The 394,622-nt window shown below is 58.4% G+C and carries 362 protein-coding genes, 10 tRNA genes, 5 rRNA genes and 2 pseudogenes (2 of these 379 only partly in view); 221 read left to right on the top strand and 158 right to left on the bottom strand.

Going from position 1 to position 394,622, the window contains the following annotated elements; translation table 11 throughout:
- From VY732_RS26765 to bfr, 52 genes are all read left to right on the top strand, one after another.
- A 23S ribosomal RNA gene (locus VY732_RS26765) occupies positions 1 to 524 on the top strand; it begins 2,370 nt to the left of the window's first position.
- A gap of 150 nt (positions 525 to 674) precedes the next feature.
- A 5S ribosomal RNA gene (rrf, locus tag VY732_RS26760) occupies positions 675 to 790 on the top strand.
- Positions 791 to 922: 132 nt separating this feature from the next.
- Positions 923 to 1,876 carry a bifunctional biotin--[acetyl-CoA-carboxylase] ligase/biotin operon repressor BirA gene (gene birA / locus VY732_RS26755; protein ID WP_331692671.1) on the top strand — a complete coding sequence of 318 codons (954 nt, stop codon included), beginning with the start codon at positions 923 to 925 and terminating at the stop codon, positions 1,874 to 1,876.
- The gene (locus tag VY732_RS26750; RefSeq protein WP_331692670.1) at positions 1,866 to 2,618 is read left to right on the top strand and encodes a pantothenate kinase; all 753 of its coding nucleotides are present in this window, start codon (positions 1,866 to 1,868) and stop codon (positions 2,616 to 2,618) included. The genes birA and VY732_RS26750 overlap by 11 nt, the downstream gene beginning before the upstream one ends.
- A gap of 7 nt (positions 2,619 to 2,625) precedes the next feature.
- Positions 2,626 to 3,057: a hypothetical protein gene (locus tag VY732_RS26745; protein ID WP_331692668.1), complete on the top strand. Its 432-nt coding sequence runs from the start codon at positions 2,626 to 2,628 to the stop codon at positions 3,055 to 3,057.
- Positions 3,058 to 3,200: 143 nt separating this feature from the next.
- Positions 3,201 to 3,285: transfer RNA gene (locus VY732_RS26740), tRNA-Tyr, on the top strand.
- Between the two features lie 25 nt (positions 3,286 to 3,310).
- A tRNA-Gly gene (locus VY732_RS26735) sits at positions 3,311 to 3,384 on the top strand.
- A 26-nt stretch (positions 3,385 to 3,410) separates the two neighbouring features.
- Positions 3,411 to 3,486: transfer RNA gene (locus VY732_RS26730), tRNA-Thr, on the top strand.
- Positions 3,487 to 3,571: 85 nt separating this feature from the next.
- Positions 3,572 to 4,765, top strand: coding sequence for an elongation factor Tu (gene tuf / locus VY732_RS26725; protein ID WP_038362141.1), 1,194 nt, complete (start codon positions 3,572 to 3,574; stop codon positions 4,763 to 4,765).
- A gap of 53 nt (positions 4,766 to 4,818) precedes the next feature.
- Positions 4,819 to 4,894: transfer RNA gene (locus VY732_RS26720), tRNA-Trp, on the top strand.
- A 45-nt stretch (positions 4,895 to 4,939) separates the two neighbouring features.
- Positions 4,940 to 5,308 carry a preprotein translocase subunit SecE gene (secE, locus tag VY732_RS26715; RefSeq protein WP_007916493.1) on the top strand — a complete coding sequence of 123 codons (369 nt, stop codon included), beginning with the start codon at positions 4,940 to 4,942 and terminating at the stop codon, positions 5,306 to 5,308.
- Between the two features lie 9 nt (positions 5,309 to 5,317).
- Positions 5,318 to 5,851, top strand: coding sequence for a transcription termination/antitermination protein NusG (gene nusG / locus VY732_RS26710; protein ID WP_007916492.1), 534 nt, complete (start codon positions 5,318 to 5,320; stop codon positions 5,849 to 5,851).
- A gap of 117 nt (positions 5,852 to 5,968) precedes the next feature.
- Entirely contained in the window at positions 5,969 to 6,400 is a 432-nt protein-coding gene (gene rplK, locus VY732_RS26705; protein ID WP_003228756.1) for a 50S ribosomal protein L11, read from the top strand.
- Positions 6,400 to 7,095 (top strand): 50S ribosomal protein L1, encoded by a 696-nt coding sequence (rplA, locus tag VY732_RS26700; protein ID WP_007916481.1) that lies wholly within the window; start codon positions 6,400 to 6,402, stop codon positions 7,093 to 7,095. Before rplK ends, rplA begins: the two co-directional genes overlap by 1 nt.
- A gap of 198 nt (positions 7,096 to 7,293) precedes the next feature.
- Positions 7,294 to 7,794, top strand: a complete 501-nt coding sequence (gene rplJ / locus VY732_RS26695) for a 50S ribosomal protein L10 (protein ID WP_008081912.1) — start codon at positions 7,294 to 7,296, stop codon at positions 7,792 to 7,794.
- A 74-nt stretch (positions 7,795 to 7,868) separates the two neighbouring features.
- Entirely contained in the window at positions 7,869 to 8,234 is a 366-nt protein-coding gene (gene rplL, locus VY732_RS26690; protein ID WP_003228750.1) for a 50S ribosomal protein L7/L12, read from the top strand.
- A 221-nt stretch (positions 8,235 to 8,455) separates the two neighbouring features.
- Positions 8,456 to 12,529 (top strand): DNA-directed RNA polymerase subunit beta, encoded by a 4,074-nt coding sequence (gene rpoB, locus VY732_RS26685; RefSeq protein WP_077574738.1) that lies wholly within the window; start codon positions 8,456 to 8,458, stop codon positions 12,527 to 12,529.
- A 64-nt stretch (positions 12,530 to 12,593) separates the two neighbouring features.
- Positions 12,594 to 16,793, top strand: a complete 4,200-nt coding sequence (gene rpoC, locus VY732_RS26680; protein WP_016984189.1) for a DNA-directed RNA polymerase subunit beta' — start codon at positions 12,594 to 12,596, stop codon at positions 16,791 to 16,793.
- Positions 16,794 to 17,009: 216 nt separating this feature from the next.
- Complete coding sequence (rpsL, locus tag VY732_RS26675; protein WP_003186084.1) at positions 17,010 to 17,381, top strand: 30S ribosomal protein S12; 372 nt, start codon at positions 17,010 to 17,012, stop codon at positions 17,379 to 17,381.
- 106 nt (positions 17,382 to 17,487) lie between these two features.
- The gene (gene rpsG / locus VY732_RS26670) at positions 17,488 to 17,961 is read left to right on the top strand and encodes a 30S ribosomal protein S7 (RefSeq protein ID WP_007916467.1); all 474 of its coding nucleotides are present in this window, start codon (positions 17,488 to 17,490) and stop codon (positions 17,959 to 17,961) included.
- A gap of 30 nt (positions 17,962 to 17,991) precedes the next feature.
- Positions 17,992 to 20,097, top strand: coding sequence for an elongation factor G (fusA, locus tag VY732_RS26665; protein WP_016984188.1), 2,106 nt, complete (start codon positions 17,992 to 17,994; stop codon positions 20,095 to 20,097).
- Between the two features lie 31 nt (positions 20,098 to 20,128).
- Complete coding sequence (gene tuf, locus VY732_RS26660; RefSeq protein ID WP_077574737.1) at positions 20,129 to 21,322, top strand: elongation factor Tu; 1,194 nt, start codon at positions 20,129 to 20,131, stop codon at positions 21,320 to 21,322.
- A 158-nt stretch (positions 21,323 to 21,480) separates the two neighbouring features.
- Positions 21,481 to 21,792, top strand: a complete 312-nt coding sequence (rpsJ, locus tag VY732_RS26655) for a 30S ribosomal protein S10 (RefSeq protein ID WP_003186070.1) — start codon at positions 21,481 to 21,483, stop codon at positions 21,790 to 21,792.
- A gap of 80 nt (positions 21,793 to 21,872) precedes the next feature.
- Positions 21,873 to 22,508 carry a 50S ribosomal protein L3 gene (gene rplC / locus VY732_RS26650; protein ID WP_003228738.1) on the top strand — a complete coding sequence of 212 codons (636 nt, stop codon included), beginning with the start codon at positions 21,873 to 21,875 and terminating at the stop codon, positions 22,506 to 22,508.
- A 12-nt stretch (positions 22,509 to 22,520) separates the two neighbouring features.
- Entirely contained in the window at positions 22,521 to 23,123 is a 603-nt protein-coding gene (rplD, locus tag VY732_RS26645) for a 50S ribosomal protein L4 (protein ID WP_007918468.1), read from the top strand.
- Positions 23,120 to 23,419 (top strand): 50S ribosomal protein L23, encoded by a 300-nt coding sequence (rplW, locus tag VY732_RS26640; protein ID WP_002555488.1) that lies wholly within the window; start codon positions 23,120 to 23,122, stop codon positions 23,417 to 23,419. Before rplD ends, rplW begins: the two co-directional genes overlap by 4 nt.
- 14 nt (positions 23,420 to 23,433) lie before the next feature.
- Complete coding sequence (gene rplB / locus VY732_RS26635) at positions 23,434 to 24,258, top strand: 50S ribosomal protein L2 (RefSeq protein WP_003228734.1); 825 nt, start codon at positions 23,434 to 23,436, stop codon at positions 24,256 to 24,258.
- A gap of 16 nt (positions 24,259 to 24,274) precedes the next feature.
- Positions 24,275 to 24,550 carry a 30S ribosomal protein S19 gene (gene rpsS, locus VY732_RS26630; protein ID WP_011336172.1) on the top strand — a complete coding sequence of 92 codons (276 nt, stop codon included), beginning with the start codon at positions 24,275 to 24,277 and terminating at the stop codon, positions 24,548 to 24,550.
- Positions 24,551 to 24,561: 11 nt separating this feature from the next.
- Positions 24,562 to 24,894 (top strand): 50S ribosomal protein L22, encoded by a 333-nt coding sequence (rplV, locus tag VY732_RS26625; protein ID WP_003103908.1) that lies wholly within the window; start codon positions 24,562 to 24,564, stop codon positions 24,892 to 24,894.
- Positions 24,895 to 24,907: 13 nt separating this feature from the next.
- The gene (gene rpsC, locus VY732_RS26620; RefSeq protein ID WP_003176422.1) at positions 24,908 to 25,594 is read left to right on the top strand and encodes a 30S ribosomal protein S3; all 687 of its coding nucleotides are present in this window, start codon (positions 24,908 to 24,910) and stop codon (positions 25,592 to 25,594) included.
- Positions 25,595 to 25,606: 12 nt separating this feature from the next.
- Entirely contained in the window at positions 25,607 to 26,020 is a 414-nt protein-coding gene (gene rplP, locus VY732_RS26615) for a 50S ribosomal protein L16 (protein ID WP_007896757.1), read from the top strand.
- Positions 26,020 to 26,211: a 50S ribosomal protein L29 gene (gene rpmC, locus VY732_RS26610; protein WP_002555481.1), complete on the top strand. Its 192-nt coding sequence runs from the start codon at positions 26,020 to 26,022 to the stop codon at positions 26,209 to 26,211. The genes rplP and rpmC overlap by 1 nt, the downstream gene beginning before the upstream one ends.
- 2 nt (positions 26,212 to 26,213) lie before the next feature.
- Positions 26,214 to 26,480 (top strand): 30S ribosomal protein S17, encoded by a 267-nt coding sequence (gene rpsQ, locus VY732_RS26605; RefSeq protein ID WP_003194644.1) that lies wholly within the window; start codon positions 26,214 to 26,216, stop codon positions 26,478 to 26,480.
- Positions 26,481 to 26,503: 23 nt separating this feature from the next.
- Positions 26,504 to 26,872 carry a 50S ribosomal protein L14 gene (gene rplN, locus VY732_RS26600; protein ID WP_002555479.1) on the top strand — a complete coding sequence of 123 codons (369 nt, stop codon included), beginning with the start codon at positions 26,504 to 26,506 and terminating at the stop codon, positions 26,870 to 26,872.
- 11 nt (positions 26,873 to 26,883) lie between these two features.
- Positions 26,884 to 27,198 carry a 50S ribosomal protein L24 gene (gene rplX, locus VY732_RS26595; protein ID WP_008081905.1) on the top strand — a complete coding sequence of 105 codons (315 nt, stop codon included), beginning with the start codon at positions 26,884 to 26,886 and terminating at the stop codon, positions 27,196 to 27,198.
- 20 nt (positions 27,199 to 27,218) lie between these two features.
- Entirely contained in the window at positions 27,219 to 27,758 is a 540-nt protein-coding gene (rplE, locus tag VY732_RS26590; protein WP_003176415.1) for a 50S ribosomal protein L5, read from the top strand.
- 13 nt (positions 27,759 to 27,771) lie between these two features.
- Entirely contained in the window at positions 27,772 to 28,077 is a 306-nt protein-coding gene (rpsN, locus tag VY732_RS26585) for a 30S ribosomal protein S14 (protein ID WP_003228726.1), read from the top strand.
- 209 nt (positions 28,078 to 28,286) lie between these two features.
- Positions 28,287 to 28,679 (top strand): 30S ribosomal protein S8, encoded by a 393-nt coding sequence (rpsH, locus tag VY732_RS26580; RefSeq protein WP_077574736.1) that lies wholly within the window; start codon positions 28,287 to 28,289, stop codon positions 28,677 to 28,679.
- A 12-nt stretch (positions 28,680 to 28,691) separates the two neighbouring features.
- Positions 28,692 to 29,225, top strand: coding sequence for a 50S ribosomal protein L6 (rplF, locus tag VY732_RS26575; RefSeq protein ID WP_003176412.1), 534 nt, complete (start codon positions 28,692 to 28,694; stop codon positions 29,223 to 29,225).
- 10 nt (positions 29,226 to 29,235) lie between these two features.
- Positions 29,236 to 29,586, top strand: a complete 351-nt coding sequence (rplR, locus tag VY732_RS26570; RefSeq protein ID WP_003186037.1) for a 50S ribosomal protein L18 — start codon at positions 29,236 to 29,238, stop codon at positions 29,584 to 29,586.
- Positions 29,587 to 29,589: 3 nt separating this feature from the next.
- Positions 29,590 to 30,090, top strand: coding sequence for a 30S ribosomal protein S5 (gene rpsE / locus VY732_RS26565; RefSeq protein WP_003186035.1), 501 nt, complete (start codon positions 29,590 to 29,592; stop codon positions 30,088 to 30,090).
- Between the two features lie 2 nt (positions 30,091 to 30,092).
- Positions 30,093 to 30,269 (top strand): 50S ribosomal protein L30, encoded by a 177-nt coding sequence (gene rpmD / locus VY732_RS26560; protein ID WP_003176408.1) that lies wholly within the window; start codon positions 30,093 to 30,095, stop codon positions 30,267 to 30,269.
- A 3-nt stretch (positions 30,270 to 30,272) separates the two neighbouring features.
- Positions 30,273 to 30,710: a 50S ribosomal protein L15 gene (gene rplO / locus VY732_RS26555; RefSeq protein WP_003228720.1), complete on the top strand. Its 438-nt coding sequence runs from the start codon at positions 30,273 to 30,275 to the stop codon at positions 30,708 to 30,710.
- Positions 30,711 to 32,039: a preprotein translocase subunit SecY gene (secY, locus tag VY732_RS26550; RefSeq protein ID WP_077574735.1), complete on the top strand. Its 1,329-nt coding sequence runs from the start codon at positions 30,711 to 30,713 to the stop codon at positions 32,037 to 32,039.
- A gap of 27 nt (positions 32,040 to 32,066) precedes the next feature.
- On the top strand, positions 32,067 to 32,183 hold the full coding sequence (rpmJ, locus tag VY732_RS26545) for a 50S ribosomal protein L36 (protein WP_002555468.1): 117 nt from the start codon (positions 32,067 to 32,069) through the stop codon (positions 32,181 to 32,183).
- 129 nt (positions 32,184 to 32,312) lie between these two features.
- Positions 32,313 to 32,669, top strand: coding sequence for a 30S ribosomal protein S13 (rpsM, locus tag VY732_RS26540; protein ID WP_009045849.1), 357 nt, complete (start codon positions 32,313 to 32,315; stop codon positions 32,667 to 32,669).
- Between the two features lie 30 nt (positions 32,670 to 32,699).
- On the top strand, positions 32,700 to 33,089 hold the full coding sequence (gene rpsK, locus VY732_RS26535; protein WP_002555466.1) for a 30S ribosomal protein S11: 390 nt from the start codon (positions 32,700 to 32,702) through the stop codon (positions 33,087 to 33,089).
- Positions 33,090 to 33,107: 18 nt separating this feature from the next.
- Positions 33,108 to 33,728, top strand: a complete 621-nt coding sequence (gene rpsD, locus VY732_RS26530; RefSeq protein WP_003176404.1) for a 30S ribosomal protein S4 — start codon at positions 33,108 to 33,110, stop codon at positions 33,726 to 33,728.
- A gap of 22 nt (positions 33,729 to 33,750) precedes the next feature.
- Positions 33,751 to 34,752: a DNA-directed RNA polymerase subunit alpha gene (locus VY732_RS26525; protein WP_003186012.1), complete on the top strand. Its 1,002-nt coding sequence runs from the start codon at positions 33,751 to 33,753 to the stop codon at positions 34,750 to 34,752.
- A gap of 42 nt (positions 34,753 to 34,794) precedes the next feature.
- Positions 34,795 to 35,181, top strand: a complete 387-nt coding sequence (rplQ, locus tag VY732_RS26520; RefSeq protein WP_003176402.1) for a 50S ribosomal protein L17 — start codon at positions 34,795 to 34,797, stop codon at positions 35,179 to 35,181.
- Between the two features lie 240 nt (positions 35,182 to 35,421).
- A complete protein-coding gene (locus tag VY732_RS26515) occupies positions 35,422 to 36,876 on the top strand; it encodes a catalase (RefSeq protein WP_331692640.1) in 1,455 nt (484 codons plus the stop codon).
- Positions 36,877 to 37,025: 149 nt separating this feature from the next.
- Positions 37,026 to 37,493, top strand: a complete 468-nt coding sequence (gene bfr / locus VY732_RS26510; RefSeq protein WP_007918444.1) for a bacterioferritin — start codon at positions 37,026 to 37,028, stop codon at positions 37,491 to 37,493.
- Between the two features lie 66 nt (positions 37,494 to 37,559).
- Here the strand turns inward: bfr and uvrA are convergent, their stop codons facing one another.
- On the bottom strand, positions 37,560 to 40,394 hold the full coding sequence (gene uvrA / locus VY732_RS26505) for an excinuclease ABC subunit UvrA (protein WP_077574733.1): 2,835 nt from the start codon (positions 40,392 to 40,394) through the stop codon (positions 37,560 to 37,562).
- A 191-nt stretch (positions 40,395 to 40,585) separates the two neighbouring features.
- Between uvrA and VY732_RS26500 the strand changes: the two genes are divergently transcribed.
- Both VY732_RS26500 and VY732_RS26495 read left to right on the top strand, forming a co-directional pair.
- Positions 40,586 to 41,983: an MFS transporter gene (locus tag VY732_RS26500; protein ID WP_016983569.1), complete on the top strand. Its 1,398-nt coding sequence runs from the start codon at positions 40,586 to 40,588 to the stop codon at positions 41,981 to 41,983.
- Between the two features lie 9 nt (positions 41,984 to 41,992).
- Positions 41,993 to 42,517, top strand: coding sequence for a single-stranded DNA-binding protein (locus VY732_RS26495; protein WP_008081898.1), 525 nt, complete (start codon positions 41,993 to 41,995; stop codon positions 42,515 to 42,517).
- Positions 42,518 to 42,714: 197 nt separating this feature from the next.
- Here the strand turns inward: VY732_RS26495 and VY732_RS26490 are convergent, their stop codons facing one another.
- The 7 genes from VY732_RS26490 to VY732_RS26460 form a co-directional block, all read right to left on the bottom strand.
- Positions 42,715 to 43,872, bottom strand: coding sequence for a glutathionylspermidine synthase family protein (locus VY732_RS26490; protein ID WP_212620935.1), 1,158 nt, complete (start codon positions 43,870 to 43,872; stop codon positions 42,715 to 42,717).
- Positions 43,873 to 43,874: 2 nt separating this feature from the next.
- Positions 43,875 to 44,567: a DUF1190 domain-containing protein gene (locus VY732_RS26485; RefSeq protein ID WP_116029905.1), complete on the bottom strand. Its 693-nt coding sequence runs from the start codon at positions 44,565 to 44,567 to the stop codon at positions 43,875 to 43,877.
- A gap of 17 nt (positions 44,568 to 44,584) precedes the next feature.
- Positions 44,585 to 45,010, bottom strand: coding sequence for a DUF350 domain-containing protein (locus tag VY732_RS26480; RefSeq protein WP_027614247.1), 426 nt, complete (start codon positions 45,008 to 45,010; stop codon positions 44,585 to 44,587).
- Positions 45,011 to 45,025: 15 nt separating this feature from the next.
- Complete coding sequence (locus tag VY732_RS26475) at positions 45,026 to 45,676, bottom strand: DUF2491 family protein (protein ID WP_077574730.1); 651 nt, start codon at positions 45,674 to 45,676, stop codon at positions 45,026 to 45,028.
- Positions 45,677 to 45,875: 199 nt separating this feature from the next.
- Complete coding sequence (locus VY732_RS26470) at positions 45,876 to 46,574, bottom strand: PspA/IM30 family protein (protein ID WP_123593123.1); 699 nt, start codon at positions 46,572 to 46,574, stop codon at positions 45,876 to 45,878.
- A gap of 17 nt (positions 46,575 to 46,591) precedes the next feature.
- Positions 46,592 to 47,260, bottom strand: a complete 669-nt coding sequence (locus VY732_RS26465) for a YjfI family protein (RefSeq protein ID WP_093434422.1) — start codon at positions 47,258 to 47,260, stop codon at positions 46,592 to 46,594.
- Between the two features lie 145 nt (positions 47,261 to 47,405).
- The gene (locus tag VY732_RS26460; RefSeq protein WP_331692632.1) at positions 47,406 to 47,960 is read right to left on the bottom strand and encodes a cysteine hydrolase family protein; all 555 of its coding nucleotides are present in this window, start codon (positions 47,958 to 47,960) and stop codon (positions 47,406 to 47,408) included.
- Between the two features lie 101 nt (positions 47,961 to 48,061).
- On the opposite strand from VY732_RS26460, the gene VY732_RS26455 reads away from it, so the two are divergent.
- The 3 genes from VY732_RS26455 to VY732_RS26445 all read left to right on the top strand — a co-directional run bounded on the left by VY732_RS26455 (position 48,062) and on the right by VY732_RS26445 (position 51,201).
- Complete coding sequence (locus VY732_RS26455) at positions 48,062 to 49,063, top strand: GlxA family transcriptional regulator (protein WP_331692630.1); 1,002 nt, start codon at positions 48,062 to 48,064, stop codon at positions 49,061 to 49,063.
- A 280-nt stretch (positions 49,064 to 49,343) separates the two neighbouring features.
- The gene (locus VY732_RS26450; RefSeq protein WP_331692628.1) at positions 49,344 to 50,453 is read left to right on the top strand and encodes a DUF3182 family protein; all 1,110 of its coding nucleotides are present in this window, start codon (positions 49,344 to 49,346) and stop codon (positions 50,451 to 50,453) included.
- Positions 50,443 to 51,201, top strand: coding sequence for an alpha/beta hydrolase family protein (locus tag VY732_RS26445; RefSeq protein WP_016983578.1), 759 nt, complete (start codon positions 50,443 to 50,445; stop codon positions 51,199 to 51,201). Before VY732_RS26450 ends, VY732_RS26445 begins: the two co-directional genes overlap by 11 nt.
- A 113-nt stretch (positions 51,202 to 51,314) precedes the next feature.
- On the opposite strand, the gene VY732_RS26440 is transcribed toward VY732_RS26445, so the two are convergent.
- Genes VY732_RS26440 through VY732_RS26425 form a run of 4 tightly spaced genes read right to left on the bottom strand, consistent with a single transcriptional unit; the run spans position 51,315 to position 55,289 of the window.
- Positions 51,315 to 52,301, bottom strand: a complete 987-nt coding sequence (locus VY732_RS26440) for a lysylphosphatidylglycerol synthase domain-containing protein (protein ID WP_331692626.1) — start codon at positions 52,299 to 52,301, stop codon at positions 51,315 to 51,317.
- Entirely contained in the window at positions 52,298 to 53,572 is a 1,275-nt protein-coding gene (gene clsB / locus VY732_RS26435) for a cardiolipin synthase ClsB (protein ID WP_331692624.1), read from the bottom strand. The genes VY732_RS26440 and clsB overlap by 4 nt, the downstream gene beginning before the upstream one ends.
- Positions 53,569 to 54,366 (bottom strand): endonuclease/exonuclease/phosphatase family protein, encoded by a 798-nt coding sequence (locus VY732_RS26430; protein ID WP_331692622.1) that lies wholly within the window; start codon positions 54,364 to 54,366, stop codon positions 53,569 to 53,571. Before VY732_RS26430 ends, clsB begins: the two co-directional genes overlap by 4 nt.
- Positions 54,363 to 55,289, bottom strand: coding sequence for a DUF72 domain-containing protein (locus VY732_RS26425; RefSeq protein WP_331692620.1), 927 nt, complete (start codon positions 55,287 to 55,289; stop codon positions 54,363 to 54,365). The genes VY732_RS26430 and VY732_RS26425 overlap by 4 nt, the downstream gene beginning before the upstream one ends.
- Positions 55,290 to 55,806: 517 nt before the next feature.
- Between VY732_RS26425 and VY732_RS26420 the strand changes: the two genes are divergently transcribed.
- Positions 55,807 to 57,900, top strand: coding sequence for a mechanosensitive ion channel family protein (locus VY732_RS26420; protein ID WP_331692618.1), 2,094 nt, complete (start codon positions 55,807 to 55,809; stop codon positions 57,898 to 57,900).
- A gap of 117 nt (positions 57,901 to 58,017) precedes the next feature.
- Here the strand turns inward: VY732_RS26420 and VY732_RS26415 are convergent, their stop codons facing one another.
- Positions 58,018 to 62,304, bottom strand: coding sequence for a DEAD/DEAH box helicase (locus tag VY732_RS26415; RefSeq protein ID WP_331692616.1), 4,287 nt, complete (start codon positions 62,302 to 62,304; stop codon positions 58,018 to 58,020).
- Between the two features lie 278 nt (positions 62,305 to 62,582).
- Here VY732_RS26415 and VY732_RS26410 point away from each other — a divergent pair, with 278 nt between their 5' ends.
- Both VY732_RS26410 and VY732_RS26405 read left to right on the top strand, forming a co-directional pair.
- Positions 62,583 to 63,467 carry a sugar nucleotide-binding protein gene (locus VY732_RS26410; protein WP_034155952.1) on the top strand — a complete coding sequence of 295 codons (885 nt, stop codon included), beginning with the start codon at positions 62,583 to 62,585 and terminating at the stop codon, positions 63,465 to 63,467.
- The gene (locus tag VY732_RS26405) at positions 63,460 to 64,392 is read left to right on the top strand and encodes an NAD-dependent epimerase/dehydratase family protein (protein ID WP_331692613.1); all 933 of its coding nucleotides are present in this window, start codon (positions 63,460 to 63,462) and stop codon (positions 64,390 to 64,392) included. Before VY732_RS26410 ends, VY732_RS26405 begins: the two co-directional genes overlap by 8 nt.
- Before the next feature lie 471 nt (positions 64,393 to 64,863).
- Here VY732_RS26405 and VY732_RS26400 read toward each other — a convergent pair whose 3' ends face one another.
- From VY732_RS26400 to VY732_RS26380, 5 genes are all read right to left on the bottom strand, one after another.
- Positions 64,864 to 65,562: an OmpW/AlkL family protein gene (locus tag VY732_RS26400; RefSeq protein WP_007910962.1), complete on the bottom strand. Its 699-nt coding sequence runs from the start codon at positions 65,560 to 65,562 to the stop codon at positions 64,864 to 64,866.
- Positions 65,563 to 65,784: 222 nt separating this feature from the next.
- Positions 65,785 to 66,303, bottom strand: coding sequence for a DUF3299 domain-containing protein (locus VY732_RS26395; protein WP_331692611.1), 519 nt, complete (start codon positions 66,301 to 66,303; stop codon positions 65,785 to 65,787).
- Between the two features lie 11 nt (positions 66,304 to 66,314).
- The gene (locus tag VY732_RS26390; protein WP_331692609.1) at positions 66,315 to 67,580 is read right to left on the bottom strand and encodes an ABC transporter permease; all 1,266 of its coding nucleotides are present in this window, start codon (positions 67,578 to 67,580) and stop codon (positions 66,315 to 66,317) included.
- A gap of 1 nt (position 67,581) precedes the next feature.
- Entirely contained in the window at positions 67,582 to 68,292 is a 711-nt protein-coding gene (locus tag VY732_RS26385) for an ABC transporter ATP-binding protein (protein ID WP_016984101.1), read from the bottom strand.
- Positions 68,293 to 68,430: 138 nt separating this feature from the next.
- Positions 68,431 to 69,030 (bottom strand): DUF2796 domain-containing protein, encoded by a 600-nt coding sequence (locus VY732_RS26380; protein ID WP_331692607.1) that lies wholly within the window; start codon positions 69,028 to 69,030, stop codon positions 68,431 to 68,433.
- Positions 69,031 to 69,165: 135 nt separating this feature from the next.
- Here VY732_RS26380 and VY732_RS26375 point away from each other — a divergent pair, with 135 nt between their 5' ends.
- Positions 69,166 to 69,525 (top strand): hypothetical protein, encoded by a 360-nt coding sequence (locus VY732_RS26375; protein ID WP_331692605.1) that lies wholly within the window; start codon positions 69,166 to 69,168, stop codon positions 69,523 to 69,525.
- Positions 69,526 to 69,528: 3 nt separating this feature from the next.
- Here VY732_RS26375 and trxA read toward each other — a convergent pair whose 3' ends face one another.
- From trxA to VY732_RS26360, 3 genes are all read right to left on the bottom strand, one after another.
- Positions 69,529 to 70,401: a thioredoxin gene (trxA, locus tag VY732_RS26370; protein WP_331692603.1), complete on the bottom strand. Its 873-nt coding sequence runs from the start codon at positions 70,399 to 70,401 to the stop codon at positions 69,529 to 69,531.
- A 183-nt stretch (positions 70,402 to 70,584) separates the two neighbouring features.
- Entirely contained in the window at positions 70,585 to 71,238 is a 654-nt protein-coding gene (locus VY732_RS26365; protein WP_077574709.1) for a class I SAM-dependent methyltransferase, read from the bottom strand.
- The gene (locus tag VY732_RS26360) at positions 71,235 to 71,699 is read right to left on the bottom strand and encodes a YbaY family lipoprotein (RefSeq protein ID WP_331692600.1); all 465 of its coding nucleotides are present in this window, start codon (positions 71,697 to 71,699) and stop codon (positions 71,235 to 71,237) included. The genes VY732_RS26365 and VY732_RS26360 overlap by 4 nt, the downstream gene beginning before the upstream one ends.
- Before the next feature lie 128 nt (positions 71,700 to 71,827).
- On the opposite strand from VY732_RS26360, the gene nrdR reads away from it, so the two are divergent.
- The 12 genes from nrdR (at position 71,828) to VY732_RS26300 (ending at position 80,644) form a co-directional block, all read left to right on the top strand.
- Positions 71,828 to 72,292, top strand: a complete 465-nt coding sequence (gene nrdR / locus VY732_RS26355) for a transcriptional regulator NrdR (protein ID WP_007910946.1) — start codon at positions 71,828 to 71,830, stop codon at positions 72,290 to 72,292.
- Positions 72,289 to 73,422 carry a bifunctional diaminohydroxyphosphoribosylaminopyrimidine deaminase/5-amino-6-(5-phosphoribosylamino)uracil reductase RibD gene (gene ribD, locus VY732_RS26350; RefSeq protein WP_331692598.1) on the top strand — a complete coding sequence of 378 codons (1,134 nt, stop codon included), beginning with the start codon at positions 72,289 to 72,291 and terminating at the stop codon, positions 73,420 to 73,422. The genes nrdR and ribD overlap by 4 nt, the downstream gene beginning before the upstream one ends.
- Before the next feature lie 47 nt (positions 73,423 to 73,469).
- A complete protein-coding gene (locus VY732_RS26345) occupies positions 73,470 to 74,135 on the top strand; it encodes a riboflavin synthase (RefSeq protein WP_077574707.1) in 666 nt (221 codons plus the stop codon).
- 16 nt (positions 74,136 to 74,151) lie between these two features.
- A complete protein-coding gene (gene ribBA / locus VY732_RS26340; protein ID WP_331692595.1) occupies positions 74,152 to 75,243 on the top strand; it encodes a bifunctional 3,4-dihydroxy-2-butanone-4-phosphate synthase/GTP cyclohydrolase II in 1,092 nt (363 codons plus the stop codon).
- A 91-nt stretch (positions 75,244 to 75,334) separates the two neighbouring features.
- Complete coding sequence (gene ribH / locus VY732_RS26335; RefSeq protein ID WP_003228649.1) at positions 75,335 to 75,811, top strand: 6,7-dimethyl-8-ribityllumazine synthase; 477 nt, start codon at positions 75,335 to 75,337, stop codon at positions 75,809 to 75,811.
- Positions 75,808 to 76,308 (top strand): transcription antitermination factor NusB, encoded by a 501-nt coding sequence (nusB, locus tag VY732_RS26330; protein WP_034153728.1) that lies wholly within the window; start codon positions 75,808 to 75,810, stop codon positions 76,306 to 76,308. Before ribH ends, nusB begins: the two co-directional genes overlap by 4 nt.
- An 18-nt stretch (positions 76,309 to 76,326) precedes the next feature.
- Positions 76,327 to 77,292 (top strand): thiamine-phosphate kinase, encoded by a 966-nt coding sequence (gene thiL, locus VY732_RS26325; protein WP_116029886.1) that lies wholly within the window; start codon positions 76,327 to 76,329, stop codon positions 77,290 to 77,292.
- Positions 77,289 to 77,792 (top strand): phosphatidylglycerophosphatase A family protein, encoded by a 504-nt coding sequence (locus VY732_RS26320; protein WP_007910933.1) that lies wholly within the window; start codon positions 77,289 to 77,291, stop codon positions 77,790 to 77,792. The genes thiL and VY732_RS26320 overlap by 4 nt, the downstream gene beginning before the upstream one ends.
- A 35-nt stretch (positions 77,793 to 77,827) precedes the next feature.
- Entirely contained in the window at positions 77,828 to 78,565 is a 738-nt protein-coding gene (locus VY732_RS26315; protein ID WP_077574705.1) for a substrate-binding periplasmic protein, read from the top strand.
- Positions 78,566 to 78,810: 245 nt separating this feature from the next.
- On the top strand, positions 78,811 to 79,428 hold the full coding sequence (gene ribA / locus VY732_RS26310; RefSeq protein WP_016984117.1) for a GTP cyclohydrolase II: 618 nt from the start codon (positions 78,811 to 78,813) through the stop codon (positions 79,426 to 79,428).
- Entirely contained in the window at positions 79,425 to 79,844 is a 420-nt protein-coding gene (locus VY732_RS26305) for an MFS transporter (RefSeq protein ID WP_116029885.1), read from the top strand. The genes ribA and VY732_RS26305 overlap by 4 nt, the downstream gene beginning before the upstream one ends.
- Positions 79,844 to 80,644 carry a cobalamin-binding protein gene (locus tag VY732_RS26300; RefSeq protein WP_331692589.1) on the top strand — a complete coding sequence of 267 codons (801 nt, stop codon included), beginning with the start codon at positions 79,844 to 79,846 and terminating at the stop codon, positions 80,642 to 80,644. The genes VY732_RS26305 and VY732_RS26300 overlap by 1 nt, the downstream gene beginning before the upstream one ends.
- Positions 80,645 to 80,782: 138 nt before the next feature.
- Here VY732_RS26300 and VY732_RS26295 read toward each other — a convergent pair whose 3' ends face one another.
- The 5 genes from VY732_RS26295 to VY732_RS26275 form a co-directional block, all read right to left on the bottom strand.
- The gene (locus tag VY732_RS26295; protein ID WP_331692588.1) at positions 80,783 to 82,666 is read right to left on the bottom strand and encodes a TonB-dependent receptor domain-containing protein; all 1,884 of its coding nucleotides are present in this window, start codon (positions 82,664 to 82,666) and stop codon (positions 80,783 to 80,785) included.
- Positions 82,667 to 82,805: 139 nt separating this feature from the next.
- Positions 82,806 to 84,704, bottom strand: a complete 1,899-nt coding sequence (gene dxs, locus VY732_RS26290; protein ID WP_331692587.1) for a 1-deoxy-D-xylulose-5-phosphate synthase — start codon at positions 84,702 to 84,704, stop codon at positions 82,806 to 82,808.
- Positions 84,705 to 84,795: 91 nt separating this feature from the next.
- Positions 84,796 to 85,683, bottom strand: coding sequence for a (2E,6E)-farnesyl diphosphate synthase (ispA, locus tag VY732_RS26285; RefSeq protein WP_116029881.1), 888 nt, complete (start codon positions 85,681 to 85,683; stop codon positions 84,796 to 84,798).
- On the bottom strand, positions 85,680 to 85,922 hold the full coding sequence (locus tag VY732_RS26280; RefSeq protein WP_003228627.1) for an exodeoxyribonuclease VII small subunit: 243 nt from the start codon (positions 85,920 to 85,922) through the stop codon (positions 85,680 to 85,682). The genes ispA and VY732_RS26280 overlap by 4 nt, the downstream gene beginning before the upstream one ends.
- A gap of 113 nt (positions 85,923 to 86,035) precedes the next feature.
- On the bottom strand, positions 86,036 to 87,181 hold the full coding sequence (locus VY732_RS26275; protein WP_331692586.1) for a Fic family protein: 1,146 nt from the start codon (positions 87,179 to 87,181) through the stop codon (positions 86,036 to 86,038).
- A gap of 277 nt (positions 87,182 to 87,458) precedes the next feature.
- Between VY732_RS26275 and VY732_RS26270 the strand changes: the two genes are divergently transcribed.
- Genes VY732_RS26270 through VY732_RS26245 form a run of 6 tightly spaced genes read left to right on the top strand, consistent with a single transcriptional unit; the run spans position 87,459 to position 97,658 of the window.
- Positions 87,459 to 88,250 carry a YfaP family protein gene (locus tag VY732_RS26270; RefSeq protein WP_095048805.1) on the top strand — a complete coding sequence of 264 codons (792 nt, stop codon included), beginning with the start codon at positions 87,459 to 87,461 and terminating at the stop codon, positions 88,248 to 88,250.
- A 52-nt stretch (positions 88,251 to 88,302) separates the two neighbouring features.
- Positions 88,303 to 90,015 (top strand): DUF2138 domain-containing protein, encoded by a 1,713-nt coding sequence (locus tag VY732_RS26265; RefSeq protein ID WP_331692585.1) that lies wholly within the window; start codon positions 88,303 to 88,305, stop codon positions 90,013 to 90,015.
- Positions 90,012 to 90,650, top strand: a complete 639-nt coding sequence (locus VY732_RS26260) for a DUF1175 domain-containing protein (protein WP_331692584.1) — start codon at positions 90,012 to 90,014, stop codon at positions 90,648 to 90,650. Before VY732_RS26265 ends, VY732_RS26260 begins: the two co-directional genes overlap by 4 nt.
- Positions 90,647 to 95,221, top strand: a complete 4,575-nt coding sequence (locus VY732_RS26255) for an alpha-2-macroglobulin family protein (protein WP_331692583.1) — start codon at positions 90,647 to 90,649, stop codon at positions 95,219 to 95,221. The genes VY732_RS26260 and VY732_RS26255 overlap by 4 nt, the downstream gene beginning before the upstream one ends.
- Before the next feature lies 1 nt (position 95,222).
- The gene (locus tag VY732_RS26250) at positions 95,223 to 96,842 is read left to right on the top strand and encodes a DUF2300 domain-containing protein (RefSeq protein WP_331692582.1); all 1,620 of its coding nucleotides are present in this window, start codon (positions 95,223 to 95,225) and stop codon (positions 96,840 to 96,842) included.
- Between the two features lie 3 nt (positions 96,843 to 96,845).
- Positions 96,846 to 97,658, top strand: a complete 813-nt coding sequence (locus tag VY732_RS26245) for a YfaP family protein (protein WP_331692581.1) — start codon at positions 96,846 to 96,848, stop codon at positions 97,656 to 97,658.
- Between the two features lie 24 nt (positions 97,659 to 97,682).
- Here VY732_RS26245 and VY732_RS26240 read toward each other — a convergent pair whose 3' ends face one another.
- The 14 genes and pseudogenes from VY732_RS26240 to exaC all read right to left on the bottom strand — a co-directional run bounded on the left by VY732_RS26240 (position 97,683) and on the right by exaC (position 112,594).
- Entirely contained in the window at positions 97,683 to 98,117 is a 435-nt protein-coding gene (locus VY732_RS26240; RefSeq protein WP_331692580.1) for a hypothetical protein, read from the bottom strand.
- Between the two features lie 62 nt (positions 98,118 to 98,179).
- Positions 98,180 to 98,737, bottom strand: coding sequence for a hypothetical protein (locus VY732_RS26235; RefSeq protein WP_116029875.1), 558 nt, complete (start codon positions 98,735 to 98,737; stop codon positions 98,180 to 98,182).
- A 127-nt stretch (positions 98,738 to 98,864) separates the two neighbouring features.
- Entirely contained in the window at positions 98,865 to 100,040 is a 1,176-nt protein-coding gene (locus VY732_RS26230; protein WP_331692579.1) for a GGDEF domain-containing protein, read from the bottom strand.
- A gap of 186 nt (positions 100,041 to 100,226) precedes the next feature.
- Positions 100,227 to 101,774 (bottom strand): annotated as a pseudogene (locus tag VY732_RS26225) (type VI lipase adapter Tla3 domain-containing protein); the annotation flags it as partial.
- Between the two features lie 133 nt (positions 101,775 to 101,907).
- Positions 101,908 to 102,645: a hypothetical protein gene (locus VY732_RS26220; RefSeq protein WP_331692578.1), complete on the bottom strand. Its 738-nt coding sequence runs from the start codon at positions 102,643 to 102,645 to the stop codon at positions 101,908 to 101,910.
- Between the two features lie 459 nt (positions 102,646 to 103,104).
- Positions 103,105 to 103,851, bottom strand: coding sequence for a S24 family peptidase (locus VY732_RS26215; protein ID WP_077574688.1), 747 nt, complete (start codon positions 103,849 to 103,851; stop codon positions 103,105 to 103,107).
- A 223-nt stretch (positions 103,852 to 104,074) separates the two neighbouring features.
- Positions 104,075 to 104,602: an inorganic diphosphatase gene (gene ppa, locus VY732_RS26210; protein ID WP_003205933.1), complete on the bottom strand. Its 528-nt coding sequence runs from the start codon at positions 104,600 to 104,602 to the stop codon at positions 104,075 to 104,077.
- Positions 104,603 to 104,714: 112 nt separating this feature from the next.
- Positions 104,715 to 105,527: a zinc-dependent peptidase gene (locus VY732_RS26205; protein WP_331692572.1), complete on the bottom strand. Its 813-nt coding sequence runs from the start codon at positions 105,525 to 105,527 to the stop codon at positions 104,715 to 104,717.
- A gap of 4 nt (positions 105,528 to 105,531) precedes the next feature.
- The gene (locus tag VY732_RS26200) at positions 105,532 to 106,182 is read right to left on the bottom strand and encodes a DedA family protein (RefSeq protein ID WP_007910892.1); all 651 of its coding nucleotides are present in this window, start codon (positions 106,180 to 106,182) and stop codon (positions 105,532 to 105,534) included.
- A gap of 228 nt (positions 106,183 to 106,410) precedes the next feature.
- Complete coding sequence (locus VY732_RS26195) at positions 106,411 to 106,872, bottom strand: GNAT family N-acetyltransferase (RefSeq protein WP_007910890.1); 462 nt, start codon at positions 106,870 to 106,872, stop codon at positions 106,411 to 106,413.
- 115 nt (positions 106,873 to 106,987) lie between these two features.
- Positions 106,988 to 107,821, bottom strand: coding sequence for an ethanolamine ammonia-lyase subunit EutC (gene eutC, locus VY732_RS26190; protein WP_442968554.1), 834 nt, complete (start codon positions 107,819 to 107,821; stop codon positions 106,988 to 106,990).
- Positions 107,818 to 109,212 carry an ethanolamine ammonia-lyase subunit EutB gene (locus VY732_RS26185; RefSeq protein WP_137216637.1) on the bottom strand — a complete coding sequence of 465 codons (1,395 nt, stop codon included), beginning with the start codon at positions 109,210 to 109,212 and terminating at the stop codon, positions 107,818 to 107,820. The genes eutC and VY732_RS26185 overlap by 4 nt, the downstream gene beginning before the upstream one ends.
- Positions 109,213 to 109,395: 183 nt before the next feature.
- Positions 109,396 to 110,766, bottom strand: coding sequence for an ethanolamine permease (gene eat / locus VY732_RS26180; protein ID WP_116029869.1), 1,371 nt, complete (start codon positions 110,764 to 110,766; stop codon positions 109,396 to 109,398).
- 307 nt (positions 110,767 to 111,073) lie between these two features.
- Positions 111,074 to 112,594: an acetaldehyde dehydrogenase ExaC gene (gene exaC / locus VY732_RS26175; protein WP_282358493.1), complete on the bottom strand. Its 1,521-nt coding sequence runs from the start codon at positions 112,592 to 112,594 to the stop codon at positions 111,074 to 111,076.
- Positions 112,595 to 112,896: 302 nt separating this feature from the next.
- On the opposite strand from exaC, the gene VY732_RS26170 reads away from it, so the two are divergent.
- The 4 genes from VY732_RS26170 to VY732_RS26155 all read left to right on the top strand — a co-directional run bounded on the left by VY732_RS26170 (position 112,897) and on the right by VY732_RS26155 (position 117,442).
- Entirely contained in the window at positions 112,897 to 114,810 is a 1,914-nt protein-coding gene (locus VY732_RS26170; protein WP_331692568.1) for a sigma-54-dependent Fis family transcriptional regulator, read from the top strand.
- A 361-nt stretch (positions 114,811 to 115,171) separates the two neighbouring features.
- A complete protein-coding gene (mpl, locus tag VY732_RS26165) occupies positions 115,172 to 116,521 on the top strand; it encodes a UDP-N-acetylmuramate:L-alanyl-gamma-D-glutamyl-meso-diaminopimelate ligase (protein ID WP_077574683.1) in 1,350 nt (449 codons plus the stop codon).
- Positions 116,518 to 117,165, top strand: a complete 648-nt coding sequence (gene ubiX, locus VY732_RS26160) for a flavin prenyltransferase UbiX (RefSeq protein ID WP_007909567.1) — start codon at positions 116,518 to 116,520, stop codon at positions 117,163 to 117,165. The genes mpl and ubiX overlap by 4 nt, the downstream gene beginning before the upstream one ends.
- Positions 117,158 to 117,442 carry a YceK/YidQ family lipoprotein gene (locus VY732_RS26155; RefSeq protein ID WP_331692567.1) on the top strand — a complete coding sequence of 95 codons (285 nt, stop codon included), beginning with the start codon at positions 117,158 to 117,160 and terminating at the stop codon, positions 117,440 to 117,442. Before ubiX ends, VY732_RS26155 begins: the two co-directional genes overlap by 8 nt.
- A gap of 107 nt (positions 117,443 to 117,549) precedes the next feature.
- On the opposite strand, the gene VY732_RS26150 is transcribed toward VY732_RS26155, so the two are convergent.
- The 3 genes from VY732_RS26150 to VY732_RS26140 form a co-directional block, all read right to left on the bottom strand.
- On the bottom strand, positions 117,550 to 118,191 hold the full coding sequence (locus VY732_RS26150) for an oxidoreductase (RefSeq protein WP_034153753.1): 642 nt from the start codon (positions 118,189 to 118,191) through the stop codon (positions 117,550 to 117,552).
- A gap of 27 nt (positions 118,192 to 118,218) precedes the next feature.
- Positions 118,219 to 119,946 carry a C13 family peptidase gene (locus VY732_RS26145; protein WP_077574681.1) on the bottom strand — a complete coding sequence of 576 codons (1,728 nt, stop codon included), beginning with the start codon at positions 119,944 to 119,946 and terminating at the stop codon, positions 118,219 to 118,221.
- Between the two features lie 112 nt (positions 119,947 to 120,058).
- Entirely contained in the window at positions 120,059 to 120,514 is a 456-nt protein-coding gene (locus tag VY732_RS26140; protein ID WP_116029866.1) for a MaoC family dehydratase, read from the bottom strand.
- 181 nt (positions 120,515 to 120,695) lie between these two features.
- On the opposite strand from VY732_RS26140, the gene VY732_RS26135 reads away from it, so the two are divergent.
- From VY732_RS26135 to VY732_RS26125, 3 genes are read left to right on the top strand one after another with little or no spacing between them, the layout of a single operon-like run.
- Entirely contained in the window at positions 120,696 to 121,058 is a 363-nt protein-coding gene (locus VY732_RS26135; RefSeq protein WP_102899886.1) for a CidA/LrgA family protein, read from the top strand.
- The gene (locus VY732_RS26130) at positions 121,058 to 121,774 is read left to right on the top strand and encodes an LrgB family protein (RefSeq protein WP_331692565.1); all 717 of its coding nucleotides are present in this window, start codon (positions 121,058 to 121,060) and stop codon (positions 121,772 to 121,774) included. The genes VY732_RS26135 and VY732_RS26130 overlap by 1 nt, the downstream gene beginning before the upstream one ends.
- 10 nt (positions 121,775 to 121,784) lie before the next feature.
- Positions 121,785 to 122,375 (top strand): LON peptidase substrate-binding domain-containing protein, encoded by a 591-nt coding sequence (locus VY732_RS26125; RefSeq protein ID WP_077574678.1) that lies wholly within the window; start codon positions 121,785 to 121,787, stop codon positions 122,373 to 122,375.
- Between the two features lie 181 nt (positions 122,376 to 122,556).
- On the opposite strand, the gene VY732_RS26120 is transcribed toward VY732_RS26125, so the two are convergent.
- From VY732_RS26120 to VY732_RS26095, 6 genes are all read right to left on the bottom strand, one after another.
- Entirely contained in the window at positions 122,557 to 124,533 is a 1,977-nt protein-coding gene (locus VY732_RS26120; RefSeq protein ID WP_331692564.1) for a hypothetical protein, read from the bottom strand.
- A 49-nt stretch (positions 124,534 to 124,582) separates the two neighbouring features.
- Positions 124,583 to 126,388 carry a hypothetical protein gene (locus VY732_RS26115; RefSeq protein ID WP_331692562.1) on the bottom strand — a complete coding sequence of 602 codons (1,806 nt, stop codon included), beginning with the start codon at positions 126,386 to 126,388 and terminating at the stop codon, positions 124,583 to 124,585.
- A 106-nt stretch (positions 126,389 to 126,494) separates the two neighbouring features.
- Complete coding sequence (locus VY732_RS26110; RefSeq protein ID WP_331692561.1) at positions 126,495 to 129,974, bottom strand: calcium-binding protein; 3,480 nt, start codon at positions 129,972 to 129,974, stop codon at positions 126,495 to 126,497.
- Between the two features lie 52 nt (positions 129,975 to 130,026).
- On the bottom strand, positions 130,027 to 132,090 hold the full coding sequence (locus VY732_RS26105; RefSeq protein ID WP_331692560.1) for a hypothetical protein: 2,064 nt from the start codon (positions 132,088 to 132,090) through the stop codon (positions 130,027 to 130,029).
- A 315-nt stretch (positions 132,091 to 132,405) separates the two neighbouring features.
- On the bottom strand, positions 132,406 to 133,722 hold the full coding sequence (locus tag VY732_RS26100; RefSeq protein WP_077574671.1) for a bifunctional DedA family/phosphatase PAP2 family protein: 1,317 nt from the start codon (positions 133,720 to 133,722) through the stop codon (positions 132,406 to 132,408).
- A gap of 67 nt (positions 133,723 to 133,789) precedes the next feature.
- Positions 133,790 to 134,485 carry a DNA-3-methyladenine glycosylase gene (locus VY732_RS26095; RefSeq protein ID WP_137216649.1) on the bottom strand — a complete coding sequence of 232 codons (696 nt, stop codon included), beginning with the start codon at positions 134,483 to 134,485 and terminating at the stop codon, positions 133,790 to 133,792.
- Positions 134,486 to 134,662: 177 nt separating this feature from the next.
- Here VY732_RS26095 and VY732_RS26090 point away from each other — a divergent pair, with 177 nt between their 5' ends.
- The 13 genes from VY732_RS26090 (at position 134,663) to VY732_RS26030 (ending at position 147,247) form a co-directional block, all read left to right on the top strand.
- Positions 134,663 to 135,934 carry a glutamate-5-semialdehyde dehydrogenase gene (locus VY732_RS26090; protein ID WP_137216650.1) on the top strand — a complete coding sequence of 424 codons (1,272 nt, stop codon included), beginning with the start codon at positions 134,663 to 134,665 and terminating at the stop codon, positions 135,932 to 135,934.
- Positions 135,903 to 136,625 (top strand): nicotinate-nicotinamide nucleotide adenylyltransferase, encoded by a 723-nt coding sequence (gene nadD, locus VY732_RS26085; RefSeq protein ID WP_442968553.1) that lies wholly within the window; start codon positions 135,903 to 135,905, stop codon positions 136,623 to 136,625. Before VY732_RS26090 ends, nadD begins: the two co-directional genes overlap by 32 nt.
- A gap of 72 nt (positions 136,626 to 136,697) precedes the next feature.
- Positions 136,698 to 137,192, top strand: a complete 495-nt coding sequence (gene rsfS, locus VY732_RS26080; protein ID WP_016986117.1) for a ribosome silencing factor — start codon at positions 136,698 to 136,700, stop codon at positions 137,190 to 137,192.
- 9 nt (positions 137,193 to 137,201) lie between these two features.
- Positions 137,202 to 137,669: a 23S rRNA (pseudouridine(1915)-N(3))-methyltransferase RlmH gene (gene rlmH / locus VY732_RS26075; protein WP_003185785.1), complete on the top strand. Its 468-nt coding sequence runs from the start codon at positions 137,202 to 137,204 to the stop codon at positions 137,667 to 137,669.
- A 10-nt stretch (positions 137,670 to 137,679) separates the two neighbouring features.
- The gene (mrdA, locus tag VY732_RS26070) at positions 137,680 to 139,575 is read left to right on the top strand and encodes a penicillin-binding protein 2 (protein ID WP_331692547.1); all 1,896 of its coding nucleotides are present in this window, start codon (positions 137,680 to 137,682) and stop codon (positions 139,573 to 139,575) included.
- 31 nt (positions 139,576 to 139,606) lie between these two features.
- Positions 139,607 to 140,710 (top strand): rod shape-determining protein RodA, encoded by a 1,104-nt coding sequence (gene rodA / locus VY732_RS26065; protein WP_049802149.1) that lies wholly within the window; start codon positions 139,607 to 139,609, stop codon positions 140,708 to 140,710.
- 17 nt (positions 140,711 to 140,727) lie between these two features.
- Positions 140,728 to 141,738, top strand: a complete 1,011-nt coding sequence (mltB, locus tag VY732_RS26060; protein WP_007909597.1) for a lytic murein transglycosylase B — start codon at positions 140,728 to 140,730, stop codon at positions 141,736 to 141,738.
- Positions 141,738 to 142,748 (top strand): septal ring lytic transglycosylase RlpA family protein, encoded by a 1,011-nt coding sequence (locus tag VY732_RS26055; RefSeq protein WP_007909599.1) that lies wholly within the window; start codon positions 141,738 to 141,740, stop codon positions 142,746 to 142,748. The genes mltB and VY732_RS26055 overlap by 1 nt, the downstream gene beginning before the upstream one ends.
- Before the next feature lie 185 nt (positions 142,749 to 142,933).
- Positions 142,934 to 144,091, top strand: coding sequence for a D-alanyl-D-alanine carboxypeptidase family protein (locus tag VY732_RS26050; protein WP_038361911.1), 1,158 nt, complete (start codon positions 142,934 to 142,936; stop codon positions 144,089 to 144,091).
- Between the two features lie 85 nt (positions 144,092 to 144,176).
- Positions 144,177 to 144,452, top strand: coding sequence for a DUF493 domain-containing protein (locus VY732_RS26045; protein ID WP_077574665.1), 276 nt, complete (start codon positions 144,177 to 144,179; stop codon positions 144,450 to 144,452).
- Positions 144,452 to 145,099, top strand: coding sequence for a lipoyl(octanoyl) transferase LipB (gene lipB / locus VY732_RS26040; RefSeq protein WP_008087909.1), 648 nt, complete (start codon positions 144,452 to 144,454; stop codon positions 145,097 to 145,099). The genes VY732_RS26045 and lipB overlap by 1 nt, the downstream gene beginning before the upstream one ends.
- Before the next feature lie 25 nt (positions 145,100 to 145,124).
- A complete protein-coding gene (gene lipA / locus VY732_RS26035) occupies positions 145,125 to 146,123 on the top strand; it encodes a lipoyl synthase (RefSeq protein WP_161986515.1) in 999 nt (332 codons plus the stop codon).
- Between the two features lie 173 nt (positions 146,124 to 146,296).
- The gene (locus tag VY732_RS26030; RefSeq protein WP_331692545.1) at positions 146,297 to 147,247 is read left to right on the top strand and encodes a S66 peptidase family protein; all 951 of its coding nucleotides are present in this window, start codon (positions 146,297 to 146,299) and stop codon (positions 147,245 to 147,247) included.
- Between the two features lie 116 nt (positions 147,248 to 147,363).
- On the opposite strand, the gene VY732_RS26025 is transcribed toward VY732_RS26030, so the two are convergent.
- The 5 genes from VY732_RS26025 to leuS all read right to left on the bottom strand — a co-directional run bounded on the left by VY732_RS26025 (position 147,364) and on the right by leuS (position 153,471).
- On the bottom strand, positions 147,364 to 148,686 hold the full coding sequence (locus VY732_RS26025) for a lytic murein transglycosylase (protein WP_331692544.1): 1,323 nt from the start codon (positions 148,684 to 148,686) through the stop codon (positions 147,364 to 147,366).
- 60 nt (positions 148,687 to 148,746) lie between these two features.
- Complete coding sequence (gene arfA, locus VY732_RS26020) at positions 148,747 to 148,911, bottom strand: alternative ribosome rescue factor ArfA (RefSeq protein WP_016986126.1); 165 nt, start codon at positions 148,909 to 148,911, stop codon at positions 148,747 to 148,749.
- A 183-nt stretch (positions 148,912 to 149,094) separates the two neighbouring features.
- Positions 149,095 to 150,132 carry a DNA polymerase III subunit delta gene (gene holA, locus VY732_RS26015; protein WP_077574662.1) on the bottom strand — a complete coding sequence of 346 codons (1,038 nt, stop codon included), beginning with the start codon at positions 150,130 to 150,132 and terminating at the stop codon, positions 149,095 to 149,097.
- 39 nt (positions 150,133 to 150,171) lie between these two features.
- Positions 150,172 to 150,777: an LPS-assembly lipoprotein LptE gene (locus tag VY732_RS26010; protein WP_116029851.1), complete on the bottom strand. Its 606-nt coding sequence runs from the start codon at positions 150,775 to 150,777 to the stop codon at positions 150,172 to 150,174.
- 87 nt (positions 150,778 to 150,864) lie between these two features.
- Complete coding sequence (gene leuS, locus VY732_RS26005; RefSeq protein WP_331692543.1) at positions 150,865 to 153,471, bottom strand: leucine--tRNA ligase; 2,607 nt, start codon at positions 153,469 to 153,471, stop codon at positions 150,865 to 150,867.
- Between the two features lie 255 nt (positions 153,472 to 153,726).
- Here leuS and VY732_RS26000 point away from each other — a divergent pair, with 255 nt between their 5' ends.
- On the top strand, positions 153,727 to 154,050 hold the full coding sequence (locus tag VY732_RS26000; RefSeq protein WP_034153776.1) for a hypothetical protein: 324 nt from the start codon (positions 153,727 to 153,729) through the stop codon (positions 154,048 to 154,050).
- 104 nt (positions 154,051 to 154,154) lie between these two features.
- The gene (locus tag VY732_RS25995) at positions 154,155 to 154,916 is read left to right on the top strand and encodes a YdcF family protein (protein ID WP_331692540.1); all 762 of its coding nucleotides are present in this window, start codon (positions 154,155 to 154,157) and stop codon (positions 154,914 to 154,916) included.
- Positions 154,917 to 154,997: 81 nt separating this feature from the next.
- Here the strand turns inward: VY732_RS25995 and lnt are convergent, their stop codons facing one another.
- From lnt to miaB, 5 genes are all read right to left on the bottom strand, one after another.
- Positions 154,998 to 156,521, bottom strand: coding sequence for an apolipoprotein N-acyltransferase (gene lnt, locus VY732_RS25990; RefSeq protein WP_077574657.1), 1,524 nt, complete (start codon positions 156,519 to 156,521; stop codon positions 154,998 to 155,000).
- Between the two features lie 14 nt (positions 156,522 to 156,535).
- The gene (locus tag VY732_RS25985; RefSeq protein ID WP_007909641.1) at positions 156,536 to 157,375 is read right to left on the bottom strand and encodes an HlyC/CorC family transporter; all 840 of its coding nucleotides are present in this window, start codon (positions 157,373 to 157,375) and stop codon (positions 156,536 to 156,538) included.
- Between the two features lie 5 nt (positions 157,376 to 157,380).
- A complete protein-coding gene (gene ybeY, locus VY732_RS25980; protein WP_007909643.1) occupies positions 157,381 to 157,875 on the bottom strand; it encodes an rRNA maturation RNase YbeY in 495 nt (164 codons plus the stop codon).
- On the bottom strand, positions 157,868 to 158,866 hold the full coding sequence (locus VY732_RS25975; RefSeq protein ID WP_038361873.1) for a PhoH family protein: 999 nt from the start codon (positions 158,864 to 158,866) through the stop codon (positions 157,868 to 157,870). The genes ybeY and VY732_RS25975 overlap by 8 nt, the downstream gene beginning before the upstream one ends.
- A 194-nt stretch (positions 158,867 to 159,060) precedes the next feature.
- Positions 159,061 to 160,389: a tRNA (N6-isopentenyl adenosine(37)-C2)-methylthiotransferase MiaB gene (gene miaB, locus VY732_RS25970; RefSeq protein ID WP_137216658.1), complete on the bottom strand. Its 1,329-nt coding sequence runs from the start codon at positions 160,387 to 160,389 to the stop codon at positions 159,061 to 159,063.
- Positions 160,390 to 160,522: 133 nt separating this feature from the next.
- On the opposite strand from miaB, the gene VY732_RS25965 reads away from it, so the two are divergent.
- Entirely contained in the window at positions 160,523 to 160,852 is a 330-nt protein-coding gene (locus tag VY732_RS25965) for a DUF1820 family protein (protein ID WP_003185742.1), read from the top strand.
- Positions 160,853 to 160,989: 137 nt separating this feature from the next.
- Here VY732_RS25965 and VY732_RS25960 read toward each other — a convergent pair whose 3' ends face one another.
- The 4 genes from VY732_RS25960 to VY732_RS25945 form a co-directional block, all read right to left on the bottom strand.
- On the bottom strand, positions 160,990 to 161,544 hold the full coding sequence (locus tag VY732_RS25960) for a tetratricopeptide repeat protein (protein WP_003228518.1): 555 nt from the start codon (positions 161,542 to 161,544) through the stop codon (positions 160,990 to 160,992).
- Positions 161,545 to 161,769: 225 nt separating this feature from the next.
- Positions 161,770 to 163,053, bottom strand: coding sequence for a glutamate-1-semialdehyde 2,1-aminomutase (hemL, locus tag VY732_RS25955; protein ID WP_077574654.1), 1,284 nt, complete (start codon positions 163,051 to 163,053; stop codon positions 161,770 to 161,772).
- Positions 163,054 to 163,068: 15 nt separating this feature from the next.
- A complete protein-coding gene (gene thiE / locus VY732_RS25950; RefSeq protein ID WP_331692526.1) occupies positions 163,069 to 163,692 on the bottom strand; it encodes a thiamine phosphate synthase in 624 nt (207 codons plus the stop codon).
- A gap of 18 nt (positions 163,693 to 163,710) precedes the next feature.
- Positions 163,711 to 164,508, bottom strand: coding sequence for a hydroxymethylpyrimidine/phosphomethylpyrimidine kinase (locus VY732_RS25945; protein ID WP_007909650.1), 798 nt, complete (start codon positions 164,506 to 164,508; stop codon positions 163,711 to 163,713).
- Between the two features lie 303 nt (positions 164,509 to 164,811).
- Here VY732_RS25945 and VY732_RS25940 point away from each other — a divergent pair, with 303 nt between their 5' ends.
- From VY732_RS25940 to VY732_RS25925, 4 genes are all read left to right on the top strand, one after another.
- Complete coding sequence (locus VY732_RS25940) at positions 164,812 to 167,166, top strand: 7TM diverse intracellular signaling domain-containing protein (RefSeq protein ID WP_331692525.1); 2,355 nt, start codon at positions 164,812 to 164,814, stop codon at positions 167,164 to 167,166.
- Between the two features lie 96 nt (positions 167,167 to 167,262).
- Positions 167,263 to 168,933, top strand: a complete 1,671-nt coding sequence (locus VY732_RS25935) for an acyl-CoA dehydrogenase family protein (RefSeq protein ID WP_331692524.1) — start codon at positions 167,263 to 167,265, stop codon at positions 168,931 to 168,933.
- Positions 168,934 to 169,092: 159 nt separating this feature from the next.
- The gene (gene amn, locus VY732_RS25930; protein ID WP_161986511.1) at positions 169,093 to 170,592 is read left to right on the top strand and encodes an AMP nucleosidase; all 1,500 of its coding nucleotides are present in this window, start codon (positions 169,093 to 169,095) and stop codon (positions 170,590 to 170,592) included.
- Between the two features lie 70 nt (positions 170,593 to 170,662).
- Positions 170,663 to 171,298 (top strand): pseudouridine synthase, encoded by a 636-nt coding sequence (locus VY732_RS25925; RefSeq protein ID WP_116029843.1) that lies wholly within the window; start codon positions 170,663 to 170,665, stop codon positions 171,296 to 171,298.
- Here the strand turns inward: VY732_RS25925 and VY732_RS25920 are convergent.
- Positions 171,293 to 171,502: a DUF2788 domain-containing protein gene (locus tag VY732_RS25920; RefSeq protein ID WP_007909655.1), complete on the bottom strand. Its 210-nt coding sequence runs from the start codon at positions 171,500 to 171,502 to the stop codon at positions 171,293 to 171,295. The two genes, VY732_RS25925 and VY732_RS25920, sit on opposite strands and share 6 nt — an antisense overlap.
- Positions 171,503 to 171,914: 412 nt before the next feature.
- Positions 171,915 to 172,394, bottom strand: a complete 480-nt coding sequence (locus tag VY732_RS25915; protein WP_008081091.1) for an Lrp/AsnC family transcriptional regulator — start codon at positions 172,392 to 172,394, stop codon at positions 171,915 to 171,917.
- A gap of 452 nt (positions 172,395 to 172,846) precedes the next feature.
- On the opposite strand from VY732_RS25915, the gene VY732_RS25910 reads away from it, so the two are divergent.
- Positions 172,847 to 173,920, top strand: coding sequence for a DUF6515 family protein (locus tag VY732_RS25910; RefSeq protein ID WP_331692522.1), 1,074 nt, complete (start codon positions 172,847 to 172,849; stop codon positions 173,918 to 173,920).
- Here VY732_RS25910 and VY732_RS25905 read toward each other — a convergent pair.
- Positions 173,914 to 174,822: a cation diffusion facilitator family transporter gene (locus tag VY732_RS25905; RefSeq protein WP_077574648.1), complete on the bottom strand. Its 909-nt coding sequence runs from the start codon at positions 174,820 to 174,822 to the stop codon at positions 173,914 to 173,916. The genes VY732_RS25910 and VY732_RS25905 overlap by 7 nt on opposite strands.
- A gap of 12 nt (positions 174,823 to 174,834) precedes the next feature.
- Positions 174,835 to 175,254: a hypothetical protein gene (locus tag VY732_RS25900; RefSeq protein ID WP_016986146.1), complete on the bottom strand. Its 420-nt coding sequence runs from the start codon at positions 175,252 to 175,254 to the stop codon at positions 174,835 to 174,837.
- 364 nt (positions 175,255 to 175,618) lie between these two features.
- On the opposite strand from VY732_RS25900, the gene hrpB (VY732_RS25895) reads away from it, so the two are divergent.
- The 6 genes from hrpB (VY732_RS25895) (at position 175,619) to hrpB (VY732_RS25870) (ending at position 186,672) form a co-directional block, all read left to right on the top strand.
- Positions 175,619 to 178,102, top strand: coding sequence for an ATP-dependent helicase HrpB (hrpB, locus tag VY732_RS25895; protein WP_331692521.1), 2,484 nt, complete (start codon positions 175,619 to 175,621; stop codon positions 178,100 to 178,102).
- An 88-nt stretch (positions 178,103 to 178,190) separates the two neighbouring features.
- A complete protein-coding gene (locus VY732_RS25890) occupies positions 178,191 to 179,678 on the top strand; it encodes a site-specific integrase (protein WP_331692520.1) in 1,488 nt (495 codons plus the stop codon).
- Between the two features lie 43 nt (positions 179,679 to 179,721).
- On the top strand, positions 179,722 to 181,572 hold the full coding sequence (locus VY732_RS25885; RefSeq protein WP_331692519.1) for a hypothetical protein: 1,851 nt from the start codon (positions 179,722 to 179,724) through the stop codon (positions 181,570 to 181,572).
- Positions 181,572 to 183,620, top strand: coding sequence for an integrase (locus VY732_RS25880; protein ID WP_331692518.1), 2,049 nt, complete (start codon positions 181,572 to 181,574; stop codon positions 183,618 to 183,620). Before VY732_RS25885 ends, VY732_RS25880 begins: the two co-directional genes overlap by 1 nt.
- A 1-nt stretch (position 183,621) precedes the next feature.
- Positions 183,622 to 184,053: a hypothetical protein gene (locus tag VY732_RS25875; protein WP_331692516.1), complete on the top strand. Its 432-nt coding sequence runs from the start codon at positions 183,622 to 183,624 to the stop codon at positions 184,051 to 184,053.
- A 96-nt stretch (positions 184,054 to 184,149) separates the two neighbouring features.
- A complete protein-coding gene (gene hrpB / locus VY732_RS25870; protein WP_331692515.1) occupies positions 184,150 to 186,672 on the top strand; it encodes an ATP-dependent helicase HrpB in 2,523 nt (840 codons plus the stop codon).
- A 109-nt stretch (positions 186,673 to 186,781) separates the two neighbouring features.
- Here hrpB (VY732_RS25870) and VY732_RS25865 read toward each other — a convergent pair whose 3' ends face one another.
- Entirely contained in the window at positions 186,782 to 187,294 is a 513-nt protein-coding gene (locus VY732_RS25865) for a helix-turn-helix domain-containing protein (RefSeq protein ID WP_331692514.1), read from the bottom strand.
- 720 nt (positions 187,295 to 188,014) lie between these two features.
- Here VY732_RS25865 and VY732_RS25860 point away from each other — a divergent pair.
- The 4 genes from VY732_RS25860 (at position 188,015) to VY732_RS30110 (ending at position 189,850) form a co-directional block, all read left to right on the top strand.
- Positions 188,015 to 188,743 (top strand): metallophosphoesterase family protein, encoded by a 729-nt coding sequence (locus VY732_RS25860; protein ID WP_331692513.1) that lies wholly within the window; start codon positions 188,015 to 188,017, stop codon positions 188,741 to 188,743.
- 67 nt (positions 188,744 to 188,810) lie between these two features.
- On the top strand, positions 188,811 to 189,215 hold the full coding sequence (locus tag VY732_RS25855; RefSeq protein ID WP_331692512.1) for a DUF6957 family protein: 405 nt from the start codon (positions 188,811 to 188,813) through the stop codon (positions 189,213 to 189,215).
- Positions 189,216 to 189,266: 51 nt separating this feature from the next.
- Complete coding sequence (locus tag VY732_RS25850) at positions 189,267 to 189,623, top strand: hypothetical protein (RefSeq protein ID WP_331692510.1); 357 nt, start codon at positions 189,267 to 189,269, stop codon at positions 189,621 to 189,623.
- Positions 189,624 to 189,664: 41 nt separating this feature from the next.
- Positions 189,665 to 189,850: a type II toxin-antitoxin system prevent-host-death family antitoxin gene (locus tag VY732_RS30110; protein WP_442968552.1), complete on the top strand. Its 186-nt coding sequence runs from the start codon at positions 189,665 to 189,667 to the stop codon at positions 189,848 to 189,850.
- A 124-nt stretch (positions 189,851 to 189,974) separates the two neighbouring features.
- Here VY732_RS30110 and VY732_RS25845 read toward each other — a convergent pair whose 3' ends face one another.
- The 3 genes from VY732_RS25845 to VY732_RS25835 all read right to left on the bottom strand — a co-directional run bounded on the left by VY732_RS25845 (position 189,975) and on the right by VY732_RS25835 (position 192,423).
- Positions 189,975 to 190,274 (bottom strand): hypothetical protein, encoded by a 300-nt coding sequence (locus VY732_RS25845; protein ID WP_331692508.1) that lies wholly within the window; start codon positions 190,272 to 190,274, stop codon positions 189,975 to 189,977.
- 126 nt (positions 190,275 to 190,400) lie between these two features.
- Entirely contained in the window at positions 190,401 to 191,042 is a 642-nt protein-coding gene (locus VY732_RS25840) for a hypothetical protein (protein WP_225137393.1), read from the bottom strand.
- Positions 191,043 to 191,415: 373 nt separating this feature from the next.
- Positions 191,416 to 192,423 carry a PIN domain-containing protein gene (locus tag VY732_RS25835; RefSeq protein ID WP_331692507.1) on the bottom strand — a complete coding sequence of 336 codons (1,008 nt, stop codon included), beginning with the start codon at positions 192,421 to 192,423 and terminating at the stop codon, positions 191,416 to 191,418.
- An 84-nt stretch (positions 192,424 to 192,507) separates the two neighbouring features.
- Here VY732_RS25835 and VY732_RS25830 point away from each other — a divergent pair, with 84 nt between their 5' ends.
- Positions 192,508 to 192,876 carry a histone-like nucleoid-structuring protein, MvaT/MvaU family gene (locus VY732_RS25830; RefSeq protein ID WP_225137397.1) on the top strand — a complete coding sequence of 123 codons (369 nt, stop codon included), beginning with the start codon at positions 192,508 to 192,510 and terminating at the stop codon, positions 192,874 to 192,876.
- A gap of 213 nt (positions 192,877 to 193,089) precedes the next feature.
- On the top strand, positions 193,090 to 193,794 hold the full coding sequence (locus VY732_RS25825; protein ID WP_225137399.1) for a hypothetical protein: 705 nt from the start codon (positions 193,090 to 193,092) through the stop codon (positions 193,792 to 193,794).
- Between the two features lie 171 nt (positions 193,795 to 193,965).
- Here the strand turns inward: VY732_RS25825 and VY732_RS25820 are convergent, their stop codons facing one another.
- The gene (locus tag VY732_RS25820) at positions 193,966 to 194,892 is read right to left on the bottom strand and encodes a DUF4238 domain-containing protein (RefSeq protein WP_331692505.1); all 927 of its coding nucleotides are present in this window, start codon (positions 194,890 to 194,892) and stop codon (positions 193,966 to 193,968) included.
- A 707-nt stretch (positions 194,893 to 195,599) separates the two neighbouring features.
- Here VY732_RS25820 and VY732_RS25815 point away from each other — a divergent pair.
- Positions 195,600 to 196,064 carry an Lrp/AsnC family transcriptional regulator gene (locus VY732_RS25815; RefSeq protein WP_225137403.1) on the top strand — a complete coding sequence of 155 codons (465 nt, stop codon included), beginning with the start codon at positions 195,600 to 195,602 and terminating at the stop codon, positions 196,062 to 196,064.
- A 38-nt stretch (positions 196,065 to 196,102) separates the two neighbouring features.
- Here the strand turns inward: VY732_RS25815 and ggt are convergent, their stop codons facing one another.
- The gene (gene ggt, locus VY732_RS25810) at positions 196,103 to 197,689 is read right to left on the bottom strand and encodes a gamma-glutamyltransferase (RefSeq protein WP_331692503.1); all 1,587 of its coding nucleotides are present in this window, start codon (positions 197,687 to 197,689) and stop codon (positions 196,103 to 196,105) included.
- 333 nt (positions 197,690 to 198,022) lie between these two features.
- Here ggt and VY732_RS25805 point away from each other — a divergent pair, with 333 nt between their 5' ends.
- The 5 genes from VY732_RS25805 (at position 198,023) to VY732_RS25785 (ending at position 204,085) form a co-directional block, all read left to right on the top strand.
- A complete protein-coding gene (locus tag VY732_RS25805) occupies positions 198,023 to 199,306 on the top strand; it encodes an HAAAP family serine/threonine permease (RefSeq protein ID WP_204280835.1) in 1,284 nt (427 codons plus the stop codon).
- Between the two features lie 54 nt (positions 199,307 to 199,360).
- Positions 199,361 to 200,773 (top strand): M20 family metallopeptidase, encoded by a 1,413-nt coding sequence (locus VY732_RS25800; RefSeq protein ID WP_331692501.1) that lies wholly within the window; start codon positions 199,361 to 199,363, stop codon positions 200,771 to 200,773.
- A gap of 65 nt (positions 200,774 to 200,838) precedes the next feature.
- Positions 200,839 to 201,846, top strand: coding sequence for a bile acid:sodium symporter family protein (locus tag VY732_RS25795; RefSeq protein WP_331692500.1), 1,008 nt, complete (start codon positions 200,839 to 200,841; stop codon positions 201,844 to 201,846).
- Positions 201,847 to 202,035: 189 nt separating this feature from the next.
- The gene (locus VY732_RS25790; protein ID WP_331692499.1) at positions 202,036 to 203,253 is read left to right on the top strand and encodes a diaminopropionate ammonia-lyase; all 1,218 of its coding nucleotides are present in this window, start codon (positions 202,036 to 202,038) and stop codon (positions 203,251 to 203,253) included.
- 211 nt (positions 203,254 to 203,464) lie between these two features.
- Positions 203,465 to 204,085 (top strand): LysE family translocator, encoded by a 621-nt coding sequence (locus tag VY732_RS25785; RefSeq protein WP_331692498.1) that lies wholly within the window; start codon positions 203,465 to 203,467, stop codon positions 204,083 to 204,085.
- A gap of 235 nt (positions 204,086 to 204,320) precedes the next feature.
- Here the strand turns inward: VY732_RS25785 and VY732_RS25780 are convergent, their stop codons facing one another.
- Together VY732_RS25780 and VY732_RS30105 are read right to left on the bottom strand one after the other, a co-directional pair.
- The gene (locus VY732_RS25780; RefSeq protein ID WP_331692496.1) at positions 204,321 to 204,551 is read right to left on the bottom strand and encodes an AbrB/MazE/SpoVT family DNA-binding domain-containing protein; all 231 of its coding nucleotides are present in this window, start codon (positions 204,549 to 204,551) and stop codon (positions 204,321 to 204,323) included.
- Between the two features lie 186 nt (positions 204,552 to 204,737).
- On the bottom strand, positions 204,738 to 205,028 hold the full coding sequence (locus VY732_RS30105) for a type II toxin-antitoxin system PrlF family antitoxin (protein ID WP_442968579.1): 291 nt from the start codon (positions 205,026 to 205,028) through the stop codon (positions 204,738 to 204,740).
- Positions 205,029 to 205,261: 233 nt separating this feature from the next.
- On the opposite strand from VY732_RS30105, the gene VY732_RS25775 reads away from it, so the two are divergent.
- A complete protein-coding gene (locus VY732_RS25775) occupies positions 205,262 to 205,492 on the top strand; it encodes an AbrB/MazE/SpoVT family DNA-binding domain-containing protein (RefSeq protein WP_331692495.1) in 231 nt (76 codons plus the stop codon).
- Positions 205,493 to 205,848: 356 nt separating this feature from the next.
- Here the strand turns inward: VY732_RS25775 and VY732_RS25770 are convergent, their stop codons facing one another.
- Complete coding sequence (locus VY732_RS25770) at positions 205,849 to 206,694, bottom strand: abortive infection family protein (protein ID WP_331692494.1); 846 nt, start codon at positions 206,692 to 206,694, stop codon at positions 205,849 to 205,851.
- A 441-nt stretch (positions 206,695 to 207,135) separates the two neighbouring features.
- Between VY732_RS25770 and VY732_RS25765 the strand changes: the two genes are divergently transcribed.
- Genes VY732_RS25765 through VY732_RS25755 form a run of 3 tightly spaced genes read left to right on the top strand, consistent with a single transcriptional unit; the run spans position 207,136 to position 210,754 of the window.
- Complete coding sequence (locus tag VY732_RS25765) at positions 207,136 to 208,305, top strand: hypothetical protein (RefSeq protein WP_331692493.1); 1,170 nt, start codon at positions 207,136 to 207,138, stop codon at positions 208,303 to 208,305.
- Positions 208,296 to 208,763: a three component ABC system middle component gene (locus VY732_RS25760; protein ID WP_331692492.1), complete on the top strand. Its 468-nt coding sequence runs from the start codon at positions 208,296 to 208,298 to the stop codon at positions 208,761 to 208,763. The genes VY732_RS25765 and VY732_RS25760 overlap by 10 nt, the downstream gene beginning before the upstream one ends.
- Positions 208,760 to 210,754, top strand: a complete 1,995-nt coding sequence (locus VY732_RS25755; protein WP_331692490.1) for a DUF3732 domain-containing protein — start codon at positions 208,760 to 208,762, stop codon at positions 210,752 to 210,754. The genes VY732_RS25760 and VY732_RS25755 overlap by 4 nt, the downstream gene beginning before the upstream one ends.
- Before the next feature lie 275 nt (positions 210,755 to 211,029).
- Here VY732_RS25755 and drt4 read toward each other — a convergent pair whose 3' ends face one another.
- The 3 genes from drt4 to VY732_RS25740 form a co-directional block, all read right to left on the bottom strand.
- The gene (gene drt4 / locus VY732_RS25750; RefSeq protein WP_331692488.1) at positions 211,030 to 212,688 is read right to left on the bottom strand and encodes an antiviral reverse transcriptase Drt4; all 1,659 of its coding nucleotides are present in this window, start codon (positions 212,686 to 212,688) and stop codon (positions 211,030 to 211,032) included.
- Positions 212,689 to 213,478: 790 nt separating this feature from the next.
- Entirely contained in the window at positions 213,479 to 214,558 is a 1,080-nt protein-coding gene (locus tag VY732_RS25745; protein ID WP_331692486.1) for an endonuclease/exonuclease/phosphatase family protein, read from the bottom strand.
- Positions 214,559 to 214,633: 75 nt separating this feature from the next.
- Complete coding sequence (locus tag VY732_RS25740) at positions 214,634 to 215,308, bottom strand: YciC family protein (RefSeq protein WP_077574645.1); 675 nt, start codon at positions 215,306 to 215,308, stop codon at positions 214,634 to 214,636.
- Between the two features lie 178 nt (positions 215,309 to 215,486).
- Between VY732_RS25740 and VY732_RS25735 the strand changes: the two genes are divergently transcribed.
- From VY732_RS25735 to VY732_RS25725, 3 genes are all read left to right on the top strand, one after another.
- Positions 215,487 to 216,242 carry a DUF2076 domain-containing protein gene (locus VY732_RS25735; RefSeq protein ID WP_331695897.1) on the top strand — a complete coding sequence of 252 codons (756 nt, stop codon included), beginning with the start codon at positions 215,487 to 215,489 and terminating at the stop codon, positions 216,240 to 216,242.
- 138 nt (positions 216,243 to 216,380) lie between these two features.
- Positions 216,381 to 216,860: a LabA-like NYN domain-containing protein gene (locus VY732_RS25730; RefSeq protein ID WP_007949802.1), complete on the top strand. Its 480-nt coding sequence runs from the start codon at positions 216,381 to 216,383 to the stop codon at positions 216,858 to 216,860.
- Positions 216,861 to 216,895: 35 nt separating this feature from the next.
- Complete coding sequence (locus VY732_RS25725; protein ID WP_150694677.1) at positions 216,896 to 217,501, top strand: 3'-5' exonuclease; 606 nt, start codon at positions 216,896 to 216,898, stop codon at positions 217,499 to 217,501.
- Positions 217,502 to 217,635: 134 nt separating this feature from the next.
- Here VY732_RS25725 and VY732_RS25720 read toward each other — a convergent pair whose 3' ends face one another.
- Positions 217,636 to 218,088 carry an Lrp/AsnC family transcriptional regulator gene (locus tag VY732_RS25720; protein ID WP_331692483.1) on the bottom strand — a complete coding sequence of 151 codons (453 nt, stop codon included), beginning with the start codon at positions 218,086 to 218,088 and terminating at the stop codon, positions 217,636 to 217,638.
- Between the two features lie 163 nt (positions 218,089 to 218,251).
- On the opposite strand from VY732_RS25720, the gene yedA reads away from it, so the two are divergent.
- Positions 218,252 to 219,187 carry a drug/metabolite exporter YedA gene (gene yedA / locus VY732_RS25715; protein ID WP_331692482.1) on the top strand — a complete coding sequence of 312 codons (936 nt, stop codon included), beginning with the start codon at positions 218,252 to 218,254 and terminating at the stop codon, positions 219,185 to 219,187.
- A 52-nt stretch (positions 219,188 to 219,239) separates the two neighbouring features.
- Positions 219,240 to 220,577 carry a DEAD/DEAH box helicase gene (locus tag VY732_RS25710; RefSeq protein ID WP_016986155.1) on the top strand — a complete coding sequence of 446 codons (1,338 nt, stop codon included), beginning with the start codon at positions 219,240 to 219,242 and terminating at the stop codon, positions 220,575 to 220,577.
- 457 nt (positions 220,578 to 221,034) lie between these two features.
- Here VY732_RS25710 and VY732_RS25705 read toward each other — a convergent pair whose 3' ends face one another.
- Positions 221,035 to 222,282: a TIGR03862 family flavoprotein gene (locus tag VY732_RS25705; protein ID WP_331692481.1), complete on the bottom strand. Its 1,248-nt coding sequence runs from the start codon at positions 222,280 to 222,282 to the stop codon at positions 221,035 to 221,037.
- 279 nt (positions 222,283 to 222,561) lie between these two features.
- On the bottom strand, positions 222,562 to 223,482 hold the full coding sequence (locus tag VY732_RS25700; protein ID WP_331692480.1) for a histone deacetylase family protein: 921 nt from the start codon (positions 223,480 to 223,482) through the stop codon (positions 222,562 to 222,564).
- 82 nt (positions 223,483 to 223,564) lie between these two features.
- Here VY732_RS25700 and VY732_RS25695 point away from each other — a divergent pair, with 82 nt between their 5' ends.
- The 3 genes from VY732_RS25695 (at position 223,565) to VY732_RS25685 (ending at position 225,705) form a co-directional block, all read left to right on the top strand.
- A complete protein-coding gene (locus VY732_RS25695) occupies positions 223,565 to 224,134 on the top strand; it encodes a GNAT family N-acetyltransferase (protein ID WP_077574640.1) in 570 nt (189 codons plus the stop codon).
- A gap of 111 nt (positions 224,135 to 224,245) precedes the next feature.
- On the top strand, positions 224,246 to 225,115 hold the full coding sequence (gene tesB / locus VY732_RS25690; protein WP_277759395.1) for an acyl-CoA thioesterase II: 870 nt from the start codon (positions 224,246 to 224,248) through the stop codon (positions 225,113 to 225,115).
- Positions 225,112 to 225,705: an HAD family hydrolase gene (locus VY732_RS25685; RefSeq protein WP_331692479.1), complete on the top strand. Its 594-nt coding sequence runs from the start codon at positions 225,112 to 225,114 to the stop codon at positions 225,703 to 225,705. The genes tesB and VY732_RS25685 overlap by 4 nt, the downstream gene beginning before the upstream one ends.
- A gap of 143 nt (positions 225,706 to 225,848) precedes the next feature.
- On the opposite strand, the gene VY732_RS25680 is transcribed toward VY732_RS25685, so the two are convergent.
- The 4 genes from VY732_RS25680 to VY732_RS25665 form a co-directional block, all read right to left on the bottom strand.
- Entirely contained in the window at positions 225,849 to 226,802 is a 954-nt protein-coding gene (locus VY732_RS25680; protein WP_331692478.1) for an alpha/beta fold hydrolase, read from the bottom strand.
- Complete coding sequence (gene ypfJ, locus VY732_RS25675) at positions 226,803 to 227,690, bottom strand: KPN_02809 family neutral zinc metallopeptidase (RefSeq protein ID WP_077574637.1); 888 nt, start codon at positions 227,688 to 227,690, stop codon at positions 226,803 to 226,805. It abuts the gene before it with no gap.
- A gap of 192 nt (positions 227,691 to 227,882) precedes the next feature.
- Positions 227,883 to 228,716, bottom strand: coding sequence for an aldo/keto reductase (locus tag VY732_RS25670; RefSeq protein WP_331692477.1), 834 nt, complete (start codon positions 228,714 to 228,716; stop codon positions 227,883 to 227,885).
- Positions 228,700 to 230,439, bottom strand: a complete 1,740-nt coding sequence (locus tag VY732_RS25665) for an FAD-dependent oxidoreductase (RefSeq protein ID WP_331692475.1) — start codon at positions 230,437 to 230,439, stop codon at positions 228,700 to 228,702. The genes VY732_RS25670 and VY732_RS25665 overlap by 17 nt, the downstream gene beginning before the upstream one ends.
- A gap of 178 nt (positions 230,440 to 230,617) precedes the next feature.
- Here VY732_RS25665 and VY732_RS25660 point away from each other — a divergent pair, with 178 nt between their 5' ends.
- From VY732_RS25660 to VY732_RS25645, 4 genes are all read left to right on the top strand, one after another.
- A complete protein-coding gene (locus VY732_RS25660) occupies positions 230,618 to 231,394 on the top strand; it encodes an IclR family transcriptional regulator (protein WP_331692474.1) in 777 nt (258 codons plus the stop codon).
- Positions 231,395 to 231,636: 242 nt separating this feature from the next.
- Positions 231,637 to 232,698 (top strand): Gfo/Idh/MocA family protein, encoded by a 1,062-nt coding sequence (locus VY732_RS25655; RefSeq protein WP_331692472.1) that lies wholly within the window; start codon positions 231,637 to 231,639, stop codon positions 232,696 to 232,698.
- A 2-nt stretch (positions 232,699 to 232,700) separates the two neighbouring features.
- On the top strand, positions 232,701 to 233,516 hold the full coding sequence (locus VY732_RS25650) for a sugar phosphate isomerase/epimerase family protein (RefSeq protein WP_331692470.1): 816 nt from the start codon (positions 232,701 to 232,703) through the stop codon (positions 233,514 to 233,516).
- Positions 233,517 to 233,632: 116 nt separating this feature from the next.
- Entirely contained in the window at positions 233,633 to 234,511 is an 879-nt protein-coding gene (locus tag VY732_RS25645) for a DMT family transporter (RefSeq protein WP_077574631.1), read from the top strand.
- Between the two features lie 128 nt (positions 234,512 to 234,639).
- On the opposite strand, the gene VY732_RS25640 is transcribed toward VY732_RS25645, so the two are convergent.
- A complete protein-coding gene (locus VY732_RS25640) occupies positions 234,640 to 235,977 on the bottom strand; it encodes an MFS transporter (protein WP_064118770.1) in 1,338 nt (445 codons plus the stop codon).
- Between the two features lie 357 nt (positions 235,978 to 236,334).
- On the opposite strand from VY732_RS25640, the gene quiC reads away from it, so the two are divergent.
- Both quiC and VY732_RS25630 read left to right on the top strand, forming a co-directional pair.
- Entirely contained in the window at positions 236,335 to 238,236 is a 1,902-nt protein-coding gene (quiC, locus tag VY732_RS25635; protein WP_212550822.1) for a 3-dehydroshikimate dehydratase QuiC, read from the top strand.
- A gap of 101 nt (positions 238,237 to 238,337) precedes the next feature.
- Complete coding sequence (locus VY732_RS25630; protein ID WP_016986169.1) at positions 238,338 to 239,015, top strand: TetR family transcriptional regulator; 678 nt, start codon at positions 238,338 to 238,340, stop codon at positions 239,013 to 239,015.
- A 114-nt stretch (positions 239,016 to 239,129) separates the two neighbouring features.
- On the opposite strand, the gene VY732_RS25625 is transcribed toward VY732_RS25630, so the two are convergent.
- Both VY732_RS25625 and aroQ read right to left on the bottom strand, forming a co-directional pair.
- Complete coding sequence (locus VY732_RS25625) at positions 239,130 to 239,984, bottom strand: shikimate dehydrogenase (RefSeq protein WP_331692466.1); 855 nt, start codon at positions 239,982 to 239,984, stop codon at positions 239,130 to 239,132.
- A 5-nt stretch (positions 239,985 to 239,989) separates the two neighbouring features.
- Positions 239,990 to 240,430 carry a type II 3-dehydroquinate dehydratase gene (gene aroQ / locus VY732_RS25620; RefSeq protein ID WP_008084592.1) on the bottom strand — a complete coding sequence of 147 codons (441 nt, stop codon included), beginning with the start codon at positions 240,428 to 240,430 and terminating at the stop codon, positions 239,990 to 239,992.
- 315 nt (positions 240,431 to 240,745) lie between these two features.
- Here aroQ and VY732_RS25615 point away from each other — a divergent pair, with 315 nt between their 5' ends.
- Both VY732_RS25615 and VY732_RS25610 read left to right on the top strand, forming a co-directional pair.
- Positions 240,746 to 241,174 (top strand): DUF4160 domain-containing protein, encoded by a 429-nt coding sequence (locus VY732_RS25615; protein ID WP_116029819.1) that lies wholly within the window; start codon positions 240,746 to 240,748, stop codon positions 241,172 to 241,174.
- The gene (locus VY732_RS25610) at positions 241,171 to 241,614 is read left to right on the top strand and encodes a DUF2442 domain-containing protein (RefSeq protein ID WP_331692463.1); all 444 of its coding nucleotides are present in this window, start codon (positions 241,171 to 241,173) and stop codon (positions 241,612 to 241,614) included. The genes VY732_RS25615 and VY732_RS25610 overlap by 4 nt, the downstream gene beginning before the upstream one ends.
- A 58-nt stretch (positions 241,615 to 241,672) precedes the next feature.
- On the opposite strand, the gene trmA is transcribed toward VY732_RS25610, so the two are convergent.
- Positions 241,673 to 242,752 (bottom strand): tRNA (uridine(54)-C5)-methyltransferase TrmA, encoded by a 1,080-nt coding sequence (trmA, locus tag VY732_RS25605; protein WP_077574628.1) that lies wholly within the window; start codon positions 242,750 to 242,752, stop codon positions 241,673 to 241,675.
- Positions 242,749 to 244,044, bottom strand: a complete 1,296-nt coding sequence (locus VY732_RS25600; RefSeq protein WP_331692461.1) for an NCS2 family permease — start codon at positions 244,042 to 244,044, stop codon at positions 242,749 to 242,751. Before VY732_RS25600 ends, trmA begins: the two co-directional genes overlap by 4 nt.
- 222 nt (positions 244,045 to 244,266) lie before the next feature.
- Here VY732_RS25600 and VY732_RS25595 point away from each other — a divergent pair, with 222 nt between their 5' ends.
- The gene (locus VY732_RS25595; protein WP_077574626.1) at positions 244,267 to 244,716 is read left to right on the top strand and encodes a DUF4879 domain-containing protein; all 450 of its coding nucleotides are present in this window, start codon (positions 244,267 to 244,269) and stop codon (positions 244,714 to 244,716) included.
- 66 nt (positions 244,717 to 244,782) lie between these two features.
- Complete coding sequence (locus VY732_RS25590; RefSeq protein ID WP_116029817.1) at positions 244,783 to 245,328, top strand: DJ-1 family glyoxalase III; 546 nt, start codon at positions 244,783 to 244,785, stop codon at positions 245,326 to 245,328.
- A gap of 12 nt (positions 245,329 to 245,340) precedes the next feature.
- Here the strand turns inward: VY732_RS25590 and VY732_RS25585 are convergent, their stop codons facing one another.
- The 3 genes from VY732_RS25585 to VY732_RS25575 form a co-directional block, all read right to left on the bottom strand.
- Positions 245,341 to 245,628 (bottom strand): HigA family addiction module antitoxin, encoded by a 288-nt coding sequence (locus VY732_RS25585; RefSeq protein ID WP_095048728.1) that lies wholly within the window; start codon positions 245,626 to 245,628, stop codon positions 245,341 to 245,343.
- Between the two features lie 14 nt (positions 245,629 to 245,642).
- The gene (locus VY732_RS25580) at positions 245,643 to 245,921 is read right to left on the bottom strand and encodes a type II toxin-antitoxin system RelE/ParE family toxin (protein ID WP_116255876.1); all 279 of its coding nucleotides are present in this window, start codon (positions 245,919 to 245,921) and stop codon (positions 245,643 to 245,645) included.
- A gap of 84 nt (positions 245,922 to 246,005) precedes the next feature.
- Entirely contained in the window at positions 246,006 to 247,244 is a 1,239-nt protein-coding gene (locus VY732_RS25575) for an MFS transporter (RefSeq protein ID WP_007909739.1), read from the bottom strand.
- Between the two features lie 459 nt (positions 247,245 to 247,703).
- On the opposite strand from VY732_RS25575, the gene VY732_RS25570 reads away from it, so the two are divergent.
- The 3 genes from VY732_RS25570 (at position 247,704) to VY732_RS25560 (ending at position 250,405) form a co-directional block, all read left to right on the top strand.
- Complete coding sequence (locus tag VY732_RS25570; protein ID WP_331692459.1) at positions 247,704 to 249,149, top strand: cytochrome ubiquinol oxidase subunit I; 1,446 nt, start codon at positions 247,704 to 247,706, stop codon at positions 249,147 to 249,149.
- Positions 249,150 to 249,152: 3 nt separating this feature from the next.
- Entirely contained in the window at positions 249,153 to 250,160 is a 1,008-nt protein-coding gene (gene cydB / locus VY732_RS25565; protein WP_007909749.1) for a cytochrome d ubiquinol oxidase subunit II, read from the top strand.
- Positions 250,161 to 250,237: 77 nt separating this feature from the next.
- Complete coding sequence (locus tag VY732_RS25560) at positions 250,238 to 250,405, top strand: DUF2474 domain-containing protein (protein ID WP_123593196.1); 168 nt, start codon at positions 250,238 to 250,240, stop codon at positions 250,403 to 250,405.
- A 72-nt stretch (positions 250,406 to 250,477) separates the two neighbouring features.
- On the opposite strand, the gene VY732_RS25555 is transcribed toward VY732_RS25560, so the two are convergent.
- Together VY732_RS25555 and VY732_RS25550 are read right to left on the bottom strand one after the other, a co-directional pair.
- Positions 250,478 to 251,602: a class I SAM-dependent methyltransferase gene (locus tag VY732_RS25555; RefSeq protein WP_331692458.1), complete on the bottom strand. Its 1,125-nt coding sequence runs from the start codon at positions 251,600 to 251,602 to the stop codon at positions 250,478 to 250,480.
- 177 nt (positions 251,603 to 251,779) lie between these two features.
- Positions 251,780 to 252,493 (bottom strand): autoinducer binding domain-containing protein, encoded by a 714-nt coding sequence (locus tag VY732_RS25550; RefSeq protein WP_331692456.1) that lies wholly within the window; start codon positions 252,491 to 252,493, stop codon positions 251,780 to 251,782.
- A gap of 280 nt (positions 252,494 to 252,773) precedes the next feature.
- Here VY732_RS25550 and VY732_RS25545 point away from each other — a divergent pair, with 280 nt between their 5' ends.
- Complete coding sequence (locus VY732_RS25545) at positions 252,774 to 253,550, top strand: ferredoxin--NADP reductase (RefSeq protein WP_331692455.1); 777 nt, start codon at positions 252,774 to 252,776, stop codon at positions 253,548 to 253,550.
- A gap of 44 nt (positions 253,551 to 253,594) precedes the next feature.
- Here VY732_RS25545 and mscL read toward each other — a convergent pair whose 3' ends face one another.
- Positions 253,595 to 254,008 (bottom strand): large-conductance mechanosensitive channel protein MscL, encoded by a 414-nt coding sequence (gene mscL / locus VY732_RS25540; RefSeq protein ID WP_038361758.1) that lies wholly within the window; start codon positions 254,006 to 254,008, stop codon positions 253,595 to 253,597.
- Positions 254,009 to 254,294: 286 nt separating this feature from the next.
- Here mscL and katB point away from each other — a divergent pair, with 286 nt between their 5' ends.
- The 3 genes from katB to radA are packed head-to-tail and all read left to right on the top strand — an operon-like array spanning position 254,295 to position 257,852.
- Complete coding sequence (gene katB / locus VY732_RS25535) at positions 254,295 to 255,836, top strand: catalase KatB (RefSeq protein ID WP_116029812.1); 1,542 nt, start codon at positions 254,295 to 254,297, stop codon at positions 255,834 to 255,836.
- A 57-nt stretch (positions 255,837 to 255,893) separates the two neighbouring features.
- On the top strand, positions 255,894 to 256,439 hold the full coding sequence (locus VY732_RS25530; RefSeq protein ID WP_331692453.1) for an ankyrin repeat domain-containing protein: 546 nt from the start codon (positions 255,894 to 255,896) through the stop codon (positions 256,437 to 256,439).
- Positions 256,440 to 256,484: 45 nt separating this feature from the next.
- On the top strand, positions 256,485 to 257,852 hold the full coding sequence (gene radA / locus VY732_RS25525; RefSeq protein WP_007909773.1) for a DNA repair protein RadA: 1,368 nt from the start codon (positions 256,485 to 256,487) through the stop codon (positions 257,850 to 257,852).
- 120 nt (positions 257,853 to 257,972) lie between these two features.
- On the opposite strand, the gene VY732_RS25520 is transcribed toward radA, so the two are convergent.
- Positions 257,973 to 258,341 (bottom strand): PilZ domain-containing protein, encoded by a 369-nt coding sequence (locus VY732_RS25520; protein WP_137216692.1) that lies wholly within the window; start codon positions 258,339 to 258,341, stop codon positions 257,973 to 257,975.
- Positions 258,342 to 258,500: 159 nt separating this feature from the next.
- On the opposite strand from VY732_RS25520, the gene VY732_RS25515 reads away from it, so the two are divergent.
- From VY732_RS25515 to yjiA, 3 genes are all read left to right on the top strand, one after another.
- Positions 258,501 to 260,567, top strand: a complete 2,067-nt coding sequence (locus tag VY732_RS25515) for a carbon starvation CstA family protein (protein ID WP_077574617.1) — start codon at positions 258,501 to 258,503, stop codon at positions 260,565 to 260,567.
- Positions 260,568 to 260,582: 15 nt separating this feature from the next.
- The gene (locus VY732_RS25510) at positions 260,583 to 260,780 is read left to right on the top strand and encodes a YbdD/YjiX family protein (protein WP_003228401.1); all 198 of its coding nucleotides are present in this window, start codon (positions 260,583 to 260,585) and stop codon (positions 260,778 to 260,780) included.
- A gap of 164 nt (positions 260,781 to 260,944) precedes the next feature.
- The gene (yjiA, locus tag VY732_RS25505; RefSeq protein ID WP_331692452.1) at positions 260,945 to 261,916 is read left to right on the top strand and encodes a GTPase; all 972 of its coding nucleotides are present in this window, start codon (positions 260,945 to 260,947) and stop codon (positions 261,914 to 261,916) included.
- Positions 261,917 to 262,014: 98 nt separating this feature from the next.
- Here the strand turns inward: yjiA and VY732_RS25500 are convergent, their stop codons facing one another.
- The 5 genes from VY732_RS25500 to morA form a co-directional block, all read right to left on the bottom strand.
- Positions 262,015 to 262,725: a GntR family transcriptional regulator gene (locus VY732_RS25500; RefSeq protein ID WP_331692451.1), complete on the bottom strand. Its 711-nt coding sequence runs from the start codon at positions 262,723 to 262,725 to the stop codon at positions 262,015 to 262,017.
- A gap of 19 nt (positions 262,726 to 262,744) precedes the next feature.
- Positions 262,745 to 263,449, bottom strand: coding sequence for a FadR/GntR family transcriptional regulator (locus tag VY732_RS25495; protein ID WP_331692450.1), 705 nt, complete (start codon positions 263,447 to 263,449; stop codon positions 262,745 to 262,747).
- 83 nt (positions 263,450 to 263,532) lie between these two features.
- Positions 263,533 to 264,846, bottom strand: a complete 1,314-nt coding sequence (locus tag VY732_RS25490; protein WP_331692448.1) for a C4-dicarboxylate transporter DctA — start codon at positions 264,844 to 264,846, stop codon at positions 263,533 to 263,535.
- 275 nt (positions 264,847 to 265,121) lie between these two features.
- Positions 265,122 to 266,375 (bottom strand): serine hydroxymethyltransferase, encoded by a 1,254-nt coding sequence (gene glyA / locus VY732_RS25485; RefSeq protein WP_077574612.1) that lies wholly within the window; start codon positions 266,373 to 266,375, stop codon positions 265,122 to 265,124.
- Between the two features lie 240 nt (positions 266,376 to 266,615).
- Positions 266,616 to 270,464 carry a cyclic di-GMP receptor MorA gene (gene morA, locus VY732_RS25480; protein WP_123593204.1) on the bottom strand — a complete coding sequence of 1,283 codons (3,849 nt, stop codon included), beginning with the start codon at positions 270,462 to 270,464 and terminating at the stop codon, positions 266,616 to 266,618.
- Positions 270,465 to 270,749: 285 nt separating this feature from the next.
- Between morA and ettA the strand changes: the two genes are divergently transcribed.
- Both ettA and gdhA read left to right on the top strand, forming a co-directional pair.
- The gene (gene ettA, locus VY732_RS25475) at positions 270,750 to 272,414 is read left to right on the top strand and encodes an energy-dependent translational throttle protein EttA (protein WP_077574610.1); all 1,665 of its coding nucleotides are present in this window, start codon (positions 270,750 to 270,752) and stop codon (positions 272,412 to 272,414) included.
- Between the two features lie 351 nt (positions 272,415 to 272,765).
- Positions 272,766 to 274,103, top strand: a complete 1,338-nt coding sequence (gene gdhA, locus VY732_RS25470; RefSeq protein WP_331692445.1) for an NADP-specific glutamate dehydrogenase — start codon at positions 272,766 to 272,768, stop codon at positions 274,101 to 274,103.
- Here gdhA and VY732_RS25465 read toward each other — a convergent pair.
- The 4 genes from VY732_RS25465 to VY732_RS25450 all read right to left on the bottom strand — a co-directional run bounded on the left by VY732_RS25465 (position 274,100) and on the right by VY732_RS25450 (position 277,676).
- Positions 274,100 to 274,594 carry a GreA/GreB family elongation factor gene (locus tag VY732_RS25465; protein WP_331692443.1) on the bottom strand — a complete coding sequence of 165 codons (495 nt, stop codon included), beginning with the start codon at positions 274,592 to 274,594 and terminating at the stop codon, positions 274,100 to 274,102. The genes gdhA and VY732_RS25465 overlap by 4 nt on opposite strands.
- A 70-nt stretch (positions 274,595 to 274,664) precedes the next feature.
- Entirely contained in the window at positions 274,665 to 275,021 is a 357-nt protein-coding gene (locus tag VY732_RS25460; RefSeq protein ID WP_034153839.1) for a hypothetical protein, read from the bottom strand.
- Between the two features lie 218 nt (positions 275,022 to 275,239).
- On the bottom strand, positions 275,240 to 277,093 hold the full coding sequence (locus VY732_RS25455; RefSeq protein WP_331692441.1) for an Lnb N-terminal periplasmic domain-containing protein: 1,854 nt from the start codon (positions 277,091 to 277,093) through the stop codon (positions 275,240 to 275,242).
- Positions 277,094 to 277,187: 94 nt separating this feature from the next.
- Positions 277,188 to 277,676: a DUF3015 domain-containing protein gene (locus tag VY732_RS25450; protein ID WP_007909797.1), complete on the bottom strand. Its 489-nt coding sequence runs from the start codon at positions 277,674 to 277,676 to the stop codon at positions 277,188 to 277,190.
- 301 nt (positions 277,677 to 277,977) lie between these two features.
- Here VY732_RS25450 and VY732_RS25445 point away from each other — a divergent pair, with 301 nt between their 5' ends.
- Positions 277,978 to 280,416 carry a Lon protease family protein gene (locus VY732_RS25445; RefSeq protein ID WP_123593208.1) on the top strand — a complete coding sequence of 813 codons (2,439 nt, stop codon included), beginning with the start codon at positions 277,978 to 277,980 and terminating at the stop codon, positions 280,414 to 280,416.
- Between the two features lie 309 nt (positions 280,417 to 280,725).
- The gene (locus VY732_RS25440; RefSeq protein ID WP_007909799.1) at positions 280,726 to 281,040 is read left to right on the top strand and encodes a PA4575 family protein; all 315 of its coding nucleotides are present in this window, start codon (positions 280,726 to 280,728) and stop codon (positions 281,038 to 281,040) included.
- Positions 281,041 to 281,076: 36 nt separating this feature from the next.
- Here VY732_RS25440 and VY732_RS25435 read toward each other — a convergent pair whose 3' ends face one another.
- Positions 281,077 to 282,906, bottom strand: a complete 1,830-nt coding sequence (locus VY732_RS25435) for a hypothetical protein (RefSeq protein WP_331692439.1) — start codon at positions 282,904 to 282,906, stop codon at positions 281,077 to 281,079.
- Positions 282,907 to 283,066: 160 nt separating this feature from the next.
- On the opposite strand from VY732_RS25435, the gene VY732_RS25430 reads away from it, so the two are divergent.
- The 3 genes from VY732_RS25430 to VY732_RS25420 all read left to right on the top strand — a co-directional run bounded on the left by VY732_RS25430 (position 283,067) and on the right by VY732_RS25420 (position 284,736).
- Positions 283,067 to 283,555: a TIGR00645 family protein gene (locus VY732_RS25430; RefSeq protein WP_007909801.1), complete on the top strand. Its 489-nt coding sequence runs from the start codon at positions 283,067 to 283,069 to the stop codon at positions 283,553 to 283,555.
- Between the two features lie 135 nt (positions 283,556 to 283,690).
- A complete protein-coding gene (locus VY732_RS25425) occupies positions 283,691 to 283,996 on the top strand; it encodes a DUF6482 family protein (protein WP_137216702.1) in 306 nt (101 codons plus the stop codon).
- 122 nt (positions 283,997 to 284,118) lie between these two features.
- Positions 284,119 to 284,736 carry an FKBP-type peptidyl-prolyl cis-trans isomerase gene (locus tag VY732_RS25420; protein WP_034153844.1) on the top strand — a complete coding sequence of 206 codons (618 nt, stop codon included), beginning with the start codon at positions 284,119 to 284,121 and terminating at the stop codon, positions 284,734 to 284,736.
- A 132-nt stretch (positions 284,737 to 284,868) separates the two neighbouring features.
- Here the strand turns inward: VY732_RS25420 and VY732_RS25415 are convergent, their stop codons facing one another.
- From VY732_RS25415 to VY732_RS25405, 3 genes are all read right to left on the bottom strand, one after another.
- A complete protein-coding gene (locus tag VY732_RS25415; protein ID WP_034153845.1) occupies positions 284,869 to 285,126 on the bottom strand; it encodes a PA4570 family protein in 258 nt (85 codons plus the stop codon).
- 205 nt (positions 285,127 to 285,331) lie between these two features.
- Positions 285,332 to 285,673 carry a zinc ribbon domain-containing protein YjdM gene (locus VY732_RS25410; protein ID WP_016986200.1) on the bottom strand — a complete coding sequence of 114 codons (342 nt, stop codon included), beginning with the start codon at positions 285,671 to 285,673 and terminating at the stop codon, positions 285,332 to 285,334.
- Positions 285,674 to 285,855: 182 nt separating this feature from the next.
- Entirely contained in the window at positions 285,856 to 286,824 is a 969-nt protein-coding gene (locus tag VY732_RS25405; RefSeq protein WP_007909817.1) for a polyprenyl synthetase family protein, read from the bottom strand.
- Between the two features lie 239 nt (positions 286,825 to 287,063).
- Here VY732_RS25405 and rplU point away from each other — a divergent pair, with 239 nt between their 5' ends.
- From rplU to VY732_RS25380, 5 genes are all read left to right on the top strand, one after another.
- Positions 287,064 to 287,378 carry a 50S ribosomal protein L21 gene (gene rplU / locus VY732_RS25400; protein WP_003176051.1) on the top strand — a complete coding sequence of 105 codons (315 nt, stop codon included), beginning with the start codon at positions 287,064 to 287,066 and terminating at the stop codon, positions 287,376 to 287,378.
- Positions 287,379 to 287,412: 34 nt separating this feature from the next.
- Positions 287,413 to 287,670 carry a 50S ribosomal protein L27 gene (rpmA, locus tag VY732_RS25395; RefSeq protein WP_003176049.1) on the top strand — a complete coding sequence of 86 codons (258 nt, stop codon included), beginning with the start codon at positions 287,413 to 287,415 and terminating at the stop codon, positions 287,668 to 287,670.
- A 193-nt stretch (positions 287,671 to 287,863) separates the two neighbouring features.
- Positions 287,864 to 289,087 carry an Obg family GTPase CgtA gene (cgtA, locus tag VY732_RS25390; RefSeq protein WP_016986202.1) on the top strand — a complete coding sequence of 408 codons (1,224 nt, stop codon included), beginning with the start codon at positions 287,864 to 287,866 and terminating at the stop codon, positions 289,085 to 289,087.
- Positions 289,088 to 289,210: 123 nt separating this feature from the next.
- Entirely contained in the window at positions 289,211 to 290,329 is a 1,119-nt protein-coding gene (proB, locus tag VY732_RS25385) for a glutamate 5-kinase (RefSeq protein ID WP_123593211.1), read from the top strand.
- A gap of 10 nt (positions 290,330 to 290,339) precedes the next feature.
- Positions 290,340 to 290,807, top strand: a complete 468-nt coding sequence (locus VY732_RS25380; RefSeq protein WP_007909822.1) for a CreA family protein — start codon at positions 290,340 to 290,342, stop codon at positions 290,805 to 290,807.
- A gap of 183 nt (positions 290,808 to 290,990) precedes the next feature.
- Here the strand turns inward: VY732_RS25380 and rpsT are convergent, their stop codons facing one another.
- The gene (gene rpsT / locus VY732_RS25375) at positions 290,991 to 291,263 is read right to left on the bottom strand and encodes a 30S ribosomal protein S20 (protein ID WP_003228351.1); all 273 of its coding nucleotides are present in this window, start codon (positions 291,261 to 291,263) and stop codon (positions 290,991 to 290,993) included.
- 252 nt (positions 291,264 to 291,515) lie between these two features.
- On the opposite strand from rpsT, the gene murJ reads away from it, so the two are divergent.
- The 6 genes from murJ to ispH all read left to right on the top strand — a co-directional run bounded on the left by murJ (position 291,516) and on the right by ispH (position 299,022).
- Positions 291,516 to 293,054 (top strand): murein biosynthesis integral membrane protein MurJ, encoded by a 1,539-nt coding sequence (murJ, locus tag VY732_RS25370; RefSeq protein WP_077574602.1) that lies wholly within the window; start codon positions 291,516 to 291,518, stop codon positions 293,052 to 293,054.
- 129 nt (positions 293,055 to 293,183) lie between these two features.
- Complete coding sequence (gene ribF, locus VY732_RS25365; protein ID WP_008078544.1) at positions 293,184 to 294,122, top strand: bifunctional riboflavin kinase/FAD synthetase; 939 nt, start codon at positions 293,184 to 293,186, stop codon at positions 294,120 to 294,122.
- 13 nt (positions 294,123 to 294,135) lie between these two features.
- Positions 294,136 to 296,967: an isoleucine--tRNA ligase gene (gene ileS, locus VY732_RS25360; protein WP_116029802.1), complete on the top strand. Its 2,832-nt coding sequence runs from the start codon at positions 294,136 to 294,138 to the stop codon at positions 296,965 to 296,967.
- The gene (lspA, locus tag VY732_RS25355; protein ID WP_123593212.1) at positions 296,960 to 297,472 is read left to right on the top strand and encodes a signal peptidase II; all 513 of its coding nucleotides are present in this window, start codon (positions 296,960 to 296,962) and stop codon (positions 297,470 to 297,472) included. The genes ileS and lspA overlap by 8 nt, the downstream gene beginning before the upstream one ends.
- A 7-nt stretch (positions 297,473 to 297,479) precedes the next feature.
- Positions 297,480 to 297,917 carry an FKBP-type peptidyl-prolyl cis-trans isomerase gene (fkpB, locus tag VY732_RS25350; protein WP_175555644.1) on the top strand — a complete coding sequence of 146 codons (438 nt, stop codon included), beginning with the start codon at positions 297,480 to 297,482 and terminating at the stop codon, positions 297,915 to 297,917.
- Positions 297,918 to 298,077: 160 nt separating this feature from the next.
- Entirely contained in the window at positions 298,078 to 299,022 is a 945-nt protein-coding gene (gene ispH, locus VY732_RS25345; RefSeq protein ID WP_007909838.1) for a 4-hydroxy-3-methylbut-2-enyl diphosphate reductase, read from the top strand.
- Here the strand turns inward: ispH and VY732_RS25340 are convergent.
- Positions 298,994 to 299,548, bottom strand: coding sequence for a GspH/FimT family pseudopilin (locus VY732_RS25340; RefSeq protein ID WP_123593213.1), 555 nt, complete (start codon positions 299,546 to 299,548; stop codon positions 298,994 to 298,996). The genes ispH and VY732_RS25340 overlap by 29 nt on opposite strands.
- Before the next feature lie 130 nt (positions 299,549 to 299,678).
- On the opposite strand from VY732_RS25340, the gene VY732_RS25335 reads away from it, so the two are divergent.
- From VY732_RS25335 to thiO, 7 genes are read left to right on the top strand one after another with little or no spacing between them, the layout of a single operon-like run.
- Positions 299,679 to 300,152, top strand: coding sequence for a GspH/FimT family pseudopilin (locus tag VY732_RS25335; protein ID WP_331692370.1), 474 nt, complete (start codon positions 299,679 to 299,681; stop codon positions 300,150 to 300,152).
- Positions 300,149 to 300,598, top strand: a complete 450-nt coding sequence (gene pilV / locus VY732_RS25330) for a type IV pilus modification protein PilV (RefSeq protein ID WP_077574597.1) — start codon at positions 300,149 to 300,151, stop codon at positions 300,596 to 300,598. The genes VY732_RS25335 and pilV overlap by 4 nt, the downstream gene beginning before the upstream one ends.
- The gene (locus VY732_RS25325) at positions 300,595 to 301,308 is read left to right on the top strand and encodes a PilW family protein (protein ID WP_077574596.1); all 714 of its coding nucleotides are present in this window, start codon (positions 300,595 to 300,597) and stop codon (positions 301,306 to 301,308) included. The genes pilV and VY732_RS25325 overlap by 4 nt, the downstream gene beginning before the upstream one ends.
- Positions 301,309 to 301,319: 11 nt before the next feature.
- Positions 301,320 to 301,799, top strand: a complete 480-nt coding sequence (locus tag VY732_RS25320) for a pilus assembly PilX family protein (RefSeq protein ID WP_077574595.1) — start codon at positions 301,320 to 301,322, stop codon at positions 301,797 to 301,799.
- Positions 301,786 to 304,869, top strand: a complete 3,084-nt coding sequence (locus VY732_RS25315) for a pilus assembly protein (protein WP_331692368.1) — start codon at positions 301,786 to 301,788, stop codon at positions 304,867 to 304,869. Before VY732_RS25320 ends, VY732_RS25315 begins: the two co-directional genes overlap by 14 nt.
- Positions 304,870 to 304,884: 15 nt before the next feature.
- Positions 304,885 to 305,286, top strand: a complete 402-nt coding sequence (locus VY732_RS25310) for a type IV pilin protein (RefSeq protein WP_034153860.1) — start codon at positions 304,885 to 304,887, stop codon at positions 305,284 to 305,286.
- Between the two features lie 57 nt (positions 305,287 to 305,343).
- Positions 305,344 to 306,444, top strand: a complete 1,101-nt coding sequence (gene thiO / locus VY732_RS25305) for a glycine oxidase ThiO (protein WP_331692367.1) — start codon at positions 305,344 to 305,346, stop codon at positions 306,442 to 306,444.
- A 114-nt stretch (positions 306,445 to 306,558) separates the two neighbouring features.
- On the opposite strand, the gene VY732_RS25300 is transcribed toward thiO, so the two are convergent.
- The 4 genes from VY732_RS25300 to VY732_RS25285 form a co-directional block, all read right to left on the bottom strand.
- The gene (locus tag VY732_RS25300; RefSeq protein WP_116029796.1) at positions 306,559 to 307,905 is read right to left on the bottom strand and encodes a sigma-54-dependent transcriptional regulator; all 1,347 of its coding nucleotides are present in this window, start codon (positions 307,903 to 307,905) and stop codon (positions 306,559 to 306,561) included.
- The gene (locus tag VY732_RS25295; protein ID WP_331695896.1) at positions 307,902 to 309,491 is read right to left on the bottom strand and encodes a sensor histidine kinase; all 1,590 of its coding nucleotides are present in this window, start codon (positions 309,489 to 309,491) and stop codon (positions 307,902 to 307,904) included. The genes VY732_RS25300 and VY732_RS25295 overlap by 4 nt, the downstream gene beginning before the upstream one ends.
- Positions 309,481 to 309,723: a PP0621 family protein gene (locus VY732_RS25290; RefSeq protein WP_077574590.1), complete on the bottom strand. Its 243-nt coding sequence runs from the start codon at positions 309,721 to 309,723 to the stop codon at positions 309,481 to 309,483. The genes VY732_RS25295 and VY732_RS25290 overlap by 11 nt, the downstream gene beginning before the upstream one ends.
- A gap of 126 nt (positions 309,724 to 309,849) precedes the next feature.
- The gene (locus VY732_RS25285; RefSeq protein ID WP_077574589.1) at positions 309,850 to 310,866 is read right to left on the bottom strand and encodes an outer membrane protein assembly factor BamD; all 1,017 of its coding nucleotides are present in this window, start codon (positions 310,864 to 310,866) and stop codon (positions 309,850 to 309,852) included.
- 151 nt (positions 310,867 to 311,017) lie between these two features.
- Here VY732_RS25285 and rluD point away from each other — a divergent pair, with 151 nt between their 5' ends.
- The 9 genes and pseudogenes from rluD to VY732_RS30095 all read left to right on the top strand — a co-directional run bounded on the left by rluD (position 311,018) and on the right by VY732_RS30095 (position 317,898).
- Positions 311,018 to 311,980, top strand: coding sequence for a 23S rRNA pseudouridine(1911/1915/1917) synthase RluD (rluD, locus tag VY732_RS25280; RefSeq protein ID WP_034153865.1), 963 nt, complete (start codon positions 311,018 to 311,020; stop codon positions 311,978 to 311,980).
- Positions 311,977 to 312,699 carry a peptidoglycan editing factor PgeF gene (gene pgeF / locus VY732_RS25275; RefSeq protein WP_123593217.1) on the top strand — a complete coding sequence of 241 codons (723 nt, stop codon included), beginning with the start codon at positions 311,977 to 311,979 and terminating at the stop codon, positions 312,697 to 312,699. Before rluD ends, pgeF begins: the two co-directional genes overlap by 4 nt.
- 130 nt (positions 312,700 to 312,829) lie before the next feature.
- Positions 312,830 to 315,394, top strand: coding sequence for an ATP-dependent chaperone ClpB (clpB, locus tag VY732_RS25270; protein ID WP_016986222.1), 2,565 nt, complete (start codon positions 312,830 to 312,832; stop codon positions 315,392 to 315,394).
- A 297-nt stretch (positions 315,395 to 315,691) separates the two neighbouring features.
- Positions 315,692 to 315,767, top strand: a tRNA-Asn gene (locus VY732_RS25265).
- A 9-nt stretch (positions 315,768 to 315,776) separates the two neighbouring features.
- A tRNA-Pro gene (locus VY732_RS25260) sits at positions 315,777 to 315,853 on the top strand.
- Between the two features lie 5 nt (positions 315,854 to 315,858).
- Positions 315,859 to 315,934 (top strand) — tRNA-Lys (locus VY732_RS25255).
- A gap of 97 nt (positions 315,935 to 316,031) precedes the next feature.
- Positions 316,032 to 316,108 (top strand) — tRNA-Pro (locus VY732_RS25250).
- 164 nt (positions 316,109 to 316,272) lie between these two features.
- Positions 316,273 to 316,995, top strand: a pseudogene (locus tag VY732_RS30100) (MCP four helix bundle domain-containing protein); the annotation flags it as partial.
- Positions 316,996 to 317,034: 39 nt separating this feature from the next.
- Positions 317,035 to 317,898 (top strand): methyl-accepting chemotaxis protein, encoded by an 864-nt coding sequence (locus VY732_RS30095; RefSeq protein ID WP_371044025.1) that lies wholly within the window; start codon positions 317,035 to 317,037, stop codon positions 317,896 to 317,898.
- A gap of 63 nt (positions 317,899 to 317,961) precedes the next feature.
- Here VY732_RS30095 and VY732_RS25240 read toward each other — a convergent pair whose 3' ends face one another.
- The 5 genes from VY732_RS25240 to VY732_RS25220 all read right to left on the bottom strand — a co-directional run bounded on the left by VY732_RS25240 (position 317,962) and on the right by VY732_RS25220 (position 321,396).
- On the bottom strand, positions 317,962 to 318,369 hold the full coding sequence (locus VY732_RS25240; protein WP_077574586.1) for an HvfA family oxazolone/thioamide-modified RiPP metallophore: 408 nt from the start codon (positions 318,367 to 318,369) through the stop codon (positions 317,962 to 317,964).
- Positions 318,370 to 318,658: 289 nt separating this feature from the next.
- Positions 318,659 to 319,957: an NAD(P)/FAD-dependent oxidoreductase gene (locus VY732_RS25235; RefSeq protein WP_095121769.1), complete on the bottom strand. Its 1,299-nt coding sequence runs from the start codon at positions 319,955 to 319,957 to the stop codon at positions 318,659 to 318,661.
- Positions 319,958 to 320,020: 63 nt separating this feature from the next.
- Positions 320,021 to 320,194, bottom strand: coding sequence for a DUF3094 domain-containing protein (locus tag VY732_RS25230; protein ID WP_007909875.1), 174 nt, complete (start codon positions 320,192 to 320,194; stop codon positions 320,021 to 320,023).
- 51 nt (positions 320,195 to 320,245) lie between these two features.
- Positions 320,246 to 320,773, bottom strand: a complete 528-nt coding sequence (locus VY732_RS25225) for an MOSC domain-containing protein (protein ID WP_331692362.1) — start codon at positions 320,771 to 320,773, stop codon at positions 320,246 to 320,248.
- Positions 320,770 to 321,396, bottom strand: coding sequence for a DUF1780 domain-containing protein (locus VY732_RS25220; RefSeq protein WP_007909887.1), 627 nt, complete (start codon positions 321,394 to 321,396; stop codon positions 320,770 to 320,772). Before VY732_RS25220 ends, VY732_RS25225 begins: the two co-directional genes overlap by 4 nt.
- Before the next feature lie 118 nt (positions 321,397 to 321,514).
- Here VY732_RS25220 and VY732_RS25215 point away from each other — a divergent pair, with 118 nt between their 5' ends.
- Positions 321,515 to 322,204 carry an energy-coupling factor ABC transporter permease gene (locus VY732_RS25215; protein ID WP_331695895.1) on the top strand — a complete coding sequence of 230 codons (690 nt, stop codon included), beginning with the start codon at positions 321,515 to 321,517 and terminating at the stop codon, positions 322,202 to 322,204.
- Between the two features lie 65 nt (positions 322,205 to 322,269).
- On the top strand, positions 322,270 to 322,485 hold the full coding sequence (locus tag VY732_RS25210) for a hypothetical protein (protein ID WP_007909901.1): 216 nt from the start codon (positions 322,270 to 322,272) through the stop codon (positions 322,483 to 322,485).
- 6 nt (positions 322,486 to 322,491) lie between these two features.
- Here the strand turns inward: VY732_RS25210 and yacG are convergent, their stop codons facing one another.
- From yacG to pilB, 5 genes are read right to left on the bottom strand one after another with little or no spacing between them, the layout of a single operon-like run.
- Positions 322,492 to 322,692: a DNA gyrase inhibitor YacG gene (gene yacG, locus VY732_RS25205; protein ID WP_116029790.1), complete on the bottom strand. Its 201-nt coding sequence runs from the start codon at positions 322,690 to 322,692 to the stop codon at positions 322,492 to 322,494.
- Complete coding sequence (coaE, locus tag VY732_RS25200; RefSeq protein WP_123593223.1) at positions 322,689 to 323,312, bottom strand: dephospho-CoA kinase; 624 nt, start codon at positions 323,310 to 323,312, stop codon at positions 322,689 to 322,691. The genes yacG and coaE overlap by 4 nt, the downstream gene beginning before the upstream one ends.
- Positions 323,309 to 324,181 (bottom strand): prepilin peptidase, encoded by an 873-nt coding sequence (locus tag VY732_RS25195; protein WP_331692361.1) that lies wholly within the window; start codon positions 324,179 to 324,181, stop codon positions 323,309 to 323,311. The genes coaE and VY732_RS25195 overlap by 4 nt, the downstream gene beginning before the upstream one ends.
- 1 nt (position 324,182) lies before the next feature.
- Positions 324,183 to 325,400, bottom strand: a complete 1,218-nt coding sequence (locus VY732_RS25190; protein ID WP_077574580.1) for a type II secretion system F family protein — start codon at positions 325,398 to 325,400, stop codon at positions 324,183 to 324,185.
- Positions 325,401 to 325,402: 2 nt separating this feature from the next.
- Entirely contained in the window at positions 325,403 to 327,103 is a 1,701-nt protein-coding gene (gene pilB / locus VY732_RS25185) for a type IV-A pilus assembly ATPase PilB (RefSeq protein WP_331692360.1), read from the bottom strand.
- A 225-nt stretch (positions 327,104 to 327,328) separates the two neighbouring features.
- Between pilB and VY732_RS25180 the strand changes: the two genes are divergently transcribed.
- Positions 327,329 to 327,769 (top strand): pilin, encoded by a 441-nt coding sequence (locus VY732_RS25180; protein ID WP_016986243.1) that lies wholly within the window; start codon positions 327,329 to 327,331, stop codon positions 327,767 to 327,769.
- A gap of 296 nt (positions 327,770 to 328,065) precedes the next feature.
- Positions 328,066 to 328,428, top strand: a complete 363-nt coding sequence (locus tag VY732_RS25175) for a BON domain-containing protein (RefSeq protein WP_331692359.1) — start codon at positions 328,066 to 328,068, stop codon at positions 328,426 to 328,428.
- A 271-nt stretch (positions 328,429 to 328,699) separates the two neighbouring features.
- On the opposite strand, the gene VY732_RS25170 is transcribed toward VY732_RS25175, so the two are convergent.
- From VY732_RS25170 to dksA, 16 genes are all read right to left on the bottom strand, one after another.
- Positions 328,700 to 328,996 carry a DUF2845 domain-containing protein gene (locus tag VY732_RS25170; RefSeq protein WP_331692358.1) on the bottom strand — a complete coding sequence of 99 codons (297 nt, stop codon included), beginning with the start codon at positions 328,994 to 328,996 and terminating at the stop codon, positions 328,700 to 328,702.
- Positions 328,996 to 331,944, bottom strand: coding sequence for a DUF748 domain-containing protein (locus VY732_RS25165; RefSeq protein WP_331692357.1), 2,949 nt, complete (start codon positions 331,942 to 331,944; stop codon positions 328,996 to 328,998). The genes VY732_RS25170 and VY732_RS25165 overlap by 1 nt, the downstream gene beginning before the upstream one ends.
- A gap of 220 nt (positions 331,945 to 332,164) precedes the next feature.
- Positions 332,165 to 333,181: a class I SAM-dependent rRNA methyltransferase gene (locus VY732_RS25160; RefSeq protein WP_331692356.1), complete on the bottom strand. Its 1,017-nt coding sequence runs from the start codon at positions 333,179 to 333,181 to the stop codon at positions 332,165 to 332,167.
- Positions 333,182 to 333,319: 138 nt separating this feature from the next.
- Positions 333,320 to 334,192 carry an oxygenase MpaB family protein gene (locus tag VY732_RS25155; protein WP_331692355.1) on the bottom strand — a complete coding sequence of 291 codons (873 nt, stop codon included), beginning with the start codon at positions 334,190 to 334,192 and terminating at the stop codon, positions 333,320 to 333,322.
- A 51-nt stretch (positions 334,193 to 334,243) separates the two neighbouring features.
- Positions 334,244 to 336,181 carry an acetate--CoA ligase gene (acs, locus tag VY732_RS25150; protein WP_331692354.1) on the bottom strand — a complete coding sequence of 646 codons (1,938 nt, stop codon included), beginning with the start codon at positions 336,179 to 336,181 and terminating at the stop codon, positions 334,244 to 334,246.
- Positions 336,182 to 336,524: 343 nt separating this feature from the next.
- A complete protein-coding gene (pgi, locus tag VY732_RS25145; protein WP_077574571.1) occupies positions 336,525 to 338,189 on the bottom strand; it encodes a glucose-6-phosphate isomerase in 1,665 nt (554 codons plus the stop codon).
- Positions 338,190 to 338,418: 229 nt separating this feature from the next.
- The gene (panD, locus tag VY732_RS25140) at positions 338,419 to 338,799 is read right to left on the bottom strand and encodes an aspartate 1-decarboxylase (RefSeq protein ID WP_003205654.1); all 381 of its coding nucleotides are present in this window, start codon (positions 338,797 to 338,799) and stop codon (positions 338,419 to 338,421) included.
- A 210-nt stretch (positions 338,800 to 339,009) separates the two neighbouring features.
- Entirely contained in the window at positions 339,010 to 339,870 is an 861-nt protein-coding gene (gene panC, locus VY732_RS25135; RefSeq protein WP_077574569.1) for a pantoate--beta-alanine ligase, read from the bottom strand.
- The gene (gene panB / locus VY732_RS25130) at positions 339,867 to 340,667 is read right to left on the bottom strand and encodes a 3-methyl-2-oxobutanoate hydroxymethyltransferase (RefSeq protein WP_134177334.1); all 801 of its coding nucleotides are present in this window, start codon (positions 340,665 to 340,667) and stop codon (positions 339,867 to 339,869) included. Before panB ends, panC begins: the two co-directional genes overlap by 4 nt.
- A gap of 401 nt (positions 340,668 to 341,068) precedes the next feature.
- On the bottom strand, positions 341,069 to 341,554 hold the full coding sequence (gene folK / locus VY732_RS25125; protein ID WP_137216717.1) for a 2-amino-4-hydroxy-6-hydroxymethyldihydropteridine diphosphokinase: 486 nt from the start codon (positions 341,552 to 341,554) through the stop codon (positions 341,069 to 341,071).
- Positions 341,555 to 341,559: 5 nt separating this feature from the next.
- Positions 341,560 to 342,960 (bottom strand): polynucleotide adenylyltransferase PcnB, encoded by a 1,401-nt coding sequence (locus VY732_RS25120; protein ID WP_123593232.1) that lies wholly within the window; start codon positions 342,958 to 342,960, stop codon positions 341,560 to 341,562.
- A 734-nt stretch (positions 342,961 to 343,694) separates the two neighbouring features.
- On the bottom strand, positions 343,695 to 345,131 hold the full coding sequence (locus VY732_RS25115) for a sigma-54-dependent transcriptional regulator (RefSeq protein ID WP_116029779.1): 1,437 nt from the start codon (positions 345,129 to 345,131) through the stop codon (positions 343,695 to 343,697).
- A gap of 22 nt (positions 345,132 to 345,153) precedes the next feature.
- Complete coding sequence (locus VY732_RS25110; protein ID WP_161986513.1) at positions 345,154 to 348,108, bottom strand: sensor histidine kinase; 2,955 nt, start codon at positions 348,106 to 348,108, stop codon at positions 345,154 to 345,156.
- Positions 348,092 to 348,268 carry a hypothetical protein gene (locus VY732_RS25105; RefSeq protein WP_003176118.1) on the bottom strand — a complete coding sequence of 59 codons (177 nt, stop codon included), beginning with the start codon at positions 348,266 to 348,268 and terminating at the stop codon, positions 348,092 to 348,094. Before VY732_RS25105 ends, VY732_RS25110 begins: the two co-directional genes overlap by 17 nt.
- A 77-nt stretch (positions 348,269 to 348,345) precedes the next feature.
- Positions 348,346 to 349,242 carry a tRNA glutamyl-Q(34) synthetase GluQRS gene (gene gluQRS, locus VY732_RS25100; RefSeq protein ID WP_331692288.1) on the bottom strand — a complete coding sequence of 299 codons (897 nt, stop codon included), beginning with the start codon at positions 349,240 to 349,242 and terminating at the stop codon, positions 348,346 to 348,348.
- A 206-nt stretch (positions 349,243 to 349,448) separates the two neighbouring features.
- A complete protein-coding gene (gene dksA, locus VY732_RS25095) occupies positions 349,449 to 349,892 on the bottom strand; it encodes an RNA polymerase-binding protein DksA (RefSeq protein WP_008080850.1) in 444 nt (147 codons plus the stop codon).
- A gap of 334 nt (positions 349,893 to 350,226) precedes the next feature.
- Between dksA and VY732_RS25090 the strand changes: the two genes are divergently transcribed.
- Both VY732_RS25090 and sfsA read left to right on the top strand, forming a co-directional pair.
- Entirely contained in the window at positions 350,227 to 351,399 is a 1,173-nt protein-coding gene (locus VY732_RS25090) for a pyridoxal phosphate-dependent aminotransferase (protein ID WP_123593234.1), read from the top strand.
- Positions 351,399 to 352,112, top strand: a complete 714-nt coding sequence (gene sfsA, locus VY732_RS25085; RefSeq protein ID WP_331692286.1) for a DNA/RNA nuclease SfsA — start codon at positions 351,399 to 351,401, stop codon at positions 352,110 to 352,112. The genes VY732_RS25090 and sfsA overlap by 1 nt, the downstream gene beginning before the upstream one ends.
- Here sfsA and VY732_RS25080 read toward each other — a convergent pair.
- A complete protein-coding gene (locus tag VY732_RS25080; RefSeq protein ID WP_137216720.1) occupies positions 352,109 to 352,426 on the bottom strand; it encodes a Rieske (2Fe-2S) protein in 318 nt (105 codons plus the stop codon). The genes sfsA and VY732_RS25080 overlap by 4 nt on opposite strands.
- 165 nt (positions 352,427 to 352,591) lie before the next feature.
- Here VY732_RS25080 and VY732_RS25075 point away from each other — a divergent pair, with 165 nt between their 5' ends.
- Genes VY732_RS25075 through VY732_RS25060 form a run of 4 tightly spaced genes read left to right on the top strand, consistent with a single transcriptional unit; the run spans position 352,592 to position 356,137 of the window.
- On the top strand, positions 352,592 to 353,464 hold the full coding sequence (locus tag VY732_RS25075; protein ID WP_137216721.1) for a heme/hemin ABC transporter substrate-binding protein: 873 nt from the start codon (positions 352,592 to 352,594) through the stop codon (positions 353,462 to 353,464).
- Positions 353,465 to 353,514: 50 nt separating this feature from the next.
- Complete coding sequence (locus tag VY732_RS25070; RefSeq protein WP_331695894.1) at positions 353,515 to 354,498, top strand: FecCD family ABC transporter permease; 984 nt, start codon at positions 353,515 to 353,517, stop codon at positions 354,496 to 354,498.
- Positions 354,498 to 355,265, top strand: a complete 768-nt coding sequence (locus VY732_RS25065; protein WP_331692285.1) for a heme ABC transporter ATP-binding protein — start codon at positions 354,498 to 354,500, stop codon at positions 355,263 to 355,265. Before VY732_RS25070 ends, VY732_RS25065 begins: the two co-directional genes overlap by 1 nt.
- 20 nt (positions 355,266 to 355,285) lie before the next feature.
- Entirely contained in the window at positions 355,286 to 356,137 is an 852-nt protein-coding gene (locus VY732_RS25060) for a ChaN family lipoprotein (RefSeq protein ID WP_331692284.1), read from the top strand.
- A 232-nt stretch (positions 356,138 to 356,369) separates the two neighbouring features.
- On the opposite strand, the gene VY732_RS25055 is transcribed toward VY732_RS25060, so the two are convergent.
- The 4 genes from VY732_RS25055 to VY732_RS25040 form a co-directional block, all read right to left on the bottom strand.
- Positions 356,370 to 357,164 carry a Crp/Fnr family transcriptional regulator gene (locus tag VY732_RS25055; RefSeq protein WP_331692283.1) on the bottom strand — a complete coding sequence of 265 codons (795 nt, stop codon included), beginning with the start codon at positions 357,162 to 357,164 and terminating at the stop codon, positions 356,370 to 356,372.
- Positions 357,165 to 357,180: 16 nt separating this feature from the next.
- On the bottom strand, positions 357,181 to 357,453 hold the full coding sequence (locus VY732_RS25050; RefSeq protein WP_003228231.1) for a TfoX/Sxy family protein: 273 nt from the start codon (positions 357,451 to 357,453) through the stop codon (positions 357,181 to 357,183).
- A 286-nt stretch (positions 357,454 to 357,739) separates the two neighbouring features.
- Positions 357,740 to 358,084, bottom strand: coding sequence for a pentapeptide repeat-containing protein (locus VY732_RS25045; RefSeq protein WP_077574553.1), 345 nt, complete (start codon positions 358,082 to 358,084; stop codon positions 357,740 to 357,742).
- A 90-nt stretch (positions 358,085 to 358,174) separates the two neighbouring features.
- A complete protein-coding gene (locus tag VY732_RS25040; RefSeq protein WP_331692280.1) occupies positions 358,175 to 359,731 on the bottom strand; it encodes a bifunctional aminoglycoside phosphotransferase/ATP-binding protein in 1,557 nt (518 codons plus the stop codon).
- 118 nt (positions 359,732 to 359,849) lie between these two features.
- On the opposite strand from VY732_RS25040, the gene mrcB reads away from it, so the two are divergent.
- From mrcB to VY732_RS25025, 3 genes are read left to right on the top strand one after another with little or no spacing between them, the layout of a single operon-like run.
- Positions 359,850 to 362,174, top strand: coding sequence for a penicillin-binding protein 1B (mrcB, locus tag VY732_RS25035; protein ID WP_137216726.1), 2,325 nt, complete (start codon positions 359,850 to 359,852; stop codon positions 362,172 to 362,174).
- A gap of 16 nt (positions 362,175 to 362,190) precedes the next feature.
- Entirely contained in the window at positions 362,191 to 362,940 is a 750-nt protein-coding gene (locus VY732_RS25030; protein ID WP_077574550.1) for a hypothetical protein, read from the top strand.
- Positions 362,940 to 363,275, top strand: a complete 336-nt coding sequence (locus tag VY732_RS25025) for a YqcC family protein (RefSeq protein ID WP_201231345.1) — start codon at positions 362,940 to 362,942, stop codon at positions 363,273 to 363,275. Before VY732_RS25030 ends, VY732_RS25025 begins: the two co-directional genes overlap by 1 nt.
- A 105-nt stretch (positions 363,276 to 363,380) precedes the next feature.
- On the opposite strand, the gene VY732_RS25020 is transcribed toward VY732_RS25025, so the two are convergent.
- Positions 363,381 to 363,797 carry a DUF4124 domain-containing protein gene (locus VY732_RS25020; RefSeq protein WP_331692278.1) on the bottom strand — a complete coding sequence of 139 codons (417 nt, stop codon included), beginning with the start codon at positions 363,795 to 363,797 and terminating at the stop codon, positions 363,381 to 363,383.
- A gap of 399 nt (positions 363,798 to 364,196) precedes the next feature.
- Here VY732_RS25020 and VY732_RS25015 point away from each other — a divergent pair, with 399 nt between their 5' ends.
- The 14 genes from VY732_RS25015 (at position 364,197) to VY732_RS24950 (ending at position 379,675) form a co-directional block, all read left to right on the top strand.
- Entirely contained in the window at positions 364,197 to 365,921 is a 1,725-nt protein-coding gene (locus VY732_RS25015; protein ID WP_077574872.1) for an acetolactate synthase 3 large subunit, read from the top strand.
- Positions 365,922 to 365,923: 2 nt separating this feature from the next.
- Positions 365,924 to 366,415 (top strand): acetolactate synthase small subunit, encoded by a 492-nt coding sequence (ilvN, locus tag VY732_RS25010; RefSeq protein ID WP_003176102.1) that lies wholly within the window; start codon positions 365,924 to 365,926, stop codon positions 366,413 to 366,415.
- 48 nt (positions 366,416 to 366,463) lie between these two features.
- The gene (gene ilvC / locus VY732_RS25005) at positions 366,464 to 367,480 is read left to right on the top strand and encodes a ketol-acid reductoisomerase (protein ID WP_007909969.1); all 1,017 of its coding nucleotides are present in this window, start codon (positions 366,464 to 366,466) and stop codon (positions 367,478 to 367,480) included.
- Between the two features lie 149 nt (positions 367,481 to 367,629).
- Positions 367,630 to 368,487 carry a CDP-diacylglycerol--serine O-phosphatidyltransferase gene (gene pssA, locus VY732_RS25000; protein ID WP_016983477.1) on the top strand — a complete coding sequence of 286 codons (858 nt, stop codon included), beginning with the start codon at positions 367,630 to 367,632 and terminating at the stop codon, positions 368,485 to 368,487.
- A gap of 64 nt (positions 368,488 to 368,551) precedes the next feature.
- On the top strand, positions 368,552 to 369,565 hold the full coding sequence (msrP, locus tag VY732_RS24995) for a protein-methionine-sulfoxide reductase catalytic subunit MsrP (RefSeq protein ID WP_331692175.1): 1,014 nt from the start codon (positions 368,552 to 368,554) through the stop codon (positions 369,563 to 369,565).
- Positions 369,565 to 370,188 (top strand): protein-methionine-sulfoxide reductase heme-binding subunit MsrQ, encoded by a 624-nt coding sequence (gene msrQ, locus VY732_RS24990; protein WP_331692173.1) that lies wholly within the window; start codon positions 369,565 to 369,567, stop codon positions 370,186 to 370,188. Before msrP ends, msrQ begins: the two co-directional genes overlap by 1 nt.
- A gap of 484 nt (positions 370,189 to 370,672) precedes the next feature.
- A 16S ribosomal RNA gene (locus VY732_RS24985) occupies positions 370,673 to 372,209 on the top strand.
- A gap of 162 nt (positions 372,210 to 372,371) precedes the next feature.
- Positions 372,372 to 372,448, top strand: a tRNA-Ile gene (locus VY732_RS24980).
- 30 nt (positions 372,449 to 372,478) lie between these two features.
- Positions 372,479 to 372,554: transfer RNA gene (locus VY732_RS24975), tRNA-Ala, on the top strand.
- 246 nt (positions 372,555 to 372,800) lie between these two features.
- Positions 372,801 to 375,694, top strand: a 23S ribosomal RNA gene (locus tag VY732_RS24970).
- 150 nt (positions 375,695 to 375,844) lie between these two features.
- Positions 375,845 to 375,960: ribosomal RNA gene (gene rrf / locus VY732_RS24965) — 5S ribosomal RNA — on the top strand.
- Together the 16S, 23S and 5S rRNA genes with 2 tRNA genes alongside form the textbook arrangement of a ribosomal RNA operon.
- A gap of 149 nt (positions 375,961 to 376,109) precedes the next feature.
- Complete coding sequence (locus tag VY732_RS24960) at positions 376,110 to 376,769, top strand: paraquat-inducible protein A (protein ID WP_123595849.1); 660 nt, start codon at positions 376,110 to 376,112, stop codon at positions 376,767 to 376,769.
- Positions 376,756 to 377,379, top strand: a complete 624-nt coding sequence (locus VY732_RS24955; protein ID WP_116031420.1) for a paraquat-inducible protein A — start codon at positions 376,756 to 376,758, stop codon at positions 377,377 to 377,379. The genes VY732_RS24960 and VY732_RS24955 overlap by 14 nt, the downstream gene beginning before the upstream one ends.
- Positions 377,372 to 379,675 (top strand): PqiB family protein, encoded by a 2,304-nt coding sequence (locus VY732_RS24950; RefSeq protein WP_077574544.1) that lies wholly within the window; start codon positions 377,372 to 377,374, stop codon positions 379,673 to 379,675. The genes VY732_RS24955 and VY732_RS24950 overlap by 8 nt, the downstream gene beginning before the upstream one ends.
- A 189-nt stretch (positions 379,676 to 379,864) precedes the next feature.
- Here VY732_RS24950 and mksF read toward each other — a convergent pair whose 3' ends face one another.
- The 3 genes from mksF to mksB are packed head-to-tail and all read right to left on the bottom strand — an operon-like array spanning position 379,865 to position 384,670.
- Entirely contained in the window at positions 379,865 to 382,705 is a 2,841-nt protein-coding gene (gene mksF, locus VY732_RS24945; protein WP_095122933.1) for an Mks condensin complex protein MksF, read from the bottom strand.
- On the bottom strand, positions 382,702 to 383,403 hold the full coding sequence (gene mksE / locus VY732_RS24940; RefSeq protein WP_331692171.1) for an Mks condensin complex protein MksE: 702 nt from the start codon (positions 383,401 to 383,403) through the stop codon (positions 382,702 to 382,704). The genes mksF and mksE overlap by 4 nt, the downstream gene beginning before the upstream one ends.
- Positions 383,393 to 384,670, bottom strand: coding sequence for an Mks condensin complex protein MksB (gene mksB / locus VY732_RS24935; RefSeq protein WP_161986622.1), 1,278 nt, complete (start codon positions 384,668 to 384,670; stop codon positions 383,393 to 383,395). Before mksB ends, mksE begins: the two co-directional genes overlap by 11 nt.
- Positions 384,671 to 384,914: 244 nt before the next feature.
- Here mksB and VY732_RS24930 point away from each other — a divergent pair, with 244 nt between their 5' ends.
- Complete coding sequence (locus VY732_RS24930) at positions 384,915 to 385,661, top strand: energy transducer TonB (RefSeq protein ID WP_077574541.1); 747 nt, start codon at positions 384,915 to 384,917, stop codon at positions 385,659 to 385,661.
- Positions 385,654 to 386,106, top strand: a complete 453-nt coding sequence (gene rimI, locus VY732_RS24925; protein ID WP_007912963.1) for a ribosomal protein S18-alanine N-acetyltransferase — start codon at positions 385,654 to 385,656, stop codon at positions 386,104 to 386,106. The genes VY732_RS24930 and rimI overlap by 8 nt, the downstream gene beginning before the upstream one ends.
- A gap of 126 nt (positions 386,107 to 386,232) precedes the next feature.
- On the opposite strand, the gene VY732_RS24920 is transcribed toward rimI, so the two are convergent.
- The gene (locus VY732_RS24920; RefSeq protein WP_137219404.1) at positions 386,233 to 386,637 is read right to left on the bottom strand and encodes a serine kinase/phosphatase; all 405 of its coding nucleotides are present in this window, start codon (positions 386,635 to 386,637) and stop codon (positions 386,233 to 386,235) included.
- A gap of 141 nt (positions 386,638 to 386,778) precedes the next feature.
- Between VY732_RS24920 and can the strand changes: the two genes are divergently transcribed.
- The gene (gene can / locus VY732_RS24915) at positions 386,779 to 387,423 is read left to right on the top strand and encodes a carbonate dehydratase (RefSeq protein WP_007912954.1); all 645 of its coding nucleotides are present in this window, start codon (positions 386,779 to 386,781) and stop codon (positions 387,421 to 387,423) included.
- A 20-nt stretch (positions 387,424 to 387,443) separates the two neighbouring features.
- On the opposite strand, the gene VY732_RS24910 is transcribed toward can, so the two are convergent.
- The 5 genes from VY732_RS24910 to VY732_RS24890 form a co-directional block, all read right to left on the bottom strand.
- A complete protein-coding gene (locus VY732_RS24910; RefSeq protein WP_116031434.1) occupies positions 387,444 to 387,968 on the bottom strand; it encodes an SET domain-containing protein-lysine N-methyltransferase in 525 nt (174 codons plus the stop codon).
- A gap of 179 nt (positions 387,969 to 388,147) precedes the next feature.
- Positions 388,148 to 389,335 (bottom strand): hypothetical protein, encoded by a 1,188-nt coding sequence (locus tag VY732_RS24905; protein ID WP_331692166.1) that lies wholly within the window; start codon positions 389,333 to 389,335, stop codon positions 388,148 to 388,150.
- A 120-nt stretch (positions 389,336 to 389,455) separates the two neighbouring features.
- Positions 389,456 to 391,150: an acid phosphatase gene (gene acpA, locus VY732_RS24900; RefSeq protein WP_331692164.1), complete on the bottom strand. Its 1,695-nt coding sequence runs from the start codon at positions 391,148 to 391,150 to the stop codon at positions 389,456 to 389,458.
- 99 nt (positions 391,151 to 391,249) lie between these two features.
- Positions 391,250 to 392,977 (bottom strand): J domain-containing protein, encoded by a 1,728-nt coding sequence (locus tag VY732_RS24895; RefSeq protein ID WP_331692162.1) that lies wholly within the window; start codon positions 392,975 to 392,977, stop codon positions 391,250 to 391,252.
- Between the two features lie 11 nt (positions 392,978 to 392,988).
- Positions 392,989 to 394,622 carry the 3' portion of a molecular chaperone HscC gene (locus VY732_RS24890; protein WP_137219408.1) on the bottom strand. It continues 64 nt past the right edge of the window, so only the last 1,634 of its 1,698 coding nucleotides appear in the window; the start codon falls outside the window, past its right edge — the gene reads right to left on this strand; its stop codon occupies positions 392,989 to 392,991.

Below are 394,622 nucleotides of genomic sequence, written 5' to 3'. Positions count from 1 at the left end.
AGGTCTTAGTGATCCGGTGGTTCTGTATGGAAGGGCCATCGCTCAACGGATAAAAGGTACTCCGGGGATAACAGGCTGATACCGCCCAAGAGTTCATATCGACGGCGGTGTTTGGCACCTCGATGTCGGCTCATCACATCCTGGGGCTGAAGCCGGTCCCAAGGGTATGGCTGTTCGCCATTTAAAGTGGTACGCGAGCTGGGTTTAGAACGTCGTGAGACAGTTCGGTCCCTATCTGCCGTGGACGTTTGAGATTTGAGAGGGGCTGCTCCTAGTACGAGAGGACCGGAGTGGACGAACCTCTGGTGTTCCGGTTGTCACGCCAGTGGCATTGCCGGGTAGCTATGTTCGGGAAAGATAACCGCTGAAAGCATCTAAGCGGGAAACTTGCCTCAAGATGAGATCTCACTGGAACCTTGAGTTCCCTGAAGGGCCGTCGAAGACTACGACGTTGATAGGTTGGGTGTGTAAGCGCTGTGAGGCGTTGAGCTAACCAATACTAATTGCCCGTGAGGCTTGACCATATAACACCCAAGCAATTTGCGTCGAAAGGCCAAGTTGCGGTGTGTGAAGACGAAACGAACCGAAAGTTCGATGTTCACAAACACCGAAAGCTGTCACATACCCGATTTGCTGAAGCGAGGCCATCTGGTCACGACTCAGTACCCGAATTTCTTGACGACCATAGAGCGTTGGAACCACCTGATCCCATCCCGAACTCAGCAGTGAAACGATGCATCGCCGATGGTAGTGTGGGGTTTCCCCATGTGAGAGTAGGTCATCGTCAAGATTAAATTCCGAAACCCCAATTGCGAAAGCAGTTGGGGTTTTGTTTTGCCCGCAAGAAAAGCATCTGCTTGATTTCTATGCAACGGCCCGGTGCATGGCTATTATTCGGGCCTCATTGTGAGGCGAGACCTGCATGTTGACGTTGTTGAACCTTCTGAAAGATGGTCGATTCCATTCTGGTCAGGATCTGGGGGCCGCCCTGGGGATAAGTCGAAGTGCGGTATGGAAGCAACTTCAGCATCTTGAAGCTGAGCTTGGTCTGTCTATCCATAAAGTGCGGGGGCGGGGCTATCAATTGGCTGCGCCATTGATGCTTCTCGACGCTCTGACGATATCCGCAATTGCGCCATCTTGGCCGGTGACCGTCCTGGATTCGGTCGACTCGACAAACGCTGAGGCTTTGCGTGCAATCGGCCAAGGGGGGCAGGCGCCCTTTTTGGTGCTCGCGGAGCGACAAGTCTCTGGGCGCGGAAGAAGAGGTCGCAAGTGGGTGAGCCCGTTTGCTGAAAATCTCTATTACAGTCTTGTCCTGCGCATCGATGGCGGAATGCGCCAGCTTGAGGGCTTGAGTCTTGTTGTGGGATTGGCTGTCTTGCAGGCTCTGAGAAACTTTGGGGTGCCAGGTGCAGGATTGAAGTGGCCTAACGATGTCTTGGTGGGTAACAAGAAAATCGCGGGCATTCTTCTTGAGCTCGTCGGCGATCCGGCAGACGTTTGCCACGTGGTCCTGGGTATTGGCGTCAACGTGAATATGCAGGTGGCTGATGAGGTGGATCAGCAATGGACTTCAATTCGGCTTGAGTCAGGCAGAAGCAGTGATCGCAACGCCTTGGTGGTTGAGTTGAGTAAGCAATTAAGTGCTTGCATTCAGCGCCATCAAGTCGATGGTTTTTCGGCTCTTCAGTCGGAATGGGAGGCGAACCATCTATGGCAAGATCGCTCGGTGTCATTGATCGCCGGTTCCAACCATGTAGATGGTGTGGTGCTCGGAATAGATAGTCAGGGTGCGCTGCGTCTGAAGGTGAGTGGTGTGGAAAAAGTCTTTAGTGGTGGTGAGCTCAGCCTGAGGTTGCGTGATGATTCTTGAGCTCGACTGTGGAAACAGCTTTATTAAGTGGCGTGTGCTGAAGGCTGCGCCCGTCGCTATTTTTTCTGAAGGAGTTGTCGGCTCTGACATCGCGTTGCTTGACAGTTTAAGGTCCCTTGAAGGGCTTTTACTGCGCAAGTGTCGCCTGGTCAGCGTCAGGACTGCGGAAGAGACGGATGTATTGATCGATGCTCTCGAGCGGGAGTTCGGTGTTTCTGCGGTGTGTGCGAAGTCTGCTCGTGAAATGTCTGGTGTCAAAAATGGTTATGAAGACTACGAGCGTCTAGGGCTTGATCGATGGTTGGCCATGCTTGGCGGGTTTCATCTGGCATCGGGCGGCGCTTGCCTTGTACTCGATTTCGGTACGGCGGTAACTGCTGATTTTATTGCTTCTGATGGTGACCATCTTGGCGGCTTTATTTGCCCTGGAATTCCATTGATGCGAGATCAGCTGCGTACTCATACCCGCAAGATTCGCTATGGGGATCAGGCGGCTGAGCGTGCACTGTCCAGTATTGCGCCTGGGCGCACCACCGTTGAGGCGGTGGAGCGCGGGTGTGCATTGATGCTGCGAGGTTTCGTCTTGACGCAGTTGGAGCTGGCGCGCTCTTACTGGGGGGAAGGCTTCACAGTCTTTATAACTGGCGGTGATGCTGAATTGGTCGCGGATGTCGCGCCTGAGGCCCGAGTCGTTCCCGACCTGGTATTTGTAGGGTTGGCCATGGCGTGTCCTTTTTCCTGAGGTTTGTATGCGTTGGTTGTTCCTCCTGCTTCTTGTTCTCAACGTTTTCTATTATGTCTGGCATCAGCAAGAGGCACCCTTGCGGGCGAAAGATGTAACGCCCCTCAGTTTGTATCGGGGTTCCCAGCAAGACATACGCTTGCTCAGCGAAACGACGGGTGATGTTCGGGAGGGGCGAGAGCGGCGACGGCAGGAGTGTCTGTTTCTCGGTGGCTTTTCCAGTCAGGAGTCGCTTTCACCCCTTCAGCAGCGCTTGGTCGAAATGGGGGTCAGTGTGCAATCTTCTTCGAGGGATGCTTTTGGGGCTGGTTATTGGTTGTCTGTCGCGCCTCAGAGCCAGCGTTTGTTGGGTGACGCTCAGCTACAAAACCTTTCCAACGAATTCAATGAGTTAAAACATAAAATAATGCTGTGTGAGGGGGTTGCACCTGCTGAATAGTTTGCATAGAATGGCGCCCGCTCCACAGCGAAGACCTAAACGGGTATTCAAAGTGAAGTGATGTCAACGCAGCTAACCTCAGGTTTTTAAATGAGAAAATGCTTGACAGAGGTTTGGCATGGTATAGAATGCCGGCCTGATTAGGAGGGGTTCCCGAGCGGCCAAAGGGATCAGACTGTAAATCTGACGTCTACGACTTCGAAGGTTCGAATCCTTCTCCCTCCACCAGATTTAAGCGTGAGCTGCAGGCTCCGCGGGTATAGTTTAGTGGTAGAACCTCAGCCTTCCAAGCTGATGATGCGGGTTCGATTCCCGCTACCCGCTCCAAGTTTGCAGGTTGTGCAACGCGTTTCGCTCTTGTAGCTCAGTTGGTAGAGCACACCCTTGGTAAGGGTGAGGTCAGCGGTTCAAATCCGCTCAAGAGCTCCATATAACAAGGCAGATATGAAAATATCTGCCTTTGTTTTAATGGTTGATATTGTTTGTCTAATTTCTTCTGTTGAGGGTGATATCGATGGCTAAGGAAAAATTTGATCGTTCCCTGCCCCACGTCAACGTTGGGACCATTGGTCACGTTGACCACGGTAAAACCACTCTGACCGCTGCTCTGACTCGCGTCTGCTCCGAAGTTTTCGGTTCGGCCGTAGTTGAATTCGACAAGATCGACAGCGCTCCAGAAGAAAAAGCTCGCGGTATCACCATCAACACCGCGCACGTTGAGTACAACTCGCTGATCCGTCACTACGCTCACGTTGACTGCCCGGGTCACGCTGACTATGTGAAGAACATGATCACCGGTGCTGCTCAAATGGACGGCGCTATCCTGGTTTGCTCGGCCGCTGATGGTCCGATGCCGCAAACCCGTGAGCACATCCTGCTGTCCCGTCAGGTGGGCGTTCCGTATATCGTGGTTTTCCTGAACAAGGCTGACCTGGTAGACGACGCTGAGCTGCTGGAACTGGTTGAGATGGAAGTTCGCGACCTGCTGTCCACCTACGACTTTCCGGGCGATGACACTCCAATCATCATCGGTTCGGCTCGTATGGCGCTGGAAGGCAAAGACGACAACGAGATGGGCACCACTGCCGTCAAGAAACTGGTTGAAACTCTGGATAGCTACATCCCAGAGCCAGTTCGTATGATCGACAAGCCGTTCCTGATGCCAATCGAAGACGTGTTCTCGATCTCGGGTCGCGGTACTGTTGTGACTGGTCGTATCGAGCGCGGTATCGTTCGCGTTCAGGATCCGCTGGAAATCGTTGGTCTGCGTGACACTACCGTTTCCACCTGCACCGGTGTTGAAATGTTCCGCAAACTGCTCGACGAAGGTCGTGCTGGCGAGAACTGCGGTGTTCTGTTGCGTGGTACCAAGCGTGACGACGTTGAGCGTGGTCAGGTTCTGGTTAAGCCGGGTTCGGTTAAGCCGCACACCAAGTTCACTGCAGAAGTTTACGTTCTGAGCAAGGAAGAGGGCGGCCGTCACACTCCGTTCTTCAAGGGCTACCGTCCACAGTTCTACTTCCGTACTACTGACGTGACTGGTAACTGCGAGCTGCCAGAAGGCGTTGAAATGGTAATGCCAGGTGACAACATTCAGATGACTGTTACCCTGATCAAAACCATCGCGATGGAAGACGGTCTGCGTTTCGCTATCCGTGAAGGCGGTCGTACCGTCGGCGCTGGCGTCGTAGCCAAAATCATCGAGTAAGTGGTTGTAATGTATTTTTCGGGCCGGCATAATGGTCGGCCTGATTTTGTTTTAGGTCAGTAGCTCAATTGGCAGAGCGACGGTCTCCAAAACCGTAGGTTGGGGGTTCGATTCCCTCCTGACCTGCCAGATTCACTCAGTGTGTCTGGCTTTCTTTTCACAGGATCTTCATAGATGACTCCTAAAGCTGAAGCTCAAGGCTCTCGCTTCGATCTGCTCAAGTGGCTTGTAGTTGTCGCTTTGGTGGTTGTTGGCGTTGTTGGCAATCAGTATTACTCTGCTTCGCCGATCCTGTACCGTGTACTCGCTTTGCTTGTTATTGCTGCTGTAGCTGCCTTTGTAGGCCTGCAGACAGCCAAGGGCAAGTCTTTCTTTGTACTGGTTAAGGAAGCTCGCACCGAGATTCGTAAAGTCGTGTGGCCAACTCGCCAAGAAACCACGCAGACCACCCTGATTGTGGTGGCTGTTGTTCTGGTTATGGCGTTGCTGTTGTGGGGTCTTGATTCCCTGCTCGGTTGGCTTGTTTCCTTGATTGTCGGCTAAGGGTGTCCCGTGGCTAAGCGTTGGTATGTTGTGCATGCTTACTCGGGTTACGAGAAGCATGTGATGCGCTCGCTGGTCGAGCGCGTAAAGCTGGCTGGCATGGAAGATGGCTTCGGCGAGATTCTGGTTCCCACTGAAGAAGTGGTTGAAATGCGTAATGGCCAGAAACGCAAAAGCGAGCGCAAGTTCTTTCCAGGCTATGTGCTGGTTCAGATGGATATGAACGAGGGTACTTGGCACTTGGTCAAGGATACTCCTCGGGTGATGGGTTTCATTGGCGGTACTGCCGATAAGCCTGCGCCAATCACCGATAAAGAGGCAGAAGCAATTCTGCGTCGTGTTGCTGATGGTAGCGACAAGCCGAAGCCGAAGACTCTCTTCGAGCCAGGTGAAACGGTGCGAGTCAATGATGGTCCATTCGCTGATTTCAATGGCGTTGTTGAAGAAGTTAACTACGAAAAGAGCCGGATCCAAGTGGCAGTGCTCATTTTCGGTCGCTCTACTCCGGTAGAGTTGGAGTTCAGTCAGGTCGAAAAGGTCTAGCTGGGCAAGCATCCCAACCCCGCAGCCCTAGGCTGTGGGGTTTTGTCGTCACTGGGATAAACGCGCAAGTAACCGGGGAGCCTTTCGAGGCGTTCGAACCCGTAATTGGAGTGCCTCATGGCCAAGAAAATTACCGCTTACATCAAGCTGCAAGTGAAGGCCGCTCAGGCTAACCCAAGCCCACCTGTTGGTCCTGCTTTGGGTCAGCACGGCGTGAACATCATGGAATTCTGCAAGGCCTTCAACGCCCGTACTCAGGGTCTTGAAGCAGGTCTGCCGACTCCAGTGATCATCACTGTCTACAGCGACCGTAGCTTCACTTTCGAAACAAAATCCACCCCTGCTTCGGTTCTGCTGAAGAAAGCGGCCGGTCTGACCAGCGGTTCCGCTCGTCCGAACACCGTTAAGGTTGGCACCGTTACCCGTGCTCAGCTGGAAGAAATCGCGAAAACCAAAAACGCGGATCTGACTGCAGCTGATATGGATGCAGCCGTGCGTACTATCGCCGGTTCTGCTCGTAGCATGGGCCTTAACGTGGAGGGTGTGTAATGGCTAAGCTGACCAAGCGTCAAAAGGCTATCGCCGGCAAAATCGAAGCAGGCAAGGCCTACAATATTGTAGACGCCGCTGCACTGCTGGCTGAGCTGTCGACTGTCAAGTTCAGCGAGTCGTTCGACGTTGCTGTAAACCTGGGTGTAGACCCGCGTAAATCTGACCAGGTTGTTCGTAGCGCTACTGTGCTGCCGCACGGCACTGGCAAGACTGTTCGCGTTGCTGTGTTCACCCAAGGTCCAGCTGCTGAGGCCGCTCTGGCTGCCGGCGCTGACCGTGTAGGTATGGACGACCTGGCTGCCGAAATGAAAGGCGGCGACCTGAACTATGACGTAGTGATCGCATCCCCGGATGCCATGCGCGTTGTAGGTCAGTTGGGTCAGATCCTCGGTCCACGTGGTCTGATGCCTAACCCTAAGGTTGGTACCGTAACTCCAGACGTAGCTACCGCGGTCAAGAACGCTAAAGCTGGTCAGGTTCGTTATCGCACCGACAAAAACGGCATCATTCACACCTCCGTTGGCAAGATGGGCTTCGACGCCGTCAAGCTGAAGGAAAACGTTGAAGCCCTGATCGCTGATCTGAAGCGTATCAAGCCAGCTTCTTCGAAAGGTATCTACGTCAAGCGCGTTACCCTGAGCACCACTATGGGCCCAGGTCTGGTCATCGACCAGAGCTCGCTGGACGCGTAAGACAAAAATTGGCGCGAGTATTCGCGCCAGTTGAAAGATTGGGGTCCCTGCCTGGCGGGGGCTATCCAAGACCGTAGGCGACGCAAGTCTTAAACCACCAGCCTACGCAGATGGTGCTCCCGGTTCCTTACCGAATCAGACACCAAAACGACATTCGGTTCCGATCGAATGAAACGGTAACAAGCAGGAGTTAAACCCGTGGCAATTAATCTCGAAGACAAGAAGGCCATCGTCGCTGAAGTCAACGAGGCTGCCAAAGTCGCTCTGTCCGCTGTCGTGGTTGATGCACGTGGCGTAACAGTAGGCGCAATGACCGGACTCCGTAAAGAGGCTCGTGAAGCTGGCGTTTACGTACGCGTTGTACGTAATACCCTGCTCAAGCGCGCTGTTGCTGACACTCAATACAGTGTCCTCAACGACGTGTTCACCGGCCCGACCCTGATTGCATTCTCGAACGAACATCCGGGCGCTGCTGCTCGTATCTTCAAAGAGTTTGCCAAGGGTCAGGACAAGTTCGAGATCAAGGCAGCTGCGTTCGAGGGCAAGTTCCTCGCAGCTAATCAGATCGACGTACTGGCAACTCTGCCGACCCGTGACGAAGCAATTTCTCAGCTGATGAGCGTGATTCAAGGCGCTACCAGCAAATTGGCTCGTACTCTGGCGGCAATTCGCGACCAGAAAGAAGCTGCTGCAGCCTAAGGCTCGTCAACTTCTCGCGTTTTTTGTTTATTTCGATGGTCGCGTAGGCCGTCCCCCAATTCAGGAATTGAGTCATGTCTCTGACTAACGAACAAATCATCGAAGCAATCGGCCAGAAATCCGTAGTGGAAATCGTTGAGCTGATCAAAGCGATGGAAGAAACCTTCGGTGTTACCGCTGCTGCTGCTTCGGCTGGTCCAGCTGCTGCTGCCGCTGTTGTTGAAGAGCAAACCGAGTTCAACGTTGTTCTGCTGGAAGCTGGCGAGAAGAAGGTTAACGTGATCAAGGCAGTTCGTGAACTGACCGGTCTGGGCCTGAAAGAAGCCAAAGAGAAAGTAGACGGCGCTCCTCAGGTTGTAGCTGAAGGCGTTTCGAAAGAAGCGGCTGAAGACGCCAAGAAGAAGCTGGAAGAAGCAGGCGCTAAAGTCGAACTGAAATAAGTATCGACTTTGCTCCTCCAGCCCGAGCGTCAAGCGACAGGCTGATGGCTGGTGGCTCTTGCCACCGGCCTTTTTCCGTTATTGGCAGCCGACTGGGTCGGTGCTGATAAAGGCGCTGTAACCACCCGATGCGGTGGAGCAAACCATGGGGTTTGCACGATTTTCTGGCTGCTCCCGTCGGGAGGGGCCAAACAAGCAGGTGACCAAGCTGGGGAACGCTGATGGCTTACTCATATACTGAGAAAAAACGTATCCGCAAGGACTTTAGCAAGTTGCCGGACGTCATGGATGTGCCTTACCTCCTGGCCATCCAGCTGGATTCGTATCGTGAATTCTTGCAAGCGGGAGCGACTAAAGATCAGTTCCGCGACGTGGGCCTGCATGCGGCCTTCAAATCCGTTTTCCCGATCATCAGCTACTCCGGCAATGCTGCGCTGGAGTACGTCGGTTATCGCCTGGGCGAACCGGCATTTGATGTCAAAGAATGCGTATTGCGCGGTGTAACTTTCGCCGTACCTTTGCGGGTAAAAGTGCGCCTGATCATTTTCGACAAAGAATCGTCGAACAAAGCGATCAAGGACATCAAAGAGCAAGAAGTCTACATGGGTGAAATCCCCCTGATGACTGAGAACGGTACCTTCGTAATCAACGGTACCGAGCGTGTAATCGTTTCCCAGCTGCACCGTTCCCCGGGCGTGTTCTTCGATCACGACCGCGGCAAGACGCATAGCTCCGGCAAACTGCTGTACTCCGCGCGCATCATTCCTTACCGCGGTTCGTGGCTGGACTTCGAGTTCGACCCGAAAGACTGCGTGTTCGTGCGTATCGACCGTCGTCGCAAGCTGCCGGCATCGGTACTGCTGCGCGCGCTCGGCTATACCACTGAAGAAGTGCTGGACGCTTTCTACACCACCAACGTTTTCCACCTGAGCGGCGAAACCCTCAGCCTGGAACTGATTGCTTCGCGTCTGCGTGGTGAAATTGCGGTTCTGGACATTCAGGACGAGAAAGGCAAGGTCATTGTTGAAGCGGGCCGCCGTATTACCGCGCGCCACATCAACCAGATCGAAAAAGCCGGTATCAAGACTCTGGAAGTACCTCTGGACTACGTCCTGGGCCGTACTACCGCCAAGGTCATCGTGCACCCGGCTACCGGCGAAATCCTGGCAGAGTGCAACACCGAGCTGAACACCGAAGTCCTGGCAAAAATTGCCAAGTCCGGCGTTGTTCGCATCGAAACTCTGTACACCAACGATATCGACTGCGGTCCGTTCGTCTCCGACACGCTGAAGATCGACTCCACCAGCAACCAATTGGAAGCGCTGGTCGAGATCTATCGCATGATGCGTCCAGGCGAGCCGCCAACCAAAGACGCTGCCGAAACCCTGTTCAACAACCTGTTCTTCAGCCCTGAGCGCTATGACCTGTCTGCGGTCGGCCGGATGAAGTTCAACCGTCGTATCGGTCGTACCGAGATCGAAGGTTCGGGCGTGCTGTGCAAGGAAGACATCGTCGCGGTATTGAAGACTCTGGTCGACATCCGTAACGGTAAAGGCATCGTCGATGACATCGACCACCTGGGTAACCGTCGTGTTCGCTGCGTAGGCGAAATGGCCGAGAACCAGTTCCGCGTTGGCCTGGTACGTGTTGAGCGTGCGGTCAAAGAGCGTCTGTCGATGGCTGAAAGCGAAGGCCTGATGCCGCAAGACCTGATCAACGCCAAGCCAGTGGCTGCGGCGGTGAAAGAGTTCTTCGGTTCCAGCCAGCTCTCGCAGTTCATGGACCAGAACAACCCGCTGTCCGAGATCACCCACAAGCGTCGTGTCTCTGCACTCGGCCCTGGCGGTCTGACTCGTGAGCGCGCAGGCTTTGAAGTCCGTGACGTACACCCGACTCACTACGGTCGTGTATGCCCGATTGAAACGCCGGAAGGTCCGAACATCGGTCTGATCAACTCCCTGGCTGCTTACGCTCGCACCAACCAGTACGGCTTCCTGGAAAGCCCGTACCGTGTGGTGAAAGAGGGTGTGGTTACCGACGAGATCGTGTTCCTGTCAGCTATTGAAGAAGCCGATCACGTGATCGCGCAGGCTTCGGCGACCATGAACGACCAGAAAGTCCTGATCGACGAACTGGTAGCCGTACGTCACCTGAACGAATTCACCGTCAAGGCGCCTGAAGAAGTCACCTTGATGGACGTTTCGCCGAAGCAGGTAGTTTCGGTTGCAGCGTCGTTGATTCCGTTCCTCGAGCACGACGACGCCAACCGTGCGTTGATGGGTTCGAACATGCAGCGTCAAGCTGTACCAACCCTGCGCGCTGACAAGCCGCTGGTAGGTACCGGCATGGAGCGTAACGTAGCCCGTGACTCCGGCGTTTGCGTCGTGGCTCGTCGTGGCGGCGTGATCGATTCCGTCGACGCCAGCCGTATCGTGGTTCGTGTTGCTGATGACGAAGTTGAAACCGGCGAAGCTGGTGTCGACATCTACAACCTGACCAAATACACCCGCTCGAACCAGAACACCTGCATCAACCAGCGTCCGCTGGTGAGCAAGGGTGATCGCGTTCAGCGTAGCGACATCATGGCCGACGGCCCGTCCACCGACATGGGTGAACTGGCGCTGGGTCAGAACATGCGCATCGCGTTCATGGCATGGAACGGCTTCAACTTCGAAGACTCCATCTGCCTGTCCGAGCGCGTGGTTCAGGAAGACCGTTTCACCACGATCCACATTCAGGAACTGACCTGTGTGGCTCGTGATACCAAGCTTGGGCCTGAGGAAATCACTGCGGACATCCCTAACGTGGGTGAAGCTGCACTGAACAAGCTGGACGAAGCCGGTATCGTTTACGTAGGTGCTGAAGTTGGCGCAGGCGACATTCTGGTAGGTAAGGTCACTCCGAAAGGTGAGACCCAACTGACTCCGGAAGAAAAACTGCTGCGTGCAATCTTCGGTGAAAAAGCCAGCGACGTTAAAGACACCTCCCTGCGTGTACCTACCGGTACCAAAGGTACTGTCATCGACGTACAGGTCTTCACCCGCGACGGCGTTGAGCGTGATGCTCGTGCACTGTCGATCGAGAAGACTCAGCTCGACGAGATCCGCAAGGATCTGAACGAAGAGTTCCGTATCGTTGAAGGCGCGACTTTCGAACGTCTGCGTTCCGCTCTGGTAGGCCACAAGGCTGAAGGCGGCGCAGGTCTGAAGAAAGGTCAGGACATCACCGACGAGGTCCTCGACGGTCTTGAGCATGGTCAGTGGTTCAAACTGCGCATGGCTGAAGATGCTCTGAACGAGCAGCTCGAGAAGGCTCAGGCCTACATCGTTGATCGTCGCCGTCTGCTGGACGACAAGTTCGAAGACAAGAAGCGCAAACTGCAGCAGGGCGATGACCTGGCTCCAGGCGTGCTGAAAATCGTCAAGGTTTACCTGGCAATCCGTCGTCGCATCCAGCCGGGCGACAAGATGGCCGGTCGTCACGGTAACAAAGGTGTGGTCTCCGTGATCATGCCGGTTGAAGACATGCCGCACGATGCCAATGGCACCCCGGTCGACGTCGTCCTCAACCCACTGGGCGTACCTTCGCGTATGAACGTTGGTCAGATCCTTGAAACCCACCTGGGCCTCGCGGCCAAAGGTCTGGGCGAGAAGATCAACCGGATGGTCGAAGAGCAGCGTAAAGTCGCTGAACTGCGTACCTTCCTGGACGAGATCTACAACCAGATCGGCGGTCGTAACGAAGATCTGGACAGCTTCTCCGATCAGGAAATCCTGGATCTGGCGAAGAACCTGCGTGGCGGCGTTCCAATGGCCACTCCAGTGTTCGACGGCGCCAAGGAAAGCGAAATCAAGGCCATGCTGAAACTGGCAGACCTGCCGGAAAGCGGCCAGATGCAGCTGACTGACGGCCGTACCGGCAACAAGTTCGAGCGTCCAGTTACCGTTGGCTACATGTACATGCTGAAGCTGAACCACTTGGTAGACGACAAGATGCACGCGCGTTCTACCGGTTCGTACAGCCTGGTTACCCAGCAGCCGCTGGGTGGTAAGGCGCAGTTCGGTGGTCAGCGTTTCGGGGAGATGGAGGTCTGGGCACTGGAAGCATACGGTGCTGCTTACACTCTGCAAGAAATGCTCACAGTGAAGTCGGACGATGTGAACGGCCGTACCAAGATGTACAAAAACATCGTGGATGGCGATCACCGTATGGAGCCGGGCATGCCCGAGTCCTTCAACGTGTTGATCAAGGAAATTCGTTCCCTCGGCATCGATATCGATCTGGAAACCGAATAACACGTGACGCGAATCGAGAGCGGGGCAGGATTGCCCGCTCTCTGCTCCGCCAGGAGGAAAGGCCTTGAAAGACCTACTGAATTTGCTGAAAAACCAGGGTCAAGTCGAAGAGTTCGACGCCATCCGTATCGGATTGGCCTCGCCTGAGATGATCCGCTCATGGTCGTTCGGTGAAGTTAAAAAGCCGGAAACCATCAACTACCGTACGTTCAAACCTGAGCGTGACGGCCTGTTCTGCGCCAAGATCTTTGGCCCGGTAAAGGATTACGAGTGCCTGTGCGGTAAGTACAAGCGCTTGAAGCACCGTGGTGTGATCTGCGAGAAGTGCGGCGTTGAAGTTGCACTGGCCAAGGTTCGTCGTGAGCGCATGGCGCACATCGAACTGGCTTCCCCGGTTGCTCACATCTGGTTCCTGAAATCGCTGCCGTCCCGTATCGGCTTGCTGATGGACATGACCCTGCGTGATATCGAACGCGTTCTCTACTTCGAGAGCTATGTCGTTATCGATCCAGGCATGACCACCCTTGAAAAAGGTCAGCTGCTGAACGACGAGCAGTACTTCGAAGCGCTGGAAGAGTTCGGTGACGACTTCGACGCCCGTATGGGTGCTGAAGCTGTACGTGAACTGCTGCACGCTATCGACCTGGAACACGAGATTGGCCGTCTGCGTGAAGAAATTCCGCAAACCAACTCGGAAACCAAGATCAAGAAGCTGTCCAAGCGTCTGAAGTTGATGGAAGCCTTCCAGGGTTCCGGCAACCTGCCAGAGTGGATGGTGCTGACCGTTCTGCCGGTTCTGCCGCCAGATCTGCGTCCACTGGTCCCGCTGGACGGCGGTCGTTTCGCGACTTCCGACCTCAACGATCTGTATCGTCGAGTGATCAACCGTAACAACCGTTTGAAGCGCCTGCTGGATCTGTCCGCTCCGGACATCATCGTGCGCAACGAAAAGCGTATGTTGCAGGAAGCTGTCGATGCTCTGCTCGACAACGGTCGTCGTGGCCGCGCTATCACAGGTTCCAACAAGCGTCCTCTGAAATCCCTGGCTGACATGATCAAGGGTAAGCAGGGTCGTTTCCGTCAGAACTTGCTCGGTAAGCGTGTTGACTACTCCGGTCGTTCGGTAATTACCGTAGGCCCGACTCTGCGTCTGCATCAGTGCGGTCTGCCGAAGAAGATGGCTCTCGAGCTGTTCAAACCGTTCATTTTCGGCAAGCTGGAAATGCGTGGTCTCGCGACCACCATCAAAGCGGCCAAGAAAATGGTCGAGCGCGAACTGCCAGAGGTTTGGGACGTTCTCGCTGAAGTGATTCGCGAACACCCGGTTCTTCTCAACCGTGCACCGACCCTTCACCGTCTGGGTATCCAGGCGTTTGAACCGGTACTGATCGAAGGTAAGGCTATCCAGCTGCACCCTCTGGTCTGCGCCGCGTACAACGCCGACTTCGACGGCGACCAAATGGCCGTGCACGTACCGCTGACACTGGAAGCCCAGTTGGAAGCGCGTGCGTTGATGATGTCGACCAACAACATTCTGTCGCCAGCCAACGGTGAGCCAATCATCGTTCCGTCGCAGGACGTTGTATTGGGTCTGTACTACATGACTCGTGAAGCGATCAACGCCAAAGGCGAAGGTCGTGTGTTCGCGGATCTGCAGGAAGTTGACCGTGTGTTCCGTGCCGGCGAAGCCGCACTGCACGCCAAGGTTAAGGTTCGTATCAACGAAACCGTCAACGACCGTGACGGCAACAGCGTGAGCGGTACCCGTATCGTCGACACCACTGTCGGCCGTGCGCTGCTGTTCCAGGTTGTGCCAAAAGGTCTGTCGTACGACGTCGTCAACCTGCCTATGAAGAAAAAGGCGATCTCCAAGCTGATCAACCAGTGCTACCGCGTGGTTGGTTTGAAAGAGACCGTGATCTTCGCTGACCAGTTGATGTACACCGGTTTCGCTTACTCGACCATCTCCGGCGTTTCCATCGGTGTTAACGACTTCGTTATCCCGGATGAAAAAGCCCGCATCATCGGTGCTGCCACCGACGAAGTGAAAGAGATCGAGAGCCAGTACGCCTCCGGCCTGGTAACCCAGGGCGAGAAGTACAACAAAGTGATCGACCTTTGGTCGAAAGCGAACGACGAAGTTTCCAAGGCAATGATGGCCAACCTCTCGAAAGAGAAGGTTATCGACCGTCACGGCGTTGAAGTCGATCAAGAGTCTTTCAACTCGATGTACATGATGGCCGACTCGGGTGCGCGGGGTTCCGCAGCACAGATTCGTCAGCTGGCCGGTATGCGTGGTCTGATGGCCAAGCCGGACGGTTCCATCATCGAAACGCCGATTACTGCGAACTTCCGTGAAGGTTTGAGCGTACTTCAGTACTTCATCTCGACTCACGGTGCTCGTAAAGGTCTGGCGGATACCGCGTTGAAAACTGCGAACTCCGGTTACCTGACTCGTCGTCTGGTAGACGTGGCGCAGGATCTGGTTGTAACCGAGATCGATTGCGGCACCGAACACGGTCTGCTGATGACTCCGCACATTGAAGGCGGTGACGTTGTAGAGCCGTTGGGTGAGCGCGTATTGGGTCGTGTTATTGCCCGTGACGTATTCAAGCCAGGCACCGAGGACGTTATCGTTCCGGCCGGTACTCTGGTAGACGAGAAGTGGGTTGAATTCATCGAGCTGAACAGCATCGACGAAGTGATCGTGCGTTCGCCGATCAGCTGCGAAACCCGCTATGGCATTTGCGCCAAGTGCTACGGCCGTGATCTGGCTCGTGGTCACCAGGTGAACATCGGTGAAGCGGTCGGCGTTATCGCTGCCCAGTCCATCGGTGAGCCGGGTACCCAGCTGACGATGCGTACGTTCCACATCGGTGGTGCGGCAAGCCGTACTTCCGCAGCCGACAGCGTTCAGGTGAAGAATGGCGGTACCGTCCGTCTGCACAACCTGAAACACGTTGAGCGAGTGGATGGTCACCTGGTTGCTGTGTCCCGTTCCGGTGAGCTGGCCATCGCTGACGACTTCGGTCGTGAGCGCGAGCGTTACAAGCTGCCGTACGGTGCTGTGATTTCGGTTAAAGAAGGTGACAAGGTCGACGCTGGCGCAATCGTGGCCAAGTGGGATCCGCACACTCACCCGATCGTTACCGAAATGAAAGGTACCGTGACCTACGTGGGCATGGAAGAAGGCATCACGATCAAGCGTCAGACTGACGAATTGACCGGTATGACCAACATTGAAGTACTCGACGCGAAAGATCGTCCAGCTGCGGGCAAAGAAATCCGTCCAGCAGTGAAGATGGTCGACGACAACGGCAAGGATCTGTTGCTGCCAGGCACTGACGTTATCGCTCAGTACTTCCTGCCAGCCAACGCCCTGGTCGGTGTAGCGGATGGTGCGAAGATCGCGATCGGTGATGTTATCGCGCGTATCCCGCAAGAAACTTCGAAGACCCGTGACATCACCGGTGGTCTGCCGCGTGTTGCCGACTTGTTCGAAGCCCGTCGTCCGAAAGAAGCGTCGATTCTGGCTGAAGTCAGCGGCACCATCGCGTTCGGTAAAGAGACCAAAGGCAAGCGCCGTCTGGTTATTACCCCGAACGACGGTAGTGATCCGTACGAAGAGCTGATTCCGAAGTGGCGTCACCTGAACGTGTTCGAAGGCGAACAGGTAAACCGCGGCGAAGTTATCTCCGACGGTCCAAGCGATCCGCACGACATCCTGCGTCTGCTGGGTGTGAGCGCGCTGGCCAAGTACATCGTGAACGAGATCCAGGACGTTTACCGTCTGCAAGGCGTGAAGATCAACGACAAGCACATCGAGACCATCCTGCGTCAGATGCTGCGTAAAGTTGAAATCGCTGAATCCGGCGATTCCAGTTTCATCAAGGGCGACCAGATGGAACTGACTCACGTACTGGTAGAAAACGAGCGTCTGGGCGGCGAAGACAAGTTCGTCTCCAAGTACACTCGCGTTCTGCTGGGTATCACCAAGGCGTCGTTGTCCACCGAATCGTTCATCTCGGCGGCTTCCTTCCAGGAAACCACCCGCGTACTGACCGAAGCGGCAGTCACCGGCAAGCGCGATTACCTGCGCGGCCTGAAAGAAAACGTGGTCGTGGGTCGTCTGATCCCGGCAGGTACCGGCCTGGCATATCACAGCGAGCGCAAGCGTCGTCGTGAAGCAGACAAGCCGTTGCGCGTAAGCGCCAGTGAAGTGGAAGCTGCACTGACCGAAGCGCTGAACTCGAGCGGTAACTGAGTTCTGCGATAAATGAGCGTAAGGCCCTGATCGCTCCGTTCATCGAATCGAGACATTTTGTCGAGGTTCGAGGGGCGGGGAGGTCGGGGCCTTGCCTTGACTGGGGACAAGATCCTCTTTAGACTCTTGATCCCCTAAATTTGGCGGGAATTCGTTCCTGCCATTTTGCTTTTCTTGCAAGACAATAGCGTCGCAAGACAACAGTGGAGCTAGTAGATGGCAACTATCAACCAGCTGGTACGTCAGCCGCGTAAGCGTATCGTCGAGAAATCCGACGTACCTGCGCTGCAGAACTGCCCGCAACGTCGTGGCGTGTGCACCCGTGTGTACACCACCACGCCGAAAAAACCTAACTCGGCACTGCGTAAAGTATGCCGTGTGCGCCTGACCAACGGTTTCGAGGTTTCCTCGTACATCGGTGGTGAAGGTCACAACCTGCAAGAGCACAGCGTGGTACTGATCCGCGGCGGTCGTGTAAAAGACTTGCCAGGTGTTCGTTACCACACCGTTCGCGGCTCCTTGGATACTTCCGGCGTTAAAGGCCGTAACCAGGGTCGTTCGAAGTACGGTACCAAGCGTCCGAAGTAATCGGCCGTTTTGCAGATTTTATTTTATTGAGTCGATAAGAGTAAGGTCGGGCACGCATCCATTGGATCTGTCCCGAGCTAACCTGAAGACCGCTTGAGGGCTTATCATGCCAAGACGTCGCGTAGCAGCAAAGCGTGAGATTCTGGACGATCCGAAATACGGAAGCCAGATCCTCGCCAAATTCATGAACCACGTTATGGAAAGCGGCAAGAAAGCCGTTGCCGAACGTATCGTTTATGGTGCCCTGGAAACCGTTGCGACCCGTAAGGCTGGCACCGATCCCCTGGAACTCTTCGAAAAAGCACTCGACGCCATCGCTCCGCTGGTCGAAGTGAAGTCGCGCCGCGTTGGTGGTGCTACTTACCAGGTTCCGGTCGAGGTTCGTCCTTCCCGTCGTAACGCTCTGGCAATGCGCTGGTTGGTAGACTTCGCCCGTAAGCGTGGCGAGAAGTCTATGGCTCTGCGTTTGGCTGGCGAACTGCTGGATGCTGCTGAAGGTAAAGGTGCTGCTGTTAAGAAGCGTGAAGACGTGCACCGTATGGCTGAAGCCAACAAAGCTTTCTCGCACTACCGCTTCTAATTTTAGCTTCACTAATTTTGCGAGGGCTTTATGGCTCGTACTACTCCGATTAGCCGCTACCGTAACATCGGTATCGTCGCTCACGTGGATGCTGGTAAAACCACCACCACCGAGCGCGTCCTTTTTTACACCGGCAAAAGTCACAAAATGGGCGAGGTGCATGATGGCGCCGCGACCACAGACTGGATGGTGCAGGAGCAGGAGCGTGGTATTACCATCACTTCTGCTGCCATCACCGCTTTCTGGAAAGGTTCCGAGAAGCAGTACAAGGACGAGCACCGCTTCAACGTAATCGATACCCCGGGCCACGTTGACTTCACTATTGAAGTTGAGCGTTCCCTGCGCGTACTCGACGGCGCTGTCGTTGTGTTCTGCGGTACTTCGGGTGTTGAGCCTCAGTCGGAAACCGTATGGCGTCAAGCCAACAAATACGGTGTTCCACGTCTTGTTTACGTAAACAAGATGGACCGTGCTGGTGCCAACTTCCTGCGCGTGATCGGTCAGATCAAGCAGCGTCTGGGTCACACTCCGGTGCCGATCCAGTTGGCCATCGGTTCCGAAGACAACTTCCAGGGTCAGATCGATCTGATCAACATGCAAGCTGTCTACTGGAACGACTCTGACAAAGGTATGGTCCCTGTTCGCAAGGACATTCCTGCTGAGCTCCAAGAGCTGGCTGAAGAGTGGCGCAACAACATGGTTGAAGCTGCTGCTGAAGCCAACGAAGAGCTGATGAACAAGTACCTGGAAGGCGAAGAGCTGTCGATCGAAGAGATCAAGGCTGCTTTGCGTCAGCGTACTATCGCCGGCGAAATCGTTCTGGCTGTTTGCGGTTCTTCGTTCAAGAACAAGGGTGTTCCCCTGGTTCTCGACGCCGTTATCGACTTCCTGCCTGCGCCGACCGACATTCCTGCGATCAAGGGTACTGACCCTGATAACGAGGAAATCGAGCTGGAGCGTCATGCAGACGATGCGGAGCCGTTCTCGGCTCTGGCGTTCAAGATCGCTACCGACCCATTCGTGGGTACCTTGACCTTCGTCCGTGTTTACTCGGGCGTGTTGAACTCCGGCGACGGCGTGATCAACTCGGTTAAAGGTAAAAAAGAGCGCGTGGGTCGTATGGTGCAAATGCACGCAAACGCCCGTGAAGAGATCAAGGAAGTGCGCGCTGGCGACATCGCGGCCCTGATCGGCATGAAGGACGTCACCACTGGTGAAACCCTCTGCAACGCTGACAAGCCAATCATCCTGGTTCGCATGGACTTCCCGGAGCCGGTTATTTCGGTAGCCGTAGAGCCTAAGACCAAGGATGACCAGGAAAAAATGGGCATCGCTCTGGGCAAACTTGCTCAGGAAGACCCGTCTTTCCGCGTTAAAACTGATGAAGAGACTGGTCAAACGATCATCTCCGGCATGGGCGAGCTGCACCTGGACATCCTGGTTGACCGGATGCGCCGTGAGTTCAACGTCGAAGCCAACATCGGCAAGCCTCAGGTTTCGTATCGTGAGCGCATCACGAAGAACTGTGAAATCGAAGGCAAGTTCGTTCGTCAGTCCGGCGGTCGTGGTCAGTTCGGCCACTGCTGGATCCGTTTTGCTCCTGCTGACGAAGGTCAGGAAGGTCTGCAATTCGTGAACGAAGTTGTAGGTGGTGTGGTTCCTAAGGAATACATCCCGGCTATCCAGAAGGGTATCGAAGAGCAGATGAAGAACGGCGTTGTTGCCGGCTATCCGCTGATCGGCCTGAAGGCTACCGTGTTCGATGGTTCTTACCACGACGTCGACTCCAACGAGATGGCGTTTAAAGTGGCTGCCTCCATGGCGACCAAGCAACTGGCCCAGAAGGGCGGTGGTGAGTTGCTTGAGCCGATCATGGCTGTAGAGGTTGTTACGCCTGAAGACTATATGGGTGATGTGATGGGCGACCTTAACCGTCGTCGCGGCATGATCCAGGGTATGGAAGACACAGTGTCCGGCAAGGTTATCCGTGCCGAGGTTCCACTGGGTGAGATGTTCGGTTATGCGACCGACGTTCGTTCCATGTCCCAGGGTCGCGCAAGCTACTCTATGGAATTCAAAAAATACGATACGGCTCCGTCGCACATCGTCGAATCCGTAACCAAAAAACAAGGCTGATTCAGCCCCTTTAGGCTAGGAGTTAATTGTCGTGGCTAAAGAAAAATTTGATCGTTCCCTACCGCACGTCAACGTTGGCACCATTGGTCACGTTGACCACGGTAAAACCACTCTGACTGCTGCTCTGACTCGCGTTTGCTCCGAAGTTTTCGGTTCCGCAATCGTTGACTTCGACAAGATCGACAGCGCACCAGAAGAAAAAGCTCGTGGTATCACCATCAACACCGCTCACGTTGAGTACAACTCGACAATTCGTCACTACGCTCACGTTGACTGCCCAGGTCACGCTGACTATGTGAAGAACATGATCACCGGTGCTGCTCAAATGGACGGCGCTATTCTGGTTTGCTCGGCCGCTGATGGTCCGATGCCACAAACCCGTGAGCACATCCTGCTGTCCCGTCAGGTAGGCGTTCCGTACATCGTGGTTTTCCTGAACAAGGCTGACCTGGTAGACGACGCTGAGCTGCTGGAACTGGTTGAGATGGAAGTTCGCGACCTGCTGTCCACCTATGACTTCCCGGGCGATGACACTCCAATCATCATCGGTTCGGCTCGTATGGCGCTGGAAGGCAAAGACGACAACGAAATGGGCACCACTGCCGTTCGTAAGCTGGTTGAGACTCTGGATACCTACATCCCAGAACCAGTTCGTATGATCGACAAGCCGTTCCTGATGCCAATCGAAGACGTATTCTCGATCTCGGGTCGCGGTACTGTTGTGACTGGTCGTATCGAGCGCGGTATCGTTCGCGTTCAGGATCCGCTGGAAATCGTTGGTCTGCGTGACACCACCGTTACTACTTGCACCGGTGTTGAAATGTTCCGCAAGCTGCTCGATGAAGGTCGTGCTGGCGAGAACTGCGGCGTTCTGCTGCGTGGCACCAAGCGTGACGACGTTGAGCGTGGTCAGGTTCTGGTTAAGCCGGGTTCGGTTAAGCCGCACACCACTTTCACCGCAGAAGTTTACGTTCTGAGCAAAGAAGAAGGTGGTCGTCACACTCCGTTCTTCAAAGGCTACCGTCCACAGTTCTACTTCCGTACTACTGACGTGACTGGTAACTGCGAGCTGCCAGAAGGCGTTGAAATGGTAATGCCAGGTGACAACATTCAGATGACTGTTACCCTGATCAAAACCATCGCGATGGAAGACGGTCTGCGTTTCGCTATCCGTGAAGGCGGTCGTACCGTCGGCGCTGGCGTCGTAGCCAAAATCATCGCGTAATTCTCTTTTATAGAGATTGCCTGATGCTTTGAAAAAGCCCCCGCTCAGCGGGGGCTTTTTTATTGGGTTGACACCTATCTGGGGCGTCTATAGAATTGCGCCTCCTTTTAACGGGCGTATTGCGCTCGGTGGGAATAGCAGCCGGAGTCTGAAATCCAATGCAAAATCAGCAAATCCGTATCAGGTTGAAGGCTTTCGACCATCGCCTGATCGACCAATCAACCCAGGAAATCGTGGAAACCGCGAAACGTACTGGTGCTCAAGTGCGTGGTCCAATTCCACTGCCTACCCGTAAAGAGCGGTTCACCGTTCTGGTTTCTCCGCACGTCAACAAAGACGCGCGCGACCAGTACGAAATCCGCACTCATAAGCGCGTTCTGGACATCGTCCAGCCAACGGATAAAACCGTTGATGCTCTTATGAAGCTTGATCTTGCGGCCGGTGTGGAAGTGCAGATCAGCCTCGGCTAAGACTCGGTCTTAGTCGTGTAACGCTCTGAAATGGGCGGCCATAGCGGGTGAAAGCCCCGTACACTCATGAGGTTTACAACATGACTATTGGTGTAGTCGGTCGTAAATGCGGTATGACCCGTATTTTCACCGAAGAAGGTGTCTCCATTCCGGTCACGGTCATTGAGATCGAGCCGAATCGCGTCACCCAGTTCAAAACTGAAGAGACCGATGGCTATCGTGCAGTGCAAGTCACTGTCGGCGAGCGTCGTGCTTCGCGTGTAACAGCAGCTCAGGCTGGCCACTTCGCTAAAGCGAACGTTGCCGCTGGTCGCACCACCATGGAATTCCGTCTTGAAGAAGGCGAGTACCAGGCTGGCGATCTGATCAACGCTGAAATCTTCGCCGCTGGTCAACTGGTTGATGTAACCGGTCAGTCCAAGGGTAAAGGCTTCCAGGGTACGATCAAGCGTTGGAATTTCCGCGGGCAAGATAACACCCACGGTAACTCCGTATCCCACCGCGTCCCAGGCTCTATCGGCCAGTGCCAGACTCCTGGTCGTGTATTCAAGGGCAAAAAAATGTCCGGTCATATGGGCGCTGAGCGCGTGACCGTGCAGTCCCTGGAAGTAGTGCGCGTGGACGCTGAACGCAATCTGTTGTTGGTCAAGGGTGCTGTTCCTGGCGCTACTGGCGGCAACCTGGTTGTACGTCCAGCAGCCAAGGCTCGCGGTTAAGGGGAAGCTGACATGCAATTAAATGTAAATGACGCTCAAGCGATCGAAGTTTCCGAACTGACATTTGGCGGCGAATTCAACGAGACGCTGGTTCACCAAGCAGTCGTGGCCTACATGGCTGGCGGCCGTCAAGGTACCAAGCAGCAGAAGACCCGTTCCGACGTTCGTGGTGGCGGTAAGCGCCCATGGCGTCAGAAAGGTACTGGCCGTGCTCGTGCCGGTACTATCCGTAGCCCAATCTGGCGTGGCGGCGGTACCACTTTTGCAGCGCGTCCACAGGATCACTCCCAGAAGCTGAACAAGAAGATGTATCGCGCAGCAATGCGTTCCATCCTTGCTGAGCTGGTGCGTACTGATCGTCTGGTCGTGGTTCAGGATTTCGCTGTTGAAACTCCGAAAACCAAAGATCTGCTGGGCAAGCTGAACAACATGAGCCTGACCGACGTTTTGATCGTGTCGGACGCTGTTGATCAGAACCTGTACCTGGCTGCTCGTAACCTGCCGCACGTAGATGTACGTGACGTTCAAGGTTCCGATCCAGTTAGTCTGATCGCATACGACAAGGTGTTGATCACCGTGTCGGCCGTGAAGAAATTCGAGGAGCTGCTGGGATGAACCAGGAACGCGTATTTAAAGTTCTGCTTGGCCCGCACGTTTCCGAGAAGGCTACGGTTCTGGCAGACAAGAAAGGCCAGTTCGTTTTCAAGGTTGCTACTGACGCAACCAAGCTGGAAATCAAGAAGGCCGTCGAAAGCCTGTTCAGCGTGAAAGTAGAGCGCGTCACTACCCTGAATGTTCTGGGTAAGAGCAAGCGCACTGCTCGCGGTCTGGGCAAGCGTAATGACTGGAAGAAGGCAGTTATCTCCCTTCAGCCAGGCCAAGATCTCGATTTCAGCAGCAGTGCTGAGTAAGGAAGGGGTGCATCATGGCAATCGTTAAATGCAAACCGACTTCCCCTGGCCGCCGTTTTGTGGTCAAGGTGGTCAACCAGGAGCTGCATAAAGGCGCTCCTCACGCACCGCTGCTCGAGAAAAAATCGAAGACTGGTGGTCGTAACAACAATGGCCGTATTACCACGCGTCACATCGGTGGTGGTCATAAGCAGCATTATCGTATGGTCGATTTCCGTCGCAACGACAAAGATGGCATCGTCGCCACTGTCGAGCGTATCGAATACGATCCAAACCGTACTGCTCACATCGCACTGCTCTGCTACGCAGACGGCGAGCGCCGCTACATCATCGCCCCTAAAGGCGTGAGTGCTGGCGACCAGCTGATCGCAGGCGCTCTGGCTCCAATCAAGCCAGGTAACGCTCTGCAACTGCGCAACATTCCAGTCGGTTCTACCGTACACGGCATCGAACTGAAGCCAGGTAAAGGCGCACAGATCGCTCGTTCTGCTGGTGCTTCGGCTCAGCTGATCGCTCGTGAAGGCGTTTACGTTACCCTGCGTCTGCGTTCCGGTGAAATGCGTAAAGTCCTGGCTGAATGCCGTGCGACCCTGGGCGAAGTCTCGAACTCCGAGCACAGCCTGCGTTCGCTGGGTAAAGCTGGTGCCAAGCGCTGGCGTGGCGTTCGCCCAACCGTTCGTGGTGTTGCCATGAACCCGGTTGACCACCCACATGGTGGTGGTGAAGGTCGTACCTCTGGTGGTCGTCATCCGGTATCGCCATGGGGCTTCCCGACTAAGGGCGCGAAGACTCGTGGTAATAAGCGTACCGACAAAATGATCGTCCGTCGTCGCAAGTAAATAGAGGGATACGACAGTGCCACGTTCTCTGAAAAAAGGTCCTTTTATTGATCTTCACCTACTGAAGAAGATCGAAGTGGCGGCGGAAAAGAACGATCGCAAACCAATTAAGACTTGGTCGCGTCGTTCGATGATCCTGCCACAAATGGTCGGTCTGACCATCGCAGTACACAACGGTCGTCAGCACGTCCCAGTTCTCGTTAACGAAGACATGGTCGGCCACAAACTGGGCGAGTTCGCCGGTACCCGCAACTATCGCGGGCACGTGGCTGACAAGAAAGCCAAGCGTTAAGGGGTTAGGAAATGGAAGTAGCCGCTAAGTTGTCGGGCGCTCGAATCTCCGCCCAGAAAGCCCGCTTGGTCGCCGACCAGATCCGCGGGAAGAAGGTGGGCGAAGCGCTCAACTTGTTGGCTTTCAGCAGTAAGAAAGCCGCCGAGATCATGAAGAAAGTGCTGGAGTCGGCCGTAGCCAACGCCGAGCATAACGAAGGCGCAGACGTTGATGACCTGAAGGTCAGCACCGTTTTCGTCAACGAAGGGCGTTCGCTGAAGCGCATCATGCCACGTGCCAAAGGCCGTGCTGATCGCATCGTCAAGCGGTCTTGCCATATCACTGTCAAGGTTGCTGACAAGTAACGGAGTCGAAGAGATGGGTCAGAAAGTACATCCCATTGGCATTCGCCTGGGAATCGTCAAGGAGCACACCTCCGTCTGGTACGCAGACGGTCGGACTTATGCGGACTACTTGTTCGCAGATCTGAAAGTGCGTGAGTATCTCCAAGACAAACTAAAAAGCGCGTCCGTAAGCCGTATCGATATCCATCGTCCGGCCCAAACTGCACGTATCACCATCCACACCGCTCGTCCAGGTATCGTTATCGGGAAGAAAGGTGAAGATGTTGAGAAACTGCGTCAGGACCTGACCAAGCAAATGGGTGTGCCTGTGCACATCAATATCGAAGAGATCCGCAAGCCGGAGCTCGACGGTATGCTGGTTGCGCAGAGCGTAGCTCAGCAGCTGGAGCGTCGTGTAATGTTCCGTCGCGCTATGAAGCGCGCAGTTCAGAACGCCATGCGCATTGGTGCCAAGGGCATCAAAATCCAAGTGAGCGGTCGTCTCGGCGGTGCTGAAATCGCACGTACTGAATGGTATCGCGAAGGTCGTGTGCCATTGCACACCCTGCGTGCCGACATCGACTATGCCAACTACGAAGCTCACACCACTTACGGTGTGATCGGTGTAAAGGTTTGGATCTTCAAAGGCGAAGTAATTGGTGGTCGCCAAGAAGAGCTGAAACCACAAGCACCAGCGCCTCGTAAAAAAGCTGCTAAGTAAGGGGTACGCCAAATGTTGCAACCTAAGCGTACGAAGTTCCGCAAGCAGATGACAGGCCACAACCGTGGTCTGGCTCAGCGCGGTAGCAAAGTCAGCTTCGGCGAGTTCGCGCTGAAGTCTGTAGCTCGTGGTCGTCTCACCGCTCGTCAGATCGAGTCAGCGCGTCGTGCTCTGACCCGTCACGTTAAACGTGGCGGCAAGATCTGGATCCGTGTATTCCCGGACAAGCCTATTTCCAAAAAGCCCCTCGAAGTTCGTATGGGTAAAGGTAAGGGTAGTGTGGAGTACTGGGTTGCCCAGATTCAGCCAGGCAAAGTCCTGTATGAAATCGAGGGTGTTTCTGAAGAGCTGGCGCGTGAGGCTTTTGCCCTGGCTGCTGCAAAGCTGCCGCTCGCCACCGCCTTTGTTAAACGGACGGTGATGTGATGAAAGCGAATGAACTTCGTGAAAAATCCGCACAGCAGCTGAACGAGCAACTGCTCGGCTTGCTGCGCGACCAGTTCAATCTGCGTATGCAGAAAGCAACTGGCCAGTTGGGGCAGTCTCATCTGCTCTCGCAAGTTAAACGTGACATCGCTCGCGTGAAGACTGTGCTCAACCAGCAGGCAGGTAAGTGATCATGGCTGAAGCCGAAAAAACTGTCCGTACGCTGACTGGCCGTGTTGTCAGCGACAAGATGGACAAAACCATCACCGTACTGATCGAGCGTCGCGTAAAGCACCCGATCTACGGTAAATACGTTAAGCGTTCGACTAAGCTGCACGCGCACGACGAAACCAACCAGTGCCACATCGGCGACAAAGTCACTATTCGTGAAACTCGTCCTATGGCCAAGACCAAGTCTTGGGCGCTGGTTGATGTTCTCGAACGCGCTGTGGAAGTCTAAGGACTAGGGGTCGGAGAAATTATATGATTCAGACTCAATCCATGCTCGATGTGGCCGATAACAGCGGCGCTCGCCGTGTTATGTGCATCAAGGTGCTGGGTGGCTCCCATCGTCGTTACGCTGGTATCGGTGACATCATCAAAGTTACCGTGAAGGAAGCAATTCCTCGCGGTAAAGTGAAAAAAGGCCAAGTGATGACTGCTGTTGTAGTCCGCACTCGTCACGGCGTACGTCGTGCTGATGGCTCCATTATCCGCTTTGATGGCAACGCTGCTGTTCTTCTGAACAACAAGCAAGAGCCGATCGGCACCCGTATCTTTGGGCCAGTGACCCGTGAACTTCGTACTGAGAAGTTCATGAAGATCGTCTCGCTCGCCCCAGAAGTGCTGTAAGGAGATCCGACATGCAAAAGATTCGTCGTGACGACGAGATCATCGTGATCGCCGGCAAAGACAAAGGTAAGCGCGGTAAGGTGCTCAAGGTTCTTGCTAATAACCGTCTGGTTATCAGCGGTCTGAACCTGGTAAAGCGTCATACCAAGCCTAACCCGATGTCGGGCGTGCAAGGCGGTATCGTCGAAAAAGAAGCTCCACTGGACGCTTCTAACGTCGCCATTTTCAACGGCGAAACCAACAAGGCTGACCGCGTTGGTTTCAAAGTAGAAGACGGCAAGAAAATTCGTGTCTTCAAGTCGACCCAAAAAGCGGTTGATGCTTGAACACTGCTAGGTAGAAGACCATGGCACGACTAAAAGAGATTTACTGGAAGGAAATCGCACCGAAGCTTAAGGAAGAACTTAAGCTTTCGAACGTGATGGAAGTTCCACGCGTTACAAAAATCACCCTGAACATGGGTCTGGGCGAAGCTGTTGGTGATAAAAAAGTCATCGAGCATGCTGTTGCTGACCTGGAAAAGATCACCGGCCAAAAAGTCGTTGTGACCTACGCTCGTAAATCCATCGCTGGCTTTAAAGTCCGTGAAGGATGGCCGATCGGCGTCAAGGTGACTCTGCGCCGTGAGCGTATGTATGAGTTCCTGGATCGTCTGCTGTCGATCTCCCTGCCTCGGGTTCGCGACTTCCGCGGCCTGAATGCCAAGTCCTTCGATGGTCGTGGTAACTACAGCATGGGCGTGAAAGAGCAGATCATTTTCCCGGAAATCGACTACGACAAGATCGATGCTCTCCGCGGTCTGGACATTACCCTGACCACCACTGCCAAGAACGATGATGAAGGCCGCGCTCTGCTGCGTGCTTTCAAATTCCCGTTCCGCAACTGATTGGAGTAGGAAAATGGCCAAGAAGAGCATGAAAAACCGTGAGCTGAAGCGTCAGCTCACCGTTGCCAAGTACGCCACCAAGCGTGCAGCGCTGAAAGCTATCATCGTTGATCTGAACGCAAGTCCAGAAGCACGTTGGGAAGCTACCGTAGCTCTGCAGAAGCAACCACGTGACGCAAGCGCTTCGCGCATGCGTAACCGTTGCCGCCTGACTGGTCGTCCGCACGGCGTTTACCGCAAGTTCGGCCTTGGCCGTAACAAGCTGCGTGAAGCTGCAATGCGTGGTGACGTACCAGGTCTGGTTAAAGCCAGCTGGTAATTGCTGTCAAAGTCTCGATGTTCGGGTTCGCAAGAACCTGACCATCGGTGGCCTTGAATCTGAATCAAGCCCCTTTTGGGGCTTGATTCATTTCTGGGGTGTGTCTAGAATGACCGGCTCGCCTGAGCCCGTGTTTTTCATGCCCGGAAGTTCTCGGCGACAAGTAGTAGCCGAAAGGCTAATTTTTCTGTATTAGGAGCGTCTAGCCCATGAGTATGCAGGACCCGTTAGCGGACATGCTAACTCGAATCCGTAATGCCCAGATGGCTGAAAAGTCTGTCGTAAGCATGCCATCTTCCACGTTGAAGGCGGCTGTAGCAAAAGTCCTGAAGGACGAAGGTTACATCGCGGATTTTCAGATCACCACCGACGCTAAGCCGTCGTTGTCCATCGAGCTGAAGTACTTCGAAGGCCGTCCGGTTATCGAAGAAGTGAAGCGCGTTAGTCGTCCAGGCCTGCGTCAGTACAAGTCCGTTGAAGATCTGCCGAAAGTTCGTGGCGGTCTTGGCGTGTCTATCGTCTCCACCAACAAAGGTGTGATGACGGATCGTGCTGCGCGCGCTGCCGGTGTCGGCGGCGAAGTTCTTTGCACTGTGTTCTAAGGGGGGATAAGCATGTCTCGCGTCGCTAAGAACCCCGTTAAGCTGCCAGCCGGTGTCGAAGTAAAATTCGCAGGCCAACAGCTTTCGGTGAAGGGTGCCAAGGGTACTCTTGAACTGAACATCCATTCGTCCGTTGAGATCGTTGAAGAAGCTGGTGAGCTGCGTTTCGCTGCTCGCAATGGCGATCAACAAACTCGCGCAATGGCCGGTACCACGCGTGCGTTGGTAAACAACATGGTCCAAGGCGTAAGCCAAGGCTTCGAGCGCAAGCTCCAGCTGGTCGGTGTTGGTTACAAAGCGCAAGCAAAAGGCACGGTTCTGAACCTGGCCCTTGGCTTCTCGCACCCAGTGGATTACGAACTGCCGGAAGGCATCACCGCTGAGACTCCTAGCCAGACCGATATCCTGATCAAGGGCATCGACAAGCAGCTGGTAGGTCAAGTGGCCGCTGAGATCCGCGACTTCCGTCCACCAGAGCCGTACAAAGGCAAAGGTGTGCGCTACGCGGACGAAGTCGTCCGTCGTAAAGAAGCCAAGAAGAAGTAGGGCATAGCAAATGACCGACAAAAAAGTTACTCGACTGCGTCGCGCTCGCAAAGCACGCCTGAAAATGCACGAACTCGAAGTCGTGCGTCTCTGCGTGTTCCGCTCGTCGCAGCACATCTACGCCCAGGTCATCTCGGCCGACGGCAACAAGGTCCTGGCAAGCGCCTCGACTTTGGATAAAGAACTGCGTGATGGTGCCACTGGCAACATCGACGCGGCCACAAAGGTTGGCCAGCTGGTCGCTACGCGTGCTAAGGCCGCTGGCGTCTCGCAAGTGGCTTTCGACCGCTCTGGCTTCAAGTATCACGGCCGCGTTAAAGCGCTGGCTGATGCTGCTCGTGAAGCTGGGCTGGAGTTCTAAGTTATGTCAAATAACGACCAAAAGCGCGACGAAGGCTACATTGAGAAGCTGGTTCAAGTTAACCGCGTAGCCAAAACCGTTAAAGGCGGCCGTATCTTCACTTTCACCGCGTTGACCGTGGTTGGTGATGGTAAAGGGCGTGTTGGCTTCGGCCGTGGCAAGTCGCGTGAAGTGCCTGCTGCGATCCAGAAGGCAATGGAAGCTGCTCGCCGCAACATGATCCAAGTTGATCTGAACGGCACCACTCTGCAGTACGCAATGAAGTCCGCTCACGGCGCTTCGAAGGTGTACATGCAGCCTGCTTCTGAAGGTACCGGTATCATCGCTGGCGGCGCTATGCGTGCTGTTCTCGAAGTTGCTGGCGTTCAGAACGTTCTGGCCAAGTGCTACGGCTCGACTAACCCGGTAAACGTGGTTCACGCCACTTTCAAAGGTTTGAAAGCTATGCAGTCTCCTGAATCCATTGCCGCCAAGCGTGGCAAAAGCGTCAAGGAGATCTTCTGATCATGGCTACCGTTAAAGTAACGCTGATCAAAAGCATGACCGGCCGCATCCCTAACCACAAACTGTGCGTTAAGGGTCTGGGGCTGCGTCGCATCGGTCACACTGTAGAAGTCCAGGATACTCCCGAGAATCGCGGGATGATCAACAAGGCTTACTACATGCTGCGTGTCGAGGGTTAATCGATGAAACTCAATGATCTGAGTCCAGCGCCGGGTTCCCGTCGCGAAAAGCATCGTCCGGGCCGTGGTATCGGTAGCGGTTTGGGTAAGACTGGTGGCCGTGGTCACAAAGGTCAGACCTCCCGCTCCGGTGGCACCATTGCTCCAGGCTTTGAAGGCGGTCAACAGCCGCTGCATCGTCGCCTGCCGAAGTTCGGTTTCGTTTCCCTGAAAGCCATGGACCGCGCAGAAGTGCGTCTGTCCGAGCTGGCTAAAGTGGAAGGCGACATCGTCACCGTGCAGTCCCTGAAAGATGCCAACGTGATCAACGTCAACGTACAGCGTGTGAAAATCATGCTGTCCGGTGAAGTGACTCGCGCTGTCACTATCGGCAAGGGAATCGGCGCCACCAAAGGTGCGCGTGCGGCTATCGAAGCAGCTGGCGGCAAGTTCGAGGAATAAATGGCTAAGCAAGGTGCTCTCTCTGCGCTCGGCAAAGGCGGTATGTCTGAACTCTGGGCTCGTCTGCGTTTTCTGTTCCTGGCGATTATCGTCTACCGAATAGGCGCACACATCCCGGTTCCAGGTATTAACCCGGACCGACTCGCAGACCTGTTTCGACAGAATGAGGGGACCATTCTTAGCTTGTTCAACATGTTCTCCGGCGGCGCGCTGGAACGGATGAGCATCTTTGCACTGGGGATCATGCCGTACATTTCGGCATCGATCATCATGCAACTGATGACAGCCGTCAGTCCGCAGCTGGAGCAGTTGAAGAAGGAAGGTGAAGCTGGCCGTCGCAAGATCAGCCAGTACACCCGCTACGGCACCGTCATCCTCGCTCTCGTTCAGGCTATTGGCATGTCCATTGGTCTGGCGGGGCAGGGTGTTGCGTTCACTGGTGACTTTGGCTTCCATTTCGTCGCGGTATCCACTTTTGTGGCTGGTGCGATGTTCATGATGTGGCTGGGTGAGCAGATTACTGAGCGTGGTGTAGGCAACGGTATCTCGATGTTGATTTTTTCGGGTATCGTCGCCGGTCTTCCGAGAGCAATCGGGCAGTCTTTCGAGTCTGCGCGTCAGGGTGATATCAACATCTTCGCCTTGGTTGCCATCGGTTTGCTGGCAGTAGCGATTATCGGTTTCGTGGTGTTCATTGAGCGTGGTCAGCGTCGTATTGCTGTTCACTACGCCAAGCGTCAGCAGGGCCGCAAGGTTTTTGCTGCGCAGACAAGCCACTTGCCGCTTAAGGTGAACATGGCCGGTGTTATTCCGGCTATTTTCGCGAGCAGCATTTTGCTGTTCCCGGCTTCGTTGGGTGCCTGGTTCGGTCAGTCTGAAGGTATGGGCTGGTTGCAGGACATCTCGCAGTCGATCGCTCCTGGTCAGCCGTTGAATATTCTGCTGTTTAGTGCAGGGATTATTTTCTTCTGCTTCTTCTATACGGCGTTGATGTTCAATCCGAAAGACGTAGCGGAAAACCTGAAGAAGTCCGGTGCCTTTATTCCGGGCATCCGTCCAGGTGAGCAGTCTGCGCGCTATATTGATGGCGTTCTGACTCGCTTGACCATGTTCGGTGCTCTTTACATGACGGCCGTGTGCCTGTTGCCCCAGTTCCTGGTGGTTGCAGCAAACGTTCCGTTCTACCTTGGCGGGACCTCGTTGCTGATCGTGGTCGTGGTTGTGATGGACTTCATGTCCCAAGTACAATCGCACCTCGTTTCGCACCAGTACGAATCCCTGATGAAGAAAGCCAACCTGAAGGGTTACGGCAGCGGCATGTTGCGCTGAGTACCCATAAGGTTCGAGGAGTTGGTGATGAAAGTTCGTGCATCGGTGAAAAAGCTGTGCCGTAACTGCAAGATTATTCGCCGCGAAGGTGTTGTTCGAGTAATTTGCAGCGCGGAACCGCGTCACAAACAGCGCCAAGGCTGAGTGTGATCTGCTTGAAGCCCGGCAGCTAGTGCGCTGCCGGGTTGATTATTTGTTATTACAGCGATATTATCTCGCGCCCTATTTCTTGGCTTCCGGGGCGTAGGTAGCTGTCAATTGGAGTCCCACTGAATGGCCCGTATTGCAGGCGTTAACATTCCAGATAACAAGCATACTGTTATCTCGCTGACCTACATCTATGGTGTTGGTCGCACTACTGCGCAGAAAATTTGCGCAGAGACTGGGGTAAACCCAGCCGCAAAGATCAAAGATCTGAGCGACGAGCAGATTGAGCAGTTGCGTGGCGAAGTGGCGAAGTTCACCACTGAAGGTGACCTGCGTCGCGAAATCAACATGAAAATCAAGCGTTTGATGGACCTCGGTTGCTACCGTGGTCTGCGTCATCGTCGTGGTCTTCCAGTACGCGGTCAGCGTACCAAGACTAACGCGCGTACCCGTAAAGGTCCGCGTAAGCCGATCCGCAAGTAATCGCCCACGCGAATCGACAGGAAATTAATCATGGCAAAACCTGCTGCTCGTCCTCGTAAAAAAGTTAAAAAGACAGTGGTTGATGGCATCGCCCACATCCATGCTTCTTTTAACAACACCATCGTGACCATCACCGACCGTCAAGGTAACGCGCTTTCTTGGGCTACCTCCGGTGGTTCGGGTTTCCGCGGTTCCCGCAAGTCCACCCCGTTTGCTGCTCAAGTAGCTGCTGAACGTGCTGGTCAAGCTGCGCTGGAATATGGCCTGAAAAACCTCGACGTTAACGTCAAAGGTCCAGGTCCAGGTCGTGAGTCTGCTGTCCGTGCATTGAACGGCTGTGGCTATAAGATCGCCAGCATCACCGACGTGACGCCAATCCCGCACAACGGGTGCCGTCCGCCGAAGAAGCGCCGCGTGTAATCCAGGAGATTGTAAAGAATGGCTCGTTACATTGGTCCAAAATGCAAACTCGCTCGTCGCGAAGGCACCGATCTCTTCCTGAAGAGCGGCGTGCGCGCGATCGAATCGAAGTGCAACATTGAAGCAGCACCTGGTATCCACGGCCAACGCCGCGGTCGCCAGTCCGACTACGGCACCCAACTGCGTGAAAAGCAGAAGGTCCGTCGTATCTACGGCGTTCTCGAGCGTCAGTTCAGCGGCTACTACAAAGAAGCTGCTGGCAAGAAAGGTGCAACCGGTGAAAACCTGCTGCAACTGCTCGAATGCCGTCTGGACAACGTTGTATACCGTATGGGCTTTGGTTCGACTCGTGCCGAATCCCGTCAGCTGGTATCGCACAAGTCGATCAGCGTTAACGGTCAGACCGTAAACGTTCCGTCGTATCAGGTTCGTGCTGGTGACGTGGTTGCAGTTCGCGAGAAAGCAAAAAACCAACTTCGCATTGTCCAAGCTCTCGATCTGTGTGCCCAACGTGGCCGCGTAGAATGGGTAGAAGTAGACACTGAGAAGAAGTCGGGCGTTTTCAAGAACGTTCCTGCTCGCAGTGATCTGTCCGCCGACATCAACGAAAGCCTGATTGTCGAGCTCTACTCCAAGTAAGGGCTAGAAAATAGGTGCATCCATGCAGATTTCGGTAAATGAGTTCCTGACACCCCGCCACATTGATGTGCAGGTTGTCAGTCCAACCCGCGCCAAGATCACTCTCGAGCCTCTCGAGCGTGGTTTTGGCCACACCCTGGGCAACGCGCTGCGACGCATCCTGTTGTCCTCAATGCCCGGCTGCGCAGTAGTCGAGGCCGAGATTGACGGTGTGCTCCACGAGTACAGCGCCATCGAAGGTGTACAGGAAGACGTAATTGAAATCCTGTTGAACCTTAAAGGTCTGGCCATCAAGCTGCACGGTCGTGACGAAGTTACGCTGACCTTGTCGAAGAAGGGTTCGGGGGTGGTTACCGCTGCCGATATTCAGCTGGATCATGATGTCGAGATCGTTAATCCCGATCACGTAATCGCTAACCTGGCGTCTAACGGCGCCCTGAACATGAAGCTCACCGTAGCTCGTGGTCGTGGTTATGAACCAGCAGACTCGCGTCAGAGCGATGAAGACGAAAGCCGCAGCATCGGTCGCTTGCAGCTTGACTCTTCGTTCAGCCCGGTTCGCCGTATCGCATACGTGGTGGAAAACGCCCGTGTCGAGCAGCGTACCAACCTGGACAAGCTGGTTATTGATCTGGAAACCAACGGTACTCTGGATCCTGAAGAGGCTATCCGCCGCGCTGCAACCATCCTGCAACAGCAGTTGGCTGCGTTCGTCGACCTCAAAGGTGACAGTGAGCCAGTGGTTGTCGAGCAGGAAGACGAGATCGATCCGATCCTGCTTCGCCCGGTTGACGATCTGGAACTGACTGTACGTTCGGCTAACTGCCTTAAGGCGGAAAACATCTACTACATCGGTGACCTGATTCAGCGTACCGAAGTAGAGCTGTTGAAGACTCCGAACCTTGGCAAGAAATCCTTGACTGAAATCAAGGACGTTCTGGCCTCCCGCGGTCTGTCCCTCGGCATGCGCCTCGACAACTGGCCGCCTGCAAGTCTTAAGAAGGACGACAAGGCGACTGCCTGATCGTCGTAATCACCGAACGTAGTGTTTGGTAAGGAATGAACCATGCGTCATCGTAAAAGTGGTCGTCACCTGAGCCGCACCAGCTCGCACCGCAAGGCCATGTTCCAAAACATGGCGGTGTCGCTGTTCGAGCACGAGCTGATCAAAACTACTCTGCCAAAAGCCAAAGAACTGCGTCGCGTTGCTGAGCCGCTGATCACTCTGGCCAAGACAGATAGCCTGGCTAACCGCCGTCTGGCTTTCGACCGTACTCGTTCGAAAGCTATCGTTGGTAAGCTCTTCAACGACCTGGGCAAGCGTTACGCTACCCGTGAGGGTGGCTACCTGCGCATCCTCAAGTGCGGTTTCCGCGCTGGCGACAACGCGCCTATGGCGTACGTCGAGTTGGTTGATCGTGCTACTGCCGGCGAAGCTGTATCCGCCGAGTAAGACGTCAGTCTGAAACAAAGAACCGGGCCTAGTGCCCGGTTTTTTGTGCCTGCAAGAAAATGCGCTGTTCATACAAGCTTCTGACATGTCTCTGTTGTCACTATGTGCTGGGAAACATAATTAGTAATTATCTATCGATGTCTGCAAGTTAATGAATTTGTAGCTATCACATGGATGATCGATACTTCCCGACAAGCCGATTAGCCGGCAGTTTCAAGACTGACAGAGGAAGAAGACCGTATGAGCCAGATCAAAACGCTTACGACCGCCAGTGGCGCACCTGTCGCTGATAACCAGAATTCTCGCTCCGCCGGCCCGCGTGGCCCGCTGCTGCTCGACGACTTTCATCTGATCGAGAAGCTCGCCCACTTCAATCGGGAAAACATCCCTGAGCGTCGTGTTCACGCTAAAGGCTCAGGTGCTTACGGCACCTTTACCGTGACCCGCGACATCACCGAATACACCAGCGCCAAGTTGTTTGAATCTGTCGGTAAACAAACCCCGACGTTTTTGCGATTCTCCACGGTAGGCGGCGAACGCGGCTCTGCCGACACCGAGCGTGATCCGCGCGGTTTTGCATTGAAGTTCTACACCGAAGAAGGCAACTGGGACATTGTTGGCAACAACACGCCGGTGTTCTTCATCCGTGATCCACTGAAGTTCCCTGATTTCATTCACACGCAAAAACGTCTGCCGCAAAGCAACCTGAAAAGTGCGCAGATGATGTGGGACTTCTGGTCGCATTCGCCCGAGGCGCTGCACCAGGTCACCATTCTGTTCTCCGATCGTGGCATTCCTGATGGCTACCGTCACATGCACGGCTTCGGCAGCCACACCTACAGCCTGATCAGCGCAAAAGGTGAGCGTCACTGGGTGAAATGGCACTACAAGACCAAACAAGGCATCAAGAATCTGGCTCCGGCCGATGCTGCGCGGTTGGCTGGCACCGATCCGGATTACGCCCAGCGTGATCTGTTCGAAGCGATCGAGCGCGGTGAATTCCCGAAATGGCGCGTATGCATCCAGATCATGACCGAAGCTCAGGCGGCGGCACATTACGAGAATCCTTTTGACGTCACCAAAACCTGGTCGCAGAAAGAATTCCCGTTGATCGAGGTGGGTGAGTTGGAGCTGAACCGCAACCCGCAGAACTACTTTGCTGAAGTCGAGCAAGCCGCGTTCGGCCCAAGCAACATGGTCCCAGGCGTTGGTCTCTCGCCAGACCGCATGCTGCAAGGTCGCGTGTTCGCCTATGCCGATGCTCACCGCTATCGCGTAGGTACCAATCACCAGCAGTTGCCGGTGAACGCGCCACGCAGCCCGGTGAACACTTACCAGCGTGATGGCTCGATGGCGTTCGGCAGCAACGGTGGTGCCGCGCCTAACTACGAACCGAACAGCTATACCGAAGCGCCGAAACAAGCGCCGCGTTACGCTGAACCAGCGCTGGCCTTGAGCGGTGCTGCAGATCGCTACGATCACCGCGAGGATACCGATTACTACAGCCACGCCGGCGCGCTGTTCCGACTGATGAGCGACGAGCAGAGAGCATTGCTGGTCAGCAATATCGCCGGCGCCATGTCGGGTGTTTCCAGTGATGTGGTCGATCGTCAGCTGCAGCATTTCTACAAAGCCGACCCGGCGTATGGAGAAGCAATCGCAAAGCTGCTCAACGTACAGCTTAACGAAGTCTAAACGAGAAGCAGAACCGCCCTCATTCGGGCGGTTTTTGCGTTATTTAGGCTGCTTTTCTCAGAATATCTTCGCTTTTATTGCGTGAAGCGGGTGACCTTCCAGTCAGGTTGGTTCAAACTACAGCCTTTCAAGTAGGGAGATGTAGGGCGATGCAAGGCCACCCAGACGTAATCGATTACCTCAACACGTTGCTGACCGGCGAACTGGCCGCGCGTGATCAATATTTCGTTCATTCGCGGATGTATGAGGACTGGGGGTTCACCAAGCTCTACGAGCGAATCAACCACGAGATGGAAGAAGAAGCCGGTCACGCTGATGCACTGATGCGCCGGATTCTGATGCTCGAAGGCACGCCGCGCATGCGTCCGGATGATCTGGATGTCGGCACCACTGTGCCGGAGATGCTCGAAGCCGATCTGCGTCTTGAGTACAAAGTCCGAGCTGCGCTGTGCAAAGGCATCGAGCTGTGCGAGCAGCACAAAGACTATGTCAGCCGCGAGATCCTGCGCGTGCAGTTGAACGACACCGAAGAAGATCACACCTACTGGCTGGAAAAGCAGTTGGGCCTGATCAAGCTGATCGGTCTCGAGAATTACCTGCAATCTCACACTTCCTGATTGCAAAACGATACAAAAAAGCCCCTGTCACTGATGAAGTGACAGGGGCTTTTTCATGCCTGGCGTTTAAGCCCGATCACGGATCAGCAATGGCTTGAGGTAATGGCCGGTGTGAGATTGCTTCATCTCGGCCACATCCTCAGGCGTGCCGGTGGCAATGATCTGCCCACCTTTGGAGCCGCCCTCCGGCCCCAGATCGACCAGCCAGTCGGCCGTCTTGATCACGTCGAGGTTGTGTTCGATCACCACCACGGTGTTGCCGTGGTCGCGCAGTCGATGCAACACATCGAGCAACTGCTGAATATCCGCGAAGTGCAGACCGGTGGTTGGCTCATCGAGGATGTACAGGGTCTTGCCGGTGTCACGCTTGGACAGTTCGCGGGACAGCTTGACCCGCTGCGCTTCACCGCCGGACAACGTGGTCGCCGACTGTCCGAGCTTGATGTACGACAGACCGACATCCATCAGCGTCTGCAGCTTGCGCGCCAGCGCCGGCACCGCGTCGAAGAACACTCGGGCTTCCTCGATGGTCATTTCGAGGGTTTCGTGGATGCTCTTGCCCTTGTATTTGATCTCAAGGGTTTCGCGGTTGTAGCGCTTGCTCTTGCACACATCGCACGGCACGTAGATGTCTGGCAGGAAGTGCATCTCAACCTTGATCAGACCATCGCCCTGGCACGCTTCGCAACGACCGCCCTTGACGTTGAACGAGAAGCGCCCCGGGCCGTAACCACGAGAGCGTGATTCGGGCACGCCGGCGAACAGTTCACGGATCGGTGTGAACAGCCCTGTATACGTCGCAGGGTTAGAGCGCGGTGTACGGCCAATCGGGCTCTGGTCGATATCGACGACTTTATCGAGATGTTCCAGGCCTTTGATACTGTCGTGCGCTGCCGCTTCCAGCGTTGTTGCGCCATTGAGTGCCGTGGCGCTGAGCGGGAACAGCGTATTGTTGATCAGTGTCGATTTGCCCGAGCCGGACACGCCGGTGACGCAAGTCAGCAAGCCAATCGGGATGTCCAGATCGACATTGCGAAGGTTGTTGCCTCGCGCGCCTTTGAGCGACAGATTGAGCTTCTTGTTGCGCGGTGTACGTTTGGCCGGCACTTCAATCTTCACCCGGCCCGACAGGTATTTGCCAGTCAGGGAGTCCGGATGCGCCATGACTTCCGCCGGCGTACCTTCGGCAACGATCTGCCCACCGTGCACCCCGGCGCCCGGGCCGATATCGACGACATAGTCAGCCAGACGAATCGCATCTTCGTCGTGCTCAACCACGATTACCGTGTTACCGATGTCGCGCAGGTGCTTGAGCGTGCCGAGCAGTCGATCATTGTCACGCTGGTGCAAGCCAATGGACGGTTCGTCGAGGATGTACAAGACGCCAACCAGGCCAGCGCCGATCTGGCTGGCCAGACGAATCCGTTGCGCCTCGCCACCGGAAAGGGTGTCAGCGCTGCGATCCAGCGACAGATAGTCGAGACCGACGTTGACGAGAAACTGCAGACGCTCACGGATTTCCTTGAGAATCTTGTCCGCGATCTCGCCACGGCGGCCGGTCATCTTCAACTGGCCGAAGTATTCGCAAGCATCACCGATCGGCAGATTTGTCACTGCCGGCAATGTCTTCTCGCCAACCCAAACGTGCCGCGCCTCGCGACGCAGGCGCGTGCCACGGCAATCCGGGCACGACTGAGTGCTGAGGAACTTGGCCAGCTCTTCGCGCACGCTTGCCGACTCGGTCTCGCGGTAGCGACGCTCAAGGTTGGGCACGATGCCTTCGAACGGGTGCGAACGTTTGACGATATCGCCACGGTCGTTCAGGTATTTGAAGTCGACGTTCTGCGAGCCGCTGCCGTGCAGGATGAATTTCTGCTGGTCGGCCGGCAGTTCGTTGAACGGTACTTCGAGGCTGAAACCGTAGTGCGAGGCCAGTGAGCCGAGCATCTGGAAGTAGTAGACGTTGCGCCGGTCCCAGCCGCGGATCGCACCCTCGGCCAAGGTCAGGTCGCCGTTGACCAACCGCTTGATGTCGAAGAACTGCTTCACGCCCAGGCCATCACAGGTCGGGCAAGCGCCGGCCGGGTTGTTGAAGGAGAACAACTTCGGCTCAAGTTCGCTGATCGCGTGGCCGCAGATCGGGCAGGCGAAGCGCGCGGAGAAGATCATCTCTTCGCCCGGCTCATCGTCCATCGGCGCCACCAGTGCAATGCCGTCCGCCAGTTTCAGCGCAGTCTCGAAAGACTCGGCCAGACGTTGCTGCAGATCGGCGCGTACCTTGAAACGGTCGACGATTACATCGATCGAGTGCTTCTTCTGTTTATCCAGTTTCGGCAGTTCGTCGAGCTCACAGATGCGGCCGTTGACCCGGGCGCGTACGAAACCTTGTGCGCGCAGCTCTTCGAAGACCGAAAGGTGTTCACCTTTACGCTCGCGGATCACCGGGGCCAACAGCATCAGCTTGCTGCCTTCCGGCTGCGCCAGCACCAGGTCGACCATCTGGCTGACGGTCTGCGCTTCCAGTGGAATATCGTGATCCGGGCAGCGCGGCGTGCCGACGCGTGCATAAAGCAGGCGCAGGTAGTCGTAGATTTCGGTGATGGTGCCGACCGTGGAGCGCGGGTTGTGCGAGGTCGACTTCTGTTCGATGGAGATCGCCGGCGACAGGCCTTCGATGGTGTCGACGTCGGGTTTTTCCATCATCGACAGGAACTGGCGGGCGTAGGCCGACAGCGATTCGACATAGCGGCGCTGACCTTCGGCGTACAGTGTGTCGAAGGCCAGGGACGACTTGCCGGATCCGGACAGGCCGGTGATGACGATCAGCTTGTCCCGTGGCAGGGTCAGGTCGATGTTCTTCAGGTTGTGGGTACGGGCCCCACGTATCAGGATCTTGTCCAAAGTGGCCTCGCTCGGCGGGCGTCGAAAACGTAGGAGTATACGGGCAAATACTGGATGGATGCACACTATCAAACCAAGGGTTTTTTGCCCCGGATGAAGAGAGTTTCATCTATACGCGTCAAAGCGTCGCGATATACCCCGTCTACCGATGGGACTGGTAGAATCGCCGCCGGTTCACACGAGGTTTTTCCATGCACGATCCCCACAGCGAACGCATGAGTGGCAGCGAGACCCGCGCGGCGAGCGGTCTGGCCCTGGTGTTCGCCTTCCGTATGCTTGGCATGTTCATGGTGTTGCCGGTACTGGCGACCTACGGCATGGATCTGGCAGGCGCGACCCCGGCCCTGATCGGGTTGGCTATCGGCGCTTACGGCCTCACCCAGGCAATTTTCCAGATTCCGTTCGGAATCATTTCCGACCGCATAGGCCGTCGTCCGGTGATTTACCTCGGGCTGATCGTCTTTGCCCTCGGCAGTGTGCTGGCGTCTCAGGCCGACTCGATCTGGGGCGTCATCGCCGGGCGGATCCTGCAGGGTGCCGGGGCGATTTCCGCTGCGGTCATGGCGCTGCTTTCCGACCTGACCCGCGAACAACATCGCACCAAAGCGATGGCCATGATCGGTATGACCATCGGTCTGTCGTTCGCCGTGGCCATGGTGGTTGGGCCGCTGTTGACCCGTGCTTTCGGGCTCTCTGGATTGTTTCTTGCCACCGGCGGCATGGCGCTGGTGGGCATCGTCATCGTGATGTTCATGGTGCCGAAATCCACCGGGCCGTTGACTCATCGCGAGTCCGGCGTGGCGCGTCAGGCCTTGATGCCGACGCTCAAGCATCCGGACTTGCTGCGACTCGATCTGGGCATCTTTGTGTTACATGCCATGTTGATGTCGAGCTTCGTTGCATTGCCCCTGGCGCTGGTGGAAAAAGCCGGTTTGCCCAAGGAACAGCACTGGTGGGTCTACCTCACCGCGCTGCTGATTTCGTTCTTCGCCATGATCCCGTTCATCATCTATGGCGAGAAGAAACGCAAAATGAAACGAGTTTTGCTCGGCGCCGTCATGACGCTGATGCTGACTGAGCTATTCTTCTGGCAGTTCGGCGACAGCCTGCGGGCTCTGGTGATCGGTACGGTGGTGTTCTTCACCGCGTTCAATCTGCTGGAGGCTTCATTGCCGTCGCTGATCAGCAAGGTTTCACCGGCGGGCGGGAAGGGCACGGCCATGGGCGTGTATTCCACCAGCCAGTTCCTCGGTTCGGCACTCGGCGGGATACTCGGCGGCTGGCTGTTTCAGCATGGCGGTCTGTCGGTTGTGTTCCTTGGATGTGCCGGGCTGGCTGCACTTTGGTTGGCCTTTGCTGTTACCATGCGTGAACCTCCCTACGTGACGAGCCTGCGCTTGCCGTTGTCGCCCGAGGCGATCCGCGAAGCGGGTCTGGTCGAGCGCCTCAAGGCCCTCGTAGGGGTAACCGATGCAGTGATAGTCGCCGATGAAGCGGCTGTTTACATCAAACTGGACAAAGAATTAGTGGATCGCGACACCCTCGAACGCCTGGTGAACAACCCGGCCGGGGCTGCTTGCGAAGCCTAGGAGAACGTTATGGCCCGTGGGGTTAACAAAGTCATATTGGTCGGCACTTGCGGCCAGGATCCCGAAGTTCGCTACCTGCCTAACGGTAACGCCGTGACCAACCTGAGTCTGGCCACCAGCGAACAATGGACCGACAAGCAAACCGGTCAGAAGGTCGAGAAGACCGAGTGGCACCGTGTTTCGATGTTCGGCAAGGTTGCGGAAATTGCCGGCGAATACCTGCGCAAGGGTTCGCAGGTTTACATCGAAGGCAAGCTGCAGACCCGTGAGTGGGAAAAAGACGGTATCAAGCGTTACACCACCGAAATCGTGGTCGACATGCAAGGCACCATGCAACTGCTCGGCGGCCGTCCACAGCAGGGCGACCAACAAGGCGGTGGCAACAACTACCAGCAGTCCGCTCCAGCGCCACGCCAGCAGGCGCCGCGTCCGCAGCAGTCGGCTCCACAGCAGCGTTCGGCCCCGGCTCCACAACAGGCCGCACCGCAACCGGCTCCGGATTTCGACAGCTTTGATGACGATATTCCGTTCTGATTTGCTGCTGTAACCGCTGCAAATAAAAAGGCCCGTCGCTTAAACGACGGGCCTTTTTTGTGGAGCAAATAACCTGCAATCCCCCCGATCAACTGTGGGAGCGAGCCTGCTCGCGAAGGCGTCGGTCAGTTCAAAAAATGGTTGAATGACACACCGCTTTCGCGAGCAGGCTCGCTCCCACAGAAGGGATTCGGGTTTCAATCAAGGATCAGATGCGGCAGAAACCGGCTCGAATCTTTAGTGATCAGGCTGTTGTCTTCCCTTACACCAATCCCCGCTGCCTGATCGCCGATCACCCACGAACCGATCAACGTGTAGCTGTCGCCAAATTTCGGCAGCGGTGCAAATTCCTGCAGGATAAACGGTGCATCCGTGTAGGGTCCGTCCTCTTTGACGATCAGACCATCAGCCGTTTGCAACTCAATGTTCGCGCCCTCGCGGGAAAAGTACGGCTTGCGTACCCAGCCTTTAGGCACCGCGCTTGCCGGGTTCGGGTCGAGATGCGCCGCCAGCAGATTCGGATGCCCTTTGTGCATTTCCCACAGCAACGGCAGTGCACCTTTGTTCGACAGAATCGCCTTCCACGCCGGTTCGAAAAACTGCGTATCGCACTCGGCAATCGCCGCGCCGAACGGCTCGTGGAAGATGAATTCCCAGGCATGCAGCTTGAACAGATGCGGGATCCAGCGATCTTCCAGATCGACAAAACGCCCTTCAGCCGTCAAGCCGATGTCTTCAATATCGATGTGCCGTGATTCGATGCCGACCTTCTCGGCGATCAACCGCAGGTAATCCGTGGTGCCCTTGTCTTCGACCGACTCTTTCATCGAAGCAAAGTAGAACGGACGCTTCAGCTGTAATTCGGCGAAGGCCTGGTGCAACTGGGTGTCGATGCTGTTGAACTGGTCGGCATGGCGCGGCAGGGTGCCGCGCTCGATGCATTGTTCCAGCCAGCCCCACTGGAACGCTGCCGCTTCATAAAGACTGGTCGGCGTGTCGTAGTTGAGCTCCAACAGTTTTGCCGGGCCGTTGCCGCTGTAGGAAAAGTCCATGCGGCCGTACAGATGCGGATGACCTTCCAGCCAGGAAGTACGGATCATGTCGTAGTACGGCGCCGGGATGCTCAGGCGATCCAGCAGTTCCTCGCTGTGCACCACACGGTCGACCAGGTCCATGCACATCTCGTGCAGTTCGGTGGTCGGGTCCTCAAGATCGTTTTCGATCTGCGCGAGCGTGAACTGGTAGTACGCGCTTTCGTCCCAGTACGGCTCGTCGTCGATGGTGTGGAACATGAAGCCGAGGCTTTCGGCGGTCTGTTTCCAGTCGGGGCGCTCGGCGCAGAGGATCTTCTTCATGGTCAGCTACTCGAACGACCAGAACCAGAACTGCTGCCCCAGCCACCCCAGCCGCTACGGGCGCTGGACTGGCTGCCGAAGCCGCCGCGTGACGTCGAAGAAGCCACGTTGACCGGTTTGCTTTTGCTGCTCTCGTAATCCGGCTGGCTGCGCGTCGTGGTTTCGGCTCTGCGGTACTGCGTCGAGGTGTTGTATGGCTGGCGCGTTTCGCGATCGCGGTAAACCGTGCGTTCGGCGTTGTTGCTCATCGCGTTGCCGATCAGCCAGCCGGTCAGCCAGCCATTTCCGCCACCGCTGGAGACGTGCGAAGTGCTTTGCACATTCTGCGCCGTTGCACTACCGGCGGGCATCTGGGCATTGGCGATGGCGTCGAGGTTCTGCGCCGGCTCACCTTCCTGCGGCACTTTGAAGCCGCCGAGTTTCGGCACGAAGCGGCCGTCGGAATTCTTCTGGCACCAGTCAGCGGCGAAATCTGCGTCGCACTTGGCCTTGGCGTCGTACGCCGGGGCGATGCGCCGGTGTTCGGTCAGAGCGGCGACGTAGGCGTTGGAGCAGACATCGGCAGCCACTTCGGCGTCGACGCACTGTTCCACGTTCTGGAAATTGCGCGGTTGATCCGCGGCTGTCACTTGGCCGGAAACGGCCATGGCCACCGAGGCAGCGAGGGACAACTGAACGTATTTGCTGCGTTTCATCTAAGGCTTCCTGCCGATCAGTTGGACGGTGTCATGCACGCGGCGTTGAGCATGCCGACGCTGATCGCGACCGCTGCAACGTAAATGCCGGAAGCGATTTCACCGTTGGCGATGCGCTGGGAGGTGCCTTTGAGCACAAGGCCCGTGGCAAGAAACGCCAGCAGTTGCACGACGGCGGCAATCACCGCCCACAGTACGAAATCGAGAACATTGACCGAAAACGCAATCACGTTACTGGCCGGAATCGCGAAGCCGATGATCGCGCCGGCCAAAGCGATGGCCGCGGCTATGTTGCCGGAGCGAATCAGCTCGAACTCCTTGTGTGGCGTGATGCGCGTGTAGACGAATTGAAACAGCATGAACAGCAGTACGGCGCCGATGAGGTAGACGACGAAACCGACCAGAGCGGTTTTGTTCAGGGAAACGGCCAGCACTTCCAGCATGAAAAACTTCCTTTTTTAAATGGTGCTCAGATCTGTCGTGTACAGCGAAATGCCGAGCGAAGTGCTCAGGCTGACGGTGCCTTCTTCATCCTGTTCGACGGAGAACAGCAGCAGTTCGCGGCGATCGGTCAGGCCGGTCTCGCGCGCATAAAGCATGGAGTGGTGTTCGATGGTGTAGCTCTCGTCCGGATTGACCACCTGTTCGGTCATCGGTACCAGTTCGGTCTGGCCCTGTTCGGTGCCCCACTCGCGGGTGTATTCGACACCTGCGTGGGTGTAGGTCGGTAGACCGATCGAGCTGTTGGGTCCGGCCAGGCGCTGCAGTTCGGCGTCACTGTTGACGGTCACGTAACTGAGGTAGTTGAACAGGGTGACCGATTCGATCTGATCGTCACCGGTGACGTGGATCTGCAGCCAGAAATCCTCGTCATTCATGTAATAGCGGTGCAGTTTGTTGGACTGGCCGAGGTCGACCCAGCCGTGACTCCAGATCGCCTGATCGAAGGGCACGCGCACCGTGGTCGAGCCGTCGAGCAGCAGCGCCAGCGTCGTATCGAACCTGACAGCTTTGCCCTGAGCCAAGCCGAGTGGGCCACTGGCAACGGTCGATGTCGGCGCAGCGGTCTGCCAGTTGCTGGTGCCCAGCAAGTCTTTAAACCATCCCATGGGTACGTTCCTTGAAGCGGGTGGAAGTGTTCGTCGGCGAAAAAAACGTGGCTAGTGTACCGGGCTACGCGATCAACGACACGCCACAAACCATGTGGGAGCGAGCCTGCTCGCGAAAGCGTCATGTCAGCTGACTCATATGCCGACTGATATTCCGTCTTCGCGAGCAGGCTCGCTCCCACAGGTTTTGCGCAAATGCTTACTGAGCGGACTTTTGCTTCAGACGCTCAAGAATCGCGTTGGCGCTGCCTTCGTTCGGCGTAATGCCGGCGTCGCGCAGTTTGCGTTCCAGGTCGTTGCCGTTCGAAGCGTCAGCCAGTTCGTCCGCCGCGCTCAGCTCGGCAGCACGTTGCTGCTGCTTGGCTTGCAGGCGGTTCAACGTACCGACGGCCGTTTCCAGTTTGCCATTGGCGCCACCGCTGGCGATGGAAGCGCTGACCTGGGCTTTCTGCACGCTTTCACGGGCCTTGGCCATGTCCACTTGCTGGCGCAGGCTCTTGATCCGCGACTCGGCTTTGCTGATGTCTTTGCGCATGTTTTCGGCGTAAGTGCCGAATTCGTCGCTCTGCTTTTTCTCAACATCCAGCTCGTTGGTCAGGGTGGAGATCGCTTCGGCCACTTCCAGCGCCAGGTCTTCACGGCCGGCGTTCAGCGCCGAGACGGCTTTGGCTTCCAGATCCTTGATCTTGGCGTCGTACTCGCTCACGCGGTCGGCAGCCAGCTTGTGCTTGGCCATGATAGTGACCAGTTCGCGACGAGCGTTCGACAGGGCGGTGTCGGCATCGCGAATTTCCTGATCAAGGATGCGCAGGGCCTGTTGGTCAGCGATCGCTTCGCCGACTTCATTGGCGCCGCCGCGCAGTGCGGTGAACAACTTGCTCCAGATGGACTGAGTCATTGGATATTCCCTGTTGATTACTTGAAGAAGTGTTCGAAGGCTTCACTCGCGCGCTGCACGTTGTCGACCAGGGTTTTCACCTCGGTCACCACGTTGGTCAGGCTCGAGTCGGCGCTGAGGGCGCCAAACATGTTGTAAACGGTCTGCCCGTTCGGCATCGACTCGATACCGATCGACGACAGCGGGAACATTTCCCGGCTGCGCAGCACGGCATCGTTGAAGGCGCGCACGTCGCTGATCGAATCGATGTCCACCAGCACGGTGTCGACGATGATCTGCTGGCCGGCCAGGGCGATGTGAATCGGCAGACCGCCGAATTCGTTCATTTCCAGCTTGATGCTGGGTTCGGAGCTCTGGATCAGCGACAGCGTGATTTCTTGCGAAGCCACCTCGTCCAGGGCCTTGAGGGCGTTGAAGAGGCTATCGATGGTCCAGTTGTTGCCTGCGCTCATGTAATTCTCCGACATGAAAGAGCCAGCCAGAATCGGTTGGCGTAGCTGTTGCTCCATTTGCTTGAGCAAGCTTCGGTTTTCGGGAAGCACCCAAGTTTCGTGTTTCACATAACCGGCAGCGGCCAGGCCCGCGCGCATCTGCTTCATATAGAAGCTCGACGGTTTTTTCGCCGACGGTTTCGCGCGCTCTCCCTTGGGACTTTCTGATTTCGCGGTGGGGGAACGGCTTTTCATGGCAATGGCTCGGTTATGGGCATCTCACGCGTGAGCCACACTACAACCAATTCAAAATGCCATCAATGGCTCACGCGTGAGATTTTCATGACAGACGAAAAAAGGCCCGCAATAACACGGGCCCAGTGTTTTTGCGAAATATGACTCAGCTTTTGGCTGCGAGGAATTGGTCAGTGGACACCACGCTGGCGTAGGCAAAACCCAGCGCTGACATGAACGCGGCATGGACGTGAGCGGCCGGCACTGTCAGGCCATTGAACTCAAGATCGCGGCTAGCGCAGGCATCGTGAATCACGGTCACGCCATAACCCAGATCTGCCGCCGCACGGGTAATGCCGTCAACACACATGTGGCTCATGCTGCCGACCACCACCAGTTCCTTGATGCCATGTTCGTCGAGGATTGCTTGCAGTTCGGTTTCGCGGAACGAGTTGACGAAGTGTTTGAGCACCACCGGTTCATCAGCGCGATTGAGCACTTTCGGGTGCAGCTTGGCGCCCTCGGAACCCGGGGTGAAAAACGGCGCATCCGCTGAGGTGAATTCGTGGCGAATGTGGACCACCGAATCGCCGGCCTCGCGGAACGCGGCGATCAGCCGGGCGGCGTTGTCGGCAGCGGCGTCGGCACCGGCCAGCGGCCACTTGCCTTGGAGGAAGTAGTCGTTCTGGATATCGACTACGATGAGCGCTTGCTTGGCCATGGGTGTGTCCTCGATGTGTTGGCTGGAAGTGGCTTCAGTATTGGCGCTGAGCAGAGCTTCGGGGATTGGCCGCACCGACAATAGACAGGGGAAAACTGACAATGGGCGCAGAAAGGGCTGCCACCGCTGAACTGGGTGTGCTGATTTATCCCGGTGCGCAGATGGCAGCGGTGCACGGTTTGACCGATTTGTTTGCGGTGGCCAACCGGATTGCCGCCGAGCATCAGGCCGCGCAGTTGCCTGTGCTGCGGGTCAGTCATTGGCAGGTCGAAGGTGATCAGCCGCCGACGCGCACTTACGCCAGTCATGCGGGTGACGACAGCGCTTTGCTGGCGGTGCTGATTCCGCCGTCGATCGGCGGGTTCTCGGCGGCGCAAGCACCGGCCAGCCTGATGCAATGGTTACGCGATCAACATGCCCGCGGTGCGACGCTTGGCGGGGTTTGCGTAGGTTCGCTGATGTTGGCTGAAAGCGGTCTGCTCGACGGCCGCAGCGCCACCACCCACTGGACCTCGGCCAAGGCCTTCGCCGAGCGTTACCCGAAGATCAAGCTCAAGGCGGATACCCCGATTGTCGACGACGGCGACTTGATCACCACCGCCGGATTGATGGCGTGGTCGGAACTGGGTTTGCGTCTGGTCAACCGCCTGCTCGGACCGAGCATCGCTACCAGCACCGCGCGATTTCTGGTGATAGAGCACAGTGACAGCGCCAGTGAGTGCGGCAGTAATTTCGCGCCGATTCTCGGTCATGGCGATGCGGCGATTCTCAAGGTTCAGCACTGGCTGCAAAGCACCGGCGCGACGGATGTTTCGCTGACGGCGATGGCGGAGCGGGCCGGGCTGGAGGAGCGCACATTTCTGCGGCGGTTCCGCGCGGCGAGCGGGTTGAAACCGACCGAGTACTGCCAGCATCTACGGGTCGGCAAGGCGCGGGAAATGCTCGAGTTCAGCAATGGCACGATCGATCACATTGCGTGGACGGTGGGCTATCAGGATCCGGGTGCGTTTCGCGCAATCTTCAAGAAGATTACCGGGCTGGCGCCGAGTGATTATCGGGCGCGGTTTGGTGTGACCCCGATCCCGAAAGCAACGAACATCTAATGTAGGAGTGAGCCTGCTCGCGATAGCAATCTGTCAGAAAACCGTGAGGTGACTGACCCACCGCTATCGCGAGCAGGCTCACTCCTACAAGAGACCGCACAAGGTTCGGGATCGTGCAATTTGCCGGGATTTTGCACGCCGTCGTGCAGATTGAAACAGGCGTGGTGCCAGCACGGTTCTGGCAAGTTTCTGATTGGCTTGAGATTTTCGTAGAGCGGCCGTTGGCCTGATCTCTGCACCTGTCACCGCTACAGTCATCGAACCGATGGAAGGGGGACGCATGACCCCGACACCCCGCAGGAAAATCGTCGTCGCCCACTCAGTGCGCGCCGACGCGCCGCAACATGAAATACAGACCAACAAGGCCCTGGCGCGATGGCTGGCGCAGATTCTCGGATGCAAGTTCGGCGGCAGCTACGACCCGGACAAACATCGCGGCCGTGATCTGTATCTGCTACCGACGCAAACCATTGTCGGCACTGCCAGCGCTCAGCAACTCGGTATCACAGGCCCTGACGATTTGTGGGGTGGCTTTGTCGAGCACGATTTCATCTGCACCAAAGCCATCAGCCACGGTTTGCGCAGTCATCTGGCTCATGCGCCACCTGGGTGGTCGCCACTGTTTTCCGAGCGGACGCGTAACGTAGTGCTCGACGGTCTGAGCGTGTTCGCGCTGGAAGATGCACGGCCGGCTGCCGAGCATTTGCTGTACAGCGGCCCGATCCGTTTGAAGCCGGTTCACGCCTGCGCCGGTCGTGGGCAGGAAGTGATCAAAAGCCTCGACGCCTTCGACGAAATCCTTGCCCGCCCTGACATTGAAAAGCAGTTCAGCGAAGGCGTGGTGCTGGAACAGGACCTGAGCGACGTCATCACCCACAGCGTCGGCCAGTCATTCATCGGCGATAAAGTGCTGAGCTACTGCGGTGATCAATACTTGACCAAGGATGCTCACGGCGAAGAGGTTTATGGCGGCTCGAATCTGCTGGTGGTGCAGGGTGGTTATGACGAACTACTGACGCTGGACCTTCCCGACGATGTGCGTCTGGCCATTGAGCAGGCGCAGGTTTTCGACGCGGCCGCCAATCAAGCCTATCCGCGCTTCTATGCTTCGCGACGCAACTACGACATCGCCCAAGGCCGGGACAGCAACGGAAAAACCCGCAGCGGCGTACTCGAACAATCCTGGCGCATGGGCGGTGCCAGCAGTGCTGAGGTTGCGGCACTGCAAAGTTTCGTCAACGACCCGGGGATGCGCGCGATCCGCGTGTCTTCGGTGGAAACCTACATCGATCAGCCGCTGCCAGCGGACGCTATCGAGGTCTATCGCGGGCCGGCCGAAAACAGTGAATTTCTCCTCAAATACGTAACGGTCAAATCCTATGACGGCTAGAAGCGAAAGCATTCAAATCGACATTGATGATGAACAGATGAGCGGGACCTTTCTCAGTCCCAAATCGAAAGTCCCGGGGGTGTTGTTTGTCCATGGTTGGGGCGGTAGTCAGGAGCGCGACCTTGAGCGCGCCAAAGGCATTGCCGGTCTCGGTTGCGTGTGTCTGACCTTTGACTTGCGCGGGCACACTGGCGGTACCGGAATTCCGCTGACCCGCGTTACCCGCGAAGATAACCTGCGTGATCTGCTCGCGGCGTATGACCGCTTGCTCGCGCATCCGGCGCTCGACACCTCGGCGATCGCCGTGGTCGGCACCAGTTACGGCGGTTATCTGGCGTCGATCCTGACCTCGCTGCGCCCGGTGCGCTGGCTGGCGTTGCGCGTGCCGGCACTGTATCGCGACGAGCAATGGCACACACCCAAGCGTGAGCTGGACAAGGCCGATTTGCGTGATTACCGCAGCACGCTGGTGCGTGCGGACACCAATCGGGCGTTGCATGCCTGTTCGCAATTCACCGGGGATGTGTTGCTGGTGGAATCGGAAACCGACGATTACGTCCCGCATGCAGCGATCATGAGTTACCGCGCGGCGTGTCAGCAGACCCATTCATTGACGCACCGGATTATCGACGGCGCCGATCATGCGCTGAGCGAGCCGGTGTCGCAGCAGGCGTACACCTCGATTCTGGTGGACTGGATTACCGAGATGGTCGTGGGTGAACGGTTGAGCATTATTCAGTCCGCATGATCTGTGTTGTTCGTTCGGACGCCTTCGCGAGCAGGCTCGCTCCCACATTTGGAATGCGTTCACTTGTAGGAGTGAGCCTGCTCGCGATAGCGTTTTCAAACTCACCAACTCTCTTAAGAAGGTTTCTTCTCGATCCGCAGCGCCTTGGCCTTCGCTTCAACCACCAGATACATCACCACCGTGATCAACAACGGCAACAGAAAATAAATCGCCCGATACGCCAACAGTCCCGCCACCAGACTGCCGCGTGAAGCCTCGTGTTGCAGCAGCGCCACAAACACCGCCTCCAGCACCCCAAGCCCCGCCGGAATATGCGTGATGACCCCGGCAATCGCACTGATCAACAGCACGCCCAGCACCAACGGATAATCGAGCTTGCTCGGCAGCAAGGTGAAAATCACCGCCGCCATCAGCGACCAGTTCAACGCGCCCAGCAGCAATTGCAGGACCGCCATGCGCAACGACGGCAGATTGATTTCCACGCCGCGAATCGACCATTCGCGGCGCTTGGAAAACTGACACGCGGCGAGATAGCCGGCGCTGGTCAGCAGCAACAACACGCCGATGCCTTGCAGCGCACTGCTGCTGATTTTCCAGCCCGGCGGCATCGTCACCAATCCGCTGCTGAACACCGCGCCGGCAATGGTCATGTAGCCGAACCAGTTGGTCGCCAGGCTCAAGCCGAGAATCTTGGCGATGTTGCTTTTGCTCACCCCAAGGCGCGAATACAGCCGATAACGCATGGCGATGCCACCGACCCAGGCGCTCAGGTTCAGGTTGAACGCATAGCTGATGATCCCCACCGGCAGAATCTGTTTCCAGGTCAGGTCCTGGCGAATGTAGGTACGGCCGATCAGGTCGAAACTGGCGTACACCAGAAAGCTCAGCAGGGTCAGGCTGGCGGCGATGATCAGCGTGCGCACCTTGAAGTCGGCAAGGGTTTGCAGGACCTCGGCCCATTCGATGCGCGTGGCAAACAGCGTCAGCAACACGATCAGCGCGAGGAAAAACAGCAGGGTCAACGGGCGCTTCCAGCGGCTCCATTTCGAATGCGTTGCTGGCGCCGAATGCTCGGCGGAATGCACCTCGGAATGGCTCATGAGCGGTCACCTCGAAACGGCTTGAGCCTTGGTTTGTGCGCTGGCAGCCAACCGGCCATCGCCGGGAAGTGCCGCAGAAAGTGGAACACCAGAAACCCCACGGTCATGTGCCAGATGCGTCCACGTGGGGACTTGCTGGCATCCATGGCTTTGCAATGGTTTTGACTGAGGTCTTCGAGGCGCTCGAACAAGTGCTGATTGAAGGCGCGGTCGCGGATCAGCACGTTGGCTTCCAGATTCAGCGACAGGCTCAACGGGTCGAGATTACTTGAGCCGACGGTGCTCCATTCTTCATCGACCAGCGCGACTTTGCCGTGCAGCGGGCGCTGGCAATATTCGTGAATCTGCACGCCGGCCTTGAGCAAATAATCGTAGGTCATGCGCGCCGCCAGTTTGGCCACCAGCATGTCCGGCTGGCCTTGCAGAATCAGCCGCACCTCGACGCCGCGACGCGCTGCATTACGGATTTCCCGCAACAGGCGATAACCGGGAAAGAAGTAGGCGTTGGCGATCACCACCCGGCGTTTGGCGCGGCGCAGTACCTGCAGATAGACGTCTTCGATATCGGAGTGGTGCTGGTCGTTATCACGGAACACCAGACGCACCTGACCGTCGTGGTCATCGAAAGCCATCTCCGCGCGACGTTGACGCCGACGTTGCCACCAGAACCGCGCACGGCCCGGCCGACCACTTTGCAGCAGGGCGAAGTGGTGGATGTCAGCGACTGCCGGCCCTTGGACCTGCACCGAATAATCCTGCTTCGCTTCAGGGCCGAAATCAGCGAGGTGATCGCCGGAAAAGTTGATCCCGCCAATAAATGCGATCAGGCCGTCGACCACCACGATCTTGCGATGCAAACGCCGGAACCAGTTGGTGCGAATGCCCAGACGTTTCGGTGCTGGATCGAAAATTTGCAGATGCACGCCGGCCTCGCTCAGCGCGGTGAGATAAGCGGTGGTCAACTCGCCGCAACCGAAGCCGTCGAGGCTGACGGTGGTGCGCACGCCTCGTCGTGCGGCGTCGATCAGAATCTCCTGTAACTCGGCACCGACCTTGTCTTCGAAAACGATAAAGGTCTCGAGGAGGATTTCACTCTTCGCCGCGCGCATCGCAGCGAACACTCGCGGGAAATATTCTTCGCCGTTTTCCAGCAACTCGACACGGTTGTTGCCCTGCCAGTGGTACTCGACATCGACCTGGCCGGGCTCGCGGATCGGCGGGGTGATGGCGACCGGTTCCACGGCGGATTTCTCCAGCGGCGCGCTGTTCATAGTTCGATCTCTACCGATAAAGGAACGTGGTCGGAAAGGTGCGACCAGGGCCGGTTCGCCAGGACTTTCGGCTGGCTGGCCTTGAGGTTGCGCACGTAAATACGATCAAGGCGCAGCGCCGGCAGGCGCGCGGGAAAACTGCGCGCCGGTTTGCCCTGATGCTCGGCGAACACTTCGCGCAGGCCACAGGGTTTGAGCTGTGCATCGGCGCGCTGGCGCCAGTCGTTGAAATCGCCAGCGACGATCACCGGTGCGTCGTCGGGCAACTCCGCCAAGCGCTGCATGAGCAAATCCAGTTGGGCGTTGCGATGACTTTCACGCAGGCCCAGGTGCACGCAGATCGCATGTACTTCAGTTCCGTCACCCGGCAGGCGCAGCACGCAATGCAGCAGGCCACGGTTCTCGTGGCCGTTGATCGACACGTCGAGGTTGTCGTGACGGATGATCTGGAACTTCGACAGCAACGCGTTGCCGTGATCGCCCTCCGGGTACACCGCGTTGCGCCCATAGGCGAACTGCGGCCAGAGGCTGTCGGCGAGGAATTCGTATTGCGGCATCGTCGGCCAATTGCTGTAGCGCTTGGGATGGTGCTCGTGGGTGCCGTGGACTTCCTGCAGAAACACCACGTCGGCGGCAACGCTGCGCACCGCTTCGCGCAGTTCCGGGAGGATGAAGCGTCGATTGAGCGCGGTGAAACCCTTGTGGGTATTGACCGTCAGCACGGTGAAGGTGCGCACTGACTGCGCGACCACGCAGCCTTCATCGGTGAAACCGACCGGTTCTGGAATGCTCATGGCAACACTCCTTCACCAGCGGGTTCGCCGGGGGTGGTGGCGAGGTCTTTATCCAGCTCGAAACGATGCAGCAGATCGCGGGCGTCATACGGCGCGCGGACTTTGATGTCGTTGTCGAAATAGCAGAACACCTCTCGGGATTTGCGCGCGTGCGGTTTCAAGCGTGGGGCGATCAGGTGTGCGTCTTTTGGTTGCTCTCCGTGGTGCCAGGCGTCTATGCGTTCGGCCCAGCGTTTGAGGGCTGGCGCGGTGTAGCCGCTGGCGTAGAGCTCTTCGGCACCGTGCAGACGCAGGTAGACAAAGTCGCTGGTGAGGTCTTCGCGGTACGGCCATTTGTCCGCAGTGTCGGCGATCACCAGTGCGGTGTTGTGGCGTTTCAACAAGCGCACGAACTCGGGGTCGATGAAGCTCTCGTTGCGGATTTCCACGGCATGGCGCAGCGGCTTTTTGCGCCAGGCTTTGATGCTGGCGTGGCCGTGCAGGTGCGAATCGTGTTGATGGGCGAGGGTGGCGGCGGCTTCGGTGTCGTGGGGCAACAATGCGAGGAAATGTTCAAAGCGCTCAGGCTCGAATTTGAAGTTTGGCGGGAATTGCCAAAGGATCGGCCCGAGCTTTTCCTTGAGTTCCAGAATTCCCGAAGCAAAGAAATTCGCCAGTGGTTTTTCGATCTCGCGCAAGCGACGGATGTGGGTGATGAAGCGCGGCGCCTTGACGCTGAAAACGAAGTCGTCGGGTGTTTCGGCGTACCACTGCGCATAGCGTTCAGGCCGTTGCAGGGCGTAGAACGATCCATTGATTTCGATGCTGTTGACCGCTCTCGACGCGAACTGCAATTCGCGCTTTTGCGCCAGTCCCTTGGGGTAGAAGTCCCCGCGCCACGGTGCGTAGCGCCAGCCGGAAATACCGATGTGAATCGTTGCCATGCCACCCTCCCGTCGAAAGTCCTCGTGTTGCCGGTATCTTTTGATGACTGCTGGCGGCTGGGGAAAGTTTCGATGGCATTACGGACGGTCACGTCTTTAAGGCGAAGATCAAAAGCGCTCCCCCTCACCCCAACCCTCTCCCCCAGAGGGGGCGAGGGGGAAGGGAGCTGATCTTCAGGGTTTTCAGGGTTTGAGTTCGACTCCGGACTTGCAAGTCGGTGCACTTCTCGCAGGCAACTCGGTCAGCTCCCTCTCACGCTGGGAGAGGGCGAGGGGGAGGGGAGCTGATCTTCAGGGTTTTCAGGATTTGAGTTCGCCTCACAAGGGGGAAGGGAGCTGGTCTTTATGGTTTCCAGAACTTGAATTCGACTCCGGACTTTCAGGTCGATGTAATTCTTGTATTCAACTCGGTCGGCTCCCTCTCCCTCTGGGAGAGGGCTGGGGTGAGGGCGCTCTTGAACTTGCTGTGCAATTACCGATCAGTTCCTTACAGGTTCAGCCAAGGGAGATCGGAGTTTTGGTCAAGTTCAGGATCGCCATTCTGCTGGGAGCACTGCTGTTTCTCGGCGCCAGTGAAATTGACGCCGCCGCATTGCCGGGCGTCCCGGCCACCACCGAAGAAGCGGCTAAACCCGAACCGATTGTGCAGGGCGGTCTGCTCGGTGCGATCAGTTCGAGCATCGACGACGTCCAGGACAAGCTCGATCTCAACGAACACCTGGTCGACGCCTGGCGCCTGCGTGCCGATCGCGCCGCCGATGAAGTCGACAAACTGGTCAACCAGCCGTCGAATCGCTCGGGCTGGAGCGTCGCCGGGGATTTCCTCTCTTTGTCCGGCACTTGGCTCGGCAGTTTCGCGCTGCTCACCGTGCTCGGCAGCCTGTTGACCAAACGCCTGCGCGAGGGCCGCTGGTTGCGCACCCGCCAACGCAGTCAGGACCTGATTGGCTACTTGCTGCCGTACACCGTGCCGGCGCTGATCTGTCTACCGCTGACGTTATATGTCAGCCATTTTCTGCAAGCCTCAATCGGACGCGCGCTGGCGCTGTGTCTGGCCTACGCCACCAGCAGCGGCATCTTTTCCACCTCGATGTTGTTGTGCGTGGTGGTGATGTTCAACGTCGGCCATAAACGTCCGGCAGCGCGGATCATTCGAGATTATTGCCCGCGACCGTTGTTCCTGATCGGTTTCCTCGCGGCCCTCAGCGATGCGCTGACCAGCCCGCAGATCGCCCGACAACTGGGCGGCAATATCACCAGCAGCGTCGCGGTATTCACCGGGCTGATCGCCTCGATCATTTTCGGCTTGCTGGTGATTCGCCTGCGCCGCCCGGTGGCGCATCTGATCCGCAATCGTCCACTGAGCCAACGGCTGAAACAACCGTCGTTGCAGGAGTCGCTGCGGATCTTTTCCGGGCTGTGGTACTGGCCAATCGTGCTGATGGTGCTGGTCTCGGCGGTCAATCTGATCGGCATCGGCGAGGACAATCAGAAAGCCCTGCGCTGCGCGTTGTTCACCACGGTTTTGTTAATCGGCACGGTATTCCTCAGCACGATCCTGCAGCACTTGTTCAAGTCACGAAAGGCTGAAGCGATCCAGCGCAGCAGCGCCTACAAGGAGCGTTTTCTCAGCCTCTTGCATGCCTTGCTGCGGATTGTCATCGCCATTGCCTTCATCGATATCCTCGGGCGGATCTGGGGTGTATCGCTGCTCGATTTCGCTCAGAGCAGCACGGTCGGCCGGGCGATCAGCAACGCGCTGAGCAGCATCGGACTGATCTTCCTGGTTACGTGGTTGCTGTGGGTGGTACTCGACACGGCGATTCAGGAAGCGCTGAAGCCGCCGCTCAGCAAACGCGCGGCGCGCCAGCCGAGCACGCGGGTGAAAACCATCCTGCCGCTGCTGCGCAACGCGATCAAAATCATCCTCGTGGTGATCTGCGCGATCACCACCATGGCCAATCTGGGAATCAATGTTGCGCCGCTGCTGGCCGGTGCCGGGGTGGTGGGTCTGGCCATCGGTTTCGGTTCGCAGCAACTGGTGCAGGACGTGATCACCGGGCTGTTCATCATCATTGAAGACACGCTTTCGATTGGCGATTGGGTGGTGCTCGATTCGGGCCATGCCGGCACCGTCGAAGGGCTGACCATTCGTACCTTGCGTCTGCGCGACGGCAAGGGCTTTGTGCACTCGGTGCCGTTCGGCCAGATCAAAGCCGTGACCAACCAATCGCGGCAGTTTGCCTTTGCGTTTTTCTCGGTGCAGTTCACCTATGACACGGATGTCGACAAGGCCATCGAGCTGATTCGCGAAACCGGCGATTCGATCCGCGAAGACCCGTTCCTCAAGTACAACCTGCAAGGGCCGCTGGATGTGTTTGGCGTCGACAAGATGGATTTGAATGGCGTGGTGCTGACGGCGCAGTTCCGTACGGTCTCGGGTGGGCAGTATGCGGTGAGCCGGGCGTTCAATCAGCGCTTGAAAAAGCTTGTGGATAACAGCCCGGTGGTGCATTTCGCGCAGACTTATCCACAGCAGGTTTTGTTGCCGAAGCGGCAGCAGGAGGGAGAGGTAGTGACGAGTGAGGTGCCGCAGGAATCGCGGACTTAACGGGTGGATTTTGAGGGGGGATTACCGACGCTATCGCGAGCAGGCTCACTCCTACATTTTGGAATGCGTTCCCCTGTAGGAGTGAGCCTGCTCGCGATAGCGCCAGAACAGTCAACCTCAATGCCGGATCAATGTGCCGCGCACCTGCTCCATGCCGATCTGATCCAGCTCCAGCCAGAACTGTTGCTTACCGGCAATCTCCGCCGCCGCCGGCAACCCATCGCGATACACCAACCGATTACTCACCAGCGCTGGCACTTTTACCCCCGGCAACAACGTCCCGGCCAGGTTCAGCGGATCCACCCCGCACACCGCGACCAGACTGCCGTCATGCGGCCGACGGCGCACTTCGCGCAACAACGGAATCGCCTCGGGCAAGGCAAACTGTTCCCCCGCCAAACCACTGACAAACCGCCCGCCGCGAATCTCGCCGCGCGCCTCCAGCCGATGAAACGTGCGCAGCAATTCGCGCCAACTCGGCAACCAGTCCGCCTCGCGTTCAAGCAGACGCCAGAACACCACGCCATAGCGCCGCAACAACGTCATCGCGACATGTTCCAGCGTCTCGCTGTTATCCACAGCCGCCCCGCGCCGCAGCAAGGCCCAGCGCCCGGCGTCATCCATGCCACCGACAAACGCGCCGCGCCCGCGACGACTGCTGCGCTGCTGGCGCTTGCTCGGCGGGGTGATCAGCGCGCGCAGGCCGGCGAAGCTGTCGGCGTTCACCAGACCGGCGCCGACCAGTTCCTGCAAAGCGATTTCCAGCTCGGTGCGCAGCAGGTGCGCTTCATGGATCAGCTCATCGAAAAACAACGCGCCGTGCTGACTCAAGGCTTCAAACACCTTCTGGGTTTTCGGCGACAGTTCATTCACCGGCGTCTGTTCCGCCAGCGCACTCCATAAGCCGACCTGACTGCGCGGCAGCAATACAATCGGCGTGCTGCGCAACGCCGTGCCGCTGACTTTCTGCCGGGCACTGAGGCGCGTCCACACCAGTTTGCCGTTGCGGCACAACTCATCCAGCCAGCTCGGCGAATAGTCCTTCAAGCGCGCCGGCAGAATGTCGCTGTCCCACGCCGAAGCGGCCGCTGCGTAGCCTTCGAACTGGCCGACAATTGCCGGCAACACGGCACTGCCCTGACCGCGAGTCGCGGGCGACAGATGCTGCCAGTCGAACAGAAACCGCATGAAATCCTGCAGCGCCACCGGTTCGATTTCCCGGCGCAGGCGCTTGACCGTGTAGCGATGAATACGCGCGAGCAGGTGCCGTTCGCACCATTCCTCGATGTTGAGTTTCGGGGTGAATTGGCCCCGTAGCACATAGCCTTCGCGTTCCAGTCGGGCGAGGGCTTGCTGGACCTGGGCGGTGGGTAACGCGAGCGGTTCGGCAATAGCGGATAACGGCAGTGGGCCGAAGGCACCGAGGCGGGCGCGGATGACTTCGACTAGCGCTTCGTCGAACGTCCAGGCTTCATCGAAACCTGGCAACGCCTCCACTTCGTCATGCAATTTGGCCTGTGGATAAAGCGCTTGCAGACACGTCAGGCGCTCGCGGGCCAGCCATAAACAATGCTCGGCGTCGATCTGCAAACGGCAGGCGCGACCACTCTCGGCCAGATTTTCCAGCCATGCACGCCAGCCTTCGTTCGCTTGCACTTCGTCATCGCTGATGCACGCCAGGCTCATCAACGCCTCGTGCATTTCATCCACAGTGTTCGGTGTCGGCCAGGCTTCTTCACGTACGGCAGTAATCGCGTCGGCATCCAGCGCACCGAGATCATCGGTCGATTGCGGATCGCTCCAGCGCCGGTTGATCACCGCTTGGGTGCGACGTTCTTCCAGCGGTGCATCGTCGAGGAAGGTGTACGGCCGCGCACTGAGAATTTCAGCGGCGAGCGGCGAGGGTGCGGGCAGATCGCGGCTGATCAGACGCACCTCGCCACGCTCCATGCGCCGCAGCAGATTGAGCCAGCCTTCGCTGTCCATCGCCTCGTGCAGGCAATCGTCGAGGGTTTGTTCGATCAACGGGTGCTCGGGAATTTCGCGTTCACCGGCGAGGTTTTCCAGGCAAGCAATCTGGTCGGGAAACACGCTGGCAATCAAGTCTTCGCTTTTCATCCGCTGCAACTGCGGCGCGACTTTGCGTCCGCCGGTAAAACGCGGCAATGCCAGCGCCACCCCGGCGTTCCAACGCCAGCGCACGCCAAACAATGGCGCATCGAGCACCGCTTGAATCAGGATCTGCTCAGCACTGTTGCTGTGCAGGTAACGCCAGACGTCATCGAGTTCGAAGCTGTGGCTGGTGGACAGCGACAGGACGATCGCGTCTTCGCTGGCGGCAGCCTGCAATTCGAAGTTGAAGGTGCGGCAGAATCGCTTGCGCAGGGCCAGACCCCAGGCGCGGTTGATGCGGCTGCCGAACGGCGAATGGATGATCAATTGCGTGCCGCCGGACTCGTCGAAAAACCGCTCCATCAGCAGCGTGTCCTGCGAGGGCAGGGCGCCGAGGGTCTGCCGGGCACGGGCGAGGTATTCGACCAGTTGCTCGGCACTGGCGCGGTTGAGACCGAGGGTATGCGTCAGCCAGTCGAGCGCCGGTTGCAGATTGCCGGAGCTGGCGCCGAGCAGTTCGTCGAGCTGCGCTTGCAGACGTGCCACGGCGAACGACAATTCATCGCTGCGCCCCGGCGCTTCGCCGAGCCAGAACGGAATGGTCGGCGGCTGGCCGTGGGCATCCTCGACGCGGACCTTGCCGGTTTCCACGCGCAGGATGCGATAGGAGGTGTTGCCGAGCTGAAACACGTCGCCAGCAATGCTTTCCACCGCGAAGTCTTCGTTGACGCTGCCGATGTTCAGGCCTTGCGGCTCGAGCATCACGCTGTAGTCAGCATTGTCGGGGATGGTGCCGCCGCTGGTCACGGCGGTCAGCTGCGAGCCTCGGCGGCCACGCAAGGTGCGGCTGACGGCGTCGCGGTGCAGGTAGGCGCTGCGGATGCCCTGACGACCGTTGTAGCCTTCGGCGAGCATGCTCAGCAGGGCCTGATAGTGTTTTTCGTCAAGATCGCGATAGGGCGAGGCTTGGCGGAACATCGCCAGCAAGGCGTCTTCTGCCCATTCCTGACAACTGACTTCGGCGATGATCTGCTGCGCCAAAACATCCAGCGGCGCGACCGGGATGTGCAGGGTATCGAGTTCGCCACGGCGCACACAGTCGAGCAGGGCGGTGCATTCGATCAGATCGTCGCGGGTGGTGGCGAACAACCGACCCTTGGGCGTACCGCCGACCTGGTGACCGGAACGGCCAACCCTTTGCAGAAAACCGGCGATGGAACGCGGCGAGGCGATCTGACAGACCAGATCGACTTCACCGATGTCGATGCCCAATTCCAGTGAGGCAGTGGCGATCAACACCTGCAGTTCGCCGCGCTTCAGGCGTTGTTCGGCGTCGAGGCGAAACTCCTTGGCCAGACTGCCATGGTGCGCAGCCACTGCGTGCTTGCCGAGGCGTTCGCTCAGGTGTCGGCTCAGGCGCTCGGCGAGGCGCCGGGTGTTGACGAAAATCAGCGTGGTGCGGTGCTCGCGAGCGAGTTCGGCGAGGCGGTCGTATACCAATTCCCAGACATCGTTGGCCATGACGGCCGACAACGGCACGGGCGGCACCTCGATGCCCAGATCCCGTGGCCGGGCGTGGCCGATGTCGATGATTTCGCAGGGACGGTCGTGGCCGACGAGAAATTGCGCCACCGCTTCCACCGGTTTCTGTGTGGCGGACAGGCCGATGCGGGTCAGCGGTTCGGCGCACAGCGCTTGCAGGCGCTCAAGGCTCAGGGCCAGATGACTGCCGCGTTTGCCGGCGGCCATCGCGTGGATTTCATCGATGATCACCGTGCGCGTGGTGCCGAGCATTTTGCGCCCCGACTCCGAGCCGAGCAGGACGTAAAGCGATTCCGGCGTGGTCACCAGAATGTGCGGCGCCGATTTGCGCATGGCCGCGCGTTCTTTCTGCGGCGTGTCACCGGTGCGCACGGCGGTGGTGATGTGTACTTCCGGCAGGTTCATCTGCCGCAGTTGTTCGGTGATCCCAGCGAGCGGGTTTTGCAGGTTGATGCGGATGTCGTTCGACAGTGCTTTTAGCGGTGAGACATAAACGACGAGCGTTTCATCGGGCAAACCTTCGGGGTTTTCCAGGCCACGGTGAACCAGATCATCGAGTACGGCGAGAAAGGCTGTGAGGGTTTTGCCCGAGCCGGTGGGCGCAGCGATCAGCGTCGAACGGCGCTGGCGGATCAACGGCCATGCGCGGGCCTGGGCGGCGGTGACCGTCGGGAAGGTTTTGCTGAACCAGGCGCTGACGGCGGGGTGAAAGCCTGCCAGGGCCGCGTCCGTTGGGATGGGCAGATTCATGGCTTAAGTTATGCGGGCGCGGGTGTGAAGATGCAAGTACCGTTCGGGCCTCATCGCGAGCAGGCTCACTCCTACAGGGGAATGCATTTCAATTGTAGGAGTGAGCCTGCTCGCGATGGCGCCAGTCGAAGCGCTACAAATATCCGGGATGTACACTTTACGGATGACGGTTGCGCACTAAACCCGCAAAATGCAACGATTCCGGTAATTATCGACGACGGTTCCACGAGATCCGTCGCTAAAGCCATCGTTCCAATCAGACTGGGCCTGCTGACTCTATGCGAATGCGCCTTATGTTACTGGGCGGCGGAAATGCCCTTGGGCAGGCGCTGATTCGCCTCGGTGCAGAGGAAGACATCGGTTTCCTCGCCCCCCGCCCGCCCGAAAACGGCTGGGATGCCGCGAGCCTGACCCAACTGCTCGACGACACCCGTCCCGATGCATTGATCAACCTCGCCTACTATTTCGACTGGTTCCAGGCCGAAACCGTCAGCGAAAGCCGCATGGCCGGGCAGGAACGTGCGATCGAGCGTCTGGCCGAATTGTGCCAGCACCACAACATCGTCCTCGTGCAGCCCTCCAGTTATCGGGTGTTCGATGGTTCGCGCGCCACGGCGTACAGCGAAAAAGACGAGCCGGTGCCACTGGGTCTGCGCGGTCAGGCGTTGTGGCGGATCGAACAAAGCGTTCGCGCCACTTGCCCGCAACATGTCCTGCTACGTTTCGGCTGGCTGCTCGATGACAGCCCGGATGGCACGCTCGGGCGTTTCCTCGCACGGGCCGAGCAACCGGACGAATTGCTGTTGGCGGATGACCGCCGTGGCAACCCGACGCCGGTCGACGATGCCGCGCGAGTGATCATTTCGGTGCTCAAGCAACTCGACTGTGCCGCGCCACTGTGGGGCACTTACCACTACGCCGGCCACGAGGCGACCACGCCGCTGGCGCTGGGTCAGGCGATTCTGACCGAAGCGCGCAGCCTGCACGCCCTGGCCATCGAAGCGCCGACCGCCCAGGCTCACGCCGCGCGGCCGGACGCTGCCGAAGAGCCGCAACACGCGGTGCTGGCCTGCAAGAAAATTCTGCACACTTTCGGGATCAAACCGCGCGCCTGGCGTGCCGCCCTCCCGGGCTTACTGGATAGGTTCTACCGTCATGGCTGAAGGGATTGTTTTAATCACCGGCGGAGCCGGCTTCATTGGCTCCCACCTGACCGACGCTTTGCTCGCCAAGGGGCATTCGGTGCGCATCCTCGACGATTTGTCGACGGGCAAGCGCAGCAACCTGCCGCTGGACAATCCGAAGGTTGAACTGATTGTTGGTGATGTCGCCGATGCGGCGCTGGTGGCCAAGGCCATGCAAGGCTGCAGCGCGGTCGCGCACTTGGCGGCCGTGGCTTCGGTGCAGGCGTCGGTGGATGATCCGGTGAAAACTCACCAGAGCAATTTCATCGGCACGCTGAATGTCTGCGAAGCCATGCGTCTGGCCGGCGTCAAACGTGTGCTGTATGCGTCCAGTGCGGCGGTGTACGGCAACAACGGTGAGGGCGAGTCGATAGATGAAGACACACCCAAAGCCCCGCTGACGCCTTACGCCTCGGACAAACTGGCGGGCGAACATTATTTCGATTTCTATCGCCGCCAGCATGGCCTGGAGCCGGTGATTTTCCGCTTCTTCAACATCTTCGGCCCGCGCCAGGATCCGTCCTCGCCGTACTCCGGGGTGATCAGCATCTTCAGCGAACGCGCGCAGAAAGGTCTGCCGATTACGGTGTTCGGTGATGGTGAGCAGACGCGTGATTTCCTGTACGTCGAAGATCTGGTCGATCTGCTGGTGCAGGGCATCGAAAAGCCTGAGGTGGACGTCGGCCCGGTGAACGTTGGCTGGAATCAGGCGATGAGCCTCAAGCAGATGCTTGAAGCACTGCAAGCGGTGGTCGGTGAGTTGCCGCCCGTCAGCTACGGCCCGGCGCGCTCTGGTGACATCCGGCATTCGCGGGCGAACAACGCTCGTCTGCTGGAGCGCTTCAAACTGCCGCAGCAGACGCCGATGAGTGTGGGGTTGGCGCGGTTGTTGGGGCGTTCCTGAAAAGAGCCCCTCACCCTAACCCTCTCCCAGAGGGAGAGGGGACTGATCGAGGTGTTCTTTCGAGTTACGCCGACGTGAAATACCGAGTCGAACTCAGGTTTTGAAAGTCACCCAAATCGGCTCCCTCTCCCGGGGGGGATTGGGGACTGACCGAGGTGTTCTTTCGGGATACGCCGACGTGAGATACCGAGTCGAACTCAGGTTTTGAAGAACACACAAATCGGCTCCCTTTCCCCCTCTCCCTGAGGGAGAGGGCTGGGGTGAGGGGGGAGATCCAACTCACGCCACAGGTTTCCAGCGGACATGAAAAAGGCGCCCTTTGACAGGCGCCTTTTTCACGGCCGGAATATGTCGCTACTCCTGTGGCAAGGGGATGTTATCCCCCGATCAACTGTATACGGTCGCCGTCAGTTCTATGCCTGCTCGCCACCAAGCCTCATTCACCACCACGTGAACGTCCGATAACTCGACTTAGAATTTATAGCCCAAGCCAACCATGTAGATGAACGGATCCACATCGACGTTGACCCGTGCGCGAGTGCCCGGGGCAACGGCGTTGTTCTCGACGGTGGCGCGGGTGTCGATGTCGATGTAACGCACTTGGGCGTTGAGCATGATGTTGTCGGTCAGCATGTAATCAGCACCGACCTGCCAGGCCAGACCCCAGGAGTTTTTCGCCTTGAAGTTGCTGAAACCGTTGGCGCTGGCTTCGCTGCCGACGTGTTCGTCATAGATCCAGGTGTAGTTGATGCCACCGCCGACATACGGCTGGAACGGCGACTTCGAATCCAGCGGGTAGTAAACGACGCTGAGGGTTGGCGGCAGGTGCTTCAGAGTACCGAGCTTGCCGTTGGCCGCTGGCAGGGCAGTGCCTTTGAGTTTGACGTCATGCTCGAACGGCGTCGCCGCGAGCAGTTCGAGGCCGACGTGATCGGTGAGCATGTAAGCGAAGTTGAGACCCAGTTGGGTGTCGCTGCTCATGGTCGCCTTGCCGCCCAGATTGGTGCCGCTCAACGGCCCCTGATCGACCTTGACGCTGGAGCTGTCGGCCTTCGGGTTGACGGTGATCGCACCGGCGCGGATGAGAATGTCACCGGCTTCGTGGGCGTGGGCGAGCGGGGCTGCGAGCGCGAGGGCAAACAGCGAAGCGCTGAGCAAGGACTTGTTCATGGGGGCTCCGAAAGGACGTTAGAAATGTCTGATGTCCTATGGTACGAAGCCAACTGATACGGTCTTTTGACTCAGCTCAATGAAACAGTGAAGGGGTGGGTTTCTGTGGAACCTTTGAGGGCCTATTCGCGAGCAGGCTCGCTCCCACCGTGGAATGTGATCACCTGTGGGAGCGAGCCTGCTCGCGAAGACGATGGATCAATCAACACAAAACCGCCGGATTCACTCCGGCAGCTCATACACATAAATCTTGTCCGCATCCATCTGATACCCGGCATCCGCCAGTTCACTGCTCGACGCCTTGACCTGCAACGGCCCTTCGACCCAGTAAGGCTGATACAGCTCATCAAGCTTCACACCCAAATCGCTTTTCACATGCACGATCTGGTTCGACGGCGGTGGCGGCACATGGATGCAGGCGCCGAAATACGGCACCAGCAAAAAGTCGGTGGTGCGTCCCTCTTCATTGACTTCCAGCGGCACGATGTAGCCCGGCAAACGAATGTTCTGACCGTCGAGTGATTGCACCACCGGCGCGTTCGGCAGGTCCTGCTTCGCCGCTGGCGCCGACTCGGCAGACAGCGCATCACTCATCTTCGACATGTCGTGCAGCGGGGTCATGTTCGGCACTTCCGGCGCGGCGTCCGGCGGGATCATTTCCGACCACGTCAGGTCTTTCGGCGCCGCTGCCCACACGGGCAGGGCGACCAGCAATAGCAGCGCAAGTAAGGCGCGGGGCATGGTGAACATCCTCATAAACGGATCGACAGGCCATCGGCCAGGGATTGGCGATAAGCGCGCCAGGCCGGCACGCTGCCCATCAGCAGCGCGGCCGCCAGAATGCCACCGAGCAGCGTCCATTCATACTCGCTCGGCCACGCCAGCGGCAGGAACAAACCGTAATTGGCCTGCACGTAACCCTGCGCGGCGGCAATGCCGATGTACAAAAGTGCTACCCCGGCAATCACCCCGGTCAGCGCCAGTGCAAACGCCTCGAGCACCAACAGGCTCGCGATATGCCACGGTCGCGCCCCGACCGAACGCAGAATCGCCATCTCGCGGCGCCGCTCGTTAAGGCTGGTGAGAATCGCCGTGAGCATGCCGATCAACCCGGTCAACACAACAAACAACGAGACCACGAACAGCGCTTTTTCCGCAGTGCTCATCAGGCTCCACAATTCTTGCAACGCTACGCCCGGCAGAATCGCCAGCATCGGTTCGCCACGGAATTCGTTGATCTCGCGTTGCAGGGCAAAGGTGGAAATCTTGCTGTTGAGGCCGAGCATGAACGCGGTGATTGCTTGCGGCGTCAGGTCCATGTTGCGTGCCTGATCCGCCGTGATCCGGCCGTTACCTCGCGCGGGCACGCCGTTGTGCCAGTCGATATGAATCGCCTCCATGCCGCCGAGGCTGATGTGCAGCGTGCGATCGACCGGCGTGCCGGTGCGCTTGAGAATGCCGACCACGGTAAACGGTTTGTCATCGTGCTTGACCAGACTGATCGCCGCTACGCCGTGGGCCAGCACCAGTTTGTCACCGAGTTTGTAATGCAGCGCATCGGCCACTTCGGCGCCGAGCACCACTTCAAACGGATCGCTGGCAAACGCACGGCCGTCAGCCAGTGCCAGGTGTTGCTGGCGACCGTACTGGTAATGCTCGAAATAGGCTTCGGTGGTGCCCATCACCCGGTAGCCGCGATGGGAGTCGCCGAGGGACATCGGGATCGCCCACTTCACTTTCGGGTTGCTGGCGAAGTGTTCGAAGCTGTCCCAGCGAATGTTGTTGGTGGCGTTGCCGATGCGAAATACCGAGTACAGCAGCAGGTTCACTGAGCCGGAGCGGGCGCCGACGATCAGGTCGGTGCCGCTGATGGTGCTGGCGAAACTGGCTTTGGCTTCGGTGCGTACCCGCTCGACGGCGAGCAGCAGGCACACCGACAGAGCAATCGCAAATGCGGTGAGCAGAGCGGTAAAGCGGCGGTTGGCCAGGCTGGCCATGGCCAGACGAAACAGATACATCTCAGACCTCGGCAGACGTGGCGGCGCGATTGAGTTCGGCCAGGGACAAATGACGGTCGAACAGTGGCGCCAGGCTCTGATCGTGGCTGACGAACAGCAGACTCGATCCGGCCTCGCGGCATTCGGCGAACAGCAGGCGAATGAAGTTTTCCCGGGCGTCATAATCCAGCGCCGAGGTCGGTTCGTCGGCGATCACCAGCTCAGGCTGACCGATCAACGCGCGGGCTGCAGCGACGCGCTGTTGTTGGCCGATCGACAGCGAATCGGCGCGACGGCTGAGGATGCTTTCGTCTTTCAAGCCCAAGTGGGCGAGGAGGGTGGCGGCGGCTTGATCGACACTGCCGTGGCGCTGTTTCGCCCGTTGCGCACGCAGCTTGGAAAAGTGACACGGCAGCTCAACGTTCTCGCGTACCGAAAGAAACGGCAGCAGGTTGAACTGCTGGAAGATGTAGCCGGTGTGGTCGACGCGAAAAGTATCGCGAGCGCCAGCGGAGAGTTCGGTGAGTTCCTGGCCGAGCAGACGAATGCTGCCGCGACCGGGTTTCTGCACGCCGCCGAGCAGACCGAGCAGGGTGGTCTTGCCGCTGCCGCTGGGGCCTTTGAGGAACAGGGTTTCGCCGGCTTCCAGACGAAACGCCGGGATGTCCAGCAACGGCGGGTGACCGGGCCAGTTGAAGCCAAGGTCGGACAGTTCGATGAGTGCTTGGGTCATTTGAAACCGGATATGGAGTTGAGTGGCCCCTTTGTAGGAGTGAGCCTGCTCGCGATAGCGGTGTACCAGTCAGCACTGAATCAACTGACAGTCTGCTATCGCGAGCAGGCTCACTCCTACAAGGGATCTTCACAGATTTCAGAATTTCAGGGCAGCAGCCTTGGCCGTCACTTCAGTACCTTGCTGGCCGCTGGCGCTGATCAGTTGTACCTGAATTTTCTGCGTCGCCGGGAAGGTATTGAAGACGTTGGCCAGATCCAGCGTCTTCAACGCACCCGGTGTGGCGCAGTTGAATTGGTAATGCGCGTGGATTTCGCTGTGGTCGTGGTGATGCTCGTGACCGTCCTTGTCCGCTTCATCGTTGTCATGGTCGTCAGCATCCGGCTTGTCACCGAACAACGGGCTTTCCAGTTCTTGGCTGACCACTTTGCAACCGGCAGCGGTGGGCAGGCTGAACAGGGCCAGCGGTTTTTCCAGTTGCGCGCGGGCGGCAGCGACTTTGGCCTTGTCGGCATCCGAAGTGGCGACGTGTTCGAAACCGACGAGGTTCATCGCCGGGCTTTCCAGCTCCAGCTCCAGGGTCTGACCGTCGAGCGCGGCATTCAAACGACCCACGCCATGTTCATGCGCGCCGAGGCTGCCGTGTTCATGGTCGTGATCGTGGTCATGCTCATCAGCCGCATGGGCGATGGCCAGCGGCAACAGGGCAAACGGCAAAGCGAGCAGCAGACGACGCATGGCGGTCTCCGGGAAGTAAAGTGAAGAGTTTGTTATGTAATCTTATAACGAAAGTGCGCAGAGTTTGCCCGTGCGCTTGGCGTTGCACAAGTCCCGTGGGAGCATGCAGGTCAGAAAAGTGCAGGAGCGAACTCAATGTTGCGGATACGCGGAACCGTCGGCGATGTGCCGGTGGATTTGACGGTGGAACTGGATGACGGCGATTGGGCGAAGCTCGGTTCAGCGCTGCATGGGCAGGCGCCGGTCGCTCAATCTGAGGCGGTCGCATCAGCCCCAGCGACGAAACCGCTGAATCAGGACGATGCCTTGTGGCAGTTGGCCAAAGATCTGTTGCGCAAGGCCGGGCAGCTCAGCGGGCCGGACCTGCTTGATCAACTGGAAGGGCTGACCGGCAGCACGGTGGCAGGCAAACGCTTGCTGGTGCGCCTGCGCCACAGTGCGGACGTGAAAGTGGTGAGCGGCGGGGATACGCCGCTCTACAGCTGGATCGAATGAGGGTTAGTACAGCGCAGCAAACATCTTGCGGCGGTACACCGTCACCAGCGGGTGATCGTTGCCCAAGAGCTCGAACACCTGCAGCAAGGTCTTGTGCGGCAGGCCTTCGCTGTAGCTGCGGTTGCGGATGAACAGCTTCAATAGTGCATCCAGCGCCGCTTCATATTGCTGGCGAGCGAGCTGCTGAATCGCCAGTTGATACACCGCCTCATCGTCCAGCGGATCTTTCGCCAAACGCGCTTTCAGGTCAGCAGCATCCGGCAGATCACGCGCCAGGCCAAGGAATTTGATTTGTGCCTTGGCCCCGGCCAGCGCGGCTTTGTGTTCATCGCTTTTGACCGCATCCAGCACGGTTTGCGCTTCATCCAGTTCGCCGCGTTCAGTCAGGCAGCGCGCGTAGAGGATCAGTGCCTTGGCGTTGGTATTGTCTTCAGTGAGCATCACCACCAGCGCCGCTTCGGCGTCAGCGTAACGACCGTCATCGAACAATGCCTGAGCCTGTTCGAACGGATCAGCGGCAGCCGGCGGTGGCATTTGCACGTGCGGCTCAAGCAGGGCGCGGACGGCGGACTCTGGTTGTGCACCGGCAAAACCGTCGACCGGTTGACCGTCCTTGAACAGCACCACAGTCGGCAGGCTGCGGATGCCGAAGCGGGCGACGATGTCCTGCTCGATGTCGCAGTTGACCTTGGCCAGCAGCAGTTCGCCCTGATAACTCTCGGCAATGCCTTGCAGCATCGGCATCAACGCCTTGCACGGCGCACACCATTCGGCCCAGAAATCCACCAGCACCGGTTTGTTGAAAGAGGCCTCGATTACCGACTGGTCGAAATCGGCCGTCGTGGCGTCGAAGATGTACGGCGTTTGCTCACTCATGGGGGATCTCGTCAAAGCGTGGATGGGGCAACTATACGGCTTGGCGGGGTGTGGCCGGAAGCGGTCAGCTTTTGAGAGGGGTGTTGCATGGGTGGACGCCTTCGCGAGCAGGCTCGCTCCCACAGGGGATTTGTGAACGAGATAGATCCACTGTGGGAGCGAGCCTGCTCGCGAAGCTTTTAGCTAGCGCCGCGCATGGTAAAGGCTGACATGTCTGAACTCTTCCGGCTCCGCCAGATCCGGCAACGTCATCGCCTCAAGCATCTCGATGCGCTCATACAACGGATGGCGAAAATCCCGAACCCGCGAATCCGCCACCAGCGCTTCTCTTCCACGGCTCAAAAAAGCATCGAGCAACGGTAGATTCGCCCGGTCGTACAACACGTCCGCCACCAGGATCAGATCAAACCGATCGGCTTCGGCAAAGAAATCCGTTGAATAACTCATTTGCACATCATTGAGCTCGGCGTTCGCCCGGCATGCGGCAATCGCCAGCGGATCGAGATCGCACGCCACGACTTCAAGCGCCCCGGCCTTCACCGCCGCGATCCCGGCAATCCCGGAACCGGCGCCGAAATCCAGCACGCGCTTGCCGCGTACCCACTCGGGAAACTCCGCCAGATGGCGCGCCACCGCCAGACCGCTGGCCCAGCAGAAACCCCAGTACGGTGGCTCGTGCAGAATTCGCTGAATTTCTTCCTGGCTGAATTCGCGATCCATGTTGTCGCCATCGATCAGCCATAGCTGTAAATCAGTGTCCGGCAACGCACAGACTTTAAGTCTGGCGTCGCCGAGCAGTTCACCTAACGCCTGTTGCAGGTCGAGCGGTGCATTCATGGTGCTTTGACAAATTGCAGTTGGCCCAACGCCTGAGTGGTCGGCTGGCTGATGGTTTGCGACGGCAGGTGCAGGATCAACTGGCCGGACTGGCTGGCGCGGCCACGCAACTCAACCCGCGCACCGGCGGGGAAGGCGTCCGGGTTGAAACGCAGGCGGAACGGCAGAATCTGGTTGTTGCCGATCAGACTGGAACTGGCGAGCAATTGTTGCGGGCGATCCTTCTCGTCGATCACCAACAGCGCCATTTCGACCTCGGCGCCGGCCGGCACGCCTTGCAGGGTGCCGCTCAGTTCGCGTTGATAGGCTGGCAGCGGGCCAAGCTCGGCGGCTTCCTTGGCTTTTTTCTGCGCTTGCTGCGGCGCCGGGCCTGGCGTCGGCGGCTGGGGCTTGGGTGCATCGCTGCCACAGGCCACCAGCAGGCTGAAAAGACTGAGCAAAACGAGCGGACGTAACGGCATTGGATGCTCCGGCAAAATGAAATCCATGGATCAAACGATCATGCCGTTCTGTATACCGCAAAGCCTATGGCTTGTCTTGCCACCGGGATGCGCTACCATGGCCCTCCCTTTTTTTGTTGCCAGCCACCATGCACTGTCCCTTCTGCGGTGCCAACGACACCAAGGTCATCGACTCGCGTCTGGTCGCCGAGGGCGAACAGGTGCGCCGCCGGCGTGAATGCCTGGCCTGCGGCGAGCGTTTCACGACGTTCGAGACGGCCGAACTGGTGTTGCCGCGCCTGATCAAAACCGACGGCAGCCGCCAACCGTTCGACGAAGAAAAACTCCGCGCCGGCATGCAACGCGCCCTGGAGAAGCGTCCGGTGAGCGTCGAGCGCCTGGAATCCTCTCTGGTTCACATCAAGCACAAGCTGCGCGCCACCGGCGAGCGCGAGGTCAAATCCCTCGTGGTCGGCGAACTGGTCATGGCTGAATTGCAGAAGCTTGATGAAGTCGCCTACATCCGTTTCGCCTCGGTGTACAAACGCTTCCAGGACCTCAACGAGTTCCGCGAAGAAATCGACCGCCTCGCCCGCGAACCGGTGAAAGAATGACCACCGTTGCCGAGCAGGCCATCCTCGACGCCCACTTCATGGCGCGCGCGCTGGAACTGGCGCGCAAAGGTCACTACACCACCCATCCCAATCCTCGGGTCGGCTGCGTGGTGGTGCGTGACGGGCAGATTGTCGGCGAAGGCTGGCATGAGCGCGCCGGCGAACCCCATGCCGAAGTCCATGCCCTGCGCGCCGCCGGTGAGCTGGCCCGGGGCGCGACCGCGTATGTGACCCTCGAACCTTGCAGTCACCATGGTCGTACCCCGCCGTGCGCCGACGCGCTGGTGAATGCCGGTGTCGCTCGAGTGGTGGCAGCGATGCGTGATCCCAATCCGCAAGTCGCCGGACGTGGTTTACAGCGTCTGGCCGATGCCGGCATCGCCACCGAAAGCGGTGTGCTCGAAGCTGAAGCGCGCAAGCTCAATCAAGGCTTTCTGAAGCGCATGGAACACGGCTTGCCGTTTGTGCGGGTCAAGTTGGCCATGAGCCTCGATGGTCGTACGGCGATGGAAAGCGGCGAGAGCCAATGGATCACCGGCCCGGCCGCACGTTCGGCCGTCCAGCGTTTGCGCGCTCAGGCCGCCGTGGTGCTGACTGGCGCCGACACCGTGCTGGTCGATGGTGCGCGCTTGACTGTTCGCGCTGACGAACTCGGTCTGGACAGCGAGCAAACCGCGCTGGCCATGAGCCGTCCACCATTGCGCGTGTTGATCGACGGACGCCTGCGGGTGCCGCTCGATGCACCGTTCTTCAAGGCTGGCCCGGCGTTGGTCGCCACCTGTGTCGCGATCGAAGAGCAATACGCTCACGGCCCTGAATGCCTGATCGTGCCGGGCGATGACGGTCAGGTCGATCTGCATCAATTGCTGATTGAACTGGCTAACCGTGGCGTCAACGAGGTGCTGGTCGAAGCCGGCCCGCGTCTGGCCGGTGCTTTTGCTCAGCTCGGTCTGGTCGACGAGTTCGTGATCTTCATCGCCGGCAAGTTCCTCGGCTCCACGGCGCGTCCACTGCTGGACTGGCCGCTGGCTTATATGAAGGATGCGCCGGAGCTGAAAATCACTGAAATTCGCGCGGTGGGCGATGACTGGCGAGTCACTGCCATCCCTGCTCAACCGGCGAGCGTATAATTCCCGGCCATCGCGTTTGCGCTGGCTCAGTTCTCAAGGAGAACCCCATGTTTACCGGCATCATCGAATCCATCGGCAGTATCCGCGCACTGACCCCAAAGGGCGGTGATGTGCGGGTCCACGTCGCCACCGGCAAGCTCGACCTGAGCGACGTCAAACTCGGCGACAGCATCGCGGTTAACGGCGTCTGCCTGACCGCCGTTGAGCTGCCGGGCGACGGCTTCGCTGCCGACGTCAGCCGTGAAACCCTCGACTGCACCGCCATGAACGACCTGAAAAGCGGCAGCCCGGTCAATCTGGAAAAGGCCCTGACCCCGACCACCCGTCTCGGCGGGCATCTGGTCAGCGGCCACGTCGACGGCGTCGGCGAAATCGTCTCGCGCTCCGACAATGCCCGCGCCGTGGAATTTCGTATCCGCGCGCCGAAAGAGCTGGCCAAGTACATCGCCCATAAAGGCTCGATCACCGTCGACGGCACCAGCCTGACCGTGAACGCCGTCGATGGCGCCGAATTCATGCTGACGATCATTCCGCACACCCTGAGCGAAACCATCATGGCGTCGTACACGCCAGGTCGCCGGGTGAATCTGGAAGTCGATTTGCTGGCGCGTTATCTGGAGCGTCTGCTCTTGGGCGACAAGGCCGCAGAGTCGAGCGCTGGCGGCACCATCACTGAAAGCTTTCTGGCCGCCAACGGCTATCTCAAATCCTGACTGAAGGGGGTGCCTTGTGGCGCTCAATAGCATCGAAGAACTGGTTGAAGACATCCGCCAAGGCAAGATGGTCATCCTCATGGATGACGAAGACCGCGAGAACGAAGGCGATCTGATCATGGCCGCCGAATGCTGCCAGGCTGAGCACATCAACTTCATGGCCAAGCACGCCCGTGGCCTGATCTGCATGCCGATGAGCCGCGAGCGCTGCGAACTGTTGAAGCTGCCGCTGATGGCACCGCGCAACGGTTCCGGTTTCGGCACCAAGTTCACCGTCTCGATCGAAGCCGCCGAAGGCGTAACCACTGGCATTTCCGCCGCCGACCGTGCGCGCACCGTGCAAGCGGCTGCCGCCAAAGACGCCAAGGCTGAAGACATCGTCAGCCCGGGCCACATCTTCCCGTTGATGGCGCAGGCCGGCGGCACCCTCGCTCGCGCTGGCCACACCGAAGCCGCTTGCGACCTCGCGCGCATGGCCGGTTTCGAGCCGAGCGGGGTGATCTGCGAAGTGATGAACGACGACGGCACCATGTCCCGTCGCGCTGAGCTGGAAGCTTTCGCGGCTGAACACAACATCAAGATCGGCACCATTGCCGACCTGATTCACTACCGGATGATCCACGAACGTACCGTTCAGCGGATTGCCGAGCAGCCACTGGACAGCGAACTGGGCCAATTCAACCTGGTGACCTATCGTGATTCGGTGGAAGGCGACGTGCACATGGCCCTCACGTTGGGCACTGTTTGCGCCGAAGAACCCACGCTGGTTCGCGTGCACAACATGGACCCGCTGCGCGACCTGTTGATGGTCAAACAGCCGGGCCGCTGGAGCCTGCGCGCCGCCATGGCGGCGGTTGCCGAGGCGGGCAGCGGTGTGGTGCTGCTGCTCGGTCACCCGCTCGATGGCGACGTGTTGCTGGCGCATATCCGTGAAACCGGGGATCAGTCCACGCCGAAAAAACCGACGACTTACAGCATCGTCGGTGCCGGTTCGCAGATCCTGCGTGACCTCGGTGTGCGCAAAATGCGCCTGATGTCTGCGCCAATGAAATTTAATGCGATATCCGGTTTCGATCTGGAAGTTGTAGAATACGTGCCCTCCGAATAATGACCGGTAGTTTCCGGACCCGAATTCGCGGCAAATAAATCACTGAGGGACGCGTAGCAGACGCGTCCCGGCTCTTTAAGAGAACTGACGAATGACCCTGAAGACCATCGAAGGTACCTTCATCGCCCCTAAAGGCCGCTACGCTTTGGTAGTGGGCCGTTTCAACAGCTTCGTGGTTGAAAGCCTGGTCAGCGGTGCAGTTGATGCCCTGGTTCGCCACGGCGTGAGCGAAAGCGACATCACCATCATCCGCGCACCTGGCGCCTTCGAAATCCCGCTGGTAGCGCAGAAAGTCGCCCAGAAAGGTGAGTTCGCAGCCATCATCGCCCTCGGCGCGGTCATTCGTGGCGGTACTCCGCACTTCGAATACGTGGCGGGCGAATGCACCAAGGGTCTGGCCCAGGTGTCCATGGAGTTCGGCGTTCCGGTCGCTTTCGGCGTCCTGACCGTTGATTCCATCGAGCAAGCCATCGAACGTTCCGGCACCAAGGCCGGTAACAAAGGTGCCGAAGCTGCCCTGTCCGCTCTGGAAATGGTCAGCCTGCTGGCACAGTTGGAGGCCAAGTGATTAGCGACGAAAGCGATCGTTTCAACCCGCGCGAACCGCGTCCAACGGACGCCGGCAAGCCTTCGAAAAGTGAAAAGCGCCGCGCTGCCCGTCAGCTGGCGACGCAAGCGTTGTACCAGCGCCACATGGCCAGTACTTCGCTGAACGAAATCGAAGCGCAGTTCCGCGTCGATAACGATTTCACCTTCGCCGATGCCAGCTACTTCCACGACATCCTGCACGGTGTTCCGGCCAGTCTGACCGAGATCGACACTGCGTTGGCGCCGTGCCTGGACCTGACCATCGAAGAGCTGGACCCGGTTGAACTGTGCGTACTGCGCCTGTCGACCTGGGAACTGCTCAAGCGTGTCGACGTGCCGTATCGCGTTGTGATCAACGAAGGGATCGAACTGGCGAAAGTCTACGGTTCCACCGACGGTCACAAGTTCGTCAACGGCGTGCTCGACAAGCTGGCCCCGCGCCTGCGTGAAGCTGAAGTGAAGGCGTTCAAGCGCTAAATCGCGCTTGAAACCTCAATGGGCGAATTCGAGCTGATCCGCAATTTCTTCGCCGCCGCGCCTTGTGCGCAGGGCGGCGAAGGCGTTGCTCTGGGGATCGGCGATGACTGCGCCTTGCTCGCTGTTCCCCGCGGGGAACAGCTGGCGATCTCTACCGATACGCTGGTGGCCGGTGTGCATTTCGCCGACCCCTGCGATCCGTTTCTGCTCGGTCAGCGTTCGCTGGCCGTCGCGGTCAGCGATCTGGCCGCCATGGGCGCCACGCCCGTTGCCTTTACCCTTGCCCTGACTGTACCGACGGTGACCGCCGATTGGCTGCAAGCCTATGCCCGCGGTTTGAACCGTATGGCGCAGAGCTGTGGCGTCGCGCTGGTGGGCGGCGATACCACGCGCGGGCCGTTGAGCCTGACGGTAACCGTGTTTGGCCGCGTACCTGCGGGTCAGGCATTGACCCGTAGCGGTGCGCAACCGGGCGACTTGCTCTGTGTCGGTGGCGAACTGGGCAATGCGGCCGGCGCTTTGCCGCTGGTGCTGGGGCAGCGTGATGCTGAGCCGCAAATTGCCCAACCGCTGCTCGATCATTACTGGTCGCCACAACCGCAACTCGCCCTCGGCCAGGCCCTGCGTGGCAAAGCCACGGCGGCGCTGGATATCTCCGATGGCCTGCTCGCCGACTGCGGCCATATCGCGCTGGCGTCGAAGGTGCGGCTTGAGATTGAACGCGAGCGCGTACCGCTGTCGGATGCATTAGTGGCGTTTCTCGGTCAGCGCGGCGCCGAGCGTGCAGCGCTGAGCGGTGGCGATGATTACGTGCTGGCGTTCACCCTGCCGTCCGTCGAGTTGCCGGCGCTGCTGGCCAATGGCTGGCCGATCCATGTGATCGGCCGCGTAGCCGAAGGGCAGGGCGTGGTCTTGCTGGACCGCGAAGGGCACGACATCACCCCGCAAATCCGGGGCTATCAACATTTTCAGGAGACACCGTGACAGATCACCCGAAACAGGTTCCGGCCGAATTCGTTCCGCCGTCGGTCTGGCGCAATCCCTGGCATTTCCTCGCGTTCGGCTTTGGCTCCGGCACCTTGCCGAAAGCCCCGGGCACGTGGGGTTCGTTAGTTGCGCTACCCTTCATCCCGTTGTGGCAGATGCTGCCCGACTGGGGTTACTGGCTGATGCTCGGGATCACCATGCTGTTCGGCTTCTGGCTGTGCGGCAAAGTCGCCGACGATCTGCGGGTACACGACCACGAAGGCATCGTCTGGGACGAAATGGTCGGCATGTGGATCACCCTGTGGCTGGTACCGGAAGGCTGGTACTGGTTGCTCGCGGGTTTTCTGGTGTTCCGCTTCTTCGACATACTCAAGCCATGGCCGATCCGCTGGATCGACCGGCATGTGCATGGCGGCGTCGGCATCATGCTCGACGACGTGCTGGCCGGCGTGTTTGCCTGGCTGGCGATGCAGGGGCTGGTATGGATTTTCGCCTGATACGCGCCGTACAGGGTTAAGTGAGGACACTAGGGATGGTTCGACGCTGGCTGGCGCTGCTGATGTTGACCTTGTTGAGCACTGTCGTCAGTGCTCAGGAAGCAGCGCATGCGCCGGCGGTGATTCATCTGGCCAGCGAAGACTGGGAAGACTACACCGCCGCTGACGGCCACGGACTCGCTTGGGATGTGCTGCGCAAGGTCTTTGAACCGGTCGGTGTGAAGGTCGAGATCCGCAGCGTGCCGTACACCCGCTCCATCGGGCTCGTGCAGTTGAAGGAAGTCGATGCGCTGGTCGGCTCCTACCGCGATGAAGCCGAGCAAGTGCTGTATCCGCACTGGAACTTCGATTCCGACCACATCTACGCGTTGGGTCTGGCGAGCAATCCTTCGCCCACCCAGGCGACGCTGGGCAAATATCGGCTGGCCTGGGTGCGCGGTTATCGTTACGAGAACTACTTGCCGAACATCAAGCGTTACAACCAGATCGAACGCCGTACCGGGATTCTGTCGATGCTCAAACAGGGGCGGGCGGATTACTACATCGATGCGCTGACCGAGATTGAAGCCGTGGTGAAAACCGCAGCCGATCCAGCGCAGTATCGCTATTCACACCTGGCCGAGCTGCCGCTGTTTCTCGGGTTTGCCGACACTCCACAGGCGCGGGCGCTGATGGCGCTGTATGACCAGCGCATGGAGCAGTTGGTGAAGAGCGGCGAGTTGAAGCCGATCTTCGAGAAGTGGAAGCAGCCGTATCCCTTCAACCCGAACTGAAGGTCTGCACAAATCCCCTGTAGGAGTGAGCCTGCTCGCGATAGCGGTCTAACTCAGACATTGATTTAGCTGACACACCGCTATCGCGAGCAGGCTCACTCCTACAAGGGAGCCGCGGCGTCCATGAGGCAGTTATCAAACTTTTTGATCGTTATGCCCGATAATTCAGCCTAAGCGTGTGCAGGAACCTGCTGTTACAATGCCGGCCTGCGAATTTTCAGACTCTTTAGATCAGGAGCACACCGGTGCCTGTCGTCTTTGTCGCCGCTTCCAAGCTGCCAACGCCTTTTGCGCAATTCACCATGCACGGTTTTCTCGATGAAGCCACCGGCCGCGAGCACGTCGTGCTGAGCCTGGGTGAAATTGCCGACGGTGCCCCGGTACTCGGCCGTTTGCACTCCGAATGCCTGACGGGCGATGCCTTGTTCAGCCAGCGCTGCGACTGCGGTTCGCAACTGGAAGGCGCGCTGAAAGCCATCGCCCGCGAAGGCCGAGGCGTGTTGCTCTACCTGCGTCAGGAAGGTCGCGGCATCGGTCTGCTGAACAAGATCCGCGCCTATGAGCTGCAGGACGGCGGCGCCGACACCGTAGAAGCCAACGAACGTCTGGGCTTTGCCGCCGACCAGCGCGATTACGCCATGTGCCTGCCGATGCTGGAGCACTTGGGTGTGAAATCCCTGCGTCTGATGACCAACAACCCGCGCAAGGTCAAAGCCTTGACCGATATGGGTATTACCGTCGCTGAGCGCGTGCCGTTGCACACCGGCCATAACCCGCACAACAAACTCTACTTGGCGACCAAGGCCAGCAAGCTCGACCACATGATGGGCAACGAGCATCAGGGCGAGGTTGATCGCGCGTGACACGGGGTCAGGTGCGGCGCCGGTTGTCGGTTGATTGGTGGAAATACCTGGCGCTGGCGCTGGTGCCGTTGTTTGTCCTCAACGCTCTGTTCGGTCAGGGCGAGGGGATTCTGCCGGTACTGGCGATGCCGTTTTTCATTGCCGGCGTCGCGTCGATGTTTGTTAGCCTGAAGTTTTTCGGTCGCTACAAACATGCGCTGATCGCTACGCAAAAAGCCCTCGATACCCCTGCTGAACCTGCCGCGTGGATTGCCCTCGCAGCCCGTCGTCGTGCGGCTTTTCTCGCGGCAGCCTTGCCGGCGTGGATTGGCGCACTGGCGGTGTTTGTCGGTCTTGAAGCCGTACCGTTGATGCTGCTGGCGTTGTCCACGGCGGTACTGTTTTATCTCTACCGTATCCCGCGTCAACTCGGCTGATGCGCCGTCTGTGGCTGGCGCTGCTGTTGCTGGCCGTCAGTGGTCCTGCGCTGGCGCAACTGCGAGTTGTCAGCCTCGCACCGTCCCTTTCTGAAATCGTCGTTGAACTGGATTCGGCGGATCTGTTGGTCGGAGTGCTGGATGCCGGAGAGCGGCCGGCGGCGATTGCCAGCGTTCCGTCAGTCGGTCGCTATGGCCAACTCGATATGGAACAGCTGCTGAGCCTCCAGCCTGATTTGTTGTTGCTGTGGCCCGGGAGTGTCGGCCCGGCGCAACGTGATCAATTGAAACGTCTGGGTATCCCGACCTTTGTCGCCGAACCGCATTCCCTCGAACAACTCACCACCCAGATAGAAGCCATTGCTGCGCAGTTGGGGCGGCCGGAGCGTGGGGTGAAGCGGGCGGCGGAGTTGCGCAAACAACTCGTTGAGCTGCGCCAGCGCTATCGCCGCGATGTGCCGTTGCGGGTCTTCTATCAGGTGTGGGACAAGCCGCTGTACACCGTCGGTGGCGGGCAGATCATCAGCGATGCGCTGGAAGTGTGCGGGGCGCGCAATGTGTTCGCTGACCTGAGTCTACCGGCGCCGCAGGTGAGTATTGAGGCGGTTTTGCAGCGTGATCCTGAAGTGATTCTGGCGGGGGATCAGGCGCAACTTGATGCGTGGAAGGCGTGGCCGCAGGTGGCAGCGGTGAAGCAGGCAAAGTTACTGTTGGTCACCGACAAAGGCCTTGAGCGCCCAAGCGGCCAGATGATCAGCGCCACCGCCAAGCTTTGCCAATTGATCGCGCCGGACCACTGAAACCGTGGTGACTTCTTCGCGAGCAGGCTCGCTCCCACATTGGTTCTCTGGCGGGCACAAAATGTGTGGTTGTGCTCAATCTACTGTGGGAGCGAGCCTGCTCGCGAAGAGGGCAGCCAAAGCACTGCAAAGCTCAGATCAAAGCTCTGGCGTCCAGGTGACACCAAACATCCACCCCCGACCTTCTTCGCGATAGCCATACTGGCTGCCGTCGTAGCTGTAATTCGCCCGGCTGTAGCTCTTGTCGAAAATGTTATCGACCTTCAGATCCAGCTTGATCTCGCGATTCAGTGCCCAACTGCTGCGCAAGCCGAACAGCGCATAGCCGCCCAGCGCCTGCGTATTGTCCTTATCGTCATAACTGCTGCTGACCGCCTGCCAACTGGCGCCGAGGCTGACTTGATCAAACTGTCGATCCAGATCCCAGCTCAACGTCCGCCGCGCACGCCGGGCCAAGGTGTGCCCGGTATCCCGATCACGCGGATCGATGATCGCTACGCCAAGGTTGCTCTGCCAGCCGAACAACTCCTGCTTCAGCGCTGCTTCGAAACCGTTGATGCGTGCTGAAGCCACGTTCTCTGGACGTGAGTTGCTGCCGAAGATGATCGCGTCTTTGAGGTCGGTACGGTAAATCGACGCTTCCAGGCGACTGCTATCGGTCAACTGACTGCGCCATTGCAGCTCGTAGCTTTTCGAGGTTTCCGGTTTCAGATCCGGGTTGCTGAAGTCCGGGTAGTACAGGTCGTTGAAGGTCGGCGCGCGGAAGCCTTCGCTGTAGCTCAGCAACAGATCGTTGTCCGGGTTCAGCGGCAGGGTGAACGTGCCGCTCCAGGTGTTCTGGCTACCGAATTGCTGGTTATCGTCATGGCGCAGCCCCAGCTCCGTGGAGAAACTGTCGGCCTGATATCGATGCTGAATGAACGCGGCGCGGTTCCAGCGGCTGTCTTCGTCGAATGCGGTGCTGCTGTTGACCCGGTCTTCGTACCAGTCGCCGCCGAGGATCAGGCTGTTGCGGGCATCCAGGGTCAGGTCGTTTTGCCAGTTCACCGAATCGCGGTAGGTGTTGAACACCGTGCGTTCGTCGCTGAGCTTGTCGAGGGTTTTCTCGCGGTTTTCGGTATGGCCGAACTCGACGCGGGTTTTCCAGATCTCGTTGACCCGGGCATCGACGTAACTGCTGACGCTACTGACGTTGAAATCGCTGTAGGGCTGCTGCTGGTAGGACTGATCCGTCGCGAAGTCATATCTACCGAACGGGTTGTCGAACTCGCCCTTGCCACGGTTATCCAGCAGATTGGCGCCGGTTTCGATGTCATCGGTCAGTGCATGGCTGAGGCTCAGGCTGACGGATTTATTGCGGTAGGCGTCGTGATCGCCATCGCTTGGATACGACTCATGGGTACGGTCGATTCCGGCGGTTTCATCGAGGCTGGCGCCGAGGTTGAAGCGGGTTTTCTCATCGCCACCGGACAAGCCGAGGCTGCGCTCCCAGGTCTGGTTGCTGCCGAAACCCAAGTGCATGCGCGGCTGTAAACCTTGCCCGGTGCCGCGCCGGGTGAAAATCTGAATCACCCCGCCAATCGCATCGCTGCCGTAAATCACCGAACGCGAACCGCGCAGCACTTCCACGCGCTCGATCTGCTCGATATTCAGATGTTGCAGGTTACTGTCGCCGGAAGTGGAACTGCCGATGCGCTGGCCATCGACCAGCACCAGGCTCTGCGCCGACTGCGTGCCGCGAATGTAGATCCCCGGCAGACTGCCGCGTCCGCCGGCCTGCGCCACTTGCACGCCGGGGACGCGCCGCAGCAGATCAGGCACGTCGCTCGGTTGCAGACGGTCGATGTCTTCGCGAGTGAATACCGTGTTGGCGGCGCTGCTGTCGTTGCGGGCTTCGACCTGGCGGTTGGCTGAGATCAGCATGTCCGGCAGTTTCAGTGCCTGATCACGCTCGAAGGTATCGGCGAAAGCGTTGGTGGATGGCAGCAGAAGAAAGGGCAGGGCGAGGCGCGAGAGGTTCATGGAAATCCATCGGGAATTTCAGATGTGCACAAATCAAATGTGGGAGCGAGCCTGCTCGCGAATGCGCTGTATCAGTCAGCCCTGATTTGACTGACAGTCCGCATTCGCGAGCAGGCTCGCTCCCACAAGGGTATTGCGTTTATTTGTCGAGCAAGGCCAGACGCTGACGAATCGACGCTTCGATCCCGGCCTCATCCAGCCCGCACTCGGCCAGCATCTGTGCAGGCTTGGCGTGCTCGACGTAGATATCCGGCAAGCCCAGATGCAGCATCGACTTGAGAATGTTCTCGCGTGCCAGAAACTCGCTGACGGCACCACCGGCGCCGCCCATGATCGCGTTTTCTTCGATGGTCACCAGCAACTCGTGGCTGCCGGCAATCTCGCGCACCAGCGCTTCATCCAGCGGTTTGACGAAACGCATGTCGACCACGGTGGCATCCAGTTTCTCGGCGACTTTCAGCGCCTCGGCCAGTTGCACACCGAACACCAGCAAAGCCACTTTGCTGCCCTGACGACGGACGATGCCTTTGCCGATTTCGATCGGTTCGAGATCTTTCTCGATGGCCGCATTCGGGCCGCTGCCGCGTGGATAACGCACTGCCGCCGGGCCGTTGTACAGGTGGCCGGTGGTGAGCATCTTGCGCAGCTCGTTTTCATCGCTCGGGGTCATGATGACCATGCCCGGGATGCAGCGCAGGTACGACAGATCGAAGCTGCCGGCGTGGGTCGGGCCGTCTTCGCCGACCAGACCGGCACGATCGATGGCGAACAGCACGTCGAGGTTCTGCACCGCCACGTCATGTACCAACTGGTCGTAACCGCGCTGGAGGAATGTCGAATAGATCGCCACCACCGGTTTCGCGCCTTCGCAGGCCATGCCGGCAGCGAATGTCACCGCGTGCTGCTCGGCAATCGCCACGTCGAAGTAGCGCAGCGGGAAGCGTTCGCTGAACGCCACCAGATCCGAGCCTTCCTTCATCGCCGGGGTAATCCCGACCAGACGTGGATCAGCCGCCGCCATGTCGCACAGCCATTCGCCGAACACCGCCGAGTATTTCGGCCCGCTGGCCTGCTTCGGTGCGGCGGCTGGAGCGTCCAGTGGTTCGAGCTTGGTAATGGCGTGGTAACCAATCGGGTCAACTTCCGCCGGGGCGAAGCCTTTGCCTTTCTTGGTGACGATGTGCAGGAACTGCGGGCCTTTCAGATCGCGCATGTTGCGCAGCGTGGCGATCAGCGTGGGCAGGTCGTGGCCGTCGATCGGGCCGATGTAATTCCAGCCCAGCTCCTCAAACAGGGTGCCGGGGACCAGCATGCCCTTGGCGTATTCTTCGGTTCGACGGGCGATTTCCCAAGCGCCGGGCAGACGCGACAGCACTTTTTTGCTGCCCTCACGCATGCTCGCGTAGGTGCGGCTGGAAAGGATTTTCGCCAGATAATTCGACAGACCGCCGACATTGCGCGAGATCGACATGTCGTTGTCGTTGAGGATCACCAGCATGTTGGCGTTGACTTCCGGCGCATGGTTCAGCGCTTCGAAAGCCATGCCGGCGGTCAACGCACCGTCGCCGATCACGGCAATCGCCTTGCGATCACTGTTCTGCAGGCGGGCGGCAATCGCCATACCCAGTGCAGCGCTGATCGAGGTGCTGGAGTGGCCGACGCCAAAGGTGTCGTACTCGCTCTCGGCGCGGCGAGGGAAGGCAGCGATGCCGTCCTTCTGACGCAGGGTGCCCATGCGCTCGCGGCGACCGGTGAGGATCTTGTGCGGATATGCCTGATGACCGACGTCCCACAGCAGACGGTCGTCTGGCGTGTCAAAGACGTAATGCAACGCGATGGTCAGCTCGATCACGCCCAGGCCGGCACCGAAATGCCCACCGGTCTGACCGACCGTGTAGAGCAATTCCAGGCGCAACTCATCGGCCAGGGTTTCCAGCTCGGCTTCGCCTAACCGGCGCAGGCCGTCCGGCGTATTCGCGCGGTCGAGCAGGGGCGTGGTCGGGCGCTTGCGGGGAATCTCATGAAACGTCGTGGGCATCAGGCGAATCGTTATAGGTATAGAAGATGCGGCAGTTTACCTGATGCATCGCCCCCTGCCCACGCGTTGGTCTTTTTTGGCGGATACGCCGTCAGTTGCGCCGCTCGACGATATACCGGGCCAGCTCGCGCAACGGCTCGGCTGCCGCGTCAAACGGTCGCAGGGCGTGCAGGGCCTGATCGCGCAGTTCCAGCGCGTAAGCCTTGGCAGCGTCGAGACCGAGCAGCGCCGGGTAGGTCGGCTTGTCGCGGGCGATATCGGCACCCTGGCGTTTACCGAGTGTTTCGGTATCGCTTTCGACGTCGAGGATGTCGTCCTGCACTTGGAAAGCGAGGCCGATGGCCTGTGCATAAGTCTGCAGGGCGCGCAGTTCATCCGGCTCGGCACGGCCGCTGGCCAGGGCGCCGAGTTTGACGCTGACTTCGATCAGCGCGCCGGTCTTGTGCCGGTGCATCTGTTCGAGGGCTTTCTGATCGAGTTTGAGGCCGACCGAGCCGAGGTCGATGGCTTGACCGCCGACCATGCCTGCCGGGCCTGCGGCGTTAGCCAGCGCAGTGACCATTTGCAGGCGAATGTCGCTGCTGCAGTCGCTCAAGCGCGGTTCGAGCAGGGCGCTGAAGGCCAGGCTCTGCAAACCGTCACCGGCGAGAATCGCGCAGGCTTCATCGAATTTCTTGTGAGTGGTCGGCTGGCCGCGACGCAGATCGTCGTCGTCCATCGCCGGCAAATCATCGTGAACCAGCGAATAAGCGTGGATCAGCTCGACCGCGCAGGCCGCGCCGTTGGCTTGCTCAGCCTTGCCACCGAGCGCTTCGCACGCGGCGTAGGCCAGCAGCGGACGCACGCGTTTGCCGCCGTTCATCACGCTGTAGCGCATGGCTTCGTAAAGCCGCGCCAGCTCCGGCAACGGCGCATTGAACAGGGTTTCCAGCGCTGCGTTAACCCGGGTCTGACTGCTCGCCGTGTACGCGGCAATCATTCTGGCTGTTCCGCGTCGAAGGGTTCCTCGGCGAGTTCGCCATCGCGCTCCAGCAGCACTTGCACCTTCTGCTCGGCCTGCGCCAGCGCTGCCTGGCAATCACGGGTCAGACCGATGCCCTGCTCGAAAGCGGTCAGCGAGTCTTCCAGCGACAATTCACCGTTCTCCAGACGTTCGACCAGTGTTTGCAGGTCGGCGAGGGACTGTTCGAAATCCAGTGCAGCTTTTTTGCGGGCCATGGCGGCGATTTCCGGTTGACGTTAAACCGGCGCGACACTAGCAGATAGGGGGTTTATGGGCAAATGGGCGGGCCGGCTCTCAAGGGCAAAACATGACTCTGTGACGGTTGGGTTTAACGGGCTGCTCTGTCCGGATATTTGATCTGGTAGCGCGTGCTCCGACCGCCCCCCGGCAAGCGTTGCAGGCAACCTTTCTCAAGCAACTGCGCAAGATGTCGGGTCGCCGTGGCCTTCGACACTTTCGCCACCGCTTGATATTGACCGGCGCTGATACCGTGCTCAAAGCCCCGCTCGCCGCCGTCGAGCAGACGATTGAGCACTTTGACCTGCTCCGCCGAAAGTTCGGACTCGCGGTGTGCCTGCCAGAAACGCGTCTCGCCCAGCACGCTTTCAATCCGGGTGATGGCTTGTTGCAGACTGCGTAGCAAGGTTTGCAGGAACCATGTGAGCCACTCAGTGATATCCAGCGTGGCTTTCTGGCTCGATTCCAGAATCCGATAGTAGCCGGCACGATCATCCAGAATGCTCGCCGACATGGCGTAGAAACGGATGGCTTGCGCTTCGCCCTGTGCCAGCGCCAGATCCGTGATGGTGCGGGTCAGGCGACCGTTGCCATCATCGAACGGATGCAAGGTAACAAACCAGAAGTGGGCGATGCCCGCGCGAAGCATCGGGTCCAGTGCTGTCTGATGCTGGCTGGCCTCGAACCATTGGAGAAATTGATCGAGCTGCTGTTCAAGACCTTGGCGTGGTGGTGCTTCGAAATGAACGGTCGGGCGATCAATGCGACCCGAAACCACCTGCATTGGCTCGTCACCGCGTAGCGCGCCCACATGCATTGAGCGCGCAGTAAGGTCAGCCTCTTGATCAGGAAACAGCCACTGGTGCCATTCCAGCAGGCGTTCCAGCGTCAACGGTTCGGTAAATCGACGGGTGGCATCCAGCATTAGCTGCGCCAGACCTTCACTGCGTTGACTGACTTTATCGCCGTCGATCAACTCCAGGCCCAATCGTCGCGCCAGCGACGACCGTACGGACCCAACATTCAGTTGCTCACCTTCGATGGCCGAAGACGTCACGATATTCTGCAAAAGGGCATCCAGTTCGGTCTGAGCCCCCAAAGAGTCGCCTACTGAACCGGACATACCCATCAACTGACCTTGCGCCTGCACACACTCGCGCAACAACGGTGTCAGGCGTTCTGCCTGCCAGTTGAAGTCGGGCCAGTCGGGCTGCTGCCAGATCCAGTGAGTTGCCATTCGTTGCCTGCCTTGAGTCCGTGAGCCGAATAGAAAAGCTATTCGGCTCATTTTGTGAGCCGAATATGACGCCTATTCGGCTCACCGTCCACCGGATTGGCTGGATTTCTACAGCAATAGCACATGTATCCGATTGTTAAAAAACTGCCAAATGGCTAATCTTCGCGCCTTCTACGACCCCATAGTCACGGGTCTTTCAGACGAAACGCAGTTTCACCGCTGTGAAGTACCGAGGATCGGGTGCAAGGTTTCGTTCAGGCATGGCAGGAGGCATCACATGCGTTCATTTCTTTGGCTGCTGATCGGCCTGGCCTGCGCGCCCGCACTGCTGGCGGCGCCGACGGCCGAGCTGTCGGAGCCGGTGGGCGGCTGGCGCTATCACGGCTTGCTCGACCGCACGGAAAACCCGCAAGTCGCCTACCCGACGCCGCCGATCGATCGCGGCATCCAGCGCAATCGCACGATGATCCAGGGCCAGCTCAAGGCCATCGGCCATATGCGCCCGCCGCACAGTCTCGCCGTGAATGGCAATCCACTGAATCTGTACACCGACGACCAAGGTCGTTTTGCACGGCCGTACGCGTTCGGCGCCGGCTCCAACAGCGTCGAAGTGATCAGCGCCGAAGGCCAGTCGCTCAAGCGCGTGCAATTTTATGAAGCAAACAATTTGCGCACGCCGGCGCGAATTCGTCTTGTCTTGGGATGGGACGATCCGAAAGCCGAGCTGGATCTGCACATTGTCACGCCCGACGGTCAGCATGCGTTCTGGGCACAACCGGCGCTGAGCAATGGCGGCGGCCTCGACCCGGATGGTGTCGATGGCCCGGGCCCGGAAATGTTCACCATGACCGCGCCGCTGCATGGCACCTATCTGGTTTACGTCAACTATTGGGGCAACTTCGGCAACGGCGGCTATAACTTCGAGGAGACCAGCAACCAGAACGAGGTCATCACCTCGCAAATCACGCTGGTGCTCAACGAAAACACCGTCGACGAAAAACGCGAAACGTTCATCGTGCCCCTGCGGGCGATCGGTGATCTGCTGCTGGTCAAGACTTTCAATTATTAAGTAAGCATTCCGCCACGGATGAAATCCTGAGCTTTGGGAAATGAGCGAAAAGATGAGCGATAACACTGTTACTCCGGCTGCCGACACGCCAGCGGCCAAACCTTCGCGGCGCTGGCCTTTGCTTCTGGCCGGGTTGTGCCTGGTGGCCGGCGTGGCGGGTGGTTTTGGCTGGCTGCTGCTCAAGCCCAAGGCACCGCCGGCGGAATTGGCCAGTGACAAGCTTGGCCTGAGCCGCCCGGATGCGTTGCTGGAAACCCGCTCGCTGAGTCAGTTGCCCAAGGACTTGCTGACGGTGCCGTTCCTCAAGGCCACGCTCACCGAAGATTTCGTCTTCTATTACGAGACCCATGCTGATCGCCTCGGCTTGATCGGCAGTCTGCGCCGGATCATTTACGAGCATGACCTGAAACTGCAGGACAGCTTGATCGAACAGCTTTTCGATCAACCGGCCGACGTCGCGTTGTGGCGTGGCGCGGATGGTCGCTTGAAGGATTTCCTGCTGGTGATGGATCGCGGCGGGCTGGCGAAGCTGCTCGAGCCCTTGGCGAAAGTCGCGCTGGATGACACGCAGCTCAGTCAGATGGGCGAACTCAAGGTCGGCGGCGACACTGTGCCGCTGTATCAACTGACCTATAACGCCAGCAAAGCGCTGTTGTTCGCCTCCCATGGTGACAAGTTGGTGGTGCTGTCCAACCCGGCCAAGTATTACGACCCGGAAAGTGGCGTCTCCGAAGAATCGGGGCACGTCTCGCCACAAGCGCTGGCGGCGCTGCTCAATGGCGAGAAACTCTTCCCTGAAGCATTCGGCCTGCCAGCGAAAACCCCGGAAACCAAACAGCGTCTGTCGGTCAATTCCAGTGTTCTCGCCATGGGTTATCAGCGCTTCATCCCGAACTTCGCCGGGCTGCGTTTCGACATGGACGACAAGGGCTGGCACAGCTACCTGGCCATGGACGAGCTGGAAAACCAGCCCGACTTCGATTTCAAACCGGTCTGGCAAGCCATGCCGCTGGGTGCCAGTGCCTGCGTGACTTTGCCGGTGGCTGCCGAACCGCAGAAACCGCTGTTGGTTAAACTCGGCGCTGAAGAAGCGGTAGCGCAGACCCTCACCGAACACGTGGCTGGCGCGGCAGGCCTGTGCTGGTACGCCGATTCGCGTTTGTACACACCGTTGCTGGTGGCCAGTCTGAAAGATGAAGACAGCAGTAAACTCGATGGCGACCTCGGCAAACTGTTCGGTTCGATGGTCGGCGCATTCGAAGCCAACGTCGAAGAAAACGTCTTCCCCGTGGTCGAGAAACAAGAAGGCCAGAACCATGTCTGGCAGCGTCAGGTCAGCTCCAACTTCGGCCCGTATGCGGCGAAGACTGCCGAGAATCCGGACGCAATCAGCGGCAAGGCGTTCATGAAAGTCAGCCTCGCCCGTCACGGCTCGACGCTGCTGTTTTCCCTCGATGACAAACTCGTCGACAAGGCCCTCGGCACCCTCGACAAGCGCTTTCCGCCAATGGCCGACGTGCTGCCCAAAGATGTGCTGATGCCGATCTACTTCGGCCCGGATTCGATGGCGCAGCTGATGCAGCAGGAAACCCTCGACAGCCTGCCGCAAGACATGGAGCCGGTGTTCTATAACGCTGCACAAACCTACCTGATTCCGAAACTGCGCACCCTCGGCGGCTATGGCAAATATGCCCTGACTTTGCCTGAAGGCAGCGAGCCGGATGGCCACTGGCAGTGGTTGCCGCTGGAGTGGAAAGCGCTGTGACGGCACTGATCCGCAGCCTCGGCCTGCTCGCGCTGCTATTGAGTTCGGGTGCCCGAGCCGTTGAAACGCCAGCGCTGGACCCGGCGCAATCCCAGGTGTTTCGCGCCTGGTTTGTGCGCATCGCTCAAGAGCAACTCAGCCAGGGCCCAAGTCCGCGCTGGTATCAGCAGGACTGTGCCGGGCTGGTGCGTTTCGCCGCCAACGAAGCGCTGAAAGTACACGACGACAAATGGCTGCGCAGCAATGGTTTGTCCAATCGCTACCTGCCGCCAGAGCTGTCGCTCAGCGATGAGCAACGCAAGCTCGCCCAGCAATGGCAGCAGGGCGGCGGCAAGGTTGGGCCGTACGTCAACGCGATCAAACTGATTCAGTTCAACAGCCACCTGGTCAGCCGCGACGTCTCGCAGGCCCGGCCCGGTGACCTGATGTTTTTCGATCAGGGCGACGACCAGCACCTGATGATCTGGATGGGCCGCTACATCGCCTATCACACTGGCACCACCACCCCGACTGACAACGGCATGCGTTCGGCAAGCCTGCAGCAACTCATGACATGGAAGGACACCCGATGGATACCCGACGCAGCCAACCCCAACTTCATCGGCGTCTATCGACTGAACTTTCTCTCCCAATGACCGGTGCCCGCATGTTGCGTATCTGTTCTCGAATTCCTCTGCTGCTGGCATTGTTGCTGCCAATGGCCACCGTCAGCGCCGAAGATTCGGTTGAGCCGAGCGGCTATACGCCGGTGTCCGGTGAGAGCTTTTTCCTGCTGGCCGACAGCAGCTTTGCCAGTGATGAACAGGCGATGGTGCGCCTCGAAGCGCCGGGCCGAGACTATCGCCGTTTCCGCATGGAACCGTACGGCGGCGCCGACATCCGCGTATACCGCATCGACAAGCCGCTGGATTTCCTCAAGCGTCAGAAGAACCTGCACCGTGTGGTCAGTGATGGCCAGTTCAAGGGTGAAGGCTTGTCCAACACCCTCGCGTACCTGTGGGACAACTGGTACCGCAAATCCCGGCGGGTGATGCAGCGCGCGTTCTCCTATGAATCGCGCAAACAGGTCACCGAGGAAGTGCCGGAACTGAAGATGGGCAACGCCATCGCCGCACCCACACCGTACGACGCGCAGCCGCAATTTGCGCTGATCCCGGGTCTGCCGGTGGTCAGTCAGTTCCGTTATCCATTGTGGCAGGCCAAGCCGATTCAGCCGCCGACCGGGGTCAATCTGGCCGGGTCTTCGAGCGATTTCGTCAGTGTCGCGCCGGGTAACGTTTACATCCCGCTGGGCAATCTGAAACCGGGTCTGTATCTGGTTGAAGCGCTGATCGGTAAATACCGTGCGACCACCATGGTCTTCGTCTCCAACACCGTCGCGGTGAGCAAGATTGCCGGTGATGAATTGCTGGTCTGGGCTGCGCGCAAACATGAAGGCAGTTCGGTGCCGAAGGTTAACGTGCTGTGGACTGACGGCCTCGGCGTGATGAGCAGCGGTGCCACCGATGCCGATGGCTTGCTGCGCCTGAAACACGTCAGCCCTGAGCGTTCGTTCGTCATCGGCGAGGACGAAGAGGGCGGTGTATTCGTCTCGGAAAACTTCTATTACGACAGCGAAATCTACGACACCAAACTCTATGCCTTTACCGATCGGCCGCTGTATCGCCCGGGTGATTGGGTGTCGCTGAAAATCGTCGGTCGCGAGTTCAAGAATGCGCGGGATTCGGTGTTGCCGGGTGCAGCGGATGTCACGGTCAGCGTGCTCGATGCCACCGGTACCGAGTTGCAACACCTTGACCTGAAACTCGATTCGAAGGCCGGCACTCAGGGCCGCTTCCAGTTGCCGGACAACGCGGTGGCGGGCGGTTACGAGATTCGGTTCAACTATAAGGATCAGGCCTACAGCAGCGCCTTCCGTGTAGCCGAGTACATCAAACCGCATTTTGAAATTTCGCTGAACCTGGCCAAGCAGGATTACCGCACCGGCGAGCCGGTCAAAGGCAGTCTGGTGCTGCTCTACCCGGACGGCAAACCGGTGGCCAACGCCAAACTGACCCTGAGTCTGCGTGCCCAGCAACTGTCGATGGTCGACAACGAGCTGCAATACCTCGGGCAATTCCCGGTGGAACTGACCAGCACCGAACTGACCACCGACAGCAAAGGCAATGCAACCCTCGACCTGCCTGCCGCCGACAAACCGAGCCGCTACATGCTCACCGTGTTCGCCAGCGATGGCGCGGCGTATCGGGTCAAGACCACCAAGGAAATCCTTATCGACCGTGGCGCGGCAAGCTTCCGTCTGAGTGCACCGCAACGCTTCAGCGCGGTCGGCGACAAGGTTGCGTTCAGCTACGCCAACGAGGGCGGCACCGAGCAAAGCAAAGCGGTGACGCCGAGCACGTATGGCTGGGTGCGTCTGGAAGACCAGAGCTCCGGCGAAGGCAAACTCGCAGCGACGGATAAAGGTTTCAGTCTCGCTTTCGAGCGTCCGGGTACCTACAACCTGACCTTGAAAGATCAACACGGTCGCGTACTCGGTGCCACCGGGCACTCGGTCACTGGTGACGGCGTCAAAGCGGTGCCGGGCACCGTAGAAATCGTCCTCGATAAACCCGAGTACAAAGCGGGTGATGAAGCGCTGGCGCTGATCACTTTCCCTGAGCCGGTCAGCGATGCGTTGCTCTCGCTGGAACGCGACAAAGTCGAAGCCACTGCGCTGCTGGTCAAGGGTGGCGACTGGCTGAAACTGGAAAAACTCAGCGACACTCAATACCGCGCGCGCATCCCGGTGAAGGACAACTTTGCGCCGAACCTGACCTTCTCCGTGCTCTACACCAAGGGCGGTCAGTACAGCTTCCAGAACGCCGGGATCAAAGTGGTCGCGCCGCAAATCGACGTGGCGATCAGCACCGACAAAGCGGTGTATCTGCCGGGCGACACGGTCACGGTTGACCTGACCACGCAGTTCGCCGGCAAAGCCATTCCGGCGCACCTGACCGTCAGCGTCGTCGACGAAATGGTCTACGCGCTGCAACCGGAAGTCGCACCGACCATCGACCAGTTCTTCTATCACCCGCGCCGCAACAACGTGCGCACCAGCGCCAGCCTGTCGTTCATCAGTTACGACGTCGCGTTGCCGGGCAGCCCGGGCGCACCAGGCAAAGCCAACCGCAGCGAGCGCGGGGTGAAAGTGCTGGAGCGGCCGCGTCGTGAAGACGTCGATACCGCTGCGTGGCAGCCGGAGTTGTTGACCGGTGCCGACGGCAAAACCCGCTTCACTTTCAAGATGCCGGACTCGCTGACCCGCTGGCGCATTACCGCCCGCGCCATCGCCGATGACGGTCAGGTCGGGCAAAAGAAACAGTTCGTGCGTTCGGAAAAACCGCTGTACCTGAAGTGGAGCGGCCCGAGCAAATTCCGCAAGGGCGATCAACCGCAACTCGGTGTCTTCGCCTTCAGTCAGGCCGAGAAACCGGTCAAGGCTGAACTGGTCACCCATTACGCGGGCGCCGAACAACGCCTGCCGGTGACCCTGAACAACGGCATCAACTACCTGCCGCTGCCAGCGTTCACATTGGCTTCCGGCGAGTGGACGGCGGAGCTGGTGCAGGACGGCAAGACCGCCGATTCCCTCGCTGTGCGCCTGAGTGCGACCGGTGATGGCTGGCAAGTGACGCAGACGCAAAGCCTTGATGTCGCCAGTGGTGACACTGCGCTGAGCCTGCCGGCGGATGCCACGGATATTCGCCTGCGTCTGGATGACAGTCCGCAAGCGTTGTTCCGCTCGGCACTCGATGATCTGCTCAGCTATCCGTACGGCGGCGTCGAGCAGACCGCCAGTCGTTTGCTGCCGCTGAGCATCGCCTATCCATCGCTGGCGTCGAATCCGCAGATCCGTGATCGCTTGCGCCTGATCATGCAGAACAGCCGCCTGCGTCTGGTACAAATGGCCGGGCCATCGGCGAGCTTCACCTGGTGGGGTTACGACGGTGAGCCGGATGCATTTCTCACCGCTTACGCTTATTACGCCGACTTCAACGCCAGCCAGGTGCTGGAGCTGACCTTGCCGCCGGAGCATTGGCAGCGGGTGCTGGAGGTGTACGCCAAGCAAGCGCCGAACACGCCGTTGTTACAGCGCGCGCTGATTCTGTCGTTCGCCAAGCAGATGCATTTGCCGGTGAACACGCTGCTCAGCGGCTTGATGGACGATCTGGCCAAGGCCGGTGAAGGCAACGCCGAAACGCTGATGGACGATGGCGAAGACAGTCTGGTGATGAGCGATCCGGATTCGGCGCTCGGTCTGGCAACGGCACGGGTGTTGACCGCCTCTTTGGCCACGCAGTCGAAAGTCGCCTTGCCGGACGCGTTCAATCGTCAGGTGGGCGCTGCGCAACAGCGTCTGTCGGTCAGCTCGCAGCCATTTGCCGAAGCGCTGAACCTGTCGCTGCAACCGTTCGATCAAGCGCGTGCGCAAGCGCTGTTGCAACGTCTGCTGCCACAGCAATCGACCCTCGAGCGTGCGCTGGCGCTGACCTGGTTGCAACGCAGCATCGCCCAGGCTTCGCCGACCATCGCCTTGACGCCGGGTGAAGGCTGGAAGAAAAACTACGGTGCAACCGGTGAGATGTACTGGACTTGGCAAGGTGCCACGCCGGTGCCGAGTGTGTTGACAGTGTCCGGCACACAAGAGCGTCCGCTGCGTGCGGCGCTGAGCTTCCAGACTCAGCAACCGGCAGTCGATCCGATGGCCGTGACCATCACCCGACGCCTGTCGCGACTGGTGCCGGGCGATGAAGCGTTCACCTTCAAACTGGAGCCGGTCGGCACCAAGCCGCTGTCCAGCGACAGCCTGTATCTGGACGAAGTGATCCTCACCAGCAAAGCGCCGAAACCACTGCGCTACGGCATGCTCGAAGTGCCGCTGCCACCGGGCGCCGATGTCGAACGCACCACGTGGGGCATCAAGTTGCAGGGCAAGGACGGCACCGAACCGACTGCGCTGGAGAAGGCGCGTTTCGAACCGGGTCAGTTGGCCTACGCGGTCCCGGTCGATGCGCTGAGCGGCGAATTGCGCCTGCGTCATCTGGTGCGCTTCTCGCAGAAGGGCCAGTTCAACCTGCCGCCGGTGCGTTTCAAGCAGATCTACGCTCCGCAGCATCAGGCCCAGGAAGCGAAAGCCGCCTTCGGTCAGGTCACGGTCAACTGATATGACCCGGCCGCTGCTGTGGCTGTTGATGTGTGTGATGCCTGCGCTGGCGACGGCGCAGGACGAGCCGTTGCGCGTGGCCTACAAGGGCGAGTTGTTGTCGTTGAGTCAGACGCAACTGATCAAGCGTGAACCGTTGCCGTCATCGCTGGATACGCCGTTGGGCAGTCTGTGGAAGTTGTTTGTCTACGCATGGCTGGTGGATACCGGCGCGCGGGAGCCGGCATATGAATGTCGCGGGCAATCGAAAGACGAGATTTATTGCTGCTCGGCGGGTGGCAAGATCGAGCGTGATCAGGCGTTGGTGAAATCCTGCGGGTTGTATTTCGAGCCTGCGCGGTTAGGGATTTCGGCGGCGGATTGGCGTACCTATTGGCAGGCGCGGCAGGCGCCGTCGTGGTTGCTGGATTTGCCGTCGGTGCAGCCGGCTCAACGGGTTTCCGTGGTTGAGCTGCTGAAGGTCCTGGCGACTTTGCCGGCGCAGGATCAGGCGCGTCGAGTGCTGCTCGATGTAGTGCTGAATGCGGCGGATGGCAATGTCGTCGGCGAACTGGGCGGGCGCCTGCGGGTGAAAACCTGGAGCTGGCTCGGTGATCAGGACCCGCAATCGCGGCAGGGCGGGTTTGCCGGTTGGACGGCTGATGGCTCGCCGGTCTGGGCAGGCGGGCGCGGCACCAGTCAGATGGTCTTGCGGCATTACGGCCAAGCATTGGCGACCGTGTTGCCGGCAGCCTGGCCCGAGGAGGCGGGGCGTTGTGTCGAAGTCAGCCTGTTTTCGAAGTACCCAGTTTCGAAGGTGTTAGCGGGTGATCGCCTCACGATATCCGGCCCGTTGCAAGGCGACTACCGCGTCGAATTCGCCAACGGCAATGCGCTGGATATCCACAGCGACGGCGAACTGTTTCTGCTCAACGACAAACTCGTCGCAAGGCTTGATCGCGAAGAATATGTCGCCCGCGTCCTTGAGCGCGAAGCCAAACCCGAACCCGCCGAAGCGGCCAAGGCGTTGGCCGTAGCGATCCGCACTTATCTGCTGCAAAACGCCACACGTAACGGCGACTGCCTGAGCATCGATGACAGCAGCAATCGCCAGCGCGTCGCCCCGCGCCCGGCCTCTGCTGAATCCCGAAGCATCGCCGCATGGACGGCGGATCTGGTGCTGGCCGGTAGCACCGTCACCTATCACTCCGATCAACCCGGCCCGGACAAACTCGCCTGGCAACAAGCCGTCGAGCAAGCTAATGCCGGTCAGCGTTACGACGCGATTCTGCTGCACGCCTATCCGCGCGCCAGCCTCAGCCGTTGGGACAACCCGGTCGCTTCCTGTGAAGCGCTGCCCGCCGCACAAGACTGGCTGCAAAAACAACGTCGCGGCTGGCGTCCGACGCTGGAAAGCGAAACCGGCTACAACGAAGTCAGCACCTTCGCCGTCTGCAAACTCGCCTTCGGCCGTCCTTTCGTCGACCGTGAACGCCAACGCATCTACGTGCGCGGCGTGCTGACCCTGCAGGATCGCCTCGACCTGACCCACGAATACCTGCACCTGGCCTTTGAAGCTCACCCCAACGGCCAGGATGAAACCTACATCGAAGGGCTCGCCCGTCATCTTTTGCTGGAATAGACCATGACACTCCGTTATCCACAGGTCTTGCTGCTGCTCTGCACCTTGACTGCGCTCTCGCCGGTCATTGCTGCCGACAGCGTCAAACTCGACACCCCGGTCGGCGGCTGGCGCAGCGGCGCACCCGAAGGCGAGGGCGAAAGCTTCCGCCAGACCGTCAACTACCCGGCCTCATCGGTCAACACCCCGGTCGGCCAGGCCAACACTGCACGCATCAGCGGCGAAATCAAAGCTACGCAGAAGGGCAACGAACCCGGACGGCTGATCGTCAATGGCGTGAGCATGCCGCTGAAAATCGATGACAGCGGCCGCTTCGATCGCCCGTTCTCGTTCCCCAACGGCAGCAACAGCGTCGAAGTGCGCAGCCCCGACGGTCAGCAACGTCACCGCACACAATTCCTTAACACCAGCGGCGGCGCCACCCCGGCCAAGCTGCGCGTACTGCTGGCATGGGACAGCGACGGCACCGACCTCGACCTGCACCTCGTCACCCCCGACGGCGCGCACATCTGGTACGGCAACCGCACCGCGCCTAACGGTGCCGCGCTCGACGTCGACGTCACCACCGGCTACGGCCCGGAAATCTTCGCCATGCCGGCGCCGATCAAGGGCCAGTATCTGGTGTATGTGAATTACTACGGCGGTGGCTATCGCGGCGATGACGAGGGCGGCGATGAGGCGGTGCAGGCGCTGACCACGGCGCAGGTGACGGTGATCACTGAAGAGGGTACGCCGAGCGAGAAGATGGAGACGTTTCTGATCCCTATGCGCGCGGTGGGAGAGCTGACGCTGGTGAAGTCATTCAGTTATCCCTGAGCAGGTACTCGCTCAGGGATAGCACTAGAAACCGGGCGGAATGTAACCGGGTACGAACGGAACGTTGATGCATTTGCCATGAATGATTTTTCCGTCCTCGATCCTGAACAATACGATCTTTTTGGCTTTATTGACGGTGGCTTCCAGTTTGCAGTCAGAGCTATGCCCGACCGTCTCGTAGTACTCGGTGTACACCATGCCGTTGCCGGTGTGATTCATGGAAGTGCCGGCCGCTTCGGTGGTGGTCCAGCTGGAGGATTTGAACCAGGTCAGGACGGCCAGATTTTCGCCGTTGGTACTGGTCTGTTTTTTCATCGAGTCAGGTTTGCCGAACAGATCGAGTGCTTCCTGAACATCCCGTCCTTCCCAGCGCGACTGCGCAATCAGGTGGCAGCCATTCACCATTGATACTGTGGCTGTTATCAGCAGCGTCAGTAGCGTCTTAGTCCATTGATTCATCATGACTCCCGGTGTCATGTGCGAGACGAAATAGCGCGCTGCAGCGCCCAGAAATCAGGCTGTTACTTGTTGCCCAGTATCGAGTCGAGGTTGTCCATCATCTGGCCTTTCTCTTGAATCGGTGCAAGTTTGAAAAACATCTGCTGCATGCCCTGAATCATCTGCAAGTGCTCCATCTTGCCCACTGCAATCATGTCTTTTTTCTCTGGAGTGCAAACGAAAGCCAAAGCGCGCTGCACCCAGAACTCCTTCGGCTGTTGCCATTGCTCGTTCACTTTCAGGTGCCGCAGCATGTAGGCAATTCGATCCACCGACTGGCCGTTAACAAACCGCAGCTTGTTGGTCTTGCACTGAACTTCCAGGTTGTAGGCATCGATCATTGGCTTGCCCGGCTCTTCATACACCAGCGTCACCGCCAGCATTTGCGCACCCTTGGTACGCGTCGACGGCACCACGGATGTGCTGTCGGCGACATACATGATGTTCTTGTGCGGGACGCCGTTACCGTAAATGATCCACCAGTCGCCGACGGGGTTCGGCTCTTCTGCTGACACTGAAGTAGCAGTCAAGAGGGCAGTCAGTAGAGCGAGGGATTTACTCAGTTTGAAAAACGATGACATGGTGCTGCTCCATTCCTTGGCGCTTTTGTAGTGCACAAAAACAGAATGGAAATTTAGTGGCGGGTGCCGGTTGGGGCAATTAGGGCGGATGTGCTAATGGCTTATTGAAATGGTCGGTGGCTGGGCACTAATTATCGGTAAGGCTCAGGTACAGCGAGCGCAACGTCTGTACACGATTGCGTCCCTGATCCTTGGCGCCGTACAACGCCTGATCCGCTTCCGAGAGCAGACGTGACAAGTCGTACCCGGATTCGCGGGTGGTTACTACGCCGATGCTGACGCTGAGCAAACCCGGCTCAAGAATCGATAATTGGGAAAACGAGCGACGGATCCGTTCGGCTATCTCCAATGCAGTCTGCTCATCGCAATTGTTCAGCAGACAAGCAAACTCCTCACCACCTATCCGCCCGCAAACATCTTCCTTGCGCAGGCTCTCGACCACGATCCGGCCGAACGCGATCAACGCCTGATCCCCAACGGGATGGCCATAGGTGTCATTCAGACGCTTGAAGTTATCCAGATCACAAAGCAGCAAAGCCGCCGGTTCTGCGTGTTGCTGGCTTTCAGTCAGCAACTGCCCGGCGTTCATCATGAACGCGCGACGATTGCCAATGCCCGTCAGCGGATCGCTGAACGCCGCCGCTTTGAGCTTGAGCTCTGCACGTTCCTTGACCATCGCCAGGGTGATGTAGGCAATGCCGATGACATACAGCATCGACTCGAACAGCATGAACGAGAAAAACGGCACGCCCTCGCCACTGCCCAAGAGCGCCTTTGTCACCGGCAGCCCTTCATCGGTCGCACTGCGAACGGCGTAGAACACCGTGTGCAGAACGGTCAGCACCAGTGCCGGCATAAACGCGACGTTCAGGGTGTTTCTGCTGCGCCAGAGCTCCAGCGTCGTCAGCACGCCGTAACCGAATGCCAGCAAGGAGTAGATCAAAACCCGATTTGGCATCGACTCGTAGAAGGCGGGAATCAGGCACAAGGTCAGCCAGGCGAACGCCCCAGCCAGAATGCCGGACACTGACGGCCTGCGCCCGACCAGTGTGCGCATGGCCGTCCAGTTCATCGCTGCACTGAGCAACAGAACAACATTGCCGAACACAATGGGAATGAAGTCGACCCCTCGGTCACGCCAACTGACCAATACCACGCCCAAGGCGCCAAGCAGCATCATGCTGCCGAGGTACGCCAGTGGCGGCTCGCGGGTTTCGCGATACCAGGCGTGCAGCGTCAAAAGCCCCATCAAAAAGAAGACGAAGACCGAAACGACCAGCAGGGTCGGGATATGCAGGGCCATTCCATGGATTCCCGTGAGGCTCAATACCGGAATCCGGCCGGGGTCGGGGATGCGGGTAAAAACAGAGGGCGGTGACTGGGCGGGATTTAGCACCGAGCCATTGCAATTGGCAAGTGTCGGTTGCCGAATGACACAGCGGAACCGCCTAAAGGCTCACGCCGTATCTGCGGTTCACGGGGCTGAATAGGTACTGGCGGAGGATGGCATCAAGGTGACGCTGAAGTGCTCATTGCCCACCGGTTTCTTTCCGGGTGTCGGGGAGGTTACGGCGATGATCGTCGCCTGATCCTGACGCCGCATCGGCATGACCACGCTGGTGTCTGCATTCAAGTAACTGGCCATCGTCGCGAGCGTGAGCCCGACAAAAGGCGACGCCGAGCCCGTGTCACCCAAGCGCTGAGTCAGGTCGTAACCCGCGCGAGAATCGAGCAGGTTCAGCGAACTGTGTGCCGCGTTGAGCGCCGGCAACAGTTGCGCCATTGCCGTGGCGTTCGAGCCACTGTCAAAGAACAGCCGGGTCGGCTTTGGCGCGAGCCCGGCCATGGCCTGATGCCAGCCAGCGGCCAGTTTCAGCGTCATGGCCTCACGCTTCAGCGGTTCGCCGTTATCCGGCCGGCGCATCGACACGCTGACCGGTCGATGCAGCCTGGCCAGTACCGGCAGCGCATCCCATTGCTCGAACGCACGCTGGGTCCAGGGTTGAGGAATGAACGGCGAGGGCTGGAATGCCACGGCGGGTTTGCGCGCCCGCCAACCGGTGAACTCCGGGTCGATTGCGTTCTCGTTGATCCGGGCAAACTGAGCGTAGTAACGCAGCCATTCGACGCGCTCCGGGCGGCCGACGACTATGGCGACCATCGAGTCGGTGAGTTCACCGGGCTTACGCGGCCCGGGTCCACCAATCAGCGGCGCTTTTTTTGCCGAGAGGGCAAACGACATGCTGAAGCCCTCCACGTTGTAGATCAGCACGGCGGGGAGGTCGGGGTTTTGCTCGAACAACCGGAACAACTCTTCCAACAGACCTTCCGGGGTGTCGTTGCAGACAAGGCCGTCTTGCAGATTACGCACGCGATGCCAGTGCAGGCCCGCTTCCGTGCGGTAAGCGTTGACCATGCCTGAGAGCATTTTTCGGGTCCGTTCTGGAGAGAAGCGCAGGTTCGGCGTAGCGGGGTTCCAGCCTCGGACCACGGTGATGGTGGGGATGGGCCATTTTTCCACGAAGTCGCGTAAACCCAGTTCCAGCGCATCAGCTTTGCGCTTGTCGTAGGCCATGTCCTTGTCGTCGCTATCCACCGGATATTTTCCTGGATCGGTCGGCAGGATGCTGCCGATGTGCAGGGATTCGGCCTGTTTCGCGTTCTGCTCCTGCAAGGCTTTCCAGACCTGACCCTGCCGGAATACGTCGACACTTATGCCGACGGCGAGCACATCGAGAGTGTCCAGACGCGGCGAAGTGGCTGGCGCGCGGTAACGGGCATCCACGGGCATGGCTGTCGCTTCCTTGGCCGAAGGATAGGCAGTGACGGCCGAGGGCGGACTGGCAAAGCAACGGGTGAGCGTCAGCGGCTGTTCAGCCGCTTGAGCCAGGGAGGTGATCAGGAAAAAACCGATGAGAAGCAGGCAAGCAGGATTGAGAGACGTGCGGTTTTTACTCTTGCGAAGCACCAAACTGTCACTGGCCAGAGTGCGCGACGGGGCGAAACAGGTTTTCTTTGCCTGAGCTGCGTCAGTCATCGTGTATTTCTTCCTTGAAAGTTACCCCGTTTGTCGCGAGGAATGGGGTCGATCGGCTGACCCTTCACGTTGATCCCCGACCATGATGACCTTTGTACGGCGCCAAGGTCATGACAGATTTGCACGCGGCCACTTATTGACGTTGCGCCTCAAAGACGTAGGGGTTGCCCGGGTCCGGGAAGTGCAACAGGTACTGCGCAACCGGCGTTTTACCATCGGACAGCCGATAATCCATTTTCAGACCGAGAGGGTTGTTTTCCAGCTCCGGACCCAGATAGGAATTGTCCGGAAAACTGAACTGGTTCTGCGGAGCCCTGCGAACGCCCGCACAGGACGCAAACAGTGGCGGTAGCGCGTAGAGGTGTTGCTCGTGTACCAACAACACGTGAGTGTAGCGAACACCGCGGCCACTGCTCACATACTTCATCTCGACGCACGTTGAGGTGCCTTGGCGCCAGACCGTAGCCGACGCCAGATTTTCCGGGTCGACGGGATCATTTGTGCGCCATGCCGGTGGCGCGAAGTTGCTGGCGTCGCGCAGTGGCCAGCGCTGTTTGCCGATCGTCAGGGCGTCGCCATCGAAGACAATCTCGGGTATGCCTTTGGGCGGGTTGAGGGCCAATTCTTCAGGAGCGCTCCACTGCGCCTGGTCATAACGTTCGAACGCCGGACGCATGGCATTGACCCAAAGGCAATGCCTCGGTGATTCCGAGCAGGGCATGGTCAGTTCGATCCCGGGCCCCGTAAACAGGTTGCTGCCCAGCGACTCGTAAAAAGCACGGTAATCGGTGAACTGTACCGGGGCTGCCTTCGCCAGAAAGGACAGACTCGCGCCAATAAACAGGCTCAGATAACGGGTAAGTGTGCTCATTGATACCTCCTGGCGCCGGATGCCTAATGATTCATCCGAAATGACGCTATGGAAGTCATTTTGCCGATGGCGGCTGTGGACTGATACCTGTGCGAATAACGTGGGGCGGGTTTATTTCAGGCATTAAAAAGCCGGCTTGTGGCCGGCTTCTCGGGGACTGGCTTGGCCTATTTTTGGTAAACCGCGCCAGCCTTCAAAACGTACATCCGGATCTGCGTCCGGCTGTGGGACTTGGTCAGACGTTGGTCTGCCGCGTCGGGCGCTGTCTGAGCCGCGGGGCGGGTCGATGCGCAAATGTGGGGCGCAGGATACTGAGTTTTGCTTGGGATTCCCAGTCTGAAGTGCGGTTTAGAGCGACTTCTACGCTAGAAATCCGCGATTTGTACCGATTGTCCGGGCCTCTTCGCGAGCGGGCTCGCTCCCACAGGGTTCAGTGCAGACTCGAAAAACTGCATCAAGTCAGAGAAACGGCACCACCGGCCGCCGCTTGCTCACCGTCGACCACCAGAACACCCAGCCCAATATATGAATCCGCTGTTCTTCAATCTGCGCCGGGCGGAACACTTCGTCCGGGTATTCGGCGCTGTTGTGGCTGCGCAGGCGCAGGCCGTTGCCGGGCATGCGGTGCAGGTATTTGATGCGCAGCATACCGTCGTGTTCGATGGCGTAGATCTCGCCGTCGACGACTTGGGTCAGGCCGCGGTCGATGGCGACGACGGAGCCGTCCTCGATGCGTTCGGCCATGCTGTTGCCGATCATGTGCGCGCAGATGGCATCGGCAGGGCGGATCTCCAGTTGATCAACCTGTGCACGCAGCAGGCGGATGGACAGGTCCGGGTCCTGGATAACGTGGGTTTTGTCGGAGCCGTTGGTCTGTGGTGTTTCCTTGAAGAAGGCCAGCTCGATGTCATTGGGATGGATGAATCGGTAGGCGCCCTGTGGATCGTGGGCGTCAAAGCTGTCGCCGTTGCTGGCCGGCGGAGTCAGGCTTGGCAGCTCTTTCGTGCCTTGGCCGGTTTTCAGCCATTCGCTGTTGACGGACAGCAGGCGTGAGACTTCTTCCATGCGATACGCCGGGACGCCCCGGGTGTACCAGTTGTGGACATTTTGGGCTTCCGTGCCCCAGAACTTTGCGAAACCCGTCGTCGAGATGTTCGCAGCTTCCAGGAGTGCCTTGAATCTTGGACCGCTAGTGTTCTTTCTCATAAACACGGAGTCTACGGCCGTGCCAGAGCGGTTTGAATAAACCGGACGTTCAAAAACGGGCTGAATTTTGCGACGGGATGTAAGACGTTCTTGTGGGAAATTACACAGGCTAAAACTTTTCTGTAGTCCTCGATAAACACTCTGTTTAAGACAGCTTTTCCCGAGCACAAAAAACCCCGGATCAACCGGGGTTTTCTTCAAGCCTCACGCATAGCGCAGGTGCTTAGCCTTTGTAGGCGGCAACCGACTTGGTGATCGCTTCGCGGGCGGCGTCTGCACCGGCCCAGCCTTCGATCTTGACCCATTTGCCTTTTTCGAGATCTTTGTAGTTCGCGAAGAAGTGCTCGATCTGCTGGATCAGCAGCGGTGGCAGGTCGGTGTATTCCTTCACATCGACGTACAGCTGGGACAGCTTGTCGTGTGGCACTGCGATGACTTTGGCATCGCCGCCGCCGTCGTCAGTCATGTTCAGGATGCCGACTGGACGCGCGCGGATCACCGAGCCTGGCGCAACCGGGTAAGGGGTCACAACCAGCACGTCGAGGGGATCACCGTCGTCAGCCAGGGTGTTCGGGATGTAACCGTAGTTGGCCGGGTAGAACATTGGGGTGGCCATGAAACGGTCAACGAACAGGCAATCGCTGTCTTTGTCGATTTCGTATTTGATCGGCGCGTGGTTGGCCGGGATCTCGATCGCGACGTAGATGTCGTTCGGCAGGTCTTTGCCAGCCGGAATCTTGCTGTAGCTCATTGGGCGTTGCCCCCGTAGTTGACCAAAAACACTTGGCCGGATTGACCAAAAAGTGGCGGCGATTATAGGCATATTCTGCCGTCGACGCCATGTACCGAAAGTCGTGCAGAGCTTAGTCGTGCGCCTGATAGACCGGGTCTGAGGCCTGAAGTTGCCGCAACCGGCTCAACGGGTCCTGGCGGTAGAAAAGCTGCAACTGCGCATAGACCTGTGGATAAGCCTCGTGCAGCAGATCCGGGGCGCTGAAGAAATACTCGCTGGTGACCGCAAAGAACTCCGCCGGGTTCTCGGCGGCGTAGGGATCGATGGCGGTTTCGGCGTCCGGGTCATGGTCAAGCTGGCGGTTGAGATCGTCGTAAGCCTTTTGCATAACGATTGCCCAGTCGCTGACGCGCATGTCGGCATGCAGCGGTGGCAGGCCATTGGCGTCGCCGTTGAGCATGTCGAGTTTGTGCGCCAGTTCGTGGATCACCAGGTTGTAGCCTTCCCAGCCACCACTGGCCATGACGCCGGGCCAGGCGAGGATGATCGGCCCCTGCTGCCACGCTTCGCCGCTGTGTTCGCCGTCCCACTCATGCTCGACACCGCTGGCGTCACGATGACGTTGCGGGCTGAGAAAGTCGTCGGGGTAGAGCACGATTTCGTGGAAACCCTGATACCAGTTCAGATCGCCCAGATTGAGCAGGGGCAATTGCGCCTGGGCGGCGAGCAGCAGGCGTTGTTCCTGATGCAGTTCGACGCCGGGCAGGGCGCTCAGGTGTTTGTCTTCGAGGAACAGTACGCAGGCTTCGCGCAGCCACTGGTCTTCGGCTGCACTTATGCCGTCAAGAAAGCTCAGGTGATGGCGGACCCGTTGCCACATGTCGTCAGCAATCGGGTGCTTCGCCAGAATACGCCGACGACGCCAGGCGCTCAGCGACCACATCGGCTTAGTGCGATTGCGCTTTGGTGCCGCCGAAACGGCTGCGAACCACACCGAGGATCATCGGCACCAGCGACAACAGAATGATCGCCACCACCAGCAATGACAGGTTTTTCTTGATGAACGGTACGTTGCCGAAGAAGTAGCCGAGCGTGACCAGACCGCCGACCCAGAGGATGGTGCCCAGCACGCTGAAACCAAAGAAACGCGGATACGGCATCTTTGCCACGCCGGCGACGAACGGCGCAAAGGTACGGATGATCGGCAGGAAGCGCGCGAGGGTGACAGTCTTGCCACCATGCTTGTCGTAGAAATCGTGGGTTTTTTGCAGGTAGTCGCGACGGAATATTTTCGAGTTCGGGTTGCTGAACAGTTTTTCGCCAGCCGTTCGTCCGATCACATAGTTGGTGCTGTCGCCAAGGATCGCCGCGAGCATCAGCAAGCCGCCCAACAGCACCGGGTCCATGCCACCACCAGCCGCCACGGCGCCGGCAATGAACAGCAACGAATCACCCGGCAGGAAGGGCATTACCACCAGACCGGTTTCACAGAAGATCACCAGAAACAGAATGGCGTAGATCCATGGCCCATAGTTGTTCACCAGCAAATCGAGATAGACGTCGAGATGCAGGATAAGGTCGAGCGGGTTGAAATCCATGGGGGCACCTGTTTGACGGCCCGACTCGGCAGGCCTGTGCGGATGACTTCGTGTAAGCCTACAGCGGGGTGTAGTTTTTCTTACAAGCCGGAAAGATCGGGATTATACGGTCTGAAAGATGAAAAGCGCGTTGGTTTTGTAGCGAGGGATGTCGAGGTGTGAACAATTGTCAGGAAGCATTCGGGTGCCTGAGGGAGCGGGCTCCCTCATCACACGTTGCCTGTGCAGTCAGAGCTCTTCGCTGATCGGCAGCACGTAGTTCTTGAACTCGGTGTCTTCCTTGAACCCGATGGACTCATAGGTTTTCTGCGCCACTTCGTTATTGCTGCTGGTGGAGACGCGCATGCGCACGGCCTGGGTTTCCTTGGCCATTTTCTTCGCGGTGCGGATCAGGTTGTCGGCGACCAGTTGGCGGCGCGCATCTTCAGCGACATAGATGTCGTTGAGGATCCACACACGCTTGAGCGACAACGAGGAGAAGCTCGGGTAGAGCTGGCAGAAGCCCATCAGTTTCTTGTCATCATCATCGGCCAGCGCCAGATAGATCACCGATTCCTTGCGGCGCAGGCGTTTTTCGAGGAAGGCGCGGGAGGAGTCCGGGTAAGGCAGGGAACCGTAGAACTCGCGATATTTGACGAACAACGGAGTCAACAAATCCAGATGTTCGAGGGTCGCTTGAATAATCCGCATGATAGGTCTCGTCTTCAAGTGGCTGTCTTCAACTGCTCTGACGGCGATGGGAAACCCGTGCGGCCGTGCATCGATCCTGCCTGAAACCGGCGCAGAAACGCAATGCGGAAACGGTTCAGGTTGTGGGCGGATCGAGTAGGAAATTGCCTTTCATATCTACACCAGCGTCCGATTCCAGCGTTTGAACCTGTGCTTCGTCCTTCAGGTTGACCCCCGACAACTGCCGCCGACAGGCTTCGCGCATCAGATAGAGCAAGCGATGCGCCGCCATGCCGTAGCTCAAGCCTTCGAGCCGCACATTGGAAATGCAATTGCGATAGGCATCGGTCAGGCCGATCTTTGGATTGTAGGTGAAATATAAACCAAGACTGTCCGGTGAACTGAGTCCCGGACGTTCGCCAATCAGCATCACCAGCATTTTCGCGCCGAGCAATTGGCCGATTTCATCACCGACCGCGACGCGGCCCTGTTCCACCAGGACAACGGGCGCCATCGACCAGCCGTCGGCGCTCATCTGTTCTTCCAAGCGCGTGAGAAACGGCAAGGTATGCCGATGCACCGCCAGTGCCGACAGGCCGTCGGCCACGACAATTGCCAGATCGACACCGCCGGGATGCGCCGCCGCGTGTTCGCGCAAGGCCTGCGCCGATTCATCGCTGAGCTTGCGCCCCAGATCCGGACGTTGCAGATAGCTGTTTCGATCTACGGCGGCACTGTGCAGCAGCAGGCTTTCACGCCCGTGCTCACCGAGTTGCGCGCTGAGCCCGGCGTGATCGAACGGCAAGTGCACGGCATCGCGTGCCTGCGCGTGGGCAAACTGGAAGTCCAGCTGCGCGTTGGTCGGCAGGCTGGTGCCGGTGCGGCCGAGGGCGATGCGCGCAGGGGTCAGGCGGCGCAGTTGCAGCCAAGGGGTCTGCGGGTCGATGGGTGGTTTTTCCATGTGACTCATCCCAGTTGCGCCAGCGCTTGGCGGAAGGCCGGCGGCAAGTTGTTACCGAAGCGAACCTTGCCATCCGCTTGGGTGAAGATGCCCATGTTTGCCAGCCATTGCTCGAACTCAGGCGCCGGTTTCAGGCCCAGGGTCTGCCGCGCGTAGAGCGCGTCATGGAACGAGGTGGTCTGGTAATTGAGCATGATGTCGTCGGAGCCAGGGATGCCCATGATGAAGTTGATCCCGGCGACACCGAGCAACGTCAGCAGGGTGTCCATGTCGTCCTGATCGGCTTCAGCGTGGTTGGTGTAGCAGATGTCGCAGCCCATCGGCACGCCGAGCAACTTACCGCAGAAGTGGTCTTCGAGGCCGGCGCGGATGATCTGTTTGCCGTTGTAGAGGTACTCCGGGCCGATAAATCCTACGACGGTGTTGACCAGAAACGGCTTGAAATGTCGTGCCACGGCGTAGGCCCGGGTTTCGCAGGTCTGTTGGTCGACGCCGTGGTGGGCGTTGGCCGACAGTGCGCTGCCCTGACCGGTTTCGAAATACATCAGGTTCTGCCCGAGAGTGCCGCGGTTCAGGCTCAGACCGGCGTCGTAGCCTTCCTGCAAGACATTCAGGTTGATGCCGAAACTAGCGTTGGCCGCTTCGGTACCCGCGATGGACTGGAACACCAGATCCAGCGGCACGCCACGGTTGATCGCCTCGATAGAGGTGGTGACGTGGGTCAGCACGCAGGCCTGGGTCGGGATGTCGTAGCGCTGGATGATCGCGTCGAGCATTTCCAGCATCGCGCAGATCGAGGCGATGCTGTCGGTGGCCGGGTTGATGCCGATCATCGCATCGCCGTTGCCGTAGAGCAGACCGTCGAGAATGCTCGCGGCGATGCCGGAAGGTTCGTCGGTCGGGTGGTTCGGTTGCAGACGCGTGGACAGGCGCCCACGCAGGCCGAGGGTGCCGCGAAACTTGGTCACCACGCGAATCTTTTGCGCTACCAGCACCAGATCCTGCACGCGCATGATCTTTGATACCGCCGCGACCATTTCTGGTGTCAGGCCGGGGGCGAGGTTGCGCAGGCTGGTTTCATCGGCGGCGTCGCTGAGCAGCCAGTCGCGGAAACCGCCGACTGTGAGGTGGCTGACCACGGCAAAGGCTTGTTTGTCGTGGGTGTCGATGATCAGCCGGGTGACTTCATCGGCCTCATAGGGAATCAGCGCTTCTTGCAGGAAATGCGTGAGCGGGATGTCGGCCAGCGCCATTTGTGCTGCTACGCGTTCGCCATCATTGAGCGCGGCGACGCCGGCGAGGAAGTCCCCGGAGCGCGCCGGGCTGGCTTTGGCCATGACGTCCTTGAGGCTGTCGAAGCGATAGGTCTGGGCGCCGACGGAATGGGCGAATGCGGCCATGGGGCGGTGTCCTCCAATAATTGCTGCAATCTGCTTTATGTAGGAGTGAGCCTGCTCGCGATGCAGGCAACTCGGTACAACAGTCATACCGCGTCGATGCGATCGCGAGCAGGCTCACTCCTACAGGTGTTGTATGCACTTCAATAATGCGGGCACCAGGTATTTGGCCCGGTGCCGGTGCAGCTAGATACCTTCGAGCATAGCGTCTGCCGGCGCTTCGGCGCGTTGCTTGGCGGTCAGCTGGAAATACAGGTAACCGGCGGCCATGAAACCAAGGAACACACAGCCGATCAGCGTGTTGAACCACGCCATCGCCACCAGACACACCAGCGCCAGAAACAGCGCAATCGCCGGCACCACCGGATAGCCCGGCGCACGGAAGGTGCGCTCCAGGTTCGGCTCGGTCTTACGCAGTCTGAACAGGCTGAGCATGCTGATGATGTACATCACGATCGCGCCGAACACCGACATGGTGATCATCGCCGCCGTCAGGGTCATGCCTTGCAGATTGACCAGGCCGTCGCTGTAAATCGCCGCAATACCGATCACGCCACCAGCCAGAATCGCCCGGTGCGGGGTCTGGAAACGCGACAGCTTGGCCAGTCCTTTAGGCAAGTAACCGGCACGGGCGAGGGCGAAGAACTGACGCGAGTAGCCGAGAATGATCCCGTGGAAGCTCGCCACCAGACCGAACAGACCGATCCACACCAGCATGTGCATCCACGTCGAGTTATTGCCAACCACGGCTTTCATTGCTTGCGGCAGCGGATCGTTGATGTTCGACAGCTGACGCCAGTCGCCGACGCCGCCGGCCATGACCATTACGCCGATAGCGAGGAACACCAGGGTCAGAATGCCGCTGACGTAGGCCTTGGGAATCGTGCGTTTCGGGTCTTTCGCCTCTTCGGCGGCCATGGCGGCACCCTCGATGGCGAGAAAGAACCAGATCGCGAAGGGGATCGCCGCGAAGATCCCCGGAATCGAACCGAGGGTGAATTCGTTGGCGCCCGACCAGCCGTTGAGCACGAAATTGCTGAAGCTGAAGCCCGGGGCAACCACGCCCATGAACACCAGCAACTCGGCAACGGCGAGCACGGTGACCACCAGTTCGAAAGTCGCGGCGATGCTGACGCCAAGGATGTTCAGGGTCATGAACACGAAATACGCGCCGACGGCGGCGATCTTCGGATCAAGCTCCGGGTATTGCACATTCAGATAGGCACCGATGGCCATGGCAATCGCCGGTGGCGCAAAGACGAACTCGATCAGCGTGGCGATGCCGGCGATCAATCCGCCTTTCTCACCGAAGGCCCGACGGCTGTAGGCAAACGGCCCGCCGGCGTGGGGGATGGCGGTGGTCAATTCGGTGAAGCTGAAGATGAAGCAGGTGTACATGGTCGCGACCATCAGCGCCGTGACCAGAAAACCGAGGGTGCCGGCGGTGCCCCAGCCGTAACTCCAGCCGAAGTATTCGCCGGAAATCACCAGGCCGACGGCAATGCCCCACAGGTGCAGGGTGCCGAGTGTGGGTTTGAGCTGTGTGGTGGAAGTCATAAGTCCTCTCTGGTTTTTATTGTTCGATCTGTTGGACTTTCAGGTAGCGCGGTTGAGGTGGATGGATGCTGTTCACGCAGCGGCAGTTTTCACGCAAAACCTGAATGACGGGTACGCAAGGGCCGTGCCAGAGCGGCCAGGCCATTGATGGTGTGTCAGACAGGGCGCCTTCGCGAGCAGGCTCGCTCCCACAGTGGATTTGTGGCGAGCCTGTGTATGTGGTGCGGCACAACTCCCTTGTGGGAGCGAGCCTGCTCGCGAAAGCGGTTGAACGGGCGACTCAGAAATTTCAGAGTCGCCCCGGGTTTTAGAAGAAGCCCAACGGATTGATGTCGTAGCTCACCAGCAGGTTTTTCGTCTGCTGATAGTGATCGAGCATCATCTTGTGGGTTTCACGGCCCACGCCAGACTTCTTGTACCCGCCAAACGCGGCATGCGCCGGGTACAGGTGGTAGCAGTTGGTCCACACACGGCCAGCCTTGATCGCGCGGCCCATGCGGTAGGCGCGGTTGATGTCGCGGGTCCACAGGCCGGCGCCGAGGCCGAACTCGGTGTCGTTGGCAATGGCCAGTGCTTCGGCTTCGTCCTTGAAGGTAGTGATGCTCACCACCGGGCCAAAGATTTCTTCCTGGAACACGCGCATCTTGTTGGTGCCCTTGAGCAGGGTCGGCTGGATGTAATAACCGGTCGACAGATTGCCCTCGAGTTTTTCCACCTTGCCACCGGTCAGCAGCTCGGCGCCTTCGCCCTTGGCAATTTCCAGGTACGAAAGGATTTTGTCGAATTGCTGCTCGGACGCCTGCGCGCCGACCATGGTGTCGGTGTCCAGCGGATCACCACGTTTGATTTGCAGGACTTTCTTCATGACGACGGCCATGAACTCGTCGTAGATCGATTCCTGCACCAGCGCACGGGATGGGCAGGTGCAGACTTCGCCCTGGTTGAAGAACGCCAGCACCAGACCTTCAGCGGCTTTTTCAATGAAGGTCGGCTCGGCCTGCATGATGTCTTCGAAGAAGATGTTCGGCGATTTGCCACCCAGTTCCACGGTCGACGGAATGATGTTTTCGGCGGCGCATTTCATGATGTGCGAGCCGACCGGGGTCGAGCCGGTGAAAGCGATCTTGGCGATTCGCTTGCTGGTGGCCAGCGCTTCGCCGGCTTCTTTGCCGTAGCCCTGAACAATGTTCAGCACGCCCGGTGGCAGCAGGTCGCCGATCAGTTCCAGCAACACGGTAATGCCCAGCGGGGTTTGCTCGGCAGGCTTGAGCACCACGCAGTTGCCGGCGGCGAGTGCCGGGGCGAGTTTCCACGCGGCCATCAGGATCGGAAAGTTCCACGGGATGATCTGGCCGACCACGCCCAGCGGTTCATGGATGTGATAGGCCACGGTGTTGCCGTCGATTTCGGCAGCGCTGCCTTCCTGGGCGCGCAGGCAGCCAGCGAAGTAGCGGAAATGGTCGGCGGCCAGCGGGATGTCGGCGTTGAGGGTTTCGCGGATGGCTTTGCCGTTGTCCCAGGTTTCGGTGATCGCCAGCAGTTCGAGGTTCTGTTCGATGCGGTCGGCTATTTTCAGCAGGATCAGCGAGCGTGCCTGCACGGAGGTGGAACCCCACGCGTCGGCAGCGGCGTGGGCGGCGTCCAGTGCCTTGTCGATGTCTTCGGCAGTGGAGCGGGGGAATTCGGCAATTGGCTGGCCATTCACTGGCGAGGTATTGGTGAAGTACTGACCTTTGACAGGCGCGACGAACTCGCCGCCGATGTAGTTACCGTACTTGGCTTTGAACGAGACTTTGGCGCCTTCAGTACCGGGGTGAGCGTAACGCATGATGATGTTCTCCTTGGCTTTGTACTTATTAGAGAAACGCGCAAGTGCGCTTGCTATAAGCGTAGAGCAAAGGTCGGGCCACTGCCGTGCAGGGCAGGTAAATCAAGGGCTTGGCAGGTTTTTGTCGGACGAGTGGATTTTGCCTGTTACGGTTTCGGTACAGATGGGGGTGACAGTTTGTACCGCTTTCGGTACAGCCCGTGACCGGACAGTCTTGCCAGCATTGCAATGCGTCGGTGGCTGGGGGATGCTGGGCGTCACCTCAGCATTGGGCCGTCGAGCCTCGGGGAGAACAATAAGAAATGCACGACAACCATTTGAGTCGCCATGCCCAACAGGTTCTCACTGCTACCCAGGGCAAACCGCACCTGCACGGGCCCGGTGCCGATCCGTCGATTGCCCGTTCGTGGCTGCGCTGTCTGGAGGACTACCACCTCGACCCGGCGCTGAGCATGGCGCCGACTGTGCTCGAACACGGCCGGGTACTGGAAAGCCGCGAACGTCTGCAGCAGGTTCTACAGATCGCCGGCAATGAAATGAGCAGCCTGCATCAACAACTCTCCGGCGCCGGCCACGCGGTGCTGCTGACCGATGCGCGCGGGGTGATCCTCAACTGCGTCACCGCGCCCGCCGAACGCAAGATCTTTGAGCGCGCCGGCCTCTGGCTCGGTGCGGACTGGAGCGAAGCCTGCGAAGGCACCAACGGCATCGGCACCTGCCTGGTCGAACGTCAGGCGCTGACCATTCATCAGGATGAACACTTTCGCGGTCGCCACACCGGCCTGACCTGTTCGGCGAGCCCGGTATTCGACCCGCATGGCGAACTGCTGGCGGTGCTCGACGTCTCTTCGGCGCGCCATGACGTCTCGCGGCAAAGCCAGTTCCACACCATGGCGCTGGTCAATCTGTCGGCGAAGATGATCGAGAGCTGCTACTTCCTGCGCTGTTTCGATAACCAATGGTTGCTGCGCTTTCATCTGCAGGCCGAGTCCGTCGGGCTGTTCAGTGAAGGCTTGTTGGCGTTTGACGGCGAAGGGCGGATCAGCGCGGTCAACCAGAGTGCACTGAATCTGCTCGGGCATATTCGTGGCGGCTTGCTGGGTAAACCAGTGGAGGCGTTTTTCGATTGCTCGCTGGATGAATTGCTTGGCCGCGCCAGTGCCCATGCCAGCGCCAGTTGGCCGCTGCGCACCCGTGACGGGCGACATCTGTTTGCGGTGTTGCGCGGGGAATCGCGTAAACCTGTACCGAGGGTATCGACGCCGGTGGTCGCTGAGGCGCCGCGCCTGTCGGGCATCTGCCTCGGTGACGAGGCGTTGCAGGCAGACTTCCGCAAAGCCTTACGCGTTTTCGAACGTGATGTGCCGTTGTTGATCAATGGTGAAACCGGCTCCGGCAAGGAGGCCTTCGCCAAGGCTGTGCATCAGGCCAGCCAGCGTTCGAACAAAGCCTTCGTTGCGCTCAACTGCGCGGCCATTCCCGAGAGCCTGATCGAGAGCGAACTGTTCGGCTATCGCGGTGGCAGTTTCACCGGCGCACGCAAGGACGGCATGCGCGGCAAGTTGCAGCAGGCTGATGGCGGCACGCTGTTTCTCGATGAAATTGGCGATATGCCGCTGGCCTTGCAGACTCGTCTGTTGCGCGTGTTGGAGGATCGTCAGGTGGTGCCGATCGGCGGCGAGCCGGAGTCGGTCAATGTGCGGATCATCAGTGCCACCCACCGTAATCTGCTGGAGCGAGTCGCGGACGGCAGCTTCCGTGAGGATTTGTATTACCGGCTCAATGGGCTGGAAGTGGCGTTGCCGGCATTACGCGCGCGCAGTGATAAATCGCAGTTGCTGGATTTTCTGCTGGCCGAAGAGGCGGGCGGTGAAACGATAGTGATCGACGAGCCGGCGCGTGAGGCGTTGCTGGCGTTCAATTGGCCGGGCAATGTGCGGCAGTTGCGCAATGTCCTGCGCACGTTGGCGGCGTTGTGTGATGAGGGGCGGATCGGGGTGGAGGATTTGCCGGTGATGATTCGGCAGGGGCGTCCAGTCCTTCCGCCAGCCGAGTCTGGCGAACACCCACTGGCAGACGCAGAACGGATTGCACTGCTTAAAACTTTGGAGCAGACGCGGTGGCATATGACGCAAACGGCTGAGCAGCTTGGGGTCAGCCGCAATACCCTTTATAGAAAGCTGCGTAAGCATGGGATTGAGCGGCGAGTCAGTTAGAAGGCCCTCACCCTAGCCCTCTCCCAGAGGGAGAGGGGACTGACCGATTCGCTCTACTGATCTACGCCGACCTGAGTTATAGAGCCGAACTCAGGATTTGAAAGCGACCGAGATCGGCTCCCTCTCCCGGAGGACCGATCGCGGTGTTCTGCCAATTTACGCCGACCTGAAATATCGAGCCGAACTCAGGATTTGAAAACGACGCAGATCGGCTCCCTCTCCCTCTGGGAGAGGGCTGGGGTGAGGGCAGCAGTCTGAAGTCGAGTCGAGATGTTACGGCCCACCCACCCCGCCCCTCACCTAAAGAGTGCGATTTCCCCCTCCCTACGCTAACCTGCGGCCATGTTTTACGAGGTCGACTATGCACATTCATATTCTGGGTATCTGCGGGACTTTCATGGGCTCGATGGCGGTGTTGGCCAAAGAGCTGGGCCATCACGTGACCGGTTCCGACGCCAACGTCTATCCGCCGATGAGCACACAGCTTGAAGCCCAAGGCATTCAGCTGACGCAGGGCTATGACCCGGCGCAGCTCGATCCGGCGCCGGATCTGGTGGTGATCGGCAACGCCATGTCCCGCGGCAATCCGGCAGTGGAATATGTGCTGAACAAAGGCCTGCCGTACGTCTCCGGCCCGCAGTGGCTGGCTGATCACGTGCTGCAAGGTCGCTGGGTCTTGGCGGTGGCTGGCACCCACGGCAAAACCACCACCAGCAGCATGCTCGCCTGGGTCCTGGAACACGCCGGCATGAGCCCGGGCTTCCTGATTGGCGGCGTGCCGCAGAACTTCTCGGTATCGGCGCGATTGGGCGGCACGCCGTTCTTCGTGATCGAGGCTGACGAGTACGACAGCGCGTTCTTCGACAAGCGCTCGAAGTTCGTTCACTACCGTCCGCGCACCGCGATCCTCAATAACCTTGAGTTCGATCACGCCGACATCTTCCCGGATCTGCCGGCGATCGAGCGGCAATTCCACCACTTGGTGCGGACTATTCCGAGTGAAGGCCTGGTCATTCACCCGACCACCGAGCCGGCCTTGCAGCGTGTGATCGAGATGGGCTGCTGGACCCCGGTGCAAACCACCGGTGCTGGCGGTCAGTGGCAGGTCAAATTGCTCAGCGAAGACGGTTCGGCCTTCGAAGTAATGTTCGAAGGCGTGTCGCAAGGCACCGTCGAGTGGGAGCTGACCGGTCAGCACAACGTCGCCAACGCCTTGGCTGCCTTGGCGGCTGCGCGTCATGTGGGCGTGGTGCCGTCGATGGGCATCGCTGGCCTGAGCGCGTTCAAGAACGTCAAACGCCGCATGGAGAAGGTCGCTGAAGTACGCGGCATTACCATCTATGACGACTTCGCCCACCACCCGACTGCCATCGCCACCACCCTCGACGGCCTGCGCAAACGCATCGGCGACGCACCGCTGATCGCGATCATCGAACCGCGCTCCAACTCGATGAAGCTTGGCGCGCACCGTGACGGTTTGCCGGACAGTGTGGTCGATGCCGATCAGGTGATCTGGTACGCCCCGGCCAACCTCGGCTGGGACCTCGCCGGTACCGCCGCGCTGTGCAAAGTGCCGTCGATTGTCAGCGACTCGCTGGAAGGCATCATCGAACGCGTGAAGAGCCAGGCGCAGCCAGGCACGCACGTGGTGATCATGAGCAACGGCGGCTTCGGCGGCCTGCACGGCAAACTCGCCGAGGCGCTGCAATGAACACTCGTTTTGAGAGCAATGGCCCCGAACGCATTACGCTGGCGATGACCGGCGCGTCCGGCGCTCAGTACGGTTTGCGCCTGCTCGATTGTCTGGTGCGGGAAGATCGCGAAGTGCACTTCCTGATCTCCAAGGCTGCGCAACTGGTCATGGCGACCGAGACCGATGTCACGCTGCCGCCCAAACCGCAGATGATGCAGGCCTTCCTGACCGAATACACTGGAGCTGCCGCCGGGCAGATCCGCGTGTACGGCAAGGAAGACTGGATGTCGCCGGTAGCTTCGGGGTCGGGCGCTCCGGCGGCAATGGTCGTGGTGCCGTGCTCAACGGGCACGCTGTCGGCAATTGCCACGGGCGCGTGCAACAACCTGATCGAACGCGCGGCTGATGTGACATTGAAAGAGCGTCGCCAGTTGATTCTGGTGCCGCGCGAGGCGCCGTATTCGAGTATTCATCTGGAGCACATGCTCAAGCTGTCGAACATGGGCGTGACCATTCTGCCGGCCTCGCCGGGTTTCTATCATCAGCCGCAGACCATCGATGACCTGATCGATTTCGTCGTGGCGCGAATTCTCAATCTGCTCGGCATTCCCCAGGACATGCTGCCGCGTTGGGGTGAGCATCATCTGAGCAGCGATGAATAAGCTGCTGGCAATTGGGCTGGCGTTGTTGCTGACCGGGTGTGCGACGGCGCGCACCCTCGATGCGGCCAAACCCGGCGCGCCGGTGGTGTACTCCGGGACGCGGCTGGATCTGTATGTGCTGAATGGCGGGTGCTGCGCGATGGATCGGTTCGGGGCTGAGGCGCCGAGCTATCCGGGGGTGGATCTGCCGGCGAGTGCCTTGCTCGATACGCTGTTGTTGCCGTTGTCATTGCTGACGGTGATAGGTGTGGGTTTTCAGGCGACTGGCGGATTGTAGGGGAGCGCTGCGCACTCCATTCGCGAGCAGGCTCGCTCCCACAGAGGAACGCGGTGCCAATGTGGGAGCGAGCCTGCTCGCGAAAGCTTTCTTCCAGGCGCTATAGATTATTTGCCTAGCTTGCGCAGTTCATCCGATTCGATCACCCGCACACCATCCTGCTCTTCCAGCGCCAACCGCCACATCGCCCGCGCCAATTGGCACGCTTCGATGCCACGGTATTTACCCGGAATCAGTTTCGACAACGGCCCGGCCAGCTGTTCGGCCAAGCGTGGCTCCGTGCGTTCGCCCAACAACAGCGAAGGCCGGCAAATGGTCAGTTGCGGCCAGTCCTGCGCACGCAATGCCTGCTCCATTTCGCCTTTGACCCGATTGTAGAAGACCGACGATTTCGGATCGGCGCCAATCGCGCTGATCACAATCAGGTGCCGCGCGCCCATCTCCCGCGCGCGTTTGGCGAACGCCACGACCATGTCCAGATCCACCGCGCGAAACGCCGCTTCTGAACCTGCCTGCTTGATCGTGGTGCCGAGGCAGCAGTAGGCGATATCGACACGACCACTGAGCTGCGGCAGAAACGCCTGCGGATCACCCACCGGGTTTTCCAGGTGTGGATGTTCCGCCAAGGGTCGACGCGAAGGGGCGAGCACGCGAGAGATCGTTGGCTCGTTGAGCAAACGGTCGAGTAGATGTTCACCGGTCAAACCGGTGGCTCCGGCAAGCAATACGTGCTGAGGCGTCAAGTACATAGTGTCTCTCCCTTGATACTGTTCAGCTTAGTTGCTCTTTATCGCTCCGTCGTTCAATGCAGCACTTTGCAAAGCTTTTCTTGCTTGCTGTTTGCGCAGCAGTTGCCAGTGCGACAGCACGGTTTTCGGTGCCCAGATCTGCGGCTCCGAGGCTTCGAAATTGTCCGCCAGTTCACGCTCGGCGACGGTGGCCTTGGCCAGTTTGAAGGCTTGCTCCAGATCATCGGTCTGGTTCAACGCTTGGGCGAACAGTGCGTCGCCGAAATAGGTGAAGTTGGCTTCTTCCGAGCAGCCGAAGGACACCCGATCCGCACGCGAGGCGGTCATGATCAGCGTGCGCTCGTCTTTCAACGCTGGGATAAAGCCGCCGGAGTAGCACGAGGAAATCACGATGATCTTGTCGCGATTTTTCAGCGGCGCCAGCACGGCGGCGAGTTCGTCGGCGGGCAGGTCGGCCAGTTCCATGCGCGGTTGGTCGAGCACCAGCTCATGCTCGGCGGTGCCGTGGCTGGTCAGGTAGATGAACAGCAAGTCTTCCGGGCCGCTGCGTTCAGCGAGGGTTTGCGCGGCGCGGCGCAGGTTTTCGCGCGTGGCCATCGGCCGGTCGCCGAGGTGGTCGCGGTGGTTGACCAGACGGATCTGGCCATAGGCGCCGAAGCGCGTGTTGAGCATATTGGCGACGTAGTCGGACTCGCGCAGGAACACGCTTTGCTTGCCGTCGCCACCGAGAGTCAGGGTGTACAGCTCGACCGCCGGGGTCGACGCCGGGATGGCGGCCAATGCGTCTTCTAGGAGGCGGCCCTGAGCGAGCAGGCCGAGTTCGAGCGTATCGGGCAGTAACTTGCCGTCGGCGTCGCGCACGCGCTGGCCGTTGATCCAGGTGCCGCTCATGACGCTGCCATCGGTCAGCACCAGGGTGCCGCGTCCGGCGTAGCTGTCATTGTCGAAGCCGCCGATGTAGAAGCTGCCATCAGGCAGGTTCAAACGGCCCTGACCGCTGAAGCGCCAGTCGCTGAACGCGCCGACGTAATGGCTGCCGTCGGCACCGATCAACTCGCCCTTGCCGGTCAGCGCGCCTTCCTTGAACTGGCCGAGCCAGACATCGCCGTCGGCGTTTTCGTAACGACCTTTGCCGTGCAGCTGATTGTTCTTGAAGCCGCCGACGTAGATATCGCCGTCAGCGCTGTTGAACGTGCCGTTGCCTTCCAGCTGACCGTTGACGAAATGCCCGGTGAATGAATTACCGCTGGCGTCGCCGCGCTGGCCTTCGCCGTTCGGTTTGCCGTGGGCGAACTGGCCTTGATAGGAGCTGCCGTCGTCCATCTCCAGACGACCGAGCCCGGAATACTGATCAGCCTTGAATTCGCCACGGTAGGTCATGGCGTTTTCTTTCAGGGTGCCTTCGCCTTCGCGGCGGCCCTGCTTGAAGCCGCCGGTGTAGCTGCTGGCGTTGGTGGTCAGGCTGCCCTGACCGTCGAACAGGCCTTGCTGGAACTGGCCGCGATAGATCTCGCCATTGCTGCCATGCCATTCGCCCTGACCATGCCACTGGCCCTTGTCGAACTGCCCGGCATACCAACTGCCGTTGGGGTAGTCGACGCGGCCCTGACCTTGCAGCAAGCCATCGACCAGTTCACCGCGATAGCGTCCGCCATCGGGCAGGCGCGCATCTGGCGGCAACAGCGATTCGCCGTCGCCGCACGCGGTGAGCATCAGGGTCAAGGCAAGGGGTGCAAGACGTGCAAGTGAGCGCATAGCGGGATCCGGGCAATTAGGCGACCGAGTATGCCGCAGCTATGTGAACTAATGCAGCCGGTAAAACCAGTGTTGACGCGAAACAGCGTGCGCTGCTTCGCATCCAGAACCATCAGACGAAGCAGAGCGACAGCGGTTCGGCGATATAGGCCGGTTTGTCCGAGCCTTCTATCTCCAGTGTCGCGGTGGCTTTGAGCAGCCACTGGCCCGGTTTTTTCTCGGTCACTTCGCCCAGATCGACCTTCAGGCGGACCTTGGAATTGACCTTCACTGGCTGGATGAAACGCACGCTGTCCAGGCCGTAGTTGACGACCATCTTCACGCCTTCGGGCAGCACTAGGATGTCTTCCATCAATTTCGGGATCAGCGACAACGACAGGAAACCGTGGGCAATGGTGCTGCCGAAAGGCGTTTGCGCGGCTTTGACCGGGTCGACGTGAATGAACTGATAATCACCGGTGGCTTCGGCGAACAGGTTGATGCGTTCCTGATCGATGGTGAGCCATTCGGAACGTCCGAGTTCCTTGCCGACATAATCTTTGAGCTCTGCAACTGGAACATAGGGCATTGAGACTCTCCTTGGGTTCATCGGTTTTATAGTTTTTAAGGTGGGGGGATTTGACCTCCCTGCGAACCACTGTAGATCATCATGGCGATTTGCTCCGGTCAACCGACCATGCTTTTGGCGAATGCCGATCCATAGCGCAGGCGTGCTTATAATGCGGGCGACTTGTGGGGGGAGATGTCTGATGTTGCTACGTGGCCTGACCATGTTGGTGCTGTTCCAATTGCTCGGTACGGCGCTCAATCATTTGCTGTTGCCGGTACTGCCGGGGCCGATCATCGGCCTGCTGCTGTTGCTGGTCTTTCTGATCATTCGCGGTGAAGTCGGCGAGCCGCTGAATCTCGCGGCCGGCAGCCTGCTGCGTTATCTGCCGCTGCTGCTGGTGCCGCCGGCCGTGGGCGTGATGGTTTATGCGAGCGACATTGCTGCCGATTTCTGGGCGATTGTCGGCGCACTGGTGCTGTCGCTGATTCTGTCGATGGCCTTTGCCGGCGTGCTGATGCAGCGCCTGGTCAAACGTCACGCGCCTGCGTCGGAGGAGTCCTGATGCTCTTCGACTGGCAAGGCGCCTGGGCTTCGGTGATTCATCATCCGTTGTTCGGCATTGGCATCACCCTCGGTGCCTATCAACTGGTGCTGGCGGCGTTCGAGAAAACCCGCTGGATCTTTCTGCAACCGGTGCTGGTCTCCATGCTGTTGGTGATCGGTGTGCTGATTGGCTGCGGCCTGACTTACGCCGAGTACCGCAAGAGCACCGAGATCCTGAGCATTCTGCTCGGCCCGGCTACCGTGGCACTGGCGGTGCCGCTGTACCTCAACCTGCGACGTATTCGGCAATTGTTCTGGCCGATTTTTACTACGCTGGTGATAGGCGGAGTGGTGGCAACGGGCATGGGTGTGTTGCTGGGCTGGTGGTTCGGTGCCGAGCACATGATCCTGATGACCATGGCGCCGAAGTCGGTGACCTCGCCGATTGCCATGCTGGTGGCCGAACAGATTGGTGGCGTTGCGGCGCTGGCGGCGGTGTTCGTGCTGATCACCGGGGTGATCGGCGCGATCTTCGGCCCGGCGCTGCTCACCCGCCTCGGCGTGCACAGTCCCGAAGCGCGAGGCATGGCGCTGGGCATGACCGCCCACGCGGTCGGCACGGCGGTGGCCATGCAGGAAAACGATGAGTGCGGTGCCTTCGCGGCGCTGGCGATGAGTCTGATGGGCGTGGCCACGGCGGTGTTCCTGCCGTTGGCGGTGTCGATGGTGGTGTAAGGAAATGTCTATGAGTCTGCCGCTTTTCCCGTTGAACACAGTGCTGTTTCCCGGCTGCAACCTCGACTTGCAGATCTTCGAAGCGCGCTACCTCGACATGATCGGCCGCTGCATGAAACAGGGCGGTGGTTTCGGCGTGGTGTGCATCCTTGACGGCCACGAAGTCGGCGTCGCGCCAGAAGGGTTTGCGCTGGTCGGCTGCGAAGCGCGGATTACTGATTTCCAGCAGCAGGATAACGGCTTGCTGGGGATACGAGTGCAGGGTGGGCGCCGGTTCACGGTGTTGCGTACCGAGGTGCAGCGCGATCAGTTGATCCTCGCCGATGTCGAGTGGCTGGATGACGAGCCCGAGCAACCGCTACAGGACGAAGACGCTGATCTGGTGGCGCTGCTCAAGGCCTTGGCCGAGCACCCGATGGTGGAAGCGCTGAACATGGGCACCGAGGCGCTTGGTCAGCAATCGCTGGCCAATCAGTTGGCCTATCTGCTGCCATTCGCCGAAGAAGACAAGATCGACCTGCTGCAACTCGACGATCCACAACAGCGGCTGGATGCGATTCAGGCATTGCTCGATGAGCTGCAAGGCGAGTTGTTTGCCTAGTTGTACTTTGAATTAACTGGCCGGCGTTGCCAGCATTGTCTTGCTGTTGTCTTTGTCTTGATTTCGGACACTACGCCTTCAATGACAAACCGGCGACATTCGTGATCAAGTTGTCCAGGTAAAGCCACGACTGTTCAATAAAAGGCGCCGTTCATTAGTGAGATGAATGGCGCCTTTTTTGTCAGGCTCGGTAATGTTCAGCCACTGGCCAGATCACGTCGTTGGAATATGTGCTCCTGCCCTTGGGCAATAGCAAGACAACGCCGCCGGAGTCGGCTACTTGATTGATCAAGCCGTCATAAGCAGTGCTGCCATGCCAGTAGACATCGTTCCCGTCGGTACCCGCCCACGTGGCTTTCTCTATCGCCTCGGCGTCGTCACCGGCCTGCAGCAAAATATCCTCGACTCTGGCGGCCTTGCTCAGGTCCGAACTCACCAGCCAGATCCTTTCGGCACTGATGCCTCGCGTTGGCATTGATATCCGGCCTTCCAGTCTATCGCCGTCAAAATCCCTGTCGTTCAGATAAATGTTTTCCACTCGCGGGACTACTTCAATGCCGCGGGTGTCGATGACATACAGGAAGCCAAGAGTCTGGTTGCGCCGCAGCAATGGATAGTCGCGGGAGTCATCCATTTCAAACGATGTATCAGACTCCGCTGCCGAACTGTGTCGATTTCCGCTCGACGAATCACTGTCAGAAAAATGCCCCGGATAACGGTTGGCCTGGCTGTTGTAATGCCGAGGGTTGGAGTAGTAATCAAAGCCCATGTAAGTCAAACCATTGCCCGCACTAAATGTCACGCTGAAAGCCGACTTGGTCGTGGAGTCGGAAGGGTTGCCCCTCAACTTGATCAACCGCTCGTCCCGTGCCAGCTCAAAAGGCGTGCGCAAGTCGGCGCGAAACATCGCCGGGATGTCCGTTCGGTACAGGTAGTCATGCTTGTTGCGTTTATAGCCTGCATGTTCCAGGTAGCTTTTCAGGAAGCTTTCTTCGTAGCGTTGTTCAACGGGAGGCAAGTCATAGGTATTGTCTTCGCCTTCTTCTCTGAGTCTGAGACTGAAAGGGCCAAGCTCTTGCGCAATCAGGTCAAACCGCTTGTCGTCCAACGTGTTTTGAGTGAGTTGTTTGTGCTGTTCTGCCCATTCGGGAAAGCCGTTTTCCATGTCCGGTCGCAAGCGTTTTTGCTGAGCGTTGCTCAAGTTGTAGCTGCGCAAGAGTTCAGCGCACTCACTTCGGGTTTTCTGCGGGTGGGACCACTTCATGGAGTCCATGAGGAATTTCTGGTGATCGTCATTATCTGCGCGTGTTGCCCATTCCGGCGCTCTGCCACTGGCTTGGGCTTCGGCACGAAACGCCACAACTTCTGCACCATGGATGCTGTATACGTCCCATATTTCGCCATCGGTCCAGTGCGCAAGTTTTGCCGGTACGGAGCCATCTCCGCGAGATTCACTCGGGTCAACTTTAACCAGCCTGCCATGTTCACCAAGCAGGGCGAAGCCGACATTGGTGCGTGTGACCACCCGTCCTTGATACGGTAGGTCGGCCCATTCGTTGACCGTGTAATAGCCTTGGGCATCTGGCAAAGGACGAGAGTAAGAGTTACCCCTGTCATTTAGGGTGTAGCGCTCAGGAGGGTAGTACTCGACGGGCTTGTGCAAACTCCAGAGATTGCTGCCGGCCACTCGATAAAGCGGTGGGCCGGAGGGAACCCGCTCACTGGGCAATTTCGCCCGGTGCGTCTTGATCAAGTCGTGAAACGCCACCATCACCGTCAGCCCGGCGGCTGATCCGTCCTCATTGGCGATGTCTGCGAACTGTCGTCCCTTGTGGCTCTTCAGCCCGTCGGCATTGTGGCCCAGTGTCTGGTCAACGCTTTGCAAATAGGGCTCCAGAGGTGATGTCGTTGCAGGCTGCCGGGGCGCCTGCGTCTCGGGCATCTGCGTGATTGTGATGGCGGGCTCCGTTCTCGTGTTGCGGCCAGGAGAAGCATCGGAATCAATGCCCGGCAACGCGTTCGAGGCATCCGTTCTGACGCGGCCAGGCAAGCGCGAATCGAGGTCGGCTGGCCGATCGTAGGGCGCAGGACGGGGTGTCGATGTAGCGGGTGTTTCAACTGTGGGGGATGGGCGCAGCGGCCCGGGTTTCTGGCGCATAAAAGTCACTCCATGTGGTTGAGTCAGCCATCCGTTGGCTGAATTGTGTTCAAGGCCGGTCGTGCTCGGGGACCGGCCAGACGACATCATCGGCGAACGTCTTGTCGCCTTTGGGCAGATCCAGTATCACGCCGCCTGAACGGGCGATGTCGTCGATCAGGCTGTCATAGGCGTTGCTGCCAAAGTAACCAGCGACGCGGTTGTCGGTTCCCGCCCAGGTCGCCTGTTCGATTGCCGTGACACGGTCACCTGCTTGCTGCAGCACATCCTTGACCCGGGCGGCGCGGGTCAGGTCGGAATGCACCAGCCAGATCCGCTCGGCACTGATGCCGCGTGTAGGCGTGGAGATATGACCCTCCATGTCGTCGAAGAGGAACTTGCCGTTGCCGGGGTTGAACGCCTTGTTTTCCGCGCCCGGCACCACTTCCATGCCTCGGGTATCAATGGCGTACACAAAGGATGTCGTTTGCTGACGTCGCGTGGATTCATAACCTTTCGAATCATCGAAAACGAACGAGCTGTCAGAGTCGACCTCATCGCCGGTCCGTTTACCGTCCGAGACTGAACTGCTGCCCGAATCGGAGGACTCGCCGGTACGTGCTTGCGAACGCTGTGGATTCAGCCCGGGAAAAAGATTGGCCTGCGAGTTGTAATGCAGCTCGTGATAGAAGCCGCCCCGGGTCGCCGCGTAGGCAGTGGCGTCATGCAGCCCGAAGGTTGCACTCAACGCGCGTTTGTTGGTGGTGCCCGTGGGATTGCCTTTGCGGTACATCATCCGCCCGTCCCTGGCCAATTCGAACGGTAGCCGTGTTTCGCCGCGGAACATCGCCGGGATGTCGGTGCGGTACAACATGTTGTGTTTACTTCGCAGGTAGCCGAGATGAGCCGCGTAGTCAGCTAAAAAACTGTCGCTATAGCGGGTGGCGGGCCAGTGATGATTGAGGGCCAACCCTTGGGATCGCAAGTCTTGAACATAGTTGTCCAGCTCCTCGCCGATCAGTTTGAAACGCTGTTCATTGCTGGCGTCGAGTGTCTGGCGTTTATGTTGTTCGGCCCACTGCGGTATCGGCCCATGACCGAGCTCTTCTCGAAGCTGGCGCAGTTGGACTTTGCTCAGGTTATAGCTGCGCTGTAATTGCAGGCGCTGCTCGAGCGTGAGCTGTGGATGCCGCCACTTCAAGGAGTCGGCGACGTGCCTGTAGTCCTCGGTGTTCTGCACCCGCAGGGCCCACTGCGGTGGTTGGCCGTGTTTCTCTGCCTGCTCACGGAAGTCCGCCAACTGTGTGTCTTGCAGAATGTACATCTGCTGGATGTCCTGATCAGTCCAGTGCGCGAGCTTCGCCGCTGGCGGCATTGGGCTTTTTGCCAGGCTCCAGAGATTGTCCTGGGCTCTGCGATAAACCGGCGGGCCGGGCGCCAGACGTCTGAACGAAATGACCCGGTAGGCCTTGAGGTCCGCATCGTATTGAACACACACGTGATGCAGACCCTCTGTGCCCGCAAGCTGCACGTCAACCCAGTCTTTGCCCAGATAACTGCGGATGCCGGCCGCATTCGGTGCCGGCATGTCGCCGAAAAACGGATGCGCGTAATCCTCAAGTGAACCCGCCGCAAAGAATCCCGTGTCGGCGCTGGTGGCCGGTGAAACACTCACTTCGATTGCCCGGGAGACTGACCGGGACGTACCCGGCTCATCCTGGCGCGGTCGTTTTGGCGAGGAGGGCTCGTCGGGCGAAAAAACACTGCCGGGTGTTTGCAGAGTCGGGGTGTCGGTCGAGCGGTTTAGCGGCGGTGAAGAACTGGCCGCTCGGTCGACGGGTGGGGACTTTGAGCGTGGGCCGGGTTTTTGTCGCATTGGCAGTCACTCCCTGTGGATAAGTCAGCCTTCCGTTGGCTGAACTGAATAGGCGCCGGTGTGGGCCTTCGCTCACACCGGCGCACGGTTTTTGGTTTCTCGGAACTCAGGTTTGCGCGGGCGGCAGGATCTGAAGATCTTCCGGTTTGATTCGCGCCAGGGGATCGCTGTCCAGACCCCAGTACTTTCTTACGCTGCTGTAAAACACCGCGCCGGATTTCCCGGGGGCGAAACCGATGTGGGTGACATGAACTTTCGCCGCCAGTTCGTGGCGTTGTTGATGTGCATCGATGTCGGCCACCAGTGCTTCGACACTGGCATACCCACGCGCATCGACGACGTACAGTTGGAGCACTTCAAACAGCAGGGAAATCTCATAAACGTTGCCCGCTGAAGTCACTACGCTGACTGACTCCACCGGGGCATCGTCGTCGATATCCGGCAGTTCGACGGTCACGCTGGCGATGTACAAGCGGTTGCCTTCGAGTTTTATATCTGCGCGTGCTACCCGTTCTTTCAACGTCCGGGTGTACAGGTTCCAGGTCGAGGCATCGGCGGTTTTTGCCGCGGCGCCAGGCGTTGAAATACGAATGATCGAATTGCTTGCCAGCAGTACGTCATAAGTCGAACTCTGGCCTTCGAGTACATAAATGCCGGTGTGGGATCCCGCTTCAATGGTGATCCGGCTGGGGTGTGCGGTCAGCACGGGTTTTACGCTCGCCAACGGTCGGACAAAGCGATAGCTGCCATTGCGTCGCTGGAGAAAACTGCGGGTGCTGAGGACGCGAATCCCGGGATGTTTCACATCGTCTTCATAGTTCAGTTCGGGAACTTGAAGCCGGTAGGAAATACCGTCCTGCATGATCAACACCACCTCTTGCACCAGACGGGGCGTGGTGACTTTCAGGCTGTTTCTGCCGCTGTAACCTGTGGCCGCCGGGATGGGCTGAACGATGCCTTTGAAGGTCAGCACTTTCGCTGGCAGCAGGACGGACAGGTTGATGTCGCGGTAGTACAGGTGAGTGGTACCGGAGATGCCTTTGCGCACTTGCACTTCATAAGTGAGCAGTACATCGACAATCTCGGCGTTGTTGAACGCCAGAAAAACCGAGCGGGATGTTTCGGGTGTATCGCGCCGGGCGACAAACTCCACCGGACGATCCGTGCGCGACACGAAATGCCGCTTCATACCGTCTTCGGTGATTTCGACAGTGCCACCGTTGATGATGTGTACAGCCGGTGCCGCTTGGCCAATGACGGTGACGGCGGGCTCGACAGACAGAGTCGGTGCATCCCCCGGCTCCTTGGGTAGCTGGACCCGCAGCTCATAGCCATCCGCGGTCTTGAAGGTGAACTGATCGTTCTTCAGTTGGCGTTTGCCATCGATCCACTGGTAGACATTTTCGATCGTCAGCACATGCTCGGGGTCGTTGCCATCCTTGCCGCGCAGAGAGCTGACCACCAGCGATGTGCCGACGATCTGCCAGCGCTGAATGATGTCTGCCGGCCAGCCGAATTCGATCAGGCTCGACTGTTCGCCATCCTCGATGAGGGTCGTTCGCGCATTGCTGCTGGCGATGTAGTAGCGGTCCGCACCAGTACCGCCCTCGACCCGACAGTCCAGCCCGTAGATAGCGATCGTGTCATCGCCCGCGCCGGCGCTGATGCGATCGTAGCCGTTGGCCGCAATGCGATTGGCCGCGTCGTTGCCGGTGACGCGGCTGGTGCCTTTGCGCAGGGTCGAGACGTTCTCGATCGAGGTGAGTTGCGCGACGTCGACAGCATCGACAGTCGGATCAAGGCGCCGCAACGCGACTCTGCCGCTGTGCAGATCGATGTAGTGGCCGATGTGGCGGGTATCGCTGAGCGGCCGGCTGCCTTCAAAGGCCAGCGTGTCGGAACCGGCACCGCCATCGAGCACATTGAGATGGGGTGGTTTGCGGAGGCGGTTCAATTCCTTTTCGGTGACGTCCTGATAAAAAGCATCGTTTTTGTCGCCACCGGTCAGCGCTTTGTGATCGTCGCGATAGCTGAACAGATTGGCTTTGTTCTTTACGCCGATGACCCGGTCATTGCCGCTGCCCAGGCGCCAGAAAACGCCTTTGTCGTCGCCGGCGCTGCCCGATACTTTGCCCTTGAGATTGGCGGGCAGTCCGTTGCCGGCATCGATCACGTCGTCGCCCTCGACAATGGCGGCCTGACTGTCGAGCTTGAACGGTTGTTCGCCGGCGCTTTCATCCCACTGGTAGCGCCAGAGTTCCACGGGCCTGAGCTCAACCTGGAAAGCGCCGTTGATCACGTGTTCGATGGAGTGCTTGTACGCACCCTCGAGCATGTCCCTGGCCGACACGTCGAGCTGTTTCTGGTAATCATGAAACCCCTTGGAGAGCTTGAAGCGATCCATGACCTCCTTGTCCAGTTCCTGGCGGGTAAAGGCGAACCAGCCTGAGCGCATGCGTTCTTCAAAGGTCAGCTCAATGTAGTCATCGATGTCGTCCACCACCCGCGCTGCCTGGTAGATGATCGAGGCCGCGATGAGCAACCCGGCGGCGACCAGTCCGACAGGGCCGGCAACGCTGCCAAAACCGGCCAGTGCGGCGACACCCAGTACCAGGCTCAAGCTCGCACCCGCTACGCTCAAGCCGCCGCTGACATAGTGATCCTGTGCTTCTTTGCCCTGTGCTGCGGCGGCGGCATTGAACGATTTGATAGCGTCGGCGATGTCGAAGGGCAGGGTGATTGCGCTGGCGAACATCCCGGCCCCCCGGCTCATGTATTTGCCCATCGACGTCATCGGGAAATACTTCAGCGCGGTGCCGCCGTTTCTCAGCATCGCCTCACCGGTTTTGGTCAGTCCCCGCTCGATGATCAACGAGCCGAATTCGGCGGCGATGGAGCCGCCCTGAAAAATCGCCTCCAGTGTGTCGCCAGCCTTGATCGCATCGATCATGGCCTTGTAACCGCTGTAGATGCCGAATGCCTGCATGCCCACGCCAGCGCCGCTGAGCAGATAGCTTTTGTTTTTGCTGATCCAGCCCGGCGCGTTTTCCAGCGCGTCGACCCGGTGAATGTCGAGTTTCTGCGCGGCCTTGCCCAATTGGTTCAAGCGATCCATTGCGCTGCCGGGGTCAATGGCGGTGTCGGCGACGAACAGCGGAGTGGCATCGACGGAACGTTTGCAGGCGATTTCATAGAACAGCATGGCCGCGACGCCGCTGTCGGCGATGTCCGCCGATTTGACCCGCGCCTGCACCTTGTCTGCGTCGAAGTTGAGCCCGTCGATAAAGCCTTGATCCGCGCGCTGCATGCCGGCATTCGCCGGACTGATGGCCTCGCCATGGACTGTCGCGCCCATGGCCTGCAGTTCGACCCGGCTGGTCATCACCTCACCGATGCGCAACGGGCCGAAATGCTTGTCGAGGGATTTCAGCGTGCGCCGCCAGGCAGCAGCTGCATCATCGGGCGGTGTTGCGCTGTTGAGCGTCCCAGCCTGGGGCGCATGGGGATTGGCCGAAGCGTTGATGGGCGAGACCTGAACGGGGCTGAAGTTGGCCATTTGCAGGGGCGGGGTAATCATTTTTGACATGTCATTAATCCTTTAATGATGAGGTTTGCGCGCCGGTGTCCGTACCGGTGTGTCACGCGTCTTGAGTCAGTGTTTTTTCCGGTTCAGGCCAGCGGATGTCATAGGCGAATTCGTCGCCGTTGCCGGAAAGCCTGAGCACGGGTTTGCCGGCGGTCTCGGCTTTATCGATCAATTGGTCGTATTCGAATTTGTTGTGGTGGCCGGCATGGGTGGCCGCTTGGATGCGCTCGGCGCTTGCGCCGGCCTGTTCCTTGATGTGATCGATCTGCACTGCTTTGGTCAGCGCAGAGTTGATCAGCCAGATACGATCGCTATCCAGGCCGCTGCGAGTCACCGAGATCAGCCCTTCAAAGTCGTCGGACGGAAACCACGTCGGTGGTGTGTCGCGGGCTGCCGAGTTGAAGCTCATGTTTTCTTCATGGGGGACCACTTCCAGATGGCGGGTGTCCAGCGCATAAAGAAACATTTCTACCTGCCGTGTCCGGGTCGGTTCGTAGTGCCGGTCGTGATCCCAGTAGATCGGGCTGGCCGGCTCGGACCAATCGGAAGACGTGCTGCTGTGCGAGTCGCTGTTATCACTTTCCGAGCCGCTGTCGTCGGCACTGCGTCCCGGGTACTTGTGGGTCTGGCTGTTGTAAAGCAAGTACTCGGCGGAAGGAGTGCGAGCGTACATCTGCCCTTCGTTGAGGCTGAACGTGGCGCTCATTGGCTTGTGTGTGGTGGCGCCGGGTTCATGGTGATAGCGCGGCAGCATGAAGCCGTCATTGGCGAGTTCGAACGGTGTGCGCTCATCGCCACGGAACAGTGCCGGGACGTCGGTGCGGTACAGGCAATTGTTCTTGTTGCGCAGATAGCCGAGTTTCTTCAGCAGTGCTTCGCGCACTTCCAGGGTCAGGCTGGTTTCGGGGCTGTACCAGTCATGGCGGGCATCGCGTTTGAGGTTGAGCTCATTGACCGCCTGCTGGCTCCACTTATCGAGGCGTCGGGGATTGCTGACCTCTTCAGTCAGGCGTTTATGCACCTGGGCCCATTGCGGGATTGTGTGTCCACCCTTCAGGTCTTGCCGCAGACGCGTCAATTGGCTGGGCAGCAAATTGTAGGATTGCAGCAAGGATTCGCGCTGCTTCAACGTCATGCCCGGATGCAGCCAGCGCAAAGCGTCACGCGCCAGGTCGTTTGCCGGATTATTCGTCGTGGCGGACTCTGCCCATTGCGGTGCCCTGCCGTGAGTTTGCGCTTCGGCGCGGAACCGTCGGATATCCTCACCCTGAATGCCGTACAACTGCCATATCTCGTGATCGGTCCAATGCTTCAGATGTGTGGGTTGTGCGCCAAAACCCGCCACCGGTGGATCGACTTCGATCCAGTTGCCGAATCGATCCTTGAAAGCAAACCGGGTGTCAGCGGCGTCGGTCTTGCGAATCGGCGTGAACGCGTAATAACCCTGGGCATCCGGCGAACGTGACGAGTGTGCGTAGAGGCGCAGATCAATGAAGGTCGGAGTGCTCGCAGTGCGAGGGCGCTTGGCGTCTGGCTCGCTGGTGACGGCAGCCGGGCGTTTCTGCGATGTGCCGGGTGTCGGCGGCTCATTGCCCACAGCCGGTGTTTCGCTGGCCTGCTCGCTCAGACGCCAGGTTGGCCGGCTATCATTCTTGTAAAGGCGTGGGCCGGAAGGTTGGCGTTCGGTCAGCAGTTTGCTGCGAAAGAGGCCGGACTCATCGAGGCCGACATGGGTGGTGTACAGCTTGCCCTGGTATTCGACGTCGACAAATCTTCGCCCGACGATCCAGCGAAAACCATCGCTGTCCGCCGGCTTCATGCCGCGCAGAAAATCGTCGTTCAGCCAGTACTTGGCTGCGGAGCCATCGTGGACGGGGAAGGTTTGGCTTGTGGTCGGCATTTCGTGGATGACCACGGCGGGCGTCCGGGGCAAATCTGTCACGGGCCGGGCGCCAGTGTCAGGCATCGGGTTTGCGTAATCGGGAAAACCGGGCAGTCGATAGCCAGTCGGTGTACCGGTCGCCAGCGGTGTGTCGGGGCGTGAGGTTGCAGGGTTGCCCTGCTCGGGTTGTTGCACTGTGGAAAGATGCGGTTTGCGCGGTATTTTCGGACTCATGAATTACTCGAGTTCAACGGATCGATAAAACATTCACAGGTGTAAAGCTGTTTTTGAATGGTTTTAATGATCAATATTTAAGTTGGATGTCGAGTCAATCTAACGGCTTTTCAAAATCGTGAAAGCAATAGCTGTCTGGATTTTCATTAAATATGTAACTTTGATTTTTATTGGTTTTTTGTGCAGGAAGTTGCCGTCCGGCTACTAAAGAAAAGTTACCGGAGGAGGGAAGTTTGGAGTGGGGTAATAACGCTGCTCTCGTCGGAAGTTTCCTAAAAAAGCAGCGCCAAAACAATAAGCCTTGTTAAATGTTAATCAGTAGGCATAGCGCAGCAATGTATGCGGCAAGTGCCGAAGAACAAAGAAGGCGAACATCGCCACCATGGCCGGCAAGATCAACCACCACACTTTGAATGGCATGGGGTTGAGTGATGTCGAGCGCTGGCTCAGCCACAGGCTGGCGGCGCAGACGCAACAGGCCAGCATCGCACCGGCCAATACATCGGTCGGCCAATGCGCGCCGAGATAGACCCGTGACAGAGCGATGGCCAGGGCGGGCATGCAGCCGATCAGCAGCCACGTCAGGCGCATGCGCGGCGGCTGACCACGGCCGGCGAGCACTGCCAGCGTCAGGAACAGCGCAAAGGAACCCGACGCGTGACCGCTGGGCATGCTGAAAGTCGTCAACGGATCGGTCAGTACTTCCGGACGCACCCGGGCAAAGAAGTACTTGGTCGCGGTATTGGCCAGCGCGGTGACCAGCAGCGTACCCACCGCGAACAGCGCGTGGCGCCACTGTCGGCACAGCAACAGCAGGGCAACGAGCAGCGCGCTGAACATCAACATGTTGCGGAACTCGCCGATCAGCGTCAGCGTGACGGCAACTTCGTCCAGAACCGGCTGGCGATGTTCCTGCACCAAGGTCATCACGCCTTGATCAAGCGCTGTCAAATACGGATAGCCGATGAACAGGCCGATCAGAATCAACAGGCTCATGCTGCTGATCCAGATTGTTGCGCGGCGGTGGCGACGCAAACTGCTGTTCACACTGAGGCCGACCATTGCCGCAATACTGCCGGCGACAATCCCGGCTTGCAGCCAGAACCCTTCAGGCAATGGCAGGCGGAAGGCCGCGCCGGTGGCCCAGCCCGGCAGCAGATAGGCCAGGCTCCAGCCGGCGGCGGCCAACAGGCTGACAGCGGCGAAACGCGGGAAGGGCATGTCGCACATGCCGGCGACCATGGGCAGCATCGGCCGCAACGGTCCTATAAAACGTCCGACCAACAGGCTGGCAATGCCGTAGCGCTGGAAGTAGCCTTCTGCGCCGGCCATCCACTCCGGGTGATGGCGCAAGCCCGGCAGGCGCCGGATGTTCTGGTGGAAGTGGCGACCGAGGAAATACGAGATCAAATCACCGAGAATCCCTCCGAGGAAGCCTAGCAGCAGGGTTTCGCTCAGCGACAGTGCGCCGCTGCCGGCCAGCACGGCGATGGCAAACAGCAGCACGGTGCCCGGTACGATCAAACCGGCAATCGCCAGGCATTCCACCATAGCAACAATGAACACCGCAGCAGCCAGCCATTGTGGATTGGCCGCCAGCCACCCGGTCACGCTATCGAGCCATGGGCCCATACAGAAAAACTCCAATCATTGATTAACCCGGCAGGCGCAGCCGTCGGCAGCCCGCAGGGGCGTGTGTTTACAGCAGAAAATAATCCCGGCCTTCGACCTGACCGCGTCGCAGCGGGTTCCGCGTGCACCATTGCGCGTAAGTCGCATCGACGAAGCGGTACATCAAGTGTTCGTCCCGGCCATGGGGGATACCCAGGCGGGTGGTCTGAATGATGTGCGAGGGCGCAGGCCCGGTGTCTTCTACCAGAAGGACTTGATGATCGAAACGTTTGGCATCCCACACTGGTACTTTCAGCCCCAGCGCCTTGCACAGCAGGGTCTGCCCGGCGCAAAGCTTTTGCGAGGGGCGCGCACGTCCCTGAGCATCAGGGTTGTTCAGCAGCATCTGCGCCAGGCTCGCCGGCCCGCTGACTTCATCGACCCACGGATAAGCGGATTTGATCAATACCGCATTGCCCGGACCTTGTGCGCTGAAGTTCAGCGAATCACCGCCACGGGCGTAGTACATATAGATGTGCCCGCCATCCAGAAACAAAGCCTTACGCTTTTCTGTGTAGCCGAGGGACGCGTGACTGCCTTTTTCCGCGCAGTAATAGGCTTCGGTTTCGATGATTCGCGCGCTCAGCCACAGATCCCCAACCCGGTGGCGAATGACTTTGCCGAGCAGATCCTGCGCCAGCACTTGCGCATCGCGGTCGAAAAAGGCGTCCGGCAGCCCCAGCGGCAGGCGTTCGGCGCGGTGGCGAGCGGTCAGGTTGGACATGGCAGGCAACGATTATCCAGACTCAGGAGGTCGTGATGATAACAACGCACGGCTTAATTGGGCCTGAACGCCGGTGAATCTGCGTTCATTTTGACCATCCGCCCGTCACCGCTGTTAGTCCCGGGACGCGACAGCTATAATCTGCCGCTTTCCTCTTTGCCAAGACCCCAGCAGACCATGACTGAGTCCGTTCTTGACTACATGACCCGATTGGGTCGCGCCGCCCGCGAAGCCTCCCGGGTCATCGGCCGTGCCAGCACCGCGCAGAAAAACCGCGCCCTGCAGGCCGCTGCCAATGCCCTGGACGCCGCGCGCGCCGAGCTTGCCGCCGCCAATGAGCAGGATCTGGCTGCCGGTCGCGCCAATGGTCTGGAACCGGCATTGCTGGAACGTCTGCAACTGACCCCGGCGCGCATCGACGGCATGATCGTCGGTTTGCGTCAGGTCGCGGCACTGCCGGACCCGGTCGGTGCGATCCGTGACATGAGCTTCCGTCCGTCGGGGATTCAGGTCGGCAAAATGCGCGTGCCACTGGGCGTGATCGGGATCATCTACGAATCCCGTCCCAACGTGACCATCGATGCCGCCAGCCTGTGCCTGAAGTCCGGCAACGCAACCATCCTGCGCGGTGGCTCCGAAGCGATTCATTCCAACCGGGCGATTGCCGCATGCATTCAGCGCGGTCTGGCCGAGGCCGAATTGCCTGCCGCTGTGGTGCAAGTGGTCGAAACCACTGACCGTGCCGCTGTTGGCGCGATGATCAGCATGCCTGAGTACGTCGATGTGATCGTGCCGCGCGGTGGCCGTGGCCTGATCGAACGCATCAGTCGCGATGCCCGGGTGCCGGTGATCAAGCATCTGGACGGTATCTGCCACGTCTACGTCAGTGCCCACGCCGATCTGGCGAAAGCCCAGCGCATCGCCTTCAATGCCAAGACTTATCGTTATGGCATCTGCGGTGCGATGGAGACGCTGCTGGTCGATCAAACGGTTGCGCAAGATTTCCTGCCGTCGATGGCCGCCCAGTTCCGCGAAAAAGGCGTCGAACTGCGTGGCTGCGAGCGCACCCGGGCGATCATCGACGCCGTAGCCGCCAGCGAAGACGACTGGAACACCGAATATCTGGCGCCGATCCTGTCGATCCGTGTGGTCGACGGTCTGGATCAGGCCATCGAACACATCAACCATTACGGCTCCCATCACACCGACTCGATCGTCAGCGAAAACCTCGCTGACACCCGGCGCTTTGTGGCGGAAGTCGACTCGGCGTCGGTGATGATCAACACCCCGACCTGCTTCGCCGATGGATTTGAATACGGATTGGGTGCCGAGATCGGCATTTCTACTGATAAGCTGCACGCCCGCGGCCCGGTGGGTCTCGAAGGACTGACCTGCGAGAAGTACATCGTGGTCGGTGATGGCCAGTTGCGCGGCCAGGCGCCGGTCTGACTTGACCGACCTCGACCTGACAGCGCCGCAAACCGGCAGCGAAACCCGTCCGCGGCGCATCGGCGTGCTGGGCGGTACGTTCGACCCGGTGCACATCGGCCATTTGCGCGGTGGGCTGGAAGTCGCCGAAGCGCTGGCGCTCGATGAATTGCGCCTGATGCCGAATGCGCGGCCGCCCCATCGCGGTACGCCGCAGGTGTCGGCGCAGGATCGCTTGGCGATGGTCGAGTGTGCGGTGGCCGGCATGCCGCCGCTGATGGTGGACGCCCGCGAATTGCAGCGGGACAAGCCGTCCTGGACCATTGATACCCTGGAGTCGATACGCGCTGAAATGCCCGCCGAGACCCAGGTTTTTCTGCTTTTGGGCTGGGACGCATTTTGCGGCCTGCCCACTTGGCACCGCTGGGAAGAGTTGCTCCAGCATTGCCACATCCTGGTGCTACAGCGCCCGGACGCCGACAGCGAACCGCCGGATGCCTTGCGCAACCTGCTGGCAGCGCGTTCGGTGAGCGACCCGCTGGCCCTGAAGGGGCCAAGCGGACAGATTGCATTCGTCTGGCAGACACCGCTCGCGGTTTCCGCCACCCAGATCCGTCAACTGCTGGCCAGCGGTAAGTCGGTACGTTTCCTGGTGCCCGACGCGGTCCTGGCCTACATCGATGCGCACGGTCTGTACCGTGCGTCGAACTGAACAAGGCGTGCTTCACTGATACGAATCACCGTATCGCCAAGCCGCCGAATATATGAGCAAAACGAGTTTTATATGACTGACAAAGACCAAACCAAAGTAAAGCGCAAAGGCACATTCAAGAGCGCCCCGCTGCCAGAACCGGTCAACACCAATGAGCCGCTGAAGGGCGACGAGCTGGTCAAGCTGGCTGTAGCTGCGCTGGAAGACGTCAAGGCACAAGACATCCAGATCATCGATGTTCGCGACAAGCAGAGCATTACTGACTACATGATCATCGCCACCGGTACCTCCAACCGCCAGATCAACGCGATGCTCGACAAGGTTCGCGAAGAAGTCAAAAAGCAGGGCGCCAAGCCGCTGGGCGAAGAAGGCAAGGGCGACAGCGACTGGGTGCTGCTCGACCTGGACCTCGTGATCGTGCACATGATGACCGCCTCGGCACGTCAGTTCTATGACCTGGAGCGCCTGTGGGCCGGTGCCGAGCAGAGCCGTGCGGCCGACGCCAAGCACCACAGCCCGGAAAACACCCACGAGCATTTCACCAAGCTCAACAAAGACCAGCTGTAAGGGATTGCTGTGCGACTGCGCCTGATCGCCGTCGGTTCACGCATGCCCAAGTGGGTGGAAGAAGGCTGGCATGAATATGCCAAGCGTCTTCCGTCCGAGCTGGCGCTGGAACTGGTGGAAATACCGCTCAATACCCGTGGCAAGAATGCCGACGTGGCCCGATTCATCCGTCAGGAAGGCGAAGCCATGCTGGCCAAGGTCGGGCCGAACGAGCGGATCGTCACGCTGGAAGTCCACGGCAAGCCCTGGAGCACCGAGCAGCTGGCGGTCGAACTCGATCGCTGGCGGCTGGATTCGCGCACGGTCAACTTCATGGTTGGTGGCCCGGAGGGGCTGGCGCCGGAAGTCTGTGCCCGTGCCGATCAGCGCTGGTCGTTGTCGCCGCTGACGTTGCCGCACCCACTGGTGCGGATCCTGATCGGCGAACAGTTGTATCGTGCCTGGACCGTGCTGTCCGGTCACCCTTACCACAAGTAATCCAGCCCTCATGTCTCAGCCGATCCGCATCAAGGACCACGAAAAGGACGCACGCCTGGTGCGTAGCCGCGTCGTGTTCGGGGCCATTGCGATCATGCTGCTGATCGGCGTGTTGATCGCGCGGCTGTATTACTTGCAGGTGATCCAGTACGAGTACCACTCGACGCTGTCGGAAAACAACCGTGTCCACGTGCAGCCGATTCCGCCGACCCGTGGGCTGATTTTCGACCGCAACGGCGTGGTGGTGGCGGATAACCGTCCAAGCTTCAGCCTGAGCATGACCCGTGAGCGCTCCGGCGACTGGCAGCAAGTGCTCGACGTCATCGTCGAAGTGCTGGAGCTGACGCCCGAGGACCGGGTGATCTTCGAGAAACGCATGCGTCAGGGGCGCCGGCCGTTCGAGCCAGTGCCGATCCTGTTCGAGCTGAGCGAAGAGCAGATCGCCCGCATCGCGGTGAACCAGTTCCGCCTGCCGGGCGTGGAAGTGGTTGCGCAGCTGGTTCGTCACTATCCGCAGGGCGCGCATTTCGCGCACTCGGTGGGTTACATGGGGCGGATCAACGAGAAAGAGCTGAAGAGCCTCGATCCGGTCAACTACAGCGGCACCCACCACATCGGCAAAACCGGCATCGAGCGTTTCTACGAGCCGGAATTGCACGGTCAGGTCGGTTACGAAGAAGTCGAGACCAACGCCCGTGGCCGCGTGCTGCGTGTGCTCAAGCGCACCGATCCGATTCCCGGCAAGGACATCGTCCTCAGTCTGGACATCAAGTTGCAGGAAGCCGCCGAAGCGGCATTGGGCGGTCGTCGTGGTGCGGTGGTTGCGCTGGACCCGAAGACCGGCGAAGTGTTGGCGATGGTCAGCCAGCCGAGTTTCGACCCGAACCTGTTCGTCACCGGGATCAGCTTCAAGGCGTATGCCGAGTTGCGTGATTCGATCGACCGGCCACTGTTCAACCGGGTCTTGCGTGGTCTGTACCCGCCGGGCTCGACGATCAAACCTGCGGTGGCGATTGCCGGTCTCGATTCTGGCGTAGTCACGGCTTCGAGCCGGGTGTTCGACCCGGGCTACTACATGCTGCCCAACTACGATCACAAATACCGTAACTGGAACCGTACGGGCGACGGTTTCGTCGACCTCGACACGGCGATCATGCGTTCCAACGATACCTACTTCTATGACCTGGCGCACAAGCTCGGCATCGATCGGCTGTCGGCCTACATGAACAAGTTCGGCATCGGCCAGAAGGTCTCGCTGGACATGTTCGAAGAATCCCCCGGCCTGATGCCGTCCCGCGAATGGAAACGGGCGACGCGTAAACAGGCGTGGTTCCCGGGTGAAACCCTGATCCTCGGGATCGGCCAGGGCTACATGCAATCAACGCCGCTGCAACTGGCTCAGGCCACGGCGCTGGTCGCCAACAAAGGCATCTGGAATCGTCCGCACCTGGCCAAATCCCTCGAAGGGGTGAAACCGATTGACGAGAATCCGATGCCGGACATTGTCCTGCGCGATCCGTCCGACTGGAACAAGGTCAACCACGGCATGCAGCAGGTGATGCACGGTGCGCGCGGTACTGCGCGTAAAGCCGCTATCGGTGCGCAATACCGCATCGCCGGCAAGTCCGGTACGGCACAGGTCGTCGCGATCAAGCAGGGTGAGAAGTACGACCGCTCCAAGGTTCAGGAGCGCCACCGTGACCACGCCTTGTTTGTCGGTTTTGCCCCGGCCGATGACCCGAAAATTGTTGTTTCGGTGATGGTCGAGAACGGTGAGTCCGGCTCCGGCGTCGCCGCGCCCGTGGTGCGTCAGGTCATGGACGCCTGGCTGCTCGATCAGGACGGACGTTTGAAGGCCGAATACGCCAGCCCAATCAGTGCGGAGGCTACGGCCCGTGATGAATAACTTTGATCGCATGCTCTCCAGTGAGGATGTGATGCGTCGCCGCGCGACGTTGCTGCAACGACTGCATATCGATGGCCCGTTGCTGATCCTGCTGCTGATTCTCGCTGCCGGCAGCCTGTTCGTGCTGTATTCGGCGAGCGGCAAGAGCTGGGATCTGTTGGCCAAACAGGCCACATCGTTCGGTATCGGCCTGGTGTCGATGATCATCATCGCCCAGTTCGAGCCGCGTTTCATGGCGCGTTGGGTGCCGCTCGGCTATGTGATCGGCGTGGTGCTGCTGTTGGTGGTGGACATCATGGGCCACAACGCCATGGGCGCGACGCGCTGGATCAACATCCCCGGCGTAATCCGCTTTCAGCCCTCGGAATTCATGAAGATCCTGATGCCGGCGACCATTGCCTGGTATCTGTCCAAGCGTACGTTGCCGCCGCAACTCAAGCATGTCGGCATCAGCCTGATGCTGATCGGCGTGCCGTTCGCGCTGATCGTACGCCAGCCCGATCTGGGCACTTCGCTGCTGATTCTCGCCGGTGGTGCGTTCGTGCTGTTCATGGGCGGGCTGCGCTGGCGCTGGATTCTCAGCGTGCTGGCCGCCGCGATTCCGGTGTCGGTGGCGATGTGGTTTTTCATCATGCACGACTACCAGAAGCAGCGAATCCTGACCTTCCTCGACCCGGAAAGCGATCCGCTCGGTACCGGCTGGAACATCATTCAGTCGAAAGCCGCGATCGGTTCCGGCGGCGTGTTCGGCAAGGGCTGGCTGCTTGGCACCCAGTCACACCTGGACTTCCTGCCGGAAAGCCACACCGACTTCATCATTGCCGTGCTCGGCGAAGAATTCGGCCTGGTGGGCATCTGCGCGCTGCTGCTGATCTATCTATTGTTGATTGGCCGGGGGCTGGTGATCACCGCTCAGGCACAAACGCTATTCGGCAAATTGCTCGCCGGTGCGTTGACCATGACGTTTTTTGTTTACGTTTTCGTCAACATCGGTATGGTCAGTGGCCTGTTGCCGGTCGTAGGGGTGCCGTTGCCGTTCATTAGCTACGGCGGAACTTCGCTGGTGACGCTGCTGTCAGCGTTTGGGGTTTTGATGTCGATCCATACCCATCGCAAGTGGATCGCACAGGTTTGAATAAGGTGAAGAGTTCAATGCAAGTAATGCGTGGCTGGGCGACTCGATGCGCGCCGCTGGTAGGCCTGATGGGCCTTCTGGGTAGCGTCCAGGAAGCGCTGGCCGGCGAATACGAAGGCTCGCCTCAGGTGGCCGAGTTCGTCGGTGAAATGACCCGCGACTACGGTTTTGCCGGTGAGCAATTGATGGCGGTGTTCCGCGAGGCTCAGCGCAAACAGGCGATTCTCGACGCCATTTCCAGACCTGCCGAGCGCGTCAAGCAGTGGAAAGAATATCGCCCGATGTTCATCACCGACGCGCGTATCGCCCGTGGTGTGGATTTCTGGCGTCAGCACGAGGCGACGCTGGCCCGTGCCGAGCAGGAATACGGCGTACCGGCACAAGTGATCGTGTCGATCATCGGTGTTGAAACCTTTTTCGGACGTAATACCGGTAATTACCGGGTGATCGATGCCTTGTCGACGCTCGGTTTCGACTATCCTCCCCGTGCCGAATTTTTCCGCAAGGAACTGCGTGAGTTCCTGCTGCTGGCGCGCGAAGAACAGGTCGATCCACTGACCCTCAAAGGCTCGTACGCCGGGGCCATGGGCCTGCCGCAGTTCATGCCGAGCAGCTTTCGCGCGTACGCGGTGGATTTCGACGGTGACGGCCACATCAATATCTGGAACAACCCGGATGATGCGATCGGCAGCGTCGCGAGCTATTTCAAGCGTCACGGCTGGGTCGCGGGTGAGCCTGTGGTCAGCCGCGCCGATGTCCGTGGCGAGCAGGTCGATGAAGGCCTGACCACCGGCATCGAACCGACGAAAACCGTTGGAGAGTTGCGAGTGCTGGGCTGGTCAAGTCATGATGCGCTGCGCGATGATATGCCGGTTACTGCATTTCGCCTCGAAGGCGACAACGGCCCTGAATACTGGATGGGCCTGAAGAATTTCTACGCGATCACGCGTTATAACCGCAGCGTGATGTACGCCATGGCCGTACATCAACTGTCTGAACAGCTGGTACAAGCACGGGGCGTCAAGTAATGCGGGCATTGCCTAACAATAAACCCCTGAAGCTGGTGGCATTCGCTGCGTTGGCGGTATTGGTCGCCAGTTGCACGACCAGCCGTTCGCCGACGCCGAAAACCTCCAATACCGCTGTGCGAGCGCAGCCGGGTCTGGACATCAACCGCGCGCACAAAGACGGCGCGCCGTGGTGGGATGTCGATGTTTCGCGCATCCCCGATGCCACGCCGACCCTGCACACCGGTCCTTACAAGGCCAACCCGTACACCGTACTGGGCAAAACCTATTTCCCGTTGCAGGAATCCAAGACTTACGTCGCTTCCGGCACAGCGTCCTGGTACGGCACCAAGTTTCACGGTCAGAACACCGCCAACGGCGAGGTCTACGACCTGTACGGCATGAGTGCCGCCCACAAGACATTGCCACTGCCAAGTTACGTTCGGGTGACCAACCTGGACAACAATCGCACGGTGATCCTGCGCGTCAACGACCGTGGGCCGTTCTATTCCGATCGCATCATCGACTTGTCCTACGCCGCCGCGAAAAAACTCGGTTACGCCGAAACCGGCACCGCGCGCGTCAAGGTTGAAGGCATCGATCCGCAGCAATACTGGGCAGCCAAGGGCCGCCCGGCACCGTTGATGCTCAACGAGCCGCAGGTCGCGCAGAACAGCGCTCCGGTGATCACGGCGTCGGCCGGCACCGTCGAGCAATGGACGCCACCGCCGCAGCAACATGCCTCCGACACCGTCCCTGTGCCGATGAGTGCAAAAAAAAACGCTTCTGCAACAGCAACTGGCCAGTATCTGCAGGTGGGCGCGTTCGCCAACCCGGACGCTGCAGAACTCCTGAGGTCGAAGCTCAGCGGGATGGTGAGCGCTCCGGTGTTCATCAGCTCGATCGTGCGCAATCAGCAGACCCTGCACCGGGTTCGCCTGGGGCCGATCGGCTCGCCGGGTGAGATTGCCCAGGTGCAGAACAGTGTGCGCCTGGCCAACCTTGGTTCGCCAAGTGTGGTCACCGAGTAATACGTAGAACTTGATTGACGATTCGCCAGCGATTGGGGGGTGAATCAGGTTGTTGGCTCGTCGAAGAACAAAAGCCCGGCAAGGGTGACTGGAGTGAGCAACTGAACACGCGATGGCTCGTTAGAAAGTCATCTGATTAAATTTTGTCCGCAAGGACAGTTTCCATTAGCGATTTCGAGAGACGGATGAACATCACCACCTTTGCCAAACGCCTGTGTCTGCTAGTCCCGCTGCTCCTCTCGCCAGCCGCCTTCGCGGCCGAGATGATGCCGTCGCCACCGCAACTGGCCGCCAAAGCCTACGTTCTGATGGATGCCAGCAGCGGCAACGTGCTGGTCGAGAACAATGGCGACCAGCGTCTGCCACCGGCCAGCCTGACCAAGCTGATGACCGCGTACATCGCGACCCTGGAAATCCGTCGTGGCCAGATCGGTGAAAACGATCCGGTGACCGTCAGCGAAAACGCCTGGCGCACCGGCGGTTCGCGGATGTTCATCAAGGTCGGCTCGCAGGTGACTGTCAGCGACCTGCTGCACGGCATCATCATCCAGTCCGGCAACGACGCCAGCGTGGCGCTGTCCGAGCACATCGCCGGCAGCGAAGATGCGTTCGCCGATCTGATGAACAAGACTGTCACCGATCTGGGCATGACCAACTCCCACTTCATGAACCCGACCGGTCTGCCAAATCCTGAGCACTACTCGTCGGCTCACGACATGGCGATTCTGGCTCGCGCAATCATCCACGAAGACCCGGCTCACTATGCGATCTACTCGCAGAAAGAGTTCTTCTGGAACGGCATCAAGCAGCCTAACCGCAACCTGCTGCTGTGGCGCGACAAGACCGTTGACGGTCTGAAAACCGGTCACACCGACGAAGCCGGCTACTGCATGGTGTCTTCGGCAGTACGTGATGGTCAGCGTCTGATCGCCGTGGTGTTCGGCACCAACAGCGAAGTGGCGCGCGCCGCTGAAACCCAGAAGCTGCTGACCTACGGCTTCCGCTTCTTCGAAACCCAGACCTTCTATCAGAAGGGCACCGAACTGGCTCAGGCTCCGGTGTGGAAAGGCACCACCAATCAAGTCAAGGCCGGCCTGGCTGAAGACCTGACCATGACCCTGCCAAAAGGCCAGCTGAAGAAGCTTGCTGCGAGCATGACCATGAACCCGCAGCTGACCGCGCCAATCGCCAAGGGCGACGTGATCGGTAAAGTCGAAGTCAAACTGGAAGACAAGGTCGTGCACAGCGCTGACCTGATCGCTCTGGATGGCGTCGAGGAGGGTGGTATCTTCCGCCGCATGTGGGATAGCATCCGTCTATTCTTCTACGGCTTGTTCAACTGATTTGTGTTGACCTGCATGGCCCCGCCCCGATCCGGTGCGGGGCCATGCGCGTTATCACGGCTTGCGCTCAAGAGGCCGTTACGCCATGACCGATACCGAAGTAAAGGCGCCAAAGATCGAATTCCCGCAGACTGATTATCCGATTAAGGTGATCAGCGATACGGGTGTTGGCAACAAGGACAAGATCATCGAGATCGTCCTGAAACACGCGACCATCAACGATGAGCGCATCGACGAGCGTCAAAGCACCAACGGCAAATACACCACCATTCAGTTGCACATCGTCGCGACCGATCAGGATCAGCTGTACAACATCAACAGCGAACTGCGGGCGACCGGCTTCGTGCACATGGTGTTGTGATGCCGGGCACGCTGGGCTTTCGTGAGCTCGGCCAGATGGCTTACGAGCCGGTCTGGCATGCCATGCAACGCTTTACCAACGAACGCGGCAGCGATGCCGCCGACGAAATCTGGCTCGTCGAACACCCGCCGGTGTTCACTCAGGGCCAGGCCGGCAAAGCCGAACATCTGTTGCTGCCGGGTGATATCCCGGTAGTGCAGGTCGATCGCGGTGGGCAGGTGACTTATCATGGTCCCGGCCAGTTGGTGGCCTATCTGTTGCTGGATGTACGCAAGCTGGGTTTCGGCGTGCGTGATCTGGTCAGCCGCATGGAGCTTTGCCTGATTGAACTGCTGGCCAGCTACGGCGTAACCGCTGCAGCCAAGCCAGATGCTCCCGGCGTCTATGTCGATGGAGCGAAAATCGCTTCTCTGGGTTTGCGGATTCGCCACGGTTGTTCCTTTCATGGCCTGGCCCTGAACGTGGATATGAACCTGGAACCGTTTCGACGGATTAATCCCTGCGGCTATGCCGGGCTGGCGATGACCCAGCTGAGCGACCACGCAGGATCGATTGAATTTGCCGAGGTAAGTGCCCGGCTGCGTGCGCAGCTCGTCAAACACCTCGACTATGCTGAGCAGACGACCCTGACGGGCGGAATCGACTGATATGACTACTGATGCAGTGCAAACCATGATCCCGACGCTCGACGTGACCGAGCGCCCGGCCCCGCGTCCCAAGGTAGAAGCCGGCGTCAAGCTGCGCGGCGCCGAGAAGGTTGCACGCATTCCGGTAAAGATCATTCCGACTACCGAACTGCCGAAGAAACCTGACTGGATTCGTGTACGCATCCCGGTTTCGCCGGAAGTCGACCGTATCAAGAGCCTGCTGCGCAAGCACAAGCTGCACAGCGTCTGCGAAGAAGCGTCCTGCCCGAACCTCGGCGAGTGCTTCTCCGGTGGCACCGCGACGTTCATGATCATGGGCGACATCTGCACCCGTCGCTGCCCGTTCTGCGACGTCGGCCACGGTCGTCCGAAGCCACTGGACGTCAACGAGCCGGAAAGCCTGGCCATCGCCATTGCCGACCTCAAGCTCAAGTACGTGGTGATCACTTCGGTTGACCGCGACGACCTGCGTGACGGCGGTGCCCAGCACTTTGCCGACTGCATCCGCGAAATCCGCAAACTGTCGCCGAACGTGCAGCTGGAAACTCTGGTTCCGGACTACCGTGGGCGCATGGACGTCGCGCTGGAAATCACCGCCGCCGAGCCGCCGGATGTGTTCAACCACAACCTGGAAACCGTGCCGCGTCTGTACAAGGCTGCGCGTCCGGGTTCGGATTACCAGTGGTCGCTGACCCTGCTGCAACGCTTCAAGCAGATGATGCCGCACATTCCGACCAAATCCGGCCTGATGCTGGGTCTGGGCGAGACCGACGAAGAAGTCATCGAAGTCATGAAGCGCATGCGCGAACACGACATCGACATGCTGACCCTCGGTCAGTATCTGCAGCCGTCGCGCAGCCACTTGCCGGTGCAGCGTTTTGTGCACCCGGACACCTTCGCCTGGTTCGCCGAGGAAGGTTACAAGATGGGCTTCAAAAACGTTGCTTCGGGCCCGCTGGTGCGTTCTTCGTACCACGCCGACGAGCAAGCGAAGCTGGTCAAGGCTGAGCTGCTGGGTTCCTGAGTCCGCGTTGAATGAAAACATGCCCGCCGAGGCTTTGATGCCCGGCGGGCATTTTTTTGCCCGGATTACCTTCGCTGCTGATTTTTCCTTCAATCCACGGCGTGGCTGACCCTCTTCTGTTTGCCGCCGTTCCTGACTACTGTGTGTGCATGACTTCACAGGGAGATCCAAGGATGACCGTTCGACCGACCCACACACTTTGTCCGCACAGAGCCGTGCCCGCACTTCCTTCAGAGGGACTGATCGGCGTTATTGCACCTGCCGGTCCCGGTACTCTGGACACCGACAAGGCGGTGCAATGGATGCGCGCCCGTGGCTATGGGCTGAAAGTGTTTCCCGGTGTCTATGAAAAGGACGGCTATCTGGCCGGCAGTGACGATGTGCGCCTGCGTGACCTGCACGCGGCGTTCGCTGATCCCGAGGTCGATGCGATCATTTGCCTGCGCGGTGGCTACGGCACGCCGCGATTGCTCGACCGCATCGACTACGACCTGCTGAGCCGCAACGCCAAGCCCTTCGTTGGCTACAGCGATATCACCGCGCTGCACCTGGCCATCAGTCGATACGCAGGATTCGTGACTTTTCACGGTCCGCTGCTCAATGCCGACCTGTTGGGTGACAAGGAGCCACCGACGGTGACTTCGTTCTTCGCCATGCTGCGCGGGCAATTGAAGGCGGGGAGTGTGCTGAGCCATCCGGTGGCTTATCCGTTGACTAGCGTCGAACCTGGCATCGCGCACGGACGCTTGCTCGGCGGTAATCTGGCGATGATCGCTTCGACGTTGGGTACGCCTTACGAAATCGATGTCGAGGGGGTGATTCTGCTGATCGAAGACATCAACGAGCCGCTGTATCGCATTGATCGCTTGCTGACCCAGATGCGTCTGGCCGGCAAGTTGGCCAAGTTGCGCGGGGTGTTGGTCGGGGATATTGCCGGCGTGGATGTCGCAGCGCTGAACCGCTTGCTCAAGCAGACCTTCGAGCCTTTACGAATTCCGGTTTTGTCTGGCTGGCGCAGCGGGCATTGTGATCCGAACCTGACGCTGCCGATGGGCGCGCTGGTGCGGCTGGATGCCGGGAAGCAGGAATTGATGCTGGAGCAGGATGTGGTGATCAAGGCCTGAAGGTTTATTGCCTGATAGTCAGTCTTCGCGAGCAGGCTCGCTCCCACATTTGCAATGCATTTCAATGTGGGAGCGAGCCTGCTCGCGAAAGCGATATCAGCCATACGGCATTCGTTTTATTGGGAACGCAGGCTTTCCAGCAGTTTATGCGTCGGATAACCATCCGCCGGCCAGCCAAATGACTGCTGGGCACTGCGAATCGCTTTACGCGTATTGGCGCCGATAATCCCGTCCGCGGTGCCGGCATCGTAATTGCGCGCGCTCAACAGGGTCTGCAATTCGATACGCTCGGTGCGGCTCAGCGGCAGATCATCTTTTGGCCAACTGCCGTTGATCAAGCCGCCACCGCTGAAACGCTCGGACAACAGGCTCACTGCCAGCGCATACGACGAGGAGTTGTTGTACTTGAGAATCGCGCGGAAGTTGTCGAGGATCAGGAACGCCGGCCCACGATAACCAGCCGGCAGCAGCAGGGCGGCAGACAGCTGTTCAGAGCCTGCTGGCACCTGACCGCCATTCGGCAGAGTCACGCCCAACTGACGCCATTCGGCGACACTCTTGCGAGTCGCGCCATCAGCCAGGGTGTAGTTGAAGCTGCTCGGCAGCTGCACTTCAAACCCCCACGGCTGGCCACGCTGCCAGCCGGAGCTTTGCAGGTAATGCGCGGTCGAGGCCAGTGCGTCAGCAGGGCTGCCCCAGATATCGCGGCGGCCATCGCCGTCAAAGTCCACAGCATGGGTGTTGTAGGTGGTCGGAATGAACTGGGTCTGACCCATCGCGCCAGCCCAGGAACCGAGCATCTTCTCCGGCGTGATATCGCCCTGTTGCAGGATCTGCAGGGCGGCGATCAGCTGTGCGTGAGCGAAGCCCGGGCGACGGCCTTCGTAGGCAAGGGTGGCCAGCGAGTTGATCACCGACTTGCTGCCCTGGAACTGACCGAAGTTGCTTTCCATGCCCCACACCGATACCAGCGCCTGACGATCAACGCCATAACGCTGTTCGATGCTTTGCAGAATGTCGGCGTACTGGCTGATCAGCGCCTGACCTTTGCGCACGCGCAACGGCGACAGTGCACCGTCGAGGTATTCCCATACCGGGCGCGAGAACTCTGGTTGGCTGCGGTCGGCACGAATCACACTGGCGTCGAAGCTGACATTGGCAAAGGCGCGATCGAACAGGTCAGCGCGGATCCCGGCGGCCAGTGCATCTTTGCGGAAGCCCGCCTGCCATTCGGCAAAGGTTTGGGTCGGCTGGAGATCAAGAGGGTCGGCGGACGGCACTACCGGCGGGATAATCGCTGGGGCCGTGGCGACAGGCGCGGCTTGAAGGGGTTGCGCATCGGCGGCGGTCGGTTTTTCCGCGCAGGCGACAAGCAGAATGAAGCTGGAGGCAGCGATCAATTGGCGAACAGGCCAACGACGGGAAAGACTTAGGGGCATGCACAGTTCCAGGAAAACGAATCAGGTGCAGACCTTAACATGACCGGGGGGTACTGCGCTTCAAGCGGCCAGAAAGTAAGAAGCCTCCCAGCTGTCAGACTGGAAGGCTTCGCGGCGGTAGCTGCCTTTACCCTTGGTTGGTCGTTCCTGGCGACTACGGAACAGGGGCTGGGCGACGATGGATTTGGCCTTGTTGGGGCCATGTTTCGATGGCTTTTTGCTCATGAGGGTTCTCTCGATTGAGTGGGTTTTGCGGGGGAAATAATCTGCCGATGTCGGGCGTCTGTCCAGTGCCTGTTGTGTAGGAATATTCTGGCGCTTTCGCGAGCAGGCTCGCTCCCACATTTGCAATGCATTTCAATGTGGGAGCGAGCCTGCTCGCGAATGGCCGTTATGCGGTAGAACAGGTTATTCGGCGGGGAGTGTCAGACGCTGGCCGGACATCAACAATGCCAAGCGACTCAGGCTCATCCACGGCGAACCGGCCGCCTGGCCTTTGATCTGCGCGTCGATGCGCTGTGCTTCGAGCAGCAACTGCGCCCAGCGTTGCGCCGAGTAGCGTTGCAGGGCTTTGCTCATCAACGGTTTGCGCTTGTCCCAGACCGGCGGTTTCGCTTGGCTGAAACACTTGTCCAGCGGCGTGCCCTGACTGTATTGCAACGAGATATTGGCCAGCAGACGTAGCTCGCGAGCAAGCGCCCAGAGAATCACTGGTGGTTCGACGCCTTCGCCGCGCAGCCCTTCAAGCATGCGCAGTGCGTGGGCCGGCTCGCCGTTGAGCACGGCATCGGTCAGGCCGAACACGTCAAACCGCGCACTGTCGGCCACAGCGGCCTGCACGGTTTCGACGGTGATCTGGCCACCTTCGGCCATCAACTTGAGCTTTTCGATTTCCTGCGCGGCGGCGAGCAGGTTGCCCTCGACACGCGCGGCAATCAATTCGACCGCGTCTTGGCTGGCCGACAAACCGGCCTGCGACAAGCGCTGACGAATCCAGCTCGGCAACTGATTGGCATCCACCGGCCATATCTGGATGAACTGGGTTTGCTGACCTTCGACCAGCGCCTTGCCCCACTTGGTCTTCTGCGCGCTGCCATCCATCTTGGGCAGGCTGATCAACAGCACCGTGTCTTCGGCGGGACGCGAGCAATATTCGATGAATGCAGCGGCGCCTTTGTCACCGGGCTTGCCCGAAGGCAGGCGTAGTTCCAGCAGGCGTTTTTCCGAGAACAACGACATGCTGGCGCCGGCCTGCAACAACGTGCCCCAATCGAAATTGGCGTCGGCGGCGAAGACCTGGCGTTCATCAAAACCTTGCTGGCGCGCAGCACTGCGGATGGCGTCGGCGGCTTCCTGACACAGCAGCGGGTCATCGCCGCTGATGATGTAGACAGGCGCCAAAGTACCTTGCAGGTGTTTACCGAGTTGGGCGGGAGCGAGCTTCATAAGAAAGGTCGAACGGGGCGCCTGAGCGCCCCGAACGTCTTACTGCTGCGGGATTTCGAGCGGCGACTGACGCGGAGTTTCCGCTTCAGCTTTCTGCGCCGCTTCCAACGCGTCGGCTTCTGCCTTGGCGCGGTTGTTCGCAGCTTGCTGCAATTGCTCCAGTTGAACTGGGGTCAGCTGTTGCAGGCGCAGCATCATGCGTTGAACCAGCTCGCGACGGATATCGCGACGGGCGTCGCTGGCTTCCTGGTCGGAGCCGACGAGGTTGTTGCCGTCGTGGATAAACACTTTCTGTACTTCAAGCTTATCGCTCAGCAGAGAAAGGTTTTTGTCGCCACGGATGTCGTAGCTCAGGACGGTGGTGACCTGATACTCACCGGTACGACCGGCACCTGCGTAGCTGAGGATGCGCTGGCTTTCCTGCTCGTCAGCCAGGAACAACTTGTACGGCGCGCCGCTGTAAACCTTGACGCCGCTCGACTCCAGTACCTGACGCAGTTGCGTGACCGTCTCGCCGTAGGCATTACGGGCGCTCAGATCAAGCTCCTTGATCGTCAGTTCGTTGGTGCCGGTGCCGCGCAGCTGGAAACCGCAGGCGCTCAAGAGAACGGCGAGGCCCATCACCAGCAGATTGCGTTTGATCATTGTGTTGCTCCCCTTGAAACCAGGTGGGCCGACCGTGCGGCCCGAAAGGTTTTATCCGGCGTCAGGCGAGCCTGACGCACAATCCAATTAGCTGGCGACGATATTGACCAGTTTCCCGGGCACTACGATCACTTTACGAATAGTCAGGCCATCGACGAAACGCAGGACGTTTTCGTTGGCACGTGCGGCGGCTTCGACTTCTTCGCGAGTCGCGCTGGCCGGCATTTCGATCTGGCCACGCAGCTTGCCGTTGACCTGAATGACCAGCGTCAGGCTGTCCTGAACCAGCGCACTTTCGTCCACAGCCGGCCAGCCAGCGTCGATGACTGCGTCAGCGTGACCCAGCTTGTTCCACAGTTCGTGGCTGATGTGCGGGGTGATTGGCGCCAGCAACAGTGTCACGGCTTCCAGACCTTCGTGAATCAGCGCACGATCCTGCTCGGTAGCTTGTGCGGCTTTTTCCAGTACGTTCATCAGCGTCATCACCTGGGCGATGGCGGTGTTGAATTTGTGGTTCTGGCCGACGTCATGGCTGGCCTGTTTGATGGCCAGATGGATCGCGCGGCGCACGGCTTTCTGCTCGTCGTTCAGGCTGGCGATGTCCAGTTTGCCCGGCAGCCCCTGAGTAACGTGGGCTTGCGCCAAGCGCCAGACGCGTTTGAGGAAGCGGTGCGAACCTTCGACGCCGGAGTCGGACCACTCTGCGCTCATGTCAGGTGGCGAAGCGAACATCATGAACAGGCGGCAGGTGTCGGCGCCGAACTGATCGATCATCGACTGTGGGTCTACGCCGTTGTTTTTCGACTTGGCCATTTTCTCGGTGCCACCGATTTCCACCGGCAGACCGTCGGCAATCAGTTTGGCGCTGATGACCTTGGCTTTGCTGTCACGCTCGAGTTCTACGTCCGCCGGGTTGAACCAGGTGTAAGCACCGTTGGCTTCGCGACGGTAGTAAGTCTCGGCAATCACCATGCCTTGGGTCAGCAGGTTCTTGAACGGCTCGTTCGAGCTGACCAGGCCTTCGTCGCGCATCAGTTTGTGGAAGAAGCGCGCGTAGAGCAGGTGCAGAATCGCGTGTTCGATACCGCCGATGTACTGATCGACCGGCAGCCAGTGATCGGCTGCGGATTTTTCCACCAGGCCACCTTCAAAGTGCGGCGAGGCGTAGCGGGCGTAGTACCACGACGACTCGACGAAGGTGTCCATGGTGTCGGTTTCACGCTTGGCAGGCTGGCCGCATTTCGGGCAGTTGCACTCGTAGAACTCAGGCATGCGTGCCAGCGGCGAACCGGCGCCGTCCGGCACCACGTCTTCCGGCAGGACCACAGGCAGTTGATCTTCCGGCACCGGCACGTCACCGCAAGTGTCGCAGTGGATGATCGGGATCGGGCAGCCCCAGTAGCGCTGACGGCTGATGCCCCAGTCGCGCAGGCGGAACTGAGTACGCGAGGCGCCCAGTTCTTTCTTGATCAGGGCGACTTCCATGGCGTCGAATGCGCCAGCGAAGTCGAGACCGTCGAATTCGCCGGAGTTGATCAGCGTGCCGTGCTCGCCGTAGGCGTCTTGCCAAGGGGCCGGGTTGCTGTCGCCAGAGCTGGTACGCACCACGGATTTAACCGGCAGGTTGTACTTGTGGGCGAATTCGAAATCGCGCTCGTCGTGCGCCGGTACGGCCATTACAGCGCCGTCGCCGTAGTGCATCAGCACGTAGTTGGCGACCCAGACAGGCAGTTTCTCACCGGTCAGCGGGTGCTCGACGAACAGGCCGGTCGGCAGGCCTTTTTTCTCTTGCGTGGCGACGTCGGCTTCAGCAACGCTGCCGCCCTTGCATTCAGCGATGAACGCTTGCAGCTCGGCGTTGTTTTTCGCGGCCAGGGTGGCCAACGGGTGCTCGGCAGCCACGGCGACATAGGTCGCGCCCATCAGGGTGTCCGGACGGGTAGTGAAGACTTTGAGGGTGCCGGCTTCGCCGATCGAGTCGACGTTGTACGGGAACTGCACTTCCATGCCGCGGGATTTGCCGATCCAGTTGCGCTGCATGGTCTTGACCTGTTCAGGCCAGCCCGTCAGCTCGTCGAGGCTCTCCAGCAGCTCATCCGCGTAGGCGGTGATCTTGAAGTAGTACATCGGGATTTCGCGCTTTTCGATCAGCGCGCCGGAACGCCAGCCGCGACCGTCGATCACCTGTTCGTTAGCCAGAACGGTCTGGTCGATCGGGTCCCAGTTCACGGTGCCGTTTTTACGGTAGATGACACCTTTTTCGAACAGGCGAGTGAACAGCCATTGTTCCCAGCGGTAGTAATCCGGTTTGCAGGTAGTCACTTCGCGCGACCAGTCGACCGCCAGACCCAGGCTGCGCAGCTGGGTTTTCATGTAGGCGATGTTTTCGTAGGTCCACTTGGCCGGCGCGACGTTGTTCTTCATCGCGGCGTTTTCCGCCGGCATGCCGAACGCGTCCCAACCCATCGGTTGCAGAACGTTCTTGCCGAGCATGCGCTGGTAGCGGGAGATCACGTCGCCGATGGTGTAGTTGCGCACGTGCCCCATGTGTAGCTTGCCGCTGGGGTAAGGGAACATCGACAGGCAGTAGTAGGTTTCCTTGCCTGGCTGTTCACTGACTTCAAAGGACTTTTGCTCGTCCCAGAACGATTGGGCGGCGGCTTCTATTTCACGGGGCTGATATTGTTCGTGCATGGCTACTTTTGTACTGGATAGGGGTGGCCTAATCCTCTTCAACGCAGGTTCCGGGGTTGGCCCGGACGAGCTGGAAGTGGAATTACAGGAAGCGCCGTAGCATACATGACCGTGCTTGGCCTAGGGAAACCCTGATTACAGCTGTTTGTCCCGGCAAATTCGTGGCGAGGGCCGTTGGTCGCGGCGTGCAGCCGGTTTGTGCAGCGAAGCTAAGCTCTAACTGGGGAGTGAGTCTTATCTTCAATGAGGTGAGGGATGGTGGAGCAACGGCAAAAAAACGTGACTAAACCCGAGTTGTACGAAAGGTTGATCGATCGTCTGGGTATGGCCCTGGACGCTGTAAAAACCGCTGACCGGCTGCGCGACGAGCGCCCCCTGGAACTGGAATTGCGTGGCTTGAGCCCCGCCGAGTTCAAACTGGTCAAGGCCTATCTGGATCGCAGTGAACGTGAATCGCACGGATGCTTGTCACAGGCAGTGAAGCAGCTCGATGCAGCACATTCGGCCAAGGTCATCTGGCTCAAGGACAAGGCGCCCGGCAGAGACACCGTCAAGGTTCGCTCTGTGCAGGCCAAGTAAGCGCATGGCAGGTCAAGAACCGGATCTTTTTCAACAGGATCCCACCTATTGGTTGTAACGCTTTATTAACACTCTTAGGCTTCGGGCATCTCTGGAGATGCTCGATGCCTTTTCGTTATTTCATCAAACAACTTTTATTGCCGCCCGGCATTCTCTTGCTGCTGTTGCTGGCTGCGTGGTGGCTGCGCCGCTCTCGGCCGCGCCTGGCTGGATTGTGCTTTGCCATTGGCTTTGGCGGAATGTGGCTGATGAGCCTGCCGGTGGTCGTGCAGTGGGGCGCAAAAGCGCTGGAGCGCGAGCCACCGCTGGCCCGCGAAGAGTGGGCAACGTTGGCGCAACGGGCTGACGCTATTGTGGTGCTGGGTTCCGGGCGAGAGCGCGGTGATCTGGCGTGGGGTGAGGATCAGCCGACTGGCGTGGGGCTCGAGCGTCAGCGTTATGCGGCGCGGCTGGCGAAGGCATCCGGTTTGCCGATTCTGACCACGGGTGGCTTGCATTACGGTACGCCGCCGACCGAGGCGAAATTGATGGCGGATTCACTGCGCGACGATTTTGGCGTGACGGTGCGTTGGCAGGAAGGCGAAAGCCGTACCACGTGGGAAAACGCCAAGTTCAGCGCTGACATTCTATTGCCGCAGGGGATCAAGCGCGTGGTTGTGGTGACGCAGGCTTGGCACATGCCGCGATCAGTCTGGAGTTTTGAACAGGCAGGATTTGAAGTGGTGCCGGCGCCGGTAGGCTTTTTGGGCACTGATAACGCAAGACCGTTTGGTGGCTGGCTGCCGGAGTTCAAGTCTATCTGGCAGAGCGGGCAGTTGCTGAATGAAGCGGTGGGGCAGGTGGGGTATTCGTTGTTTTACCGCTGAAGATCAAAAGATCGCAGCCTGCGGCAGCTCCTGCATTGGGATTTGCGTTTTCCCTGCTGCCGCCGGCTGCGATCTTTTGCTTTAGAGGGTTTTCGACATCCGGCTGGCCATCAGTGCCCAGCCAAACAACAGCAAGCACACGATGATCAACGGCCACGAGCGCCATTGCAGGTAGGGCGTCAGGTTGTGCATCGGCACCACTTCACCGTACAAAATCCCTTGTTCGAACTGCGGAATCTGCTCGGTGATCTGCCCGAACGGGTTGATCAACCCGGTCACGCCGTTGTTGGTTGCGCGGATCATCCAGCGCCCGGCTTCCAGGGCACGCATTTGCGCCATCTGCAAATGTTGCAGCGGGCCAATCGAGGTGCCGAACCAGGTGTCGTTGCTGATGGTCAGCAGCAAATCACTGCGTGCCGAAAGGCCGGCAGCGAAGTCCGGGTACACCACTTCGTAGCAGATGAACGGCGCAATCTGATAACCCTTGGCTTGCAGCAGCGCCTGATCAGCCGGGCCTCGGGCGAAGTCGGACATCGGCAAATCGAAGAACGCGATCAAGCCACGCAGGACGTCCTGCAATGGCACGTACTCGCCGAACGGCACCAGTTTCTGCTTAAGGTAAGTGCCATCGCCTTCGCCGACCACGGTGATGCCGTTGAAGAAGCGTTTTTCGTGACGAACCATTTCGCGAATCGGCACGCCGGTAATCAGGGCGGATTTTCGCTCGGCGGCGAAGTTACCCATCATGCTCAGGTAGCCTTCGGCAGATTCCTTGAGCACCGGCACAGCGGTTTCCGGCCAGATCAGCAGATCCACCGGTTTCGATCGGAAGCTCAGATCGCGGTACAACGCCAACTGCGCGTTGAGCTCGGCCGGATCCCATTTCATGCTTTGCGCGACGTTGCCCTGAATCGCAGCAACGCTCAACGGCGCGCCCGAAGGACTGGTCCAGGCGTAACCCTTAAGCGTAATACCGACGATCCACGGCCCGACCAACAGCACCAGACCGGCCACAACAAAAGCTTTGCGGCCGCTTTGCAGCAAGCGTGGCGCGTTGTAGATCAGTGCAGCGGTCAGTGCCAGCACGAAGCCCACCAACCACATGCCTCCCACCGGCGCGAGACCGGCCAGCGGGCCGTCGAGCTGGCTGTAACCCGAGTACAACCACGGGAAACCAGTCAGGAACCAGCCGCGAAACATTTCCTGAGCGACCCACAGCGCAGCAAACGCGAGGGCATCGGCCAGCGGCGCTTCATTACGGCGCAACCAGCGCGCCCAAATCCAGGCGGGCAGGGCGAAGAACCAGGCAATCGCCGCCGTGAACAACAGCATCAAGAACCCGGCCAGCAGCACCGAAGCACCGCCGAAATGGTGGATGCTGTAATAGATCCAGCTGGTACCGGCGCCGAACAGGCCGAAACCGAAGCACCAGCCGCGGCCCAGCGCCTGACGCGGGCTCAGTTCGCGCAGACCGGCATAGAACAAGCCGACCGCCAGCAAAGCCAGCGGCCAGATGTTGAACGGTGCCAGAGCGAAGGTGGTGATTGCACCGGCCGCCACGGCCAGCAGGTTACCGGGCCAGCCGGGGCGGGTTGTCCAGCGCATTTCAGTCCTTAGAATTAACGAGCAATTGGCGTCAGTCGCAGCAAATGAATCCGACGGCTGTCGGCGTTCAGGATGCGGAAACGATAGGCGCCGATTTCAGTGATTTCGTTGCGTTTTGGCAAGTGCCCGAACGCGCTCATCACCAGACCACCGACGGTGTCGAACTCGTCATCAGAGAATTCGCTGTCGAAGAACTCGTTGAAGTTCTCGATCGGCGTCAGGGCCTTGATCAGGAAGTCACCGCTAGGCAGCGGCTTGATGTAGCTGTCTTCCTCGACGTCGTGCTCGTCTTCGATGTCGCCAACGATCTGTTCCAGCACGTCTTCAATCGTTACCAGGCCGGCCACACCGCCGTATTCGTCAATGACGATGGCCATGTGGTTGTGGTTGGCGCGGAATTCACGCAGCAACACGTTCAGGCGCTTGGACTCCGGCACGAAGGTGGCCGGGCGCAGCAGATCCTTGATGTTGAAGCTGTCGCCGTTTTCCTTGAGGATCAGCGGCAGCAGATCCTTGGCCAGCAGCACGCCCATCACGTCGTCATGGCTTTCGCCGATGACCGGATAGCGCGAGTGGGCCGAATCGACCACGGCCGGGAGGAATTCACGGGGTGTCTGGGTCGCCTTGATGCTGATCATCTGCGAACGCGGGACCATGATGTCGCGTACTTGCAGGTCAGCCACCTGAATGGCGCCTTCGACGATGGCCAGTGCTTCGCTGTCCAGCAGTTTGTTCTGATGTGCATCACGCAGCAGCTCGAGGAGCTCCTGACGGTTCTTCGGCTCGTGGGCAAAAGCCTGGGTCAGTTTACCCAGCCATGACTTCTGCCCGTTGCTCGATCGATCTTCGCTCATAGCGATTACTCTGAATCCTTTGTTGTAACGATAGGGGATGTTTCGGGTTCGTCGTCCGCGTACGGATCGGGATAGCCCAATTCGGCAAGCAACTCGCGTTCCAGTGCTTCCATTTCTTCGGCTTCTTCGTCATCTATATGGTCGTAACCAAGCAGATGCAAGCAGCCGTGAATGACCAGATGTGCCCAGTGGGCCTTTAGTTCCTTGCCTTGTTCGGCGGCTTCGCGTTCGACCACGGCCACGCAGATCACCAGATCGCCGAGCAATGGGATGTCGAGAAACTCGTCGGGCACTTCAGCCGGGAACGACAGGACGTTGGTCGCGTAATCCTTGTGGCGCCAGGTGTGATTGAGCTCGCGGCCTTCTTCTTCGTCGACCAGACGAATGGTCATTTCCGAGTCGGCGGTGCGCTGGCGCAGGGCCAGTTCGCACCACAGGCGGAAATCGGCTTCACTCGGGGCGCTCGCTTCAGTCGCGATTTGCAGGTCTAGCTCAAGCATTTCGCGAGGTGTCCTTAGGGGCTTCGTCACGGTTTTCGAAGCGCTCGTAGGCTTCGACGATCCGCTGTACCAAAGGATGGCGCACGACGTCTTTGGGCTGGAAGTGGGTGAAGCTGATGCCCGGCACGTCTTTGAGCACTTCGATCACATGGTGCAGACCCGACTTGGTGCCTTTCGGCAGGTCGACCTGGGTAATGTCACCGGTGATGACAGCGGTGGAACCGAAGCCGATCCGGGTCAGGAACATCTTCATCTGTTCGACGGTGGTGTTCTGGCTTTCATCGAGAATGATGAAGCTGTTGTTCAGCGTACGGCCACGCATGTAGGCCAGCGGCGCAACTTCGATCACCTGACGCTCGATCAGCTTGGCCACGTATTCGAAGCCGAGCATTTCGTAGAGTGCGTCGTAGAGCGGGCGCAGGTACGGGTCGATCTTCTGCGACAGGTCGCCGGGCAGGAAGCCGAGTTTTTCACCCGCTTCAACCGCCGGACGCACCAGCAGGATGCGCCGGATCTGCTCGCGCTCGAGTGCATCGACAGCGCACGCCACGGCCAGATAGGTCTTGCCGGTACCGGCCGGGCCAATGCCGAAGTTGATGTCGTTGCCGAGGATTTCCTTCACGTAGCGCAACTGATTCAAGCCGCGTGGGCGAATCATGCCTTTCTTGGTGCGCAGGGCGACGGAGGCTTCGGCGGGGGCGTGATTGTCCAGCTCGACCACGGCCGATTCCTGCAGGAACAGGTGCACCGTATCTGGCGACAGCTCTGAACCTTTGGTTTCCCGGTACAGGCGACGAATCAGATTTTCCGCAGACGTGGTGTGTTTGGGGTCGCCGATCAGCTCGAACTGGTTTCCGCGGTTGCGGATCTCGATGGTCAGGCGCTGTTCGATCAAGCGCAAATGCTCGTCGAATTGCCCGCACAGATTGGCGAAGCGGCGAGCCTCAAAGGGCTCGAGGATAAAACGATGTGGTTCTATGGGTGCGTTCAAGGTCGTATTTAGCCGCCCTGGGGCAATTAAGATGAAATCAAGGATAACGCCAGAGGCCTGGGTGCGAAAGCTCTTAAATCATCGCTGTTCCTGTGGGAGCGAGCCTGCTCGCGAAAGCGGTGTGTCAGACACATTGTTGTTGAATGTGTCGCCGCCTTCGCGAGCAGGCTCGCTCCCACAGTGCCCTGTGTTGATTATTGGATCAGCGAGCCTCGCAGCGAGTGCGGTTGTGCCGCGTCGATATGCACGTCGGCGAACTGACCGATCAGGGTTGGATTGTCGCAGCGGAAGTTGACGATACGATTATTCTCGGTGCGCCCTTGCAGCTCGCCCGGGTCTTTCTTCGAATAATCAGTTACCAGAATCCGCTGGGTCGAGCCGACCATTTGTCGGCTGATCTCGAAACCTTGCTGATTCAAGCGATGTTGCAGCGCGTTCAGGCGCTCCTTCTTCAGCTCTTCCGGGGTGTCGTCGGCCAGATCGGCAGCCGGGGTGCCCGGGCGCTGGCTATAGACGAAGGAATAAGAGAAGTCGAAACCGACGTCGGCAATCAGCTTCATGGTCTGTTCGAAATCTTTCTCGGTCTCGCCAGGGAAGCCGACGATGAAGTCCGAACTGATGCAGATTCCCGGCACCGCGGCGCGCAGTTTGCGCAGTTTGGATTTGTACTCCAGCGCGGTGTGATTGCGCTTCATCGCCGCGAGAATCCGGTCGGAGCCCGATTGCACCGGCAAGTGCAGGTGCTTGACCAGTTCCGGCACATCGGCGTGGGCCTGGATCAGGCTGTCGGAGAACTCCAGTGGATGCGAAGTGGTGTAGCGAATGCGATCGATGCCATCGATCGCGGCGACAACGCGGATCAGCTCGGCCAGATCGGCCAGACGACCGTCATGGGTGGTGCCGCGATAGCCGTTGACGTTCTGCCCCAGCAGGGTCACTTCACGCACGCCGTTTTCGGCGAGGTGGATGACTTCGGCGATCACGTCATCGAACGGCCGGCTGACTTCTTCACCGCGGGTATAAGGCACCACGCAGAACGTGCAGTATTTGCTGCAGCCTTCCATCACCGACACATAGGCGCTCGGGCCATCGATGCGCGGCTCGGGCAAATGGTCGAATTTTTCGATTTCCGGGAACGAGACGTCGACCTGCGGCAACTTGGTGATGCGCGCGGCGTCGATCATTTCCGGCAGGCGGTGCAGGGTCTGCGGGCCAAAGACCACGTCGACGTACGGCGCGCGATCGCGGATCGCCGCGCCTTCCTGGCTGGCCACGCAACCGCCGACGGCGATGACCATGTCGGGGTTGGCCAGTTTCAGTTCGCGCCAGCGGCCGAGCTGCGAATACACGCGATCCTGGGCGCGCTCGCGGATCGAGCAAGTGTTGAGCAGAATCACGTCGGCGTCTTCCGCACGCGCGGTGACTTCCAGGGCCTGGTGTTCGCCCAGCAGGTCGACCATGCGCGAGCTGTCGTACTCGTTCATCTGGCAACCGTGGGTTTCGATGTAAAGCTTCTTGGCCATGGAGTAGGGTCGTCACGTGATTCAAAGAACCCGGCATTATAGGGAACAAGCCTTCAGGTTCCTACCGCTGCGCGTCCGGAGGCTATGCTATAGTTTGCGCCCTCATTTTTATCCCCGATGTTATCCCCCCGCCATGACCAAACGCGAAGCTCCAATCTATAAGGTGATTTTCCTCAACCAGGGCCAGGTGTTCGAAATGTACGCCAAGCAGATCTATCAAAGTGATCTGTGGGGCTTTCTGGAAGTGGAAGAGTTCGTCTTTGGCGAGCGCACGCAAGTGGTCGTCGACCCGAGCGAAGAAAAGCTCAAGGCGCAGTTTGAAGGCGTGGTGCGCAGCTTTGTGCCGATGCATTCGATCGTGCGCATCGACGAAGTGGAACGTCTGGGCACCCCGAAAATCAGCGAAGCCCGTGGCGCGGTCGGCAATGTGATGCCGTTCCCGATGCCGATGCCTGAGAAGTAAGCCGTAACACCGAGTCGCCTCATTCGCGAGCAGGTCGAATCGTCGCACCGTCGCTCCCACAGTAGATCTCCAGTGTTCAGAAGATCCCTGTGGGAGCGAGCCTGCTCGCGAAGAGGTCAGGAAGGTCGATGCAAAAATCAGGGAAGCGGTGAGAAAGGCGTACGCCCATCGGCGCTCTGCAGTTCCATCAGGTATTTACGGAAAATTTGCCCGAGCACCTGGGTCGCGGTTTCGAGGTCTTCGCGGGACATTTTTTCGGAAACTTCGTCGGCCGTGTCCAGCGCATCTTCAGCGCCGTTGACCGCGGCCATCTTCAGCACGATATACGCCTGAATGTTGTTGGCCTGCACGCCTTCACCGTGGAAGAACATCGTGCCGAGCTTGAACTGAGCCTGAGCGTGGCCTTGCAACGAGGCTTTTTCGAAATAGCTCAGGGCTTGATTGAGGTCGCGCGGCGCATTCTTGCCGTCGTAGTAGAACTCACCCAACTCGTATTGCGCTTGCGCATCCCCTTCGTCCGCCGCTTTCTGGCAGGCGGCCAGTGCCTGCGTGACGTCTTGCGGCTGAGTATTGAGGGTGCAACGACCCATCGCCGGGATCAACAACGAGTTGCCGCCTGCTTGTGCATGCGCGAGCAGGGGCTGAAGGAGCAACAGGCAGCCCAAGGCAAGGGTGCGGCCGGTGCGGTTCATGGGAATCGACTTACCTCTGAAGGGCACGCGGACCCATCGAGGGATCCAATAAGCGCGCATTATGAAATAAGCAGGGCCAACCTTACAAAGTCTTTACTCGTTTTTCTGCTGCGCGGGGAATATATCGCCCACTTTAGGGGAGATTTTTAGCAGGGGCATCGGAAAAACAGCGCGGATGTAGGTGAATGCTGACGCTGGCGATAGCCAACGTCAGCGGTACGGCAATTATTTCAGTGCAGCGAAGGCACGCTCGGCAGCGTCCAGCGTCAGTTGCAACTCGGCTTCGCCGTGAGCGATCGAGGTGAAACCAGCTTCGAAAGCGCTCGGTGCGAGGTACACGCCACCTTCCAGCATCAGGTGGAAGAAGCGCCCGAACAGCGCAGCGTCGCTGGCCATCACGTCTTCAAAGGTGACGATGTCATCGGCGCCGCTGAAGTACAGGCCGAACATGCCGCCAGCCTGGGTGGTCACGAACGGAATACCGGCGGCGTCGGCGCGTTGTTGCAGACCGTCGAGCAGACGCGTGGTGTAGTCGGTCAGCTCAGCGTGGAAGCCCGGACGGCTGATCAGACGCAGCGTGGTCAAACCAGCGGCCATGGCCAGTGGGTTACCCGACAGCGTACCGGCCTGATACACCGGACCCAGTGGCGCGATGCGCTGCATGATTTCACGCTTGCCGCCGAAGCAGCCAACCGGCATGCCGCCGCCGATGATCTTGCCGAAGGTGGTCAGGTCAGGATTGACCCCGTAGTACGCTTGAGCACCGCCGAGGGCAACGCGGAAACCGGTCATCACTTCGTCGAAAATCAGCACCACACCATGTTTGTCGCACAGCGAACGCAGGCCTTCGAGGAAGCCCGGTGCCGGTGGCACGCAGTTCATGTTGCCGGCCACCGGTTCAACGATGATGCACGCCACTTCCTCGCCGACTTCAGCGAGCATCTTTTCCACCGCGTCGATGTCGTTGAACGGCAGGGTCAGGGTGTGTTTGGCGAAGGCCGCCGGTACGCCGGCCGAGCTCGGCACGCCTTGGGTCAGTGCGCCGGAACCGGCCTTGACCAGCAGGCTGTCGGAATGACCGTGGTAGCAGCCTTCGAACTTGATGATGCTGTCGCGGCCGGTGTAACCACGGGCCAGACGGATCGCGCTCATGGTCGCTTCAGTACCGGAGCTGACCATGCGCACCATGTCCATCGATGGCACCAGCGAGCAGACCAGGTCGGCCATCTCGGTTTCCATCGCGGTCGGCGCGCCGTACGACAAGCCGTGTTGCAGCTGATTACGCACCGCATCGAGCACGTCCGGGTGGCTGTGGCCGAGGATCATCGGACCCCACGAACCGACGTAATCGACATAACGCTTATCGTCTTCGTCGGTTACGTAAGCGCCTTCGGCGTGTTTGAAGAACAACGGCGTGCCGCCAACGCTCTTGAACGCACGAACGGGCGAGTTCACGCCACCGGGAATGTGTTTCTGGGCATTGGCAAACAGGGTTTCGGAACGAGACATGATCGGGCTCTCAAATCAGACTTTCAGTAATTCATTGAACGCGCGGGCGCGGCGGGTCACTTCGGCGCTGCTTTCGGCACCAAACAGACCGTGGACCACGGCGAGCAGGTCGACGCCATGGGCCACTAGCGGTGCAGCGTTGTCGAGGGTGATGCCGCCAATCGCGCAGACCGGCAGGTGCAGCGTGCGTTTGGCCTCGTCAAGCAGATCGAGGCTGCAGGTCGGCGCGCCGGGTTTGGTGTTGGAATTGAAGAGGCGGCCGAAGGCGACATAGCTCGCGCCTTCTTTGGCCGCTTGTTCGGCCAGCGCGATTTGCGCGTGGCAGGTCGAACCGATGATCGCTTTGGAACCGAGCAGGGCGCGGGTCGGCGACAGCGGGCCATCGGTCTGACCGAGGTGCACGCCGACGTTGAGGCGCGCCGCCAGCTCAGCGTCATCGTTGATGATCAGTTGCGTCTTGTAGCGCTCGCACAGATCACGTAGCGCTTCGGCCTCGCGCAAACGGCGGGCCTCGTCGCTGCTCTTGTCGCGGTATTGCAGCAGGGTGACGCCGCCTTCCAGCGCCGCCTCCACGTAAGACAGAAACTTGCCCGCCAGCAATGTGCTGTCGGTAATGGCATACAGGCCACGTAGTTTCATCGGGCAGACCTCACGACGTTACGAGCAGAAATCCAGCGGCAGGCGACGCGGAACGAACTGGCCTTTGCCCAGTTGTTCGGCATCGCGCAGGGTGCGCCAAGTGTAATCCAGTGCACTGCGCACGGCGCTGGCGAGGTGTTCGCCCTGCGCCAGGCGACCGGCCAAAGCACTGGCCAACGTGCAACCGGAACCGTGATAGCTGCCCGGCAGACGCTGACAGATAAAGGTTTCACGCAAACCGTCGCGGCTGTACACGCGGTTGTGGATTTCAGTTTCGTCGCCGTGGCCGCCGGTGATCAGCAGGTTTTTGACGAACGGCAGGAGTTTTTCAGCGCACTCGTCGGCAGTGCCTTCGGGCAGTTCGGCGAGGATGCGCGCTTCAGGAAGGTTGGGGGTGGCAATGATCGATAGCGGCAGCAGACGCTCGCGCATCGCGTAGCCGACCTCGTCCTTGCCCAGGCGTCCGCCGCCACCGGCGCGCAGCACCGGGTCGCAGACCACTGGCAAGTGCGGGTGCGCCGAAAGCAGTTCGACAACGGTGTCGACCATTTCCAGCGAACCGAGCATGCCCAGTTTGACCGCAGCGACTTCGGAATCGTTGAGCACGGCATTGGCCTGGGCCAGTACCCACTCACGGTCGAGGACGCGGAAGTCAGTGACGTTGACGGTGTCTTGCACGGTCAGGGCGGTGACGGCCGGAGCCGCATGGCAACCCTGCGCGAGCAGAGCTTCGATATCTGCCTGCAAGCCGGCGCCACCACTTGGGTCGTGGCCGGAGAGACAGAGGACAACGGGGCGGGAGCTGTAGATATTCATGGTGCGCGAGCTTACCACCAAACCTGATTTTCGGGTTCAGTGCCGTTGTCCCGGGGCGATAACCTGGCAGGAGAATCCGACCGCTCTGTCACAAGCTGACCAACTCAACAGCTCTAGCTCGCTGCTTTGCTCTGGAATGCCCGTTCTAGAGCCTTTGTAGGAAAAATTTCAATGGTGCTCAATGGCCATCAACGGCTATGCTAGTCTGGATCCAAACCAATAACAGGTAATACCGGTTTTACGTCTACTCAAAGGGAATGGGGGGCTTCCTGACACAACCGGACGAGCCACGCTGGGGCTTCAATGCGCTATCTGCTGATGTTGCTGTTCTGCTTGCCCCTTATGGCGAGCGCCGTCGAATTCGACGAATTTACCCAGAGCCTCCCTCTGGGCCGGTCGCTGCAAGTGTTCGAAGACCCGAGCGGTCAGGCGAGCATTGCCGATGTTCGTGCGCAAGCTGCCGCCGGCAATTTCAAACCTCACGATAAAGCCACGCTCAATGCCGGTTATTCACGCTCGGCGTTCTGGCTGAAGATCGACCTGCATTATCGTCCGAGCAATCCCGCCGCCCAGCGCACCTGGCTGCTGGAACTGGCTTATCCACCGCTCGACCATCTCGACCTGTACATGCCCGATGCCGCTGGCGACTACCGCCTCGTCCGGCAAACCGGCGATGCCTTGCCGTTCGCCAGCCGCGAGATTCGCCAGAACAACTATCTGTTCGACCTTTCATTCAAACCGGATCAACAGCAAACCGTGTACCTGCGACTGGCCAGCGAAGGTTCGATTCAGGCACCGGTCACGTTATGGTCGAGCACGGCGTACCTCGAAGACCAGCCAGTGCGCCTGTATGTGCTCGGCATCATTTATGGCGTGCTGTTAGGGATGGTGGTCTACAACCTGTTCATCTTCCTCAGCGTGCGCGATACCAGTTACCTCTATTACATCTTCTACATTGCCTCGTTTGGCCTTTATCAGTTGTCGGTGAACGGTGCGGCGGTCGAATATTTCTGGCCGGACAATCCGTGGTGGGCCAACGCCGCGACGCCATTCTTCATCGGTTGCGCCGGGTTGTTCGGCAGCCAGTTCGCCCGCAGCTTCCTGCAGACCAAAACCCACAGTCGCTGGCTCGACCGCTTGTTGATCGGGCTGATTGCCTTCGGAGCATTGGTCATCGGTTTGTCGCTGATGACCAGTTACGCGTTGTCGCTGCGCTTGGCGACGATACTGGCGCTGACCTTCACTGTGGTGATTTTCGCCGCAGGGATTCTGGCCTGGTGGCGCGGCTTGCGGGTGGCGCGCTATTTCATCATCGCCTGGTCGGCGTTCCTGCTCGGCGGCATCGTCAACACGCTGATGGTGCTGGGCCTGCTGCCAAATGTGTTCCTGACCATGTACGCCAGCCAGATCGGCTCGGCCATCGAGGTGGCGCTGCTGTCGCTGGCACTGGCCGACCGCATCAACGCGATGCGTGAGCAACAGGCGCAAACCCTGTACGACGCCGGGCAGAAACTCGAAGTGCTCAACCAGCAACTGGCCCACAGCAACAAGCTCAAAGACGAATTCCTCGCGACCTTGACCCACGAACTGCGCACGCCAATGAACGGTGTGATCGGTTCGCTGGAACTGATGCAGACCGTCGATCTGGATCCGGAGCTTGAGCAATATCAGCAGACCGCCGCCGGTTCCGCGCGGGACATGATGCGCATGGTCAACGGCATCCTTACCCTGACCGAATTGCAGGCCGGCAAGCTCAAGGCATCGCCGGGCAGCTTCAGTCTGCGCGCAGTAGTTGAAGCGTTGCGCGTGCAGTTCGACGGCAACGCGGCGAGCAAGTCGCTGGACTTCAAAGTCGAGGTGCTGCCGACCCTGCCGGATCGCTTGCACGGCGACAGCGCAAAACTCGCGCAATGCCTGGAATGCCTGCTCGACAATGCGATCAAGTTCACCCGTGTCGGTGGGTTGGCGTTGCGCGTGACGGGCAAACCGTCGACGGGCAATCGTCTGGCGCTGTCGTTTGCGGTGATCGACACCGGTATCGGTTTCACTGATCTGGGCGAAGCGACGATGTACCAGCGCTTCTTCCAGCTTGACGGTTCGATGACCCGCGAATACGGCGGGCTGGGCGTCGGTCTGGCGATCTGCCGACAGTTGGTCGAGTTGCTCGGCGGCAAGCTCACTCATCGCTCGGAGCCCGGGCGTGGCAGCCGCTTCCAATTGGATGTCGAGTTTGAGTTGCCGGTGGTTGAGGCTGCGCCGATCTCTGTGCCTTCACACGATTGCGTGCGCGCACCGCAGGACTGCACGGTGTTGCTGGTGGACGACAACAGCGTCAACCAACTGGTGATGCGTGGCATGTTGCTCAAGCTCGGCTTCCGCGTGCGTACCGCCGATAACGGTGCGGCGGCATTGGACTGCCTGCAGCGAGAAGCCTTCGATGCGGTGCTGATCGATTGCCAGTTGCCGGCTCACGACGGCGCATCATTGTGCTGCCAGATTCATGCGTTGCCAGGCTGCGCGAATTTGCCGGTGTTTATGTTGGCGCTAACCGCCGACCGAGAGCTCTGCAGCACCGGTGCCGCTATCGATTACCTGAACAAACCGGTGAAATTCGAGGACTTGAAGTCAGCACTGGAGCGTCGCGTACTTAGTTGTTGATAGGGTAAAAGCGCCGCAAAATCGGCGGATATGACACTTTGATCAACCTTGGGGCGGTGCTTAACTGGATCTCTTGGTTGAGCAAAGGAGCCCGTCATGAACCTGCATCAGTTCGCCGAAACCCACGAAGTCACCAACCAGCCACCGTCGCTGGACGGCACCAACCTGTACCGCATCGACCTGCCGTTGCAGGAGTGGTCGCGGCGCTTTGGTGCTGGTTGGGCCGAGTCGCGGATCGATGCCTACGGCGCGCTCGCCGGCGGGCCGTTGATGGAAGCCGGGTTCCTCGCCAATCAGAACAAACCGGTGTTTGCCAGCCATGACCGCTATGGTCATCGCATTGATCTGGTGGAATTTCACCCGGCCTATCACGAGCTGATGCGCACGGCGATCGAGCATGGCCTGACTTCGCTGCCATGGGCGCATCCACAGGATGGGGCCCACGTCGCGCGCGCCTCGATGACTTACCTGCACAGTCAGGCCGAGGCAGGCAGCGGTTGCCCGTTGACCATGACCTTCGCCAGTGTGCCGGCGCTACGTTTGCAGCCGAACCTCGCTGAGCAGTGGCTGCCGAAAGTCCTCGCCACTGAATATGACCCGCGCAACGTCGGCATGGCGCACAAGGCCGGCGTGACCATCGGCATGGCCATGACCGAGAAACAGGGCGGCACCGACGTGCGCGCCAACACCACCAAGGCGTATCCGGTCGGCGCCAGTGGTCCGGGTCAGGCCTATGAACTGGTCGGGCACAAGTGGTTCTGCTCGGCGCCGATGTGCGATGCCTTCCTGACGCTGGCGCAGACCGACAAGGGCTTGAGCTGCTTCCTGCTGCCGCGCCATCGCCCGGACGACACGCGTAATCAGTTCTACATCCAGCGCCTGAAAAACAAACTCGGTAACCAGTCCAACGCCTCCAGCGAAGTGGAGTTCCGTGGCGCGCTGGCGTGGATGGTCGGTGAGGAAGGGCGCGGCGTGCCAACCATCATCGAGATGGTGGCGATGACCCGATTCGATTGCATGGTCGGTTCCAGTTCGTTGATGCGCCAGGCGCTGACTCAGGCCAGCCACCACTGCGCGCACCGCAAGGTCGGCGGCAAACTGCTCAGCGAGCAGCCATTGATGCAAAACGTGCTGGCCGATCTGGCCCTGGAAAGCGAAGCCGCGCTGGCCCTGAGTTTGCGCATGGGCAAGGCGCTGGATCATCTGGATGATCGCCACGAAGCGCAGTTCGCCCGGTTGGTGACGGCCGTGGGCAAATATTGGATCTGCAAGCGTGCGCCGGGGATGATCAATGAAGCGGCGGAATGTATGGGCGGCGCCGGTTATGTCGAGGACAGTATCCTGCCGCGTCTGTACCGCGAGGCGCCGGTGAACTCGACGTGGGAAGGCTCGGGCAATGTGCAGTGCCTGGACGTGCTGCGGGCCTTGTCGAAAGAGCCGGGCGTGCTGGATGTGTTGTTCAGCGAGTTGGGCGACGGGCATGGCGACAAGCGACTGGCTGCGCATATTCAGCAGTTGCAGGCGCAGTTCAAGGATACGAGCGACATTCAGTATCGGGCGCGGCAATTGACTGAAGATATTGCGCTGGGGTTGCAGGCCAAACTGTTGCTGGAAGCGGGTAACTCGGTGGTCAGCGACGCTTTCATCGCCAGCCGTCTGAGCGGTGGCGGCCGCGTCTACGGCGCCTTGCCGCGTGGGCTGGACGTCGAAGCCATCGTCGCCCGCTCAACCCCTCAGATTCTCTGCCCCCCCACACATCCCCTGTAGGAGTGAGCCTGCTCGCGATAGCGGTGTATCAGTCAATGCAAATGTCGACGGATAGACCGCTATCGCGAGCAGGCTCACTCCTACAGGGATCGGGTCTGCCTGACATATTGTGCGGTTGCCAACATGCCACTGTTCCCGTGACGCCACGATGCAGGCAAGATGAAGCTCTGCAAGTCAGAACACAGGAAGCTGATCGTGACCGAAGCGTTTATTGTTGTTCAAACCGCCGAACAAGCCGTGGATCGTCTGGCCGAGCTGCATGAGCGGGCCACCACTGCGCTGAACTCGGCGCTCAAGCGTTACCTCAAGGATCGCGTCGAACCCGACGCTGCGCAGCGTGCTCTGTTTCGTTATCCCGAACTGCGTCTGACCTATCACTGCCAGGGCGAAGTCCCGCAGACCACCCGCGCTTACGCCAAGGTGCAACTGCCAGGCACTTACAGCGTCACCGTCACCCACCCGGCGGCGTTCCGCAAATACCTGCTCGAACAACTTGTGCCGCTGATGCACGACTTCACAGTGACCGTGGAAGTCGGTGTCAGCCAGCAGAACATTCCGTATCCGTACGTGGTCGAGCAGGGTGATGAACTGGCCGGCTCCGGCGTCACCGCTGCGGTGCTGGCGCGGGTTTTCCCGAGTACCGATCTGTCCGCGGCCACCGATGGCATCGCCGACGGTCTCTACGACTGGGAAAACACCGATCCGCTGCCGCTGGCCTTGTTCGACGCGGCGCGCGTGGATTTCTCGCTGCGCCGTCTGGTGCACTACACCGGCAGCGACTGGCGCCATGTGCAGCCGTGGATTCTGCTGACCAACTATCACCGCTACGTCGACCAGTTCATCGTCCATGGTCTGGAGCAACTGCGCAGCGACCCGCGTTTCGTGCGCATGGTGTTGCCGGGCAACGTGATCATCGAGAAAGGCATGGATCACGGTGAGGCGTCGGCGATTGCTGCCGGTGTGGTCTGGCACCGTTACCAGATGCCGGCCTATCACCTGATCGCCAGCGATGGCCATGGCGTGACGCTGGTCAACATCGGTGTCGGCCCGTCCAACGCCAAGAACATCACTGACCACTTGGCGGTGCTGCGTCCGCATTGCTGGCTGATGATCGGCCACTGCGGTGGCCTGCGTCAGTCGCAGACCATCGGCGACTATGTGTTGGCGCACGCTTATATGCGTCGCGATGGCATTCTCGACCGCGTGGTGCCGCCGAACATTCCGATCCCGGCCCTGGCCGAGGTGCAAATGGCGTTGCAGCAGGCGGCGGCGAATGTCACCGGCGAAAAGGGCGACGATCTGAAAAAACGCCTGCGCACCGGCACCGTGCTGACCTACGACGACCGTAACTGGGAATTGCGTTGGGCGCAGGAACGGCCGTTGATCAACCTGTCCCGCGCTGTGGCGGTGGACATGGAAAGCGGCACGATTGCCGCGCAGGGTTATCGCCTGCGGGTGCCGTACGGCACGTTGCTGTGCGTTTCGGACAAACCGCTGCACAGTGAAATCAAACTGCCGGGTTCGGCCAACGCCTTCTATGAACGCGCAGTCAGCCAGCACTTGAAAATCGGCATCGAAGCGGTGGATCTGCTGCGCACCGAGCTCAACTCGCTGCACTCGCGCAAACTGCGCAGCTTCGACGAACCGCCGTTCCGCTGATTTGTTGATGGTCATTTAACGGTCAGGCTACTAGCATTGGCAGCCCTGACCGTTAGATGTTCTTTTCGCCATGTCCCGTCCTCCACGTCCACCTTCCCGCCGTCCTGGCGCGAAGCCTCAGTCTTCTTCTCCGCGCCGTGTTGCCAAGGCTCCACCGGCCGAGCCGAAGCTGATCCTGTTCAACAAACCGTTCGATGTGCTCACGCAATTCAGCGACGGTGAAGGGCGGGCGACGCTCAAGGATTTCATCGATGTGCCCGGCATTTATCCGGCCGGACGCCTTGATCGCGACAGCGAAGGCTTGTTGCTGTTGACCAACGACGGGCAGTTGCAGGCGCGCATCGCCGATCCGAAACACAAATTGGCGAAGACCTATTGGGTGCAGGTTGAAGGTGTGCCGACGGCCGAACAGCTGCAGCGTTTGCGTGACGGCGTGGAGCTGAATGACGGCATGACCTTGCCCGCCGAGGCGCGGCAACTGGATGAGCCTGAGCTGTGGCCGCGCAATCCGCCGGTGCGCTTTCGCGCGACCATACCGACTTCGTGGCTGGAGCTGGTGATTCGCGAGGGGCGCAACCGTCAGGTGCGGCGCATGACCGCGGCGGTCGGTCTGCCGACGTTGCGGCTGGTGCGGGTCAGGATTGGTGACTGGACGATCGAAGGGCTCGATCAAGGCCAGTGGAAGGAAGTGCCGGCGCGCTTATAACGCGCCGGATTCGATCAGGCCGATCACCACACTCTTGATGATGAACGCGGCCACGCCCAGGCCCAGCACGAAGAACAGAATGAACGAGCCAAAGCGCCCGGCCTTGGACTTCTTCGCCAGATCCCAGACGATGAAACCCATGAAAATGATCAGGATGCTGACCAGGCCGGTCATCATCCACTCTTCTAATAATGCTGGATCCATTGGATTTCTCCGGCGCGCATGCGGCTAAAAGGGCGCGGCGAGTATACGCCAAGGTTTGTGGGGTGGCATTGATCTGGGTCTGATCCGGAACTGTTGCCCTCACCCTAGCCCTCTCCCAGAGGGAGAGGGGACTGACCGGGGGATGCTTGAGAACTACACCGACTTGATCCAGAAGTTGTGAATCCATAATCGACTCAATCTTTCAGGTCGATGTATGACAGCAGACACCTCGGTCGGCTCCCTCTCCCAGAGGGAGAGGGGACTGATTGGGGGATGTTCAAGGAATACGCCGACCTGAACGTTTTGTTGTGAATCCATAATCGACTCAATCTTTCAGGTCGATGTATGACGCCAGACACCTCGGTCGGCCCCCTCTCCCTCCGGGAGAGGGCTGGGGTGAGGGTGCCTTTGATCAGTTGCGCAGGTGGGTCAAGGGCAGTTCAGTGCTGTTGAGCACCTGATTCAGTACGAAGCTCGAACGAACGCTGGTCACGCCCTCAATCCGGGTGAGGTGCCCAAGCAACAGCTTCTGATAGTGATCCATATCTGGCACCACCACCTTCAACTGGTAATCCGCATCCACCCCCGTCACCAGGCTGCACTCCAGCACCTGCGGCAACGTACGAATCGCCGCCTCGAAGTTTTCGAAACGCTCCGGCGTGTGCCGGTCCATGCCGATCAGCACATACGCCGTCAGGCTCAGCCCAAGCATCTTGCGATCGAGCAATGCCACCTGACGCGAAATGTAGCCGTCGTCCTCCAGCTGCTTGACCCGGCGCGAGCACGGGGAGGGCGACAGACCGATGCGCTCGGCCAATTCCTGGTTGGAGATGCGGGCGTCGCGCTGCAATTCCGCCAAAATGCTCAGGTCGTAACGGTCGAGTTTGCTCATCAATCTGTCCTTGGTTGTAACTATTGCGGCAGATTATCTATCCAGGGTTAAAAATTGCGCAAGTGGTGTTTATTTCAGCAATCTTCGCAATCCTCTGTCGCCGCCTCAGGCCTATTCTTATCACCAGAATCACTGCTCGGTAACACAGTCCACGCGGCCCGCCCTATCCGGCCTGCCGCGGCCGCCACCCTCACCGGGGTTGTGCCGGCCCCCGAGCTGCACACTGTCCAGAAGACGGCGTGAGGTGAGCCGACGTCAAAAGCGTCGAGCCAGGACGAAGTTCTCTAGAAGGGAGGCCGACGGGTCTCCCTTTTTTCTTGCCTGCGATTTCATGCCCTAGCGCTCAATAAATAAGTTGCGCGACTGATAACCTGTTGCAGAACCCGGTGTGTGTATTCCCGGTCTTAGTGACAAGTCCTCTTACATTTGCAGGCCCCGCAGTGAGAAAAAGCATGAAGTCGCGCATCTGGCGTCTGGCCGGTGTTGGTTTGCTGTGTGTGAGTGTCAGTGTGCAAGCGCTTGCCGACGAGCCGCAGAATCGCGGACCGGATGGCGGCGGCCACGGCCCGGACCATCAGGGCAATAATCAGGGCCATGGCGGCAACAATCAGCCGCGCCCGCAGAGCAATCCATCGCAGAATCAGCCGCAACAGAATCAGCCGCGTCCGCAGAACAACGAGATCATTCGTGGCGACAACAGCCGCCAGTTCGAGCACAACGGTCAGCAGCACAACAACAATGGCCAGTGGCAAAACCACGACCAGAACCGCCCGGCCTACAATCCCAACCCGGTGCGCCAGCCACCACCGCCACCGCAACTGCCGGCCAATAGCCTGCCGATCCAGCCACGGCCCGACGCCGTGCGTCAGACCCAGGAGCCGCGTCAGGGTTACTACCGCGACGAGCGTCCGCAGAACGGTTACCACAACCAGCAATGGCAGACCGGCAACCGGCCCAACGACAATCGCTGGCCGGGACGTCCCGACGGACACGGCAACGGTTGGGGCCCGGGTCCGCAATATCGGCCGGGGCATGTGATCGACCGTTTCCCGGATCGCGATTACCGCGTGCCGTATCGCGGGCAGGATTACTTCTTTTCCGGCGGTTACTGGTATCGCCCACAAGGCCCGCGCTACATCGTCGTGCAACCGCCGCGCGGGATCCGCATTCAGTATCTGCCGGATTACGCCCGTGAAGTGTGGATCGGTGGTTCGCTGCTGTTCCTCGCCGCCGGTTCCTACTACGCGTATCAGGAAGCGACGCAAGATTACGTGGTGGTCGAGCCGCCGGTGCAGCAACAGCCGCAGCCGCAATCCCAAGGCTATGACGTCGAAGCCTATCCAGCCAACGGCCAGTCGCCGGAGCAAGTGCAGCAAGACGGTTACCAGTGCTATCAGTACGCCGTGCAGCAAAGCGGTTTCGATCCGCGCACCGCGACCTATCAACCAGCGCCCGAAGTAGTGCAGGCTTACCGCCAGGCTCAGGGCAATTGCCTGAGCAGTCGCGGTTATCAGGTCAGTTACTGAAGCCGGGTTTGCGCCCGTTCAGATTTGACCACTTCCTGCGGGTCGGCGTGCACCAGCACTTCGGCTCGCGGGTAGGCTTTGTGAATGGCATCGGCGGCTTGATCGCTGATGCCGTGCGCCACTGACAAGGTCAACTCCCCCGGCAATTCCAGGTGCAACTGCACGAACCAGTGGTTGCCGGAGATCCGCGTGCGCAAGTCATGCGCGCCCAACACGCCCGGCACACTGCAGGCCAGTTCGAGCATGTGCTGACTGACATTCATCGGCAGCTCTTCATCCATCAGCACCGAAAAACTTTCCCGGGCGATCTGGATTGCGCTCCACAAAATGTACGCAGCAATGCCCAGACCGAACCACGCATCCAGTTGCTCAAAACCAAACCCGGCCAAAATCAGCGCAAGCAGAATGCTGCCGTTGAGCAACATGTCCGAGCGATAGTGCAGCGAGTCCGCGCGCACGGCGTTGGAGCCGGTCTGCTTGATCACCCGATGCTGCAACACCAGCAGCGCCGCCGTCAGCAGCAACGAAAACACAATCACACCGATGCTCAGCCACGGTGCGCCGATCGGCTCTGGCGTCTTCAACCGTTCGAACGCCTGAAACGCGATCAATACCGCACTGCCGCCAATGAACAACGCCTGCGCCATGCCCGCCAGCGATTCCGCCTTGCCGTGGCCATAACGGTGATCGTCATCGGCCGGGCGCAGCGCGTAATGCACCGCCAGCAGATTGAGCATCGAAGTGACGCCATCCAGCGCCGAGTCGGTGAGGCCGGCGAGCATGCTCACCGAACCGCTCAGCCACCAGGCGATGGCTTTGGCGACGATCAGCGTGCACGCGACCGCCACCGAGGCGCGGGTCGCCAGCCGCAGCAGGCGGGCGTGTTCGGGGCTGGATGTCATTGAACGTCCTTTTTAAGCGGCGGGTTGCAGGCCGAACATCGCCAGTTGCTGCGTGCTGCCCTTGTGTTGAATCAGGCGCGGATCATCCAGTGGGAAATCTCTGCCCAACTCGCTTTCGAGAATAGCCTGCAGCTTGTGATTATCGACCTGACCGTCCGGGCCGATGGCTTGCTTGAGTTTGGCCGGGTCGATCTGCGCGGTGTGGCCGGGTTCGAAGTAGATCGCGCCGGTGGCAAAGTCGACGGCAAACGCGATCAGGCCGGGGATTATGTAGAAGAGCAGGCCTACGGCGTCGAGTACTGCAATCGCCGGGTCGATCTTGCCGTCGATCTGACCGCGCCGGTCCGGGTAGAAAATCGAACCGCACGCGGTGATTTGCGTGAGCAGGGTGGCGACCAGTACACCGCCGATCAGGCGAAAAGGTAAGCGCATGGGAAAATCTCCTGAGTCATCTGATAACGAAGCTTCGTCTTGTGAAGTTAAGACCCTGACGAACGCCAAGCAGTTCGCCGTTATACTCGCCGCTGGCAGGGCGTGCCCAAAGTAAATTGCGGCCTCGTCTCACCCCTACCGAAATACGTTGAGGATTGAAGTTGTTTTCTCCAGATCGACACCGCGTGAAGGCCAACGAATCCTATCGGGGTTCGGCCCTCCGGGCTAAAGCTGTGAGCGCGCCATGCTGCGTTGCGGGACTTGGCAAGGAAACGACCCTTACCTGCGTCCCGCGCCTTGCCTGGCACGCTCACAGCTTTAACGCGACTCGCAATTTACTGTGGGCACGCCCTGGGGAGCCAGCATGAATTCTTTGCCAATCGATGAAGTTTTACCCGCCCTGCGTGAAGCCTTGGCGACGCGCCACGAAGCCGTGCTCGAAGCACCGCCCGGCGCCGGTAAAACCACCCGCGTGCCGTTGGCCTTGCTCAATGAAGCGTGGCTGGCCGGGCAGACCATTCTGATGCTTGAACCGCGCCGTCTCGCCGCGCGTGCAGCCGCAGAAAGATTGGCCAGCGAGTTGGGCGAGAAGGTCGGGGAAACCGTTGGTTATCGCATTCGTCTCGACAGCAAGGTCGGCCCCAACACACGCATCGAAGTGGTCACCGAAGGCATTCTCACCCGGCGCTTGCAGGACGACCCGGCGCTGGAAGGCGTGGGTCTGCTGATCTTCGACGAATTTCACGAGCGCAGCCTCGATGCCGATCTGGCGCTGGCCTTAAGTCTGAACGGTCGCGAGCTGTTCCGAGCTGAACAGCCGCTGAAGATTTTGCTGATGTCGGCCACGCTCGAAGGCGAGCGTCTGGCCGGGTTGCTGGATGATGCGCCGATCCTGCGCAGCGAAGGGCGCATGTATCCGGTGACGATGCGCTGGGGCCGGCCGTTTCAGCCCGGCGAATACATTGATCAACGCGTCACCCAGACCGTACTCGAAGCGCTGCACGACGAAACCGGCAGCGTCTTGGTGTTCCTGCCGGGGCAGGCGGAAATCCGTCGCGTCCATCAACAATTGGTCGACGCCATTGGGCAGCGCAGCGATGTGTTGCTGTGCCCGTTGCACGGTGAACTCGACCTCAATGCGCAACGCGCGGCGATCGATCCGGCGCCGGCCGGTCAGCGCAAAGTGGTGCTGGCGACCAACATCGCCGAGACCAGTCTGACCATCAACGGCGTGCGCGTGGTGATCGACGCCGGGCTGGCGCGGGTGCCGCGTTTCGATCCCGGCAGCGGCATGACGCGTCTCGATACTCAGCGGATTTCCAAGGCCAGCGCTACTCAGCGTGCGGGCCGGGCAGGGCGACTGGAGCCGGGTGTTTGTTATCGCTTGTGGTCGCAGGATCAGCACGAACAGCTGGCGGCGTATGGCAGTGCGGAAATTCTCTCGGCGGATCTCGCCAGCCTCGCGCTGCAACTGGGTCGTTGGGGCGTGACGCCGGGCGAACTGGTCTGGCTCGATGTCCCGCCAGCGGCGGCTTATGCCCAGGCGCAGGATTTGTTGCAGCGACTTGGCGCGCTAGAAGGCGAGTCTCTGACGACTCATGGTCAGGCCATGGCCGAGTTGCCTGCGCATCCGCGCATCGGCCATTTGCTCCTGCGCGGTCAGGCGTTGGGTCTGGCGAACATGGCGTGCGATGTCGCCGCGTTGCTCGGCGAGCGCGATATCTTGCGTGGCGCCGGGGCCGATCTGCACAGTCGTCTGGTGCTGCTTTCCGGCGAAGAGCGCGCCGCCCGTGGTGCGCAGGGCGGGGTGCAGCGCGCAAAGCAACTGGCGCGGCAATATCGCGGGTACCTGCGCGGCAAAGCGAGTGAGCCGGTCAGTGATCCTGAACATCCGCGCTGGCTCGGCGCGTTGCTGGCGCTGGCCTATCCGGATCGCGTCGCGCAACAGCGGCGTGCCGGTGGCGCTGAATATCGTCTGGCCAACGGTCGTGCGGCGCTGTTCGCCGAAGCGGACAGCCTGATGAAACAGCCGTGGATCGTCATCGCCGATCTTGGCAGCCGTCAGGGCCAGCGTGAGGAAAGGATTTATCTGGCAGCGGATTTCGATCCGGCGCTGTTCGATTCGGTGCTGGCCGAACAGGTGCGCAACGTCGATCAACTGGATTGGGATGAGCGCGAAGGTGTGCTGCGCGCCGAGCGTCAACGCAAGGTCGGCGAGCTGATTCTCAGCCGCGAGCCGCTGACCGGTCTCGACGAAAATGCGCGCAGTCAGGCGCTGGTCAATCTGGTGCGGCGCAAAGGTCTGGAGTTGCTGCCGTGGACGCCGGAACTGCGGCAGTGGCAGGCGCGATTGGCGCTGTTGCGGCAGTTGGAATTGAACCATCAGGACGACAGTCAGTGGCCGGATGTCAGCGACGCGACGTTGCTGAACACCCTCGAAGATTGGCTGATGCCGTATCTGGGCAAGGTCTCGCGGCTCAGTCATTTTGCCAATCTGGATCTGTCGAGCATTGTGCGAAACCTGCTGCCATGGCCGTTGCCGCAAAAGCTCGATGAGCTGGCGCCGCATCATCTGAGTGTGCCGTCGGGCTCATCGATTCGTTTGGACTACAGCGAGTTTCCACCAATTCTCGCGGTGCGTTTGCAGGAATTGTTCGGGTTAGCCGATACGCCGCGCATTGCCGGTGGGCGGCAAGTGGTCAAATTGCATCTGCTATCGCCTGCGCGGCGACCGGTGCAGGTGACGCAGGATCTGGCGAACTTCTGGCGCAGCACCTATGCCGAGGTGAAGAAGGATTTGAAGGGGCGTTATCCGAAGCTATCACGCAACGTTCTCCAAGTAGCTTAATCACGCAACGAATAAGGATTGACATTTCTCTTGAAAATCAATCGCTTAACGTTCATCATTGACACTTCTGTTGGGGTGGGGTGTCTTGGTGGCCGCTTTCGAAAATCTGGCTCATGTAGGCCGGTTGGTTGTAATACCGCAAGTTCGTGAAGCTTTTGCGGATCTTCATTTCGGTCAAGAGCCTGCTGGTTCATTGCCTGTCACAATCAATGGCGTCGATAGTTCAGTTCATGGCTTCCAAGCAAACGAGTTGCTCGGTGACGCAATATCTCGAAGTATTTTCAATCTGCCGTTTCTGTTTCATCGCAATGGTGAGCCTTGGATTGAAGCTAACTCATACATACTTAATCTTGTCAGGGACAAGCACTCGAAAAGTCGCCCAACAGATGAGGCAAGGCGTAAAGCAAGCCGTCTGCTTGATTATCTGATTTTTTGCGAAAGCAACAATATTGATTGGCTTGATTTTTCGGGAAAGCGGATAACTCAAAGACCAACCTATCGGTATCATCGCCACCTGATAGATATGCCGGAACGCGGTGCGCAGGTGGCTAACCAGTATACCGGGGTTGTTTATAGCTTTTACAAGTTTGTATCGAACAACTGGCATGAAATTGATATTGAACGTGTTGATACCGTTCGTGAGATAAATTTTTATATTGAAAATAAGTACGGAATAGCGACACAAATTACGGTAGAGAAAAGAAGCCAAACCCAAAGCTATAATAAAACAAAAAATGTGCCGATGGGGTTTGTAGACGATGAAGGTGAATGCTTAAGACCTCTAGCAAACGTGCAGCTTGCGCAGCTCATAGATATTATCGAGTTAGATAATTGGAGCGCTCAAGAACGCCTGATCATACTATCGGCAGTAATGACGGGGGCCAGAAAGCAAACCGTATTAACTCTTCGTGTCAAGCATGTAGAGGCTCTGCAAAAAAGCAAGCTTCAATCCGACGGGTCGTATCTTCTAAACGCAGGGCCAGGAACGGGGATTGACACCAAAAATAGCAAGCCTCAGATCCTGCACGTTCCCAAGCAACTAGCTGACGATTTGATAACATACGTCAGAAGCCCGTATGCAAAAAGACGTCGGCAAAAGTTTCAAGCTGCTTATGCGATGAAATACCCGGAACTTGAAGCAATAGCAGAAGATGAGATGTACGTATTTCTGTCGGAGCAAAACAATTGCTATTACATGGCATCTACCGACCCTCGCTATCCTTTTGCCAAGTCTAGGCCGCTGGGTGCGGTAACCGATACTTTAAAAAAGAAGATCATGCAAAGTGCTTCCACGGAATTTCCAAAGGATTTCACTTATCACTGGCTGCGAGCTACATTCGCTTATCAGCTATATCAGCGTTTAACGCCAAGACTTAAGGATGGAAGCTTGCAGCCTGGTGACGAAATTTCGATCATACAATCGCGCTTGCACCATGAGCGTCGAGAGACGACGGAGAACTACCTGAAGCTCTTTACAATGATTCCTGAGAAGATTCTCGCTCAGGAGGATTATGAGAATGCCTTGTTCAAACTTTCCACTTACAGTGATTTGATTCTAGTTGATAATAATGTCTAATAATATAAAGGCTAGAGGAATTCAAGTCATTGATTTATCGCACATGGGTAACCAAGCAGACATTCTGCATCCAGAACTTCTAGCTTTAAAGCTTTCTCATCGAGTTAGCCCATTCGATATAGGCGTCTGCGCCTACACCGTTCGAGGGCGAATTGATAAAATCACCGGTGGATATTCGGTCAACCCTGATTCTCTTATTAACAGCAGAAAAAATCTCATAGTCGCTCTGCTAGATGGCTATTATGTTAGGGGACTAACGCACAAAAGCATCGAAACAGATTTTAAGTACGTTGATTACGGCATTACTTGGTGTGACGCCAACGGGCACAGCGACGTATATTGTAATCCCGAGGCGGCCAGGGTTTCATATTTAGATTATACGAACTATCTCTTTCAAGAGATTCTCAAACCAGCAGGTATGGCTCCCTTAACCGGTCAGCAACGACAGCAAGCTTTAAAGCGGACACTTCAACTCCAGTTTCCTAACGATTACGAATATATCGTAGCCGGAGTTTCGCGCATAAAAGCTAGAAAAGAAGGTTTGGAACCTCCTGAGGATGATGATGTAAAAAAGTACATCGATATCGTTTTGAACATTGCGCTGACTTTTTCTAGATTCTTAGTGGACGTAGCTCCATTCCCAATGCAATTTGAAACCAAGGAATATCGTACTCATTTTTTTCCTGGTAATGGAAGGTATATTACGCCCTATTCAGAGGGTGAGTATGGTTTTTCGGCGTACAATTATCGCGACGGTCGGCTCTTAACGCTTGAAGAACTGAGGCACGCCAAACCAAAAACACGTTTGCCAGATCATCGCGAATCTCTTGATCGTGCTCAAAAACTTATCGATAGTTGCAATGCCGACTCTCATCATCCGTTCAGAATGAAAATCGCTGCTTTCGCGATGAGAGCATATGCTTGCCTGATAAATCTTGTTGTAGGGGCGAATTCGGGGGAGGTAATCAATTTTCTCTACGATGATGCAATCGAGCTCGTGAAATCCCCATTAAAAAAAGAGCTCACCGCGACGAAGTTAAGAGCGAAGGGGTTGAAGGTTACGTATCCCATCGGAAGGGGGCCGGGCATGCAACTTCTGCGTGAATATCTGAAGTTTAGAGATTGGATCCTTGATGGCTGCGAGTGTGAATATCTGTTTTTCAATGTGCTCGATAGATCGGGACGTTCCTCTGCTGAGTTCGTACCGCTTGAAAGTAGATTTTCAACCAAGTTTTATAATCAACTTCAAGGCGTTTTCGTTCCTGAGGATTCAAAGAATATTCCTCCACAGCTTGTTCGGAAGTTTAAAAGCCTGACGCTACAGCATTTGAAGCACTCGCCGCTGTTGGTGAGTGCGGTGATGAATCACAGTGAGCGCACAAATGCTCAGTCATATTCTGGTACAACGGTAACCAATCAGAAAGCAGAGTTTTCAAATTACTGGGCTGCAGTAAAAAAAGCTGCCGAAAGGGTCAAAAACTCTGACCAGAAAGGGATAACTTCAATCGCTGTTGGTCACTGCGACGAGATGAATAACCCCAGCAAAGACATTCCCGTCGTCGCGATTGAGCCCGATTGCAAAACCCAGTATGGATGTTTGTTCTGTATTCACTATGTTGTGCACTCTGATGAGACTGACATCCAGAAGCTGATGAGTTTCCAATATGTGATCGAGGTAATCAGGGAGAATGCACCGAATTTTGAGTATTCGGAAGAAACGTTTAAGGACGTGGCGATTCGCATAGACGCTATTCTCGATGCGATTTCTGAGAGATCGGATGCGTCCGCTGATTTGGTAAAAATAATGAAGAAAAAAGTTTTTGACTTGGGAAAACTGACTCCGTTCTGGGAAAGTCGCCTCCAGCGTTATGAGAAAATGGGAATTTATATTTAATGGCCGAGTTCTTTGAAAGCCTGGACAAAGGTATTCTCAATTTTGAAGCAGCAGCGCTTATCCCAGTCGATCCTACTTGGAGACCATCTGATGATTTTGTTATCTGTCGGGACGCGGATGGAAAGGTCACGGCTACATATGGTGGGATTAGATGGGATCTAAACCCCATCCGATTAAAGGCAAATACAATTTCTGCAATTGGTTTTGATACAATTTTTGAAAAGTCTTTCGCTGATCAGGAACCGCTTATTCAAGAGGTGCGGTATCTCTTGTTTTGTTTGCTTTTCTACGTTGAAAGCGGCCAATTGGGTCGGATTAGTGCGAGTATGCTTTATCAGTATTTCATGACGTTGCGTACCGCCGCACGTTTTTGTTACGGCTTCAAGGACAATCCTTTAGTAGGCGTTATTAGTCTGCAGGAGTTGTTCAGTAATCCGGCATACCTGAATGCGTACCGGCATTGGATGGACAAGGATGAGATAGGCGGAACTCAACGAAAATTGACGGGCGCCCTAATCTCCCACATGGTCGCCATTGGTGAGGCTCGGCTAGGTTACAAACTTCACGGTGTTTTTGACTTCGATTTCGGTGGGGATGAAAAAGCTCAGCAACACCCTGTGATCCCCACTCGGATTTATCTTGATGTTATTAACTCATTGGGAGACTGGATGGATGTGCTATATATCCATAAAAACCCGATAGAGCGATTCTTGAAGTGTTTTGAACATGAAGGCTATGCATACACCATCAACTATCAGAAAGTGATCAACAAAGATACAAGTTTTTTTCAGCCAGAGTTTGATCAAGCAGTAAAAAATCATAAACTTAAAAAGGTTTTTACTGGTGACTTATCCTGCGAGGGGAGGGGCGTTCTGTCATCGGCTGTCTTGAAGATTCAGTGGATTTTGAAAACGGTAATACACGTTTACACGGGTATGCGTGATCAAGAAGTGATGCGGTTGCCTTATAAATGTCTTGGAGAGGAGGAGGTTGTTTCCGCTACTGAAGATGACGAAGGCACGGTTCGTGATAAGCCGATGATCGTGAATGTAATTTCTAGTACGACAAAATTCACTGGATACCGAAAGTCCGCGGCTTGGTTAGCTACGGATGAGGTCGTCCGTGCTGTCGAAATTGCCCGCGCCATTTGTCGTGCAATCTCCCATCTGTTCGGCGTGAATCACGAGGATATGCCGCTATTTCTCAATCCTGCGATCATCAATAGGGCAGATACAAAAATTGGTGTGTCGAGTTGGAACGAGGTATCCAAACCCCAGTTTCTACTGACCCGTTACATCATTCAACCAAATGACCTAGAAGAATTGCAAGCCAGCGATCCCACTCGTGATTTTGCAGGCGATGATTGTTTTAAAGTTGGGATGCCTTGGCGGCTTACCAGTCACCAGTTTCGCCGCTCATTGGCATTTTACGGAAGCAGCACAGGATTCATTTCCCTTCCGAGCCTTCGCAAACAGTTTAAGCATCTGTCCACTCAGATGACGCGATACTATGCGAACAATTTCGAGAGGCTGAAAACAATTTTTGGCTACTACGATGAAAAGTTAGGTGATTTTGTTTTGCCAAAAAACCATGTCCTCTTTGAATATCAAACAGGCGTTCCTATGAATATTGCCTATGACTTGCTATCTCATGCATTCGGTGATGAAGCTCCGCTATTCGGAGGCGTAGGTAGTTACATCTCTAAACAGCGTGAGAAAATGGCTAAGGGTGATATTCATCTCGTGGATCTGAGAGAAGAAACTGAAAAACAAGCTGAAGACGGAAAGATTTCTTATCGGCCAACCTTTTTGGGTGCGTGTACCAAAACCGGTAAGTGCGAAACTTTTCTTCTAGGCGAGATCACTCCCTGCTTGAGTTGCAAGGATGGAATCCTCGAGCAAGATAAGCTCGAGAGTGCAATTGCCGATGATGAAGCAGATCTGGCTCTGTACGAGCCTGGTTCGGGCGAATATCAAGTAATTGAGACTGAGTTGCTCAGCTTGAAGAAATTTCACCAGCAATTCATTCCCGTACACGAGGTCTATTGAAATGGCAGGTAGTGGAATTAAAGCTTGTGAGGACGCTTTCGAGCGTCTGAAAGTGGGCAAACCTAACCTCGCGGTTCATGTGGGGCTAGACCCTTCCAAGATCACTGCAGGAATCGTCAGCTTTGAAGCGGGTTTTGATCGAGGCTATTTGAAGAAAAATCGGCCCACTCATAAGCCGCTCATTGCGCAGATTGAGGCTTTCCGAACCAGTTTCGGAACTGCGAGTGCCTCTAAGGCGCAGCAGATTAAGCGTGCAAATGAAAAGGTGGACAAGGCTCGTAGCGAGCTTGAAATTGTCCAAGAGCAGCTTTATCAGGTCATGACACAGAACGTCCAACTCGTCGAAAGGGTTCGATTCTTGGAAGTCGAAGTGAAGAAGTTTAACAATGTGAGTGAGATCAAGCCCGGATCTAAACGTCGCCAAACCACATAAGTTAGGTCATTGACGCTGCATCCACCCGACACCCGGTAATCCATGCAGCGTATTCACTTACCACCGTATACTTGCGTTCTAATGTTCGGAGTTAGCATGAGTACGTTGCCAATCGATGCCGCCTTACCGGCCCTTCTAGACGCGTTGAATGATCGCAATGAGGTCGTTCTACAAGCGCCTCCCGGAGCCGGTAAAACCACGCGAGTGCCGCTAGCGCTTCTTGGTGAAGAGTGGCTTAAAGGGCAGACCATCGTGATGCTTGAGCCTCGACGTCTTGCTGCCCGCGCTGCTGCGGAACGTATGGCGAGTGAGCTTGGCGAAAAAGTCGGAGGGACGGTTGGCTACCGTATTCGGCTTGAGAGCAAGGTAGGGCCGAAAACTCGTATCGAGGTCGTGACCGAAGGGATTCTTGCCCGCAGGCTGCAGGAGGATCCGTCACTTGAAGGCGTGGGCCTGGTCATCTTCGATGAATTCCATCTCCGAAATCTTGATGCGGATTTGGCCTTGGCGCTGACGCTTAATGGGCGCGAGATGCTACGAGACGATGTCTCTCTTAAAGTGTTGCTGATGTCCGCAACGCTGGAAGGTGAGCGGCTCTCTCGATTGCTCGACGATGCCCCCATTGTCACCAGTGAAGGCCGTATGTACCCGGTCACGACGATCTGGGGAGCTCCTTATCAATCAGGCGATTATCTTGATCAGCGTGTGGTTTCGACATGCTTGGATGCTCTGGAAGACCAAGGTGGAAGTCTCTTGGTGTTTCTACCTGGGCAGGCCGAAATACGACGAGTGCATCAGTCTCTGAAAGATCGCTTGGGTGATCGAGAAGACGTTCTGTTGTGCCCTTTGCATGGAGAGCTCGAGCTACCTGCACAACGAGCTGCGATTGATCCACCTCCTGCAGGAAAGCGAAAGGTTGTCCTTGCTACCAACATCGCTGAGACCAGCGTGACTATCGAAGGTGTTCGAGTAGTAATCGATTCGGGGCTCGAGCGTGTGCCTAGGTTCGACCCGCGCAGCGGGATGACCAGATTGGACACACAGCGGATATCGAAAGCGAGCGCGACTCAACGAGCGGGACGAGCGGGTCGTCTCGAGCCTGGTGTTTGTTATCGCCTGTGGTCAGAGATCCAGCATGATCAACTGCCAGGCTATGGTACTCCAGAGGTACAGCAGGCCGACCTTGCTGGACTAGCTCTGCAGCTGTCCAGATGGGGCGTGCAGCCCACTGATCTCAAATGGTTGGATGTTCCGCCTGCCGCTGCCTACTCCCAGGCTTGTGACCTTCTAGTTCGCTTGGGGGCTCTGAGTCATGATTGGAAGCTCACGAAGCATGGGCAAGATATGGCGGAATTGCCTGCGCATCCGCGCATAGCCCATCTGCTTCTGCGAGGTCATGCTTTCGGCCTTGGACATCTCGCATGCGATATCGCCGCTCTACTGGGGGAGCGTGATATCCAGCGTGGCGCCGGTGCGGATATCCACAGTCGCCTTGCAATCGTCTCTGGAGAGCAGCGTGCCGAGCGTTCCGAGCAAGGCGGTGCGCAACGTGCTAGGCAGCTTGCCAAGCAATACCGTTCTTATCTGCGCGGCCCCATTGTCAATCCGGTGACTGATCCTGAGCACCCTCGGTGGGTGGGAGCTCTATTGGCCCTGGCATACCCCGACCGTGTCGCTCAACAACGTCGCCCTGGTGGTGCTGAGTATCGTCTCGCCAATGGCCGTGCAGCCATGTTTACCGAAAGCGATGTGCTGATGAAGCATTCATGGTTGGTGATCGCTGATCTAGGTAGTCGCCAAGGCCAGCGTGAAGAGCGTATTTATTTGGCGGCGGACTTCGATGAGGGGCTGTTCAAATCCGTTTTGAAGGAGCAAGTCCGTCAGGTGGATGAGCTGGATTGGGATGAGCGAGAAGGCGTGCTTAGAGCGGAGCGGCAGTTGAAAGTCGGGGAGTTGATTCTTTCCTCTGCGCCTCTGGCAAACCTTGATGAAGAAGCTCGCGTCCAGGCGTTGATCAATTACATCCGGCGTAAGGGAATTGAGCTCTTACCTTGGACTCCAGAGTTACGCCAGTGGCAAGCGCGTGTGGCGCTTTTGCGGGATCTGGATTTGGAGAAGGGGAGCACAAGTGATTGGCCAGATCTTCGTGACCAGGTGCTTCTGGAATCTCTAGGGAAGTGGCTTGCTCCCTACATCACGAAGGTAACCAGGCTCAGCCACTTTGGGCAGATCGATCTTTCATCCATTCTGCGCACCCTTTTGCCCTGGCCTTTGCCGCAGCAACTCGAAACGCAGGCGCCTCAGACGATCTCTGTGCCCTCCGGATCGAATATTCGAATCGACTACAGCGAGCGGCCTCCCGTATTGGCTGTGAGGCTCCAGGAGTTGTTTGGCCTTGCGGACACGCCGCGCATTGCCAATGGACGTCAGGTACTCAAGCTCCATTTGTTATCGCCAGCGCGACGTCCTGTGCAAGTCACCCAGGACTTAGCAAACTTCTGGAAGTCGACGTATGACGAGGTCAAGAAAGACCTTAAAGGCAGATACCCCAAACATTTTTGGCCTGACGACCCTTTGATCGCGGAAGCTACCGCACGAGCTAAACCGAGAGGAACATAGCTAAGCTTCAGGCAATTTATAGGCATTGTATTTTAACTCCTGCGAAAGGAGAGCTCCGTTTACCGGTTGGCTGTTGATGGAGCGAAATGGAAGGTCTGTGCCCTAAGGATCAGTCTTTCTGCCAATACCGCTGAACCGTAGATGTGGGCAGCCCAAGTTCACGGGCAGCTTCCGCTTGGGTCTTGCCCTGCTTTTTCAGGTCAATCACAGCACTGACGCTCTGGGCGTTCGCTCGTGTGCCACGAGCGCGCTTTTTCAACGCGCCATCCTGCATCTGATCCTCCATGATTTTGAGCCCCCCCGACTCTATGAAGCAAAGGAGCTCCTTTTGCGCCTTCTGCAACTCGCACTCGGGGGACTCTTTGTCACGGATCGCCAAGCACAACGCCATGAGCGTAAGAAGGTTGATACCGAGCGTATCGGCCACTTTGACAAGGGTCGGCAGCGTTGCCTGGATTTTCCCTTGTTCCAGCAAGCTCAGGTTGCTCTGGCTGATAGTCCCTGCAAGGGCTTCATAACCTAATCCTTTCAGTCGCCGGATGGTGCGCAGGGTGATGGCTAGCTCTTCCTTCACGTTCAGTTTCTCAAAAGGAAGGATAGAGCCACAGCTGTGACGGCCCACCAAATATCATTTATTGTTATTAGTGGGTTGCTTGCTTATCATGTCCATTAAATGGGCGGCGCGCTGACCCGCAAATTGCGGACGCTTCAGCAGCTTCCCTATCTGGCTGCCAGCGGTATGAGCAGCGTTTATTGAGAGGATCGCCTTTGAGCTAAGCCGATCCAAGGCTTGGCAGGGCATGGACTGGGTTTTTTGCCGTGTTTGTAACTTATAACAGTGATCTGCAGGGCCAATTTAAAGCGCCGGAGAGTATTCGGATGCTTTGGCGATCAGTGGACATTAGTCGCTGTGAATACTCATTTCTGATCGAAGGTATGGGATTGGAGGATGGATGCATAGGCCCGGTTGCACATCTCGTCACCGATGTGACCTCCATCCAAATGATGCGCGCTGCAGAGGCTGGTAATTTCCTGAGCGTAAGCAAGATCCATCTCATTCAGTCGCCTGCAAAGAACAATCAGGGTTCATACACCATGGAGCCCCTATCCGAGATTCGCATCCAGGCCGGTACCGAAGAGAATCCGGTCTACGAATTCGTAACGGATGTAGGCCGAATCTACACGAGCGCAAGGCAATGAAGCTCCACGACCAGGAGGATACATGGCTGCCACGCTAGAAGACGCCACTCAATTTTTCACGACGCAGCAGCTGTCGCATTAGGCTGGAATGGAGCTGCGAGCGAGCTCATTAGCTACTGCCGCGACAATAGAGACAAATGCTATGAAGCTGCGAATTTATTCAGATTTGCATAACGAGTTCTCGCGATTCAACCCTCCTTCCAGCGACGCAGACGTAGTCATTCTCGCTGGCGACATTGATATCAAATCGCGTGGAGTCTCATGGGCGAATGACATATTTAAGTGCCCTGTGATCTACGTCTGCGGAAATCACGAGTACTACGGTGGCCACATCGATCACACGCTCCGCAAGATGAAGGACGCCGCAGCGCCACATGTCCACATCCTTGAAAATGAAGTTTTGATCCTGAACCAAACCAGGTTTTTGGTCACTACAGCGTGGACGGATTACTCGTCGACCGGTGACGTCGTTGCGGCGAAACGCATCGCTTGGGAATGGATGAACGACTTCACCGTAATCAGAACAGATGAGAGTTACCGACGCCTTCGTCCCGATGACCTAATCGCTAAGTCTAAAACAGCCTATGCATGGCTCACACAGGAACTGGATAAGCCATTTGATGGCAAGACCGTTGTTGTTACGCACCATCCACCGGCGTTGGATTATGTGTCAGATGACCTACTCACACATCTCGTCGCTGCCTATGCCAATAACTGGCCGGAGCTCGTGGGCAAGTCCGATCTTTGGGTCTACGGACATACCCACGTCTCAGCGGATTTCCTCAAGAATGGGTGTCGTGTGGTTTCAAATCCTCGCGGATATCCAAATCAACAGACTGGATTCGATCCGGATTTTTTGATCGAGCTTTGATGCCAGCAACTGGTCATTTGGCAAAGCTTACGTGGTAGGTCACACGTAATGAGATGGAGAGTTTTTGATGGTGACGTTGGAAGAAATCTCGCAGCTCTTTTACGGGGCTGGGGAAGAGGTTGCCGGCTGGGAAGGCTCTCAAGAATGCCTGATCTCTTTGGCAGCAAAGTCATTCCCAGGCAAAGCATTCTGCGTTGTTCGGCAGTGGATTCTGATCGACCTCACGGTCAATTCGGATGAGAAAGAAAAGCTCATCGGACTGGGTCTACTGCCCGCGACTCTGTACGCGCATGAAGTCGTTTTCGATAGCCGAAATCGATTTCAGGCGGGCATGTGGGTACGCAGTAACTTCGCAAAATCCTTCGCAGAAGGCTGCATGGTTGAAACCAACAGTACGGTCTACCTCCTTCTAGGGGCAGGACAGAGAAAAGAGGCTAGCATTGGTGCCGCTTTTTCAATGAAAGCCGGTTAAGCAATGACCGCCGCAAATATGTATTGAGTCATTTTTTGGAGCGTTGGCCGGATGGCTGAAGTAATCGAATTGAAGTTTCATAGTAAGGATGTGAGCGACTTCCAGATGAGTCGCTTGGTGCGAGCAAGTCTTCGAAAATACAGCGTACCCATCACCGCTTTCATCAGCGACGCGATGATCGCAGATGACACATGCTTCGGGGTGTCCTTCGACCATTCGAAGCATGACGATGCTTACCACAGATTGGATGGTTCCATTCTCCTCACAGGTAAAATTCAGTCAGCGAGGAAAGAGGGTCGGTTTTGGTTGCTCGAAACTCAGGACGGTAACTACGTCATTGCTAGCTTCAAGCGAGGCCTCGGCAGAGCGAGCTTTCTCAAACTACTCGAATCCGCCGACAGTTTCTAAATGATGGTGAGAAATCCACTTTCTGATTTGGAGATAGGGTCATGGCAGATGAAAGATGGTCAGTTGCTCGGGCAATAGCTAATCTCGACGAGTTGCTCGACCAGGTGATCACGTCTCGCAAACCGGTTTTCATTGAGGGTGAAGGTCGGACTGCGGTGCTCCTCTCAATGGATGAGTGGAAATCGATTCAGGACAAGCTCAATTCTTGTGCCCCGGCAGACCTCTGAAAATCGTTTGTCATGGCCTCTTACGGTTTCAATCAGCGCGCTCCGAGCCATGCGGAGCGCTTCAATCTGTCTCTATCCTGTGATGCCCATTTTGCCGTCAGATGGATACACAGCTCGCCTTGGCTTAGTAACCGTATTCGTTCAGCAGCTTCTGCAAAAATTCCCGCCGCCGGTGCACGATGCTCAAGACAAGATAGTCGCGGTGGGTATCTCTCGTCGACAAATGCCCCGCGTCCACAAGACCATGAATGTAGCTCTCGGCTCGGCCTCTTGCTTCAAGCAACGCCTCTTTGGATGTGCTTTTCAAGATGTCTTCAGCAATGAGCTGCCACCGCTTTTTCTGGCGATGCCCAACGGGGCCGTCGGAAAATTTCGGGGCATTGATCAGAGTGTTGAAATCGGCATGCGCGGTAGGTGTTTTCAAAGCGGACTCTCGCAACAGTTGCGTCTGTGCCGGAGGCTATCATGCGCACACTAAATCGCTTGCTGCTGGCTGGCTTACTGGTAGTCCTTCCCTTGCTGATCACTGTTTCTAGATAGCGGTTAACCGTCAGCTCCACCCGTGCTTCCAGATTTGTTTAGCACGTTCAGTTTTGTGAGATGCCAGCCACTCGTTTTGCTGGCTGTCAATGAAGCCGCCGAAGATGCGAATCTTAGAAAGTCGCGGCGCCTGACGCCCCCAAACTGAATGGACATGAGAGGGTAGTTCCCAGCGCCTATTCTCAATCTGAAGTTCAGAAATGTAGGAAGGGTTCCACTCTCCCGTGCATTGATCACAAAGGCCAGGACTCTCTGCAAGCCACACTTTGGCTGATGGTTTGGCGAGCGACGTCAAAACCCATGGACAATCAGTATCGAGCTCTTGGGCTATGACCCAGTCAGACAGAAAGGCAGTAAGTTGATCGAGAAGCCAGCGATTGACCCGGTCGCCATTGTCCGGTGATTCAAAAAAAGCACCGCGATACCCTGTTCTAGCATTGAAGAACCAATCAAAGATGTCGTGACTTACACTTCCGCAGAAAACGGCGCGCTTGAACGTTGCGTCGTCTTGGCGCGATTCACGGTGGAAGCAATTTAGCTTGAGTTCACATCGTATGGCGTCGGCTAGCTCTGTGATCGGCAACGGATGAGTAAGCGCGTCGAGCCGTGTGGATTCGGATGTACCAACGTATCGCCAAGAAGGTGGTTGCACGACAGCATCTCTCCTAACAAATACAGGTAGAGCTATGTGATCTTCCACGCCATGCGTTGCTAGACGCGCGGATGCTTGCAGAGCTTTTCAAGGCCTTGGCCTCTAGGTTTGTTTTGTCACCATAGAGGCGCATCACGACGCAGCCCCATCAGCTTTGGACGGTGCGCTGCAGGTGATTCGAGTTTCACCATCGGTGGGGAAGCGGCAGAACTGGATTATTTGAAATTATGGCTCAACCATAATTATTGCTGAGCCATAATTTTTTACTTCAAAGGACATCGAAGCATCGCGGCGTCATCAAAACAGAAGGGGAATGCTTGAACTTCTCGGGAATGCTGGGGTTGATAGAGGATGTCACAACCCCTCGTTTTTCTCAGGTGTCGAGCATGTCCCATTCATCACCCAGTACCCACCGCAATGCGGAGAGCTTTCCGTTAAGCATGCCCCATTCGAAATCGCTCCAAGGCCCGGTATCTTCGTATTTTTCTCTAACGCGTTGAGCTGCAGCCTTAGCCCTGATCAAGATATCTTCGTGGATCACACCATTGCCGTAGCGTGGTGTGCCTGCCGGGACGATTTCTGTTTCCCCTTCCTCGATGTGGTACATCATGTTCATGTGTCGGTTGTACCAGACCTTGTCGAACAGCTCGTCCATGGCTGACATTATTTCCTGGAGACCACGAGTCTCGTCCTCCCAGGCAAAGCTGTACTCATAATGGAATTCTTCGAGGTCTAGTAAGTCCTCGATGGCGGGGCTGGTCGAGTTGAAGAACTGCGAGGTTTTGTCATCAAAGATTTCTGCAAAATCATCGTGTGGTTTTCGGTGATCTTTTGCAGAAAAGTCGGTGACATTGTGGGTGACAAAACGGAAGCTCTCGTATTCATCCGCGTGTTGTGTCCGGAACTCTTGGAAGGCCTCAACCAGCACTGCATCAGCAACGCTATTCTTCTGTTTGTGGAAAGGAGCCCGCTTGGCGATTGCTCGCTCTGCAGCTCTGATCTTCGAGGCATCTGAAATCTGAAATTCAATGGCGTTCTCGAACAGCTTCAGAACACGGTTCACCGTCACTTGAGTCGCTTCAGAGAGGATTGGCAACCTTTGATTCACGTCATCCAGGGTGTCGAGCGCAGCTTCTTTCCCATCACCACCGAATGACTCAATCACACCTTTCACGACCCGGAACTCGTTAGCGAGGCGCTTACGTGTGGCTTCGATAACCCTGTCCTTGTTTCGCTCATACTCTATGCGTACCAAGTCGGGCAGCAAGATCTTGATTGCGTCATTCTGGACTAAGTGCTCCAAGGCGGTAAGCATAGGAAGCTCGGCCTTTTGTGATGACATATCTAGCCAGACGCACGTATCGAGCATTACTAAATGCATTGAAGCTCCCTTTGAGTTGGCCGATTGCTAGACTTGGCCTTGGCCATCACCGGATAATGGCCTATCAACATACAGGAGCGTCAAATGTCTCGTCTCGCAGAATTCCGTGCCCTTGAGCAGCAGCTCGCCGCTCAACTGGCTGAGCTCGAAACCCTAAAAAATGATGACGGTCTGAAGCGCGAAATCGAATTCGAGCAGAAGCTTCGCAACCTGTTGGGCGAGTACGGCTACAGCCTGCGCAACATCATCGCCATCCTTGACCCACAAGCCTCTCGCCGTGCTCCTGCTGCCACCGAATCCAAGACTGGCACGCGCAAGCCGCGTCAGGTCAAAATCTACAAAAACCCGCACTCGGGCGAAGTCGTCGAGACGAAAGGCGGCAACCACAAAACTCTGAAAGACTGGAAAGCTGAGTACGGTTCCGACACCGTGGAATCTTGGTTGGCTAAGTAAGACTGTTTGAGTACAAACAATGAGGGCCCAGCGGGGCCTTTTTGGTGTCAGGAGGTAACTGGCTCTATGTGTCAGGGCTGCGCGGATGCAACAAGAGAGTTCGCCGCAGGATCTGCCAGGCAACGCCGGCACTACCGATACCGAGAGACAGAACGCGACGACTGAATGAGGTTGGCAAGCTGGTAATCACCCCTTGCCCATGAAGGATTCATGATGAGCAATCAAGACACGCGTTACCCGAAAGGCTACTACAAACAAAATCCGAAAGAGCTCCCTCCGAGCCTTAAAGGCCTTGATTTCCATGCGGTGACCAAGACCCGCTTGAACGGGAATAACAACAGAACCACTCTCTTTGAGTTTCTCCCGAAGCAGTTCAAGGCGCTGCTGGAAGGCATTGATGAAACCGTCAAACGCAGGGTTTCGGAAGCCACCAAAAAACTCAAGGCAAAGCTGAAGGGATTGAAGTCTGACCTGAAAAAGGCCAATGAGTCCTTGGTGGATCTCGAAGAGAGTCTGGATGAAGCCATTACTGAGCGTGATGAGGCGCTGGCGCAAGTAAAACAGCTCACCAAAAAACCCAGCAAACCTGCTGAAGATCCCAAAAAGGTTAAAGACCTGGAGCGAGAGCTTCAAAGGATCAAAGGGCTTTTTGAGCAGAAAAATGATGAAAACAAGAGCTTGAACACGCAGCTGAAGAACATTCAGGCGGGCGATCAGAAGGATAAAACCGATCTGAGCAAGGCTTTGAAAGCCAACACTGAGCTCACAAAGTATCTTAACGACCTGACGGCTGCGCTTGTGGAAAGTGGGGTTAAATTGGAGGAAATCACCCCCGAGACGTCTGGGATGAGTACCGCTGGTACCGTCGTTTCAGGCAGCACTATTAAGATCACATGGCCGAAGCCATACCGTGGCTAATAGTATAAATAAGATATTCAAGGCTTAGTCGAGCCTGGCTGAGCGTCCATTCATGATGGCGGTACTAGATCTGATGGACAAGCCTGGCACTGCTGTTGCTGACTGAACAGGCCGTGCTCGCAGTATGAAGTCAGTTTGAGTGCAAATGGCTCTCCAGAGCCCTGGAGGGCTTTATGCCTTCCGCAGTTTGGTCTGCTTTATAATCTCCATGCTATCTCCAAATACGGTCTCATCACATCGGATCAACATCTGCCTGTTGAGAGCGGAAGCAATCTCACTGGTGGCTTCTACTGTCCTATTTCCCCAATAGTCTGAGTCGTTGACCATGTAGGCAAGGGTTGGCGAGATAGGGAAATACAGATCCGTATGTAAAGGTGGTACGCCGTCAGGTTTGCGGTTGAGCACTGAAGGATGAACGTTGATCACTGGGTTGTCACTTGTAATAAATCGAGTATCAGTGTTGTTGGTCAGCCAGACCACATTCTTCGAATGGTAGTACATGGCCGTGCTGTAGCCCATATTGACTCCTACAAGAATGGCCATAAACCAGTTATTCTTTTTGATCAGGTTGTTGATCACCTCATTATCTGAGCGAGCTGATGAATCTACGATGTTGCGGAAGATTTTTGTCCGAGCGAACTGGTGCCCCATATAACTGATCAGGTTGTTGAGCGCAACATCTTCGTGCAACGCTGCGAAATTGCCAGCCCTTAATGCGTCAATAGTGGGTCTAACATCGTTTTCAATTGTTGTATGTATATCTTCGATTGTGTTGAAGGTGATTTCATCGCGCTTGGCTTTATCTTTAATAGGGTCAAGCACACCTAGAAGGCATGAGTAGATGATCATCCTTTTCAGAAAGCCATAATGAAGGGGGCGTGTTGCTGGAGTACACAGGCTGATCCAGTATTCGAGAAACTCCACGTCAATGTTATCTAGTGGGGTTAATTTGTAGAACTCATATTCACGACCGAGCCCCTTCGTGCTCACGGCTTGAATGTTGCCCTTCTTTGTTCTATGAAAGACGTCTCTTTTGTTGTGCGACCAACCGCGAATGTAATGCGCCCAGATGTAGTGATTGCCACGCTTGATGTTCATCTTCGCTCCTTGTTCTGGAGGCATCTTGTCTGCGGCCCTGTTTGGAGTCAAACCGCGTTGCCTAGCCTGGAGCCTGGAGCCTGGTGTTACGTGGCCGGGATGAATCAGCCCCCTGTTCGATCTCGCCCTGCCTCGGGTTACGTGTGAGCACTACATCACCGCTAAAGCCGCAATGAATTTCTCACGTCCGGACGTGTCTACGGCTGGTTGGCATTTCCTGTCGTACTGGAATCGTGATTCGGGAGTGTGCAAGGTGTCTCTCGCTGGCACCATTTTCCGAAACCACATCGTATTTTGGTAACGCCGGGATCTTGGATGCTCAGCTGGTAACCGAGCGAGGCTTGCATGTTGGAGGGGCAACCGTCTCGATGGCTGAGGGTGCGCAACCACCAATTCCCAACGCCATACCGTCTGACCTCGGTCTCAACTTCTCAGCCTGCTGGAGAAGAGCTTCGCTACGGCTCGTATAGAGATCAAACGAATCATATTGAACCCGTACTTAGATGTAATCGTGACTAACTCTCTCTAGCACAGACTTTACGCGATCGTTAGTGTGAGCAAGCGCCAAATGGTATGGTTCCACCGAAGGCGGTTTTCGATTGATGTAGGGAAATATCCGCTTTCGCTTTGTAAAGCGCGCCCGCCTCGTCACATTGATAGCTGTCTTTGTGGTACATTGATAACCTATTAAGCACAAGGATTTTACGATGCAGCTTGATTCCTACGACCGTAAACTGCTCAACATCCTCCAGGATAACAACAAGCTGTCCCAGAGAGAGTTGGCTGAGAAAGTTAACCTATCCCCATCAGCTGTAAATCGACGCATAGCTGCCCTTGAAGCCGCTGGGGTTATAAAGCTCAATGTTAGCATTGTAGATCCCGTTGCAGTCGGTCGTCCTATCACGGTGGTCGTTGAAGTCAAGCTTGAGAATGAACGCTTGGACTTACTTGACGAAATTAAGAAGCGTTTCACAAGCCATTCTGAAGTTCAGCAAGTCTACTATGTGACAGGCGATTTTGATTTCTTGTTGGTAATTAACGTAAGAGATATGGCCGAATATGAACAAATAACCAGAGATCTATTCTTCTTTGGCAATATAAAGCAGTTCAAAACTTATGTGGTCATGCAGATCAATAAAAGAACTCTTAAAGTCAACGTTGACGAAGCGTGACATTAACTGTGCCCCTCCACGGGGCACGAGATAGTAGGTCAATATCCTAGAGCTACACCATCGCGGCGAGGATCTGCACCGCCCCTTCGAACCCCTGTGTCCGGATTTATCCAAACTGCTTGAGCTGTACCTAGTGGCGCAGTTGCGCGGCGAGCGTTATGTCCTAATAACCTCAATCCTTGCAAGGTCTGTTCAGAATATGCTCCTTCTAGCTCAAAGCTGTCATCGCGAGCGAACATCCGGGGATGATCGATGGCTTCTTGGACGCTCATCCCATAGTCAACTAGATTGGTGAAGACTTGGACTTGGCCCAGAGGCTGGAAGTGAGCGCCCGTAACGCCAAAACTCAGCACCACTTCATTATTTTGGGTCACTAGAGCAGGGATGATCGTGTGCATCGGACGCTTACGCCCTTCAATCCGATTAGGATGCGACTCATCGATGACGAAACTAGAGCCCCGATTATGAAGGAGTACCCCAGACTTTGGGGCCAAAACGGCACTGCCAAAATCATCGAAGATCGAGTTAATCAAGGAAACGGCAAGCCCGTCTTCGTCAACCACCGAGATATAAACGGTATCATTATGAGCGGGGTGAGGCTGTGGGGTGACGTCATCCAGCCGGCGATCAAGCATGATCCGAGAAGCGAGCTCTTCCGCACGCTCATTTGAAAGTAACAGCTCCACGGGGCAGCTTCCGAACTTGGGATCGCAAAGGAATAGGTCACGCTCGGCATAGGCCAACCGTGATGCTTCGGCCTGGATGTGCAGACGTTCTACCCCAAACGGATCCATTTCTCCGAGGTTGAACTGCTCTAATATTTTGAGGATCGCAAGCGCGATGACCCCCTGTCCGCTCGGTGGACATTCCCAGACCTCGTATCCTCTGTAGCTCGCGCATATGGGATCAACATACTCTGGCTGATAATCAGAAAAATCTTCTGAGGTATGCAAACCACCGCGTGCGTTCAAACTGTCCAACAGATCCTTTGCGACCCAACCTTCGTAGAACACAGCAGCTCCATCTTGCGCGATAGACTGAAGCGTCTTGGCCAACTTGGGCTGACAATGGATAGCGCCTGCAGCAGGGGCCATCCCGCCAGGGAAAAAGACTTCGGCAAAGTTGGGGCAGCGATCACGCTTCCAAGAGTTACGGTGCCAGTCATAAGCTAGTCGCTCCGTCACGGGATAACCGAACTCTGCTGCCTGTATAGCCGGCTCAAGCAACTTCGCAAAGCTCAAGCGGCCATGATCTCGTGAGAGTCGCTCCCAGGCTGCCACCGCACCTGGGACAGTCACTGCATCTGGCGTTGACGGATCGATTTCGGATATTTGCTTGCGCTTGTAGTAATCAACGTTGGCGGCTTTCGGCGCCCATCCCGAGCCATTCAGAGCACATACAGGCTCTCCAATTTTCTTGAACAGCGCGAAGCAGTCACCACCAATCCCGGTCTGGGTTGGCTCGACTACGGCAAGCATTGCAGCAGCGGTAATAGCCGCGTCAATCGCGTTACCTCCTTGCCGCAAAATATCCAACGCAGCTGCCGTCGCGAGTCCGTGCGAGGTTGCGACCATTGTTTTTGTGCTCATCGCTTCAGAGCGACCGGGTTGCTCGAAATTTCGCATGCTGACTCCTGGACAAGGGCACCTTGAGGGTAAATAAGGCTTTCGCCGCACTAATGCAGCATGGCCAACGCGAGCAGCTTATCCGGGACTCAACGCAACATCGGTGCGTTCTGAGGGGCCAATTAGCAACGATTGCCTGCATCACCATGGTTAGGATGGCTGCGAGGTCGAACAGCAAGTCTCTGGCCACCGCCAAATAACAAGATGATGAGCGACTCCCTCATGTAGGTATGCCTTCTGTGGAAACGGTTAAGGCTTTGTTTCTGCCCATTCCAAACCATTGGTATCCGCCGTGGTTTGACCGTACTCGTACAAAAATAACGGAGAGAGATAATGGATGCGGCGATAGCGTATGACCGTCCAGTGGTCGCAAGTAAGTGGAACAAGCAAGACTCGCTATGGGTGCTTGCGATTTATGGATGTGCAGTCAGTAGCGGCAGCCTTTTTTGGCCTATAAGCCTAGGGCTTTCTGGCTTCTGGTCGATGTTGATCCTGACAGCCTTGGCCTTTCCCGTAACGTATTACACGTACCGAGCATTTGCCAGATTCATTCAATCAGCCAGTACAACGAATGGCCGCGAAGGCAATATCGTTGATGCCGTTGAGGAGCACCTGGGTCTTGGCTGGGCCAAATGGTTGACCATGCTGTATTTCATCACCGTATTTCCGGCGATGATGGTGTACACGATCACGGTCACCAATACGATCATCGACTTTGTCGACTCTCAGCTACATCTGGGCGTCATGCCTCGATACGTCGTTGCACCACTGGCAACCCTTGCTCTGGTACTGCTGGTTCAAGGAAATACCACATTCATTGTGAAGGTGATGGGAGCGATCGTTTTCCCATTCATCATCTCTCTTGTGTTCTTTGGATTCATGGCCATCCCAAGCTGGAATCTGTCCTTCATGGAGACAGCTACCGACTTCGGCGGGGCAGCTGGTATTGCGAAATCCGTGTGGTCGTCGCTACCGATGGTTATCTACGCGTTCAGCTTCACTTCAGTGGTATCGAGCTTCGTTGTAGCGCAGAAAAGGGCCTACGGTGATCAGGCAACCGCTAAGGTCAGACAGGTCATGTTGATTGCCGTCCTGATGATCATTGTGACTGTTGTCTTTTTCTCCTGGAGTTGCATCTTCGCTCTCTCGCCCGCTGAGCTGGCGGAAGCGAAAGCAAACAATCTTACGGCGCTTTCCTACCTAGCTCGAAAATTCGATAACCCATGGTTGGCAAGCGCTTCGCAGCTAATCGTATTTACCGCAACTATCAAGTCGTTTTTGGCGCACTTTCTTGCTACCAAGGAAAGCGCCAAAGGATTCGCCACTTCCTGTCTTGGCTGCAAGCCAGAAGTCGTGCATGGCAAAGGTCTGCAGCGGATCCTTTCAGTACTCATCTTTGTAGTGACCTGCGTACCTGCAATCCTCAACTGGAATGTTTTGAACCTTATCCAGGTCGTGATGGTTCCGATCAGTGTCTTCATTGTTTACTTCCTGCCGCAATACGCATTCGCAAAGGTGCCATGCCTGAAGAGGTATCGCGGTGGGTTCGCCAACTGGTTCTCGATAGCCGTGGGGATGGTGTGCCTGATCAACGGCTTCGCGATCGCCTTTAGATAGTTCTCTTTGATAGACCGTCGGACGCCCATGGCGTTTGGAACTTGGAGTAGAAACATGAGCACAAACCAACGCCAAGCAGTAGTAGAAAAAGCAGTTGATATTGTCGACTCGGGCACGCTGTTGAAGACCATTGATCGACTGGTTTCCTACAAGACCGAAAGCCAGGAGCCGCATCAAGTACAAGCTCAGATCGATTACCTTACAAAGGAAATCGCGCCGGCATTGCATGAGATGGGGTTCAACACTCGCCTGGTAGACAACCCGATCAGCGCCACTGCACCTCTGTTGATTGGCGAGCGCATCGAAGACCCGTCTCTGCCGACGATTCTCACTTATGGTCACGCTGACGTGGTCAGAGGGTACGACGATCAGTGGGATGAAGGTCTCAGCCCATGGAAAGTAACTGTCGTCGGAGACCGCTGGTACGGTCGCGGGATCGCTGACAACAAAGGACAGCACGCCATCAACCTGGCCGCTCTGCAGACGGTACTTGAAGCTCGTAAAGGCAAGCTGGGCTACAACGTGAAGGTGCTGTTCGAATCGGGCGAAGAGATCGACTCCCCAGGCCTGAATGCGGTATGCGAGATTGAAAAAGAAGCCCTAGCTGCCGATGTGTTCATCGCGTCGGACGGCCCTCGTGTTTCAGCGGAGCGACCAACTCTGTTCTTGGGCTCCCGAGGCGGTATCCTTTTCGATCTGGAAGTGACCCTTCGTGATTCCGCTCATCACTCTGGAAACTGGGGTGGTGTTCTCTCGAACCCTGCGACTATCCTGGCGCACGCCATGGCCAGCCTGGTAGACCAGAACGGACGCATTCAAGTCGAAGCGCTTCTTCCACCACCGATTCCTGACAATGTGTCTGCCGCTCTTGCCGACGTGGTGCTGGGCCAGGACGACGATGCTCCTGAGATCGACCATAGCTGGGGTCAGCCTGGCCTGACAGCAGCAGAGCGTGTCCTCGCTTGGAACACAATCGAAGTTCTCGCGTTCAAGTGTGCCAATGCGGATTCTCCAGTGAACGCGATTCCGGCAACTGCCAAAGCCGTTTGCGATTTCCGCTTCGTCGTCGGTTCAGATTGGCGCAATCTGGAAAGGCACCTGCGCAACCACCTCAATTCACGCGGTCTGCATTGCGTGCGGGTCAAGGTCACTGAGGGTCTGCCAGCTACTCGCCTGGATCCAGACGATGCCTGGGCACAGTGGGCGGTCAAATCGGTCGGCGTCACCTCGGGCAAGAAGCCGGCTCTGTTGCCGAACTTTGGCGGCACCACTCCCAACTACATCTTCGCCGAGACGTTGGGTCTCCCAACCATTTGGATTCCTCACTCCTATCCAGCTTGCTCTCAGCACGCTCCGAACGAGCACTTTCTCGGCTCGGTAGCACGCGAGTCCATGGCAATTATGGCGGGCATTTGGTGGGACTTGGGCGAAGAGGCCCAGCAGGTCGTCAGCCAACGCAACAAGTAACGCGGTGAGCCCCGCAGAACATGGGCTCTGCGGGGTTGTTGTAACGAAAATGATGAGAGGCTTTTATGGCTAGGCCAAAATGGTTGCCAGACAATTTCACAATCTCCCTTTTGGCCACAGTCGCGGTTGCTTCCCTGCTTCCGTGCTTTGGAGAGGTAGCTGTCGCCTTCTCCTGGTTGACCAATATTTCAATTGCGCTGCTCTTTTTCATGCACGGGGCCAAGTTGTCCCAGCAAGCGGTGCTCGCTGGCGCTGGGCATTGGAAACTGCACCTCACGGTGTTCAGTGCCACGTTCATCCTGTTCCCTCTGGTAGGCCTAGCCCTTCGGCCAGCTCTCTCACCCGTGATTGGCGAGGAACTGTACATGGGCATCTTGTACCTGTGCGCACTCCCTTCAACAGTCCAGTCCTCAATTGCGTTCGTGTCCCTGGCCCGTGGGAACGTACCAGCAGCGATTTGTAGTGCTGCTGCTTCGAGCCTTTTCGGGATCTTCCTTACTCCCATCATTATTGCGTTGATCATGAGTTCGGGCAGCTTTGATGGTGGGAGTTCGACTCTCGACGCAATTGAAAAAATCACCATTCAGCTGCTCCTTCCTTTTGTTGCGGGGCAAATTGCAAGACGCTGGATCGGCACTTGGGTGGATAAGCACAAGGGCACTCTCAAGTACCTCGATCAGAGCTCCATTCTCCTGGTGGTCTACACGGCGTTTAGCAGTGCGGTGATCGGGGGTATTTGGCATCAAGTCCCAGCGGTATCTCTCGGAACATTGATTGCTGTTTGTATCGTGATCCTCGCCATAGCGCTGGTTCTGACCGCAGTGCTCGGTAAACACCTCGGGTTCAACCAGGAGGATCGGATCACCATCTTGTTCTGCGGCTCAAAGAAGAGCCTGGCTACCGGCGTACCCATGGCTCAGGTGCTGTTCTCGGCCAGCAGCATCGGGATGATCATTTTGCCGGTAATGCTCTTCCATCAAATCCAACTCATGGTGTGCGCTGTGCTCGCCCAACGCTATTCGACTCGAGCTATAGAGGCGGATTCTGGGTTGGCTTCCAAAGAAGTTACGTAGCCGCATGATCTACCCGCTGGCAATAGAAGAAACGCATGTTTGTCTCGGTAGTGGCGCAATAAACGCGCCGTAATTGATCAGTACGAGATCTAACATTTCTTCCGTCACTTCAATGCGATGCAGCCCGTAAAGATGCGCTGAAAAAGCGTTTACCGAAGTCGTGATGCACAATATCACCAAGGAGATACAATGTTTACTGCCAACAAGAACGCAAGTCGCCAGGCTTATCCCCAAGAACTGCGCGAGATCATGAGCATTCAGAAAGCTGCCGAAAGCCGGGCTTGGCTCTCATCCTGGGACAAAATCAACAGCGAAGGCACCCCTCTTTACAGCCTGCCTGGCCTCGCTCGTGAGCTCGGCGTGAAAGACCTTAAGATTAAAGACGAATCCGTTCGTTCTGAGCTGGGCAGCTTCAAGGCCCTTGGCGCTCCCATCGCTTTGGTGCGCCTGGTTCTGCGCACCTTCCCTGAGTCGAACTTTGATCCTCACCGCCTGCTGGCGGGTGAATACAAGCAAGACTTGGCGAGTTTCGTAGTGATCAGTGCCACTGACGGCAATCACGGTAAAGGCCTGGCGGCTGCAGCAAAAGATATCGGCTGCCGTTGCGTCATCGTTCTGCATGCTAACGTGAGCGTGGAGCGTGAAGATGCAATCGCGGCGTATGGTGCCGAGATCGTTCGCATCACCGGTAACTACGACGAATCCGTTGAGCGCGCGGCAGCTCTCGCTGCGGAAAATAACTGGATCGTGGTTTCCGACACCTCCTACGAAGGCTATGAGGTGATCCCGCGTGACGTCATGCAAGGCTACGGCACCATTGCTTCTGAAATCATCGACTCGCTCGCGCCAGGCGAAGAGTTCACTCACGTATTGTTGCAAGGCGGCGTAGGTGGCTTGGCAGCAGGTATCGCGAGCTACTTTTGGGAGTTCTACGGCAGCAAGCGCCCGATCTTCGTAGTGGTTGAGCCCGAACAAGCCGATTGCCTCTACCAGAGTGCGCTGGAAGGTAAAGCGGCAAAAGCGACCGGCTCCGTCGACTCTGTCATGGCTGGCCTGGCATGCGGTGAAACCTCGCCTCTGGCATGGAAGTTCCTGCAGCCGAGCGTCGACTTCTTCATGACCATCACCGACGACGAAGCTGTTGCTTCCATGCGCCGCCTCGCCGTTGAAAACGGCTCCGACATTCCTGTAGTCGCTGGCGAATCCGCAGTTGCTGGTTTGTCGGCCCTCAAGCGCGTTGCCCAGTGCAGCAGCCTGGCGGCAGATCTGGGCATCGATGCAAACTCGCGTGTCCTGCTGATCAGCACCGAAGGTGCTACTGCTCCGAAAGTCTACGAAGAGCTAGTAGGTCAATCTGCTGAGGTTGTGGCAGCCCGCCAAAAAGGCTGGTCTGCAGTCGCGGCCTGATCGTCAAAGTTTGCCGGTGAGGTCGGACAACGTCATCCACGAGACGAAGTCCGGCTTCTCCGTTTTGCTTCGATACCTACTGCTGCCGCGAATGATCGAAACGGAGGTGCTGCTCTAGCTTCACTTTCACAGTTCATCACTTGATGAATTATCAACGCCCCATCAAAGCCGGCCAGATCGATTAATTAGTTAGGAGCAGCTTCTAAATCCCATGTCCATCGCCGAAAATCTTTTAACGTTTACCTTTGCCGCCACTCTGCTGACACTGACGCCAGGCCTCGATACCGCATTGGTCTTGAGAACCGCAACAGTGGAAGGTAAACAACAGGCATTCCGAGCTGTGCTGGGTATCAATGTTGGCTGTCTCTTGTGGGGAGCCGCCGTCGCCTTTGGTCTGGGTGCGTTGATTGCAGTCTCTGAGCTGGCATTCAATCTCTTGAAATACTGTGGCACCGCTTATCTAGCTTGGCTTGGTTTGAATATGCTTTTGCGTCCACGTACCTCACTGTCGCCCGCTGAAACCGACGGAAAGCCAAATGCAAACTGGTTTCTTAAGGGAATGATGGGAAATGTCCTTAATCCCAAGGTTGGCGTTTTCTATGTCTCCTTTCTTCCTCAGTTTATTCCCCAAGGGCACTCCTTGATTGCCTGGACGTTTGGCTTGGTCAGCATCCACGTGATGCTCGGTTTACTGTGGTTATCAATGTTGATTGGCGCCACTCAACCACTAGCTGGCATTTTACGGCGTGAAATAGTGATCGAATGGATGGATCGCACCACTGGCATGGTCTTTGTTCTGTTTGCCACTCGGCTGGCTTTCAGTAAGCATTGAGATCGGCATCTCCCTGCTTGCATATTTCTCTCCCTGTTTAGGTCATGCCTGGCGAGACAAACCATCACGCTCTGCCTACCTATAAAATCAATCAAAGAACGCTTTAACTAGATACTCCTTGGACACCTCCAGCGTATATCCACCATCTCGTTTCTTGGCCGTAGCCATTTGAAAGTCCACCTCGATTGACCTTGTGATTCGCGCCCCCCCTACTGGTACAGCTCTTTTTGATCTACTACGGTCTGGCGCAATGTTCGGTTGGCTTTGCGCTATCCCAAGCTTCAGTGAACTCGTCTGTTCGATCCGCGACATGAGGCTTTTTTGATAGAACTAGGCATCGCGTATTGCCGACAAATTCCACTATCAAATACAGCGAGTCACCAACATCAAGCTCCAGCTCCTGCAACGCCTCATCCGGAATTCGAATCGCACCGTCACCATCCCATTCTTCGATGACGATTTTCATAGGGGGCTTTCTCACATGTGGTCTCCATTGGTTCTGATTCTGTGAGTCGTTCGATGCCTGTAGATCCACCGTGGCACGTTTTACAGATCCGGATAATGATCCAGCCTAAGGCTAGGAGCACCCCCGTCCTCCGGCTCGCGATTAGGGGCTGACGTGATCAGCCGAGCATCTACTTGATGATGGATGCTACGTTCCCGACGCAGTAGAGGGCGCCATAGAAGACGCGCGCCGAGCGGCACCTAACGCACGGTTGATCGACTGTCTGCAGGCGCCGTCCATTGCGCCAGAGCATTCATCATCTGCTGAGAGCGGAGAGTTGATGTCAACATCGATACCGCCGATCAAAGAATTGAGGCGAGCCAGGAGAGTTGAATCGAGGGCGATCAGCTTCCCAGGGGTACTCAGGATGTCGTCCTCTAACAATGTCAGAACTTCGCAAAGCCCCCAATCATTCTTTGTGGTGTCTGTGCCATCCATCTCACTGCGAGAAAGGATCGTGGATACGGATGAAGCAGGATTTGAGTCGTTCATGGAACTGACATTATCCGCGCTTGAAGCGCTTCTCATGCGCCGAGTGTGGATTTCGAAAGAAGCTCCTTTGGTTGTCGCTTCTTCGGGCCAAAGCCCGGCTCGCCCCCATGTACTGACGTTATGTGGCCTACCGTACAGCTCGACTATCATGTAAGTGCTTAATCGCGTAGGTATCCATCATGGCTACTGCCACAGTGAATGCTAAAGGCCAAATCACCATCCCTGCCCAGGTACGGACTACTCTTGGCCTGCGACCAGGGGATGAAATCGAATTCGTCGACCTCGAGAATGGTCAGTTCGCCATCGTGGCTGTGAGTTACTCCGTTAAGCGACTGAAGGGCATGATTCCCAAGCCGAAGGTCATCGTGAGCATTGATGACATGAACGCAGTTTTTGCGTTGAAGGAGTAAATGCTCGTCGATAGCGTTTCACTGGGGGAAAGTCTTGGTAAGGTTTCTCTCGCGCTTCAATTCTAGGCGGTTCTGAGACGGGTTTTTGCTATCGCGTTTTCGGGCTTAAGACACTGCTCGTCGTGAGGGAGAGAATGCTGACGATGCTTCGCTGAGGACGCGATTCTATAATCGCTCTATAGTCGACTATAGAACCTAGGCCAGAGCTCGGGCTTCTAGGAAGCTAAGGCATCGATGCTTGTCGCACCTTGGCGTAAGCCCGGCTCGACGTTTTGAGTGATCTCCTCTTGGCGGCTGAACCGGCAGATACTTGAGTGTGCGCCCAGAGTCGATGCACCGGATCTGTGGCAGTGCGATTAGGTTGTCTGGGATCGACCGCTCTTTTCGTCCCACGTCTCCAGAACGAATGCAGCGATGGTATGAGCCGCATGGATCGCCAGCCGAGCATGTCGTGGTTTGAGCTTGTAGGGTCGTTTACCCGCACCGTGCGCCGAGCTGGCATGAGTGCGGAGTGCACCAATGCCATGGACAGTCGCCACCACCCCTGTCACGATTTCCTGCAGGTCTCGCTCCTCAAGTAATGATGCATCTAACCCCAGATCAACCCTGACGATCTTCCAGACAGCCTGTAGATCCTGCTTGGCGGGCATAACGAGGTGGTCGTGCTCTTCAATGTACACCTTGAATACCGATTCGAGGATGTTGCACGCTGCCGATACGGCCTCCCTGGGGCTCGACTCGATGTTCTTGATGGCCCGCTCGAACTCGAAGTCGATTGCGCCGATATTGCGGCTCTTGATTAGTTCGGACAGCGTCTTGGTCGCCAGCCCCTCGCCCTTGGTGAGCATTCCTCCAGAGCTATAAGTGAGGCCGGCACGCTCCAGGCAGTCCTTGATCCTAGCGATCTTTGCCTTTCGCTCTTTTGCCTGCTGTGGATCAATCCAGAAGCGCCCAGAGGTGTCTTCTTCGTCTTCCATGTACTTCTCGATGATGCGACCGACGATGGGTAGCGCATCCGTGCCGCATTCTTTGCTGATCCTGCGCAGCCACTCCTGCGCCTTGAAGGCCTTGCTGCCTTCTGGAGGATCGCCTGGAGCGTTGGCGTACATGAACAGGCTGTCCAAACTGGCGTGAGTTTCAAAGACGGAAACGGAATCGGCAACTGCGGATATTAAGTATTGAGGAATAGTGTAAGTTTCCATCTGCTTTCCTTGCATTCCTATTGAGCATGCACTGAGTGTATCAGTGCTTCGTTTGAACGCCGGCTACCCTCCTGGCCGCTCGCATCGGCAGTGCTACGCATTTCTGCTTACCACTTCAAATACACTGGATACCTTAAAGATACTCTCCGAATAGCCTTCGGGTATCCCATGGATATCCCTTTGATAGTTCGATGAAACCGGCCCAGCTCAATTGATTGATAGCCCTTTGCGATCATCGAGTTTGAAGTGCTACCATCGAGTGGATTCAATAAGAGTAACTGTATTTATATACAGTTTAATGTCGAATTAGCATAATTTTTTTACTGTCTATTCGTACAGTTATTTTCCGTCGCCAAGTGCTGTGGAAAACGCTGGTCATCCCGTCATCAGTACAGCCAACTGATCTGCTCGTGCTCCTTCTGAGGCGGTCGTGGAATTTTTATGGATAAATTGCCAGATAAGTTACCGTTTGACGCGACGAAGCTTTTCGAAGCCCTCACATACCAGCTTGTGGTTGCACTTGAGTATTGCCACAAGCTGAAGACGGGAAAGCGCTTGTGGGTCGAAGTTTTCGGGGATGTAACCCTGGAAGACGAGGCCCAAGTGGAGGTCAAGCTCTACGCCGATGCGTTGAGGGATGGCCACCAGAACATCTGGAACACCCTCAATAACTGGCTGAACAAGGCGTTTGACCATACGGCGTACGAAAGCCTGATATTGGTGACGAACCAGGAGTACTCGCCAAAGTCGACGCTGACCGACTGGAACAGTTGTGCCGCTGCCCAAAAGCTCGCCTTGCTCACTGCGATCTACGACGGTGCCGAGCAGCGGTTTGTCGCTTCCAAGGCGAAAGAGCCTTCAGAGACCTTGGCGCTCTTACGATCCGTGATGGCTCCAGAGCTGAGGGATGATCTGCTTGAGGTGCTGGGGAGGGCTGTGTTCATCACCGGCTCGCCTTCGCTCAAAGAGAGGCTCGATGCCTACGAGGTTGATCAACTGAGGGTGATACGAGAGTCGAAGCGTCAGTCCTACATCGATGACATCCTGGGCTTCATTGGCAGCACCCGGTACATCGATACCGGCTGGGAAATCACCTGTGAGGAGTTCACCGCCAAAACTGTTGAGCTGACCAAGCGCTACATGAAGCATTCGAGCGTCTTCCCTGAGGTGGATGCTGAAGCGCTGAAGCAGACGATTGTGCTTGAGGAGATTGCCGATCGGCCTTTCGTGCAGAAGATCCGCGAAATCGATGGCGAGTCACGCGTCAGGCAGGCTGCTTTGCAGCTTCTGATTGCCGGAGAGGTCATTGATGAGCTGTACCGAGACAACCTGGCCTCGGATTTTGATATCAAACGCTATCAGAAAAACCATCTGGATCGTCATCTGGACGGTCGGCTAAGTGCGATGGTCGACTGGATGGACGAGAAATGCCCCATCCAGCTGAAGCGTCAGTCACTGAAGTTTTTCTTCAAGCAGCACTCTGCAGAGGTGGTGCAGCTGAATACTTTCGAAGACACCACGACCGATTTCCGAAATGGCATTTATCACATGCTTGCTGACGTGAAGTCCGATGACGAGGAAAGAGAGTTTTACTGGAGGTTATGGTCGTGAGTATGAATGCCGCAGATCATATTTACACGCTGCGCCGGACGCCATTTGCCCTCGCGCCGATAATCCACTCCTTTTACGATCACTGGGATCCGACCGAGAAAGATATCCTGCTGAGCTACTTAGTTTTGCCCCTGATCACTTACAAACCTCTTCACAAGTTTTTGCACTACGCGGGGAAAAACAGTTCAATCCGCACCTTGATGCAGGAACCCAAACGGATTCTCGGTTTGGAGTCGCGCATTGAGGAGTACAAGCCGATCACCAATGCTTCCCTGCTCATCCTTACCTCGGAGCAGAGCATCAAGATCAACGAAGATATGTCGGTGGCTCCGCAAGGCAAAATCAGGGCGGAAAATGCCGATGCCCAGTTGTTGAAATACGCTCGAAAGCTCGCAGTGGTGTTTACGGGTGAAAATGTTGTTTCTGTTTATAGGTCATTGGGGCTGAAATCGCTATGAACTGTTATGTACGATATATCGGCGTCGTAGACAAAGATAAAAGACTTCACAGTGTGGAGTTCACCCGTGGCCTCAATATCATCACCGGTAAATCGTCTACCGGGAAAAGCGCTATTCTGGAGATCTTTGACTACTGCCTGGGCAGCAGCGAGGACACTATTCCGGATGGTAAGCTGACTGAGCGTGGCGATACCTTTTTCACCGTCCTGCAGTTCCCGAGCCTGACGCTTGTGGTGGCACGCGCAGCGGCTTCCAAACGTTGCTTCCTGCGTGAGGTCACCGGGCCAGAGGCCGAGAACGTACTAGAGCTCATGGGGCATGTTGAATACTTCTTTGACGATCGCTTTTACATCCATAAGGACGCCTTCCTAAAGAGTCTCGGAAAGTACTTTGGTGTAACGCTGGAGAACATCGACAAAGACCCGATGTACAAAGAGGTAACGGGTAGCAAGGGCGCCACGCCATCAGTGCGTAGCTTCCCGTCGTTTATGCTTCAGCACCAGAACCTGGTAGCGAACAAACACGCTATTTTCTACCGGTTTGATGAAAAGGTTAAACGGGATCAGGCCATCGACCACTTCAAGATATTCATGGGTATCGTGAAGGAAGAGTATTTTGATATCGCCAAGGATCTAACCGAAGCAGCGTATGAGCTTCGTCGGGTTGAGCTGAAAATTCCCAAAGACGAGAAAGTCAGGGAAGAGACCGTTGGGAAGTTCGAGAAACTGCTCACGGAGTACCAGGCCCTCGCGGGAGTTCCCCTGTTCGATATGACGGCTGATGAGATTTTCATCAAGCCAAGTCAGGCACTCAGGCTGATGAAAGGTACCCCAGTCACCGTGGATGGGCTGGCTGATGATTACGAGAAGACGCTCAACTCGCTGCGTGACCAAAAGGCAAAACACGTGGCCGACCTGCGTTCGGCGATAGGTCGACTCAATCTACTTGAGCGATCTGTTGAGCAAGCGAAGGGGATTGGTGCCTCGTATGCCTCGCTGACGATTCCCCGCTCCACGAACCTTGAGCACACGTTCTGCCCAGTGTGTGAGTCTCACTCCGATATCCCGGAGGATCAGGCCAACAAGCTGACACAGGCCATCGAGTGGCTGAACACTGAACTGAAGCTTTCATCGTTTGCGCGTGAGAGCCTGGGGCAGGAGAGTCGCGACCTGAGGAAAGATATCAAGGACTTTCGTCAGAGGCTCAAAGAAGTCCAGACCTCCCTCAAGCCTTTTGAAGAGCAGGAAGAGCGGCTGGCCCAGGCCAGCTCTTTGGAGGATGCTCCGAAGAAAACGAAGCTGTTGCTTGAGATCGAAATCGACAAGTTCATCGAAAACCCGCCTTCTGACTTGAAGAAGATGAAGGATTATTGGGAGGCGCAGGTTAAGAAATACCAAGCCCAGCTTGATGAGTATGATGTTGATATCGAGCTGGACAGGCTGGCGAGAGACATCAACAAAAAAATGAAGGAGCTTGGTCAAAAGTTTCACTTCGAAGAAACGTACAAGACGGGGTCTCTGAAGTTTGACGTAAATAGCTTTGACTTGTGGCATGAGAAGGAAGCCTTCAAAAAAGTTTTCCTCAGGTCTATGGGAAGTGGTGCAAACTGGGTTTACTCGCACCTTACCTTGTTCATGGCACTGCACTATCAATTTGCTGCTAGGGCCGATAAGTGCAAAATTCCGCCGATTCTCTTCCTTGATCAACCTACACAGGTTTATTTCCCTTCCAAGGATGATGGCCAGGAATTTGTGGCTGATAATTTAAGGCCTGATGACACTAAGGGTGTCGCATTGCACGACGATATCGATGCGGTGTCGAACATGTTTACTCAACTTGCTAAGTTCTGTGATGATACTGCAGAGCAAACTGGTATGAGGCCGCAGATTATCGTTTGTGATCACGCCGACGGACTCGACCTTGGGGAAGGTTATAACTTCGGTGATTTTGTGAGGCAGCAGTGGCGTACACGTGGTTTTATCGCTGACTGACTTGCAGCTTTGAAATGTTTTTTCACAAACTGAAGGTTTAGAGGCTTCAGGTACGTAATGCGTAAGTAAATTACGTGTTATGAAGCCTCTAGTGCCTTTTGAGATTTATCAGTTTAGGTATGCTTTAAGGAAAAAAGCATGTATCAGCTTTCGAACCCCGGATGGGGCAAGTCCTGAAAGCTACGGCGTAATGCTCCCAAAAAGAGGAGCGTTGTATCCACCGCAGCGCCATCGTAGAGCATTGCGCCTGAAGTCCTCGGGGCTGTACTTGGCGGTTAATGCTTTCCATCTAAGTAGTCCTTGAACCCTACCGGTGATTCATTTTCCTCTCTAAATGGGTTCGAGTAATAGAAGCAATAGTCCTCAGCTTTGGAGCCCTTTTTAGGAGGATTCAAAAACTGGACATCGTGTTTCTTAAGGATCTCGAATGTCGGGTCGTCCGCGTACGGGTTATTTATCTTCTCGTGGAAAAAAAGCTGGTATAGAAGAATCCAGCTCTGATCAAGTTCATAAAGGGTGCAGTTTTCAGTAACCTGGTTTGCATACGCTACTGCAGCGTCTACACCAGATTCAAAGCTACTAAGCAGTGCAATCGCTGTAGCGTCACCGGTTTGAATAACTAGTTCGATATTTTGTTGTGTGGGCTGGGAGCTTAGTTGTTTCAAATAATATAGCGCCCAACACATGCCATCCGAGCGGCGGTGTAAGGCATTGGTTTCGAGGATTCCATTGAATTTTTTAGATACGGCTTCTTTGTCATAGTAGTCAGAGGTGGCATCGACTTTTTCAAGCAAGGGCAATAGTATTGGGTAGTGCCAGCTCAGGCTGAGAATATACTGGAATACTGTTGCCGCTGTATCACCTTGAGCTCTATGGCAAATTAGACCTGCAGCAAGCTTCAATACGCTGCCGTCGGGCTCTGCCTTGTTTAAATGCACGGCATAGTCAAGGAAGTTTATGGCTTCATGAGTAAGTAGTGTCAATGCTCCATTGGAGTCAGTTCTCCAAGGTGTGGCATTGTTTAATTTAGTAACCCAGGAGTCGATCAAAGGCTCTGGTAGTTCAGTAATTTTAGTTTTGCTAAGGTTAAGCGTTAAACGGTAGCGCGACAAGGCGTTACTAAGGGCGCGAACAAACTCTTGGGCTTGAATGTGTGTTTCGCAATAGGCCGTATAGTCATCAATGTAGCGTACGAACCGATATTTTCCTGCAAGCTCTCTATCAACTGCAGCTAGAATTATTTCAACCGCAATGCTTGAGGAACTAGGGCCAACAGGAAGGCCCGAAGTCTCATTTCGTTTTGCATTCCGAAGCGCAACGTCGAGGGCAGAGCTCCAGTGCTTTTCTCCTCCACGTTCGCGTAGGCGCTCTTTGGCCTCTTCATAACCTTGAATAGCCCATTCCAGTGAATGCGTGTAGATAGAGCCAAAGCAATTGGCCACGTCAGCATGAGCTCGGAAACCAGCGCCAAAACTAATATCCAAGGTGTTTTTGGTTTTAGTTTCATGGTCTTCATAGTTCATAATAAACATGCGGCCATCATTGTGCTGTTCGGCAGTAATGGCACTATTTTCATCCTTCATCAGCTCGAGTATTTCTAGTCTGTTCTCCTTTAGCTTCGAGTATATTCGTGAATAGGCCTGGGGATGTATCAGGCTGAGCACCCTCGGAACGTTGTTGAATCGTGTAGCCCTGTATTCCACGAGGTCGAACCAGTAGGCCTTACGCTCTCTGCTTAAATCTACGTTAGCCAGCTCTTCAGCAATTTCCGGAGTGAATCTACTTGTTGAGAAGCAAGGCGGCAGTTCAGTCGACGAGTCTTTTTGATTTGGAAAGTAATTCCAGCGTGTCAGGGCTTCTAAGAAGTGCCTTTCCTCGTCATGAAATATTGCAATATTTGATACCGGACTGGTGAATTCTTTCACGGACTTCATGTCTCCTGCGATGCTTGGCCGGCAACTGGCGTGTGCGGGGTGGTGGGGATAAGTTATATTTGGTTGATTTTTAGATTTATGGAATGTTGTGATGGTCGCTCGAGTTTACTTGGTTGTCGAGTCAATTTGAAAGTGATTGAGTCCGTGTTGATTTTCAGCGGCCATCAGGTGGTGAGATTAAAGGTTCGGAGTAATGCAGGCGAAACCAATCACCACACTTAAAGCGCAGTGCCAAACTAATTGCTTGAGTCATTGTGAAATAGATTGCGACGAAAATCCGTACTCATTTTCCCACGTCTGGCTGGTCTCTGAATGCCTTCGCGCTCATGCCCGCTCTGTTAGGTTGTCAATCCTTTCAGGTCGAATGAGCAAGCTCGCGTTTTCTGGATGTCAATGGAAATGAGTTTTCAACCTGATTATTGTCAACCGCATCTGCATGGATTGACTGTCAACCTGCGTCACTAGCATGTTCGACTATGGCCAGGTTTTCTGGGCTCTAAAGGTTGTCAATCTTAAGAGCACTCACGTGGTGCGGGCCACTATTGGCCGGATGATCCGTTGGTGGCCGAGGCGACCGCACGGGCCAAACCGCGCGGGACCTGAAGATCAAGAGATCGGCAGCGCCTACAAAATTGAAGTCGGCCACAGAATAACGCTACGACATCAATCTACTGTGGGAGCGAGCCTGCTCGCGAAGGCGTCGTTTCAGTCGACGCATTCGTTGCCTGATACAGCGCTTTCGCGAGCAGGCTCGCTCCCACAGTGATCGGTGGTGTGCCGAAGTTGTGATCTAAGGCGCGGCGGGGAGCAGGAACCGCGCAATCACCGGCAGGTGATCGGAAATGCGCAAGGTATCGTCCTGCCGAACCAGCGCTTCAACCCGTTTGATCCGCGGGCTATAGAACAGATAGTCGACCGTGCGATCCGGGCCATTCAGACCGGGGTCGTTGGGGTAGTGGGTCAGCCACTGCGCACGGTCGATACCGCTGGCCTCATTGTTGGTCGGGATCATCGGGTACTTGTCCCACAGCAGATGCAGTTCGCTGTCGGCTGAGTAGGGCGTGCGTTGTTCGGCAGACAAACGGCGATACTGGCCGAGCGGTAACAGATTGAAGTCGCCACCGATCAACCACGGCAGGCCCTGACTTTCGTACTTGTCGAGCACTTTGGCCACGGCGCTCACTTGCGCCTGCAAGGTGTCGTCGGGTTGCCTGGCACGCTCCAGATGGGTATTGAAAACGGTCAGTTGCCCACCATCGCTCAGCGGCAGTTTGGTCGCGAGCAGCGCATCTTTTGGCTGGAATTGACGGCTGATAAAGTTGGCTGAGGCGACCGGCAGTTGCAGGCGCTCGGCGTGTTCGATGCGGTAGCGGCTCAGGGTCGCCAGTTGTCGCCCGACACTGCCGAAAACATGAGCGTCGGGGACGAATTCGGCTTTCCAGTCAAACGCGCTGGCGCTGCACGGATACAGGTCGGCAACGCGTTCCTGCAATAACTTCAGCTGATCCTGGTAGTCGCTGGCCTTGGCGCCGTCATCCAGTTCCTGCAACAGCACCACATCGGGCTGCTCATCGCGGATCACCCGCGCCACCTCATCGAGGCTGAAGGCCATGTCTTCCTGGGTCGGCGCTTCATCGTTGCCTTGGGCCAGATCATTCCAGAACACGTAACGCTTGCCAGCCAGGTACTGCACGTTCCAGGTCATGACTTTCAGCGCCTGGCCCGGCACCAGCGTCGGTGGCGTCCCCGTGCAACTGACCGGCAGGGTTTCGCGGGCATCGGGGCGCCAGGTCAGGCTGAACATCAGCGCGCCGATCAGGACGAGGGCGAGCACGGCAAGTAACAGGGTGTAGCGCAGTAGACGGGTCATGGCTCGGCTTATAGCGTTACAGAAAGTGGCCCCGAGCATACCTGACGGCCGTCTCGAAGCCCAAGCGCAGTGCTGTCAGACCACTCTGTCACGTTTGTCAGGCAATTCGCTGATCAGCATGAACAGGCGGAACAACACCACACTGGTGAACAGTTGCAGGAAGCTGTGAGCGCTGTCGATCAGTATGGCGATCACCGGGTTCTGCGGCTCCGGGTACACCGCCAGCGTCGCGCCCTTGAGCAACCACAGCGGCGTCATCACGCAGAGAATGCACAACAGGATTCGCCAGAAATGCCCACGGGTCAGGCGCAGGCTTTCTTTCATCGCCTGCAAGGGACCCATGCCGCGCAGCACCAGCAGGTATTCGCCGAACGCGAGCATCACCATCAACATCAGGCCCGGCAGGAAGTACAGCGACAGGCCCAGCAGAATCAGCAAGGTATTGAGCGCCGTGAGCAACGCGAAGCGCGGCCACAGAGTGGCGGCCATCGCCAGCAGATCGCGGTTGCGCGGCGCCTCGCCACGGCTGCGTGCATCGAGAAAGAGGATCAGCGCTGCGGTGTACAGCGGATACACCAGCAGACCAACGACGATGCTGATCGCCGAGATGTTTTCCGGCCCGCTGGCGTGATCGACCACCTGTTGCAGAAACGCTTCGAAAATCACCAGCGGCAGGCACAACCGCACGATGCTGCCCAAATGGCGTTTGAAAAAATACAGAGAGTCGCGCAGCACTTCGAGGGCATTCATCAGTCGGTATCGCAGGTCGAAAACAGTGGCTCACTTTAACCGATGATGACTGGCGCGACACAAACGTAAACATTCGGTAAAGGTCATTGAAACGTTTTGTCACCGTCTCCATTACAGGAGAGCACCTCGGCCAACGTGGACGAGGGCAATGTTATCCCCGGCAATCTACGAGGTCGCCATGAACAGCGAAGAGCAAACCCTGATCGATGGACTGTTTTCCCGGCTGCAACAGGCCGAAACGGAGGCAGCCCCGCGCGACGCCCAGGCTGAGGCGCGGATCAAGGAACACCTGACCCGCCAGCCGGCGGCAGGTTATTTCATGACCCAGGCGATTCTGGTGCAAGAGGCGGCGCTCAAGAGCCTCGACGAGCAGAACAAACAACTGACCCAGCAAGCCCAGCAGTTGCAGGCCGAGCTGCAAGCGGCCAAGGCGCAGAGTGCCGCACCGGCGCCGAGTGGTGGTGGTTTCCTGTCGAGCATCTTTGGTGGCAGCCCACGTCCGGCGCCGACCCAAAGTGCCGCCCCGGCGTCGACCGGCGGCTGGCGCGAACCGGCACCGCAGCAGAATTACGCGGCCCCGGCGCCACAACAGAACTTCGGCGCGCCACCACCTAACTACGCACAGCAAGCCGCTCCAGGGGCGGGCAGCAGCTTCCTCGGCGGCGCTTTGAAAACCGCCGCCGGTGTGGCCGGTGGCGTGATGCTGGCGCAGGGCATCAGCAGCCTCTTTCATCACAACCAGCAGCCGGAAGAAATCGTTGAAGTGATCAAGGAAGAGCCGGCGCAGGTTGCCGACCAGAGCAACAACGGCTGGGGTGATGATCAGCGTGTGGCCGATAACGGCTTCTCTGGCAATGACCAGAGCGGGTTCACCGACACCGACTACGGCAACGACAACTCATCGTTCTTCGATGACGACGATTCCTTCGTCTGATTCACCATTCGTCCGGAGCCCCTGAGGGCTCCGGGCCGATTATTCGCGGAACCCTCCTGATGGCTGGCATACTGAGCGCCTTTTTCGGGCCTGGCGCCTGATCCCGCTTCGTGCGCTTGCGCGCCCACAGGAACTCCGGTGAAAAAAATCGCAGTGTTCGCCGACGTGCAGAACCTCTACTACACCGTGCGTCAGGCCTATGGTTGTCACTTCAACTACGCCGCATTGTGGGCCGACATCAGTAAGGACGGGCAGATCGTCGAGGCTTACGCCTACGCGATCGACCGTGGCGACAGCAAGCAGCAGCAGTTCCAGCAGATCCTGCGCAACCTCGGTTTCACCGTGAAGCTCAAGCCCTACATCCAGCGCAGCGACGGCTCGGCCAAGGGCGACTGGGACGTGGGCATCACCCTCGACATCATGGACGCCGCCGACCATGTCGACGAAATCGTCCTAGCCTCCGGTGACGGTGATTTCGACATGCTGCTCGAACGCATCATCAGCAAACACGGCGTGCAAGCAGTCGCCTATGGCGTGCCCGGCCTGACCGCCAACTCGCTGATCCGCGCCGCCAGCCGTTACGTGCCGATCGAAGGCGCGCTGCTGTTAAAAAATTAAGCTGAAGAATTGATTTGTACGGAGTTGAACCCGGTTTGGAACGCATTGCAGTCATCGACTTTGAAACCACCGGCCTGTCGCCGAACAGCAACTGCCGCGCCACGGAAATCGCCGTGGTCATGCTGGAAAACGGCCGCATCGTCGAGCGTTACCAGAGCCTGATGAACGCCGGCGTACGCGTCCCTGCGTTCATCGAACAACTGACCGGCATCAGCAACGCCATGCTGCGCACCGCGCCATCGGCCGAACAGGTGATGAACGAGGTCAACGAGTTTGTCGGCTGCACGCCGCTGGTGGCGCACAACGCATCCTTCGACCAGAAGTTCTGGGACTTTGAACTGGGACGGATCAAACGCACGCGGTTGCAGAACTTTGCCTGTTCGCTGTTGCTGGCACGGCGCTTGATGCCTGCGGCGCCGAATCACAAGCTCGGTACGTTGACCACGTTTGCGCGCCTGCCGCATACCGGCCAGGCTCACCGGGCCATGGCCGATGCCGAGATGGCGGCGAATCTGATGGCGCATCTGGCGGATGAGTTGCGGCACAAGCACGGCGTCAGCGAGCTATCGCATGACCTGCTGTGCAAGTTGCAGAAAGTCCCCGCCGCGAAAGTCAGCGAGCACTTGCTGCGTTACCGCTGATCCCCAATCCAGTACACAACCCCTGTAGGAGTGAGCCTGCTCGCGATAGCGGTGTGTCAGTCAATATTTGTTTCGACTGATACTCCGCTATCGCGAGCAGGCTCACTCCTACATTGGATTTGTGGTGATCCGGACTATTTGCTGTTGCCTTCGATCTGGCCGAGCGGCACGCGCTTTTCGATGGCGCTCGACAGCACAATCGAGGTCTTGCTGAAACCAAACTTCGCCACCCGATTGATCAACTCCTCCAGCTCCGTCATCGATCCCACCGCGGCCTTCATCATCACGCACGGGTCGCCTGTCACTCGGAAGCACTCGGTCAGTTGCGGGATTTTCACCAGTTCGTCGTAGACCTTCTGGCTGCCGTTCTGGTGCAGGCGCAATTCGATCATGCACTGGATCGGCAGGCCGATTTTCGACAGGTCGATTTTTGCCTCATACCCTGTGATTACCCCGGATGCCTCGAGCTTGGCCACGCGCTCGGCAACGGCCGGGGCGGAGAGGTTCACTTTGCGCGCGAGGTCGGCGTAGGACGCACGGCCGTTTTCGAGCAGGGCGCTGAGCAGCATGCGGTCGTATTTGTCCAAGGCCGGACTCCTGAAAATTCCAGACTTTCGAAATCGTGGTTTAAGCCGTCGATCTCCGTTCTTTCCAAAGTGTAACGGCGCTATAAACAGGTTTTGTAACTTATTTTTAGCTGTGGGCCTTTCTAGAATAATCCATCCCCTGAGCCTGACATTCGAGCTGCCCATGCCTGCCTTGCGCCGTTTTTCCTTGCCGCTGATCGCCGCGTTTTTTGCGCTGTACGTGATTTGGGGATCGACCTATCTGGTGATCCGCATCGGCGTTGAGTACTGGCCGCCGCTGATGCTCGGCGGTGTGCGCTTCGTGATCGCCGGCAGCCTGATGTACGCCTTCCTGCGCTGGCGCGGGGCTCCGGCGCCGACCTGGGCGCAATGGAAAGCGGCGGGGATCATCGGGATTTTGCTGCTCAGTTTCGGTAACGGCGCGGTGAGCGTGGCCGAGCACACGGGCGTGGCTTCGGGTGTGGCGGCATTGGCGGTGGCGACGGTGCCGTTGTTTACTTTGCTCTGTGGATATTTCTGGGGCGCGCGTAACACTCGGCTGGAGTGGGCCGGGGTGGCGTTGGGGATTGTTGGTATTGCCATGCTCAACATGGGCTCCAACCTGCAATCGAGCCCGCTGGGCGCGGCGTTGCTGATTTTCGCGGCGGCGACCTGGGCGTTCGGTTCGGTGTGGAGTAGACACTTGCCGTTGCCGCAGGGCGCCATGGCCAGCGCGGTGGAGATGCTGGTCGGCGGTGTGGTGTTGCTGATCGGCAGTGCCGCGAGCGGTGAACATCTGCAAGCCATGCCGCCGGTTGAAGGCTGGCTGGCGCTGGCTTACCTGATCTTCTTTGGATCGATCATCGCCTTCAACTCTTATATGTATTTGCTCAAGCACGTGCGTCCAGCGGCGGCGACCAGTTATGCCTACGTCAACCCGGCGGTGGCGGTGTTGCTCGGGATTGTGTTTGTCGGCGAGACCATCGGGATCGAGGAAGCGCTGGCGATGCTGGTGATCATCAGCGCCGTGGTGTTGATTGGCTTGCCGCAGTGGCGTCGGCCGGCACAGCCGCCAGTCGTGGCGCCAACAGCCGTTCCCACAGAAACGCGTACGAATTAGGGTAAACTGCGCGGCATTGCATGCCCGCGTCATTTTTTCCTACGGTACTTCCATGACTTTCGCCACCCTTGGCCTGATCGAACCCTTGCTGCGCTCCCTCGAGACGCTCGGCTACCAGACCCCTACGCCGGTTCAGGCGCAAGCCATTCCGGCCGTGCTGGCCGGTCGTGACCTGATGGCAGCGGCCCAGACCGGTACCGGCAAAACCGCCGGTTTCGCCTTGCCGCTGCTGCAGTTGCTGGCCATGGAAGGGCCGAAAGTCGCTGCCAACTCGGCGCGTGCGCTGATTCTGGTGCCGACCCGCGAGCTGGCCGAGCAGGTTCATGAGTCTGTGCGCCAGTACGCCGAAAACCTGCCGCTGCGCACGTACGCGGTTTACGGCGGCGTCAGCATCAACCCGCAAATGATGAAGCTGCGCGGCGGCGTCGATGTGCTGGTCGCCACGCCAGGTCGCCTGATCGACCTGTTCCGCCAGAACGCGCTGAAACTCGATCAGTTGCAGACTCTGGTGCTGGATGAAGCCGATCGTATGCTCGACCTGGGCTTCTCCGAAGAACTGGCGAACATTTACCGCATGTTGCCGAAAAAGCGCCAGACCCTGCTGTTCTCCGCGACCTTCTCCGATGACATCCGCCTGCTCGCCGGGCAGATGCTCAACGATCCGCTGACCGTCGAAGTCAGCCCGCGCAACGTTGCGGCCAATACGGTCAAGCAGTGGATCGTCACGGTGGACAAGAAGCGCAAGGCCGAATTGTTCGTGCACCTGATGCGCAAGAACAAGTGGAAGCAGGTGCTGGTGTTTGCCAAAACCCGCAACGGTGTCGATGCGCTGGTGGAAAAACTTCAGGGCCTGGGTGTGAATGCCGACGGTATCCACGGCGACAAGCCGCAGGCAACCCGTCAGCGCGCGCTGGATCGTTTCAAATTGAGTGAAGTGCAGATTCTGGTCGCGACTGACGTTGCGGCGCGGGGCCTGGATATTGAAGATCTGCCGTTGGTGATCAACTTCGATCTGCCGATCGTGGCTGAGGATTACATTCACCGCATTGGTCGTACCGGTCGTGCGGGTGCAACCGGTGAGGCGATCTCGCTGGTGTGCGCAGATGAAGTGAACATGTTGTCGGCGATCGAGATGCTGACGCGTCAGACCTTGAAGCGCCAGAACGAGCCGGATTTCGAACCGGAGCATCGTGTGCCGGATACCGATGCCAGCGGTCAGGTGATCAAGAAGCCGAAAAAACCGAAGAAGCCGAAAGCTTCGGGTGGTGGTGGCAAGCGCAATCTGGGCAAGTGGGTCGACAGCGGCGAGACGCAGGCGCCGGAGCCATCGATCAAGCCTGTGCGTAAGGTGCCGGTGTTCAACACTGGACCGCGTAAGCGCAAGCCTTAAAGTCAAAAGCCCCTCACCCTAGCCCTCTCCCGGAGGGAGAGGGGACTGATTGGGGGATGCTCGCAAAGTACGCCGACCTGATCCTATGGCTGTGAATCCAAAATCGAAAAAGCTTTCGCCTGACAGCTAGGTCGTCTGACCAAATCCATAATCGACTCGGTGTTTCAGGTCGATGTATGGCGCCAGACACCTCGATCAGCCCCCTCTCCCCGAGGGAGAGGGGGCTGATTGGGGGATGCTCTGATCCTACGGCTGTGAATCCAAAATCGAAAAAGCTTTCGCCTGACACCTAGGTCGTCTGACCAAATCCATAATCGACTCGGGTTTTCAGGTCGATGTATGGCGCGAGATACTCGATTGACTAAATCCATAATCGACTCGGTTTTTCAGGTCGATGGATGACGTCAGACACCTCGTTCGGCCCCCTCTCCCTCTGGGAGAGGGCTGGGGTGAGGGTTCAGGCAGACGCCTCGGACTTGAGCCACTGCACAATCCCTAACCCCGCCGCCCGCCCACTGGCAAAACATCCCGTCAGCAAATAGCCGCCCGTCGGCGCCTCCCAATCGAGCATCTCCCCCGCACAGAACACCCCCGGCAACGCCTTGAGCATCAAGCGCTCATCCATCGCCTCGAACGTCACGCCCCCAGCGCTGCTGATCGCCTCGTCCAATGGCCGCGTTTTCACTAACGTCAGCGGCAGTGCCTTGATCGCCCGGGCCAATAGCGCTGGGTCGGAGAAAGTTGCTGCATCAGTCAGTTCACGCAACAACGCCGCTTTCACCCCATCAATCCCGACCTGACTGTGCAGATGCTTGGCTATCGACCGCGAGCCACGTGGCTTGCTCAACGCCGTCTGCAATTTATCCACAGGCCGGCCGGGCAACAGATCAATGTGAATAACCGCCGCGCCATGTTGATTGATTGCCTCACGAATCGGCGCCGACAGTGCATAAATCAGACTGCCCTCAATCCCGCTCGCGGTAATCACGCATTCGCCCAAACGCGGAACGTCGTCGTTCAAACCGATGGCGATGTTTTTCAGCGGCGCGCCGGCGAACTTGCTGACCATCAATTCGCTCCAGGCCTGCACTTCAAAGCCACAATTACTCGGCTGCAACGGCGCCAGTCCTACACCGTGCTGTTCCAGAGCCAGCATCCACGCACCGTCGGAACCGAGGCGCGACCAACTGCCGCCGCCGAGGGCGAGCAGGCTGGCGTCGGGTTTGACGGTTATTTCACCTTCCGGGCTGTCGATGCGCAGCGCGCCGTGTTCATCCCAGCCGAGCCAGCGATGGCGGGTGTGGATAACTACGCCGCTATCACGCAAGCGTTTGAGCCAGGCGCGCAGCAGGGGGGCGGCTTTCATGTCGGTGGGGAACACGCGGCCGGAGCTGCCGATGAAGGTTTCGATACCCAGATCGTGAATCCATGTGCACAACGCATCGGCGTCGAAGCCGCGCAGCAGCGGGGCGATTTGCGGTGCGCGCTCGGCGTAGCGCGAGAGGAATGCAGGGTAGGCTTCGGAGTGGGTGATGTTCATGCCGCCGACGCCGGCCAGCAGGAACTTGCGGCCCACCGAGGGCATGCCGTCGTAGAGGTCGACGCGGATTCCGGCCTGGCTCAGCACTTCGGCGGCCATCAGGCCGGCGGGGCCACCGCCGATGATGGCGACGTGAGCGGGGGAGGAGGCGGAATTCTGGGTCATGGCGTGCGCTGCGGTATGGCGGGATAAGGCGCGCATTCTAACAGCGCAGATCTTTTGTAGGAGTGAGCCTGCTCGCGATAGCGGTGTGTCAGCCAAGTTAATGTTGAAGGTGCTGACGCTATCGCGAGCAGGCTCACTCCTACAGGATTTGTGTTGGCTCAGAATGTTGGTTGAAAAATGATCAGTGTGCTGCAGGCCATAAGCGGTATGGCCTGTAGTCCCTTTCACTCAGGTTATCCACAGGCCGTTCCACAGCGATTGTGGGTAACGCAGCACAACTCAATGACAACCGTGTGACTGCCAGACCCGTTGCGCGCTGTGATGGAGGATGCCGTGGCGGCGGGCGAGGGCGTGGCGGTCCTTGCTGTAGCCGCCGCCGATCACGCCCACCACTGGAATGTCGCGACCCAGACAATGGCGCATCACGCTTTCATCGCGGGCGGCGACGCCCTCGTCGGTGAGCTGTAGATAACCGAGGGCGTCGTCCTTGTGCACATCGACGCCGGCGTCATACAGCACCAGATCCGGTTGATACAGCGGCAGCAGGTAATTGAGCGTGTCATCGACCACTTTCAGGTAATCAGCGTCGCCCATGCCTTTGGGCAGTGGAATGTCCCAGTCACTTTGCGCTTTGCGTGCAGGAAAATTCTTCTCGCAGTGCAGGGAAACGGTAATCGCCTCCGGCGTGTCATGCAGGATCCGCGCGGTGCCGTCGCCCTGATGCACATCGCAATCGAAGATCAACACGCGATTGACCCGACCGCTTTGCAGCAGGTAATGGCTGATGATCGCCAGGTCATTGAAGATGCAGAAACCGGCCGGGTAGTCGTAATGCGCATGGTGAGTGCCGCCGGCCAAGTGGCAGGCCAGGCCATGTTTCAAGGCTTTTTCCGCCGCCAGAATCGATCCGCCGACCGCGCGCACCGTGCGCCGCGCCAAGGCTTCGTTCCATGGCAGGCCGAGACGCCGCTGGTCTTCGCGGGACAACTCGCCGCTCATGTAGCGTTCGATATACGCACGGTCATGGGCGAGGGCGAGGATGTCGTTGGGGCAGATCTCCGGGCGCAACAAATCGGCATCGCGGGTCAGACCGCTGTCCACCAGGTGATCGCGCAGCAAACGAAACTTGTCCATCGGGAAGCGGTGATCCGCCGGAAACTCGGGGCTGTAGTCTTCGTGGTAGATCAGCGGCAGTGGCATGGCGGTTTCATGTAGGAACGTAGGAAAGAGTGAAGGATCCTACCAGCGATGTAGACTTGCGGCATGGAAACGGAGGGGCACGATGGAGCCGATACTGGAACTCGAAAGCGCGCGCTTGCTGATGCGTCAGTGGCAGGACGAGGATTTGCCGGCATTTGCCGCGATGTGCGCCGATCCTCAGGTGATGCGCTATTTTCCGGCAGCGTTGAGCCGCCTCGAAAGCGCTTCGCTGATCGGCCGGATTCGCGGGCATTTTGCCGAGCACGGTTTTGGCCTTTGGGCGCTGGAGCGCAAGGACAGCGGTGAATTCATCGGTTTCACCGGGCTCGGTGTGGTCGGTTTCGATGCACCGTTTACGCCGGCGGTGGAGATCGGCTGGCGTCTGGCCAAAGAGCATTGGGGCCTGGGTTACGCCAGTGAAGCAGCGTGGACTGCTCTGCGTTGCGGCTTTGATCGATTGGCGCTAAAGGAAATCGTCTCCTTCACCGCGCAATCCAATCTGCCGTCGGAGAAAGTCATGCAGGCGATCGGCATGCATCACGCCCCGCAAGATGATTTCGATCACCCGAAGCTTGCCGTCGATCATCCGTTACGCCGGCATGTGCTGTACCGCATCACCCGGGAACAATGGCTGCAAACCTTGCATGGATAAGCCGACACGGACGTTTACAATGGCCGCCATATCATTGGCCCGCGCCAGAATCTGAATCGGCCGCCGCAGCCAAGACTGCGCGGTATATAGCTTTGTGTGAGGAGAGTCTGAATGAGCCAAGTGTTGGAAGATCTGGTCGACCTGCTGACCCTGGAACCGATCGAAGAAAACCTGTTCCGTGGCCGTAGCCAGGACCTGGGTTTCCGTCAGTTGTTCGGTGGCCAGGTGCTCGGTCAGTCGCTGTCGGCGGCCAGTCAGACGGTTGAAGAAACGCGTCATGTGCATTCGATGCACGGCTACTTCCTGCGTCCGGGCGATGCCAAGTTGCCGGTGGTTTATTCGGTTGATCGCGTGCGTGATGGCGGCAGTTTCAGCACCCGCCGCGTCACGGCGATCCAGAAGGGCCATCCGATCTTCACCTGCAGCGCATCGTTTCAATACGACGAGGCAGGGTTCGAACACCAGAGCCAGATGCCGGTGGTGGTCGGCCCGGAAAACTTGCCGTCGGAGCTGGAACTGACCCAGCAACGCGCACACCTGATCCCCGAGCACATGCGTGAAAAACTGCTGTGCCCGAAACCGATCGAAGTGCGCCCGGTCACCGAAAAAGACCCGTACAACCCGCAACCGGCCGATCCGGTGAAATACGTGTGGTTCCGCGCCGACGGCGCATTGGCCGACATCCCGGCGCTGCACAAATACCTGCTGGCCTACGCCTCGGACTTCGGTTTGCTGACGACCTCGATGCTGCCCCACGGCAAGTCGGTGTGGCAGAAAGACATGCAGGTCGCCAGCCTCGATCACGCGCTGTGGTTTCACAATGATCTGCGCGCCGATGACTGGTTGCTCTACGCGATGGACAGCCCGTGGGCCGGCAATTCCCGTGGTTTCTCCCGTGGCAGCGTATACAACCGCGCCGGGCAACTGGTCGCTTCGGTGACGCAGGAAGGCTTGATCCGCCATCGCAAGGATTGGGCATGAGCCTGAAAGAGGTGAAGCACTGGGTGTTCGACATGGACGGCACGCTGACCGTCGCTGTGCATGATTTTGCGGCGATTCGCGTGGCGCTGGCGATTCCGCCGGAGGACGACATCCTCACTCATCTTGCGGCATTGCCGGCGGATGAGGCAGCGGCGAAACATGCCTGGTTGCTGGAGCACGAGCGCGATCTGGCGCTGGGTTCGACCCCGGCCACCGGCGCGGTGGAACTGGTGCGCGATCTGCATGCGCGCGGTTACCGCCTCGGCATTCTGACGCGCAATGCGCGGGAACTAGCGCATGTGACGCTGGAGGCGATTGGATTGGCTGACTGCTTCGCGGTGGAAGATGTGTTGGGCCGTGATGAAGCACCGCCGAAGCCGCATCCGGGTGGGTTGCTGAAGCTGGCAGACGCTTGGGAAGTGCCGGCGAGCGCGATGGTGATGGTCGGTGATTACCGTTTTGATCTGGATTGCGGGCGGGCGGCGGGGGCGCGGACGGTGTTGGTGAATCTGCCGGATAACCCGTGGCCCGAGTTGGTCGATTGGCATGCGAAGGATTGTGTCGAGTTGCGGCGGATGCTTCTGGCCTGAGATTTATGTTGTCAGAAGGGACGCCTTCGCGAGCAGGCTCGCTCCCACATTAGATCTTCGGTGCACAGAGATTTTGTGTAATGCATCAATCCAATGTGGGAGCGAGCCTGCTCGCGAAGAGGCTAGATCATCCACCGCACAACTCACTGTTCAAACAACGCCTTTTGCCCCTCCGGCGAGGTCAGCATTCCATCGCCGTTATGCCCAACCCCGGGCACTTCCACCAGCCGCTGATTCACCCCTTCCGGGTGCCGACGGAGCAAATAGCCGAAGTACAACTTCCCACGCTCCAGGCGATACGCACCCTGCGCCTCGGCTTCACAACCCTTGTCCAGCGCCGGATGCTTGGGGTCGGTGTCCTGCTGCCCAAGCAGATAAATCACCTCGCGTTTGATGTAACTGCTCTCAAGCTGCAACGGCGTTTGCCCACCGGCATACACCGGCGCGTCTGACAAACCGTACTTCCAGCGATTGAAACCCGCGCACTTGGCGTGATCGAACGCCACCGGCCGTTGTTCATTGAAGTAGGCATAAGAAGACGGATTGGCCACGACATAGCGCAAGCGAATACCGTTGGCCTTCAGCGCCGGCTGCTCCTTGGCGAGCAGGGCATAGCGCTGCACCACCTGGCCGCCACCGGAGTGGCCGAAGATCACGATCTGCTTCACGTCCGGAAACTGTTTGCGATCGCTGATCCGTCCGACGATCTCATCGAGCGCGGCGTAGGAACTCAACGGATTCGGCCCTGTGGATAAGCCGCCGCCCATCCATTCGTTGCCTTGCCAGCGCAGCAGTGTCGGCGGCAGCGAATATAAGGCCACATCGCTTTCATTGAGGAACTGTGGCGCAATCACCAGTGTGTGGGCACTTTGTCCGGCCAGTTCGGCGGCGCTCTCGGCGCTTTTGCGATAGGTTTCCGCGTTGCGCAAGCGGCCATGAATGACGATCAGCACGCGCTCGATTTTCTCCGGCGCGGGGCCGATGCCCACCGCCATTTCCCCGGCCTTGAGTTGCAAACGACCGGGGCTGATCGCATCGACACCGGCAGCTTGCGCGGTGCTGCCAACGATCAGTAACGCCAAAAGCCATTTATGCATTTACAGGTTTTTCGCCGCGAAGGTGTCGCACTGGCCGACCTGGCCCTGCGCGAATCCGGTTTTGAACCAGCGCACCCTTTGCGCCGACGTACCGTGAGTAAACGAGTCCGGTACCACACGGCCCTGACCCTGTTGTTGCAGGCGATCATCACCGATGGCATTAGCCGCGTTCAAGGCTTCTTCAATGTCGCCCGGTTCCAGCCAGTTCAAACGCTTCTGCGCGTTGTAGGCCCAGACGCCAGCGAGGCAGTCGGCCTGCAATTCCTGACGCACCAGCAAACCGCCGTCGCCTTCCATCTGCCGGCCTTGCTGGCGGGCTGTCTGAATTTTCGCCGAGACGCCGAGAAGTGTCTGCACATGGTGTCCGACTTCGTGAGCGATCACGTAGGCCTGAGCGAAGTCGCCGGCCGCTTTGAAGCGTTGCGACATTTCCTGGAAGAACGCCATGTCCAGATAGACCTTCTGGTCGGCGGGGCAATAGAACGGGCCGGTGGCCGAGGTGGCCAGACCGCAGGCGGAATTGACCCGATTGCTGAACAGCACCAGGGTCGGGTCTTTATATTGGCGCCCGGCCTGTTGGAAAATCGCGCCCCAGGTGTCTTCGGTATCGCCGAGGATCGAGCGGACGAATTCGGCCTGTTCATCGTTGGCCGGCGGTGCCTGACGGGTTTGCGAGGTAGGCGCCGCTTGTTGTGTGGATTGCCCGGCGAGCTGACCGAGGATCTGCATTGGGTCCTGTCCGGTGATCCAGCCGATACCGACGATCAGCAGGATGGCCCCCAGGCTCAGGCCTTTGCCGCCGCCGAAGCGCATGCCGCCGCCACCGCCGGCATCATCACCACGGGCATCGACGACGTTGTCACTGCGTCGGCCTTTTTTCCATAGCATGTGGGAATCCTCTGTGTGTATCGGGTGGTGATGAGTGTTGCTGTTGTGTGAGTGTGGCGCCAGTCCGGTCGTCCGTCTATTGGCCACATGCAAACAGGCCCGGCCTCGTGCTGACGAGGTCGGGCCTGTTATTGACGGTCTGGCGCGCGGCAAATTCAACTCCGCACAGGATTTCTATCGCTGGATTATCAATCAGCGATCAAACGTATCCCACTGCGGTGCGAAATCCGGGCTGACCTGGCGTTGATTTTTCGGCAGTGCGGCAATCAATGCGCGGTCTTCATCGTCGAGTTCGACCTTCAGCGAGGCGAGGTTGGCCCGTTGATTGGTGCGGCTGCTGGCCTTGGGAATCGCCGCGACGTTGGGTTGATCGAGCAACCATTTCAATGCGACCTGAGTCGGCAGCACGCCGTGCTTGTTGGCGATCTGTTGAATCTGCGGAATGTCCGAGACCTTGTTGCGCGCCAGCGGCGTGTAGGCCGTCAGTGCCATGTCGTGTTGACGGGCGTAGTCGAGCAGAGCGTTCTGGCCGAGCAGGACGTGGTATTCAACCTGAATCGCTGACAGAGCGATGCCGTAGTCCTCGACGACTTTGCGCAGCAACGGCAGCGGAAAATTCGCTACGCCGATGTTGCGCGCCAGGCCTTGCTCCTTGAACGAGGCCAGCGTGGCGAGGGTGCTTGGCAAATCCCAGCCGGTGGTCGGCCAGTGGATCATGAACAGGTCGACGTAGTCGCTGCGCAAAGCGGTAAGGCTGCGGTCCATGGAATGGCGCATCGCGTCGGGTTGCAGCTGATCCCACCAGACCTTGCTGGTGACGTGAATCTGCTCGCGCGGTGTCGGTGTATTCGCCAGTGCTTGTCCGACCGCGTCTTCATTGTTGTAGGCCGCTGCCGTGTCGATGTGTCGATAACCCAGTTCCAGTGCTTGCTCCACGGCGCGAGTGCATTCGTCGCCGAGCATTGGCCAGGTGCCGAGGCCGAGTTTCGGCATGTTCAAACCTTGGGCATTAACGATGTGCTGCATGGTCGATCTCCTGTTCGAAAGCAGTCATGCCGGCAATGTGCCGGGCGGCGATGTAACCGAAAGTCAGCGCGGGGCCGATGTTGATACCGCCCGCCGGGTAGTGGCCGCCCATGATGCTGGCCATGTCGCCACCGGCTGCGTATAGGCCGGCGATGGGCTGTTGGTGGGCGTCCAGCACTTGCGCGTGGCGGTTGACCTTGAGTCCGGCGAACGTGCCAAAGCAGCCCGGCTGGACTTTCACGGCGTAGAACGGGCCGGTGTCTATTGGGGCAACGCAGGGGTTGGGAAGGTTCGCCGGATCACCCTGTTTGCGGTTGTAAGGTGTTGCGCCGCGACCGAACAACGGGTCTTCGCCGTGACGGGCATGGCGGTTGTAGTTATCCACAGTCTGGCGCAAGCCGCTCGGGTCGATGCCGCAGGCAAGGGCCAATTCTTCAACGGTGTTACCGGTTTTCAGATAGCCGCTGCGGATGAATTCTGACACCGGCAGGGGAAATGGCCGCGATATACCCAGACCATAACGCCGTTGAAAGGCATGGGTGCAGATCAGCCAGGAGGCGACCTCTTCACCTTCCGGCGCAGCAGCCACCATGGCGCTGACATAGTCGAAATAACCGTTGGCTTCGTTGACGAAGCGCTGGCCGTTGCGCAGCACGCCGATGATCCCGGGTTTGCCGCGCTCGATGATGTGTGGGAAGTGGCCGGTGCTGCCTTCGGAATGTGGCACTTGCGATACCGGCGCCCACGCCACGGGCGAGGCCACGTCAGTATTGACCCGTGCACCGACGCTTTCGCCCAGGCGCAAACCATCGCCATTGACGGCCAGCGGTGGCAGCGCCCAATGCTCGTGACCGGTCGGCGTACGCGGGAACAAGTTTTTGCGCCGCTCGATGTCATTGGCAAAACCACCCGCGGCGAGTACTACGGCTTTGCGTGCATGAATGCGGATCGGGCCTTTGCCTGTGTTGACCACAGCTCCCGAAACGCGCGAGCCATCACGCAGCAGTTCCGTCACAGGCGCCGATTCCCAGAGCAGAACGCCAAGGTCTTCGGCGGACTTCGCCAGCCTTGCCACCAGCGCCACGCCGTTGACCAGTTGCATCGCCCGGCCATGCACGGCGAGGTCGAACAGGTGTCGAGTAAAGCGCCAGGTCACATGCCATGCCGCTTTCAGCGACCGCGTCAGATTGAGGAATGCTGACAGATCCGCCCCGGCCATGATCGGCATGCCCATGAAGGACGTTTCGCGCATCGTTGTACGAAGGCGCTTGAGCAGGCGTCCGACTTTGCGTCCGTCATAGGGCGCAGCGATGACCGAGCGGCCACCAGTGCCAGCGCCCGGCGTGTCGCCATGAATGTCGGCAATGGCATTGCCATCAGCAAATTGCAGGGCGGTGTGCTGCTCGAAAAAAGCGACCATGCGCGGCCCCGCTTCAAGGAAGGCGTCGATCATCGCCGGGTCAAAGTGCTCGCCCAGTTCATGGCGCAAATAGGTGCGCGGTTGTTCGATGTCTTCGACGATGCCGGCCCGACGGGCCAGCGGATTGCACGGCACCCACGCCCAGCCACCCGACCATGCGGTGGCGCCACCGAACACCGGATCCTTTTCGACGACGATGACTTTCAAGCCATGCCACGCGGCGGTGACGGCGGCCGACAACCCGGCGGCGCCAGAACCGACGACCAATACGTCGCAGTCGATATCAGGGAGTTCGGCAGACATGAAAGCAACGCTCCAGCGGTGAATTATTTTTGGAATTTGATTCCAGAAAATAACCAGTGCTGGCGTAGCTCGACAAGCCTTGATTCAACATAGCGGGCGGTTATCGAACAACCGGTTCCAGATTTCGCTTTGCCGCTGATGTCTTCTAGAATCGGCAAAATTTCCTTTGGATATCCCTATGGCCGGCAGTCAAATCGAACGGGTTTTCAGTGTGCTGGAAACCCTTACCAGTGATCCGCGCGGGCTGCCGATGCAGACGCTGGCCGAGCAACTGGATATCCCCAAAAGCGCTACGCACCGCTTGCTCGCCGAGCTGATTCGCCTGGGCTACGTTCGCCAGAACGCGGAAACCTTGCGATATCACCTGTCGACCAAACTCGTCGCGATGGGCTTCCAGTATTTATCGAGCAGCGGCGCCGATATCGTCCAGCCGGTGCTTGATCGACTGGCGCAGGAAACCGGCGAACTGGTGCGTTTGGGCGTGATCGATGGCGAGCGGCAGACGTGGATTGCCAAGGCACAAGGCGCGCGCAGCGGTCTGCGTTATGACCCGGACATGGGCCGCGATGCGCCACTGTTCTACACCGCCTCCGGCCATGCGTGGCTGGCGTGCATGAGCGATGCCGAGGCGTTGTCACTGGTCGAGCGGCAGGCTGCGGAGGTGCCGGTGGGGATCGGGCCGAATGCGCCGCGCTCCAATATCGAGTTGCTGGAACGGCTGCGCCTGGCCCGTGAACAGGGCTATGCCTGTGTCGAAGAGAGTTCGGCAGTGGGGACTTCGGCGATTGCGGCGGTGGTGAGGCATCCAACGGATGGTCGGGTGATCGGCGTGCTCAGTATCGCCGGGCCCAGTGCGCGGATGCCGGGGGCGCGCTTGCATGAACTGGCGCCGCTGTTACTGACCTTCACCGAAGAGTTATCAGCAGCAAGCCTGGCCTCAGAACTGTTTATCTAATCCGAATTCACGCAGTGCCTTGTAGGAGTGAGCCTGCTCGCGATCGCGGTGTATCAGCTGGCATTAACGTTGGCTGACACACCGTGATCGCGAGCAGGCTCACTCCTGCAGGGGATTTTTGTTGTCCACGAAGTTGTGCGGTGTTCGCACGGTTTTAGGATGGATGGGTGTTTGATTCTGGAACACGGTTCTAAATTGTTTGTGGAGTGTTATTCCGAGAACAATCACAAGAGGACCGCACCTTGAATTCGCCCCTTCGAATCGCCCTGATCGGCGCCGGCAATATGGGCCAGCAACATTATCGGCATCTGCAAACCCTCAGCGAAGCGACGCTGTGCGCAGTGGCTGATCCCGGGCCGCAAGCCGCAGCGCTTGCGGCTGAATGGGGCGTCAGGCATTTCGCCGATCATCGTCAGATGCTTGAGCTCATCCGGCCAGACGCGGTCATCGTCGCCAATCCTAATAATCAACATGTCAGCACAGCGCTCGATTGCCTGGCGGCGGGTGTGCCGGTGTTGCTGGAAAAACCGGTAGGCGTGCATCTGGATGAAGTGCGCGAACTGGTGGCAGCGGTCAAACGCAGCGGGGTGCCGGTGCTGGTCGGCCATCATCGGCGCCACAATCCGCTGATCGTTCGCGCTCATGAATTAGTGCAGCGCGGGGCGCTCGGGCGGCTGACCACGGTGACCGCACTGTTCCAGTTGCGCAAACCCGACAGTTACTTCGAGATCCCGTGGCGCCGCGAACCGGGCGCCGGGATGTTGCTGACCAATCTGATTCACGACCTCGATCTGCTACGGCATCTGTGCGGTGAAGTGCGCTCGGTGCAAGCGATTACCGACAACACCGTGCGCGGGTTCGCCAACGAAGACAGCGCGGCGGTGTTGCTGCAATTCGAAGGTGGCACCTTGGGAACCCTGAGCGGGTCCGACGCAGTGGCTGCGCCGTGGAGTTGGGAGCTGGGTTCCGGTGAGAACCCGGTCTATCCGCGTCAGGCCGATCAGCCCTGTTATCTGCTGGCCGGGACCGCTGGCGCCTTGAGCATTCCGCAACTCAGGCGTTGGCATTACGCCGCTGATCAGGTCGACGCCGGTTGGCATGAACCGTTGTTGATGGTCGAAGAGTCCTACAGCGGTGACGACGCTTTACGCTTGCAGTTACAGCATTTCGTACGTGTGGCGCGGCGTGAAGTCGAGCCGCTGGTCAGCGCTGCCGATGCCGCCCGCACCCTTGCGTTGATTGAAGCCATTCGCGAGGCTGCCGCTACCGGCCGTGCCTGCGCCCCTGCATTGATCGAGGCTTGAACATGAGCGAAAGAATCCTCTCCTTGGCCAGCCTTACGGTACTGGAGTTGTCGCCGCCGCAAATGGTCGAAGTGGCCGCGCGCGCCGGTTACAGTCATGTCGGCTTGCGTCTGGAACCGGCGACGCCCGAGGAGCATCATTTCCCGTTGGTCGCTGATGCTGAATTGCGCAGTCAGACTTTGCAGCGCCTGCGCGATACCGGCATCCGTGTGCTCGACGTGGAAATCCTGCGTTTAAAACCGCAGACCGTCGTCGCCGATTTCGAGAAACTTCTGACAGTGGGCGCGGAATTTGGCGCCACGGAATTACTCGTCGCCGGTAATGATCCTGACGAGCAACGACTCACCGACAACTTCGCCGCCCTTTGCGATCTGGCCGCGCCTTACGGCTTGCACCCGCATCTGGAGTTCATGCCCTGGACCGATGCGCGCAACCTCGAACAAGCGCTGCGAATTGTCGGAAACGCTGATCGGGAAAACGCTGCGGTGCTGGTTGATGCATTCCACTTTGATCGTTCGGCTTCACGGCTTGAGGATCTGCAAACAGTGTCGCCGTCGAGGCTGCGCTATGCACAATTATGTGATGTGGCGGGGCCGAAACCGTCAGACATGGCCGAGATCTTGCGTCAGGCGCGCAACGAGCGGCGGTTTCCCGGCGAGGGCGATTGCGATTTGCTCGGGTTGTTGAAAGCGCTTCCGACTAATATTCCACTGAGTCTGGAAATTCCCACGGTGAAACTGTTGGAGCAGGGTGTGAGCGGATTGCAGCGGGCGCAAATGGCGATTGATAAAACTCGAGCGTTGTTGGCGCGGCTGTAAGCGGTGCTGCGCACCTATCGTGGGCAAACCCACTGCCACAGGGACCGTGTTGTTCCTGTGGCGGCGCGACTTTCCTGCGAAGGTTTTTGATCTTTTTGGCAACACAAGGAAATCCAATGACCGTCAGCACCCCGCTCTCCGGAGTCAACCAACCCTTCAAGGGGATCTTGCTGATTGTCGTGGCAACCTTCCTGTTCTCCAGTCACGACGCGCTATCGAAATACCTGTCCGGTTTCTATCCGATCGTGATGGTGGTCTGGGCGCGTTATCTGGTGCACACACTGCTGATGGCGGGGATTTTTCTGCCGCAATCCGGGTTGCGCGTCCTGCGCACGAAGAAGCCTTTATGGCAGTTGACCCGAGCACTTTGCCTACTCGGTACGAGCCTGTTTTTCACCACGGCGCTGCTTTACATCCCGCTGGCAGAAGCCACGGCGGTCAACTTTCTCGCGCCGGTTTTGGTGACGGCATTGTCAGTGCCACTGCTCAAAGAACAAGTGACACGCGGGCAATGGATCGCGGTGATCTGCGGCTTTATCGGTGTGCTGATCATCGTCCATCCCGGCGGTGAGTTGTTCACACCGGCAGTGTTACTGCCATTCTGTTCGGCGCTGTTTTTCTGCTTCTATCAACTGCTCACGCGCAAGCTTGCTGAAGTCGATAGCCCGACCACCAGCAACTTCTTCGCCGGGTTGTGCAACACGCTGGTGATGAGTGCGCTGGTGCCGTTCTTCTGGCAGGTGCCGACGCTGACCCACGCCGGGCTGATGCTGGCGTTGGGTAGCTGTGGGATGACGGCGCATTTGTTTCTCACCCAGGCGTTCCGCCATGCCGCTCCGGCGCTGCTGGCGCCGTTCGGTTATTGCCAGATCGTGTTTGCGGGGTTGTTGGGTTGGCTGCTGTTCAATCACACGCCGAGTCTGCTGACGGTGATCGGCATTGCGGTGATCTGTTGCAGCGGACTGGCGGCAGCGTGGCAGCAGAGCCGCCGTTGAGTAGGTTACGCAAAACCTTGTAGGAGTGAGCCTGCTCGCGATGGCGGTGTGTCAGTCGATGAAGTTATTGACTGACACTAAGCCATCGCGAGCAGGCTCACTCCTACAGGTAGCGTTGTGTAGGCAGGTTATTCGGTGATGGTCGGAATCTTGCGCGGTGCCATGAAGTACATCCAGGTCAGCGCAATGAAGTACATCGCCGGGATCAGGGTGAACAACACGGTGTAGTTGTTGTTGGTGACGGTGAGGATGTGGCCGACGATCTGGGTCATGAACATCCCGCCAATCGCCGCGCACATGCCGCCGAAACCAAACACCGTGCTCATCATGTGCTTGGGCGTGTAGTCCATCACCAGGCTCCAGATGTTCGCCGTCCAGGCCTGATGCGCGCCGATCGCCAGGGAAATCGCCGCCACCGCCACCCACAGATTGGCTGAACCGGCCGCCATGACCACACCGATGATGCAGCAGGCAAACAGGAACATCGACAGCAGCCGCGCCTTGATCGAGTTCATGCCGCGACCGATCAGGAACGAAGACAGAATCCCGCCGCCGACGCTGCCGAAGTCAGCCGTGACGTAGATGATGATCAGCGGAATGCCCATCTGGGTGACGTTGATGCCCAGGTTGTATTGCTGATTGAGAAACGGCGGCAGCCAATACAGGTAGAACCAGAACACCGGCGCGGTCAGCGAGTAGGCGAGGGCGAAGGCCCAGGTACCGCGCATCCGCAGAATCTTCGAGAACGGTACGCGGGCCTGTTCCGGTTCGACTTCTTGCTGGATGTAGTCCAGTTCGGACTGTTTGACGCTCGGGTGATCTTCGGGGTTGAAGTACTTCAAGCCCCAGAACAGCAACCAGATCCCGCCGAGTGCCGACATGCACAGGAACGCCGCTTGCCAGCCCCAGACGTGCAGGACCAGTGGCAGCAGCATCGGCGTGAACATCGCGCCAACGTTGGTGCCGGCGTTGAAGATGCCGGTGGCAACCGCACGTTCGCCGGCCGGGAACCATAGGCGCGTGGTTTTCACGCAGGCCGGGTAGTTGGCCGCTTCGGTCAGGCCGAGGATGAACCGGCAGACCATGAAACCAACAGCCGAAGTCGCCAGGCCGTGGGCACCGGTGGCCAGGCTCCAGAGCAGTACGGCGCAGAAGAACACGCGTTTGACGCCGACCCGGTCGATCAAGCGCCCCTGCAGGACGAAACCGATCGCGTAGCCGACCTGAAACCAGAAGTTGATGTTGGCGTAATCCATCGCCGTCCAGCTCATTTCCTTGGCGAGGATTGGCTGCATGACGCCGAGGGCGGCGCGGTCGATGTAGTTCAGGGTTGTGGCGAAAAACACCAGCGCCAGCATGCCCCAACGGGTCTTGCCGACGGCCATGGCGCCGCGGATCTTGTCGCCGATGCCACCCGTGGCAGTGCTCATGGCCGGGGCCATGCGGGAAGTCTGTGAAGGAATCATGTGTTCCACCCGTTTTTGGATTTGTTATTTGGTGTGCTTTTTACTTTGCACGCTGCGACCGGTGGTTCAGATCCGGACTCAATGTGCGGTCGATGTTGGGCAGTGGACGAAAAATCGTCAATTCGCCAAACCGCCATTGTGTTCGATAATCGCACGCAAAACTAACCGGGTAGTACACTTTAAATTGCTGCCGCGATCGATGCAGCCAATAATTTCCCTACTATAAAAACCATCCCATGTAGGAGCTGCCGCAGGCTGCGATCTTTTGATTCTGTTTTCACGAATAAAGATCAAACGATCGCAGCCTTCGGCAGCTCTTACAGTAAAGATAAAGCGGCGCAGTCCGGGAGTTGAAACATGCAGCGTTCCATTGCCACCGTTTCCTTGAGCGGCACCCTGCCGGAAAAACTCGAAGCCATTGCCGCCGCCGGGTTCGACGGGGTGGAGATTTTTGAAAACGACCTCCTGTACTACGACGGCAGTCCGCGGGAAATTAAACAGATGTGCGCCGATCTCGGCATCGCCATCACGCTGTTTCAGCCGTTCCGCGATTTCGAAGGCTGCCGCCGCGATCGCCTGGCGCGCAATCTGGAGCGGGCCGAGCGCAAGTTCGACCTGATGCAGGAACTGGGCACCGATCTGGTGCTGGTCTGCAGCAATGCCTCGGCCGACAGCGTCGGCGATCAACAAATTCTAGTCGATGACCTGCGACTGCTGGCCGAGCATGCCGGTGCGCGCGGCTTGCGCATTGGTTACGAAGCGCTGGCGTGGGGCCGTCACGTCAACACGTATCAACAGGTCTGGGACATCGTGCGTCAGGCCGATCACCCGAGCCTCGGTGTGTTGCTCGACAGCTTTCACACCTTGTCGTTGAAGGGCGATCCTCGCGCCATCGCCGATATTCCCGGCGACAAGATCTTTTTCGTGCAAATGGCTGACGCGCCGATTCTGCAGATGGATGTGTTGGAGTGGAGCCGTCATTTCCGCTGCTTCCCTGGGCAGGGCGAGTTCGATTTGCCGGGGTTCCTCGCGCCGATTATCCAGAGCGGTTACACCGGGCCGCTGTCGCTGGAAATCTTCAATGACGGCTTCCGCGCCGCGCCACCACGGGCCAATGCCGCCGACGGTTTGCGTTCGCTGCTGTATCTGGAAGAGAAGACCCGCCAGCGTCTCGAGCAGGACGCGACGCCTGTGGCCAATCGCGAAATCCTTTTCGAAACACCGAAGGCCAGTGAGTACAACGGCATCGAGTTTCTTGAGTTCGCCGTCGATGAAAGCCTTGGCGCCAAGCTGTCGAACTGGCTGGAGCGCCTCGGTTTCGTCAAGGCCGGGCAGCACCGCTCCAAGAGCGTGAGCCTGCTGCGTCAGGGCGACATCAATCTGATCCTCAACTCCGAACCGTATTCGTTTGCTCACAGCTTTTTCGAGGCTCACGGCCCGTCGCTGTGCGCCACCGCCGTGCGGGTCAAGGACAGCGCCAGTGCCTTGGCCCGCGCCGTCGCTTACAAAGGTCAGCCCTATCGTGGACTGGTCGGCCCCAACGAACTGGAGTTGGCGGCAGTGCGCGCGCCGGACGGCAGCCTGATTTATCTGGTGGATGAACAGGCTGATGTCTACGGCACCGATTTCAATCTGCTGGCAGATGCGCCGGCCCGTGGCGGTCTCAAGCGTATCGATCACATGGCCATGGCGCTGCCGGCCGACAGCCTCGACAGTTGGGTGCTGTTCTATAAGAGCCTGCTGGATTTCGAAGCGGACGATGAAGTGGTACTGCCGGACCCTTACGGTCTGGTGAAGAGCCGCGCACTGCGTAGCCGCGACAGTTCGATCCGCTTGCCGTTGAACATCTCCGAGAACCGCAACACCGCCATCTCCCACGCGCTGTCGAGTTATCGCGGCTCCGGTGTGCATCACATCGCCTTCGATTGTGATGACATCTTCGCCGAAGTCAGTCGCGCCAAAGAGGCCGGTGTGCCGTTGCTGGACATCCCGCTCAATTATTACGACGACCTCGCTGCGCGCTTCGATTTCGACGACGAATTCCTCAGCGAACTGGCGTATTACAACGTCTTGTACGACCGTGATGCCCAGGGCGGTGAGCTGTTTCACGTCTACACCGAGCCGTTCGAAGGGCGTTTCTTCTTCGAGATCATCCAGCGCAAGAACGGCTATGCCGGGTATGGCGCGGCGAACGTCGCGGTGCGTCTGGCGGCGATGGCCAAATCACGCAGTGGCGCGGTGCGCCAGGCGAAGTTGTAGGAAATTCGTAAACGCGGGATTAAACACGGGCCGCGCGGCTTCCTTCACTGTGCTGCGCGGCCCATAATCGCCGCCTGTGCAGTGATGGCCGTGAGCCCGCAATGACGATGAATACAGAACTTTCCGCAGCTCCTGAAGTGTCCGCTGTAGAGCCGCGCAAGAGTCGCAAGAACAACCCGGAAAAGACCCGCGAGAACATCCTGCAGGAGGCGATCGTCGAGTTCGTCCAGCAAGGCTTGTCCGGTGCCCGCGTCGACGCGATCGCCGAGCGCATCCACACCTCCAAACGCATGATCTATTACTACTTCGGCAGTAAGGAGCAGTTGTACGTCGAGGTGCTGGAAAAGCTTTACGGCGACATCCGCAGCACCGAAAACCGTCTGCACCTGGCCGAATTGGCGCCGGTGGAGGCGATTCGGCGACTGGTTGAGTTCACTTTCGATCACCACGACCGCAACGTCGATTTCGTGCGCATCGTCAGCATCGAAAACATCCACAACGCTGAATACGTGAAGCGTTCCGATGCGATCAAGGCGATGAACAACACCATTCTTGATTCGCTCGGTGAGATTCTGCGTCGTGGCGCCGAAGAGGGTGTGTTCCGCGCGGGTCTGGATGCGCTGGATGTGCATTTGCTGATCAGTTCGTTCTGCTTCTATCGCGTGTCGAACCGGCACACATTTGGCGAGATTTTTCAGATCGATTTGCCCGATGAGAGCATCAAGCAGCGGCATCGCGAGATGATCTGCGAATCGGTGTTGCGCTACCTGCAAGCCTGACACTGCTTTTGTAGGAGTGAGCCTGCTCGCGATAGCTGTGTGTCAGGCAACTAATGGGTTGGCTGACAGGACGCCATCGCGAGCAGGCTCACTCCCACAAGGAAGCAAGTTGCTTCAGCCATTCATGCTTTGAAAATGCGCCAGCATCCGCTGCGCATCCGGCACCACGCCGCTGAACAATTCAAACGCCTTCACCGCCTGAAATACCGCCATGCTGCCACCGTCCAGCGTGCGGCAACCCAGCGCGCGGGCGTTGCGCAGCAGTTCGGTTTCCAGCGGGAAATACACAATCTCCGCTACCCACAATTCCTTGCGCAGCAGTTCGACCGGCACCGGCATGCCCGGCAGTTTGGCCATGCCCATCGGCGTGGTATTCACCAGCCCGTCCGCTTCATTCAGCGTGCTCGGCAGATCATGCCCGGCCACCGCGCGGCCAAAGCCGAAATGCTCATTGAGATTGTTCGCCAGGCTTTCGGCGCGCTCACGGTCGACGTCGAAAATACTCAGTTGCTGTACGCCTTCGCTCAACAGGGCGTGGGCTACTGCTGCACCCGCGCCGCCGGCCCCCATCTGGACTACTCGCTCACGGGCAGCGTCCTTCAGGCCACGGCGAAAACCCTCAGCGAAACCGAGGCAGTCGGTGTTATGGCCAACACGCTTGCCGTCCTTCAGCACCACCGTGTTGACCGCGCCGATGCCTTTGGCTTCCGGCGACAGTTCATCGAGCAGCGGGATGATCGCCTGCTTGCACGGGAAGGTAATGTTCAGCCCGGTGTAGTTCATCCGCTCGGCCGCCAGCAGCAGGTCGGGCAGGGCAGTGCTGTCCATGTTCAGTTGATCGAGATCGATCAGTCGGTACAGATAACGCAGGCCTTGGGCATCGCCTTCGTGCTCATGCAGCGCGGGAGTGCGCGAGGCCTGAATGCCGGCGCCAATCAGCCCGGCGAGTATTACGTTTGAGCGAGACATGCGCGTTACCCCTTCAACCGCTGGCTGAAATGTTCCAACGCCAGGCGATAGCCATGACTGCCAAACCCGGCCATTACCGCTGTGGCAATCGCCGAGACAAACGAGTGATGACGAAATGGTTCGCGGGCGTGGACATTGGACAGGTGCACTTCGATCACCGGCAATTCACTGGCTACCAGCGCATCGCGAATCGCCACCGAAGTGTGCGTCCACGCCGCCGGGTTGATCACGATTCCGGCGCAACGGCCACGGGCGGCGTGAATCCAGTCGAGCAGTTCGCCTTCGTGGTTGGTCTGGCGAAACTCCACGGCCAGGCCGAATTCTTCAGCCGCACGACCGCACAGAGCCGAGATGTCCGCCAGGGTTTCGTGACCGTAAGTCGCCGGCTCGCGAGTGCCAAGCAGGTTCAGGTTCGGGCCGTTAAGCACCAGAACGATAGGGGGCATGAGGGGTAACTCCACTTATTGTTTTTGGCTTTGGCCGAGTGTTTCAGCCTGTGGAGATAAAATGTACTAGATGGTTACCATGGTCAATTGAACAAAAATGGTCTGGCCGATTTATGTTCGGTGATCGCACAGAAGCAATATTGATCGAGATATGACGACAGCTTTGCTTACGTTTTTTACCGGAGATTGACCGACTCATGAACCGTTCCGACGCTAGCCTCAAAAGCGGTGAAACGTCATGTGCTTGATCACCAGTCGTCGGATTTGAAAGGAATCTCGAATCCTGAAAATTTTTAACCTAACGGATGGGTTAGCATGAAGGTGTGCAGCTACAAAGGAGTGTCGATTGTCATCATGCTGCGAGATGAACATTGCCCACCACACGTTCACGTGAATGCGGGCAGTTGGAGTGCCCGATTACAGTTCAGTTTCTGGCACAACGATATTGAGCTTTGGGACGTCGTGCCGCTTTCTCGTCGACCACCCTTGGCCGTGCTGGAAGGCTTGTGTCGATCCCTTGAGCAGCCTGCTCATCTGCGACGAGCACGCGGGATCTGGTGGTCGAAATTGCAAACTGTCTGTCTCGACAATCAATTGTGGGACAGCCATTCAAACGAAGTGTTGGGGATGAAACTCGTCACTGACACGACATACAGAGTGGGATCGGCGCGTTATCTGCCAGACGAGGGCAAAACTCTTCTGACATTGATAGACGCATTGGAAGGAGTGGAAATCGATTTATGAAAGTCATCAAAGCCAAGCCATCCGCACGTCGTCCGCTCACGGAGGAGATGATCGACGTCGCCATCGAGCAAGGGCAAGCACGCCGGACGAATAGCTTGCAGGCTGTCTCCGTAACCTTTGAGAAACCATCCCTGATCATCCGTTTTGAAGACGGCAGCGGTGTGTTGCTACCGGTGGATCGTTATCCAGAGTTCGACGGATTCAACGCAGCGGACTATGAAAGCCTGACAGTCGGCTTCGCGGGCACTGCGCTTTGTCACGAGGGTAAAGACCTCGACGTTTCCATTGCCGGGATGATTTCGGCGAGCCCATCACTATTAGCCATGGCCGCTTCTGCCGTTGCTTCGCGCAACGGCCGTCAGAGCAGCGCGGCAAAGTCTGCAGCCGCGCGGGCGAATGTCAAAAAGGGCGGGCGTCCGCGTAAGATCGATCCCGCTTAGTGAGCGCCCACAAAAAAGCCGTCAATCACGACGGCTTTTTCGCCTCAGCTCCCCGCAATCAACGCCGGGTCAACAACACACCCGATTCCATGTGATGCGTCCACGGGAATTGGTCGAACAACGCGCATTTGGTAATACGGTGCGTGTCGTGCAACTGGGCGATGTTCGCCGCCAGGGTTTCCGGGTTGCAGGAGATGTACAGGATGTTGTCGAAGCGCCGGGTCAGCTCGCAGGTGTCCGGGTCCATGCCGGCGCGCGGCGGGTCGACGAAGACGCTGCCGAACTCATAGCTCTTCAGGTCGATGCCTTGCAGGCGACGGAACGGGCGCACTTCGTTGAGCGCTTCGGTCAGTTCTTCGGCAGACAAACGCACCAGAGTGACGTTATCCACAGCGTTTTCGCTGAGGTTGCTCAATGCAGCGTTGACCGAGGTCTTGCTGATTTCGGTGGCCAGCACTTTGCGCACGCGGGTAGCGAGCGGCAGGGTGAAGTTGCCGTTGCCGCAGTACAGCTCGAGCAGATCGTCGCTGCGATCGCCCAATGCCTCGTACGCCCAGTTCAGCATCTTCTGGTTCACCGTGCCGTTTGGCTGGGTGAACGCGCCTTCCGGCTGGCGATAGCTGAAGGTGCGACCGCCGACTTCGAGTTTCTCGACCACGTAATCGAGGCCAAGCACTTCGCGTTTGCCCTTCGAGCGACCGATGATGCTGACGCCGAGATCCGCAGATAGCTTGGTGGCTGCCGCGTGCCAGTGTTCGTCCAGCGGACGGTGATAGCACAGGGTGATCATCGCGTCGCCCGACAGCGTGGTCAGGAATTCGACCTGAAACAGCTTGTGGCTCAGCGCCGAGCTGGCTTGCCACGCGGCCTTCAACTGCGGCATCAACTGGTTGATGCGCAGGCTGGCAATCGGGAACTCTTCAATGAGGATCGGTGTGCGCTTGTCGTCTTGAGCGAACATCGCGTAATGCCGATCGCCGCCCTCGCGCCACAAACGGAACTCTGCGCGCAGACGGAAGTTCTGCAGCGGCGAGTCGAAAACGGTCGGCTCGGGGGCATCGAACGGCGCCAGCAGGTCACGCAAACGCGTGACCTTGGCTTCAAGTTGCTCGGCGTAAGCCTGGGAATCGAATGTCATGCGTTGAACCAACCCAACTTGATCACAAACAGAATCGACAGAATCACCAGCGCCGGGTTCAGCTCACGTGCACGGCCCGACAGCAACTTGATCACGGTCCAGGAGATGAAACCGAAGGCGATGCCGTTGGCGATCGAGTAAGTGAACGGCATGGCCAGCGCGGTCACCACGACCGGTGCGGCAACGGTGATGTCGTCCCAGTCTATTTCCGCCAGGCCCGACGTCATCAACACGGCGACAAACAGCAGCGCTGGTGCAGTGGCGAAGGCCGGAACGCTGGCCGCCAGTGGCGAGAAGAACAGTGCCAGCAGGAACAGAATCGCCACGACGATGGCGGTCAAACCGGTACGGCCACCCGCACTCACGCCGGCAGCAGATTCGATGTAACTGGTGGTGGTCGACGTACCCAGCAACGAACCGGCCATGGCCGCGGTGCTGTCAGCGATCAGTGCGCGGCCCATTTTCGGCATGTGGCCGTCCTTGCCCATCAGTCCGGCGCGCTTGGCGACGCCGATCAGGGTGCCGGAGTTGTCAAACAGGTCGACGAACAGGAAGGCGAAAATCACGCTGACCAGACCGATGTCCAGTGCGCCTTTGATGTCCAGCTGCATAAAGGTCGGCGCCAGCGAAGGTGGCATCGAGGTCACGCCGTTGAACGGGGTGAAGCCCATCGCGATGGAAGTGATGGTCACGGCCAGAATGCCGATCAGTACCGCACCGCGCACTTTCAGCGCTTCGAGGGCAACGATCAGGGCGAAACCGAGGGTGGCGAGGATCGGTGCCGGTTGTTTCAGGTCACCGAGGCCGACCATGGTCGCCGGGTTGCTGACCACGATGCCAGCGTTGTGCAGGGCGATCAGTGCGAGGAACAGGCCGATACCGGCGGCAATGGCCGAGCGCAGTGGCAGCGGGATGCTGTTGATGATCCATTCACGGATGCGGAAGATCGACAGCAGGAAGAAGCACACCGCCGAGATGAATACCGCGCCCAGCGCCACTTGCCAGGTGTGACCCATGTGCAAGACCACGGTGTAGGTGAAGAAGGCGTTCAGGCCCATGCCCGGAGCGAGGGCAATCGGGTAATTGGCGATCAGGCCCATGATCGTCGAACCGATCGCGGCGGCCAGACAGGTGGCGACAAACACCGCACCCTTGTCCATGCCGGTCTCACCGAGAATGCTCGGGTTGACGAACAGAATGTAGGCCATGGCCAAGAAAGTCGTGATGCCCGCCAGAATCTCGGTGCGCACGTTGGTGTTGTGTGCCTTGAGTTGAAACAGCCTTTCCAGCATGTCTGCTCCCCGTGGCGCGCGTGGCGCCGTGAATGTATCGACCTCAACAGCAAAGCACAGACCGTCGCTAGCGCCTGAAAAATTGTGGTGGGCCGGAAAAAGCCGCGCATCATACCAGCAGCGTGAGGAATATGGCGGTTGTTGGTGTCGATCGTCGGCGAAGTTTTGCCTTGAAGCCAACTGCGCCATACTGCGCGCTGATTTTTTCGGGGCGGGAAGCGCATGAGCAGTTGCTGGATAAAGGTTTTGGGTTTGATTGCCGCACTGATGGCCGGGATGTCGACGGCCTGGGCGGCATCGGCACCGCCGTTGACGCAAGTGAAGGTGATCAAGGTGCAATCGCCTGCCTGCGGCCTTGAAGACATCGGCGATGGGCAGACGCAAACCCAGTGCAATCACAGCGGACCGAATATCAAGGTTTACGTGCTCGAAGTCGGCTACGGCAAGAGCCAGCCCCAGGTCGCACTGGACGGTTTTGAAGTGAACGGCACCCGAGCCCCGGTGTGTGCCTTTGATAACGGCAACCTCACCGAATGCACTCCCGGCAACAAAACCGTCGGTTCTCTTTATACCTTCGATCTGGCGGGCAAGCAGGAAGGCACTTTCACCTTCAGCAACACCTCGATCAACGCGCCACGCAATACAATGTCGACCCAGATTTACATCAAGTAACGGCTGTTGCAGCGCGATCCGGGTGAAGCTGACTACGCTTCACGTATCACCCAGCGGATAGCGCCCATGACCTTTAGAGCCCTGATTACCCTCGCCGAGGGCATCGATGATCTGCAAAGTGTGACCCTGATCGACGTGCTGCGCCGCGCCGGCATCGAAGTGGTCGCCGCCAGTATTGAAGGACGACGCATGCTGACTTGCGCGCGTGGCACGCGCCTGACCGCCGACGGCATGCTGGTCGATGTGCTGGCGCAAACCTTCGACCTGATCGTCTTGCCCGGCGGCGCCGTTGGCGCACAGCACCTGGCGGCGCATCAACCGCTGCAACAGTTGCTCAAGGATCAGGCCAGCGCCGGACGCCTGTTCGCCGCCATCGCCGAATCCCCGGCCGTCGCCCTGCAAAGCTTCGGTGTGCTGCGTCAACGACGCATGACCTGCCTGCCCAGCGCCAGTCATCAACTCTCGGGCTGTACGTTTGTTGATCAACCGGTGCTGGTCGATGGCAACTGCGTCACCGCGCAAGGCTCCAGCGCTGCGCTGGAGTTTGCCTTGACGCTGGTCGAGCAAATCGGCGGCAAGGCCTTGCGGGTGAAAGTGGCGGGGGAGTTGTAGTGGCTGGAGGTGTCAGGCGTGGACAGCGATCAGTTCGATAACCGGTTGCTCCCGATGCTCCGCTTGCCACAGATCGTAGTCGGTTTGTACGCCTAGCCACACACGCGCCTTGCCAATGCCGGCACGCTCAAGACGCACAGCCAGATCCGGACTGATTGGCGCATGTCCGTGTAATACACGGGAAAGATGTGGGCGCGCGAAGCCCAAGTGTCGGGCCAATTCGGTCACGCTGATGCCAAGCTCGGGCAAAACATCCATCAGCAGTGTTTCGCCGGGGTGTGGCGGGTTGTGCATGGGCATGAGCCTGCCTCCTGTCAGTGGTAGTCCAGATAATCGACCAGTTCGATATCCGAACCGACAAAACGAAAGATCACTCGCCAGTTGCCTGAAACGCTCAGCGACCAGTACTCCGTCAGTTCACCTTTCAATCGATGCAGGCGCCAACCCGGAAGGTCCAGATCTGCGGGAATCGTAGCGCGATCCATGAACTGCAGCATGCGCGACAGCCGTTTTGCGTGGTCGGCACGAATCCCGCGAGTCGAACCTGTTTCATAGAAGCCTCGAAGGCCTTTGTGCTGAAAGGATTTGATCATGGGCTCGAGTGTAAGGCGATACATTACACTCGGTGCGGTAACTATGTACCGCACCTTTTCAGTTATTTTGTGTTTTGGAGGTTGTCAGACCTTCACCTCTTCCACCGGCACATGCATCCGGTCCCGGTTCGCCAGCGTCGGGAACAACTTGATCCACGTCCCGGTCACCACCAGCGTGCCGATTCCGCCCATGACCACCGCCGGCACCGTGCCGAACCAGTGGGCTGTGACGCCGGATTCGAATTCACCCAACTGGTTTGAAGCACCGATAAACAGCCCGTTCACCGCGCTGACCCGGCCGCGCATTTCGTCCGGGGTTTCCAGTTGTACGAAGGACGCGCGGATGACCATGCTGATCATGTCCGCCGCGCCGAGCACCACCAGTACCGCGAGGGAGAACCAGAATGAGGTCGACAGGCCGAAGGCAATGGTCGCGACGCCAAACACCCCGACCGCGGTGAACATCACCCGACCGACATTGCGCTCCACGGCAAATCGCGCAAGGAACAGCGACATCCCCAGTGCGCCGACCGCCGGTGCCGAACGCAGCAACCCGAGGCCCCACGGTCCGGTCAGCAGGATGTCCTTGGCGAATACCGGCAGCAGCGCCGTGGCCCCGCCGAGCAGTACCGCAAACAGATCCAGCGAAATCGCCCCGAGAATGTCCGGGCGACTGCGAATGAAGCGAATCCCCGCCAGCAACGAATCCAGCGTGGCTTTGCCTTTGTTCAACGGCGTTTGCCGCGCGGGCAGGTTGAGCATCAAGGTGCAGGCAATGACGTAGAGCAGCACGGTCGGGCCATAGACCCAGACGCTGCCAAATGCGTAAAGCAAACCACCCAGCGCCGGGGCGACGATCGTTGCTGACTGTTGCGCCGACTGCGCCGCCGCTACGGCCCGAGGGAATAGCGCGCTGGGCACAATACTTGGCAGCAACGCCTGTGTGGTCGGCATCTCGAACGAGCGCGCCGCGCCGAGCAGGAAGGCGAGGATGAAGATCATCTCGCGGGTCACGTGATCGGTGGCGCTGCCGATGGCCAGCGCCAGCGCGATCAACGCCTGTAACGACTGGCAGATCGCCGCGACTTTACGCCGGTCATAACGGTCGGCGACATGCCCGGTGTGCAGCATGAACAGCACGCGCGGAGCGAATTCGACCAGCCCGACCAGACCCAGATCGAGGACGTTGCCGGTCAATTGGTAGAGGTTCCAGCCAATCGCCACGGTGAGCATCTGGAAACCGCTGGCGGTAAAGATCCGCGCGAACCAGAAAGCGAGAAACGGGCGGTGATGACGTAACAGCAGGGGCTCTTGGCTGGGCATCTGAAGGCAGGTCTGGCTCGAGGGGAATGCCGAGGTTATCACCAGTCTGTAACAGGAAGTTGCTATGGCAAAAAATTTAGTTAGGAGGACATCGAATTTTTTGCGGTGCAGATTGATTCCGCTGTTCGGGAATTTGTGTCGTCCTCGGAATCTGTACTGTTTTCCTCGCTTACGACACGCCGGGGATTTGTTGCAGAGCATTGCCCCGCCGATGAGGCAACTTGTCACGCGGCAAACGACCACGCAGTTCATCGGCAAAAATGGGACTACTCTTTCAACGTTGCTTGATCCAGATCAAGACCCAAAAGGAATTGATCCGGTGGCCAGTTGGCCAGACTCCCTGCGTTGCGATGGTTGTTTAAAAAGAACGAATCAGAATTCGCCGCACTCCATATCCGTGGGGGCAGTGGGTGCAGGCCTCCGGGTCCGCAGCCGGTACTACCTGACAGAGGAAGCCATATGTTCGGTTTAGAGGCACTAGATCTCGCCCGAATTCAGTTCGCGTTCACCATCTCGTTCCACATACTGTTCCCGGCCATTACCATTGGCCTGGCGAGTTACCTCGCGGTACTCGAAGGCCTGTGGCTGAAAACCCGTAACGACACCTATCGTGACCTCTACCATTTCTGGTCGAAGATCTTCGCCGTCAACTTCGGCATGGGCGTGGTCTCGGGGCTGGTCATGGCCTATCAGTTCGGCACCAACTGGAGCCGCTTCTCGGACTTCGCCGGCGCCGTCACCGGACCATTGCTGACCTATGAAGTGCTCACGGCATTCTTCCTCGAGGCCGGTTTCCTTGGGGTGATGTTGTTCGGCTGGAACAAGGTCGGGCGCGGGCTGCACTTCTTTTCCACCGTCATGGTGGCGATCGGCACGCTGATTTCGACCTTCTGGATTCTCGCGTCCAACAGCTGGATGCAGACCCCGCAGGGCTTCGAAATCATCAACGGTCAGGTGATTCCCACCGACTGGCTGGCGATCATCTTCAACCCATCGTTCCCCTATCGCCTGATGCACATGGCGACGGCTGCGTTCGTCGCTACGGCATTCTTCGTCGGCTCCTCGGCGGCCTGGCACTTGCTGCGTGGCAAGGACAATCCGGCGATCCGCACGATGCTGTCGATGGCGATGTGGATGGCGCTGATTGTCGCGCCGATCCAGGCGGTCATCGGCGACTTCCATGGTCTGAATACGCTCAAGCATCAGCCGGCAAAAATCGCCGCGATCGAAGGTCACTGGGAAAACCACGGTGACGAAGCCACGCCGCTGATCCTGTTCGGCTGGCCGGACATGAAGGAAGAGAAAACCAAGTTCGCCGTGGAGATTCCGTATCTCGGCAGCCTGATCCTCACGCACTCGCTGGACAAACAGGTGCCAGCGCTCAAGGAGTTTCCGCCGGAAGACCGGCCGAATTCGACCATCGTGTTCTGGTCGTTCCGGGTCATGGTCGGCCTCGGTTTCCTGATGATCTTCACCGGTCTGTGGAGCCTGTGGTTGCGCAAACGCGACACGCTCTACACCTCACGGCCATTCCTTTATCTGGCGTTGTGGATGGGGCCGTCCGGCCTGATCGCGATCCTCGCTGGCTGGTTCACCACTGAAATCGGCCGTCAGCCGTGGGTGGTCTACGGACTGATGCGCACGGCAGACGCCTCTTCGAACCACAGCTTCATGCAGATGAGCATCACCCTGATCATGTTTGTGGTGGTGTACTTCGCCCTGTTCGGTGCTGGTCTCGGTTACATGATGCGTCTGGTGCGCAAAGGGCCGAAGATCAGCGAAGGCACGGAAACGCCGGACGGTGGTCCAGGCAAGAAACGCACACCGGCGCGTCCGTTGTCCGCCGCCGACGATTCGGCCGATGCCGATCACGACGACACCCCCAGCCTGACCAAGGAGATTTGAGCCATGGGTATTGATCTTCCGCTGATCTGGGCCGTGATCATCATCTTCGGCATCATGATGTACGTGGTCATGGACGGCTTCGATCTGGGCATCGGGATTCTATTCCCGTTCATTCCCGGCAAAGTCGACCGTGACGTGATGATGAACACGGTCGCCCCGGTCTGGGACGGCAACGAAACCTGGCTGGTATTGGGCGGCGCGGCGTTGTTTGGCGCGTTCCCGCTGGCCTATTCGGTGGTGTTGTCGGCGCTGTACCTGCCGCTGATCTTTATGTTGATCGGTTTGATCTTCCGTGGTGTGGCGTTCGAGTTCCGCTTCAAGGCCAAGGACGACAAGCGTCATCTCTGGGACAAGGCCTTCATCGGTGGCTCGGTGGCGGCGACGTTCTTCCAGGGCGTAGCGCTGGGCGCGTTCATCGATGGCTTGCCGGTGGTCAATCGGCAGTTCGCTGGCGGTTCACTTGACTGGCTGACGCCGTTCACAATGTTCTGCGGCGCCGCACTGGTGGTGGCGTATGCCTTGCTCGGCTGCACCTGGCTGATCATGAAAACCGAAGGCAAGCTGCAGGAACAGATGCATGACCTGGCACGGCCATTGGCTTTCGTACTGCTGGCCGTGATCGGTATTGTCAGTATCTGGACGCCGTTGGCTCATCCGGATATTGCCACCCGCTGGTTCAGCATGCCGAACCTGTTCTGGTTCATGCCGGTGCCGATTCTGGTGCTGGTGACGATGTACGGCCTGATCCGCGCGGTGGCGCGCAATGCCAACTACATGCCGTTCCTGCTGACCCTGGTGCTGATCTTCCTCGGTTACAGCGGTCTGGGCATCAGCCTGTGGCCGAACATCGTGCCGCCGTCGATCTCGATCTGGGACGCCGCCGCACCGCCGCAAAGTCAGGGCTTCATGCTGGTGGGCACGCTGTTCATCATCCCGTTCATCCTGGGTTACACCTTCTGGAGCTACTACGTGTTCCGCGGCAAGGTCACCCACGAAGACGGCTATCACTAAGCAAAACCCTGTGGGAGCGAGCCTGCTCGCGATGGCGTCGGCGATGGCGCCATCAATCTTGAAGAGGTTTGAAGAAAATGACTGGAAAACATTCCCTGCACGACATTGAACAAGCCGAAAAAAAACCGCTGTGGCAGCGGCTCGGCTGGTTGGCCCTGATCTGGGGCGGCAGCGTCGGCGTGTTGTTCATCGCCGCCAGCCTGATGCGCATGTTCATGAATGCCGCAGGCCTGACCACGCACTGAATCATCCCCGTCCCGGCGCCTTCGGGTACGGCTTTGCAACCCTCCTCGCGGAGGGTTTTTTTTGCCTGAAGGTTACTTGCGCGCCTTGAGGATCACGAATTTCGGCGTGGCGGCCACTTGCTCGACGCCGCGAAACAGCCGCGCCAGTTTGCTGTGGTAACCCAAATGACGGTTGCCGACGATGTACAGCGCGCCACCCACCACCAGCGCTTCACGTGCCTGCTGGAACATGCGCCAGGCCAGAAAGTCACCGACCACTTGCTGCTGATGGAACGGCGGATTGCACAGCACCACGTCCAGCGATTGTGCTTCCTGTCCGGCCAGACCATCGCCGGCCCGCACAATCACCTCGCGATCGCCCAGCGCTGCGCGCCAGTTCTCGGCAGCCGATTGCACCGCCATGAACGACTCGTCGACCAGCGTGTAATGCGCATCGGGGTTTTGCAGCGCACTCGCGATGGCCAGAACACCATTGCCACAGCCCAGATCGGCGATTCGGGCATTGCCCAGGTTTTTCGGCAGATGCGGGAGGAAGGCGCGTGTGCCGATGTCCAGGCCCTCGCGGCAGAACACGTTGGCGTGGTTAAGCAATTCGATCGACGGCTCGTCGAGGCGATAACGGGAAGGGTAGGGCGACACAGCCGGGGCCTTTGCTGCTGGCGTGGCGATCAACAGCCGTGCCTTTTTCACCGCCAAAGAAGCTTGTACCGGACCGATGTAGCGCTCAAGCAGATCACCGGCAGCGCGTGGCAGGTGTTTGACCATCGCCGCTGCGATCACTTCGGCGCCGGGCGCGAGCTGCCCTTGCAAGCGGATCAGTTGTTCTTCCAGCAGCGCGAGGGTTTTCGGTACGCGGATCAGTACCCGGTCGAACGGTCCGACCAATGGCTCGCTGGCGGGGATCCCGCAAACAGCGTCAAACGCCTGGCCATTGCGCAACAGGTTTTTCTCGAGCCCCTGAAACCCCAGAAACGAGTCGCCGCTGCTGCTGACCTTGACCTTGCCGAGCAGGCTGGCCGCCAGCGCACCAAAGCTGTCGTTGAGCACCAATACGCGCGTGTCGGCCGTCGGTTGCTGCGCAGCCAAATGGTTGAGCAGGTATTCGTCGGCGGCATCGAAGGCTTGCAGCGGTTCGTTCTGCTGTTCTGGCTGGCGGATCAGATCGAGTTGGGCGAAGGGCGTATCAAGCAAAGGCATGGGGCGGGGACTCAGGGTAATCAACAGGGTGTTCCGCAGCCCTGACAGTGTGCGGCGGAACCGACCGAGTGTAAGGCAACGCAGAATGTTCGCGTCATCACTCAGGAGGGCCACAAATGGTACGTTTTTTTCTTTGTTATTACCCGCACGTTTTGTAAAGGAGGCACGACCGATCGACTAGATGATGCCGGCTTTGGTGGCCTTTGTAACAGCGGACATCTTGTTGCAGGCCCCGAGCTTCACGATGAGGTTTTGCACGTGATAATTCACGGTGCGCTCGCTCAGGTTGAGAATCTTCGAGATTTCATAGGCCGTTTTGCCGGCAGCAGATAATTGCAGAACCTCAAGTTCTCGTGGCGACAGGTGCGGCTGGCGAGGTTTGAGAGACTCTCGCGGCAGCGTCCGGGCAAATAGCTCACTCAAGTGGCTGGTGGCGTAGAACATATAACCAAAATGTTCATACAGCTCCAGAGGACTGATCGGGCAGTGCCTGCGCGCCAGGCTGATGATGCTGCACAAGCCACTTGGCTCATGGTGGAACGCCTGTGACCAGCCATGTTGCAGACCGTACTGTTGTAATCCTTGCCAGAACGGGGGGGTATCTGCGAATACCGATTCGCACCAGACAATAGGCGTCATTGAATGATTGCAGTGTGCTATCAGTGGGTCAACTTTACTGTAGTTGTTTTTCTCGTATTGTGAATTCCATTCGTCAGGGTAGTTATTGATTTGCAAGGGTTTAAGCGGTATGTCGCGATGAAGTGAAACAACCGAAATCGCGCAAAAGTTGAAACCTAGATTTTCCGCGAATTGCAACAATATCGGATAAGCAGTTTCTACTCCTTTGGCAAAAGTCAGTCTTTTCAACTGTGACTCCTTCCACGTTTCCATCTTGAACACTCCATAGACGTTGCGGGGCACCGAATGGATCCAAAGGATCCGGCACGCAACGAAGTGTAGGATGTTTCTTACAATGGGCTTTAAATTTTTTCGAGATTGCAGATAGCGAAATATCCATAAAGCGTTCTTAGGGTGGACGATGTTTATATTTATATTGTCATCTGATAAATACTGCCGGATTGATTAAGTGTTCGAATGCCATTACCAATTATCGGTGTTTAGACCAGTTAATTTGCGCGACACTCACGGCAATCGTTCAATGGAGTACCCCATGACCGCCAGCGCAGAGCAATACACCACGCAGACTTTACTCGATGTCCAACCCCTGACCCCGAGCCTGTTTACCTTGCGCACCAGCCGGGATGCCGGTTTTCGTTTCCGCGCCGGGCAGTTCGCTCGGCTGGGTGTGGTCAAAGCTGACGGCAGCATTGTCTGGCGGGCTTATTCGATGGTGTCGTCGCCGTTTGACGACTATCTCGAATTCTTTTCCATTGTGGTGCCGGGCGGGGAGTTCACCAGTGAGCTGAGTCGGCTGCAGGTCGGCGACAAACTGCTGGTGGATCGCCAGGCGTTCGGCTACCTGACCCTTGATCGCTTCGTCGACGGGCGCGATCTATGGCTGTTATCCACAGGCACCGGGGTGGCGCCGTTTCTGTCGATTCTGCAGGACTTCGAAGTCTGGGAAAGATTCGAGCGCATCCTTCTGGTGTACAGCGTGCGCGAGGCGCGGGAGCTGGCCTATCAGGATTTGATTGCCGGACTCAGGCAGCGCGACTATCTCAGCGAACATGCCCACAAATTGCAGTTCATCGCGACGGTGACGCGTGAAACACATCCAGGTGCTCTTCACGGGCGCATCACCACCTTGATCGAAAATGGTGAGCTGGAGCACGCAGCGGGCGTGGAACTGTCGGCTGAGCACTCGCGTGTCATGCTGTGCGGCAATCCGCAGATGATCGATGACACGCGCGCGTTGCTGAAAAAACGCCACATGAGCCTCAGCCTCACCCGCCGGCCTGGCCAGGTGGCGGTGGAAAACTACTGGTAAACAAACGGCGCCTCGAAGGCGCCGTTGTTTCTATCGTGCAAGGTTCAGGGCCGGGTGTTCTGGGCCTTGAGCAAGTCGCGGATCTCGCCCAGCAACTCTTCTTCCTTGGTCGGAACCGGTGGCAGGGTCGGGGCCACGGCTTCTTCGCGCTTGAGGCGGTTGATGGCTTTGACGCCCATGAAGATCGCGAAAGCGACGATCACGAAGTCCAGAATGGTCTGCAGGAACTTGCCGTAGGCCATTACCACCGCAGGTGCAGCGCCATCGGCGGCCTTGAGCGTGATGGCCAGATCACTGAAGTCCACCCCACCGATCAGCAGGCCGATTGGCGGCATGATGACGTCACCGACAAACGACGAAACAATCTTGCCGAACGCGGCCCCGATGATGATACCGACGGCCATGTCGACCACATTGCCTTTGACCGCGAAGGCCTTGAACTCACTTAGCACGCCCATAGTTATTTCCTTGTTACAGATGAGTTTGGTGTACGCAGTGTAAATCAGCAAAACGCGTCCTGCGCGAAACACCTTCTTACAATGCCCGTTTTTATCGACACATCAATCGACGATTAGTTTGCAAAGTGCCATCAATCGCGCGCGAAATATACGGTAACTCGCTGATCGGAAAGCCAATTTTCTCAATCATGGCGTTACGTTCTTTCTATTTATGTTCGACGTCGCAGGCCTCTAGCCTTGGGTTGGCGCATCTGGATGCGCCCCAAAACAACCAGAGGATCCTGATATGAATTCCGCACTTGGACTGGGGGCTTTTCCCCGTCGCCGCACCCTCGGTGTACTCACCGCCAGCCTGTTGACCTTCTCCGTCAACGCCGCTCCGCTGACCCGCGATAACGGCGCCGCCGTCGGCGACAATCAGAACTCGCAGACCGCCGGCGCCAACGGCCCGGTGCTGCTGCAGGACGTGCAACTGATTCAGAAGCTGCAACGCTTCGATCGCGAGCGCATCCCCGAGCGCGTGGTTCACGCACGCGGCACCGGTGCCCATGGCACCTTCACGGTGACCAACGACCTCAGCGACCTGAGCAAGGCCAAGGTGTTTGCCGCCGGCCAGAGCACCCCTGTATTTGTGCGCTTCTCTGCCGTGGTGCACGGTAATCACTCGCCGGAAACCCTGCGCGATCCACGAGGTTTCGCCACCAAGTTCTACACGGCTGACGGTAACTGGGATCTGGTCGGCAACAATTTCCCGACCTTTTTCATTCGCGACGCAATCAAGTTTCCCGACATGGTGCACGCGTTTAAACCGGACCCACGGACTAACCTCGATGACGATTCGCGTCGATTCGACTTCTTCTCCCATGTTCCAGAAGCTACTCGTACGCTGACCGAGTTGTATTCGAACTCGGGCACTCCCGCCAGTTATCGAGAAATGGACGGCAACGGCGTACATGCGTACAAGTTGATCAACGCCAAAGGCGAAGTTAACTATGTAAAGTTTCACTGGAAGAGCTTGCAGGGAATTAATAACCTGACGCCAAAACAAGTCGCCAACGTTCAGGGTCAAGACTACAGTCACATGACCAATGATCTGGTGAGTAATATCAATAAAGGCAATTTCCCGAAATGGGACTTGTACATTCAAGTGCTGAAACCACAAGACTTGTCCAAGTTTGATTTTGATCCATTAGACGCCACCAAGATCTGGCCAGGTATTCCTGAACGAAAAGTTGGACAAATGGTGTTGAACCGTAATCCGGCGAATGTCTTCCAGGAAACCGAACAAGTGGCCATGGCGCCAGCGAATATTGTTCCGGGTATCGAGCCTTCCGAAGACCGTTTGTTGCAAGGTCGAGTGTTCTCTTATGCCGATACGCAGATGTATCGCTTGGGTGCCAATGCCCTGCAATTGCCAATCAATGCATCGAAAGTTGCCGTGAACAATGGCAATCAGGACGGTGCGATGAACTTCGGTGCCAGCAATAGCGGCGTGAACTATCAGCCGAGCCGCCTGCAACCGCGTGAGGAGACCCAGAGTGCACGTTACAGCCAGTCGGCGCTGTCGGGCAGCACGCAGCAGGCGAAAATCCAGCGTGAGCAGAACTTCAAGCAGGCCGGCGATCTGTATCGCTCGTTCAGCAAGCAAGAACGCCGGGATCTGATCGACAGCTTCGGCGGCTCGCTGGCGACCACCGATGACGAGAGCAAGCACATCATCCTGTCCTTCCTTTACAAGGCCGACCCGGAATACGGCACCGGTGTGACCAAAGTGGCCAAGGGTGACCTGAGCCGGGTCAAGGCGTTGGCGGCCAAACTGGCCGACTGATCTCGATGTAGCACACGGGGCCTGAGTCAGGCCCCGTTCCGTGCAAGGAGACTACTCATGCGAATCTGTCTTTTACTGTTGGCCGGTTGCCTTTCGTTCGCGGCGTGGGCGGCACCGGTCGAGCAGAGTCCCGCTGTGATCAAAGCCCAGCTACAGGACTACTACTTCGATGCGGCCCGGCGCGGTGATGTACCGATGCTCGACACCTTTATCGAGTCCGGCTATTCCCTCGATACCCGCGACAGCAAAGGCTACACCGCGCTGATTCTCGCGGCTTATCACGGTCAAGCGCCGGCGGTGGAGCGGTTACTCGCGGCCGGCGCCGATGCCTGTGCGCAAGATCAACGTGGCAACACCGCGCTGATGGGGGCGATTTTCAAAGGTGAATTACAGATCGCCCGCCGCTTGATGGCCACCAATTGCAGCCCCGATCAGCGCAACGGCGCCGGGCAGACGGCGGCCATGTACGCCGGGTTGTTCAAGCGTCTGGAGTTGCTTGATGCATTGAAGGCCAAGGGCGCTGACCTGAATGCCGAGGATCCGTTGGGCAATAGCGCCGCGCGTCTGGCCAGCGGCGAAATCCGTAGTGCTGCGCCGCGCTGATCGGCAGCACGTGCGTTATCATCGCGGTTTTTGTCGGGGGTTCTGATGGCCAAGGCCAAGCGCATGTACGGCTGCACCGAGTGCGGCGCAACCTTTCCCAAGTGGGCCGGGCAGTGTGGGGAATGTGGTGCCTGGAACACCCTGACCGAAACCATGATCGAAAGTGGCGGTGCCACCGCTCCGACCGGGCGTACCGGTTGGGCCGGGCAACAGGCGCAGATCAAGACCCTGGCCGAAGTCAGCATTGAAGAGATACCGCGCTTCTCCACCGCGTCCGGTGAACTGGATCGGGTTTTGGGCGGCGGTTTGGTCGATGGTTCGGTGGTGTTGATCGGCGGTGATCCTGGCATCGGCAAATCGACGATCCTGTTGCAGACCCTGTGCAACCTCGCCAAAAGCATGCCGGCCCTCTATGTCACCGGCGAAGAATCCCAGCAGCAAGTGGCCATGCGGGCCCGCCGTCTCGGCTTGCCGCAGGATCAACTGCGGGTGATGACCGAAACCTGCATCGAAACCATCATCGCCACGGCCCGTCAGGAAAAGCCCAAGGTGATGGTGATCGACTCGATCCAGACGATCTTCACCGAACAACTGCAGTCGGCACCCGGCGGTGTTTCCCAGGTACGTGAAAGCGCGGCGTTGCTGGTGCGGTATGCCAAGCAGAGCGGCACGGCGATTTTCCTCGTCGGCCACGTGACCAAGGAGGGCGCGCTGGCCGGTCCTCGCGTCTTGGAGCACATGGTCGACACCGTGCTGTATTTCGAAGGTGAGTCCGATGGCCGCTTGCGCCTGCTGCGCGCAGTGAAAAACCGTTTTGGTGCGGTCAACGAATTGGGCGTGTTCGGCATGACTGACAAGGGTTTGAAAGAAGTCTCCAACCCGTCGGCGATTTTTCTTACTCGTGCGCAGGAAGAAGTCCCGGGCAGTGTGGTCATGGCGACGTGGGAAGGCACCCGGCCGATGCTGGTGGAAGTGCAGGCCTTGGTCGATGACAGTCATCTGGCCAACCCGCGTCGTGTGACATTGGGGCTTGATCAGAACCGTTTGGCGATGTTGCTTGCCGTTTTGCACCGCCATGGCGGCATCCCGACCCATGATCAGGACGTGTTCCTCAACGTGGTGGGCGGGGTGAAGGTGCTGGAGACGGCGTCTGACCTGGCGCTGATGGCGGCTGTCATGTCGAGCTTGCGCAATCGACCGTTGCCGCATGATCTGTTGGTATTCGGCGAGGTCGGCTTGTCCGGTGAAGTGCGCCCGGTACCGAGCGGGCAGGAGCGTCTAAAGGAAGCGGCCAAGCATGGCTTCAAGCGAGCTATTGTGCCGAAGGGCAATGCGCCGAAGGAATCCCCGCCGGGTTTGCAGATTATTGCCGTGACCCGCCTCGAACAGGCCCTCGACGCACTCTTCGAATAAACCACCGACCCCTGTAGGAGTGAGCCTGCTCGCGATAGCGGTGAACCAGTCAACGCAAATGTTGAATGACAAATCGCTATCGCGAGCAGGCTCACTCCTACATTTGATCTGTGGCGGATTCTAGATTTCGATCAGGGCGCCCAGTTCGCGCTCAAGTTCCGCTTCGTCAGCCAGATTGAGCTCGATCAGGCGTCGCAAGCGCTGGATCGATTCCAGACTGATATGTCGGCAGACAAAACCCAGCTGGCCTTTTTCTTCATGGGCCAGTTGCACATCCATCTCGATATCGACGTCATCGCTCAGGTGAATGTCGACGAGAAAATCCTGTTCCATATCCCCAAGCCAAGGCTCTGGCCGCTCGATCAGCAATCCTTTCAGCGACAGGTCGATCAGCTTCACCGGCCAGATAAACTGGCCCTGACTCAGCTCGGTTCTGGCATCGAACGCAATACGTTTGAAGCGACGTCGATTGGCGGGGTGCTCGCTCATGGCGCAATCCTCATGAAGGTTCGCTGACTATAGACCGCGAATGCGGGCGCCAGCCAATCGCTAAAGCGTCTAGACCAACGTCGGGGTATGGCCTTTGGCGCCGTAAGCGCTAAACTCGGGGTGGCTGTCTTTCTTGTCCACCCTGGCTGGAATAATAAAATGAAAAATAATAATAGCCTGCTACGCCACTTACCCTGGCTATTGCTGGCAATCGTAGGAGCGTGCGCCCTGGGCGTAGTGGCATTGCGCCGCGGCGAGGCGATCAACGCCTTGTGGATCGTGGTCGCTGCCGTGGCCATTTATCTGGTTGCGTACCGTTACTACAGCCTGTTCATCGCTAACAATGTGATGCAACTCGATCCGCGTCGGGCCACCCCCGCCGTGCTCAACAACGATGGTCTGGACTATGTGCCGACCAACAAACACATTCTTTTCGGTCACCACTTCGCTGCCATCGCTGGCGCGGGGCCTCTGGTCGGCCCGGTATTGGCGGCGCAGATGGGCTACTTGCCCGGCACGCTGTGGCTGATTGCCGGTGTGGTGCTGGCGGGCGCGGTGCAGGACTTCATGGTTCTGTTCATGTCGACCCGGCGCAACGGCCGCTCCCTGGGTGACATGGTGCGTGAAGAAATGGGCCGCATTCCCGGCACCATCGCCCTGTTCGGCTGCTTCCTGATCATGATCATCATCCTCGCGGTGCTGGCATTGATCGTGGTTAAAGCGCTGGCCGAGAGCCCGTGGGGCATCTTCACCGTGATGGCGACCATCCCGATCGCGATGTTCATGGGCATTTACATGCGCTACATCCGCCCGGGCCGTATCGGCGAAATCTCCGTGGTCGGCGTGTTGCTGCTGCTCGGTTCGATCTGGCTCGGTGGGCAGATTGCTGCTGATCCGGTGTGGGCCAAGGCGTTCACTTTCACTGGCGTGCAGATTACCTGGATGCTGGTCGGTTACGGTTTCGTCGCGGCATCGCTGCCGGTGTGGCTGATTCTCGCACCGCGTGACTACCTGTCGACATTCCTCAAGATCGGCACCATCATCGCCCTGGCGATCGGTATTCTGGTGACCATGCCCGAGCTGAAAATGCCGGCGCTGACCCAGTTCGTCGACGGCACCGGCCCTGTATGGAAGGGCGGTCTGTTCCCGTTCCTGTTCATCACCATCGCTTGCGGTGCGGTTTCCGGTTTCCACGCGCTGATTTCTTCGGGCACCACGCCGAAGCTGCTGGATAACGAAACCAACGCCCGTTACATCGGTTACGGCGGCATGCTGATGGAGTCGTTCGTGGCGATCATGGCCATGGTTGCTGCTTCGGTGATCGAGCCTGGCGTGTACTTCGCCATGAACAGTCCGGCCGCCGTGGTTGGCAGTGATGTCGCTTCGGTTGCGCAAGTGGTTTCCAGCTGGGGCTTCGCGATCACGCCAGAAGCGCTGCAAGCCGTGGCGCATGACATTGGTGAAACCACCATCCTGGCCCGTGCCGGCGGTGCGCCGACCCTGGCGGTCGGTATCGCGCAGATCCTGCACAGTGTCCTGCCGGGTGAAAACACCATGGCGTTCTGGTACCACTTCGCGATCCTGTTCGAAGCGCTGTTCATCCTCACCGCTGTCGACGCCGGTACCCGTGCCGGACGTTTCATGCTGCAGGATCTGCTCGGCTCTTTCGTGCCAGCGCTGAAGCGTACCGAATCGTGGACGGCCAACCTGATCGCCACCGCTGGTTGTGTGGCGATGTGGGGCTGGTTGCTCTACCAAGGCGTGATCGATCCACTGGGCGGCATCAACACCTTGTGGCCACTGTTCGGTATCTCCAACCAGATGCTGGCCGGTATCGCGCTGATGCTCGGCACCGTGGTCCTGATCAAAATGAAGCGCCAGCGCTACATCTGGGTCACCCTGCTGCCAGCCACTTGGCTACTGATCTGCACCACGACCGCGGGCTTCATCAAACTGTTCGATGCCAACCCGGCGATCGGCTTCCTGTCGCTGGCCAAGAAATACAGCGATGCCCTGGCCAATGGTCAGGTGCTGGCACCGGCAAAAAGCGTCGAGCAGATGCAGCACGTGATCTTCAACGCTTACACCAACGCAACGCTTACCGCGCTGTTCCTGTTCGTGGTCTTCAGCATCCTGTTCTACGCGCTCAAAGTCGGCATCGCCGCTTGGGGCAAAAAAGAGCGTACGGATAAAGAATCGCCATTCCAGGCCCTGCCGGACGCGTAACCAGAGGATTGCAGCATGTTCAATGACCTGAGTCGCCTCGGTAAATACCTCGGTCAGGCCGCGCGCCTGATGGTCGGCATGCCCGACTACGACACCTACGTCGAGCATATGCAAACCAAGCACCCGGACAAACCGGTGATGAGCTACGAGATGTTCTTTCGCGAACGTCAGGAAGCTCGTTACGGTGGCAAGGGTGGGCCGAAGTGCTGTTGAGCTGACAGCCTGCGGTTGATGCAATACACCCTGTGGGAGCGAGCATGCTCGCGAATACGGAGTGTCAGTTGATGAATGATTTGACTGACACACCGCTTTCGCGAGCAGGCTCGCTCCCACATTTGTTTTTGTGTTGTTCATTCATTTTGTGAAGGGGATCTGTTTTGTCTTCTCCCATACCTGTAACGGTACTCAGCGGTTTTCTCGGAGCCGGCAAGACCACCTTGCTGCGCCATATCCTCAAAGCCGAGCACGGCCTGAAAATCGCCGTGATCGAAAACGAATTCAGCGACGCCGGTATCGACACTCAGCTGCTGGGTGACGAGCCGGTGCAAGTCATGACCCTAGCCAACGGCTGCGTCTGCTGCACCATTCACACCGACCTGACCAAGGCGCTGTACTTGCTGCTTGAACGGCTGGACAGCGGTGAGATTGCGTTCGATCGTCTGGTCATCGAGTGCACCGGCCTGGCCGATCCAGCACCCGTGGCGCAGACCTTTTTCATCGATGAGGAATTGCGCGAGCGTTATCTGCTCGACGGCATCATCACCTTGGTCGATGCCGCGCACGCAGACGTGCACCTGACCCAGACCATCGCCCAGGCACAGATCGGTTTTGCCGATCGCCTGCTGGTGAGCAAGACCGACTTGGTGGACGAGGCGACTTTCAATGCGTTGAGCGAACGCCTGACGCGGATCAATCGTCGCGCGCCAGTCCGTGTGGTTGATCACGGCAACATCGATCTAGGTGAATTGCTCGACGTGCGCGGCTTCAACCTTAACGCCGATCTCGGCGGTGGTTTGAGCTTGCGTCCGGTGAGCAAGGCGCCGTCGATTGATCGTATTTCCAGTCTGGTATTGCGCACCGATCAGCCGCTGGATATCGATCAGCTCAGTGAATTCATGAATGAACTGCTGGAAGAGCACGGCAAACAATTGCTGCGTTACAAGGGCGTGCTGAACATTGCCGGTGAGGATCGGCGTTTGGTGTTTCAGGGCGTGCTGAAACTCTATGGTTTCGACTGGGACACCGAGTGGGCCGAGGGTGAGGCGCGGGAGAGTGTGATTGTGTTTATTGCCGATGAGTTGCCGGAAGAGAAGATTCGGGCGGGGTTTGCCAGGGTGGCTTCTGCCTGATGGGTTTGTAGTGTCAATGATGACGCCATCGCGAGCAGGCTCACTCCTACAGGGGAACGCGTTTCAAATGTAGGAGTGAGCCTGCTCGCGATAGCAATCTAACCTGCAACACAATGCTCAAGGTCTGAACCCAGCAGGGTCTGCTCAAGATGATCCAGATGCTGATTCATCAGCATGCCAGCCTTGGAAGCATCGCCACGCTCGACTGCCTCAACCAACGCCAAATGTTCCCGCCAAGCGCAACAGCTGTGCGTCAGAGACGAACTTCGCGCAATCGCCAATGACGTCAGCGGCACCAAACTGCCGAGAAAATGCGCCAACGGTGCATTCCCCGCCATCTGCGCCAAGTGCAGATGAAACTCCCCCGACAAGCGAATCGCCGTCCCGCGCCGATCCTGCTCGACCGCCTGACGCTCGCGCTCGATCAACCCGCGCAAGCGTTTCAACCCTTCCGCCTGCGGACGTTGGCAGGCCAGACGCACCAAGGTGTTTTCGGCCAGACGCCGCGCATGCAGAGCCTGCCGCGTCTGCTCCCGATCGGGAGCTGCCACACGCGGCCGATGATTGGCGCGCAGCACAATGACCTGCTCAAGCGACAACTGCGTCAGTACCCGCCGCACATCGGCACGACTGGCGCAGAACATCTCTTTCAAACTGTCTTCGGTGAAACGGCTGGCCGGATCGATGCGCTGCTCGAGAATCGCGTCGAACAGTCGCGGGTACAGATCCTCCGCCGGCACTCTTACGCGGGAGAAGGGCAGGGGCGCAGTGGTCGGGTGGGTTTGCGACGGTGAAGCGAAACTGTTCATGGCCTGTCTCCAATAGAAATCAGCGACTCAAGTTGTCATCCGGAATGTTCAGCTCAATCCCCATGCGCTGACCTTCGCGCAAAATGTGCCGACGCATTTCGGCGCTGGCCTGGGCGCTGTTCTTGCTGCGGATCGCGCGGACCACCGCTTCGTTTTCTTCCAGCCGCTCGGCCAGATGCTCCGGTGAATTGCGCAGCACTTCGGCGCTCTGCTTGAGGGCGTTGCTGGTTTGCTGCACCACGCTCTGGAAGATCGGATTCGAGGTCAGGGTGAACAGCTCTTCGTGGAAGGCGATGTAGGCGCTGACCCCGGCGTCACTGTCGCCGGCCTCAAGGGCTTCGCGCATGTCCATCAGGGTCAGGCGCAACTGGCCGACTTCCTTGCTGCTGATCGACTGCGCCACCAGACCGACAATGAACGGCTCAAGGGTGTAGCGCAGTTGCAGCACGTCTTCGAGGCTGGCACCGGCGACTGCGCTGTCGTGGCTCTGGCTGTCGCCGATTTGCGCGTCGAGCACGACCACGCCTTTGCCCGGCATCGAACGGACGAGGCCGAGGGTTTCCAGAACGATCACCGCTTCACGCAGGCTCGGCCGGCTGATGCCCAGTTGTTCGGCCAGTTCACGCTGGCCCGGCAGCATCTCGCCGGAGCGCCACTGGCCTCGGGCCAATGCGGCGCGCAGTTTTTCTACGACTGAGTTGACGACGGTTGATGTGGTAATCACTTGTCTCGCTCCATGTGCCTAAAGGGGCACCGCAAACCGAGATCAAGAGATCGCCATTTGCGGCAGCGCCGATAGGGTTGAAATCAGAACTCCTGCTGGTGCGCCGGAGTTGCTGGTTTACGCGGCTGAAAGGTGTAGCCCTGCTGACCGCTGAGTACTTTGTTGGCGCGTTGGACGTCGATGTCTTTTTCCCAACGGGCGATCGCAACCGTGGCGACGCAGTTGCCGATCAGGTTGGTCAGTGCCCGGCCGATGCCCATGAACCAGTCCACCGCCAACACCAGCACCAGACCGACCACCGGGATCGCCGGAATCGCTGTCAGCGTGGCCGCCAAAATCACCAGCGCTGAGCCGGGAATACCGTGAGCGCCTTTGGAAGTGATCAGTGACACCAGCAGAATGGTCAGCAGGTCGGTCATGGCCAGCGGCGTGCCGGTGGCGTTGGCGATGAACACGATGGCCAGGGTCAGGTAGATCGAAAAACCGTCGAGGTTGAACGAGTACCCGGTCGGAATCACCAGCCCTACGGTCGAGCTGCCTATGCCGAGGTGTTCGAGTTTGCGCATGATTTGCGGCAGCACAGCGTCGGACGAGGCGGTGCCCATGACGATCAGCAGTTCTTCACGCAGATACTTCAACAGCGGCCACATGCGCAGGCCGGAGGCGCGCATCACCAGACCGAGAATCACGCTGACGAAAGCGATGCAGGTCAGGTAGAACAAACCGACCAGACTGCCCAGGTGTTGCAGCGAATCGAGGCCATATTTGCTGGTGGTGAAGGCAATCGCGCCGAACACGCCGATCGGCGCCAGACGCACGATCATGCCCATGATCCGGAAGATCACATGGCTCAGTTCGTTGATCAGTCGCGAGATGCCGGAGGCCGCTTCGCCGACCAGATTCAACGCGCTGCCGAACAGTACCGAAAACAGCAGCACCTGCAGAATGTTGTTTTCAGCGAAGGCGCCGATCACTGAAGTCGGGATCAGGTCCATGAGGAACTGCGTGGTGGTGTGCATGTGCTGACCGCGTTCGGCGAGATCGCCCATGTCGGCGGTCGACAGCTGCTCCAGATGAATATTCGCGCCGCTGCCAATACCGGTGCTGAAGGCGAAGACCAGACCGATGATCAGGGCGATGGTTGTCAACACTTCGAAGTAGATCACCGATTTCAGGCCGATGCGCCCGACCTTCTTCAGATCGCCCGCGCCGCTGATGCCGCTGACCACTACGCAGAACACGATGAGGCCGATGAGCATCTTGATCAGTTTGATGAAGCCGTCGCCGAGCGGTTTGAGCTGGGCCGAGTATTCAGGAAGGGTCAGCCCGCAGACGATGCCGAGCACCAGTCCGAGAACTACTTGGAGGAAGATTGAACGCGAGCACCATCTGAGCATGGGAGGAATCCTGGTCGGTGTCCTGGCTGCTGGCGCTTGCACGCTCAGATTCAGGACTTAATTATTGTGGTCTTACCGGTATGTCCAGTGCGGGTGCAGTCTAGGCGCTGTTTTTTAGACATCGCAAGTGAAAATTGATGAATTGGCATGACCGGTCTGACCAGTTGTGCGGTGAGTCCCATTCTTGAGCGGTTCAGGCGTTTGAAAAAATTCAGGCGAAAAAAAACCGGCCAATCACTTGGCCGGTTTTTCATGCTGCGGGTTTACCGTCGCAATTAAGCGCCGTATACCGGCAGTTTCTTGCAGATGGCTTTGACTTTCTCACGAACGGCGTCGATCACCGCTTCGTTGTTCAGGTCAGCCAGGATGTCGCAGATCCAGCCGGCCAGCTCTTTGCACTCTGCAACCTTGAAGCCACGAGTGGTCACAGCCGGAGTACCGAAGCGCAGACCGGAAGTGACGAACGGCGAGCGTGGATCGTTTGGCACGGAGTTTTTGTTCACGGTGATGAACGCTTTGCCCAGAGCGGCGTCAGCGTCTTTACCGGAGATGTCCTGCTTGATCAGCGACAGCAGGAACAGGTGGTTCTTGGTACCGCCCGAAACCACGTCGAAACCGCGCTCGATGAACACTTCGGCCATGGCCTGGGCGTTCAGCACCACTTGTTCCTGGTAGGCCTTGAACTCAGGCTGCAGCGCTTCCTTGAAGCAGATCGCCTTGGCAGCAATCACGTGCTCCAGCGGGCCACCTTGGGCGCCCGGGAATACCGCGGAGTTCAGCTTTTTCTCGATGTCGGCGTTGGCGCGCGCCAGGATCAGGCCGCCACGTGGACCGCGCAGGGTCTTGTGCGTGGTGGTGGTCACGACGTCAGCGAAAGGTACCGGGTTCGGGTAAACACCCGCGGCAACCAGACCGGCGACGTGAGCCATGTCGACGAACAGGTAAGCACCGACTTTGTCAGCGATGGCGCGGAAGCGCGGGAAGTCGAGAATCTGCGAGTAGGCAGAGAAACCGGCGACGATCATTTTCGGCTTGTGCTCAACCGCCAGACGCTCGACTTCGTCGTAGTCGATCAGGCCGTTGGCGTCGATGCCGTACTGCACAGCGTTGTACAGTTTGCCGGAGGAGGAAACGCTGGCGCCGTGAGTCAGGTGACCACCGTGGGCCAGGCTCATGCCCAGAATGGTGTCGCCACCTTGCAGCAGGGCCAGGTAAACAGCGGCGTTTGCTTGCGAACCGGCGTGCGGCTGAACGTTGGCGTAATCGGCGCCGAACAGCTCTTTGGCGCGGTCGATGGCCAGTTGCTCAACGATGTCGACGTACTCGCAACCACCGTAGTAACGCTTGCCTGGGTAGCCTTCAGCGTACTTGTTGGTCAGGACCGAGCCTTGAGCTTCCATCACCGCTGGGCTGGTGTAGTTTTCCGAAGCGATCAGCTCAATGTGTTCTTCCTGGCGCTGAGCTTCTTGCTCCATGGCGGCAAAAAGGTCGGCGTCGTACTTGGCAATAGTCAAATCACGGCTGAACATGGCGGTCCTCAAGGATCGGGGGCAGAAAAGGGGGGCATTCTAACCCAATGGGTTTTGGATGGCATATGAAACGACATCATGTCGCAGACAAGTGGCGTTCATGACAGATGTGCGGTGCTTTTGAAGGCCTCTTCGCGAGCAGGCTCGCTCCCACAGTAACCGAGGTGCTCTCGCGATTTTCTGACCGACATCAATCCCTTGTGGGAGCGACCCTGCTCGCGAATGCCGCGCCGCAGGACTTCAGTCGAACATGAACAGCGCGTCATTACTGAACTGCGCCTCGAACCGCCCCGCCGGCATCGGCCGCCCGAACAGATAGCCCTGAACCTCATCGCAGCCATGTTCGCGCAAGAAGTCCAGTTGCTCATGGGTTTCCACGCCTTCGGCGATCACCGCCAGATTCAGGCTGTGCGCCATGGCGATGATCGCTCGGGCAATCTGCGCATCCTGCTCACCCGACGGCAGACCGTCGACAAACGTGCGGTCGATCTTCAGCACGTCGATCGGGAATTGCTTGAGGTAGTTTAGCGACGAGTAGCCGGTGCCGAAGTCATCGACCGCGATGCTCAGGCCAAGGTTTTTCAGCCCGGCAAGAATCTGCATCGCTTCGCTGACTTCACGCATCAGGATACTTTCGGTCAGTTCCAGCTCCAGGCACGCCGGCGGCAGGCCGGTTTCGCGCAGGATCGTCGCGATCCGTGTGCCGAGCTGACCATCGGAGAATTGCCGCGCAGAAATGTTCACCGAGACCTTCGGCACGCGCACGCGGTTCTGGTGCCAGGTCTTAAGTTGGCGGCACGCCTCGCTGATCACCCAGTCGCCAACGTCCACCACCAGCCCGAGCTCTTCCAGCACCGGAATGAAATCTCCCGGCGGCACCAGTCCACGGCGTGGATGACGCCAGCGCAACAGCGCTTCAGCACCGGTCAGACGCTTGCCGTCGCCGCTGAATTGCGGTTGGTAATACAGGACGAATTCGTTCTGTTCCAAGGCGTGGCGCAAATCGCTTTCCAGTTCCAGACGCTCCAGCGCACTGGCGTTCATGTCGGCCTGATAGAACTGGAAGTTGTTCTTGCCGCGTTCCTTGGCGTGGTACATCGCGGTGTCGGCGTTCTTCATCAACTGGCTGAGTTCGTTGCCGTCCTGCGGGCTCAGGGCGATGCCGATACTCGCGGTGACGAAGAACTCGCGACCTTCAAGCACGAACGGTCGCACCAGGCTGCCAAGGATCTGCTCGGCGACATGAATCGCCCGGTTCAACGCCATTTCGCGGCTGGAGCGGTGTTGCAGCAGCAGCGTGAATTCGTCACCGCCCATGCGCGCCACGGTGTCGTCATCATCGACGCAGGCCAGCAGGCGCGTGGCCATGTCTTTCAACATGCGGTCGCCGGCGGCGTGGCCGAGGGAGTCGTTGATCGGTTTGAAACGGTCGAGGTCGAGGAACATCAGCACCACCCACGACTTCTGCCGTTCGGCCGATTGCAGCGCGGTGTGCAGGCGATCCTGGAACAGCGTGCGGTTCGGCAAATGCGTCAAGGCGTCGTAGTAGGCGAGGCGGTGAATCCGCTGCTCGCTGGCCTTGCGCTCGCTGATGTCGCTGAAGAAGCACACGTAACTGGCCAGATCACCCTCGTCGTCGAGCACCGCGGTGATGCCGACCCACGCCGGGTAATGCTCGCCGTTGCGGCGCTTCATCCAGACTTCGCCTTCCCACGTGTTGTGCTCGTGCAATTGCTTGATCACGTAACGCAGGTGCGCGTCCTGCTGTTCATCAACGGTGAGCATGTTCGGCAACTGGTCGAGCACTTCGCTCACGGCGTAACCGCTGACGCGGCTGAAGGCTTCGTTGGCTTGCACGATGTAGCCGGCCGGGTCGGTGATCAGGATCGCCGAGGTCGAGTGCTCGAACACCGTGGCGGCCATGCGCAGGTCTTTTTCGGCGCGGCGTTGCTGACTGATGTCGCGACCGACACCGAGTACGCCTTCGAACGCGCCATGTTCGTCCCACACCAGCACCAGACGCAGCTCGATCGGGATCTTGCGGCCATCGGCGCGCAGGCAGTCGAACAGGAACATTTGCGTCTGCACCTGATTGCGCAACACCGCCAGTTGCTCGGGTTTGTCCAGCGCCTTGCTGACCCGATCCATCAGCGTGTAGATGCCGCTCAGTTGTTGCGGGTTGGCGATGGTCGATTGCCAGCCGTTCTGGAAAATCCATTCGGCGTCGTAGCCCAGCACGGCTTGCACCGACGGGCTGACGTAGTTCAGCGAGAGCTTGCTGTCGGTGGAGAAGATCACGTCGCTGATGCTTTCGGCGAGCATGCGATAACGCTGCTCACTGTCGCGCAGGGATTCGCTGGCTTCGATCTGTTCGGTGATGTCCTTGGCCACGCCGATGATCCGCGTGACCTGATCGTGTTTATCGCGGGCCAGCGCCTGTTCGCGAATATCGAAACGCCGCCATTTGCCGTCGCGATGGCGGAAACGCAACTGGCACTGGAGCAACTGACTGTAACCGGCGTGACGCTGCATCTGCCGCGAGCGATGGTAGTAGTCGGCATCTTCCGGGTGCAGCAGGATCTCCCAGAAATACTCGCCCATCTGGTGCAGTTCGGTGCGGTTGTAGCCGAGGGTCTGGCCGAGGTGGTGGTTGCTGAAAATCATCCGCTGGCTGATCACGTCCTGCACGTACAGGTGATCCGGCACGGTGCGCACCACGTCCGACCAGAAGCCTTCGCGCTCGAGCAGCGACAGTTCGATCAGCTTGCGGCTGGTGATGTCGTTTATGCTGAGGATCACCGCTTTGTAGTCGTGCTGCTCGGTCGGCAGGCGCAACACCATCCACAGGTGCTGGTCGCGGCCATTGATGTCCGGCAGTTTGATTTCCAGTTCCAGCTGCTTTTGTTGCTGCAACACGGCGTCAAGCACTTGATTGCCGATCGCGCACTGGCGGTGTGGATGGCCGTCGATCAACAGTTGCCAGGCGTGCTCGCAGGAATTGACGTTGAGCAATTGCAATGCGACCTGGTTGACCTCGGTGACGCGCAATTCCTGCAGCAGTTGCTGGCGTTGCTGCGGTTGGTCGAGCCAGGCCTTGAGCTGGTCGCTGGTCTGGATCTGCGCCTTGTCGAAGACCTGCTTCAAACCGGACAGATCAAGCACACAGAGGGCCACGCCGGTGCCTTCGAAAATGTCCTGATAGCGTCGACGACCTTCGTGCAACTGGCGCTGGCGACGGCGCATGTTCAACAGCGCAATCACCGGCAGCAGCGAGAACGCCAGACCCAACAGGCACTTGCCGATAAACGCCGGCAGCAGTTCTTCGAGCACGCGCTGACGGTCGAACAGGCCACGCAACTGCCAGTCGCTGCTGCTTAGCGGCACGGTCAGCACGGTGTTGGCCATGTCGTCCGGACTCAAGACGCCGGGCCTGGCCGAAGGCTGCGCTTCGTCGCGGCTGATGATCTGATGATTGACGCGGTTTTCTACCAGCCACAACGGGCGGATGCCGGTTTCGCCCTGTTTGGTCAGCGAGTCGAAGAAGGTCGGGGTCAGGCGTAACGCCCAATAACCGCGCGTGCTGCCGCTAGCCTGATGCAATAACAGATGCACCACCGAACCGTCATCGGCGTTGCTGAAGTAATGCGCCTGTGCACGGCTGCGGCGCACCAGTTCGCTCAGGTAATCGGCGTCGTGGCTGTTGTCGGCACTGTCGCTGATGATTTTTCCGGAAGGGGTGAGCAGGGCCAGGCTGCGCAGGTCAGGCAAGGATTGCTGGAGCTTGCGCAGCAGCGCCTGCTGTTCGTCGGCTGATTGCGGCTGTTCGACGATCGGTAGCAGATTGAGGGCGATTTGCGCGTTCAGCGCCATGTTCAGGCTGACCTGCGAGGCGAGGTCAGCGGTGTAATCGATGGTGTACTGACGCTGGTTTTTCTGGGTTTCGCGCAGTTGATCGAGCAGTTGCCAGAACAACAAGGCGAGCAACAAAAGCACGAGTGTCGCCAGCGCACCCTTTAATGTACCGCGCAGGGACGAGCCGGGCGCCGGTGGGGTGCTGCTCACAGAAGCTGGCGGAGTGACATTGGACAAGCTGTAATCCTGCGGTTTGGCTGGACTGGCGCGACGTGCACTATAAGCCGGACGCCCAAAGGGCGGCTAGCATGCCTTGAGTCGTGGCGAAGTGCCAGCCCCGCGCGGCTGGACTGCCTTTCATCAATCAGGTAGCTTTGCCGGTTACGCGGGAGCGTTCCAGCTCCTAGACTCAGACTTTTTCAGCGCGCACGCATTGATAACCATCAAGTGAACGACGCGCATGGTCTGGCCGGGCTTCGCCTGCGCTGCAATCATTCATCTGTCACTGACCCAAGGTTCTCCATGGCTCAATACGTCTTCACCATGCATCGGCTGGGCAAAGTTGTTCCGCCGAAGCGGGAAATTCTCAAAAACATTTCGCTGTCCTTCTTCCCCGGCGCCAAGATCGGCGTACTCGGCCTCAACGGTTCGGGTAAGTCCACGCTGCTGAAAATCATGGCCGGCGTCGACACCGAGTTCGAGGGCGAAGCCCGTCCGATGCCGGAGTTGAACATCGGTTATCTGCCGCAAGAGCCACAACTTGATCCGACCAAGACCGTGCGTGAAGTGGTCGAGGAAGCGGTCAGCGTGATCAAGAACGCCCAGGCGCGCTTGGACGAGGTCTACGCGGCTTACGCTGAAGAAGACGCCGACTTCGACAAACTGGCTGCCGAGCAAGCCAAGCTCGAAGCGATCCTGCAAGCCAGCGACGGTCACAACCTCGATCGTCAACTGGAAGTCGCCGCCGACGCACTGCGTCTGCCGGCCTGGGACGCCAAGGTCGAGTTCCTCTCTGGTGGTGAAAAACGTCGTGTGGCCCTGTGCCGCCTGCTGCTGTCCGCGCCGGACATGCTGCTGCTCGACGAACCGACCAACCACTTGGACGCCGATTCCGTTGCGTGGCTGGAGCACTTCCTGCACGACTTCCCGGGCACCGTGGTAGCGATCACGCACGACCGTTACTTCCTCGACAACGTCGCTGGCTGGATTCTGGAACTCGACCGCGGCGCGGGCATCCCGTACGAAGGCAACTACTCGGGTTGGCTCGAAGCCAAGTCCGATCGTCTGGCCGCCGAATCCAAGCAACAGTCGGCCCACGAAAAAGCCATGAAGGAAGAACTGGAGTGGGTGCGCAAAGGCGCGAAAGCCCGCCAGTCGAAATCCAAGGCTCGTCTGCAACGCTTCGAAGAAATGCAATCGCAGGAATTCCAGAAGCGCAGCGAAACCAACGAGATCTACATCCCGGCCGGTCCACGTCTGGGCGACAAGGTCATCGAATTCAAGAACGTCACCAAGGGCTACGGCGATCGCGTGCTGATCGACAACCTGTCGTTCGCGATGCCGAAAGGCGCCATCGTTGGCGTGATCGGCGGTAACGGTGCCGGTAAATCGACTCTGTTCCGCATGTTGATGGGCAAGGAAACACCGGATTCGGGCAGCATCGAAGTCGGCGAAACCGTGCAACTTGCATGCGTCGATCAGAGCCGCGATGACCTGGATGGCAGCAAGACTGTGTTCCAGCAAATCTCCGACGGTTCCGACCAGATCCGCATCGGCAACTACGAGATCCCGTCGCGTACCTACGTCGGTCGCTTCAACTTCAAGGGCGGCGACCAGCAGAAGTTCGTCAAGGACCTGTCCGGTGGTGAGCGCGGTCGTCTGCACCTGGCGCTGACCCTGAAGGAGGGCGGTAACGTCCTGCTGCTCGACGAACCGTCCAACGACCTCGACGTGGAAACCCTGCGTTCGCTGGAAGAAGCCCTGCTGGACTTCCCGGGCGCCGCCATTGTGATCTCTCACGATCGGTGGTTCCTTGACCGTGTGGCGACGCACATCCTGGCGTACGAAGACGACTCGCAAGCGATCTTCTTCGAAGGTAACTACACCGAGTACGAAGCCGATCGCAAGAAACGCCTCGGCGAAGCGGCTGCCCAGCCACACCGGGTACGTCACAAGAAACTGGCCTGATATCGGGTTGGTTGCATGAAAGAGCGGAGCCTTCGGGCTCCGTTTTTTTTGCCAGGTTTTTGTCAGCGGAACCGAGGTGCGGCCATCGCGAGCAGGCTCACTCCTACCTTTGAAATGCGTCCCCCCTGTAGGAGTGAGCCTGCTCGCGATAGCTGTATAACTGGTGGTGCATTTCTTGAAACCAGACTCCCCATTCAGGTGCAAAACAAGCTCAAAAAATCGCCTTATTTATATCCTGTGCACCATTTAATTTCATAACTGCGACATTTTGCTCTGTTCCTGTGCGCATTTCGTTTGTTACAGTCCGGCCCAATCTCCTCCAACGACAATAAATTTGCCGAGACTTTTCCCATGATCGAATCCGTCGAATCCTTCCTCGCCCACCTGAAAAAACGCGACCCGGATCAACCCGAATTCCACCAGGCCGTCGAAGAAGTCTTGCGCAGTCTGTGGCCGTTTCTAGAGGCCAATCCGCATTACCTGACCTCGGGGATTCTGGAGCGCATCTGCGAACCGGAGCGTGCCGTGGTGTTCCGCGTGTCATGGGTCGACGATCAGGGCAAGGTCCAGGTCAATCGCGGTTTCCGCATCCAGATGAACAGCGCCATCGGCCCGTACAAGGGCGGCTTGCGCTTCCATCCTTCGGTCAATATGGGCGTGCTGAAATTCCTCGCCTTCGAACAGACCTTCAAAAACTCCCTGACCTCGCTGCCCATGGGCGGCGGCAAGGGCGGTTCCGACTTCGATCCGAAGGGCAAGAGCGACGCTGAAGTCATGCGGTTCTGCCAGGCGTTCATGAGCGAGTTGTACCGCCACATCGGCGCCGACGTTGACGTGCCGGCCGGTGATATCGGCGTTGGTGCGCGCGAGATCGGTTTCCTGTTCGGCCAGTACAAACGCCTGAGCAACCAGTTCACCAGCGTCCTCACCGGTAAAGGCATGACCTACGGCGGCAGCCTGATTCGTCCGGAAGCCACCGGTTTCGGCTGCGTGTACTTCGCTGAGGATATGCTCAAGCGCCGCGAGCAGACCGTTGAAGGCAAGCGTGTGGCGATCTCCGGTTCCGGCAACGTGGCGCAATACGCCGCGCGCAAAGTCATGGATCTCGGCGGCAAGGTGATTTCCTTGTCCGACTCGGAGGGCACGCTGTACTGCGAAGCCGGGCTCAGCGAAGAGCAGTGGCTGGCACTGTTGGAACTGAAAAACGTCAAACGCGGACGCATCAGCGAATTGGCCGCAGCATTCGGTCTGGAATTCCGCGCCGCTCAGTTGCCGTGGTCTTTGCCGTGCGACATCGCGCTGCCGTGCGCCACGCAGAACGAACTCGATGCCGAATCTGCCCGCACGCTGCTGCGCAATGGCTGCGTGTGCGTAGCCGAAGGCGCGAACATGCCGACCACGCTGGAGGCTGTGGATATCTTTATCGAGGCCGGGATTCTGTTTGCCCCGGGCAAGGCGTCCAACGCCGGCGGCGTGGCGGTGAGCGGTCTGGAGATGTCGCAGAACGCCATGCGTCTGCTGTGGACGGCAGGTGAGGTCGATAGCAAGCTGCACGCGATCATGCAGTCGATCCACCACGCTTGCGTGCATTACGGCGAAGAGAACGGGCGGATCAACTACGTCAAAGGCGCGAACATCGCCGGCTTCGTCAAAGTCGCCGACGCGATGTTGGCGCAGGGTGTGGTTTAAGCCGGTTCGATGCGGATCACTTCGATGATTTGATCGCCGGCGGGGCGCTGCCACAGCACCTCGTCATTGAGCCGGGCACCGAGTAGCGCCCGGCCCAGCGGTGAGCCCCAATTGATCAGGCCTTTGCCGGCATCGGCCTGATCTTCGCCGACCAGTTGCACCCGACGTTCGGTGTCGTGTTCGTCGGCGTAGGTCACCCAACTGCCGATCTGCACCTTGTCGGTGGATGTGGCGGCAACCGCGACTTGTGCGCTGCTCAGGCGCTGATTGAAATAACGCAAATCCCTTTCCAGATCCGCCAACCGTTGTTTGTCGGCCTGCTCACCTTTGGCCGATTGTTCGGCATGCAGGGTTTGCAGTTCGGCGACTTTCGCCTGCAACTGCGCCAGCCCTTGCGCCGTGACGTAATTGGGCTGCGCGCTGACCTGCCGTTCGACCGGCTGATCGGCTTGTGCGGCGGCGTTGTCTTCGTTGACGAATGCGCGACTCATGGTGTCCTCCTCGTATGAGGTTTGGGCCATGCTCGCAGGCATTTGGTTTCACTGGATGTCTGGGAGCGACCTATGGCGAGCGATAAGCCCGCCCGGCGTCCTGATCTTTCTGTTGCTGCCAGGCGCGTTCGCGTTCGTCCCAGTGCTCGTTGCGATACTGTTCGCGATCCTTGTTTTCCAGCATCGCCTGACATTGGCGAAAGCCGTCGGTCCAGCCTTCGGCGTATTGCTTGTCCTTGAGATAGCGCGGCACGTTTTTACGGAATTCGCCGCTGATCGAACCGGCGGCCTGACGACCGCTGATGCAGCCGTCATCGAAGCCGTCGGCGAAGGCCGGTGGGTAACCCTTGGCGATCAAGTCTTCATGGGTGGTCTGGCAACCGCCCAGCAACAACACAACACCCAACAAACCCGCACACCGCCACATCGCACTCTCCCGCGCCGGTTGTCCGGCTTATGGGGAAAGTCTAGAAGGGGATTCGTCGGACGTTGGTGAAAGGCATGTGAGTAATTCGTTGAGCGCCACAAATCCCCTGTAGGAGTGAGCCTGCTCGCGATGGCGGTGTATCAGTCACAGCACAGTGACTGATGAATTGCTATCGCGAGCAGGCTCACTCCCACAGGGGGATTTATCGGCCTTCAGGATCAGTAGTGATACCACTTCACTTCAAGCATGACCTCGGTTTCCGGGGTGGCGAGGTGGCTGAACTCACGCTGTGCACTCAGGCGCAAACCCAGATTACGCGACAACTCCCACTGCTGATTCAAACTCAGGCTGCGGCGCACTTCGCCATTGAAAAAGTAATCGCCCTTGGCCTCCAGGCTCATATTCCCCAACGGGTTTTTCCACAACACGCCGGTATTGAAACCACCCGCCGGGGAGACGAACTCGGCGAAGTCATTGTTGTGTTCAACCCGCACCGTGCCGAGGGCAAAACCCAGCACATCATCACCCAGCGCCCACGTGCCGCCACCCCCACCATTCACATGGCTGACCAGCGTTTCGTCATCATGCTTGCCCGGTACGCGCTCAAGACCGCCAGTGACTTGCCACGACAGCGGCTGCAATAGCTCATTGCGCGGCGTCAGCGAGCGAATCGTCGCTAGATCCAATTGCTGGAACTGCCATTGATTGCCCTCGTACTGACGCAGCTTCATCTGCAGGATTTCAATCTGCGCGCCGAGCGGGAAGCTTTCGGCGTTGTCGTTGAGATCGTGATAGGCCATGCGCAAGCCGTACTCGCCGAACGCACGATCACCACGGGTGCCGAGACCGGCCTGCCAGGTACGCGATTCGTGGCCGTCTTCCGGCAAGCCTGGCTGCGGAATGTCCAGCTCCGGCGCGGGATTTTTGTTGATCGCCCGCAGCAATTCAAAACTGCGCTGCGCCCGTTGCGGATCACGCTCCTGGCCGTTGGCGCGGTAGCGTTCAAGACGATATGCAGCGTCGATGATCAACGCTTGACGGTCACGGGGCAGGGCTTTGAACGCCGGATCCTGCAACTGCTGCTGATCGGCGCTGACTTTCAGCACCCAATCCTGTTCTTCACCGCTGAGCGGCTCGGCACGGCTAAGCAATTCACGCTCACGGGACGGTCGATATTCAATGCTTTCCACCAGCCCGGCTTCTTTCACCGCTTTGACGGTGTCGGTGGGAATCGCGGTCAGCGGGAATTGTTCGGTCAGGCGCAGGCTCGGCCGTGCCACCTGCAGCAACTCAAGCAGACGATACGAGCAGTTTTCATCGAAGAAGAAATAGTCGAACTGGATCTGCTTCAACTCCCACACATGTTCGACCATGCGCGCGGTTTCTTCTTGCGTCAGATTCAGTCGGTATTCCCACAGATCACGGTTTTCCAGGCTGCGGTATTCGGAGAGTTTTTCCTGATACGGCACCAGTGCGAACAATCCCGGATAACCGCCCATCAAACCTTTCCAGGCATACAGAATGCTGTTGTCCGAGCCTTCGATGTAGGCGCCGAAGTTGATCGCATAACTGAGCAGCGACGTCTTGTCGGCCTGCACATCGGCCTGGTCGATGCGCAGCAGGGTGTGGCCGAACATCGATGACGGACTGTTCAAGTAAGCCGCCGGGAAGATCATCACCGCGCTGTGCGGCGAGACATCCTTGAACCACTTCTTGTATTCAGCACATTCCGGTGTCGGCAGATCGCTGAGATTGAGCTGAGCTTTCAGCCAGCGAGTACGGGCCGGATAAACACACTGCGCATGTTGCTCGCCAAGACTGGCCGGGGCGTACAGCGCTTGCACGGTAGCCGCCAGTTCATGATCGGGGTGTTCATTGCCATCGGGCGCGAGAAAGAACTTCTTGTCGCTGACATAGCTGCGCCAGCCACCAAGCTTGGCGGTTTCGTAATGACCGAGGGAAATCCAGAAGCGGTCGTTGGCCAGTTGCTGCAAACGTTGAGGGTCGATGGTTGGCGCGGCGGACAGCGGGGCGCAGACACAGAGCGCCAGCCAGGCAAGGCGTTTGAGCATAGTCGGCAACTTGAACAGGAAAGAAATAAAGACCCAAGGAGGGCAGGCCGAAAAAACAAAACCCGCTTCCCGAAGGAAGCGGGTGGGGTCGAGCTTAAGCCTGAGTTGCGTACTTGGCCAGACGAGGATCCGATTTCAGTACGGCCAGGGTGTTGGTATGCACGTCTTCAGCGGTCACGTCAGCCTTGCTGAAGATCTGCTGGAAGTGCTCGTGAGTCACAGCAGCGAAGTGCGCACGGTCTTCCGGCGCCACGCCCAGTACCACGGCATAGGTCGTCAGCGCTTCGCCGTTGCCTTTGGCCATGTCTTCGGACAGCTCGTTCATCATGCCATTCATGGCAAACCAGGATTTGCCGCCGTAGGTCAGCGAAGCGTTGGTCGAGCAGCCGTTGGTGCCGGACGTCATGCCGAAGGTGGCGTTACCGGAAGTGCCGTTGGTGGTGGAAGCGAGGAAGTGCGCCGGGGTGCCACGCTGACCTTCGAACAGCATGTTGCCCCAACCGCAATCCGGGCCGCCTGGAGCTTGCGCCATTGCGTTGATGGATACAGCGGTGAAGAGAGTACCGAGAAGAATCCGTTTCATAGCTTTTTTCTCTTTGTGTGCATACCAATGGACAGGGTTCTGGCCCCCCAAGCTCTGTACGAGACAGACCCAAACGAAGCCAGTGGGCCGGTATTAGTTCCAGCCGCGCAGTTTGGAGTTTAGGCACGTTCCTGCGGTTCCGTGATTTTTTACAAAAGATTCGGTAATGACCCCGGTTTCAGGGGGGCTGCTGTGCAGAGGCGCGGTTGTCTATGCTTTGTCACATGGCGCGCCTTGCCAGTGGGGCACGGGCAGCGCCAGAATGCCGCTATCTGCCCCGCCTGATTGTTAAGGAAGCCCGATGCCTGATCCTGTTGCTGCCAGCTTGCGTCTCGCGCCCGAAGCGCTGACCCGTCCGTTTTCCGCTGAACAGTTCAGCTTCACTACCACCAATGATCTGGAGCCCTTTCGCGGTGTGCTCGGCCAGGAACGCGCGGTCGAAGCCTTGCAGTTCGGTGTGGCCATGCCACGCCCCGGTTACAACGTATTCGTCATGGGCGAGCCCGGCACCGGCCGCTTCTCGTTCGTCAAACGCTACCTGAAGGCCGAAGGCAAACGCCTGCAGACCCCGGCGGACTGGGTCTACGTCAACAATTTCGACGAGCCACGCGAACCTCGCGCCCTGGAACTGCCTTCGGGCACTGCCGGTGCATTCATCGGTGACATCAACGGTTTGATCGACAACCTGCTGGCGACGTTTCCGGCAGTCTTCGAGCACCCGTCCTACCAGCAGAAGAAGAGTGCCATCGACCGCGCCTTCAACCAGCGCTACGACAAGGCTCTCGACATCATCGAGCGTCTGGCCCTGGAAAAAGACGTCGCCCTGTACCGCGACGCCAGCAACATCGCCTTCACACCGATGCTCGATGGCAAAGCGCTGGACGAAGCCGAATTCGCCCAGTTGCCGGAAGCCGATCGTGAACGCTTTCACGATGACATTTCCGGTCTCGAAGAGCGCCTGAACGAAGAACTCGCCAGCCTGCCGCAGTGGAAGCGTGAGTCGAACAATCAACTGCGTTCGCTCAACGAAGAAACCATCACCTTGGCGCTGCAGCCATTGCTGTCGCCGCTGTCGGAGAAATATGCCGAGAACGCTGCGGTGTGCGGCTACCTGCAAGCGATGCAGGTGTATCTGCTGAAAACCGTGGTCGAGCAACTGGTCGATGACAGCAAGACTGATGCCGTCGCACGCAAACTGCTGGAAGAGCAATACGCGCCAAGCCTGGTGGTCGGCCATCCAATCAGCGGTGGTGCGCCGGTGGTGTTCGAACCGCACCCGACTTACGAAAACCTCTTCGGCCGTATCGAATACACCACCGATCAGGGCGCGCTTTACACCACCTATCGCCAGTTGCGTCCGGGTGCCTTGCACCGTGCCAACGGCGGTTTCCTGATTCTTGAAGCGGAAAAAATGCTCAGCGAGCCGTTCGTGTGGGACGCGCTGAAACGCGCCCTGCAGTCGCGCAAACTGAAAATGGAATCGCCGCTGGGCGAGATGGGCCGCTTCGCCACCGTGACCCTCAACCCGCAGCACATTCCGTTGCAGGTCAAAGTCATCATCATCGGTGCGCGGTCGCTGTATTACACGCTGCAAGACCTCGATCCGGACTTCCAGGAGATGTTCCGCGTCCTCGTGGATTTCGACGAAGACATCCCGATGGTCGACGAGAGCCTGGAGCAGTTCGCCCAGCTGTTGAAAACACGGACTTCGGAAGAAGGCATGGCGCCGCTGACTGCCGACGCAGTAGCGCGTCTGGCGACTTACAGCGCACGACTGGCCGAACACCAAGGGCGTTTGTCGGCGCGAATTGGCGATCTGTTCCAGTTGGTCAGCGAAGCGGATTTCATCCGTCACTTGGCCGGCGATGAAATGACCGATGCCGGGCACATCGAACGTGCGCTGAAAGCCAAAGCCACGCGCACCGGGCGGGTGTCGGCGCGAATTCTCGACGATATGCTCGCCGGGATTATCCTGATCGACACCGATGGCGCCGCAGTCGGCAAGTGCAATGGTCTGACCGTACTCGAAGTCGGCGACTCGGCGTTCGGTGTGCCGGCGCGGATTTCCGCCACAGTGTATCCGGGCGGCAGCGGCATCGTCGACATCGAGCGTGAGGTCAACCTTGGGCAGCCGATTCACTCCAAAGGCGTGATGATCCTCACCGGGTATCTGGGCAGCCGTTATGCGCAGGAATTCCCGCTGGCGATTTCCGCGAGCATCGCTTTGGAGCAATCCTACGGTTACGTCGATGGCGACAGTGCGTCGCTGGGCGAGGCGTGCACGCTGATTTCGGCGCTGTCGAAAACGCCGTTGAAGCAGTGCTTCGCGATTACCGGCTCGATCAACCAGTTTGGTGAAGTACAGGCAGTGGGCGGAGTCAACGAGAAGATCGAAGGCTTCTTCCGCCTCTGCGAAGCACGCGGCTTGACCGGCGAGCAGGGCGCGATCATTCCGCAGGCCAACGTTGCCACGCTGATGCTCGATGAGAAAGTACTGGCGGCGGTGCGTGCCGGGCAGTTCCACGTGTACGCGGTGCGTCAGGCCGACGAGGCATTGAGCCTGCTGGTGGGCGAGCCGGCGGGTGAGCCGAATGCCGATGGCGAATTCCCCGAAGGCAGCATCAACGCACGGGTGGTCGAGCGCTTGCGCGACATCGCCGAGATGATCAGCGAAGAAGACCTCAAGGAAGCCGAGAAGGAGTTGGCACAAGAGGCGCTGGCCGAAGCCAAACCGGCTTAAGCCTGGCGCGGTCAAACTGTAGAAGTGAGCCTGCTCGCGATAGCGGAGTGTCAGTCGGCGAATAAGTTGCCTGGTTCACCGCTATCGCGAGCAGGCTCACTCCTACATTTGTTTTGTGGTGATCTTCGGGAGAATCGCCACAACTCTGACGCCAATATTCACACAATGACCATTCGGCGCCTTCTGGTTCCATTCGGCTTGCGCAGCGGACTTTTCTTCTATTCTCAGCTCAAGGATATCGACAGTATCACTGGATCGAGCCAGTCCTCCCGTGGGGGCTGAATACCGGCTTCACCGAGGGTCGCCGCCATGTCGCGCAACCTCTGTCTCACCCGTCAATGCCTGGGTCTGGTGACCCGAATCGAATGCGCCATCAAGCCGTTGGCCGGCGATAACGGCATGTGGACGCTACTCTTCGCCGCCGGCATGGCCGGTGAGCAACCTTCCGCCATCAAGGCCCAAGGCCCGTTTCATGGGCCGGTCGCCGCCGAATCGATACTCGACACCATTGTCGAAAGTCTGACCTTGCATGGCTACGAACTGGCCGACGATCCGCAGATCTGGAGTCTGCACCTGCAAGCTCAACTGCGGCAGATCAACGGTGGCCGTGGCCGCGCCCTGTAGGAGCTGCCGCAGGCTGCGATCTTTTGATCTTGCTCTTCAAGGCGCAGTCTCAGGCAGCTGCGCCTTGTCGAGTTTGACCTCAAAGCCGTATTGCACGGTGGCGAGGTCGGTTCGCTGATAGGTTTCCACGTGGCTCGGGCGGCCATAAAAGTAATGCACGCCAAACAACGCCGGGCCTTCTGCGCTCGCATCGTGGCTGACCGAGAGAATCTGCTTGAGATAGTTGCCGCTGTCGTCCTTGACGAAGAAACGCCACTCGTTGGGCGGGAACAGTTTCAGGTCCACCACCAGTTGGTTGTTCTTGATCTCCAGGCCTTTGGGCAGGGTCTTGGCGTCGTACGTCTGCTTGGCCACCGTGGCGAGAAACAGTGGCATTGAGCCGACGGCAATCGCCGGGGTTTCCGGGAACAGATTCAGATCATAAGTAATCGTCGCGCGCAGCGGATCGACTTGATACGCCTCGGGCGGCAGTTCGATCGGTTCATCGAGCTTGCCACTGCGCTTCTCGGTGAAGAACGTCACAGGGCTGACCCCCGGACTGAAGTCATCGCCCAGCAATTCATCATTGAACGTGCGGCGATGGGAGAACTCGATGCGTGCGGCGCTCGGTTCTTCCACGGATTGATGGATGCGAATGCCGGCCTTCAGTTGTTCTTCGGTGAGGCTCGCGCCCTTGAGCCAGCTAACCGCCAGGTCGTCGTAGACCGTCACCGGCAGATCCAGCGGCTGGATGGCCTTTTCCGTGGTGTGCTGATTGAACGTGCGAATCGGCAGGTCGAGCGCTTTGCGCGTCACCGTCGCCGAGGAAAAGTCGAGCACGCTGACTTCAAGGGTTTCGATCGGGCCATTGAAGTAGACCTTGTTGTAGCGACGCGGGTGTTTCTGCTCGAAATCCTGCTGTTCCTGGGTGAGCTGTTTTTCCAGCGTATCGCTCCAGCCTTTCTGCTGTTGCAGGTACGCCAGTTGTTTCTGGTAGAAGGCCACTTGCTCCGGACTTTCGTTGATCGAGCCGGCGCGCACCAGATACTGCCCGGTTTTATCACGGGCCTGAACGATCAGCGGATTGAGTTGGGCATCGGCGACTTCCGCCGCCAGTGGCAGGTTGTTGCTGAATTCGACCTCGGCGTAGTTGTTTTCAAGCTTCAGCAGTTTGACGCTGAGGTTGTCATTGCTGCGGGTTTGGCCGACGTCCTTTTGCGTCAGGTCGAAGCTGTACAGGCGGCGCGGCGCGATGACTTCGATCTGGCCTTGCAGGCTGACCGGTTGCGGCAGGGTCTTCTTGTCCACGTCCAGCCCGTCAATGAACGGGTAGGTCACGGTCAGGTCATCGGGGTTGGTGACATTGGAGCTGGAAGGGCTGAGCTGAATGCCCGGATCGGTTTCCGACCATTCCGGCTGATAAGCGATCACGCGTTTGTTGCTCAACGTTACCGATTGCCATTCCACGCCATGGGGGAACAGGAAACCGCCGGGAATGTTCAGGTTGAACGGGAACACCGGTTGCAGGTCGGTGAGGTAATCGGAGCTGGCGTCCTTGTGCAGCACGAACAGGCCATTGATAAAAGTGTCGACCAGCGCCTGCGGGGCAGGGTAGTGCTTGAGCACGGCGAGGGCGTCCTCACCGTATTCGGTGCGCGGTGGATTGTCGTCGAGTTTGATCTGCGCACGTTCGAGCAGCAGCAGTGAGCCGCCGAGTTCGGTGATGGCGTCCTTGAGTTTTGGATCGGTGATGGCGTCCAGTGACTGTTCGAACTTTGCGGTTTTTTCTTCAAGGCTGGCGGCGTGTTTCTCGTCGCCGGGCGAGCAACCGCTGATCAACAGAGCAAGGCATATTCCGGCGGTCGTTATCGGCAATCGCACATCCATTTCCACACGTCCTGTCTGCAGTCACTGGGCTGTCAATGGCTTGGACACTAGCAGAAAAAAATCACACATACGCGCAGGTGGCGGATTTTCCGGCAGTTTCTGGCTGTCACAGGGGGCTGGTATACTCGCCGCCATTTCCAGCCCCCCTGTGTGAGATTCAATGGAACGCTTTATCGAAAATGCAATGTACGCCTCGCGCTGGCTGCTGGCGCCGATCTATATCGGGCTGTCTCTTGGGCTGTTGGCGCTGGCACTGAAATTTTTCCAGGAAGTTTTTCACATCCTGCCCAACGTCTTCTCAATGGCCGAGTCGGAGCTGATTCTGGTGCTGCTGTCGCTGATCGACATGGCGCTGGTCGGCGGCCTGCTGGTGATGGTGATGATTTCCGGCTACGAGAACTTCGTCTCTGAACTGAACATCGATGAAGGCAAGGAAAAACTCAGCTGGCTCGGCACCATGGACTCTTCGTCGCTGAAGATGAAAGTCGCCGCTTCGATCGTGGCGATCTCCTCGATCCACCTGCTGCGCATCTTCATGGACGCCAAGAACGTCGATCCCGAGCACTTGATGTGGTACGTGATCATCCACATGACCTTCGTCGTTTCGGCGTTCGCCATGGGTTACCTGGACAAGGTCACCAAGCACTGATCAACTGTTGATCGCTGCAAAAACACCGCCCGTCTGTTGCGAAACAGACGGGCGGTGTCGTTTGTGGCTTGTGCTTTGGTGCGTGCGGGCATATCCCTGTAGAGGTCCTGATTCGCCACTGTGTGAGGTGCGTTCATGAACCTGCAAGAGCTGAATGCGTTTGCCATCGCCAGGAAGGTTGATGAGCTGAATCTGATTTCCATGGAAGGCGGGATTTATCTGCTCGAAGCGCGGATGCACGGGGCGGCGTATCCACTGAGAGATCCCAAGGGCGATATGCTGACGCTGCGTTCGGTGGAGCATGCTCGGGATTTGCTGCATAACTTTCCGGTATTGCCATTCAACCTCGTACACACCTCGGTACACGATGAAATGTGTGGCCTGGGCGCCAGTGGCGAGGAAAGCCTGAAAGTGCCGCTCGCCTGGCGTTCAGCCCTGTAGGCGTTGCGCGCCATCGCCGGAGCATCTGTGCTAGTCTGCTCGCCCTTTTGGTTCCGGGCGCGCCGGGACGCGCTGTGCACGCACGGCAAGTCTTGTGGCCGTCCGCACAGCGGAGCAGTGTCATGTCCGAAGTAAATCTGTCCACCGACGAAACCCGCGTCAGCTACGGCATCGGCCGTCAGCTGGGTGACCAGCTGCGCGACAACCCGCCACCGGGCGTTAGCCTGGACGCAATCCTGGCCGGTCTGACCGACGCTTTCGCTGGTAAGGAAAGCCGTGTGGGTCAGGAAGAAATGTCCGCCAGCTTCAAGGTTATCCGCGAAATCATGCAAGCCGAAGCGGCTGCCAAAGCTGAAGCCGCTGCTGGCGAAGGCCTGGCTTTCCTGGCTGAAAACGCCAAGCGTGAGGGCATCACCACTCTGGCTTCCGGCCTGCAATTCGAAGTGCTGACTCAGGGCGAAGGCGCCAAGCCGACCCGTGAAGATCAAGTGCGTACTCACTACCACGGCACCCTGATCGACGGCACTGTGTTCGACAGCTCCTACGAGCGCGGCCAGCCTGCAGAATTCCCGGTTGGCGGCGTGATCGCTGGCTGGACCGAAGCCCTGCAACTGATGAATGCCGGCAGCAAATGGCGTCTGTACGTGCCGAGCGAGCTGGCTTACGGCGCTCAAGGCGTTGGCAGCATCCCGCCGCACAGCGTTCTGGTATTCGACGTCGAGCTGCTGGACGTTCTGTAAGACCGGGCCTGCCTTGATGGCGGGCTAATGTAGGAGTGAGCCTGCTCGCGATGGCGTCTCTTCAGTCGACGAATTCGTTGCCTGATACACCGCCATCGCGAGCAGGCTCACTCCTACAGTTTTTTCCGCGTTTCATAGTTCTATCTTGTGATGCAGCTCACTGGTCGGGCGCAACGCCCGGGCATAGCAGAACAGGAACAGATTGCGCACCAGCTCCTTGAGCACCAGCGGCTCGCTGGAATTCAGGCTGCTGACGTCCAGATCCCCTTGATCCTGCAGTTCATGCAGGGCTTCTTCTTCAAGCACCGCACAGACTTCACCGGTTTCCCGATGGAGGATTCTGAGGTAAGGGTGTGGGCGATCCAGCCACGCGTCGATCAAATAAGTCATGGTTCTCATCTCCTTGAAGGGTTTCAATGAGAATAATTCTTATTCGTCAAATAGCAAGCATCTATTGGCGGATTGTGAAATTTTCCGGGTAAAGATTGCGTAAGGTCAAAACGGCTGGCGTTTGGCTATTGCTTGGTTTTGCTGGGGCGGAGCGGGGAGGGCGAAGCTCCATCCCACGCCTGGCGCGGGATGGATGACAGCGGAATCAGACCTTTCTGACGAATTCGGATTTGAGTTTCATCGGGCCGATACCGTCGATCTTGCAGTCGATGTCGTGGTCGCCATCGCATAGACGGATGTTCTTGACCTTGGTGCCGACCTTGACCACCAGCGAGGTGCCCTTGACCTTCAGATCCTTGATCACGGTGATGGTGTCGCCGTCCTGCAGGACGTTGCCGACCGAATCTTTCTTCACGGCATCATCGGACGCCACTTCGGCTTCGCCACTGGCGGACCACTCGTGGGCGCACTCCGGGCACACCAGTTGGGTACCGTCTTCGTAGGTGTATTCGGAATTGCATTTCGGGCAGGGTGGCAACGTGCTCACTAAGGCTCCTTGGGGTGTGGATCGCTAAAAGTCGCACATTGTATAAGGTTTTAACGGCGGGAGGGCATATCGCAGAAACAACTGTGGGAGCGAGCTTGCTCGCGAAGGCGTTTTGTCAGTCAGTATTGATATCGACTGGCAGAATGCTTTCGCGAGCAGGCTCGCTCCCACAGTGGGCAGAATCAGTGCGTACGGGCGACCGCAAACTCACTCAGTTCAACCAGCGCATCCCGATATTCACTGGCCGGCAGCGCCTCAAGGCACTTGATCGCACGGGCCACGTAATCACGGGCCAGTTGCGCGGTGTACTCCAGCGAACCGGAGGCCTCCACGGCGATGCGAATACTTTCCAGGTCTTCGATCCCGCCTTTCTGGATCGCCTGACGCACCAGTGCAGCCTGTTCCGGTGTGCCTTCGCGCATGGTGTAGATCAGCGGCAGGGTCGGCTTGCCTTCAGCCAGATCGTCACCGACGTTCTTGCCCAAGGTCTCGGCGTCGCCCTTGTAGTCGAGCAGGTCGTCGACCAACTGGAACGCAACACCCAGGTGATCACCGAAGGTACGCAGGGCTTCGCTCTGTTCGGCGGTAGCGCCGGCCAGTGCGGCGGCACTGTGGGTCGAGGCTTCAAAGAGCATCGCGGTTTTGCCGCGGATGACTTCCATGTAGGTTTCTTCGGTGGTGCTGGCGTCGCGCACCTTGGACAACTGCAACACTTCGCCTTCGGCGATGATGCGCGTGGCCTGGGAGAGGATCTTCATCACCGGCATCGAGCCCAGTTCGACCATCATTTCGAACGAGCGCGAATACAGGAAGTCGCCGACCAGCACGCTCGGAGCGTTGCCCCACATGGCGTTGGCGGTCGAGCGGCCACGGCGCATGCCGGACATGTCGACCACGTCGTCATGCAGCAGAGTGGCGGTGTGCAGGAATTCGATGGTGGCGGCCAGCAGGCGCATGTCGTCGCCTTCGCGACCCAGGGCCTTGCCACACAGCAACACTAATAAAGGACGCAGACGTTTGCCGCCGGCCGAGGTGATGTAATCGCCGATTTTCGATACCAGCGGTACTCGGGAAGTCAGCTGCTTCTTGATGATGCCGTCGACGGCGCTAAAATCGTCCGCCACCGCGCGGTAGAAAGCTTGGGGTTGCATCAGCGAGAGTCGCTCCAGAAGGGTTGCGCGGCATGCTAGGACCCCCGTCCAGACCTGTCAAGGCGCGATAGACGGCTACTTGCAAGCCTGCCGCGCCTTGCGTACAATCGCGCACCCTGAACTTCCTGGGCAGCACCTGCCTTACGCAATTGCAACGGGCCTTCCAGCCTTATGCAGCCATGCCAGCCAATACCTCTTCCTATAAAGAGCTGGGTGAGCAGGATTATCGGAGAAATACCATGTCTTATGCAGTAATCGTTACTGGCGGCAAGCAGTACAAAGTCGCCCCAGGTGAATACCTGAAGATCGAAAAACTGGAAATCGCTACCGGCGAATCCGTTACCTTTGATCGCGTTCTGTTGGTTGCCAATGGCGACGACGTGAATATCGGCGCTCCAGTTGTTGCTGGCGCTACCGTTGTGGCTGAAGTGATCTCCCAAGGTCGTCACGATAAAGTCCGCATCATCAAGTTCCGTCGCCGTAAGCACCACATGAAGCGTATGGGCCACCGCCAGTGGTACACCGAGATCAAAATCACCGGTATTCAGGCTTAATTTCAGCCTAATTCCTCACTAGGAGAATTGACTCATGGCACACAAAAAAGCTGGTGGTAGTACCCGTAACGGTCGCGACTCAGAAGCCAAACGCCTTGGCGTTAAGATGTATGGCGGCCAGAAAATCATTCCGGGCAACATCATCGTGCGTCAGCGCGGCACCCAATTCCACGCTGGCTACGGCGTTGGCATGGGTAAGGATCACACCCTCTTCGCGAAAATCGAAGGCGTGATCAAGTTTGAAGTAAAAGGCGCGTTCAACCGCCGTTACGTGAGCGTTGTCGCAGCTTAATTGCGCGATCGCTGGAAAAGCCCTGTCTCGCGACGGGGCTTTTTCGTTTGTGGGGTGAGTCTCTTGCAAAACTGTTTGTATGGGCTGTCGGCGTGCGATGCAGGTCGTGTTTTGGGGTCGCTGCGCTCATTTTTGCAAGAGTCTTATGTCTTGATTGTTTTTCGGCTCGTCCGTATGGCGAGAGGCGTTGGTTATGAAGTTTGTTGATGAAGTATCGATTCGCGTAAAGGCTGGTGACGGCGGCAATGGCGCCATGAGTTTCCGTCGGGAAAAATTCATCGAAAACGGTGGCCCGAACGGCGGTGATGGCGGTGACGGCGGTTCCATCTACATGATGGCTGACGAAAACCTCAACACCCTGGTCGACTACCGTTACACCCGGCACTTCGATGCCGAGCGTGGCTCCAACGGCGGCAGCACCGACTGCACCGGTAAAAAAGGTGAAGACCTGATCCTGCGCGTGCCGGTCGGCACCACGGTGATCGACTCCGCTACTCAGGAAGTCATCGGCGACCTGACCAAGGCTGGCCAGAAGTTGATGGTAGTGCAGGGCGGCTGGCACGGTCTGGGTAACACCCGTTTCAAATCCAGTACCAACCGTGCGCCGCGTCAGACCACGCCGGGCAAGCCGGGTGAGCAGCGCGACCTGAAACTGGAAATGAAAGTACTGGCCGACGTCGGTCTGCTGGGCTTGCCGAACGCCGGTAAAAGTACCTTTATCCGCTCCGTTTCGGCGGCCAAGCCGAAAGTTGCCGATTACCCGTTCACTACGCTGGTGCCGAACCTCGGTGTGGTCAGCGTCGATCGCTGGAAGAGCTTCGTCATTGCCGACATTCCGGGTCTGATCGAAGGCGCTTCCGACGGTGCTGGTCTGGGCATTCGCTTCCTCAAGCACTTGGCGCGTACGCGTCTGTTGCTGCACCTCGTCGACATGGCGCCGCTGGATGACAGCAGCGCACCGGATGCGGCTGAAGTGATCGTCAACGAGCTGATCAAGTTCAGTCCGTCCCTGGCTGAGCGTGATCGCTGGCTGGTGCTGAACAAGTGCGACCAGATCCTTGAAGAAGAGCACGATGAGCGCGTCAAGGAAATCGTTGATCGCCTTGAGTGGACCGGTCCGGTTTACGTGATCTCGGCCATCGCCAAGATCGGTACCGAGCGTCTGTGCCACGACATCATGCGTTACATGGAAGACCGTGCTGATCGCCTGGCCAATGACCCGGCGTATAAGGAAGAGCTGGCTGATCTCGATCAGCGCATCGAAGACGAAGCGCGCGCGCAACTGCAGGCGCTGGATGACAAGCGTGCCCTGCGTCGCAGCGGCGTGAAGTCGGTCCATGACATCGGCGACGATGATTGGGATGAAGAAGATGTAGATGACGAAGACGGTCCGGAAATCATTTACGTGCGTGACTGATTCGTTGCAGTAAACTTAAGCGCCGCTCAATCGAGCGGCGTTTTAGTATCTGGAAATCGCAAGTCACAAATAACGTCATGGGCGGCGCTGGGTCGCGCTGCCCTCAAGCTAAGGTTGAAGATGATGCGGAGCAAGGTGACAGGTGCGCAGCGTTGGGTCGTGAAGATCGGCAGCGCTTTGCTGACAGCTGATGGCAAAGGGCTGGATCGCGCGGCAATGGGTGTCTGGGTCGAGCAGATGGTGGCCTTGCATGAGGCTGGCGTCGAATTGGTGCTGGTGTCCTCCGGGGCGGTGGCGGCCGGCATGAGTCGTTTGGGCTGGACCGCACGACCCAGTGCGATGCACGAGCTCCAGGCGGCCGCTGCAATTGGTCAGATGGGTCTGGTGCAGGCGTGGGAGTCGAGCTTCGCTGAGCATGGCCGGCACACTGCACAGATTCTCCTGACGCACGACGACCTGTCCGACCGCAAGCGTTACCTGAACGCCCGTAGCACCCTGCGCGCATTGGTCGAGCTGAAAGTCATCCCGGTGATCAATGAAAACGACACCGTGGTCACCGACGAAATCCGTTTCGGCGACAACGACACGCTGGCGGCGCTGGTGGCGAATCTGGTCGAGGCGGATCTGCTGGTGATCCTTACCGATCGCGACGGCATGTTCGACGCCGATCCGCGCAACAACCCTGACGCGCAGCTGATTTACGAGGCGCGCGCTGATGATCCGAGTCTCGATGCGGTGGCGGGCGGCACGGGTGGTGCGCTGGGTCGTGGCGGCATGCAGACCAAGTTGCGTGCGGCTCGACTGGCGGCACGTTCCGGTGCGCACACGATCATTGTTGGTGGGCGTCTTGAGCGTGTCCTCGATCGCTTGAAGGCGGGTGAGCGCATTGGTACGTTGCTGTCGCCTGAGCGCGGCATGCTCGCGGCACGCAAGCAGTGGCTGGCGGGTCATCTGCAAACTCGCGGCACCTTGGTGTTGGACGAGGGTGCGGTGTCGGCGTTGTCGAAGGGCAACAAAAGCCTGCTGCCCGTCGGTGTGAAGCTGGTGCAGGGCAGTTTCCGTCGCGGCGAGATGGTCGTCTGTGTGGCGCCGGATGGTCGTGAGATTGCCCGGGGCCTGGCCAACTACAGTGCGCTGGAAGCACAAAAAATCATCGGTCAGTCGTCGGATGCGATTGTCGGTTTGCTCGGTTACATGGCGGAGCCGGAACTGGTTCACCGTGACAACCTGATTCTGGTTTAAGGAAAACTCGATGCGTTTAGCGAAAGGATTGTTGGGCTTGCTGATGGCGATGCCATTGCTGGCCTCGGCCGAGGAAATCGGTCAAGTGTCGACGGTGTTCAAGTTTGTCGGCCCTAACGACCGCATTGTGGTCGAGGCTTTCGATGATCCGAAAGTTGAGGGGGTTACCTGCTACCTGTCGCGCGCCAAGACTGGCGGTGTGAAGGGTGGTCTGGGTCTGGCTGAAGATCGCGCCGAAGCTTCGATCGCCTGCCGCCAGGTAGGGCCGATCAAGTTCAAGGGTGATCTGAAGGATGGTGATGAGGTGTTCAAGGAGCGCACTTCGCTGGTGTTCAAGACCATGCAGGTGGTGCGTTTCCTCGACAAGAAGCGCAATACGCTGGTGTACCTGGTCTACAGCGACCGCTTGATCGAAGGCAGTCCGCAGAATGCCGTGACCGCCATCCCGATCCTGCCGTGGGTGCCGGTCCAGCAATAACACCGCAAATCGAAATGTGGGAGCGAGCCTGCTCGCGAAGAGGTCGTGTCAGTCGATAGAGCTATCAACTGGCAGATCGCATTCGCGAGCCTGCTCGCTCCCACATTTTTTTGCGCTGGATTTACTGAATCACAGGCATAAAAAAACCGACCCTAAGGTCGGTTTTTTTAATGACTACGTCGATTAAGCAGCTTCTTTCAGCGCTTTGACGTGGCCATTCAGACGGCTCTTATGACGAGCAGCCTTGTTCTTGTGGATGATGCCTTTATCGGCCATACGGTCGATAACTGGCACAGCCAGAACGTATGCAGCTTGAGCTTTTTCAGCGTCTTTTGCGTCAATGGCTTTAACTACATTCTTGATGTAGGTGCGAACCATGGAACGCAGGCTGGCGTTGTGGCTGCGACGCTTCTCAGCCTGTTTTGCACGTTTTTTGGCGGAAGGTGAGTTGGCCACCGTCGAGCTCCTCGAAAGACTTTTTAGGAAATAGCAAACAAAATAGGCCGCGAATCATGCCGATGAAGATAAGTCTTGTCAAGGGCACTTGAAACGTTCCGCTAAGTGGTAGGTATAAAGAGGCGGGATATTTATTTCCGGCGCTTGACCTGTAAACTCGCGAGCTTTGGCTCTGTGCTGCTGCGGCGCGGAGTATCGCACAAGTAGGCGCTTTGTTCGCCTGCTGTTTATCGACAGGCACAAATTCCCTCAATGAATCTGCTCAAATCGTTGGCCGCCGTCAGCTCTATCACGATGCTTTCCCGGATTCTGGGCTTTGTTCGTGACACGCTGATTGCCCGTACATTCGGCGCCGGGATGGCGACGGATGCCTTCTTTATTGCCTTTAAATTGCCCAATCTATTGCGGCGGATCTTTGCCGAGGGCGCTTTCTCGCAGGCATTCGTGCCGATTCTGGCCGAATACAAAAGCCAGCAGGGTGAAGAGGCGACCCGAACCTTTATTGCCTATGTGTCGGGTCTGCTGACGCTGGTGTTGGCGGTAGTGACGGCGCTGGGCATGATCGCCGCGCCTTGGGTGATCTGGGCCACGGCCCCGGGTTTTACCGACACGCCGGAAAAATTCCAGCTCACCTCCGATCTGTTGCGGGTGACGTTTCCCTATATATTGCTGATCTCCCTGTCCTCACTGGCGGGCGCGATTCTCAATACCTGGAACCGTTTCTCGGTGCCGGCCTTTGTGCCGACCTTGCTCAACGTCAGCATGATTGTGTTCTCTCTGTTCCTCACGCCGTATTTCGATCCGCCGGTAATGGCGCTGGGTTGGGCAGTATTGGTCGGCGGTCTGGCGCAATTGCTCTATCAGCTGCCGCACCTGAAAAAGATCGGCATGCTGGTGCTGCCGCGCCTGAATCTGCGTGATACCGGCGTCTGGCGCGTGATGAAACAGATGCTGCCGGCGATTCTTGGCGTCTCGGTCAGCCAGATCTCGCTGATCATCAACACCATCTTCGCCTCGTTTCTGGTCGCAGGCTCGGTGTCGTGGATGTATTACGCCGATCGCCTGATGGAATTGCCTTCGGGTGTATTGGGTGTGGCGTTGGGTACGATTTTGCTGCCGACGCTGGCCAAAACCTACGCCAGCAAGGATCGCCACGAATACTCGCGGATTCTCGATTGGGGTCTGCGTCTGTGCTTTGTGCTGGTGCTGCCGTGTTCGCTGGCGCTGGGAATTCTCGCTGAGCCACTGACCGTTTCGTTGTTCCAATACGGTCAATTCAGTGGCTTCGACGCCGAAATGACCCAGCGCGCACTGATTGCTTATTCTGTCGGTCTGCTCGGGATTATCGTGATCAAAGTGTTGGCGCCGGGCTTCTATGCGCAACAGAACATCCGTACCCCGGTGAAAATCGCAATTTTCACCCTTGTGGTCACTCAGTTGTTCAACCTGGTGCTGATTGGCCCGTTGGCGCATGCGGGACTGGCCCTGGCGATCAGTGCCGGCGCCTGCCTGAATGCCGGATTGTTGTTTTATCAACTGCGCAAACAACAGATGTATCAGCCGCAGCCGGGCTGGGCCAGGTTCGGTTTCAAACTGGTTATCGCCGTGGCCGTGATGTCGGCAGTGTTGTTGCTGGGCATGCACTTCATGCCAGCGTGGGATCAAGGGCACATGCTTGAACGCTTCCTGCGTCTGGGCGCATTGGTCGCGGCGGGTGTGGTGTCCTATTTCGGTATGTTGCTACTGCTCGGTTTCCGCTTGCGTGACTTCAATCGCAAGGCCTTGAGTTAAGGTTTTACCCTTTATAAACAGGCGCGGGCGGGCAGTTTTGTCGGCTCGTTCACTTTGCGTTACGGTGTTGCCTGTCGTCGGCCGTCGGGTGTGGTTATAATCGACCACTTTATGAGCAAGAAGCGCGTTATGCAGCTGGTTCGAGGCCTCCACAACTTGCGCCCCCAGCATCGGGGCTGCGTCGCCACTATTGGCAACTTTGACGGTGTTCACCGTGGTCACCAGGCTATCCTGGCCCGACTGCGTGAGCGTGCGCTCGAGTTGGGCGTACCCAGCTGCGTGGTGATTTTCGAGCCGCAGCCACGGGAGTTCTTTGCGCCGGAGACCGCGCCAGCGCGTCTGGCCCGGTTGCGCGACAAGCTGCAATTGCTGGCCGCCGAAGGCGTTGACCGGGTGTTGTGCCTGGCCTTCAACCAGCGTCTGAGCAAACTCAGCGCCAGTGAGTTCGTCGACACCATCCTCGTTGATGGCCTCGGCGTGCAGCATCTGGAGGTCGGTGACGATTTCCGCTTCGGTTGCGACCGCCTCGGCGATTTCGACTTCCTGCTGCAGGCCGGGCAGATGCACGGTTTCACTGTTGAAGCCGCGCAAACCGTCGAGCTGGACGGGATTCGCGTCAGCAGCACGCAAGTGCGCAACGCGTTGGCCGCCGCCGATTTTGCTCTGGCCGAACGTTTACTCGGTCGCCCGTACCGGATTGCCGGTCGCGTGCTGCATGGCCAGAAACTGGCCCGGCAACTGGGTACGCCCACTGCCAACATTCAACTCAAGCGTCGTCGCGTGCCGTTCACCGGGGTGTATCTGGTGGATGTCGATATCGACGGCAAAACCTGGCCCGGCGTCGCCAATATCGGCGTGCGGCCCACGGTACAAGGTGATGGCAAAGCCCACCTTGAAGTCCATCTTCTAGATTTTGCCGGCGATCTGTATGACCGGCGTTTGACGGTGGTTTTCCACCAAAAGCTGCGTGAAGAGCAGCGCTTCGCCTCCCTGGAGGCATTGAAAACGGCGATCAATGCGGATGTCGCCACCGCCCGTGCACTAGCCGCACCTAGCGCCCATCGCTAATGAAGAGCCTTAAATGACCGACTATAAAGCCACGCTTAACCTTCCGGACACCGCCTTCCCAATGAAGGCCGGCCTGCCACAGCGCGAACCGCAGATCCTGCAGCGCTGGGACAGTATTGGCCTGTACGGAAAGTTGCGCGAGATTGGCAAGGATCGTCCGAAGTTCGTTCTGCATGACGGCCCTCCGTATGCCAACGGCACGATCCACATCGGTCACGCACTGAACAAGATTCTCAAGGACATGATCATCCGCTCGAAAACCCTGTCGGGTTTCGACGCGCCGTACGTTCCGGGTTGGGACTGCCACGGCCTGCCGATCGAGCACAAGGTTGAAGTGACCCACGGCAAGAACCTCGGCGCGGACAAGACCCGCGAGCTGTGCCGTGCCTACGCCACCGAGCAGATCGAAGGCCAGAAGTCCGAATTCATCCGTCTCGGCGTGCTGGGCGATTGGGCCAACCCGTACAAGACCATGGATTTCAAGAACGAGGCCGGTGAAATCCGCGCCCTCGCGGAAATCGTCAAGGGCGGTTTCGTGTTCAAGGGCCTCAAGCCGGTGAACTGGTGCTTCGACTGCGGTTCGGCCCTGGCTGAAGCGGAAGTCGAGTACGAGACCAAAAAGTCCTCGACCATCGACGTTGCTTTCCCGATCGCTGACGAAGCCCAACTGGCTGCCGCATTCGGCCTGCCGTCGCTGGGCAAACCTGCCTCGATCGTGATCTGGACCACCACCCCGTGGACCATCCCGGCCAACCAGGCGCTGAACGTCCACCCGGAATTCAACTACGCGCTGGTTGATGTCGGCGACAAGCTGCTGGTGCTGGCTGAAGAGCTGGTCGAAGCCTGCCTGGCGCGCTACAGCCTGGAAGGTTCGGTCATCGCCACCACCACTGGTAAAGAACTCGAGCTGATCAACTTCCGTCACCCGTTCTACGACCGTCTGTCGCCGGTGTACCTGGCTGACTACGTCGAACTGGGCGCTGGTACCGGCGTGGTTCACTCCGCCCCGGCCTACGGCGTGGACGACTTCGTGACCTGCAAGAAGTACGGCATGGTCAACGACGACATCCTCAACCCGGTGCAGAGCAACGGCGTGTACGCGCCGTCGCTGGAATTCTTCGGCGGCCAGTTCATCTGGAAGGCCAACCCGGCCATCGTCGACAAGCTGACCGAAGTCGGTGCGCTGCTGCACACCACCGTCATCGAACACAGCTACATGCATTGCTGGCGCCACAAGACCCCGCTGATCTATCGCGCCACTGCGCAGTGGTTCATCGGCATGGACAAAGAGCCAACCAGCGGCGACACCCTGCGTGTGCGCTCGCTCAAAGCCATCGAAGACACCAAGTTCGTCCCGGCCTGGGGCCAGGCGCGTCTGCACTCGATGATCGCCAACCGTCCGGACTGGTGCATCTCGCGTCAGCGCAACTGGGGCGTGCCGATCCCGTTCTTCCTCAACAAGGAAAGCGGCGAACTGCACCCACGCACCGTCGAGCTGATGGAAGAAGTCGCCAAACGCGTTGAAGTCGAAGGCATCGAAGCCTGGTTCAAGATGGACGCTGCCGAACTGCTCGGCGACGAAGCACCGCTGTACGACAAGATCAGCGACACCCTCGACGTCTGGTTCGATTCGGGCACCACGCACTGGCACGTCCTGCGCGGTTCGCACCCGATGGGCCACGAGAGCGGCCCGCGCGCCGATCTGTACCTGGAAGGTTCCGACCAGCACCGTGGCTGGTTCCACTCGTCGCTGCTGACCGGTTGCGCCATCGACAACCACGCGCCGTACCGCGAACTGCTGACCCACGGTTTCACCGTCGACGAAGCCGGCCGCAAGATGTCCAAGTCGCTGGGCAACGTGATTGCGCCGCAGAAAGTCAACGACACCCTGGGCGCCGACATCATGCGTCTGTGGGTTGCATCGACCGACTACTCCGGCGAGATGGCGGTTTCCGATCAGATCCTGCAACGCAGTGCGGACGCCTATCGTCGTATCCGTAACACCGCGCGCTTCCTGCTCTCGAACCTGAGCGGTTTCAACCCGGCCACTGATATCCTGCCGGCGGAAGAAATGCTCGCGCTGGATCGTTGGGCGGTCGACCGCACTCTGCTGCTGCAGCGCGAGCTGCAAGAGCACTACGGCGAATACCGTTTCTGGAACGTCTACTCGAAGATCCACAACTTCTGCGTGCAGGAGCTGGGCGGTTTCTACCTCGACATCATCAAGGACCGTCAGTACACCACTGGCGCCAACAGCAAGGCCCGCCGTTCGGCGCAAACCGCGCTGTTCCACATCTCCGAAGCGCTGGTGCGCTGGATCGCACCGATCCTCGCTTTCACTGCCGACGAACTGTGGGAATACCTGCCGGGCGAGCGTAACGAATCGGTGATGCTCAACACCTGGTACGAAGGTCTGACCGAACTGCCAGCCGACGTTGAACTGGGCCGCGACTACTGGGAACGCGTCATGGCGGTCAAAGTAGCGGTCAACAAAGAAATGGAAATCCAGCGCGCAGCGAAAGCCGTCGGTGGCAACCTGCAAGCCGAAGTGACGCTGTACGCCGAAGACGCCCTGAGCGCCGATCTGGCCAAGCTGAGCAACGAACTGCGCTTTGTATTGATCACCTCGACTGCCAGTGTTGCGCCGTTCGTCCAGGCTCCAGCCGATGCGGTAGTGACTGAAGTCAGCGGCCTGAAGCTGAAAATCGTCAAATCGGCCTTCCCGAAGTGCGCCCGTTGCTGGCACTGCCGTGAAGACGTTGGCGTGAATCCGGAGCATCCGGAAATCTGCGGTCGTTGCGTCGACAACATCAGCGGCGCTGGCGAGGTTCGTCACTATGCCTAATGCCGTTGGCCGTTTTGGACGGTTGAGCTGGCTGTGGTTGAGTTTGCTGGTGCTGGTCATCGACCAGGCCAGCAAGTTCTACTTCGAAGGCAAGCTCGAAATGTTCCAGCAGATCGTGATCATTCCCGATTACTTCAGCTGGACCCTGGCTTATAACACCGGCGCTGCCTTCAGCTTTTTGGCTGACAGCTCCGGCTGGCAGCGCTGGCTGTTCGCCCTGATCGCGATTGTGGTCAGTGCGGTGCTGGTGGTCTGGCTCAAGCGCCTGGGCCGCAATGACACCTGGCTGGCCGTCGCTCTGGCGCTGGTGCTGGGCGGCGCGCTGGGCAATCTGTATGACCGCATTGCCTTGGGCCATGTGATCGATTTCATTCTGGTGCACTGGCAGAACCGCTGGTACTTCCCGGCGTTCAACTTCGCCGACAGCGCGATTAGCGTTGGCGCGGTGATGCTGGCACTGGATATGTTCAAAAGTAAAAAGACCGGAGAAGCCGTTCATGACTGAACAGGTATTGGCTGAGCAACGCATCGGCCAGAACACGGAAGTCACTTTGCACTTTGCATTGCGCCTGGAGAACGGCGACACCGTCGACAGTACGTTCGACAAAGCCCCGGCGACCTTCAAGGTCGGCGACGGCAACCTGCTGCCGGGTTTCGAAGCGGCGCTGTTCGGCTTCAAGGCCGGCGACAAGCGCACGCTGACCGTCGAGCCGGAAAACGCCTTCGGCCAGCCGAACCCGCAGAACGTGCAGATCATTCCACGTTCGCAGTTCGTCGACATGGAGCTGTCGCCGGGTTTGCTGGTGATCTTCAACGATGCGGCCAATACTGAGCTGCCAGGTGTGGTGAAAGAGTTCGATGACACGCAAGTGACCATCGACTTCAACCACCCGCTGTCGGGCAAGACGCTGACCTTTGACGTCGAGATCATCAACGTTAAAGCGATCTAACTGACTCTATGGAGTCAAATGTGGGAGCGAGCCTGCTCGCGAATGCTGACTGACATTCAACATAGATGTTGTCTGACACACCGCTTTCGCGAGCAGGCTCGCTCCCACAATGTTTTTCATCGTTTTCGCTATTTCTTGCGCGCAAGACACGAGGCACAGCATGCAAATCAAACTCGCCAACCCCCGTGGCTTCTGCGCTGGCGTGGACCGGGCGATCGAAATCGTCAACCGTGCCCTGGAAGTCTTCGGGCCGCCGATCTACGTGCGTCATGAAGTGGTGCACAACAAGTTCGTCGTTGAAGACCTGCGCAGCCGCGGGGCGATCTTCGTCGAAGAGCTGGATCAGGTGCCGGACGACGTCATCGTGATCTTCAGTGCCCACGGTGTTTCCCAAGCCGTGCGCACCGAAGCCGCCGGCCGTGGCCTGAAAGTATTCGACGCCACTTGCCCGCTGGTGACCAAGGTGCACATCGAAGTGGCGAAATACAGCCGCGACGGTCGCGAGTGCATCCTGATCGGCCACGCCGGTCACCCGGAAGTCGAAGGCACCATGGGCCAGTACGACGGCAGCAATGGCGGTGCGATCTACCTCGTTGAAGACGAGAAAGACGTCGCCGAATTGCAGGTGCATAACCCGGACAAACTGGCTTTCGTTACCCAGACCACGCTGTCGATGGACGACACCAGTCGCGTCATCGATGCCTTGCGCACGCGCTTCCCGGCCATCGGTGGTCCGCGCAAGGACGACATCTGCTACGCCACGCAAAACCGCCAGGACGCGGTCAAGCAATTGGCCGACGAGTGTGACGTCGTGCTGGTAGTCGGCAGCCCGAACAGCTCCAACTCCAACCGCTTGCGAGAACTTGCCGAGCGCATGGCCACGCCGGCCTACCTGATCGACGGCGCCGAAGACCTGCAAAAGAGCTGGTTCGATGGCGTTGAGCGTATCGGCATTACCGCCGGTGCCTCCGCGCCGGAAGTCCTGGTGCGTGGCGTGATTCAGCAATTGCAGGCCTGGGGCGCCACCGGTGCCGATGAACTGGCCGGGCGTGAAGAGAACATCACGTTCTCGATGCCTAAAGAGCTGCGCGTGCGTTCGATCTGACGCTTTTGATCTTTTGACACAACGCCTGCTCAGCCTCTTGGCTGTTCAGGCGCACACGACCGGTCGCCGCCAGCACTATCTGTCGCTGGCTGACCGGCTCGCGAGCCGAGCAGACATGTAATGTCCCTGCCTGAAACGCCCGCCCGGGCATCAGCGGTTGCCCCAGACTGCTGAAGCGTACGTAACGACTTACTGACCAATTGCCGACAATCGGCACCTGTGTGTCGCTCACACTTTCTTGCAGCAGCGGATTGCTGTTGTCTTTCGACCCCTTGCCGCTGATATCCAGAATGATCCGCCAGCCCTGACTCCAGTCGCCGTTGATGCCATGAATCACCACGCTCTGATTGCGTGTGATGGCCTGGGTGCGAGCGTTGCGCAGGCCATCGAGCAAGGATTGCGCTGCCTGATCCCGATGGTTCGATTCTCTGAGCGTGGCAAACGCCGGACTGACCAACAGCAGAACAATTGCGCCAATCGCCAGTCCCATAAGCAGTTCGATCAGGCTGAAACCCTGTTGCGGCATGAAAACTCCCTCCGTGGAGTGTGATGAACGGCGCGCTCCGTGCACCGGGCAGGGCAAATCAACCGACGCGGGCCGGTTGAATGTTCTAGCGTGTAGAAGCAGGTATAGCCGACGGCAACGGAGGGCATTGATGGATCTTCGTACAAAAGGTTTCACGCTGATCGAGTTGTTGGTCGCGGTCGCGATTTTCGTGGTTCTGATCACTCTGGCGGTGCCGGCGTTCACCCGTTCGGTACAGGGCAGCAAGGCCGATACCGAGATGGGCGACCTGCAACGGGCAATCAATTACGCCAGGCTCGAGGCCATCGACCGTGGCACTACCCTGCGCCTGCGCCCGACCGCTGGTGGCAGCGGCTGGACCGGTGAGTTGTCGGTCTACGACAGTACTGGCAATCCGGCCAATGTGTTGCGGGTTGTTCCCGCGATGAGCAGCGGCGCGACTCTGACGCTACCCTCAGGAGTGACTGCACTGGATTTCAACAATCTTGGTGGTCTGGCAGCGCCGTCGACGGCGGTGACCATCAGTTACACGTTGGGAACGCAAAGCAGGACGCTGAACGTGTGTTTGAACGGACGAATTCAATTGGGTGGAACTTGCGGATGAGGGCAGGGAGTCAACACGCACAGCAGGGCATGACGCTGATCGAGGTACTGGTCGCGTTGCTGATTCTGACGGTCGGGCTGCTGGGTGCGGCGGCCGTGCAACTGAATGCACTGAAGTACACCGACAGTTCACGGATGACCAGTCAGGCCAGTTTCATCGCTTACGACATGATGGACCGCATCCGCGCCAATTCCGGCGCCGACTACACCGTCACTCCGCCGACTTCGGGCAATCTCAGCGTTGCACGGGATCAGGATCTTTACGATTTCACCAACAATATCGTCAACTTCGGTGGACCGACCGCGACTGGCAGCATCACTCTCAATCAGCGGGTCTACACCATCACCATCAACTGGAGCGACGCGCGGGCAGCCAACACCGCCAGCGCTCAGCGCAGTTTTGTCCTGACCAGCCGCGCTGCCGTTGACCCGGTGGCGACACCATGACGCGCCATCAGCGTGGTTTCGGCCTGATCGAGCTGCTGATTGCCCTCGCACTGGGCTTGATCATCGTGCTGGGGGTTGTGCAGATTTTCATCGCGGCGAAAAACACCTACGTCAGCCAGAACAGCGCCGCGGCGATGCAGGAAGACGCGCGTTTTGTGCTGAGCAAAATGATTCAGGAAATTCGCATGGTCGGGATGTTCGGTTGTCTCGGCACCATTACGGATTCCAGCTCGGCGGGGGATTTCAATGCGTCGCAGATAGCGCCGATCAACTGGGACAATGCCAACCTGAAACTGACACTGGTCACCGCCGATATCGGCAGCGGTGGCGGCACGCCGACCTGGACAGTGGTTTCCGATTGCCGCAACAGTGCAACGGCCTATACCGGGTTGCGAGCGGCGGCGAGCGGGCAGATCGCCTTCCCGATCCGGCGTCTGATCTACAGCTTCAGCAACAATCAGATTCTCATGGGTACCGGCAGCGGCACGCCGACCCAGCAGGTGTTGGTGAACAACGTCAGTGCCTTTAACGTGACGTTTGGTCTGGCCAGTTCGGCGACAGATGTGGCGGCCTCGACCTACAGCGCCAACCCCAGCGACCCGGCGCGCATTCGCAGTGTGCGCCTGAGCCTGACCCTCACCGACCCCAACAGCCGGGTCGCCACGCAAACCTTCAACGTGGTTGCCGCTTTGCGCAACCGCTTGCAGTGAGGACCGTGGCGATGCGGATTTCTCTTCATGACCGGCAAACGCAACGCGGCATGGCGTTGCTGGTCAGTCTGGTGTTTCTGTTGTTGCTGACGTTGATTGGTCTGTCGTCGATGCAGAGTGCCAATCTGCAGGAAAAAATGGCCGGCAGCGTCAGTCTGCGTAATCAGTCGTTTCAGACCGCCGAGGCGGCGTTGCGGGTGGGGGAGAGTGCGGTTCAGCTTGATACCTACACCTTGGCGGTGTGCAGCGGCACGACGCAATGCGCACCGCCGGCGGAATCATCGGTGGTCAGTGCGGCGGGGCTGAATTCAACTTCGGGTGTGACGTGGATCGCTTCCGGTAATGGTTTCTATGGTGTGCAGAATATCGGCACCACGCTCACGGCAGTGAACGTGCCGAGTAACACTTCGGCGACGTTGTATCGGGTCACCGCCGTTGGAATCGCCGGCACTTCGCGCAGTGTGGTGGAGAGTGTCTATGCGAAGTATTGAGCGGTGTGGATCGCTGTTGCTCGGCCTGTTGCTAACCTTGTATCTGGCGTCGCCGGTCTACGCATTTACGCCGTCTGATTCGCCGCTGTTGAGTGCGGCGGCGGTGCCACCCAACGTCATGCTGCTGATCGACGATTCGGGGAGTATGAACAGCATCATTTATGCTGGCGGATTCAACCCTGCCGACAATTTCACTCCGGCCCGGCAATGTAATGCATTGCTTGGGTTGTGCCTGAGTTCGACGCCGATCACGGGCGACACGATCTTTCTGTCGAGCCTGCCGACATCCGGTTGCTCGGGCGGCGCCTATGCGTTCTACAACAACAGCCTGGCGCCGTTGTGCCTGAAGCTGCCGGATCCGGTCGGCAGCGGCAATACGCGTTACTCGGGGGATTACATTTCCTACATAGTCGGCCTGGCCATCAACAACGGCACCCGCGATTTCACCACCGGGGCAATTCCCAACGACTACCGCATCAACGTTGCGCGCAACGTCTCCACAGCTTTGGTCAGCAGCAACCGCACGTTGCGTATTGGCCTGTCGACATTCAATCCGGCCACCAGCAACAACTCCGGCAATGGCGGTTTCATTGCCCGTGCGATCAGCGATTTGTCGCCGGTGTCCGGCAGCGTGACTCAAGCCCAGGCCGACACCAATTACAACGCACTGATCTCTTCCATCAACGGCTTGAGCGCCGTGGCCAACACGCCGTTGGCGGAAACCTATTACGAAATCACTCGTTACATGCGCGGCATGGCGCCGTACTACAACAGCACACCGAGCACCTACACCAGTCCGATTCAGTACCGCTGCCAGAAAAACTACGGCGTGGTGATTACCGACGGTTTGCCGACTTTCGACCGTACTTTCCCCACCAATGACCCGCTGGGTGGCAGCCGTTTGCCGAACTGGGATGGCGTCAACAATGACGGCAACAACCTCAACGGTGACGGTGAAGGGGATACGCTGTATCTGGATGACATCGCCAAGTTTGCCTTTGACATCGACATGCGTTCGACCGGCACCGATGCGGCGGGCAAGAGCTGGAATGCGGTGGATTTTCCCAAGCAGAACATGAACACCTACACCGTGGGGTTCACCGCCGATAATGAAATGCTGTCGGACGCCGCCAGTTACGGACAGGGCAGGTATTACCAGGCGACCGACAGTACCGGGCTCAACGCCGCCTTATCCTCGGCGCTGAGCGACATCACGTCCAAGGCCGGTTCCGGCGGCGCGGGAGTCACCAGCGGCACCACACTGACGTCCAGCAGCAGCTTTTATCAAACCACGTATGACCCCAAGGACTGGCGCGGCACGATCAAGTCGTTCGGCTTCACCTCGACCGGGACGGTCAATACTTCGGCGGCGCAGTGGACGACCGACACCACCATCGTGCCATCCGCCAACGCTGCGACTTTTCAGTCGTGGAATACCCTGAGCAATGCAGCGGTAACCCTGGCTTACGGCAACTTTTCCCCGGCCCAGCAGACCACGCTGAGTCAGGGGTTGCCCACCGGCATCAGTGGCATTGATCTGGTGGAGTGGAGCAAGGGCACGAACAAGGCCGGGCTGAAAGTGCGCAGCGTGCTGCTCGGCGACATCATCAATTCGCCACTGGTGCTGGCGTCACCATCAGACAAAACCGCCTCCGATCTTTCCGGCGACACCAGCTACAGCACTTACCTGGCCACCAAGGCTGCGAATATGAACACCAGCCTGGTGGTTAACGCCAACGATGGTTTCGTCAACGTGATCAATTCGGCGAACGGTACTCGCCGTTACGCCTACATGCCCTCCAGTGTGCTGCCGTCATTGCGCCTTATCGCCGACACCAACTACGTCAACGGTGTGAGCCACAAGTTTTTGGTGGACGGTCAGGTTGGGGTGTTCGACGCGCAGTCCGGCACCGCGTGGAAAACCCTGGCCATTGGCGGCACCGGTGCCGGGGGTAAAACCTTCTACGGGTTGCAACTGTTTGATGCGTCTGCGGGTAATGTGATCAAGGCCTTGTGGGAGGTCAGTGCGCCGGCCACCGCCAGTACTGCGAACGCATTCAATGATCTGGGTTATGCCTACGCCCGTCCGGAAGTGGCACGCTTGGCCAATGGTCGCTGGGCGACATTCATTGCCAACGGCTACGGCAGCAATTCAGGCGTGGCGGCCCTGTATGTACTGGATGCGCTGGACGGTTCGCTGATCAGGAAAATCGTTATCGACAGCACGGAAACCACCAACGGTTTGTCGTCGGTGAAACTCAAGGTCAACTCTTCGAATGTGGTGCAGGCCGCTTACGGTGGCGACTTGAAGGGGCGGTTATGGAAGTTCGATCTGAGTGCCACGTCCTCCGACAGTTGGGGCGTGGCGTTTTCCGGCAAGCCACTGTTCACCACGGCGGGCGGGGCGACTCAACCGATCACCGCGCAGCCGTTACTGGCGGATAATGCGCTGGGCGGCAAACAGGTCTTCGTCGGTACCGGTAAGTTCAACGAAACGGCCGACAAGACCAACAAGGATTTGCAGGCGTTCTATTCCGTGTGGGACGCCGATGGAGGTTCTGGTCAACTGACTGTCAGCAGTTTGCAGCCGCAGGCGATCACCGGATCATTCTCCGGCAGCTCTGGACAGTTTCTGACCACAACGCAGAATGACACGACGTATCCGGCGGAGAAGGGTTGGTATCTGCCGCTGGTGTACAACAATGTGCTGACCGGCGAGCGGGTGATCAATCAGGCGAGTATCGTGCTGAGCCGTATTGTCTTTACCACGGCGAGTGTTGATACCACCGATCCCTGTGCGAGTTTTGGTACCGGCAAACTGGTCGAACTGGATGCGTTCAGCGGTAAGATGCTCAATTACGCCGTGCTGGACACCAGCTCTGACGGTTTGGTCGACAGCAATGACTCGATCTCCAGCGGCGTGATATTCACCGGTGGCATTCCGACCCTGAACTTCGTCTCCAGCGATGGCAAGCGCAAGGGTACGACCGACACCAGTGGCACCATCACGATCATTGTGGAAAAGGGCGGCGGTGGCAGCCGTCGTATCATGTGGCGACAAATACAGTAAGTGAGAGTTTGAGGCATGCGCAGATTCAACCGAGGCTTCACCCTGATCGAAATCATGATCGTGATTGCGATCATCGGGATCGTCATCACCATCGCCGCACCGAGCTATACCGAGTACCTGAAAAAGGGCCGTCGCGCTGAAGTGGTGTCTTTGCTCTCCGAACAGGCGCAGACCCTCGAGCGCTTCTACACCCGAAACAATACCTACACCAATGTCACCGGACTCAGCACGGGCAATGATTTCTACACCATCACCCCGACCATCGCTGACCAGACTTTCCTGCTGACCGCTACCCGCAAAACGGGTACGTCAATGGCCACCGACAAGTGCGGGGATTTTACCCTGACCAACACCGGTGTCCGCAGCATGAACAACGCGACCACCGGGCTGACCACCAAGGATTGCTGGGGCCGCTGAGGCGCTTTCTTTCGGGTGCCTTTTGCGCCCACTGTCTTTTTTACGGTTGGAACAAACATGACCAGGCAACAGCAAGTGGTGATTGTCGGTGGCGGGGTGATTGGCCTGCTGACCGCCTACAATCTCGCCTCCGAAGTACGCAGCGTGGTGCTGCTCGATCGCTCGAACCTCGGCCAGGAATCGTCCTGGGCGGGCGGCGGTATCGTTTCGCCGCTGTATCCGTGGCGCTATAGCCCGGCAGTCACCGCACTGGCGCACTGGTCGCAGGATTTTTATCCACAGCTCGGCGCGCGTCTGTTTGCCGACACTGGCGTTGATCCTGAAGTGCACACCACGGGCCTGTACTGGCTGGACCTGGACGATGAAGCCGAAGCGCTGGCCTGGGCCAAGCGGGAAAATCGCCCGTTGCGGGCTGTGGATATCTCGGCGGCGCATGATGCGGTATCGGTGCTCGGTGGCGGCTTCTCGCGGGCGATCTACATGGCGGATGTCGCCAACGTACGCAATCCGCGTCTGGTGAAATCACTGAAAGCGGCACTGCTGGCATTGCCGAACGTAACCATTCACGAACAATGCGCAGTCAGCGGGTTTGTCCGCGAGGGTGAGCAGGTTGTTGGCGTCGAGACGTCGAAGGGTGTGATCAACGGTGATCAGGTCGTATTGACTGCGGGGGCGTGGAGCGGCGATCTGCTCAAGACGCTGGATCTGACACTGCCGGTCGAGCCAGTCAAAGGCCAGATGATTCTCTACAAGTGCGCGGCGGACTTTCTGCCGAGCATGGTGTTGGCCAAGGGCCGTTATGCGATCCCGCGTCGCGACGGCCACATTCTGATTGGCAGTACGCTGGAGCACGAGGGTTACGACAAGACGCCGACCGATGTGGCGCTGGAAAGTCTCAAGGCTTCGGCGGTTGAGTTGTTGCCGGCGCTGGCCGATGCCGAAGTGGTCGGGCACTGGGCAGGGTTGCGTCCGGGGTCGCCGGAGGGCATTCCGTACATTGGCCGGGTGCCGGGGTTTGACGGGTTGTGGCTGAACTGCGGGCATTACCGTAATGGGCTGGTGCTGGCGCCGGCGTCGTGCCAGTTGTTTGCCGATGTGATGCTGGGAAGGGCGCCGATTATTGATCCGGCGCCGTATGCGCCTGAAGGCCGGATTTAGTCTGATATTTCTCTGTAGCCTGGCAGATCGCTTTCGCGAGCAGGCTCGCTCCCACATTGGATTTTGTGAACGACAAAGATCAACTGTGGGAGCGAGCCTGCTCGCGAAGGATCCTCAATCCAGGCCTAATTTTTTCAGCCGATAACGCATCGACCTGAACGAAAGACTCAACCGCTGCGCCGCCGCCGTGCGATTCCAGCGCGTTTCCTCCAGCGCCTGCAGGATCAGCTTTCTCTCGACGTTCTCCAGATAATCCTCCAGATTATCGATCTGCGTCAGATCGGCAATCCCGCCCTCCGCCGCGCAATTGCCGTCACTCAGGCGCAAGTCTTCGGCCTCAATCGTGCGGTTTTCACACAAGGTGTGCGCCCGTTCGAGAACGTTCTCCAACTCCCGAACATTTCCCGGAAACCGGTAGTTCTTCAATGCTTCCAGCGCCTGCGGATGTAGTCGTGCTGGCGGTTGGCCGGTGTCCTTGGCCAGACGCTTGAGCATATTGGCCGCCAGCACTTCAATGTCATCACGCCTTTCGCGCAGTGACGGCACGCGCAGTTCAATCACGTTCAAGCGGTAATAAAGGTCCTGACGAAAGCGTTCGGTCGCGACCTCTGCATCAAGATCCTTGTGCGTGGCGCAGAGAATCCGCACATCGACCACGCTTTCCTGCTGGCCGCCGACACTGCGCACGGCTTTTTCCTGAATCGCCCGCAGCAGTTTGACTTGCATCGACAACGGCAAGTCCGCCACTTCATCGAGAAACAGCGTGCCGCCATTGGCCGCCTGAAACAGCCCGGGCTTGTCTGCGAGCGCGCCAGTGAAACTGCCTTTGCGATGACCGAAAAACTCGCTTTCCATCAGCTCCGACGGGATCGCTCCGCAGTTGACCGGCACAAAGGGTTGGCTTGCGCGTGGCCCTTGTTCATGAATCAGCCGTGCGACCAGTTCCTTGCCGCTGCCCGATTCGCCGCTGATGTAGACCGGTGCCTGGCTGCGGGCGAGTTTGTCGATTTGCTTGCGCAGACTGCGCATCGGTGGCGAGTCGCCCAGCAAGCGTCGATCAATCGATGTAAAGCTGCCGCCTGCCGCCGGCATGCGCAGGGCGGCGCCGACCAGTTCGCGCAGGCGGGTGAGGTCGACCGGTTTGGTCAGGAAGTCGAAAGCCCCGGCTTTCAAGGCGTTGATCGCAGTTTCCAGACTGCCGTAGGCGGTGATCATCGCCACCGGCAGTTGTGGATAACGTTGCTGAATATGCTGCACCAACTCCAGCCCTGTACCGTCGGGCAAGCGCATGTCTGTCAGGCACAGGTCGAAGTTCTCGCGGTTCAACAGTGCCTGGGCTTCAGCCAGATTGCGCGCGCTGTAGGTGTCGAGTTTCATCCGTCCCAGGGTGATTTCCAGGAGTTCGCGGATATCCGGTTCGTCGTCGACGATGAGGATTTTTTGCCGTGGGCTCGTGTTCAACTTTGTTTCCGTCCGTGAGCAAAGGTGATGCGAAAGCAGCCGCCGCCTTGGCGTGATTGAAAGTCTAGGCGCGCTTGGTTGCTTTCGCACAGCTCACGGGACAGATAAAGCCCAAGGCCGGTGCCCTGGCTGCTGGTGGTGAAGAACGGTTCGAACAGATGCGTCTGTTCATCGGCAGGCACGCCGGGGCCGTTGTCCTGCACTTCGAGCACCGCCAATTGGCTGTCGGGATCGCTGAACAGGGCCAGCCAGACTTCGGCTTGATCATGCAGCAGGGCGCTGTGGCGCCAGCCATTGCGTAACAGATTGTCGAGAATTTGCGTGAGCTGATTGGGGTCCATCAGCGTGGTGAAGTCCCCTGAATTGATTCGCAGATGAATCTGCTGGCGCTCGCTGGCCTGTTCGCGGCTTTCGGCGACGAAGTTTTCCAGCCACGGCTTGAGATCCAGCCGTTGTGGCGCGCTCTGCTGGCGGCGGGACAGTTGCAGGACGTTTTCGATGACTCGGTTCATGCGCTGGGAGTGATCTTGAATAATCTGCGTCAGACGCCGATCGGCGCTGTCGAGTTCCTCGGATTCAGCCAATAGCTGCGCGGCGTGACTGATGGCACCCAGTGGATTGCGGATCTCGTGGGAGATACCGGCGGTCAAGTGTCCAAGTGCGGCAAGTTTCAATTGCTGGGCTTGTTGGGCGATCTGCGCGAGGTCTTCGAGAAATACCAGGGTTTGCTGGTTGGGGCTCTGTTCGAGGGCGATGAAGCTCGGTTGCAGTTCCAGGCCATTACCGGGGACTTTCAGGCTCTGCGGGCGCAGGGTCGGGTTGTTCATCCACAGTTGCAGGCGATCAACCAGCGCCGGCGAATAATCATCGATCAAATGCCCCTGAAGGTGCGATTGCGCGAGCAGGGTTTGCGCGCTGTGGTTGGCCAGTTGCACCCGACGCTCCTCGTCGAGGACCAGAATGCCGGTGCGCATGCGTTGCAGGATCAGCGCATTGAGGGCTTCGAGGCTGACCACTTCGCTGGCGCGTTGCTCGGCCAGTGTTTCGCTGACTTCGAGGCGCCGAATCAACCCCTGCACCAGCAACGACGCGGCAAAACACAGGGCGCCGAGAGTGCCGGCTTGCAGGTATTCATTGGCGCTGAGGGGGTGGTTGAAACCCAGCAGGAAACTCGAACCGACGATGCCCAGCGCACCGATGGCGGCGATCAACAGGCCGATGCGTCGCCGTAGCAAAGTGTTGCTGATCGCCACCGAGACAATCAGCAGATTGCCCAGCGCACTGCCGACGCCGCCCGCCGCAAAGAACAGAACGCATAAAAGCAGGACATCAACGAGGGCCAGACTGAACAGTTGCGCCGGCCGTCGGGTGTTCTCGAGGAATACCACCAACAGAATGTTGAGAATCAGGTACAGCCAACTGCCGCCGCGCAGCAATTCATCGTTGGCCGACGTCAGCAGGCGGTTGTCCATGTTGCTGGAGATCAGCAGCACCAGAGTGATGCCGACACTTAAACGGTAGAGATGATAAAGGCGCAGCAGGCGCTGCGCCTGTTTGCTGTCGGCGCTGGTGGCCTCAGCGATCACTGGTACCCGGGCCTTGCTCAAGGTGAGCCTGGCTGCAATACCACTGTTGTTGCACGCTTAGCGCGCGGTCGCGCGGCAGATGCACGCCGCAATGGGCGCAGCGCACCATCGGTGGCGCGTCCTGCTCGCGCGGGGCGCGATGGGATTGATTGGACGCGGCAGGCGCCTTGAATTTACGCCACAACCATATCGCGGCGAAAATCACGACGATCCAGAACAATAAACGAAGCATGATGAGCGGCTTTCCGACTGATGATCCGGCAGTTTAGCCAAGCTCCCGACAAGCGCACAGCCTATTAATGCGCGGCAATAAAAAAGGGAGATCCGCAGATCTCCCTTTTCTGTACATCCGGTGTGATCAGTCGAACACGCCGAAAGTCATGTAGCTGAACCACGAGCGGTCGGTGTTGCTCGACTCAGGCTCTGGCTCTTCGATCACGTCACCGTTTTCGTCTTTAGGCTTGAGCTCGTTCGGGATCGCGTCTTTCGCGTCCTGGAACTGCTTCTGCACGTCCTGGTTGGCGCGGGTTTCGCCCGGCGGCAGCGGTGGACGCGACTCGATCAGGCCCAAAGTCGCCTTGCTCAGGAACGAGCGGTTGTCGGCTTCGGCAACCCGTGGCACGAACTGACCGTCCTGCAGGCTTGGGTGGTTCGGGTAGTTGAGCTTCAGGGTTTCCAGGCTGGTGTTGGCCAATTCGTCCAGGTGCAGACGCTGGTAGGCTTCAGTCATCACCGCCAGGCCGTCACCGACCGATGGGGTTTCCTGGAAGTTTTCTACGACGTAACGACCACGGTTGGCTGCGGCTACATAAGCCTGACGGGTCAGGTAGTAGTCGGCCACGTGAATTTCGTAGGCCGCCAGCAGGTTGCGCAGGTAGATCATGCGCTGCTTGGCGTCCGGCGCGTAGCGGCTGTTCGGGTACCGGCTGGTCAGCTGGGCGAACTCGTTGTACGAGTCGCGCGCGGCGCCCGGGTCACGCTTGGTCATGTCCAGCGGCAGGAAGCGCGCCAGCAGGCCGACGTCCTGGTCGAACGAGGTCAGACCTTTGAGGTAGTACGCGTAATCCACGTTCGGGTGCTGCGGATGCAAACGAATGAAACGCTCGGCGGCAGACTTTGCAGCTTCCGGCTCGGCGTTCTTATAGTTGGCGTAGATCAGCTCCAGCTGTGCCTGATCGGCGTAGCGACCGAACGGATAACGCGACTCCAGAGCCTTCAGCTTGGCTGTGGCGCTGGTGTAGCTGTTGTTGTCCAGGTCAGTCTGAGCCTGCTGATACAGCTCGGCTTCGCTGAGGTTTTCGTCTACGACTTCCTTCGATGAGCAAGCAGCGGTCAATGCGAGGATGGCGATCAGCAGCAGGTGTTTCACTTGCATGGCGGCTTGCGTCCCTATGACGGCCGCTGTCTTGGGCGGGGCCGTCCTGTTATGATGAGCGCCCCGTTGAAAAGCCTCGGGGCAAAAGACGCCGTATTTAACCACAAGCGCGCAGCCGAAACCAAAAGCTGTGCCGACGCACAGTCAGAGCATGTCCGATAAAATTGAACTTCGCGCAGAGGTGCCGTCCGAATTGGGCGGCCAACGCCTCGATCAAGTCGCTGCCCAACTCTTCGCTGAGCACTCTCGCTCGCGCCTTTCCGCCTGGATCAAAGAAGGTCGCCTGACTGTGGACGGGGCGGTCATCCGCCCGCGCGACATCGTGCACGGCGGTGCCATCCTTGAGCTGACCGCCGAGCAGGAAGCCCAGGGCGAGTGGATCGCCCAGGACATCGAGCTCGACATCGTCTATGAAGACGACGACATCCTGGTGATCAACAAGCCTGCGGGCCTGGTGGTGCACCCGGCTGCCGGTCACGCCGATGGCACCCTGCTCAACGCCTTGCTGCACCACGTGCCGGACATCATCAATGTCCCGCGCGCCGGCATCGTGCATCGTCTGGACAAGGACACCACCGGTCTGATGGTGGTGGCCAAGACCATTCAGGCGCAGACCAAACTGGTTACTCAGTTGCAGAGTCGTAGCGTCAGCCGCATCTATGAGTGCATCGTGATCGGTGTCGTCACCGCCGGGGGCAAGATCAACGCCCCGATCGGTCGCCACGGCCAGCAGCGCCAGCGCATGGCGGTGATGGAAGGCGGCAAGCCTGCCGTCAGCCACTACCGCGTGCTGGAGCGCTTCCGCTCGCACACCCACGTACGGGTGAAGCTGGAAACCGGTCGTACTCACCAGATCCGCGTACACATGTCGCACATCAACTTCCCGTTGGTCGGCGATCCGGCGTACGGCGGCCGTTTCCGCATTCCGCCAGCCGCGAACCCGACGATGGTGGAATCCCTCAAGCATTTCCCGCGTCAGGCCCTGCACGCGCGCTTCCTTGAGCTGGATCATCCGACGACCGGTGAACGCATGAGCTGGGAATCGCCGCTGCCGGAAGATTTCGTCTGGCTGCTGACCTTGCTCAAGCAGGATCGCGAGGCCTTCATCGGATGAACTGGCTGACGCCGGACTGGCCCGCGCCGGCCAGCGTCAAAGCCTGCGTCACCACCCGCGAGGGCGGTGTCAGCGAGGCGCCGTTCGACAGCCTCAATCTGGGCGATCATGTCGATGATCGTCCTGAGGCTGTTGCCGAGAACCGTCGGCGCCTGACCGAACACTTCTCTATACAGCCTGCCTGGTTGCAGCAAGTGCACGGGATTGCCGTGGCTCATGCTGATCCGGGCATTGTCGCGACTGCAGATGCCAGTTGGACGACAACCCCCGGAATTGCCTGCACGGCGATGACGGCGGATTGCTTGCCGGCATTGTTCTGCGATCGTGCCGGCACGCGTGTCGCGGCCGCCCATGCCGGTTGGCGTGGTCTGGCGGCGGGCGTGCTTGAGGCAACTCTCGACAGTCTTGATGTTCCGGCCGCAGAAGTGCTGGTCTGGCTTGGCCCGGCCATCGGTCCGCAAGCCTTTGAAGTCGGCCCGGAAGTGCGGGAAGTCTTCATCAATCAACTGCCTGAAGCAGCAGACGCGTTCGTACCGAGCGACAATGCAGGCAAGTTCATGGCTGACATCTATAAGCTGGCGCGCCTGCGTCTGGCTGAACGTGGTGTCACCGCTGTTTATGGTGGCGGTTTCTGCACCGTGACCGATCCGCGCTTCTTTTCTTATCGCCGTGCTTCGCGCACCGGTCGCTTCGCCTCCCTTATCTGGCTCACCCGCTAGACTTGCCTGACCTGAATCAACTCTCTGACGCTTGAATCTCCCAGAATCGACCGCATCTATAGGGGTATCTGGCAGGTTTCTTTATTCAGGATGGTTTTTAGGTCCGGCCTGCTCAAAAGGAAGGTGACTTATGCGAATAGACCGTTTAACCAGCAAATTACAGTTGGCCTTGTCCGACGCCCAGTCGTTGGCTGTCGGCCACGATCATCCGGCGATTGAGCCGGCGCACTTGATGCAAGCCATGCTTGAACAGCAGGGTGGTTCGATCAAACCTCTGCTGATGCAGGTGGGCTTCGACGTCAACAGCTTGCGCAAAGAGCTGACCAAAGAGCTCGATCAATTACCGAAAATCCAGAACCCGACCGGCGACGTCAACATGTCGCAGGATCTGGCGCGCCTGCTCAATCAGGCTGACCGTCTGGCCCAGCAGAAGGGCGACCAGTTCATCTCCAGCGAACTGGTGTTGCTCGCCGCAATGGACGAGAACAGCAAGCTCGGCAAATTGCTGCTCGGCCAGGGCGTAAGCAAGAAAGCCCTGGAAAACGCGATCAACAACCTGCGTGGCGGCGAAGCGGTAAACGACGCCAACCACGAAGAGTCGCGGCAGGCGCTGGATAAATACACCGTCGACCTGACCAAGCGCGCCGAAGACGGCAAGCTCGATCCGGTGATCGGCCGTGACGACGAAATCCGTCGCACCATTCAAGTTCTGCAACGTCGCACCAAGAACAACCCGGTGCTGATCGGTGAACCTGGTGTGGGTAAAACCGCCATCGCCGAAGGTCTGGCCCAGCGCATCATCAACGGCGAAGTGCCAGACGGCCTTAAAGGCAAGCGTCTGCTCTCGCTGGACATGGGCGCACTGATTGCCGGTGCCAAGTATCGCGGTGAGTTCGAAGAGCGCCTGAAATCGCTGCTCAATGAGCTGTCGAAGCAGGAAGGGCAGATCATTCTGTTCATCGACGAACTGCACACCATGGTCGGCGCCGGTAAAGGCGAAGGCTCGATGGACGCCGGCAACATGCTCAAGCCTGCGCTGGCTCGTGGTGAGTTGCACTGCGTTGGCGCGACCACGCTCAACGAGTACCGCCAATATATAGAGAAGGACGCGGCGCTCGAGCGACGCTTCCAGAAAGTATTGGTGGATGAGCCGAGCGAAGAAGACACCATCGCCATCCTGCGTGGCCTCAAAGAGCGCTACGAGGTTCACCACAAGGTGGCGATCACCGACGGCGCGATCATCGCCGCGGCCAAGCTCAGCCATCGCTACATCACTGACCGGCAGTTACCGGACAAGGCCATCGACCTGATCGACGAGGCTGCCAGCCGCATCCGCATGGAGATCGACTCCAAGCCGGAAGTGCTTGATCGTCTGGAACGTCGCCTGATTCAGTTGAAGGTGGAATCTCAGGCGCTGAAGAAAGAAAGCGATGAAGCGGCGATGAAACGTCTGGAAAAACTCCAGGAAGAAATCGTCCGTCTCGAACGTGAGTACTCGGATCTGGAGGAAATCTGGAACTCGGAAAAAGCCGAGGTGCAGGGTTCTGCACAGATTCAGCAGAAGATCGAGCAGTCGCGTCAGGAACTGGAAGCCGCGCGCCGTAAAGGCGACCTCAATCGCATGGCCGAATTGCAGTACGGGGTGATCCCGGATCTGGAACGCAGCCTGCAAATGGTCGATCAGCACGGCAAGAGCGAAAACCAGCTGCTGCGTAGCAAGGTGACTGAAGAAGAGATCGCCGAGGTTGTATCGAAGTGGACCGGCATTCCGGTGTCGAAAATGCTCGAAGGCGAGCGCGACAAGCTGATGAAGATGGAAAGCCTGTTGCACAAACGGGTGATCGGTCAGGAAGAAGCCGTGGTCGCCGTGGCCAATGCGGTACGACGTTCGCGTGCCGGGTTGTCCGACCCGAATCGTCCGAGCGGCTCGTTCATGTTCCTCGGCCCTACCGGTGTCGGTAAAACCGAGCTGTGCAAGGCGCTGGCCGAATTCCTCTTTGATACTGAAGAGGCGATGGTGCGGATCGACATGTCCGAGTTCATGGAGAAACATTCCGTGGCGCGTCTGATCGGTGCGCCACCGGGATACGTCGGTTACGAAGAGGGCGGTTACCTGACCGAAGCTGTGCGTCGCAAGCCTTATTCGGTGATCCTGCTGGACGAAGTCGAGAAGGCGCACCCGGATGTGTTCAACATCTTGCTGCAAGTGCTCGAGGATGGTCGCCTGACCGACAGCCATGGCCGCACGGTGGACTTCCGCAATACCGTGATCGTCATGACTTCGAACCTCGGCTCTGTGCAGATTCAGGAGCTGGTCGGTGATCGTGAAGCGCAGCGTGCTGCGGTGATGGATGCGCTGACGTCGCACTTCCGTCCGGAGTTCATCAATCGGGTGGACGAAGTGGTGATCTTCGAGCCTTTGGCACGGGATCAGATCGCGGGCATTACCGAGATCCAGTTGGGCCGTCTGCGCAGTCGTCTGGCCGAGCGCGAGCTGAAGCTGGAACTCAGCCCGGAGGCGATGGACAAGTTGATCGCCGTTGGTTACGACCCGGTGTATGGCGCACGTCCTTTGAAACGGGCGATTCAGCGCTGGATCGAAAATCCGTTGGCGCAGTTGATCCTTTCGGGTCACTTCATGCCAGGCGACACGGCAACCGGCGCGGTCGAGAACGACGAAATCGTTTTCAACTGAGTCCAAGTGCCAATGAAAATTGGGAGGCCCTACATCGTAGGGCCTTTTTTTTCGTTAGGCTGTTGAACTCAAAGGAAAAGGCTTGTAAAGTGCGCCCCGCAGTCAGTCGCCAAGACGGTCTCAGCTCACTGAGTTGAAATCTGAAATAAGTTGCAAATCATTAACTTGAAAGCAATTTAGGGGGTTGACAGAGGTGTTCTAGGTTGTAGAATAGCGCGCCTCAGACACACGAACGCAGCGATGCGAACGAGTGACTAGATGCAACAAGTTTCACCGTTGTAAATTGAAATATGTAGTTCCGTGATAGCTCAGTCGGTAGAGCAAATGACTGTTAATCATTGGGTCCCAGGTTCGAGTCCTGGTCACGGAGCCAATTTCAAACCGGGGTATAGCGCAGTCCGGTAGCGCGCCTGCTTTGGGAGCAGGATGTCAGGAGTTCGAATCCCCTTACCCCGACCATTTTTGGGTCGTTAGCTCAGTTGGTAGAGCAGTTGGCTTTTAACCAATTGGTCGTAGGTTCGAATCCCACACGACCCACCATTTTTGAAACCAGTTAACGCTGGGATCGAATCTTAAGATCAGAGGCCAAAAGCGCTGATCGAAGAAGGCGATCTTTGAAAGGTCGCCTTTTTTTTACCGGGGTATAGCGCAGTCCGGTAGCGCGCCTGCTTTGGGAGCAGGATGTCAGGAGTTCGAATCCCCTTACCCCGACCATATTAAAAATCCTCGTATCGAAAGATACGGGGATTTTTTTTGTCCGACAAAAACTCATTTCCCCTTCAAGTCATCATACAACCTGCCGATAGCCCGCTAACACGAGGGGACTGCCATGGCTTCGCCCCTTGAATCTGGCCAATACAAGAATAAGGGCGTTCCTCATGTTGCTTCGTCAGTTGAATATTGCTCCCCGGGCGGCCCTGGGGTTCGCCCTGATCGCGGTGTTGGTGGCTTTGCTCGGCGTGTTTGCGCTCGGGCAGATGTCGAGTATTCGCGACAGCGAGGTCGCGGTAGAAAACCAGTGGCTGCCGAGTATTCGTGGCGGCGACGAGATTCGCGAGATCATGCTGCGTATCCGCACCATCTCGTTGCGCATGGCGCTGGATCAGGACGCGAACAATATCGCCACCTACCGCAGCCAGATGGACACTCGCGACAAAGAGCTGAGCGAGAAAATCGGCGCTTACGACAAACTGGTCAACACCCCGGAAGGCCAGCAGCTATACGGCCAGTTCAAGAAAACCTTCGCTGCCTATCGCAGTGGCATCGCTCAATCCTTCGCCCTTGCTGAGCAAGGCAAGCGTGATGAGCTGACCAAATTGTTGCTGGTCGACATGAAAACCGTCGTCGATGGCTCCGGCAAACAACTCAACGATCTGGCAGACCTGTTCGCCAAACAGGTCGCCGCCGAAAGCCAGAAGTCTGCTGCGCACTACGAAAACTCGCGCACGATTGTCAGCTTGTTCATTGCCTTGGCCGCGCTGGCCACCGTGGCACTGGCGATGATGCTCACGCGCAGTATTGTTCGGCCGCTGAGCAGCGCCGTGAGTGCAGCAGAAAGTGTCGCGCAGGGTGATCTGACCCGGCCAATCGAAACCCACGGCAACGATGAAGTCAGTCGTTTGCTTAAAGCCTTGGCGACCATGCAGCAGAACCTGCGTGAGACGCTGCAAGGCATCAGCGGTTCGGCCACACAACTGGCGACCGCTGCCGATGAACTCAATGCGGTGACACTCGACAGCACACAGGGGCTGCAGCAGCAGAACAACGAAATTGAACAAGCTGCGACTGCGGTCAACCAGATGACGGCCGCAGTGGAAGAAGTCGCACGTAATGCGGTATCGACGTCTGACGCAACCCGTCAATCCAGCGAGTCGGCGCATCTGGGGCAAGTGCGCGTCAGTGAGACCGCCACCGCCATCAATGCCCTGGCCAGCGATGTGCAACAGACCGGTGAGTTGGTGCAATCACTGGCCAACCAGTCGCAGGACATTGGCAAAGTGCTGGACGTGATTCGGGCGATCGCCGAGCAGACCAATTTGCTGGCGCTCAACGCAGCAATTGAAGCGGCTCGCGCCGGCGAGAGCGGGCGAGGGTTTGCCGTAGTGGCCGATGAAGTAAGGGCTTTGGCTTATCGTACGCAGCAATCGACGCAGGAGATCGAGCAGATGGTCCAGGGCATGCGCAGCGGTTCGAGCCTGGCGCTGGATTCGATGCAGGCCAGCACGGCGCGGGCCACGACCACGCTGGCCTTGGCTGAACGTGCCGGTGAGGCGCTGCAAACCATTACCGCGTCGGTGCATGAGATCCATGAGCGCAATCTGGTCATTGCCAGCGCGGCGGAAGAACAAGCGCAAGTCGCGCGGGAAGTGGACCGCAACCTGGTGAACATTCGGGATTTGTCGGTAAGGTCAGCCGCCGGTGCCGACCAGACCAGTGCCTCCAGCCATGAATTGTCGCAACTGGCCAATGCCTTGCAGGGCATGGTGCGGCGCTTCCAGTTGTAAACGGGCAGGCCTGAAAAAGCCGCGTTTCTCTCAGGAGAAGCGCGGCTTGGTTTTTTCTGCCGATCAGGCGCCGTCTTGATCTTTCAGGTGCTCGAACAAGCCTTTTGGCATCTTCTTGCCATTGGCTTCAAAGTTGGCCTTCACGTTGTTGTAGGCCTCTTGCTCGTCGATGAAGCCGTCATGGTTGGTGTCGATCTTGTCGAAGTCTGATTTCGGCGCGACTTTCAGAAATTCGGCGCGCGAGACCTTGCCGTCACCGTCGCTGTCAGTCTTGGCCATCGAAGCATCGCCACATTTACCTTCACCGCATTTGCCCTCCGGCGCTTTCACCGAAGTTTCTGCCGAGGCGACCATGTAGCCCTGCGTCAGTGGTTGAGCGGCAAACACCGAACCGGACAGCATCAGGCCGCCCGCCAGCGCGGCGCCGATCAGGCCAATGGATTTTTTACCGAGGGTCGAAGTACGGGACATTTACATTCTCCTGGGCTGCACTGCGCAACCACACGTTAAGGACGATTGCCTGAGCAGGTGTTGCTCGGGTGTGGCCATTAAGCGGTGGCGGTGTATCGCGACTGTGTCGCCGAGCAGGGGAGTTTGTAAGCGAAGGAGGGAAAAGCGGGGCGGGGATACAGTAAGAAACAGATCTTTCGATCAACACAAAACATTGTGGGAGCGAGCCTGCTCGCGAAAGCGTCGGGTCAGTCGCATTAACATTGAATGACAGAACGCATTCGCGAGCAGGCTCGCTCCCACAGGTTTTTTAATGCAATTTCAGACGCGGTTCAGTGCCTCGACCAATCTTGCTACCCAGCATCAGCATCGCCGTGCGGAACGGCCCGTACAGCGCCATCTGGTGCATGCGGTACAGCGACACGTAAAACATCCGCGCCAGCCAGCCTTCGAGCATCACGCTGCCGGTCAGGTTGCCCATCAAGTTACCCACAGCCGAAAAACGCGACAGCGAGATCAGCGAGCCGTAGTCGGTGTACTTGTACTCCGGCAGCGTCTTGCCTTCGATGCGCAGCTTCAGCGACTTGGCCAGCAACGACGCCTGCTGGTGCGCGGCTTGCGCCCGTGGCGGCACGTTGCGGTCGGTACCCGGTTGCGGGCACGCGGCGCAATCGCCGAAGGCGAAGATGTTTTCATCGCGCGTGGTTTGCAGGGTCGGCAACACTTGCAGTTGATTGATGCGGTTGGTTTCCAGGCCATCGATGTCCTTGAGGAAACCCGGTGCGCGAATGCCCGCTGCCCAGACTTTCAGGCTGGCCTTGATCTCGTTGCCATCGGCAGTGATCAGGCTGTCGGCGGTCACTTCGCTGACCGAGGCGTTGGTCATCACATTGACCCCGAGCTTTTCCAGGGTCTTGTGTACCGGCCCGCTGATGCGTTCCGGCAGGGCTGGCAATACTCGAGGCCCGGCTTCGATCAGGGTGATGTGCATGTTTTCCGGTTTGATCCGGTCCAGACCATAAGCCGCCAGTTCATGGGCAGCGTTGTGCAGTTCGGCCGCCAGTTCAACGCCCGTCGCACCGGCACCGACGATCGCCACGCTGATCTGCTCGATCACATCGGTTTGCCCGGCGTGAGCACGCAGATAGTGGTTAAGCAGTTGCTGGTGGAAGCGCTCGGCCTGTTTGCGGGTGTCGAGGAACAGGCAGTGTTGCGCTGCGCCCTGAGTACCGAAATCGTTGGTGGTGCTGCCGACGCTGATCACCAGTGAGTCGTACTGCACTTCACGTGCCGGCACCAGTTCTACGCCGTTTTCGTCGTAGGTGGCGGCCAGCTGGATTTTCTTCTGCGCGCGATCGAGCCCGCTCATGCGCCCCAGCTGGAACTCGAAGTGGTTCCATTTCGCTTGGGCAACATAGTTGAGTTCGTCTTCGGAGGAGTTCAGCGATCCGGCGGCCACTTCGTGCAGCAGTGGTTTCCAGATGTGCGTCAGATTGGCGTCGACCAGCATCACACTGGCCGTGCCGCGTTTGCCCAGAGTCTTACCCAGACGGGTAGCCAACTCCAGACCGCCGGCGCCGCCGCCGACAATAACAATACGATGGGACATAGGGATAACTCGCAAGGTTTTTAAAGGAAATCGGTGCGGTTACCCAAGCGAGCGCCAAGCAGCTCATAGCGTCAGGTAACTGATAAATCGGCTCAACAGGCCCAGACCAATGGTCACTGCCAGCACCAGCACGAGGAGCATCCACGGCCGGAATGGCCGGCGCTCGACTCGGTGTTGGGACAGTTGCAGGTACTCTTCGACATGTTTCTGGTCTTCAGGGTTCAGGCGGCTGGTCATATTTGCCTCGTCAGGTAGACGTTGCTGAATGGGCAGAAGCTACAGCGGTTTTTATCCGGGGTTGAACGCAGCATAGCCGCTGTCCGGAACCGGTTCGACGCTGACCCGGTCTTCGAGGCGAATGATCCCGCTTTGTAACACCCGCGCGGTAATTCCGCCATGCCCGCGCACGGCTTGAAACGTACCGGGGCCGAGGTTGTTCTGCAGGCGTGCGCAGGGCTGGCACCAGCCCGTGGTTTCGAATATTGCCTGACCGATGCGAAAGCGCCGACCCTTGAGGCTAAACAAATTGATACCGCTGATAACAAGATTGCGCCGCAGGTCTTCAGGCCTGATTGGTTGATCGTCGGGGCGGCCCATCAGGGCGTTGATCACCGGCAGATGTTCCCACTGGATCAGCGTGACCTGCCGCGCGTTACGCACACCAGGCCGGGCGTGGTCGCCGGTCAGTCCTGCTTCCAGTCGCGCCTCCACTGCATCGAGTTCGATCATCGGCCCACGGGATTCGGGGCGCACGCCGATCCAGCGTACACGCCCAGTCTGCGGCACATCGGCGATCAATTGCTGAAGTGGCGTCACAGGCTGATCCCGACATCGAAGACGATGCTGCGGCCGAGGTTGCTGCGCAGAAAATCCGGTGCATCCGGATGCGCGAACAATACGCGGGCGAAGGTCGGGCCGACGAGTGACAGCGAGCGCCAGCCCTGACGCAGGTATTCGGTGGGCGGGGGGAAATGGCTGTTCAAATCCAGTACTTCTCGTTTGAGGCTGGCGAAGGCGATGATGTCCAGTTCGCCGAGATCCATGCCGCGTTCTTTGTAGTTGTGGGCTTTTTTGCGCAGGGTCGGCGCCAGTCGCAGCAGGAATTCATTGGCCGGGATTCGTTTGGGCTTGGCTTCGCGGCGGACCAGTTGGCTGAGGGAAAAGGCGCTGCGCCGCCGCTGCAATTCATCTCGCCACTCATCGTTGAGTCGGCGCCCCTCATCGAGAACGAAGAACACTTCGAAATTGGCATCCCGAAACAAAACGTCCGGCGGTTCGCCAGCGGGCGCGAATTCGTCGGCGCGGTAGGGAATGTTCAGGCCTTGCAGCAGGCGCTGACAGACCCAACGCTCACGCTCCCATTTGCGGGCATTGGACAGAAAGGCGTTGGCCTGCTCGGCCGCGATGGTCAGCAGGCGTAAATAATCTGAGTCATCCATAGGCCCAAGCTTAGCGTTCAAATGCGACAAACAGATAGCTTTGCATCAGCTGATGCGTTGCGGGCGGCGGTGTAGACTGCCACAAAGGACGTAAAGCCATGGATAAAGTGAGGGAATGATGATCGGTGCCGAACTGTTGTCCTCGGCGAGCCTGACGCTCGGCTGGCTGATTTATCTGCCGGTGCTGCTCTGGGCGATTACGCGCGCGCCGTGGGTCGAGTTGTTCAGCGACAGCCGGCGTCAGCATCTGTTGTTCGGCACGGTATTCGCGCTATTTCTGTTGTGGCTGGTGCGCAGGGATTTCGACACCGGCGTGTCCTATCACTTTATCGGCATGACCGCCGTGACATTGCTGCTGGATTGGCCGCTGGCAATTGTCGGAGGCCTGGTCGCACAGATCGGCCTGGTGCTATTGGGTCGTCAGGATTTGCTGGCGGTCGGGGTCAATGGCTCGCTGCTGATCCTGTTACCGGTGTTGATCACTGAATGTGTGGCGATCCTCGTCGAGCGCGCACAGCCACGTAATCCGTTTGTTTATATCTTCTGCTCCGGATTCTTCGCTGCGGCGTTGTCCGCGCTGTTATGTCTGATCCTGAGCCTGACGCTGCTGTGGTACGACGGTCTCTTCGCCATGCCGGAGTGGCTGGAAGACTTCATCGGGTATCTGTGGCTGCTGCTGTTTCCCGAGGCGTTCATCAACGGCATGGTCGTCAGCGCACTGGTGGTGTTCTGCCCGGAATGGCTGGAGACGTTCAATCGCACGCGCTACCTTTCGGCGCCGTGGAAGGACGACGACCCCAAGTCTTGATCCATATCAAATCCGCCACGCGCGGGAAATTTCATGCTCGCGCAAATCCCTTCAGGAGCAGCGGCATGAGCGTTTACGAGTGGGCAAGGCAGGAGACCCGGCAGAGTCTGGACATGGCGCAGGAGGTGGGCTTTGACCCGGGGTTGAGTTTGCGCGCCTTGCTCAGTGCGGTGGTGCAGCAGAGCAAGGCTGTGCGCAATGCCGAAGACCTGGCCGACGAATTGCGTTTTCTCGCGGAAAACCTCGACGACGATCAGGACTACGGCTTTATGCGGCCCTGATCGGGATCAGTGGCGTGGATCGAAATCGCCGGAAAACAGTTCATCTTCGGCGTCCGGTGCAAGCGGAATCTTGTGTTCTTCCGATGCCCAGGCGCCGAGGTCGATCAGTTTGCAGCGATCAGAGCAGAACGGCCGAAACTTGTTTTCTGGGGTGAATTCCACGGGGGCGCCGCAGGTCGGGCATTCAACGGTGGGGATCTGGCTCATGCTTGGCCTCCGGATAAAGTCAGGTAAAAGTGATGCAGGCGCTCGACCTCGCTGTGCAGCCAGGCGAGGTCGCGGTCGTTGACCACCACGTCGTCGGCACGGCTCACACGGTCTTCGCGGCTCGACTGAGCCTTGAGGATCGCCTGAACCTGCTGCTCGCTGGTCTGGTCACGCTGCAAGGTGCGTTCGATCTGCAATTGTTGCGGGGCGTCGATCACCAGGATGCGCTGGGTCATCGCGTATTGCCCGGATTCGATCAACAGCGGCGAAACCAGAATCGCGTAAGGCGATTTTGCCAGCGCCAGATGATGAGCGATTTCCTCGGCGATCAACGGATGCAGCAGGGCTTCGAGCCAGCGCCGTTGCTCCGGCTCTTCGAAGATCAGCTTGCGCAGGGCCGCGCGGTCCAGTGTGCCATCGGCCTGCAAAACACTAGGGCCGAAGTGTTCGGCAATCTTTGCCAGCGCCGGACGCCCCGGTTCTACCACCCAGCGCGCCGCGTGATCGGCATCCACCACGTGGACACCCAGATCAATGAAGTGCTGGGCCGCCGCGCTTTTGCCGCTGCCGATGCCGCCGGTTAGGCCGAGAATCCAGGGTTTTTCCACAGGGGTATTCATTTCAAACCGACAGACTGCCAATAGAAGTCGGTTATTTGACCACCCCAGAGCAAGGCAATCCAGCCGGCAATTGCCAGATAGGGGCCGAAGGGGATCGGCGTCGAGCTTTTCTGTTCGCGCAGGCGTAGCAAAATCACCCCGATAATGGCGCCGACCAGCGATGACAACAGGATCGTCAGCGGCAGAATCTGCCAGCCTCCCCAAGCGCCGAGCAGCGCCAACAGTTTGAAATCACCGTGGCCGATGCCGTCCTTACCGGTCAGCAGTTTGAACAGCCAGAACACTGACCACAGCGCCAGGTAACCGGCCACCGCGCCCCACAGCGCATCGTGCAAGGGCACGAACAGGCCGAAGCTGTTGACGATCAACCCCAGCCACAACAACGGCAGCACCAGCACATCGGGCAGCAGTTGATGTTCGGTGTCGATCAGACTCATTGCCAGCAAACCCCACGTCAGGACAATCAGCAGGCATGCCGACCAACCGAAGCCGATATGCCAGGCGATGAAGGCAGAGAGCAGCCCGCAAGCCAGTTCGGTCAGCGGATATCGTTTGCTGATGGGCGCAGCACACGCGGAACAACGCCCGCGCAGCCACAGGTAACTCAACAGGGGAATGTTTTCCCACGGGCGAATCCGATGGGCGCAATGTGGGCACTCGGAGTGCGGCAGCATCAGGTTGTAAGTCGGCAGTGGCGCTTCGCCGGGCAAACCGAGCACGTCGTGGGCTTGCTGGCGCCAATCGCGTTCGAGCATTTTCGGCAGGCGCCAGATCAGCACGTTGAGGAAGCTGCCGACCACCAGACCCAGCAGCAGGGCGGTGAAGACAAAGGCCAGCGGATACAGAGCGAACAGTTCGTCGATAGGCATGTCAGATCGCTGAGCCGAGTTGAAAAATCGGCAGATACATGGCCACCACCAGCCCACCGACGATTACCCCCAGCACGACCATGATGAACGGCTCCATGAGGCTGGTGAGGTTGTCGACCATGTTATCCACTTCCTCTTCGTAAAACCCCGCGACCTTGTCGAGCATCTCGTCCAGCGCGCCGGACTCTTCGCCGATCGCGGTCATCTGCACGGCCATGTTGGGAAAGACCCCGGTGCTGCGCATCGAAAAATTCAGCTGCATGCCGGTCGAGACGTCCTGGCGAATGCGCAGCACGGCACGCTTGAACACCACGTTGCCGGTAGCGCCGGCCACCGAGTCGAGCGCTTCCACCAATGGCACACCGGCAGCAAACGTGGTCGACAGGGTTCGAGCGAAGCGGGCTACCGCTGACTTGTACATCAGCGTGCCGACCAAGGGCAGTTTCAACAGCCAGGTGTCTTTGCGATCACGTAGCGCCTGGGAGGTTTTCAGTGCGTGACGGGTGCCGAAAATCGCCGCGACCAGCGCGCCGAGAATCGCCCACCACCATTGCTGCATGAATTCCGAGAGGCTGATGATCATCAGGGTGAAGGCCGGCAGCTCAGCGCCGAAACCGGAAAAAACCGACTGAAACTGCGGCACCACTTTGACCAGCAGGATCCCGGTCACGACTGCCGCCACCAGCACCACGGCGGAGGGGTAAGTCATGGCTTTCTTGATCTTGGCCTTGAGCCGTTCGCTTTTTTCCTTATAAGTCGCGACACGTTCGAGCAAGGTGTCGAGGGCGCCGGACTGCTCGCCCGCATCGACCAGATTGCAATACAGCTCGTCGAAATACTGCGGCTTTTTGCGCAGGGCCGTGGCGAAGCTGTTACCGGCCGCGACCTCCTGTTTGACCTCGTCCACCAGCTTGCGCATGGCCGGGTTCTCAAAACCCTCGCCAATAATGTCGAACGACTGCAGCAGCGGCACGCCGGCCTTCATCATGGTCGCCATCTGCCGGGTGAACAGAGCGATGTCCTGAGCCTTGATGCGTTTGCCAAAGCTCAGCAACGAGGCGGACTTCTTGCGTACCTTGCCGGGATTGATCCCCTGTTTACGCAGTTGTGCCTTGATCAGTGCCGGGTTCTGTCCACTTAGTTCACCGGTGACTTTACTGCCTTTCCTGTCCGTACCTTCCCAGGCATAAATACTGATTTTCGCTGCCTTGACCGCCATGTTCAGTCCTTGGTGACCCGGTTGATTTCTTCAAGGCTGGTGATGCCTTGCATGGCCTTGTGCAGCCCGGAGGTGCGCAGGTCGTCGAAGCCGTCGCGGCGCATTTGGCTGTCGATTTCCAGCGAGTTGCCTTCGGCCATGATCAAGCGTTGCAGCTCCGGTGTGTTTTTCACCACTTCATAAATCCCCACGCGTCCCTTGTAACCGCCGTTGCAGTGATCGCAACCGACCGGCTCGTAGATCGTGAAATGGCCGATGCGTTCCTCGGGGAAGCCTTCTTTGATCAAGGTTTCGCGCGGGATTTCGATGGCTTTCTTGCAGTGGCTGCACAGTTTGCGCGCCAGGCGCTGGGCGATGATCAGGCTGACCGAGGTGGCGATGTTGAAACCGGGAATGCCCATGTTGTGCAGACGCGTGAGGGTTTCCGCAGCGCTGTTGGTGTGCAGGGTCGAGAGCACCAGGTGACCGGTCTGCGCAGCCTTGATCGCGATCTCGGCGGTTTCCAGGTCGCGGATCTCGCCGACCATGATCACGTCCGGGTCCTGCCGTAGAAATGAGCGCAGTGCCTGGGCAAAGTCGAGCCCTTGCTTGGGATTGACGTTGACCTGGTTGATGCCTTCCATGTTGATTTCCACCGGGTCTTCGGCGGTGGAGATATTGATGTCGACGGTGTTGAGGATATTCAGACCGGTGTAGAGCGACACGGTTTTACCCGAACCGGTGGGGCCGGTGACCAGAATCATGCCCTGTGGCTGCTTGAGTGCGGCCATGTACAGATCCTTTTGCTCGGGCTCATAGCCGAGGGCGTCGATACCGATCTGCGCGCTGGACGGGTCGAGGATCCGGATCACCACTTTTTCGCCCCACAACGTCGGCAGGGTGTTGACCCGGAAATCGATCGATTTGCTCTTCGACAGACGCATCTTGATCCGCCCGTCCTGCGGTTTGCGCCGTTCCGAAATATCCAGGCTGGCCATGACTTTCAGGCGTGCGGCGATGCGCCCGGCCAGTTGAATCGGTGGCTTGGCCACCTCGCGCAGGATGCCGTCGGTGCGCACCCGTACCCGGTAGTTCTTCTCGTAAGGTTCGAAGTGCAAGTCGGATGAGCCGCTTTTGATCGCGTCGAGCAGCATCTTGTGAACGAAACGCACCACCGGCGCATCGTCGGCGTCGAGCCCGCCGATAGCGTCTTGCTTGCTGTCGTCGATGGACTCGACATCGACCCCGTCGAGATCGACATCGGCCATGTCCTCCAGACCACTGGCGTGGGTGTCGAAGAATTTCTCGATGGCGTCGCTGAGCTTGTCGTCCTCGACCAGAATGGCTTCGGTGCTCAGGCCGGTGCTGAACTGAATGTCGTTGATCGCTTGATGATTGCTCGGGTCGGAAATCCCCACGAACAGTTTATTGCCGCGCCGCCACAAAGGCAGGGCATGGTGCTGGCGCACGAGTTTTTCGCTGACCAGTCCCTTGGGCTGGGTTTCCTTGTCCAGGCAGTTGAGATCAAGGAACGCCATGCCGAAATGCTCGGAGGCGATCTCGGCGACCTGTGAGCTTTTCACCAGTTTGTTCTGCACCAGATAGCTGACCAGCGAAAGGCGATTGCGCTGGGCCTGTTGCCAGGCCTGCTGGGCAGTTTTTTCCGTGAGCAGTTCGGCCTGGACCAATTGCTTGGCCAGACCGCTCAGAGCGATGTCATTCATGGGGATTCCGCACGCTTGCAGTTCATGACTTATAGCCTAGTCAAGTGACAGCGCCAAACACGGAGGGTGCAGGTGACAAAAAGTGTCAGATAGTGCGGTTGCATGTTGTAGGAAATGGCGTTGTACACGCTTTGCGCCCAGTGGGCGGGGGCTGGAGGCATTGGCATGGCCTATGCTGCGTCCCTTGCAGATCATGAGATTTCGACTCATGCATGGAGCGTGTCTATGAAAAAACAACAAGGTTTTACTCTGATCGAGCTGCTGATCGTGGTGGCGATCATCGGGATTCTGGCGACTATCGCCTTGCCGCAGTACACCAAGTATCAAGCGCGGGCGAAGGTCACGGCGGGTCTGGCGGAAATCAGTGCACTGAAGATTCCGTTTGAAGACACCATTAACCAAGGCACCGATCCAAGCCTGACGAACGTCACCGGTAGCGCCACTTTCACCACCACCAACTGCGGCACCGTAGCGGCGTCAGGTACTGCGTCTTCCGGGGCAGGCAGCATCGTTTGCACGCTCGCTAACGCACCAGCTCCGGTGTTGGGCAAAACGATCACGCTAACCCGCTCTTCCGGGACTGGCTCGGCAGCGGGTGTCTGGAGTTGTGCATCAACCGTGAACGCCGACTACGCCCCTAAAGGCTGCCCAGGCAGCGGTACTTGATCGATCATTCGATCTGTTAAAAATGCCCCGTTTACGGGGCATTTTCTTGGTCTGGCGATAAATAAAAGCTTCAATAATTTCAGCGTCTTAGGAACTTTCCAAAAAACCGCAACTTGCATGCGATTTATCTGCAAGTCATGCAAATTGCATGAAACCGGAATTTGGGTTTTTGGCTAAGTGTTTGATTTTAAAGATTTTTATTATGGATAAAAAGTTGGCACAGCGTTCGCAACTACCTTGGTAACCCTGCTGACAAGACAACCAGCAGACTTTCCAGAAAAACAGGAGTTACTCGTATGAAGAAGTTCGCTATCACTGCCGCTGCTGCTACCGCTACCGCGCTGACCCTGACCATGGCTTCCGGTGCATTCGCACAATCCACCCAGGCTACTCAGGCTCCAATGACTCTGGCCGCCGGTGAAATGACCAAGGCTAAAGAAACTACTTCCGATACCTGGATCACCACCAAAGTCAAAAGCGACCTGGTCACCGAAAAAGGCATCCCAGGCACTGACATCAAAGTAGAAACCAACAAAGGTGTTGTGTCGCTGTCGTCGACTGTAGCCGTTACCGAAGCTCAGAAAACCACCGCAGTGAACATCACCAAGAAAATCAAAGGCGTTAAAGCGGTCTCCGCTGACGGCCTGAAAGCCGAGTAAGGCATGACTTCTCGCCTGGACCGGGAGAAGGCGCGACAGACGGGCCGAGCAATACGTCTGCCGCAACTTTAGAGTTCATGCGAACGGTCACACGGATGTGACCATTGCAGGCCCCGCCACTTGTGCCGGGGCCTGTTCTATTTCAGGGGCAACACAAAACAAATGTAGGAGTGAGCCTGCTCGCGATAGCGGTGAGTCAGTCAGCAATTTGATTAGCTGACAGACCGCTATCGCGAGCAGGCTCACTCCTACAGGGGGAATCGGTGTTGGTTTAGTTACCGCGCTTGCTGTTGATCTGCCGCAGGCGATTGCCTTCGAAGCGCAAGTATTGATACATGCCGTTGCTCGGGCCGTAGGTCCATTCCTCGACCTGAAACTCCTCGCGGCGATTGGCGCTGCGCTTGTAACCGAGCACATCACGACTGACCGGTTCACCGCACTTTTGCAGGACTTCGCTGGAGCGGTCGCCAAGGCTGATCAGTTGGCTGCCGCAGCGCAGCGTATCGGACGCCGAGGCGTGACTGGCCGCGAGCGTCATTGCGATCAAGGCCAGCCACTGCAGTTTCATCACTCGGCATCCAGATGCATTTGCGTGACCACGCGGCCGTCGCTCTCGGCCTCGCCAAGATTGGCGTCGATGAAGTACACGCGGTCGTCTGCCAGTTGACCTTTATCGACCAGATAATCCTTGATGCTGCTGGCACGGTCCTGACCCAACTGACGCAGCAGTACATCGCTGCCACTCCAGAACTGAATCACGCCTTCGCGCATCTTCGCCGTACGTTCTTCCTTGCCCAGATCCCTCCATTCGGCCGGTGGCTGGGTTTTCAGACGAGTACGGTAGATGCCTTCTAGCAGTGGGCCTTTCTCGCCCTCCGGCACTTGCAGCAGCGACGCCTGAGCCGGGACTTTATCGCCACGACGCTGGAGCATCTTGTAGTAGTTGTATTGGTATTCGCGCTCCAGACGCTGCTCGGCGAGCAACGGGCCGTCACTGCTCTTCGCTGCTGTGCCTTCGATTTCCAGACGCAGTGCCGGACGTTCCTTCAGTGCCTGGGACAGTTTGACCAGCGCCGCTTCGGCATCCTTGCTCAAGTCGCTGGAACCCGGCGCAAACGACACGGTGCCGAGGTCTTCCGAGCCGCCGCCATTGATCAGCCCGCCGATCATCTTGAACGGTGCGGCAGCGGCTTTGACGATCAGGTTGCGCAGGGTCTGCCAGACAATCGGCATCACGCTGAACTGTGGATTGTTCAAGTCGCCGGTGACCGGCAGTTCGATGGAGATCTTGCCGTCGACGTCCTTGAGCAAGGCGATCGCCAGTTTCAGCGGCAGGCTCACGGCGTCCGGGCTGTCGACTTTTTCGCCGAGCTGCAATTGCTCGACCACCACCTTGTTCTCGGCTTTGAGCTGACCCTTGGTGATCAGGTAATGCAGGTCAAGGTTGAGCCGGCCCTTGCGGATACGGTAGCCGGCAAATTTGCCGGAGTAGGGCGTCAGTGTTGTCAGCTCGACGCGTTTGAAGCTGGTGGCGATGTCGAGGCTGGCCATCGGGTCGAACGGATTGACCGCGCCCTTGATGGTTACTGGTGCATAACGGTCGACCTTGCCTTTGATGTCGACGCTGGCCGGTTTGGCCTGACGGCTGTCGATGGTACCGATCTGGCCGTTGAGCTGTTGCACTGCGGTGGCGAAGTTCGGTGTCAGGCTGAAGTCGGCGAAGTTGGCCGAGCCGTCATTGATGGCGATGCCACCGATGTGAATACCCAGCGGTTTTTCGTTGCTGGCCGGTTTCGCTGCGGTGCTTTTCGCGCCACTGTCGGCGGGTTGTGGAATCAGCAGATCATCGATGTTGGTGGTGCGATCATCGTTGATCATGAATCGCGCATACGGCTGGAACAGGTTGATCTTGTCGATCGACAGGCTGTCGCCGTGTTGATAATTCAGGCCTTCGACCACCACTTGCTGCCACTTGAGGAAGTCGCGGGTTTTCAGGGTGTCGAGGGTGTGCAGTTGATCGATCTGCGCGCGCCCGGTGACGCTGAGCGCAAGCGGTTCGGTGCTCTTCAGATTGACCTTCAGATCGCTGCCAAGCATGCCGCTGCGCAGTTCCAGGCGAATGAACGGATTGATGTAGGACTGCGCGACACGCAGGTCGATGTCCTGGGTCTTCACGTTGAGCTGGGCGTTGACCGGGGCAAGATTGACCGTGCCGTCGGCCATGATCTTGCCTTGTTTGCCCACACCGCTGTCGAGCTTGAGTTTGAAGGGCGAACCGTTGAGGCTGTCGAAATCCTGCAGATCGACGTTCAGCGGGGTGATATCCAGGGCGACGGCGGGTGTGGCCGAGCGGTCGGCCAGATGCACGGTGTAGTTACGCAATTGCACGTCTTTGAGCAGCACTTGCCATGGTTTGCTCGGCGCGGGCGGTGTTTTCGGCGAGTCGGCAGCGGCCGGCGTGTTCACCGGTTCTGCGGCGGCTTTGGCGGCGGGTTTCGACGGTTGACTGGCGAACAGTTTCTGCCAGTCCAGTTGGCCGTCGGCTTCGAGCGCTGCCCAGGTTTCCAGTTTGTTGCTGCGGATCTTGCCGACCACCACTTGCTGTTTGGCCAGATCGACCGAGGTTTCGCTGACGTCGAGACGTTCGAGCTTCGCCAACGGGCGTCCATCGGGGGCCTTGATCGCGAACGGCGCGATGCTCACCGCCACGTTGTTCAACTGCAGTTCGGTTTCTTTCGACAGATTGAGTTTGTATTCGCTGCTGAGGCTGATCACGCCGTCTTCGAGTACCAAAGGCACCGAGTCACGCACGTAGGGCCAGAAGGCTTTCATCTTGCCGTCGGTGATTTTGAGGGTGCCTTCGGAGGTGAACGGGATCAGGCTGAAATTACCGCTCCAGTCGATCCGGCCGCCAGCGGGGCCGATGGCGACCAGGGTCATGTCGGCGCTGTCTTCGGGCAGGGTGCTGAGGTTTTTCAGTTCGAAGCTGAGGTCGTCGTAGAGGAATTCGATCGGCTCGCTCGGGCGCACGTCTTCAAAGTGCACCACGCCGCCGGCCAGTTTGATGTTGTCGATGCGCAGCGGGAAGGGCTTGGCATCCGGATCGGCCGGTGTCGGCTCACTGGCCGGCACATTGAACAGGCCGAGCAGGTTGAGTTTGCCGTCTTTGGCGAAAAGGATTTCAGTCTTCGGCTTGTCCAGCTCGATGTTGGCCAGATGCAGGGCTTTGGTCCACAGGCTGTCGATTTGCAGGTCGGCGTACAGGCGATCGAAACCGATCTGTTCCTTGCCCGGCTCGCCGATGACCAGTCCCCACAGGGTGACTTCAAGGCTGAACGGATTGAGCTCGATACGCTGGATATGCGCAGGCACTGTCGCGTAATTGGCCAGTTGTTGATTGGCCACACGCAGGGCGATGCCCGGCAAAATCAGAAACCCCAGCAGGCTGTAGAGGGCCAGAGCAGTCAACAAGGCGCCAATTGCGCGAATCAATCCTTTGGGCATGTGCGGCTTCATCTGTCTGAATCGGAGTGCCTTGGAGTATGGCACGCGATTCTGGTTCCGAAGTACCTCGCATGGAGCAGGATTGTTCAGATTCTTCTGTAGGAACGCTTTCCATGTGGGAGCGAGCCTGCTCGCGAAGGCGTTCTATCAGTCACTCTATCTGTTGGCTGATACACCGCTTTCGCGAGCAGGCTCGCTCCCACATTGGACAGTTGTCAGCCGTGCGAGCGATTCAGAGCTGCAGGATCAGGGTTTTCAGCGGCGGTTGCTGGTCCATGGACGGGAAGTCGGCACCCGGGGTCATCACGCTCCACTCGCGCACTGGCCGGCCAGCCTTTTCGGCGCAGCGCAGGACCTGCTCGCGCCAGTCGTCCATGCTGACTTTCGCCAGGTTGTTGCAGCAGATCAGCACGCCGTTGTCGGCGGTGGTCAGCAGGGCCGGTTTGAGCAGGCTCTGATAGTCGCGCAGCAGGTCGACGGTGCCGAATGCGCTCTTGGCCCACGCGGGCGGGTCGAGCAGGACCAGATCGTATTGGCGCTGATCGAGGCGTTGGTAGCTCGGCAGTTTCTGCCCGCGACGCTGGCTGATCGGCAGACCGGCGAGTTGCCGGATTGCCGGAAAGTAATCGGACTGGATGAACTGCATCTCCGGCAATTGCGGGTTGAGCAGACCGTTTTCACGGCCGACCGCCAGATTCCCCTCGGCGAAATCCAGGTTGCACACTTCACTCGCGCCGCCAGCGGCGGCACTGAGGCCGACGCCGCAGGTGTAGGCAAACAGGTTGAGCACGGATTTGCCTTTGGCGTGATCCTTGACCCAGCCACGCGTATTGCGCAGGTCGAGGAACAGCAGCGGATCTTGTCCGGCATGGCGACCGCGCACCCGGTAGTTCAGACCCCATTCGTGGCCAACCAGATCGGCCAGCGCCGCCTCGTCAGCCTTATAGACGCTGTCTTCACGGTCAATACGCGAGTTGCCACGGGAGCGGTCGTTGTAGACCAGCAAGGTTTCCAGCCCCAGGCTCTGATTAACCATGGCGTGCAGTTGCAGCAGGTCTTCCCGCTCCAGCGTCTGGTGGAAGCTTTGCACCAGCAGTTGCGGGCCGTAGCGGTCGATGGTCAGGCCGCCGGCGCCTTCCTGGCTGCCGTGGAACAGCCGATAGCAATCGGTGCCCTGGCGGTGCAGCTCGGCCAGCAGATCCTGGCGTTGATCGAGGGCGGCGCGCAGCGCCTGATTCAAGGAAGACATGCGGGCGCCTTGCTGGAGAGAATGGGGGCGCGGGAGTTTAGCAGCTTGGCGGGCAATCGAGTTGCACCCTTCGCGAGCAGGCTCGCTCCCACATGGGAGTGCATTCCAAATGTGGGAGCGAGCCTGCTCGCGAAGCTTTTAGGTCAGCAAACCCATCCGCCGTTTGGCCCGCTGTACCGAACCATTGCGCATCGCCCAGCGCAGCATCGGTGCACTGCGCCTCACGCTGGCGCGAATCAATTGCCGTTGCAGCGAGCTCTGCCGGACATCAAGCATATCGCTGGCCCAATCCGGCAGTAGATCAATGCCAGCCTTCATCATCAGATCACCAAACGGTCGCGCCAGAACACTCGGCGCCGGTGCGTCGAGCAACAAACGCAACACCTCACGGCTGCGCTCATCGCACAGCAACTGCGGGCGCATGCGTTGCAGATAATCGGCTACGGCTTGCCGCGATTTCGGCACATCCCGCGCACCGAGGCGTTCGGCAATCACGGCGATTTCCGCGTAATAACGATCCTGATCCGCCCCCGACAACTGCGGATTGCGATAACGCAAATGTGCCGCGAGAAAGTTACTGACTTCGGCCACGTGCACCCAGGTCAGCAAATCCGGATCGCTCGCTGCATAAGGCCGGCCATCCGGCGCAGTGCCGACCACTTGCAGATGAATGGTGCGCACTTTCTCGATCAGCCAGTCGGCATCCCGCCGCGAACCGAAGGTGGTGCCGGAAACAAACTGACTGGTGCGCCGCAAACGCCCGAGCATGTCCTGACGGAAATTCGAATGATCCCAAACCCCGGCCAGTGCCAGCGGATGCAAGGCTTGCAGCAGCAACGCGCTGATGCCGCCGATCAACATGCTGCTGAAATCGCCGTGCACCTGCCAACTGACCGAATCCGGGCCGAACAGACCAGGATCGCCCTTGGGGTTTTCCAGATCGAGTTGGCCGAGGGACAGCCCGGTCAGGCTCATGAGTTGGTTTTCAATACGACTGCGGATGAATTCCATGACCACTCAGTGCGAAAGGGCGGGCGCGGCCGGTTGACCGCGCCCGGGATTTTACTGATTGAGGCGCTTGTCGATCAGGCCTTGCACCACGCTCGGGTCGGCCAGGGTCGAGGTGTCGCCGAGGCTGTCGAGTTCGTTGCAGGCGATCTTGCGCAGAATGCGCCGCATGATCTTGCCTGAACGGGTTTTCGGCAAGGCCGGCGCCCACTGGATCAGGTCCGGTTTGGCGAAGCTGCCGATTTCCTTGCTGACGTGCGCCAGCAGTTCTTTCTTCAGCTCGTCATTCGGTTCGGTGCCGTTCATCGGCGTGACGAAGGCGTAGATGCCCTGACCTTTGACGTCGTGGGGGTAACCGACCACGGCGGCTTCGGCGATGCTGTCGTGCAGCACCAGCGCGCTTTCCACTTCAGCCGTGCCGATGCGGTGGCCGGAGACGTTGATCACGTCATCGATGCGCCCGGTGATCCAGTAGTCGCCATCCTCGTCGCGGCGTGCGCCGTCGCCGGTAAAATAGTAGCCGGGATAGGGTTTGAAATAGGTGTCGACCATCCGTTGCGGGTCGCCGTATACGCTGCGGATCTGTGCCGGCCAACTCGACTTGATCGCCAGCACGCCGCTGCCGGCGCCTTTGATTTCCTTGCCGTGTTCATCGAGCAGCACCGGCTGCACGCCGAACATCGGTTGCGTGGCGCAGCCCGGTTTGATCCGTTGTGCGCTGACCAGCGGGCTGAGCATGATGCCGCCGGTTTCGGTCTGCCACCAGGTGTCGACGATGGGGCAGCGCTGTTCTCCTACGACGTTGAAATACCATTCCCACGCTTCCGGGTTGATCGGCTCACCCACGCTGCCGAGTAATCTGAGGCTGGCGCGCGAGGCTTCCTTCAGCGGTTCGGCACCTTCGCGCATTAACGCGCGCAGGGCGGTCGGTGCGGTATAGAAAATGTTGACCTTGTGTTTATCGATGACCTGCCAGAATCGTGAGCTGTTCGGGTAGCTCGGCACACCTTCGAACATCAACGTGGTCGCGCCGTTGGCCAGCGGGCCGTAGACGATGTAGCTGTGGCCGGTGACCCAACCGACATCGGCGGTGCACCAGAACACCTCGCCGTCGCGGTAATCGAGCACGTATTTGAAAGTCATCGCCGCTTGCAACAGGTAGCCGCCGGTGGTGTGCAGCACGCCTTTGGGTTTGCCGGTGCTGCCCGAGGTGTAGAGGATGAACAGCGGATCTTCGGCGTCCATCGGTTCCGGTGGGCAATCGTCGCTGACATCGCGCACCGCCTGGTGATACCAGAGGTCGCGGCCTTCGACCCAATCGACCTTGCCTTGGCTGCGCTCGACCACCACGACGGTGCTGACGTCCGGGCAACTTTGCAGGGCTTTGTCGACGTTTTGCTTGAGCGGCACGAACTTGCCGCCGCGTACACCTTCGTCGGCAGTGATCACCGTGCGGCAATCGGCATCGAGAATACGGTCACGCAGAGAGTCAGGAGAAAAGCCGCCAAACACCACCGAATGGATCGCGCCGATTCGTGCACAGGCGAGCATGGCGTAAGCGGCTTCGGGGATCATCGGCATGTAGATGCACACCCGGTCACCTTTCTTCACGCCACGGCTTTTCAGCACGTTGGCCAGGCGGCAGACGTGATGATGGAGTTTTTTATAAGTGATTTGCGCCGATTCGGCCGGGTCGTCGCCTTCCCAGAGCAGGGCGGTCTGCTCGCCGCGCTTTGCCAGGTGGCGGTCGATGCAGTTGTAACTGACGTTCAGTCTGCCCCCGGCAAACCAGGCGGCTTCCCCGGTTTTCAGGTCATAGCGCTGAACGGTCTGCCACGGTGTGCTCCAGTCGAGGAACTGCGAGGCCTGCTCGGCCCAGAAGGTGCTGGGGTGTTCAATGGATTCGCGGTACAGGCGCCGATAGTCTTCCTGACTCAATTGCGCAGCCCGGCGGACGGCATCGGCTTTGGGGAACGTGCTGATATCGAACATGACGGTTCCTTATTCTTGTGGTGCGACAGGAATAAAGATGCGCCGATGGGGGCAAGGGATCAAGGCCGGCAGACGGCTCTCCACCGCGAAGAGCCCCTCACCCTAACCCTCTCCCAAAGGGAGAGGGGACTGACCGAGGTGTTTGGGCTTGATACATCGACCTGAAATTTCGGAGTCGAACTCAAGTATCGAAAACGTGAAAATCGGCTCCCTTTCCCCCTCGCCCCTGGGGGGAGAGGGCTGGGGTGAGGGGGAAGCGATTTGGCTGTCACCGCGAAATCCACGCCAAACGCCAGACGAAAAAAAGCCCCTGAACTTCAGGGGCTCTCTATCAAGCAACTGATCAACCGCGGTGACGACCGCGGAAGTAGTTGATCAGGCCCTGAGTAGAGGGGTCATCGGCAGTGCTTTCATCGCTGCCGACCAGGCGGTTGTAAACGCCTTTGCCCAGTTCCTTGCCCAACTCAACGCCCCACTGGTCGAAGGCGTTGATGCCCCAGACCACGCTTTGTACGAACACTTTATGTTCATACATTGCCACCAGCGCGCCGAGACGACGCGGGCTGATGCGTTCAACCACAATGGTGTTGCTCGGACGGTTGCCCGGGATCACCTTGTGTGGCGCGAGTTTGTGCACTTCTTCTTCGCTCATGCCTTTGTCGCGCAACTCTTGCTCGGCTTCCGGCAGGGTCTTGCCGAGCATCAGCGCCTGGCTCTGCGACAGGCAGTTGGCGTACAGCCACTGATGGTGGTCGGAAACCGGGTTGAAGCTGACGATCGGCACGATGAAATCGGCCGGGATCAACTGCGAACCTTGATGCAGCAACTGGTGGTAAGCGTGCTGACCGTTGCAGCCGACGCCGCCCCAGATCACCGGACCGGTATCGGTCGACACCGGCGTGCCGTCCTGGCGCACGCTCTTGCCGTTGGATTCCATGTCCAGTTGTTGCAAGTGCTTGGTGATGTTGCGCAGGTAGTGGTCGTACGGCAGGATCGCGTGGCTTTGCGCGCCCCAGAAGTTGCCGTACCACACGCCGAGCAGGGCCAGCAGCACCGGCATGTTCTGTTCGAACGGCGCGGTCTGGAAATGCTGGTCCATGGTGTAAGCCCCGGACAGCAATTCCTTGAAGTTGGACATGCCGATGGCCAGAGCGATCGGCAAACCGATCGCCGACCACAGCGAATAACGACCGCCGACCCAGTCCCACATCGGGAAGATGTTTTCTTCGCGGATACCGAAGGCCACGGCAGCGGCGTTGTTGCTCGATACGGCGATGAAGTGACGATACAGCTCGGCTTCCGAACCGCCCTGCGCCAGGTACCAGGCGCGCGCAGCTTGAGCGTTCTTCAGGGTTTCGAGGGTGTTGAAGGATTTCGACGAAACGATGAACAGTGTGGTCTCGGCGCGCAGTTTCTGCGTCAGCTCGTGGAATTCGCTGCCGTCGATGTTCGCCAGATAATGGCAACGCACGCCTTTCTGCGCGTAGGACAGCAGTGCTTCGGACACCAGTTCAGGGCCGAGGAACGAGCCACCGATGCCGATGTTGACCACATCGGTGATCGGCTTTTCGGTGTAACCACGCCACAGGCCATCGTGGATACGGCCAACCAGATCGGTGATCTGGTTCAGGACCTTGTGCACTTCCGGCATCACGTTGACGCCGTTGACCGACAGCTTGTCGCCTACCGGGCGGCGCAGGGCGGTGTGCAGCGCCGGGCGGCCTTCGGAAGTGTTGACGATTTCGCCTTCGAACAGCGCTTTGATGGCGCCTTTGAGATCGACTTCATTGGCCAGACCCACCAGCAGATTGCGGGTCTGGGCGTTGATCAAATTTTTCGAATAATCGAGAAACAGTCCGCAGCTACTGAGGGTGAATTGATTGAAGCGCTGCGGATCGGCGTTGAAGGCTTCGCGCATGCTGAAATCCTGCATGGCTTGGCGGTGATCTTTCAACGCTTGCCAGGCGGGCAGAGCGGTAACGTCTTGAGGAGTGAGGTAATACGCCATCGCTGCGGTTTTCCTTTTTACTTGAACGGCCTTTTGAACACTGAACAGACCCGGCACGCCATGTTTGGGCATGGGATCAACTGCGTCGACACGATTTCCGGACACAGGGCGAATACAGTAAACCTCGCGCTGCGTTCTGTCTTGACTTTGTCTGACCAGATCCCTGTACTTTTTTAACATCCAGACCGGGAACTGGCCGACAAACGGAGGGGGCGGGGCGAAATCGGGATCAGGCGAGCTGAACCGGGATGGCGTTGCTGGTGTGGCTGAGCTCATTGCCCGGCGCCATGTAGAGCATGCGCGGCTTGAAATTGACCAGCTCGGCTTCGCTGTAATGGGCATAGGCACAAATGATCACGCGGTCGCCGACCTTGGCCTTGTGCGCAGCGGCGCCATTGACCGAGATCATCCGCGAACCCTCTTCGCCACGAATCGCGTAGGTGGTGAAGCGCTCACCATTGTCGACGTTATAAATCTGGATCTGCTCGTATTCACGGATGCCGGACAAGTCCAGCCACTCGCCATCGATGGCGCACGAACCTTCGTAATCGAGCACTGCATGAGTGACTTCGGCGCGGTGCAGTTTGGCCTTGAGCATGATCGCGTGCATGAGGGTTTTCCCGGGTTGGAATCGAACGGCGGGCAGTGTGCCCGAAGGCTTTGAGGGCGGCAATACGGCTTGAAATGCAATTTTCATAACACCGAAAACCACTGTAGGAGTGAGCCTGCTCGCGATAGCGGTGTGTCATTCAACACTAATGCTGACTGACACACCGCTATCGCGAGCAGGCTCACTCCTACAGGGGGGATTGCGGTGTCTTTAAACCGGGGTATCGAGATTCAGGTGCAGATTGTCGATCAACCGCGTAGTGCCGAGGAACGCCGCCACCAGAATCACCAGATCACGGTCTTCAGCCGTCGCCGGACGCAGGGTCAGGGCATGGCGGATTTCCAGGTAGTCCGGGCGCAGACCTGCGGCTTCAAGCTGCTGCAACTGGGCAGCGATCAGCGCCGGGAAGTCGCGTTCACCTTGCTTGATCGACTCGGCAATGTTGCTCAGCGAGCGATAAACCACCGGCGCCACCGCACGCTGTTCTTCGCTGAGGAAACCGTTGCGCGAGGACAGCGCCAGGCCGTCAGCGGCGCGTACGGTCGGCTCGCCAATGATCTGGATCGGCATGTTCAGGTCATGCACCAGCGCGCGAATCACCGCCAGTTGCTGGTAATCCTTCTGGCCGAAAATCGCCAGATCCGGCTGGACCATGTTGAACAGCTTGCTGACCACGGTCGCCACGCCTTCGAAATGCCCCGGACGGCTGGCGCCGCACAGGCCTTCGGACAATTGCGGCACGCTGACCCGAGTCTGTCCGGCCATGCCGTCGGGGTACATTTCTTCGACGGTTGGCGCGAACAGTAGAGAGCAGCCCGCTTCGAGCAGCTTCTCCTGATCCGCCGCCAACGTGCGCGGGTATTTATCGAGGTCTTCGCCAGCGCCGAACTGCAGCGGGTTGACGAAAATGCTCGCGACCACGAAATCCACCCGTTGGGTGGCTTTGGTGATCAGTGCAACGTGACCGCTGTGCAGGTTGCCCATGGTCGGTACGAAGCCGATGCGTTTGCCTTCGCTGCGGGCGCGGGCTACGGCGGCGCGCAGTTCGCGTACGGTTTTAACGGTGTTCATGCAGAGAATCCGTGTTCGATACCAGGGAACGTGGTGGCTTTGACTTCGTTGACGTAAGCCTTCAGCGCGGACTGGATGCTGTCCTGACCGTGCATGAAGTTCTTGACGAATTTCGGCACGCGGCCAGTGATCGACAGGCCGAGCATGTCGTGCAGTACCAGAACCTGGCCGTCGGTGGCGTTACCGGCGCCGATGCCGATGACCGGGATTTTTACCGCTTGGCTGATTTCTGCAGCCAGTTCGCTCGGCACGCATTCCAGCAGCAGCATCGCCGCACCGGCCTGTTCCAGCGAGATCGCGTCGGCACGCATCTGCCGCGCCTGGTTCTCGTTGCGGCCCTGCACTTTATAGCCGCCAAGAATGTTCACCGCTTGCGGGGTCAGACCCATGTGCGCGCAAACCGGTACACCGCGCTCGGCGAGCAGACGGATCGACTCGGCCAGCCACAATTGACCTTCGACTTTGATCATGTGCGCGCCTGCCTGCATCAACATGGCGCTGTTAGTCATGGTTTGTTCGAGGGTGGCGTTGGCCATGAACGGCAGGTCGGCGAGGATCAGGGCGTCGCTGTTGCCGCGTTTGACGCAGGCGGTGTGGTAGGCCATTTCTGCGGTGGTCACCGGCAAAGTGCTGTCGTGACCTTGCAGGACCATGCCGAGGGAGTCGCCCACCAGCAGCACTTCGACACCGGCCTCGTTGCAGGCGTGGGCGAAGGTCGCGTCATAGCAGGTCAGCATGGTGATCTTTTCACCTTTCTGCTTGAGGCTCTGGAGCGTGGTCAGGGTGATGGCTGGCATGTAAAAAATCCTCGTTCAGGCGCTCTGGAAACTACTGCGAGTAACGCGCGTGATTCTTCATCTACTCAGGCGCACGCTCTTTTGTCGTGCTTATAAGGCCTGGATTGCGCCCGTATGTGCCGGGTTGGCGGCAGCGGGACGCCTATAGTCGTGATGAGCCAACAGGAAGTCAATTGCGTGTGTTACCGCATTGTTACGAGGGGAGTGTTACCGGCGTTACTGATGCGATTCAGCGCTGCGGCGGGGCTGATTCGCGAGGTTTTTGTCTGACAATAAATCTGGATATGGCGCAGACACTGTAGGAGTGAGCCTGCTCGCGATAGCGGTGGATCAGCCCATAAATCTTTGGCTTACAGACCGCTATCGCGAGCAGGCTCACTCCTACAAAGGGCGGATTTGTGTCAGGTGTGGGCGAGGCGTTCCAGGCCGACGAACGGGCAGGCGGCGAGCAGATAGGACAGGCTGCGGCCATCGGCCAGACGCAGATCCTGCGGGGCCAGTTCGGCAAGGGGGTAGAGCACGAACGCGCGTTCCTGAATCTGGTAATGCGGGACTTTCAGGCGCGGCTCGTCGATCAAACGATCACCGAACAGCAGAATATCCAGATCCAGCGTACGCGGGCCCCATCGCTCTAAACGCTCGCGGCCCTGATCATTCTCGATGGCTTGCAGCGCATCGAGCAGCTCAATCGGCGCAAGATCGCTGTCGAGCGCCGCAACCGCGTTGGTATATCGCGGTTGGCCCGGCAGCAATGAATCGCTTTGATAGAAGGCGGAAACGCCCACCAGTGTGGTCTGCGGCAATTGCCCCAGCGCCTCGACGGCGCTGCGCAATTGTTCGGCGGGGTCAGCGAGGTTGCTGCCCATGCCGATGTAGATGCGTTCCATGCCTTTTACTCGCCTGTCGCGCTCGGGGCGCTGGCGCGTTTGCGCTTGGAACCGCTGCTGCGACGACGTTTGCGCGGAGCACCGCTGGCGTCATCGCCCTTGCCGCTGAGGTCGCGGATCATGTCGCGACGTTCACTGTCGTTGGCGTCCTGATAATCCGTCCACCATTCACCGAGGCCATCGGTCTCTTCGCCAGCGCTTTCACGCAGCAACAGGAAGTCGTAACCGGCACGGAAACGCGGGTTGTCCAGCAACAGGTCGGCACGTTTGCCGCTGCGCCGTGGCAGACGTTCCTGCATGTCCCAGATCTCGCGGATCGGCATGGTGAAGCGTTTCGGAATCGCAATGCGCTGGCACTGTTCGGCGATCAGCTCGTGGGCGCCTTCCTGCATCGCCGGAATTGGCGGCATGCCGCGTTCTTGCAAGCGCAACACGCGGGCCGGCAGAGCAGGCCACAGCAGCGCGGCAAACAGGAACGCCGGGGTCACCGGTTTGTTCTGCTTGATGCGCAGATCGGTGTTGGTCAGCGCTTCGCTGATCAGCGTGTGGGTGTATTCCGGGTTGTGTTCCAGCGCATCGGCACTGGCCGGGAACAGCGGGGCGAAGAGTTGCAGGTCGACCAGCATTTCAAAGGTGATCGCGCCGTGTCCTGAGAGGAACAGTTTGAGCACTTCTTCGAATAGACGCGCCGAAGGGATCTCGCGCAGCATCGGCGCCAGTTCACGAATCGGCTGCACGGTGTGCTTTTCAATGCCGAAGTTGAGCTTGGCGGCGAAACGCACCGCGCGCAGCATGCGCACCGGGTCTTCCTGATAGCGCTGCTTCGGATCGCCGATCAGGCGGATCAGGTGATTGCGGATGTCGTGTACGCCGTTGGCGTAATCGAGGATGCGCTCGCTGACCGGATCGTAATACAGGGCGTTGATGGTGAAGTCGCGGCGTTGCGCGTCTTCTTCCAGGGTGCCGTAAACGTTGTCGCGCAGAATCCGCCCGCTCTCGTTACGCGAGGACTGGTTGCTGTCTTCGTCGTCTTCGTTGATCGGGTGGTTGGCGCGGAAAGTCGCGACTTCGATGATTTCGCGACCGAAATGAATGTGCACCAGTTTGAAGCGACGGCCGATGATCCGCGCATTGCGGAATTCGGCACGGACTTGCTCGGGCGTGGCGCTGGTGGCGACGTCGAAGTCCTTGGGCGTGATGCCCAGCAGCATGTCACGCACGCAACCGCCGACCAGATAAGCCTGGTAACCGGCACCTTGCAGGCGTTCGACGATATTCACCGCATAGCGGCTGAATTGCGTTTTCTGCAGCGAATGTTGACCGCTGTTGAGCACTTCAGGGGTGCTGCGGATGTGTTGCGTACGACGCACGGGAGTTCGGAATGACTGGAACAACTTCTTCAGCATGGGATGCACTGTTTGAAGGAATGTTCGGCCATACCAAAGAATGACCGCATGATGGGCGCAGATTCTAGCATTTAGTCGAGGGATGGTGTAGGACACGGCCGATTTGAGCTGCAAGCCGCAGGCTACAGGCATCGCGCGCGATAAAAATGGGGGATTTTGCAGCGGAGGAGAAACTACAAGGGGAGCCGAAGCTCCCCAAGAAGTAGTTGCGTGCTCTTTTTATTATTGATTCGGGCTTCTTGTTTTTGTTGAGTGCCCTCGCCACGAAGTGTTTCCTTCGTGACCCTCCCAATCGGGAGCCAAGAGCAAACGGATTGCTTTGGTCGCTGAATTGCAGTGATCTCTCGATCCAACCAGTACAGGCTCTGTCTTAGGACAGTTTTTGTTGTTCTCGGCCTGGTCGTGGGGCAAGCCCCAAATACAACGCCTCTCCAAAAGAATCAGTTAGCTGCGCCTCTCGCCGTCTTGTTTTTATTGTGCGTGAGTCGATTCGTCTTATTTTTATTGTCTTGTGCATTGCTTGTTATTGTTCTTGTACTAAACATATAGCAGGGGGCGTGCCAACTTTTGTGAAGCCCAATAAAACAAGGGGTTAGGTCGATATAACCGTTTTGTCGGGGCGAAAAAAAGCCGGGGTTTCGTTACCGATAACCCCGGCTTCTGTTACGTGAATCGACTGCGGTAACAGTTTTTTCACATCCTCAAGCGTTACCCGCACACTCGACAGGTAACGTTCAGCTCTCGCTGGCGACCCCGGTCTTGCGCCGTGGGATGCCCAGACGCTGACGGCGTTCCCACAGACATTTGCGGCTGACGCCCAGTTTGCGCGCCAGTTCGGTCTCGGTCATGTGGTCCTGATGCTCGAGGACGAAGTGCTGGAAGTAGTCCTCCAGCGACAGGTCTTCGGTCGGCTCATGGCTGCTGTTGCTGGCGTTACCGCCCGTTTGCGGTGGCAGACCGATGAACTCGTCGTCCTCCAGATCGCTCAACTCGATGTCGATGCCCAGCAGGTCGGCGGAGATTTCCGGACTTTCGCTCAGAATCACCGCGCGCTCGACCGCGTTCTCCAGCTCTCGCACGTTACCCGGCCAGGAATAATGCCGGATCGCCTGTTCGGCATCGGCGGCAAATTTCAGGTCGGTACGGTTGATGCGTGCACTCTGGCGAGCGAGGAAAGCCGTGGCGATTTCGTTGACGTCGGCGCCGCGCTCGCGCAGGGCCGGCAGTTTCAGGGCGATCACGTGCAGACGGTAATAAAGGTCTTCACGGAACTGGCCGATTTTCGCCAGGCTCTTCAGGTCCCGGTGAGTGGCCGCGATCAGGCGTACATCGACCTTCTGCGACTGCACCGAGCCAACACGGCGAATTTCACCTTCCTGCAACACACGCAGCAGGCGCGCCTGAGCTTCCAGCGGCAGTTCGCCGATTTCGTCGAGGAACAAGGTGCCGCCGTCTGCCGCTTCAACCAGACCGGCACGCCCGGCGCTGGCGCCAGTGAATGCGCCTTTTTCGTGGCCGAACAGTTCGGACTCGATCAGGCTTTCCGGGATGGCCGCGCAGTTCACCGAAATCATCGGCGCCTTGGCGCGTTTTGACAGGTTATGCAGGGCGCGGGCCACCAGTTCTTTACCGGTGCCGGACTCCCCCTGGATCAACACATTGGAATCGGTTGGCGCGACTTTGCGGATCTTGCTGTACAGATCCTGCATCGGTGGGCAGGAGCCGATGATGCCGATTTCACCGTTACTGTTGTCGACGGCGGATTTGCCGCTGCCATTGGTCGGTTTGCTGGCAACCGCTTCACCGGCAGCGGGTGCCGATTGCCGATCACGCAGGATCCGCGCGACAGCCTGAAGCATTTCGTCGTGGTCGAAAGGCTTGGCGATGTAGTCCACCGCGCCCATCTTCATCGAGTCAACCGCCGAGCGCAGGCTGGCGTAACTGGTCATGATCAGCACCGGTGTGCCCTGGCCGAGCTTGATCAGCTCGGTACCCGGCGCGCCCGGCAGACGCAGATCGCTGACGATCAGATCGAACGTAGGAATGGTGAAGCGTTCTTGTGCTTCCTGCACTGAACCGGCTTCGCTGACCTGGTACTGGTTGCGTTCCAGCAGGCGGCGCAAGGCGGAGCGGATAATTGTTTCGTCTTCGACGATCAAAATGTGCGGCATTGATTCGATACTCTCGACGGTCTCAGTTCACAGCGGACGTCGCTTCGACATGACGCGGTAAGGTCACCCGGATACGGGTGCCGCGTTGGCTTTGTACATCAGCCGGGCTGTCGATGGTGATTTGTCCATAATGCTCTTCAACGATGGAATAGACCAGTGCAAGGCCCAGACCGGTGCCTTCGCCAGGATCCTTGGTGGTGAAGAAAGGTTCGAACAATCTATCCATGATGTTCTTCGGAATACCGCTGCCTTCGTCTTCGACGATCAGATCGACCGTGTGTTCGCCGGCTTCGCTCTTGACCCGTACCGCACTGTGCGGCGGCGAGGCGTCGCGGGCGTTGGAGAGCAGATTGATTAGCACCTGAGCGAGCCGCTGCGGGTCGCCTTCGACCCAGTGATCGGGATCGCACAGGTTGTAGAACTGCACTTCGAAATTGCGTCGGTTCAGCGCCAACAGGCCAATCGCATCCTGCGCCACTTCCGCCAGACAAACGGGCTCGTCACTGTGCTGATGGCTGCCGGCGTGGGCGAAACTCATCAGCGACTGCACGATGCGTGACACACGTTTGGTCTGTTCGAGAATCTGCCCGCTGATTTCCGTCAGTTCGCCGTCGTCTTCACGCTCTTCGCGCAGGTTTTGCGCCAGACAGGCGATGCCGGTGATCGGGTTGCCGATTTCGTGGGCCACACCGGCCGCCAGGCGACCAATGCTGGCCAGGCGCTCGGAGTGCACCAGTTTGTCTTCGAGCATCTGCGTTTCAGTCAAATCTTCAACCAGTAACACCAGACCACTGTTGCCCGGTGCCAGCGGTTCATCGATGGCCGCTTTGTGCAGATTCAGCCAGCGAGTCTGGCCGTCGAGGGCCAGGTGCTGTTTGTGCAAATGCTCGTCCGGCAGATCGATGAAGCCTTGCAACAGACCTTTCCACGGCTCGCCGATGGTGCTCAAACGCGAGCCAACCACGCGTTGCGCGGCAATCCCGGTGAGTTCTTCCATGGCCTTGTTCCACATCAGGATCTCTTGATCCTTGGCCAGCGAGCAGACGCCCATCGGCAGTTCCTGCAAGGTCTGACGGTGGTAACGACGCAGGGCATCGAGTTCGGCGGCCAGACCTGTGAGGCGCGAGTGGTAATCCTCGAGGCGGCTTTCGATGAAGTGGATGTCTTCGGTCACATAGTTTTCGCCGCCGGCCTTGTACGGCAGGAAGGTTTCCACCATGTCCTGCGCCACGCTCGGGCCCATCAGGCCGGAGAGGTTGGCTTCGATGCGATCGCGCAAACGGCGCAAGGCGTACGGGCGGCGTTCGTCGAACGGCAGATAAAGATCACGCAGCGCTTGCTCGACTTCCTTCTGTGCAGCCTTGGCACCCAACGGTTTCGCCAGTTGTGTAGCGAATTCCTGGGGGGAGGCGGCGTGCAGTTCGCGCCGTTGCGGGCGACGAACGTTATCCACAGCGCAGGCTTCGGCAGCGCTGGCTTCTTCGGGACTGGCGTTGGTGAACAGCGAGATCAGGGTGAACATCAATACGTTGGCCGCCAGCGACGCGATCGCGGCCATGTGCCAACTGGTGTCGTCGAGCACGTAAATCATGTTCAGCAACGGAATGTAGAAACCCTGCAGGTTACCGACCAGCGGCAACAGCATGGTCACCACCCAGACCAGGATCCCTGCCAGCAAACCGGCGATAAAACCCCGACGGTTAGCGGTCGGCCAATACAGTACCGACAATACGCCGGGCAGGAATTGCAGGGTCGCGACAAACGCGACGATGCCGAGGTTGGCTAGATCCTGTTCGGCGCCGAGCATCAGGTAGAAACCGAAGCCGGCCATGATGATCGCGACGATCAATGCGCGGCGGGTCCACTTCAGCCAACGGTAGATATTGCCTTCGGCCGGTGGCTGATAAAGCGGCAGCACCAGGTGGTTCAACGCCATGCCCGACAGCGCCAGCGTGGTGACAATGATCAGCCCGCTGGCCGCGGATAAACCGCCGACATAGGCGAGCAACGCCAGCGGTTTGCTGTTGGCGGCAATGCCGATGCCGAGGGTGAAATATTCCGGATTGGTCGTCGCGCCGAGCTTCAGGCCGGCCCAAAGGATCAGCGGCACCGCCAGACTCATCAGCAACAGGAACAGCGGCAAACCCCAGCTCGCACTGACCAGTGAGCGCGGGTTGAGGTTTTCGGTAAACGTCATGTGATACATGTGCGGCATCACGATCGCCGAGGCGAAGAACACCAGCAACAACGTGCGCCACGGGCCTTCCTGCAATGGCGTGTGCAGGGCGGCGAGGGCGGTCTGGTTTTGCAGCAGCCACAGTTCAAGTTGTTGCGGGCCGTCGAACACGCCGTACAGCGCATACAAACCGACGCCGCCGAGGGCAACCAGTTTGATCACCGATTCAAAGGCAATCGCGAACACCAGGCCTTCGTGCTTCTCGCGGGTGGCGATATGCCGGGAGCCGAAGAAAATCGTAAACAGGATGATCAGCGCACAGAACGCCAACGCCACGCGGCTCTGAATGGGCTCGCCGGTGAGGATGCCGATGGAGTCGGCCACCGCTTGAATCTGCAGCGCCAGTAACGGCAGTACACCTATCAGCATGAAAATCGTGGTCAGCGCACCGGCCCAGGTGCTGCGAAAGCGAAATGCAAACAGATCGGCCAGCGAAGACAGTTGATAAGTACGGGTGATCTTCAGAATCGGATAAAGCAACACCGGTGCCAGCAGAAACGCGCCGGACACGCCAAGGTAACTGGACAGAAAGCCGTAACCGTACTGATAGGCAAGCCCCACCGTGCCGTAGAACGCCCACGCACTGGCGTAAACCCCCAGCGACAACGTGTAGGTCAACGGGTGGCGAATGATCGCGCGCGGGATCATGCCCCGTTCGCTGATCCAGGCAACGCCGAACAGCACCGCCAGGTACGCGGCGCTGACCAGGATCATCTGGGTCAGGCTAAAGCTCATCGGCATCTTTTTGGCTCTGCAGGATGAAGGTTACGACAATCAGGATCAGCCAGAGCAGATAGGGGCGATACCAGGCGCCCGTAGCGTCGATCCACCAATCCATGATGGCGGGGGAAAACAGATAGATCCCCACGACTAAAAGCAGGACCAAGCGATAGATGTACATCCCGGCCTCTCTTTTTTATGCGCGTGCCCGAAAACGTGCGGCGATGGTAACGGATGGGCGCACGACTGCAAGTGTCGTCATTGCAGTTGCGCCTCGGGCAGGGTCAGTGTGCGCGGGATCTTTGTCGCATCCCAGTGCGCGCTGCCCCACGCCAGCAACTCTTGCGGCGTGGCGTGAGCCAGTTCGGCGTCGGGGTTTTGCCCCAGTGCGCGCAGGGCTCGCAGCAGCAACGGCGTCGCTTGATCGGCTTGCAGCGGCGGCGAGCGATAGGATTTGCCGAGCTTGTTGCCATCCGGTTGGGTAATCAGCGGCAGGTGCAAGTAACGCGGCTGGCGCAGGCCCAACAGTTCTTGCAGGTAGAGCTGGCGCGGGGTCGAGTCGAGCAGATCGGCACCGCGGACGATGTCGGTGATGCCTTGCCATGCATCGTCGAGGACCACGGCCAATTGATAGGCATAGAGGCCATCGCGGCGACGAATCACGAAATCGCCGACGTCGCGGCCCAGATGCTGGCGGTATTCGCCCTGTACGCGGTCGATGAAGTGGTATTCCAGCTCAGGCACGCGCAGGCGGATCGCCGCATTTTGCTGGTCATGGCCGGCATTGCGGCACAGGCCCGGATAGATGCCGTTGTACGCTTCGAGCTGTTTGCGCGAGCAGGTGCAGGCGTAGGCCAGGCCGTGATTGAACAGACTGTTGAGCACTTCGGCGTAGGCGTCATGTCGATCGCTTTGACGCACCATGTCGGCGTCCCATTCGAAGCCGTAACTTTCCAGTGCCTTGAGGATCGCGGTTTGCGCGCCAGGTTCTTCACGGGGCGGATCGAGATCTTCCATGCGCACCAGCCAGCGACCGCCGACCGAGCGAGCGTCGAGGTAAGAGGCGAGGGCGGCAACCAGCGAACCGAAGTGCAAATGGCCGCTGGGGGTTGGGGCGAAGCGGCCGATGTAGGCGGGGGATGTTTTGGCAGTCATGAAGACGAAACTACTTTTCAGGCTATACGCAGGTCAACCTGTAGGAGTGAGCCTGCTCGCAATAGCGGTGTGACATTCAACACCGATATTGACCGACCCACCGCTATCGCGAGCAGGCTCACTCCTACAAAAGGCAAAAGGCAAAAGGCAAAAGGCAGAAACAAAAACGGAGCGTTCGCACGCTCCGTTTTTTGTTCAGGTCGAGATTATTTGCCGACCTGCTTTTCCTTGATTTCCGCCAGTGTCTTGCAGTCGACGCACATGTCGGCTGTAGGGCGTGCTTCGAGGCGTTTTACGCCAATCTCGACGCCGCACGAATCACACCAGCCGTACTCTTCGTCTTCGATCAGTTGCAGTGTCTTGTCGATTTTCTTGATCAGCTTGCGTTCGCGGTCGCGGGCGCGCAGCTCGAGGGCGAATTCTTCTTCCTGGCTGGCACGGTCGGCCGGGTCCGGGAAATTGGCCGCTTCGTCCTTCATGTGGTCAACGGTGCGGTCGACTTCCTGCATCAACTCCTGTTTCCACTTGTTCAGAACCTTGGTGAAGTGCGCGCGCATCGGGGCGCCCATGTACTCCTCACCTTTCGCCGGAACATAAGGTTCGAAACCGCTGATCGTCTGATTCTGCTGTTGCTTTGCTTGGGTGGGCATGAAATGGACCGCCTCTACTCTTGTAATCCATTGCGCAGGATTGCTCCATCACCGACACCTGCCGGCCCTGCGGCTGCAAGCGGGCGAACTTACCAGATCAATTCGGCCTGCGCTACTCCCGGATGTCGAGGCCCCGGCGGGTGGCGCTTGCAAATGTTTGGCAAGCCGTGTCTGGTGGTGTTGAAGACCTGCTCAATCACTGATTTTAGTCAATCCTGGAGCGTACGCTCATATCGTTACAGTCCAGCGTTCTTGAGGCTGTGACCGCTGCGGGTTCTCGCTCGTTCCGGCAGATGGGTAGAATCGTCTCTTTTTCCCTGCCGAAGGAAAACCAATGGCTCAGCCGTACAGTGCGCGCAGTCGTGCGATCGAACCGTTCCATGTAATGGCGCTGCTGGCGCGGGCCAATGAATTGCAGGCTGAAGGCCACGACGTGATCCATCTGGAGATCGGCGAGCCGGACTTCACCACTGCCGAGCCGATCATCCGCGCGGGGCAGGCTGCACTGACGGCGGGCAAGACCCGCTACACCGCCGCGCGCGGCATTCCCGAGTTGCGCGAGGCGATCGCCGGTTTTTACCAATCGCGTTACGGCTTGAACATTGATCCGCGGCGGATTCTGATCACGCCGGGTGGCTCTGGTGCGCTGTTGCTGGCCAGTGCGTTGCTGGTCGATCCCGGTAAACACTGGCTGCTGGCGGATCCGGGTTACCCGTGCAACCGGCACTTCCTGCGTTTGGTCGAAGGCGCGGCGCAGCTGGTGCCGGTGGGGCCGGACGTGCGTTATCAACTGACCCCTGATCTGGTCGAGCGGCATTGGGATCATGACAGCGTCGGCGCACTGGTCGCTTCGCCGGCCAACCCGACCGGGACGATCCTGACCCGTGATGAGCTGGCCGGGTTATCCACAGCCATCAAGGCGAAACACGGGCATCTGGTGGTGGACGAGATCTATCACGGTCTGACCTACGGCACCGATGCCGCCAGCGTGCTGGAAGTCGATGACAGCGCTTTTGTCCTGAACAGTTTCTCCAAGTACTTCGGCATGACCGGCTGGCGCCTGGGCTGGCTGGTCGCACCGGAGGCGGCGGTCAGTGATCTGGAAAAGCTCGCGCAGAACCTCTACATCAGCGCCCCGAGCATGGCGCAATACGCTGCATTGGCGTGTTTCGAACCGGACACCATCGCCATTCTGGAAGAGCGCCGCGCAGAGTTCGGTCGTCGTCGCGATTTCCTCCTGCCGGCCCTGCGCGAGTTGGGTTTCAACATCGCCGTGGAGCCGGAAGGCGCTTTCTATCTCTACGCCGATATCAGCCAGTTCGGCGGCGATGCCTTCGCGTTCTGCCGTCATTTCCTTGAAACCGAACATGTTGCGTTCACCCCGGGCCTGGATTTCGGCCGTTATCAGGCCAGCCACCATGTGCGATTTGCCTACACGCAAAACCTCCCGCGCTTACAGGAAGCGGTGGAGCGTATCGCCCGTGGCTTGAAGAGCTGGCAAGGCTGATGCGCTTTTATCCCCCTCTGGAAGAGGCGCGACTGATCCGTCGTTACAAGCGTTTTCTTGCCGATATCGAAACCGTTAGCGGCGAGTTGCTGACCATTCACTGCCCAAACACCGGTTCGATGCTCAATTGCCAGGTCGAGGGCGGGCAGGTCTGGTTCAGCCGTTCTAATGACCCCAAACGCAAGTTGCCCGGCACTTGGGAAATTGGCGAAACCCCGCAGGGCCGTTTGTTCTGTGTGAATACTGCTCGTGCCAACGGGTTGGTCGAAGAGGCGTTACAGGCGGGCGTGATCACCGAGTTGAAAGGCTTTACCGCGTTGAAGCGTGAAGTCGCCTACGGGCAGGAAAAGAGCCGTATCGATTTCCGTCTCGAATACCCGAGTGGCCCGGCGTATGTGGAAGTGAAAAGTGTCACCCTGGGTTTCGACGGTACAGCGGTGGCGGCGTTTCCCGATGCCGTGACCCAGCGTGGCGCCAAGCATCTGCGCGAGTTGGCACATCTGGCGCGGGACGGAATTCGGGCGGTGCAGTTGTATTGCGTCAATCTGACCGGGATTGAAGCGGTGCGGCCGGCGAAGGAAATCGATTCGGCCTACGCCGATGCGCTTCTCGAAGCGGTCGCTTGTGGCGTTGAGGTTCTGGCATATGGCGTGCGGCTGGACCATGAAGAGATGGTCATCGACCGGCGTCTCGACGTGTTGCTCAACGGTTAAACATCGATCCACAGGCCTTGCGCATCTTCACGGCAATTGATGGCGGTGAGTGCTTGCCCGGCGCAAGGCCCGGCAACGCATTCACCATCCTCGATCAGAAACAGTGCGCCGTGGGTGGCGCACTGGATCAGGCTGTTGCTCGGGTCGAGAAACTGGTCGGGCTGCCATTCCAGCCCGACGCCACGGTGTGGGCAGCGATTGAGATAAACGAATGCCTGCCCGCTACGGCGTACGGCGAACAGTTTTTTCCCGTCGACTTCAAAACCCCGGCTGGTGGCCTCGGCGAGCTCGATGCCCGCGCAGAGAAACTTCATGGCTATCCTCTAATGTCCGCTCGTGTCTGGATATGTCCGAGCTTGACGTTTAAATGCAAACAATTATCAAATGGCGGCCTTCGCCCGCAGGCGGCTGGCAGATGTCGAGAATACTTGGCCTGCCATCCTGATGCCCGGGAAAAACCTTATTCAAGGAAGCTGTGTATGCGCCTGAGTACCCGCGTTGCCGTGCTGTGTGTCGGACTTTTGGTCAGCCACCAGGCTGCAGCGGCTGATTTGCCGCAACGTTGGGTCAGCGCTGGCGGTGCGCTGTCGGAGTGGGTCAGTGCGTTGGGCGGCGAGTCGAAACTGGTCGGCGTCGATACCACCAGTCAACATCCGGACTCGTTGAAGGCGTTGCCGAGCATTGGTTACCAGCGCAGTCTTTCAGCAGAGGGCATTCTCAGTCTGCGTCCGGACATTCTCATCGGCACTGAAGAAATGGGGCCGCCGCCGGTTCTGTCACAAGTCAAAGCGGCCAAGGTCCAGGTGGTGTTGTTCTCGGCTCAACCGGATCTGCCGACGCTGGAGAAAAACGTCACTCATCTGGGGCAGTTGCTCGGCACAGAGGCCCAGGCAAAGCAGCTACTGCAAAGTTATCAACAGCAACTCGATGCGCAGAAGGTGCGGGTTGCAGATGCGCAGTCCAAACACAAAGCGCCGGGTGTTCTGCTGTTGCTTGGGCATGCCGGTGGCAAACCGTTGATCGCCGGCAAGGACACCGCCGCTGACTGGCTGCTGCAACAGGCGGGCGGACATAATCTGGCAACTCACACGGGTTACAAGCCGTTCTCCGTAGAGTCCCTCGCCAGCCTCGATCCTGAAGTACTGGTGTTCGCCGACCGTGCGTTGACCGGTGAGGCGGCGAAAGCGGCGCTGTTCAAGGAAAATCCTATTCTCGATTCAAGCCGCGCGGCCAAGGCCGGGCGCGTGCTGGAGCTGGATCCGACCCTGCTGGTCGGTGGGCTCGGGCCGCGTTTGCCGGCAGCGCTGAAAACCCTGACTGACGGTTTCTACCCGGCCAAGAGCGGCCAATGACCACACTGGTAAAACCCCGTGGCTTGTTCATTGGCCTGACGCTTCTGTGTTTGCTGGCGATCTGGCTGTCGTTGGCGTTGGGGCCGGTGAGCCTGCCGCTGATCGATACGTTGCGCGCGGCACTGCGCATGCTCGGCGTGCCGTTGAAGCCGGACGGACTGGAGCAGGCTGAACTGATCCTCGGGCAGATTCGTCTGCCGCGAACCCTGCTCGGGCTGGCGGTCGGTGGTGTCTTGGCGTTGTCCGGCGTGGCGATGCAGGGCTTGTTTCGCAATCCGTTGGCGGATCCGGGATTGGTTGGTGTTTCCAGCGGCGCGGCATTGGGCGCAGCGATCGCGATTGTCGGCGGTTCGTTTTTTGGCGGTCTGCCGGAGTGGTTCGGGCCGTATCTGCTGTCGGTCTGCGCGTTTCTCGGCGGACTCGGTGTGACGGCTCTGGTCTATCGCCTCGGCCGCCGTAATGGCCAGACCAATGTCGCGACCATGTTGCTCGCTGGCATTGCCCTGACCGCGCTGGCCAGTTCCGCGGTCGGGCTGTTCACATATCTGGCGGATGACGCGACGCTGCGTACGCTGACCTTTTGGAACCTTGGCAGCCTCAATGGCGCCAGTTACGCGCGGCTCTGGCCATTGCTGATCATCAGCGCCGGTGTCGCGCTGTGGTTACCGCGTCGGGCGAAAGCGCTGAATGCCTTGCTGCTCGGCGAGTCCGAGGCTGGGCATCTGGGCATCGATGTCGAACGGCTCAAGCGTGAACTGGTGTTCTGCACGGCGCTGGGGGTTGGCGCGGCAGTGGCGGCCGCCGGGATGATCGGTTTTGTCGGCCTGGTGGTGCCGCATCTGGTGCGCTTGCTGGCGGGGCCGGATCACAAAGTCTTGCTGCCGGCCTCGGTGCTGGCGGGGGCGAGCCTGTTGCTGTTGGCTGATCTGGTCGCGCGGCTGGCGCTGGCGCCGGCAGAGTTGCCGATCGGCATCGTCACCGCGTTTATCGGTGCGCCGTTCTTCCTTTATCTGCTGCTGCGAGGGCGTGCCTGATGTTGCGTGCGCAGAATCTGCACATCCACCGAGGTCGCAAGACCGTGCTCAGCGATGTCACGCTGCAACTCGAACCGGGTGAAGTGCTCGGCGTACTCGGACCGAACGGCGCTGGCAAAAGTACCTTGTTGGGCGCCTTGTGCGGTGAGTTGGCGGCGAGCGCGGGCGGGGTTTCGCTCGATGGGCAGGCTTTGACTCACTGGACCGGGCCGCAGCGTGCGCAACGACTGGCGGTGTTGCCTCAGGTGTCGACGCTGGATTTTGCTTTTCGCGTCGAAGAAGTGGTGGGCATGGGCCGCTTGCCTTGGCAAAGCGGGCGGGTGCGCGATGACGAAATCATCGCGGCGGCATTGGCGGCGGCGGATGCCGGGCACTTGAGTGGACGCAGTTATCTGGCGCTGTCCGGTGGCGAGCGTCAGCGTGTGCATTTGGCTCGGGTGCTGGCGCAGCTTTGGCCGGGGCAGGCCGGGCAGACGTTGCTGCTGGATGAGCCGACGTCGATGCTTGATCCGCTGCATCAGCACACTACGCTGCAGGCTGTGCGCGAGTTTGCCGATCGTGGCGCGGCGGTGTTGGTGATCCTGCATGATCTGAATCTGGCGGCGCGTTATTGTGATCGCATTCTGCTGCTGGAAGGCGGGCGTCCGGTGGCGCTGGATACACCGCAGCAGGTTTTGCGACCGGACACGCTCCAGGCCGTATTCGGTCTCGAAGTGTTGGTGCAGCCGCACCCGGAGCGTGGGCATCCGCTGATCATCGCCCGCTGACTGAACATCGAGGTGATGGCATGCGTGTGTTGTGGCTGTTGGCGGTGGTGTTGCTTGCGGGGTGTCAGCATGCTGTGGCGCCACCGCCGGTCAGTGGCGAGATTCGCGATCTGCACAGCGGTGAAGTGCTGACGGCGCAGCAGTTGTTGAAGCGCTTGGCTGTGCCTGAGCGGTTGATCATCGGCGAGCAGCATGACAATGCCGACCATCACGCAGCGCAATTGTGGTTGTTGCGCTCACTCGGTGAGCAGCGGCCGCAAGGTAGCCTGCTCCTGGAAATGCTCGCGCCGGATCAGCAGCCTCGCGTTGATCTAGTGCGGCAGACGACAACGCCACCCGCTGACCTCCCTGGCGCATTGGCCTGGCAGGATGGCTGGGACTGGAATCTCTACGGGCCCATTGTCCGTTTCGCTTTCACGCAATCGTATCCAGTGCTGGCGGCGAATCTGACCAACGCCGAAATCCGCGCTTTCTATCGCAATTCGCCCGTGTTGAAGGGGGAGCGCAGCAATGCCGAGTCGGTGAAAACGCTGTTGTTGGAACAGATCAGCGATTCCCACTGTGGCCTGTTGCCCGAATCACAGATGCCGGCAATGCTCGCTGTTCAGCAACAACGTGATCGGCGTATGGCTGAGCGTCTGCTGGCAGCGCCCAGACCTTCAATCTTGCTGGCTGGCGCGTGGCATGCGCGCAAGGATGTTGGCGTGCCGCTGCATGTTGTGGATTTGGGCGCCACAGAGACTCCGACAGTGCTGATGCTGGCAGAGCAGGGCGCCGAAGTGACCGCCACGATGGCCGACTACGTTTGGTATACGCCTGCAACACCAAAACAGGATTACTGCGAGCAGATGCGCAAACAGTTCGGCAAATGACTTTTCCACAGGCAAAAAAAGACCCGGTAAAAACCGGGTCAAATAACCGTGATTAGCCTGATGAGGAGATAATCTGAGAGTCCGAACCAAGGGCTTTTCAGAATATCGACTGATCTCGCGACCAGTTGTGATAATCATAGCGATTCTCATTAGCGCGTCAACAACTGTTTTCTCATTTCTTTGATTTAGTCTTGGAAATGGCCGTAATGGCCCGGAAACAAAGGACATGGCGTCAGCTTCTGTTTGCGCTCAATTGGGTCACTTGCTTGTTCAATTGGCCGATCCGCCGCGCCATGCTCTCGATCAGGCTGTGGGCGATCTTCGGATTGGTGCGGGTCATGCTCAAGAATTGCTCACCGGGAATCAGCATCACGGTACTCGGCTCTCGAGCAATGACCGTGGCATTGCGCGGCTCGCCAGTGAACACGGCCATGGCCCCGAAAATCTCGTCCTTGGCCACGTCGCCAACCTTCTGCCCGTCTACAAATGCTTCGGCATGCCCCTCGATAATTACGAATACATGGTCAGCCGCGTCACCCTGCCTGATCAGCGTTTCACCCGCCTCGACCCGCTTGAAGCCATTGGTGCTGCGAAACTCGCGCGGTTTCAGCTCCGCGACGGCATGGGCGAGGATTGCCATTTGCCCCAGCAGATACTCGAGAAACTGTTCTGCCCGACGAGAGTCAGCAAATAAATGCTGGAAGACTTCCGGACGTCGATATGGCGTCAAACGTAACGTGCCCTCACTGCATAAGCGGCAATCCGCCCAGTCGTCTCCCTGCTGAAGGCCGATCACATCGCCCTCCTGCCAATAAAACAGTGGCCGGGTTCCGATGCAGCCATTGATCACACCGTCATTGAGCAGAAACAACTGATCAGCGGGTAACTGCGGTATCAGATCGTCCGTCGCGTCAAGTTGCAGAACCGGCCCGCAAGGCAACAGATCGCGCAGCCACAGCGAGGGCAAGCTCTGCAAACGGTTGATCAAGGCATCGACGTGAGCCGATTGTTCCCCCAGTAAATACATGACGGTCTATGCCCGTTCAGTTCTTGTGGCGCGAGGAAATGGCTTCAAGCTGCTTGTTCAGGGCATCCTTGCGTTCGGCGGGGATGTCGTTCCAGTGCACATCCATCAGCGCGCCTTCGATCGCATACAACAACACCTTCGATGCGCGAAACCCGCGGGTACGCACGGCCCGGTAGGCGTCCACCGCGCCCAGGCGACGCAAGTCCGAGGCGCTGTGGATGCCCACGGCATGCAGCCACTGCGCCGACGTCTTGCCAAGATTCTTCAGGTGTTGCAGTTCATCATTCATCAAGCCTCCTTGCGACGGCCGAATGGTGCGTGGGCGAGCTTCTCAGGAGTGTAGCCATCAGTAGGAAAAGCGTGGTTGTTTGGTCGGATTCAACGCAAACGCTTCTAAGAAAGGGCGCTTGAACGGCCTGCGAACGCAGATGAGGAGGGGGGAACACAAATCAATGTAGGAGTGAGCCTGCTCGCGATAGCGGACTGGCAGGCACACATGTGTTGAATTTTAAACCGCTATCGCGAGCAGGCTCACTCCTACAGGGAAGGCGTTGTGTCAGGGAGCGATGAGACGATCAGCGGGTGCGATAACGCAAACGCGTACCGAAATTCATCGACATCAGAATTTCGTCAGCACTCAGCTCCGGCGGGAAATACGCCCCGGAAATCTGTGCGTGAGCCAGGCTTGCACCTTCCAGCGATGCTTTACGGAAATCGATGCCACGTAAATCGGCGGAACGGAAGTACGCGTCCCGGAAATCCACGCCATCGGCGTTCAGTTCGCGCAGATCGAGACCACGGAAATCGCCGCCGACCATGTCGATCGGGCCGTCCTGTGGACGCTCCTTGTTGAAACCTGTGATGTCATCTTTGTGCAGCAAGGCATACAGCGGGGTGTCGAGAAGTTTCGGCTGGCTCATGTCATATCACCGTTGGTTTTATGACGCCAGTATAGTGCCACTATTTGGCGGCCGTGAAGCAAGCGAGGGCTTCACGGCCGAAATAGTTTCTTACAGGCCTGGCAGGCGCTGACGAATCTGCGCAACCACGGTGTCCAGCGTGCCGGACTCATTGGTCTGCACGCGTTTGCTGCGCAGGATTTCTTCCGGCGTCAGCGCTTCGCGGTTGGCCTGCTGCGCTTCGATCACGGCCAGCGTAGCGTCGGACGGATCCTGTTTGTCCGCCTGACGAATCGCCAGCCAGCTCTCGATCACCGCTTGCGGCGCGTTGCAGTCGAGGATCAGGAACGGTGTGCCGGTGGCTTCGGCAATTTTTGCCGCGTTGTCGCGTTGTTCGCGCTTCAGATAAGTCGCATCGATCACCACCGGGAAACCGGCGTGCAGGATCACTTCAGCGATTTCATGCAGGCGCGCGTAGGTCGCGACGCTGGCATCGGCACTGTAAATGCCGGCCTGCACGTCGTTGGCGACGGTTTGCTCGCCGAACAGACGCTTGCGTTCTACGTCCGAACGCAGGCGAATCGCGCCCAGCGCTTCGACCAGACGCATGGCCACGTGGCTCTTGCCGACAGCGGAAACGCCGTGGGTAATCGCCATGAAGCGCGACGGAATGGTGCTGTAGCTTTCCGCCAGGTTGGCGTAGTTGCGGTACTGGCGCAGGGTGGTGGCGCGCTGCACCGGAGTCGCGTCCGCCGGCATGCTGAACAGCGCAACCTTGGCGCGAACCAGTGCGCGGTAGGCTTTATAGAAGTTCAGCACTTCCAGGCCCTGATAGTCGCCAGTCAGTTCCAGGTATTGGCTGATGAAGCGGCGCGCCAGGGATTTCAGGCCGCGGTCTTCCAGATCCATCGCGAGGAAACCGGTGTCGGCCCAGACGTCAGTGAAGCGGAACGGTTCGTTGAACTCGATGCAGTCGAAGATCACCACTTTGCCGTCGATGACGGTGGCGTTGCCCAAGTGGATATCGCCGTGGCATTCACGGGTAAAGCCTTCGACCTTGCGTTGGGCGAACAACGGCTTGAGACGTTCGAAGCTGCTTTCGGCCCAGGCTTTCAATGCGTCGAGTTGCAGCAGATCGTTTTTGTCGCTGAGGAACGGCAGGATCTGCTCAAAGTTTTGTGAGACCGGCGCCATCACGCTGTCCGGGGTGCCGGCGTCGTGTTCAGCCGGGACTTTTGGCGCGGCGAGGTGGAAGCGCGCAATCTGCTCGGCCATCTCGTCGATGTGCTGGGTGGTCAGCTCGCCGTTGGCTTGCAGGGTGCTGAGCAAACCGCTCTGCGGGAACTGGCGCATTTTCAGCACATATTCGATCGCCGCGCCGTCGCCGCCCAGTTGCGGTGCTTCAACGCTGCCGGTCACTGGCAACACTTCCAGATACAAATCATCAGTCAGACGCTGGTTCAGACGCAGCTCTTCAGCACAGAAATGCGCGCGCGAGTCGAGACCGGTGAAGTCGAGGAAGCCGAAATTCACCGGCTTCTTCACTTTATAAGCGAACGGGCCGGTGAGGATCACCCACGAGATATGCGTTTCGATGACCTGAAACCCTTCGACAGGGTGCGGGTAGAGGGCCGGGTTTTGCAGGGCAGCGATCAGTGACTGGCTCACGGGCGATCCTTCAGAGACTGGGGGAAATTCGAGGCGGCCATTATGGCCGCTCGCCAGCCTGACGCAAACCTCGGAGCGCTCCTGTTGAGGATGAATAAAGTGCGTATAATCCGCCGCCATGACTCGAACTCGATCCCCCCGTACCAAGAAAAAACCACCCTCCAAGGGCCTTAGCCCATGGTTGAGCTGGGCCATTAAACTCAGTCTGGTCGGCCTTGTCGTGCTGGCCGGCTTCGCCGTTTACCTCGATGCCGTGGTGCAGGAGAAGTTCTCCGGCAAGCGCTGGACCATTCCGGCGAAGGTTTACGCGCGCCCGCTCGAGCTGTTCGTCGGACAAAAGCTCAGCAAGGACGATTTCCTTACCGAACTCGATGCCCTCGGCTATCGCCGCGAAGCCGTGAGCAATGGCCCCGGTGCAGCGGCCGTCAGCGGCAATACTGTCGATCTGAATACCCGTGGCTTCCAGTTTTATGAAGGCCTGGAAAAACCGCAGCCGGTGCGTGTGCGTTTCTCTGGCGATTATGTGGCTGAGCTGTCGGCGACCAACGGTTCGAAATTGTCCGTTGTGCGCCTCGAGCCGCTGATGATCGGCGGGATTTATCCGAAAAATCTCGAAGACCGCATTCTGATCAAGCTCGATCAGGTGCCGCCGTACCTGCTTGAAACTCTGGTCGCTGTCGAAGACCGCGATTACTACAGTCACTGGGGCGTGTCGCCGAAGTCGATTGCCCGCGCTATCTGGGTCAACACCTCGGGCGGCAAGATGACCCAGGGCGGCAGTACGCTGACCCAGCAGTTGGTGAAAAACTTCTACCTGACCAACGAACGCAGCCTGACCCGCAAGCTCACCGAAGCAATGATGGCGATGCTGCTCGAACTGCATTACGACAAGAAGGAAATCCTTGAGGCCTACCTCAACGAAGTCTTCGTCGGGCAGGACGGTCAGCGTGCGGTGCACGGTTTCGGTCTGGCCAGCCAGTTCTTCTTCGGTCAGCCGTTGTCCGAGCTGAAACTGCACCAGGTGGCGTTGCTGGTCGGCATGGTCAAAGGCCCGTCCTACTACAACCCGCGTCGCAATCCCGAGCGCGCTCTGGAGCGCCGCAATCTGGTGCTCGATGTGCTTGAGCAGCAAGGCGTGGCAACGGCCGAACAGGTCGAAGCGGCGAAAAAAATGCCGCTGGGTGTGACGACGCGCGGCAAGCTTGCCGACAGCTCGTTCCCGGGCTTTATCGATCTGGTCAAACGCCAGTTGCGTGAAGACTACCGCGACGAAGACTTGACCGAAGAAGGCCTGCGCATCTTTACCAGTTTCGATCCGATTCTGCAGATGAAGGCCGAGGCGTCGGTCAACGACACCTTTAAGCGTCTGTCCGGGCGCAAAGGCTCCGATGATGTGGAAGCGGCGATGGTCGTGACCAATCCGGAAACCGGCGAAGTCCAGGCGATGATCGGCAGCCGTCAGGCCAGTTACGCCGGTTTCAACCGTGCGCTGGATGCGGTGCGACCGATCGGCTCGTTGATCAAGCCTGCGGTTTATCTGACTGCGCTGGAAAAACCGAGCCAGTACACCCTGACCAGTTGGCTATCGGACGATCCGTTGTCGGTCAAAGGCGCAAACGGTCAGGTGTGGAAACCGCAGAACTATGACCGCCGCTCCCACGGCACCGTGTTCCTCTATCAGGGTCTGGCGCATTCCTACAACCTGTCGACTTCGCGTCTGGGTCTGGAAGTCGGCGTGCCTAACGTGCTCAAGACCTTGGGGCGTCTGGGTGTAACGCGCGAGTTCCCGGCCTTCCCGTCGATGTTGCTCGGCGCCGGCGGCATGACCCCGATCGAAGTGGCGACCATGTACCAGACCCTCGCCAACGGTGGTTTCAATACGCCGATGCGTGGGATTCGCAGCGTGCTGACTGCCGAGGGCGAGCCGCTCAAACGTTATCCGTTCCAGATCGAGCAGCGTTTCGATCCGGCGTCCATCTATCTGATCCAGAACGCCATGCAGCGCGTGATGCGTGAAGGTACCGGCAGCTCGGTTTATAACGTCTTGCCGAAGACCCTGACGCTGGCGGGCAAGACCGGTACCAGTAACGATTCGCGTGACAGCTGGTTTGCCGGTTTCAGTCAGGACTTGCTGGCGGTGGTCTGGCTGGGCCGCGATGACAATGGCAAGACGCCGTTCACCGGTGCGACCGGTGCGCTGCAGGTCTGGACCAGTTTCATGCGCAAGGCCGATCCGCTGCCGTTGGACATGCCGCAGCCGGACAACGTCGTGCAGGCGTGGGTCGATTCGCGTACCGGGCAGGGCTCTGATGCCAACTGCCCGGGGGCGGTGCAGATGCCGTATATTCGCGGCAGCGAACCGCCACCCGGCGCTGCCTGTGCAAGCGAAACGCCTGCTTCCGGCGAGTCGGTGATGGATTGGGTCAAGGGCTGGATGAATTAAGCAAAGAGGGTTTCAAGTGAACAAGTGGTTGATTCCAGCGGTGACCGCCGTGGCTTTGCTCAGCGGCTGCTCTACCGTACAGCGTGGTTCGATTCCGGTGGTTGATTCCGGTACTGCGGTGTCCAACAGCGAACGTATTTCGGCCAATGGCGGTTTCCGCCAAACGACGGTCAAGCGCCCTGCGCAGGGCCAGACTCAGGCGATTCCGCAAGGTGACACTGGCGTGGTGGTGATGGTGCCGGGCGGCGGCGCTGCCGTGTCGACACCGATCAGCGCTTCGCCAATCGTGCCTGGGCCGGCATCCGGCGGTATCACGTCGGGGCCGTACAACCCTTCGCCGGCTGAGTCTGCGCCGATCAACTCCGGCAGCTACAGCATGCCATCGACGCCGAGCGGCATTCCTTCGGCGAGCAGTGGCGGCGGTCTGTCGGCCGATGAGCAACTGGACGGTCCGGTACTCGCTTTGCTGACCACTGCGCAGCAGCAACAGGCCGGCGGCGACCTCAACGGTGCATCGTCCAGCCTTGAGCGAGCCCAGCGTGTCGCTCCGCGTGAACCGCAAGTGCTTTATCGCCTGGCGCAAGTGCGTATGGCTCAAGGCGATGCGCCGCAAGCCGAGCAGTTCGCCCGTCGTGCGCTGACCATGGCCAACGGTCGCCCGGACCTGCAAGCCAACCTGTGGGAAATCATCGCTCAGTCCCGCGAGAAACAAGGCGATTCCGCCGGCGCCGCTCAGGCCCGTCAGAAGGCCAAGGTTTCGCTGTGATGGATGCCCGTTTCCCGAAAATTGCTGATCAGCTGTTGCTGATCGAGCGTGAACTGCGCACTCAGGGTTGGTGGGACGAAGTTTCGCCGTCGGCCGAAGCGCTGAGCAGTGTCGAGCCGTTCTCGGTCGATACACTGGACTTCGAGCAGTGGTTGCAATGGATCTTCCTGCCGCGCATGAAGATGATCCTCGAACAGGATCTGCCATTGCCGAATGCCTCGGGTATTCAGGAAATGGCTGAAATGGTCTTCGCCCAGCGCAACCTGCAGGGCAAGGACCGTCAGCTTCAGGTGCTGCTCAAAGAGTTTGACCTGCTGATCACTGCCTCGCGCTGATACCGAGTCTGTGTAGGAGCTGCCGAAGGCTGCGATCTTTTGATCTTCAAAGTCAAAAGATCGCAGCCTCGTTTCACTCGACAGCTCCTACAGTCCTGCAGATGCCTATTGGCAATTCTCGGCTATCTGCTTCTGAGCCTCGACAATGCGCTCCTGACGCTGTGCATCATCCAGCCGGCGCATCTGCCCCTCGACCTCTTCCCGCAAGCGCGGATTGTTCTGCAATTGCGCAAGGTTCGTCCGTGCCTGCTGGCAAAACTGTTTGAGCTGCGCCTGCTGATCCGCAACCTGCTGCTTCACCTTGTCATCGATAGCCTTCTGATCACCCAGCACACCGCTGCCCGGCATTGCCGCCGGTTTCGGCGGAGGCGAGGAGGGCGTCTGCATTGTCGTCGATGGCTGACCCTGCGGCGGCTGCGCATCAAAGTGCGTGACGCCTTGAGCATCGACCCATTTATAGATTTGAGCGGCCATACACCACGGGCTGAGGCCGATCAGCAGAGTGAGGAGGAGCGTTCGCATGCTGATTCCTTGGCAAAATTGCGCAATTGACACTAACAGAGTAGCGGTTTTCAGGTTTTTTCTTGCGTTCTCATGTGCTTACCCACAATTAACCACACAGACGACTTGACTTGGAGAGGGCGAAACAGAAGAATCCAAAGTCCGCTGTAGAGGGACTGCCAGAAGCAGACCCACTCGGTAGATCATGAGGCGCACATCCGCGCCGACCTGTTACACCCGCAACGCGTTACCTCGCGCTGGGTGGGAAAGGCCCGCAACACTTGGGACGATCCCAATACTTGCTCAGTCAGTGCTGACGTAGTCGGCGACCACCGTCGCTCATGCTCTGCCGAGAAGTAAACCTATTAAGACCCGCCCCTTTTTTGTGGACGGTATTCTGGCGTTTTAGAGGTGAACAACGTGGAGCTTTTATCTGGCGGTGAGATGCTCGTCCGCTTTTTGCGTGACGAAGGCGTCAAATATATCTACGGGTACCCGGGTGGTGCTCTCCTGCATGTTTACGATGCCCTGTTCAAAGAACCGGAAGTGACTCACATCCTGGTTCGTCATGAACAAGCGGCAACCCATATGGCTGACGGTTATGCCCGTGCCACCGGTAAAGCCGGCGTGGTATTGGTGACGTCCGGTCCTGGCGCCACAAACGCCATCACCGGTATCGCGACCGCCTATATGGACTCGATTCCAATGGTGATCATTTCCGGTCAGGTGCCAAGCACCATGGTCGGCACCGACGCGTTCCAGGAAACCGACATGATCGGTATCTCCCGGCCGATCGTGAAGCACAGCTTCATGATCAAGCACGCTTCGGAAATCCCGGAAGTCATGAAGAAGGCCTTCTACCTGGCGCAATCCGGTCGTCCGGGCCCGGTCGTGGTCGATATCCCGAAAGACATGACCAACCCGGCCGAGAAGTTCGAATACATCTTCCCGAAGAAAGCCAAGCTGCGTTCCTACAGCCCGGCCGTTCGCGGTCACTCCGGGCAAATCCGCAAGGCAGCAGAAATGCTCCTGGCGGCCAAGCGTCCGGTCATGTACTCCGGTGGCGGCGTCATCCTCGGCAACGGTTCCGCACCGCTGACCGAACTGGCGAAAATGCTCAACCTGCCGGTGACCAATACGTTGATGGGCCTGGGCGGTTTCCCTGGCACTGATCGTCAGTTCATCGGCATGCTCGGCATGCACGGCAGCTACACCGCCAACCTGGCGATGCACCATGCTGACGTGATCCTCGCGGTCGGCGCGCGTTTCGACGATCGCGTGATCAACGGCCCGGCGAAGTTCTGCCCGAACGCCAAGATCATCCACATCGACATCGACCCGGCTTCGATTTCCAAGACCATCAAGGCCGACGTGCCAATCGTTGGTCCGGTCGAGAGCGTCCTGACCGAAATGGTTGCGATCCTCAAGGAAATCGGCGAGACCCCGAACAAGGAGTCGGTGGCCAGTTGGTGGAAGCAGGTGGATGAATGGCGCGGTGATCGCGGCCTGTTCCCTTATGAAAAGGGCGACGGCAGCCTGATCAAGCCGCAGACCGTGATCGAAACCCTCTGCGAAGTGACCAAGGGCGATGCCTTCATCACTTCCGACGTGGGCCAGCACCAGATGTTCGCGGCGCAGTACTACACGTTCAACAAGCCGAATCGCTGGATCAACTCCGGTGGTCTGGGCACCATGGGCTTCGGTTTCCCGGCGGCCATGGGCATCAAGTTGAGCTTCCCGGATGACGACGTTGCCTGCGTCACCGGCGAAGGCAGTATCCAGATGAACATCCAGGAACTGTCGACCTGCCTGCAATATGGCTTGCCAGTCAAAATCGTCATCCTCAACAACGGTGTTCTGGGGATGGTGCGTCAGTGGCAGGACATGAGCTACGGCAGCCGTCACTCGCACTCCTACATGGAATCGCTGCCTGACTTCGTCAAGCTGGCTGAAGCCTACGGCCACGTCGGCGTACGCATCACCGAATCGAAAGATTTGAAGTCGAAGATGGCAGAAGCGTTCGCCATGAAGGATCGCCTGGTCGTGATCGATATTTCGGTCGACACCAGCGAGCACGTCTATCCGATGCAGATCAAAGACGGCTCGATGCGCGATATGTGGCTGAGCAAGACGGAGCGTACTTAATCATGCGGCACATTATTTCCTTGCTTCTGGAAAACGAACCCGGCGCTTTGTCTCGCGTAGTTGGCCTGTTCTCGCAGCGCAACTACAACATCGAAAGCCTGACTGTGGCCCCGACCGAAGACCCGACCCTGTCGCGTCTGACGCTGACCACTGTGGGCCACGATGAAGTCATCGAGCAGATCACCAAAAACCTGAACAAGCTGATCGAAGTGGTCAAGCTGGTGGACCTCTCGGAAAGTGCTCACATCGAGCGCGAGCTGATGCTGGTCAAGGTCAAGGCCACTGGCGCCCAGCGCGCCGAGATCAAACGCACCACCGATATTTACCGTGGACAGATCGTCGATGTCAGTGCCAGCGTGTATACCGTTCAATTGACCGGTACCAGCGACAAGCTCGACAGCTTCATTCAGTCCATCGGCACCGCATCGATTCTGGAAACCGTCCGTAGCGGCGTGACCGGCATTGCCCGCGGCGACAAAGTACTCAGCATCTAAACCAAATTAGCGAATGGCCTGAACGGCCTGGATATAAAGGGGAAATTCATGAAAGTTTTCTACGATAAAGACTGCGACCTGTCGATCATCCAGGGCAAGAAAGTTGCCATCATCGGTTACGGTTCCCAGGGCCACGCCCAAGCGTGCAACCTGAAAGACTCCGGTGTCGACGTTACCGTTGGTCTGCGTAAAGGTTCGGCCACCGTTGCCAAAGCTGAAGCTCACGGCCTGAAAGTGACCGACGTTGCTTCCGCTGTTGCTGCCGCCGACCTGGTCATGATCCTGACCCCGGACGAGTTCCAGTCCTCGCTGTACAAGAATGAAATCGAGCCGAACATCAAGAAAGGCGCCACCCTGGCCTTCTCCCACGGCTTCGCGATCCACTACAACCAGGTTGTGCCGCGTGCCGACCTCGACGTGATCATGATCGCGCCGAAAGCACCAGGCCACACCGTACGCTCCGAGTTCGTCAAAGGCGGCGGTATCCCTGACCTGATCGCGATCTACCAGGACGCCTCGGGCAACGCCAAAAACGTTGCACTGTCCTATGCTGCCGGTGTTGGCGGCGGTCGTACCGGCATCATCGAAACCACTTTCAAGGACGAGACCGAAACCGACCTGTTCGGCGAACAAGCCGTACTGTGCGGCGGTACCGTTGAACTGGTCAAAGCCGGTTTCGAAACCCTGGTTGAAGCTGGCTACGCGCCGGAAATGGCCTACTTCGAGTGCCTGCACGAACTGAAGCTGATCGTTGACCTCATGTACGAAGGCGGTATCGCCAACATGAACTACTCGATCTCCAACAACGCTGAGTACGGCGAGTACGTGACTGGCCCGGAAGTGATCAACGCCGAGTCCCGTCAGGCCATGCGCAACGCCCTGAAACGTATTCAGGACGGCGAATACGCCAAAATGTTCATCAGCGAAGGCGCAACCGGCTACCCTTCGATGACCGCCAAGCGTCGTAACAACGCCGCTCACGGCATCGAAGTCATCGGCGAGCAACTGCGCTCCATGATGCCGTGGATCGGTGCCAACAAGATCGTCGACAAAGCCAAAAACTAAGTCGTTGTCCCTTGTATGAAAAAACGCGGCCTCGGCCGCGTTTTTTCGTTTGGGGCTGTGGTTCTGGTATAAAGCTGCAGCGTTTGTGGCCGAACTGTCGTCCTCAAGCACCTGTCGAAATTTCTCCAAACCGTTGCAAGGTAATGTCCATGAGCGAACGTCCCGAAGAGCCGAACAAGGCTTCTGACGCCGAAAGCCTGCTGCCCATCGATGAACACATCGAAGAAGGGCACGACGCAGAAGGTCGTAAAGTCCGGCATCGTGGTATCTATCTGCTGCCGAATCTGTTCACCACTGCGAACCTGTTCGCAGGGTTTTACTCCATCATCAACTCCATGAGCGCTCAGGCTGCTCTAAGTGCTGGCGACTCGGCCAATGCGAGCAAGTACTTCGCGTTCGCCGCGATCGCGATCTTCGTCGCCATGGTGCTCGACGGTCTCGACGGTCGCGTGGCGCGCATGACCAACACGCAAAGTGCCTTCGGTGCCGAGTACGACTCGCTGTCGGACATGGTTGCGTTCGGTGTTGCCCCGGCGCTGCTGGCGTTCGGCTGGGCGTTGGGTGATATGGGCAAGGTTGGCTGGATGGTCGCCTTCATCTATGTAGCGGGCGCGGCGTTGCGTCTGGCGCGCTTCAATACTCAGGTGGGTACGGCTGACAAGCGTTACTTCATCGGTCTGGCCAGTCCGGCTGCAGCCGGTGTGGTCGCGGGGATTGTCTGGGCGTTCAGCGATTACGGCATTCAGGGTTCGAAGATGTCGTTCCTGGTCGCGCTGATGGTTGCGGCGGCCGGCATGCTGATGGTCAGCAACATCAAGTACAACAGCTTTAAGGAGCTGGACCTGAAGGGCCGCGTGCCGTTCGTGGCGATCCTTGCTGTCGTGCTGGTGTTCGCCGTGGTCTTCAGCGATCCACCGCGCATTCTGCTGCTGGTGTTCCTCGCCTACGCCGCTTCTGGCCCGGTGCAGTACCTGTTGCATCTTCGTCGGCACAAAAAAGCCGAGTGATGTAATTTCCCGCATACTCCGCAGTCTATGGGTGCATCAGTCCTCCAAAGCCTGCGGAGTTGCCATGTTGATCAAAGTCCCCAAAGCGTCCGACTGCCATGAGTCGGATGTCACGCCTGAAGCCATTTATCTCTCTCGCCGCCAATTATTGGGGGCCACTGCTGCCGGTATCGCCGTCAGCAGCCTGCCACGCTGGGCCAATGCCGAGGATGCATCGCGGTATGCCGATGTCGAGCCGGGCAAAGCGCCTGCCTGGTTTAACGACAAGCTGTCCTCTACTAAATGGGGAGCAGTCAACGTCAAGGATGAGGCAATCACGCCTTATAAAGATGCCACCCACTACAACAACTTCTATGAGTTCGGAACCGACAAGGGTGATCCGGCAGCTAATGCCGGCTCACTGAAAACCGAACCGTGGAGCGTAGTGATCGACGGGGAGGTGGGTAAGCCAGGGCGCTATGCGCTGGAAGACTTCATGAAGCCTTACCAGTTGGAAGAGCGTATCTATCGTTTGCGCTGTGTCGAGGCGTGGTCGATGGTGATTCCGTGGATTGGCTTTCCGATCTCGGCGCTGCTCAAGCAGGTCGAGCCAACGTCCAAAGCCAAATACATTCGCTTTGAAACCTTGCAGGATCCCAAGAGCATGCCCGGGCAGCGCTCGGGTTTTGCCTTGATCGACTGGCCTTATGTAGAAGGCTTGCGACTGGATGAGGCGATGAATCCATTGGCGATTCTGGCGGTGGGTATGTATGGCCGAGAGCTGCCGAATCAGAATGGCGCGCCACTGCGTTTGGTGGTGCCGTGGAAGTATGGCTTCAAGAGTGTCAAATCCATCGTGCGTATCAGTCTGGTCAGCGAGCAGCCGAAAACAACCTGGCAAAGCATTGCGGCAGATGAGTACGGGTTCTATGCGAACGTGAATCCAACGGTTGATCACCCACGCTGGACCCAGGCTCGGGAGCGGCGTTTGCCGAACAGCCTGTTCAAGCCCAACGTGCGTGATACGCAGATGTTCAACGGCTATTCGGATGAAGTCGCTTCTTTATATACAGGGCTCGATCTGCGGAAGAACTACTGATGCGATTTCCGTTCTGGCGTATAGGCGTTTTCATTGCGGCGGCTATCTGGCCGATGCTGTGGCTGTATCAGGCTCTCGAGGATTTACTCGGGCCGGATCCCGGCAAGGTGTTGGTGGATCGGCTGGGCTTGGGGACGTTGGTGTTGTTACTGATCACTCTGAGCATGACGCCTATGCAGAAGCTCACCGGCTGGGCAGGGTGGATTGCAGTGCGCCGTCAGTTGGGGCTCTGGTGTCTTGCCTACGTGGTTTTGCATCTGTGTAGCTATATGGCGTTTATTCTGGGTTTCGATTGGTCGCAGCTGACGGTCGAGTTGCGCAAGCGGCCCTACATAATAGTGGGGGCGTTGGGCTTTCTCGGATTGTTGGCGCTGGCGCTGACGTCGAATCGCTACAGTCAGCGTCGTTTGGGTTCGCGCTGGAAGAAGCTGCATCGTCTGGTTTACGTGATTCTGGGCTTGGGTCTACTGCATATGTTGTGGATCGTGCGTGCTGATCTCGAGGAGTGGGCGATCTATGCCTTTATAGGCGCAGTGCTTCTGCTGCTGCGTATCCCGCCAGTGATGCGTCGTATCCCGCGTTTGCTGGCTAAAAAGCAGGTTTTGCAAGAAAAGCGAAATTAACGGTTGACGGCAGATTTCAGATGTCTATAATTCGCCCCACTTCCGGCGCAGTCGAAACGGAAAACTCCTTGAGATTCAAAGAGTTATGTAGGTTTCGGCAGCGGGTTGCTTCAGTTCATCGAAGCCGAAAGGAAGTTGAAAAAGAGGTGTTGACAGCAGCGTGTAACGCTGTAGAATTCGCCTCCCGCTGACGAGAGATCGGAAGCGCAAGTGGTTGAAGTTGTTGAAGAATTCTTCGAAAACTTCTGAAAATAATCACTTGACAGCAAATGAGGCTGCTGTAGAATGCGCGCCTCGGTTGAGACGAAAGATCTTAACCAACCGCTCTTTAACAACTGAATCAAGCAATTCGTGTGGGTGCTTGTGGGGTCAGACTGATAGTCAACAAGATTATCAGCATCGCAAGTTACTCCGCGAGAAATCAAAGATGTAACCAACGATTGCTGAGCCAAGTTTAGGGTTTCTTAAAAACCCAAAGATGTTTGAACTGAAGAGTTTGATCATGGCTCAGATTGAACGCTGGCGGCAGGCCTAACACATGCAAGTCGAGCGGATGACAGGAGCTTGCTCCTGAATTCAGCGGCGGACGGGTGAGTAATGCCTAGGAATCTGCCTGGTAGTGGGGGACAACGTTTCGAAAGGAACGCTAATACCGCATACGTCCTACGGGAGAAAGCAGGGGACCTTCGGGCCTTGCGCTATCAGATGAGCCTAGGTCGGATTAGCTAGTTGGTGAGGTAATGGCTCACCAAGGCGACGATCCGTAACTGGTCTGAGAGGATGATCAGTCACACTGGAACTGAGACACGGTCCAGACTCCTACGGGAGGCAGCAGTGGGGAATATTGGACAATGGGCGAAAGCCTGATCCAGCCATGCCGCGTGTGTGAAGAAGGTCTTCGGATTGTAAAGCACTTTAAGTTGGGAGGAAGGGTTGTAGATTAATACTCTGCAATTTTGACGTTACCGACAGAATAAGCACCGGCTAACTCTGTGCCAGCAGCCGCGGTAATACAGAGGGTGCAAGCGTTAATCGGAATTACTGGGCGTAAAGCGCGCGTAGGTGGTTCGTTAAGTTGGATGTGAAATCCCCGGGCTCAACCTGGGAACTGCATTCAAAACTGTCGAGCTAGAGTATGGTAGAGGGTGGTGGAATTTCCTGTGTAGCGGTGAAATGCGTAGATATAGGAAGGAACACCAGTGGCGAAGGCGACCACCTGGACTGATACTGACACTGAGGTGCGAAAGCGTGGGGAGCAAACAGGATTAGATACCCTGGTAGTCCACGCCGTAAACGATGTCAACTAGCCGTTGGGAGCCTTGAGCTCTTAGTGGCGCAGCTAACGCATTAAGTTGACCGCCTGGGGAGTACGGCCGCAAGGTTAAAACTCAAATGAATTGACGGGGGCCCGCACAAGCGGTGGAGCATGTGGTTTAATTCGAAGCAACGCGAAGAACCTTACCAGGCCTTGACATCCAATGAACTTTCCAGAGATGGATTGGTGCCTTCGGGAACATTGAGACAGGTGCTGCATGGCTGTCGTCAGCTCGTGTCGTGAGATGTTGGGTTAAGTCCCGTAACGAGCGCAACCCTTGTCCTTAGTTACCAGCACGTAATGGTGGGCACTCTAAGGAGACTGCCGGTGACAAACCGGAGGAAGGTGGGGATGACGTCAAGTCATCATGGCCCTTACGGCCTGGGCTACACACGTGCTACAATGGTCGGTACAAAGGGTTGCCAAGCCGCGAGGTGGAGCTAATCCCATAAAACCGATCGTAGTCCGGATCGCAGTCTGCAACTCGACTGCGTGAAGTCGGAATCGCTAGTAATCGTGAATCAGAATGTCACGGTGAATACGTTCCCGGGCCTTGTACACACCGCCCGTCACACCATGGGAGTGGGTTGCACCAGAAGTAGCTAGTCTAACCTTCGGGAGGACGGTTACCACGGTGTGATTCATGACTGGGGTGAAGTCGTAACAAGGTAGCCGTAGGGGAACCTGCGGCTGGATCACCTCCTTAATCGACGACATCAGCTGCTCCATAAGTTCCCACACGAATTGCTTGATTCATTGAAGAAGACGAAAGAAGCAGCCTGTATCGGTTTGTAGCTGAGTTGGTTAGAGCGTACCCCATGCTTTGTGGTTAAGAGCAGGGTGAGGTCGGCCTTAGTAGCTCGAAATTGGGTCTGTAGCTCAGTTGGTTAGAGCGCACCCCTGATAAGGGTGAGGTCGGCAGTTCGAATCTGCCCAGACCCACCAATTTTGTGTGGGAAACGCCTGTAGAAATACGGGGCCATAGCTCAGCTGGGAGAGCGCCTGCCTTGCACGCAGGAGGTCAGCGGTTCGATCCCGCTTGGCTCCACCACTACTGCTTCTCTTGTATAAAGCTTAGAAATGAGCATTCCATTGTTGTGATGGTGAATGTTGATTTCTAGTCTTTGACTAGTTCGTTCTTTAAAAATTTGGGTATGTGATAGAAAGATAGACTGAACGTTACTTTCACTGGTAACGGATCAGGCTAAGGTAAAATTTGTGAGTTCTCTTAATTGAGAAATTCGAATTTTCGGCGAATGTCGTCTTCACAGTATAACCAGATTGCTTGGGGTTATATGGTCAAGTGAAGAAGCGCATACGGTGGATGCCTTGGCAGTCAGAGGCGATGAAAGACGTGGTAGCCTGCGAAAAGCTTCGGGGAGTCGGCAAACAGACTTTGATCCGGAGATGTCTGAATGGGGGAACCCAGCCATCATAAGATGGTTATCTTGTACTGAATACATAGGTGCAAGAGGCGAACCAGGGGAACTGAAACATCTAAGTACCCTGAGGAAAAGAAATCAACCGAGATTCCCTTAGTAGTGGCGAGCGAACGGGGACTAGCCCTTAAGTGGCTTTGAGATTAGCGGAACGCTCTGGAAAGTGCGGCCATAGTGGGTGATAGCCCTGTACGCGAAAATCTCTTAGTCATGAAATCGAGTAGGACGGAGCACGAGAAACTTTGTCTGAATATGGGGGGACCATCCTCCAAGGCTAAATACTACTGACTGACCGATAGTGAACTAGTACCGTGAGGGAAAGGCGAAAAGAACCCCGGAGAGGGGAGTGAAATAGATCCTGAAACCGTATGCGTACAAGCAGTGGGAGCAGACTTTGTTCTGTGACTGCGTACCTTTTGTATAATGGGTCAGCGACTTATTTTCAGTGGCGAGCTTAACCGAATAGGGGAGGCGTAGCGAAAGCGAGTCTTAATAGGGCGTCTAGTCGCTGGGAATAGACCCGAAACCGGGCGATCTATCCATGGGCAGGTTGAAGGTTGGGTAACACTAACTGGAGGACCGAACCGACTACCGTTGAAAAGTTAGCGGATGACCTGTGGATCGGAGTGAAAGGCTAATCAAGCTCGGAGATAGCTGGTTCTCCTCGAAAGCTATTTAGGTAGCGCCTCATGTATCACTGTAGGGGGTAGAGCACTGTTTCGGCTAGGGGGTCATCCCGACTTACCAAACCGATGCAAACTCCGAATACCTACAAGTGCCGAGCATGGGAGACACACGGCGGGTGCTAACGTCCGTCGTGAAAAGGGAAACAACCCAGACCGTCAGCTAAGGTCCCAAAGTTATGGTTAAGTGGGAAACGATGTGGGAAGGCTTAGACAGCTAGGAGGTTGGCTTAGAAGCAGCCACCCTTTAAAGAAAGCGTAATAGCTCACTAGTCGAGTCGGCCTGCGCGGAAGATGTAACGGGGCTCAAACCATACACCGAAGCTACGGGTATCATCTTCTGATGATGCGGTAGAGGAGCGTTCTGTAAGCCTGTGAAGGTGAGTTGAGAAGCTTGCTGGAGGTATCAGAAGTGCGAATGCTGACATGAGTAACGACAATGGGTGTGAAAAACACCCACGCCGAAAGACCAAGGTTTCCTGCGCAACGTTAATCGACGCAGGGTTAGTCGGTCCCTAAGGCGAGGCTGAAAAGCGTAGTCGATGGAAAACAGGTTAATATTCCTGTACTTCTGGTTATTGCGATGGAGGGACGGAGAAGGCTAGGCCAGCTTGGCGTTGGTTGTCCAAGTTTAAGGTGGTAGGCTGAGATCTTAGGTAAATCCGGGATCTTAAGGCCGAGAGCTGATGACGAGTGTTCTTTTAGAACACGAAGTGGTTGATGCCATGCTTCCAAGAAAAGCTTCTAAGCTTCAGGTAACCAGGAACCGTACCCCAAACCGACACAGGTGGTTGGGTAGAGAATACCAAGGCGCTTGAGAGAACTCGGGTGAAGGAACTAGGCAAAATGGCACCGTAACTTCGGGAGAAGGTGCGCCGGTGAGGGTGAAGGACTTGCTCCGTAAGCTCATGCCGGTCGAAGATACCAGGCCGCTGCGACTGTTTATTAAAAACACAGCACTCTGCAAACACGAAAGTGGACGTATAGGGTGTGACGCCTGCCCGGTGCCGGAAGGTTAATTGATGGGGTTAGCTAACGCGAAGCTCTTGATCGAAGCCCCGGTAAACGGCGGCCGTAACTATAACGGTCCTAAGGTAGCGAAATTCCTTGTCGGGTAAGTTCCGACCTGCACGAATGGCGTAACGATGGCGGCGCTGTCTCCACCCGAGACTCAGTGAAATTGAAATCGCTGTGAAGATGCAGTGTATCCGCGGCTAGACGGAAAGACCCCGTGAACCTTTACTATAGCTTTGCACTGGACTTTGAATTTGCTTGTGTAGGATAGGTGGGAGGCTTTGAAGCGTGGACGCCAGTTCGCGTGGAGCCATCCTTGAAATACCACCCTGGCAACTTTGAGGTTCTAACTCAGGTCCGTTATCCGGATCGAGGACAGTGTATGGTGGGTAGTTTGACTGGGGCGGTCTCCTCCTAAAGAGTAACGGAGGAGTACGAAGGTGCGCTCAGACCGGTCGGAAATCGGTCGTAGAGTATAAAGGCAAAAGCGCGCTTGACTGCGAGACAGACACGTCGAGCAGGTACGAAAGTAGGTCTTAGTGATCCGGTGGTTCTGTATGGAAGGGCCATCGCTCAACGGATAAAAGGTACTCCGGGGATAACAGGCTGATACCGCCCAAGAGTTCATATCGACGGCGGTGTTTGGCACCTCGATGTCGGCTCATCACATCCTGGGGCTGAAGCCGGTCCCAAGGGTATGGCTGTTCGCCATTTAAAGTGGTACGCGAGCTGGGTTTAGAACGTCGTGAGACAGTTCGGTCCCTATCTGCCGTGGACGTTTGAGATTTGAGAGGGGCTGCTCCTAGTACGAGAGGACCGGAGTGGACGAACCTCTGGTGTTCCGGTTGTCACGCCAGTGGCATTGCCGGGTAGCTATGTTCGGGAAAGATAACCGCTGAAAGCATCTAAGCGGGAAACTTGCCTCAAGATGAGATCTCACTGGAACCTTGAGTTCCCTGAAGGGCCGTCGAAGACTACGACGTTGATAGGTTGGGTGTGTAAGCGCTGTGAGGCGTTGAGCTAACCAATACTAATTGCCCGTGAGGCTTGACCATATAACACCCAAGCAATTTGCGTCGAAAGGCCAAGTTGCGGTGTGTGAAGACGAAACGAACCGAAAGTTCGATGTTCACAAACACCGAAAGCTGTCACATACCCGATTTGCTGAAGCGAGGCCATCTGGTCACGACTCAGTACCCGAATTTCTTGACGACCATAGAGCGTTGGAACCACCTGATCCCATCCCGAACTCAGCAGTGAAACGATGCATCGCCGATGGTAGTGTGGGGTTTCCCCATGTGAGAGTAGGTCATCGTCAAGATTAAATTCCGAAACCCCAATTGCGAAAGCAGTTGGGGTTTTGTTTTGCCCGCAGGAAAGTTTTTTGCTCGCGGTAGCGAACAAATTTGCACAGTTATTTTCGAATCAGAACACTAGAATAGCCCCACCTTATTCGGAGCCAGAGCCTTTATGTCAGAGTCGGTTGACGCCCCCGGGCTGTCAGATTTACCGCTGGAAGACTTGGTGGCCTGTCACGAGTGCGACCTGCTCTTGCGCAAGCCAACACTTGCTCACGGAGAGAAAGCGCTCTGTCCTCGCTGCGGTTACGAACTGTACGCTCACCGTCATAACGTGGTGCAGCGCAGCCTTGCCTTGGTGATCGCAGCATTATTGCTGTACATCCCGGCAAACTTTTTACCCATCATGCAACTCAATATCCTCGGACAATCTTCGCAGGATACGGTCTGGAGCGGCGTACTCGGCCTGTTCAATACGGACATGCAGGGCGTTTCGATTGTCGTATTCCTGTGCAGCATGGCCATACCGCTGCTCAAGTTGCTGTGCCAGTTATTCGTTTTGCTGACGATTCGCTTCAATGCCGGACGCAGCTATGGCTTGCTGCTCTATCGCATTTACCACCACCTCAAAGACTGGGGAATGCTCGAGGTTTACCTCATGGGGGTACTGGTGGCGATCGTCAAACTGGCGGACATGGCAGCCATCACCGTAGGCCTTGGCCTGGCCTGTTTCATTGGATTGCTATTGGTACAGGTCTGGCTGGAAGTGGTGATGTCACCGCATCAGATCTGGCAGGCGTTATCAGGAGAGGACGCTCATGCGGGCGATTGATGCGGGCATTCTGGTGTGTACCGAATGCCACGAATTGAACAAACAGGAAGCCGACGCGGACGAGCAAACCTGCAGCCGTTGCGGTGCGCTGGTTCACGCCCGGCGTCCGAACAGCCTCGCGCGCACCTGGGCGCTGCTGATCACGGCGGCAATCATCTACATTCCGGCCAATGTCTTGCCGATCATGACTGTCAGTTCTTTGGGGCAGGGTGATCCGAGCACCATCATGTCCGGGGTGATCCAACTGGTGCAGCACGGCATGATTCCGATCGCCGCCGTGGTGTTTATCGCCAGTATTCTCGTGCCCACCTTCAAACTGGTGGGTATCGCGCTGCTGTTGTTTTCGGTGCAACGACGCCAGCCGTTATCCGCTCGTCAGCGCATCTGGATGTACCGTTTTATCGAGTTCATTGGCCGCTGGTCGATGCTCGATATATTTGTGATCGCCATTCTCGTGGCGGTCGTCAACTTCGGCCGGCTTGCCAGTGTCGAAGCCAATCTTGGCGCCATCGCCTTCGCCAGTGTGGTGATTCTGACGATGCTCGCCGCAGTAACTTTCGATCCCCGACTGATTTGGGATAACACGGAGTCGGACGACGACCATGACTGATTTGCCCGTAGCGAAAACCCGACCGGCTTCGAACTGGTCTGCCATTTGGGTTCTGCCTCTGATCGCGCTGATCATCGGTGGCTGGCTCGGCTGGCGCGCCTATTCCGAAACCGGTATCGAGATCCAGATCCGCTTCGAGAGTGGCGAAGGCATCCAGGCCAACAAGACCGAGGTCATGTACAAGGGCATGTCGGTCGGTAAGGTCAAGGCGCTCAAACTCGACGATGAGGGTAACTCCAAAGGCGTCATCGCCACCGTCGAGATGAATAAAGACGTTGAGCAATACCTCAAGACCAGCACGCGCTTCTGGCTGGTCAAACCGAGCGTCACCCTGGCTGGTATTACTGGGCTGGAGACATTGGTCTCGGGTAATTATGTCGCTATCAGCCCCGGCGAAGGTGAGCCTGTGCGCAAGTTCAAGGCACTCTCCGAAGAGCCGCCGCTGTCCGACGCCAAACCTGGCCTGCATCTGACCATCAAGGCTGATCGTCTTGGCTCGTTGAGCCGTGGCAGCCCGGTGTTCTACAAGCAGATCAAAGTCGGCCAGGTCAAAAGCTACCTGCTCTCGGAAGATCAAAGCACAGTAGAACTGAAAGTCTTCATCGAGCCGACTTACGCCAAACTGGTGCGCAAACACACGCGTTTCTGGAACGCCAGCGGCATCAGCATCGACGCCAACCTGTCCGGCGTGAAAGTGCGCAGCGAATCGCTGGCCAGCATCGTCGCCGGCGGTATCGCTTTCGCTACACCAGAGAACCGCAAGGACAGCCCGCCGACCGATCCAAGCCTGCCGTTCCGTCTCTATGAGGACTTCGACGCTGCGGCTGCCGGGATTCGCGTAAAGGTCAAACTCAGCGACTTCGAAGGACTGCAGGCCGGCCGCACACCGGTGATGTACAAAGGCATTCAAGTCGGCAACATGAAGGCGCTGAAGGTTGATCCTGACCTGAACAGCGCCACAGCCGAGCTCACCCTCGATCCATTGGCTGAGGACTATCTGGTCGATGGCACGCAGTTCTGGGTAGTTAAACCGTCGATTTCTCTGGCAGGGATCACCGGTCTGGAAGCCTTGGTGAAGGGTAACTACATCGCCGTACGCCCGGGCGATAAAGGTGCGGCACCGAAACGCGAATTCGAGGCCCGGCCAAAGGCGCCGCCGCTGGATCTGCGCTCACCGGGCTTGCACCTGGTGCTGTTCACCGATGTCCTCGGCTCGATCGATGTGGGCAGTCCAATTTTGTACAAACAGGTCAAGGTCGGTTCGGTGCAGAGCTATCAGTTCTCCAAGACTAAGAAGCAATTGGTCATTGGCGTGCACATCGATAAGGAATACGAAAACCTGGTCAACGCCTCCACGCGCTTTTGGAATGTCAGTGGCATCACGTTGACCGGCGGACTGACCGGTGGCATTCAAGTCAAGAGTGAGTCGCTGCAGACCCTGATGGCCGGTGGCATCGCCTTCGAGACACCGCAAGCCAAGGCGCCGCTGCAGAAACGTATTCCGCGTTTCCGCCTGTTCGCCAACCATGATGAGGCGAATCAGAAAGGCACGGTGGTGACGATCAAAGTCGATCGCGCTGATGGTCTGCGCAGTGGTACCCCAGTGCGCTTCAAGGGACTGGATGTCGGCAAGATTGAAAGTGTTGATCTGACCGATGACTTGCAGTCGGTCATCCTCACGGCGCGCATCACCGAAGTGCCAGAGAAGATCGCCCGAGTCGGCAGCCAATTCTGGGTGGTCAAGCCTGAGTTGGGCCTGATCAAGACTGCCAATCTGGAAACCCTGGTGACCGGGCAGTACATCGAAGTGCAACCGGCGGCGAAGAACCTCGGCCCGCAGAAGAACTTCGTCGCGCTGGCGAATGCGCCGGAAGTGACCAAGCAGGAGGCAGGGCTGAGTCTGGTGTTGAGCGCGGCCCGTCGTGGTTCGCTGAAGCCGGGTGTGCCGGTGACGTATCGCGAAATTACCGTGGGTAAAGTCACCGGTTATGAGCTGGGCCAGACCGCCGATCGTGTGTTGGTACACATTCTGATCGAGCCGAAATATGCGCCGTTGGTGCGTAGCGGTAGCCGCTTCTGGAATACCAGTGGTGTCGGGTTTGATATCGGTTTGTTCAATGGGCTGACAGTGCGCACCGAGTCGCTGGAGACGGCGATTCAGGGTGGGATTGCTTTCGCCACGCCGGATGGCGAGCGCATGGGTAACCCGGCGCGGGCTGAGCAGACGTTCCCGCTGTTCGACAAGTTTGAGGATGAGTGGCTGACGTGGGCGCCGAAGATTTCCCTCGGTAAGTAACCTCCAGATATTCGGCGTCTGAAAAGACGCCTTCGCGAGCAGGCTCGCTCCCACAGGGGAACGCATTCCAACTGTAGGAGTGAGCCTGCTCGCGATAGGGCCCGCAAAATCAGCACAAACCCCGAGCCATAAAAAAGGGCCGCGATCCCATCAGATCGCGGCCCTTTTTTTGCCTTCAGCTAAAGCCGATCAAACCGCATCCAGCTCCGGTTCATCCGCTTCAACATTGACCGTAGCCTTCACCACATCATGCCGACGGATGTACTTCCAGTCCGCCTCATCAATGTAGATGCCTGCCGGGCCGCTGCCACCTTCGAGGTCGATCGCGACACTGGCGCAGACCTGCGGCTTCACACTCGCCAGAATCGGCACGAAGCCCAGTTGCAGACTGGTTTCCAGCAGCGCGGCCTGGTTCTTCTCATCGATATCCGCCGCCTCGTCGAGGTAGTACGGCAGACGCACGCGACCGGCCTGATCGCGATCCATCAAGTGCAGCAACAAATACATGTTGGTCAGCGCCTTGATGGTCATGGTCGTACCGTTGGATGCGGCGCCATCGATGTCGGTGTGGATCACCGGTTGGCCGTTGACCTTGGTGATCTCGAACGCCAGTTCGAACAAGTCCTTGAGACCGAGCTGGTTGTGGTTTGCCGCCACCAGCCGCGCCAGGTATTCCTTGGCCTCTTCGTTCTTGTTGTCCTGCTCGGCACTTTGGCTCAGATCGAACACCGACAGGGTTTCGCCTTCTTCGTACTGACCGGCGCTGTGGATGATCTGGTCGATGTGCTTGAGCGCTTCCTTGTTCGGCGCGAGGACGATACGGAAGCTCTGCAGGTTGGACACCTGACGTTTGTTGATCTCGCGGTTGAACAGCGCCAGTTGGTGCTCGAGGCTGTCGTAGTCGCTGCGAATGTTGCGCAGGGTCCGGGCGATATCAGTGACCGCGGCACGACGCGCCTTGCCGAGGGTCAGCGCCTCGTCGGTACGGTGCGCGTAAGCGTTGATCAGCAGCGACAGGCGGCGCTCCATGTCGTCTTCACTGTCGAACTTGGCCACGCCCTTGAGACGCACTTGTGCGTACAGCGCTTCGATCTGGCCATCGGCGCGCAGCAATCCTTGCCAGCTGTCCTGATAGTCGTTGAGCAGCGGCAGCAGGTTGTCCATCGAATCGTCGACCGGATCCATGAACGGCGTACCGAACGGCAGATCTGCCGGCAGCAGCTGACGACGACGCAGGGCATCGTCGAGGGTGCGTTGCTTGGCTTCCATATCCGCGATCTGGCGGCCGACCAGTTGCAGCTTGGCCGACAGTTGCTGGACGCGCTCGGTGAAGGCATCACTGGAACGCTTGAGTTCGTCCTGCGCGCCTTCCATCTGCGCCAGTTGCTCGAGCTTGTCGCTTTCTTCGGCGCTCAGGGTCTGCGTGCGGCGGAAATCTTCCAGGGCTTTCTGCGCATCCAGCACTTGCTGATACAGCGCTTCGGTCTGGGTCTTGCTCGCAGCGCGGTCAGCAGCGACGGCCTGTTGGGTCTTGAGCTGTTTCAGCTCTTTTTCCAGACGTTCTTTCTGATCGCGCAACGCGGCACGATCGGCCAGTGCTTGCAGGGCCGGCGGCTCGATGTGCGAGATGTCGATCGACAGGCCCGGCACTTCGAAGCGCTCGCCTTTGAAACCATCGAGAATCAGCTCAACCGATTTGACCCACTCGCCATCGTCGTCGAGGGTGATGCCGTGTTCGCCCAGCGGCAGGCTGAACAGTGCGCTGTTGAACAGGCGCATCAGGCGCTCGACGTCCTGTTGCGAGAATTCTTCGCGCAGTCGGGCGTAGCTGTTGTTGTCGGCGTGATCGAGTTGCTGCTTCACCGACTTCAGGCGTTTTTCCAGATCGCGCACGCGCTCTTCCAGATCTTCGGCACTGAACTGGCGCGATTGCGCCAAGGCGCCGGCCAATTCGTCGTGAGCGTCTTTGGCGGCGAGCAATTGTTGCTCGAGCACTTTGACGTCGTCGACCAGGGCAAAGCGATTCTTCAACACCGACAGCTCGCCGAGCCAGCGCTGAATGCCGGAAATTTCCCGCTCCAGACGCATCAGTTCCTGAGTGCCACCGCGCTGATTGTTTTGCAGGCTGTCCTGCTCGCCACGGTAGTGGTCAGCCTGAATGGTCAGTTCTTCTTTGCGCGCACTGGCGTAGTCCGACCAGGTGCCGAGCAACGAATCGAGCAGCGGCGACAGGCGATGCAGTTTGCCGCGCAGCACGTCGCGCTGTTTCACGCCGTTAGCCAAGGCCTCAACCAGCGGGCCGGCGGCGACCAGCGAGTTGTAGTCCTGTTCCATCCGGCGCACGTCGCGGAAAGCTTCTTCGCACGCGGCGATGTAATCGACGCTGCCGGAACGCAGGCTGTGCTCGAAGGCATCGAGGAACAACTGCTTCAACTTGGCCGCAGTGATTTCGCGCATGTGCAGCAGGTTGATGAACAGCGCGCGGAAGGTCTTCAGGCTCTGCTCGCTGGTGGAGCGCAGCGGGATCAGCGTCAGGTCGAGCGGGATCGACGTGTGACCGCCAACCAGCAAACGACGCAGTTCGTCCGGCTTGAGTTCGTAGGCTTTCAGGCCTTCTTTCTCAAGGTTGCTGAACAGCTCTTTCTGGCGCAGGCAGGTGTCGTTCTTCTGGTAATGCGCCAGGTCGAGTTTGCCGGCATAGGCAAAGAACTGGTGACCGAAACCACCGCCCGGGCCACGACCGACCACGCCGATCACGTGCGGACCGTGCGGCAGGTTCACTTCGACAAGGATGTAGCTGGTGTCGGAAGCGAAGTAGAAGCGCCGCGATTGTTCGAGGCTGTACTTGCCGAAACTCATGTCCGACATGCGCGCCAGAATCGGGAACTGCAAGGCGTTGATCGATGCTGATTTACCGAGGTTGTTCGCGCCGTAAACCGACAACGGTTCTTCCAGCGGGAACAGGCCGAGGCTGTAACCGGCGGTGTTCAAAAGGGCAAAGCGGCGGATGCCGTAGCGTTCCTGGCTCATGCGTCGGACTCCTGTTCTTCGGCAATGGCGCGGGCCAGTGCGTCTTCTTCGTTCTCTTCATCAAACTCGGAAAGATCGAGCGGATCGTCGGTTTCGAGGAATTTGGCTTCCGCCGCTTCGTCGATCAGCACCGGCGCTGGCAGCGGCAGAACGCTGTGCACGCTGGCGGCCAGATCGCGATCCTGCTGTACCGACAGGCACACGTCGAGGAAACGGTGCATCGGCGGCAGGAAGCGATACACGCCGTTTTCTTCGCCGGCGAAACCCAGTTGAGTCATGCGGCGCATGATCTTTTCTTCGAGATCTTCAACGGTCTGCACTTCGGCCTGAATGAACAGGTCGCGGTACTTCTCCAGCAGCGATGGCAGTTCTTCACGGCCGAGGCTGCCGCCATCGAGCACGGCGATCGGATCGCGGCCCTGATCGGCCAGATGCTCGACTAGGATAAAGGTGAACAGCGCCAGACGCTGCGCAGTTTTGTTCACCGCTGCGGCGGCCATGTCCGGCACGAAGTAGTAGAAACCACGGGTGTCGCAGACCAGTTCAAAGCCCAGCGCCTTGAACAGCGTGCGGTATTGATCCTGGAAGTTCGACAGTTGCGCGTACAGCTCCGGGTCGCGGCGGCTGACGTGGTAACCCTTGAACAGCTCGCGGAAGATCGGTGCGAGTTGCGACAGTTCGGAAAGATCAAGATGCATTGGGGATGCTCGCAGAATCCTCGGCGGCGGTATCGCTGGCCGAGAGCAGGGCGAAGGAGCGCAGGCTGACCTGATGCTCATGAGTGTGGTATTCGCGGCGTTCCAGACGCTCGCGCTTGAAGCGTTTTTCCCGCGACAGGCGCGAGAACCAGTAGAGCAATTCGTCAGTGGCGCCGTCCGGCTCCTGCTCCAGCAACCAGGTCATAAGATCCGGCATCGGCAGGGCTTCTTCGCAACGGTCGACCATCTCGCGCACAGTGCGTGGCGCGCGTGGGGCTTCGCCTTTCTGGGTCTTGTGCGCCTTGGGGAAACGCGCCGGTTTCGGCTCGAAACGCGCCAAGGCGTACACGTAAGCTTCCACCTGACTAGCGCTGCCGAGGAAGGTGCTTTGCGGGCGGGTGAACAGCGGCATCGCCGCTTGCGGCACGGCATCGATGCCTTTACGGCGAATCGCTGCCAAAGCCAAAGCAGCACCACGGGTCACGGCGTTGTGCCGGCGCGCTTCTTCACGCAGCGGCAGCAGCAGTTCGCGGGCATGACGCAAAGTCAGCTGGGCGCTGGTCTGCATTTCGAGGATGCGCGCGTGGGTGCGCAGGAGCATGTCGTCATCGACCAGATGGCCGAGGCGCTGCTGTTCGCTGAGCATCTTCAGCAGCACGGTTTCGACCTTGCGCACGCCTTGTTCGAAGGCGCCGTCGGCGTTCACCAGATCGATCATCGGCTCGACGTATTCGTCCCACGTCGCCAGTACTTCGGCGTAACGCTGACGTAGCGGAATCTGCCGGTCGCTGGTCTTCGCCCGTTCAGCGACGGCGACTAGGGCCTGTTCGTCGTTGTCGAGCTTCTTCAGTACGTCGCGCACGCGCATATCTAGCAGGCGCAACTGGCGGGCGAGGTCGTGGCCGTCGCGAACCTCGAACGCGTCCTGGATATAACCGGCCAGACGCTCGAGATGGCGCAGATAGGCTTCGATTTCCAGGCACAGGCCCAAGCGGTGTTCACGCCGCAAGTAAGCGAGGAAGTCGTGAATCTGCGCGTTCAGCTCGAAACGGTTCGGGCTTTTCGCCACCGGAATCAGAATATCGAGGCGAATCCACACATCGAGCAGGCTGGTGATGTCCTGCGGCGTGCTGTCCAGTTGTTGGGCGGCGAGTTGCGCGCGCAGTTCGTTGAGGCTCAATGTGCCTTGGTCGAAGTGCTCACACAGTGGCTCAAGCAGTGCCCAGTGTTCAGCGAGGGCGCGCAAGACGCGCTTGGGTTCGATCATCGGAATGCCCGGCTGGTTGGCAATGAAAAGCGGCGATTGTACTGCATCACGAAGGATGCGATTCACTCTTGGGACGGACTGTTGCTTTCTATGGGTGAAGCGCGTCGGCAAAGGGTGTTGGTCAAGTCTATCGATCAACAACGGGCGATCTTGAGCGAAGGGCGGTAGAATCAGCGCACTTCAGTTATCCACAAGTGGCCGACCCTTGCTAATCGAGTCCCGCCGCCGCGCCTATTTGAACGCCATGCAGGTGGTCAACTGGCTGCCGCGCACCGAATTGCCCTTCGCCGCACCCTCGCGGCCCGAGCTGCTGGACATGCCCGAGCCCGAGGTAGAGGCTCCGGTTGTTCTCGCGCCTCAGGTCGAAACGCCCGCGCAGCCTGCCGCTCGTCCGGTCGAACGGCCGAAGATCGAAGTGCCGCGTCCGTCGTTGGCCAGCACCCGAACCAACGCCAAACCGGTGGAAGAGGCCGACGACACGCCAGTGGTCGCCAAACCGGCACCGGTGCCGCCACCGCGTTTCGCCCTGCAACTGCTGCGCGCCGGGCGGTGCCTGCTGCTGGTCGAGTTACCCACAGGCGAACCGTTCCAGAGCCGCGATCCGGCTTATCTATTGCTCAAAGACATGTTGCGTGCTGCCGGTCTGCCGGATGCGCCGCAAATCGTCGGCGAGCCGGTGCGTTGGCCATGGCTCAATCGCGGCACCATGGATCAGGGCCCGGAAGCGGCGCGTGACTTTGTGCAGGGTTTCCTTTCCGTGCAAATGGAAGCCGCTCCGTGTGCCTGTCTGTGGCTGATCGGCCTGCCGGCCGTGCGTTTTGCTGGTGAAGCGGATGCCGAAGCGTTCAATCGTGAATTGCAGATCGAAGGTCTGGGCTCGGCCTGGGCCATTCCCGGTCTGGAATTGTTAATGGAAGAGCCACAGCGCAAGGCCGCTGTGTGGCAAGCCATGCGTCGGCTGATGGCGCGCTGGAAAGAATCGAATGAGTGACGCTGTATCGTTCCGCCCGATGACCGAGGCGGATCTGGAAACCGTGCTGAAAATCGAGTACGCCGCTTACAGTCATCCGTGGACTCGCGGGATTTTTCTCGACGGGCTGGGCAAATATCAGATCTGGCTGATGTTTGAAGGTGAGCAGCAGGTTGGCCACGGGGTGGTGCAGATCATTCTGGATGAGGCGCATCTGCTCAATATCACCGTCAAACCGGAGAATCAGGGGCGCGGGCTGGGGCTGACGTTGCTCGAGCATCTGATGTCGCGGGCGTATGCGGCTTCGGCGCGGGAATGTTTTCTGGAAGTGCGCGACAGCAATACGGGCGCGTTCAAGTTGTATGAGCGTTATGGCTTCAACGAGATTGGCCGGCGCCGGGATTATTATCCGGCGGTGGGTGGGCGTGAAGATGCGGTGGTCATGGCCTGCACTCTGGTCGATTAAACCTTAAAAGCATCGCGAGCAGGCTCGCTCCCACATTGGACTCAGGGCGTTCACCCAATTTGTGCGCAACCCGAAACCCTGTGGGAGCGAGCCTGCTCGCGAAAGCGTCCTGTCAGGCAGCGAAGATCAGCGGTTACCATCCAGCGGCTCACGCCGCGCCAGCTCCGCCTCATCCAGCCCATTGCCACCGCCAATGTCATCCTCATCGACAATGCTCAAATCCCAATCCGCCTGGTTGCCTTCCCCGGCCTCTTCGGCATCCCGCGCACCGTCTTCATGAATCAGCGTTTCCGGGCTCAGGTCATCGTCAGTCGGCTCGTGATCACTGACTGAACCCCCGGTCATCCCGGCCTCGCGCACCCGTTCACGCGGCATCAACTGCTCGCGTTCACGTTCGGGAATCTCATCACCGATTTTCGCGCTCGGTTCGTCTTCATCGAAATCCAGTTCATGCACCGAACCCATACGGTCTTCGTTATCATCGATGGGCTCTGGTTGCACCGCATCGTAAGGGCGTCGTGAATCAGTCATGGCAAATCCTCATACTGTGGGCCTTACTTAGGTGGACTCACCGGGCACACGAGAATTCCAATGAAATCACTTGCGATGGCGGCGTGACCCCGACGGGTGGTCGTCTGTCATACCAGCGCATCTTTCTTGAGGCCTTACAGCATGCATGACTTACAAGACCTGATTGATAACAACGAGCGTTGGGCTGACGCGATCACCAAGGAAGACCCGGATTTCTTCGCCAAACTGGCACGCCAGCAAACGCCGGAATATCTGTGGATCGGTTGTTCGGACGCACGCGTGCCGGCCAACGAAATCGTCGGCATGTTGCCGGGCGATCTGTTCGTGCACCGCAACGTCGCCAACGTCGTGCTGCACACCGACCTCAATTGCCTGTCGGTGATCCAGTACGCGGTCGACGTGCTCAAGGTCAAACACATCCTTGTCACCGGCCACTACGGCTGCGGCGGTGTGCGCGCCTCGATGCAGGACCGGCAGTTCGGTCTGATCGACGGCTGGCTGCGTTCAATCCGTGATCTGTATTACGAAAAACGTGAAGAACTGGCCAAGTTGCCGACCGAAGAGGAGCAGGTTGATCGCATGTGCGAACTCAACGTGATCCAGCAAGTGGCCAACGTCGCCCACACCAGCATCATCCAGAACGCCTGGCATCGCGGGCAGAGCCTGTCGATCCACGGTTGCATCTACGGCATCAAGGATGGCCGCTGGAAAAGTCTCAACACCACCATCAGTGGCTTCGAGCAATTGCCGCCGCAGTATCGTTTGCGGCCGGTCGGCGCGTTGTAAGCCGCTTTTCAGCACACCTTTCAGCGCAATCTGGAATGCCGCCAGCGCTGTAGAAAGTGGTGGCCTTCGAGGCTGGGTGGTTCGTCGAAACCGGTGATCCACCCGCGACAACGTGAGGAACCGCAACCGCAGGCGAACTGGTGCAAGAGTTTGTCTTCGGTGGCGGCGTAGTCCATGGTCAACCGTTCCCCCCTGTGGATATCTTTCAGCGCCCACAGCCATAACTCGCTCATGTCGAGAAATACGTTGGGGTCGCAGGCGTGTTCGATCAATCCACAGAAGCGCGGGTCGTAAATGTGGATGCCCGTCAGCAATTGTCGAGTCTGTCGGCAACGATAGGGCAGCAATTGCCCAGACACCCGGCACATCCGGTGGGTGTGCAGAAACTCGCGCCGCGCCGCGACCGCCGTTGGGGTGCCGTGCTCATCCTGGATGATTTCGAAATCGACGCTCGCTGGAAACCCCAGCCGCACGGGCAGACCGGCGAAAGGATAAATGCCTTCAGTATCGCGTGACGCCGATTGCGCCATGGCGTGGATATTCATATCAGTCCTTGTCGCAAGGCTTTGCGACTTCCTTGGGTTGACGTCCTGTCACTACTGCAACGCTGCTGCTTGGATCCAATCGTGTCCTATTAGGTATAGCGGGTCTACTGTCAGATCTGACAGGCGATTTAGACGCTTTCCCGCGTCAGCATTGGCTGACACGGGAACGCTTCAAGCGGTTATAGGTGCGGGGCAGGGACGGCGGCGGCTGGCAACGGTGCTTGCAATTGCTTCAGTTGAGCCTTGATCGGGGTGGTGGAGCACTTGGCGGTGGCTTGTTCCGGGGTCAGATTACGGATCGAGGTGTAGAACAGCTCGCAGGTTTTGACTTTCTGCGTGACCTGCCACGTCTGTGTGCAACTGCTGAGGGTAGCCTGGGCATCGCTGCCCGGTTTGCTGCCCATCCCGGCCTGCCAGCAGGCCGCGCTCAAATCCTGACCCATGACTTTCAGGCCTGCTGCATCGGCCTTGGCCTGGGCATCATCGCCGGTGTAGCTCTTCGGGTCAGCGGCGTACCAGATATAACTCGGGTGGTTGGAACCCAGCACCGGCACTTTCACGCCTTCGCTTGGGCTGATCGTCGCCAGGCCCAAGACATTCACGGTTGGCCCATATTGCTGCTTGATCCAGTTACGCACCGGCGCGCCGAACGCGACCATCGGCAGCGTCGTGCCGCTGGCGGTCTGGCTGAACTGTTTGACCAGCGTGGTCTGGTAGTCCTTGAAGTAGTCATACACGCCTTCCAGATCGCTGCCGGCATTGGACGGCGCGGCAATCGGGGCGATGTCGATGATGGTTTGATAAGCGGGGGTTTGCCCGGCCGGAATGCCGTTGTCAGTCAGCAACGTCGCCCAGCGATCGGTGGTGTTCGACCGCAGATAATCCTGTGCCTGGGTCAGCGAGTAATCCGGCGGAAAGTGCAGCAACTCGACGCTTTTGCGGTTTTCCAGGGCCATGCCCAGTGGCAGGAACAGATACCAGCTATAGGCCCATTTGCCATCGGCATTGAGCTTGCTGGCGCCGGTGTAGGCCAGATCTCCTGCGTCCAGCAGCGCCGACAACGGTTTGTCGTAATCCTTCGGCACGCCGGTGATTTCGGCGTAGAGCTGGCCGTTATCGGTTTTCACCAGCACTTTGGCATCGGCATAACCGTCGCGTTGCACGCTCTGGCTCAGGTAGTGGGTGACAGTCTGTTCCAGTGTCCAGTTGCGGAAGCAGATCACGTTGCAGTTGTTGGGGTAAGCGAAGAGACGGGTAACGCGTTCGGTGCTGCCCAGTTTCAGATCGACATCGGCGTGGGCGGCCGCGCTCAGCGTGAGTGCGGCTAGAGCGAGTGCGGTCGGGTTAAATCCTGCGAGTTTGAACATGCTCAGATCCTTTTCAGCGTCGGTTCCCCCGCGTATCGGGGGCGGCTCATAGTGGATCAGCCGCGTTTGACAGAGAAGCCGTCATCGACAGAATTTTGCGCAAACTCGCAGGGCCGGTTTTCAGGCCTGAAAATGCAGAGCGTTGGTCAGATCGCCCATGGGTTTCTGGCCCCGGGCAATCATCGCCTCGTCCCGTTGTTTGAGGCCGTCGAGGGTCTCCAGCTGGAAGACGCGGGTGATCAGCCGCAGGATCGACGCCGTGTCGTAGATCGTGTGATCCACCGTGCCTTTGCGCGCAAACGGCGACACCACCAGCGCCGGCACGCGTGACCCCGGGCCCCAGCGGTCGCCCTTGGGCGGTGCGACGTGATCCCACCAGCCGCCGTTTTCGTCGACCGTGACGATCACCACCATGTTTTGCCATTGCGGACTTTCACGCAGCACTTTCAACGCACGCACAATGTGTCGATCCCCGGACGCCACATCGGCGTAACCGGCGTGCATGTTCAGGTTGCCCTGGGGCTTGTAGAAACTCACCGCCGGCAACTTGCCGGCTTCGGCATCGGCGAAGAACTTGTTGCTGCTCGATTCATCACCCAAGCCAGCATCACGCAGACGCTTGTTGCGCTCATCGGGGTTCTCCGGACCTTGCTGCTTAAAGTAGTTGAACGGCTGGTGGTGATACTGAAAATTCGGAATCTTCGGAATGCCGCCGGAATCCTTGTACTGATCCAGCGTCGCCTGCCACGCACCGGCGTACCACGCCCAATCGATGTTGTTTTTCGACAACTTGTCGCCGATATGCTCGTGTGTCTGCGGCACCATGACGTTGGGCAGATCCGCTTTGGAATACGCCGGGCGCTCAGGGTCGCGAATCCAGGTGGGCCAGTAGGGCGGGGCGAGGGTGTTGACGCCGAAGCCATCCGGGGTCAGCGCACTCGGCCCGAACTGCGGCGGGCCGGTCATGGCGCTGGCCGGCGATGCGTCCAGCGGCTTGAGGCGCGGATCGGCCGGATCATCACTTTGCAGCGCGGCGATCTGTGATTTGGCGACGGAGTTGGCCGCGTCCGGATAGAACGGCGCGGTGGCGCTGATCAGGTATTGATGGTTGAGGAACGAGCCACCGAAGGCGCCCTGGAAGAAGTTGTCACACAGCACGAACTCCCGAGCAACGTCCCACAGGCGTAGGGAATAACGGCTCTGCGCGTAGTGACCCATGGTCAAGCCACCGGAATCGGCCCAGGCAACGAAGCCGTCATTCTTGCCGCCGTTGATCTGCATCTGGTTCTGATAGAACACGTGCCATAAATCGCGGGTGACCAGGCCAAATGGCAAATCTTCAGCGTTCGGGCCTTTGAGGGCGAACGGTGCATTGGCCAGGTTTTGCTGAAACTGCATGGCGCTGGGGTAAGTCACGCCATCGAGGGTTTGCGGGCCGATCTGCAGGACGCCGCCCCAGACGGGCGGCAGGGTTTGCAGCAGCGAGCCGTCGCGGTCTCGTTGTTGATAGTCGGCGGGCTGGAGCGTTGCCAGCGGTTTTTCGACACCGGGGAAATCACCGAACAGGTTGTTGAAGCTGCGGTTTTCGGCGTAGATCACCACCACGGTTTTCACTTGGTCGCGCAGGGCCTTGTCCAGCTCGGCAGGCGTCAGCGGGCGCTCGACCGGTTTGCCCGGTTGATCGCTGGCGCTGCCACACCCGGCCAGCGTGGCACCGACACCGAGCACCGCGACGCCGCCGAGGAAGCGGCGGCGACTGGTGTCGGTAGGGTGATTGGATTCAGGTGCGTCAGTGCCGTCTGTGTCGTCTTTCATCTGTCAGCCCGTTCTTGCTTAATTGTTTCAGTATGTTTCGGGCGGACGCTAGCAAGTGAATGTGACGGAGGGATGACAAGCGGCACTGGCGCTGCCTGCCTAGCCGGGCATGAGTTGGCTGAGCGAAAAACCGAGTCTGCTGGCTGCCGTGATCGCGGTCATGACCACCAGAAAGAGCAATTGCAGCGGACTGAAGTGCGCCCAGTGCAGTGCGGTCAGCCAGGGGCGGCGGCTGCTCAGCTGCGGATCGAGCGAACCGATACGGCGTTTGTGCACCAGCCCGATCAGCAGCGTGCCGACATACGTGAGCGCGCCCAGCGGCCCGAGCATCAGCGAAAACAACAGCAGCATCACCACCTGCGGAACCCCGTGGCGTATCACCAGCCAGCGCGTGTCAGGGTTCCATTTGCGCGGAATCAGTCCCTCGGTGAGCCACAGATCCGGCACGATCACGTGGGCCGTGAGCACCACCCACCAACTCAATGCAAAGCGAAAAAACCATACCGGTACGCAGGCAAAGATCATCGGAATGAAGATCAGATTGGCGGCATCTCTTTTCTCGAGGCCCAGATAAAACAGACACAGCGCCAAGGCAATGGCCGCCCACACGCGTACCCAGGTTTCGGCAGCGATGGGCCGTGGAAAAAAACGCCGCCAGTAAAAAGCATCGGCATAGGGCAAACGTGCGAGCAGTTCGGGGAAACGCCACGTGAGTTTTTCCGACAAGTCATGGCAGGCCTGCCATTCATTCTGGCCAAAGCCGTCGATGATCTTCTTCTGCTGCCGGGGCTTGAGCGGATTGATCAATAGATGCGCCGCTTGCACGTCGGCCGCCCAGGTGCGGTCGCTTGCAGCCTTGGCGCGCAGATTGTCGTAGAAACTTTCCTGATTGCAGCGTTCGATCAACGTGTCCCAGAGCCAGTCCGGTTGCGGGTGCAGGCCTTTGTTGTGATCCCAGCCGAACAGTTGGCCGATGCGGTCGAAAAGCGGCACGCTCCACTCAGTGTCATTGAGCAAGTGCAGCAGGGTTTGCTGCCATTGCTCGCGGCGATCGAATACCTGCAGCCACGGTTGGGCGCTGTAGCGTTTGAGCAGGTTGAGAAACTCGCGTTCGCTCTGGCTTTCGAGCAGCGCTTGCAGGTGGTCTCGATAGTCGGCCATCAGATTCTCGGCGAGAACCTCACGCTGGCGATCATTGATCAGCACGTCCTGCCACGGCCCCAACCATCCAAGTTGCTCGACGGCCCAGTTCAGCACCGGGCTGCGCAGTTGCGGCTGTTCAAAACACAATTGCAGCAACAGCCTTTCGAAGGCCTTGGCGCAGCCTTGCTGTTGCGCCTGATCCCAACGCTCGTCGAGGTTTTCGGGCGACAGCCCCTCAAGCAGTTGCCGTGCGGCCTGCGCTTCAAGCGCATACGCCTCTGTGTCCGGGGCCGCCGTCAGTGGCTCGACAGGCAAAACATCATCCTTCGCCGGCGGCGCAAAAGGCTCGGGGGCTGCCGGGGTGACGGGCGGAACGTCGAGATCGGCAAAATCCCACGGCTGGTTTTGCCGGTGGCTGTGTTTGTTTGCCAGTGCAGCATCGAGTGCCAGCGCGGCAAAGGCGCTGGAAGCCGTGGCCACGGCGACGTCTTCTTCGTCGGCAGGCTCAGCGTTTTCAAGGCGCCATTGGGCAATCGCCAGCGCTTGTTCGTAGGCTTCGCGCAAGCGCTGGAAACCTTCGGCATCCTCATCGGGGCGGAAGGTTTTCAGCAGGCGCGCATAGGCGCGCTTGATGTCGCGGGTTTCAGCGTCATCGTGCAGGTGCAGCACCGACCAGCAATCCATGGCCAGGCTCCTTATTGCCACGGGGTGCGATCAAGTTCGCTCAGGCGGCGGCTCAAGTCGGTGCGCACTTCACGGATCTGGCGCTCGTCCTGAGAGTCGAGGGCTATCTGGAATTGCTTGGCCCAATCGCCCATCAGATCACGCAGATCGCCCAGGCTTTCCTGATAGAGGCGCTCCAGACGTGCAGTCAGTAGCGTGTTGACCTGTTGCTCGCGCGGATGAATCTTCAGCTGTGCCAGGTTCTGCAGGCGTTGCTGGATCTCCTCGGGTGACAGCACGCCCGGGTTGTTCTCGATGACCAGCGAATGCTGTTGTCCGGTCAGGGGGATTTTCACCTGGGCTTCGAGCAGACCGTTGTTGTCGTAGGTGAAACGCACGTCGAGGGCAACTTCGCCGGCCTTGCGTTTCGGTACCTTGATGTCCAGTTCGCCGAGCGCCACGTTGTCTTTGACCAGACGGCTTTCGCCCTGAAAGATCCGTACGACCACCTGTTCCTGATTGTCGTGCAGCGTGTACACGGTTTTCACCCGACTGACCGGGACGATGCTGTTGCGCTCGATGATCGGCAGGTAGTGGCCGCTCTCATAGTTGCGACCGACCTGCGTCGAAGTCTCGATCCCCAGCGTGTAGGAGCAGACATCGGTCAGCACCACTTCTTCCAGCGCGGCGGCGCGGGCCTTGAGTGCTGCTTGAATGGCCGCGCCCTGTGCCACGACCTGATCCGGGTCGAGGGTGATCGACGGGAAGCGGCCGAACAGCCCGGCAGCGAGTTTGCGTACCAGCGGCATGCGCGTGGTGCCGCCGACCAGCAGAATCTCGTCGAGGTCGCTGACACGGATGCGCGCATCGCGCAGCGCCCGTTCAATCGGCGCGCGCAGGCGCTCGAGCAGCGGCATGTACAGCGTCGCCAACTGTTGCTGGGTGATGGTTTGCGTCCACTGGCGCTCACCGAGTTGCAGGCGGAATTCGGCACTGTCGTCCTGACCCAGCGCCTTGCGCACGCGCTCGGCCTCGCGACGCAGCGGCTGGATGACGCTGCTGCGCTCCGGGAAGTCTGCGGCAGAACGCTGCTGGCTGATGAAGTGCTCAAGCAGCACAGTGTCGAAGTCTTCACCACCGAGGAAGTTGTCACCGGCGCTGGCGCGGACTTCCATCACGCCTTCGAACAGCTCCAGAATCGACACGTCGAAGGTACCGCCACCGAGGTCGAAAACCAGGAACGAAGTTTCCTTGTCCCGTTGGTGCAGTCCATAGGCGAGGGCGGCAGCGGTCGGTTCGTTGATCAGCTTCTCGACCTTCAGCCCGGCCAGTTCGCCGGCGATCCGCGTAGCCTTGCGCTGGGCATCACTGAAGTAGGCCGGGACGCTGATCACGGCTTCGGTGACGGTTTCGCCAAACGCGCGCTCGACGTCTTCCTTCAAACTCTTCAGCACCAGCGCGGACAACTCTTCCGGGCGAAACGCCTTGTCGGCCAGGTACGTTTGCGTGGCGCTGCCCATGTGGCGCTTGAACAGCGATGCGGTCAGACGCGGATGCGTGTGCAGACGCTCACGTGCCGCCTGACCGACCAGAATCCGGCCTTGATCATCCAGGCCGACAACGCTCGGTGTCAGGAACTGGCCCAGGGCATTGGGTACCAACTCGG

Origin of the sequence: Pseudomonas sp. ZY71, assembly GCF_036542145.1 — a bacterium.
GTDB classification, from domain to species: Bacteria; Pseudomonadota; Gammaproteobacteria; order Pseudomonadales; family Pseudomonadaceae; genus Aquipseudomonas; species Aquipseudomonas koreensis_A.
This window is presented reverse-complemented; position numbering and strand designations above follow the sequence as displayed.

Excerpts from the sequence above, each read along its gene's own strand:
- birA (WP_331692671.1), top strand. The coding sequence starts at position 923 with ATGTTGACGTTGTTGAACCTTCTGAAAGATGGTCGATTCCATTCTGGT.
- VY732_RS26750 (WP_331692670.1), top strand. The coding sequence starts at position 1,866 with ATGATTCTTGAGCTCGACTGTGGAAACAGCTTTATTAAGTGGCGTGTG.
- VY732_RS26745 (WP_331692668.1), top strand. The coding sequence starts at position 2,626 with ATGCGTTGGTTGTTCCTCCTGCTTCTTGTTCTCAACGTTTTCTATTAT.
- tuf (WP_038362141.1), top strand. The coding sequence starts at position 3,572 with ATGGCTAAGGAAAAATTTGATCGTTCCCTGCCCCACGTCAACGTTGGG.
- secE (WP_007916493.1), top strand. The coding sequence starts at position 4,940 with ATGACTCCTAAAGCTGAAGCTCAAGGCTCTCGCTTCGATCTGCTCAAG.
- rplK (WP_003228756.1), top strand. The coding sequence starts at position 5,969 with ATGGCCAAGAAAATTACCGCTTACATCAAGCTGCAAGTGAAGGCCGCT.
- rplA (WP_007916481.1), top strand. The coding sequence starts at position 6,400 with ATGGCTAAGCTGACCAAGCGTCAAAAGGCTATCGCCGGCAAAATCGAA.
- rplL (WP_003228750.1), top strand. The coding sequence starts at position 7,869 with ATGTCTCTGACTAACGAACAAATCATCGAAGCAATCGGCCAGAAATCC.
- rpoB (WP_077574738.1), top strand. The coding sequence starts at position 8,456 with ATGGCTTACTCATATACTGAGAAAAAACGTATCCGCAAGGACTTTAGC.
- rpsL (WP_003186084.1), top strand. The coding sequence starts at position 17,010 with ATGGCAACTATCAACCAGCTGGTACGTCAGCCGCGTAAGCGTATCGTC.
- rpsG (WP_007916467.1), top strand. The coding sequence starts at position 17,488 with ATGCCAAGACGTCGCGTAGCAGCAAAGCGTGAGATTCTGGACGATCCG.
- fusA (WP_016984188.1), top strand. The coding sequence starts at position 17,992 with ATGGCTCGTACTACTCCGATTAGCCGCTACCGTAACATCGGTATCGTC.
- rpsJ (WP_003186070.1), top strand. The coding sequence starts at position 21,481 with ATGCAAAATCAGCAAATCCGTATCAGGTTGAAGGCTTTCGACCATCGC.
- rplC (WP_003228738.1), top strand. The coding sequence starts at position 21,873 with ATGACTATTGGTGTAGTCGGTCGTAAATGCGGTATGACCCGTATTTTC.
- rplD (WP_007918468.1), top strand. The coding sequence starts at position 22,521 with ATGCAATTAAATGTAAATGACGCTCAAGCGATCGAAGTTTCCGAACTG.
- rplW (WP_002555488.1), top strand. The coding sequence starts at position 23,120 with ATGAACCAGGAACGCGTATTTAAAGTTCTGCTTGGCCCGCACGTTTCC.
- rplB (WP_003228734.1), top strand. The coding sequence starts at position 23,434 with ATGGCAATCGTTAAATGCAAACCGACTTCCCCTGGCCGCCGTTTTGTG.
- rplV (WP_003103908.1), top strand. The coding sequence starts at position 24,562 with ATGGAAGTAGCCGCTAAGTTGTCGGGCGCTCGAATCTCCGCCCAGAAA.
- rpsC (WP_003176422.1), top strand. The coding sequence starts at position 24,908 with ATGGGTCAGAAAGTACATCCCATTGGCATTCGCCTGGGAATCGTCAAG.
- rplP (WP_007896757.1), top strand. The coding sequence starts at position 25,607 with ATGTTGCAACCTAAGCGTACGAAGTTCCGCAAGCAGATGACAGGCCAC.
- rpmC (WP_002555481.1), top strand. The coding sequence starts at position 26,020 with ATGAAAGCGAATGAACTTCGTGAAAAATCCGCACAGCAGCTGAACGAG.
- rpsQ (WP_003194644.1), top strand. The coding sequence starts at position 26,214 with ATGGCTGAAGCCGAAAAAACTGTCCGTACGCTGACTGGCCGTGTTGTC.
- rplN (WP_002555479.1), top strand. The coding sequence starts at position 26,504 with ATGATTCAGACTCAATCCATGCTCGATGTGGCCGATAACAGCGGCGCT.
- rplX (WP_008081905.1), top strand. The coding sequence starts at position 26,884 with ATGCAAAAGATTCGTCGTGACGACGAGATCATCGTGATCGCCGGCAAA.
- rplE (WP_003176415.1), top strand. The coding sequence starts at position 27,219 with ATGGCACGACTAAAAGAGATTTACTGGAAGGAAATCGCACCGAAGCTT.
- rpsN (WP_003228726.1), top strand. The coding sequence starts at position 27,772 with ATGGCCAAGAAGAGCATGAAAAACCGTGAGCTGAAGCGTCAGCTCACC.
- rpsH (WP_077574736.1), top strand. The coding sequence starts at position 28,287 with ATGAGTATGCAGGACCCGTTAGCGGACATGCTAACTCGAATCCGTAAT.
- rplF (WP_003176412.1), top strand. The coding sequence starts at position 28,692 with ATGTCTCGCGTCGCTAAGAACCCCGTTAAGCTGCCAGCCGGTGTCGAA.
- rplR (WP_003186037.1), top strand. The coding sequence starts at position 29,236 with ATGACCGACAAAAAAGTTACTCGACTGCGTCGCGCTCGCAAAGCACGC.
- rpsE (WP_003186035.1), top strand. The coding sequence starts at position 29,590 with ATGTCAAATAACGACCAAAAGCGCGACGAAGGCTACATTGAGAAGCTG.
- rpmD (WP_003176408.1), top strand. The coding sequence starts at position 30,093 with ATGGCTACCGTTAAAGTAACGCTGATCAAAAGCATGACCGGCCGCATC.
- rplO (WP_003228720.1), top strand. The coding sequence starts at position 30,273 with ATGAAACTCAATGATCTGAGTCCAGCGCCGGGTTCCCGTCGCGAAAAG.
- secY (WP_077574735.1), top strand. The coding sequence starts at position 30,711 with ATGGCTAAGCAAGGTGCTCTCTCTGCGCTCGGCAAAGGCGGTATGTCT.
- rpmJ (WP_002555468.1), top strand. The coding sequence starts at position 32,067 with ATGAAAGTTCGTGCATCGGTGAAAAAGCTGTGCCGTAACTGCAAGATT.
- rpsM (WP_009045849.1), top strand. The coding sequence starts at position 32,313 with ATGGCCCGTATTGCAGGCGTTAACATTCCAGATAACAAGCATACTGTT.
- rpsK (WP_002555466.1), top strand. The coding sequence starts at position 32,700 with ATGGCAAAACCTGCTGCTCGTCCTCGTAAAAAAGTTAAAAAGACAGTG.
- rpsD (WP_003176404.1), top strand. The coding sequence starts at position 33,108 with ATGGCTCGTTACATTGGTCCAAAATGCAAACTCGCTCGTCGCGAAGGC.
- VY732_RS26525 (WP_003186012.1), top strand. The coding sequence starts at position 33,751 with ATGCAGATTTCGGTAAATGAGTTCCTGACACCCCGCCACATTGATGTG.
- rplQ (WP_003176402.1), top strand. The coding sequence starts at position 34,795 with ATGCGTCATCGTAAAAGTGGTCGTCACCTGAGCCGCACCAGCTCGCAC.
- VY732_RS26515 (WP_331692640.1), top strand. The coding sequence starts at position 35,422 with ATGAGCCAGATCAAAACGCTTACGACCGCCAGTGGCGCACCTGTCGCT.
- bfr (WP_007918444.1), top strand. The coding sequence starts at position 37,026 with ATGCAAGGCCACCCAGACGTAATCGATTACCTCAACACGTTGCTGACC.
- VY732_RS26500 (WP_016983569.1), top strand. The coding sequence starts at position 40,586 with ATGCACGATCCCCACAGCGAACGCATGAGTGGCAGCGAGACCCGCGCG.
- VY732_RS26495 (WP_008081898.1), top strand. The coding sequence starts at position 41,993 with ATGGCCCGTGGGGTTAACAAAGTCATATTGGTCGGCACTTGCGGCCAG.
- VY732_RS26490 (WP_212620935.1), bottom strand. The coding sequence starts at position 43,872 with ATGAAGAAGATCCTCTGCGCCGAGCGCCCCGACTGGAAACAGACCGCC.
- VY732_RS26485 (WP_116029905.1), bottom strand. The coding sequence starts at position 44,567 with ATGAAACGCAGCAAATACGTTCAGTTGTCCCTCGCTGCCTCGGTGGCC.
- VY732_RS26480 (WP_027614247.1), bottom strand. The coding sequence starts at position 45,010 with ATGCTGGAAGTGCTGGCCGTTTCCCTGAACAAAACCGCTCTGGTCGGT.
- VY732_RS26475 (WP_077574730.1), bottom strand. The coding sequence starts at position 45,676 with ATGGGATGGTTTAAAGACTTGCTGGGCACCAGCAACTGGCAGACCGCT.
- VY732_RS26470 (WP_123593123.1), bottom strand. The coding sequence starts at position 46,574 with ATGACTCAGTCCATCTGGAGCAAGTTGTTCACCGCACTGCGCGGCGGC.
- VY732_RS26465 (WP_093434422.1), bottom strand. The coding sequence starts at position 47,260 with ATGAAAAGCCGTTCCCCCACCGCGAAATCAGAAAGTCCCAAGGGAGAG.
- VY732_RS26460 (WP_331692632.1), bottom strand. The coding sequence starts at position 47,960 with ATGGCCAAGCAAGCGCTCATCGTAGTCGATATCCAGAACGACTACTTC.
- VY732_RS26455 (WP_331692630.1), top strand. The coding sequence starts at position 48,062 with ATGGGCGCAGAAAGGGCTGCCACCGCTGAACTGGGTGTGCTGATTTAT.
- VY732_RS26450 (WP_331692628.1), top strand. The coding sequence starts at position 49,344 with ATGACCCCGACACCCCGCAGGAAAATCGTCGTCGCCCACTCAGTGCGC.
- VY732_RS26445 (WP_016983578.1), top strand. The coding sequence starts at position 50,443 with ATGACGGCTAGAAGCGAAAGCATTCAAATCGACATTGATGATGAACAG.
- VY732_RS26440 (WP_331692626.1), bottom strand. The coding sequence starts at position 52,301 with ATGAGCCATTCCGAGGTGCATTCCGCCGAGCATTCGGCGCCAGCAACG.
- clsB (WP_331692624.1), bottom strand. The coding sequence starts at position 53,572 with ATGAACAGCGCGCCGCTGGAGAAATCCGCCGTGGAACCGGTCGCCATC.
- VY732_RS26430 (WP_331692622.1), bottom strand. The coding sequence starts at position 54,366 with ATGAGCATTCCAGAACCGGTCGGTTTCACCGATGAAGGCTGCGTGGTC.
- VY732_RS26425 (WP_331692620.1), bottom strand. The coding sequence starts at position 55,289 with ATGGCAACGATTCACATCGGTATTTCCGGCTGGCGCTACGCACCGTGG.
- VY732_RS26415 (WP_331692616.1), bottom strand. The coding sequence starts at position 62,304 with ATGAATCTGCCCATCCCAACGGACGCGGCCCTGGCAGGCTTTCACCCC.
- VY732_RS26410 (WP_034155952.1), top strand. The coding sequence starts at position 62,583 with ATGCGAATGCGCCTTATGTTACTGGGCGGCGGAAATGCCCTTGGGCAG.
- VY732_RS26405 (WP_331692613.1), top strand. The coding sequence starts at position 63,460 with ATGGCTGAAGGGATTGTTTTAATCACCGGCGGAGCCGGCTTCATTGGC.
- VY732_RS26400 (WP_007910962.1), bottom strand. The coding sequence starts at position 65,562 with ATGAACAAGTCCTTGCTCAGCGCTTCGCTGTTTGCCCTCGCGCTCGCA.
- VY732_RS26395 (WP_331692611.1), bottom strand. The coding sequence starts at position 66,303 with ATGCCCCGCGCCTTACTTGCGCTGCTATTGCTGGTCGCCCTGCCCGTG.
- VY732_RS26390 (WP_331692609.1), bottom strand. The coding sequence starts at position 67,580 with ATGTATCTGTTTCGTCTGGCCATGGCCAGCCTGGCCAACCGCCGCTTT.
- VY732_RS26385 (WP_016984101.1), bottom strand. The coding sequence starts at position 68,292 with ATGACCCAAGCACTCATCGAACTGTCCGACCTTGGCTTCAACTGGCCC.
- VY732_RS26380 (WP_331692607.1), bottom strand. The coding sequence starts at position 69,030 with ATGCGTCGTCTGCTGCTCGCTTTGCCGTTTGCCCTGTTGCCGCTGGCC.
- VY732_RS26375 (WP_331692605.1), top strand. The coding sequence starts at position 69,166 with ATGTTGCGGATACGCGGAACCGTCGGCGATGTGCCGGTGGATTTGACG.
- trxA (WP_331692603.1), bottom strand. The coding sequence starts at position 70,401 with ATGAGTGAGCAAACGCCGTACATCTTCGACGCCACGACGGCCGATTTC.
- VY732_RS26365 (WP_077574709.1), bottom strand. The coding sequence starts at position 71,238 with ATGAATGCACCGCTCGACCTGCAACAGGCGTTAGGTGAACTGCTCGGC.
- VY732_RS26360 (WP_331692600.1), bottom strand. The coding sequence starts at position 71,699 with ATGCCGTTACGTCCGCTCGTTTTGCTCAGTCTTTTCAGCCTGCTGGTG.
- nrdR (WP_007910946.1), top strand. The coding sequence starts at position 71,828 with ATGCACTGTCCCTTCTGCGGTGCCAACGACACCAAGGTCATCGACTCG.
- ribD (WP_331692598.1), top strand. The coding sequence starts at position 72,289 with ATGACCACCGTTGCCGAGCAGGCCATCCTCGACGCCCACTTCATGGCG.
- VY732_RS26345 (WP_077574707.1), top strand. The coding sequence starts at position 73,470 with ATGTTTACCGGCATCATCGAATCCATCGGCAGTATCCGCGCACTGACC.
- ribH (WP_003228649.1), top strand. The coding sequence starts at position 75,335 with ATGACCCTGAAGACCATCGAAGGTACCTTCATCGCCCCTAAAGGCCGC.
- thiL (WP_116029886.1), top strand. The coding sequence starts at position 76,327 with ATGGGCGAATTCGAGCTGATCCGCAATTTCTTCGCCGCCGCGCCTTGT.
- VY732_RS26315 (WP_077574705.1), top strand. The coding sequence starts at position 77,828 with ATGGTTCGACGCTGGCTGGCGCTGCTGATGTTGACCTTGTTGAGCACT.
- VY732_RS26300 (WP_331692589.1), top strand. The coding sequence starts at position 79,844 with ATGCGCCGTCTGTGGCTGGCGCTGCTGTTGCTGGCCGTCAGTGGTCCT.
- VY732_RS26295 (WP_331692588.1), bottom strand. The coding sequence starts at position 82,666 with ATGAACCTCTCGCGCCTCGCCCTGCCCTTTCTTCTGCTGCCATCCACC.
- dxs (WP_331692587.1), bottom strand. The coding sequence starts at position 84,704 with ATGCCCACGACGTTTCATGAGATTCCCCGCAAGCGCCCGACCACGCCC.
- ispA (WP_116029881.1), bottom strand. The coding sequence starts at position 85,683 with ATGATTGCCGCGTACACGGCGAGCAGTCAGACCCGGGTTAACGCAGCG.
- VY732_RS26280 (WP_003228627.1), bottom strand. The coding sequence starts at position 85,922 with ATGGCCCGCAAAAAAGCTGCACTGGATTTCGAACAGTCCCTCGCCGAC.
- VY732_RS26275 (WP_331692586.1), bottom strand. The coding sequence starts at position 87,181 with ATGGCAACTCACTGGATCTGGCAGCAGCCCGACTGGCCCGACTTCAAC.
- VY732_RS26270 (WP_095048805.1), top strand. The coding sequence starts at position 87,459 with ATGCGTTCATTTCTTTGGCTGCTGATCGGCCTGGCCTGCGCGCCCGCA.
- VY732_RS26265 (WP_331692585.1), top strand. The coding sequence starts at position 88,303 with ATGAGCGATAACACTGTTACTCCGGCTGCCGACACGCCAGCGGCCAAA.
- VY732_RS26255 (WP_331692583.1), top strand. The coding sequence starts at position 90,647 with ATGACCGGTGCCCGCATGTTGCGTATCTGTTCTCGAATTCCTCTGCTG.
- VY732_RS26250 (WP_331692582.1), top strand. The coding sequence starts at position 95,223 with ATGACCCGGCCGCTGCTGTGGCTGTTGATGTGTGTGATGCCTGCGCTG.
- VY732_RS26245 (WP_331692581.1), top strand. The coding sequence starts at position 96,846 with ATGACACTCCGTTATCCACAGGTCTTGCTGCTGCTCTGCACCTTGACT.
- VY732_RS26240 (WP_331692580.1), bottom strand. The coding sequence starts at position 98,117 with ATGAATCAATGGACTAAGACGCTACTGACGCTGCTGATAACAGCCACA.
- VY732_RS26235 (WP_116029875.1), bottom strand. The coding sequence starts at position 98,737 with ATGTCATCGTTTTTCAAACTGAGTAAATCCCTCGCTCTACTGACTGCC.
- VY732_RS26230 (WP_331692579.1), bottom strand. The coding sequence starts at position 100,040 with ATGGCCCTGCATATCCCGACCCTGCTGGTCGTTTCGGTCTTCGTCTTC.
- VY732_RS26220 (WP_331692578.1), bottom strand. The coding sequence starts at position 102,645 with ATGAGCACACTTACCCGTTATCTGAGCCTGTTTATTGGCGCGAGTCTG.
- VY732_RS26215 (WP_077574688.1), bottom strand. The coding sequence starts at position 103,851 with ATGAGAAAGAACACTAGCGGTCCAAGATTCAAGGCACTCCTGGAAGCT.
- ppa (WP_003205933.1), bottom strand. The coding sequence starts at position 104,602 with ATGAGCTACAGCAAGATTCCGGCTGGCAAAGACCTGCCGAACGACATC.
- VY732_RS26205 (WP_331692572.1), bottom strand. The coding sequence starts at position 105,527 with ATGTGGTCGCTGAGCGCCTGGCGTCGTCGGCGTATTCTGGCGAAGCAC.
- VY732_RS26200 (WP_007910892.1), bottom strand. The coding sequence starts at position 106,182 with ATGGATTTCAACCCGCTCGACCTTATCCTGCATCTCGACGTCTATCTC.
- VY732_RS26195 (WP_007910890.1), bottom strand. The coding sequence starts at position 106,872 with ATGCGGATTATTCAAGCGACCCTCGAACATCTGGATTTGTTGACTCCG.
- eutC (WP_442968554.1), bottom strand. The coding sequence starts at position 107,821 with ATGAGTCACATGGAAAAACCACCCATCGACCCGCAGACCCCTTGGCTG.
- VY732_RS26185 (WP_137216637.1), bottom strand. The coding sequence starts at position 109,212 with ATGGCCGCATTCGCCCATTCCGTCGGCGCCCAGACCTATCGCTTCGAC.
- eat (WP_116029869.1), bottom strand. The coding sequence starts at position 110,766 with ATGACTTCCACCACACAGCTCAAACCCACACTCGGCACCCTGCACCTG.
- exaC (WP_282358493.1), bottom strand. The coding sequence starts at position 112,594 with ATGCGTTACGCTCACCCCGGTACTGAAGGCGCCAAAGTCTCGTTCAAA.
- VY732_RS26170 (WP_331692568.1), top strand. The coding sequence starts at position 112,897 with ATGCACGACAACCATTTGAGTCGCCATGCCCAACAGGTTCTCACTGCT.
- mpl (WP_077574683.1), top strand. The coding sequence starts at position 115,172 with ATGCACATTCATATTCTGGGTATCTGCGGGACTTTCATGGGCTCGATG.
- ubiX (WP_007909567.1), top strand. The coding sequence starts at position 116,518 with ATGAACACTCGTTTTGAGAGCAATGGCCCCGAACGCATTACGCTGGCG.
- VY732_RS26155 (WP_331692567.1), top strand. The coding sequence starts at position 117,158 with ATGAATAAGCTGCTGGCAATTGGGCTGGCGTTGTTGCTGACCGGGTGT.
- VY732_RS26150 (WP_034153753.1), bottom strand. The coding sequence starts at position 118,191 with ATGTACTTGACGCCTCAGCACGTATTGCTTGCCGGAGCCACCGGTTTG.
- VY732_RS26145 (WP_077574681.1), bottom strand. The coding sequence starts at position 119,946 with ATGCGCTCACTTGCACGTCTTGCACCCCTTGCCTTGACCCTGATGCTC.
- VY732_RS26140 (WP_116029866.1), bottom strand. The coding sequence starts at position 120,514 with ATGCCCTATGTTCCAGTTGCAGAGCTCAAAGATTATGTCGGCAAGGAA.
- VY732_RS26135 (WP_102899886.1), top strand. The coding sequence starts at position 120,696 with ATGTTGCTACGTGGCCTGACCATGTTGGTGCTGTTCCAATTGCTCGGT.
- VY732_RS26130 (WP_331692565.1), top strand. The coding sequence starts at position 121,058 with ATGCTCTTCGACTGGCAAGGCGCCTGGGCTTCGGTGATTCATCATCCG.
- VY732_RS26125 (WP_077574678.1), top strand. The coding sequence starts at position 121,785 with ATGAGTCTGCCGCTTTTCCCGTTGAACACAGTGCTGTTTCCCGGCTGC.
- VY732_RS26120 (WP_331692564.1), bottom strand. The coding sequence starts at position 124,533 with ATGCGCCAGAAACCCGGGCCGCTGCGCCCATCCCCCACAGTTGAAACA.
- VY732_RS26115 (WP_331692562.1), bottom strand. The coding sequence starts at position 126,388 with ATGCGACAAAAACCCGGCCCACGCTCAAAGTCCCCACCCGTCGACCGA.
- VY732_RS26110 (WP_331692561.1), bottom strand. The coding sequence starts at position 129,974 with ATGTCAAAAATGATTACCCCGCCCCTGCAAATGGCCAACTTCAGCCCC.
- VY732_RS26105 (WP_331692560.1), bottom strand. The coding sequence starts at position 132,090 with ATGAGTCCGAAAATACCGCGCAAACCGCATCTTTCCACAGTGCAACAA.
- VY732_RS26100 (WP_077574671.1), bottom strand. The coding sequence starts at position 133,722 with ATGGGCCCATGGCTCGATAGCGTGACCGGGTGGCTGGCGGCCAATCCA.
- VY732_RS26095 (WP_137216649.1), bottom strand. The coding sequence starts at position 134,485 with ATGTCCAACCTGACCGCTCGCCACCGCGCCGAACGCCTGCCGCTGGGG.
- VY732_RS26090 (WP_137216650.1), top strand. The coding sequence starts at position 134,663 with ATGACTGAGTCCGTTCTTGACTACATGACCCGATTGGGTCGCGCCGCC.
- nadD (WP_442968553.1), top strand. The coding sequence starts at position 135,903 with ATGGCCAGTTGCGCGGCCAGGCGCCGGTCTGACTTGACCGACCTCGAC.
- rsfS (WP_016986117.1), top strand. The coding sequence starts at position 136,698 with ATGACTGACAAAGACCAAACCAAAGTAAAGCGCAAAGGCACATTCAAG.
- mrdA (WP_331692547.1), top strand. The coding sequence starts at position 137,680 with ATGTCTCAGCCGATCCGCATCAAGGACCACGAAAAGGACGCACGCCTG.
- rodA (WP_049802149.1), top strand. The coding sequence starts at position 139,607 with ATGCGTCGCCGCGCGACGTTGCTGCAACGACTGCATATCGATGGCCCG.
- mltB (WP_007909597.1), top strand. The coding sequence starts at position 140,728 with ATGCAAGTAATGCGTGGCTGGGCGACTCGATGCGCGCCGCTGGTAGGC.
- VY732_RS26055 (WP_007909599.1), top strand. The coding sequence starts at position 141,738 with ATGCGGGCATTGCCTAACAATAAACCCCTGAAGCTGGTGGCATTCGCT.
- VY732_RS26050 (WP_038361911.1), top strand. The coding sequence starts at position 142,934 with ATGAACATCACCACCTTTGCCAAACGCCTGTGTCTGCTAGTCCCGCTG.
- VY732_RS26045 (WP_077574665.1), top strand. The coding sequence starts at position 144,177 with ATGACCGATACCGAAGTAAAGGCGCCAAAGATCGAATTCCCGCAGACT.
- lipB (WP_008087909.1), top strand. The coding sequence starts at position 144,452 with ATGCCGGGCACGCTGGGCTTTCGTGAGCTCGGCCAGATGGCTTACGAG.
- lipA (WP_161986515.1), top strand. The coding sequence starts at position 145,125 with ATGATCCCGACGCTCGACGTGACCGAGCGCCCGGCCCCGCGTCCCAAG.
- VY732_RS26030 (WP_331692545.1), top strand. The coding sequence starts at position 146,297 with ATGACCGTTCGACCGACCCACACACTTTGTCCGCACAGAGCCGTGCCC.
- VY732_RS26025 (WP_331692544.1), bottom strand. The coding sequence starts at position 148,686 with ATGCCCCTAAGTCTTTCCCGTCGTTGGCCTGTTCGCCAATTGATCGCT.
- arfA (WP_016986126.1), bottom strand. The coding sequence starts at position 148,911 with ATGAGCAAAAAGCCATCGAAACATGGCCCCAACAAGGCCAAATCCATC.
- holA (WP_077574662.1), bottom strand. The coding sequence starts at position 150,132 with ATGAAGCTCGCTCCCGCCCAACTCGGTAAACACCTGCAAGGTACTTTG.
- VY732_RS26010 (WP_116029851.1), bottom strand. The coding sequence starts at position 150,777 with ATGATCAAACGCAATCTGCTGGTGATGGGCCTCGCCGTTCTCTTGAGC.
- leuS (WP_331692543.1), bottom strand. The coding sequence starts at position 153,471 with ATGCACGAACAATATCAGCCCCGTGAAATAGAAGCCGCCGCCCAATCG.
- VY732_RS26000 (WP_034153776.1), top strand. The coding sequence starts at position 153,727 with ATGGTGGAGCAACGGCAAAAAAACGTGACTAAACCCGAGTTGTACGAA.
- VY732_RS25995 (WP_331692540.1), top strand. The coding sequence starts at position 154,155 with ATGCCTTTTCGTTATTTCATCAAACAACTTTTATTGCCGCCCGGCATT.
- lnt (WP_077574657.1), bottom strand. The coding sequence starts at position 156,521 with ATGCGCTGGACAACCCGCCCCGGCTGGCCCGGTAACCTGCTGGCCGTG.
- VY732_RS25985 (WP_007909641.1), bottom strand. The coding sequence starts at position 157,375 with ATGAGCGAAGATCGATCGAGCAACGGGCAGAAGTCATGGCTGGGTAAA.
- ybeY (WP_007909643.1), bottom strand. The coding sequence starts at position 157,875 with ATGCTTGAGCTAGACCTGCAAATCGCGACTGAAGCGAGCGCCCCGAGT.
- miaB (WP_137216658.1), bottom strand. The coding sequence starts at position 160,389 with ATGGCCAAGAAGCTTTACATCGAAACCCACGGTTGCCAGATGAACGAG.
- VY732_RS25965 (WP_003185742.1), top strand. The coding sequence starts at position 160,523 with ATGACCAAACGCGAAGCTCCAATCTATAAGGTGATTTTCCTCAACCAG.
- VY732_RS25960 (WP_003228518.1), bottom strand. The coding sequence starts at position 161,544 with ATGAACCGCACCGGCCGCACCCTTGCCTTGGGCTGCCTGTTGCTCCTT.
- hemL (WP_077574654.1), bottom strand. The coding sequence starts at position 163,053 with ATGTCTCGTTCCGAAACCCTGTTTGCCAATGCCCAGAAACACATTCCC.
- thiE (WP_331692526.1), bottom strand. The coding sequence starts at position 163,692 with ATGAAACTACGTGGCCTGTATGCCATTACCGACAGCACATTGCTGGCG.
- VY732_RS25945 (WP_007909650.1), bottom strand. The coding sequence starts at position 164,508 with ATGAATATCTACAGCTCCCGCCCCGTTGTCCTCTGTCTCTCCGGCCAC.
- VY732_RS25940 (WP_331692525.1), top strand. The coding sequence starts at position 164,812 with ATGCGCTATCTGCTGATGTTGCTGTTCTGCTTGCCCCTTATGGCGAGC.
- VY732_RS25935 (WP_331692524.1), top strand. The coding sequence starts at position 167,263 with ATGAACCTGCATCAGTTCGCCGAAACCCACGAAGTCACCAACCAGCCA.
- amn (WP_161986511.1), top strand. The coding sequence starts at position 169,093 with ATGAAGCTCTGCAAGTCAGAACACAGGAAGCTGATCGTGACCGAAGCG.
- VY732_RS25925 (WP_116029843.1), top strand. The coding sequence starts at position 170,663 with ATGTCCCGTCCTCCACGTCCACCTTCCCGCCGTCCTGGCGCGAAGCCT.
- VY732_RS25920 (WP_007909655.1), bottom strand. The coding sequence starts at position 171,502 with ATGGATCCAGCATTATTAGAAGAGTGGATGATGACCGGCCTGGTCAGC.
- VY732_RS25915 (WP_008081091.1), bottom strand. The coding sequence starts at position 172,394 with ATGAGCAAACTCGACCGTTACGACCTGAGCATTTTGGCGGAATTGCAG.
- VY732_RS25910 (WP_331692522.1), top strand. The coding sequence starts at position 172,847 with ATGAAGTCGCGCATCTGGCGTCTGGCCGGTGTTGGTTTGCTGTGTGTG.
- VY732_RS25905 (WP_077574648.1), bottom strand. The coding sequence starts at position 174,822 with ATGACATCCAGCCCCGAACACGCCCGCCTGCTGCGGCTGGCGACCCGC.
- VY732_RS25900 (WP_016986146.1), bottom strand. The coding sequence starts at position 175,254 with ATGCGCTTACCTTTTCGCCTGATCGGCGGTGTACTGGTCGCCACCCTG.
- hrpB (WP_331692521.1), top strand. The coding sequence starts at position 175,619 with ATGAATTCTTTGCCAATCGATGAAGTTTTACCCGCCCTGCGTGAAGCC.
- VY732_RS25885 (WP_331692519.1), top strand. The coding sequence starts at position 179,722 with ATGGGTAACCAAGCAGACATTCTGCATCCAGAACTTCTAGCTTTAAAG.
- VY732_RS25880 (WP_331692518.1), top strand. The coding sequence starts at position 181,572 with ATGGCCGAGTTCTTTGAAAGCCTGGACAAAGGTATTCTCAATTTTGAA.
- VY732_RS25875 (WP_331692516.1), top strand. The coding sequence starts at position 183,622 with ATGGCAGGTAGTGGAATTAAAGCTTGTGAGGACGCTTTCGAGCGTCTG.
- hrpB (WP_331692515.1), top strand. The coding sequence starts at position 184,150 with ATGAGTACGTTGCCAATCGATGCCGCCTTACCGGCCCTTCTAGACGCG.
- VY732_RS25860 (WP_331692513.1), top strand. The coding sequence starts at position 188,015 with ATGAAGCTGCGAATTTATTCAGATTTGCATAACGAGTTCTCGCGATTC.
- VY732_RS25855 (WP_331692512.1), top strand. The coding sequence starts at position 188,811 with ATGGTGACGTTGGAAGAAATCTCGCAGCTCTTTTACGGGGCTGGGGAA.
- VY732_RS25850 (WP_331692510.1), top strand. The coding sequence starts at position 189,267 with ATGGCTGAAGTAATCGAATTGAAGTTTCATAGTAAGGATGTGAGCGAC.
- VY732_RS30110 (WP_442968552.1), top strand. The coding sequence starts at position 189,665 with ATGGCAGATGAAAGATGGTCAGTTGCTCGGGCAATAGCTAATCTCGAC.
- VY732_RS25835 (WP_331692507.1), bottom strand. The coding sequence starts at position 192,423 with ATGCATTTAGTAATGCTCGATACGTGCGTCTGGCTAGATATGTCATCA.
- VY732_RS25830 (WP_225137397.1), top strand. The coding sequence starts at position 192,508 with ATGTCTCGTCTCGCAGAATTCCGTGCCCTTGAGCAGCAGCTCGCCGCT.
- VY732_RS25825 (WP_225137399.1), top strand. The coding sequence starts at position 193,090 with ATGAGCAATCAAGACACGCGTTACCCGAAAGGCTACTACAAACAAAAT.
- VY732_RS25820 (WP_331692505.1), bottom strand. The coding sequence starts at position 194,892 with ATGAACATCAAGCGTGGCAATCACTACATCTGGGCGCATTACATTCGC.
- VY732_RS25815 (WP_225137403.1), top strand. The coding sequence starts at position 195,600 with ATGCAGCTTGATTCCTACGACCGTAAACTGCTCAACATCCTCCAGGAT.
- ggt (WP_331692503.1), bottom strand. The coding sequence starts at position 197,689 with ATGCGAAATTTCGAGCAACCCGGTCGCTCTGAAGCGATGAGCACAAAA.
- VY732_RS25805 (WP_204280835.1), top strand. The coding sequence starts at position 198,023 with ATGGATGCGGCGATAGCGTATGACCGTCCAGTGGTCGCAAGTAAGTGG.
- VY732_RS25800 (WP_331692501.1), top strand. The coding sequence starts at position 199,361 with ATGAGCACAAACCAACGCCAAGCAGTAGTAGAAAAAGCAGTTGATATT.
- VY732_RS25795 (WP_331692500.1), top strand. The coding sequence starts at position 200,839 with ATGGCTAGGCCAAAATGGTTGCCAGACAATTTCACAATCTCCCTTTTG.
- VY732_RS25790 (WP_331692499.1), top strand. The coding sequence starts at position 202,036 with ATGTTTACTGCCAACAAGAACGCAAGTCGCCAGGCTTATCCCCAAGAA.
- VY732_RS25785 (WP_331692498.1), top strand. The coding sequence starts at position 203,465 with ATGTCCATCGCCGAAAATCTTTTAACGTTTACCTTTGCCGCCACTCTG.
- VY732_RS25780 (WP_331692496.1), bottom strand. The coding sequence starts at position 204,551 with ATGAAAATCGTCATCGAAGAATGGGATGGTGACGGTGCGATTCGAATT.
- VY732_RS30105 (WP_442968579.1), bottom strand. The coding sequence starts at position 205,028 with ATGGATGGCACAGACACCACAAAGAATGATTGGGGGCTTTGCGAAGTT.
- VY732_RS25775 (WP_331692495.1), top strand. The coding sequence starts at position 205,262 with ATGGCTACTGCCACAGTGAATGCTAAAGGCCAAATCACCATCCCTGCC.
- VY732_RS25770 (WP_331692494.1), bottom strand. The coding sequence starts at position 206,694 with ATGGAAACTTACACTATTCCTCAATACTTAATATCCGCAGTTGCCGAT.
- VY732_RS25765 (WP_331692493.1), top strand. The coding sequence starts at position 207,136 with ATGGATAAATTGCCAGATAAGTTACCGTTTGACGCGACGAAGCTTTTC.
- VY732_RS25760 (WP_331692492.1), top strand. The coding sequence starts at position 208,296 with ATGGTCGTGAGTATGAATGCCGCAGATCATATTTACACGCTGCGCCGG.
- VY732_RS25755 (WP_331692490.1), top strand. The coding sequence starts at position 208,760 with ATGAACTGTTATGTACGATATATCGGCGTCGTAGACAAAGATAAAAGA.
- drt4 (WP_331692488.1), bottom strand. The coding sequence starts at position 212,688 with ATGAAGTCCGTGAAAGAATTCACCAGTCCGGTATCAAATATTGCAATA.
- VY732_RS25745 (WP_331692486.1), bottom strand. The coding sequence starts at position 214,558 with ATGACCCGTCTACTGCGCTACACCCTGTTACTTGCCGTGCTCGCCCTC.
- VY732_RS25740 (WP_077574645.1), bottom strand. The coding sequence starts at position 215,308 with ATGAATGCCCTCGAAGTGCTGCGCGACTCTCTGTATTTTTTCAAACGC.
- VY732_RS25735 (WP_331695897.1), top strand. The coding sequence starts at position 215,487 with ATGAACAGCGAAGAGCAAACCCTGATCGATGGACTGTTTTCCCGGCTG.
- yedA (WP_331692482.1), top strand. The coding sequence starts at position 218,252 with ATGCCTGCCTTGCGCCGTTTTTCCTTGCCGCTGATCGCCGCGTTTTTT.
- VY732_RS25710 (WP_016986155.1), top strand. The coding sequence starts at position 219,240 with ATGACTTTCGCCACCCTTGGCCTGATCGAACCCTTGCTGCGCTCCCTC.
- VY732_RS25705 (WP_331692481.1), bottom strand. The coding sequence starts at position 222,282 with ATGACCCAGAATTCCGCCTCCTCCCCCGCTCACGTCGCCATCATCGGC.
- VY732_RS25700 (WP_331692480.1), bottom strand. The coding sequence starts at position 223,482 with ATGCCACTGCCGCTGATCTACCACGAAGACTACAGCCCCGAGTTTCCG.
- VY732_RS25695 (WP_077574640.1), top strand. The coding sequence starts at position 223,565 with ATGGAGCCGATACTGGAACTCGAAAGCGCGCGCTTGCTGATGCGTCAG.
- tesB (WP_277759395.1), top strand. The coding sequence starts at position 224,246 with ATGAGCCAAGTGTTGGAAGATCTGGTCGACCTGCTGACCCTGGAACCG.
- VY732_RS25685 (WP_331692479.1), top strand. The coding sequence starts at position 225,112 with ATGAGCCTGAAAGAGGTGAAGCACTGGGTGTTCGACATGGACGGCACG.
- VY732_RS25680 (WP_331692478.1), bottom strand. The coding sequence starts at position 226,802 with ATGCATAAATGGCTTTTGGCGTTACTGATCGTTGGCAGCACCGCGCAA.
- ypfJ (WP_077574637.1), bottom strand. The coding sequence starts at position 227,690 with ATGCTATGGAAAAAAGGCCGACGCAGTGACAACGTCGTCGATGCCCGT.
- VY732_RS25670 (WP_331692477.1), bottom strand. The coding sequence starts at position 228,716 with ATGCAGCACATCGTTAATGCCCAAGGTTTGAACATGCCGAAACTCGGC.
- VY732_RS25665 (WP_331692475.1), bottom strand. The coding sequence starts at position 230,439 with ATGTCTGCCGAACTCCCTGATATCGACTGCGACGTATTGGTCGTCGGT.
- VY732_RS25660 (WP_331692474.1), top strand. The coding sequence starts at position 230,618 with ATGGCCGGCAGTCAAATCGAACGGGTTTTCAGTGTGCTGGAAACCCTT.
- VY732_RS25650 (WP_331692470.1), top strand. The coding sequence starts at position 232,701 with ATGAGCGAAAGAATCCTCTCCTTGGCCAGCCTTACGGTACTGGAGTTG.
- VY732_RS25645 (WP_077574631.1), top strand. The coding sequence starts at position 233,633 with ATGACCGTCAGCACCCCGCTCTCCGGAGTCAACCAACCCTTCAAGGGG.
- VY732_RS25640 (WP_064118770.1), bottom strand. The coding sequence starts at position 235,977 with ATGATTCCTTCACAGACTTCCCGCATGGCCCCGGCCATGAGCACTGCC.
- quiC (WP_212550822.1), top strand. The coding sequence starts at position 236,335 with ATGCAGCGTTCCATTGCCACCGTTTCCTTGAGCGGCACCCTGCCGGAA.
- VY732_RS25630 (WP_016986169.1), top strand. The coding sequence starts at position 238,338 with ATGACGATGAATACAGAACTTTCCGCAGCTCCTGAAGTGTCCGCTGTA.
- VY732_RS25625 (WP_331692466.1), bottom strand. The coding sequence starts at position 239,984 with ATGTCTCGCTCAAACGTAATACTCGCCGGGCTGATTGGCGCCGGCATT.
- aroQ (WP_008084592.1), bottom strand. The coding sequence starts at position 240,430 with ATGCCCCCTATCGTTCTGGTGCTTAACGGCCCGAACCTGAACCTGCTT.
- VY732_RS25615 (WP_116029819.1), top strand. The coding sequence starts at position 240,746 with ATGAAGGTGTGCAGCTACAAAGGAGTGTCGATTGTCATCATGCTGCGA.
- VY732_RS25610 (WP_331692463.1), top strand. The coding sequence starts at position 241,171 with ATGAAAGTCATCAAAGCCAAGCCATCCGCACGTCGTCCGCTCACGGAG.
- trmA (WP_077574628.1), bottom strand. The coding sequence starts at position 242,752 with ATGACATTCGATTCCCAGGCTTACGCCGAGCAACTTGAAGCCAAGGTC.
- VY732_RS25600 (WP_331692461.1), bottom strand. The coding sequence starts at position 244,044 with ATGCTGGAAAGGCTGTTTCAACTCAAGGCACACAACACCAACGTGCGC.
- VY732_RS25595 (WP_077574626.1), top strand. The coding sequence starts at position 244,267 with ATGAGCAGTTGCTGGATAAAGGTTTTGGGTTTGATTGCCGCACTGATG.
- VY732_RS25590 (WP_116029817.1), top strand. The coding sequence starts at position 244,783 with ATGACCTTTAGAGCCCTGATTACCCTCGCCGAGGGCATCGATGATCTG.
- VY732_RS25585 (WP_095048728.1), bottom strand. The coding sequence starts at position 245,628 with ATGCCCATGCACAACCCGCCACACCCCGGCGAAACACTGCTGATGGAT.
- VY732_RS25580 (WP_116255876.1), bottom strand. The coding sequence starts at position 245,921 with ATGATCAAATCCTTTCAGCACAAAGGCCTTCGAGGCTTCTATGAAACA.
- VY732_RS25575 (WP_007909739.1), bottom strand. The coding sequence starts at position 247,244 with ATGCCCAGCCAAGAGCCCCTGCTGTTACGTCATCACCGCCCGTTTCTC.
- VY732_RS25570 (WP_331692459.1), top strand. The coding sequence starts at position 247,704 with ATGTTCGGTTTAGAGGCACTAGATCTCGCCCGAATTCAGTTCGCGTTC.
- cydB (WP_007909749.1), top strand. The coding sequence starts at position 249,153 with ATGGGTATTGATCTTCCGCTGATCTGGGCCGTGATCATCATCTTCGGC.
- VY732_RS25560 (WP_123593196.1), top strand. The coding sequence starts at position 250,238 with ATGACTGGAAAACATTCCCTGCACGACATTGAACAAGCCGAAAAAAAA.
- VY732_RS25555 (WP_331692458.1), bottom strand. The coding sequence starts at position 251,602 with ATGCCTTTGCTTGATACGCCCTTCGCCCAACTCGATCTGATCCGCCAG.
- VY732_RS25550 (WP_331692456.1), bottom strand. The coding sequence starts at position 252,493 with ATGGAAACGTGGAAGGAGTCACAGTTGAAAAGACTGACTTTTGCCAAA.
- VY732_RS25545 (WP_331692455.1), top strand. The coding sequence starts at position 252,774 with ATGACCGCCAGCGCAGAGCAATACACCACGCAGACTTTACTCGATGTC.
- mscL (WP_038361758.1), bottom strand. The coding sequence starts at position 254,008 with ATGGGCGTGCTAAGTGAGTTCAAGGCCTTCGCGGTCAAAGGCAATGTG.
- katB (WP_116029812.1), top strand. The coding sequence starts at position 254,295 with ATGAATTCCGCACTTGGACTGGGGGCTTTTCCCCGTCGCCGCACCCTC.
- VY732_RS25530 (WP_331692453.1), top strand. The coding sequence starts at position 255,894 with ATGCGAATCTGTCTTTTACTGTTGGCCGGTTGCCTTTCGTTCGCGGCG.
- radA (WP_007909773.1), top strand. The coding sequence starts at position 256,485 with ATGGCCAAGGCCAAGCGCATGTACGGCTGCACCGAGTGCGGCGCAACC.
- VY732_RS25520 (WP_137216692.1), bottom strand. The coding sequence starts at position 258,341 with ATGAGCGAGCACCCCGCCAATCGACGTCGCTTCAAACGTATTGCGTTC.
- VY732_RS25515 (WP_077574617.1), top strand. The coding sequence starts at position 258,501 with ATGAAAAATAATAATAGCCTGCTACGCCACTTACCCTGGCTATTGCTG.
- VY732_RS25510 (WP_003228401.1), top strand. The coding sequence starts at position 260,583 with ATGTTCAATGACCTGAGTCGCCTCGGTAAATACCTCGGTCAGGCCGCG.
- VY732_RS25500 (WP_331692451.1), bottom strand. The coding sequence starts at position 262,725 with ATGAACAGTTTCGCTTCACCGTCGCAAACCCACCCGACCACTGCGCCC.
- VY732_RS25490 (WP_331692448.1), bottom strand. The coding sequence starts at position 264,846 with ATGCTCAGATGGTGCTCGCGTTCAATCTTCCTCCAAGTAGTTCTCGGA.
- glyA (WP_077574612.1), bottom strand. The coding sequence starts at position 266,375 with ATGTTCAGCCGTGATTTGACTATTGCCAAGTACGACGCCGACCTTTTT.
- ettA (WP_077574610.1), top strand. The coding sequence starts at position 270,750 with ATGGCTCAATACGTCTTCACCATGCATCGGCTGGGCAAAGTTGTTCCG.
- gdhA (WP_331692445.1), top strand. The coding sequence starts at position 272,766 with ATGATCGAATCCGTCGAATCCTTCCTCGCCCACCTGAAAAAACGCGAC.
- VY732_RS25465 (WP_331692443.1), bottom strand. The coding sequence starts at position 274,594 with ATGAGTCGCGCATTCGTCAACGAAGACAACGCCGCCGCACAAGCCGAT.
- VY732_RS25460 (WP_034153839.1), bottom strand. The coding sequence starts at position 275,021 with ATGTGGCGGTGTGCGGGTTTGTTGGGTGTTGTGTTGTTGCTGGGCGGT.
- VY732_RS25455 (WP_331692441.1), bottom strand. The coding sequence starts at position 277,093 with ATGCTCAAACGCCTTGCCTGGCTGGCGCTCTGTGTCTGCGCCCCGCTG.
- VY732_RS25450 (WP_007909797.1), bottom strand. The coding sequence starts at position 277,676 with ATGAAACGGATTCTTCTCGGTACTCTCTTCACCGCTGTATCCATCAAC.
- VY732_RS25445 (WP_123593208.1), top strand. The coding sequence starts at position 277,978 with ATGCCTGATCCTGTTGCTGCCAGCTTGCGTCTCGCGCCCGAAGCGCTG.
- VY732_RS25440 (WP_007909799.1), top strand. The coding sequence starts at position 280,726 with ATGTCGCGCAACCTCTGTCTCACCCGTCAATGCCTGGGTCTGGTGACC.
- VY732_RS25435 (WP_331692439.1), bottom strand. The coding sequence starts at position 282,906 with ATGGATGTGCGATTGCCGATAACGACCGCCGGAATATGCCTTGCTCTG.
- VY732_RS25430 (WP_007909801.1), top strand. The coding sequence starts at position 283,067 with ATGGAACGCTTTATCGAAAATGCAATGTACGCCTCGCGCTGGCTGCTG.
- VY732_RS25425 (WP_137216702.1), top strand. The coding sequence starts at position 283,691 with ATGAACCTGCAAGAGCTGAATGCGTTTGCCATCGCCAGGAAGGTTGAT.
- VY732_RS25420 (WP_034153844.1), top strand. The coding sequence starts at position 284,119 with ATGTCCGAAGTAAATCTGTCCACCGACGAAACCCGCGTCAGCTACGGC.
- VY732_RS25415 (WP_034153845.1), bottom strand. The coding sequence starts at position 285,126 with ATGACTTATTTGATCGACGCGTGGCTGGATCGCCCACACCCTTACCTC.
- VY732_RS25405 (WP_007909817.1), bottom strand. The coding sequence starts at position 286,824 with ATGCAACCCCAAGCTTTCTACCGCGCGGTGGCGGACGATTTTAGCGCC.
- rplU (WP_003176051.1), top strand. The coding sequence starts at position 287,064 with ATGTCTTATGCAGTAATCGTTACTGGCGGCAAGCAGTACAAAGTCGCC.
- rpmA (WP_003176049.1), top strand. The coding sequence starts at position 287,413 with ATGGCACACAAAAAAGCTGGTGGTAGTACCCGTAACGGTCGCGACTCA.
- cgtA (WP_016986202.1), top strand. The coding sequence starts at position 287,864 with ATGAAGTTTGTTGATGAAGTATCGATTCGCGTAAAGGCTGGTGACGGC.
- proB (WP_123593211.1), top strand. The coding sequence starts at position 289,211 with ATGCGGAGCAAGGTGACAGGTGCGCAGCGTTGGGTCGTGAAGATCGGC.
- VY732_RS25380 (WP_007909822.1), top strand. The coding sequence starts at position 290,340 with ATGCGTTTAGCGAAAGGATTGTTGGGCTTGCTGATGGCGATGCCATTG.
- murJ (WP_077574602.1), top strand. The coding sequence starts at position 291,516 with ATGAATCTGCTCAAATCGTTGGCCGCCGTCAGCTCTATCACGATGCTT.
- ribF (WP_008078544.1), top strand. The coding sequence starts at position 293,184 with ATGCAGCTGGTTCGAGGCCTCCACAACTTGCGCCCCCAGCATCGGGGC.
- ileS (WP_116029802.1), top strand. The coding sequence starts at position 294,136 with ATGACCGACTATAAAGCCACGCTTAACCTTCCGGACACCGCCTTCCCA.
- lspA (WP_123593212.1), top strand. The coding sequence starts at position 296,960 with ATGCCTAATGCCGTTGGCCGTTTTGGACGGTTGAGCTGGCTGTGGTTG.
- ispH (WP_007909838.1), top strand. The coding sequence starts at position 298,078 with ATGCAAATCAAACTCGCCAACCCCCGTGGCTTCTGCGCTGGCGTGGAC.
- VY732_RS25340 (WP_123593213.1), bottom strand. The coding sequence starts at position 299,548 with ATGCCGCAACAGGGTTTCAGCCTGATCGAACTGCTTATGGGACTGGCG.
- VY732_RS25335 (WP_331692370.1), top strand. The coding sequence starts at position 299,679 with ATGGATCTTCGTACAAAAGGTTTCACGCTGATCGAGTTGTTGGTCGCG.
- pilV (WP_077574597.1), top strand. The coding sequence starts at position 300,149 with ATGAGGGCAGGGAGTCAACACGCACAGCAGGGCATGACGCTGATCGAG.
- VY732_RS25325 (WP_077574596.1), top strand. The coding sequence starts at position 300,595 with ATGACGCGCCATCAGCGTGGTTTCGGCCTGATCGAGCTGCTGATTGCC.
- VY732_RS25320 (WP_077574595.1), top strand. The coding sequence starts at position 301,320 with ATGCGGATTTCTCTTCATGACCGGCAAACGCAACGCGGCATGGCGTTG.
- VY732_RS25315 (WP_331692368.1), top strand. The coding sequence starts at position 301,786 with ATGCGAAGTATTGAGCGGTGTGGATCGCTGTTGCTCGGCCTGTTGCTA.
- VY732_RS25310 (WP_034153860.1), top strand. The coding sequence starts at position 304,885 with ATGCGCAGATTCAACCGAGGCTTCACCCTGATCGAAATCATGATCGTG.
- thiO (WP_331692367.1), top strand. The coding sequence starts at position 305,344 with ATGACCAGGCAACAGCAAGTGGTGATTGTCGGTGGCGGGGTGATTGGC.
- VY732_RS25290 (WP_077574590.1), bottom strand. The coding sequence starts at position 309,723 with ATGCTTCGTTTATTGTTCTGGATCGTCGTGATTTTCGCCGCGATATGG.
- VY732_RS25285 (WP_077574589.1), bottom strand. The coding sequence starts at position 310,866 with ATGCAAGTGAAACACCTGCTGCTGATCGCCATCCTCGCATTGACCGCT.
- rluD (WP_034153865.1), top strand. The coding sequence starts at position 311,018 with ATGTCCGATAAAATTGAACTTCGCGCAGAGGTGCCGTCCGAATTGGGC.
- pgeF (WP_123593217.1), top strand. The coding sequence starts at position 311,977 with ATGAACTGGCTGACGCCGGACTGGCCCGCGCCGGCCAGCGTCAAAGCC.
- clpB (WP_016986222.1), top strand. The coding sequence starts at position 312,830 with ATGCGAATAGACCGTTTAACCAGCAAATTACAGTTGGCCTTGTCCGAC.
- VY732_RS30095 (WP_371044025.1), top strand. The coding sequence starts at position 317,035 with ATGCAGCAGAACCTGCGTGAGACGCTGCAAGGCATCAGCGGTTCGGCC.
- VY732_RS25240 (WP_077574586.1), bottom strand. The coding sequence starts at position 318,369 with ATGTCCCGTACTTCGACCCTCGGTAAAAAATCCATTGGCCTGATCGGC.
- VY732_RS25235 (WP_095121769.1), bottom strand. The coding sequence starts at position 319,957 with ATGTCCCATCGTATTGTTATTGTCGGCGGCGGCGCCGGCGGTCTGGAG.
- VY732_RS25230 (WP_007909875.1), bottom strand. The coding sequence starts at position 320,194 with ATGACCAGCCGCCTGAACCCTGAAGACCAGAAACATGTCGAAGAGTAC.
- VY732_RS25220 (WP_007909887.1), bottom strand. The coding sequence starts at position 321,396 with ATGGATGACTCAGATTATTTACGCCTGCTGACCATCGCGGCCGAGCAG.
- VY732_RS25215 (WP_331695895.1), top strand. The coding sequence starts at position 321,515 with ATGATCGGTGCCGAACTGTTGTCCTCGGCGAGCCTGACGCTCGGCTGG.
- VY732_RS25210 (WP_007909901.1), top strand. The coding sequence starts at position 322,270 with ATGAGCGTTTACGAGTGGGCAAGGCAGGAGACCCGGCAGAGTCTGGAC.
- yacG (WP_116029790.1), bottom strand. The coding sequence starts at position 322,692 with ATGAGCCAGATCCCCACCGTTGAATGCCCGACCTGCGGCGCCCCCGTG.
- coaE (WP_123593223.1), bottom strand. The coding sequence starts at position 323,312 with ATGAATACCCCTGTGGAAAAACCCTGGATTCTCGGCCTAACCGGCGGC.
- VY732_RS25195 (WP_331692361.1), bottom strand. The coding sequence starts at position 324,181 with ATGCCTATCGACGAACTGTTCGCTCTGTATCCGCTGGCCTTTGTCTTC.
- VY732_RS25190 (WP_077574580.1), bottom strand. The coding sequence starts at position 325,400 with ATGGCGGTCAAGGCAGCGAAAATCAGTATTTATGCCTGGGAAGGTACG.
- pilB (WP_331692360.1), bottom strand. The coding sequence starts at position 327,103 with ATGAATGACATCGCTCTGAGCGGTCTGGCCAAGCAATTGGTCCAGGCC.
- VY732_RS25180 (WP_016986243.1), top strand. The coding sequence starts at position 327,329 with ATGAAAAAACAACAAGGTTTTACTCTGATCGAGCTGCTGATCGTGGTG.
- VY732_RS25175 (WP_331692359.1), top strand. The coding sequence starts at position 328,066 with ATGAAGAAGTTCGCTATCACTGCCGCTGCTGCTACCGCTACCGCGCTG.
- VY732_RS25170 (WP_331692358.1), bottom strand. The coding sequence starts at position 328,996 with ATGAAACTGCAGTGGCTGGCCTTGATCGCAATGACGCTCGCGGCCAGT.
- VY732_RS25165 (WP_331692357.1), bottom strand. The coding sequence starts at position 331,944 with ATGAAGCCGCACATGCCCAAAGGATTGATTCGCGCAATTGGCGCCTTG.
- VY732_RS25160 (WP_331692356.1), bottom strand. The coding sequence starts at position 333,181 with ATGTCTTCCTTGAATCAGGCGCTGCGCGCCGCCCTCGATCAACGCCAG.
- VY732_RS25155 (WP_331692355.1), bottom strand. The coding sequence starts at position 334,192 with ATGGAATTCATCCGCAGTCGTATTGAAAACCAACTCATGAGCCTGACC.
- acs (WP_331692354.1), bottom strand. The coding sequence starts at position 336,181 with ATGTTCGATATCAGCACGTTCCCCAAAGCCGATGCCGTCCGCCGGGCT.
- pgi (WP_077574571.1), bottom strand. The coding sequence starts at position 338,189 with ATGGCGTATTACCTCACTCCTCAAGACGTTACCGCTCTGCCCGCCTGG.
- panD (WP_003205654.1), bottom strand. The coding sequence starts at position 338,799 with ATGCACGCGATCATGCTCAAGGCCAAACTGCACCGCGCCGAAGTCACT.
- panC (WP_077574569.1), bottom strand. The coding sequence starts at position 339,870 with ATGAACACCGTTAAAACCGTACGCGAACTGCGCGCCGCCGTAGCCCGC.
- panB (WP_134177334.1), bottom strand. The coding sequence starts at position 340,667 with ATGCCAGCCATCACCCTGACCACGCTCCAGAGCCTCAAGCAGAAAGGT.
- folK (WP_137216717.1), bottom strand. The coding sequence starts at position 341,554 with ATGGAACGCATCTACATCGGCATGGGCAGCAACCTCGCTGACCCCGCC.
- VY732_RS25120 (WP_123593232.1), bottom strand. The coding sequence starts at position 342,960 with ATGCTGAAGAAGTTGTTCCAGTCATTCCGAACTCCCGTGCGTCGTACG.
- VY732_RS25115 (WP_116029779.1), bottom strand. The coding sequence starts at position 345,131 with ATGCCGCACATTTTGATCGTCGAAGACGAAACAATTATCCGCTCCGCC.
- VY732_RS25110 (WP_161986513.1), bottom strand. The coding sequence starts at position 348,108 with ATGCCGATGAGCTTTAGCCTGACCCAGATGATCCTGGTCAGCGCCGCG.
- VY732_RS25105 (WP_003176118.1), bottom strand. The coding sequence starts at position 348,268 with ATGTACATCTATCGCTTGGTCCTGCTTTTAGTCGTGGGGATCTATCTG.
- gluQRS (WP_331692288.1), bottom strand. The coding sequence starts at position 349,242 with ATGACTGCCAAAACATCCCCCGCCTACATCGGCCGCTTCGCCCCAACC.
- dksA (WP_008080850.1), bottom strand. The coding sequence starts at position 349,892 with ATGCCCACCCAAGCAAAGCAACAGCAGAATCAGACGATCAGCGGTTTC.
- VY732_RS25090 (WP_123593234.1), top strand. The coding sequence starts at position 350,227 with ATGGCTCAGCCGTACAGTGCGCGCAGTCGTGCGATCGAACCGTTCCAT.
- sfsA (WP_331692286.1), top strand. The coding sequence starts at position 351,399 with ATGCGCTTTTATCCCCCTCTGGAAGAGGCGCGACTGATCCGTCGTTAC.
- VY732_RS25080 (WP_137216720.1), bottom strand. The coding sequence starts at position 352,426 with ATGAAGTTTCTCTGCGCGGGCATCGAGCTCGCCGAGGCCACCAGCCGG.
- VY732_RS25075 (WP_137216721.1), top strand. The coding sequence starts at position 352,592 with ATGCGCCTGAGTACCCGCGTTGCCGTGCTGTGTGTCGGACTTTTGGTC.
- VY732_RS25065 (WP_331692285.1), top strand. The coding sequence starts at position 354,498 with ATGTTGCGTGCGCAGAATCTGCACATCCACCGAGGTCGCAAGACCGTG.
- VY732_RS25060 (WP_331692284.1), top strand. The coding sequence starts at position 355,286 with ATGCGTGTGTTGTGGCTGTTGGCGGTGGTGTTGCTTGCGGGGTGTCAG.
- VY732_RS25055 (WP_331692283.1), bottom strand. The coding sequence starts at position 357,164 with ATGTATTTACTGGGGGAACAATCGGCTCACGTCGATGCCTTGATCAAC.
- VY732_RS25050 (WP_003228231.1), bottom strand. The coding sequence starts at position 357,453 with ATGAATGATGAACTGCAACACCTGAAGAATCTTGGCAAGACGTCGGCG.
- VY732_RS25045 (WP_077574553.1), bottom strand. The coding sequence starts at position 358,084 with ATGAGCCAGCCGAAACTTCTCGACACCCCGCTGTATGCCTTGCTGCAC.
- mrcB (WP_137216726.1), top strand. The coding sequence starts at position 359,850 with ATGACTCGAACTCGATCCCCCCGTACCAAGAAAAAACCACCCTCCAAG.
- VY732_RS25025 (WP_201231345.1), top strand. The coding sequence starts at position 362,940 with ATGGATGCCCGTTTCCCGAAAATTGCTGATCAGCTGTTGCTGATCGAG.
- VY732_RS25020 (WP_331692278.1), bottom strand. The coding sequence starts at position 363,797 with ATGCGAACGCTCCTCCTCACTCTGCTGATCGGCCTCAGCCCGTGGTGT.
- ilvN (WP_003176102.1), top strand. The coding sequence starts at position 365,924 with ATGCGGCACATTATTTCCTTGCTTCTGGAAAACGAACCCGGCGCTTTG.
- ilvC (WP_007909969.1), top strand. The coding sequence starts at position 366,464 with ATGAAAGTTTTCTACGATAAAGACTGCGACCTGTCGATCATCCAGGGC.
- pssA (WP_016983477.1), top strand. The coding sequence starts at position 367,630 with ATGAGCGAACGTCCCGAAGAGCCGAACAAGGCTTCTGACGCCGAAAGC.
- msrP (WP_331692175.1), top strand. The coding sequence starts at position 368,552 with ATGTTGATCAAAGTCCCCAAAGCGTCCGACTGCCATGAGTCGGATGTC.
- msrQ (WP_331692173.1), top strand. The coding sequence starts at position 369,565 with ATGCGATTTCCGTTCTGGCGTATAGGCGTTTTCATTGCGGCGGCTATC.
- VY732_RS24960 (WP_123595849.1), top strand. The coding sequence starts at position 376,110 with ATGTCAGAGTCGGTTGACGCCCCCGGGCTGTCAGATTTACCGCTGGAA.
- VY732_RS24955 (WP_116031420.1), top strand. The coding sequence starts at position 376,756 with ATGCGGGCGATTGATGCGGGCATTCTGGTGTGTACCGAATGCCACGAA.
- VY732_RS24950 (WP_077574544.1), top strand. The coding sequence starts at position 377,372 with ATGACTGATTTGCCCGTAGCGAAAACCCGACCGGCTTCGAACTGGTCT.
- mksF (WP_095122933.1), bottom strand. The coding sequence starts at position 382,705 with ATGAGCCAGGAACGCTACGGCATCCGCCGCTTTGCCCTTTTGAACACC.
- mksE (WP_331692171.1), bottom strand. The coding sequence starts at position 383,403 with ATGCATCTTGATCTTTCCGAACTGTCGCAACTCGCACCGATCTTCCGC.
- mksB (WP_161986622.1), bottom strand. The coding sequence starts at position 384,670 with ATGATCGAACCCAAGCGCGTCTTGCGCGCCCTCGCTGAACACTGGGCA.
- VY732_RS24930 (WP_077574541.1), top strand. The coding sequence starts at position 384,915 with ATGCAGGTGGTCAACTGGCTGCCGCGCACCGAATTGCCCTTCGCCGCA.
- rimI (WP_007912963.1), top strand. The coding sequence starts at position 385,654 with ATGAGTGACGCTGTATCGTTCCGCCCGATGACCGAGGCGGATCTGGAA.
- VY732_RS24920 (WP_137219404.1), bottom strand. The coding sequence starts at position 386,637 with ATGACTGATTCACGACGCCCTTACGATGCGGTGCAACCAGAGCCCATC.
- can (WP_007912954.1), top strand. The coding sequence starts at position 386,779 with ATGCATGACTTACAAGACCTGATTGATAACAACGAGCGTTGGGCTGAC.
- VY732_RS24910 (WP_116031434.1), bottom strand. The coding sequence starts at position 387,968 with ATGAATATCCACGCCATGGCGCAATCGGCGTCACGCGATACTGAAGGC.
- VY732_RS24905 (WP_331692166.1), bottom strand. The coding sequence starts at position 389,335 with ATGTTCAAACTCGCAGGATTTAACCCGACCGCACTCGCTCTAGCCGCA.
- acpA (WP_331692164.1), bottom strand. The coding sequence starts at position 391,150 with ATGAAAGACGACACAGACGGCACTGACGCACCTGAATCCAATCACCCT.
- VY732_RS24895 (WP_331692162.1), bottom strand. The coding sequence starts at position 392,977 with ATGGATTGCTGGTCGGTGCTGCACCTGCACGATGACGCTGAAACCCGC.